415 protein-coding genes, 18 tRNA genes, 2 other RNA genes, 4 pseudogenes and 2 riboswitches (2 of these 441 cut by a window edge) are annotated in these 455413 nt (G+C 66.2%); of the genes and pseudogenes, 267 read left to right on the top strand and 172 right to left on the bottom strand.

Going from position 1 to position 455413, the window contains the following annotated elements; all coding sequences use genetic code 11:
* Window positions 1-247, bottom strand: partial view of a glycoside hydrolase family 99-like domain-containing protein gene (locus tag K4043_RS14150; protein ID WP_265309676.1) — the 5' end (the start) only. Its footprint begins 1907 nt before the window's first position; only the first 247 of its 2154 coding nucleotides appear in the window; it begins with the start codon at window positions 245-247; its stop codon lies off the left edge, out of view.
* Here K4043_RS14150 and K4043_RS14145 point away from each other — a divergent pair.
* On the top strand, window positions 215-805 hold the full coding sequence (locus K4043_RS14145) for an alpha-ketoglutarate-dependent dioxygenase AlkB (RefSeq protein ID WP_265309675.1): 591 nt from the start codon (window positions 215-217) through the stop codon (window positions 803-805). The two genes, K4043_RS14150 and K4043_RS14145, sit on opposite strands and share 33 nt — an antisense overlap.
* On the opposite strand, the gene K4043_RS14140 is transcribed toward K4043_RS14145, so the two are convergent.
* From K4043_RS14140 to K4043_RS14125, 4 genes are read right to left on the bottom strand one after another with little or no spacing between them, the layout of a single operon-like run.
* A complete protein-coding gene (locus K4043_RS14140; RefSeq protein ID WP_123731225.1) occupies window positions 783-1442 on the bottom strand; it encodes an ABC-type transport auxiliary lipoprotein family protein in 660 nt (219 codons plus the stop codon). The two genes, K4043_RS14145 and K4043_RS14140, sit on opposite strands and share 23 nt — an antisense overlap.
* Window positions 1439-2365 carry an MlaD family protein gene (locus K4043_RS14135; RefSeq protein WP_019182569.1) on the bottom strand — a complete coding sequence of 309 codons (927 nt, stop codon included), beginning with the start codon at window positions 2363-2365 and terminating at the stop codon, window positions 1439-1441. Before K4043_RS14135 ends, K4043_RS14140 begins: the two co-directional genes overlap by 4 nt.
* Window positions 2366-2368: 3 nt before the next feature.
* On the bottom strand, window positions 2369-3199 hold the full coding sequence (locus K4043_RS14130) for an ABC transporter ATP-binding protein (RefSeq protein ID WP_265309674.1): 831 nt from the start codon (window positions 3197-3199) through the stop codon (window positions 2369-2371).
* A 3-nt stretch (window positions 3200-3202) separates the two neighbouring features.
* Entirely contained in the window at window positions 3203-4315 is a 1113-nt protein-coding gene (locus K4043_RS14125) for an ABC transporter permease (protein ID WP_046273799.1), read from the bottom strand.
* Window positions 4316-4475: 160 nt separating this feature from the next.
* Here K4043_RS14125 and K4043_RS14120 point away from each other — a divergent pair, with 160 nt between their 5' ends.
* The gene (locus K4043_RS14120; protein WP_265309673.1) at window positions 4476-5735 is read left to right on the top strand and encodes a threonine/serine exporter; all 1260 of its coding nucleotides are present in this window, start codon (window positions 4476-4478) and stop codon (window positions 5733-5735) included.
* A 90-nt stretch (window positions 5736-5825) separates the two neighbouring features.
* On the opposite strand, the pseudogene K4043_RS14115 reads toward K4043_RS14120, so the two are convergent.
* The 3 genes and pseudogenes from K4043_RS14115 to K4043_RS14105 form a co-directional block, all read right to left on the bottom strand.
* Window positions 5826-6200: pseudogene (locus K4043_RS14115) on the bottom strand (H-NS histone family protein); the annotation flags it as partial.
* 152 nt (window positions 6201-6352) lie between these two features.
* Window positions 6353-8044: a proline--tRNA ligase gene (locus K4043_RS14110; protein ID WP_265309672.1), complete on the bottom strand. Its 1692-nt coding sequence runs from the start codon at window positions 8042-8044 to the stop codon at window positions 6353-6355.
* A gap of 98 nt (window positions 8045-8142) precedes the next feature.
* Window positions 8143-8517: a DUF4124 domain-containing protein gene (locus tag K4043_RS14105; RefSeq protein WP_265309671.1), complete on the bottom strand. Its 375-nt coding sequence runs from the start codon at window positions 8515-8517 to the stop codon at window positions 8143-8145.
* 73 nt (window positions 8518-8590) lie between these two features.
* Here K4043_RS14105 and pssA point away from each other — a divergent pair, with 73 nt between their 5' ends.
* The 3 genes from pssA to rimI are packed head-to-tail and all read left to right on the top strand — an operon-like array spanning window position 8591 to window position 10343.
* The gene (gene pssA, locus K4043_RS14100; protein WP_123731220.1) at window positions 8591-9370 is read left to right on the top strand and encodes a CDP-diacylglycerol--serine O-phosphatidyltransferase; all 780 of its coding nucleotides are present in this window, start codon (window positions 8591-8593) and stop codon (window positions 9368-9370) included.
* A complete protein-coding gene (locus K4043_RS14095) occupies window positions 9367-9849 on the top strand; it encodes a hypothetical protein (protein ID WP_260232308.1) in 483 nt (160 codons plus the stop codon). Before pssA ends, K4043_RS14095 begins: the two co-directional genes overlap by 4 nt.
* Window positions 9846-10343, top strand: a complete 498-nt coding sequence (gene rimI, locus K4043_RS14090; RefSeq protein WP_121042847.1) for a ribosomal protein S18-alanine N-acetyltransferase — start codon at window positions 9846-9848, stop codon at window positions 10341-10343. The genes K4043_RS14095 and rimI overlap by 4 nt, the downstream gene beginning before the upstream one ends.
* 32 nt (window positions 10344-10375) lie before the next feature.
* On the opposite strand, the gene K4043_RS14085 is transcribed toward rimI, so the two are convergent.
* The 5 genes from K4043_RS14085 to K4043_RS14065 form a co-directional block, all read right to left on the bottom strand.
* The gene (locus K4043_RS14085; protein WP_265309670.1) at window positions 10376-11200 is read right to left on the bottom strand and encodes a DMT family transporter; all 825 of its coding nucleotides are present in this window, start codon (window positions 11198-11200) and stop codon (window positions 10376-10378) included.
* A gap of 96 nt (window positions 11201-11296) precedes the next feature.
* The gene (locus K4043_RS14080) at window positions 11297-14065 is read right to left on the bottom strand and encodes a valine--tRNA ligase (protein ID WP_265309669.1); all 2769 of its coding nucleotides are present in this window, start codon (window positions 14063-14065) and stop codon (window positions 11297-11299) included.
* Window positions 14066-14108: 43 nt separating this feature from the next.
* Window positions 14109-14297: a YqaE/Pmp3 family membrane protein gene (locus K4043_RS14075; RefSeq protein ID WP_088432079.1), complete on the bottom strand. Its 189-nt coding sequence runs from the start codon at window positions 14295-14297 to the stop codon at window positions 14109-14111.
* A gap of 45 nt (window positions 14298-14342) precedes the next feature.
* Window positions 14343-14768: a DNA polymerase III subunit chi gene (locus K4043_RS14070; protein ID WP_019182556.1), complete on the bottom strand. Its 426-nt coding sequence runs from the start codon at window positions 14766-14768 to the stop codon at window positions 14343-14345.
* Window positions 14769-14853: 85 nt separating this feature from the next.
* The gene (locus tag K4043_RS14065) at window positions 14854-16332 is read right to left on the bottom strand and encodes a leucyl aminopeptidase (protein WP_259261789.1); all 1479 of its coding nucleotides are present in this window, start codon (window positions 16330-16332) and stop codon (window positions 14854-14856) included.
* 104 nt (window positions 16333-16436) lie between these two features.
* On the opposite strand from K4043_RS14065, the gene lptF reads away from it, so the two are divergent.
* Entirely contained in the window at window positions 16437-17516 is a 1080-nt protein-coding gene (gene lptF / locus K4043_RS14060) for an LPS export ABC transporter permease LptF (protein WP_123731217.1), read from the top strand.
* Window positions 17513-18622 (top strand): LPS export ABC transporter permease LptG, encoded by a 1110-nt coding sequence (lptG, locus tag K4043_RS14055; protein ID WP_260232307.1) that lies wholly within the window; start codon window positions 17513-17515, stop codon window positions 18620-18622. Before lptF ends, lptG begins: the two co-directional genes overlap by 4 nt.
* 761 nt (window positions 18623-19383) lie before the next feature.
* On the opposite strand, the gene K4043_RS14050 is transcribed toward lptG, so the two are convergent.
* The gene (locus tag K4043_RS14050) at window positions 19384-19860 is read right to left on the bottom strand and encodes an RDD family protein (RefSeq protein ID WP_260232157.1); all 477 of its coding nucleotides are present in this window, start codon (window positions 19858-19860) and stop codon (window positions 19384-19386) included.
* A 71-nt stretch (window positions 19861-19931) separates the two neighbouring features.
* Here K4043_RS14050 and xerD point away from each other — a divergent pair, with 71 nt between their 5' ends.
* Together xerD and K4043_RS14040 are read left to right on the top strand one after the other, a co-directional pair.
* Complete coding sequence (gene xerD / locus K4043_RS14045; RefSeq protein WP_123728303.1) at window positions 19932-20909, top strand: site-specific tyrosine recombinase XerD; 978 nt, start codon at window positions 19932-19934, stop codon at window positions 20907-20909.
* A 104-nt stretch (window positions 20910-21013) separates the two neighbouring features.
* Window positions 21014-21793 (top strand): thioredoxin fold domain-containing protein, encoded by a 780-nt coding sequence (locus K4043_RS14040; protein WP_265309668.1) that lies wholly within the window; start codon window positions 21014-21016, stop codon window positions 21791-21793.
* A 90-nt stretch (window positions 21794-21883) separates the two neighbouring features.
* On the opposite strand, the gene K4043_RS14035 is transcribed toward K4043_RS14040, so the two are convergent.
* Window positions 21884-23992, bottom strand: a complete 2109-nt coding sequence (locus tag K4043_RS14035; protein WP_265309667.1) for a glycosyl hydrolase family 18 protein — start codon at window positions 23990-23992, stop codon at window positions 21884-21886.
* Between the two features lie 291 nt (window positions 23993-24283).
* On the opposite strand from K4043_RS14035, the gene purL reads away from it, so the two are divergent.
* From purL to bcsZ (K4043_RS13915), 24 genes are all read left to right on the top strand, one after another.
* Window positions 24284-28168, top strand: a complete 3885-nt coding sequence (gene purL, locus K4043_RS14030) for a phosphoribosylformylglycinamidine synthase (RefSeq protein WP_265309666.1) — start codon at window positions 24284-24286, stop codon at window positions 28166-28168.
* Window positions 28169-28618: 450 nt separating this feature from the next.
* Window positions 28619-36244 carry an ESPR-type extended signal peptide-containing protein gene (locus tag K4043_RS14025; RefSeq protein WP_265309665.1) on the top strand — a complete coding sequence of 2542 codons (7626 nt, stop codon included), beginning with the start codon at window positions 28619-28621 and terminating at the stop codon, window positions 36242-36244.
* A gap of 157 nt (window positions 36245-36401) precedes the next feature.
* Window positions 36402-38255, top strand: a complete 1854-nt coding sequence (locus K4043_RS14020; protein WP_265309664.1) for a S8 family peptidase — start codon at window positions 36402-36404, stop codon at window positions 38253-38255.
* 126 nt (window positions 38256-38381) lie between these two features.
* Window positions 38382-40109, top strand: coding sequence for a type II secretion system ATPase GspE (gspE, locus tag K4043_RS14015; protein ID WP_265309663.1), 1728 nt, complete (start codon window positions 38382-38384; stop codon window positions 40107-40109).
* A gap of 37 nt (window positions 40110-40146) precedes the next feature.
* Window positions 40147-41367 carry a type II secretion system F family protein gene (locus K4043_RS14010; protein WP_265309813.1) on the top strand — a complete coding sequence of 407 codons (1221 nt, stop codon included), beginning with the start codon at window positions 40147-40149 and terminating at the stop codon, window positions 41365-41367.
* Window positions 41368-41415: 48 nt separating this feature from the next.
* Window positions 41416-41847: a type II secretion system major pseudopilin GspG gene (gspG, locus tag K4043_RS14005; protein ID WP_123728309.1), complete on the top strand. Its 432-nt coding sequence runs from the start codon at window positions 41416-41418 to the stop codon at window positions 41845-41847.
* A 90-nt stretch (window positions 41848-41937) separates the two neighbouring features.
* Window positions 41938-42357, top strand: coding sequence for a GspH/FimT family pseudopilin (locus K4043_RS14000; RefSeq protein WP_260232216.1), 420 nt, complete (start codon window positions 41938-41940; stop codon window positions 42355-42357).
* Window positions 42354-42770 carry a prepilin-type N-terminal cleavage/methylation domain-containing protein gene (locus tag K4043_RS13995; protein ID WP_265309662.1) on the top strand — a complete coding sequence of 139 codons (417 nt, stop codon included), beginning with the start codon at window positions 42354-42356 and terminating at the stop codon, window positions 42768-42770. The genes K4043_RS14000 and K4043_RS13995 overlap by 4 nt, the downstream gene beginning before the upstream one ends.
* The gene (locus K4043_RS13990; RefSeq protein ID WP_265309812.1) at window positions 42767-43405 is read left to right on the top strand and encodes a type II secretion system protein J; all 639 of its coding nucleotides are present in this window, start codon (window positions 42767-42769) and stop codon (window positions 43403-43405) included. Before K4043_RS13995 ends, K4043_RS13990 begins: the two co-directional genes overlap by 4 nt.
* Entirely contained in the window at window positions 43402-44265 is an 864-nt protein-coding gene (locus tag K4043_RS13985; RefSeq protein ID WP_265309661.1) for a type II secretion system protein GspK, read from the top strand. Before K4043_RS13990 ends, K4043_RS13985 begins: the two co-directional genes overlap by 4 nt.
* Window positions 44262-45410 (top strand): PilN domain-containing protein, encoded by a 1149-nt coding sequence (locus K4043_RS13980; RefSeq protein ID WP_265309660.1) that lies wholly within the window; start codon window positions 44262-44264, stop codon window positions 45408-45410. Before K4043_RS13985 ends, K4043_RS13980 begins: the two co-directional genes overlap by 4 nt.
* Window positions 45379-46128: a type II secretion system protein GspM gene (gene gspM / locus K4043_RS13975; RefSeq protein WP_265309659.1), complete on the top strand. Its 750-nt coding sequence runs from the start codon at window positions 45379-45381 to the stop codon at window positions 46126-46128. Before K4043_RS13980 ends, gspM begins: the two co-directional genes overlap by 32 nt.
* On the top strand, window positions 46118-46936 hold the full coding sequence (locus K4043_RS13970; protein ID WP_265309658.1) for a general secretion pathway protein GspN: 819 nt from the start codon (window positions 46118-46120) through the stop codon (window positions 46934-46936). The genes gspM and K4043_RS13970 overlap by 11 nt, the downstream gene beginning before the upstream one ends.
* Window positions 46937-46945: 9 nt before the next feature.
* Window positions 46946-49147 (top strand): type II secretion system secretin GspD, encoded by a 2202-nt coding sequence (gene gspD, locus K4043_RS13965; protein WP_265309657.1) that lies wholly within the window; start codon window positions 46946-46948, stop codon window positions 49145-49147.
* Window positions 49148-49262: 115 nt separating this feature from the next.
* Window positions 49263-50129: a glycosyltransferase gene (locus K4043_RS13960; protein ID WP_265309656.1), complete on the top strand. Its 867-nt coding sequence runs from the start codon at window positions 49263-49265 to the stop codon at window positions 50127-50129.
* Entirely contained in the window at window positions 50126-50962 is an 837-nt protein-coding gene (locus K4043_RS13955) for a glycosyltransferase family 2 protein (protein WP_265309655.1), read from the top strand. The genes K4043_RS13960 and K4043_RS13955 overlap by 4 nt, the downstream gene beginning before the upstream one ends.
* Before the next feature lie 109 nt (window positions 50963-51071).
* Window positions 51072-52250: a nicotinate phosphoribosyltransferase gene (pncB, locus tag K4043_RS13950; RefSeq protein WP_265309654.1), complete on the top strand. Its 1179-nt coding sequence runs from the start codon at window positions 51072-51074 to the stop codon at window positions 52248-52250.
* Between the two features lie 232 nt (window positions 52251-52482).
* Window positions 52483-52941: a cellulose biosynthesis protein BcsD gene (locus tag K4043_RS13945; protein ID WP_123728319.1), complete on the top strand. Its 459-nt coding sequence runs from the start codon at window positions 52483-52485 to the stop codon at window positions 52939-52941.
* Between the two features lie 26 nt (window positions 52942-52967).
* The gene (locus K4043_RS13940; RefSeq protein WP_123728320.1) at window positions 52968-53342 is read left to right on the top strand and encodes a hypothetical protein; all 375 of its coding nucleotides are present in this window, start codon (window positions 52968-52970) and stop codon (window positions 53340-53342) included.
* Window positions 53343-53441: 99 nt separating this feature from the next.
* Window positions 53442-55592, top strand: coding sequence for a UDP-forming cellulose synthase catalytic subunit (gene bcsA, locus K4043_RS13935; protein WP_123729662.1), 2151 nt, complete (start codon window positions 53442-53444; stop codon window positions 55590-55592).
* Window positions 55589-57928, top strand: coding sequence for a cellulose biosynthesis cyclic di-GMP-binding regulatory protein BcsB (gene bcsB, locus K4043_RS13930; protein ID WP_260232158.1), 2340 nt, complete (start codon window positions 55589-55591; stop codon window positions 57926-57928). The genes bcsA and bcsB overlap by 4 nt, the downstream gene beginning before the upstream one ends.
* Window positions 57929-57930: 2 nt before the next feature.
* Window positions 57931-59091, top strand: coding sequence for a cellulose synthase complex periplasmic endoglucanase BcsZ (gene bcsZ / locus K4043_RS13925; RefSeq protein ID WP_265309653.1), 1161 nt, complete (start codon window positions 57931-57933; stop codon window positions 59089-59091).
* A complete protein-coding gene (locus K4043_RS13920) occupies window positions 59073-63554 on the top strand; it encodes a cellulose biosynthesis protein BcsC (RefSeq protein WP_265309652.1) in 4482 nt (1493 codons plus the stop codon). Before bcsZ (K4043_RS13925) ends, K4043_RS13920 begins: the two co-directional genes overlap by 19 nt.
* A 100-nt stretch (window positions 63555-63654) precedes the next feature.
* Window positions 63655-64803: a cellulose synthase complex periplasmic endoglucanase BcsZ gene (bcsZ, locus tag K4043_RS13915; protein WP_265309651.1), complete on the top strand. Its 1149-nt coding sequence runs from the start codon at window positions 63655-63657 to the stop codon at window positions 64801-64803.
* Between the two features lie 37 nt (window positions 64804-64840).
* On the opposite strand, the gene K4043_RS13910 is transcribed toward bcsZ (K4043_RS13915), so the two are convergent.
* Complete coding sequence (locus K4043_RS13910; protein ID WP_265309650.1) at window positions 64841-66157, bottom strand: NCS2 family permease; 1317 nt, start codon at window positions 66155-66157, stop codon at window positions 64841-64843.
* 93 nt (window positions 66158-66250) lie between these two features.
* Complete coding sequence (gene ettA / locus K4043_RS13905) at window positions 66251-67915, bottom strand: energy-dependent translational throttle protein EttA (protein WP_121042662.1); 1665 nt, start codon at window positions 67913-67915, stop codon at window positions 66251-66253.
* A gap of 235 nt (window positions 67916-68150) precedes the next feature.
* On the opposite strand from ettA, the gene K4043_RS13900 reads away from it, so the two are divergent.
* Entirely contained in the window at window positions 68151-68627 is a 477-nt protein-coding gene (locus K4043_RS13900; RefSeq protein ID WP_265309649.1) for an RcnB family protein, read from the top strand.
* A gap of 94 nt (window positions 68628-68721) precedes the next feature.
* Here the strand turns inward: K4043_RS13900 and K4043_RS13895 are convergent, their stop codons facing one another.
* The 3 genes from K4043_RS13895 to K4043_RS13885 all read right to left on the bottom strand — a co-directional run bounded on the left by K4043_RS13895 (window position 68722) and on the right by K4043_RS13885 (window position 78772).
* Window positions 68722-73323, bottom strand: coding sequence for an MBG domain-containing protein (locus tag K4043_RS13895; RefSeq protein ID WP_265309648.1), 4602 nt, complete (start codon window positions 73321-73323; stop codon window positions 68722-68724).
* Window positions 73324-73335: 12 nt separating this feature from the next.
* Window positions 73336-74877, bottom strand: a complete 1542-nt coding sequence (locus K4043_RS13890; protein WP_265309647.1) for a ShlB/FhaC/HecB family hemolysin secretion/activation protein — start codon at window positions 74875-74877, stop codon at window positions 73336-73338.
* Window positions 74878-75235: 358 nt separating this feature from the next.
* A complete protein-coding gene (locus K4043_RS13885) occupies window positions 75236-78772 on the bottom strand; it encodes an autotransporter domain-containing protein (RefSeq protein WP_265309646.1) in 3537 nt (1178 codons plus the stop codon).
* A 235-nt stretch (window positions 78773-79007) separates the two neighbouring features.
* On the opposite strand from K4043_RS13885, the gene glyA reads away from it, so the two are divergent.
* The 10 genes from glyA to thiL all read left to right on the top strand — a co-directional run bounded on the left by glyA (window position 79008) and on the right by thiL (window position 87101).
* Window positions 79008-80261 (top strand): serine hydroxymethyltransferase, encoded by a 1254-nt coding sequence (gene glyA, locus K4043_RS13880; RefSeq protein ID WP_265309645.1) that lies wholly within the window; start codon window positions 79008-79010, stop codon window positions 80259-80261.
* A gap of 1 nt (window position 80262) precedes the next feature.
* Window positions 80263-80688, top strand: coding sequence for a hypothetical protein (locus K4043_RS13875; protein WP_259261819.1), 426 nt, complete (start codon window positions 80263-80265; stop codon window positions 80686-80688).
* Between the two features lie 34 nt (window positions 80689-80722).
* Window positions 80723-81136, top strand: coding sequence for a hypothetical protein (locus tag K4043_RS13870; protein ID WP_265309644.1), 414 nt, complete (start codon window positions 80723-80725; stop codon window positions 81134-81136).
* A gap of 107 nt (window positions 81137-81243) precedes the next feature.
* Window positions 81244-81765 (top strand): transcriptional regulator NrdR, encoded by a 522-nt coding sequence (gene nrdR, locus K4043_RS13865; RefSeq protein WP_019182518.1) that lies wholly within the window; start codon window positions 81244-81246, stop codon window positions 81763-81765.
* A 70-nt stretch (window positions 81766-81835) separates the two neighbouring features.
* Entirely contained in the window at window positions 81836-82918 is a 1083-nt protein-coding gene (ribD, locus tag K4043_RS13860; protein ID WP_265309643.1) for a bifunctional diaminohydroxyphosphoribosylaminopyrimidine deaminase/5-amino-6-(5-phosphoribosylamino)uracil reductase RibD, read from the top strand.
* A 187-nt stretch (window positions 82919-83105) separates the two neighbouring features.
* Window positions 83106-83250, top strand: a riboswitch (FMN riboswitch).
* Between the two features lie 76 nt (window positions 83251-83326).
* Entirely contained in the window at window positions 83327-83929 is a 603-nt protein-coding gene (locus K4043_RS13855; protein WP_265309642.1) for a riboflavin synthase, read from the top strand.
* On the top strand, window positions 83926-85041 hold the full coding sequence (gene ribB / locus K4043_RS13850) for a 3,4-dihydroxy-2-butanone-4-phosphate synthase (protein WP_265309641.1): 1116 nt from the start codon (window positions 83926-83928) through the stop codon (window positions 85039-85041). The genes K4043_RS13855 and ribB overlap by 4 nt, the downstream gene beginning before the upstream one ends.
* 133 nt (window positions 85042-85174) lie before the next feature.
* Window positions 85175-85642: a 6,7-dimethyl-8-ribityllumazine synthase gene (gene ribH, locus K4043_RS13845; protein WP_019182514.1), complete on the top strand. Its 468-nt coding sequence runs from the start codon at window positions 85175-85177 to the stop codon at window positions 85640-85642.
* Window positions 85639-86118: a transcription antitermination factor NusB gene (gene nusB, locus K4043_RS13840; RefSeq protein ID WP_123728334.1), complete on the top strand. Its 480-nt coding sequence runs from the start codon at window positions 85639-85641 to the stop codon at window positions 86116-86118. Before ribH ends, nusB begins: the two co-directional genes overlap by 4 nt.
* An 8-nt stretch (window positions 86119-86126) precedes the next feature.
* On the top strand, window positions 86127-87101 hold the full coding sequence (thiL, locus tag K4043_RS13835; RefSeq protein WP_265309640.1) for a thiamine-phosphate kinase: 975 nt from the start codon (window positions 86127-86129) through the stop codon (window positions 87099-87101).
* 6 nt (window positions 87102-87107) lie between these two features.
* On the opposite strand, the gene K4043_RS13830 is transcribed toward thiL, so the two are convergent.
* From K4043_RS13830 to K4043_RS13815, 4 genes are read right to left on the bottom strand one after another with little or no spacing between them, the layout of a single operon-like run.
* Window positions 87108-88493, bottom strand: coding sequence for an FAD-linked oxidase C-terminal domain-containing protein (locus K4043_RS13830; RefSeq protein WP_265309639.1), 1386 nt, complete (start codon window positions 88491-88493; stop codon window positions 87108-87110).
* Between the two features lie 2 nt (window positions 88494-88495).
* Window positions 88496-89032, bottom strand: a complete 537-nt coding sequence (locus tag K4043_RS13825) for a metal-dependent hydrolase (protein WP_265309638.1) — start codon at window positions 89030-89032, stop codon at window positions 88496-88498.
* Window positions 89032-89457 (bottom strand): YraN family protein, encoded by a 426-nt coding sequence (locus K4043_RS13820; protein ID WP_265309637.1) that lies wholly within the window; start codon window positions 89455-89457, stop codon window positions 89032-89034. Before K4043_RS13820 ends, K4043_RS13825 begins: the two co-directional genes overlap by 1 nt.
* On the bottom strand, window positions 89406-91127 hold the full coding sequence (locus K4043_RS13815; protein ID WP_265309636.1) for a penicillin-binding protein activator: 1722 nt from the start codon (window positions 91125-91127) through the stop codon (window positions 89406-89408). The genes K4043_RS13820 and K4043_RS13815 overlap by 52 nt, the downstream gene beginning before the upstream one ends.
* 79 nt (window positions 91128-91206) lie before the next feature.
* On the opposite strand from K4043_RS13815, the gene rsmI reads away from it, so the two are divergent.
* On the top strand, window positions 91207-92028 hold the full coding sequence (gene rsmI, locus K4043_RS13810) for a 16S rRNA (cytidine(1402)-2'-O)-methyltransferase (protein ID WP_265309635.1): 822 nt from the start codon (window positions 91207-91209) through the stop codon (window positions 92026-92028).
* 117 nt (window positions 92029-92145) lie between these two features.
* Here rsmI and rnpB read toward each other — a convergent pair.
* The 4 genes from rnpB to K4043_RS13790 form a co-directional block, all read right to left on the bottom strand.
* Window positions 92146-92496: RNase P RNA component class A (rnpB, locus tag K4043_RS13805), an RNA gene on the bottom strand.
* 40 nt (window positions 92497-92536) lie between these two features.
* Window positions 92537-92746: a DM13 domain-containing protein gene (locus K4043_RS13800; RefSeq protein ID WP_265309634.1), complete on the bottom strand. Its 210-nt coding sequence runs from the start codon at window positions 92744-92746 to the stop codon at window positions 92537-92539.
* Window positions 92747-92753: 7 nt separating this feature from the next.
* Window positions 92754-93017, bottom strand: a complete 264-nt coding sequence (locus K4043_RS13795) for a hypothetical protein (protein ID WP_265309633.1) — start codon at window positions 93015-93017, stop codon at window positions 92754-92756.
* A gap of 235 nt (window positions 93018-93252) precedes the next feature.
* On the bottom strand, window positions 93253-94029 hold the full coding sequence (locus tag K4043_RS13790; protein WP_265309632.1) for an NRDE family protein: 777 nt from the start codon (window positions 94027-94029) through the stop codon (window positions 93253-93255).
* Between the two features lie 324 nt (window positions 94030-94353).
* On the opposite strand from K4043_RS13790, the gene mraZ reads away from it, so the two are divergent.
* From mraZ to lpxC, 15 genes and pseudogenes are all read left to right on the top strand, one after another.
* A complete protein-coding gene (mraZ, locus tag K4043_RS13785) occupies window positions 94354-94800 on the top strand; it encodes a division/cell wall cluster transcriptional repressor MraZ (protein ID WP_019182494.1) in 447 nt (148 codons plus the stop codon).
* 14 nt (window positions 94801-94814) lie between these two features.
* Window positions 94815-95783, top strand: a complete 969-nt coding sequence (rsmH, locus tag K4043_RS13780) for a 16S rRNA (cytosine(1402)-N(4))-methyltransferase RsmH (protein WP_265309631.1) — start codon at window positions 94815-94817, stop codon at window positions 95781-95783.
* Complete coding sequence (ftsL, locus tag K4043_RS13775) at window positions 95780-96043, top strand: cell division protein FtsL (protein WP_019182492.1); 264 nt, start codon at window positions 95780-95782, stop codon at window positions 96041-96043. The genes rsmH and ftsL overlap by 4 nt, the downstream gene beginning before the upstream one ends.
* Window positions 96040-97884 (top strand): penicillin-binding transpeptidase domain-containing protein, encoded by a 1845-nt coding sequence (locus K4043_RS13770; RefSeq protein WP_123728342.1) that lies wholly within the window; start codon window positions 96040-96042, stop codon window positions 97882-97884. The genes ftsL and K4043_RS13770 overlap by 4 nt, the downstream gene beginning before the upstream one ends.
* Window positions 97881-99362 carry a UDP-N-acetylmuramoyl-L-alanyl-D-glutamate--2,6-diaminopimelate ligase gene (locus K4043_RS13765; RefSeq protein ID WP_265309630.1) on the top strand — a complete coding sequence of 494 codons (1482 nt, stop codon included), beginning with the start codon at window positions 97881-97883 and terminating at the stop codon, window positions 99360-99362. The genes K4043_RS13770 and K4043_RS13765 overlap by 4 nt, the downstream gene beginning before the upstream one ends.
* Window positions 99359-100753: a UDP-N-acetylmuramoyl-tripeptide--D-alanyl-D-alanine ligase gene (gene murF, locus K4043_RS13760; protein ID WP_265309629.1), complete on the top strand. Its 1395-nt coding sequence runs from the start codon at window positions 99359-99361 to the stop codon at window positions 100751-100753. Before K4043_RS13765 ends, murF begins: the two co-directional genes overlap by 4 nt.
* Window positions 100743-101828: a phospho-N-acetylmuramoyl-pentapeptide-transferase gene (mraY, locus tag K4043_RS13755; RefSeq protein ID WP_123728345.1), complete on the top strand. Its 1086-nt coding sequence runs from the start codon at window positions 100743-100745 to the stop codon at window positions 101826-101828. The genes murF and mraY overlap by 11 nt, the downstream gene beginning before the upstream one ends.
* Entirely contained in the window at window positions 101828-103156 is a 1329-nt protein-coding gene (gene ftsW / locus K4043_RS13750) for a putative lipid II flippase FtsW (RefSeq protein WP_265309628.1), read from the top strand. Before mraY ends, ftsW begins: the two co-directional genes overlap by 1 nt.
* Window positions 103153-104247: an undecaprenyldiphospho-muramoylpentapeptide beta-N-acetylglucosaminyltransferase gene (gene murG / locus K4043_RS13745; RefSeq protein WP_265309627.1), complete on the top strand. Its 1095-nt coding sequence runs from the start codon at window positions 103153-103155 to the stop codon at window positions 104245-104247. Before ftsW ends, murG begins: the two co-directional genes overlap by 4 nt.
* Before the next feature lie 37 nt (window positions 104248-104284).
* On the top strand, window positions 104285-105721 hold the full coding sequence (gene murC, locus K4043_RS13740; protein WP_123728348.1) for a UDP-N-acetylmuramate--L-alanine ligase: 1437 nt from the start codon (window positions 104285-104287) through the stop codon (window positions 105719-105721).
* A complete protein-coding gene (locus K4043_RS13735; RefSeq protein ID WP_265309626.1) occupies window positions 105718-106701 on the top strand; it encodes a D-alanine--D-alanine ligase in 984 nt (327 codons plus the stop codon). Before murC ends, K4043_RS13735 begins: the two co-directional genes overlap by 4 nt.
* Window positions 106698-107375, top strand: a pseudogene (locus K4043_RS13730) (cell division protein FtsQ/DivIB); the annotation flags it as partial. The gene K4043_RS13735 and the pseudogene K4043_RS13730, both read left to right, overlap by 4 nt.
* A gap of 71 nt (window positions 107376-107446) precedes the next feature.
* Window positions 107447-108682, top strand: a complete 1236-nt coding sequence (gene ftsA, locus K4043_RS13725; RefSeq protein ID WP_017355446.1) for a cell division protein FtsA — start codon at window positions 107447-107449, stop codon at window positions 108680-108682.
* 291 nt (window positions 108683-108973) lie between these two features.
* Window positions 108974-110206 (top strand): cell division protein FtsZ, encoded by a 1233-nt coding sequence (gene ftsZ / locus K4043_RS13720; protein ID WP_019182482.1) that lies wholly within the window; start codon window positions 108974-108976, stop codon window positions 110204-110206.
* 216 nt (window positions 110207-110422) lie between these two features.
* Window positions 110423-111334, top strand: a complete 912-nt coding sequence (lpxC, locus tag K4043_RS13715) for a UDP-3-O-acyl-N-acetylglucosamine deacetylase (protein WP_123728351.1) — start codon at window positions 110423-110425, stop codon at window positions 111332-111334.
* A 296-nt stretch (window positions 111335-111630) separates the two neighbouring features.
* Here the strand turns inward: lpxC and K4043_RS13710 are convergent, their stop codons facing one another.
* Window positions 111631-112071: a DUF721 domain-containing protein gene (locus K4043_RS13710; RefSeq protein ID WP_123728352.1), complete on the bottom strand. Its 441-nt coding sequence runs from the start codon at window positions 112069-112071 to the stop codon at window positions 111631-111633.
* 12 nt (window positions 112072-112083) lie between these two features.
* On the opposite strand from K4043_RS13710, the gene K4043_RS13705 reads away from it, so the two are divergent.
* The 3 genes from K4043_RS13705 to K4043_RS13695 all read left to right on the top strand — a co-directional run bounded on the left by K4043_RS13705 (window position 112084) and on the right by K4043_RS13695 (window position 117397).
* Window positions 112084-113034, top strand: a complete 951-nt coding sequence (locus K4043_RS13705; protein WP_019182479.1) for a M23 family metallopeptidase — start codon at window positions 112084-112086, stop codon at window positions 113032-113034.
* Window positions 113035-113202: 168 nt separating this feature from the next.
* Window positions 113203-115935 (top strand): preprotein translocase subunit SecA, encoded by a 2733-nt coding sequence (secA, locus tag K4043_RS13700; protein ID WP_123728353.1) that lies wholly within the window; start codon window positions 113203-113205, stop codon window positions 115933-115935.
* 502 nt (window positions 115936-116437) lie between these two features.
* Window positions 116438-117397 (top strand): Nudix family hydrolase, encoded by a 960-nt coding sequence (locus K4043_RS13695; RefSeq protein ID WP_265309624.1) that lies wholly within the window; start codon window positions 116438-116440, stop codon window positions 117395-117397.
* Here the strand turns inward: K4043_RS13695 and K4043_RS13690 are convergent.
* Window positions 117387-117953, bottom strand: coding sequence for a hypothetical protein (locus K4043_RS13690; protein ID WP_265309623.1), 567 nt, complete (start codon window positions 117951-117953; stop codon window positions 117387-117389). The two genes, K4043_RS13695 and K4043_RS13690, sit on opposite strands and share 11 nt — an antisense overlap.
* A gap of 50 nt (window positions 117954-118003) precedes the next feature.
* Entirely contained in the window at window positions 118004-118831 is an 828-nt protein-coding gene (metF, locus tag K4043_RS13685; protein WP_265309622.1) for a methylenetetrahydrofolate reductase [NAD(P)H], read from the bottom strand.
* 124 nt (window positions 118832-118955) lie between these two features.
* On the opposite strand from metF, the gene K4043_RS13680 reads away from it, so the two are divergent.
* The 5 genes from K4043_RS13680 (at window position 118956) to K4043_RS13660 (ending at window position 123327) form a co-directional block, all read left to right on the top strand.
* Complete coding sequence (locus K4043_RS13680) at window positions 118956-119846, top strand: TIGR01777 family oxidoreductase (protein ID WP_265309621.1); 891 nt, start codon at window positions 118956-118958, stop codon at window positions 119844-119846.
* A 121-nt stretch (window positions 119847-119967) separates the two neighbouring features.
* Window positions 119968-120888 (top strand): alpha/beta hydrolase, encoded by a 921-nt coding sequence (locus K4043_RS13675; RefSeq protein WP_265309620.1) that lies wholly within the window; start codon window positions 119968-119970, stop codon window positions 120886-120888.
* Between the two features lie 20 nt (window positions 120889-120908).
* Window positions 120909-121979, top strand: a complete 1071-nt coding sequence (locus K4043_RS13670) for a histidine kinase (RefSeq protein WP_265309619.1) — start codon at window positions 120909-120911, stop codon at window positions 121977-121979.
* Window positions 121976-122716 (top strand): LytTR family DNA-binding domain-containing protein, encoded by a 741-nt coding sequence (locus tag K4043_RS13665; RefSeq protein ID WP_123728361.1) that lies wholly within the window; start codon window positions 121976-121978, stop codon window positions 122714-122716. The genes K4043_RS13670 and K4043_RS13665 overlap by 4 nt, the downstream gene beginning before the upstream one ends.
* Window positions 122717-122769: 53 nt before the next feature.
* Window positions 122770-123327, top strand: a complete 558-nt coding sequence (locus tag K4043_RS13660) for a DUF3228 family protein (RefSeq protein ID WP_123728362.1) — start codon at window positions 122770-122772, stop codon at window positions 123325-123327.
* A gap of 130 nt (window positions 123328-123457) precedes the next feature.
* Here K4043_RS13660 and ybaK read toward each other — a convergent pair whose 3' ends face one another.
* From ybaK to ahcY, 4 genes are all read right to left on the bottom strand, one after another.
* Window positions 123458-123931 (bottom strand): Cys-tRNA(Pro) deacylase, encoded by a 474-nt coding sequence (gene ybaK, locus K4043_RS13655; RefSeq protein WP_265309618.1) that lies wholly within the window; start codon window positions 123929-123931, stop codon window positions 123458-123460.
* A 70-nt stretch (window positions 123932-124001) separates the two neighbouring features.
* Window positions 124002-124229 carry a hypothetical protein gene (locus K4043_RS13650; RefSeq protein WP_265309617.1) on the bottom strand — a complete coding sequence of 76 codons (228 nt, stop codon included), beginning with the start codon at window positions 124227-124229 and terminating at the stop codon, window positions 124002-124004.
* Window positions 124226-124960 (bottom strand): hypothetical protein, encoded by a 735-nt coding sequence (locus tag K4043_RS13645; RefSeq protein ID WP_265309616.1) that lies wholly within the window; start codon window positions 124958-124960, stop codon window positions 124226-124228. The genes K4043_RS13650 and K4043_RS13645 overlap by 4 nt, the downstream gene beginning before the upstream one ends.
* A 69-nt stretch (window positions 124961-125029) precedes the next feature.
* Entirely contained in the window at window positions 125030-126475 is a 1446-nt protein-coding gene (ahcY, locus tag K4043_RS13640; protein WP_123728366.1) for an adenosylhomocysteinase, read from the bottom strand.
* Window positions 126476-126510: 35 nt separating this feature from the next.
* Window positions 126511-126599, bottom strand: a riboswitch (S-adenosyl-L-homocysteine riboswitch).
* Between the two features lie 126 nt (window positions 126600-126725).
* Here ahcY and K4043_RS13635 point away from each other — a divergent pair.
* Together K4043_RS13635 and ppc are read left to right on the top strand one after the other, a co-directional pair.
* Window positions 126726-129260 carry a prolyl oligopeptidase family serine peptidase gene (locus K4043_RS13635; RefSeq protein WP_265309615.1) on the top strand — a complete coding sequence of 845 codons (2535 nt, stop codon included), beginning with the start codon at window positions 126726-126728 and terminating at the stop codon, window positions 129258-129260.
* Window positions 129261-129450: 190 nt separating this feature from the next.
* The gene (gene ppc, locus K4043_RS13630) at window positions 129451-132162 is read left to right on the top strand and encodes a phosphoenolpyruvate carboxylase (protein ID WP_265309614.1); all 2712 of its coding nucleotides are present in this window, start codon (window positions 129451-129453) and stop codon (window positions 132160-132162) included.
* A 138-nt stretch (window positions 132163-132300) separates the two neighbouring features.
* On the opposite strand, the gene K4043_RS13625 is transcribed toward ppc, so the two are convergent.
* The 3 genes from K4043_RS13625 to metK all read right to left on the bottom strand — a co-directional run bounded on the left by K4043_RS13625 (window position 132301) and on the right by metK (window position 135457).
* The gene (locus K4043_RS13625; RefSeq protein ID WP_070471768.1) at window positions 132301-132819 is read right to left on the bottom strand and encodes an acyl-CoA thioesterase; all 519 of its coding nucleotides are present in this window, start codon (window positions 132817-132819) and stop codon (window positions 132301-132303) included.
* Window positions 132820-132877: 58 nt separating this feature from the next.
* Window positions 132878-134092, bottom strand: a complete 1215-nt coding sequence (locus tag K4043_RS13620; RefSeq protein ID WP_123728369.1) for a hypothetical protein — start codon at window positions 134090-134092, stop codon at window positions 132878-132880.
* A 153-nt stretch (window positions 134093-134245) separates the two neighbouring features.
* Window positions 134246-135457, bottom strand: coding sequence for a methionine adenosyltransferase (gene metK, locus K4043_RS13615; protein ID WP_019182462.1), 1212 nt, complete (start codon window positions 135455-135457; stop codon window positions 134246-134248).
* Window positions 135458-135783: 326 nt separating this feature from the next.
* Here metK and K4043_RS13610 point away from each other — a divergent pair, with 326 nt between their 5' ends.
* From K4043_RS13610 to K4043_RS13600, 3 genes are read left to right on the top strand one after another with little or no spacing between them, the layout of a single operon-like run.
* Window positions 135784-136626: a UDP-2,3-diacylglucosamine diphosphatase gene (locus tag K4043_RS13610; RefSeq protein WP_265309613.1), complete on the top strand. Its 843-nt coding sequence runs from the start codon at window positions 135784-135786 to the stop codon at window positions 136624-136626.
* A 48-nt stretch (window positions 136627-136674) separates the two neighbouring features.
* Window positions 136675-137751 (top strand): metal-dependent hydrolase, encoded by a 1077-nt coding sequence (locus K4043_RS13605; protein ID WP_265309612.1) that lies wholly within the window; start codon window positions 136675-136677, stop codon window positions 137749-137751.
* The gene (locus K4043_RS13600) at window positions 137748-138188 is read left to right on the top strand and encodes a hypothetical protein (protein ID WP_265309611.1); all 441 of its coding nucleotides are present in this window, start codon (window positions 137748-137750) and stop codon (window positions 138186-138188) included. Before K4043_RS13605 ends, K4043_RS13600 begins: the two co-directional genes overlap by 4 nt.
* A 13-nt stretch (window positions 138189-138201) precedes the next feature.
* Here K4043_RS13600 and K4043_RS13595 read toward each other — a convergent pair whose 3' ends face one another.
* The 6 genes from K4043_RS13595 to K4043_RS13570 all read right to left on the bottom strand — a co-directional run bounded on the left by K4043_RS13595 (window position 138202) and on the right by K4043_RS13570 (window position 143857).
* Window positions 138202-139029: a methyltransferase domain-containing protein gene (locus K4043_RS13595; RefSeq protein ID WP_265309610.1), complete on the bottom strand. Its 828-nt coding sequence runs from the start codon at window positions 139027-139029 to the stop codon at window positions 138202-138204.
* Between the two features lie 9 nt (window positions 139030-139038).
* Window positions 139039-140031: a tRNA dihydrouridine synthase DusB gene (gene dusB, locus K4043_RS13590; protein WP_265309609.1), complete on the bottom strand. Its 993-nt coding sequence runs from the start codon at window positions 140029-140031 to the stop codon at window positions 139039-139041.
* A gap of 189 nt (window positions 140032-140220) precedes the next feature.
* Window positions 140221-140967 (bottom strand): SagB/ThcOx family dehydrogenase, encoded by a 747-nt coding sequence (locus K4043_RS13585; RefSeq protein ID WP_123728372.1) that lies wholly within the window; start codon window positions 140965-140967, stop codon window positions 140221-140223.
* Window positions 140968-140981: 14 nt separating this feature from the next.
* Entirely contained in the window at window positions 140982-142319 is a 1338-nt protein-coding gene (locus K4043_RS13580) for a YcaO-like family protein (RefSeq protein WP_265309608.1), read from the bottom strand.
* The gene (locus K4043_RS13575) at window positions 142316-142891 is read right to left on the bottom strand and encodes a hypothetical protein (protein ID WP_265309607.1); all 576 of its coding nucleotides are present in this window, start codon (window positions 142889-142891) and stop codon (window positions 142316-142318) included. The genes K4043_RS13580 and K4043_RS13575 overlap by 4 nt, the downstream gene beginning before the upstream one ends.
* 51 nt (window positions 142892-142942) lie before the next feature.
* A complete protein-coding gene (locus K4043_RS13570; protein WP_265309606.1) occupies window positions 142943-143857 on the bottom strand; it encodes a hypothetical protein in 915 nt (304 codons plus the stop codon).
* A gap of 76 nt (window positions 143858-143933) precedes the next feature.
* Between K4043_RS13570 and K4043_RS13565 the strand changes: the two genes are divergently transcribed.
* Window positions 143934-144536 (top strand): hypothetical protein, encoded by a 603-nt coding sequence (locus K4043_RS13565; RefSeq protein WP_265309605.1) that lies wholly within the window; start codon window positions 143934-143936, stop codon window positions 144534-144536.
* A gap of 397 nt (window positions 144537-144933) precedes the next feature.
* Here K4043_RS13565 and K4043_RS13560 read toward each other — a convergent pair whose 3' ends face one another.
* The gene (locus K4043_RS13560; protein ID WP_265309604.1) at window positions 144934-145899 is read right to left on the bottom strand and encodes a ribokinase; all 966 of its coding nucleotides are present in this window, start codon (window positions 145897-145899) and stop codon (window positions 144934-144936) included.
* A gap of 26 nt (window positions 145900-145925) precedes the next feature.
* On the bottom strand, window positions 145926-147224 hold the full coding sequence (locus tag K4043_RS13555) for a nucleoside transporter C-terminal domain-containing protein (RefSeq protein WP_121042760.1): 1299 nt from the start codon (window positions 147222-147224) through the stop codon (window positions 145926-145928).
* Between the two features lie 247 nt (window positions 147225-147471).
* Here K4043_RS13555 and K4043_RS13550 point away from each other — a divergent pair, with 247 nt between their 5' ends.
* From K4043_RS13550 to K4043_RS13535, 4 genes are all read left to right on the top strand, one after another.
* Complete coding sequence (locus tag K4043_RS13550) at window positions 147472-148440, top strand: aldo/keto reductase (RefSeq protein WP_123728379.1); 969 nt, start codon at window positions 147472-147474, stop codon at window positions 148438-148440.
* A gap of 336 nt (window positions 148441-148776) precedes the next feature.
* Entirely contained in the window at window positions 148777-148974 is a 198-nt protein-coding gene (locus tag K4043_RS13545; RefSeq protein ID WP_019182448.1) for a hemin uptake protein HemP, read from the top strand.
* A 109-nt stretch (window positions 148975-149083) separates the two neighbouring features.
* Window positions 149084-149674 (top strand): Hemin transport protein, encoded by a 591-nt coding sequence (locus tag K4043_RS13540; protein WP_123728380.1) that lies wholly within the window; start codon window positions 149084-149086, stop codon window positions 149672-149674.
* Window positions 149674-150615: a DUF6607 family protein gene (locus K4043_RS13535; protein WP_265309603.1), complete on the top strand. Its 942-nt coding sequence runs from the start codon at window positions 149674-149676 to the stop codon at window positions 150613-150615. The genes K4043_RS13540 and K4043_RS13535 overlap by 1 nt, the downstream gene beginning before the upstream one ends.
* A 307-nt stretch (window positions 150616-150922) precedes the next feature.
* Here the strand turns inward: K4043_RS13535 and K4043_RS13530 are convergent, their stop codons facing one another.
* Together K4043_RS13530 and K4043_RS13525 are read right to left on the bottom strand one after the other, a co-directional pair.
* Entirely contained in the window at window positions 150923-153409 is a 2487-nt protein-coding gene (locus tag K4043_RS13530; protein ID WP_265309602.1) for an FtsX-like permease family protein, read from the bottom strand.
* The gene (locus K4043_RS13525; RefSeq protein WP_123728383.1) at window positions 153406-154008 is read right to left on the bottom strand and encodes an ABC transporter ATP-binding protein; all 603 of its coding nucleotides are present in this window, start codon (window positions 154006-154008) and stop codon (window positions 153406-153408) included. Before K4043_RS13525 ends, K4043_RS13530 begins: the two co-directional genes overlap by 4 nt.
* Window positions 154009-154128: 120 nt before the next feature.
* Between K4043_RS13525 and K4043_RS13520 the strand changes: the two genes are divergently transcribed.
* The 3 genes from K4043_RS13520 (at window position 154129) to K4043_RS13510 (ending at window position 157010) form a co-directional block, all read left to right on the top strand.
* Complete coding sequence (locus tag K4043_RS13520) at window positions 154129-154779, top strand: arylesterase (protein ID WP_265309601.1); 651 nt, start codon at window positions 154129-154131, stop codon at window positions 154777-154779.
* 77 nt (window positions 154780-154856) lie between these two features.
* Window positions 154857-155570: a response regulator transcription factor gene (locus tag K4043_RS13515; protein ID WP_019182442.1), complete on the top strand. Its 714-nt coding sequence runs from the start codon at window positions 154857-154859 to the stop codon at window positions 155568-155570.
* Between the two features lie 168 nt (window positions 155571-155738).
* Window positions 155739-157010, top strand: coding sequence for a HAMP domain-containing sensor histidine kinase (locus K4043_RS13510; RefSeq protein ID WP_123728384.1), 1272 nt, complete (start codon window positions 155739-155741; stop codon window positions 157008-157010).
* A gap of 31 nt (window positions 157011-157041) precedes the next feature.
* Here K4043_RS13510 and K4043_RS13505 read toward each other — a convergent pair whose 3' ends face one another.
* The gene (locus K4043_RS13505) at window positions 157042-157749 is read right to left on the bottom strand and encodes an SGNH/GDSL hydrolase family protein (protein ID WP_265309600.1); all 708 of its coding nucleotides are present in this window, start codon (window positions 157747-157749) and stop codon (window positions 157042-157044) included.
* A 232-nt stretch (window positions 157750-157981) separates the two neighbouring features.
* Between K4043_RS13505 and K4043_RS13500 the strand changes: the two genes are divergently transcribed.
* From K4043_RS13500 to K4043_RS13465, 8 genes are all read left to right on the top strand, one after another.
* Entirely contained in the window at window positions 157982-158362 is a 381-nt protein-coding gene (locus K4043_RS13500; protein ID WP_019182439.1) for a diacylglycerol kinase, read from the top strand.
* 54 nt (window positions 158363-158416) lie between these two features.
* Window positions 158417-159166: a TerC family protein gene (locus K4043_RS13495; RefSeq protein WP_123728386.1), complete on the top strand. Its 750-nt coding sequence runs from the start codon at window positions 158417-158419 to the stop codon at window positions 159164-159166.
* A gap of 111 nt (window positions 159167-159277) precedes the next feature.
* Entirely contained in the window at window positions 159278-159922 is a 645-nt protein-coding gene (locus tag K4043_RS13490; protein WP_265309599.1) for a LemA family protein, read from the top strand.
* A 4-nt stretch (window positions 159923-159926) separates the two neighbouring features.
* Complete coding sequence (locus tag K4043_RS13485) at window positions 159927-160823, top strand: TPM domain-containing protein (RefSeq protein ID WP_265309598.1); 897 nt, start codon at window positions 159927-159929, stop codon at window positions 160821-160823.
* The gene (locus K4043_RS13480) at window positions 160823-161311 is read left to right on the top strand and encodes a TPM domain-containing protein (RefSeq protein ID WP_123728389.1); all 489 of its coding nucleotides are present in this window, start codon (window positions 160823-160825) and stop codon (window positions 161309-161311) included. The genes K4043_RS13485 and K4043_RS13480 overlap by 1 nt, the downstream gene beginning before the upstream one ends.
* An 84-nt stretch (window positions 161312-161395) precedes the next feature.
* Complete coding sequence (gene lgt / locus K4043_RS13475) at window positions 161396-162286, top strand: prolipoprotein diacylglyceryl transferase (RefSeq protein WP_265309597.1); 891 nt, start codon at window positions 161396-161398, stop codon at window positions 162284-162286.
* Entirely contained in the window at window positions 162283-163077 is a 795-nt protein-coding gene (locus K4043_RS13470) for a thymidylate synthase (RefSeq protein ID WP_265309596.1), read from the top strand. The genes lgt and K4043_RS13470 overlap by 4 nt, the downstream gene beginning before the upstream one ends.
* 11 nt (window positions 163078-163088) lie before the next feature.
* On the top strand, window positions 163089-163580 hold the full coding sequence (locus tag K4043_RS13465; protein ID WP_265309595.1) for a dihydrofolate reductase: 492 nt from the start codon (window positions 163089-163091) through the stop codon (window positions 163578-163580).
* 43 nt (window positions 163581-163623) lie between these two features.
* Here K4043_RS13465 and K4043_RS13460 read toward each other — a convergent pair whose 3' ends face one another.
* The 9 genes from K4043_RS13460 to K4043_RS13420 form a co-directional block, all read right to left on the bottom strand.
* Window positions 163624-164649, bottom strand: coding sequence for a symmetrical bis(5'-nucleosyl)-tetraphosphatase (locus tag K4043_RS13460; protein ID WP_265309594.1), 1026 nt, complete (start codon window positions 164647-164649; stop codon window positions 163624-163626).
* Between the two features lie 13 nt (window positions 164650-164662).
* On the bottom strand, window positions 164663-165046 hold the full coding sequence (apaG, locus tag K4043_RS13455; protein WP_121042792.1) for a Co2+/Mg2+ efflux protein ApaG: 384 nt from the start codon (window positions 165044-165046) through the stop codon (window positions 164663-164665).
* Window positions 165047-165168: 122 nt separating this feature from the next.
* Entirely contained in the window at window positions 165169-165999 is an 831-nt protein-coding gene (gene rsmA / locus K4043_RS13450; RefSeq protein WP_152154483.1) for a 16S rRNA (adenine(1518)-N(6)/adenine(1519)-N(6))-dimethyltransferase RsmA, read from the bottom strand.
* Window positions 165996-166976: a 4-hydroxythreonine-4-phosphate dehydrogenase PdxA gene (pdxA, locus tag K4043_RS13445; RefSeq protein ID WP_265309593.1), complete on the bottom strand. Its 981-nt coding sequence runs from the start codon at window positions 166974-166976 to the stop codon at window positions 165996-165998. Before pdxA ends, rsmA begins: the two co-directional genes overlap by 4 nt.
* A 3-nt stretch (window positions 166977-166979) precedes the next feature.
* Window positions 166980-168329 (bottom strand): peptidylprolyl isomerase, encoded by a 1350-nt coding sequence (locus K4043_RS13440; RefSeq protein ID WP_123728395.1) that lies wholly within the window; start codon window positions 168327-168329, stop codon window positions 166980-166982.
* Complete coding sequence (lptD, locus tag K4043_RS13435) at window positions 168326-170755, bottom strand: LPS-assembly protein LptD (RefSeq protein ID WP_265309592.1); 2430 nt, start codon at window positions 170753-170755, stop codon at window positions 168326-168328. The genes K4043_RS13440 and lptD overlap by 4 nt, the downstream gene beginning before the upstream one ends.
* Before the next feature lie 116 nt (window positions 170756-170871).
* Window positions 170872-171783 (bottom strand): histone deacetylase family protein, encoded by a 912-nt coding sequence (locus tag K4043_RS13430; protein ID WP_123728397.1) that lies wholly within the window; start codon window positions 171781-171783, stop codon window positions 170872-170874.
* Window positions 171784-171817: 34 nt separating this feature from the next.
* Window positions 171818-172372 carry a cob(I)yrinic acid a,c-diamide adenosyltransferase gene (locus tag K4043_RS13425; protein WP_123728398.1) on the bottom strand — a complete coding sequence of 185 codons (555 nt, stop codon included), beginning with the start codon at window positions 172370-172372 and terminating at the stop codon, window positions 171818-171820.
* Between the two features lie 18 nt (window positions 172373-172390).
* Window positions 172391-172975: a hypothetical protein gene (locus tag K4043_RS13420; protein ID WP_123728399.1), complete on the bottom strand. Its 585-nt coding sequence runs from the start codon at window positions 172973-172975 to the stop codon at window positions 172391-172393.
* A gap of 94 nt (window positions 172976-173069) precedes the next feature.
* On the opposite strand from K4043_RS13420, the gene ubiH reads away from it, so the two are divergent.
* Window positions 173070-174275 carry a 2-octaprenyl-6-methoxyphenyl hydroxylase gene (ubiH, locus tag K4043_RS13415; RefSeq protein WP_265309591.1) on the top strand — a complete coding sequence of 402 codons (1206 nt, stop codon included), beginning with the start codon at window positions 173070-173072 and terminating at the stop codon, window positions 174273-174275.
* On the top strand, window positions 174272-175447 hold the full coding sequence (locus K4043_RS13410; RefSeq protein ID WP_123728401.1) for a UbiH/UbiF family hydroxylase: 1176 nt from the start codon (window positions 174272-174274) through the stop codon (window positions 175445-175447). The genes ubiH and K4043_RS13410 overlap by 4 nt, the downstream gene beginning before the upstream one ends.
* A 9-nt stretch (window positions 175448-175456) precedes the next feature.
* On the opposite strand, the gene K4043_RS13405 is transcribed toward K4043_RS13410, so the two are convergent.
* From K4043_RS13405 to K4043_RS13390, 4 genes are all read right to left on the bottom strand, one after another.
* Window positions 175457-175858, bottom strand: a complete 402-nt coding sequence (locus K4043_RS13405; protein ID WP_259261888.1) for an EF-hand domain-containing protein — start codon at window positions 175856-175858, stop codon at window positions 175457-175459.
* A gap of 115 nt (window positions 175859-175973) precedes the next feature.
* The gene (rlmM, locus tag K4043_RS13400) at window positions 175974-177020 is read right to left on the bottom strand and encodes a 23S rRNA (cytidine(2498)-2'-O)-methyltransferase RlmM (RefSeq protein ID WP_265309590.1); all 1047 of its coding nucleotides are present in this window, start codon (window positions 177018-177020) and stop codon (window positions 175974-175976) included.
* 24 nt (window positions 177021-177044) lie between these two features.
* Window positions 177045-177605 (bottom strand): nucleoside deaminase, encoded by a 561-nt coding sequence (locus tag K4043_RS13395; RefSeq protein WP_123728403.1) that lies wholly within the window; start codon window positions 177603-177605, stop codon window positions 177045-177047.
* A gap of 202 nt (window positions 177606-177807) precedes the next feature.
* Complete coding sequence (locus K4043_RS13390) at window positions 177808-179556, bottom strand: glutamine--tRNA ligase/YqeY domain fusion protein (protein WP_265309589.1); 1749 nt, start codon at window positions 179554-179556, stop codon at window positions 177808-177810.
* A gap of 191 nt (window positions 179557-179747) precedes the next feature.
* Between K4043_RS13390 and K4043_RS13385 the strand changes: the two genes are divergently transcribed.
* Window positions 179748-180014, top strand: a complete 267-nt coding sequence (locus K4043_RS13385; protein ID WP_123728405.1) for a DUF2007 domain-containing protein — start codon at window positions 179748-179750, stop codon at window positions 180012-180014.
* A gap of 30 nt (window positions 180015-180044) precedes the next feature.
* Window positions 180045-180698, top strand: coding sequence for a peptide-methionine (S)-S-oxide reductase MsrA (gene msrA, locus K4043_RS13380; protein ID WP_184997144.1), 654 nt, complete (start codon window positions 180045-180047; stop codon window positions 180696-180698).
* Window positions 180699-180908: 210 nt separating this feature from the next.
* On the opposite strand, the gene K4043_RS13375 is transcribed toward msrA, so the two are convergent.
* The 5 genes from K4043_RS13375 to ahpC form a co-directional block, all read right to left on the bottom strand.
* Complete coding sequence (locus K4043_RS13375; protein ID WP_265309588.1) at window positions 180909-181871, bottom strand: transaldolase; 963 nt, start codon at window positions 181869-181871, stop codon at window positions 180909-180911.
* A 52-nt stretch (window positions 181872-181923) separates the two neighbouring features.
* A complete protein-coding gene (gene rnk, locus K4043_RS13370) occupies window positions 181924-182331 on the bottom strand; it encodes a nucleoside diphosphate kinase regulator (RefSeq protein ID WP_123728408.1) in 408 nt (135 codons plus the stop codon).
* A 137-nt stretch (window positions 182332-182468) separates the two neighbouring features.
* Window positions 182469-183425, bottom strand: a complete 957-nt coding sequence (gene oxyR / locus K4043_RS13365; RefSeq protein ID WP_123728409.1) for a DNA-binding transcriptional regulator OxyR — start codon at window positions 183423-183425, stop codon at window positions 182469-182471.
* A 91-nt stretch (window positions 183426-183516) separates the two neighbouring features.
* A complete protein-coding gene (ahpF, locus tag K4043_RS13360; protein ID WP_265309587.1) occupies window positions 183517-185109 on the bottom strand; it encodes an alkyl hydroperoxide reductase subunit F in 1593 nt (530 codons plus the stop codon).
* 151 nt (window positions 185110-185260) lie between these two features.
* Window positions 185261-185824: an alkyl hydroperoxide reductase subunit C gene (gene ahpC, locus K4043_RS13355; protein WP_123728411.1), complete on the bottom strand. Its 564-nt coding sequence runs from the start codon at window positions 185822-185824 to the stop codon at window positions 185261-185263.
* A gap of 427 nt (window positions 185825-186251) precedes the next feature.
* On the opposite strand from ahpC, the gene prmC reads away from it, so the two are divergent.
* Together prmC and pip are read left to right on the top strand one after the other, a co-directional pair.
* Complete coding sequence (gene prmC, locus K4043_RS13350) at window positions 186252-187100, top strand: peptide chain release factor N(5)-glutamine methyltransferase (protein ID WP_265309586.1); 849 nt, start codon at window positions 186252-186254, stop codon at window positions 187098-187100.
* A gap of 102 nt (window positions 187101-187202) precedes the next feature.
* Complete coding sequence (pip, locus tag K4043_RS13345) at window positions 187203-188147, top strand: prolyl aminopeptidase (RefSeq protein ID WP_265309585.1); 945 nt, start codon at window positions 187203-187205, stop codon at window positions 188145-188147.
* 89 nt (window positions 188148-188236) lie between these two features.
* Here pip and K4043_RS13340 read toward each other — a convergent pair whose 3' ends face one another.
* The gene (locus K4043_RS13340) at window positions 188237-189124 is read right to left on the bottom strand and encodes a LysR family transcriptional regulator (RefSeq protein ID WP_265309584.1); all 888 of its coding nucleotides are present in this window, start codon (window positions 189122-189124) and stop codon (window positions 188237-188239) included.
* A gap of 110 nt (window positions 189125-189234) precedes the next feature.
* Between K4043_RS13340 and K4043_RS13335 the strand changes: the two genes are divergently transcribed.
* The gene (locus K4043_RS13335; RefSeq protein WP_265309583.1) at window positions 189235-190680 is read left to right on the top strand and encodes an MFS transporter; all 1446 of its coding nucleotides are present in this window, start codon (window positions 189235-189237) and stop codon (window positions 190678-190680) included.
* A 4-nt stretch (window positions 190681-190684) separates the two neighbouring features.
* The gene (locus K4043_RS13330) at window positions 190685-191395 is read left to right on the top strand and encodes a hypothetical protein (protein ID WP_265309582.1); all 711 of its coding nucleotides are present in this window, start codon (window positions 190685-190687) and stop codon (window positions 191393-191395) included.
* Here K4043_RS13330 and K4043_RS13325 read toward each other — a convergent pair.
* From K4043_RS13325 to K4043_RS13310, 4 genes are read right to left on the bottom strand one after another with little or no spacing between them, the layout of a single operon-like run.
* The gene (locus tag K4043_RS13325) at window positions 191352-192161 is read right to left on the bottom strand and encodes an N-formylglutamate amidohydrolase (RefSeq protein ID WP_123728416.1); all 810 of its coding nucleotides are present in this window, start codon (window positions 192159-192161) and stop codon (window positions 191352-191354) included. The two genes, K4043_RS13330 and K4043_RS13325, sit on opposite strands and share 44 nt — an antisense overlap.
* Window positions 192154-192705, bottom strand: a complete 552-nt coding sequence (locus tag K4043_RS13320) for an NUDIX hydrolase (protein ID WP_265309581.1) — start codon at window positions 192703-192705, stop codon at window positions 192154-192156. Before K4043_RS13320 ends, K4043_RS13325 begins: the two co-directional genes overlap by 8 nt.
* Entirely contained in the window at window positions 192702-193667 is a 966-nt protein-coding gene (locus tag K4043_RS13315; protein WP_226956695.1) for a 5'-3' exonuclease H3TH domain-containing protein, read from the bottom strand. Before K4043_RS13315 ends, K4043_RS13320 begins: the two co-directional genes overlap by 4 nt.
* 1 nt (window position 193668) lies before the next feature.
* Window positions 193669-194244 (bottom strand): nitroreductase, encoded by a 576-nt coding sequence (locus K4043_RS13310; RefSeq protein WP_265309580.1) that lies wholly within the window; start codon window positions 194242-194244, stop codon window positions 193669-193671.
* Between the two features lie 331 nt (window positions 194245-194575).
* Here K4043_RS13310 and K4043_RS13305 point away from each other — a divergent pair, with 331 nt between their 5' ends.
* Entirely contained in the window at window positions 194576-196900 is a 2325-nt protein-coding gene (locus K4043_RS13305; RefSeq protein WP_265309579.1) for a DUF1631 domain-containing protein, read from the top strand.
* A gap of 71 nt (window positions 196901-196971) precedes the next feature.
* Window positions 196972-198054 carry an NAD(P) transhydrogenase subunit alpha gene (locus K4043_RS13300; RefSeq protein WP_265309578.1) on the top strand — a complete coding sequence of 361 codons (1083 nt, stop codon included), beginning with the start codon at window positions 196972-196974 and terminating at the stop codon, window positions 198052-198054.
* A 50-nt stretch (window positions 198055-198104) separates the two neighbouring features.
* On the opposite strand, the gene K4043_RS13295 is transcribed toward K4043_RS13300, so the two are convergent.
* From K4043_RS13295 to K4043_RS13285, 3 genes are read right to left on the bottom strand one after another with little or no spacing between them, the layout of a single operon-like run.
* A complete protein-coding gene (locus tag K4043_RS13295; protein ID WP_265309577.1) occupies window positions 198105-198536 on the bottom strand; it encodes a DUF3106 domain-containing protein in 432 nt (143 codons plus the stop codon).
* Window positions 198536-198847, bottom strand: a complete 312-nt coding sequence (locus K4043_RS13290) for a hypothetical protein (protein WP_123728422.1) — start codon at window positions 198845-198847, stop codon at window positions 198536-198538. The genes K4043_RS13295 and K4043_RS13290 overlap by 1 nt, the downstream gene beginning before the upstream one ends.
* Before the next feature lie 20 nt (window positions 198848-198867).
* Entirely contained in the window at window positions 198868-199443 is a 576-nt protein-coding gene (locus K4043_RS13285) for an RNA polymerase sigma factor (protein ID WP_265309576.1), read from the bottom strand.
* 130 nt (window positions 199444-199573) lie between these two features.
* Here K4043_RS13285 and K4043_RS13280 point away from each other — a divergent pair, with 130 nt between their 5' ends.
* On the top strand, window positions 199574-199882 hold the full coding sequence (locus K4043_RS13280; RefSeq protein ID WP_019182396.1) for an NAD(P) transhydrogenase subunit alpha: 309 nt from the start codon (window positions 199574-199576) through the stop codon (window positions 199880-199882).
* Window positions 199879-201333, top strand: coding sequence for an NAD(P)(+) transhydrogenase (Re/Si-specific) subunit beta (locus K4043_RS13275; RefSeq protein WP_265309575.1), 1455 nt, complete (start codon window positions 199879-199881; stop codon window positions 201331-201333). Before K4043_RS13280 ends, K4043_RS13275 begins: the two co-directional genes overlap by 4 nt.
* 239 nt (window positions 201334-201572) lie before the next feature.
* Here K4043_RS13275 and K4043_RS13270 read toward each other — a convergent pair whose 3' ends face one another.
* Window positions 201573-201992 (bottom strand): hypothetical protein, encoded by a 420-nt coding sequence (locus K4043_RS13270; RefSeq protein WP_265309574.1) that lies wholly within the window; start codon window positions 201990-201992, stop codon window positions 201573-201575.
* Window positions 201993-202110: 118 nt separating this feature from the next.
* On the opposite strand from K4043_RS13270, the gene sufT reads away from it, so the two are divergent.
* From sufT to K4043_RS13255, 3 genes are all read left to right on the top strand, one after another.
* Window positions 202111-202662 carry a putative Fe-S cluster assembly protein SufT gene (gene sufT / locus K4043_RS13265; RefSeq protein ID WP_123728426.1) on the top strand — a complete coding sequence of 184 codons (552 nt, stop codon included), beginning with the start codon at window positions 202111-202113 and terminating at the stop codon, window positions 202660-202662.
* 57 nt (window positions 202663-202719) lie between these two features.
* Window positions 202720-203817, top strand: coding sequence for a branched-chain amino acid aminotransferase (locus K4043_RS13260; protein ID WP_265309573.1), 1098 nt, complete (start codon window positions 202720-202722; stop codon window positions 203815-203817).
* Window positions 203818-204239: 422 nt separating this feature from the next.
* Window positions 204240-205985 (top strand): S8 family peptidase, encoded by a 1746-nt coding sequence (locus K4043_RS13255; protein WP_184997001.1) that lies wholly within the window; start codon window positions 204240-204242, stop codon window positions 205983-205985.
* A gap of 66 nt (window positions 205986-206051) precedes the next feature.
* Here the strand turns inward: K4043_RS13255 and K4043_RS13250 are convergent, their stop codons facing one another.
* From K4043_RS13250 to wrbA, 3 genes are all read right to left on the bottom strand, one after another.
* Window positions 206052-206537 carry an asparaginase domain-containing protein gene (locus K4043_RS13250; RefSeq protein ID WP_026070231.1) on the bottom strand — a complete coding sequence of 162 codons (486 nt, stop codon included), beginning with the start codon at window positions 206535-206537 and terminating at the stop codon, window positions 206052-206054.
* A 103-nt stretch (window positions 206538-206640) separates the two neighbouring features.
* Window positions 206641-206988 (bottom strand): DUF2069 domain-containing protein, encoded by a 348-nt coding sequence (locus K4043_RS13245; protein WP_123728428.1) that lies wholly within the window; start codon window positions 206986-206988, stop codon window positions 206641-206643.
* A complete protein-coding gene (gene wrbA / locus K4043_RS13240) occupies window positions 206985-207575 on the bottom strand; it encodes an NAD(P)H:quinone oxidoreductase (RefSeq protein WP_019186096.1) in 591 nt (196 codons plus the stop codon). Before wrbA ends, K4043_RS13245 begins: the two co-directional genes overlap by 4 nt.
* Before the next feature lie 121 nt (window positions 207576-207696).
* On the opposite strand from wrbA, the gene K4043_RS13235 reads away from it, so the two are divergent.
* Together K4043_RS13235 and K4043_RS13230 are read left to right on the top strand one after the other, a co-directional pair.
* Window positions 207697-208971: a YihY family inner membrane protein gene (locus K4043_RS13235; RefSeq protein WP_123728429.1), complete on the top strand. Its 1275-nt coding sequence runs from the start codon at window positions 207697-207699 to the stop codon at window positions 208969-208971.
* Window positions 208968-209531, top strand: a complete 564-nt coding sequence (locus K4043_RS13230) for a TlpA disulfide reductase family protein (RefSeq protein WP_123728430.1) — start codon at window positions 208968-208970, stop codon at window positions 209529-209531. Before K4043_RS13235 ends, K4043_RS13230 begins: the two co-directional genes overlap by 4 nt.
* Window positions 209532-209590: 59 nt before the next feature.
* On the opposite strand, the gene ppk2 is transcribed toward K4043_RS13230, so the two are convergent.
* From ppk2 to hemA, 4 genes are read right to left on the bottom strand one after another with little or no spacing between them, the layout of a single operon-like run.
* The gene (gene ppk2 / locus K4043_RS13225) at window positions 209591-210370 is read right to left on the bottom strand and encodes a polyphosphate kinase 2 (RefSeq protein WP_265309572.1); all 780 of its coding nucleotides are present in this window, start codon (window positions 210368-210370) and stop codon (window positions 209591-209593) included.
* Window positions 210371-210421: 51 nt separating this feature from the next.
* On the bottom strand, window positions 210422-212131 hold the full coding sequence (locus K4043_RS13220) for a tetratricopeptide repeat protein (RefSeq protein ID WP_265309571.1): 1710 nt from the start codon (window positions 212129-212131) through the stop codon (window positions 210422-210424).
* Window positions 212132-212156: 25 nt separating this feature from the next.
* Complete coding sequence (gene prfA / locus K4043_RS13215) at window positions 212157-213242, bottom strand: peptide chain release factor 1 (protein WP_265309570.1); 1086 nt, start codon at window positions 213240-213242, stop codon at window positions 212157-212159.
* Window positions 213220-214518, bottom strand: a complete 1299-nt coding sequence (hemA, locus tag K4043_RS13210; protein WP_019186102.1) for a glutamyl-tRNA reductase — start codon at window positions 214516-214518, stop codon at window positions 213220-213222. The genes prfA and hemA overlap by 23 nt, the downstream gene beginning before the upstream one ends.
* A 65-nt stretch (window positions 214519-214583) precedes the next feature.
* On the opposite strand from hemA, the gene K4043_RS13205 reads away from it, so the two are divergent.
* The 9 genes from K4043_RS13205 to K4043_RS13165 all read left to right on the top strand — a co-directional run bounded on the left by K4043_RS13205 (window position 214584) and on the right by K4043_RS13165 (window position 222761).
* Window positions 214584-216272, top strand: a complete 1689-nt coding sequence (locus K4043_RS13205) for a tetratricopeptide repeat protein (protein WP_184997003.1) — start codon at window positions 214584-214586, stop codon at window positions 216270-216272.
* A complete protein-coding gene (lolB, locus tag K4043_RS13200; protein ID WP_265309569.1) occupies window positions 216269-216928 on the top strand; it encodes a lipoprotein insertase outer membrane protein LolB in 660 nt (219 codons plus the stop codon). Before K4043_RS13205 ends, lolB begins: the two co-directional genes overlap by 4 nt.
* Window positions 216925-217794: a 4-(cytidine 5'-diphospho)-2-C-methyl-D-erythritol kinase gene (ispE, locus tag K4043_RS13195; RefSeq protein WP_265309568.1), complete on the top strand. Its 870-nt coding sequence runs from the start codon at window positions 216925-216927 to the stop codon at window positions 217792-217794. The genes lolB and ispE overlap by 4 nt, the downstream gene beginning before the upstream one ends.
* 9 nt (window positions 217795-217803) lie before the next feature.
* Window positions 217804-217880: transfer RNA gene (locus K4043_RS13190), tRNA-Gln, on the top strand.
* Window positions 217881-218016: 136 nt separating this feature from the next.
* Entirely contained in the window at window positions 218017-218976 is a 960-nt protein-coding gene (locus K4043_RS13185; RefSeq protein WP_026070235.1) for a ribose-phosphate diphosphokinase, read from the top strand.
* Window positions 218977-219087: 111 nt separating this feature from the next.
* Window positions 219088-219702: a 50S ribosomal protein L25/general stress protein Ctc gene (locus K4043_RS13180; protein ID WP_102789571.1), complete on the top strand. Its 615-nt coding sequence runs from the start codon at window positions 219088-219090 to the stop codon at window positions 219700-219702.
* Between the two features lie 80 nt (window positions 219703-219782).
* The gene (gene pth / locus K4043_RS13175; protein WP_121044551.1) at window positions 219783-220361 is read left to right on the top strand and encodes an aminoacyl-tRNA hydrolase; all 579 of its coding nucleotides are present in this window, start codon (window positions 219783-219785) and stop codon (window positions 220359-220361) included.
* Between the two features lie 121 nt (window positions 220362-220482).
* Window positions 220483-221574 (top strand): redox-regulated ATPase YchF, encoded by a 1092-nt coding sequence (gene ychF, locus K4043_RS13170; protein ID WP_088434937.1) that lies wholly within the window; start codon window positions 220483-220485, stop codon window positions 221572-221574.
* Between the two features lie 542 nt (window positions 221575-222116).
* Entirely contained in the window at window positions 222117-222761 is a 645-nt protein-coding gene (locus K4043_RS13165; protein WP_265309567.1) for a hypothetical protein, read from the top strand.
* A 112-nt stretch (window positions 222762-222873) separates the two neighbouring features.
* Here the strand turns inward: K4043_RS13165 and K4043_RS13160 are convergent, their stop codons facing one another.
* The 6 genes from K4043_RS13160 to K4043_RS13135 form a co-directional block, all read right to left on the bottom strand.
* On the bottom strand, window positions 222874-226233 hold the full coding sequence (locus tag K4043_RS13160; protein ID WP_265309566.1) for an autotransporter outer membrane beta-barrel domain-containing protein: 3360 nt from the start codon (window positions 226231-226233) through the stop codon (window positions 222874-222876).
* A 404-nt stretch (window positions 226234-226637) separates the two neighbouring features.
* Complete coding sequence (locus K4043_RS13155) at window positions 226638-227279, bottom strand: response regulator transcription factor (protein ID WP_265309565.1); 642 nt, start codon at window positions 227277-227279, stop codon at window positions 226638-226640.
* 27 nt (window positions 227280-227306) lie between these two features.
* Window positions 227307-230519, bottom strand: a complete 3213-nt coding sequence (locus K4043_RS13150) for a hybrid sensor histidine kinase/response regulator (RefSeq protein ID WP_265309564.1) — start codon at window positions 230517-230519, stop codon at window positions 227307-227309.
* 133 nt (window positions 230520-230652) lie between these two features.
* Window positions 230653-231891, bottom strand: coding sequence for an EAL domain-containing response regulator (locus K4043_RS13145; RefSeq protein WP_265309563.1), 1239 nt, complete (start codon window positions 231889-231891; stop codon window positions 230653-230655).
* A complete protein-coding gene (locus K4043_RS13140; RefSeq protein ID WP_265309562.1) occupies window positions 231888-234743 on the bottom strand; it encodes a response regulator in 2856 nt (951 codons plus the stop codon). Before K4043_RS13140 ends, K4043_RS13145 begins: the two co-directional genes overlap by 4 nt.
* Window positions 234744-234896: 153 nt before the next feature.
* Window positions 234897-237644, bottom strand: a complete 2748-nt coding sequence (locus tag K4043_RS13135) for a TonB-dependent receptor (protein ID WP_265309561.1) — start codon at window positions 237642-237644, stop codon at window positions 234897-234899.
* 261 nt (window positions 237645-237905) lie between these two features.
* Between K4043_RS13135 and K4043_RS13130 the strand changes: the two genes are divergently transcribed.
* The 46 genes from K4043_RS13130 to K4043_RS12905 all read left to right on the top strand — a co-directional run bounded on the left by K4043_RS13130 (window position 237906) and on the right by K4043_RS12905 (window position 273505).
* Window positions 237906-238925 (top strand): isoaspartyl peptidase/L-asparaginase, encoded by a 1020-nt coding sequence (locus K4043_RS13130; RefSeq protein ID WP_265309560.1) that lies wholly within the window; start codon window positions 237906-237908, stop codon window positions 238923-238925.
* Window positions 238926-239063: 138 nt separating this feature from the next.
* Window positions 239064-239149: transfer RNA gene (locus tag K4043_RS13125), tRNA-Tyr, on the top strand.
* Between the two features lie 28 nt (window positions 239150-239177).
* Window positions 239178-239251: transfer RNA gene (locus K4043_RS13120), tRNA-Gly, on the top strand.
* A 47-nt stretch (window positions 239252-239298) separates the two neighbouring features.
* Window positions 239299-239374, top strand: a tRNA-Thr gene (locus tag K4043_RS13115).
* A 41-nt stretch (window positions 239375-239415) separates the two neighbouring features.
* Window positions 239416-240606: an elongation factor Tu gene (tuf, locus tag K4043_RS13110; RefSeq protein ID WP_123728445.1), complete on the top strand. Its 1191-nt coding sequence runs from the start codon at window positions 239416-239418 to the stop codon at window positions 240604-240606.
* A 102-nt stretch (window positions 240607-240708) separates the two neighbouring features.
* Window positions 240709-240784 (top strand) — tRNA-Trp (locus K4043_RS13105).
* Window positions 240785-240828: 44 nt separating this feature from the next.
* The gene (gene secE / locus K4043_RS13100; RefSeq protein WP_019186114.1) at window positions 240829-241236 is read left to right on the top strand and encodes a preprotein translocase subunit SecE; all 408 of its coding nucleotides are present in this window, start codon (window positions 240829-240831) and stop codon (window positions 241234-241236) included.
* Window positions 241237-241246: 10 nt separating this feature from the next.
* On the top strand, window positions 241247-241807 hold the full coding sequence (gene nusG / locus K4043_RS13095; RefSeq protein ID WP_019186115.1) for a transcription termination/antitermination protein NusG: 561 nt from the start codon (window positions 241247-241249) through the stop codon (window positions 241805-241807).
* A gap of 243 nt (window positions 241808-242050) precedes the next feature.
* Window positions 242051-242479 (top strand): 50S ribosomal protein L11, encoded by a 429-nt coding sequence (rplK, locus tag K4043_RS13090; protein ID WP_019186116.1) that lies wholly within the window; start codon window positions 242051-242053, stop codon window positions 242477-242479.
* A 4-nt stretch (window positions 242480-242483) separates the two neighbouring features.
* On the top strand, window positions 242484-243182 hold the full coding sequence (rplA, locus tag K4043_RS13085) for a 50S ribosomal protein L1 (protein WP_121044663.1): 699 nt from the start codon (window positions 242484-242486) through the stop codon (window positions 243180-243182).
* 387 nt (window positions 243183-243569) lie between these two features.
* Entirely contained in the window at window positions 243570-244103 is a 534-nt protein-coding gene (gene rplJ, locus K4043_RS13080) for a 50S ribosomal protein L10 (protein ID WP_123728446.1), read from the top strand.
* Between the two features lie 62 nt (window positions 244104-244165).
* Window positions 244166-244534 (top strand): 50S ribosomal protein L7/L12, encoded by a 369-nt coding sequence (rplL, locus tag K4043_RS13075; RefSeq protein ID WP_019186119.1) that lies wholly within the window; start codon window positions 244166-244168, stop codon window positions 244532-244534.
* Window positions 244535-244830: 296 nt separating this feature from the next.
* Entirely contained in the window at window positions 244831-248985 is a 4155-nt protein-coding gene (gene rpoB / locus K4043_RS13070; protein WP_265309559.1) for a DNA-directed RNA polymerase subunit beta, read from the top strand.
* An 89-nt stretch (window positions 248986-249074) separates the two neighbouring features.
* On the top strand, window positions 249075-253325 hold the full coding sequence (gene rpoC / locus K4043_RS13065) for a DNA-directed RNA polymerase subunit beta' (RefSeq protein WP_123728448.1): 4251 nt from the start codon (window positions 249075-249077) through the stop codon (window positions 253323-253325).
* Between the two features lie 367 nt (window positions 253326-253692).
* Window positions 253693-254067 carry a 30S ribosomal protein S12 gene (rpsL, locus tag K4043_RS13060; RefSeq protein WP_017356008.1) on the top strand — a complete coding sequence of 125 codons (375 nt, stop codon included), beginning with the start codon at window positions 253693-253695 and terminating at the stop codon, window positions 254065-254067.
* A gap of 12 nt (window positions 254068-254079) precedes the next feature.
* Window positions 254080-254547, top strand: a complete 468-nt coding sequence (rpsG, locus tag K4043_RS13055) for a 30S ribosomal protein S7 (protein WP_019186122.1) — start codon at window positions 254080-254082, stop codon at window positions 254545-254547.
* A gap of 136 nt (window positions 254548-254683) precedes the next feature.
* Window positions 254684-256825: an elongation factor G gene (gene fusA, locus K4043_RS13050; RefSeq protein ID WP_123728449.1), complete on the top strand. Its 2142-nt coding sequence runs from the start codon at window positions 254684-254686 to the stop codon at window positions 256823-256825.
* A gap of 52 nt (window positions 256826-256877) precedes the next feature.
* Complete coding sequence (gene tuf / locus K4043_RS13045; protein ID WP_123728445.1) at window positions 256878-258068, top strand: elongation factor Tu; 1191 nt, start codon at window positions 256878-256880, stop codon at window positions 258066-258068.
* Window positions 258069-258401: 333 nt separating this feature from the next.
* Complete coding sequence (rpsJ, locus tag K4043_RS13040) at window positions 258402-258713, top strand: 30S ribosomal protein S10 (RefSeq protein ID WP_010341589.1); 312 nt, start codon at window positions 258402-258404, stop codon at window positions 258711-258713.
* Between the two features lie 11 nt (window positions 258714-258724).
* Window positions 258725-259375 carry a 50S ribosomal protein L3 gene (gene rplC / locus K4043_RS13035; RefSeq protein ID WP_019186145.1) on the top strand — a complete coding sequence of 217 codons (651 nt, stop codon included), beginning with the start codon at window positions 258725-258727 and terminating at the stop codon, window positions 259373-259375.
* A 12-nt stretch (window positions 259376-259387) separates the two neighbouring features.
* Entirely contained in the window at window positions 259388-259993 is a 606-nt protein-coding gene (rplD, locus tag K4043_RS13030; protein ID WP_019186146.1) for a 50S ribosomal protein L4, read from the top strand.
* On the top strand, window positions 259990-260289 hold the full coding sequence (gene rplW, locus K4043_RS13025) for a 50S ribosomal protein L23 (RefSeq protein ID WP_019186147.1): 300 nt from the start codon (window positions 259990-259992) through the stop codon (window positions 260287-260289). Before rplD ends, rplW begins: the two co-directional genes overlap by 4 nt.
* Before the next feature lie 10 nt (window positions 260290-260299).
* Entirely contained in the window at window positions 260300-261127 is an 828-nt protein-coding gene (rplB, locus tag K4043_RS13020; protein WP_038690292.1) for a 50S ribosomal protein L2, read from the top strand.
* 6 nt (window positions 261128-261133) lie between these two features.
* Window positions 261134-261403: a 30S ribosomal protein S19 gene (gene rpsS / locus K4043_RS13015; RefSeq protein WP_019186148.1), complete on the top strand. Its 270-nt coding sequence runs from the start codon at window positions 261134-261136 to the stop codon at window positions 261401-261403.
* Between the two features lie 12 nt (window positions 261404-261415).
* Window positions 261416-261751, top strand: coding sequence for a 50S ribosomal protein L22 (gene rplV / locus K4043_RS13010; RefSeq protein ID WP_017355410.1), 336 nt, complete (start codon window positions 261416-261418; stop codon window positions 261749-261751).
* 17 nt (window positions 261752-261768) lie between these two features.
* A complete protein-coding gene (gene rpsC / locus K4043_RS13005; RefSeq protein ID WP_121042874.1) occupies window positions 261769-262503 on the top strand; it encodes a 30S ribosomal protein S3 in 735 nt (244 codons plus the stop codon).
* Between the two features lie 5 nt (window positions 262504-262508).
* A complete protein-coding gene (gene rplP, locus K4043_RS13000; RefSeq protein ID WP_019186150.1) occupies window positions 262509-262922 on the top strand; it encodes a 50S ribosomal protein L16 in 414 nt (137 codons plus the stop codon).
* Window positions 262922-263107 (top strand): 50S ribosomal protein L29, encoded by a 186-nt coding sequence (gene rpmC / locus K4043_RS12995; RefSeq protein WP_019186151.1) that lies wholly within the window; start codon window positions 262922-262924, stop codon window positions 263105-263107. Before rplP ends, rpmC begins: the two co-directional genes overlap by 1 nt.
* 11 nt (window positions 263108-263118) lie before the next feature.
* On the top strand, window positions 263119-263388 hold the full coding sequence (gene rpsQ / locus K4043_RS12990; protein WP_121042876.1) for a 30S ribosomal protein S17: 270 nt from the start codon (window positions 263119-263121) through the stop codon (window positions 263386-263388).
* A gap of 13 nt (window positions 263389-263401) precedes the next feature.
* The gene (gene rplN / locus K4043_RS12985; protein WP_017355415.1) at window positions 263402-263770 is read left to right on the top strand and encodes a 50S ribosomal protein L14; all 369 of its coding nucleotides are present in this window, start codon (window positions 263402-263404) and stop codon (window positions 263768-263770) included.
* A gap of 16 nt (window positions 263771-263786) precedes the next feature.
* Window positions 263787-264104: a 50S ribosomal protein L24 gene (gene rplX, locus K4043_RS12980; RefSeq protein WP_017355416.1), complete on the top strand. Its 318-nt coding sequence runs from the start codon at window positions 263787-263789 to the stop codon at window positions 264102-264104.
* An 11-nt stretch (window positions 264105-264115) separates the two neighbouring features.
* The gene (gene rplE / locus K4043_RS12975) at window positions 264116-264658 is read left to right on the top strand and encodes a 50S ribosomal protein L5 (protein WP_019186154.1); all 543 of its coding nucleotides are present in this window, start codon (window positions 264116-264118) and stop codon (window positions 264656-264658) included.
* A gap of 18 nt (window positions 264659-264676) precedes the next feature.
* On the top strand, window positions 264677-264982 hold the full coding sequence (rpsN, locus tag K4043_RS12970; RefSeq protein WP_121042878.1) for a 30S ribosomal protein S14: 306 nt from the start codon (window positions 264677-264679) through the stop codon (window positions 264980-264982).
* A gap of 242 nt (window positions 264983-265224) precedes the next feature.
* The gene (rpsH, locus tag K4043_RS12965; protein WP_019186156.1) at window positions 265225-265623 is read left to right on the top strand and encodes a 30S ribosomal protein S8; all 399 of its coding nucleotides are present in this window, start codon (window positions 265225-265227) and stop codon (window positions 265621-265623) included.
* Window positions 265624-265641: 18 nt separating this feature from the next.
* Window positions 265642-266169 carry a 50S ribosomal protein L6 gene (gene rplF, locus K4043_RS12960; RefSeq protein ID WP_123728450.1) on the top strand — a complete coding sequence of 176 codons (528 nt, stop codon included), beginning with the start codon at window positions 265642-265644 and terminating at the stop codon, window positions 266167-266169.
* A gap of 31 nt (window positions 266170-266200) precedes the next feature.
* Window positions 266201-266554, top strand: coding sequence for a 50S ribosomal protein L18 (rplR, locus tag K4043_RS12955; RefSeq protein WP_123728451.1), 354 nt, complete (start codon window positions 266201-266203; stop codon window positions 266552-266554).
* 158 nt (window positions 266555-266712) lie between these two features.
* Window positions 266713-267252: a 30S ribosomal protein S5 gene (rpsE, locus tag K4043_RS12950; protein ID WP_121042884.1), complete on the top strand. Its 540-nt coding sequence runs from the start codon at window positions 266713-266715 to the stop codon at window positions 267250-267252.
* Complete coding sequence (gene rpmD / locus K4043_RS12945; RefSeq protein ID WP_121042886.1) at window positions 267245-267436, top strand: 50S ribosomal protein L30; 192 nt, start codon at window positions 267245-267247, stop codon at window positions 267434-267436. The genes rpsE and rpmD overlap by 8 nt, the downstream gene beginning before the upstream one ends.
* A gap of 4 nt (window positions 267437-267440) precedes the next feature.
* Window positions 267441-267884 carry a 50S ribosomal protein L15 gene (gene rplO / locus K4043_RS12940; RefSeq protein WP_019186161.1) on the top strand — a complete coding sequence of 148 codons (444 nt, stop codon included), beginning with the start codon at window positions 267441-267443 and terminating at the stop codon, window positions 267882-267884.
* A gap of 3 nt (window positions 267885-267887) precedes the next feature.
* Window positions 267888-269243 carry a preprotein translocase subunit SecY gene (gene secY / locus K4043_RS12935; RefSeq protein WP_019186162.1) on the top strand — a complete coding sequence of 452 codons (1356 nt, stop codon included), beginning with the start codon at window positions 267888-267890 and terminating at the stop codon, window positions 269241-269243.
* A gap of 345 nt (window positions 269244-269588) precedes the next feature.
* The gene (gene rpsM, locus K4043_RS12930; protein WP_019186163.1) at window positions 269589-269945 is read left to right on the top strand and encodes a 30S ribosomal protein S13; all 357 of its coding nucleotides are present in this window, start codon (window positions 269589-269591) and stop codon (window positions 269943-269945) included.
* 12 nt (window positions 269946-269957) lie between these two features.
* A complete protein-coding gene (gene rpsK, locus K4043_RS12925) occupies window positions 269958-270347 on the top strand; it encodes a 30S ribosomal protein S11 (protein ID WP_017355427.1) in 390 nt (129 codons plus the stop codon).
* A gap of 14 nt (window positions 270348-270361) precedes the next feature.
* Window positions 270362-270991, top strand: coding sequence for a 30S ribosomal protein S4 (gene rpsD, locus K4043_RS12920; protein WP_019186164.1), 630 nt, complete (start codon window positions 270362-270364; stop codon window positions 270989-270991).
* Between the two features lie 54 nt (window positions 270992-271045).
* Window positions 271046-272044 carry a DNA-directed RNA polymerase subunit alpha gene (gene rpoA, locus K4043_RS12915; protein WP_123728452.1) on the top strand — a complete coding sequence of 333 codons (999 nt, stop codon included), beginning with the start codon at window positions 271046-271048 and terminating at the stop codon, window positions 272042-272044.
* A gap of 201 nt (window positions 272045-272245) precedes the next feature.
* The gene (rplQ, locus tag K4043_RS12910; protein ID WP_123728453.1) at window positions 272246-272632 is read left to right on the top strand and encodes a 50S ribosomal protein L17; all 387 of its coding nucleotides are present in this window, start codon (window positions 272246-272248) and stop codon (window positions 272630-272632) included.
* A gap of 363 nt (window positions 272633-272995) precedes the next feature.
* Window positions 272996-273505, top strand: coding sequence for a disulfide bond formation protein B (locus K4043_RS12905; RefSeq protein WP_265309558.1), 510 nt, complete (start codon window positions 272996-272998; stop codon window positions 273503-273505).
* 116 nt (window positions 273506-273621) lie between these two features.
* Here the strand turns inward: K4043_RS12905 and K4043_RS12900 are convergent, their stop codons facing one another.
* Window positions 273622-275748, bottom strand: coding sequence for a TonB-dependent receptor (locus tag K4043_RS12900; protein WP_265309557.1), 2127 nt, complete (start codon window positions 275746-275748; stop codon window positions 273622-273624).
* Between the two features lie 214 nt (window positions 275749-275962).
* Between K4043_RS12900 and K4043_RS12895 the strand changes: the two genes are divergently transcribed.
* Together K4043_RS12895 and K4043_RS12890 are read left to right on the top strand one after the other, a co-directional pair.
* Window positions 275963-277351 carry a 3-deoxy-7-phosphoheptulonate synthase class II gene (locus tag K4043_RS12895; RefSeq protein WP_123728456.1) on the top strand — a complete coding sequence of 463 codons (1389 nt, stop codon included), beginning with the start codon at window positions 275963-275965 and terminating at the stop codon, window positions 277349-277351.
* 110 nt (window positions 277352-277461) lie between these two features.
* The gene (locus K4043_RS12890) at window positions 277462-278601 is read left to right on the top strand and encodes a mechanosensitive ion channel family protein (protein WP_265309811.1); all 1140 of its coding nucleotides are present in this window, start codon (window positions 277462-277464) and stop codon (window positions 278599-278601) included.
* Window positions 278602-278678: 77 nt separating this feature from the next.
* Here the strand turns inward: K4043_RS12890 and K4043_RS12885 are convergent, their stop codons facing one another.
* Genes K4043_RS12885 through typA form a run of 3 tightly spaced genes read right to left on the bottom strand, consistent with a single transcriptional unit; the run spans window position 278679 to window position 282698 of the window.
* Window positions 278679-280295 carry an amidase gene (locus tag K4043_RS12885; protein WP_265309556.1) on the bottom strand — a complete coding sequence of 539 codons (1617 nt, stop codon included), beginning with the start codon at window positions 280293-280295 and terminating at the stop codon, window positions 278679-278681.
* Between the two features lie 55 nt (window positions 280296-280350).
* Entirely contained in the window at window positions 280351-280836 is a 486-nt protein-coding gene (locus K4043_RS12880) for a DUF2127 domain-containing protein (protein ID WP_121042900.1), read from the bottom strand.
* A gap of 14 nt (window positions 280837-280850) precedes the next feature.
* Window positions 280851-282698 (bottom strand): translational GTPase TypA, encoded by a 1848-nt coding sequence (gene typA / locus K4043_RS12875; RefSeq protein ID WP_121042902.1) that lies wholly within the window; start codon window positions 282696-282698, stop codon window positions 280851-280853.
* Window positions 282699-283038: 340 nt separating this feature from the next.
* On the opposite strand from typA, the gene K4043_RS12870 reads away from it, so the two are divergent.
* The 5 genes from K4043_RS12870 to K4043_RS12850 all read left to right on the top strand — a co-directional run bounded on the left by K4043_RS12870 (window position 283039) and on the right by K4043_RS12850 (window position 288440).
* Window positions 283039-283533, top strand: coding sequence for a peptidylprolyl isomerase (locus K4043_RS12870; RefSeq protein WP_121042904.1), 495 nt, complete (start codon window positions 283039-283041; stop codon window positions 283531-283533).
* 63 nt (window positions 283534-283596) lie between these two features.
* Window positions 283597-284583 (top strand): malate dehydrogenase, encoded by a 987-nt coding sequence (locus K4043_RS12865; protein ID WP_121042906.1) that lies wholly within the window; start codon window positions 283597-283599, stop codon window positions 284581-284583.
* Between the two features lie 162 nt (window positions 284584-284745).
* Window positions 284746-286623 carry a propionate--CoA ligase gene (prpE, locus tag K4043_RS12860; protein WP_265309555.1) on the top strand — a complete coding sequence of 626 codons (1878 nt, stop codon included), beginning with the start codon at window positions 284746-284748 and terminating at the stop codon, window positions 286621-286623.
* Window positions 286624-286838: 215 nt separating this feature from the next.
* The gene (locus K4043_RS12855; RefSeq protein ID WP_265309554.1) at window positions 286839-287333 is read left to right on the top strand and encodes a hypothetical protein; all 495 of its coding nucleotides are present in this window, start codon (window positions 286839-286841) and stop codon (window positions 287331-287333) included.
* A 72-nt stretch (window positions 287334-287405) separates the two neighbouring features.
* Window positions 287406-288440, top strand: a complete 1035-nt coding sequence (locus tag K4043_RS12850) for a suppressor of fused domain protein (RefSeq protein WP_265309553.1) — start codon at window positions 287406-287408, stop codon at window positions 288438-288440.
* Window positions 288441-288547: 107 nt separating this feature from the next.
* Here K4043_RS12850 and K4043_RS12845 read toward each other — a convergent pair whose 3' ends face one another.
* The 5 genes from K4043_RS12845 to K4043_RS12825 all read right to left on the bottom strand — a co-directional run bounded on the left by K4043_RS12845 (window position 288548) and on the right by K4043_RS12825 (window position 293870).
* A complete protein-coding gene (locus tag K4043_RS12845) occupies window positions 288548-289159 on the bottom strand; it encodes a glutathione S-transferase N-terminal domain-containing protein (RefSeq protein ID WP_265309552.1) in 612 nt (203 codons plus the stop codon).
* Between the two features lie 89 nt (window positions 289160-289248).
* Window positions 289249-289707: a cell wall hydrolase gene (locus K4043_RS12840; protein ID WP_088435200.1), complete on the bottom strand. Its 459-nt coding sequence runs from the start codon at window positions 289705-289707 to the stop codon at window positions 289249-289251.
* A 290-nt stretch (window positions 289708-289997) separates the two neighbouring features.
* A complete protein-coding gene (locus K4043_RS12835) occupies window positions 289998-292031 on the bottom strand; it encodes an NADPH-dependent 2,4-dienoyl-CoA reductase (protein ID WP_265309810.1) in 2034 nt (677 codons plus the stop codon).
* Between the two features lie 103 nt (window positions 292032-292134).
* The gene (locus K4043_RS12830; RefSeq protein WP_123728462.1) at window positions 292135-292746 is read right to left on the bottom strand and encodes a hypothetical protein; all 612 of its coding nucleotides are present in this window, start codon (window positions 292744-292746) and stop codon (window positions 292135-292137) included.
* Window positions 292747-292844: 98 nt separating this feature from the next.
* Window positions 292845-293870 (bottom strand): zinc-binding alcohol dehydrogenase family protein, encoded by a 1026-nt coding sequence (locus tag K4043_RS12825; protein ID WP_265309551.1) that lies wholly within the window; start codon window positions 293868-293870, stop codon window positions 292845-292847.
* 371 nt (window positions 293871-294241) lie between these two features.
* Here K4043_RS12825 and K4043_RS12820 point away from each other — a divergent pair, with 371 nt between their 5' ends.
* The 4 genes from K4043_RS12820 (at window position 294242) to K4043_RS12805 (ending at window position 297627) form a co-directional block, all read left to right on the top strand.
* Complete coding sequence (locus K4043_RS12820) at window positions 294242-295333, top strand: OmpA family protein (protein WP_123728464.1); 1092 nt, start codon at window positions 294242-294244, stop codon at window positions 295331-295333.
* A gap of 477 nt (window positions 295334-295810) precedes the next feature.
* Window positions 295811-296320, top strand: coding sequence for a hypothetical protein (locus tag K4043_RS12815; RefSeq protein ID WP_123728465.1), 510 nt, complete (start codon window positions 295811-295813; stop codon window positions 296318-296320).
* Between the two features lie 19 nt (window positions 296321-296339).
* Entirely contained in the window at window positions 296340-297191 is an 852-nt protein-coding gene (locus K4043_RS12810; protein WP_123728466.1) for a pseudouridine synthase, read from the top strand.
* A 91-nt stretch (window positions 297192-297282) separates the two neighbouring features.
* Window positions 297283-297627 (top strand): hypothetical protein, encoded by a 345-nt coding sequence (locus tag K4043_RS12805; protein ID WP_123728467.1) that lies wholly within the window; start codon window positions 297283-297285, stop codon window positions 297625-297627.
* A gap of 60 nt (window positions 297628-297687) precedes the next feature.
* Here K4043_RS12805 and kbl read toward each other — a convergent pair whose 3' ends face one another.
* Entirely contained in the window at window positions 297688-298899 is a 1212-nt protein-coding gene (gene kbl, locus K4043_RS12800; protein WP_123728468.1) for a glycine C-acetyltransferase, read from the bottom strand.
* 193 nt (window positions 298900-299092) lie between these two features.
* Here kbl and K4043_RS12795 point away from each other — a divergent pair, with 193 nt between their 5' ends.
* Window positions 299093-299794: a TorF family putative porin gene (locus tag K4043_RS12795; RefSeq protein ID WP_123728469.1), complete on the top strand. Its 702-nt coding sequence runs from the start codon at window positions 299093-299095 to the stop codon at window positions 299792-299794.
* Between the two features lie 186 nt (window positions 299795-299980).
* Here K4043_RS12795 and tdh read toward each other — a convergent pair whose 3' ends face one another.
* The gene (gene tdh / locus K4043_RS12790) at window positions 299981-301003 is read right to left on the bottom strand and encodes an L-threonine 3-dehydrogenase (protein WP_123728470.1); all 1023 of its coding nucleotides are present in this window, start codon (window positions 301001-301003) and stop codon (window positions 299981-299983) included.
* A gap of 221 nt (window positions 301004-301224) precedes the next feature.
* Here tdh and K4043_RS12785 point away from each other — a divergent pair, with 221 nt between their 5' ends.
* The 7 genes from K4043_RS12785 to K4043_RS12755 all read left to right on the top strand — a co-directional run bounded on the left by K4043_RS12785 (window position 301225) and on the right by K4043_RS12755 (window position 310234).
* Window positions 301225-303387, top strand: a complete 2163-nt coding sequence (locus tag K4043_RS12785) for a S46 family peptidase (RefSeq protein WP_123728471.1) — start codon at window positions 301225-301227, stop codon at window positions 303385-303387.
* A 589-nt stretch (window positions 303388-303976) separates the two neighbouring features.
* A complete protein-coding gene (locus K4043_RS12780; protein WP_123728472.1) occupies window positions 303977-304621 on the top strand; it encodes a histidine phosphatase family protein in 645 nt (214 codons plus the stop codon).
* Between the two features lie 51 nt (window positions 304622-304672).
* Entirely contained in the window at window positions 304673-305950 is a 1278-nt protein-coding gene (folC, locus tag K4043_RS12775; protein ID WP_265309550.1) for a bifunctional tetrahydrofolate synthase/dihydrofolate synthase, read from the top strand.
* Between the two features lie 98 nt (window positions 305951-306048).
* The gene (locus K4043_RS12770) at window positions 306049-307077 is read left to right on the top strand and encodes an SPOR domain-containing protein (protein ID WP_265309549.1); all 1029 of its coding nucleotides are present in this window, start codon (window positions 306049-306051) and stop codon (window positions 307075-307077) included.
* A 58-nt stretch (window positions 307078-307135) separates the two neighbouring features.
* A complete protein-coding gene (locus tag K4043_RS12765; protein WP_123728475.1) occupies window positions 307136-307867 on the top strand; it encodes a CvpA family protein in 732 nt (243 codons plus the stop codon).
* Between the two features lie 30 nt (window positions 307868-307897).
* Window positions 307898-309364 carry an amidophosphoribosyltransferase gene (gene purF / locus K4043_RS12760; RefSeq protein WP_019185825.1) on the top strand — a complete coding sequence of 489 codons (1467 nt, stop codon included), beginning with the start codon at window positions 307898-307900 and terminating at the stop codon, window positions 309362-309364.
* A gap of 9 nt (window positions 309365-309373) precedes the next feature.
* Window positions 309374-310234: a ferritin-like domain-containing protein gene (locus K4043_RS12755; RefSeq protein ID WP_123728476.1), complete on the top strand. Its 861-nt coding sequence runs from the start codon at window positions 309374-309376 to the stop codon at window positions 310232-310234.
* Here K4043_RS12755 and K4043_RS12750 read toward each other — a convergent pair.
* Window positions 310207-311694 (bottom strand): DUF2235 domain-containing protein, encoded by a 1488-nt coding sequence (locus K4043_RS12750; RefSeq protein WP_265309548.1) that lies wholly within the window; start codon window positions 311692-311694, stop codon window positions 310207-310209. The two genes, K4043_RS12755 and K4043_RS12750, sit on opposite strands and share 28 nt — an antisense overlap.
* A 235-nt stretch (window positions 311695-311929) precedes the next feature.
* Here K4043_RS12750 and K4043_RS12745 point away from each other — a divergent pair, with 235 nt between their 5' ends.
* Window positions 311930-313186 (top strand): zinc-dependent metalloprotease, encoded by a 1257-nt coding sequence (locus K4043_RS12745; RefSeq protein ID WP_265309547.1) that lies wholly within the window; start codon window positions 311930-311932, stop codon window positions 313184-313186.
* A 43-nt stretch (window positions 313187-313229) separates the two neighbouring features.
* Here the strand turns inward: K4043_RS12745 and lpxH are convergent, their stop codons facing one another.
* The 9 genes from lpxH to K4043_RS12700 all read right to left on the bottom strand — a co-directional run bounded on the left by lpxH (window position 313230) and on the right by K4043_RS12700 (window position 326602).
* A complete protein-coding gene (gene lpxH, locus K4043_RS12740) occupies window positions 313230-313973 on the bottom strand; it encodes a UDP-2,3-diacylglucosamine diphosphatase (RefSeq protein ID WP_265309546.1) in 744 nt (247 codons plus the stop codon).
* 87 nt (window positions 313974-314060) lie between these two features.
* The gene (locus K4043_RS12735) at window positions 314061-314594 is read right to left on the bottom strand and encodes a phosphatase PAP2 family protein (protein WP_265309545.1); all 534 of its coding nucleotides are present in this window, start codon (window positions 314592-314594) and stop codon (window positions 314061-314063) included.
* The gene (locus K4043_RS12730) at window positions 314575-315714 is read right to left on the bottom strand and encodes a glycosyltransferase family 1 protein (RefSeq protein WP_123728481.1); all 1140 of its coding nucleotides are present in this window, start codon (window positions 315712-315714) and stop codon (window positions 314575-314577) included. Before K4043_RS12730 ends, K4043_RS12735 begins: the two co-directional genes overlap by 20 nt.
* Window positions 315715-315861: 147 nt before the next feature.
* The gene (locus K4043_RS12725) at window positions 315862-318789 is read right to left on the bottom strand and encodes a TonB-dependent receptor (protein WP_265309544.1); all 2928 of its coding nucleotides are present in this window, start codon (window positions 318787-318789) and stop codon (window positions 315862-315864) included.
* Between the two features lie 229 nt (window positions 318790-319018).
* Window positions 319019-320545, bottom strand: coding sequence for an exopolyphosphatase (ppx, locus tag K4043_RS12720; RefSeq protein ID WP_123728483.1), 1527 nt, complete (start codon window positions 320543-320545; stop codon window positions 319019-319021).
* Window positions 320546-320621: 76 nt separating this feature from the next.
* A complete protein-coding gene (gene ppk1 / locus K4043_RS12715; protein ID WP_123728484.1) occupies window positions 320622-322703 on the bottom strand; it encodes a polyphosphate kinase 1 in 2082 nt (693 codons plus the stop codon).
* A complete protein-coding gene (gene phoR / locus K4043_RS12710; RefSeq protein WP_265309543.1) occupies window positions 322700-324040 on the bottom strand; it encodes a phosphate regulon sensor histidine kinase PhoR in 1341 nt (446 codons plus the stop codon). The genes ppk1 and phoR overlap by 4 nt, the downstream gene beginning before the upstream one ends.
* 98 nt (window positions 324041-324138) lie before the next feature.
* Window positions 324139-324828, bottom strand: coding sequence for a phosphate regulon transcriptional regulator PhoB (gene phoB, locus K4043_RS12705; RefSeq protein ID WP_123728486.1), 690 nt, complete (start codon window positions 324826-324828; stop codon window positions 324139-324141).
* A gap of 133 nt (window positions 324829-324961) precedes the next feature.
* On the bottom strand, window positions 324962-326602 hold the full coding sequence (locus tag K4043_RS12700) for a M48 family metalloprotease (protein ID WP_265309542.1): 1641 nt from the start codon (window positions 326600-326602) through the stop codon (window positions 324962-324964).
* Between the two features lie 142 nt (window positions 326603-326744).
* Here K4043_RS12700 and grxC point away from each other — a divergent pair, with 142 nt between their 5' ends.
* The 5 genes and pseudogenes from grxC to K4043_RS12675 all read left to right on the top strand — a co-directional run bounded on the left by grxC (window position 326745) and on the right by K4043_RS12675 (window position 330741).
* Window positions 326745-327044, top strand: coding sequence for a glutaredoxin 3 (gene grxC, locus K4043_RS12695; RefSeq protein ID WP_123728488.1), 300 nt, complete (start codon window positions 326745-326747; stop codon window positions 327042-327044).
* Window positions 327041-327433 carry a carboxymuconolactone decarboxylase family protein gene (locus tag K4043_RS12690; protein ID WP_019185812.1) on the top strand — a complete coding sequence of 131 codons (393 nt, stop codon included), beginning with the start codon at window positions 327041-327043 and terminating at the stop codon, window positions 327431-327433. The genes grxC and K4043_RS12690 overlap by 4 nt, the downstream gene beginning before the upstream one ends.
* 405 nt (window positions 327434-327838) lie before the next feature.
* Window positions 327839-328846, top strand: coding sequence for an isocitrate dehydrogenase (locus K4043_RS12685; RefSeq protein WP_121042973.1), 1008 nt, complete (start codon window positions 327839-327841; stop codon window positions 328844-328846).
* Window positions 328847-329055: 209 nt separating this feature from the next.
* On the top strand, window positions 329056-329754 hold the full coding sequence (locus K4043_RS12680) for an isochorismatase family cysteine hydrolase (RefSeq protein WP_265309541.1): 699 nt from the start codon (window positions 329056-329058) through the stop codon (window positions 329752-329754).
* Window positions 329755-329817: 63 nt separating this feature from the next.
* Window positions 329818-330741 (top strand): annotated as a pseudogene (locus tag K4043_RS12675) (LysR family transcriptional regulator).
* Window positions 330742-330788: 47 nt separating this feature from the next.
* Here the strand turns inward: K4043_RS12675 and K4043_RS12670 are convergent.
* A complete protein-coding gene (locus tag K4043_RS12670) occupies window positions 330789-331547 on the bottom strand; it encodes a Bax inhibitor-1/YccA family protein (RefSeq protein WP_123728491.1) in 759 nt (252 codons plus the stop codon).
* A gap of 178 nt (window positions 331548-331725) precedes the next feature.
* On the opposite strand from K4043_RS12670, the gene K4043_RS12665 reads away from it, so the two are divergent.
* From K4043_RS12665 to K4043_RS12585, 17 genes are all read left to right on the top strand, one after another.
* Window positions 331726-331802, top strand: a tRNA-Pro gene (locus K4043_RS12665).
* 45 nt (window positions 331803-331847) lie between these two features.
* Window positions 331848-331924: transfer RNA gene (locus K4043_RS12660), tRNA-Arg, on the top strand.
* Window positions 331925-331959: 35 nt separating this feature from the next.
* Window positions 331960-332036 (top strand) — tRNA-His (locus tag K4043_RS12655).
* 80 nt (window positions 332037-332116) lie between these two features.
* A tRNA-Lys gene (locus K4043_RS12650) sits at window positions 332117-332192 on the top strand.
* A 160-nt stretch (window positions 332193-332352) separates the two neighbouring features.
* Window positions 332353-332428: transfer RNA gene (locus tag K4043_RS12645), tRNA-Lys, on the top strand.
* A gap of 197 nt (window positions 332429-332625) precedes the next feature.
* Window positions 332626-332904 carry a hypothetical protein gene (locus K4043_RS12640; protein ID WP_265309540.1) on the top strand — a complete coding sequence of 93 codons (279 nt, stop codon included), beginning with the start codon at window positions 332626-332628 and terminating at the stop codon, window positions 332902-332904.
* 109 nt (window positions 332905-333013) lie between these two features.
* Window positions 333014-333098: transfer RNA gene (locus K4043_RS12635), tRNA-Leu, on the top strand.
* 233 nt (window positions 333099-333331) lie between these two features.
* Window positions 333332-334624 carry a trigger factor gene (gene tig, locus K4043_RS12630; RefSeq protein WP_123728493.1) on the top strand — a complete coding sequence of 431 codons (1293 nt, stop codon included), beginning with the start codon at window positions 333332-333334 and terminating at the stop codon, window positions 334622-334624.
* 66 nt (window positions 334625-334690) lie between these two features.
* Window positions 334691-335317, top strand: a complete 627-nt coding sequence (gene clpP / locus K4043_RS12625; protein ID WP_121042979.1) for an ATP-dependent Clp endopeptidase proteolytic subunit ClpP — start codon at window positions 334691-334693, stop codon at window positions 335315-335317.
* Window positions 335318-335443: 126 nt separating this feature from the next.
* Window positions 335444-336733 (top strand): ATP-dependent Clp protease ATP-binding subunit ClpX, encoded by a 1290-nt coding sequence (clpX, locus tag K4043_RS12620; RefSeq protein ID WP_019185803.1) that lies wholly within the window; start codon window positions 335444-335446, stop codon window positions 336731-336733.
* A gap of 142 nt (window positions 336734-336875) precedes the next feature.
* The gene (gene lon / locus K4043_RS12615; protein ID WP_265309539.1) at window positions 336876-339341 is read left to right on the top strand and encodes an endopeptidase La; all 2466 of its coding nucleotides are present in this window, start codon (window positions 336876-336878) and stop codon (window positions 339339-339341) included.
* 207 nt (window positions 339342-339548) lie between these two features.
* Entirely contained in the window at window positions 339549-339821 is a 273-nt protein-coding gene (locus K4043_RS12610; RefSeq protein WP_019185801.1) for an HU family DNA-binding protein, read from the top strand.
* Window positions 339822-339832: 11 nt separating this feature from the next.
* Window positions 339833-339907: transfer RNA gene (locus tag K4043_RS12605), tRNA-Val, on the top strand.
* Between the two features lie 28 nt (window positions 339908-339935).
* Window positions 339936-340012: transfer RNA gene (locus K4043_RS12600), tRNA-Asp, on the top strand.
* An 83-nt stretch (window positions 340013-340095) separates the two neighbouring features.
* Window positions 340096-340172: transfer RNA gene (locus K4043_RS12595), tRNA-Asp, on the top strand.
* Window positions 340173-340262: 90 nt separating this feature from the next.
* Window positions 340263-340339 (top strand) — tRNA-Asp (locus K4043_RS12590).
* Between the two features lie 212 nt (window positions 340340-340551).
* Window positions 340552-342525, top strand: coding sequence for a peptidyl-prolyl cis-trans isomerase (locus K4043_RS12585; protein ID WP_123728495.1), 1974 nt, complete (start codon window positions 340552-340554; stop codon window positions 342523-342525).
* Window positions 342526-342644: 119 nt separating this feature from the next.
* Here the strand turns inward: K4043_RS12585 and K4043_RS12580 are convergent, their stop codons facing one another.
* A complete protein-coding gene (locus tag K4043_RS12580; RefSeq protein WP_265309538.1) occupies window positions 342645-343859 on the bottom strand; it encodes a lytic transglycosylase domain-containing protein in 1215 nt (404 codons plus the stop codon).
* Window positions 343856-344623: a hydroxyacylglutathione hydrolase gene (gloB, locus tag K4043_RS12575; RefSeq protein ID WP_265309537.1), complete on the bottom strand. Its 768-nt coding sequence runs from the start codon at window positions 344621-344623 to the stop codon at window positions 343856-343858. The genes K4043_RS12580 and gloB overlap by 4 nt, the downstream gene beginning before the upstream one ends.
* Before the next feature lie 11 nt (window positions 344624-344634).
* On the opposite strand from gloB, the gene K4043_RS12570 reads away from it, so the two are divergent.
* The 3 genes from K4043_RS12570 to dnaQ are packed head-to-tail and all read left to right on the top strand — an operon-like array spanning window position 344635 to window position 346479.
* A complete protein-coding gene (locus K4043_RS12570; protein WP_265309536.1) occupies window positions 344635-345279 on the top strand; it encodes a class I SAM-dependent methyltransferase in 645 nt (214 codons plus the stop codon).
* Between the two features lie 11 nt (window positions 345280-345290).
* Window positions 345291-345743, top strand: a complete 453-nt coding sequence (gene rnhA, locus K4043_RS12565) for a ribonuclease HI (RefSeq protein WP_265309535.1) — start codon at window positions 345291-345293, stop codon at window positions 345741-345743.
* Between the two features lie 4 nt (window positions 345744-345747).
* A complete protein-coding gene (gene dnaQ / locus K4043_RS12560) occupies window positions 345748-346479 on the top strand; it encodes a DNA polymerase III subunit epsilon (RefSeq protein WP_123728499.1) in 732 nt (243 codons plus the stop codon).
* A gap of 45 nt (window positions 346480-346524) precedes the next feature.
* On the opposite strand, the gene K4043_RS12555 is transcribed toward dnaQ, so the two are convergent.
* The gene (locus K4043_RS12555; protein ID WP_019185793.1) at window positions 346525-347229 is read right to left on the bottom strand and encodes a protein phosphatase 2C domain-containing protein; all 705 of its coding nucleotides are present in this window, start codon (window positions 347227-347229) and stop codon (window positions 346525-346527) included.
* A gap of 165 nt (window positions 347230-347394) precedes the next feature.
* On the opposite strand from K4043_RS12555, the gene K4043_RS12550 reads away from it, so the two are divergent.
* Window positions 347395-347485 (top strand) — tRNA-Ser (locus K4043_RS12550).
* Window positions 347486-348012: 527 nt separating this feature from the next.
* On the top strand, window positions 348013-348420 hold the full coding sequence (locus K4043_RS12545) for a DUF6165 family protein (protein WP_019185792.1): 408 nt from the start codon (window positions 348013-348015) through the stop codon (window positions 348418-348420).
* On the opposite strand, the gene K4043_RS12540 is transcribed toward K4043_RS12545, so the two are convergent.
* A complete protein-coding gene (locus K4043_RS12540) occupies window positions 348399-349454 on the bottom strand; it encodes a glycosyltransferase family 9 protein (protein WP_265309534.1) in 1056 nt (351 codons plus the stop codon). The two genes, K4043_RS12545 and K4043_RS12540, sit on opposite strands and share 22 nt — an antisense overlap.
* 21 nt (window positions 349455-349475) lie before the next feature.
* On the opposite strand from K4043_RS12540, the gene K4043_RS12535 reads away from it, so the two are divergent.
* Genes K4043_RS12535 through K4043_RS12525 form a run of 3 tightly spaced genes read left to right on the top strand, consistent with a single transcriptional unit; the run spans window position 349476 to window position 351363 of the window.
* A complete protein-coding gene (locus K4043_RS12535; RefSeq protein WP_088432881.1) occupies window positions 349476-350225 on the top strand; it encodes a 3-deoxy-D-manno-octulosonic acid kinase in 750 nt (249 codons plus the stop codon).
* Complete coding sequence (locus tag K4043_RS12530; RefSeq protein WP_265309533.1) at window positions 350225-350992, top strand: MBL fold metallo-hydrolase; 768 nt, start codon at window positions 350225-350227, stop codon at window positions 350990-350992. Before K4043_RS12535 ends, K4043_RS12530 begins: the two co-directional genes overlap by 1 nt.
* A gap of 2 nt (window positions 350993-350994) precedes the next feature.
* Window positions 350995-351363 carry a nuclear transport factor 2 family protein gene (locus K4043_RS12525; RefSeq protein WP_265309532.1) on the top strand — a complete coding sequence of 123 codons (369 nt, stop codon included), beginning with the start codon at window positions 350995-350997 and terminating at the stop codon, window positions 351361-351363.
* A gap of 43 nt (window positions 351364-351406) precedes the next feature.
* Here K4043_RS12525 and ffs read toward each other — a convergent pair.
* An RNA gene (gene ffs / locus K4043_RS12520) (signal recognition particle sRNA small type) lies at window positions 351407-351503 on the bottom strand.
* 278 nt (window positions 351504-351781) lie between these two features.
* On the opposite strand from ffs, the gene K4043_RS12515 reads away from it, so the two are divergent.
* Window positions 351782-352099, top strand: a complete 318-nt coding sequence (locus K4043_RS12515; protein ID WP_123728503.1) for a multidrug efflux SMR transporter — start codon at window positions 351782-351784, stop codon at window positions 352097-352099.
* Window positions 352100-352189: 90 nt separating this feature from the next.
* On the opposite strand, the gene K4043_RS12510 is transcribed toward K4043_RS12515, so the two are convergent.
* On the bottom strand, window positions 352190-352642 hold the full coding sequence (locus K4043_RS12510; RefSeq protein WP_265309531.1) for a GNAT family N-acetyltransferase: 453 nt from the start codon (window positions 352640-352642) through the stop codon (window positions 352190-352192).
* Between the two features lie 503 nt (window positions 352643-353145).
* Window positions 353146-353430 carry a hypothetical protein gene (locus K4043_RS12505; RefSeq protein ID WP_265309530.1) on the bottom strand — a complete coding sequence of 95 codons (285 nt, stop codon included), beginning with the start codon at window positions 353428-353430 and terminating at the stop codon, window positions 353146-353148.
* A 404-nt stretch (window positions 353431-353834) separates the two neighbouring features.
* Here K4043_RS12505 and K4043_RS12500 point away from each other — a divergent pair, with 404 nt between their 5' ends.
* The 4 genes from K4043_RS12500 to K4043_RS12485 all read left to right on the top strand — a co-directional run bounded on the left by K4043_RS12500 (window position 353835) and on the right by K4043_RS12485 (window position 357990).
* Window positions 353835-354164: a helix-turn-helix transcriptional regulator gene (locus K4043_RS12500; RefSeq protein ID WP_033830473.1), complete on the top strand. Its 330-nt coding sequence runs from the start codon at window positions 353835-353837 to the stop codon at window positions 354162-354164.
* Entirely contained in the window at window positions 354157-354984 is an 828-nt protein-coding gene (locus tag K4043_RS12495; RefSeq protein WP_265309529.1) for an ImmA/IrrE family metallo-endopeptidase, read from the top strand. Before K4043_RS12500 ends, K4043_RS12495 begins: the two co-directional genes overlap by 8 nt.
* A gap of 619 nt (window positions 354985-355603) precedes the next feature.
* Window positions 355604-356014, top strand: a complete 411-nt coding sequence (locus tag K4043_RS12490; protein ID WP_265309528.1) for an H-NS family nucleoid-associated regulatory protein — start codon at window positions 355604-355606, stop codon at window positions 356012-356014.
* A gap of 179 nt (window positions 356015-356193) precedes the next feature.
* Complete coding sequence (locus K4043_RS12485; RefSeq protein WP_265309527.1) at window positions 356194-357990, top strand: AIPR family protein; 1797 nt, start codon at window positions 356194-356196, stop codon at window positions 357988-357990.
* 67 nt (window positions 357991-358057) lie between these two features.
* Here K4043_RS12485 and K4043_RS12480 read toward each other — a convergent pair whose 3' ends face one another.
* From K4043_RS12480 to K4043_RS12465, 4 genes are all read right to left on the bottom strand, one after another.
* A complete protein-coding gene (locus K4043_RS12480) occupies window positions 358058-359437 on the bottom strand; it encodes a site-specific integrase (RefSeq protein ID WP_265309526.1) in 1380 nt (459 codons plus the stop codon).
* Window positions 359438-359627: 190 nt separating this feature from the next.
* Window positions 359628-359852, bottom strand: coding sequence for a hypothetical protein (locus K4043_RS12475; protein ID WP_265309525.1), 225 nt, complete (start codon window positions 359850-359852; stop codon window positions 359628-359630).
* A gap of 196 nt (window positions 359853-360048) precedes the next feature.
* Window positions 360049-360432, bottom strand: a complete 384-nt coding sequence (locus K4043_RS12470; RefSeq protein ID WP_265309524.1) for a DUF4755 domain-containing protein — start codon at window positions 360430-360432, stop codon at window positions 360049-360051.
* 44 nt (window positions 360433-360476) lie between these two features.
* Window positions 360477-360788, bottom strand: a complete 312-nt coding sequence (locus K4043_RS12465) for a hypothetical protein (RefSeq protein WP_265309523.1) — start codon at window positions 360786-360788, stop codon at window positions 360477-360479.
* Between the two features lie 163 nt (window positions 360789-360951).
* Between K4043_RS12465 and K4043_RS12460 the strand changes: the two genes are divergently transcribed.
* Window positions 360952-361302 (top strand): helix-turn-helix transcriptional regulator, encoded by a 351-nt coding sequence (locus tag K4043_RS12460; protein WP_265309522.1) that lies wholly within the window; start codon window positions 360952-360954, stop codon window positions 361300-361302.
* 283 nt (window positions 361303-361585) lie between these two features.
* Window positions 361586-363172 carry a MobA/MobL family protein gene (locus tag K4043_RS12455; RefSeq protein ID WP_265309521.1) on the top strand — a complete coding sequence of 529 codons (1587 nt, stop codon included), beginning with the start codon at window positions 361586-361588 and terminating at the stop codon, window positions 363170-363172.
* 49 nt (window positions 363173-363221) lie between these two features.
* Here the strand turns inward: K4043_RS12455 and K4043_RS12450 are convergent, their stop codons facing one another.
* Window positions 363222-363899: a hypothetical protein gene (locus K4043_RS12450; protein WP_265309520.1), complete on the bottom strand. Its 678-nt coding sequence runs from the start codon at window positions 363897-363899 to the stop codon at window positions 363222-363224.
* A 111-nt stretch (window positions 363900-364010) separates the two neighbouring features.
* On the opposite strand from K4043_RS12450, the gene K4043_RS12445 reads away from it, so the two are divergent.
* On the top strand, window positions 364011-366713 hold the full coding sequence (locus K4043_RS12445; RefSeq protein ID WP_265309519.1) for a DNA methyltransferase: 2703 nt from the start codon (window positions 364011-364013) through the stop codon (window positions 366711-366713).
* 6 nt (window positions 366714-366719) lie between these two features.
* On the opposite strand, the gene K4043_RS12440 is transcribed toward K4043_RS12445, so the two are convergent.
* Entirely contained in the window at window positions 366720-368183 is a 1464-nt protein-coding gene (locus K4043_RS12440; RefSeq protein WP_265309518.1) for a site-specific integrase, read from the bottom strand.
* A gap of 83 nt (window positions 368184-368266) precedes the next feature.
* Window positions 368267-368359, bottom strand: a tRNA-Ser gene (locus K4043_RS12435).
* A gap of 136 nt (window positions 368360-368495) precedes the next feature.
* On the opposite strand from K4043_RS12435, the gene dnaX reads away from it, so the two are divergent.
* From dnaX to K4043_RS12415, 4 genes are all read left to right on the top strand, one after another.
* The gene (dnaX, locus tag K4043_RS12430; RefSeq protein ID WP_265309517.1) at window positions 368496-370508 is read left to right on the top strand and encodes a DNA polymerase III subunit gamma/tau; all 2013 of its coding nucleotides are present in this window, start codon (window positions 368496-368498) and stop codon (window positions 370506-370508) included.
* 6 nt (window positions 370509-370514) lie between these two features.
* Window positions 370515-370835 (top strand): YbaB/EbfC family nucleoid-associated protein, encoded by a 321-nt coding sequence (locus K4043_RS12425; protein WP_019185335.1) that lies wholly within the window; start codon window positions 370515-370517, stop codon window positions 370833-370835.
* A gap of 99 nt (window positions 370836-370934) precedes the next feature.
* Window positions 370935-371534, top strand: a complete 600-nt coding sequence (gene recR, locus K4043_RS12420; RefSeq protein ID WP_265309516.1) for a recombination mediator RecR — start codon at window positions 370935-370937, stop codon at window positions 371532-371534.
* An 81-nt stretch (window positions 371535-371615) separates the two neighbouring features.
* Entirely contained in the window at window positions 371616-371975 is a 360-nt protein-coding gene (locus K4043_RS12415) for a histidine triad nucleotide-binding protein (RefSeq protein ID WP_265309515.1), read from the top strand.
* Window positions 371976-372031: 56 nt separating this feature from the next.
* Here K4043_RS12415 and K4043_RS12410 read toward each other — a convergent pair whose 3' ends face one another.
* The 4 genes from K4043_RS12410 to K4043_RS12395 are packed head-to-tail and all read right to left on the bottom strand — an operon-like array spanning window position 372032 to window position 376406.
* Window positions 372032-372556: a Slp family lipoprotein gene (locus tag K4043_RS12410; RefSeq protein WP_019185338.1), complete on the bottom strand. Its 525-nt coding sequence runs from the start codon at window positions 372554-372556 to the stop codon at window positions 372032-372034.
* Window positions 372553-374502, bottom strand: a complete 1950-nt coding sequence (locus tag K4043_RS12405; protein WP_123728508.1) for a DUF3488 and transglutaminase-like domain-containing protein — start codon at window positions 374500-374502, stop codon at window positions 372553-372555. The genes K4043_RS12410 and K4043_RS12405 overlap by 4 nt, the downstream gene beginning before the upstream one ends.
* Window positions 374495-375451, bottom strand: a complete 957-nt coding sequence (locus K4043_RS12400) for a DUF58 domain-containing protein (protein WP_265309514.1) — start codon at window positions 375449-375451, stop codon at window positions 374495-374497. Before K4043_RS12400 ends, K4043_RS12405 begins: the two co-directional genes overlap by 8 nt.
* 1 nt (window position 375452) lies before the next feature.
* A complete protein-coding gene (locus K4043_RS12395) occupies window positions 375453-376406 on the bottom strand; it encodes a MoxR family ATPase (RefSeq protein ID WP_265309513.1) in 954 nt (317 codons plus the stop codon).
* A gap of 40 nt (window positions 376407-376446) precedes the next feature.
* Between K4043_RS12395 and K4043_RS12390 the strand changes: the two genes are divergently transcribed.
* Window positions 376447-378288, top strand: coding sequence for a glycosyltransferase family 39 protein (locus K4043_RS12390; protein WP_265309512.1), 1842 nt, complete (start codon window positions 376447-376449; stop codon window positions 378286-378288).
* A gap of 3 nt (window positions 378289-378291) precedes the next feature.
* Here K4043_RS12390 and K4043_RS12385 read toward each other — a convergent pair whose 3' ends face one another.
* Window positions 378292-378864, bottom strand: a complete 573-nt coding sequence (locus K4043_RS12385; RefSeq protein WP_265309511.1) for a Maf family nucleotide pyrophosphatase — start codon at window positions 378862-378864, stop codon at window positions 378292-378294.
* Window positions 378865-378978: 114 nt separating this feature from the next.
* Here K4043_RS12385 and K4043_RS12380 point away from each other — a divergent pair, with 114 nt between their 5' ends.
* The 14 genes from K4043_RS12380 to K4043_RS12315 all read left to right on the top strand — a co-directional run bounded on the left by K4043_RS12380 (window position 378979) and on the right by K4043_RS12315 (window position 390047).
* Window positions 378979-379488: a YceD family protein gene (locus K4043_RS12380; protein ID WP_121043054.1), complete on the top strand. Its 510-nt coding sequence runs from the start codon at window positions 378979-378981 to the stop codon at window positions 379486-379488.
* A gap of 108 nt (window positions 379489-379596) precedes the next feature.
* On the top strand, window positions 379597-379794 hold the full coding sequence (gene rpmF / locus K4043_RS12375) for a 50S ribosomal protein L32 (RefSeq protein WP_017357626.1): 198 nt from the start codon (window positions 379597-379599) through the stop codon (window positions 379792-379794).
* An 88-nt stretch (window positions 379795-379882) separates the two neighbouring features.
* The gene (locus K4043_RS12370; RefSeq protein WP_123728513.1) at window positions 379883-380860 is read left to right on the top strand and encodes a beta-ketoacyl-ACP synthase III; all 978 of its coding nucleotides are present in this window, start codon (window positions 379883-379885) and stop codon (window positions 380858-380860) included.
* A gap of 75 nt (window positions 380861-380935) precedes the next feature.
* Window positions 380936-381718, top strand: a complete 783-nt coding sequence (locus K4043_RS12365) for a serine/threonine protein phosphatase (protein ID WP_123728514.1) — start codon at window positions 380936-380938, stop codon at window positions 381716-381718.
* An 88-nt stretch (window positions 381719-381806) separates the two neighbouring features.
* Complete coding sequence (gene fabD / locus K4043_RS12360; RefSeq protein ID WP_265309510.1) at window positions 381807-382751, top strand: ACP S-malonyltransferase; 945 nt, start codon at window positions 381807-381809, stop codon at window positions 382749-382751.
* Between the two features lie 74 nt (window positions 382752-382825).
* Window positions 382826-383569 carry a 3-oxoacyl-ACP reductase FabG gene (fabG, locus tag K4043_RS12355; protein WP_123728515.1) on the top strand — a complete coding sequence of 248 codons (744 nt, stop codon included), beginning with the start codon at window positions 382826-382828 and terminating at the stop codon, window positions 383567-383569.
* A 153-nt stretch (window positions 383570-383722) separates the two neighbouring features.
* Window positions 383723-383962 carry an acyl carrier protein gene (acpP, locus tag K4043_RS12350; protein WP_017357544.1) on the top strand — a complete coding sequence of 80 codons (240 nt, stop codon included), beginning with the start codon at window positions 383723-383725 and terminating at the stop codon, window positions 383960-383962.
* A 136-nt stretch (window positions 383963-384098) separates the two neighbouring features.
* Window positions 384099-385361, top strand: a complete 1263-nt coding sequence (fabF, locus tag K4043_RS12345) for a beta-ketoacyl-ACP synthase II (protein WP_123728516.1) — start codon at window positions 384099-384101, stop codon at window positions 385359-385361.
* Window positions 385362-385456: 95 nt separating this feature from the next.
* Window positions 385457-386812, top strand: coding sequence for an aminodeoxychorismate synthase component I (locus K4043_RS12340; RefSeq protein WP_265309509.1), 1356 nt, complete (start codon window positions 385457-385459; stop codon window positions 386810-386812).
* A gap of 66 nt (window positions 386813-386878) precedes the next feature.
* Window positions 386879-387940 carry an endolytic transglycosylase MltG gene (mltG, locus tag K4043_RS12335; RefSeq protein WP_265309508.1) on the top strand — a complete coding sequence of 354 codons (1062 nt, stop codon included), beginning with the start codon at window positions 386879-386881 and terminating at the stop codon, window positions 387938-387940.
* Entirely contained in the window at window positions 387937-388605 is a 669-nt protein-coding gene (gene tmk, locus K4043_RS12330; RefSeq protein WP_123728518.1) for a dTMP kinase, read from the top strand. The genes mltG and tmk overlap by 4 nt, the downstream gene beginning before the upstream one ends.
* Window positions 388598-389557 (top strand): DNA polymerase III subunit delta', encoded by a 960-nt coding sequence (locus K4043_RS12325; RefSeq protein WP_176990982.1) that lies wholly within the window; start codon window positions 388598-388600, stop codon window positions 389555-389557. Before tmk ends, K4043_RS12325 begins: the two co-directional genes overlap by 8 nt.
* Window positions 389554-389907, top strand: a complete 354-nt coding sequence (locus K4043_RS12320) for a PilZ domain-containing protein (RefSeq protein WP_088432861.1) — start codon at window positions 389554-389556, stop codon at window positions 389905-389907. The genes K4043_RS12325 and K4043_RS12320 overlap by 4 nt, the downstream gene beginning before the upstream one ends.
* 65 nt (window positions 389908-389972) lie before the next feature.
* Window positions 389973-390047: transfer RNA gene (locus tag K4043_RS12315), tRNA-Val, on the top strand.
* 620 nt (window positions 390048-390667) lie between these two features.
* Here the strand turns inward: K4043_RS12315 and K4043_RS12310 are convergent.
* Both K4043_RS12310 and K4043_RS12305 read right to left on the bottom strand, forming a co-directional pair.
* A complete protein-coding gene (locus tag K4043_RS12310; RefSeq protein WP_265309507.1) occupies window positions 390668-392359 on the bottom strand; it encodes a hypothetical protein in 1692 nt (563 codons plus the stop codon).
* Window positions 392360-392638: 279 nt separating this feature from the next.
* A pseudogene (locus K4043_RS12305) lies at window positions 392639-392860 on the bottom strand (hypothetical protein); the annotation flags it as partial.
* A 182-nt stretch (window positions 392861-393042) separates the two neighbouring features.
* On the opposite strand from K4043_RS12305, the gene K4043_RS12300 reads away from it, so the two are divergent.
* From K4043_RS12300 to K4043_RS12290, 3 genes are all read left to right on the top strand, one after another.
* A complete protein-coding gene (locus tag K4043_RS12300; protein WP_265309506.1) occupies window positions 393043-393930 on the top strand; it encodes a type II CAAX endopeptidase family protein in 888 nt (295 codons plus the stop codon).
* A 928-nt stretch (window positions 393931-394858) separates the two neighbouring features.
* Window positions 394859-395377: a hypothetical protein gene (locus K4043_RS12295; protein ID WP_265309505.1), complete on the top strand. Its 519-nt coding sequence runs from the start codon at window positions 394859-394861 to the stop codon at window positions 395375-395377.
* 217 nt (window positions 395378-395594) lie between these two features.
* Complete coding sequence (locus K4043_RS12290) at window positions 395595-396188, top strand: GNAT family N-acetyltransferase (protein WP_265309504.1); 594 nt, start codon at window positions 395595-395597, stop codon at window positions 396186-396188.
* A gap of 87 nt (window positions 396189-396275) precedes the next feature.
* On the opposite strand, the gene K4043_RS12285 is transcribed toward K4043_RS12290, so the two are convergent.
* Window positions 396276-396980, bottom strand: coding sequence for a LytTR family DNA-binding domain-containing protein (locus K4043_RS12285; RefSeq protein ID WP_265309503.1), 705 nt, complete (start codon window positions 396978-396980; stop codon window positions 396276-396278).
* Window positions 396968-398680, bottom strand: coding sequence for a sensor histidine kinase (locus tag K4043_RS12280; RefSeq protein WP_265309502.1), 1713 nt, complete (start codon window positions 398678-398680; stop codon window positions 396968-396970). Before K4043_RS12280 ends, K4043_RS12285 begins: the two co-directional genes overlap by 13 nt.
* A 158-nt stretch (window positions 398681-398838) precedes the next feature.
* On the opposite strand from K4043_RS12280, the gene K4043_RS12275 reads away from it, so the two are divergent.
* The 6 genes from K4043_RS12275 (at window position 398839) to K4043_RS12250 (ending at window position 403670) form a co-directional block, all read left to right on the top strand.
* Window positions 398839-400356 (top strand): alpha/beta hydrolase, encoded by a 1518-nt coding sequence (locus tag K4043_RS12275; protein ID WP_265309501.1) that lies wholly within the window; start codon window positions 398839-398841, stop codon window positions 400354-400356.
* A 98-nt stretch (window positions 400357-400454) separates the two neighbouring features.
* Window positions 400455-400751, top strand: a complete 297-nt coding sequence (locus tag K4043_RS12270) for a hypothetical protein (RefSeq protein WP_265309500.1) — start codon at window positions 400455-400457, stop codon at window positions 400749-400751.
* 190 nt (window positions 400752-400941) lie between these two features.
* Window positions 400942-401301 carry a hypothetical protein gene (locus K4043_RS12265; RefSeq protein WP_265309499.1) on the top strand — a complete coding sequence of 120 codons (360 nt, stop codon included), beginning with the start codon at window positions 400942-400944 and terminating at the stop codon, window positions 401299-401301.
* A 60-nt stretch (window positions 401302-401361) separates the two neighbouring features.
* Window positions 401362-401745, top strand: coding sequence for a YbjQ family protein (locus K4043_RS12260; protein ID WP_088432854.1), 384 nt, complete (start codon window positions 401362-401364; stop codon window positions 401743-401745).
* 86 nt (window positions 401746-401831) lie between these two features.
* Window positions 401832-402710, top strand: a complete 879-nt coding sequence (locus K4043_RS12255) for an SDR family NAD(P)-dependent oxidoreductase (RefSeq protein ID WP_265309498.1) — start codon at window positions 401832-401834, stop codon at window positions 402708-402710.
* Window positions 402711-402770: 60 nt separating this feature from the next.
* Complete coding sequence (locus K4043_RS12250; RefSeq protein WP_265309497.1) at window positions 402771-403670, top strand: LysR family transcriptional regulator; 900 nt, start codon at window positions 402771-402773, stop codon at window positions 403668-403670.
* Window positions 403671-403685: 15 nt separating this feature from the next.
* Here the strand turns inward: K4043_RS12250 and K4043_RS12245 are convergent, their stop codons facing one another.
* The 5 genes from K4043_RS12245 to K4043_RS12225 form a co-directional block, all read right to left on the bottom strand.
* Window positions 403686-404498 (bottom strand): sugar phosphate isomerase/epimerase family protein, encoded by an 813-nt coding sequence (locus tag K4043_RS12245; protein ID WP_265309496.1) that lies wholly within the window; start codon window positions 404496-404498, stop codon window positions 403686-403688.
* A gap of 88 nt (window positions 404499-404586) precedes the next feature.
* Window positions 404587-404769: a hypothetical protein gene (locus tag K4043_RS12240; RefSeq protein WP_123728533.1), complete on the bottom strand. Its 183-nt coding sequence runs from the start codon at window positions 404767-404769 to the stop codon at window positions 404587-404589.
* Complete coding sequence (locus K4043_RS12235; RefSeq protein ID WP_265309495.1) at window positions 404766-405902, bottom strand: PepSY-associated TM helix domain-containing protein; 1137 nt, start codon at window positions 405900-405902, stop codon at window positions 404766-404768. Before K4043_RS12235 ends, K4043_RS12240 begins: the two co-directional genes overlap by 4 nt.
* A 122-nt stretch (window positions 405903-406024) precedes the next feature.
* Complete coding sequence (locus K4043_RS12230) at window positions 406025-407404, bottom strand: ATP-binding protein (protein WP_123728535.1); 1380 nt, start codon at window positions 407402-407404, stop codon at window positions 406025-406027.
* On the bottom strand, window positions 407397-408080 hold the full coding sequence (locus K4043_RS12225; RefSeq protein WP_123728536.1) for a response regulator transcription factor: 684 nt from the start codon (window positions 408078-408080) through the stop codon (window positions 407397-407399). Before K4043_RS12225 ends, K4043_RS12230 begins: the two co-directional genes overlap by 8 nt.
* A gap of 177 nt (window positions 408081-408257) precedes the next feature.
* Between K4043_RS12225 and K4043_RS12220 the strand changes: the two genes are divergently transcribed.
* The 3 genes from K4043_RS12220 to K4043_RS12210 all read left to right on the top strand — a co-directional run bounded on the left by K4043_RS12220 (window position 408258) and on the right by K4043_RS12210 (window position 412914).
* Window positions 408258-409463, top strand: coding sequence for an efflux RND transporter periplasmic adaptor subunit (locus K4043_RS12220; protein WP_265309494.1), 1206 nt, complete (start codon window positions 408258-408260; stop codon window positions 409461-409463).
* A 7-nt stretch (window positions 409464-409470) separates the two neighbouring features.
* Entirely contained in the window at window positions 409471-412584 is a 3114-nt protein-coding gene (locus tag K4043_RS12215) for an efflux RND transporter permease subunit (protein ID WP_265309493.1), read from the top strand.
* Window positions 412585-412695: 111 nt separating this feature from the next.
* Window positions 412696-412914 carry a hypothetical protein gene (locus K4043_RS12210; RefSeq protein ID WP_265309492.1) on the top strand — a complete coding sequence of 73 codons (219 nt, stop codon included), beginning with the start codon at window positions 412696-412698 and terminating at the stop codon, window positions 412912-412914.
* Here K4043_RS12210 and K4043_RS12205 read toward each other — a convergent pair.
* Window positions 412911-413321, bottom strand: a complete 411-nt coding sequence (locus K4043_RS12205) for a GFA family protein (protein WP_265309491.1) — start codon at window positions 413319-413321, stop codon at window positions 412911-412913. The two genes, K4043_RS12210 and K4043_RS12205, sit on opposite strands and share 4 nt — an antisense overlap.
* Before the next feature lie 208 nt (window positions 413322-413529).
* Between K4043_RS12205 and K4043_RS12200 the strand changes: the two genes are divergently transcribed.
* Together K4043_RS12200 and K4043_RS12195 are read left to right on the top strand one after the other, a co-directional pair.
* Window positions 413530-414507, top strand: coding sequence for a DUF4105 domain-containing protein (locus K4043_RS12200; protein ID WP_123728539.1), 978 nt, complete (start codon window positions 413530-413532; stop codon window positions 414505-414507).
* A gap of 38 nt (window positions 414508-414545) precedes the next feature.
* Window positions 414546-416453, top strand: a complete 1908-nt coding sequence (locus tag K4043_RS12195; protein ID WP_265309809.1) for an alpha/beta fold hydrolase — start codon at window positions 414546-414548, stop codon at window positions 416451-416453.
* 20 nt (window positions 416454-416473) lie between these two features.
* Here K4043_RS12195 and K4043_RS12190 read toward each other — a convergent pair whose 3' ends face one another.
* A complete protein-coding gene (locus K4043_RS12190; RefSeq protein ID WP_265309490.1) occupies window positions 416474-417847 on the bottom strand; it encodes an MFS transporter in 1374 nt (457 codons plus the stop codon).
* Window positions 417848-417938: 91 nt separating this feature from the next.
* Here K4043_RS12190 and soxR point away from each other — a divergent pair, with 91 nt between their 5' ends.
* Window positions 417939-418373 carry a redox-sensitive transcriptional activator SoxR gene (gene soxR / locus K4043_RS12185; RefSeq protein ID WP_184997011.1) on the top strand — a complete coding sequence of 145 codons (435 nt, stop codon included), beginning with the start codon at window positions 417939-417941 and terminating at the stop codon, window positions 418371-418373.
* 25 nt (window positions 418374-418398) lie between these two features.
* On the opposite strand, the gene K4043_RS12180 is transcribed toward soxR, so the two are convergent.
* The 3 genes from K4043_RS12180 to K4043_RS12170 all read right to left on the bottom strand — a co-directional run bounded on the left by K4043_RS12180 (window position 418399) and on the right by K4043_RS12170 (window position 420681).
* Window positions 418399-419001, bottom strand: a complete 603-nt coding sequence (locus tag K4043_RS12180; protein WP_265309489.1) for a short chain dehydrogenase — start codon at window positions 418999-419001, stop codon at window positions 418399-418401.
* Between the two features lie 150 nt (window positions 419002-419151).
* Window positions 419152-419973 (bottom strand): pyrroline-5-carboxylate reductase, encoded by an 822-nt coding sequence (gene proC / locus K4043_RS12175; RefSeq protein ID WP_265309488.1) that lies wholly within the window; start codon window positions 419971-419973, stop codon window positions 419152-419154.
* Window positions 419974-420000: 27 nt separating this feature from the next.
* Complete coding sequence (locus K4043_RS12170) at window positions 420001-420681, bottom strand: YggS family pyridoxal phosphate-dependent enzyme (protein WP_265309487.1); 681 nt, start codon at window positions 420679-420681, stop codon at window positions 420001-420003.
* Window positions 420682-420789: 108 nt separating this feature from the next.
* Here K4043_RS12170 and K4043_RS12165 point away from each other — a divergent pair, with 108 nt between their 5' ends.
* From K4043_RS12165 to K4043_RS12150, 4 genes are all read left to right on the top strand, one after another.
* The gene (locus K4043_RS12165; RefSeq protein ID WP_123728544.1) at window positions 420790-421827 is read left to right on the top strand and encodes a type IV pilus twitching motility protein PilT; all 1038 of its coding nucleotides are present in this window, start codon (window positions 420790-420792) and stop codon (window positions 421825-421827) included.
* Between the two features lie 51 nt (window positions 421828-421878).
* On the top strand, window positions 421879-423015 hold the full coding sequence (locus tag K4043_RS12160) for a PilT/PilU family type 4a pilus ATPase (RefSeq protein WP_123728545.1): 1137 nt from the start codon (window positions 421879-421881) through the stop codon (window positions 423013-423015).
* A 105-nt stretch (window positions 423016-423120) separates the two neighbouring features.
* Complete coding sequence (locus tag K4043_RS12155; protein ID WP_265309486.1) at window positions 423121-423618, top strand: hypothetical protein; 498 nt, start codon at window positions 423121-423123, stop codon at window positions 423616-423618.
* A gap of 147 nt (window positions 423619-423765) precedes the next feature.
* The gene (locus K4043_RS12150; RefSeq protein WP_265309485.1) at window positions 423766-424749 is read left to right on the top strand and encodes an aldo/keto reductase; all 984 of its coding nucleotides are present in this window, start codon (window positions 423766-423768) and stop codon (window positions 424747-424749) included.
* A gap of 87 nt (window positions 424750-424836) precedes the next feature.
* On the opposite strand, the gene K4043_RS12145 is transcribed toward K4043_RS12150, so the two are convergent.
* Complete coding sequence (locus tag K4043_RS12145; protein ID WP_265309484.1) at window positions 424837-425658, bottom strand: alpha/beta hydrolase; 822 nt, start codon at window positions 425656-425658, stop codon at window positions 424837-424839.
* A 232-nt stretch (window positions 425659-425890) separates the two neighbouring features.
* Between K4043_RS12145 and K4043_RS12140 the strand changes: the two genes are divergently transcribed.
* Window positions 425891-426598 (top strand): YitT family protein, encoded by a 708-nt coding sequence (locus tag K4043_RS12140; protein WP_123728550.1) that lies wholly within the window; start codon window positions 425891-425893, stop codon window positions 426596-426598.
* Window positions 426599-426604: 6 nt separating this feature from the next.
* Here K4043_RS12140 and K4043_RS12135 read toward each other — a convergent pair whose 3' ends face one another.
* Together K4043_RS12135 and K4043_RS12130 are read right to left on the bottom strand one after the other, a co-directional pair.
* Complete coding sequence (locus K4043_RS12135) at window positions 426605-427744, bottom strand: hypothetical protein (RefSeq protein WP_265309483.1); 1140 nt, start codon at window positions 427742-427744, stop codon at window positions 426605-426607.
* Window positions 427741-428277, bottom strand: a complete 537-nt coding sequence (locus K4043_RS12130) for a DNA-3-methyladenine glycosylase I (RefSeq protein WP_123729682.1) — start codon at window positions 428275-428277, stop codon at window positions 427741-427743. The genes K4043_RS12135 and K4043_RS12130 overlap by 4 nt, the downstream gene beginning before the upstream one ends.
* A 109-nt stretch (window positions 428278-428386) precedes the next feature.
* On the opposite strand from K4043_RS12130, the gene K4043_RS12125 reads away from it, so the two are divergent.
* Genes K4043_RS12125 through K4043_RS12115 form a run of 3 tightly spaced genes read left to right on the top strand, consistent with a single transcriptional unit; the run spans window position 428387 to window position 430410 of the window.
* Window positions 428387-428953, top strand: a complete 567-nt coding sequence (locus tag K4043_RS12125; protein WP_259261241.1) for a YqgE/AlgH family protein — start codon at window positions 428387-428389, stop codon at window positions 428951-428953.
* A complete protein-coding gene (gene ruvX / locus K4043_RS12120) occupies window positions 428946-429443 on the top strand; it encodes a Holliday junction resolvase RuvX (protein WP_123728553.1) in 498 nt (165 codons plus the stop codon). Before K4043_RS12125 ends, ruvX begins: the two co-directional genes overlap by 8 nt.
* A gap of 16 nt (window positions 429444-429459) precedes the next feature.
* The gene (locus K4043_RS12115) at window positions 429460-430410 is read left to right on the top strand and encodes an aspartate carbamoyltransferase catalytic subunit (protein ID WP_123728554.1); all 951 of its coding nucleotides are present in this window, start codon (window positions 429460-429462) and stop codon (window positions 430408-430410) included.
* A 285-nt stretch (window positions 430411-430695) separates the two neighbouring features.
* Here K4043_RS12115 and K4043_RS12110 read toward each other — a convergent pair whose 3' ends face one another.
* The 16 genes from K4043_RS12110 to K4043_RS12035 form a co-directional block, all read right to left on the bottom strand.
* A complete protein-coding gene (locus K4043_RS12110) occupies window positions 430696-431496 on the bottom strand; it encodes a prolyl oligopeptidase family serine peptidase (RefSeq protein WP_265309482.1) in 801 nt (266 codons plus the stop codon).
* 67 nt (window positions 431497-431563) lie between these two features.
* Window positions 431564-431830 (bottom strand): hypothetical protein, encoded by a 267-nt coding sequence (locus K4043_RS12105; RefSeq protein ID WP_123728557.1) that lies wholly within the window; start codon window positions 431828-431830, stop codon window positions 431564-431566.
* Window positions 431831-431843: 13 nt separating this feature from the next.
* Window positions 431844-433205, bottom strand: coding sequence for a magnesium transporter (gene mgtE / locus K4043_RS12100; RefSeq protein ID WP_123728558.1), 1362 nt, complete (start codon window positions 433203-433205; stop codon window positions 431844-431846).
* A gap of 174 nt (window positions 433206-433379) precedes the next feature.
* Window positions 433380-435098 (bottom strand): phosphoenolpyruvate--protein phosphotransferase, encoded by a 1719-nt coding sequence (gene ptsP, locus K4043_RS12095; protein ID WP_265309481.1) that lies wholly within the window; start codon window positions 435096-435098, stop codon window positions 433380-433382.
* Window positions 435099-435157: 59 nt separating this feature from the next.
* Window positions 435158-435427: an HPr family phosphocarrier protein gene (locus K4043_RS12090; protein ID WP_121043139.1), complete on the bottom strand. Its 270-nt coding sequence runs from the start codon at window positions 435425-435427 to the stop codon at window positions 435158-435160.
* Window positions 435420-435812 (bottom strand): PTS sugar transporter subunit IIA, encoded by a 393-nt coding sequence (locus K4043_RS12085; RefSeq protein ID WP_019185401.1) that lies wholly within the window; start codon window positions 435810-435812, stop codon window positions 435420-435422. Before K4043_RS12085 ends, K4043_RS12090 begins: the two co-directional genes overlap by 8 nt.
* Window positions 435813-435918: 106 nt before the next feature.
* A complete protein-coding gene (gene rapZ / locus K4043_RS12080) occupies window positions 435919-436815 on the bottom strand; it encodes an RNase adapter RapZ (RefSeq protein ID WP_183073811.1) in 897 nt (298 codons plus the stop codon).
* Complete coding sequence (hprK, locus tag K4043_RS12075) at window positions 436812-437762, bottom strand: HPr(Ser) kinase/phosphatase (RefSeq protein WP_019185403.1); 951 nt, start codon at window positions 437760-437762, stop codon at window positions 436812-436814. The genes rapZ and hprK overlap by 4 nt, the downstream gene beginning before the upstream one ends.
* The gene (locus K4043_RS12070) at window positions 437759-438211 is read right to left on the bottom strand and encodes a PTS sugar transporter subunit IIA (RefSeq protein ID WP_121043141.1); all 453 of its coding nucleotides are present in this window, start codon (window positions 438209-438211) and stop codon (window positions 437759-437761) included. Before K4043_RS12070 ends, hprK begins: the two co-directional genes overlap by 4 nt.
* 21 nt (window positions 438212-438232) lie before the next feature.
* A complete protein-coding gene (gene raiA, locus K4043_RS12065) occupies window positions 438233-438559 on the bottom strand; it encodes a ribosome-associated translation inhibitor RaiA (RefSeq protein ID WP_046274055.1) in 327 nt (108 codons plus the stop codon).
* A gap of 58 nt (window positions 438560-438617) precedes the next feature.
* Window positions 438618-440057 (bottom strand): RNA polymerase factor sigma-54, encoded by a 1440-nt coding sequence (locus tag K4043_RS12060; protein WP_123728560.1) that lies wholly within the window; start codon window positions 440055-440057, stop codon window positions 438618-438620.
* A 42-nt stretch (window positions 440058-440099) separates the two neighbouring features.
* Window positions 440100-440819: an LPS export ABC transporter ATP-binding protein gene (gene lptB / locus K4043_RS12055; RefSeq protein WP_088432823.1), complete on the bottom strand. Its 720-nt coding sequence runs from the start codon at window positions 440817-440819 to the stop codon at window positions 440100-440102.
* Window positions 440819-441367: a lipopolysaccharide transport periplasmic protein LptA gene (gene lptA, locus K4043_RS12050; protein ID WP_123728561.1), complete on the bottom strand. Its 549-nt coding sequence runs from the start codon at window positions 441365-441367 to the stop codon at window positions 440819-440821. The genes lptB and lptA overlap by 1 nt, the downstream gene beginning before the upstream one ends.
* 120 nt (window positions 441368-441487) lie before the next feature.
* Entirely contained in the window at window positions 441488-442054 is a 567-nt protein-coding gene (lptC, locus tag K4043_RS12045; protein ID WP_123728562.1) for an LPS export ABC transporter periplasmic protein LptC, read from the bottom strand.
* Entirely contained in the window at window positions 442051-442599 is a 549-nt protein-coding gene (locus tag K4043_RS12040) for an HAD hydrolase family protein (RefSeq protein ID WP_123728563.1), read from the bottom strand. Before K4043_RS12040 ends, lptC begins: the two co-directional genes overlap by 4 nt.
* Window positions 442600-442642: 43 nt before the next feature.
* Window positions 442643-443644: a KpsF/GutQ family sugar-phosphate isomerase gene (locus K4043_RS12035; protein WP_123728564.1), complete on the bottom strand. Its 1002-nt coding sequence runs from the start codon at window positions 443642-443644 to the stop codon at window positions 442643-442645.
* 53 nt (window positions 443645-443697) lie between these two features.
* On the opposite strand from K4043_RS12035, the gene K4043_RS12030 reads away from it, so the two are divergent.
* The 3 genes from K4043_RS12030 to K4043_RS12020 all read left to right on the top strand — a co-directional run bounded on the left by K4043_RS12030 (window position 443698) and on the right by K4043_RS12020 (window position 445590).
* On the top strand, window positions 443698-443928 hold the full coding sequence (locus tag K4043_RS12030) for a BolA family protein (protein WP_088432818.1): 231 nt from the start codon (window positions 443698-443700) through the stop codon (window positions 443926-443928).
* A gap of 82 nt (window positions 443929-444010) precedes the next feature.
* On the top strand, window positions 444011-445285 hold the full coding sequence (gene murA, locus K4043_RS12025) for a UDP-N-acetylglucosamine 1-carboxyvinyltransferase (protein WP_123728565.1): 1275 nt from the start codon (window positions 444011-444013) through the stop codon (window positions 445283-445285).
* Entirely contained in the window at window positions 445282-445590 is a 309-nt protein-coding gene (locus tag K4043_RS12020) for an EF-hand domain-containing protein (protein ID WP_123728566.1), read from the top strand. Before murA ends, K4043_RS12020 begins: the two co-directional genes overlap by 4 nt.
* Window positions 445591-445623: 33 nt before the next feature.
* Here the strand turns inward: K4043_RS12020 and K4043_RS12015 are convergent, their stop codons facing one another.
* The 5 genes from K4043_RS12015 to purM all read right to left on the bottom strand — a co-directional run bounded on the left by K4043_RS12015 (window position 445624) and on the right by purM (window position 449321).
* The gene (locus K4043_RS12015; RefSeq protein ID WP_265309480.1) at window positions 445624-446307 is read right to left on the bottom strand and encodes a DUF3108 domain-containing protein; all 684 of its coding nucleotides are present in this window, start codon (window positions 446305-446307) and stop codon (window positions 445624-445626) included.
* 2 nt (window positions 446308-446309) lie between these two features.
* Entirely contained in the window at window positions 446310-447053 is a 744-nt protein-coding gene (locus K4043_RS12010) for a DUF3108 domain-containing protein (RefSeq protein WP_260232218.1), read from the bottom strand.
* A 101-nt stretch (window positions 447054-447154) separates the two neighbouring features.
* Window positions 447155-447808, bottom strand: a complete 654-nt coding sequence (gene purN / locus K4043_RS12005) for a phosphoribosylglycinamide formyltransferase (RefSeq protein WP_265309479.1) — start codon at window positions 447806-447808, stop codon at window positions 447155-447157.
* Window positions 447805-448248, bottom strand: coding sequence for a hypothetical protein (locus tag K4043_RS12000; protein ID WP_123729683.1), 444 nt, complete (start codon window positions 448246-448248; stop codon window positions 447805-447807). Before K4043_RS12000 ends, purN begins: the two co-directional genes overlap by 4 nt.
* 47 nt (window positions 448249-448295) lie before the next feature.
* The gene (gene purM, locus K4043_RS11995) at window positions 448296-449321 is read right to left on the bottom strand and encodes a phosphoribosylformylglycinamidine cyclo-ligase (RefSeq protein ID WP_265309808.1); all 1026 of its coding nucleotides are present in this window, start codon (window positions 449319-449321) and stop codon (window positions 448296-448298) included.
* Window positions 449322-449459: 138 nt separating this feature from the next.
* Here purM and K4043_RS11990 point away from each other — a divergent pair, with 138 nt between their 5' ends.
* From K4043_RS11990 to hda, 3 genes are read left to right on the top strand one after another with little or no spacing between them, the layout of a single operon-like run.
* Window positions 449460-450578, top strand: a complete 1119-nt coding sequence (locus tag K4043_RS11990) for a DUF2066 domain-containing protein (RefSeq protein ID WP_184997019.1) — start codon at window positions 449460-449462, stop codon at window positions 450576-450578.
* Window positions 450575-451747, top strand: a complete 1173-nt coding sequence (locus tag K4043_RS11985) for an AI-2E family transporter (protein WP_123728572.1) — start codon at window positions 450575-450577, stop codon at window positions 451745-451747. The genes K4043_RS11990 and K4043_RS11985 overlap by 4 nt, the downstream gene beginning before the upstream one ends.
* Window positions 451744-452454, top strand: a complete 711-nt coding sequence (gene hda, locus K4043_RS11980; RefSeq protein WP_019185422.1) for a DnaA regulatory inactivator Hda — start codon at window positions 451744-451746, stop codon at window positions 452452-452454. The genes K4043_RS11985 and hda overlap by 4 nt, the downstream gene beginning before the upstream one ends.
* 101 nt (window positions 452455-452555) lie before the next feature.
* Here hda and murU read toward each other — a convergent pair whose 3' ends face one another.
* The 4 genes in view from murU to K4043_RS11960 are tightly spaced (at most 60 nt apart) and all read right to left on the bottom strand, a layout consistent with a single transcriptional unit that may run on beyond the window.
* The gene (gene murU / locus K4043_RS11975) at window positions 452556-453260 is read right to left on the bottom strand and encodes an N-acetylmuramate alpha-1-phosphate uridylyltransferase MurU (protein WP_265309478.1); all 705 of its coding nucleotides are present in this window, start codon (window positions 453258-453260) and stop codon (window positions 452556-452558) included.
* Window positions 453257-454282 (bottom strand): phosphotransferase, encoded by a 1026-nt coding sequence (locus tag K4043_RS11970; protein WP_265309477.1) that lies wholly within the window; start codon window positions 454280-454282, stop codon window positions 453257-453259. Before K4043_RS11970 ends, murU begins: the two co-directional genes overlap by 4 nt.
* A gap of 58 nt (window positions 454283-454340) precedes the next feature.
* Window positions 454341-454610: a GlsB/YeaQ/YmgE family stress response membrane protein gene (locus K4043_RS11965; RefSeq protein WP_019185648.1), complete on the bottom strand. Its 270-nt coding sequence runs from the start codon at window positions 454608-454610 to the stop codon at window positions 454341-454343.
* 60 nt (window positions 454611-454670) lie between these two features.
* Window positions 454671-455413 carry the 3' portion of a M20 family metallopeptidase gene (locus K4043_RS11960; RefSeq protein ID WP_265309476.1) on the bottom strand. 751 nt of this gene lie beyond the right edge of the window, so the window shows 743 of its 1494 coding nt (coding positions 752-1494); its start codon lies beyond the right edge, outside the window; the stop codon is at window positions 454671-454673.

Raw genomic sequence — 455413 nt, 5'->3', positions numbered from 1 at the left:
GCTGACCATCGGACAGCGGCAGTACCCGGAATCCGGCGCGCAGCGCGACGAAGACCGCTTGGCGCAGCCTGGCCTTGATCGTGCTCACGCGCGACGGACCTCGATCGAGGGGAAAACAACAGCAGGCATGCAGGCTCCAGCGGTACAACGGGTTGGTCGCCATTCTCGGGGTTTGCCTGCGCACGGGCAAATCCCCGCGTGCTAGCGTCACCCCATGGATCTCCACCTCCCCGACGCCCAGGTGCACTGGCACCGCCACTGGCTCTCCCGTGACGCCGCCGACACCCTCCAGCGCACGCTCCGCGACGACGTCCCATGGGAGGTGCACAAGATCCGCATGTTCGGCCGCCAGGTCGATTCCCCGCGCCTGAGCTGCTGGATGGGCGACCCGGCCGCGCGCTACCGCTATTCCGGTACCGAGTTCGTGCCGCAGCCCTGGCATCCGGCGCTGCTGCCGCTGCGCGATCAGCTGGCGACCTTCTGTGGCCGCGCATTCAACAGCGTGCTGCTCAACCGCTACCGCGATGGCGATGATGGGATGGGCTGGCACAGCGACAACGAGCCCGAACTGGGGCCGGCCCCGGTGATCGCGTCACTGAGTCTGGGCGCGGCGCGGCGGTTCCTGCTGCGGCGTCGGGACGACCATGCGAAGAAGGCCGAGGTACTGCTGGACCATGGCGATCTGCTGGTGATGGGCGGGCAGACCCAGCGCCTTTACCAGCATTCCCTGCCCAAGAGCGCCCGGCCGCTGGCCGAGCGCCTCAATCTCACGTTCCGCTGGATCAACGCACCCGGGCAGGGGTAACCGCGCTGCGGGCGTGATCCTGCTCGCCGGTCACCAGCGTCCAGCCCACCACGTTCGTGGTCAGCGTCTGCAGCCCCTGTTCCAGCGCGGTGGTGACCTGGGCGACCTCGGTGCTGCCGACCGGGTTTTCCTGGCGGAAGGTGCGGTCGGCGACCACGCGCTGGTCGATCACGTGAATCAGCTTGGCGTTGACCTCGATCAGCGCGGTCGGCGTGGCCTGGCCGCGGTAGTCGGCTTCGAAGCGACGCACGTCCATCGCCAGTTTGTAGTCGGCGCGGATGCCGGTGGTGACGCGGGCGACGCCGTTGATACGGCCCGAGTCCTCGAAGCCGCGCACCAGCGCGTCGTCGAGCATGTCGGTGGCCGGCTGGGCCCAGCTCACGCCCTTGTAGACCTCCAGTTCGGAGGGGGTCGGGCGCACGTTGATGCGCGGGCTGTCGACCACGCGCGCGGCGCTGGGCTTGACCAGTACCAGCTGCCAGTCGACGGTCGGCCAGCTCGGGTCAGCCTGGATGCGGACCACGGGCGAATAGATGGTCACTGCGCTGCGTTCGTTGCTGCCCAGCAGCGAGCAGCCGCCAAGCGCGGCGATCAGGGCGATCGGCAGCAGGGGCCGGAAGAAGGTCGGGCGGCTCATTTGGGTTCGAACTCCTTGGGTGCGTCACGGCCGAGCAGGTAGCGTGCCGGGTTGTTGTCCAGGCGGTCGCTGACCCGGCGCAGGTCGCGGATCAGGCCGCGCAGCTCGGTCAGGGTCGGGCCGAGCTGGGCCAGGCCATCGTTGGCGAAGCTGTTGATCGCGGCGCGGTTCTCGCCAAGGATCGAGTCGGCGTTGCCGGCGGCCGAGTCCAGCTTGCTCAGCGTGGTCTCCAGCTTGTCCAGGATTGGCGGCAGCTGCTGCACCAGGTTCTTGTCCAGGCGCTGGATGGTGCCGTTGGTGCTCTTCAGGGTGACATCCAGGCTGCGCGCGGCATCGCGCGCGCTGAGCAGCAGCGCCTGGGTGCCCTGGTCACGGTCGGCCAGGCCGCCGCTGATGGTTTCCAGATTTGCCAGGGTCGCGTTGATGCTGGCCACGTTGCGGTCGCTGAGCACCTGGTCCATGCGCTCGACGATGCGGTTGGCAACATCGGTGATGTTCTGCAGCGCCGACGGGGTGGTCGGGATGATCGGGGCCGGGTCCTTGTTGACCGCGGTCAGCGCGGGGGATTGGGGCGTACCACCGCTGAGCTGGATGATCGACGGACCGGTCAGGCTGGTGATCGCCAGCTTGGCGCGGGTGTCGGTCTTGACCGGGGTGTTGGAGTTCAGGCGGATCCGCGCGACGACCTGGCGCGGATCGTCCGGCACCAGGTTCAACTCGGTGATCGAGCCGACCGCGATGCCGTTGTATTGCACCGGGCTGCCCACCGACAGGCCGGTGACGGCCTCGCGGAAGACTACGCGGTACTCGGTCCAGGTGCGGTCGGAGGAGTACTTGGCGGCCCACAGGCCGAAGGCCAGCAGCGCCAGGCCCACTATCAGGGTGAAGGCGCCGATCAGGACGTAATTGGCTTTGGTTTCCATGGCTTACTCGCTCTCGTGCTTTGCATCGCGCGCAGCACGCGCGCGCGGTCCGTGGAAGTACTCCTGGATCCACGGGTGGTCCAGTTGTTCGATCTCGTGCAGCGGGGCATTGGCGATGACTTTCTTGTCGGCCAGCACCGCCACCCGGTCACAGATCGCATACAGCGTGTCCAGATCGTGTGTGATCAGGAAGACAGTCAGGCCCAGCGCTTCCTGCAGGGTCTTGATCAGGCGGTCGAAGGCGGCCGCGCCGATCGGGTCCAGCCCGGCGGTAGGCTCATCCAGGAACAGCAGCGGCGGGTCCAGCGCCAGCGCCCGGGCCAGGCCGGCGCGCTTGCGCATGCCGCCGGACAACTGCGAGGGCAGCTTGTTGATCGCATCGGCCGGCAGGCCGGCCAGCTTCACCTTGAGCAGGGCCAGCTCGTAATGCCAGCGCTCGGGCAGCTCGCCGTGATGTTCCTTCAGCGGCACCTGCACGTTCTCGCCCACGGTCAGGGAGGAGAACAGCGCGCCATCCTGGAACAGCACGCCGGTATTGCGTTCGATATGCAGGCGGTTGACCGGGTCATTGGAGCGGGCATCGACGCCGAGCACCTCGATCTGGCCGTCATCGGGCGTGCGCAGGCCGAGGATGCTGCGCATCAACACCGATTTGCCGGTACCCGAGCCGCCGACCACGCCGAGAATCTCGCCGCGGCGCACATCCAGGTCCAGCCCATCGTGCACGACCTGCGCGCCGAACCGGTTGGTCAGCCCGCGCACGCGGATCAGCAGTTCACCGTCATCGGTGGCGGCGTTGTCGCGGTCAGGGGCGGGGGCGGTATCGGTGCTCATCGGTTACCAGCCCATCTTCATGAACCACAGCGCGGCGAACGCGTCGAGGATGATCACCAGCGAAATCGCCTGCACTACGCTGGAAGTGGTGCGCTCGCCGACCGACTGCGCGGTGCCTTCGACCTTCAGGCCTTCCAGGCAGCCGATCAGGCCGATCACCAGTGCGAACACCGGGGCTTTGGACAGGCCCACCAGCATGTTGCGCACTTCCATGGTGTCGTGCATCCGCGCGATATACATCTGCGGCGGGATATCCAGATCGAACGCGCCCACCGTGATGCCACCGGCCAGGCCGGCGATCATCGCGATGAAGGTGAGCAGCGGCAGGGTGATCAGCAGGGCGATCAAGCGCGGCAGCACCAGCAGATCGACCGGGTCCAGGCCCAACGTTTTCATTGCGTCGATTTCTTCGCGCGCCTTCATCGCACCGATCTGCGCGGTGAACGCACTGGCGGTGCGGCCGGCCAGCACGATCGCGGTCAACAGCACCGCGAACTCGCGCAGGAAGGCGATGCTGACCAGCTCGACCACATAGATCTCCGCGCCGAAGTCGCGCAGGATCGTGGAGCCGAGGAAGGCGATCACCGCACCCACCAGGTAGGACAGCAGGGCGACCAGCGGCACCGCATCCAGGCCGACCTGTTCCATCTGGGCGACCGTGGCGGTGAGACGGAATCGGCGCGGTTCCTTGATCAACCGCGCACCCTTGACCAGGTTCTCGCCCAGGAAACTGGCCAGTGCCACGATGTTGTGACCCATGCCGTGCACGCTGACACCGAGCCGTTCCAGTGCGGCGAGCACACCGAAGTCGCGCTTGGCCTTGGGCCGGTCGTCGGCGACTTCCTCGATGGTGGAGACCAGCGCGCGATGCTCCTCGCGGAACGTCACGGCGTCCTCGCCAAGGTCGGCGCGGTGCGCTACACGCAGCAGCTGCAGCACGCCGGCCGAGTCGAGCAGGGTGATCCCGCTCGCGTCCAGACCGGTCACTTTCTCCGGAAGGCCACGCAGCACTTCGGCCGCGTCCAGCGCGGTGCGTAATGTCCAATGGCCAGACAACCGGATCAGACCGGGGTCTTGGGCATCCTGCTCGAGATGGGGGGCTTGGTCTGAGGTCATGTAGGCGTCCTGCGCGCAGCATACCCTGTCCGGGTGCATGGCTCGCGTATGCGCCGGATGGGGCTGAACGCGTCGCTCGGCAACACCCGGGCCGCCATGCCGCGATGCGATGACACCGGGATTCTTCAGGCCGGGGCGTGTTCGGGTAATACTACGCCGCATGTCTGACGACGCCCCCACCATCGTTGCACCACCGGCCACCTACGCACAGCGCGTGGCCTTCGTTTCGGAAATGGCCGGGCGCCTGCACAGCTATGGCACCACCGCGCAGCGGCTGGAAGCGGCCGTGGTCGCGCTGGCGCAACGCCTGGACCTGGATTGCGAGCCGTGGTCGAACCCGACCGGCCTGATCCTGAGTTTCAGCGACCCCACCAAGGCGATCGGTTCGTCCGACATCACCCGTGTTATCCGCCTGGCACCGGGCGAGAACGACCTGCATAAACTCAGCATCGCCGACCAGATCACCGATGCGGTGGCCAACGGCACCATGAGCATCGCGCAGGGCCATACCGCGCTGCGCCAGCTGGACAAGGATCCGGGCCGCTGGGGCAAGATCCGCACCATTCTTTCTTACAGCCTTGGCGCGGCAGGCGTGGCCGGCCTGTGGAAGCTGCCGTGGCTGGACATCGCCACCGCCGGCGTGATCGGCCTGCTGATCGGCGTCATGGGCATGTATACCGACCGCCGCCCGGCCACGCGCGAGGCCAACGAAGCGTTGGCGGCGCTGCTGGCCGGCTCGGTGGCGACGCTGGTGGCTTCCTTCATCGGGGCGCTCAACCTCAACACGGTGATCATCGCCTCGCTGGTGGTGCTGCTGCCCGGGATGTCGCTGACCAATGCGGTCAACGAGCTGGCCAGCCAGCACTGGGTCTCCGGCACGGCGCGGTTTGCCGGTGCGGTGACCACGATCCTGAAACTGACGGTGGGCGCGGTGATCGCGGTGACGCTGTCGGGCATCGTCGGGCTGGAACCGCTGGTCCGCGCCTCGCGGCCGCAGGCCGATTGGGTGGAATGGGGCGCGTTGCTGCTGGCCGCGTTCGCGTTCGCCATGTTGTTCAAGGCCAACCGCCGCGATTTCCCCTGGGTGATGGCGGCGGCCGTTGCCGGTTATGCGATCTCGAAATTCGCCGGACAGGCGTGGGGCATCCCGGCCGGCATTTTCATGTCCGCGATGCTGCTGACCGCCGCCGGCAATCTGTTTGGTCGGCTGGCGCAGCGCCCGGGCGCGATCATCCGCCTGCCGGGCATCATCATGCTGGTGCCCGGCAGTACCAGCCTGCGCGGCGTGCTGACCCTGGTCCAGCAGCAGGACATGAGCGCCGGCCAGACCGTGCTGATGACCGTGCTCAACGTGGTGATGGCGCTGGTGGCCGGTCTGCTGTTCGGCAATCTGCTGATCCCGGCGCGCAAGAATCTCTGACCTCCCCGGTCACCGCGCGCTCGATCAACGGGGACGAAAACGCCGGCGCGAGGCCGGCGTTTTGATGTGCAGCAGTGACTGGCCGGCTTACTTCTTGATCAGGAACTCTTCGACCTTCTTGCCCTTGGCGGTATGCGCGGCCAGCCAGCGCGGCTGCTTGCCACGGCCGGTCCAGGTTTCCTTCGGGTTGGCCGGGTTGCGATACTTCGGGGCGACCTTGCCGAGCTTGCGCACGGCCTTGGCCGGGGCCTTGGTTGCCTTGCTCGCGGCACGGCCACGAGCAGCCGGGACGGCGCCGCCGAACAGCTCTTCCACCGAATAGCCCTGGGCCTTGGCCAGCTTGGTCAGCTGCGCGCGGACCTTGGTGATCGCCGGACGCTTGGCGACGATGGTCTGCTGCTTCTTGGCGTTCTTGATCAGCGCGCCCAGCTCTTTGGCGGACAGGCCGCTCAGGTCGATACTCATCTACTACTCCGCAATATATTAAGGACAGGGTGAGCCGGTCCTTGGCGTCGGAAACAGCATACATTCTCTTTTGCGAAATGCACAAACACGCCGGACATATTGAAACCGGCGGCACCATTGAAAAGGCCGGGATATCTCACCCGGCCCTGTCATCACTTCGTCAATTTCGCCAGCAGTGCGTCCCGGTCGAGGACCTCCGCTTCGGCCGCGCTGCGCGCGCGGTACTCGAATGTCCCGGCGGCGACGCCGCGTTCGGACACCACGATCCGATGGGGTACGCCGATCAATTCCATGTCGGCGAACATCGCACCCGGGCGCAGACCTCGGTCATCCAGCGCCACATCCAGGCCTGCGGCCTGCAGCTGCGCCAGCAGCTCGGCGGCGGTGGACGACACGGTCTCGTCCTGCTTCGGATTGATCATGCAGACCACGACCTGCCACGGCGCCATCGCGTCCGGCCAGATAATGCCGACGTCGTCGTGATTCTGTTCGATCGCCGCGGCGACGATGCGCGAAATACCGATGCCGTAGCAGCCCATCGCCAACACCGCAGCCTTGCCGTTCTCGTCAAGCACGGTCGCATTCAATGCCTGTGCATACTGGCGGCCGAGCTGGAACACGTGGCCGACTTCGATGCCGCGCGCGATTTTCAGTTCACCACCATCGGCGGCGCGATCACCGGCCTTGGCGTTGCGGATATCCGCTACCTCCGGCTCGGGCAGGTCACGGCCCCAGTTGACGCCAGCGATGTGGAACCCGGCTTCATTGGCACCGATGACGAAATCGGCCAGCGCGGCGACGTCACGGTCGGCCACGATGCGGATCGGCTGTGCCGGGTTGAGCGGGCCGAGGAAGCCCGGCTCGCTGCCCAGATGCGTGGCGATCTCCGCCTCGCTGGCCATGCGGTATCCCTGCAGGCCCTCGACCTTGCCGAGTTTGATTTCATTGACGTCGTGATCGCCGCGTACCAGCGCCAGCACGAAACCGGCCTCGCTCATGATCGCGATCGACTTGACCGTGCGCTCCAGCCCCAGGCCAAGCAGGGCGGCGACGGCCTCACAGGTTTTCTGCGTGGGCGTATCGATTTTACGCAGCGCTTCGCTGGCGGCCGGGCGCTCGCCCGGGGCCGCGGCGATGGCCGCTTCCATATTGGCCGCGTAATCCGAGCCGGTGGAAAACACCAGTGCGTCTTCGCCCGAATCGGCGATCACGTGGAATTCCTGCGACGCATCACCCCCGATCGCACCGGAGTCGGCCTGCACCATGCGGAAATCCAGACCCAGGCGGGTGAAGATGCGGCTGTAGGCCGATTTCATGTTCTCGTATTCGCGCACCAGGCACTCATCGTGCAGGTGGAAGGAATAGGCATCCTTCATCAGGAATTCGCGCGAGCGCATCACGCCGAAGCGCGGGCGGATCTCATCGCGGAACTTGGTCTGGATCTGGAAGAAATTGACCGGCAGCTGTTTGTAGCTGGACAGCTCCTGGCGCGCGAAATCGGCGGCGGCTTCTTCAGCGGTCGGGCTGTAGCAGAACACCTGCTCCTTGCGATCCTTGATCTTCAGCAGCTGCGGGCCGAACTTTTCCCAGCGGCCGGTGGCTTCCCACAGTTCCTTGGGCTGGATGGTCGGAATCTGGAATTCCACCGCGCCGGCACGCTCCATTTCCTCACGCACGATGCGCTCGACCTTGCGCAGCACGCGCAGGCCCAGCGGCGACCAGGTGTACAGCCCCGAGGCCAGCTTGCGGATCATGCCCGCGCGCAGCATCAAGCGGTGGCTGGTCAGCTCCGCGTCGCTGGGGGTTTCCTTGGTGGTGTGCAGGTGGAACTGGGAGAGGCGCATCGTCGGCTTCGCTGAACGGCAGAAGCCGATATTCTGCCAGTCCGGCCGCCGCGATGGGTGCCGGAGGCGGTTTTAGCGCCTCAGCCGGGCTGCGCGGCTCAGGCCTTGGGCGTGCAGTAGGCCTGGATGGCGGCCTCGGCCAGGGTTTTCTGGGCGCTGCGTTGCGCGTCGGTCAGGGTCATATCGGCCTTGCCGTCGCCATCGGTGTCCTGCATCACCTTGCCCGGCCCGTTGAGCAGGGTGAGGTTGCCGCGGGCGCTGGTGCACTCCTTGTTCTCTGCCGGGGCGGCTGCCGTCTCGCGCGGGAGCGGGTCGCGGTTCTCGACCTGGCGGGCCTCGTACGTCTTGCCGGCGGGGGGCTTCTCCGAGTAGTGGGTGACGCCGTTGGCGTCTTTCCACTTATAGATGTTGCCGGCGCTGGCCGTGGCGCTGGCGAGCAGCAGCAGGGCGCTCAGACGGGACAGGGCACGCATGGCAACTCCGGGAACGGGGCAGAACCGCGATTGCAGCACCCCGGGGCCGCTGCTGGCAAGCTAAACTGCCCGCATGGATCAGATGAAACCCCCGCCGCGCTCGCGCAGCATTTACCTGCTGCCCAACCTGTTCACCACCGCAGGCCTGTTCGCCGGCTTCTACGCGATCATCGCCGCGGCCAATGGCGACTTCGTCAATGCCGCCGTCGCCGTGTTCGTCGCCGCGGTCATGGATGGCCTGGACGGCCGCGTGGCCCGCCTGACCGGCACCAGCAGCGAATTCGGCGTTCAGTACGACTCCTTGGCCGATCTGGTCAGCTTCGGCATGGCCCCGGCCCTGGTGATGTACCACTGGTCGCTGTCCTGGCTGAAGTTCGACGACCCGGTGATGGGCCGTGTCGGCTGGGCCGTCGCCTTCCTGTATGCCGCCTGTGCTGCCCTGCGCCTGGCCCGTTTCAATACCCAGGTCAGCGTGGTCGATAAACGCTGGTTCATCGGTCTGGCCAGCCCGGCCGCCGCGGGCCTGATGATGTCCTTCGTCTGGGCCTTCGCCGATGGCAACCTCGGCTGGGACGGCAACCAGCTGCGCTATGTCGCGCTGGGCGTAACCCTGGTGGCGGCGCTGCTGATGGTGAGCCGGATCCGCTTCTGGAGCTTCAAGGGCAGTGGCGAGCGGGGGCCGCGCGCGGACCGCGTGCCGTTCCTGGCGCTGGCCCTGGTGCCGATCGCCATCGCGATCATGGTCATTGATCTGCCGCGCGTGCTGTTCGCGGTGGGCGTGGTGTATGCCTTGTCCGGCCCGTGTTACTGGGTGTGGCAGCGCACCCGCAAGACGGTCGAGCCGAACGCGTGAGCGGGCAGGCGCTGCCGCCATTGTGGTCGCCGGCGCAGCAGTCCTGGCTGCAGGCGATGGGCTACACGGTGTTCGTCGACGGCAGTGTCGAGCCGGAGGCCGCTGCGGTACCTGATGTCCAGCTCAGCGCGGCGCCGCTCGCCGAGTCGGCCGCGCCCGTGCGCCAATCACGGCCGGCACCGGCGGTGGATGCGCCCGCACCGGTACGCCGAAGCGCGCCGCGCACGGCCGAAGAAGGCGCGCCGCCGCCCGTCCCGGCGGCCACGCCGGCACGCGCAGGCGGAGGCCGCCGCGCCGCGGTGCGGATGCCCGATCGCCTGCAGATCGCCCTGCTGCGCGCCTCCGGCTGCAACCCGGCCGAGCCGGACACCCAGGCCTTGATGGCCAGCTGGAACCTGGACGAACTGCGCAGCAGCGCCGCCGCCAAGCGCGCGTTGTGGCCGCAGCTGCGCGCCCTGCGCAAGCGGGGCCGCCCGTGAGCGCGGTGAGCTCGCCACGGCCGTTGTCGTTGCGCGCGTTGCGCGAAAGCGACCTCAATGCAGTGATGGCGATCGAGGTGCGCGGTTACCCGTACCCGTGGACCCGCGGCATCTTCCAGGACTGCCTGCGTGCCGGTTATCCCGGCCTGGCGATGGAAGAGGATGGCCTGCTGATGGGCTACGGCCTGCTCAGCATCGCCGCCGACGAAGCCCATATCCTCAATATCTGCGTGGACCCGCTGTGCCAGTCGCGTGGCCACGGCCGCTACCTGCTGCGCGCGCTGGTGAAGCTGGCACGCGACCATGGCGCGCACCGCGTGTTCCTCGAAGTGCGCCCGTCCAATACCTCGGCGGTGGCGCTGTACCACAGTGAGGGATTCAATGAGATCGGCCGCCGCCCGCGTTATTACCCCGCCCGCGACGGGCGCGAGGATGCGCTGGTGATGGCCATCGAGCTGGTCGACGACGATATCCAGGTGATGCCGCCGCTCTGACAGCGTGGTGTAGAGCCACCCATGGGGTGGCGCTACGCCATCCGCAGCACGATCGCCCCGAGCACGATCAGGCCGGCGGCGATCCAGCGTTGGCGGGTAACGCGTTCGCGCAGGAGCCAGGCCGAGATCAGGATGCCGAACAGGATCGAGGTTTCGCGCAGCGCGGCGATCAGCGCGATCGGCGCGACCGTCATGGCACACAGGGCCAGCCCGTACGAGACCAGCGTGCCGACGCCGCCGATGATCCCGTAGCCCCAGTTGCGGCGCGCATAGTGACGCAGCGCGCCCGCACGGGTGCACAACGCCCACAGCGGCAGGGGCAGGCCGGAAAGCAGGAACAGCCATAGCGTGTAGCTCACCGCAGCGCCCGAGTGCCGTGCGCCCCAGCCATCGACCAGGGTGTAGGTGGCGATGACCCCGGCATTGAGCAGCGGCAGCCACAGATGCTGGCGCGGGGTGCCGCGGGTCATGCACAGGATGCCCAGGCAGATCAGCGCAATGCCGCTCCACGCGATCCACGCCAGGCGTTCACCCAGAAACAGCGTACTGATCAACGCGACCAGGATCGGCGCGCAGCCGCGCATCAGCGGGTAGGACGCGCTCATGTCGGTCAATTGATAGGTACGTGCGACGAGCACGTAATACCCGACCTGGAGCAGGGTCGAGGCGGCCAGCCATGGCCAGCTCTGTGGTGCGGGGGCGGCCACGAACGGCAGCGCGATCGCAGCGATCAGCGCCGCCGAGCCGGTGACCAGGATCGTGGTCAACAGCGTGTCGGTGCCGCGTTTGACGATCGCGTTCCAGCTGGCATGCAGCAGCGCGGCGAACAGCACGATGCAGAAGAGGGACAGCGACATCATCGGCCCAGGGTAGAGCCACCCCATGGGTGGCTGCACGTCATCCCGCCCCGGAAGGCAGCCACGCATGGCGTGGCACTACCTCCCCCCAAGCGCTTACAGCTTCGCGCGCTGCGAACGCAGGCCATCCAGCTGGGCGGTCCACTCGACCAGGCGCACGCGTTCCTGCTCGACCACGGCGGCCGGCACCTTGTCGGTGAACTTGGCCAGCTTGGTCCCGCTCTTTTCCTTCTCCGATTCCACCCGGGCGATTTCCTTGTCCAGGCGCGCGCGCTCTGCGCCCAGATCGACCAGGCCCTCCAGCGGCACCAGCAGAGTGAGATCGCCCACGATCGCAGCGGCGGCCGGCGGCGTGTCGCTGCCGTTGGCCAGCCATTCGATGCGTTCCAGCTTGAGCAGGAACGACAGCGAGGAGGTGAAGCGGGTCATGCGCGCGCGGTCATCGTCGTTGCCCCCCTGCAGCAGCAGCGGCACCAGCTTGGACGGCGGCACGTTCAACTCGCTGCGCACGCGGCGCAGGGCGTTGACCATCGACTTCAGCCATTCCACGTCGGCTTCGGCGCGGGCGAAATCACCCGCGAACTCCTCGGCGGTCGGGTACGGACGCAGCGAGATGGTGTCGTCGGTGATGCCCAGGCGCGGGGCGACCTGACGCCACAGCTGCTCGGTGACGAACGGGGTCAGCGGGTGCAGCAGGCGCAGCAGCGCTTCCAGCACGTACAGCAGGGTGTGGCGGGTGCTGTTGGCATCGTCGGCGTCGGCACCGTTGAGGGCCGGCTTGGTCAGCTCCAGGAACCAGTCGCAGAACTCGTTCCAGGCGAATTCGTACAGGCACTGCGCCAGCAGATCGAAGCGGTAGTTGGCGTAATGCGTCTGCGCTTCGGCCGAGACCGCGGCCAGGCGCGCGAGAATCCAGCGCTCGGCATCGGTACGCGGCTGCGGCACGCCGGTGAAGCTGCTGCCCTCGGTGTTCATCAGGGTGAAGCGGCTGGCGTTCCACAGCTTGTTGCAGAAGTTCTTGTAGCCCTCGGCGCGGTTCATGTCGAACTTGATATCGCGGCCGTGGGTGGCCAGCGCGGCGATGGTGAAGCGCAGCGCATCGGCACCGTGGGCGATGATGCCCTCGGGGAATTCGCGACGCGTCGCCTTCTCGATCTTCGGCGCGTCCTTGGGCTTCATCAGGCCGGTGGTGCGCTTGGCGACCAGGTCCTCGATGGAGATGCCATCGATGATGTCCAGCGGGTCCAGCACGTTGCCCTTGGACTTGGACATCTTCTGACCCTGCGCATCGCGGATCAGGCCGGTGATGTAGACGTCCTTGAACGGAATCTTCCCGGTGAAACTGTCGGTGGCCATGATCATGCGGGCCACCCAGAAGAAGATGATGTCGAACCCGGTGATCAGCACCGACGACGGCAGGTAGCGCTCGAAACCGCGCGCGTCCATCGCCTGCTCGTTCGGCCAGCCCAGGGTGGAGAACGGCCACAGCTGCGAGGAGAACCAGGTCTCCAGCACGTCACTGTCCTGGTGCAGGGCGAGGTCGGCGGCGAGGTTGTTCTTCGCGCGCGCTTCGGCTTCATCACGGCCGACATAGCAGTTGCCCGCATCGTCGAACCACGCCGGAATGCGGTGGCCCCACCACAGCTGGCGGCTGATGCACCAATCCTGGATGTTCTCCATCCAGTGGCGGTAGGTGTTGATCCAGTTGGCCGGGACGAACTGGATGCTGCCGTTCTCGACCAGCTCCAGGCCGCGCTTGGCCAGCACGTCCATCTTCACGAACCACTGGTCGGTCAGGTACGGCTCGATCACCTGCTGGGTGCGATCGCCGCGCGGCACCTGCAGCTTGTGCGCCTTGGTTTCGACCAGGATGCCCAGGTCTTCCAGCTCGGCCAGGATCACCTTGCGCGCTTCGTAACGGTCCAGCCCGCGGTACTTCTCCGGGGCGTTGTCGTTGATCGCCGCCACCGGGGTGAACAGGTTGATCATCGGCAGGTTGTGGCGCAGACCGACCTGGTAATCGTTGAAATCGTGCGCGGGGGTGACCTTGACCACGCCGGTACCGAACTCGCGGTCGACGTAATCATCGGCGATCACCGGGATCTCGCGGTCGGTCAGCGGCAGCTTGACCATTTTGCCGATCAGATGCGCATAGCGCTCGTCTTCGGGGTGCACCATCACGGCGGTATCGCCGAGCATGGTTTCCGGGCGGGTGGTGGCCACGGTCAGGGTGCCGCTGCCATCGGCCAGCGGGTAGCTGATCGACCACAGGAAACCGTCTTCCTCCACGCTCTCCACTTCCAGATCGGAGATGGCCGTCTTCAGCACCGGATCCCAGTTGACCAGGCGCTGGCCACGGTAGATCAGGCCCTGCTCGTGCCAGCGCACGAAGGCCTCGACCACCGCTTCGGACGGCTGCGGGTCCATGGTGAAGGTGCTGCGCAACCAGTCGCTGGAGGTGCCCAGACGGCGCATCTGGCGCTCGATGGTGTCACCGGACTGCGCCTTCCACTCCCACACTTTTTCGATGAAGCCGTCGCGGCCCAGCGAATCGCGGGTCTCGCCATTGCCGGCCAGCGCCAGATTGCGTGACACCACCATCTCGGTAGCGATGCCGGCATGGTCGGTACCCACCTGCCACAACGTGTCGTAGCCGCGCATCCGGTGGTAGCGCACCAGCGCATCCATCAGGGTCTGCTGGAAGGCATGGCCCATGTGCAGCGTGCCGGTCACGTTCGGCGGCGGCAGCAGGATGGTGTACGGCTCGCCCTTGCCGGACGGCTTGAAATGGCCGGCCTTCTCCCACGCGTCGTACAGCGCGGTTTCAAAGGTTTTCGGGTCGTAGCTGGAGGCGAGTTGGGTCATGCGGGAACCAGGATCGAATACGGAAGGTGGGGGTGCCGGAAGCTCAGCGCCCTAAGGCGCGACGGATCTTCTGGTCGGTATGGAACTGTGAGACCGCGTAGGCGGCCCAGATCGCGGCGGGCAGCCAGCCGATCAGCGTGATCTGCAGGATCAGGCAGAGGATGCCTGCGATCGGGCGGCCGATGGTGAAGAAGGCGAACCAGGGAAAGATCAGGGCGATCAACAGGCGCATCAAGGGTCTCCGGGGGCGGCGGCGACCGGACGGGCGCCGCGCGGGTTACATGTCGTACTTGTTCAGGTCAAAGCCCAGTGCCTTGTACTGGCGCCAGCGTTCGCGCAGCGGTTCGCGCGCCTCCGGGTCAGCCGGCACCACTTCCAGCACGCGGTCGCAGGCCGCCAGATAGGGATCGTCGCGCAGGTTGATCACCAGCGGCCGGGCCGGGGCCTCGGTGCCGGGCACGGCGATCAGCACCAGCGCCTCTTCTTCGTCCATGTCTTCGCCGGCGATCTGGTGCGGGATGTAGGCATCGTTGTCGAACGCCCACAGCAGCTCGTCCAGCTCTTCGGCCTGGGCCTGGTCGCGTGCCAGCACCAGGGTGAACAACCCGGCGTCATTGGCCTTGCGGGCCAGTTCGCAGACCAGGCGCAATGGCTCGGTCAGGAAGCGGGGCTTGGCGATCAGGTAGAAATCAGCACGGGACATGGCAGGGCCTGGAGCGGAGGGAGAACCCGGCGCCAGGCCGGGCGGGATCGCGGCCACCCGCAGGCGGCCGCGATCGGGCGGGGCATCAGGCGCGGGCGACCTGGTCCAGCAGCCACTGGCTCAGCAGGCCGACCGGGCGACCGGTGGCCATGCCGCGCTTGCCTTCGTCGCTGGCCACGCCGGCGATGTCCAGATGGGCCCAGCGCTGGCCTTCGGCGAAGCGCGACAGGAAGCAGCCCGCGGTGATCGCACCGGCCCAGCGGCCGCCGATGTTGTAGATGTCGGCGAAGCTGGAATCCAGCATGGGCTGATACTCGTCCCACAGCGGCAGGCGCCAGGCGCGGTCGAACACGTGCTCACCGGCGGCCAGCAGCTCGTTGGCCAGGTCGTCGTGCTTGGTCATCAGGCCGGCGGTCTGGTGGCCCAGCGCGACCAGGCAGGCACCGGTCAGGGTCGCCACGTCGATCAGCGCGGCCGGCTCGAAGCGCTGCGCGTAGGTCAGCGCGTCGCACAGGATCAGGCGGCCTTCGGCGTCGGTGTTGCCCACTTCGATGGTCTTGCCCGACATCGAGGTGATCACGTCCGACGGGCGGTAGGCGTTGCCGTCGATGGCGTTTTCGACCGCCGGCACCACCACCACCAGGTTCAGCGGCAGCTTGGCCGTGACGGCCGCGACGAAGGTGCCGATGACGTTGGCGCCACCGCACATGTCGTACTTCATCTCTTCGATGCCGCCCTGGGTCTTCAGGTTGACGCCACCGGTATCGAAGGTGATGCCCTTGCCGACCAGCACGTAGGGCTTGGCGTCGCCGCCGTTGTTCCACTTCAGCACCACCAGGTGCGGGCGGTTGGCCGAGCCACGGGCCACGGCCAGCAGCGAGCCCATGCCCAGCGCTTCCATCTGCTGCTCGTCCAGCACCTCCGCTTCGGCGCCTTCATGCGCCTGCGCGAACGCGACCGAGGACTCGGCCAGGTAGGCCGGGGTGCAGACGTTCGGCGGGAGGTTGCCCAGCTCGCGGGCGTACTGCACGCCGGCGGCGATGGCCTGGCCCTGGGCCAGCGCCTGGGTGTCGGTGCCGGCGATGGCCAGCGTGGTCAGGCCCGGCTCGTCGGCCTTCTTCTTGCCCAGCGTGGCGCTGTAGCGGTAGGCGGCGTGGTCGGCAGTGATGATGGCCTGGCGGATGTTCCAGGCGGCATCGCGGCCCTTGACCTCGATCTCGGTCAGGGTGAACAGCGCATGGTGGTTGACCCCGCTCTTCAGGGCGCGGCTGGCATCGCCGACCGCCTTGAGGTACTGCGGGACGCCGAACTTGGCCGGCTCGCCCAGACCGACCACCAGCACGCGTGCGGCGGTGACGCCGGGCAGATCGTGCAGCAGGGTCGTGTTGCCGGTCTTGCCGCCCACGTCGCCGCGGGCGATCAGGGCCGACAGGCGGCCGCCGGACGCAGTGTCCAGGGCCTGTGCCGCCGGGCTCAGGGTCTGGTCGGCGTAGGCGCCGACGATGACGCAATCGCACTCGGCCGAGGCCGGCGATGCGTGGTTCAGGGTGAATTCCAGGGCCATTGATCAGATTCCGTTGGCAAATCCGTACAATCGCGAGCTGTTTACGTCCCGTCAGTAGACTGGGCAGCACCGCGAACGAATCCGAGAGTTTAAACCACCGCCCCATGTCGAAGCTCGATCGCTATCTCCTGCGTGATTTCGTCCAGAGTTTCCTGGCCACCCTGATTGTGTTGCTGGTGGTGAGCGTCGGCGGTGTCCTGGTGGACATCCTCGGCAACATCGCCGACGGCCGCCTGCCTGCCCGCCTGCTGTTCTCACAGCTGGGCCTGCAGTTCATCGTCTATATGCCGCTGATCCTGCCGCTGGCGCTGATGCTGGGCCTGCTGCTGGCCACCGCCCGGCTCTACCGGGATTCGGAAATGGCGGTCATCACCGCCATCGGCGTCGGCCCCAAGCGCCTGCTGCGCCCCCTGCTGATGCTGGTGGTGCCGGTGGTCGGCCTGATCGGGCTGTGCTCACTGTGGCTGGGCCCCTGGGCCGACCGTACCGGTGAGAAAATGATCGACGAGGCCAACCGCAGCGTGGTCATGGCCGGCCTGGAGGCGGGCAAGTTCACCTCCCTGCCCAATGGCGGCGTGGTCTACCTGTCCTCGGTCTCGCCCGACGGTACCCAGCTGGGCAAGGTCTTCATGCAGCGCCAGAAGGACGACACCATCGAGGTGATCTCCGCCGATCGTGGCCGGATGTACTTCGAAGGGGCCAAGCAGCGGTACCTGGAGCTCGATGAGGGTCATCAGGTGCAGGGCCCGGCGAACGGCGCGCTGGACTACAAGCTGATGACGTTCGCCCGCAACGACGTGGCCATGCCTGACGGTGCCGAGACCCGCAAGGACGACGATCCCGAGCTGCTGCCGACCACGCAGCTGTTCGGCGATGAGCGCCCGGAGGCCCAGGCGCAGCTGCACTCGCGCATCGCCCCGCCGCTGATCGCGCTGGCCTTTGCCCTGATGACCCTGCCGCTGGCCCGCAGCTCGCCGCGCCAGCAGCGCTACGGCCGGATGATGCTGGCCTTCCTGGCCTACATGGTGGGCATGAACCTGATGTTCATCGGCACCCGCTGGATCGCCGATGGCAAGCTGCCCGGCGCGGCCGGCCTGTGGTGGCTGACCTTGCCGCTGCTGGCGCTCGCGCTGTGGATGTATTTCCGCGACGGCAAACTGTCGCGTCCCCGGAGGACCGCATGACCCTGTTCCGCCCCATGCGGTTTGATCTGTACCTGGGCCGTGCCGTGTTCGGCACTGTCCTGCTCACCTGGGCCGTTCTGGTCGGCCTGGACGTGGTGATGGCCTTCTCCGGCGAGTTCAAGGATGTCGGCAAAGGCAGTTACACCCTCGGCCATGCCGCGGCCTGGGTGCTCTACACCGTGCCCCGCCGCGCCTATACCTTCTTCCCCACGGCCGCCGTGATCGGTGCGCTGATGGGCCTGGGCCAGTTGGCCGCCACCTCCGAACTGACCGCGCTGCGTGCGCTGGGCCTGTCGCGCAAGCGGCTGAGTGCGTCGGTGGCGATCGCGTTGTCGCTGATGACCGCGGTGATGGTGTTCAGTGGCGAGACGCTGGGCCCGTGGGGTCAGGGCAAGGCGGACGAGATCAAGGCCAGCGCCAAGTGGGGCAACAGCCTGAGCACGGCCCGGTATTCGGGGGTATGGGCGCGCGAAGGCGACACCTTCCTCAATGCGCAGAGCGGGGACGAGCAGTTGCAGGACGGGGGTGGCACACGCCTGGTCCTGCACGACGTGCGTCTGTACAAGATCGCCGACGATGGTCGTCTGGCCTCGCTGACGTACGCGACGACCGCCGAGCATGGCGACAACGGCTGGGTGTTGAACAAGGTCCGCCGTGACACCTTCGGTGAGCGGTCGGCGACGCGCGAGAACATCGCGTCCGAGCCGTGGGCGTCGCGGCTGGATGCGGCGGCGTTGGCCAGTGGTATTTCCAAGCCGCGCAATCTGACGGCGTCGGATCTGCGGACCAGTATCGAGTACCGCAAGCGCAATGGTCTGGATTCGCGCGATTACGAGGATGTGTACTGGAGCCGGTGGTTCTATCCGCTCAATGTGCTGGCGCTGTGTCTGGCGGCGGTGCCGTTCGCGTTCGGTTCGTTGCGCAGTGGTGGGATGGGCAAGCGGTTGTTCCTGGGCATTCTGTTCGCGTTGGGCTTCTGGTTGTTGCAGTTGTTCTTCGGGCGTATGGCGGGTGCGTTGAAGTTCGATTACCGGATTGCGTATGCGTTGCCGCCGATCGTGATGATGGTGGTATCCGGGTTGTTGTTCCGACGTAAGTCGGGCTGATTCCTCTGCTCGAACGCCAGACGCCAGACGCCAAACGCCGAAGCCAACGTCAAAGCCGAAGCGGCCTCCATGTGCTCTCGAGCTAGGCGCGACGGGCTCGCCATTCCGGGACCCGCCGCAAGTACGTCCATGTAGGCTCGTGTGCTGCCATCCATGGCAGCACACGGTCCCGGCCTGGCAATCCCGCCGCGCCTCCGACAGTGTGCTGGTGGGGGAGGGAGAGCAGCCGGGCATGGCCCGGCTCAACCGTTCTGTTGGGTTGGCGAAGTGTCGGTGTTTGTGTTCAATCTTGGCGACTGGGCGACTGGGCGACTGGGCGACTGGGCGACTAAACGACTGAGCGACTGAGCAATTGATCGACGAAGGCTTGATCGATTGAGCGAAGGTACGACTTCGCGATCGAGGTTGCGCTCCTGAAGGCGCCTCGATCGCGAGAGCCGGTATTCAGTGCGAAACGTCAGCTGCGCAACAAATCCGCTTTTACCAGCCGCACTTCGCAATCTTTCAATGCGGAGAGGCGCAGCCCATTTCAGGGCCGTAGTGCGCCATGGATGGCGCACTACGAGCTTACATGGGTGAGGGCGGATCGCTTGCGAGGCACTGCCTCGCATCCGACCGAACGCACAGCCGCCAGCGGCTGGGCCGGGCCGCGGAGCGGGACTTGCAGCGGGCCCAGAAATGGGTTGCGCCTCTCCGCAAACGCAGAGAGAGTGGAAACGCTGCTTTTCGCGTTGTCTGTAAGGCGTCAGAGCGTCAGCACGTCAGCGCTTCGGCAGCCGCACGACCCGCGTCCCGCTGGCCCGGTCATGCCAGGTCAACCGCTGCCGATCCACCAGCGCCCACCAGAATCCCAGGCCGGCCGCCAACACCGACAGCGACCCCACCGCATAGCGCCGCCACAACTGCCCGCGCGTCGGCACCGTGCCGTCCAGCGAGACCACCTGCAACCGCCACGGCCGCATCCCCAGCGTCTGCCCACCGCGGCGCCAACTCATCGTCGCGTACAGGCCCGTCACGCCCCAGCAGCATGCCCACAACGCCCACTGCCACGCACTGAACGGGGCGATGTTCTCCCGCTCTGCGTGACCGCTCACCGTATAGATCGCCACGAACACCGCACCGAGCAGCATCCACAGCGCCAGCGCGGGGAAGAAGTCGTACAACAGCGACAACCACCGCCACAGCAGCAACGATGCAGGGCGATCAGCAGCGGGGGACGACAGCGCGGTATCGGTCATGACCCGGAGCATACCCGGCCCGCTGCCCGCGTTCGATGGCCCATCCATCCGCTGCTCCGTATGCTGTGGCCATGTCCGACGCCACCACCCCCGCACTGCGCCGCCAGCTCATCCAGCACCTGCCCGAGCTGCGCGATGATGACAACGTGCGCATCCAGCGCTTCCTCGACACCGCCTGGGCTGAACACGGCCTCGCGCGTGCCAGTCTGGACAGTTACCGGCGCGATCTCGAAGGCCTCGCGCGCTGGCGTGATGGCGTGGCCGGGGGACTGGCCGGTCTCGATCGCGCCGGGCTCTTCGACTACCTGGCCTGGCGCTCCCGCCACGGCTGGTCGCCGCGCAGCAATGCCCGTCTGCTTTCCGCGCTGCGGGCCTTCTTCGCCGATGCGGTTCGCCGCGGCGAGCGCAGCGATGACCCCAGCGCGTTGCTGGATCCGCCCAAGCTGCCCCGGCTGCTGCCCAAGGCGCTGGCCGAAAGCCAGATCGATGCACTGTTGGCCAGTCCCGACATCGAGACGCCGCTCGGGCTGCGCGACCGCGCCATGCTGGAGTTGATGTATGCCGCGGGCCTGCGCGTCAGCGAACTGGTCAACCTGCCGGCCAATGCCGTGAACCTGCGCCAAGGTGTGCTGCGCGTAACCGGCAAGGGCAGCAAGGAACGGCTGGTCCCGCTGGGGGAAGAATCCCAGCACTGGCTTGAACGTTATCTGGCTGAATCGCGCCCGCAGCTCACCGGGAAGCGCAACGTGCCGACGCCACAGGACGGCGCCGTGCCGATGTTTTTGGAGCCCTCCCTGCATCCCTTGAGCCGCCAGCAGTTCTGGGGGCTGGTGAAGAAGTACGCGGTGCTGGCCGGGATCGACCCCGCCCGGATCAGTCCCCACGGCCTGCGCCACAGCTTCGCCACCCACCTGCTCAACCGGGGCGCCGATCTGCGCGCCCTGCAGATGCTGCTCGGCCACAGTTCGCTGTCCACCACCCAGATTTACACGCTGGTGGCCCGCGAACACCTGCAGAAGCTGCACGCCAAGCATCACCCGCGCGGCTGAGACGGCGCAAAACCCGGCCGCGCGTCACCGTTCCACTGCGGTCCAGCTGTGTGAGCAGGCAGCTGTGCGAGAATCCAGCCTGACTCCTTACACCGGAATGCTCGATGCTCCGTGTTGCCATTGCGGCGCTCTTCGGCGCGCTCAGCCTGACTGCCTGCGCGCAGCAACCGTCCGCCCCGGCGGCCAACTCCACTGCCGCGGCCCCGGCCGCTGCCGGTGACGCCGACCAGCGCGTGCGCACCGCGCTCCAGCAGCTGGACCCCAACTTCAAGCCCGACTTCATCGGCGCGGCGCCGTTCCCCGGTTTCCGCGAGGTGTTGGTGGGTGGTCAGGTGCTGTACGTCTCCGATGACGGCCGCTACCTGATGCAGTCCCAGCCGTATGACATCCAGAACAAGGCGCCGGTCAGCAGCCAGGGCCTGCTCAGCTACCGCCGCAAGCTGCTTGACGGCGTGCCGCACAACGAGCGCATCGTGTTCGCTGCGCCGAATGCCAAGCACACCGTCAGCGTCTTCACCGACATCGAGTGCGGCTACTGCCGCAAGCTGCACCAGGACATCGCCGAGCTCAACCGCAACGGCATCACGGTGGAATACCTGGCATTTCCGCGCATGGGGCTGGGCAGCCAGGACTACACCGACATGATCTCGGTCTGGTGCGCGGCCGACCGCAAGCAGGCCCTGACCGCCGCCAAGACCGGCAAGGCCGTCACCCCGAAGAACTGCACCAACCCGGTGGCGATGCAATACAAGCTCGGCCAGCAGATGGGCGTCAACGGCACCCCGGCGATCTTCGCCGCCGACGGCACCCAGCTCGGTGGCTACCTGCCGCCGGCGCAGCTCAAGGCCGCGCTGGAGCGTGTCTCGGCAGGCGGCAGCCGCTGAAAACAGAACGCCCCGGCCAGGCCGGGGCGTTTTTCTGTCAGCGGGGGAGCGGCCTGCTCGATCAGCGAGGCAGCGTCCCCCGCGACGGTGTCACTTCAAGCCGTCACTGATCGCCTTGGTCAGCGTGCCCTGCGCATCATCGCCGCTGAACTCCCAGAAGAACGCACCGCCCAGGCCCTGTGCTTTCACATAGCCCATCTTCTCGGTGACCATGGCCGGCGTGTCCAGACTCCAGAACGTGGTGCCGTTGGAGATCCACGTGGCCTTGGCGACGTTGTCGGTGTAGACCGGCCAGTTGAGGTTTTTCAGCACCTTCCAGTCTTCGATACCGGCTTCGTACGTGCCCGGTGCCGCGCCGCTGGCGCTCTTGTAGAGCCCGTTGTTGCCGCTGGCCACGCCGGTCCAGCCACGCCCGTAGTAGCCGATGCCCAGGTTCAACTTGCTGGCCGGCACCCCGCGGCTGAGGAAGGCTTCCATCGCATCGTTGCTGTTGTAGAGCTTCTGGTCGCCGGTGGAGGGATCAGCCGGTGAATCGAACAGCGCAGAGTGATGGTTGGTCTGCGGATCCCACGCGCCGTGGAAGTCGTAGGTCATCACGTTGATGAAATCCAGGTACGGGTGGTAGCTGGCCGGATCGGTCACACGGATCTTGTCCACGCCGGCACCGACCGCCACCGTCAGCAGCAGGCCGGGTCGCACCGCATCCAGCTGGCGGCGGAACTCGGCCAGCAGCGCGGTGAAGTTGGCATTGTCGGCTGGTGTGCCGCAGCTCAGCCCGCACGCCACCGGGTACTCCCAGTCGATGTCGATGCCGTCGAACACGCCGAGCGCCGCGCCCGCGCCACCCGCGCCGTCGGCCACCGGCAGGTTGCCCTTGATGTACGCATCAATGCACGAGGCCACGAACGCCTGCCGGTTGGCCGGCTGCGCCGCGCTGGAGAAGCCGCGCGACCAGGTCCAGCCGCCCAGCGAGATCAGCACTTTCACGTTCGGGTGTTTGGCTTTGAGCTGCTTGAGCTGGTTCCAGTTGCCCCGCAGCGGTTGGTCCCAGGTATCGGCGACGCCGCTCACGCTGGCACCGGCAGCGAAGGACTTGCCGTAATCGGCGTAGGCATCGCCGCCCACGCCGGTGTTCGGGTCGGAGGCCTGGGTCACGCCGACTTCGCAGCGGTTGTTGCGCACGTTGCCGAAGGCGTAATTGATGTGGGTCAGCTTCGCCGCCGAACCGCTGGTGTCGATGTTCTTGACCTGGTAGTTGCGGCCATAGATGCCCCATTGGGTGAAGTAGCCGATCACCCGCTTGGTACCCCCTCCGCCGCCACCGGCAGCCGTGGTCACGCTGATCGAGCCGCTCTGCGCCGAGGCATTGCCGGCGTTGTCGCGTGCCCGCACGGTATAGGTGTAGGCCGTGCTCGCGGCAAGGCCGCCATCGGTGTACTGGGTGGCGCTGGGCGAGCCGACCAGGCTGCCGTTGCGGTACACGTCGTAGCCGGCCACGCCGCTGCCGCCGCTGTTGTCGGTGGCGGCGTTCCAAGCCAGGTTCACCGTCGTTGCAGTCCTGGACGGGGACGCCAGCCCGCCCGGGACGCTGGGTGGCGTGGTGTCGTTGCTGGCCGCGGTGACGGTCACATTGACCGTGGCCGAAGAGGTCACGGCGTTGTTGTTGTCGGTGGCCACCGCCTTGAAGGTGTGGCTGCCGGCCGAGGCATTGCTCCAGACCGCGCTGTAGGGCGCGCTGGTGTCGATGCCCAGCGAGGTACCGCCGCGGAAGAACTCGACCTTGCTGATGCTGCCGTCGGTATCGCTGGCAGTGGCGCTCACCGTGATGCTGCTGCCGGCGGTGAAGCTGGCGCCGGCGGCCGGGGAGGTCAGTGCGACGCTGGGTGGCTGGTTGCTGCCGCTGCCATCGCAGGCGCCGAGGTTGGTGTAGTAGGGCGCGCCGGCCGGGTGGTCGGGCGGGGCGTTCCAGATGTCCTGGTTGGCGCGGTACAGCACGCCGCCTTTCTGCAGAGTCTGGCCAGCGAGGTAGATGGCGGCCCCGTTCCATTCGGGCACCCCGGTACAGTTCGCGGCCTGTACCAGCGTGGGCGTGCCGGCGGCAGCGGCCAGGGCCAGCGCCAGCAACCAGCGCCGTCGGCGCGGAAGCAGGGCGGGGGAGGAAAACGATGTCACTGCACGGCGCGCAATCGGGTCTGGCATGGTCGGTCTCCGATCAGGTGGGCGCATGCCGCCGGGATGGCGGCATGCGTGCAGCAGGTCCGGGCGCCGGTGAGAGAGGCCGGCAACGACATGGGGGACGGACAGCACCTGGCGCTGGGGCCAGGTGGTGATAACGTTGTCATGTAATCCCCGCGCAATCCGTGAACCAGTGCATGGTTCGGGTGTGAACACACTTTGCCGCCGCCCAGGCAGCCCGATCCCCAGAGCCGGGCTGCGGCGGCCGACTTGGGTACAATAGTGGGCCCCGTTCCCAACCACGGTTCCCCGGACATGATGGTCCTCGAGGGCGCATCCGCCCTTTCGCCGTTCCGCCGCGAACGTCTTGAATCCCGCCTGCAGTCCCTGGCCGCCGATCTGCGCATCACCGGTGCCTGGCATGTCTACTTCATCCAGACCGAGGGCGATGCGGCCCCGGACCCGGTGATCCTGAGCCGGATCCTGGAAGCCCAGCCGACCCTGGCCGGGCGTGAGGACGGGGCGGTATCGCGCTTCGTGGTGCCGCGGTTGGGCACGCTGTCGCCGTGGTCGAGCAAGGCCACCGAGCTGGTCCGCGGTGCCGGGCAACCGATCCGCCGGGTCGAACGGGGTCTGCGCATCGATCTGGCCGGCTGGCCGGCCGACGCGGCCGCGCAGGAAGCAGTGATCCGCGCGCTGTACGACCCGATGACCCAGTCCGTGCTGGCCGAGACCGCCCAGGCGCAGGCGCTGTTCAGCGCCCCGGCGCGCGGTGAGCTGGAACGGATCGCCCTGGAAGATCTGGAGGCAGCCAACAGCCGCCTCGGCCTGGCCATGGCCCAGGACGAGATCGACTACCTGCGCCAGCGCTTCGGCGAACTGGGCCGCAAGCCGTCGGACGTGGAACTGATGATGTTTGCGCAGGCCAACTCCGAGCACTGCCGCCACAAGATCTTCAATGCCAGCTGGACCATCGACGGTGCCGACCAGTCGCACTCGCTGTTCCGGATGATCAAGAACACCCACCAGCAGACCCCGCAGCACACGTTGAGCGCCTACAGCGACAACGCCGCCGTGGTCGCCGGCTTCCCGGCCGCGCGCTATCGCCCGGATCCGGCCACCGGCCAGTACCGCAGCGAGGCCGTGGTCGATTCGGCGTTCTGCATCAAGGTGGAAACACACAATCACCCGACCGCGATCGCCCCGTTCCCGGGTGCGGCCACCGGTGCGGGCGGTGAGATCCGCGATGAAGGCGCGACCGGCCGCGGCGGCAAGCCCAAGGCCGGCCTGACGGGTTTCTCGGTCTCGCACCTGCGCATCCCGACCCTGCCGCAGCCGTGGGAGGCGCCGCGCGCGCTGAACCCGCGCATGGCCCCGGCGCTGGACATCATGCTGGATGGCCCGCTCGGCGGCGCCGCGTTCAACAATGAGTTCGGCCGGCCGAACCTGCTTGGCTACTTCCGCAGCTTCGAACTGCCCGAAGGCGAGGGCCTGACCCGCGCCTACGACAAGCCGATCATGCTGGCCGGTGGCCTCGGCGCGATCGACCAGAACCAGGTCGAGAAGCTGCGCCTGCAGCCCGGCGACGCGGTCATCGTGCTGGGCGGCCCGGCGATGCTGATCGGTCTCGGCGGCGGTGCCGCCAGCTCGGTCGCCTCCGGTGAGAGCGCCGAAGACCTCGATTTCGCCAGCGTGCAGCGCGACAACCCGGAAATGGAGCGTCGCTGCCAGGAAGTGATCGACCGCTGCGTCGCGCTCGGTCTGGACAACCCGATCCGCTGGTTCCACGACGTCGGCGCCGGTGGTCTGTCCAACGCGATTCCCGAGTTGCTGCATGACTCCGGCGTGGGCGGTGTGATCGATCTGGGCAAGGTGCCGGCCGATGACCCGTCGCTGTCGCCGATGCAGCTGTGGTGCAACGAATCGCAGGAACGCTACGTGCTCGGTGTGCCGCAGGCGCGCCTGGCCGAGTTCGCCGCGCTGTGCGCGCGCGAACGTTGCCCGTTCGCCGCCGTTGGCGTGGCGACCGCCGAAGAGCGGCTCGTCGTGGCGTACGGCGCCACCGTGGGCAATACCCCGGTGGATGCCCCGATCGATCTGCCGATGGACGTGCTGTTCGGCAAGGCGCCGAAGATGCACCGCGACACCGTGCACCCGTCGGCACCGCGCTGGCCGGCGCTGAAGACCGCCGGGCTGGACCTGCATGAAGCCGGTCTGCGCGTGCTGGCCCATCCCTCGGTGGCCTCGAAGAACTTCCTGGTCACCATCGGCGACCGCAGCGTTGGTGGCCTGACCGCACGCGAACAGATGATCGGCCCGTGGCAGCTGCCGCTGGCCAACGTCGCCATCACCCTGGCCGGTTTCGATACCGTGGCCGGTGAAGCCATGGCGATCGGCGAGCGTACCCCGCTGGCCCTGCTGGATGCGGCCGCGTCGGCGCGCATGGCGGTCGGTGAAGCGATCACCAACCTGTGTGCGGCGCCGGTGGATGCACTGGAAACGGTGAAGCTGTCGGCCAACTGGATGGCCGCGGCTGGCCATCACGGTGAAGACGCGCTGCTGTATGACGCGGTGCGTGCGGTCGGCATGGAGCTGTGCCCGCAGCTGGACCTGAGCATTCCGGTCGGCAAGGACTCGCTCTCCATGCAGGCGCAGTGGCAGGACAACGGCCAGGCGCACAAGTCGGTGTCGCCGGTGTCGCTGGTGATCTCGGCGTTCGCGCCGGTGGCCGATGCGAGCGGCCAGCTCACCCCGCTGCTGGACCGTGACGCGGACAGCGAGTTGTGGCTGATCGGCCTGGGCGCCGGCAAGCAGCGTCTGGGCGGCTCGATCCTGGCCCAGGTGCATGCCGACCATTCCGCGCTGCCGGCCTTCGCCGGTGCCGTGCCGGATCTGGACGATGCACAGCGTCTGCGCGCCTTCTTCGAACTGATCCGCGATGCGCGCCAGGCCGGCCTGCTGTTGGCCTACCACGACCGCAGCGATGGCGGTGCGTTCGCCGCGCTGTGCGAAATGGCCTTCGCCTCGCGCCTGGGCCTGGATATCACCCTGGACGCATGGGGCGATGATCCGTTCCGCAGCCTGTTCAATGAAGAGCTGGGTGCGGTGGTGCAGATCGCCAAGGAAGACCGCGCCGCGTTTGCTGATCTGGTCGAACGTCATGCACTGACCGAATGCGCGCAGCGCATCGCGCGTCCGACCACCGCCCCGGTGGTGCGTGTCTCGCTGCAGGGCGAAAGCCTGGTCGAGTGGCGCTGGGAAGCGCTGTTCGATGCCTGGTGGTCGGTCACCCATGCCATGCAGAAGCTGCGCGACAACCCGGACAACGCCGACCAGGAGCGTGCGATCGCGCGCAACTTCAACGCGCCGGGCCTGAAGCCCAAGCTGACCTTCGATATCAACGAAGACGTGGCGATGCCCTTCATCAACACCGGCGCGCGTCCGCGCGTGGCGGTGCTGCGCGAGCAGGGCGTCAACGGCCAGATCGAAATGGCGAACATCTTCGAACGTGCCGGCTTCAGTTCGTTCGACGTGCACATGAGCGATCTGATCGAAGGCCGTGTCGCACTGTCCGATTTCACCGGTCTGGTGGCCTGTGGCGGCTTCAGCTACGGCGATGTGCTGGGTGCCGGCCGCGGCTGGGCCACCTCGGTGCTGGAGCGCAGCGCGCTGCGGGATGCCTTCGCCGCGTTCTTTGCCCGCGAAGACAGCTTCGCCTTGGGCGTGTGCAACGGCTGCCAGATGATGAGCCAGCTCAAGGACATCATCCCCGGTGCCGAGCACTGGCCGCAGTTCCGCCGCAACCGCAGCGAGCAGTTCGAAGCCCGCACTGCGTTGCTGGAAGTGGTGGAATCGCCGTCGATCCTGCTGCGTGGCATGGCCGGTTCACGCCTGCCGGTCGCGGTGGCGCATGGCGAGGGGCAGGCGGTGTTCGGCACTGCGGTCGATCAGGCCGCGGCGCGTGTGTCGCTGCGCTACATCGATGGCGACGGCAACGTGGCCACGCAGTACCCGCTGAATCCGAACGGCTCGCCCGATGGCATCACCGGCCTGACCACCACCGATGGCCGCACCACGATCATGATGCCGCACCCCGAGCGCACCCCGCGTGCGATCAACCACAGCTGGCATCCGGACGACTGGAACGGCGATTCGCCGTGGCTGCGGATGTTCCGCAACGCAAGAGTATGGTGCGGCTGATACCGCGCACCGCGTCTGATGCGATGGAGTGAAAATCGCGTGAAGAAACCGCCGGCCTGTCCGGCGGTTTTCTTTTGTGTGGGGCACAAACTGATCGGGAGCAATGAGTTACACAGCGTTACAACGTGAAAATGCGTTATATCGTTTGATCACATGCAGCTAACAAAAATGCGCAATAACGCGGAGGTTTTGTGACGCGCGGCACGGTCATATGAAAATCAACGTCAAAGTCTTGACGTCATTGAAACTGTACGTTAACACTGCATCCTCATTTCGACAGCGTTCAGTTCCACAGTAACCGCATGGATGGCGAGCACGCTGTAGGTATCTGCCAGCCATTGCGCACAACGCAGTAAATCAAGCGAAAAAACGCCCCCAGGGGACGTTGGACCACGCGGTCCGGCGTTGGCGTCGCTTTGCCTAAAACCAGCCTAATCAGGAGCCGCATCGATGAATCGGATTTATCGCAAGGTCTGGAACAAAGCACTGGGGCAGATGGTCGTCGCCTCGGAATTGGCCAGCAGCCAGTCCTCGGGTGTCGTCATCGATCAACGCCGAACCGCTGGCGGACGCAACACCGCGCTGCTCTCGGCCGCCATCGCGTTGACGCTTGGATTAGGCGCGGCAGGCGCTGTGCAGACGGCACACGCGCAGTCGGTCGAAGTCGGCGGCAATGCGAATTGCCTGGTGCTCAACAGCGGCATCGTCGACAGCTGCGTGGTCGACGGCAACGCCACAGCCTCGGGCACCAATGCGGTCGCCATCGGCAGCAACAGCACCGCCTCCGGCGCCAACAGCGTGGCGCTCGGCGCCGGCTCGAAAACCAACCGCGCCAACACCGTGTCGGTCGGTGATGCCGGCAAGCAGCGCCAGGTCACCAACGTCGCCGCCGGCACCGCCGCTACGGATGCGGTGAACAAGGCGCAGCTGGACAAGGTGGCGGTCGCCGCCGAAGGCGCGACCCGCTATTTCAAGGCCGATGGTGACGGCACCGCCGCCGATGCTGCGACGATCGATGGCGAGGGTGCGCTGGCCGCAGGTGCCAGCGCCAACGCCGATGGCGACGGCGCAACGGCCCTGGGCAACAGCAGTCAGGCGATCGGCAATGCCACCACGGCCGTTGGCAACCAGGCACTCGCGGTTGGCCTCGGTGCAAGTTCGTTCGGCCAGGGCAGCATGGCCTTCGGTGATGCCAGCATCGCGCTCGGCCAGAGCGCGGCGGCATTTGGTCTGGGCGATGTCGCCCTGGGTGCATCAGCGGTAGCGGCCAGTGAGAACGGTGCGGCAACGGCAATCGGTGGTCTGGCCGAAGCCAGCGCCGATGGTGCGACCGCGATCGGTGGTGGTGCGCTGGCCATTGGGCCGGGCAGCACCTCGCTGGGCCGCGGTGCGGCCAGCGCGGGCGAAGCCTCGGTGGCGGTGGGCGCGTTCAGCGTCGCGGTCGCGGATTTCAGTGCGACGCTCGGCGCGAATTCGGCGGCGGTTGCCGTAGGCAGTGTGGCGCTCGGCGCTGGCTCGTACGCCGATCGCGTCGACACGGTGTCCGTCGGCAATGCGGACAACGGCCTGCGTCGCCAGATCACCAACCTTGCCGACGGCACCGAAGACAGCGATGCGGTGAACAAGGCGCAGCTCGATGAGGTTGGTGCGGTCGCCGCGAACACGAGCAGATACTTCCAGGCCACCGGCAGCAGCGACAGCGATGCCGGTGCGCTTGCGGCAGGCGACAACGCAACCGCGATCGGTGAAGCATCCAACGCGCTGGCCAACGGCGCGACCGCGCTCGGCAGCGGCGCCACGGTCACCGCGCAGAACGCGACGGCCGTCGGCTACAACGCCAGCGCCACCGGTCAGAACAGCGCAGCCTTCGGCACCAACGCACAGGCCAATGGCCCGGGCAGCGTGGCCGTGGGCGGGGCCGCGGTGGATGCCGACGGCAACCAGCTGATCACCAACGGCGGCGTGCCGGTCGATACCGGCGCGACCAGTGCCGGCGTCGGCGGCACGGCGGTCGGCGCGAGTGCGGAAGCGGCGGGCTTCGCGTCGTCGTCGTACGGCGTGGGTGCCTACGCATCCGGTGCACAGGCCTCGGCATTCGGCGCGGTCTCCAATGCCACCGGCGACTACGCCACGGCGGTCGGTACGCAGAGCGTGGCGACCGGCAACAGCAGTACCGCCATTGGCGGTCCGGCGGATCTGCTGCCGGGCCTGGGCTTCTTCGTGCAGACCCAGGCCAGTGGCGAAGCCGCCACCGCGGTAGGTGCCGGTGCGATCGCCAGCGGCGACTACGCCGTGGCCAACGGCACGTTGAGCGAAGCCTCGGGCACCGAAGCCACGGCCGTGGGCTACTTCGCCTACGCCCCCGGCGAGGGCGCCACCGCACTGGGCGCGGAGACCTGGGCCAGCGGTGAACTGAGCACAGCGGTCGGTTTCTACAGCACCGCACGCGGCGCCAACAGCGTCGCCCTGGGCGCCAATTCCACCGCCACCCGTGCCAACACGGTCTCGGTGGGTGACGTCGGCAACGAGCGCCAGATCACCAGCGTCGCGGCCGGTACCGAAGCCACGGACGCGGTCAACAAGGCGCAGCTCGATGCGGTTGCGACCTCGGCCTCGGCGACCTCGGCGCAGTTCAAGGCAAACGGTGCGGCCAGCGGTGCGGTCGGTGCGTTCGCCGAGGGCGACGATGCATTGGCGGCCGGTGAAGCCAGCAATGCACTCGGCGCCGGTGCCACCGCCGTGGGCGGTGGGGCAACCGCGGTCGGCGACGACACGGTGGCCTTGGGGCGCAACAGCAGTGCGACCGGCAACGGCAGCGTGGCTATCGGTGGCCTGGGCCAGGCGTATGACGAGTACAACCAGCCGCTGGTCGATGACCAGGGCAATGCGATCCTGATCGGTGCCACCGCGGCGCCGGACAGCGTGGCGGTCGGTGCCGGTGCACAGGCTACCGGCACCACCAGCAATGCGTTCGGGAGTGGCGCACAGGCCACCGGCAGCAACAGCCTGGCCAGTGGCTACAAGGCACGCGCCACCGGCGATTACAGTGTGGCGCAGGGCGACAACGCCTTCGCCAGCGGTGAAGAAACCACGGCAACCGGCGCATATGCGTGGGCCACTGCGGATGGCGCCACCGCGTTCGGTTCCAGTGCGTGGGCCACCGAAGCCAACGCCACGGCGGTGGGTCAGTCGGCGTGGGCCAGCGGTACCGGGTCCACCTCGATCGGCTACAACAGCTGGGCGCGCGGCAGCAGTTCCACCGCGCTTGGCCGCGGTGCCTTCGGCTACGGCGACAACAGCGTCGCTGTCGGTTTCCAGGCGCTAGGCAACAGCATCAACAGCATCGCCATCGGTACCAATGTCGTGGCCGGCGGTGAAAGCGCGATCGGTATCGGTGCCGGCAGCAATGCCAGCGCGTCCAATACCGTGGCGCTCGGCGCCGGTTCCGTCGCCGACCGTGCCTACACCGTCTCGGTTGGCAACGATGGCCGGCAGCGCCAGATCACGCAGGTTGCCGCCGGTACCGAGGGCAGCGATGCCGTCAATCTGGATCAGCTGACCGCCGCGACGGACCAGTTCCAGGCCAGCGGTGACGGTGTTGCCGTCGCAGGTGGCGAGGAGAGCGTGGCCGCCGGTGCAAACGCGGCGACCGACGGCGATTACGCCACTGCGGTCGGTTCGAGCAGCTTCGCAGCTGGCACCGGTGCATCGGCGATCGGCAGCGGCGCCTTCGCCTTGGCGGACAACGCCAGTGCAGTAGGCTTCAATGCCGTCGCCAGCGGTGCCAATGCAAGTGCAACCGGTGCCAACGCGCAGTCGACCGCCGAGTACGCAACGGCGACTGGTGCAGAGAGTCTGGCTTCCGGCGAGCAGAGCACCGCGACCGGTGCGGCCAGCGTTGCCTCCGGCGCCGGCAGCCTGGCCGGTGGCGCGCTGTCCGATGCGGCCGGTGAGGAGTCGGTGGCCCTGGGTTACTTCAGCAGCGCCAGCGGTGATGGCGCGACGGCCGTCGGCGCGGAAAGCGTGGTGAGCGGGACCCTCTCTGCGGGTTACGGGTTCGCCTCGGAAGCGACGGCCAGCTACACCACTGCGATCGGTGGCTATGCGGTGGCCTCGGCCTTCAACGCGACCGCACTGGGCAGCTTCGCCCAGGCGACCGGCTCCAACAGTGTGGCGGTCGGCGGTGATGCTGAAGCCTCGGGTGCGTACAGCACCGCGACCGGCCAGGGCAGCCTGGCCAGCGGTACGAACAGCGTGGCCGTCGGTGGTGCGCTGTTCGGCCTGCTGCCCACCGAAGCCTCGGGCAACTACTCCACGGCCGTTGGCGGTGGTGCATGGTCGCCGGGCGTGAACAGCACGGCGCTGGGCAATGCGGCGACCTCCAGCGGCGCGAACAGCGTTGCACTCGGTGCCGACTCGATCGCCGATCGCGATGACAGCGTGTCGGTCGGCAGTGCCGACGCGCAGCGCCAGATCACCAACGTCGCGGCCGGTACCGATGGCACCGATGCGGTGAACGTGAATCAGTTGAATGCGGTGGCCGATACCGCTGCCACCACCAGCAAGTACTTCCAGGCCAGCGGCAGCGATGACAGCGACGCCGGTGCCTATGTGGAAGGCGACAATGCGCTTGCTGCCGGTGAGGCTTCCAATGCCATCGGCAACGGCGCCAGCGCGCTGGGCAGTGGCGCTACTGCCGTTGCCGACAACGCGACAGCCGTGGGCTTCAATGCGCTGGCGAGCGCTGAGGGGGCCGCAGCACTGGGCAGTGACGCGCAGGCCACCGGCGAAGACAGCGTCGCGGTCGGTAACGGTGCCAGTGCCAGCGAGATCGGCGCGAGCGCGACCGGTGCCGGCGCACAGGCCGCAGGTGCCTACGCCACGGCTACCGGCAGCCAGTCCACGGCGAGCGGCCAACAGGCGACCGCCAATGGCTTCCGCGCCAGTGCGTCCGAAGCCGGCGCCTCGGCCTTCGGCAGCTACAGCGAAGCGACCGGGCAGCTCTCGTCCGCGCTGGGCTATGGCGCGGTGGCCTCCAACGCTTACGCCGTCGCGGTTGGTGCGGCCTCGACCGCGTCCGGCTCGGGTGCGGTGGCGGTCGGTGAATACTCCGAGGCCACCGGCGATGAGAGTGTGGCGATCGGTGGCACGACCTTCTTCGGTCTGCTGCCGTCGCGCGCCTCGGGAACGGGTGCATCGGCGTTCGGTGCAGGCGCTTGGGCGACTGATGATTACGCCACCGCGATCGGCTGGAACTCGTGGGCCGATGCAGGCAATGCCACCGCGCTGGGCGCCAGTGCCAGCGCGGAGGGGGTGAACAGCGTTGCCCTCGGTGCCGGTTCCACTGCGGACCGTGACAATTCCGTCTCGGTCGGCACGGCGACGGCCCAACGCCAGATCACCAACGTCGCCGCCGGCACCGAAGGCACGGATGCGGTGAATGTCGATCAGCTGAACGCGGTCGCCGATGTGGCTGGAACCACCAGCCGCTTCTTCCAGGCCTCGGGCAGCGGTAATGGCGACGACGTCGGCAGCTATGTCGATGGGGCGTATGCCACCGCCGCGGGTGAGGCCGCCAACGCGTTCGGCACCGGGGCCTCGGCCTATGGCAGCGGCGCGTTGGCCTCAGGCCGCAATGCGTCTGCGTCGGGCTTCAATGCGTCGGCAACGGCGGATTCGGCGACCGCGATCGGCGGTGCGCTGTACTACGAAGACGACAATGGCAACGTCCTGCTCGACAAGGCCACCAGCGCCAATGGCGTGGGCGCCACTGCACTGGGCGCTGGCGCACAGGCCGAGGGCAGCTTCAGCACGGCCACCGGCGCCGGTGCCACCGCGGCAGGACTGCAGTCCTCGGCCTTCGGCTACAGCGCCGAGGCTGCCAGTGACTACAGCACCGCCGTCGGTACCTTCAGCGCGGCCAGTGGCGTACGCACCACGGCGCTGGGTTACGGGGCCGAGGCCAGCGGTGATTACGCCTCCGCACTGGGCTGGGGCAGTGCCGCGTCTGGCAGCTACGCCAATGCGATCGGTTATGCATCACAGGCCAGTGGCGAGAACAGCGTCGCGGCCGGTTCCAATGCCTGGGCCACCGCCGCACGCACCACGGCGGTAGGGCAGCTGGCATGGGCAACCTCGCAGGGCGCAACGGCCATCGGCCAGGACAGCTATGCCTACAGCGGCATCAATGCCACGGCCTTGGGCACCAGCTCGTCGGCCAGTGGCGCAGGCAGCGTCGCGCTCGGCGCCGGTGCCCGCACCAGCGAGGCCAATGTGGTTTCGGTCGGTGGCGGCAACGGCACCACCGGCCCGGCGACGCGCCGCATCACCAATGTCGGTGACGCGGTCAATGCCAGCGATGCGGTGACCAAGTCGCAGCTTGATTCGGTCGCGGCCACCGCCGATGCGGTCGGCAAGCACTTCCAGGCCAGCGGCAGCGGCGTGGCCACGGCCAGCGGCAGTGATGCCCTCGCCGCGGGTTCCGGTGCCACCGCCAGCGCAACCCGCAGCAGTGCACTGGGTACCGCGGCTGTCGCTTCCGCGGCAGGTGCCACGGCCGTCGGCGCCGATGCTTCGGCACGCGGCGCCAACAGCACCGTGCTCGGTCGCCAAGCCTCCACCAACGCCACCAACGGTGTGGCGATCGGCAACGGTGCGTTCGCCAGCAACGGGGCCAACAGCATCGCAATCGGTTCAGCGGCGGGTGTCTCCGGTGCCAACGCAGTGGCGCTGGGTGCCGGCTCACGGGCGGTCGAAGCCAATGTGGTCTCTGTCGGCGGTGGCAACGGCACCGACGGTCCGGCCACGCGCCGCATCGTCAACGTCGGGGCCGGCCGTATTGCCGCGGGCAGCACCGACGCGGTGACCGGCGGCCAGCTCAACACCACCAACCAGCGTGTGGGGGCAGTGGAAACCCAGGTCGGTGAGTTCGATTCCCGCATCGGCTCGGTCGAGAACGTCACCGCCAATGCGCTGACCTACGACGACAGCAGCCGCGACACGCTGACCCTGTCCGGGCTGCAGGGCACCACGCTGGACAATGTCGGCAGCGGTTCGATCGCGTCCGGCAGCCGCCAGGCGATCAACGGCGGCCAGTTGTTCCAGTCGCTGACCGATGTCGCCACCTTCCTCGGCGGCGGCGCCAGCGTGGGCATGCAGGGCGTGTTCGTGGCGCCGAACTATGTGATCCAGGGCGCGACATACAGCAACGTCGGCGATGCACTCGGCGCACTTGACCGCAAGGTCAGCGATCTCGATCAGCGGGTTGCCGGTGGCAGCAGTGGCAGTGCACGTGCACGCACCGCCTCGCTGTCGACCGCCAGGGTGGCAGCGGACACCAGCGCAGCACCGGACACCAGCGCAGCGCAGGATGGCAGCGCTGCGCCGGAGGCCAGCGTCGTCACTGCCGCAAGCGACACCGCCGTCGCCACCGTGCAAGGCGCGCCGACCGCAGCGAGTGTCGGCAGCAGTCAGCCGATCAACGCGCCGGCGGCAGCACCTGCGGTGGTGAACGCGGTGGTGATGGGCGAGGGGGCCGTGGCCAGCGGTGCGTCGGCCACAGCGATCGGCCAGGGCGCGACCGCGTCGGCCGCCAACTCGGTTGCGCTGGGCCAGGGCTCGGTCGCCGACCGCGCCGACACGGTCTCGGTCGGCAGTGCCGGCAATGAGCGCCAGGTCGCCAACGTCGCCGCCGGTACCCAGGCCACCGATGCGGTCAACAAGGGCCAGCTGGATGGCGGCATCGCGACCGCCAACAGCTACACCGACCAGCGTTTCACCTCGATGGCCGACAGCTTCGACATCTACAAGGGCGAGATCGATCAGCGGTTGCGTCACCAGGACCGTCGCATTGATCGCCAGGGCGCGATGAGCGCGGCCATGCTCAACATGGCCACCAGTGCCGCCGGCGTGCGTACCCAGAACCGCGTCGGTGTCGGCGTCGGTTTCCAGGGCGGCGAATCGGCGCTGTCGCTTGGCTACCAGCGGGCGCTCAGTGAGCGCGCCACGGTGACCCTGGGCGGTGCCTTCAGCAGTGATGACAGCTCGGTCGGCGTGGGCGCCGGCTTCGGCTGGTAAGTCGTTCCAACGCGGGGCCGGATCCGGTCCCGCGGCAACGCAATGCAAGGCCTGAGGGGGCGGGTCACGGGAACCCTGGCCAGGGCCGGCCAGGGAGCTCGCATGGAGTGTTGGCCTGAACAGTCGTTTGATCCATGACCTTGAAGAGGACGTCAACGTGACCAGTAAGCAGAACCTTCGCATCAATGTGCTGGCAGCCGCCGTGCTGTCGTTGTCCGCAGGCGCCAGCGCCTATGCAGCCGGTCTGCCGGCCAAGGAACCGGTGCGCCAACCAGCCTCCGCCCAGGGCGCAGAGCGGATCATCGTCAAATACCGTGCAGGCACCGCAGCGGCCACGGACCGTTCGGCCAAGCTGACCACCGTGCAGTCGGCGGTCGCCCGCGCCAGTGTCGGTGGCTCCGCCGCCGGCCGTGCCAGTGCGGTGAACCCGCAGATCGTGCGCAAGCTCGGTGTCGGTGCCGATCTGATCCGCCTGCAGGGCCGTTTGAGCCCGGCCGAACTGCAGAAGGTGCTGGCCGAGATCAAGGCCGATCCTTCCGTGCAGTACGCCGAAGTGGACGTGAAGCTGCAGCGCACCGATGTGCGCCCGCGCGACGCGACCCCGCAGCTGGTGCCGAATGATCCGTACTACGCGCAGTACCAGTGGCACCTGAGCAGCGCCACCGGCGGCATCAATGCACCGGCCGCGTGGGACATCGCCCAGGGCGAAGGCGTGGTGGTGGCGGTGCTCGATACCGGCATCCTGCCGCAGCATCCGGATTTCTCCGGCAACCTGCTGGCCGGTTACGACTTCATCAGCGATGCGGAAACCTCGCGTCGCCCGACCGATGAGCGCGTGCCCGGCGCGCTGGATTACGGTGACTGGGTCGAGAACGACAACGAGTGCTATGCCGGCTCGCTGGCCGACGACAGCTCCTGGCACGGTACCCACGTCGCCGGCACCATCGCCGAGTCGACCAACAACGGTGTCGGCATGGCCGGTGTGGCGTACAAGGCGCGTGTCCTGCCGGTCCGCGTCCTCGGCAAGTGCGGTGGCTATCTGTCCGACATCGCCGACGCGATCACCTGGGCCTCCGGTGGCACGGTGGCCGGCATCCCGGCCAACGCCAATCCGGCCGAGGTCATCAACATGAGCCTGGGCGGCGGCGGCGCGTGTGATGCGCTGTACCAGGACGCCATCAACGGCGCCGTGTCGCGCGGTACGACCGTGGTGGTCGCGGCCGGCAACTCTGCCTCCAACGCGGCCAACTTCCGTCCGGCCAGTTGCGCCAACGTGGTGTCCGTCGGTGCGACCCGCATCACCGGTGGCATCGCTTATTACTCCAACTTCGGCACGGCGGTGGATCTGTCCGGTCCGGGCGGCGGTGGCAGCGTGGACGGTAATCCGGGCGGCTACGTGTGGCAGTCCGGCTACAACGGCCTGACCACGCCGACCTCCGGTGCCTACAGCTACATGGGCATGGCCGGTACCTCGATGGCGTCCCCGCATGTGGCGGCGGTGGCGGCCCTGGTGCAGGGCGCGGTCGCGGCGGCCGGCAAGGACCCACTCACCCCGGCTGCGCTGGAAGCCTTGCTCAAGCAGACCGCACGGGCCTTCCCGGTCACCATTCCGACCGCCACGCCGATCGGCACCGGCATCGTGGATGCCAAGGCCGCCCTCGACAAGGCGCTGGAAGAAGCGTGCACCGAGAACTGCGGCCCGGTGGCCACGCCGCTGACCAACAAGGTCGCCGTCGGTGGTCTGAGCGGCGCCGGTGGCAGCGAAGTGCTGTACAGCTTCGAGGCGCACGCCGGCAAGGTGCTGAGCCTGCTCACTTACGGCGGCAGCGGCAATGTGTCGGTATACGTGAGCCAGGGCAAGGAGCCGACCGCCACCGCGTTCGATGCCAAGTCCTCGCGTCCGGGCAACAGTGAAACCGTGCGCTTCACCGCGCCGGTGGCCGGCACGTATTACATCAAGGTCGTCGGCGAGTCCGCGTTCAGCGGCGTGAGCATTCTCGCCAACCAGTAATAGCGCACTACCCCGAACGGGAGTCCGTCATGTGACGGGCTCCCGTTTTTACATCTGGACCGCGGGCAATACCGCTTAGCATCGCAACGAACTGCTAAAGTCACAGCGGTTGCCAGGAGAACATTCTTGAACGCGGTTGCCCCGGATCCCACTGCAGAATCCACCGCCGAATCCCGCATCGTCGGGGTATTGCTGGAGAAAGGTCGGCTCAAGGACAGCGACCTGGTGCGCGCGCGTCCGCTGCACCGTGAATCCGGCGGCAGTCTGCTCGGCCTGCTGGTGCGGCTGGGGCTGGTCTCCGAGCGCGACCAGGCACAGACCTGTGCCGAGGTGCTCGACCTGCCGTTGCTTGATGCCAAGGCCGTGCCGGAAGCGCCGCCTGAAGCGTTGCTCGATGGTCTGCCGTTGACGCTGCGCTTCCTCAAACAATTCCATGTCTGTCCGTTGGCGCTGCAGGACGGCGTGCTGGATCTGTGGCTGTCCGATCCGCAGGACCCGTACGCGGCCGACGCGGTGCGGCTGGCGATGGGCCTGCCGGTGCGCTTGAACGTCGGCCTGCGCTCGGAGATCGATGATCTGATCGAGCGCTGGTTCGGCCAGGGCCGCAGCGCGATGGGCGCGATCATTGAAACCGCCGACGGGGAAGGTGCTGCCGTTGACGACATCGAGCACCTGCGCGATCTGGCCTCCGAAGCGCCCGTGATCCGGCTGGTCAATCTCATCATCCAGCGGGCGGTGGAACTGCGCGCGTCGGACATCCATATCGAGCCGTTCGAGAATCGCCTGAAAGTGCGTTACCGCGTGGACGGTGTGCTGATCGAAGGCGAAAGCCCGCCGGTCAATCTTACGGCCGCGGTGATCAGCCGCATCAAGATCATGGCGCGGCTCAACATCGCCGAACGTCGCCTGCCGCAGGATGGCCGCATCATGCTGCGCGTGCAGGGCAAGGAACTGGATCTGCGCGTGAGCAGTGTGCCGACCGCGCATGGCGAAAGCGTGGTGATGCGTCTGCTCGACCGCGACACCGTCGTGTTCGATTTCCACCGGCTGGGCTTTACCGATGCGTTCCTGCCGCAGTTCCGCAAGGTGCTCGAGCAGCCGCACGGCATCCTGCTGGTGACCGGCCCGACCGGTTCGGGCAAGACCACTACGCTGTACACCGCACTGAGCCAGCTCAATACCGCTGACGTCAAGATCATCACCGTCGAAGATCCGGTCGAGTACCAGATCGAAGGCATCAACCAGATCCAGGCCAAGCCGCAGATCGGACTGGATTTCGCCAATGCGCTGCGCAGCATCGTGCGCCAGGATCCGGACATCATCATGATCGGCGAAATGCGTGATCTGGAAACCGCGCGCATCGCGATCCAGTCCGCGCTCACCGGCCACCTGGTGCTCTCCACGCTGCACACCAACAACGCCGCCGGTGGCATTACCCGCCTGCTGGACATGGGCGTGGAAGATTATCTGCTGACCTCCACGATCAACGGCATCCTCGCCCAGCGCCTGGTGCGCCGGCTGGAGCCGCAGCATGCGCAGCGTTATTCCGCCTCGCCGGAAGAGATCGACAAGTTCGGTCTGCGCCGGCTGCAGCCGGAGGGCGAGATCTTCCTGTACCGCGCACAGCCCTCGGCGATCGCGCCCACCGGCTACCTCGGCCGGACCACCATCGTCGAGTTCCTGGTGATGAACGATGCGCTGCGCAGTGCGGTGATGCGTCGTGCCGGCATGGGCGAGATCGAACAGATCGCGCGCGCGGCCGGCATGCGCACCATGTATGAGGATGGCCTGTCCAAAGCGCTGCAGGGCCACACCACGCTGGAAGAAGTGCTGCGCGTGACGGAGGAATCCTGATGCGTGCATGCTGCCGGCACAAGGTGAGCGGCTGAGCATGGCCCAGTACCGCTACAAGGCGCTCAATGCCCATGGCGAACTGTTCGATGGCCAGATGGATGCGGCCAGCGAAGCCGAGGTGGTCGCACGCCTGCAGGACCAGGGCCACATGCCGATGGAAGCGCGACTGGCCAGCGAGGGCGTGGCCGGTGCCTCGTCCTGGGCGGCGCTGCTGCGCCGGAAGCCGTTCGATGGCGGTGGGCTGGTGCAGTTCACCCAGCAGCTGGCCACGCTGCTCGGTGCCGGGCAGCCACTGGACCGTGCGCTGAGCATCCTGCTGGAACTCCCCGAAGACGAGCGCACGCGCCGGGTGGTCACCGACATCCGCGACATCGTGCGTGGCGGCGCGCCCCTTTCCACCGCGCTGGAACGCCAGCACGGGCTGTTCTCGCGGCTGTACATCAACATGGTGCGCGCCGGTGAAGCCGGTGGCAGCCTGCATGACACCCTGCAGCGGCTGTCGGATTACCTGGAGCGCAGCGCAGAGTTGAAAGGCCGCGTCATCAATGCGCTGATCTACCCGGCGATCCTGCTGGCGGTGGTCGGCGGGGCGCTGCTGTTCCTGCTTGGCTACGTGGTGCCGCAGTTCGCGCTGATGTACGAAAGCCTGGATGTCGCGCTGCCGTGGTTCACCCAGTGGGTGCTCACCGCCGGCCTGGTCGTGCGCGAAGGCTGGATCATCATGATCGTGGTGCCGGCCGTGATCGCGCTGGTGGTGGAGCGGCGGCTGCGGCAACCGGCCACACGCCTGGCGATGGATGGCTGGCTGCTGCAGCGCAACGGCATCGGCCCGCTGCTGGCCAAGCTGGAAACCGCGCGCCTGGCCCGCACCCTGGGCACGTTGCTGCGCAACGGCGTGCCGCTGCTGTCCGGCCTGGGCATCGCGCGCAACGTGCTCAGCAACCGCGCGCTGGCCGCCGATGTGGATGCAGCCAGTGACGAGGTCAAGAACGGCAACGGTCTATCTGCATCGTTGGCGCGCGGCAAGCGTTTCCCGCGCCTGGCGCTGCAGATGATCCAGGTCGGCGAGGAATCCGGCGCGCTGGATACGATGCTGCTCAAGACCGCCGATACGTTCGAACAGGAAAGCGCGCGCGCGATCGACCGATTGCTGTCGGCACTGGTGCCGGTGATCACCCTCGTACTTGCCTCGGTGGTCGGCCTGGTAATCGTGGCCGTGCTGGTACCGCTGTACGACCTGACCAATGCCATCGGCTGACCGGCCGCTGGTGGATACCCCAACGATTCGATGCAAGGAGCCTGCCATATGCAACGCCGTCGCCTGACCCGCTTTTCTTCCGCGCGCCACCAGTCCGGCATGAGCCTGTTGGAAATCATCATCGTGATCGTGTTGATCGGTGCGGTGCTGACCTTGGTCGGCAGCCGCGTGCTCGGCGGTGCCGATCGTGGCAAGGCCAACATCGCCAAGGCGCAGGTGCAGACCATGGCCGGCAAGATCGACAACTACCAGCTCGATACCGGCAAGCTGCCGGCCAAGCTGGATGATCTGGTGACCCAGCCCGGCGGCAGCGCGGGCTGGCTCGGCCCGTACGCCAAGCCGGCCGACCTCAATGATCCCTGGGGTCATGCGTTGGAGTACCGCGTGCCGGGCGAAAGCCAGCCATACGACCTGATCAGCCTGGGCAAGGATGGCAAGGTCGGTGGCAGCAGTTACGACGCGGACATCCGGTACGAGTAATCGGCATTGGGAGCGCTGTGGACCGTGCCGAGCAGACCGCCGCATCGCGTGCCCACGGGCACCCATGCACGCGGTCTGTCGTTGCTGGAGATGCTGCTGGTGGTTGCCCTGATCGCCATCATCGGCGTGGTGACCGCCACCGCGATGAACGGTGGCATCGATGGCATGCGCCTGCGCAACGTCGGCAAAGAGATCGCCACGCAGCTGCGCTACACGCGCACGCAGGCCATTGCTACCGGGCAGACGCAGCGCTTCGTGATCGACCCGCGTGCGCGGACGTGGCAGGCCGCCAATGGTCGCCACGGGCAGATTCCCGCCGCGCTTGACGTCCAGTTCCGCGGTGCGAGCCAGCTCAGCACTGCGCCGGGGCAGGGCAGCATCGCCTTCTTCGCCGACGGCGCGGCCAGTGGCGGCAGCATTGACCTGAGCACGCGCGGTGCGGTGTGGGAGATCCACGTCGGCTGGATCACCGGTGAAGTCCGTGCAGGGCCGCGCCGGGAGGGCCGATGAGGCGTCAGCGTGGCTATTCGCTGCTGGAGGTGATCATCGCGTTCGCGCTGCTGGCGTTGGCGTTGACGCTGCTGCTGGGCAGTCTGTCCGGTGCCGCGCGTCAGGTCGGCCAGGCCGACGTGCGCAGCCGGGCCACGCTGTATGCGCAGTCGCTGCTGGCCAGCACGGGTGTGGAGAACCCGCTTCAGGAAGGCAGCACGCAGGGCGAGTGGGAGCAGGGCAGGTACCGCTGGCAACTCCAGGTAGAACCGTACGCGGAGCCGCGCACGACCACCGCACCGGTGACCACCGATGTTGGCGGCCCGATCCTGGCGCAGATCACGCTGCAGGTGCGCTGGGGCGAAGGCAACGGCGAGCAGTTGCAATGGCGCAGCCTGCGCCTGTTGCCGCCGGTAGCGGGCGCACCGCGATGACGCTGCGCGCACGCCGTGCCCGCGGCTTCACCCTGATCGAGATCCTGCTGGCGACCGCGCTGCTGGTCGGCGGCTTGGCGCTGGCCTTCGCCACCGTGCGCTCGGCGATGGCGATCAGCCAGCGCGGCGAGCGCATGGCGGCACAGAACGAGCGGATGCGCGCCGTCGAAGGCTTCCTGCGCCGGCGCCTGTCGACCGCGCTGGTCATCGCGACCTCGCCCCCGGATCCCACCCGCGACCCGGTCTACTTCATTGGCGAACCGCAGCGGATGCTGTTTGTCTCGGATCTGCCCGGCTATCTCGGCCGGGGCGGGCCGTATGCGCATGAGCTGCAGGTCCGTCGTGCGGGTGGGCAGGAACAGCTGGAGATAGGGCTGACCCTGCTGCAGAACGGTGAGGCGATCGAAGAGGACCCGCCGCGGCCGCCGGAAATGCTGGCCGATCAGCTGCGCGACGTTCGCTTCCGTTATCGCGGTACCGATCCGCGCACCGGCCAGCTGACCGAATGGCTGGACCGCTGGGAGGACACCCGCCGCCTGCCGTTGCTGGTCTCGATCGAGATCGTCCCGCTGCAGGGACCGGCGTGGCCGCCGATGATCGCGGCGCTGCCACCGCCACGCGGAGATCGCCCATGAAACCGGCGCGCGGTGCCGCGCTGGTGCTGGTGCTGTGGTTGATCGCACTGCTCACCGCCGTGATCGGTGCATTTGCACTGAGTGCACGCGTCGAGCACATGCAGCAGCGGGTCATCGGCGACGATGCCATCGGTCAGGAATACGCGCGCGCGGGGCTCGAATACGCCCTGTATCGCCTGCAGCCGCGCGCCAGCCAGCCGGCATGGGTGGCCGATGGCCGCCGCTACCGGTGGACCTTCGACGATCGCCGGATCGACCTGGCGATCCTGGATGAGAACGGCAAAGTGAATCTGAATCTGGCCGATGCCAGCCTGCTGACGGCTTTCCTGCGTGCGATGGGGGAGGACCCGGGGCATGCCCAGCAATTGGCCGGCGCCATCGTCGACTGGCGTGATGCCGACAGCCTCAAACACCCCGGTGGCGGCGCCGAGACGCCGGATTACCTCGCCGCCGGCCTGCCATATGGTGCACGCAACGCGCGCTTCGAAACCGTGGGCGAACTGCAGCGCGTGCTGGGCATGGAGGCGGACCTGTATGCGCGGATCGAGCCGATGCTGACCCTGTACAGCCGCCAGGCGCGGCCCGATCCACGCTTTGCGGCCGGCCCGGTGTTGACCGCGCTGGGGCTGGATGCAGAACGCCTGCTGGCCGAGCGCGAGCGTGCGGCGGCCGCCGATGACGCCGGATTGCCCGTCACACCGCTTGCAGGTGGCAGCGGCACCTATAGTATCGAGAGTCGCGCCACGGACGAACGCGGCCGGATATCGGTACTGCGCGCCGTGGTGAGAATGGGTTCGGCAGGCGCGCCGGGCACGGCATACACAGTACTTCGCTGGGAACAGGGAATGGCAGCAAGATGACGGCATGGCGTGACAGTCTGGTGCGGGCCCGCGGGCGGTTGTCGCCCAGCGTGGGCGGCAGCCTGCGCTGGTGGCGGCAGTCGTTGCTGGCCTGGCTGCCGGTCCGATGGCAATGGGCGATGGGGTGGTCGCGCTCGCGGCTGCTGCTGAAGCGCGATGGTGAGGTGCTGCACGTTCAGCGCCAGACCGGTGAACAGATCGAGGTGATCGCCGAACTGCCCTGGCCGGTATCGCCCGCCACCTTGGACAGTGTGCTGGACGCGCGCCTGCGCAGTCTGCCGCGGCATTGGTTGCTGCCTGCCGGCAGCGTGTTGCGGCGGCCGTTGCGGCTGCCCGCAGCGGCCGCGGAGCGGCTGCGCGATGTGGTCGGTTTTGAGATCGATCGGCAAACCCCCTTCGATGCCAGCCAGGTCAGCTATGACGTGCGTGATCTGGGCGCGTTGCCGGATGGCCAGCTGCAGGTGGAACTGGTGGTGATCCCGCGTGTCCAGCTGGAGCAGTGGGCGCAGCAGGCCGGGCCGTGGGCGCAGGCTGTGGCCGGTGTGGATGCCGTCGACGCCGATGGCCAGCCGCTGGACGTCAACCTGCTGCCCGTCGCACAGCGGCAGCCGTATCGCGATCCGATGGCCCGCTGGAACGGACTCCTGGCCGTGGGCGCGATCGTGGTGCTTGCGCTGGCTGGCCATCAGCTGCTTGAAAACCGCCAGGCGGCCGCGGACGGACTGCGCGAGCAGGTCGATGCCGCCGCGCGTGATGCACGCCGGGTCGCTGCCGAGCGGCAACAGCTTCAGAGCCTGGTGGAAGGCGCCGCATTCCTGGAGGGCAAGCGTGCCGAGCATGCCAGCACGGTGGAGATCTGGAACGAACTCACCCGCCTGTTGCCCGATGGCACGTATCTGGAAAAAATGTCGATCGAAGGCAGCACGCTGCAGCTGATCGGACTCAGCCGCGAAGCCTCGCAACTGGTCCCGCTGCTGCAGGACTCGCCGCTGTGGCGCAAGGTCAACCTGACCGGCGTGCTGCAGGCCGATGGGGCGACCAGTGGCCGCGACCGTTTCACGCTGACGGCCGAGCTGCAGCCGCTGCCCGGCGCGACGCCGCCTGCGAAGGAGGTTGCCGATGGCAGCACAGCCGACGCGCCGTGATCGCTGGCTGGCACTGGGTCTGCTGCTGGCGGTGATCGCCGTGGCCTACCTGCTGCTGGTGCATCCGTGGTTGACCCGCCCGCTGCTGGCGATCAACGCCGACATCGCCGCCGTGCAGGAACGCCAGCAGCGCGTAGAGGCGCAATTGGCGCAGCGCGGCCAGATCGCCACCCAACTGCGAGACGTGCAGACAGCACTCGACGGCCGACCGGGCTTCCTGCGCGAGGCCACCGCCGAATCTGCCGCCGCGGCGCTGTCCAGCCGCCTGCAGGATGCCGTGGCGTCAGCCAGCCCGGGCAACCGCAGCTGCACGATCAGCAACCGCACCCCGCTGCCCGATGCCAGCCGCGAACCAGCGTTCCCGCGCGTGGCCCTGCAGGTGCGGCTGCGCTGCGGTGTGCCGGAGATGGCTGCGGTGCTGCACACGCTGGAGACCGGCACGCCGCGCTTGTTTGTGGACAACCTCAATCTGCTGGCGCAGCGCTTCCAGCAATCGCCGAGTGAAACCGGCACCGGCCTGGACGTGTCGTTCGAACTGGTCGGCTATCTGCGTCCGGGTGCCGCGCTGGAGCCCGGTGCGACGATGCCACCCCCTCTTCCGCTGCCGGCGGGACAGGACGCTGGGCAGAACGCCGATCCAGGTGAGGCCGCGCCTATCGATGCAGCGGAACCCGCGCCCGCACCGGACGCGGCCGAGGAGGTCGAGCATGAAGCTTGAAGCAGCCGGCCTGCGCACCTGGTGGCTGGGGGGCATCGCGCTGTGGGCGCTGGCGATATGGATCGCTACGCTGTTCGGGCTGGGCAGCCGCATCGCGCCGGCCACCGATGGCGATATCGGCTCTGCGCCGTTGCCCAGCCTGGCGCCTGCCGCGCCGGAGCGCATGGCCTCGGCCAGTACCTACGCACAGATTGGTGCACGGCCGCTGTTCGCCGAAGACCGCCAACCGCGTCCGTATCTGCTCGGCGGCACCGAACAGGGCACCGCCAGCAGCGTATCGCTGACCGGCGTGCTGCTCACATCTGAGTTCGCCATGGCGATCCTGACCACCGACCAGCGCCAGTCGCTGCGGCTGCGCTTGAACGGTGATGCGGTGAACGGCTGGCAGCTGCTCGCGCTGGAACCGCGCCGCGCCACCGTCAGTGGCCCAGGCGGGACGCAGACGCTGGAACTGCAGGTGTTCAACGGGCAGGGCGGCGAACCGCCCACCGTGTTGGGCACCACGCAGCTCACGACGGTTCCGCCTGCCGGCGCTGGTGCGCGGCCGAACAACGGCGTGGTGGCACCGATGCCAGCACCGCCGCCGCCGCCGACCGCAACGCCTGCGCCGCTGTCCGGCACGGCGTCGAACGCGGCAGGCCCCGCCCAGAATTCGCAAGGCCCCAGCGAAGACCAGATGAAGGCGATCCGTGAACGCATCCAGGCGCGCCGCCAGCAATTGCAGCAACAACAGCAACAGCAGCAACAGCAACAGCAGCAACAGCAGTCGCAGCAACCGCCCGCGGGCGGCTCCGGCCACAACCCTTAGAGTGACAGCATGACCCTGCGCCTTTTCCCCGTGTCTTTCCTTGTCGCCCTGCTGGTGGGCTGCACCACCGTGCCCGCGCCGGAGGTGCGCCGCGATGCGGTCCTCGACAGCCACCAGGTGGTCGCCGGTGACGGATCCCGCGCAGGCGTCGATGCCGAGCCACTGGGAACCAGCGGTGCACCGCAGGCGGTGATCCGCCGCGGCACCGGCACGATGATCAACCGCAGTGCCGCCGCCGCGCCGCAGCCGTCGCTGGGCAATGCCTCCACCGGCAATGCGACCTTCAACTTCGAAGGTGAATCGGTGCACGCCGTGGTCAAGGCGATCCTCGGCGACTTCCTGGGCCAGAACTACGTGATCGCACCGGGTGTGCAGGGCACGGTGACCCTGGCCACGCCCAAGCCGGTGTCCTCGGCGCAGGCCTTGAACCTGCTGGAAATGGTGCTGGGCTGGAACAACGCGCGCATGGTCTACAGCGCAGGCCGCTACAACATCGTGGCAGCCGATCAGGCGCTGGCTGGCACCGTGTCCCCCAGCACCGCCTCGCCGGCCAATGCGCGTGGCTTCGAAGTGCGCGTGGTGCCGCTGCAGTACATCTCCGCCACCGAGATGAAGAAAGTGCTGGAGCCGTACGCGCGCCCGAACGCGATCGTCAACGTCGACAACGGCCGCAACGTGATCACCCTCGGCGGTACCCGCAGCGAACTGGAGAACTACCTGCGCACTGTCGAGATCTTTGACGTGGACTGGCTCTCGGGCATGTCCGTGGGCGTGTTCCCGATCCAGTCCGGCAAGGCCGAGCAGGTGGCCGCCGATCTGGAAAAGGTGTTCGGCGAGGAGAGCAAGACCCCCAGTGCCGGCATGTTCCGCTTCCTGCCGCTGGAGAATGCCAACGCGGTACTGGTGATCACCCCGCAGGCGCGTTACCTCGACCAGATCCAGCAGTGGCTGGACCGCATCGATACCGCCGGTGGCAACGCGCGGCTGTTCTCCTACGAGCTGCGCTACGTCAAGGCCAAGGACCTGGCCGAGCGCCTGGCCGAGGCCTTCGCCAACGAGAATGGCCGCAGCGGTCGTGGCAGCAGTTCGCTGGCGCCGGGCGCGTCGCCGATGGACCTCGGCAGCCGCGATGGCAACATCAACAGCAACAACAGTTTCTCCAACACGGGCAGCAGCAACGGCAGCAGCCGCGGCGGGTTGGGCGATGGCACGATGAACCTGCCGCAGCGCCAGTCCGGCAACGCCAGCTTCAGCCTGGAAGTGCAGGGCGATACGGTCGGCGTGTCGGCGGTGGAAGAAACCAACACCTTGCTGGTGCGCTCCACCCCACAGGCCTGGCGCTCCATCCGCGAAGTGATCGAAAAGCTCGACGTGATGCCGATGCAGGTCCACATCGAAGCGCAGGTGGCCGAGGTCGCGCTGACCGGCGATCTCAGCTATGGCGTGAACTGGTTCTTCGAGCAGGCCGTGGCCACCGGCAAGACCGAGAGCGGGATCGACCTGCCCAGCGCGCTTGGCCGTTCTATCTGGGGCAGCATTTCCGGCACCGTCGGCGATGGTGGCGTGGGCTGGACCTTCCTCGGCAAGAATGCCGCCGCGGTGGTCAGCGCGCTGGACAAGGTCAGCAACCTGCGCCTGCTGCAGACCCCCTCGCTGTTCGTGCGCAACAACGCCGAAGCCACCCTCAACGTGGGCACCCAGATTCCGATCAACTCGGTGTCGGTCAATACCGGCGTGGGCGGCGACAACACCTACAGCCAGGTCCAGTACCTGGATACCGGCGTGATCCTCAAAGTGCGCCCGCGGATCACCCGCGATGGCGTGGTGTTCCTGGACATCGTGCAGGAGGTCAGCTCGGCCGGCGCGATCCCCAGCGGCTGCGACCCGACCCGCACCACCTGCAACCCGCCGATCAATACCCGCAAGATATCCACAGAAGCGGCGGTGCAGAGCGGTGACACCATCATGCTCGCCGGCCTGATCACCAATTCCGATGACGATGGCGCCAATGGCGTGCCTGGCTTGAGCCGGATCCCTGTCATTGGCGCGCTGTTTGGCAGCAAGACAAAGAAATCCGGGCGCTCCGAAGTGATCGTGCTGCTGACCCCGACCATCGTGCGCAACGCGCAGGAGTCGCGCAACCTGACCGACGAATACAGCAGCCGCTTCCGTGCGATGGAGCCGTTCCCCGAGCCCAAGGCCAAGCGCTGAGCGATGCCAGGCCCCTGCTGTCATCGCAGGGGCCGATCTTGTTACGCTGGCCGCGCCCAGGGGAGCCCGCGATGAGACAGCGACACGGCGAAGACGGCAGCACGCAGAGGTCCGCATGAGCACGGTCATCCTGCTGCCGATCGGGGTCGACGATGCCGCGCTGGACCGCTGCCTGGCCGCGCTCGATGCCGGCACCGCAGCGGGCACCGCGATCTGGCTGGCCGACGATGGCCAGGCCGGCCCGCGCGCCCAGGCCGTGATCGAACATTGGCTTGCACAGACGCCGCTGCAGGCCGAGTACACCCGCCGTGCCCGCGCGATCGGCGAAGTCGCCCATCTGGATGAAATGCTCGCGGCATGTACCGGCGCCGACGTGGTGGTGCTCGCCCCGGATGCGATCCCGGCACCGGGCTGGTTGCAGCAGCTGGAGGCGTGCCTGGCCCGCGATGCCTCGATCGGCTCGGCCACGCCGTGGTGCAATGCCGGTGAGACGGCCGCTTGGCCGCGTCTGGGCGAGATCAATCCGCTGCCCGACGACCTCGATCTGGCCCCGCTGGCCCAGGCCTGTGCGGTGATGCCGCCATTGCATCCCGAACTGCCGTCTGCGGTGACCCACGCGGTGCTGTTGCGTGGAAATGCCCGGCGCAAGGCCGGTGGGCTGGACATGCACAGCTACGCGTCGTGGAATGCGGCGCTGATCGACCTCAGCCTGCGCATGGCCGGGCTCGGTTGGCGCAACGCACTGTGCGAGACCGCCTTCGTCGCCCGCGTGGCCGAAGGCGTGACCGGCGAGGGTGACATGGAGGCGTTGGCGACGCGCTGGCCGGCCTGGCCGCCGCGACTGGCCGGCTTTCTGATGGCCGATCCACTGCAGAAGGCGCGCCACGATCTGCAGCAGCACCACCGGCAGGCGATAATGCCCAGGGCGCAGGGCGATCTGTTCGCGCCGCCTGTCATTGCCGCCCCGGAGTCCCCCGTTTGAGCCCTGCCATCGCCGCCATCATCGTCAGCTACCAGAGCGCCAGCACGCTGGACGCCTGCCTGCTGCGCCTGCGCGAGGCGCGCGACATCGCCGAAATCCGCGTGGTCGACAACGACTCCACCGACGGCACCCTGGAGATCGTGCAGCGCCATGCCAGCGCCGATCCGCGGGTCCGCTTCATCGCCAACCCGGACAACCCGGGCTTTGCCGCGGCCAACAACCAGGGCGTGGCCGACAGCCAGGCACCCTGGCTGGCCTTCATCAACCCCGACCTGATGGTCGGCCCCGAGACCCTGGCCCAACTGCGCGAACGCGCGCTGCCGCTGGGCGATTGTCTGCTGGGGGTCGAGCAGGTGGACGAAGACGGTCGCCCTGACGCCGCGGTGCGCCGCCGTGATCCGGAGTTCGCCGCGATGTTGCGCAACCCCGGGCAGGGCGGAAAACTGGCCATCCCCGTCGACCGCAGCCAGCCGCTGCAGGTGGTGCCGGCCCTGTCCGGCGCATTGCTGTTGATGCCGCGCGCCCTGTTCGACCGGATCGGTGGGTGGGATGCGGGCTACCGCCTGCACGCCGAGGATCTGGACCTGTGCCGGCGCGCACGCGAGGCCGGCGCGGTGATCGCGATCGCCAACGACCTGCAGGTCACCCATGTACGCGGTGTCTCCAGCCGCTCACGGCCGTTCTTCGTGGAGTGGCACAAGCACCGCGGGCTGTGGCGGTACTTCCGGAAATTCGAGGCGCCGCAACGTGCCTTTCCGGTGCGCTGCGCTGTGTGGGGCGCGATCTGGGCGCATGCCCTGGCCCAAGTCCCGCGGCTGTTGCGTCGCCGGTAGTCCCGCCCCGTCAATCCCCCATCAGGGGCGAGCGCTGGCGTGAACGCTGCCCGCCGCGGTAGCGGCCGACCGTTGGTCGGTGCCTGATGGCGGGCGCATAATCCCCGGCATGATCATCCAGTCCCTGCTCGACACCGACCTGTACAAGTTCACCATGATGCAGGCGGTGCTGCATCAGTACCCCGGCGCGCAGGTGCAGTACCGGTTCAAGTGCCGGACCCCGGGCATCGACCTGGCGCAGTTCATCGACCAGATCAACGCCGAGATCGACCACCTGTGCAGCCTGCGCTTCAGCGCCGAAGAGCTGGATTACGTGCGTGGCCTGCGCTTCGTCAAACCGGATTTCGCCGATTTCCTCGGTCTGTTCCACCTGGACCGCAAGTACATCGCGCTGCGCCCCTCGACCACCGTGCCCGGTGAGATCGATCTGGACATCACCGGGCCGTGGCTGCACACCATCCTGTTCGAAGTCCCGCTGCTGGCGATCATCAACGAGGTCTGGTTCCGCAACACCACCGACTCGGATTTCAGCGAGGGCGAGCGCCGCCTGCAGGCCAAGACCGCGCTGCTGCGCGATACCCCCGGCTTCGAACTGTGCCGGATCGCCGATTACGGCAGCCGCCGCCGTTACTCGCGCGAGTGGCACGGGCGGATGCTGCCGATGCTGCGCGACGCGCTCGGTGCGCAGTTCGTGGGCACCAGCAACGTGCACTTCGCCCGGCTGTACGGCATGACCCCGCACGGCACGATGGCCCATGAGTACCTGCAGGCGTTCCAGGCACTCGGCCCGCGCCTGCGTGACTCGCAGGTGGCCGCGCTGGAATCCTGGGCGCGCGAGTACCGCGGCGACCTCGGGATCGCGCTGTCGGACGTGGTCGGTCTGGAGGCCTTCCTGCGCGACTTCGACATGTACTTCTGCAAACTGTTCGACGGCGTCCGCCACGATTCCGGGGATCCCTTCACCTGGGGCGATCGCATGCTGGCGCACTTCGAAAGCCGCCGGGTGGATCCACGCAGCAAGGTGCTGGTCTTCAGCGACGGGCTCAACATCGAAAAGTTGATGCAGCTGTTCGATTACTTCCGCGGCCGCTGCCAGGTGGCCTTCGGGGTCGGCACGCACCTGACCAATGACCTGGGCCCGACCCCGCTCAACATCGTCATCAAGATGGTCCGCTGCAATGGCCAGCCGGTCGCCAAGCTGAGTGATTCACCCGGCAAGAGCATGTGCGACGACCCGGGCTATCTGGCGTATCTGCGCCAGGTCTTCGAGCTGCCCGCCGAGGGTTGAGCAGTGCACCGGCGCGGCAATGGCTGCCGCCGGACACCCGTCAACCCCGATTCCGTTCAGCCCGGCCGGGGCAGGTGACGCTGCGCGTCAGGAAGCGACGCGGCGCGCTCGCTATGCAGGAAAGCCAGATGTGCCACAATAATATGAGGCGCAGATCACACTTTTGACCGACATCGATGCCGGTAATTGCCCGTACGCCGCCTCCGCATCGTGGTTCGTCTAGGCTTCCCGGATGAATGCATCAGCACCACTCGATTACTACCGTACCCACGCCTGCTCTCGCCAGTGGCGCGGCTTCCTGCTGGCGCTCTGCGAAGAGTTCGACAGTGCGTTGCCCGATGCCGAACTGGCGCGCTTGATGGCGCGGATCGGTGAACGCTTCGGCCGTGCCCATGCACTGCCGGCGGCAGCGACCCTGGAGGAACTGCAGGACGCCGCCAACGCGGTGTGGTCCTCTGCCGAGTGGGGCCAGGTGGCGTTCGAGGAATTGCCGGAACAGGTTCACATTCACCATGCCGCCTCGCCGTTGTCGGCGGTACTCGGCGGCCGCGTCGGGTGGGATACTGGTTTTCTGGAAGGTGTCTACCGGCAATGGTTCCGCGCCGCCGGGATGGTGTCGGTACTGGATGTCCGGCACCTGCAAAGCGACAACCCGGATGTAGCGACATACACGCTGTCGCGTGTGTTCTGAATCTCTCTCCCCCCTTTGATGGTGCCATGAGCAAGCTTCTGCAACATGCCGATACAGAGAGCCACGACGATGACGTGGCCGGCCTCTTCAACCGCTTGGGCGGCCGCGATGACACGCGTGCCTACCAGGATTTCTCCCACAGCCGGGCACGCGCCAGCACACCGGCCCGACCGCGCGATGAGGCGCCGCCGCCGCTTCCGGCCGCGAGCCTGACCCCGGTCGTGAGCGCCGCGCCGGTCAGTGCCGCGGCGATCGCACCGGTCCAGGCCGCTTCGGTGGAGACACCGGCACCGGCTACGCCGGCACGGAGCACACCGCTGGAACAGCTGTTCCAGCGCCTGGCCGGTGCGCGTAGCGCGACGCCGGAGCACAGTCCGCTGAGCCGGCTGCGCGGGGCGTGAAACGTAGCCGGTGATCGATCGCCGCGCCCTCCGGGGTGGGGCGGGAGTGCCGGCTGATGCAAGGGGATGCCGCGCTCTGCGGCCGTGTTGGGGAACATCATGAGCAAAACTTCCACCCCGAGAGGGGATGCCGTTCTGGCCCGCTTGGCGCTGCTTGCGCTGGTGGTCGGCGGCGCCATGCTGCTGGCCTTCGTGATCACCGTGCCCATGGAGATCGGTCAGCAGTTTCTGTTCTCTGCGGTGGTGTTCCTGATCGCCCTGTGCCTGCGCAACCGCGAAAGCCGGTTGATCCCGCTGGTGTTGATGGGTCTGTCGCTGGTGATGTCCACGCGCTACATGTACTGGCGCCTGACCGACACCATGGGCATGAGCAGCTTCGTCGATCTCACCCTGGGGCTGGGCCTGGTGGCCGCCGAGGTGTACTCGTTCATCGTGCTGGTGCTGGGCTACTTCCAGGTGGCCTGGCCGCTGCATCGCAAGCCGATGCCGCTGCCGGAAGATCAGTCGCTGTGGCCCACCGTGGATGTGCTCATCCCGACCTACAACGAGCCGCTGTCGGTGGTGCGTACCACCGTGCTGGCCGCCACCGTGCTGGACTGGCCGGCCGACAAGCTCAACATCTACCTGCTTGATGACGGCCGCCGCGAGGAATTCCGCGAATTCTGCGAAGAGATCGGGGTGAAGTACATCACCCGTACCAACAACAATCACGCCAAGGCCGGCAACATCAATGCGGCGTTGAAGAAGACCAGCGGCGAGTACGTGGCGATCTTCGATTGCGACCACATGCCGACCCGCTCGTTCCTGCAGATGTCGATGGGCTGGTTCCTGTTCGACGAGAAGATGGCCGTGGTGCAGACGCCCCATTACTTCTTCTCGGCCGATCCGTTCGAGCGCAACCTGGGCAACTTCGGGCGGGTGCCCAACGAAGGCGAGCTGTTCTACGGCCTGCTGCAGGATGGCAACGACCAGTGGAACGCGACCTTCTTCTGTGGCTCCTGCGCGGTGATCAAGCGCGGACCGCTGGAGGAAGTCGGTGGCGTGGCCGTCGAAACCGTCACCGAGGATGCGCACACCGCGATCCGTCTGCACCGTGCCGGGTATCGCAGCGCCTACATCCCGGTGCCGCAGGCGGCCGGCCTGGCCACCGAGAGCCTGTCGGCACACGTTGGCCAGCGCATCCGCTGGGCCCGTGGCATGGCGCAGATCCTGCGGGTGGACAACCCCATGTTCGCCAAGGGGCTGAGCCTGATGCAGCGCATCTGCTACACCAACGCGATGCTGCATTTCTTCTATGGCCTGCCACGGATCATCTTCCTGACCGCACCGCTGGCCTTCCTGTTCTTCGGCGCCCACGTCATCCACGCCTCGGCGCTGATGATCCTGGCCTACGCGCTGCCGCACATCGTGATGGCCAACCTGACCAACCTGCGCGTGCAGGGCAAGCATCGCCATCTGCTGTGGAACGAGGTCTACGAGACCACCCTGGCCTGGTACATCCTGCGCCCGACCCTGATGGCGGTGATCAACCCCAAGCTGGGCAAGTTCAACGTGACGGCCAAGGGCGGGCTGGTCCAGCGCAGCTATTTCGATGCGCAGATCGCCCGCCCGTATCTGCTGCTGCTGTTGTTGAACCTGCTGGGCGTGGTGGCCGGCATCGTGCGGATGGTGATGGCCGATACCAGCGGCGAGGTCAATACGATCTGGTTGAACCTGGGTTGGACCGTTTACAACATGATCATGCTGGGCGCGGTGATCGCCACCTCCAGCGAACAGCGCCAGATCCGCCGCTCGCACCGCGTGCCGCTCAACATGCGCGCTGTATTGCACCTGCCCGATGGCCAGGCACTGCCGTGCCGCACGCTGAACTTCTCCACCGGTGGCATGGCGCTGCGGCTGGACCAGTCCCAGCCCGTGCAGCCGGGTACGTACGTGGAGGTCGAACTGGCCCATCGCCAGCGCAGCGAGCGCCTGCCGGCCGAAGTGCGGCATGACCGTGACGACCAGGGCATCAGCATCCAGTTCGGCGAGCTGACCCTGGAGCAGGAACGCTGGCTGGTCACCTCCACCTTCGCCCGTGCCGACATCTGGGTGAAGCTGTGGGGTCGCCATGACCGCGACACGTTCCTGCGTTCCACCACCGACGTCCTCAAGGCCAGCATGCGCGGCTTCCACCGCCTGGGCCAGTTCGTTCTTGCGGGGGGCCGCAACGACGGTCCCACCCCGCCGCGCACCGGAGATTCCGCATGACCCGTCGTCACCGTTCCCTGTTCCGCCCGGTGCGCATGCCGCGTCCGTCCGCCGCAGCGGTGGCGTTCACCCTGACCCTGCTGTGTGGCGCGGTCTACGCGCAGGATCCTGCGGTACCTGCACCGGCCACCCCCGTCGCCGCACCCGCCGATGCCGCCCCGGCAGTGCCCGTGGCGCCCGCCGCGCCGGCGGCCGGTTCGCGGCAGAGCCGCGCCACGCTCAAGCAGCTCGGCATCGATTACGAGATCACCCTGCGCGGCATCCAGGGCACCGCTGGCGTGCCGTTCTCGGTGCGCAACGACCAGGTGGTCGATCGGGCCTCGCTCCATCTGAAATACAGCTATTCACCGGCGCTGCTGCCGGATCTGTCGCACCTGAAGGTCACCGTCAACGACGTCACCGTGGCGACCCTGCCGACCCCGGTCGAGCAGGCCGGGCGGATGATCGAGCGCGACATCGACATCGATCCGCGCATGATCATCGACTACAACCGCATCAACCTGCAGTTGATCGGTCACTACACGCGCGAGTGCGAAGACCCTGACCACACCAGCCTGTGGGCCAACATCGACGCCGGCAGCTATCTGGAACTGGGCTGGGCCCCGCTGCAGCTGACCAATGATCTGTCGCTGCTGCCGGTGCCGTTCTTCGATGCCCGTGACACCAACCGGCTGGAACTGCCGTTCGTGTTCACCGGGCAGCCGGGACAGGGCCTGCTGCAGTCGGCCGGTATCGTCTCCTCGTGGTTCGGCGCGCTGGCCGGCTATCGCGGTGCGCTGTTCCCGGCCTCGATCGATACCGTGCCGCTGGAAGGCAATGCGGTGGTCGTGGCGACCCCGCGCAACCCGCCGGCCGGCCTGGTGCTGCCCGACATCAGCGGGCCGACCCTGGCCGTGATCGCCAATCCGAACGATGCCAACGGCAAGTTGTTGCTGGTGCTCGGCCGCGATGACGGTGAGCTGCGCATCGCCGCCACCGCGCTGACCCTGGGCACGCCGTTGTCCGGACCGACCGCCAGCATCGGCGATTTCAAGGAGATCGCGCCGCGCAAGCCGTATGACGCGCCGAACTGGATTCCCAGCGATCGCCCGGTGCGCGTCTCCGAACTGGTCCAGCAGACCAGCGAGTTGAATGTGGTCGGCTATCACCCGGACCTGATCCGGATCGGCCTGCAGCTGCCACCGGATCTGTTCACGTGGCGCCGTGACGGCATCCCGCTGGACCTGCGCTACCGCTACACGCTGCCGGAAGGGGCGAACAAGTCGGCGCTGAACATCAGCATCAACGATGCCTTCGTCACCACGCTCCCCTTGAACGGCCGCCCGGCACCGCGCTCGGTGTCGGAGATGCTGTGGAACAAGATGAAGGCACCGGGCGTGATGCCGATCCAGCAGAAGGTGATGCTGCCGACCGGCCCGTTCTCGTCCAACAGCCAGCTGCGCTTCCACTTCTTCTTCGACCGCCCGCAGGCGGCCGAGTGCAAGAACACGTTCCCGGATGTGTCCGCGGCGATCGATGGCGACACCAGCATCGACCTGAGCGGCTTCGACCACTACATGGCGATGCCCAATCTGGCCGCCTTCGGTAATGCCGGCTATCCCTTCACGCGTCTGGCCGATCTGTCCGAGACCGTGCTGGTGCTGCCCAACAACCCCACCGCCGATGATGTCGGCAACGTGCTGACCCTGCTCGGCCGCATGGGCGCCTCGACCGGCTACCCGGCGGTGCGCAACCGCATCATCGCCGCGGGCCAGGTGGGCGAACATGCCGATCAGGATCTGGTCGTGCTGGGCTCGCGTCGCAGCCAGCCGCTGTTCGGCGAGTGGGCCGCGCACCTGCCGATCGGCGAGGCGGGGCAGTCGCGTCGCTTCCAGCTGTCGGACTGGGTGTTCGAGCGGATGCCGTCGTTCCTGTCGCCGGATGCGCGCCGTACCGATCTGCCGACCACCGCCGAAGTGTCGGTGCGTCCGGATGCCGGCGATGTCGTGCTGATGGGCTTCGAGTCGCCCCTGCGCAAGGGGCGCAGCGTGATCGCGGTGATGGCCGATGATCCGGCGCAGGTCAATCGCCTGTTCGAGGCATGGTTCGATCCGGACCGCCTGCGTGACTTCCAGGGCAGCGTGGTGCTGCTGCAGAAGGACAAGGTGCGCAGCCTGGCCGGTAACCAGAGTTATTACGTCGGCCACCTCCCGCCGTTGACCTGGCTGCGCTGGTACTTCTCGCAGAGTCCGTTGCTGCTGGCCGGCTTTGTCGGGTTGGCCTGCCTGTTGTTGGCCCTGATTGCACGTTGGCTGCTCAAGCGCAACGCCAAGGCACGCATCCGGGTGTCCGGCTGAGCATGCGCGACACGTCCGTCCCCGCGACGGCGCTCGCGCGCCGCCGCTTTCTGCAGGCACTTGCGGCAGCCGGTGCTGCCGCCGCGTTGCCGCTGGACGCGTGGGCGCAGGCCTGTGGCACGCCGTGGCGCGAGTGGCGCACGTTCGTGGATCGGCACATCGAGCCCGACGGGCGCGTGGTCGATCACCTCAACACGGATCTGCGCAGCACGTCCGAATCGCAGTCCTACGGGTTGTTCTTCGCGCTGGTCGACAACGATCCGGTGCTGTTCGACCGCATCCTGGCCTGGACCCGACGCCAGCTCTGTCGCGGGCGCGCGGATCTCAATCTGCCGGCGTGGCTGTGGGGCCGGGCCGCCGATGGCCAGTTCCGCGTGCTCGACCCCAACACCGCCTCCGATGGTGAGTTGTGGATCGCGTATGCGCTGCTCGAAGCCGGTCGCTTGTGGAAGCGCCCGGGCCTGGTCGAGGCCGGGCGCCAGACGCTCGCGCTGATGCGCACAGCCGAAATCGTCGAGCTGCCCGGATTCGGGCCGATGCTGCTGCCCGGCAATCGCGGCTTCGTGCAGGCCGACCGCTGGACGCTCAATCCGAGTTACCTGCCGCTGTTCGTGCTGCGCCGCTTCGCCGCCGTCGATGCACGCGGTCCGTGGGCGCGGCTGGCCGAGCGCAGCGTGGCGATGACCCGCGCCAGCGCTCCGGTGGGATTTGCGCCGGACTGGATCGCCTGGAACGGCAAGGCCTTCGTGGTCGACGCCGGCAAAGGCGGGATCGGCAGCTACGATGCCATCCGCTGCTACCTCTGGGCCGGGATGACCGACCCGGCCGATCCGTTGCGGCGCAGCTTGCTTGATGGCCTGTCCGGCCCGCTGTCGATGCTGCGCGCGCAGACCGGCTTTGCCGAGAAGATCGACACGCGCCTGGGCGTCGGCACCGGCGCACCCTCGCCGGGCTTTGCCGCGGCGCTGTTGCCGTATCTCAGTGCACTTGGCCAACCTGCACTGGCCAAGGCACAGCTGGCGCGCATCCCGACCGGCACCCTCAACTATTACGATCGTGCCCTGGTGCTGTTCGGCAAGGGCTGGATGGATCGCCGCTACCGTTTTTCTGTCGATGGGCGACTGCTGCCCGCGTGGAGTTCGCCATGTTCCGCAAGACCCTGACCCCCCTTTGCCTGGTTGGCCTGTGCGTGTTGACCGTGCCGGCCTTCGCGCAGAACGCATCGTCCACGCAGCAGCTGGTCAGCCAGGGCAATTACTGGCAGGACCAGGGCCGTGAGGATCTGGCGGCCGATGCCTGGCGCAAACTGCTGGCGACCGATCCCAACCAGGCCGACGCACTGCTCGGCCTGGGCCTGATCGACCTCAATCAGGGCCGCCGTGCCGAGGCACAGAAGCGGCTGCAGCAGCTGCAGGCACGCCACCCGTCCTCGGCGCAGGCCACGCGCCTGCGCATGGCGCTCGGCGGTGGCGGCGGTGGCAACCAGCTGCAGACCGCGCGCCGTGCGGCGGCGGCCGGTCGCTACGTCGAAGCGGTACGCGCCTATGAAGAGGCCTTCGGTGCGGGCGGCCCGCCCAATGATCTGGCGCTGGAGTACTACCAGGTGCTGGCCGGTACACCGGAAGGCTGGACCCGCGCGCGCGATGGCCTGCGCCGTATCGCCACCGGCAACAACAACCCGGCCAAGCTCGCGCTGGCCCAGGTGCTGACCTACCGCGAGCCGACCCGCCGCGAGGGCATCGCCCAGCTGCGTACGCTCAGCCAGGCCAACGACACCGCCGGCCCCGCGCGCGCGGCCTGGCGCCAGGCGCTGCTGTGGCTCAACGCCACCACCGCCGATGCCGGGCTGTATCAGGCCTTCCTGGACGTCGTACCCAACGATCGTGAAGTGGCGGCCAAGCAGGCGCAACTGCGCGAGCAGGCTGTGGCCAACCGTCCCGTGCCGCAGGACCCGAACCAGCGCCTGCTCGGCGAGGGCTTCCGCGCGCTGGACAGCAACAATCTGGCCCAGGCCGAAGCGCGTTTCGCGCAGGTGCTGCGCGCGCGGCCGCGCGATGCCGAGGCACTCGGTGGGCTGGGTTCGGTACGCCTGCGCCAGGAACGTTTCGGTGAAGCCAATGAACTGCTGCGTCCGGCCGCTGCGATCAACGGCAAGTGGCGCAGCGCGGCTGATGCCGCGCGCTACTGGCTGACCCTGCAGGAGGTGCGTCGCCAGCCCAGCGGCGATGCCATCGCCCGTGTGCAGCAGGTCATCGCGCTGCAGCCGAAGGAGCCTGCGGGTTACGTTGCGCTGGCCGACCTGCAGAGCGGCAGCGATCCGGCCGCGGCCGAGCGCAGCTACCGCAAGGCACTGGAACTGGATGCCGGCAATGCCGGTGCGTTGCAGGGCCTGGTCGGCCTGCTTGGCCGTCTTGGCCGCGCCGATGAAGCAGCCGCACTGTTCGACCGGCTGACCCCGGCCCAGCAGGAAAGCGCCGGTGGCCAGTCCGTGCTGCGTGCCAACCTCGCCCGCGCCCGTGCGCAGCAGGCCTTGGCCGAAGGCAGCATCGAGATGGCGCAGATCGAATTGGAAGACGCGCTGCTGGTACAGCCGCGCGATCCGTGGCTGCGGCTGGAACTGGCGCGGCTGTACACGCGCGCGGGCCGTCCGGACCAGGCCAACGGGGTGATTGAAGGGCTGCGCGCGCTGGACGACAGCTCGGCGACGTCGCTGTATGCCCAGGCCCTGTTCGCCCAGGAAAGCAGCGATTGGCCGCGGGCCTACGCGCTGCTCGAACGCATTCCTACCGCCTCGCGTGATTCTGAAATGACCGCGCTGCATGACACCGCGTGGGTGCAGGTGCAGGCCGCCCAGGCGCGCTCACTCATGCAGCGCCAGCGCAGTGGCGAAGCACAGTTGCTGCTGGCCCGCGCCGAAGCCGCACTTGGTGACCGGGTCAAGAATCCGTCCATCGTGGCCGCGTTGGCCGGTGCCTACGCCGACATCGGCAGCCAGCAGCGCGCCCTCGTGCTCGCGCAGCGCCTGATCGAAGGCGGTTCGCCCAGCGTCGACAACCGCCTGGAATACGCCTCGGTGCTGTTGCGCGCCGGTCGCGATGGCGAAGTCGCCGCGATCCTGCGCCAGCTCGCCGACGTGCCGCTCTCGGCGGGCCAGCAGACCCGTTTGAACGATCTGCGCAGCGGTTACGTGCTGCGCCAGGTCGATGCGCTGCGCGAGCTTGGCAATCTTGAAGGCGCGTACGCCGTGTTGGCGCCGGCGTTGGCCGAGCGCCCGCAGGACCCGCGCAACATCGCCGCGCTGGCGCGGCTGTATGCCGCCGCGGGCGACAACGGCCAGGCCCTGGCGCTGTATCAGCAGCAGCTGCAGCTGGCGCCGGGCGATCTGGATGCGATGGTGGCCGCTGCCGGCAGTGCTGCGGCGATGCGTGACATGGACCTGGCCGAACAGTATCTGGAGCGCGCGCTGAAGCAGGCGCCGGAATCGCCGGATGTGTTGGCGGCCGCAGGCCGCGTGTATCGCGCGGCCGGCAAGAACCGCCGCGCCGAAAGCTACTTCCGCGCGTCGCTGGCGGCTGCTGCGAAGGGCAGTGGCCAGCTCGACAACGGCTACCCGCAGGCCAGCACCGCGATGCTGGCAGGCGGTGGCAGTTTCAACCCGTTCGCCGGGCTCAACCGTGGCGGAGGCACCCGTACCGCGGCGCTGCGCGACGGTGGCCTGCCGTTGCCGGCCGCCACCGCACGCCTGGCTGCCGAGCCCCTGCCGATGGACGCCGGCCAAGCGATGGGCATGAGCCTGGGCCTGGCCAGCGTCACCCCGGTAATCGATGCCGATGGCCTGCCGGAACCGGTCATGGCCACGGCCGCGGCCAGCGGCGGTGTCGCCCTGCCGTTGCCGGTGCCCGGCTCGCGCCAGGTGCCCAGCCAGGCGAGTGCGCCGCGCGCCTCGCGCAATACCGCGCTTGGTCCGCTGCCGGCGGCCACCACCGGCAACGGCGTGCTCGATGAACTGCGCGCGCTCAAGGCCGAGAACAGCAGCAGCCTGGCGGTCGGCGCGGCGTATCGCACCCGCGCTGGCGAAGCCGGCATGGGCCAGCTCGATGACCTGCAGGTGCCGCTGGAAGGGCAGTTCGCGGTCGGCGACGGCAAGCTCAAGGTCACCGTCACCCCGACCGTGCTCGATGCCGGGCGCCCGGATCCCGAATACACCAGTGCCAGCCGTTTCGGCGGTGGCCCGCAGGCGGCGCTGGCCGGCGCTCTGGCGGCCGACCGCACGCCGGTCGATGACCTGGTCGGCTCGTCGCTGTACCAGACACTACTGACCCGCGGCGAGAGCAATGCCACCCGCAATCTGATCTACGACCGCGCCCTGGACAACGGCCGTTACCAGGAGCTGTTCAACCAGACCGATGGTTCGCTCACCCAGGCCGAACGTGCGGCGGCCGCGCGTGCGCTGCTGTTTGCCGATCCGCTGCCGAGCTACATCCTCAGCCGCGACCTGGCCAACACGCCGATCAGCGACATCGCCACCCAGGTGCTGGGCAATGCCGGCCTGGTGCGCGGGCTGACGGCGGCCGAGCAGGCCCAGCTCAAGACCCTGTCCCAGGGCGGCGGCGGTTCGCAGACCCCGCAGGCCTTCCAGGACACGCTCTATGCGATGGTGGCCAATGCCGCCGGTGCGCGCCGCATGAGCTCGCAGGATGCCAGCGGTGCCGGCGTCTCGGTCGGCTACGAGCGCGGTGGCTTCCGCGCCGATGTCGGCAGCACCCCGCTCGGCTTCGATGACACCCAGATCGTCGGTGGCATCGGCTACCGCGGCCAGATCGGCGACGCGCTGACCTGGTCCGGCGAAGCCTCGCGCCGCGCCGTGACCGACAGCCTGCTGTCGTTCGCCGGGGTGGAAGACGGACGCAACGGGCTGCGCTGGGGCGGGGTGACCGCCAGCGGCGCCAAGCTCGCCGCGACCGTCGACAACGGTCAGTTGGGCGGCTACGCCAGTGCGTCGTGGCATCGCCTGGAAGGCGAGAACGTGGCCGACAACGACCGCCAGGAAGTCGGTGTGGGCGTCTACGTGCACGCGCTGGAAACCACCAACCAGTCGCTGACCGCCGGCCTGAACCTGACCGCGATGCAGTACGACCGCAACCTCAGCGGCTTCACCTACGGCCACGGTGGCTACTTCAGCCCGCAGCGTTATGTGGATGTCGGCTTCCCGGTGCACTGGAACGGTCGTACTTCCAGCGGCCGCGTGGCCTGGCAGCTGGATACCAGCGTCGGCGTACAGCACTTCAAGGAAGAGGCCGCGCCGTACTTCCCGACCGATCCGGCGATGCAGCAGGCCGCCTACGAGGCCGCCTCGATGGCCGCGCTGCTCGGCCTGACCACCGAGTACGTCGACCCGGTCTACACCGGCCAGACCAAGACCGGCGTGTCCTACAACCTCAGCGCCGCCGCCGAATGGCAGCTGTCCTCGCAACTGTTCCTGGGCGGGCGCATGGAGTTCAACAACGCGCGTGACTACCGGCAGTTCGGCACCAGCCTGTACCTGCGCTTCCTGCTCGACCGCCTCGGCGCCGGGCTGGGTAAGCAGCCGCAGCCGCTGCGCTCGCCGTACGCCTCGGGTGAATGATCGCCGTCATGCGCTGATGACCGGCCCGCTGCCAGGCTTTACCTGGCCGCGGGTGTCCCGCAGGCTTGGCGGGTTCCTTCTGCGAAGAGGCTGATGTCCCGTGACTGATTCCCGAGCGTTCCACCCGATGCGCCGCCGCCTGCTGCAGGCGCTGGCCGTGACCCCGCTGCTGGCCTGTTCGGCCAATGGTCCGGCACGTGGCCCCGGCCCGTGGACCGCGTGGCAGGTGATGCGCGCCTCCAGCGTGACCCCGGACGGCCGCATGGTCGACCACAACAACGCCGACCAGCGCTCGACCTCCGAAGGCCAGTCCTACGCGCTGTTCTTCGCGCTGGTGGACAACGATCAGCCGCTGTTCGACCGCATCCTGCGCTGGACCGAGGACAACCTCGCCGGCGGCAGCATGGCCCAGCGCCTGCCGGCCTGGCTGTGGGGGCGTGATGCCGCCGCCAGCGCCTGGAAGGTGCTCGACGACAACCCGGCCAGCGACTCGGACGTGTGGCTGGCCTACACCCTGCACGAAGCGGCGCGGTTGTGGAAACGGCCGGCGCTGCGGCAGACCGCCGAGGCGATGCTGGCCGCGATCCTGGCCCAGGAAGTGGTGAATGTGCCGGGGCTGGGCACGATGCTGATGCCAGGGCCGAACGGGTTCGCGACCGAAGATACCTGGCGCTTCAATCCCAGCTACGTACCGTTGCCATTGCTGCGCCGGTTCGCCGCACTGGACCCGACCGGGCCGTGGACCACCGTGATCGGCAACAGTGTGCGACTGCTGCGCGACACTGCGCCGCACGGTTTCGCGCCGGACTGGACGGCGTGGCGCGACGGCGGTTTCATCGCCGATCCGGACAAGGGCCCGCTCGGCAGTTATGACGCGATCCGCTGTTACCTGTGGGCGGGCATGACCGCGGTCAACGATCCCAGCTTCCGCCCGGTGCTGGAGGCGCTCCACGGTCCGCTGACAGTGTTGCGCGACGGCCAGCCGATACCCGAGAAGGTCAACACGCTCACCGGCGCGCGCGAGGGCACCGGCAACTACGGCTTCGAGGCGGCATTGGTGCCGTACCTGCAGGCGCAGGGCGAAGTGGACCGGGCAAAGGTGATGGTGGCTGGCCTGCCCACACCGGAGCAGCAGCGTGCCGCGCCGCCGCGCTATTACGAGCAGGTGCTCAGCCTGTTTGCGCTGGGCTGGTACGAAGGTCGCTACCGCTTCGCCGCCGACGGCCAATTGCGGCCGGCCTGGGTCTGATCCGCCGCCTACCGACCGCGGGTCGGTAGGCGCACCCTCATTCCAGCGCGTAACGCAGCACGAACAACCCGGCCACCAGCCACACCGCCGGGTGCACCTCGCGCCAGCGACCGGTGCCGGCCTTGAGCACCGCATAGGCGATGAAGCCGAAGGCCAGACCATTGGCGATGGAGTAGGTGAACGGCATCGCCAACGCGCACAGCGCGGCCGGCACCGATTCGGTCAGGTCGCCCCAGTCCACATCGACCAGCTCGCGCAGCATCAGCCCGGCCACGAACAGCAGGGCAGGGGCGGTGGCGTAGCCGGGCACCATCGCCGCCAGCGGCGAGAACAACAGGGCGGCCAGGAACAGCGCGGCGACAACCAGCGCGGTCAAACCCGTGCGGCCACCGGCCTGCACGCCCGACGCGCTTTCAGCGAAGGCGGTGGTGCTGCTGGTGCCGAGCAGCGAGCCGGCCACGATCGCGGTGCTGTCGGCCAGCAGCGCACGGCCGAACCGCTTCTGTGCCCCTGGCAGTTTCAGCAGCCCTGCGCGACCGACCACGCCGTACAGCGTGCCGGTGGCATCGAACACCTCCACCAGCACGAACACCAGCACCACCTGCAGCAACACTGCGATCGGCGCGCCGCCGTCGTGGTGCAGCAGGCCGGGCAGGTCCAGCTGCAGGAAGGTCGGGGCCAGACTCGGCGGCAGCGAGATCAGGCCGTGGAACTGCACATCACCGAGCAGCCACGCCGCGCCGGTCACGGCCAGGATCCCGATCAGGATCGCGCCACGCACCTTGCGTGCCTCCAGGATCGCGATCAGCAGGAAGCCTGCCAGTGCCAGCAGCGGCGGCGCGGTGTTGAGTGGGCCCAGTGCGACCAGCGTGTCGGTGTTGGCGATGATCACGCCGGATTTCTGCAGCGCGATGATCGCCAGGAACAGCCCGATGCCGGCCACGATCGCCGCACGCAGCGAGGGCGGGATGCCCGCCACCAACCACGCGCGTACGCCAGTGAGCGACAACACCAGGAACACCAGACCGGATATGAAGACGGCGGCCAACGTCTGCTGCCAGGGCAGGCCGGCGGCGCCGACCACGGTGAAGGCGAAGAACGCATTCAAGCCCATGCCCGGGGCCATGCCGACCGGGAAGTTGGCCGCGAACGCCATCACCAGCGAGCCCAGCGCGGCGGCCAGGCAGGTGGCGACGAACACCGCGCCCGGGTCCATGCCGGTGGTGGCTAGGATGTCCGGATTGACGAAGACGATGTAGGACATCGTCAGGAAGGTGGTCAGGCCGGCCAGCAGTTCGGTGCGCACGGAGGTGCCGTGCTGCTGCAGCTGGAACAGGCGCTCGGGGAGGGACATGGTGGTTATCTCGCGACGATAAGGCGTCACGACCAACGGTCGTGACCTACCGGAATGCAAACGGCCGCGCAGTGCGCGGCCGTTTTTCCTTTCTTATTTCAGCGCCTTGAAGCGCAGGCGCTTCGGCGCGGCGTCGTCGCCCATGCGGCGGCGCTTGTCTTCTTCGTACTCGCGGTAGTTGCCCTGGAAGAACTCCACGTGCGAATCGCCTTCGAACGCCAGGATGTGGGTCGCGATGCGATCCAGGAACCAGCGGTCATGCGAAATCACGAAGGTGTTGCCCGGGAACTCCAGCAGCGCATCTTCCAGCGCACGCAGGGTTTCGATGTCCAGATCGTTGGACGGTTCATCGAGCAGCAGCACGTTGCCACCCTGCAGCAGGGTCTTGGCCATGTGCAGGCGGCCACGCTCACCACCGGACAGCGAGCCGACCAGCTTCTGCTGATCCTGGCCCTTGAAGTTGAAGCGGCCGATGTAAGCGCGCGACTGGATCTCCACACCGTTGATGTTGAGGATGTCCAGGCCGCCAGCGATTTCCTGGAAGACGTTGTGGTTGCCTTCCAGCGCGTCGCGGCTCTGATCCACGTAGGACAGCTTGACGGTCGGGCCGACCACGATCTCGCCGGTATCCGGCTTTTCCTGGCCGGTGATCATCTTGAACAGGGTCGACTTACCGGCACCGTTGGGGCCGATGATGCCGACGATCGCGCCACCCGGGACCAGGAAGTTGAGGTTGTCGAACAGCAGGCGATCACCGAACTTCTTGGAGACGTTCTTGAATTCCATCACCGCATTGCCCAGGCGCTCGCCCGGCGGGATGAAGATTTCATTGGTCTCGTTGCGCTTCTGGTAATCCACCGACTGCAGCTCTTCCAGGCGGGCCAGACGGGCCTTGCCCTTGGTGCGGCCGCCCTTGGCGTTCTGGCGCGACCACTCCAGTTCCTTCTGGATCGCCTTCTGGCGGGACTTCTCCTGGTTGTCTTCCTGACGCAGGCGGTCGTCCTTCTGGGTCAGCCAGTCGGTGTAGTTGCCCTTCCACGGAATGCCGCGGCCGCGATCCAGTTCCAGGATCCACTCGGCGGCGTTGTCCAGGAAGTAGCGATCATGGGTAACGGCCACGACAGTGCCGGTGTAGCGGGCCAGGAACTGCTCCAGCCATTCCACGGACTCGGCGTCCAGATGGTTGGTCGGTTCATCGAGCAGCAGCATGTCCGGCTTCTGCAGCAGCAGGCGGCACAGCGCCACGCGGCGCTTTTCACCACCGGACAGGGTGCCCACGATGGCTTCCCACGGCGGCAGGCGCAGCGCGTCGGCGGCCACGTCCAGCTGGTTTTCCAGGGTGTGTGCATCGCCGGCGGCGAGGATCGCCTCCAGGCGCTCCTGTTCCTTGGCCAGCTTGTCGAAGTCGGCGCCTTCCTCGGCATAGGCCAGGTAGACGGCGTCCAGCTGGGCCTGGGCCTGCAGCACTTCGCCCACGCCTTCCTCGACGGATTCACGCACCGTCTTGGTCGGGTCCAGCTCCGGTTCCTGGGCCAGGTAGCCGACCTTGATGCCGGCCTGCGGGCGGGCTTCGCCCTCGAAATCGGTATCCACGCCGGCCATGATCTTGAGCACCGTCGACTTGCCGGAGCCGTTCAGGCCCAGCAGGCCGATCTTGGCACCGGGGAAGAACGACAGCGAGATGTCCTTGATGATCTGCCGCTTGGGCGGGACCACCTTGCTAACGCGGTTCATGGTGTAGATGTATTGCGAGGACATGAGCTCTCCGAAGGCGCAACCCTGCGCCCGTTCCGGACGGAACAGGAACAGAAGAAGAAAAGGATGGGCCAATTATAGCCGGAAGCGATCAGGACCGCCGGGAGCCAAGGTGCCCGGGGCTTGCCGCCGCCTGAATGCGGGGTCAAACCCATTGAATTGGAAACCGTTTCCAGCCGGAGACCGTTCAGACGCGGTGCGCATGATGGAGCCATCAACCCACCAAGCGAGGCCAGTCATGCGCATGAATCGATTTGTGGTCGGGGCCGTTGCCTCGCTGCTGGCCCTGGGCACCGTGGCCCCGGCCTTCGCCGATGACCATCGTGGACGCGGTCACGACCGCCGCGAGTGGCGTGATGACCGCCGCGACAACCGCCACGATCGCCATGACCGGCACGATCGTCATGACCGTCGCGAGGTCCGCCACGACCGCCGTTACGACCCTCGCTACGACAACCGTGGCTACTACCGTCCGGGCCCGCCGCCGCCGCGTGTGGTCTATCGCCCGGCGCCGGGGTACGGCTCCTACGGCTGGGCGCGTGGCCACCGTTACCGTGAGTACTACGGTGGCCCGGTCTACGTGGTCAACGACTACAGCCGCTATTCGGTGCGCCGCCCGCCGCGCGACCACCACTGGATCCGCGATGATCGCGGCAACCTGCTGCTGGTCGCCATCGCCACCGGGATCATTGCGGATTACGTGATCAACCGGTGAGCCGGATGCGTGATCCGGTAACCTGGCGGTCGAACGCTACATGACAAAAAGGCGCATCCGGTGGATGCGCCTTTTTGCTATCGCACGCCGGCGATCATTCCGGCGGCTGGCGCAGGCAACCTCCGCCCAGGGACGTGCAGCGATCTTCCGCGGGCCTGATGGCCGCACCGTCCATCCGGTACATCGGGGTGGTCGACGGTTCAGCCAGCGGGGACACAGCGACAGCAGGCAGATTCGCCGCGACGTCACGGGCCACCTGCCGTGCCTGCTCTGGCCACACGCCGACGATATCCAGCGTACCGGGGCGATAGCGGATGTCATAGTTGCCCAAGCGCGCGCCCCGCGCATCGCTGGCGAGGATCGCGTAGCGGCCGGGGCGGGCATCGGCATCATCCCCCTCGGTGCGCAACACAACGCTGTCGATGGCATCGCCGTTGAGCAGCCCTTCGGCGGCATGGCCGCTCAATGCGGTGGTCTGGCCAATGCCCCCGCGGGCGTCATTGGCGGTGATGGTCAGCCCGGCCTTGCCGATGGACAGGATTCCGTTGACGTAGGTGATGTCGTAGTTGGACAGCCCGGCGCCGTCGGCATTGCTGGCAGTGATCACGTAGTTGCCGACGTTGGCCATGGCGCTGGATCCGGCACTCGCAAGATCGACCTTGCCCACCGTATCGCCATTGAGCAGGCCATCGAGTTGATAGCCGTTGAGGCCCCCGGTCTGGCCATAGGTCTTTCCGCCGTGGTTGGCGGTGATCGTCAGTGCCCGTGGATCCACCTGCAGGGTGCCGTCGATGAAGCGCAGTGCATAGCCGGATTGCGGGCTGTCGAGTGATCCCTTGCCGATCCACAGCGCATAGGGTGTCGTGGACACATGGGCCGTCGCAGCGGAGCCGGCTGATGTGATCAACGGAGCGCCACCCAACACGCTGCCGATCTGATCCGTCTTGTAAGCCCCGGTTACGCCCTGCATCGCCCCGCTCACGATGTAAGCCTGGCTCAGATCGAGGGCATCGCCATAGGTCTTGCGCAGGTTTGCACCGGTGACGGTCAAGAGAGGTTGGTAGGCGAACAGGTAGCGGTTGCCGCCGGCGGTCGGCGTTGCGAATGCCGGGGTGTTCCAGAGTGCGGTATTGCCGCTGTCGAGGCCGTTGAACTGGTGGTTCAGCATTGGGCTGTCGAGGAAAATGCGCCACTGGCCAGTGCCGCCGCTGACATCGAGCGCGGTGGAGCCGACCTCGTTGACAAAGCGACCCCCTGCGGCGAGGTCGATCGTGTCGGCCCGGATCATGCCGGTGAGGCGCAGCTCGCCACCGCTGCTGGCGCGCAGTGCCCCCGATACCGACGTCGTACCGAGATCGAGCGCACCGTGGCTGGTCGCGGCCAACGAGGACGCAGACACGCTGCCGAACGCCAGCGCATTGCGATCCGTGATCGCCACCGCGCCGGCACCGACGAGGTCGACCTTGCCCCCGAAATCATTGTCGGCGCGCGTCAGGGTGATCGCACCGCCATTCGTCGCCAAGCGTGTGTCGCCCGTGACCTGGAACGCAGCCGACTGGGCGATGCCACCTCTCTCGCTCGCGAGCGACAGGGTGCCACCGCCGTTGCCGTCGTCGATGGTCAGCGCACCGCCGATCGCGATCCGCGCTGCAGCGGCATCCAGCCCGGCAAGCGCATGGCTGCCGCCGACCGCGCCCTCGAAGCGTATGTCGCCGTCGCCGGCGCGCGCGGTCAGGGTATGCCGGCCACTGGCGGTCGAGTCGACTGTGCCGATGAACGCGATGTCGCCCGACGCGCTGTCCAGCGCGGCGTCGGCATCGAGCACGACGCCGCCCCGGTAGGTCTGGTCGCCCGATGTGGTGATGGCAGGCGCCAGGCGGATCGTCGCCGCCTGTACATCAAGGCTGGCCGCGTCCACCTGGCCGAGCACCAGGGTAGTGCTGTCGTGGAGCGCCACGTTGCGACCGCGCGCGTGCACGCGACCACGGAAGTCGTTGCCGGCACCGCGCAGATCCATGTCGCGACCCGCATCGAGGGTCGCTGCGCCGCCTGCAGTGATGCGACCACCGGTCTGTACGATGTCCACGCCGCTCGACAGCGCGAGCGCGCCTGCCGCGGAGACGTCGGCACCGAGCACCAGGCCGTTCGCGCCATGCAGGGACACCGCACCGCCGCCCAGTGCGTGCCCAAGGGCCAATACGCCCGTCTCCGAGCGCAGGGTCACGCGCCCCATGCCCGTAGTGACCGCGGTGGCGAGTTCCAGAATGCCGCCCGCGAGGTCGACATTGCTTCCAGCGCCGCTGGCGAGGTCGACGACCCGCAGGGTGTCTTGGCCGCGCAGGACCACGCCTGCACCGGCGCGCGCGCCCACATCACCGCCGAATCGGTTGCCGGCATGTCCCATGGCGATTGCGTCGACGGCATCGAACGATGCGGCCGCGTCGACGTCGAGTGCGCCAGCCTGGCCGATCGTCGCGCCGCTGTCTGCGGTGAGGCTGCCGCCGACGCGGCCGGCACCAAACACGAGGCCGCCGGTGCCTGCATGCGCGCTCAGGTCGCCGTCGATGTCGAACGTGCCCAGTGAAAGCGCGCTGCCGGTCAGCGCGGCATCACCGGCGACCCTCGCGTTGGCCAGCGTCAGCCCGGCCACGCTGGTCGCGCGCAGGCTGTCCACGGCGATGCCGTCGAGCGCCAGCGTCGATGCGGCATCGACGATTGCAGCGTCGCCATCGAGCCACAGCGTGCCGCCGAAACGGTTGGCGGCGTTGTCGAGCGTGATGTTGCCATCGGCCACGAAGCGGGCGTGGCCGCCGATCTCGTAGGTGCCCTGTTGGGTGTACGCGCTGCCACTGTCCACGGTCAGCGTATCGCTCACGCGGATGGCGTGGGCGGATACCGTCGCGCCCTCGAGCGCCAGCGACTGCAGACGACGGGACGCACCGGCATCGGCCTCCAGCGAAACCGCATCGCGGGCGTCGAGCGTGAGCCGACCGCGACCGTCGGTTTGCGCGTCGAGGAGACCGGTCACGGTGATCGATCCATCCGTGCTGCGCACCGTGTAGTTTCCCCCACGCAGACCGATCGCGCCGAATGCGATGTTGCCCGTGGTATTGAGGTTGCCACCGACCGTCGTCTGGTAGTGGACGCCGCGGGTATCAAACGACGACAGCGCCGTCACGCCGCCGATGTCGCCCGCGAACGCCAACCCGCGGGCGGTGATGCCGAGTGCGTACGCGCCATCCACGCGACCGCTGAAGTCTACGGTGCCGGCGCTACTGGTCAACTGTGTATCGCGTTCAAGCAGGAGGTCGCCATCGTAGCGCTGGTAGCCGAGCGTGGTGACTGGTCCGGACAGCCGCAGCTGCGGCGCCCTTGCAATCAACGCGCTGACGTTCAGCGTGCCGAATCGCAGCATCGCGGCGTCGCTGATGTACACGTTGTTGCCGGCCAGCGACACGATGCCGCCGAAGGCATTGCCGGGGTTGTCCAATTCGATGTCGCTGTTGGTCTGCACCGTCGTCGCGCCGCCCACGTGGAGCGACGCGAACTGCGCCAGTGCGATGCTGTTGCCCACCACCAGATTGCCCTGCACGGTGCCGCCGAGCTTGTGGATGCGGTTGGTGGCCGACCCCAGCGACACGTTCTGCAGAGGGCCGGTAAACTGCAGCGTCCCAGCCGAGAGGGCTCCTGAGTTCTGGGTGACATCGCCTTCGGCGTACAGCGTGGCGGCACCGGCGTAAACGTCGCCGGTCTGCACGATGCCCCCGCCCCGGGCCTGTACCAACAGGCTGCCATCATTGCCCGAGAGGCTGCCGGCGGTGACCAGCCCGCCCACGTTGATCAGGCTTGACAGCAGACCCGGCGCCACCGCCGCCTTCAGGCTGATCGCCCCGGCCTTCAGGGTGCCGCTGTTGTTGATGGCGCTGTTGCCGAACGCGGTGCCGGTTGAAGTGCCGATGCTGGCCAGGTAGTAGCTGATGCCGATGCCGGGCTCGTAGAACTGCAGCTGCGCCTGGTTGGCCGCCAGCAGGTTGATCTGCGCGGCCTGGATGCTGCCGCCATTGGTGATCGCCGCGCCCAGCAGCGAAATCGACCCGTTGGGGGCGCTCAGGGTGCCCTGGTTGATGATCTGCGCCCCGGCCTGGAAACTGCCCTGGAAGTCGTAGACGTCATCGGCCACCCCGCCGTCCAGCGTCATCGTGCTGGCTACCAGGCCACCGACGTTGACGCTGGATCCGGCGCTGAACACGATCCCGGCCGGATTGATCAGGAACACTTGGCCGTGGCTGTTGAGCATGCCGGCGATGGTGCTCGGTGTGCCCGAATGGATCCTGTTGACGGTGACTGCGTTTTTGACGGGCACCATGAAGGTGACGCTATGGGCGTTACCGATGTCGAAGCTGGCCCAGTCGATGATGGCCTTGGCCGAGGTCTGGTCGACGGTGAGCGCGTTGGCACCGTTGGGGGTGATGGTGCCGGCGCCCGTGCTCCAGCTGCCGCCGGTAGGCAGGGTCGCGGCAAGCCCGGCCGGCACCCACAGCGCCATCAGCAGCGGCAGCCAGAGTGGGCGCAGTGCCAACTGCCGCTGCGAGGGCAGGGCAGCACCGGATCCGGCCATGCTGCCACTGGCCAGCTCGGAAGCAACTTGGACGCGGCCCAAAGCACGATTGAAAACAAGGCGATAGATACGATTCATGGTCTGTGTTCCTCAGAACGTCAGGCTGATGCCGGCCCAGACGCGCATATCGTCTTGGTCGGTAGGTTGGGTGCGGCCGGTCGGGGTGGAGGCGGTCAGGTTGAACTGCAGGCCCTGCAGCTGCGGCAGCCGCAACTGAAGGCCCAGGCCTGCGCCTTCGAGCGTGATGGGCTGCAGCCCGAGCCGGCGGTTCTGCGCCACGGGCGAGGTCCTGCCCCAGTCGTAGAACACCTGGAACGACACCACGTCTCCCCAGTTGCGGCCCTGGAACGGCGAGGGCAGGGTGGCGAAGCCGGGCGCATCGACCTGGTATTCGAACGTGGCCTGCACGCCGCGATCGCCCAGCGCGGCCGAGAGCGGGAAGGCACGCACGCTGTTCGGGCCGCCGACACTGAACTGCTCCATCGGTGTCAGTGCGTTGTCGGTGAACTGGCCAGTGCCACGCAGATAGAGACGCTGGTTGCCGGGCAGGGCCTGCAGGCGAGCCGCCGACAGTCGCGTCACCCAGTAGTAGCTGTCGTGGTTGGGATACAGCCAATCGAACGGCGCTGACTCGTCGCTGATCGACTTGCGCGTGCTCAGCTGCACCAGGTTGATGCCGCGCAGCCGGCGGTCGGTATGCCGCATCGACAGGCCGGCTTCAAGCACGTCGAACGCATGACTGGAGAGCTGCATGCCGAGGCCATCAAGACGGGATTCCTGGTGGATCCAGCGGCTGGAGACCTGCAGCAGCAGATCGGTGCGGTTGATGGATTTCCAGTCCAGCCCGACGTGGCCGACCGTGGTGGGGCCATGGATTTCCAGCGCCGAGAACGGGCCGTTGTTGAGCTCGATCTCGCTGCGGCTCACGCCCGCGGTCAGGCTGAGGCCATCGATGGCGGAGGAGGGAATACTCAGCGACAACGCCCCCTGCCAGCTGTCGGCCGGGTCCAGTCCGTAGGCGACACTGGCGCTCAGTACATCAGCCGCGCCCAGCGCGTTGAAGGCACTGATACCGAGTTCGGCGCGGTACTTGCCGGTGCTGTCGGTGCCATGGTTGTTCAGCCCGGCCGTGACTTCATACGGATGCGCGCTGTCCTGGGCGACCAGCACGATGTCCGTTTCACCAGCGTGCTCACCGGGCTGCAGGATCGAAGTGACCGACACCCCGGGCAGGTCACGCGCATACAGCAGGGCGCGGTCCAGTTCTGCCCGGCGCAACGGGCGGCCGATCAGCCCCAGGCTGCTGGCGGTGAGCTGGTCGTCGCGGTAGCGCTGGCTGCCCTGCACCAGCACCCGGCCCACCCGGCCTTCCAGGACTGTCAGCGTCAGGGTCTGGCTGTCCCCGATGTCCTGCGGCGGCACATAGGCCACCGAGACCAGAAACCCTGCCTCGCGATACGTCTGGGTGATACGCGCGCTGATCTGCTGGATCTGCTCGAAATCCAGTGCAGCGGGCAACGTTGGGCCGATCTCACGCAGTGTCCGGTTGGCGACGGCCTCCACGGCGGCGCGGCTGATGCCGCTGGCAGGGTGATCGCCCACCCCCTCCACCGTGACCCGTGCGATCAACACGGTCGTGGCGTTCGGTGTGCCGGGGGTACTGGCTGCGCCGGTTTCTGCTGACTGAGCCCAAGCCTGCGGCCCGAGGCAGGTGCTGAGGGCCAGAGCGAGAAGGCTGGTATATGGCCGCCGGCGCGTGCCTGGCAGGAGACAATCGGGGTGACGGCCGGAACGGGACATCGGAGCACTTCCTTGACGGTTCGGGGGCCTGGACGCGAATCGTCCACGGGGCCTGATCCTTCTTGACCGTCAAAAGCGTGGCAGTCCTATCATCGCGATCCACACCCGCCGACATGCGCACCGGATACTGCGCGCCCATGAAGAAGGGCGCGCCCGAAGGCGCGCCCTGTAGGTCAACCGTTGACCTGCATCAGAACTGGACGGACCAGTTCAGCTGCACCCCCACATCGCGCTGGCCGTCGCCGGCGCTGGTCTGCGCCTGCAGCGACAGGCGGCTTGCCGTCGTCGGGCTGACCGCCACGCCCAGCTCGGCAAGACCCATGCTGCGCGCCAGCGGCACGGACTGCATCGCAAAGGTCGTATCACCGTTCTCGAAGCGCGCACGCGTCGCTGCCCCCAGGTCACCATCGGCATACTGCCAGCCGACCCGTGCAGTGAGCGCCGCACGGTCACGCTGCCCGCCGCTGATGTCCCACACCGCGCGCAGTGCTGCCACGCCGGTGCTCAGTTCATCGCGGTTGGCCTGCACCTGCAGGGCACTGCTGCCGCCGGTTTCGGCGATCCGCTCACTGCGCAGACGCACGTGTGCCAGTTCGATCTCCGGGGTCAGCGTCAGGGTGCGGGCCGTGAAGTCCCAGCCCGCGCGCGCGAACACGCGGGTGGCGGTGGCATCCGACCGTGCCGCCAACGACTGCGACAAGGTGCTGCCGACGGTCACCGCGCGGGTGGTGTCGATGCGGTAGTCGGTGCGGCTGACGCCACCGCGCAACCCGAAGTGTTCGCCCTGGAACTGGCCGTACACGCCGTATTCGGTGGCGTCCGCGTCGGCCTTGGCCTGGCGGTCGTCCAGTCGATTGGTCAAGGTCTGCTCGCCCACCGCCACGCCCAGCAGCACGCGCTCGCTGATGCGCCAGTCGGCACCCGCCATCAGGCCCTGCTGCTGCACGCGCGAACGCGCGCCCACGCCATCGGCGTCCAGGCGCAGCGAGTTGCCGCTGCCGGCCACCCACACGCCGGTGTTGCCGGCGAGGACGCCACTCATCGCCGCGCCGTCCAGGCGCTGGTGGATGCCATCGCGCAGGAAGCGATCCTGCAGCAGCGCGGTGCGCGCGGCGGCGTGGATCTCACCGCCCAGACTGTCGAAGGCCGGCACTACCTGTGGCACTTCCAGGCGGACGACGGCGTCATACACCGCATTGCCCGCGCCCAGCGCTTCCACCGCGCCGGCCACGGCCTTCTGATTGGCATTGACGACCACGTCCGGGAAGGCCAGTTCGACCTCCGGCATGGAGACGTCATTGCGCGCCATGGTCAGATAGACGTTGTTGGCGTCATAGCTCAAGGTCGGATCGAGGAACGCGAAGTTGCTGCTCACCCCGGCGAACGTGCCCGCCACACCATCACCTGCCGTCAGCACGGTGTAGCGGGTGGAGACCGCCCAGTTGCCGGCTGCCGCAACGGCCACGGTACCCGCAGTACCCAGAGTGGCCTGTCCGGCCACCGAGACGAGGTCACTGCGGCCATCGGCGGCAACGTCCACCTGGTAGGTCGCGCTCGGGTCGAACACCAGGTCGCCGCTCATCGCCAAACGCCCGACGCTGCCAAGCTGGCGGCTGCCAGGCGACAGCACGCTGCCGCTGAGCAGGTGCGCGCTGCCCACGCTGCCGGTGCCGGCCAGCAGGGCATTGCTGGTCATCTGGATGTCGCCGCCCAGCGCACCGGTCACCTCCAGCATGCCGCCGTTGACGACGGTGGTGCCGGTGAAGGCGCTGCTGTCGCCGGTCAGGGTCAGGAAATGGCGCCCCTGGCGGAGGGTGCCGCCGCCGCTGAACTGGCCCGCGTACTGCAGCACGCGGGTGGTGTCGATGGCGAAGGTGCCGGCGTTCCCGATCTCGATGTCGCCGGTCGGCAGTGCATTGCCGGTGGCAAGCAGCGTGCCGCCTTCGATGCGCGTGTCGCCGGTGTAGGCGCTGCCGCCCAGGACCAGCGTGCCGCTGTCGTTCTTCACCAGCAGGCTGTTGCCGCTGGCATCACGCACGCCGCCGGCCAAGGTCACGCTGTTGCCAGGGGCTACCCAGACGCCGACCTCGCCGTTGAGCGCGATGATGTTGTCCAGCGTGATCGGGCTGCCCAGGCCCAGCGAGGTGCCGTCGGCCATGCGCAGCGTGCCGGTGCCCAACGCCTTGCTGGTGCCTACCGAGAGAGTGCCCTGGTCGACGTACAGGCCGCCGCTCCAGGTGCTGTCGGCACCGAGCATCAGCGTGCCGGCGCCGGTCTTGCGCAGGGCGCCGCTGCCGCTGAAGGCGCGGGAGGCCATCAGGTTGCTGGTCACCTCCACGGTGGAGTCCGCCGAGACCAGCACGGCACTGTCCAGGTTGAGCCAGGTGTTGGCACGCAGGGTGCCGCCCGCCAGTTCGAACAGGCCCTGGCCGGTGCCAGCGGTGATGGCGACCTGACTGCTGCCGCTGTCGCCCACCGCGAGGGTGGCGTTCTGGCCGACCGTGATCGTGCCGCGGCTGGTGCTGGTCATGGCCAGGTCGATCGAGCCGGTGACCAGGGCGTTGGCACCGTCGTCGACCAGGAAGCTGCCGGTACCGTTGGTGCCCACTTTGAGGATCGTGCTCTGCCACTGGCTGTTGGTGCCGGTGACCTCGACCGCGCCGTTGCCGCCGACACGGTTGCCCAGCCACGCTTCGCCGCCGCTCAAGCGTCCGCCGTCGAACACGGTGACCGTGGCCCTGCCCAGGTCGCCGAACACCATCTGCGCGACCCCTGCATCCAGGCGGGAGCCGGTGTCGCTGATTTCCAGCGTACCCACGCCGGTGGCGGCCGAGCCGACGTAAAGGCCGCTGCCCGCCGTGGCGGTGGCGCCGCCGGACAGACGGGCCGTGCCGGTGCCGCCGTCGCCAATGCGGAGGTCGCGGGTGGTGGTCCAGCTGGCACCGTCGCTCACGACCATCAGGCCCACGCTGCCCGCGTTGACGCCGACCCGGGAGAACTGTGCAGTCACCTTCGCCCCATCGGTCACGTTCACGGTGCCGTTGCCGCCCGCACCCAGCAGCAGGGTGGCGCCGGTCGTGAAGGAGGAGGTTGCGCCGGAAACGTTGACCACGCCCACTGCCCCGAGCCCGGAGGCGATGTAGGCGTCGCTGCCGATCGCCAGCGTGCCGCCGTTGTCGACGTCGACCAGGCCCTTGCCCCAATGCCCGACGCCAATGGTCCCCAGCGAGGTCCAGGTCGAACCGGCACCGCTGATGGTGGCGCGGCCGTCGGCCGTGCCGCGGGTGCCGAGGACTTCGCCGGTGCCCATGAAGATGGTGGCCGAGGTCAGCTGACCGCCGCCCTGGATCACCAGCGTGCCGATGCCGGTGTCACCCACGTGGATGTGATTGGTGGCTTCGCCCGTGGTGCCCACGATGGCGGTGCGGTTGCCGTCGATGTACGTCGCGCGGGCCTGCGGGTCGGCGGCACTGGGTTCGCCCAGCTGCCAGTTGCCGGGGGTTGCCCAGTCACTGTCGATCGTCCCGCGCCATTCATTCCAGCCAAGCTCTGCCGCGAACGCGACAGGCGCGATGCAGCCCAGTGCGATGGCGGTGGACAGCGCGGCCAGCTGCGGCGCGCGACGCGCGGCGGTGGACGAGGCCGCGCGGCCGCCGCGGGCGATTTCTGAAACAACCTGCACGCACTTCAGCGCGTGATTGAAGACCACGCGATACACATGATTCACAGCCAACCCCTGTTTGAATGAGACGATTCCCTGAATTGGGAATAACGGCCGCTGGTTGAACGCCTTTAGGGTCTGAAATCACAAAAAATGAACAATTCAAGGAACGCTGTCGCAGTTCAGCTTGTTGGTCGTCATTGAAGAATGGATCGACCCCGCCTTCGGCAGGGGCCAGCCGCCGATCTCGGCCTTACAATGAAGGGCTGCCGTTCCCTCATCCCCTGTCCTGGAGTAAGCGATGTTCCCGCGTGACGTCCGCATCGAAACCTACGATCCCGAACTGGCCAAGGCCATTGCCGCTGAAACCCAGCGCCAGGAAGACCATGTCGAGCTGATTGCCAGCGAGAACTACACCAGCCCGGCGGTGATGGAAGCCCAGGGCAGCCAGCTGACCAACAAGTACGCCGAGGGCTACCCGGGCAAGCGTTACTACGGTGGCTGCGAATACGTGGACATCGCCGAGCAGCTGGCCATCGACCGCCTCAAGCAGCTGTTCGACGCCGACTACGCCAACGTGCAGCCGCACAGCGGCTCGCAGGCCAACCAGGCCGTGTACTTCGCGCTGCTGCAGCCGGGCGACACCATCCTGGGCATGAGTCTGGCCCATGGCGGTCACCTGACCCACGGCGCCAAGGTCAATGCCTCGGGCAAGCTGTTCAACGCCATCCAGTACGGCGTGGACGAAGCCGGCCTGATCGACTATGACGAGGTCGAGCGTCTGGCGGTGGAGCACAAGCCGAAGATGGTCGTCGCCGGTTTCTCGGCCTACTCGCAGGTCATCGACTGGGCGCGTTTCCGCGCGATCGCCGACAAGGTCGGTGCCTACCTGTTCGTGGACATGGCCCATGTGGCCGGCCTGGTCGCCGCCGGCGTCTACCCGAGCCCGCTGCCGCACGCCCACGTGGTCACCTCCACCACCCACAAGACCCTGCGCGGCCCGCGCGGCGGCATCATCATCGCCAAGGGGGCCAGCGAAGAACTGCAGAAGAAGCTGCAGTCCATCGTGTTCCCGGGCATCCAGGGCGGTCCGCTGATGCACGTCATCGCCGGCAAGGCCGTGGCCTTCAAGGAAGCGCTGGAGCCGGGCTTCAAGGCCTACCAGCAGCAGGTGGTCAAGAACGCCCAGGCGATGGCCAACACGCTGATCGCGCGTGGCTACAAGATCGTCTCAGGCGGTACCCAGAACCACCTGATGCTGGTCGACATGATCGGCAAGGAGGTCTCGGGCAAGGACGCCGAAGCCGCGCTCGGCCTGGCCCACATCACCGTCAACAAGAACTCGGTGCCGAACGACCCGCGTTCGCCGTTCGTGACCTCGGGCCTGCGCCTGGGGACCCCGGCGGTGACCACGCGCGGTTACCTCGAACAGGACTGCGTGGACCTGGCCAACTGGATCGCCGATGTGCTCGACGCTCCGGCGGATGAGGCCGTGATCGCACGCGTCCGCGACGCGGTCAGCGCGCAGTGCCGCAAGTACCCGGTCTACGGCTGATATGGACGAGGGCCGGCAACGGCGTACCTACGCCGTGCTGGCCCTGATCTGCGGCATCGTAGGGATGGCCGGCGGCGGCACCTTCGCCGCCATCGGGGTCTGGGTCGCGTTCGTCGAACCGGCCTATCTCGATCGCGCCTCGCGCCTGTTGATCGGTGGCTGGGGCAGTGCGGGCCTGATCGGGGTACTCGGCTGGCTGTGGTTAAGCAGCCGCTATCTTCGAGCGGGACGCACCGGCCTGCGTGACAGCGGACCCTGGCCGTGGGCGGCCTTGGGTCTTGGAGCACTGGCCGCCGTGGCGGTCGTCGGCATGGCGTTCTGGCAGGCCGCCGCCAGTCCGACGGCGCTGGTCCTGCTGCTGGCGGGGCCGCCACTGCTGCTGCCGGCGGTCATGCTGGTGCGGTTGCGGCGAACCCAGGGCACCTGACCGGATGGAGGGCCATCGCACACAGCGGCGCGGAATGCTGCTGCACGCGGGTGTGTTTGGACTCCCGCATGCCCTGGCGGCGTTTGTCGTGGTGGGGCTCTGCCTGCGTGACGTGCTCCACCAGTACGGTGGGCCGGGCGACGCGCCGGGCTGGGCAGCGGCATGGTTCGGCACGGCAAGTCTCATCGTCCTGATCTGGCTCATCCTTGCCCGGCGCTGGTGGCAAGGCGGCGCGGGCGCACTTCGGGCGGCGTCACCGATATGGTGGGCTGGCCTGCTGGCCGCGCTCGTGGCAACCGGGATTGCCTGGGCGGGACTGGTGCGGTCGATCTTCCACATTCATTTGTCCGATGGGCCCGCGCCAGCGGCCGCCCTGCTCGTGATGGCGGGCCTCCCGCTGTTCTCCTGTGCGGCGCACCTGCTGTGGTTGCGCCGGAGGGCCGCCTAGACAGGGCTGGACTCTCCCCCGTCCATTTGCTGTAGCCGGTCCCTCTCAGGTACCGTTGCGACGCTGCCGTGACCACGGCATGACGTTTTCCCGATGTAAGGCGTTCCATGTACTGTCCGTTCTGCCAGCATGCCGACACCCGTGTGATCGACTCGCGCGTCTCCGAAGACGGCGCGACGATCCGGCGTCGCCGCGAGTGCGAGGCCTGCAACGAGCGCTTCAGCACCCTGGAAACCATCGAACTGAAACTGCCGGCGATCGTGAAAAGCGACGGCAGCCGCGAGGCCTTCGATGCCCGCAAGGTCCGCAGCGGCTTTGATCGCGCGCTGCAGAAGCGCCCGGTGCCCGAAGACAAGATCGAGTTGGCGGTGCGCGCGGTGATGCAGCAGGCGCGTATCTGCGGTGAGCGCGAAATTCCGTCGATCAAGGTCGGCGAGTTCGTGATGAACGAGCTGCGCAAGCTCGACCATGTCGGCTACGTCCGGTTTGCCTCGGTGTACCGCAGCTTCGAAGACGTTGCCGATTTCCGCGAGGAAATCGAGAAGCTGGAGCGCGAGCTGCCGTCCAGCACCGAGCAACTGCAGCTGCTCGGCGATGTGATCGCGCTGACCAAGAAAAAGAAAGGCTGAGCCTGCGCCGCATCGCGGCCACCACGGCTGAGCTACCATCGCGGCTGCCTGCCGCCAGATGCTCACCGCCATGACTGAATTCACTGCTCTCGACCATCAGCACATGGCGCATGCGCTGCGCCTGGCCGAGCGTGCCGCCTATACCGCGCGGCCCAATCCGATGGTGGGTTGCGTCATCGCACGCGACGAGGTGGTGGTCGGCGAGGGCTCGCACCAGCGTACCGGTGGTGCGCACGCGGAAGTCTTCGCGCTGCGCCAGGCCGGTGAACAGGCACGCGGTGCCACCGCCTACGTCACCCTGGAACCCTGCGCGCACCATGGCCGCACACCGCCGTGTGCATTGGCCCTGATCGACGCGGGCGTGAGCCGTGTGGTCGCGGCGATGCGCGATCCGTTCCCGAAGGTCGACGGCGGCGGTTTCGTGCTGCTGCGCGACGCCGGCATCGAGGTCGCCGAAGGGTTGATGGCTGCGCAGGCGCGCGAGCTCAACCACGGCTTCCTCTCGCGCATCGAGCGCGGCCGGCCATGGCTGCGGGTGAAGCTCGCGGCCAGTCTGGACGGGCGCACCGCGATGGCCGATGGCAGCTCCAAATGGATCACCGGTGCAGCCGCCCGCGAGGACGTGCAGCACTGGCGTGCACGGGCGGGTGCGATTCTCACCGGCGCGGCCACCGTGCTGGCTGACGATCCGATGTTGACCGTGCGGCTGGGCGAAACCGATGTGCTGCCGCCGTTGCGGGTGGTGCTCGATGCGCGGCTGCGCTCGCTGGAATGTGCGCGGGTGCGCGAGGGCGGGGCGCCGACCTTGTACGTGCATGACGCCGCGGTCAGCCCGCCGGATGCCGCCGATGCCGAGTTCGCCAGTGTGTCCAGCCATGACGGTCGGCTGGATCTGGGCGCAGTGCTGGCCCTGCTGGCCGAGCGCGGCATCAATGAAGTGCATACCGAAGCCGGCGCCACCTTGGCCGGTGCGTTGCTGGCCGGTGGCTGGGTCGACGAACTGCTGCTGTACCAGGCGCCCACGTTGCTCGGCGAGCATGGCCTGCCGCTGCTGTCCGGCCTGGGGATCCACGCGATGGACCAGCAGCGCCGGATGCGCGTGGTGGACAGGCGCCAGGTGGGTGAAGACCTCCGCCTGTTGCTGCGCCCATAAAAAACGGGTCCCTTGCGGGACCCGTTCGATCATGGCGCGGCGCGGACGCCGCAGCCCGATCAGTAAGCGGAGCCTCTGCCCAACGTTCACGGGCAGCGTGCTGAGCGGCTGAGCTTAACACTTATTTAACTTAAAGCCCCCAGTCAGGGTGCGCTGTTACACTAGCCGGGCCGGTTCGCCGGTACACAAACGTCTTCAGGGCGGGGTGCGATTCCCCACCGGCGGTAGGTGCGCAAGCACGAGCCCGCGAGCGCTTCCCGGTCACCGGGAGGGTCAGCAGATCCGGTCCGATGCCGGAGCCGACGGTATAGTCCGGATGAAAGAAGACGGTGCGGCCGGGCCTTGCGCTCGGCGTGCACCTATATGCCTTGCGGCGTTTTTCGCTCATCTTTCCGCGGAGAACGTTACTTGTTTACTGGAATCATCGAAGGCGTCGGCCGTCTGGCCGCACGCGACCCCCTTGGCGGCGATGTCCGCTTTACCTTTGACGTGGGCACCCTGCCGTTCGAGAACGTGCAGTTGGGCGAGAGCATCGCCATCAACGGGGTCTGCCTCACCGTCATCGCTTATGACGCGACGAGCTTCCAGGCCGACGCCTCCACCGAGACGCTGGGCCTGACCACGCTTGGTCAACTGACCGACGGCGCCGTCATCAATCTTGAACGCGCGATGCGCCCGACCGATCGTCTGGGTGGCCATCTGGTCAGCGGCCATGTCGATGGCCTCGGCCAGGTGCTGTCGGTACACGACGACGCCCGTGCCCAGCGCTGGCGTTTCGCCGCGCCGACGGCGCTGCTGCGCTACATCGCCAAGAAAGGCTCGATCTGCGTGGACGGGGTCAGCCTGACCGTCAACGACGTGGACGAGCAGGGCTTCGAGGTCGCCCTCATCCCGCACACCGTCGCCAACACCGCCTTCGCCGCTACTGCCGCGGGCAGTGCCGTCAATCTTGAAATCGATCTGGTCGCCCGTTACGTCGAACGTTTGTTGGGTGCAGGAGCACGCGCATGAATTTCGCCCCCATTCCCGAGATTCTCGAGGACATCCGCCTCGGCCGCATGGTCGTCATCGTCGATGACGAAGACCGTGAGAACGAAGGCGACCTGATCATGGCCGCCGAGCTGGTCAAGCCCTCGGACATCAACTTCATGGTCACCCACGGCCGCGGCCTGGTGTGCCTGCCGCTGACCCGCGAGCGTGCGGCCGACCTCGGCCTGGCACCGATGGTGCAGGCCAATACCGCGCAGTTCCAGACCAACTTCACGGTCAGCATCGAGGCCGCCGAAGGCGTCACCACCGGTATCTCCGCCTATGACCGTGCGCATACCATCCGCACCGCGGTGAAGCCGGACGCCAAGCCGGCCGACCTGCACCAGCCGGGCCACATCTTCCCGCTGATCGCCCAGCCGGGCGGCGTGCTGACCCGCGCCGGGCATACCGAGGCCGGTGTCGATCTGGCCATGCTGGCGGGCCTGGAGCCGGCCGGCGTGCTGGTGGAGATCCTCAATCCGGACGGCAGCATGGCGCGCCGTCCGGAGCTGGAAGTGTTCGCCCGCGAGCACGGCCTGAAGATGGGCTCGATCGCCGACCTGATCGCCTACCGCCTGGCCACTGAAAAGACGGTCGAGCGTGTGGACGAGCGTGAGATCGAGACCGAGTTCGGCCCCTTCACGCTGGTCACCTACCGTGATCGGATCGCCCACGACCTGCACTTCGCGCTGGTCCGCGGCACCCCGGACGCCGAGCCGACCCTGGTTCGCGTGCAGGTGGAAAACCCGCTGGCCGATCTACTGCACTGGCGCCGCGATGATTTCGGCGTGGCCTCCACCGATGCCCTGCGCGAGATCGCCGCCGCCGAGCGCGGCGTGATGGTGGTGCTGTCCGCGCCGCGCGACACCAACAGCCTGCTGGCCCGCCTGCGCCAGCAGCCGGCCCCGGTCGTGCCGGGCAAGGACAAGGACGTGGGCCAGTGGCGCCGCAACGGGGCCGGGGCGCAGATTCTGTCGGACCTTGGCCTGGGCAAGCTGCGCGTACTGGGCACCCCCCGCCGCCAGATCGGCCTGGCCGGGTATGGCCTGGAAGTGGTCGAGACGGTGGAGAACACGTCATCGCACGCGCGCTGACGTCGCGCAGCTTCGCGGTAGCCCCCTGACCCAGGGGGCTTTTGCACCCGACCCGTCCCCCAACGCGCGGCGACCCGGCTACACGCGGCCATGCGCTAGAATATTCACCTATTAAATGGACCCCACGCCGAACATGAGCCATTACGAAGGCGACCTCCGTACTCCGGAAAAGGCCCGTTTCGCCATCCTTGCCAGCCGCTGGAATGCCCGCATCACCGACGTGCTGGTGGCCGGTGCGCGGCAGAGCCTGGCCGGCAACGGGATCGACGAGTCCGCCATCGACGTGATCCGCGTGCCCGGCGCATGGGAACTGCCGCTGGTCGCCGCGCGTCTGGCGGCCGCCCATCAGCACGCCGCGATCATCACCCTGGGCTGCGTGATCCGCGGCGATACCCGGCATTACGAACATGTGGCCGACCGCTGCGCCGAAGGCCTGATGCGCGTGCAGCTGGACTTCGGCGTGCCGGTGCTCAATGGCGTGCTGGCGGTGGAACGTGTCGAGGATGCCGAAGCCCGCGCGGGTGGCAGCCACGGCAACAAGGGTGAGGAAGCCGCACTGACGGCGTTGGAAATGGTCAATCTTCTGGAGCAGCTGCCATGAACAAGTCAAACCAGGGCAAGCCCTCCGGTAAGCCCGTCCGCCGTGATGGCGTCGACCCCGTGCTGCGTTCGCGCGCGCGTCGTCGTGCCCTGCAGGCGATCTATGCGTGGCAGATCTCCGGTGGCAACGCGCAGAGCGTGATCGCCCAGTTCGCCCACGAACAGGCCCGCGAAATCGCCGATCTGGCCTACTTCGAAGCGCTGGTGCATGGCGTGCTCGACAACCGCAAGGATCTGGATGCGGCGCTGGACCCGTACCTGGATCGTGGTATCGAGGAAGTGGACGCGATCGAACGCGCCGCGCTGCGCGTGGCCGCCTATGAAATGCGCTTCCGCCTGGACGTGCCGTACCGCGTCGTGATCAACGAAGCGATCGAATCGGCCAAGCGCTTTGGCTCCGAGCATGGCCACACCTACGTCAATGGTGTGCTTGACCGGGCCGCCGTGGAATGGCGCAAGGTCGAATCGGGTCACTGATCCGTCCCGTGTCCCTTGCCGAATTCGCTCTGATCGACCGCATCCGTGCGCGCACCACCGCGCGCGCCGACGTCGTGCTCGGCATCGGCGATGACGCCGCGTTGTTGCAGCCGCGTGCAGGCGAACAGCTGGTGATCACCGCCGATACGCTCAACAGCGGCGTGCATTTCCCGGCCGAAACCCCAGCCTACGACATCGGCTGGAAAACCCTCGCGGTCAACCTCTCCGATCTCGCCGCGATGGGTGCCCGTCCGGCGTGGTGCACGTTGGCGCTGTCGCTGCCCACGGCCGACCCGGACTGGATCGAAGCCTTCGCCGATGGCTTCTTCGCCCTGGCCGACGAACACGACATCGTGCTGGTTGGCGGCGACACTACACGCGGTCCGCTGTCGCTGTCGGTCACCGCGATGGGGCAGGTGGCGCCTGGCCAGGCCCTGCGTCGCGATCGTGCGCAGGTCGGGGATGACATCTGGGTCAGTGGCACCCTGGGCGATGCCGCCGGTGCACTGCGCCTGTGGCAACAGAACCGGTTGAAGGTGGCGGTCGCCACGCTGCTCAGCGATGACGAAACGTTGCGCGAGCGCCTGCTGCGTCCGATCCCGCGCGTAACGCTTGGCCTGCGCCTGCGTGCCTACGCACATGCGGCCGTGGATATCTCCGATGGCCTGCTTTCTGATCTGGGTCACATCGCGGCCTGCAGCGGCGTGCGCGCGGAAGTGGAGGCCGATGCGTTGCCGATCTCGTCGGCCCTGCGCGAGCAGCTCGGGCGCGAGGGTGCCCGCGACTGCGCGCTGCGTGGCGGCGATGACTACGAGCTGTGCTTCACCGTCGCGCCGTCGCAGCGTGATGCGATCCATGCCTTGTCGGCGTCCTTGGGCTTGCCGCTGACCCGGATTGGCCGGATCGTGGAAGGACAGGGCGTGCACTGCGCTGATGCCGACGCCACCGACGGCGGCTACCAGCACTTCTCCGAACGTCGCTGACGCCCATCACCCCGGCGGCAGCACCTTGCCCGGGTTGAGAATTCCCTCCGGATCCAGCGCACCCTTGATCGCGCGCATCGCCGCCAGCGTGGCCGGCGTGAATGCCTGCGCCATGAAATCGCGCTTGGCCAGGCCGATCCCGTGTTCGCCGGAGAGCGTGCCGCCCAGTGCCAGGGTCAGCGCGAACACGCGCGGCAGCGCCGCATGCGCGCGTGCGTTCTCGCCGGCATCGTCCGGGTGGTAGAGGATGTTGACGTGCAGGTTGCCGTTGCCGGCATGGCCGAAAGTAACGATCGGCAGATCGAACTCCGCCGATAGTGCCTGCACCCCGGCGACCAGCGCGGGAATGCGCGAGACCGGCACCACCACGTCTTCGTTGATCTTGCCCGGTGCGATGCTGCGCAGCGCCGGTGACAGCGCCTTGCGCGCGGCCCACAGGGTTTCGCGCGCGCTGCCTTCCATCGCCACATCCAGTGCGATCAGACCGTCGCCTTCGGCGGCCGCCGCCAGGGCCTGCAGCAGGTAGGGCAGGGTATCGTGGTCGCCGTCAGCCTCCACCAGCAGCATCGCGCCGGCCTCGGGTACGTCAGCACCATTGCGACGCAGCAGCGCCAGGCTGCGCGCATCCATGAATTCCAGGCGCGTGGGCACCACCGGTTGCGCCATCAGTCGCGACACCGCCTGCGCGGCGGCGTCCGCATCGCGATACAGCACGCGCAACCCGGCCTGTGTCACCGGCAGCGGGGTCAGCTTCAAGGTCGCTTCCACGATCAGCGCCAGCGTGCCTTCGCTGCCGACCAGCAGATGGGTCAGGTCGTAGCCGGTGGCGTCCTTGGTGTACGGCCCGCCGCAGGTGATCAGTTCACCGGCACCGGTCACCGCCACCAGGCCAAGCACGTTGTCGCGGCTGGTGCCGTACTTCACCGCGCGCGGGCCACCGGCATTGCAGGCGAGGTTGCCGCCGATGCTGCAGATCTCCGCGCTGGAAGGGTCTGGTGGCCAGAACAGACCATGAGGCATCAGCGCCTGCTGCAGGTCGCCGTTGAGAACGCCGGGTTCGACCACCGCGCAGCGGTCGCCGGGCTGGATGGCGAGGATGCGGTTCATCCGCGCGAACGAGAGCACGATGCTGCCTTCGATCGGCACTGCCGCACCCGTGGTGCCGGTGCCTGCGCCACGCGCGACCAACGCGATGCGGTGTTCGCGGCAGGCGCGGACCAGGGCGACCACCTGCTCGCGATCGCGCGGGAAGGCGACACCGGCCGGCAGCGTGTGCCGCCACGAGTTGTCCTGCGCATGTGCCTCGAGCGCGCGGTCATCGGTGCGCCAGCCGTCCTCACCGAGCAGGGCATGCAGGGTGGCAACGAACGCCGTGGGCAGGGCAGGGGTCATCATCAGGTCCGGGAATCAACAGGGGCACGTTGGATCGCTCGCCAGCCGATCACAGCCAGCGCCAGTGGCAGCCACACCCAACGCAGTTCGGAAAGGACGGTCGCCATACCGCGCGCGCTGAAGAACTGCGGCGCGAAGGGCGAGACGCGGATCGGGCGCCACGGGGCGAAGAAGCGTTCGCCACTCCACGGCCACCACAGCGCGACGCCAAGCCCGCCGGAGGTCAGTGCATCCAGCAGCGGGTGCGACAGCGCGCACAGGCCGACGAACGCAGCCGCCTGCACCGCCGTGGCGCGCAGGCGCCGGTGCAGCAGCGCGGCGAGCACGGCCATCAGCGCGGCGAACACCATCGAATGGCTGGCGCCCCGATGGCCGAAGCTGTCGGCGTAGGGAATGTGCAACGCGAACGCGAGCACGTCCGCATCCGGCAGCATGGCCGCGACCACACCGGCGGCCAGCAATGGCGTGGAGATGCGGCCGCGATCCGCGGCGCACCACAACGCCAGCGGAATGGCCGCGTGGGTGAAGATGGAGGGCATCAGCAGTCTTCGAGCCGGAACGCGTCGCGCAGCCAGTTCAGCTGCGGGGGCTCGCCGGCGGCTTCGACGACATCGAAGCGGCACGGCTGCTCGGCCAGCCAGGGATGCGACTGCAGGAACAGCTGCGCGGCGATCACCAGCTTGCGTCGCTTGCGCCGGTCCACCGAGGCCGCGCCGCCGCCGAAGCGGGCGTCCGCGCGGTAGCGGACTTCCACGAACACGACGACATCGCCGTCGCGCATGATCAGGTCGATCTCACCGCGGCGATAACGCGCATTGGTGGTGACCGGGCGCAGCCCGGCTTCACGGAGATGGTGCTGCGCGGCGGATTCCACCGCCGCACCGCGTACCGCGCGCCCGGTGGGCACGTGGCTCAGTTGCTGCTGGCGATCGGCATCGGCCGCCCGCCGCTGAAGGTCGACCATGCCGGCACCCGCAGTACGTTGCCGTTGCTGTCCAGGAACAGGGTGCCGGTGGCGCCGGCCAGGCCGCCTTCGGTCGCGACCTTGTCCAGGTAGGCGCTGATCTTCCACGCATCGAAACCGAACGCGAACAGGCGACCGGAGGCGCCACGCGCCGAGGGCAGGATCTGCCCGGCGGTGGAGGCGGCCGGCAGGCCGGGCACGCCGCGTACGTTCCAGGCTTCGTTCGGATAGACGATGCCGTCCAGCGCCATGTCTTCTTCCGGCTTGCCGGCACCGACGGTCAGCTGCGAGGTGCCGACGCGGCTGGCGCCACCGGCACCGGCCAGCGCCAGCTGCGGGGTCAGTGCACGCGCCTGCGGCGCCTTCACTGCCAGCAGCACACCGTCGATGGCGCCGGCCGCACGCACCTGCGCGCCGATGTCGCCGACCGTGTCACTCACCCCGATCGTCGCCACCACCTGGCCACCGCGCTGCGCAAAGCGCTCGCGGAAGGCGGCGGCAGCGCGGCGACCGTTGTCGTCGTTGCTGTGGATCACCAGCACCTTGCTGCGCTCGCGGCCGCGCAGGTACTCGGCGGCGATGATGCCGTCGTCTTCCGGAGCCAGCGAGAAACCGGCGCTGCCGGCCGGCGGGGTGTCCTTGCCGCGGTTCAGGGCCAGCACCGGCACCGGAAGTTCGCGGCGGCCAAACACGGCGTCTACTTCATCGCGGCCGAGCGGACCGACGATGAAATCGGCACCGGCGGTCACCGCCTTGTCGTAGGCGGCCACGGCACCGGCCGCGGTGCCGGCGGTATCGATGAACTGGATGTCCGGCCGGCGGCGGGTTTCACCGTAGTAACCGCTGAGCAGGCCATCGCGGACCGGCTGCGCGGCGGTGGCCAGACGGCCACTGAGCGGCAGCAGCACGGCCATTTTCACGGGCGGGCGGTAGCCATCGCTCATCGCCGGCGGGCGCTTGCTGGTATCGAACTGCGAGGCGCCTTCGCGATCGAACGGACGCGGCAGCGGCAGGCCGCGGGCGATCAGCGCACGGCCGGCGAAGTTGTACAGCGGCTCGTTGGCCGGGAGTGCCGCCGCGCGGGCGCGCAGGGTGGCATCGTCCAGCGTGCCGAGCAGGCCGGCGATGGCCTGCTGGTTGTCGCTGCGCGCCTTGCCGGTCAGCGCGGCGTGCGCACGGGCGCGTTCGAGCGCGGCACCGAGGTTGTCGCCGGTGGCCTGCAATGCGTTGGCGCGGGCCAGGTGCCAGCGGGTGCGCAGCGAGGGGGTGACCGCGTCACCCGAGTCTTTCAGCGCAGCCAGCGCCTGCGCCGGCTGCTTGTCGGCCAGCGCGAGTTCGGCCGTGGTCAGCTGGTAGCGCTGGAGGCTGGCGCCGCTGAGCTGGCGCGCGGTGACCTGGGCCAGCAGCGTGCGGGCGCGGGTGGCATCGCCGGCTTCATGCCAGGCAAAGGCGGCATCGGCCAGCGCTGCGCTGCGGGCACCGCCGCGCAGAGTGTTGGCCAGTGCTTCCAGCTGGAGGGCCGCATCGCGCGGCTTGCCCTGCTCGATCAGCGCCAGGGCCTGGCTCTGGGCCGGCGAATCCGGCGCACTGGTGAAACTGGTCGTGGCGCAGCCGGCAAGCAGCATCAGCGACAACGAAAGGGCGGAGATCCGTACGACGGGCTTGTTCATGATCAGGTCCATTCGATGGGGGCAGCGGCCGTGGCCGGGGAACGGTACGATTCTACCCTTGACCACGGAAGAGCCGCTGATGAGTGCTGTCCCCACGCTGTATGTCGTTGCCACCCCGATCGGCAACCTCGCCGATCTGACCCCGCGCGCGCAGGACGTGCTGCGTTCGGTGGCCGCGATCTGCGCCGAGGACACCCGCCGCAGCGGCCAGCTGCTGGCCCACTTCGGCATCCAGCAGCCGCTGGTGGCGCTGCATGACCACAATGAAGAAGCGTTGTCGCAGCGGATCGTGGCGCGCCTGCTGGCTGGCGAATCGCTGGCGCTGGTCAGTGATGCCGGTACCCCGCTGGTCAGCGATCCGGGCTACCGCCTGGTCCGCGCCGCGCGCGAAGCCGGGATCAAGGTCAGCCCGATTCCCGGCGCCTGTGCCGCGATCGCCGCGCTCAGCGTGGCCGGCCTGCCCAGCGATCGCTTCACCTTCGAAGGCTTCCTGCCGGCCAAGGTCTCCGGCCGCCGCGAGCGCCTCCATGCGCTCGCCGGTGAAACCCGCACGCTGGTGTTCTACGAATCCTCGCACCGGATCACCGAATCGCTGGCGGACATGGTCGCCGCGTTCGGGCCCGAGCGGCCCGCGGTGCTGGCGCGTGAGTTGACCAAGCTGTTTGAGACCGTGCTGGATGGTGATCTGGCCTCGCTGCTGCAGCAGGTCGAGGCGGACGACAACCAGCGCAAGGGCGAGTTCGTGGTGATGGTGCAGGGCGCTGCCGATGATGAGGAGGCTCAGCTGGTACAGGGCCGTCGCCTCTACGCCAAACTCAGTGAGCACCTGCCGCCCTCGACCGCGGCCAAGCTGGCGGCCGAAATCACCGGCGCCCCGCGCAAGGCGTTGTACGGCGGGTAACCGATTCGCGGTGTCCGGCTTTCAGGTGTAGAGCCACCCCATGGGTGGCTGCACGCAGTGCCAGAACGTAAGGCAGCCACCCATGGGGTGGCTCTACCTTCGTCATGACGAAAAAAGCGGCGGAGCCGGCCGATAAGCCGGGTTTTGTCGTGGACAGTCATTCCTCTAGGCGCTGCGTCACCGCAGCGCTCAAGCAACCTACCCGGACCCGACGCGGGCCACGCCATTAGGTCCCTATTTGGTCTTGCTCCAGGTGGGGTTTGCCGTGCCGGTCTGTTGCCAGACTCGCGGTGCGCTCTTACCGCACCATTTCACCCTTACCGGCTTCCCGAAGGAAACGTAGGCGGTATCTTTCTGTTGCACTTTCCGTCGGCTCGCGCCGCCCAGGCGTTACCTGGCACCTTGCCCTGTGGAGCCCGGACTTTCCTCGGCATCCGCAAGGGATGACGCGACTGCCTGGCCGACTCCGCCGCACGTATTGTCCCACATTCACTCGCGGGGCGGGCGATCAACCCGGGGTGCGGTACTGCCCTGCCGAGATGAACTGCGCGAAGCGTTCGCACCACACCACGACGGTGGTGAATTCCTCCACGTCCACGCCCGTCGGCACATCGACCACGAAGCGGTTGAAGGTCTTCACCTCGCCGATGCGCACGGCATCGGCCTTGATCCGTTCGAACCCGGCCTTGGTGTCGACGAACTCACGGGTCAGGTACACCTTGTAATCAGGACCGGGGGGCGATCTTGCCGGTGAACGCGACCGCGGTGCTGCTTATGCTCAGCGTCCCGTCGGCCCAGTGCAGCGCATCGCTGCCCTTCTGGTCACGGTGCAAGGTGGCGTGGTATCGCGCTTGCTCCATCGCGGCCTGCACCTTCTGCACAGGCGGATCGTCAGGCGCGGTCAGGATGGGCAGGAAGTACACCCCCAGCCCGAATCCCACGCCAAGCGTGAGCAGATGGGTAGTCAATAGAAGGATGAGGCGTCGCATGCAGGGCTCCGGTCCAGGAAGAACGCGGCGAAGGTGCCGCCGGGCCATCCTCTCTGCGGGGTGCAGGGGGTCAAGCGCTGCACCATGTCGCATAGGGACGGCGCCGCAATTCGCCCCGCCCGAGCACGCCGTATTGCCCGAAAGCCCTTGTGGCACAACACGTTAGACTTCAGTGAACACCTTTACTTGCGGCTGAACTACCCCGCCGCGCCTGCGTGGGAGCGAGCTGGTTGCGTCATGTTGCCGCCGACGGCGGTGCAACCGGCAGTCGGGTCTCACCGGTGCAGTGGCCCTCCGCATCGAACCGCCGCTCGGTGATGAAGCCGTGGCCGGTGGCGTCCAGCGCGATGATCGTGCTGGCGCGGGTCCCGTACTCGGGGCTGCGGATGAAGGCGGATGACAGCCAGCGCTCGCGCGCCAAGCCGATGCCGGTCTCCGGCAGCGCGCTGTCGTCGGCGCGGGTCTCGTCGCGCAGGGCGTCCCATAGCGGAGCCAGGTCGTCATTGCCGAGGTCCACCCATGTGCGCAGGGCGGCGTTCAATGCCACGGTTTTCGGCCAGGGCGCGTCCAGTGGGCCGTTGGACATGCCATGGATGCCCGGCGCCAGTGACTGGCGGTGCAGGGGGTGGTTGCCCAGGAACTGGCAGCTATCGCGATCGGCCAGCAATAGATTGAAGGGGGCGAATTCGACTGCCCGCCGCGCGAGCTCGTCCGCGAACAGTGCAGCCGGCGCGGCATCACGCAGATAGTCGGCCACCAGCGCGCCGCGGGAGGGGCCGGTCTGCCGAGCTTGCGGGTCGCGCACATTGGTCACCACTGCCATCCGCCCGTCCGGGCCGATCCCGGCCCAGGTTCCGCCCGAGCGCAGGTCGCGGCCCGCACACACTCCGTCATCCGGTGCCGGCCATCGGCCCAGGGTGTCGGTCGGCCGCGCGTGGAACTCATCGCGGTTACCGGCCATCACCAACTGCCAGCGGGGGTGGGTTTTCCAGGCAAGGGCAAGCAGACACATGCCTCACATCGTGCCGGTTCTGCGCAGGGAGGAGGGGACGCCGGCCGGGTCAGGACTGAATACGGGGCGATGTTTCACGCGGCCTCCACAGGCCTGAACTTCGGCGAAATCTCAAAAAATGAGACGAAACAGCAACTTGTGGATAAGCCTTGAACAAGTCTCTAAAGATTGCTGCAAGCCCTTGATGTTCAAAGTGATTTCCCCTTCGCAAAGTTGTTGACAACCCAATCGGCACTGCTAAGGTGGGCATCAGAGGGGAAACCGGGTTTTTTGTGGTTTTTCGTGGTTCAATGTTTCACCAGGCGAAGGAAAGGTGAAAACGTCGTGTTTCAAGGCGAGACGGCCATCACTGTTGACGACAAAGGGCGCATGGCGGTTCCGACCGCGCATCGCGACCTTGTCGCGCGTGTGAGCAACAACCGTCTGGTCCTGACCTACAACCCGTTCGAGTCCGGCTGTCTGTGGCTGTACGCCGAGCAGGAATGGGAACGCGTCCGTGATGACGTCATGTCCAAGCCCAACACACAGCGCGTCGTGCGCCTCCTGCAACAGAAGCTGGTCGGTTCGGCCGCGCATCTGGAGCTGGACGGCAACGGCCGCATCAGTATTCCCGCCAGCCACCGTGGTGCCGTTGGCATTGAAAAGAAGGCGGTGCTGCTCGGTATGGGCGACAAATTCGAATTGTGGAGCGAGCAGGCTCATCGCGCGTTGATCCAGCAGACGTTGTCTGACGAGGATCTCGGCGATGGGTTGCTCGACCTGAAGTTGTGAGCCGGGGTGCCCGGATGCGCGGAGCAGCGCAGACCGGTCACCTTCCGGTGTCGCAGTCGCCGGCAGGCCACCTGCCGGTCCTGTACACGCAGGTCCTGGATGGCCTGAAGGTGATCGAAAACGGCGTGTATCTCGATGGCACGTTTGGTCGTGGCGGTCACGCCCGCGGCGTGCTCGAGCAACTCGGTCCTGGAGGCCGGCTGCTGGTCATGGACAAGGATCCGGAGGCGATTGCGGTAGCCGAGCGTGATTTCGCGCCGGACCCGCGCGTCTCGATCTTCCGTGGCAGCTTCGCCGATCTGCTGCACTGGGAGGCCACCGCCGAGGGCCTGGATGGCGTGCTGTTCGACCTGGGCGTGTCCTCGCCCCAGCTGGATGTCGCCGAGCGCGGTTTCAGCTTCGGCAAGGACGGTCCGCTGGACATGCGCATGGATCCGGACAGCGGTGAAAGTGCGGCGCAGTGGCTCAACCGCGTTGAAGAGCGCGAGCTGATGGACGTGCTGTGGACCTATGGCGAAGAGCGCCAGGGCCGCCGCATCGCCAAGGCCATCGTCGCCCGCCGCGACAAGCAGCCCTTCACCCGCACCGCCGAACTTGCAGAGTTGATCGCCTCGGTGATGCCGCGTGGCAAGGACAAGATCCACCCGGCCACGCGCAGCTTCCAGGCGATCCGCATCCATATCAACCGTGAACTGGCCGATCTCGAAGCCGGCCTGGACGCGGCACTGGCACGCCTCAAGCCCGGTGGCCGGTTGGCGGTGATCAGCTTCCATTCGCTGGAAGACCGCATCGTCAAACAGTTCATGAACCGCTACGCCAAGGCACCGCCGAGCAACCGCCGGTTGCCCGAGCTGGCCGCGTTCGTGCCGACACTGGACCTGCACGGTGGTGCCATCAAGGCCGACGACGACGAGCTGGCGGTCAATCCGCGCTCGCGCAGCGCGGTGCTGCGTGTCGCCGAAAAACGTGAGGTGGCTGGATGAGCCGCCTGCTGTTGATCGTGCTGCTGGCCTGCACCGTCGCTTCTGCGATCGGGGTGGTGTTCATGCGCCATCGCCACCGCCAGACCTTCGTGGAGCTGTCCCGGGTCGAGCGTGCGCGCGATGAGATCAACATCGAGTTCGGTCGCCTGCAGCTGGAGCAGGCCACCCTGGCCGAGGCGACCCGGGTCGACCGCGTCGCCCGCGAGCGCCTGGGCATGAAGTTCCCCGAAGCGGCCGATGTCGTGGTGATCCGGCCATGAACAAGTCCGGTCGCAACCGTGCGCGCAACAGCTTCAACCTCCGCCAGCGCCTGAAGTGGGTGGGGCTGGCGCTCGGCCTGTGCTCGGTCTCGCTGGTCGGCCGTGCCGCCTACGTGCAGATCATCAACAGCGAGTTCTACCAGCGCCAGGGCGAAGCCCGTTACCTGCGCGAACTGCCGATCAACACCTCGCGCGGCATGATCACCGACCGCAATGGCGAGCCGGTGGCGGTGTCCACTCCGGTCGCCTCGATCTGGGTCAACCCGCAGGAACTGCTGCGTTCGCCGGACCGTATCCCGGAGCTGGCGACCGCGCTGGGCATGCCGCTGGATGAGCTGACCTCCAAGCTCTCGCAGAAGGCCGATAAAGAATTCATGTATCTGCGCCGCCGGATCAATCCGGACGACGCGGAAAAAGTGGTCGCGATGAAGATCCCGGGCGTGGCCTCGCAGCGCGAGTTCCGCCGCTTCTACCCGCAGGGTGAGGCGATGGCGCACGTGCTCGGCTTCACCAACATCGACGACCGCGGCCAGGAAGGGCTGGAGCTGGCCTTCGATGAATGGCTGCGCGGCAAGGCTGGCGCCAAGCGCGTGATCCGCAACCGCAAGGGCGATACGGTGGAGAGCGATCTGCTGCGCGCCGCCGAGCCGGGCAAGGACCTCACCCTCAGCATCGATCGCCGCATCCAGTTCCTGGCGTTCAAGGAGCTGCGCAACGCGCTGATCGAGAACAAGGCTGCGGGCGGCTCGATGGTGATCATGGATGTGGCCACCGGCGAGATCCTGGCCATGGTCAACCTGCCTACCTACAACCCCAATGCCGTGGGTGGCGCTGCGCCGGATACCCGCCGCAACCGCGCGGTGACCGATCTGGTCGAGCCGGGTTCGACCATGAAGCCGTTGACGATCGCCTCGGCGCTGCAATCCGGCGTGGTCACCAAAGACACCACGGTGGACACCAACCCGGGCTACATGGCGCTGGGCCGTTACACGATCAAGGACGTGCCGCGGAACAATGGCGTGCTCACCGTCACCGGCGTGATCACCCGCAGCTCGAACATCGGCGCGGCCAAGATCGCCGCCAAGATGCCGGACCAGGTCTTCTACGACCACATTCACAGCTTCGGTTATGGCGTCGCCCCGCACAGCGGCTTCCCGGGCGAATCGGCCGGCGTGCTGCCGCGCCCGGCGCGCTGGAGTGGTCCGTCCAAGACCACCATGTCCTATGGCTACGGCCTGAATGTCAGCCCGCTGCAGATCGCGACCGCCTACTCGGCGCTGGGCAACGGCGGCAAGCTGATCGCGCCGACCTTCGTCAAAGGCCAGCGCAACGAAGGCAAGCAGATCATCGACGAGAACATCGCCAAGGAAGTCGTGGCGATGATGGAAACCGTGGTCACCCAGGGCGGCGCCAAGCAGGCGGCGGTGCTGGGTTACCACGTGGCCGGCAAGACCGGCACCGCCCGCAAGGCCGGCCCCGGCGGTTACGAGCGTGGCCATTACAACGCGCTGTTCGCCGGCGTGGTGCCGGCCACCAACCCGCGTTTCGCCACGGTCATCGTCATCAACGACCCGCAGGGTGGCAAGTACTACGGCGGCCTGGTCTCCGCGCCGGTGTTCCACAACGTCATGGAAGGCGCGCTGCGCCTGATGGACGTGCCGCCGGATGACATCGAGTCGTGGCTGGCCGCCCAGCAGTCCGGAAAGCTGGGGCATACCGCCTCGTCGTTGCCGACGCCGCCGCCGGAAACGGTGATCGCGCCCGATGCCGCCGCAGAATTCGATGCCGCGCTGCCCAGCGCGCACGCCACAGTGCCGCCCGCGCAGGGAGGCACGCAATGAGCCAGATGATGTTGCTGTCGCAGTTGCTTCCCGATGTGGCGCTGAGCCACGACCCGACCATCACCGGCCTGGTGCTGGACAGCCGCGCGGTGCGCCCGGGCAATGCCTTCGTGGCGATCGCCGGCTTTGGCGCGCATGGACTGGGCTTTGTCGATCAGGCCCGCGCCAATGGCGCCGGGGCGATCCTGTTCGACCCGCCGGCCCCGGCCGAGCTGCCGGCCCCGGCCGATGCGATTGCCGTGCCGGGCCTGCGCCACCGCATGGGCGCGATGGCCGATCAGTTCCACGGCCACCCCTCGCGCGCGATGACGATGGTCGGCGTGACCGGCACCAACGGAAAAACCTCCACCGTGCAGCTGCTGGCCCAGGCCTGGCACCTGCTCGGCACCCGCAGTGGAAGTATCGGCACGTTGGGCGTCGGACTTTATGGCGACGTGGTGCCGACCGGCTTCACCACGCCGCTGGTGCTGCAGATGCATGAGGTGCTGGCGCAGCTGCGCGACGGGGGTGCCCAGGCCGTGGCGATGGAAGTCAGCTCGCACGCGCTCGATCAGGGCCGCGTGGATGCCGTCCACTACGACGTGGCGGTGTTCACCAATCTCACCCGCGACCATCTCGACTATCACGGCGACATGGCGCAGTACGGTGCGGCCAAGGCCAAGCTGTTCCACCGCGACGGGCTCAAGGCCGCCGTGGTCAACCTCGATGACAGCTTCGGCAGCGAACTGCTGCGCACTGTCGGCGAGACCGTCCGCCCGATCGGCGTGAGCTCGCGCGGTGCCGCACAGGCCACCCTGCGCGCTGATTCACTCACCCTGGACGGTCGCGGCATCGCCTTCGATCTGGTCGTGGACGGTCAGCGCCATCCGGTGCAGTCGCCGCTGCTCGGCCGCTTCAACGTGGACAACCTGCTGGCCGTGGCCGGTGCGCTGTATGCGCTGGATCACGCCCCGGCCGCGATCGCCGCGCTGCTCTCGCAGCTGCAGCCGATCGCCGGGCGCATGAACCGCCTGGGCGGCGAGGGTGGCCTGCCCACCGTCGTGGTCGATTACGCCCACACCCCGGATGCGCTGGAACAGGCACTGACCAGTGTGCAGGGCCATCTGGCCGGGCGCCTGATCTGCGTGTTCGGTTGCGGCGGCGAGCGCGATACCGGCAAGCGCCCGCAGATGGCCGCCATCGCAGAACGCCATGCCGACGTGGTGATCGTCACCGACGACAATCCGCGCGGCGAAAATGGCGACGTGATCGTGGCCGACATCCTGAAGGGATTTGATGCGCCCGCTGCCGTCACCGTGCAGCGTGATCGCGCCGCCGCGATCGCCACCGCGATCGGCCTGGCCGGCGCGGGCGATATCGTGCTGATCGCCGGCAAGGGCCACGAGCCCTATCAGGAGATTCACGGGATCAAGCACGCCTTCGATGACACCGAGGTGGCCGGCCGTGTGCTGGCCGCGCACGTGGGGGTGAACGCATGAAGCGCACCCCGCTGTCGCTGATCGCCCACTGGGCCGGTGGCGAGATCCATGGCGAAGATACCGCCATCGATGCCATCAGCAATGACACCCGCACGCTCGCGCCGGGCAGCCTGTATGTGGCGCTGCGTGGCGAGCGTTTCGATGGCCATGACTTCGCGGCCGACGCGCTGGCGCGCGGTGCCTCGGCGATGCTGGTCGAGCGACTACTGGATGTCGCCCTGCCGCAGATCGTGGTCGCCGACAGCGAACACGCCCTCGGTCGCATCGCCGCCGGCATGCAGCGTGACCGTGACACTGCGGTCTTCGCGATCACCGGCAGCAACGGCAAGACCAGCGTCAAGAGCCTGCTGCTGGCGATCCTGGAACAGGTGGCACGTGACGACCGCAAGGTGGTCTACGCCAACCCCGGCAACCGCAACAACGAGATCGGCCTGCCGCTGGCGGTGCTCGATGCCCCGGAAGATGCCGACTACGCCGTCTACGAGATGGGCGCCGGCAAGCCGGGCGACATCGCCTACCTCACCGAGATCGTGCGCCCGCACTACGCGCTGGTGAACAACATCGCCCCGGCGCATCTGGAACGCATGGGCAGTCTGCAGGGCGTGGCCACCACCAAGGGCGCGATCTACGCGGCGCTGCCTTCCGATGGCGTGGCCGTGATCAATGCCGATGACGCCTTCGGGATCTGGTTCGAACAGCACATCGTCGGCCAGCCGCCGCGCTGCCGTGTGCTGCGTTACGGCCTGGACCACAGCGCCGATGTCACCGCGCGCACGATCCGCACGGCCGCGCAGGGGAGCCAGTTCGTGCTGTCCACGCCCGCGGGCGATGCCGAGATCACGCTGGGCCTGCCGGGCCGGCACAACATCAGCAACGCGCTGGCCGCTGCCTCGCTGGCGCTGGCAGCGGGCATTGCGGTGGCGCAGATCGCCGCCGGCCTGGCCCGCGCCGAGCCGGTGCCGGGCCGCCAGATCGCGCACCAGCTGCCCAGCGGCGCGGTGCTGATCGATGACAGTTACAACGCCAACCCCGGTTCGCTGGCCGCCGCCATCGATGCCCTGGCTGCCTCGAAGGACGAGGGCTGGCTGGTGCTGGGCGATATGCGCGAACTCGGCCCGGACGGCGAGGCGCTGCATGCCCAGGCAGGCCGCCGCGCCCGCGACGCCGGCCTGAAGCGGCTGTACACGCTCGGCCCGCTGAGCGCCGCCGCCTCGACCGCCTTCGGTGAAGGCGGCCAGCAGTTCCAGAGTCACCAGGCCCTGTCCGCCGCGCTCGCCACTGAACTGCATGCCGGCGTGCGCTGCCTGGTCAAGGGCTCGCGTGGCAGCGCCATGGACACGATCGTCAAAGCGCTGCTCGCGCAAGGAGAGGAAACCCCCAATGTTGCTTGAACTGGCCCGATGGCTGCAGCAGTTGGAGAGCCTGTTCGGGCTGTTCGGCTACCTGACCCTGCGCGGCATCCTCGCGGCGCTGACCGCCCTGTTCCTGTCGCTGTGGCTCGGCCCGGCGATGATCCGCAAGCTGGCCCAGTTCAAGGGCGGGCAGCCGATCCGTACCGATGGTCCGCAGACCCATTTCGCCAAGGCCGGCACGCCGACCATGGGTGGCTCGCTGATCCTGCTGACGATCACGCTGTCGGTGCTGCTGTGGGCCGATCTGCGCAACCGTTACGTCTGGCTGGTGCTGGCCGTGATGCTGTGCTTCGGCGCGATCGGCTGGTACGACGACTGGATCAAGATCGTCCGCCGCGACCCGAACGGCCTGAAGTCGCGCTGGAAGTACCTGCTGCAGTCGATCTTCGGTCTGGCGGCCGGTCTGTTCCTGTTCTACACCGCCGATGTCCCGGCGGCGATGACGTTCTACATCCCGATGTTCAAGTCGATCGCGCTGCCGCTGGCCGGGGTCAGCTTCGTGGCCATCGCGTATTTCTGGATCGTCGGCTTCTCCAACGCGGTCAACCTGACCGACGGCCTGGACGGGCTGGCGATCATGCCGACCGTGCTGGTCGCCTGCGCGCTGGGCGTGTTCGCCTATGCCTCGGGCAACGTGGTGTTCTCCAGCTACCTGCAGATCCCGCAGATCCCGGGTGCCGGTGAGCTGGTCATCATCTGCGCGGCGATCGCCGGTGCAGGCCTGGGCTTCCTCTGGTTCAACACCTATCCGGCCATGGTCTTCATGGGCGACATCGGCGCGCTGGCGCTGGGTGCGGTGCTGGGCACGATCGCAGTGATCACCCGCCAGGAACTGGTGCTGGTGGTGATGGGCGGCGTGTTCGTGATCGAGACGCTGTCGGTGATGATCCAGGTCGCTTCGTTCAAGCTGACCGGCAAGCGCGTGTTCCGGATGGCGCCGATCCACCACCACTTCGAACTGAAGGGCTGGCCGGAGCCGCGCGTGATCGTGCGCTTCTGGATCATCTCGGTGGTGCTGGTCCTGATCGGCCTGGCCACGTTGAAGGTCCGCTGATGAACGACCTGTCGCGCCAAGCCACCCGCCTGGAAGCCATCGGAGGCCACTTCGACAAGTGGCTGCTGGGCGCGATCATCACGCTCACCGGGCTGGGCGTGGTGATGGTCGCGTCGAGCTCGATCGCGCTGATGAGCAGCCCGTTCTATTACCTCAACCGCCACCTGATCTTCCTGGCGGTGGGTATCGGCCTGGCGATCATTGCCATGCGCACCGAGCTCAAGAGCATCGAGCAGTACAACCAGATCCTGCTGCTGGGCTGCTTCGCCCTGCTGGTGGTGGTGTTCATCCCGGGCCTGGGCAGCAGCGTCAACGGTGCCCGCCGCTGGATCAACCTGGGCATCTCCAAGTTCCAGACCGTCGAAGCGGTCAAGGTGCTCTACATCGTGTGGCTGTCCAGCTATCTGGTCCGCTTCCGCGATGAGGTCAACGCCACCTGGCCGGCGATGCTCAAGCCGCTCGGCGTGGCCGGCGCGCTGGTGGTGCTGCTGCTGCTGCAGCCGGACTTCGGCTCGTCCACCCTGCTGCTGGCGATCACCGCCGGCATGCTGGTGCTGGGTGGGGTCAACCTGCCACGCATGTCGATGCCGATCGTGTTCGGCATGATCGGCATGACCGCGCTGGCGATCTTCGAGCCGTACCGCATGCGCCGCATCACCTCCTTCCTGGACCCGTGGGCTGATCAGCAGGGCGATGGCTACCAGCTGTCCAACGCACTGATGGCCGTGGGCCGCGGCGAGTGGACCGGCGTGGGCCTGGGCAACTCGGTGCAGAAGCTCTATTACCTGCCCGAAGCGCATACCGATTTCATCTTCTCGGTCACCGCCGAGGAACTGGGCTTCCTCGGTACCTGCCTGATCATTTCGCTGTATGCGCTGCTGGTCGGCCGCACCTTCTGGCTGGGCATGCGCTGCGTGGAAATGAAGCGCCACTTCTCCGGCTACATCGCCTTCGGCATCGGCCTGTGGATCAGCATGCAGAGCTTCGTCTCGATCGGGGTCAACCTCGGCATCCTGCCGACCAAGGGCCTGACCCTGCCGCTGATTTCCTCGGGCGGCTCGAGCGTGCTGATGACCTGCGTGGCGATGGGCCTGCTGCTGCGCGTCTCCTATGAACTGGACCGCGCCGAACGCCGCCAGGCCGTGCGCATGGGCGCCGACCAGGATGGCCCGCTGCCGGGCGACGTGCCCAAGGTCGCCAGCGCCAGCGCGGTCGCCGCGGCGATGCAGGACAGCGGCAACCGCGATACCGCACCGCGCGACAGCTCCACCCGTGGCACCAGCCGCATGCAGCAGCGCATCGAACCGACGCTGGGGAGGATGGGATGAGCACGCCTCGCCTCGATCCGTCCCAGCGCCCGGTCATGATCATGGCCGGCGGTACCGGTGGGCACATCTTCCCCGGCCTGGCCGTGGCGAAGGTGCTGCGCGAACGCGGTGTGCCGGTCACCTGGCTCGGCGCCGATGGCGCGATGGAAACACGCCTGGTGCCGCAGCACGACATCCACATCGACACGCTGGCCATCGGTGGCCTGCGCGGCAAGGGCAAGCTGGCCCTGATCGGCGCGCCGCTGCGCCTGCTGCGCGCAATCCGCGCGGCCGGTTTCCTGATCCGCGATCGCCAGCCGCGGGCGGTGATCGCCTTCGGCGGCTTCGCCTCCGGCCCCGGTGGTATCGCCGCGCGCCTGCATGGCCTGCCGCTGCTGGTGCACGAACAGAACCGCGCACCTGGCATGACCAACCGCGTGCTGTCGCGCTTCGCGCGCCGCGTGCTGACCGGTTTCCCGGGCAGCTTCGCCCAGCGTGAGGAAGCGGTCGGCAACCCGGTGCGTGCCGAGATCGCCGCGATCACGCCGCCCGAGCTGCGCCTGGCCAACCGGCAGGGGCCGCTGCGTCTGCTGGTACTCGGCGGCAGCCAAGGCGCGCGCGCGCTCAACAACGCGGTGCCCAAGGCACTGGCCGCGCTGGGCATGGGGATGCCGGTGCAGGTGCGCCACCAGAGCGGCGAGAAGCTGCATGCCGAAGCCCTGCAGGCGTATGCCGATGCCGGCGTGCAGGCAAGCGTGGAACCGTTCATTGCCGATATGGCCGAGGCGTTCGCCTGGGCCGATCTGGTGGTGTGCCGCTCCGGTGCCTCCACCCTGGCCGAGCTGTGCGCGGTCGGCGTGGGCAGCGTGCTGGTGCCGTTCGCCGCGGCCGTCGACGATCACCAGACCCGCAATGCGGAGTATCTGCTCGAGCGCGGCGCCGCGGTGTTGCTGAAGCAGGACGAAACGCTGGCGACACAGCTGCAAGGCGTGTTGCGCGAATTGTCCGAAAATTCTGGCCGACGCATGCAGATGGCTCATGCCGCGCGTGCCCTGGCCAAGGTCGATGCCGCTGAGCGTATCGCCGACATCATTCTCGAGGAATCCAAATGAACACCGCTACGCGCGCCAGCCTGGCGCGAGGCCGCGCATGATCCGCCGCCTCCACGACACCAACGACCTGGTACGCGCGTTCCCGCGCGTGCACTTCGTCGGCATCGGCGGCACCGGCATGAGCGGCATCGCCGAAGTGATGCTGACGCTGGGCTATGAAGTGTCCGGTTCGGACAATGCCGACAACGCCGCGACCCGCCGCCTGGCCGGCCTGGGTGCGCGCGTGATGCGCGGCCACTCGGCCGCCAATGTGCTCGGCACCGACTGCGTGGTTGTCTCCAGCGCGATCCGCGATGACAACCCGGAACTGATGGAAGCGCGCAGCCAGCGCATTCCGATCATGCCGCGCGCGGCGATGCTGGCCGAACTGATGCGCTTCCGCCGCGGTATCGCGGTGGCCGGCACGCACGGCAAGACCACTACCACCAGCCTCACCGCCGCGGTGCTGAGCGAAGGCGGGCTGGACCCGACCTTCGTGATCGGCGGCCAGCTGCTCGCCGCCGGTGCCAACGCCAAGCTCGGCGGTGGCCAGTGGCTGGTGGCCGAAGCCGACGAGAGCGATGGCAGCTTCCTGCGCCTGAACCCGCTGGTCTCGGTGATCACCAACATCGATTCGGACCACCTGGAAAACTACGGCAACGATTTCGCCCGCGTCCAGGCCGCGTTCGCCGAGTTCCTGCAGCGCCTGCCGTTCTACGGGCTGGCGGTGCTGTGCATCGACGATCCGGAAGTGGCCGCATTGGCTTCGCAGACGCCGCGCCATGTCATGAGCTATGGCATGAGCAGCAACGCTGACGTGCGTGCCGAGGACGTGGTCCAGGACGGCCCGCGCATGCATTTCACCCTGCGCCTGCCGGAGGGCAGCAGCCACCCGGTGACGCTGGCCCTGCCTGGCGCGCACAACGTGCTCAACGCGCTGGCCGCCGCCGCCGTGGGCTGGCAGCTGGGCGTGGCCCCGGACGCGATCGCGCGTGCGCTGGAGAGCTTTGCCGGCATCGGCCGCCGGTTCAATGACCTGGGCATCGTCACCACGCACACCGGTGCCAAGGTCCGCGTGATCGACGACTACGGCCACCACCCGCGTGAGCTGGCCGCCGTGTTCGCCGCCGCCCGCGGCGGCTGGCCGAGCCAGCGCCTGGTGGTTGCCTTCCAGCCGCACCGTTACAGCCGTACCCGCGATCAGTTCGATGCCTTTGCCGCCGTGCTGTCCGAAGTGGATGCGCTGGTGCTGAGCGAGGTGTACCCGGCCGGCGAAGCGCCGATCCCGGGCGCCGATTCGCGTTCGCTGGCCCGCGCCATCCGTGCGCGCGGCCGCAGCGAGCCGGTCGTGGTCGGCAACGCTGCCGAGCTGGCGCACGTGCTGCCCGATGTCCTGCAGGACGGGGATCTGCTGCTGATGATGGGGGCCGGCGACATCGGCTACATCGCCCAGCAGATCGCCGGCGAAGGCTTCCAGGAGACCCCGGCCGCATGAACGCGCTGACCTTCCCGCCGCTGCGCCTCACCGACCCGGCCATGTTCGGCCGCGTCGCCGTGCTGCTGGGTGGCACCTCCAGCGAGCGCAACGTCTCGCTGGATTCCGGCCGCAACGTGATCGAAGCGCTGCGCGCGCGCGGCGTCGATGCGATCGCGGTCGACGGCATCCCGGCCCTGGCGCTCGCGCTGGTCGAGAAGCGCTTCGACCGGGTGTTCAACATCCTCCACGGCCATAACGGCGGTGGCGAGGACGGCATCGTGCAGGGCCTGATGGAAGCCTTCGGCGTGCCGTACACCGGCTCGGACGTGCTCGGCTCGGCGCTGAGCATGGACAAGATCCGCACCAAGCAGGTGTGGCTGTCGCACGGGCTGCCGACCCCGCGCTTCATCGCGCTGGACCAGGCCTCCGATGTCCACGCCGCTGCGGCCGAGCTCGGCCTGCCGGTGGTGGTCAAGCCGGCCAATGAAGGCTCCAGCGTCGGCATCAGCCGCGTGGTGGAAGCGGCCGGGCTGGATGAGGCGGTCGCGCTGGCGGTGCGTTATGACGGCCAGCTGCTGATGGAGCAGATGGTGGTCGGCGACGAGTTGACCGTGGCGATCCTGGGCGACCAGGCGCTGCCGTCGATCCGCATCGTGCCCAAGGGGCAGTGGTACGACTACAACGCCAAGTACATCGCCGAGGACACTCAGTACCTGTGCCCGGGCCTGGAAGGCGAGGATGAAGTCGAGATCCGCCGCCTCGCGCTGGCCGCGTTCCGCGCGGCCGGTTGCCGTGGCTGGGGCCGGGTGGACGTGATGCGTGACCGCAGCACGGGCCGCTTCTACCTGCTGGAAGTGAACACCGCGCCCGGCATGACCAGCCATTCGCTGGTGCCCAAGTCGGCCGGCCAGGCGGGGATCGGCTTTGAAGAGCTGGTCTGGCGCGTGCTGGAACAGACCCTGTCGGGTCACGCCGCACAGGAGCACCGCCACGCATGAACGCGGTGCTGCGCATCTTCGTCTGGTTGCTGGCCCTGTCGGTCGTGGCACTGCCTGTGGTGGCGGTGCTCAACGGCTGGGTCGGTGCCGAGCGTTGGCCGTTGGCCAAGCTGCGTGTGCACGGTGAGTTCAAGCGGGTGCCGGCCGAGCAGCTGCAGCAGGTGGTGCTGCCGTATGCGAAGTCCGGCTTCTTCGCGGTCAAGCTGCAGGATGCGCAGGACGCCATCGAAACGCTGCCGTGGGTGGAGAGCGCGCAGGTCCGCAAGCAGTGGCCGGACGTGCTGGAAATCACCCTGGTCGAGCACAAGCCGTTCGCGCGCTGGGGCAACGACCGCCTGCTCTCCGAGCAGGGCAAGCTGTTCGCCACCCCGAAGAAGCTGCAGGACCTGGAACTGCCCGACCTGGATGGTCCGGACAGCCAGACCGAAGAAGTGGTGGCGCTCTACAACGATGCACGCGCACTGTTCGCGCCGGCCGGCGTGGACGTCAAGCGGGTCACCATGGACGCACGCGGCAGCTGGTCGCTGGTGCTGAGCAATGGCACCGAAGTCGTCGTCGGCCGCGACGATGCCCGTTCGCGCCTGCAGCGCTTCGTACGCGTGCTGCCGCAGCTGGCCAATCAAGCGGCGCCGATCGAGCGCGCCGACCTCCGATACACCAATGGTTTCACGCTGAGCTGGGGTACCCCGGCCCCGGCCGCGCCGGCCGAACCGGCCAATGTGGCGCACAGGACGCAGGACAGGACATGAATCGCAAGGGTGACAAATCACTGATCGTTGGTCTGGATATCGGCACCTCCAAGGTGGTGGCGCTGGTCGGCGAGTATTCGCCGGGCAATCCGATCGAGGTCATCGGCATCGGCTCGCACGAATCGCGCGGTCTCAAGCGCGGCGTGGTGGTGGATATCGAATCGACCGTGCAGTCCATCCAGCGTGCGGTCGAAGAAGCCGAACTGATGGCCGGCTGCGAAATCCGCTCGGTGTACGCCTCGATCTCCGGCAACCACGTGCAGTGCAAGAACTCGCCCGGCATCGTGCCGATCCGCGACGGCGAAGTGACCTGGGGTGACCTGGATCGCGTGCTGGACGCGGCCAAGGCGGTGGCGATCCCGGCCGACCAGAAGATCCTGCATGCGATCCCGCGCGAGTATGTGCTGGACGATTCGCAGGAAGGCATCCGCAACCCGGTCGGCATGACCGGCGTGCGCCTGGAAGTGCATGCCCACCTGGTGGTGTGCGCACAGTCGGCGGCGGCCAACATCTCCAAGTGCGTGCAGCGCTGCGGCCTGCAGGTCGATGACCTGGTGCTCTCTTCGCTGGCCTCCAGCGTGGCTGTGCTGACCGCCGACGAGCGCGAGCTGGGCGTGGTGCTGGTCGACATGGGCGCCGGCACCACCGACCTGGCGGTGTTCGTGCAGGGCGCGATCTGCCACACCGCCTCGCTGCCGATCGCCGGCGACCACGTCACCAACGACATCGCGCACATGCTGCGCACGCCGACCCCGGAAGCCGAGCAGATCAAGGTGCGCTATGCCTGCGCGCTGGCCCAGCTGGCCACTGCCGAGGAAAGCATCCAGGTGCCCAGCGTCGGCGATCGTCCGCCGCGCCGGATGCCGCGCCACGCACTCGCCCAGGCAGTGCAGGGCCGCTACGAAGAGATCTTCGAGATGGTGCAGGCCGAACTGCGCCGCTCGGGTTTCGAAGAACTGGTGCGCGCCGGCATGGTGCTCACCGGCGGCGCGTCGAAGATGGAAGGCGTGGTCGAACTGGCCGAGGAAATGCTGCAGATGCCGGTGCGCGTGGGTATTCCGCAGCACGTCACCGGGCTGGGCGAAGTGGTGGGCAACCCGGTGCATGCCACCGGCGTGGGCCTGCTGTTGATGGGCAGCCAGATCGAACACCCGCGTCGCCCGTCGCTGCCCACCGGCCGCGCCGGCAGCATGTTCAAGAAACTCAAAACCTGGTTCCGCGGCGAGTTCTGATCGTGGACCGCAACACGCAGTACACATGCAATAAGCGATAAGCAGTTCCCGAAAAATCCACACACCGTCCACGCAACACCGCAACACACCGCAACAGAACGCATCACGACCTACACAGCAAGCGCATTACCCGGCCACCTGGCCGACCATTGAAGCAGGCAACACCGCCGCGGTTGGCTCTATCCGGCCCGGCATACCAACTACAACTCGCCGGCACGATGGGTGGGGAGGACAGGAGAAGGATTCTCCGAAGCCCCCGTCCCGCGTAAACGGCAACACGAGGACACGGACATGGCGCATTTCGAACTGATTGAAAAGATGGCACCCAATGCGGTGATCAAGGTGATTGGCGTGGGCGGCGGCGGCGGCAACGCTGTGGCGCACATGGTCAGCACCAGTGTGGACGGCGTGGAATTCATCACCGCCAACACCGACTCGCAGGCCATCAAGAATTGCGGTGCCAAGCTGCAGCTGCAGCTGGGTACCAACGTCACCAAGGGCCTGGGCGCAGGCGCGAATCCGGAAGTCGGCCGCCAGGCCGCGCTGGAAGACCGTGAGCGCATCATGGACGCCCTGCAGGGTGCGGACATGGTGTTCATCACCGCCGGCATGGGCGGCGGTACCGGCACCGGTGCAGCCCCGGTCGTGGCACAGCTGGCCAAGGAGATGGGCATCCTGACCGTCGCCGTGGTCACCAAGCCGTTCCCGTTCGAAGGCCGTCGCCGCATGCAGGTCGCGCTGAAGGGCATCGAAGAACTGAGCCAGCATTGCGATTCGCTGATCACCATCCCGAACGAAAAGCTGATCACCGTGCTGGGCCGCAACGCCACCATGATCCAGGCCTTCCGTGCCGCCAACGACGTCCTCCAGGGCGCCGTGCAGGGCATCGCCGACCTGATCGTGCGTCCGGGCCTGATCAACGTCGACTTCGCCGACGTGCGCACCGTCATGTCTGAAATGGGCCTGGCAATGATGGGCACCGGCACCGCGCGTGGTGATGACCGTGCCCAGGCCGCTGCCGAAGCCGCCATCCAGAACCCGCTGCTGGACGATGTGAACCTGGCCGGTGCCAACGGCATCCTGGTAAACATCACCGCCGGCGCCGACTTCACGATGGCCGAGTTCGACGAGATCGGCCGCACCATCGATGGCTTCGCGTCCGAAGATGCCACCGTGGTCGTGGGTACCGTGCTGGATCCGGACATGCAGGACGAAGTCCGCGTGACCGTGGTCGCCACCGGCCTGAACCGTGCCGTCACCGCCAAGACCCAGCGTCCGGGCGAGCGCGCACCGATCAAGCTGGTCCGCAATGCCACCACCGGCCAGCCGGAGTTCGGCGAGTTCGACAACGGCGGCGATGCGGTTTCCAAGGCCGTGGGCGGGATGGGCATGGGCATGGGCCTGCGTCGTCCGAGCGCCGACACCGTGGCACCGTCGGCCCCGAGCGCGTCGGGTCCGGCTGCCGCTGAACTGCCGAACGATTACCTGGACATCCCGGCGTTCCTGCGCCGCCAGGCGGACTGAGTACTGCGTGCCGGGGCCTTGTCCTCCCCGGTAAGCATCTCCATGTCCCATGCTGCCGGGCCAGGATCGGCCCGGCAGTCTGACCGCCGTCGTGCAGTGCGCACGTCCGGGCAGTGCTGTCGACGCACCACGGTTCACGGAAGGGACAGCGGTAGTGCGTGTTATTCTTGTTTGTCACAGCCGCGCTGACCGCGCGCTTTCTGGTCCTGCACCCCGATGATTCCGCAACGCACCCTCAAGAACACGATCCGCGCCACCGGCGTCGGCCTTCACAGCGGTGACAAGGTCTACATGACCCTGCGCCCGGCCCCGGTCAACCACGGCATCGTCTTCCGTCGCGTCGATCTGGACCCGGTGGTGGAAGTGCCTGCGCGTGCGGACCTGGTCACCGAAGTCACCCTGTGCACCGGCTTGACCTATCACGAGGCGAAGATCCAGACCGTCGAACACCTGATGTCGGCCCTGGCCGGCCTGGGTGTGGACAACATCATCGTGGAACTGTCCTCGGCAGAGCTGCCGATCATGGACGGTTCCTCCGGCCCGTTCGTCTTCCTGCTGCAGTCGGCGGGCATCGCCGAGCAGGACGCGCCGAAACGCTTCATCCGCATTCTCAAGACGGTGGAAGTCACCGATGGCGACAAGGTCGCCCGCTTCGAGCCGTACGAAGGCTACAAGCTCGGTTTCACCATCCAGTTCAACCACCCGATGATCCCGGCCAAGCAGTCGCGGGCCGAGATCGAATTCTCGACCCAGGCCTACACCCGGGAAATCTCGCGTGCCCGGACCTTCGGCTTCATGCGGGATCTGGAGTACATGCGCGAGCGCAACCTCGGCCTGGGCGGCTCGATGGATAACGCCATCGTGCTCGACGAGTTCCGCGTGCTCAACGACGACGGCCTGCGCTACGCCGATGAGTTCGTGCGCCACAAGATCCTCGATGCGATCGGCGATCTGTATCTGGCCGGCGGCCAGGTGCTGGGCGCGTATGAGGGCTTCAAGTCGGGCCACGCGCTCAACAACAAGCTGGTGCGCGCGCTGCTGGCCGATGCCAGTGCCTGGGAGTGGGTCAGCTATGACTCGCCCGCGGTCGAGGCACCGGTCGTCTACGGTCTGCCGGCGTACGCCTGAGCCCGGTCATCGCGCAAGTCATTGATTTGAAACAAAATAGAACGGCGCCCACGGCGCCGTTTCTGTTTTCTGGGGTCTAGGCGCGCTGAGAGCCATGTGATCTTGACGTCAATGAACCGTGGGGGTGCACAGCGCACAGATTTGTGAACCTCATCAAGGTTTCTGCCGAATTTAACGTTAATTTAATAAAACACTAACGACTGGCGGCGGTTCCGCCGCTACAGTGCAGACCGGCTCCCAGCCAAAGTTCACGTGATCGTGACGCGGCCGGGAAGGGGCGGGATGCCCCGATGGCTTCACGATTTGGACGAATCCACATCGCGGAGACAGGCCAACGCGTCGCGTAGCCCTTTGTGCGTGGCGGCTGAAACAGCGTGGGGGCCATTCCTGTTATCGATCGCTGGGGAGCGTGGGGGAGGGGCAGACGCTGTTTTGACGGTCACCTTGGTGACCTTCAGCCCGATGGACCGGGCCGCGTCGATCAACTGTGCTTCGGCAAGCCGGACCTTGGCGTGCCACACGGGAGATTCGACGAGAAAAACGAGGTGCTCGCCGTTTACATTCGCCAGCCGGCAACGGGTGGCCAGTGCAGGCGGTAAATGGGGGCGCAATTGACGGTCCAGCGCGTCGAGCCACAAGGCACGACGCAGCGGGTTACCGGCTTTGTCCCCCATGACCGCATCCAGCGCCGGCTTCGGCGTAGATGGGGAACGGGCACTGGATTTCGGCTCAGACATGAAAACTCACTGATGGCATTCAAAAAGATCGTAATCAAAACGCGTGAAGGACAGGCCAAGACGCCGCTGGCGCGTTTGCGTTTCTACTTCGAAGATTCCCCCCGGGCCCTGCTGGGCAGTGTGCTGGGGGTGGGCTGCCTGATCGGCTTCGGTGCCGGTATCGGTGGCAGCATGTTCAACGATTCCCGGCTCCACGCCAAGGTCGCACAGCAGGAACGCGAGCTGGCGCAGGCCCAGAAGGACGCTCAGACCCAGGTCAACGCGCTGGCTGCGCGGATGGGCGAGCTGCAGGCGCAGGCCACCCGTCTCAATGCGCTGGGCGAACGCCTTACCCAGATGGGCAAACTCGAAGACGGCGAATTCGACTTCAACGAGACCCCCGGCCTCGGTGAAGGTGAGCCCGGCCCGACCCAGGACATCCCGGTCAGCGCGGTCAACGCCGACTTACAGGTGCTGGAGCAGCGCTTTGCTGCTTCAGGCCGCCAGCTGTCGGTGATGGAATCGCTGATGTTCGATCACCAGCTCGAACAGAACGCCGTGCCCTCGCGCATGCCGATCCGCAACACCTACATCACCTCCAACTTCGGCACCCGCAGCGATCCGTTCGGTCGTGGTGCGGCCACCCACAAGGGCATGGATTTCCACGCCAAGGTCGGTGACCCGGTGATGTCGGTGGCCGACGGCGTGGTCAGCTTCGCCGGTGTGAAGGGCGGCTACGGCAATGTGGTCGATGTGGACCATGGCAACGGTTATGTGACCCGCTATGCGCATAATTCGCGCCTCGTGGTGAAGCCGGGCGATCTGGTCCGGGCCGGCCAGGAAGTGGCCAAGGCCGGTTCCACGGGCCGTTCCACCGGTGCCCACGTGCATTTCGAGGTCTGGGAACGCGGCCAGGTGGTCAATCCGCGCAAGTTCCTCGGTGATGGCGGCAACACCCCGGTCGGCCGCGTTTCGCGGGGCTGATCACGGTAACGAACTTGAACGGGGGTGCTTGAAACGCCGGACCCCCGTCCCAAGCTACAATGGGTGTTGCCATAGACAGGGCGCGGTGCGCCCTGTTTCGTTTGCGGCGTGCGCATCCCCCGGGGAAAGCGCCGCCGTTGGGGCGTCTCATTCCAACCGGTTCCTTCAATGATCAACAGCCTGCTTACCCGCGTCTTCGGCAGTCGTAATGAACGACAGCTGCGCCAGCTCAACCGCATCGTCGCCAAGGTCAATGCGTTGGAGCCGGAAATCGAAAAGCTCTCCGACGAGCAGCTCAAGGCCAAGACCCCGGAATTCAAGCAGCGCATCGCTGACGGTGAAGCCCTGGACAAGGTGCTGCCGGAAGCCTTCGCGGTCTGCCGTGAAGCCAGCCGCCGCGTGCTCGGCATGCGCCATTACGATGTGCAGCTGATCGGCGGCATGGTCCTGCACCTGGGCAAGATCGCGGAAATGCGCACCGGTGAAGGCAAGACCCTGGTCGCCACGCTGCCGGTCTACCTCAATGCGCTGGAAGGCAAGGGCGTCCACGTGGTCACCGTGAACGACTACCTGGCCCGCCGTGACTCGGCGCAGATGGGCAAGCTCTACAACTGGCTGGGCCTGAGCGTGGGCGTGGTCTATCCGGGCATGCCGCACGGTGACAAGCGCGAGGCCTATGCCAGCGACATCACCTACGGCACCAACAACGAATTCGGCTTCGATTACCTGCGCGACAACATGGCGCTGTCCCGTGCGGACCGCCACCAGCGCGGCCTGCACTACGCGATCGTCGATGAAGTCGACTCGATCCTGATCGATGAAGCCCGTACCCCGCTGATCATTTCCGGCCCGGCTGATGATTCCCCGGAGCTGTACATCCGCGTCAACCGCATCGTCCCGAACCTGATCAAGCAGGAGGCCGAGGAAGGCGAGGGCGATTTCTGGGTCGACGAGAAGGGCAAGCAGGTCCATCTGTCCGAAGCAGGCATGGAGCATGCCGAGGCGCTGCTGGTCGAAGCCGGCATCCTCAATGCCGAGACCGAAGGCCTGTACGCCGCGCAGAACCTGACCGTGGTGCATCACCTCAACGCGGCGCTGCGCGCGCATGCGATCTACCAGCGCGACGTGGATTACATCGTGCGCGACGGTGAAGTGGTGATCGTCGATGAATTCACCGGCCGTACCCTGGCCGGCCGCCGCTGGTCCGATGGTCTGCACCAGGCGGTGGAAGCGAAGGAAGGCGTGCCGGTCCAGCGCGAGAACCAGACGCTGGCCAGCATCACCTTCCAGAACCTGTTCCGCATGTACAAGAAGCTGTCCGGCATGACCGGTACGGCCGATACGGAAGCCTACGAGTTCCAGAGCATCTACAACCTGGAAGTGGTGGTGATCCCGACCAACCGCCCGACCATCCGCAAGGACGGTTCGGACCAGGTCTTCCTCAACCGCAACGGCAAGTTCAACGCGGTGCTGGCCGATATCCAGGCCTGCAACGAGCGCGGCCAGCCGGTGCTGGTGGGTACCACCTCGATCGAGACCTCGGAGATGCTGTCCGAGCATCTGACCAAGGCCGGTGTGCACCACGAAGTGCTCAACGCCAAGCAGCATGACCGCGAAGCGACCATCATCGCCAACGCCGGCATGCCGGGCGCGGTGACCATTGCCACCAACATGGCCGGCCGTGGTACCGACATCGTGCTGGGCGGTTCGCTGGAAGCGCAGCTGCACGAGCTGGGCGAAGAGGCGACGCCGGAACAGCGCGCCCAGGTCAAGGCCGAGTGGCAGGTCCGCCATGATGCGGTCAAGGCGGCCGGTGGCCTGCACATCGTCGGCACCGAGCGCCATGAGTCGCGCCGTATCGATAACCAGCTGCGTGGCCGTTCGGGCCGCCAGGGCGATCCGGGTTCGTCCCGTTTCTACCTGTCGCTGGAAGACAACCTGATGCGCATCTTCGCCTCGGACTGGGTCCAGAAGGCGATGCGCATGATGGGCATGAAGGAAGACGACGTCATCGAGGATCGTCTGGTCAGCCGTCAGATCGAGAAGGCGCAGCGCAAGGTCGAAGCGCACAACTTCGATATCCGCAAGAACCTGCTGGACTTCGACGACGTCAACAACGATCAGCGCAAGGTGATCTACAGCCAGCGCGATGAGCTGCTGGACGCCGAGTCGGTGAAGGACAACGTGGATGGCATCCGTGGCGATGTGATCTTCGACGTGGTGGCGCGTTTCGTGCCGCCGAACTCGATCGACGAGCAGTGGGACCTGCAGGGTCTGGAAGCCACGCTGGCCTCGGACTTCGGCATCGATATGTCGGTGACCGAACTGGTCAAGTCGCACGAGGAGCTGGACGCCGAAGGCATCGCCGAGAAGGTGCAGGCCAAGGTCGACGAGCACTTCGCGGCGAAGGAAGCCGGCGTGGGTGACGAGACCATGCGCGCGCTGGAGAAGCACGTGATGCTGACCGTGCTGGACCAGAGCTGGAAGGAGCATCTGGCGCGCATGGATTACCTGCGCCAGGGCATCTACCTGCGTGGTTATGCGCAGAAGCAGCCGAAGCAGGAATACAAGAAGGAAGCCTTCGAGCTGTTCTCGGAGATGCTGGAGAACGTGAAGCGCGAAGTGGTGACGTTGCTGGCGCGCGTGCGCATCCGCAGCGAAGAAGAAGTGGCTGCGCTGGAGCAGGCCGAGCGCCAGCAGGCGGAGGCCCGTCTGCTGCAGTCGCAGTTCCAGCATCAGGACGCGGGCGGTTACGGTGCGGACGAAGAGGCTGCGCAGGTGGAAGCGGCGCAGAATGGCGTGGCGCAGGTCAGCCGTGATGAGCCGAAGGTCGGCCGCAACGATCCGTGCCCGTGCGGCAGCGGCAAGAAGTACAAGCACTGCCATGGTCAGCTGAGCTGATCGGTTGATCGATTGATTGGCTGTTTGGAAGTGCTGAAAAAGCCCCGCCCTGTGCGGGGCTTTTTTGTGGTTCTCTGCCAACGGCGTGGCGCCTCGAATGTCCATGGCGTGAGGCGACCGGGCAGCCCCGTCCAGGACACGCCGTAAATACCTCCTTGTAGGCTCGACACCCGCATCCATGCGGGTGACGGTCCTTCCCGGAGCAGCCCGGTCGCCTCGTGACAGTGGGTTGCGATAGCGGTGGGCAGATCAAGGGCCGCTTTGCGAACCCACCACATGCGAGCTCCGTAGCGACCGATAGGCCCCTGGGCAAAATCAAGGAGGAGGCCGTCGCCACCAGGCGGCGGCCGGGGGACATTTGCCGAGGGGCCTATCGGTCGCTGCGGGGCCCTCACGCTCGCGGTAGACCTGAGCGAAGACACCACCAGGAAATCCGCACTCCACCTCGACGGTACCCGCAGGGGCATTGCGTCACCCGGCCCGCTTTGGGCATCCTCCGGGTATGTCATCTCCCCTTCGTTCGATCCATGTCGTGGCCGGCGTCATCACCGATGCCCGTGGCCGCATTCTGCTCAACCGTCGTACCGAGAACCGCGATATGGCCGGCCTGTGGGAATTCCCGGGCGGCAAGCGGGAGCCCGGCGAGACCTCCGAGGAGGCGCTGGTGCGGGAGCTGCGCGAAGAGCTGGGGATCGAGGCGGAGATCGGTGAGTGGATCATGGACGTGCCGCAGATCTACCCGGACAAGCGGCTCCGGCTGGAGGTGCGCCGGATACAGAGCTGGAAGGGCTCGCCGCGAGGCCGCGAGGGACAGGCGATCACCTGGGTGGCGCCGGACAAGCTGCACCGGTATTCGATGCCGCCGGCCGATCTGCCGGTGGTGGCGGCACTGCGGCAGCCGGATCGCTACCTGATCACGCCGGAGCCGGAGGGTGAGGAGGACAGCGTCCACCAGGCCTGGTTGGGGCGCCTGGCGCAGGCGCTGGAAAGCGGGGTGCGCCGGGTACAGCTGCGCACGCCGTCCAGCCCGGCACGGGTGGCGCTGGCCGAGCGGGTGATCCAGCAGCACGGGCCGCGCACGCAGTGGCTGGTGAATCGGGATATCGAGCTGGCCGCTCGGTTGGGGGTCGGCGTGCATCTGGGCAGTGAGCAGCTGCTGGGGCTGGATGCGCGGCCGCTGGCCGCCGGTCAGCTGGTCGCGGCGTCCTGCCACGACCTGGCGCAGCTGCAGGCGGCGCAGCGGCTGGGCTGCGATTTCGCGGTGCTGGGGCCGGTGCAGGCGACGGCCAGCCATCCAGGGGCGGCACCGCTCGGCTGGGAGGCGTTCGAGGCGCTGCGCGAGCAGGTGTCGTTGCCGCTGTATGCGCTCGGCGGGATGACCCCCGGTGATATCGAGGAGGCGCGTCGCCACGGGGCGCAGGGCATCGCGGCGATCCGGTCGCTGTGGCCGGCTACAGCGTGATCCAGAAGCAGCCGTACTGACGGCGCAGGCCGAACACGGTCCTGGCCGGGGTGGCGGTGCTGCCGAGGGTCTGTTCGATGCGCAGGCCGACCGGGCGGGGACGCGAGGGCGCCTCCACAGGACCCGCAGCGGCGAGCGCCGGGTCCACCATGACAGGCGCGCTGTCCGGGTAGACCGGCGCGATGTCGATCAGCGGGCGCTGCACCACCGATTCCAGGCGGCCGATGATGTGGTTGGCGGTGGCGTTGGAGACGTTGCTCCAGAGGTAGATCGAGGACAGCCGGTTGACGTCCTGTGCGCTGACCGCGTCGCGGATCTCCCCGGTCAGCTCACTGAGCCGGCGCGCGCAGCCGGCGCGGTAGATGCCGGTGTTGCCGACGCTCGCGGTGCGTGGGGGCATACGGGAGGTCGCACCCAGTGCATCGCAGCGGCGATCGGTGAAGACGGTTTCGCCCTGCGCAGTGGTGCAGCGGTTCACGCGCTGCGGCGCCTGCGCCAGGGCAGGCGGCGAGGGCAGGCACAGCGCACACAGCAGGAGCCACACGAGCGGTTTCATCGCAGCAGCGTAGCGGCGTGGGCGTTATCTGCAAGCGATGCGTGGCGGCTTCAGCCGCGCAGCAGTTTCAGCACCTGGGTGGTCGGCTTGGCCAGGTTGAGGGTGTAGAAGTGCAGGCCCGGCGCGCCGCCGGCGACCAGGCGTTCGCACAGGCTGGCCACCACCTCGGCACCGAACGCGCGGACCGCGTCGGCATCGTCACCGTAGGCCTGCATGCGCTTGCCGATCCAGCGCGGAATCTCGGCACCGCACTGCTCGGAGAAGCGGCGCAGCTGGCTGAAATTGGAGATCGGCATGATGCCCGGCACGATCGGCACGGTGACCCCCAGCTTGCGCACCGCATCGACGAAGTGGAAGTAGGCGTCGGCGTTGAAGAAGTACTGGGTGATCGCCGCATCGGCACCGGCGTCGATCTTGGTCTTGAAGTGCTTCAGGTCCAGCAGCGCGTCGTTGGCCTGCGGGTGGGTCTCCGGATACGCGCCCACTTCGATCCGGAACGCATCGCCGTGCTCGGCGCGGATGAAGCTGATCAGGTCGGAGGCATACCGCAGGTCACCGGGGTGGCCCATGCCCGAGGGCAGGTCACCGCGCAGGGCGACGATGCGGCGGCAACCGATCGCGCGGTACAGCTTGAGCAGTTCGCGGATCTCCTCGCGGCTGCCACCGACGCAGGACAGGTGCGGGGCCGCATCGAAGCCATGGTGCTGCTTGAGGTGACGGACGGTCTCGGAGGTGTAGCTGAGCGTGGAGCCGCCGGCACCGAACGTACACGACACGTACTCCGGCGCGAACACCTTCAGCTTGGCCGCGGTCCGGTCCAGCTGGGCACGCTGCTCGTCGGTCTTGGGTGGATAGAACTCGAAGCTGATGGCGGTCATGGGCGGGGCGCGTCGGCGGGTGTGGCTCAATCATATCTCTTCATCGCGATGAATGTGAAGTGCGTCGCATGCGCCGTGCACATCCCCGGGCTTACAGTGATGGCTACCTCAAGGAGCAACCGCCATGCAGATTCTCGTCACCGGTGGCACCGGCTTCATCGGGCGCAGCCTGTGCACGCGCCTGCTGGCCGAGGGCCATGACCCCATCGTCCTGACCCGGCGGCCCGGCCGGAACCCGCAGCCGGGCGTGCGCAGCGTTGCAGCGCTGGAGGAGTTCGGGCCGGTCCAGGCGGTGGTCAACCTGGCCGGCGAGCCGTTGATGGATGGCCGCTGGACCGATGAACGCAAGCAGGCGTTGCGCGATTCCCGGATCGGCACCACGCAGGCGCTGCTGGCCTGGATGGCCGCGTTGCCTGAACGCCCCCAGGTGCTGGTGTCCGGCTCGGCGATCGGCTGGTACGGCCCGCGCGACAGCGCGCCGTTGGATGAGACGGCCTCCCCGGGGCACGACTTCGCGGCGATGCTGTGCCGGCACTGGGAGGCCGAGGCGCTCAAGGCCGAGGACCTCGGCGTGCGCACCTGCGTGCTGCGGACCGGCATCGTGCTCGAACGTGAGGGCGGCGCACTGCAGAAGATGCTGCCGCCGTTCCGGATGGGGCTCGGCGGGCCGATGGGCGATGGTCGGCAGTGGATGAGCTGGATCCATCGCGAGGACCTGGTCGGGATGATTCTGTGGCTGCTCACTCGCGATCAGGCACGCGGCGCCTACAACGGCACGGCGCCCGGCACGGTTACCAACCGCACCTTCGCCGCCACGCTGGGCGAGGTGCTGCATCGTCCTGCACGGCTGACCACTCCGGCGTTCGCGTTGAAGCTGGGCTTCGGGGAAATGAGCGGGCTGCTGCTGACCGGGCAGAACGTTCAGCCGGCGCACGCATTGGCCGAGGGGTTTGTCTTCCAGTATCCATCGCTGGAAGGGGCCTTGCAGGCCATCGTGGGTGCGCCGGATCGCTGAGGCGCCGATGCTCATCCGCCGCTGCCGACCGCTCATCGCCGGTCTGCGGCCGCTGCTCATGTAATCGCCCCGGCGACGACGCCCTGCGGCAGTCTCCATGCTCACCCAGCAGGAGCCTGCCATGTCGACCGTCCGTCCCCGCCGCATCTACTCCATCGCCCCGTTGGCTGCGCTCGCGCTGACCGCATGGGCCACCTTGGTCAGCCCGGCCCATGCGGCCACCGGGCGCTTCCAGGATCTGCAGGTCGAGGTGATCGGCAGCGGCCGGCCGGTACTGATGATCCCGGGCCTCAACAGCGGTGCCGACGTCTGGCGCGAGACCTGCGCCGCGCTGCAGCCGCAGGTGCAATGCCACCTGATCCAGCTGCCGGGCTTTGCCGGTGCGCCTGCAGTGGCCAGCGAAGATTTTCTGAGCGCGATGCGCGATCGCCTGCTGGCCTACAGCGCCGACCGCAAGCTCGATCATCCGACCGTGATCGGCCACAGCCTCGGTGGTGTGCTGGCGCTGCAGATGGCGATCGCGGCGCCGCAGAAGATCGGGCCACTGGTGATCGTTGATGCCCTGCCGTACTTCGGCGCGGTCCAGAATCCGGCCGCGACGCCGGCCACGCTCAAGCCGATGGCCGAGCAGATGCGGGCCGGCATGCTCGCCGCCGACGCCACGCAGTACGCGGCGCAGACCGACGCCGCGGTTGCCAACATGGCACACGCCCCCGAGCAGGTTGCGACCCTGAAGCAGTGGGGACGCGACAGTGACCGCGCCACCACCGCCAACGCGATGTACGCGATGACGATGACCGACCTGCGCCAGCCGATCGCCGGCATCACGGCCCCGGTGCTGGTGCTGGGCGCGTGGGCGGCCTATCAGCCGTTCGGTGCGACCGAGGCCAGTACGCGGCAGGTATTCGCCACGCAGTACGCCGCGCTGCCCGGTGTGCGGATCGAGATGAGCCGCGCCGGCTACCACTTCCTGATGTGGGATGATCCGCGCTGGCTGCAGACGCAGATCCGGAGCTTCCTTGAGCTGCCTGCAGCGCCCTGATCAAGACCGGCGTGGAGACGATGAGCGAGAAGCGGGCAGCCCGGGATTCCGGTTTCTGGTGGCGCAACAGCGCGGTGTGGTTGGCCTACCTTGGCGTGAGCCTGCTGCTCGGGTTCACCTACGGCGGGCACTGGTCCGGCATCGTCCTGATCTCTGCGATGGTGTCGCTCTCCCTGTGGGTGGGCAGCGCGTTCATCCGCGGCTATGCGCTGCGGCATGACTGGTTGCAGCGCGATCTGCTGGGATTGACGTGGCGGCTGCTGCTCGCGGTGGTGATCGTGGCGGCGGCCGCCCAGGTGCTCACCGCTGCCGCGCTGTTGCCCGCGTTGGCCTGGGACTGGGTGCAGCTGCCGGGACAGCGTGCGAACTATCGCCCTGCCGCTGTCTTCGGCTACTGGTTCAATACCGCCATCGTGCTGAGCGTGTGGTGCGCGCTGTGGACCGGCCGCCGCGCGCTGCAGCGTGCCCGGCACAGCGAGATGGCGCAGCTGCGCGCCGAAGCGCAGCGCGCGACGCTGGAGCACCAGGCACTGCGTGCGCGGCTCAATCCCCACTTCGTGTTCAATGCGCTCAATAACCTGCGTGCGCTGATCAATGAAGACCCGGCGCGTGCACGCGACATGGTCACCCATCTGTCCAGCACGCTGCGCCACGCCCTGGTGCATATCGACGGGGACTGGGTCACCCTGGCCGAGGAGTGGCGCGTGGTACAGGACTACCTGGCGGTGGAAGCGATCCACTACGAAGACCGCCTGCGGGTGCACACCGACATCGATCCGGTCGCGCTGTCCGCGCGGCTGCCGCCGATGGCGCTGCAGCTGCTGGTGGAGAACGCGATCAAGCATGGCATCGCGGTGCACCCCGGCGGCGGTGAGCTGACGATCCGCGTGTGCCTCGATGGTGGCTGGCTGCGGGTGGAGGTGGACAATCCCGCCGCGCACGACGCCAGCAGCGAAGGCCATGGCATCGGGCTGGCCTATCTGAGGGCGCAATTGGGCATCGACACGCCGCCCTCTTCATCCAGCCGGGGCACGTTCCGGCTGGAGCGACAGGGCGAGCGCATGCTGGCCCGCCTGGAGGTGCAGCAATGAGTGCTTCACTACGCGTGTTGATCGTGGACGATGCGCGGCTGGCGCGCAGTGAGCTGCGCACCCTGCTGGCAGCGATCCCGTGGGTGGCGTGTGTCGGCGAGGCCGACGACGTGCCCGCGGCACGCGAGGCGATCCTGCGCGAGCAGCCCGATCTGGTGTTGCTCGATGTGCAGATGCCCTCGGGCGAGGGCTTCGATGTCCTCGAGGGACTGGAGACGGTGCCGATGGTGGTGTTCGTCACCGCCTACGATCAATACGCGGTCCGCGCCTTTGAAACCAACGCGCTCGACTACCTGGTCAAGCCGGTGGAGGCAGGCCGCCTGCAGGCGGCGCTGGAACGCGGTCGGGAGCGTCTCTCGGCACCGGCCGCCCCCACTGCGGCGGACAGCGTGCGCGATGCGCTGGGCGCCGACGATCAGGTGTTCCTGCGCGATGGCGAGCGCTGCTGGTTCGTGGCGCTCGGGGAAATCCGCAAGGTCGTGGTCGACGGCAACTACGCGCGGCTGTGGTTCCGCGACCAGAACGCGGTGCTGGCACGCAGCCTCAGCACGCTGGAGGCACGGCTGTCGCCAGCGCTGTTCTTCCGCGCCAACCGCAATACGCTGGTCAATCTGCGCCGCGTACGTGCGATCGAGCCGTCCCTCGGCGATGGCTACGACCTGACCCTGGATGATGGCAGCCAGGTGGAGGTCTCGCGGCGGCAGGCCCGCGAGCTGCGTGAGCGGCTGGCGCTGTAGGGGCGCGCCGCACACGTTACCCTGTGCGGGATCTCCGCCGCCTGACTGTGCCCATGTCCATCGTCCTCACCGCGTTCGCCCGGCCCCGCCTGTTCCCGCGCGTGCCGCGCGGCAACACCATTCAGGACTGCAGCGCCGAGCAGTTCGAACAGCACCTCAATACGCACGCGCCGTTCAAGGTGCTCGATGGCTACGCGCCCTTCTGCAAACTGCATGTGTACGAAAACTGGACCTCCACGCGCTGCCTGACCGTGCCGATCACCGAGGCCAACCGTCACCAGCTGCGCAGTGGTTATGAAGCGCGCAACCGCGAGGAGCTGCCGGTGCTGGTGCGCTGGTTCGAAGGGGTCGAATCGCCGCGCGCGAACTACCTGGTGGTGATCCTGTACAGCGCCGAGCAGTTGGCCAAAGAGGGCTCACCCATCGATGCGGAGTGGGGCATCGTCGGCTGCATCTACACCGCCGAACCGGAGGAAGTGCCGATGGCCCCGATCACCATGATGCGCAATGCGCTGGGCGTGGAAGAGGGTGGCTCGGGCGTGCCGCTGGATCGCGAGGCGTATCAGCGCGCCGTGACGTTCTGGGACAGCAACGCCAACTGGCGGCCCTGAGGCGCTGGAGCCGCAGCGATGGCACGTTGATCGAAGACGACGGGTAGTGCCGGCCGCTGGCCGGCTCCTCAGTCTGTCTGACGCATGAGGCAAGCGTCACGGGGAGCCGGCCAGCGGCCGGCACTACCGGTCAACGTGCTTTCCCGATGCTCGCGTAGCTGCCGCCAGTAAGCTGCAGCAGATCGGCCGGTGCCAGCGCCACCTCCAGTCCACGCCGCCCGGCGCTGACGTGCAGCACGGGCAGCGCCCGTGCGCTGGCATCGAGGAAGGTGCGGTGCTTCTTCTTTTGCCCCAATGGGCTGATGCCGCCGACCAGGTAACCGGTCGCGCGCTGCGCCACCTCGGCGTTGGCCATTTCGCACTTCCGGCAGCCGGCCGCGGTCGCGAGTGCCTTGAGGTCCAGGGTGCCGCTCACCGGCACGATGGCCACCAGCAGGTCGTGTTTCTCGGTGCTGGCCAGAAGCGTCTTGAACACCTGCGCCGGGTCCAGCCCTAACTGCTGCGCCGCCTCGCCACCGTAGGACTCGGCGCCCGCATCGTGGTGATAGGACAGCACGGTGTGCGCGATGCCTGATTTCTTCAGCAGGTTGATGGCGGGCGTCATGGGCACATCATAGGCTACACCATATCGTGCTGCCTTGCGCCTTGCTCAAGGAGAAATCCGGATTCTCCAATCACTTCTCGATCTTGATGTCGCTCAAATTCTCAAAGTACCGGCTGTGAGTTCGCAGTAAATCGTTTTTATCTCTTGCTTCGAGCAGGACCACTTCATCGCCGTTGCTCTTGCTGAGCAATCTGATCTCCATGGCAAGTTTCGCCTCCGATGCGAGGTCTCGCTCCTTAAATTCACTGATTTCTACTATTTTGCCTGCATTTCTTTCATAGTGAATTAAGTAGATCATTGATCAATCTCGTCAATCTTGCGAAATGTACTTCTAAGTTTGTACATGCCAAACTTAATTCTTTCCTCGACGTCCCGCTTTTGGTTCTTTAGAGATCTCCAGACTTGTGGGGGCGCAGATTTCTTCGCCAGCTGGAGCCGGGCATGGATTTCGACATTTTCCGTTTTAAGATCGTCCATCATTGCACATTGTGCAGACAAGGCTACCAAGTGAGCCAAGACGCGCTCATCGCCCTTCCCATACTTGATCTGTTGTCCATACTTGTCAGCTAGCTTCTCAGAAATGCTGGCCCAGAAGTGTTGGATTTGTGTCCGGACTTGGACTTCAACAGTCTTTCCGCCCTGTTCAACTAGCATATGAATTGCGCGATATCCATGCATGGGCGCGTCGCGCTTATCATCGATCTCTATATGTTCAAACCACTGTTTTGCGTTTGTTACAACTAAGTCTTGTTCTGCGATTGTCGCGGAAATTACACGGCAGCCTGCAATGTCTTGGACTTGGGAGAGTCGGGATTTAATCCTTTTTAATTTCTCAATAATCGAAATTGTCGACTTAGCTGGGCGGCCGGTAACGTTCAGTCTCAGCTTTTCGGTAAGAATCCTATCCACATAAGAATACGCAGGTGTGAACTCGGATCGGTAGGCCTCAAGTTTTGTAAGCACTGTGGCGTCGATTGTGTTCTCTTTCAGTGACTTACCAATGCGATCAACTTCACTTTTGCTTAGCAATGAGCTCTCCTTGCGTTTAACTTCCTTAAAAAAGAAGGCGCCCGAAGGCGCCTTCTCTGCTTCGGCCGATCAGTAGCGGTAATGCTCCGGCTTGAACGGACCTTCCACCGGCACGCCGATGTAATCGGCCTGTTCCTGGCTCAGGGTGGTCAGCTTCACGCCGATCTTTTCCAGATGCAGGCGCGCCACTTCTTCGTCCAGCTTCTTCGGCAGCAGGTACACCTTCTTCTCGTAGCTGTCCTTGTTCGCCCACAGGTCGATCTGTGCGAGCGTCTGGTTGGCGAACGAGTTGGACATCACGAAGCTCGGGTGGCCGGTGGCGCAGCCCAGGTTGACCAGACGGCCGTCGGCCAGCAGGAAGATCGCATTGCCGTTGTCGAAGATGTACTTGTCGACCTGCGGCTTGATGTTGATCTTCTGCACGCCGGCCAGCGCGTTCAGCGCATCGACCTGGATCTCGTTGTCGAAGTGGCCGATGTTGCAGACGATGGCCTGGTCCTTCATCGCGCTCAGGTGCTCGATGCGGATGATGTCCTTGTTGCCGGTGGTGGTGACGTAGATGTCGCCACGGCCCAGGGTGGATTCGATGGTGTTGACCTCGAAGCCTTCCATCGCCGCCTGCAGGGCGCAGATCGGATCGATCTCGGTGACCACGACGCGTGCGCCGTAGGCACGCAGCGAAGCGGCGCAGCCCTTGCCCACGTCACCGTAGCCGCAGACCACGGCAACCTTGCCGGCCAGCATCACGTCCATCGCGCGCTTGAGACCATCGGCCAGCGACTCGCGGCAGCCGTACAGGTTGTCGAACTTGCTCTTGGTGACCGAGTCGTTGACGTTGATCGCCGGGATCAGCAGGGTGCCGGCCTGGGCCAGCTGGTACAGGCGGTGCACGCCGGTGGTGGTCTCTTCGGAGACGCCCTTCCAGTCCTTGACCACGCGGGCCCAGTAACCCGGACGCTCCTTGGCCACGCGCTTGAGCAGGTTCTTGATGACCTGCTCTTCGTGCGAGGCGGCCTTTTCATCGACCCAGGTGCTGCCGTTTTCGAGCTCATAGCCCTTGTGGATCAGCAGGGTCACATCGCCGCCGTCGTCCACCACCAGCTCCGGGCCGGTCAGGGTGCCGTCGGGCAGGGTGAAGGTCAGCGCGTCCAGGGTGCAGTCCCAGTACTCTTCCAGGGTTTCACCCTTCCAGGCGAACACCGGGGTGCCCGATGCGGCGATCGCCGCGGCGGCATGGTCCTGGGTCGAGAAGATGTTGCACGAGGCCCAGCGCACGTCGGCGCCGATGTCCTTCAGGGTCTCGATCAGCACCGCGGTCTGGATGGTCATGTGCAGCGAGCCGGTCACGCGCACGCCCTTCAGCGGCAGGGTGGCGGCGTGCTTGCGACGGATCGACATCAGGCCCGGCATTTCATGCTCGGCGATGTCCAGCTCCTTGCGGCCCCAATCGGCCAGGGAGATGTCGGCAATCTTGTAATCGCCTTCGGTGGAGAAGGTCTTGGCAACAGCGTTCATTCAAAGCTCCGGTGTAATGACGAGTCGATACTCGTGTTCGCCGGGCGCCGTTGGAACCAATCCTGGCCACCGAGCCTGGCCGCCCCCGGACAAGTCCGGCACGGTCGCAGCGCCCCTCGGTGGAGGGTCACCCATTATATCGCGGCCGGTTGCATTGGCATGAATCGGTCCCTGCCCCCAACCATCGGCAGGGGGGCGATCGGCGCGCGGCTGTTAAGGTCGGGGGTTCGTATCAGTACAGGCACAGAACATGACACGCACCCCCGGTCGACGCGCTCCACAGTGGCGCCATACCTTGATCCTCGGCCTGGCCCTGCTGGCGGTGCCGCCATTGGCGCTGGCCGCCACCCCGGCCGCGAAGACCACTGCGCCGACCGCAGCCGCCGCCAAGGGCGATCAGGGCGGCTACCAGCTGCCGTCGCCGGCCCTGCAGGCCGTGGTCGATGCGCCGCGTGCCCCGACCCTGAGCCTGTCCCCGCGCCGTGATCTGGCCGCGCTGCTGCAGATGCCGCCGCTGCCGTCGATCAACGACGTCGCCCAGCCGGAACTGAAGCTGGCCGGCCTGCGCATCAACCCGGCCACGCATTCGGCCAGCCGCTTCAGCTTCGCCGACAAGCTGTGGCTGATGAGCGTCGCCGATGGCAAGGAGCGCCAGATCAGCGGGCTGCCGCAGCCGTTGTCGATCGCCACCTTTGCCTGGTCGCCGGACCAGAAGTACATCGCCTTCAACCAGGTGCACGCGGCCACCCACACCAATGAACTGTGGATCGTTGATGTCGACGCCGGTTCGGCGCGCCGCCTGGTCGGTGATCTGAACACGGTGATGGGCGATGGCTACAGCTGGCAGCCCGACAGCCGGGGGCTGCTGGTGATGCAGCAGCTCAAGGGCCAGGGCGCGGCACCGGCCGCCGGCGGTATTCCGACCGGCCCGGCGATCCAGCAGACCGAGGCCGACGCCGGCGTCCGCACGATCCGTACCTACCAGGACATGCTCAAGAACGAGGCCGATGCCCGCCTCTTCGACTACTACGCCAGCGCGCAGCCGGCCAAGGTCGCCCTCAACGGCGTGACCACGCCGCTGTCCACCGGCGGGGTGTACTGGGATGTCACGCTCTCCCCGGATGGCCGTTACCTGCTGAGCGAGCGGGTGGTGCGTCCTTACTCCTATCTGGTGCCGGCCAGCGCGTTCGCGCGTCGCATCGAAGTGCTGTCCGCGGTGGATGGCAAGCTCGAACACACCGTCGCCGACCTGCCATTGAAGGAAGGCCTGCCGACCGGCAACGATGCGGTGGCCACCGGCGTGCGCCGGATCGACTGGCGCGCCGATGCCCCGGCGACCCTGGTCTGGGCCGAAGCGCAGGACGGCGGCGACCCGAACCGCGAGGCCAAGGTGCGCGATGCGGTGCTGATGCAGGCGGCGCCCTTCGATAAGCCGCCGGTGACGCTGGCGCAGCTGGGCAGCCGTTATGCGGGCATCCAGTGGGGGCGCGGCGATCTGGCGCTGCTCAACGAGTCGTGGTGGAAGAACCGCGAGGTCAAGCAGTGGCGGATCGCGCCGGACCAGCCGGAGAAGGCGGCCGAGCTGTTGTCGGCGCGCTCCTCTCAGGACCGTTACAACGACCCGGGCCGCCCGGGCCTGGTGCGCGACGTCAACGGTCGCTCGCGCCTGCAGGTCAGTGCCGACGGCCGCAGCATCTTCCTGTACGGACTGGGCGCCTCGCCGGAAGGCGACCGTCCGTTCGTGGACCGCTTCGATCTGGACAGCAAGCAGACCACCCGCCTGTTCCACTCGCAGGCGCCGTCCTACGCCGCGCCGGTGGCGCTGCTCGACCAGGAAGGCATCTCGCTGCTGCTGACCCGTGAATCGCCCGACGAGCCGGCCAACTTCTACGTGCAGTCGCTGGCCGATGCCACCGCGGCACCGAAGGCGTTGACCCACTTCCAGCACCCGCTGCCGCAGCTGCGTGGGGTGAGCAAGGAGCAGATCCGCTACAAGCGCAACGATGGCGTCGACCTGACCGCCACGCTGATGCTGCCGCCGGGCTACAACGCTAAGAAGGACGGTCCGTTGCCGCTGTTGATGTGGGCCTACCCGGGCGAGTTCAAGACCGCCGAAGCCGCCAGCCAGGTCACCGATTCCCCGTACCGCTTCAACGCGATCAGCTACTGGGGTCCGCAGGCGTTCCTGGCCAAGGGCTACGCGGTGCTGGTCAGCCCTTCGATGCCGATCATCGGCGAGGGCGACAAGGAGCCGAACGACACCTACCTGCCGCAGCTGATCGCCAATGCCGAGGCGGCCGTGAATGAAGTGGTGCGGCGTGGCGTGACCGACCGTGAGCACATCGCGATCGGCGGCCACTCCTACGGTGCGTTCATGACCGCCAACCTGCTCGCGCATACCCGCCTGTTCAAGGCCGGCATCGCGCGCAGCGGTGCGTACAACCGCACGCTGACCCCGTTCGGCTTCCAGGCCGAAGAGCGCAACTACTGGCAGGCGCAGGACGTCTACCAGAAGATGTCGCCGTTCAACTACGCCGACAAGATCAAGGACCCGATCCTCTTCATCCACGGCGTGGACGACAACAACTCCGGCACGTTCCCGATCCAGAGCGAGCGCATGTTCGCCGCAGTGAAGGGGCTGGGCGGTACCTCGCGCCTGGTGATGCTGCCCAACGAATCGCACGCCTACCGTGCACGCGAATCGATCATGACCATGCTGGCCGAGAGCGAGCGCTGGCTGGAGCAGACCGTAGGCGAGGGGAAGCCCGTCAAGAAGAAGCGCTGAGCTGGCAGGTGCCGGCCACTGGCGGTACCTGACAACACCCGGTAGGTACCGGCCGTTGGCCGGTACGGAACAATCGGTAATGCCGGCCCCTTGCCGGCATTACCAGATGTAACTATTTGCGCGACGCAGCAACGACGCGATTGTGGGTTAGGCTTGAGCGGATTCCGTTCCCGAGGCCAGTGCGTCGCAGATGAACGAGTACCGTAGCAGCATCGTTTTTGCCACTCCCGATATTCCCCTGCGTGACGATGTACGCCGACTCGGCGCACTGGTCGGCGACCTGCTCGCCGAGCAGGTGTCCACGCAGTTTTTCGATGATGTGGAACAGGTGCGTACGCGCGCCATCGCCCGCCGCGAAAGCGACGCCCCGCTGTCCGATCTCAACGACGTCCTGACCGGCCTGCCGCCGGCGCGCGCCGAAGCGATGGTGCGTGCTTTCAGCACCTACTTCCAGGTGGTGAACATCGCCGAGCGCGTGCACCGTATCCGCCGTCGCCGTGACTACCAGCGTGCCGGTACGGCCACGCCGCAGCCGGATGGCCTGCAGGATGCACTGGTCAATCTCAAAGCGCAGGGCGTGACCCTGGCCGAGCTGGCGCAGTGGCTGCCGCGCATCGATATCGAGCCGGTGTTCACCGCGCATCCGACCGAAGCCGTCCGCCGCGCGCTGTTGGAAAAAGAGCAGTTGATGGTCGCCAGCCTGGTCGACAACCTCGACGGCCAGCGCACGCCGGGTGAAGCCGCCGCCGACGCTGCACGTTTCCGCATGGCCCTGACGGCGTCGTGGCAGACCACCGATTCCTCGCCCGTGCGCCCGACCGTGGACGACGAGCGGGAGCATGTCGGCTTCTATCTGGTGCAGGTGCTGTACCGGGTGATTCCGGTGCTGTACGAATCGCTGCAGCAGGCGCTGCTGGATACCTACGGCGAGGAACTGCCGCTGCCGCGCCTGCTGCGCTTCGGCACGTGGGTGGGCGGCGACATGGATGGCAATCCGAACGTGGACGCCGGCACCATCCGCAACACGCTCGATGCGCAGCGCCAGGCCGTACTCGGGCGCTACCAGAAAGACCTGCTGCAGCTGGCCAGCCTGCTCAGCCAGTCCACCGAGCGGGTGGCGGTCAGCGATGCGCTGCAGGCACGTGTGGAGCAGTACAAGGTACTGCTGCCCAAGGTCACCTCGCGGCCACGACATGCCGACATGCCGTACCGCCTGCTCAACGACCGCATGCGCGCACGCGTGCAGGCGACGATGGACGATGCGGAAGGTGCTTACGCGTCGCCGCAGGAACTCACCGACGACATCGAGCTGATCCTGCGCAGCCTGCACGACAACAAGGGCGACCACGCCGGCGGCTTCGCGGTGCGTCGCCTGCTGTGGCGGGTGCGTACCTTTGGCTTCCATCTGGCGAGGTTGGATGTGCGTCAGGAATCGAGCGTGCACGGCCGGGCGTTGGCCAGCGTGCTGGATGGACAGGACGCCTGGGACGGCGCCGATGCGGTCACCCGCGCCGCGCGCCTGGCCCCGTTCGCCAGTGGCGAGCAGGCGCTGCCGGCGAGCAACGAAGCAGGCGGTGAGCGCCTGGACGCGGTGTTCGCGGCGCTGGCCGATGCACGCCACCGGCACGGTGCCGACGCGCTGGGCAGTTACATCATTTCAATGGCGCACGACCGCAGCGATGTGCTCGCCGTACTCGCGCTGGCGCGTCGCGGCGGCCTGGTGGATGACGCCGGCGCGGTGCCGCTGGACATCGCGCCGTTGTTCGAAACCGTGGATGACCTCAAGCGCGGTACCGACACCCTGCGCGATCTGCTGGCCGACCCGGTCTACCGTACGCACCTGGCGTCGCGCGGTGATGTGCAGATGGTGATGCTCGGCTATTCGGACAGTGGCAAGGACGGCGGTATCGCGGCCTCGCGCTGGGGCCTGCAGCGCGCCCAGGTGGAACTGCTGGACGTCGCTGCCGAGAACGACATCCGGCTGACCTTCTTCCACGGCCGTGGCGGCTCGATCAGCCGCGGGGGCGGCAAGACCACCCACGCGGTGGATGCCTCGCCGCGCGGCAGCATCGACGGCCGTCTGCGTGTGACCGAGCAGGGCGAAGTGATCCATCGCAAGTACGGCATCCGTGCACTGGCGCTGCGCTCGCTGGAGCAGTCCACCGGTGCGGTGCTGCGCTCCAGCCTGCGCCCGCGCGCAGCGGAACCGCGCGAGGAACAGTGGCGCCCGGTGATGGACCTGATCGCGCAGAAGAGTGCGGAGGCGTACCGCGCCTTTGTCGGCCAGAAAGACTTCATGCAGTACTTCCGCCTGGCCACGCCGATCGACGTGATCGAGCGGATGACCTTGGGTTCACGCCCGTCGCGCCGGCTGGGCGAGGATGCCGCACTGACCAACCTGCGTGCGATTCCGTGGGTGTTCGCCTGGAGCCAGGCGCGTGCCGTGATTCCGGGCTGGTATGGCGTCGGCAGTGGCCTGCAGGCGGCGATCGACGCCGGTCACGAAGGCCTCCTGAAAGAGATGGCGCGCGACTGGCCGTTCTTCAGCACGTTCCTGGACGACATCGCCATGGTGCTGTCCAAGGGCGACCTGACCATCGCCGAACAGTTTTCGCAGCTGTCCGGTGCGTTGCATGGCCGCTTCTTCCCGCAGATCCAGGGCGAGCTTGAGCTCACCTCACAGTGGATCCTGGCCCTTACCGGGCAGGACGCACTGCTGCAGCACGACCAGCGCCTGGCGCTGTCGATCCGCCTGCGCAATCCCTACATCGATCCGATCAGCGTGCTGCAGGTGGACCTGCTGCGCCGCTGGCGGGAGAGCGGGGGCGAAGACGACGATGTGCTGCGCGCGCTGGTGGCGTGCGTGAACGGTGTTGCGCAGGGCGTGCAGAACACCGGATAGGCCATACCGGGTAGTGGCGGGTAGGCCACCATGACGGGTAGTGCCGGCCGCTGGCCGGCAGCGCGCGCCATCTGGCAGGTATCCACCACCGGTCGATACCTGCCGGGTAGGCCATGACCGTTGGTCATGGCGCAGGGTTCAGACCCGCTCGACCAGATCACCCGGTGCGGGCGGATTGGATGCCAGCAGCTCCAGGTGACGCTGCTCCATCTCCTCGCGCAGCTGGCGGCGGATCAACGCGGCCGCATGCCGGCGGCGTTCGTCGGCGGTCTCCAGCACCAGCGGCGGCACCGGGGTCGGCTTGCCGTCGTCGTCCACCGCGACCATGGTGAAGAAGCAGCTGTTGGCGTGGCGCACGCTGCGCTTGAGGATGTCCTCGGCCACCACCTTGACCCCGATTTCCATCGAGGAGGTGCCGGTGTAGTTCACCGAGGCCAGGAAGGTGACCAGCTCGCCGACCGCGATCGGCTGGCGGAACATCACCTGGTCCACCGAGAGGGTGACCACGTAGCTGCCGGCATAGCGGCTGGCGCACGCGTAGGCAACCTGGTCCAGCAGGCGCAACACCGCACCGCCGTGCACCTTGCCGGAGAAATTGGCCATGTCCGGTGACATCAGCACCGTCATGGAGAGCTGGTTGGATTTGAATTCGGGCATGGCTGGAGTGTATCCCCACGACTGGAACAGCGTCAGCGAGGGGCTGACCCCTGTGTTGCTATTGGACGGCAAGGCGCTCCAGCAGGTCTGCCGAAGGGTAGCCGAGGGTGAGGTAGCGTGGCGGATGCAGGTGCCGGAGATCCGGCTCCAGCAGGTGGCCAATCACCGGCATGGCAGCTTCCCATGCGACGAACATGACCCGGGGGGATTCCGCGTCGGGTATTACGAATCCGATCATGTCCGTCTGCGGGAGTGATGCGAGCGCCACGTTTCCCCAACTGCAGAAAGACGTGAGCTCGCCGTCCTGCTCTTTCACCAGATAACTGGCAACGTGCACATCTTCGTCCTGTGCCTCATGCACACGTCGCAGCAGCTGCTGCTGCATCTGGTAGGCATCCTGCCGGAATGCGTACCGCAGGCGGGCCTGCTTGGCGCGGAGCAGGTCCGACGCCGGCGTGAATGCCTGGATGCGGCCTTCATCGTCGTAGCAGAGCAGTTCCCATGAAATGGCGCGCCCTGCCGCCACTGCATCGCTGGCCAGGTCGAACATCCGGGCCTGCGCGTCCAGATCCCGTTCTCCGGCGACCATGAACAGATCGCGTGTGGGCAGCATGAACACCGGTCGTCCCGTGATCGGGATCCGGTTGACCAGTTCGGGCAGCAGGGCGCGACTGCTGTCGTAGCCGTCTTGCCAGGCGGCGTGGAACAGGCCCGGGGCCAGTGGCAGGAAGGGCACCTGTTCAATGCCGCGCAGGTTGCTGCGTGCGGTATCGAGCGCCTCATGCAGAGACACCCCCCAAGCGGGGTCAGGGCCATCCTGTTTGGTCAGGGTGTGCTCGGGATGATCCACCGCAAGCAGTTCCACGCATTCCTCCGTGATCCTGCGGAACTGGAGGGTGCTCGGAGCCTCCCAGCCCGTCGTTTCGATCGCGTGCAACCGCACCTGTTCCAGCTGGGAGATGCTGCGGAGGATCGGGCGGAGCAGTGGACGCAGCGCATTCCACCCTGCGTCACCGTCGTCCACGGGACGCAGGCTGCGCACGAACATGTCCAGCGCCTCCTGCTGCTTGCCGCGCTTCGCATCAAGGTAGGCGCGGTGCGCGTTGAAGAGGTGAAAATACGAGCCGTCACCCACGCGGATGCGGAACAGATCCGCCTCGTAGGTCATGGGGGCCGTCATGCCGTGGCGGTGTGCGGTAGCAATGAAACGCTCGGCAAATGCTTCGTTGCCGGGGTTGTCTTTGAACAGCCTGTCCATCAGTGCTGAAAACATCGGTGACCTTCCTTGTCCTGTGTTCGTGCATCCTCGCCTGCCGGGGCAGTACAGGCAACCCGTGACCTGACATTTCCGCAGTCCAAAAAAGAAAACGGGCCGCTGGTGCGGCCCGTTTTCCAATCGACGTCGGGCGGAGCCCGATGCGACGGCTTACTTCAACTTCGCATCCGCGCGCAGGGCGGCGGCGCGATCGGTCTTCTCCCAGGAGAAGGCGGTCGCGTTGACCTGTTCGCCAGCACCGTTGGTGTAGCTGAACTCCTTGGCCTTGCGGCCGAAGTGGCCGTAGGCCGCGGTCTGCTGGTACATCGGGTGGATCAGGTCCAGCATCTGGATGATGCCGTACGGGCGCAGGTCGAAATGCTTGCGGATCAGCTTCTCGATCTTGTCATCGCTGATCTTGCCGGTGCCGAAGGTGGTGACCGAGATCGAGGTCGGCTCGGCCACGCCGATGGCGTAGGAGACCTGCACTTCGCAACGGTCGGCCAGGCCGGCGGCAACGACGTTCTTGGCGACGTAACGGGCCGCGTAAGCCGCCGAACGGTCGACCTTGGACGGATCCTTGCCCGAGAACGCACCACCACCGTGACGGGCCCAGCCGCCGTAGGTGTCGACGATGATCTTGCGGCCGGTCAGGCCACAGTCGCCCACCGGGCCGCCGATCTCGAACTTGCCGGTCGGGTTGATGTGGAACTTGGTGCCCTTGTGCAGCCATTTGGCCGGCAGCACCGGCTTGATGATCTCTTCGCGGACGGCCTCGATGAGGTCCTTCTGCTTCACGCCCGGGGCGTGCTGGGTCGACAGCACCACCGCGTCGATGGCCGAGACGGCGCCGTTTTCATAGCGCAGGGTGACCTGGCTCTTGGCATCCGGGCGCAGCCAGGACAGCGGGGAGTTCTTCTTCTTGCGGATCTTGGCCTGCTGCTCGACCAGGCGGTGCGACAGGTGGATCGCGGCCGGCATGTAGCTGTCGGTCTCGTTGGTGGCATAGCCGAACATCAGGCCCTGGTCGCCAGCGCCCATTTCTTCGGGCTTCTTGCGGTCCACGCCCTGGGCGATGTGCGGCGACTGCTTGCCGATCAGGTTCAGCACGCCGCAGGTCGCGCCGTCGAAGCCGACGTCGGAGCTGTCGTAGCCGATGTCCAGGATCACCTTGCGGGTCAAGGCTTCCAGGTCGATCCAGGCGCTGGTGGTGATTTCACCGGCGACAATAGCCACGCCAGTCTTGACCATGGTTTCGCAGGCCACGCGCGCACGCTTGTCCTGGGTCAGGATCGCGTCCAGCACCGCATCGGAGATCTGGTCGGCAATCTTGTCCGGATGGCCTTCGGAGACCGATTCGGAGGTGAACAGGTAGCTGGACATCAGGCGTAATATCCTTTGATTCGGATGGAAAGATGGCCGCGAATGATACACGGCCAGTCGCGCACTTGCATTGTGCGTCAGCACGGGTTGCCGGTGGTTAAGCTCGCGTGCCCGTCGCAGGGCCCTATGTGACGGGATTGCGTCCCAGCGTCGCCGCCCAGTGTTCCACGGGCGTGACAAATGGCCAGCGGGCCCTCCCGGTCGGCGGGCGTGGCAGACGCTCCAGTCCTGAGCGTGTCACCCGGCCGTCGTCAAACCGCCATCGGGCTGTCGCCGGGGCCGTGCAGGCTTCGGCGCATCCGGCCGCCGGAGCTGAGGAGCACGCCATGCACGCATTCGAGCAGCGCGACGCGCGGGAGGCCGCCCCGCGGCCCGTAACGACCCTGGCGCCCCATCGGCGGGCCGTCTTCCTGTCTGACGTGCACCTGGGCTCACGCCACTGCCATGCCGCCGAACTGGCCCGGTTCCTGGCCGAGCTGCGCTGCGAACGCCTGTATCTGGTGGGCGACATCATCGACCTGTGGTGGATGGCGCACCGCCGGGCCGCCTGGCGGCCGGCCCACAGCGAGGTGATCCAGGCGCTGCACGCGCTGCAGCGCACCGGCACCGAGATCATCTACATCCCCGGCAACCACGATGCCTCGCTGCGCAAGGTCTGCGGGCTGATGCTGCCGGCCATGCAGGTGCGTCGGCGGGCGATCCATGTGACCGCCGACGGGCGCCGGCTGCTGGTCGTGCACGGCGATGACTACGACGGTGTCACTCACTTCGGAGGTCTGCAGGAGAAGTTCGGGGACTGGCTGTACTACCGCATCCTCACCGGCAACCACCTGCTCAATGCCGCGCGACGACGGCTCGGCCAGCGCTACTGGTCGCTCTCCGAATTCCTCAAGAAGCGCAGCGGCGCGGCCGAGCGCTACATCGAGCGCTTCGTCCAGGCCGGGCTTGAGGATGTGCGGCGGCGCGGTCTGGATGGCATCGTCTGCGGGCATATCCACCGTGCCGCGCTGGTCGAACGCGACGGGCTGATCTATGCCAACGACGGCGACTGGGTGGAAAGCCTGACCGCGTTGGCTGAAGACCCGGATGGGAGCCTGCGGCTGCTGGATCACACCGGGCAGACCCTGGTGGCGCTGCCCGGCAGCGCCGCTTTGGCCAAAGCGGCCTGAGCAAAACGGCAGAGGCGCATGACCAGTCCCGGCTGCTAGCATCGGCCGATGGACTCCTTTACCCAGATCGTTCTCGGCGGCGCAGTCGCCGCCGCCATCGCCCCGGCCGGCCATCGCCGCGCTGCCCTGTTGGCCGGTGCCGCACTCGGCACCCTGCCGGACCTGGATGCGCTGGTACTGGCCTTCACTGCTGCCGATCCCGTGGCGCTGATGGTCGAACACCGCAGCTACAGCCACTCGCTGCTGGTGCTGCCGTGGGTGGCCGCGCTGATCTGGTGGCTGTTCAAGCGGTTCGGTCACGGCCGCGTGGCGCAGGCACCGGGGCGCTGGTTCTGGGCGATCCTGCTGGCGCTGATCACCCATCCGCTGCTGGATGCCTTCACCGTTTACGGCACCCAGCTGTGGTGGCCGTTCACCCCGCACCCGACGATGTGGGCCAGCGTCTTCATCATCGACCCGCTGTACACCGTTTGGCTGCTGCTCGCCTGCGCAGTGGCATGGTTCGCGCGGGCGCGTCCGTTGGCGCAGAAGGCGCTGGTGGCCGGGCTGGTGCTAAGCAGTGGTTACCTGGGCTGGTCGTTGCTGGCCAAGCACACCGTCGATCGCGAAGCCGACCGCGCCCTGGCGGCGATGGGGCTGGGCGATGCGCCGCGCTTCTCGGTGGCGATGCCATTCAACACACTGCTCTGGCAGGTGGTGGCGACGACGCCCAACGGCTACGTGATCGGCGAACGCTCGCTGATCGCCGACCACGGCCCGATGACCTTCGAGGGCCATCCCTCCAACGTGCAGGCCCTGCGCCAGGCGGCCGAGCTGCCGGCCGTGCAGCGGCTGAACTGGTTCAACCGCGGCTTCATGCGTGCCCAGGTGGTCGATGGCGAACTGCGGCTCAGCGATCTGCGCATGGGCCTGGAGCCGGACTACACCTTCACCTTCGCGGTTGCGCGGGCCGAGGGCGAGGGCTGGGCTGCGATCACGCCGCGACAGCTGCGCCCGGCGTATGAAGGGGAGCAGGGCAGGACGATGCTGAAGCGCCGGTTCGCGGCCCTGTGGCAGCGCATCTGGCATGCGCCGCCTAGCACCGACGTGATCGCACCGAAGGCAGGTTGGACGGAGGCACCGTGACCGAACGGTTTGAAATGGAGATCAATGGCACGCGCTACACGCGGCTGGCCGATGTGCCGCCGGAATACCGCGCGCTGTTGCTGGATGTGACCCCGGGCCGCTCCGCCGAGCAGCCGGCGGTGCCGTTGCGCGAGATCCTGCACAAGGCCAAGGCGCAGCCGGACCGCGCGCGCCAGCAGCAGGTGCTGTTGGACGAGCTGCGCAAGGTCGATCCCGAGCGGGCGCGGCGCATGCAGAACAAGATCACCGAGCGCAGCCAGCGGCCGGCCACCGGTACCCTGGAAGTGGGCAACACACCCACCGCACGCCCGCGCGAAGGCGCGCGCAACACCGCCGGTGGCAGCACCGTGGCCCCGGGGGATCGGGGCGGACTGGGTATCTGGGTGTTGCTGGCGGCAGCGGTCGTGGTAACCCTGGTCGCCTGGGCGACGCGCTAGCGCCGCGCCGCGATCAATACACCGTTGCGCGGGCCTGCACGAAGGAGAAGAAGAACACCGCGTTGGGGTCGTTCTGGACCAGGCTGAACTCGCGGCGCATGCCGTCCACCGTTTCCTGGTCGACCAGGCCGGCCTCCAGCAACGGATCGGCGGCCGACAACAGCAGCTGCTCCCAGAACGCGATCATGGTCTTGCGACGGGCCGGTTCGCGGTTGTCCAGGTGGATGGTCTTGATCTCGGTGTGCACGTCGCGGAAGCCACCGGCCAGCAGCAGGTTGCCGAGCTTGGCACCGACGAACGGATCGCCACCGTGGTCGTACTGGAAATCGTTGAAGGCCATCCAGTAGCGCCAGATATGCGGCGAGTACGGATCGAGCAGGAACGAGGCGTTCATCACTTCGGTGACGTACACCGGCGAGCCCGGCACCAGCACGCGGCGCACTTCGTTGAGTACCCGCGCCGGTGAGGGCACATGCTCCAGGACCCAGCACAGGAAGGCCGAGTCGAACTCGCGCGCGCCGAACGGCAGGTTGCCGGCATCGGCCTGCAGCAGTGTGTAGCGCTCGCGGCACCATGGCGTCCTGGCCAGGTTGGCGGCGGCGGTGGCCAGCTGCGCCTCGCTCAGGTCCACGCCGGTGACATGCAGTTCCGGGAACCGCCGCAGCAGGATGTCCGTCTGTGCGCCCACGCCGCTGCCGACTTCCAGCAGGCGCGTGGCGCCGCCGTAATCGATGCCGCTGAAGATGCTCGATTCGAACAGGCGCGACTGGGTGACCAGGCGGTGCTGCTCGGTATCGGAGAAGCCGTGGAGATAGGTCGGTGCAGTGATGGGCGGGGTCATGGCGAAGGCTCAGGCAGCGGACGACAACGACTCGCCGGCGGCGAGGGCGTCGAAATATTCGGTGGTCAGGGCGACCTGGCTGGCCGCATCCTCGGCGCGGTTGACCACCGCACGGAAGGCGGCGTTTTCCGGCCGGTCCTTGGCGTACCAGCCCAGGTGCTTGCGCGCGATGCGCACGCCCTGCTGCTCGCCATAGAAATCATGCAGCGCATGCAGGTGGCCCAGCAGCAGGTTGCGTACCTCGGCGACCGACGGCGGCGCAAGCAGTTCGCCGGTGGCCAGGTAGTGCGCCACCTCGCGGAAGATCCACGGGCGGCCCTGGGCGGCGCGACCGATCATCACCGCATCCACGCCGGTCTGCTTGAGCACCTGCGCGGCCTTCTGCGGCGAATCGATGTCGCCGTTGGCGATCACCGGAATGCGCAGCGCGGCCTTGATCGCGGCGATGGTCTCGTACTCGGCGGTGCCGGTGTAATGCTGGTCGCGGGTACGCCCGTGCACGGCCAACGCGGCGATGCCGCTGTCCTCGGCGATGCGGGCGATCAGCGGGCCATTGCGGTGGTCGCAGTCCCAGCCGGTGCGGATCTTCAGGGTGACCGGTACGTCCACCGCGTTGACCACGGCGGTCAGGATGCGCGCGACCAGATCCTCATCGCGCATCAGCGCCGAACCGGCCCAGGCGTTGCACACCTTCTTGGCCGGGCAGCCCATGTTGATGTCGATGATCTGCGCGCCGTGGTCCACGTTGTAGCGCGCCGCCTCGGCCAGCTGCTGCGGCTCGGTCCCGGCGATCTGCACGCTGATCGGGTCCGGCTCGCCGGCATGGTCCATGCGGTGGAGCGATTTGCGGGTGTTCCAGAAGCGCGGATCGGAGATGGTCATCTCCGAGGCGGCCAAGCCTGCACCCAGCTGTTTGCACAGCAGGCGGAAGGGCTTGTCGGTGACACCGGCCATCGGCGCCAGCACCACGTTGGGCTGGATGTTGTAGGGGCCAATCTGCATGCGGGCATTGTAGTGCCGGCCGCTGGCCGGCAACCACGCAGGCACCGTCACCTGTTCAGGCCGATCTGGAAGGGCCTGATGCGCTCCGGTCATGAGCATATGCTTGACGATTGCTTCCGTCGTCCCCAATGGCCGGGGATGCTGGGCAGTTACGCCCTGCGCAGCCGGCGTTGCGACACCGGCGGTTGTTCAGGGCGCGGGACCACACGCATAGGCCAGCACGGCCAGATGCCGCTGCGGGTCGAGCCCGAGCAGGGCCAGCACGGCAGCGTCGTCGAACGAGCCGATCGCGCAGCCGGCGGCGTTCATCGCCGCCACTTCCTGGCCCAGCGCCCCCAGCCAGACCCCGGCCTCGATCAACACGAAGCGGCCTCCGCGTTCACCGTACTTGGCCAGCGTTCCACTCGGCTCGGCGATCAGGAACAGCACCGCCGCTGGCCGCTCCGGCCAATCCACACCGAGCAGCCTGGCCAGCGCCGGCCATGTGGGGCAGGGCGCTACCGGCACCAGCGCATGTTCAAGCGGGTCGTACCAATGGATGCCTGGCTCTGCGGCGAATGCATCGTCGCTGCCGTACAGCGCGGCATAGGCCTGGATCGGATACTTGGCCCCGCCGGACGGCAGGCGCCGCGTGTCACTGTCGCCGGGCCGGGCCCGCAGCGGGGCCAGCACGCGGCCCAGCTCCTTGGCGCCCCAACGCGCGTCACCGAAGCGGCGGCCACTGTGGCGCTGTGCCAGAGCGTCACCGGGGAGCACCGGGTCCGGCAGGGCGATGCCGGCGGCTGCATGCAACGGCCGCGGCGGCGACCAGGCACGCGCGGCATCCTCGGCGATGCGCGTGCGCATCACCTCCGCGCGCGCAGGCGTGAGTTCGCCGTTGTGCCAGAACAGATGGAACAGCGGTGCATCGTGCCAAGGGGGAGGCGGAGACGGCATGCGGTCCTCGTGGATCAACCCAAGGGATGCGGAAAGGGATTGGGAAACGCGCCGCGGTGCGGCACGCCGGGATATCGCCAGGCCACGTCCCGGCAACGGCCGCCGAGGAACGGCGCACGCTCGTCGGCATGCAGGCCGCTGAGCTGCGGCGACAGCACCCGCATCACGCGCAGCCCGGCTGCGGCGACATCGGCGGTGGTCAACTCGCGGTAGTACAGCGCGATGCCGGCACTGCCGAGCTGGCGGCGCAGCTGATCGAGCTCGGCGATGGCGCGCGGTGCGGCGGGCCGGATCGCTGCGCGTGGCGGGGGCAGCTGCAAGGTGCTGTCGCCCGCCTCCCCGAACAGCGGCAGCTGCGGCCAAAGCTCCGGGCGCAGGGTGTAGAACGCGGCATGTTCATCGAAACTGCGCAGTGCTGCGGGATCGCGCGGCAGCCGGGCGCTTTCGCGGCCACACAGATGCGCGGCAAAGGTCAGCGCCTGCTGCCATTCCAGCAGCGCTTTGTGCAGTGCCTCGCCCGGATCGGCGCGGCAGGCGATGCCCAGCACGTGGCGGGGGCGGCCTTCGAACGGGATGCCGCCCGCGACCGCGATCACCGGGTGCGGGTTCCAGTGCTGGGTCAGGTCGAAGGCCTGCAGTTCACCGCCACGCGCGTCCACATGGGCGTGCCATTGCGGTGGCAACGCGATCCGCCGGCCGGCCACGCCGTTGAGCCATGTCACCGCCAGTGCATCGCGTTCCAGCAGCTCCTGCGCGGCCCGCAACAGCGCCAGCCAGGCGCCATCGCGGCCATCGCGCCACGCCGCCAGCCCACTGGACGTCGACGGCAAGCGCGCCAGGCCACGGCGAGGCCCCAGTCCGACCAGTTCCTGCGGTACCCAGACCCTGCGGTTGTCATCGAGCGCATGCACCGCTGCGAACAGATCTTCATCGCGTTCGGGCATCGGCCACGGGAAGCCGGGCGTGGCGCGTTGGCGTGGCGAGAACAGGGCGAAGGCCGATTCGTCCAGGCGGTGTGCGGGTGTCAGCGCATCACGGCGACGCACCTCCACGCTCGCCTGCGCTGCCGCCAGCCGCTCCAGTGCCTCGGCGACCGCGCCATCGGCGGCCGCCTCGGCATCCAGGGCGACCGCGCCTGACACCCCCTGCCAGGGATTGGCCGGATCGGCCGGCGTGGCGGCGTTGTGCACGCGCCGTCCGTCGAACAACGGCCCGGTTGCATCGCAGGGACTGGCCTCGATCGGCTGCGCCGGGCGTACCAGACCACAGCGCGAACGCGCCGCGCCATGCAGCAGGTGCGAGGACAGCGTGGGCGTTTCCGGCTGCGCCGCCTGCACGGCGGCGCGGCTCATTTCATCACGCTCAGCCAGAGCATCATCTCGAGTGCGCCGACCACGAACAGGCCCAGCAGCAGGGCGATGCCGATGCCGATGCCGCGCCCGAGCGACCGCCCCGAGCGCTCGTAGACGAGGGCGTAAATCCCGACATACAGCCCGACGGCGACGAACAGGCCGAATATCGGGTTGGCGGTGCCGAAAATGCCGCCGCCGATCGCGGCCAGCGGCAAGGCGAACAGCCCCAGCAACACCCGACTGGTGCGGCTCAATCCGGCCACCGGCACGACAGCGACAGGTGTCTGCTGACGGTCCGGCGTCGCAGCGCTGATCGGTGCCTGCGGCAACGCAGGTGGCTGGGGGGGGAGGTCCGTACGGGTGTCGACGCTGGCGACCGTGGCGTGTGCGTCGCTGCTGACGGCGGCAGGCGTTACGGGGTCCAGCTTGCCAAGCACCACCGCCGACAGCACCGAGGTGCCGAGCAGGGTGACGATGCAGGAACTGCAGGTGGTCGACGTCGAGCCGCCGCCTGCCGCGGCAAGGTCCTGGCGTGAGGCACTGGCATCGAACTGGGTCGGCAGGCGATACATGAGGTCACTCCATTGACCGGGGCGGAAACGCCCGGCGCGTGGCGCACATTATCACGGGCGCCCGGTGTCCCAGGGCAAGGACAGCGGTGACGGCAGCGACGCTTCGCCATCCTGGCAGGCGGGGCACCACGGCAGCCGCAGCACCCGGTCGCGCTCGCCGTGCAGGCGATGCAGGTCGAGCCAGACGCTGCGTTCGAGATAGGCCAGCAACAGCGGCGGCTGATCCAGCAACGGCGCGACCAGCGCCGCGATCCGTGCCGGTTGCGCTGCGACCGCCGGCATCGCCGGCACGGGTGCTTCGCCCCAGCGGCGCAGCACCCGGTTGCCCAGGCAATACACACAGGCGCTCTGGCCGGGCACCACATAGGGGCCCAGCGCGAGCGTGTGGTGATAGCTGAGGTCGAGCAGCAGATGCGGTTGTGCCGGGATCTGCGTGCGGTAGCGGGCCAAGGCCTGTTCCCAGCCCACCCCGTGCCGGACCAGCACGAGGAGGTCGGCATCAGCGACGGCATCGACGCGCTGCAGATCCGCGCCGGCATGCTGGTCGAAGGCGTCGGCCAATCCGGGCAGCGGTTCGCCGAGCCAGTCGATTGCGTAGCGTCGCACCTTGCGCACGGCCGCCAGCGGCGCCAAGACGCCGAGACGTATCAACTGGCGGACCGCCGGGCCGCACTCGGCATCGTCCTGCAGGATCGCCAGCGTGTCGTTTTCCCAGTGGCCGAGGATCCGTTCGATGACCGTCGGGGTATCGGCCTCATCGACCACATACAGTTCGTCGGCGCCACCGGACACCAGCAGCAACTGTCGCTGCGCATGGGTCTGCGAAAACAGCGCCCACGCTGGATTGCGCGTCCAGCGCGGTTCGCCCACGTGCGGGCCTGCGTGTTCCTGACTGCCTGCTGTTGCCACTGCGTACAGTCCGTGTATCCGCGAAACCGCAAGGATAGCGGCAAACAGGCGGGCCACGTTCTGCTACGGTGCGCGCGTGCCCACGCCGCCTGTTGCCAACGCGTCCGTCCCCCAGCCGCCCTGGCGCGAGGCGATGCTGTGGATGCTGCTGCTCGGTGCGATGTTCATCCATGGCTACAGTTGGACGAACCACTGGGCGGCCAGCCAGGCGCACACCTACAGTCTGCACGGTCGCTGGGACGAAGCGATCCCGTTCTGGGCGTGGTCGATCTGGCCGTACCTGGCGCTGAACCTGCTGTACCCGCTGACGTTCTTCCTGTGCCCGACCCGATCGGCCCTGCGCCGCCATGCGCTGGCCATCGCGCTGGTGCAGGCCGCCTGCATGCTTGCCTTCGTGTGCTGGCCGACCGTCAATGTGCGTGTGCTGCCGCAGCCGGAGGGCGCGAGCGGCCTGCTGTTCGCACAACTGCGCGCGTTCGAAGCGCCCTTCAACATGGCGCCGTCGCTGCACGCTGCGGTACTGGTGGTGGTCTGGCAGACATGGCGGCAGTCGCTGCAGGCGGATGCGGCAGCGGTGTGCTGGCTGTGGAACGGCGCCTGTGGGCTGATCCTGGTCTCGACGCTCACTACCTGGCAGCACGATCTGCTGGATGTGCTCGCCGGGCTGTTGGTCGGTGCGCTGGCGCTGTGGATCACGCACTGCGTGCCGTTGCCACGTGGTCTACCGCGAGCGTGAGGGCCCCGTAGCGACCGGCAGGCCCCTTGGCAAATGTCCCCCGGCCGCCGCCTCGCGGCGACGGCCTCCTCCTTGATTTTGCCCAGGAGCCTACCGGCCGCTACGGGGCTCCGGCTCGCGGTAGGCAGAAGGGAAACCGGTGCTTTCCATACGGCGCCAGTGGTCTGGACACGTGGGGCGCGATGCCCTTGTGGGCGAAATCAAGGAGGAGGTGGCGGCCGCAGGCCGACGCCGGGGGACATTCGCCGGCAAGGGCATCGCGCCCCAGCGCTCAACCACCCGGCCGCCGCGCATCGAAAGGCCCAGAGGTCGCTTCGTGCATTCCATGCAAGCAGGAGCAGAACCAAAAAAAAGGCCAGCGCGAACGCTGGCCTCTCGGTATCCACACCGGTGACGCTTACTTGTTCTCGGCATCACCCGGGGTGAAGTGCGGCATCGCCGCGGCGGCGCCTTCCTTCTCGGTCGAACGACCGGCGAACTGATTGGCGAAACGCACGTGGCGGGCAAACGCCGCCTCCGGATCCTGCGCGATCGAGGCAACCAGCGCACCGTTGAACGCATCGCCTGCACCGGTCGTGTCCAGCACCTGCACCTGCTCGGCGCCGACGCGGTAGTACGGCTGGGTATCGCCACGCAGGTTCTCTTCAGCGTGCGACACGAACACACCGACCGAACCCAGCGTCACCACCACGGTGCCGTTGCCGACCAGCTTGCGGCACAGCGCATGCAGGCTGGCGCCGTCCAGCGCGGCGACGTCGTTGGCATCCACGCGCTCGCCGACATGACGGCCAAGCAGGGCAGCGAACTCGGTCTCGTTCGGGGTCAGCACATCGGCCAGCTTGAGCAGGCCGATGCTGGACGGGGCATCGGCAGGCGCCACGTTGAGCACGGTGGTGGCACCGGCCTCGCGGGCGATTGCCAGGGCCGCTTCGATGGTTTCCACCGGCGATTCCAGCTGCGCCAGCACCACCTTGGCGCCGGACAGCAGCGCGCGCTGCTGTTCGACGAAGTCCAGGCTCAACGCGGCGTTGGCGCCCGGGCCGATCACGATGGTGTTGCGGCCGCGGCTGTCGACATAGATGCCGCCGGTGCCGGTCGGCTCGCTGCTGGCCTCGGCGGTCAGCGCGAAGCCGTCCTGCTCGGCCAGGCCGCGCGCCATCGCACCGCCGGCGTCATTGCCCAGCGCGCACAGGAACGTGGTCGGCGCGCCGGCACGGCGGGCGGCCACGGCCTGGTTGAAGCCCTTGCCGCCGGGACCGGTGCTGTAGCGGCCGGCAATGGTCGCACCCGGGGCCGGGAGCGACTCACAACGCCAGACATGATCCACATTGAAGGAACCGATTACGACGACACTGCTACTCATAAAGACTGTTTCTCAAAGAACGGATATCAGCTGAAATGCGTCAGCACGCCGGCGATGGTCGCCGTCATGAAGGTGGCAATGGTACCGCCGAGCACCGCACGCAGGCCGAACTTGGCCAGATCGTGGCGACGCTCCGGCGCCAGACCACCAATACCACCGATCTGGATCGCGATGGAGCTGAAGTTGGCAAAACCGCACAGCGCGTAGGTGGCGACCAGGCGGCCTTCGGCCGACAGCACCGTGCCCGGCACCTCGCCTCGGATGATCTTGGCCAGTTCCGAATACGCCACGAACTCGTTGATCACGACCTTCTGGCCGATCAGCGAGCCCACGGTGGTGGCATCGGCCCACGGGGTACCGATCACCCAGGCGATCGGGGCCAGCAGGAAGCCGAACAGGGTGGACAGGTCGGTCGGGCGGCCGATGAGCGCGGCCAGGCCGGTGATGTCACCCAGCCAGGTCAGCGGGGCGTTGATCAGGGCGATCAGGGCGATGAAGGCCAGCAGCATCGCACCGATGTTCAGTGCCAGCTTCAAGCCATCGCCCGCACCGGCTGCGGCAGCGTCGATGATGTTGCTGGAGGTCTTCTCCACTTCCATCTTGACCGTGCCGCGGGTCAGCGGGGTGCCGGTCTCGGGCACCAGCAGCTTGGCCACCACCAGGGTCGCCGGGGCGGCCATGATGCTCGCGGCGAGCAGATGCTTGGCGTAGAAGGCCTGTTCGACCGGATCACCGGCACCGAGCATGCCCACGTACGCGGCCAGCACGCCGCCGGCGATGTGTGCCATGCCGCCGATCATCATGGTGATCAGCTCGGACTGGGTCATCTTGGCGATGTACGGGCGCACCGTCAGCGGGGCTTCGGTCTGGCCGATGAAGACGCTCGCGCAGACGCTGGTGGTTTCCGCGCCGGACACGCGCATGATCTTGGTGATCGCCCAGGCCATGCCGCGCACGATCATCTGCATCACGTTGAGGTGGTACATGACCCCCATCAGCGCCGAGAAGAAGATGATGGTCGGCAGTACCTGGAAGGCGAAGATGAAACCGAACTGGCTGGTGTCCATCAGGCTGCCGAAGATGAAGCCGGAGCCGGCGTTGACGAACTCCAGGATCTTGACGAAGCCCTTGCCCAGCGCGTCGAACACATCGCGGCCACCCGGGACCAGCAGCACCACCGCCGCGAAGGCGATCTGCAGTGCGATACCGGTGACGACCAGGCGCCAGTCGACAGCCCGCTTGTTGTTCGAGAACAACCAGGCAATGCCGATCAGCACTGCCAACCCGAACAGGCCGAAGCCAATCCTGCCCAAACCTTCGACCATGAGACTTCCCTTGGGGCGCCGCGAAAAACGGGAAGCCTAGAGCAGCGGCAAGGGCGGGGCAAGGAAAAGCAGCGTCTGCGAGCCGATCGGTCGTGATCGGGCCTGTATCGGCAAGGCATGGCCCGGTTTCCGTGCGGCGTGTCACGGGCCGTGAGATCACGGTGTACGCCCTGCGCGCGCTGCATGCCACCCTCTACACTTACCGCATCGATCCGGCCCGGTCGCGGGCCCGCAGCAGGAGAACCACATGCTCTATCGCCGTCTTGGCTCCACCGGCCTGAAGCTCTCGGCCCTGTCCTTCGGGGCCTGGGTGACCTTCGGTGACCAGATCGGCCGCGATGAGGCCCGCAAGCTGATCGCCACCGCCTGGGATGCCGGGGTCAACTTCTTCGACAACGCCGAGGGCTATGCGCGCGGCCGCGCCGAGCAGGTGATGGGCGATGTGATCGCCGACCTGCGCCTGCCACGCGATGGCTTCTGCGTTTCCAGCAAGGTGTTCTTCGGTGCCGTCGACGACCCGCGCCCGACCCAGCACGGCCTCTCGCGAAAGCACGTCACTGATGCCTGCCACGCCGCGCTCAAGCGCCTGCGGGTGGAGTATCTGGACCTTTACTATTGCCATCGCCCGGATCCGGACACCCCGATCGCCGAGACCGTGCAGGCCATGGACACCCTGATCCGCCAGGGCAAGGTGCTGTACTGGGGGACTTCGGAGTGGTCGGCCGCGCAGATCCAGGAGGCGGTGGACATCGCCCGCGCGCGCAACCTGCATGCGCCCTCGATGGAGCAGCCGCAGTACAACCTGCTGCACCGCGAGCGGGTGGAGCGCGAGTACGCGCCGCTGTATGCCGAGGCCGGACTGGGCACCACGATCTGGTCGCCGCTGGCCTCCGGCCTGCTGACCGGCAAGTACAACGCCGGCGTAGACCCGCAGTCCCGGCTGGGCCAGGAACAGCTGGGCTGGCTGAAGTCGCAGGTGCTGGACGACGGCAGCGACCGCATCGAGCGGGTGCGGCGCTACACCGCACTGGCCGCGCAGCTGGGCGTCTCCCCGGCACAGTTGGCGATCGCCTGGTGCCTGCGCAACCCGAATGTCTCCAGCGTGATCCTCGGCGCCAGCCGGGTCAGCCAGCTGGAGGAAAACCTGGGCGCACTGGCGCTGTTCGAACAGCTCGATGAAGGCATCTGGCAGCAGGTGGAAGCGGTCTTTGCCTGATTGCGTCTGTCGGGATCCGGGGAGCCGGCCAGCGGCCGGCACTACCGATGGTGTGGCGGGAGATGAAACGGGACGAGCAGAGCTCGGATGCTTGGCAGAACAGAGCAGGGCGCCTGGAACAGGCGCCGTCCCTCCACGGTAGTGCCGGCCGCTGGCCGGCTCTACAGCTCACGCGACGGGCGACGACACGCAGAGGGCGCTTGGCTGAGGCGATTGACTGAGACTATCGAAGTTGAGCATTCGATCATTAATGCCATCTATCAAAGTGAGAATGGTTGTTGATTGTCAACTGAGAATCATTATCATTTGAATCGCCCCTCGCAACGAGTCCAGACGATGAACACTCAAGCTGCTGTACTGCTGCGCCCCGAAACGCTGACCCTCCGCGACCGTCCGGTCCGCGTGGTCCCGCCGGAAGAAGTGATCGACAGCGAAGCCCTGCTCAAGGGGCGCCGCGAAATCCTGATCCAGCACGGCGACCGCTTCTATCGCCTGCGTCATACCAGCAACGACAAGCTGATCCTGACCAAGTAACGGCGCTGCCTCCCCCAGCTCTCTCCCCCTCGACACTCCGCCGTCGGCTCCGGCCCACGGCGTGGGTCGAGGGTCTCCCCCCGCAACCGCCGATTGCAGGTAGACCGCCATGAGCCGTGCCCTTTCCGTCGGCCGCCCACCGGGCCGCCATCCCATCGCCGGCCTGCCATCGGCCGCGCAACTGGCCTCGCTGGGTACCGTGTTGTGCCTGTACCGCCCGGACAGCAGTGAACTCGGTGGCTGGAAACATGCTGTCTCCGCGCATGCCTGCCAGGGCATGGACAGCGAAGGCATCCGCGAAAGCCTGTGCTTCGTCGATGCCCGCGGCCGCTGCTGCTGGCGCCTGTATCTGCTGCCCGACAGCGATTTCCTTGCCTGGGATCGCCTGGTGTCCGCGTTTCCCGCACGGCCCGAACCGGTCAACGACGCTGGCGTCGCCGAACGTCTGTGGCGACGCCTCGCGGTGCGCCTGGGCAACGACGCATGGCGCATGTGCGCGCTGCGCCTGCAGGTCGGCGAAGGCCGCGAACTGGCCGCCAGCCTGGCATCGTTGTCGTCCCTGGGCGCCACCACCGCGCGCCGGATCGGCAACGTTGAAGGCGCCGAAGGCGAGCTCTGGGTCGACGACTGCTGCTGCGCCACCGCGGCCCGCCGCAGTGGACCGTGGACGGCCGACGGCATGCCGGTGATCCAGCTGTAATGCCGAACTCGCAAACCCTGGCAGCGCTGCTGCTCGCGCTCACCGCCAGTGCGCATGCCACACCGGCCGACCCCGCGCGCGACCGCGCCAGCATCCTGGCCATGCAGGGCGAATACATCGTCGACTTCGCCTTCGACGAAACCGTCCTGCTCAAACCCGGCTACGAACGCGCGCCGGCCGTACGCACCGGTGGCAACGAAGTGGTGATCGTGGTCGAAGACACCCCGAAGCGGGTGGTGCTGCAGCACCTGCTGGTCGAACCGAAGAGCGGCCACGTCACCAAGCACTGGCGCCAGGACTGGGTCTACCAGGCACCGACCCGGTTCGAGTTCACTGCCGACCAGACCTGGCACGTGCGCCCCATTCCCACGTCGCTCACCACCGGTGCCTGGACCCAATGCGTCTACGAAGTCAGCGACGCACCGCGCTACTGCGGCACCGGCGCCTGGCGCTACGACAACGGCATCGCCGAGTGGACCAGCGACCTCAGCTGGCGCCCCCTGCCGCGCCGCGAATACACCCGCCGCAGCGACTACAACGCCCTGGCCGTGATCAACCGGCACACGCGCACGCCCAACGGTTGGACCCACGAGCAGTTCAACACCAAGATCCAGCGGCGCCCCGACGGCACGCAGACACCGATCGCGCGCGAATTCGGCTTCAACGAGTACAACAAAACCACCGAGGTGGACTTCACCCCCGCGTACGCCTACTGGACCGCCACCGCGGGTTACTGGGCGAAGGTGCGCCAGCGCTGGGACGACTTCCTCGGGCAGGCACCGGGCGTGCACCTGAAAACCAAACCCGACGGCATGGCCATGATCATCCCGCTGTTCACCCAGGCCCAGGACATCCAGGACGGCAAGACCGTGGTGGACACCGAGATCGACGCCGTCTTCCAGCAGTGGGTAGAAAAAGCACCGCCAGAAAGCGCGCGCTGACACCGACGCCATCGGTAGCGCACGCGTCCATCGCCAAACCTCGAAGCAGCACATTGCCTCATCGATGGCCGTACCAACTCGAGCCCAACGGTAGACCCGCCGCTCTCCCCTCCGCCCAAGGCCATCCCTCGAGAAGGATGGCGGGTAGCCCTGCCCGGGACCGTCAGGGCGCCAGGGATGGCGCCCACGAGCCCCCAGGGATGGGTTTACGGCGCGTCCTGGGCAGGGCTGCCCGCCAGCCTTCAGGCAGTGGACGCATGGACGCCGTCGCTTTCGCTTTCGCTTTCAATGCAACGGCGCCCCAAACTCACGCCTCCCGAAGCGCCAACGCCGGCGGCGTATGCAGAATCCGCCGCGTCCCCCACCAACCAGCCAGCATGCTCAACAGCACACCCAACGCACCGCCCACCACCAACGGCCCCCACGGCGGACTCAGCGTCAACTCGAACACCTGCCGCGCCACCACCGAGCCCAGCAGCGCCGCCGCGCCCACCGCCAACAACGCCGACAACAGCCCGAGCGCACCGAACTCCACCAGCACCGCACCGCGCAGCTGACGGCGCGTCGCCCCCAGCGTCCGCAGCACCGCACTGTCGTAGCGCCGCTCACCGGCCGTCGCCTGCAACGCCGCCAGCAGCACCAGCAGCCCGGCCAGCAGACTGAACCCCATCACCAGCTGCACCGCCTGGCTCACCCGATCCACCACCTCGCGCACCCGCTCCAGGATGCCGTCGATATCCAACAGTGAAATGTTCGGGTACTCCCGCGTCAGCCCGGCCAGCGCCGGTGCCTGCGCGCGTGGCAGATGGAAGGCGGTGATCAGGTTGTACGGCGCATCGGCGACCGCACCTTCGTTGAGCAGCAGGAAGAAGTTGACCCGGAACGAATCCCAGTCCGCCTTGCGGATGCTGGTGATCGTGAAACTGCGCTCCTGATCGCCCATCTGCAGCGTCACCGTGTCGCCCAGCGTCATCCCGTAGCGCTCGGCCCAGCCCTGCTCGATCGAGGCCTCCGCCGCCGTGCTGCCGGCCTTCCAGAACGTCCCGCTGAGCAGCGTATTGGCCGGCGGGAAATCATGCCGCCACGAGAAATTGACCGGCCGGTTGGCATCGTCATCCTCGTTGCTGTTGTCCTCGCGTGCCTGCCGCTGCGGCGGCCGATCATTGACCGCCAGCAGGCGACCGGTGCTGAACGGCTCGATGCCCGGTGATGCCACGCCCAGCCCACCCAGCGTGGCCAGCACGGCATCGCGCTGCTCGGGCTGGATGTTCATCAGAAAGTAGTTCGGCGTATCGGTCGGCAAGCGATCGCGCCACTGCGCCAACAGCCCCGGACCGATCACCGACAGCAGCAGCAACGAACACAGCGACAGCGACAGGCCGACCAGTTGCATCACCGCCAGCCCGCGGCGTCGCGTCAACGAGGCCAGCCCCAGCTTCCAGCGTCCGCGCAGGCGCGGCTGCAGTCCACGCAGCAGCCACAGCAGCAGGGCACCGAGCGCGCCGGCCAGCGCCGCCAGCGCGGCCAGCCCGCCCAGCACCCACGCGGCCAGCTTTACATCGCCGGTGGCCTGCACGGTCAGCGCGACGGTCGCGGCCAGCGCAGCGGCATAGACCAGCATCGAGCTCGGCGGCAGCGCGGCGAAGCTGCGGTTGAGCACGCGCATCGGCGGCACGCTGCGCAGGCGCAGCAGCGGCGGCAGGCCAAAGCCCAGCAGCAGCACCAGGCCGATGCCCGCACCACTCAGCGCCGGTGTGGCCTGCGGCAGCGGCAGGCGGTTCGGAATCAATCCACCCAGCGCCTGCACCAGCCCGGCCTGCGCGGCCATGCCCAGCCCGATACCCACCAGGCAGGCCGGCACCGCCAGCATCACCAGCTGCAGCGCCATCGCGGTGAGGATGTCGCGCTGGCGCGCGCCCAGGCAGCGCAGGATGGCGACCTGGTCGATGCGTCGCATCGCGAAGCGGTTGGCGGCCAGCGCGGTGGCGACACCGGCCAGCAACACTGCCAGCAGCGCGGCCAGCGAGAGGAAACGCCCGGCCAGATCGAACGCGCCGCGCACGCCGCGCTGGGTATCGTCGATCCCCACGATGCGATAGCCCTTGGCCTGCGGCGTGAGCCACTCGCGGAAGGAGGCGATCTGCGCAGGCTCACCGGCGAACATCATCCGGTAGGAGGCGCGGCTGCCCGGCCCGAGCAGGCCGGCGCGATCCACATCGATGCGGTTCACCAGCAGCGGCGGCGACAGCTGCATCAGCTCACCGGAGGTGTCCGGCTCGGCCTGAAGCACGCGGGTCACGTTCAATGTGCCCGCGCCGAATTCCAGTGCATCGCCCACCTGCAGGCCAAGCGCCTGCATCAGGCGGGGATCGGCATACGCTTCGCCCGGCGGCGGCGTTCCTGCGGTGTCGCTGGCGCTGTCATGCAGCGTGCGGCTGACCCGCAGTTCACCGCGCAGCGGGTAGCCATCGGCGACCGCCTTGATGTTGGCCATCTGGCTGTCATCGCCATGGAACAGCACGCTGGGGAAGCTGACCATGCGCGTGTTGGCCAAGCCGCGCTGGCGCGCTGCATCGGCGAAGGTCTGCGGGATGTCTTCGCGGCCGCTCAGGCCCAGGTCGCCGCCGAGCATCTCCGCTGCGCTGCCGGTCAGTGCCAGGGTCACGCGGTTGACCAATGTCCCGACGGCGGTCATCACCGCCACGCCCAGCACCAGTGCGGCGAACACGGTCAGCAGATCGCCGGCCAGGAATTCGCGGCGCAGCGCACGCGCTGCATGGCGCACGACGTTCATGCGCCTGCGCCGGCAACGGTGTCGGCCAGGCGGCCACCGTCGAGCTGGTAGATACGCTCGCAGCGCTGCGCCAGGCGCAGGTCATGGGTGACCAGTACCAGGGTGGTATCGCTGGTGGCGTTGAGCGCGAACAACAGGTCGCTGATCTGCTGCCCGGTGGTCTGGTCCAGGCTGCCGGTCGGCTCATCGGCGAACAGGATGCGCGGCCGCGCCACGAACGCGCGGGCCAGCGCCACCCGCTGCTGCTCGCCACCGGAAAGCTGGCGCGGGTAGTGACGCGCACGATGGCCCAGGCCGACCTGTTCCAGCACCTCGCGCACCCGCACTGGATCTTCGCGGCCAGCCAGTTCCAGCGGCAACGCGATGTTCTCTTCGGCGGTCAATGCCGGCAGCAGGTGGAAGCTCTGGAACACGAAGCCGACCTCGCGTGCGCGCAGCTGTGCGCGGGCTTCCTCATCGAGCGTGTTGAGCTCGGCACCGGCCAGCGCAATGGTGCCGTGGCTGGGCAGGTCCAGCCCGGCGAGCAGGCCGAGCAGGGTGGTCTTGCCCGAACCTGAAGCGCCGACGATGGCCACGCTCTCGCCTTCATGGACGGTCATGTCAATGTTGTCCAGTATGTGGACTTCACCCTCCGGGCCACGTGCGGACTTGCCCACGTTGTGGGCGGCGATGGCGACGGGCGCGCTGCGGGGGGACAGGCTGTCGATGAGGATTCTCCAATGAACCAAGCAAGTGGAATGGGCCGCGTGGCCTCGATGGGCTGGCTGCTGGCAGGGTTGCTGCTGATGCCGATGCTGGCCTGTGCCAAAGGTCCGGACACCCGTGCGGCGGTGCTGGTGGTCGGCGACAGCCTCAGTGCCGCCCACAATATCCCGGCCGCGTCGGGCTGGGTAAACCTGCTTCAGCAGCGGGTCAAACAACAGATCAAGGCACCGCCGGCGATCATCAATGCCAGCATCAGCGGCGAAACCACCGCCGGCGCGCTGACCCGCCTGCCGGGCCTGCTGGAAAAGCACCGCCCGTCCGTGGTGGTGATCGAACTCGGCGGCAACGATGCGCTGCGCGGGCTGACCCCGGCCCAGCTGCGCGGCAACCTGGAAAAGATGATCGTGGCCAGCCAGAAGGCGGGCGCCAAGGTGCTGCTGCTGGGCATCGACGTGCCGCCCAACTATGGCCCGGCCTACCGCCAGCGCCTGCGCCAGACCTACGCTGAGCTGGCCAAACAGTACGACGTGCCGCTGCTGCCGTTCCTGCTTGAGGGGGTGGCCTTGAAGCCGAATCTGATGCAGGCCGACGGGCTGCACCCCACCGCGGCTGCGCAGCCGCAGGTGCTGGACAACGTCTGGCCGCTGCTCAAACCCCTGCTTTGATCGGTGTGTGAGGAACTTCACACCGCGTCCACTGACGATGCGGCATGTTTCACAAAGCTGAAGAAAGAGGGAATCCCATGCGTCAGACAAAGGAGACCTCCGGCCTGGTGCTGGTGGTCGAAGACAACCGTAATATTTCCGAGATGATCGGCGAGTACCTGGAAGGGCGCGGCTTCGAAGTCGACTACGCTCAGGATGGGCTGGACGGTTATCGTCTGGCGGCCGAGAACAGCTACGACGTGGTCGTGCTCGATCTGATGCTGCCGCGTCTGGACGGCATCGAAGTCTGTCGCCGCCTGCGCAACGACGCCCGCAAGTCCACGCCGGTGCTGATGTTGACCGCGCGCGACACGCTGGACGACAAGCTCACCGGCCTGGGGTTCGGCGCCGATGACTACCTGACCAAGCCGTTCGCGATCCAGGAACTGGAAGCCCGCCTGCGCGCGCTGATCCGCCGCGAGCGTCGCCAGGTCGGCTCGGAAGTGCTCAAGGTCGCTGACCTCGTGCTCGATCCGGTCAGCATGCGCGCCACCCGTGCCGGGACCGAACTGCAGCTCTCGCCGATCGGCCTGCGCCTGCTGACGATCCTCATGCGCGAATCGCCGCGTGTGGTGACCCGCCAGGAAATCGAACGCGAGATCTGGGGCAATGGCCTGCCCGACTCGGACACCCTGCGCAGCCATCTGTACAACCTGCGCAAGATCATCGACAAGCCGTTTGATCGCCCGCTGCTGCATACCGTGCAGAGCGCCGGCTACCGCATTGCCGATATCGCCCAGCCGATGAGCTGATGGGCGGTCGATCGCCGCTCGGCCGCCTGCGGGCGGCATGAGCGATCCGATCCTCCGATACCCTCTGGAGCATGACGGCCCGGCATCTGCCGGGCCGTTGTCATGGTTTGCACGATGGACTCACGGCAAGCTTTCCTATAATCGCCGCGAACCGCCCTGGACCCCGTAATGCCGCACGGTCTGCCGCGCAAGATCCGCATCGTCTTCATCCTCCAAGCCGTGCTCGCCAGCCTGGGCATCCTGCTGGGTGCGTGGCTGGTGTCGTTGGTGATCAAGCACAGCCTGGTCAGCAGCGCGCTGCAGGAAGAGGCCGGGTACTACTGGCAGCTGCACGAGGCCTCGCCGGTGCAGCCGCCGCCCAATACCCAGAACATCCGCGGCTATCTGCTGGAGACCGGGCAGTCGCCGCTGAGCCTGCCGGCCAACCTGCGCACGCTCCCCCCCGGCTTCCATGAGCTCAAGGACGACGACCAGCTGGTGTTGGTCGATGCGCGGCCGGAAGGTCGCCTGTACCTGGTGTTCCTGCGTTCGCGTGCGGAAATGCTGGCGTTCTGGTTCGGCGTGGTGCCGGTGCTGCTGACCCTGCTGGCGGTCTATGGCGCCTCGTGGATCACCTACCGCGCCTCCAAACGTCTGGTGTCGCCGGTCAACTGGCTGGCCCGCCGCGTCTCGCGCTGGGACCCCGGGCACCCGGAAGCAGCCGACCTGGCGCCGGCCAAGCTGCCGGCCGACATGCAGGGCGAGACCCGTCAGCTGGCCGCCGCGCTGCACTCGCTGGCCACCAAGGTCACCGCGCACGTCGCGCGCGAGCGCAACTTCACCCGCGATGCCAGCCACGAGCTGCGCACCCCGCTGACCGTGATCCGCGTGGCCAGCGACATGGCGCTGGGCGACCAGGACATCACCCCGCGCCTGCGCCGCGGCCTGCAGCGCATCCAGCGCGCCGGGCGCGACATGGAAGCGGTGATCGATGCCTTCCTGATCCTTGCCCGCGAGGCCGATGTCGAGCCGCAGATCGAGCTGTTCGACGTCAACGAGATCGTCCGCCACGAGGTGGACAATGCCCGCGAGCTGATCGCCGGGCGGCCGGTGGAGATCCATCTGCACAGCAGCGGCCCAGTGATGCTGCACGCACCGCCGCGGGTGTTGCAGGTGGTGGTCAGCAACCTGCTGCGCAATGCCTGCAGCTATACCGATGAAGGGCGGATCGACGTTGATGTCGAAGAGGATCGCGTGGTCGTGCGCGATACCGGCATCGGCATGTCACCCGAAGCGCTGGGCCGCGCCTTCGAGCCGTTCTACCGCGCTGAGCCCAGCCGCCCGCAGGGGACCGGGCTGGGGCTGTCGATCGTACGCCGGCTGTGTGACCGCTTCGGCTGGAAGATCGGCCTGACCAGTGAGCCGGGGCAGGGCACCCAGGCCACGATCCACTACCGTTGAGTCGGGGAGGCGCCGCGCCTCCCCGGATCGCTCAGTTGCACTGCACCTTGGGCGCCAGCGCCGTGCGCCAGATTGCGTAGCCTTCGGGCGTCATGTGCAGCATGTCCTCGCGGAACAGCGCGGCACGCGGCTGGCCATCGGCACCGAGCATCGGCGTGTAGACGTCGGTGTAGCCGGTGTTGGGCAGCGTGGTCAGCGCGGCCTTGATCAGCCCGTTGGCTTCCACCACCGCGGGCAGCAGGTTCGCGCGCGACGGGCTGGGCTTGATCGAGATGACCTCCACCGTGGTCTTGGGCAGGTCGCGGTGCACGCGCTGCACGAAGGCCACCACGTCATCGCGGACCTGGGTCGGGCTGCGGCCGCTGTTGAGGTCGTTGTCGCCAGCGTAGAAGAACACCTTGCAGGGCGCATACGGGATCACGATGCGGTCGGCGTACCAGGTGCTGTCGCGCACTTCCGAGCCGCCGAAGCCGCGGTTGAACACCGGCTGGCCCGGGAAATCGGTGGCCAGGCCCTCCCACATGCGGATCGAGGAGCTGCCGATGAACTCGATGCCACCGCGCGGCGGCGGGTTGGCCGCGTCCTGGGCCGCGAACTGCGCCATGTCGCCGGCCCAGGCCACGTTGGAGACCTGGGTCGGTACCTGCGGTGCGGCGGGGGCCGGGGTGCGTGCCAGGGCGGGCAGGGTGGCGCCCAGGGCAAGGGCGAGCAGAAGGGGACGGGCACGGCGGTGCAGCATGGACGACTCCTGTGGTGGGGCGCCCGAAGGCGCCCGGACGGGTAGGCATTCATCATAGAAGCTGCCCCCGCGCCGCGCTTTACCACGGACGGGCGTTGGCCGCCTTCGACAATGCCCCGGCCGGCTTATGGCAAAATGAGCGATTGCCTGCCCCATTCAGCGATGCCCATGACTGTCTGCCGTGTGCTGTTCCTGCCGTTCCGGCCCGCATTGCCGACCCGGGTGATTGCCCATGGCGGATGAAATCGGGCACCTGCCGCGCGGCCCCAAGCGTATTTTCAAGGCCGCCGTGTGGTCGTGGCAGGGGCTGCGTGCGGCCTGGCTGCATGAGTCCTCGTTCCGGCTGGAGGTCTACCTGCTGATCGTGCTCGCTCCGCTGGCGCTCTGGCTCGGCCAGACCCCGGTGGAGCGCGCACTGATGATCGGCTCGGTGCTGCTGGTGCTGGCCATGGAACTGGCCAACTCGGCGATCGAGGCGGTGATCGAACGCTACGGCGCGGAGTTCCACGAGCTCGCCGGGCGTGCCAAGGACATGGGCTCGGCCGCCGTGTTCGTGCTGATGATGAACGTACTGGTGTGCTGGGTCCTGATCCTGCTGCCGCAGATCTTCTGACGTAATACTTCTGACGCGTCACGCGCGTCATCCCCCCTGTAAGGATGGAAGTCCATGTTCCTTGAGTTGTTGTCCGACCCCAATGTCTGGTTGACCCTTCTGACGCTGAGCGCACTGGAAATCGTGCTGGGCATCGACAACCTGGTGTTCATCTCGATCGCGGTGAGCAAGCTGCCCGAGGCGCGTCGTCCGTTCGCACGCAAGCTCGGCATCGCCGTGGCCTGCATCACCCGCATCCTGCTGCTGGTCTCGCTGGCCTATCTGGCACACATGCAGGCCAACCTGTTCACGGTGGCCGGGATGGGCATCTCGATCCGCGACCTGGTGCTGATCGTCGGTGGCCTGTTCCTGATCATCAAGGGCGGCATGGAAATCCGCGAGCTGATCACCGGCGGTGAGGACGAAGATCCGACCACCACCAAGGCCTCTGCCGTGTTCGGCATGGTCATCGCGCAGATCGCCATCATCGACATCGTGTTCTCGCTGGACTCGGTGATCACCGCCGTCGGCATCGCCGAGCATGTGCCGGTGATGGTCGCCGCGATCCTGCTCTCGGTCGCGGTCATGCTGCTGGCCGCCAACCCGCTGGGCCGCTTCATCGACGCCAACCCGACCGTGAAGATGCTGGCCCTGGCCTTCATCCTGCTGATCGGCGCAGTGCTGATCCTCGATGGCCTGGATGTACATGTGCCCAAGCCCTACATCTACGCCGCGATGGGCTTCTCGGTGCTGGTGGAGTGGCTGAACCTGCTGATGCGCCGCCGCGCCGTGGCCCACCACGTGCCGGGTGCCGGCAACTGGTAAGGGGGTAGGGGGAAGCGGCAGCCCCCTGACTCAGGGGCGTGGCTGGTTACGCGGGCTTTACTGCAGGCGTGGCATGCTCCGGATCCCGTTCATCGAGATCCGGAGCCGGCCATGCGATCGTTCTCCCGTTTGTTGTGCCTGGCCGTGCTGGCCTCCCTGTTGTCCGGTTGTGGCTACAACGCCATCCAGCAGAAGGATGAGCAGGTCAAGGCCGGTTGGGCCGAGGTGCTCAACCAGTACAAGCGCCGCGCCGATCTGATCCCCAACCTGGTGCAGACCGTGGAAGGCTATGCCAACCAGGAACGCCAGGTGCTGACCGATGTCACCAACGCCCGTGCACGCGTGGGGCAGGTCAACGTCAACGCCGACGATGCCGACTCCCTCAAGCAGTTCCAGCAGGCCCAGGGCGAGCTGAGCGGTGCGCTGTCGCGCCTGCTGGTGGTCACCGAGAACTATCCGAACCTGAAGTCCGACCAGGGCTTCCGCGATCTGCAGGCGCAGCTGGAGGGCACCGAGAACCGCATCACCGTGGCGCGCGGCCGCTACATCCAGATGGTGCAGGACTACAACACCTACATCCGCCAGTTCCCGCAGGTGATCACCGCCAAGCTGTTCGGCTATGCGACCAAGCCGAACTTCACGGTGGAGAACGAAGCGCAGATCTCGCAGCCGCCGGCGGTCAAGTTCGGTTCGCAGCCACCGGCCCCGGCGCCTGCACCACAGGCGCCGCAGCAGCAGCCGCAGCCGGCGAACTGAGCCCGTGACCATGCGCCTGCTGCGCTGCCTGTTGCTGCTCTGCCTGGCGCTGGCGTTGCCTGTCTGGGCGCAGACCCAGGCGGCGATCCCGGCGATGTCCTCGCCGGTGGTCGACACCACCGGCACCCTGGATGCGGCGCAGATCCAGGCGCTGGAGGCGCAGGCGTTGGCGTTGCAGCAGCGCAAGGGCAGCCAGCTGCAGATCCTGATGGTGCCGACCACCGCGCCGGAAACCATCGAGCAGTACACCCAGCGCGTGTTCGAGCAGTGGTCCATCGGCCGCAAGGGCGTGGATGACGGCGTGCTGCTGGTGGTGGCCAAGGACGATCGCCGGGTCCGCATCGAGCCGGGCTACGGCCTGGAAGGCGCGATCCCGGATGCGATCGCCAACCGGGTGATCCAGGAGTACCTGGCCCCGCGTTTCCGTAGCAACGACTATGCCGGTGGCCTCACCGACGCCAGCGCCGCGCTGGTCAAGCTGATCGACGGCGAGGCGCTGCCCGCGCCGGTCAGCACGCATCGCACCCAGGACGCCCCGGCGGGTGGCAACTGGACGATGGCGCTGGGCATCGGCCTGTTTGCCGGTCTGTTCCTGCGCGGCATCCTGGGCTGGCTGCCGCGACCGCTGCGCGCGCTGGCGAGCGGTGCCGGGGCCGGGGTGGCCGCGTTCCTGTTCACCTCGCTGGTGGTCGCCAGTGGCGCGGCCGCCGTGGTGGGGCTGCTGGTCGGCCTGACGTCGGCCGGTCGCGGCGGCGTGTTCGCACGCAGTGGCGGCTGGGGTGGTGGGGGCTGGGGCGGTGGCGGGTTCGGTGGCGGCGGGGGTGGCTTCGGCGGCGGTGGAGGCGGCTGGGGCGGAGGGGGTGGACGTTCGGGAGGCGGTGGCGCCTCGGGAGGCTGGTGATGCGCTGGCTCCGGCACGTGTTCTCCCCGTCGGTGCGACGCGCCTTCCCACCCGCACATCTGCAGGCGATCACCGATGCGATCACCGCCGGCGAGCGGCGCCACGGTGGTCAGGTGATGTTCGCGGTGGAAGCGGATCTGGCGCTGGCCGCGTTGTGGCAGGGCATCACCGCGCAGCAGCGCGCTGAGCAGGCCTTCGCCCAGTTGCGCACCTGGGATACCGAACACAACAACGGCGTACTGATCTACCTGCTGCTGGCCGACCATGCCATCGAGCTGGTCGCTGACCGCGGCCTGCGCGGGCGCATCGGTGAGGCGCAGTGGCACGCGATCTGCGCGCACATGCAGCAGCGGCTGCGTGAGGGTGCCCTGCAGGAGGCGGTACTGCTGGCGATCGAAGAGGTTTCGGACCTGCTGGCCGGGCACTATCCGCCGGTTCCGGGGTCACACGATGACGGCCTGCCGGACACGCCCCAGATGCTGGGCTGAAGCCCGGCAATCGCGCGATCGCGGCCGCCGCGAGGCCGCTCCCGGGCGGCGCTAGAATATCGGCATCCCTGCAAGGCGCCCTTCATGATCTATTTCCACGATATCGACCCCATCGCCATTTCGCTCGGGCCGATCAAGGTGCATTGGTACGGCATCATGTACCTGCTCGGCTTCACCGCTGCCTGGTGGCTGGGGCGCAAGCGGATCGCGGCCGGGCGCCTGCCCGGGGTCGATGCCAACGGCTTCTCCGATCTGCTGTTCTACGCGATGCTCGGCGTGGTTGTCGGTGGCCGCGTGGGCTACATGCTGTTCTACGCGACCTCGGAATTCCTGCACAACCCGCTGCTGCTGTTCAAGGTGTGGGACGGCGGCATGAGCTTCCACGGTGGCCTGCTCGGCGTGCTGCTCGCCGCGTGGTGGTGGTCGCGCAAGCATCGCCTGCATCTGTTCGACACCCTCGATTTCGTCGCCCCGCTGGTCCCGTTGGGCCTGGGCTTCGGGCGCATCGGCAACTTCATCGGCGCCGAGCTGTGGGGCAAGTACACCGACGGCAGCTGGGGCGTGGTGTTCCCGAGCGGCCTGCCGGCGCCGTTGAACGGGCTGGATCTGACAACGCTCAAGGCCGAGTTCGCCACCGGCGCGCTCAACCAGTACGCCCGCCATCCCTCGCAGCTGTATGAAGCGCTGCTGGAAGGCCTGGTGATGTTCCTCGTGCTGTGGGTGGTGTCGGCCAAGCCGCGCCACCGCTACGTGATCGCCGGCCTGTTCGCACTGATGTACGGCATCTTCCGCTTCGCGGTGGAGTTCGTGCGCATGCCGGACAATGGCGTCTATCTCGCCTTCGACTGGTTCACCCGTGGCCAGCTGCTCAGCCTGCCGCTGGTGGCCTTTGGCCTGGTGCTGCTGGCGTTGTCGCGTCGCGCACCGGTCCTGCAGCCTGTGCTGCCGGTCGCCCCTGAAGGCGCCAAGGCATGAAGACCTATCTCGATCTGCTCGCACATGTGCTGGAGCACGGCACGGAGAAATCCGACCGCACCGGCACCGGCACGCGCAGCGTGTTCGGCTGGCAGATGCGCTTCAACCTCAATGACGGCTTCCCGCTGGTCACCACCAAGAAACTGCACCTGCGCTCGATCATCCATGAGCTGCTGTGGTTCCTGAAAGGCGATACCAACATCGGGTATCTGAAGGACCACCAGGTGCGGATCTGGGACGAGTGGGCCGATGCCAACGGCGATCTCGGCCCGATCTACGGCAAGCAGTGGCGCAGCTGGGCCACCGCCGATGGCGGGGCGATCGACCAGATGCAGTGGCTGGTGGACGAGATCAAGCGCAACCCGGATTCACGCCGGCTGGTGGTCAGCGCCTGGAACGTGGGCGAGCTGTCGCAGATGGCGTTGATGCCGTGCCACAACCTGTTCCAGTTCTATGTGGTGGACGGCAAGCTCAGCTGCCAGCTTTACCAGCGCAGCGGTGACATCTTCCTCGGCGTGCCGTTCAACATCGCCAGCTATGCGCTGCTGACCCACATGGTGGCGCAGGCGACCGGGCTGGGCGTCGGCGATTTCGTGCACACCCTGGGCGACGCGCACCTGTACTCGAACCACGTCGAGCAGGCCCGCGAACAGCTCGCGCGTGAGCCGCGCGCGCTGCCGAAATTGTGGCTGAACCCCGACGTGACCGATCTGTTCGGTTTCCAGTTCGATGACATCCGCATCGATGGCTACGACCCGCACCCGGCGATCAAGGCCCAGGTGGCGGTGTGAGCAACACGCGCATGAAGCTCTCCCTGATCGCCGCGCTGGACACCGACCACGGCATTGGCCGTGACAACGACCTGCCATGGAAGCTGCCGGACGATCTCAAGCGCTTCAAGGCGCTGACCGTCGGCAAGCCGATCCTGATGGGGCGCAGGACCGCGCAGTCGCTCGGCCGTGCCTTGCCGGGCCGGTTGAATCTGGTGCTGACCCGCAGCGGGCAGGTGCCGTTCGACGGCATGCACGCGGTGGCCTCGATCGAGCAGGGGCTGCAGGCAGCGGGCGCTGCGGGGGCGGAGGAGCTGTGCGTCATCGGCGGCGGCGAGATCTATCGCCTGGCCATGGCCCAAGCCACCGATCTGCACCTGACCTGGGTACAGACCACTGTACCAGCCGATACCCATTTCCCGCCCGTCGATCCGGCGCTGTGGGTGGAAGTGGCGCGCGAACACCATGCGGCCGACCAGCGGCACGCGTTCGCGTTCGATTTCGTGGATTACCGCCGCGCCTGAGCGCGCGCTGCAGGCAGGCCGGTCGTACTGACCGGCCTGCGGATCATTCGGCGTCGCTGGTGACGTCGTTTTTCTGCGGCTGCTGCTCAGCGTTCTGCGCGGGCTTCGCGCCCCCGCCTTGTCGGCCCTGGCCACCACGGCCACGGTCGCGCCCTTGGCCTTGCCCCTGCCGCGGCGGACGCCCGTTCGGCTGGGCACCCTCGGCAGTCAGTCGGCGTGCCGGCGGACGCGGCGCGGACACCGGCTTGGGCACATCGCGGCCCGGCACCTGCACCACGCGCAGTTCGTCGGTATCCAGCTGCAGTGCGGTGAGCTTGCCACCCCAGACCGCGCCGGTATCGATCGCATGCACGCCCTGGGTGATGGTCAGGCCCAAGGCGGACCAATGCCCGCAGACGATCTTCAGATCGCGCTCGGCGCGGCCCGGCACCTCGAACCAGGGGTACAGGCCCTGTTCCTGCGTGCCCGGCGTGCCCTTGTCTTCGATCCCGATCCGGCCCCGCGGCGTGCAGTAACGCATGCGGGTGAACAGATTGATGATCGCGCGCGAGCGGTCGTAGCCGGCCAGGCCGGGTGACCAGCTGGGCTTGTCGCCGTACATGTTGCGGAACAGCTTGCGGTAGCCGCTGCCGTGCAGCTGCTGCTCGACCTCGCGCGCATGCTTTTCGGCCAGCTGGGTGGTCCACTTCGGGGCCAGCCCGGCGTGGATCATCATCCAGCCCAGCTCGCGGTCCACATGGGCCAGCTTCTGCAGGCGCAGCCAGTCCAGCAGCTCGTCGCGGTCCTCGGCCTGCACGATGCGCAGCAGGTCCGGATTGACCTTGCGCTGCTCTTCCTCGGTGCGTGCACCGACCGCGAGCAGGGACAGGTCATGGTTGCCCAGTACGATCACGCTGCTCTCGCGCAGCGAATGGACCAGGCGCAGGGTTTCCAGCGACTGCCCACCGCGGTTGACCAGATCGCCGCAGAACCACAGCTTGTCGACCGCGGGGTCGAACTTGATTTTTTCCAGCAACCGCTGGGTGACGTCGTAGCAGCCCTGCAGGTCGCCGATGGCCCAGACACTCATGCGTGCGCCTCCATCAGTGCAGTGTGCGCGGAACGGTCAGGACGAACGGCGCGATGGGGGCGGCGAACTCGGTGCCGTCGTCGGCCACCATGTCGTAGTGCCCCTGCATCGTGCCGTGCTCGGTCTCCAGCATGACACCGGAGGTGTAACGGAAGTCTTCACCGGGGCGCAGCCGCGGCTGCTCGCCGATCACCCCATCGCCGTCGACATGTTCGATGCGGCCATTGGCATCGGTGATCCGCCAGTGGCGGGCCACCAGCCGTGCCGCGACGCGGCCCCGGTTGAGGATGCGGATCGTATAGGCGAACGCGTAGCGGCCGTCCTCCGGGGTGGACTGGTCATCGAGGAAGCGGGGGGCGACCTCGACGGAGATCGCGTAGTTTGCAGCGTCGTTCATGCAGGCAGTTTAGTGAATGTTGTGCACGATGAGATGAGTGCTGCCAAGCTGGCAGCGCCCCCGTCATGGATGTCAGGCGGTTCCACGTGCGCGCGGCCGGTGAGGGCCACGAGGTGGCGCGCTCAACCTTGCGGCGCGTCAGCCTCGTACGGGACGTTGGCCAGCGCGATGAACTGCGCCACGTCCAACTGCTCGGCACGGGCATCGCTGCGCACACCGGCCGCCTCGAACTGCTCGGGCGTGCACACGTTCTGCAGCGCATTGCGCAGGGTCTTGCGGCGCTGCCCGAAGGCGGCCTTGACCACATGGGCAAAGCGTTTGCGGTCCAGGATGCCGACCGTGGCCGGATCCCGCGGGACCAGTCGCACCACCGCCGAATCGACCTTGGGCGGCGGGCGGAACGCACCCGGCGGCACCACGAACAGCGAGGTCACCTTGCAGAACGCCTGCAGCATCACGCTCAGTCGGCCATACACCTTGCTGCCCGGATCGGCGGCCATGCGGTCGACCACTTCCTTCTGCAGCATGAAGTGCATGTCGGTGATCACCGCGGCGTGGTCCAGGGCATGGAACAGGATCGGCGAGGAGATGTTGTAGGGCAGGTTGCCGACCAGGCGGATCGGGCTGCCGGCGGCCAACTCGGTGAAGTCCACCTGCAGCACGTCGCGGTGGATGATGGTCATCTCGCCCAGCGGCTCGGCGGCGGCGGCCAGCGGGCCGACCAGATCCCGATCGAACTCGATCACGGTCAGCTTCGGGTGGCGGCGCAGCAGCGGCAGGGTGATCGCGCCCTGGCCGGGGCCGATCTCGACCAGACGGTCGCCGTCTTTCGGGCTGACCGCCAGGACGATCTTGTCGATATAGCTGCGGTCGGCGAGGAAGTGCTGGCCGAGCTGCTTCTTGGCGGGGCCGGAGAAACCGGGGGCGCCGGAGGAGGAATACGAAGAAGTCATGACACCAGTGTACGTTGGCGCGCCAGCCGGGCACACAGCGCGGTGGCAGCGAGGAGGCTGGAAGGGTCGGCCACGCCGCGGCCGGCCAGGTCCAGGGCGGTGCCATGGTCGACCGCGACGCGCGGGTAGGGCAGGCCCAGGGTGATGTTGACGGCCTGCTCGAAGCCGCTGTACTTGAGCACCGGCAGGCCCTGGTCGTGGTACATGGCCAGCACCGTGTCGAACCCGGCCAGCTTGGCCGGCAGGAAGGCGGTGTCGGCCGGCAGTGGCCCGACCAGGTCCATGCCCTGGGCGCGCAGGCGCTCCAGCAGCGGGATGATCAGGTCACGTTCTTCGCGGCCCAGGTGGCCGTCTTCGCCGGCGTGCGGGTTGAGCCCGAGCACGGCGATGCGCGGCGAGGCCAGGCCGAAATCGCGCTGCAGGGCGTCGTGGACGATCTGCAGGGTGAGTGCCAGACCATCGGCCGTAATCGCATCGGCGACCGCCCGCAGCGGCAGGTGGGTGGTCGCCAGCGCCACGCGCACGATGTCATTGGCCAGCATCATCACCACCGGCGAACGGGCCTGGTCGGCCAGCAGTTCGGTGGTGCCGCTGTAGGCGATGCCGCCCTCGTTGATGACCGCCTTATGCACCGGGCCGGTGACCACGCCGGCGAGTGCACCGGACAGGCAGGCCTGACCGGCCTGACGCAGCGCGCCGATCACGGCCCCGGCGTTGGCCGCATCCGGCGTACCGAAGCGCGACGGCACGGCATTGGGGACCGCGCGCAACGGCAGATCGCCCGGCTGGCGGGCGATGGCATCTTCAGGCAGGAGCTGCAGCGGCAGCGACAGCGCCGCGGCGGCGGCGTGCAGGGTATCCGGGTCGGCGAAGGCGAGCAGCCGGCAATCAGTGCGCGGCTGCTGGATCAGACGGAGGCAAAGCTCCGGGCCGACCCCCGCCGGCTCGCCCGGGACCAGCGCGAGCTGCGGGAGCATCGATCAGGACTGCGGCGGGGTGGGGGCTGCGGCGCCAGCAGGCGTGTTGCCGCGCATGTCCACGTAGGCTTCGCCACGCAGTTCCTGCAGGAAGCGGTTGTACTCTTCCTCCAGCTTGCGACGGCCGATCGTTTCACGGATCTGGGCGCGCTGGTTGTCGGTGGTGGCATCGGTCTGGCGCGTGGCGACGCGCTGGACGATGTGCCAGCCGGCATCGGTGCGGAACGGCTGGCTGACGCCACCGTCAGCGACGCCTTCAACCTGCTTGCCGAAGTCCGGACCGAACGCATCGACCGGGAACCAGCCCAGATCGCCGCCCTGGCCCTTGCTGTTGTTGTCTTCCGAGGATTCCTTGGCTACCGCATCGAACTCGGCGCCGCCGGCAATGCGGGCGCGCAGGGTATCGATCTTGGCCTTGGCCGCGGCGTTGTCCTGCTGGTCGGTGATGCGGACCAGGATGTGGCGGGCGTGGTACTCGGTGATGCTCTGACCACCGCCTGCGGTGGCGTTGGCGTCACGCACCTCGACCAGCTTCAGCAGCTGGAAGCCGCTCGGGCCACGCAGCGGACCGACCACGTCGCCGGACTTCATGTCTTTCATCATCTGGGCGAACGCATTCGGGATTTCATCCAGCGAACGCCAGCCCAGGTCGCCGCCTTCCAGCGCGTTGGGGCTGTCCGAATAACGGACCGCCGCGGCGTTGAAGTCGATCTCGCCCTTGTCCAGCAGCGCCTTCACGCCATCGGCCTTCTTCTGGCCGGTGGTGATCTGCTCGGCGGTGGCCCCTTCGGGCAGGCCGATCAGGATGTGCGCCAGGTGGTACTGGGTACCGACGGTGGCCTGCTGCTTGAGCGCGCCATCCACTTCGCCTTCGCTGACCGAGATGCGGCTCTGCGCAAAGCTCTGGCGCAGGCGCTGCACGGTGATCTCGTCACGGACCGAATTGCGGAAATCGTTGAAATCCAGGCCGTCGCTGGCTAGCCGCTGGCGCAGGGCATCCAGGGTGGAGCCGTTCTGCTGGGCGATGGCGTTGATCGCCTGGTTCAATTCCTGATCGCTGACCTTGATGCCACTGCTCTCAGCGCGGGCGACCTGCAGCTTGACCAGGACCAGGCGCTCGAGCACCTGGCGGTTGAGCACGTCATCGGGCGGCAGCTGGTTTTCGCGACCGGCGTACTGCGCTTTGATGTTCTGGACGGCACGGTCCAGTTCGCTCTGCAGCACGACGTCCTCATCGACGATCGCCGCGATGCGGTCCAGACGCTGGCTCTGCTGTGCCATTACCTGCAACGGGGCCGTCGCGGAGGAGACCGCCAGCAGGGAGGCAAGGAGTACGGGAAGGGTCTTGGTCATGGGATCAGATTCGGATCGTAGTCATCGCGGGCCGCACCGGTGTTGCTGGGCGGCACCAGATAGAGGTCGTCTCGGTAGTAGCCGAGAATAGCACGGCGCAAGGTGCGGTCCGTGTTCTGGCCGATGGAGCTCAGGCCCTTGAGCACGAACTCGATCTGGAAGGAGTTGTTGAGCTCGCCTTCGCGGTTGCGGACGTAGCGGCGGGCGATGGCGCGAACGGCCAGGCAGCAGCTGTCCCACTGCACGCCGCCGATGATTTCCAGCGGCGCGCGATCCTGGATGGAGTAGTAGTAGCGACCCACCAGGCTCCAGCGCTCGTTGAGCGGATAGAGGAAGGACAGGTCGGCCTGTTCCAGCAACTCGCTGCCGTTGGGGTTCAAGCGGTGGCGGTAGGTCAGGTTGACCACGCCATCGTTGGACATCAGGTAGCGCGCGCGCACGCTGGCCAGATCCTCACGCTTGTACTTGGGATCCCACTGATAGGTGGCGCCCAGGTTCCAGCGGTCGTTGATGGCGTAGTTGGCGTCCGCGATCCAGGCCGACTTGCCCTGTTCCACCGGGGTTTCGCTGCTGTTGAGGGTGACCCGGGAATCATCGAAGTACAGGATCTGGCCAATGCTGCCGGAGAAGCGCTCTTTGCCGGTGTCCTGGTCGATGAAGCGGGTGCTCACCGCCATGGTCAGCTGGTTGGCGTCATTCTGGCGATCGGCGCCGGAGTAGCGCGAGTCGCGGAACAGCTGGCCCCAGCTGAAGGTGAAGTCACGCGTATCGAACACCGGCAGATCGCTCTGGTCGCGGTACGGCGTACGCAGGTAGAACAGACGCGGTTCCAGCGTATGCAGGAAGCGCGTGCCGCCGATGGTGGTCTCGCGGTCGAAGAACAGCCCTGCGTCGATGGTGCCGATCGGCAGGCTGCGGCTCGGCGAGGTGTTGCCGCGCAATTGGTCGGGGGTGGCAACCGCCAACTGTTCCGGGGTCAACTGACTGCGGCGGATGCTGTCGGCGAGGCCACGTTCCAGGTCATAGCCGGTGTAGCGGTAGGCCAAGGTCGGGGTGACGTACCAGGCTGCGCCGCTGAACGGCATCGAGACATAGGGCTTGATATCGAGGCGCGAGCCACCGTCCATGCGCGTCGGCGGCAGGCCGTCGCGGACGAATTCGCCTTCGGCATCGATGATCTTGCCGTGCACGTCCAGATGCGTGAAGTTCACCGCTTCGGCATACACGCCGGTTTCCAGCCACGGCAGCAGCGGCTTGTCCCAGTTGACGAACAGGCGCGGCTGGCGCGCGTACGGCAGGGACGCTTCGGTCAGCGTGTAATCGGTGAGCTGCCAGTAGTCGGCCATCAGGCCGCCGGTCCAGTTCTCGCCGGTGCCGTAGATGCCGATCTGGCTCTGCAGGTTGGAGGTGGTCACGCCGAGCAGCTTGTTGGAGAAATCCTCCAGATAGCGCTCATCGCTGACCCAGGCCAGATTCGCACGGGCCTGCCAGTTGGCATTGATGTTGTGGTACCCCCCAAACTCCACGCGGCCGCGATCCTTGTCGCGCAGCTTGTCGTTGGGCAGGTAGGCGGTCAGCAGCTCGCCGCGCCCACCGTCGTAGAGATAGCGGAACTCGTTGTCGAGCATGAAGCCGCGCTTGCTCATGTAGCGCGGCATCAGGGTGTCGTCGAAGTTCGGCGCCAGGTTCAGATAGATCGGCTGGGTGTAGTCGAAGCCGTTGCGGCCGGACAGGCCGATCTGCGGGTAGAGCAGACCGGTCTGGCGGCGATCATCGATCGGGAACTTGAAGTACGGCGCCCACAGCACCGGCACCTTGCCGATGCGCAGCACCGCGTTGCGTGCGGTACCGAAGCCGGCGTCGTTATCGACCTCGATCTGCGGGGCCGACAGCTTCCACACCGGCTGCGAGGGATCGCAGGTGGTGTAAGTGGAACGATGCATCTGGCCGACCGCACCCTGCAGGTCGATCGATTCGGCACCGCCATTGCCGCGGCGGGACACCAGCTGGTACTGGATGTCGCTGATCTTGTGGGTGTCGCTTTCCTGGTTGCCCTCGGCGCGACGGGCCTTCATCCGGATCGAGGAGTCCTGGTAGCGGACGTTGCCCTCGGCGACGTAATTGCCGCTCTCGGTATCGAAGCTCAGGTTGTCGGTCCCCAGGAACTGGTCACCGCGCTTGAGCGCGACGTTGCCCTGGTAGTTGGGCACCACGGAGGTGCCGGTGAGTTGGTCACCCTCGATATCGGTCGGCTGCTGGTCACGCGTCGCGGCCGCGGCTTTGTCAGCCTTGGGCGCATCGTCGAACACGGGCAGCACGTCGGTAACCGGGCACAGGCCCCAGTTCACCGGCTTGTCGTCGGCCAGGGCCGGCAGGCAGATGGCGATACTGAGGGGGAGGGGCAGCAGGCGGAGGGCTCGGCGCACGCGGTATCGGATTCGGGCGAAAACGGATCGTAGCTTGCCCCATCCCTTGCATAGGGGCAATGAAGGTCGCGCTGATGCAGGGGTCCGGGTTCATTCGCCACCCGGACCAGGCGGCGTCAGCGCAGCTGCCCGACGTGGGCCACGCTGCACTCGGCCAAGGCCTGCAGGTCGTAGCCGCCTTCCAGCATGGAGACGATCCGGCCCGCGCCGTGGCGCCGGGCCAGGCCACGCAGCTCGGTGGTGATCCAGGCGAAATCCTCGGTTTCCAGCATCAGGTCGGCCTGTGGGTCGCGCATGTGGGCGTCGAAGCCGGCCGAGATCAGCAGCAGCTGGGGCCGGAAATCATCGATGGCCGGCAGCATCTCGTCGGCCCAGGTGTTGCGGAAGCGGAAGCCGCCGCTGCCCGGGGGCAGCAGGATGTTCATCAGGTTGCCGGCTCCGCGGTCCCGGCGCAGGCCGGAATTGGGGAACAGGCCGGCCTGGTGGGTGCTGTAGTACGCCACGCCGGGGTCGGCGATGAAAATGTCCTGGGTGCCGTTGCCGTGGTGGACGTCGAAATCGACGATGGCGATCCGCTCCAGCCCGTAGCGATCGCGGGCGTAGGCCGCGGCGATGGCAATGTTGTTGAACAGACAGAAGCCCATCGCGGTGCTGGCACTGGCGTGGTGGCCGGGCGGGCGCACCGCGCAGAACGCGACCGGATCACTACCAAGCATCACCGCATCGACGGCCGCCACCCCGGCACCCGCGGCGTGCAGGGCCGCGCTGGCTGATCCGGGCGAGGTCATGGTGTCCATGTCGATCAGGCGCAGTGGCTCGGTCTGCGGCGTGAGCACCAGATCGATCAGTTCGCTGTCGTGCACCCGGGCCAGCTCGCCGAGCTTGGCCGGTGGGGCCTCGCGCCAGTCCAGCTGGTCCGGATAGGCCGCCTTGAGCGCATCCAGCACCCCCTGCAGTCGCGCCGGGCATTCGGGATGGCCGCGGCCGGGATCGTGTTGCAGACAGGCGGGGTGGGTGAAAACCAGCATGCGGGCAGAATATCCGGTGGGGCGGCAGGGCCGTTCAGGCGTGGCGGCGCTCGTGGCGCCAGAGCACCTCGCCGTGGCCGTCGGCGCGGGCCAGCACGCGCGCGAGCACGAACAGCAGGTCCGACAGACGGTTGAGGTAATGCAGCGCTTCCGGGCGGACCGTCTCCCGGCGCGCCAGCGTGACCGTGTCGCGCTCGGCCCGGCGCACGATGGTGCGGGCCAGATGGCAGCGCGCGGCTGCTTCACCGCCGGCCGGCAGGATGAACTCCTTGAGCACGGGCAGATCGGCGTTGTAGTGGTCCAGCTGCTGTTCCAGCGCCTGGATGTCGGCAGCGTGGATGGCGGCATGGCCGGGGATGCACAGCTCGCCGCCCAGATCGAACAGCTGGTGCTGGATCACCGTCAGCAGCGCGCGGACATCCTCCGGCAGCGGCACGGCCAACAGCACGCCGAGCGCCGAGTTGGCCTCATCGACCGTGCCATAGGCGGCCACGCGGGCATCGTCCTTGGCCACGCGGCTGCCATCGCCCAGGCCGGTGCTGCCATCGTCACCGGTGCGCGTATAGATGCGGGAAAGGCGGTTGCCCATCGGTGAGCCCGGCCGCGCTCAGTGCAGCACGTCGCGGCGCGCCTGCAGCAGCTTGCCGACCTGCTCGGTCGCCAGCTGCAGGGCGGCGGCCAGGCCGACATAGACGGCGGCCGTGCGCAGGTACGGCAGGAACCAGTCGCCGTAGTTCTTCGCCCAGCCATCGACGGTAGGGGCTGCCACGCTGTCGCTGGTCCAGTAGAAGCCGCCCTGGGCGAACAGATGGCAGACCGCGACCGCCGCGACCAGCAGCAGGGCGCCCTTGCCCAGCGCGGCCCAGGTAGCACTGTGATAGCCGCCGCGCAGGAGCATGCCGCCGCTCCACATGGCGAAGTACGCCGGGAGCAGCATCCAGTAGCCGGGGGAGACGCAGTAGTGCTGCCAGAAATCCAGGCCGCTGCGGCGGATCACGATCCAGTCGACCAGCACCGCCAGCGCCATCAACACGGGGAACGCCCAGCGGGTCCACGCGCGCAGATAGAAGCCGCCGATGAAGAACACCGCCCAGGAGGCATCCGGAATCGCCGCAAAATGGTTGACCCGGGTGGCCGCCATCAACAGCACGAGCACGGACAGGACAAAGGCGCGTTGGGCAGTGGAGGTCATGGCGGTGGCGGGTGAGGGCAGACATTCATTCTAGCGCCTGCTGCGGCAGCCCGCCGCACGCCGCCGGAACGGGCGAACCCTTATCATGGCGGGCATGAGTGAACGACATGATGTAGTGATCGTAGGCGGCGGGCTGGTCGGTGCCAGCCTGGCCATTGCCCTGGACCGTGCCGGCCGCGATGTCGGCCTGGTCGAGGCCTCGCCGCTGGGTACCCTGCCGGCGGTGTTCGACCAGCGCAACCTCAGCTTTGCTGCCGCCACCGTCAATGCGCTGACCGCGCTGGGCGTGATGCAGATGCTGGCCGGTGCGCCGGGGGCGATCACCCGTATCCATGTGAGCCGCGCCGGTGACTTCGGCCGCGTGCAGATGGAGGCCGCTCAGTATCAGCGCCCGTGGTTCGGACAGGTGGTGGTCGCCCGCGATTTCGGCCAGGCGCTGGAAGCGCGGCTGGACACGCTGACCCACCTGACCCGCTATCGCCCGGCCCGGTTCGTGCGCCTGGGCGCCACGGTGGACGGCTACCGCCAAGTGTTCATCGCCGAGGACGGCGGTGAGCGCTGCCTGCTGGCGCGGCTGGTGGTCGGTGCCGACGGGACCCGCAGCGGCGTGCGCGAGGCGCTGGGGATCGAGGTGGACGAGCATGATTTCGAGCAGACCCTGTTCGTGTCGCGGGTGCGCGCCGCCCGTGCGCCGGACGGCACCGCGTACGAGCGCTTCACCGACACCGGCCCGACCGCGTTATTGCCGCGTGGCGATCGCCACTTCGGTGCGGTGCACGGTGTTGCCCGCGACCAGGCCGAGGCAGTGATGGCGCTGGACAATGCGGCGTGGGTGAGCCGCCTGCAGGGTGCGATCGGCTGGCGTGCCGGCCGGTTGCTGGAGAGCGGGCCGCGCAGCGCCTACCCGTTGGTCCAGGTGCTGTCGCAGGCATTGGTCGGCGAGCGTGCCGTCCTGCTTGGCAATGCCGCACAGACCATCCATCCGCTGGGCGCGCAGGGCTTCAACCTGGGCCTGCGCGATGCGCTGACCCTGGCCGAACTCGTGGCCGATGCCGACGATGCCGGCAGCGATGCGCTGCTGCGCGAACACGTGTCACGGCGTCTTGAAGACCGCGAGCAGACCATCGCCTTCTCCGGTGGGCTGGCGCGATTGACCAGCAACCCGGCACCGCTGATGCGGCCGCTGCGGTCGCTTGGGTTGTTGGCCGCACAAGCGACGCCGATGCAGTCGATGCTGGTGGGCGGCGCGATGGGCTTCCGTGGCCAGGTGCCGGCGCTATGCCGCGGAGCAGGCCTGTGAGCCGGCGTCCGCAGGATGTGGTGGTGGTCGGCGGCGGTGTGGTCGGTGCGGCCTGTGCCTTGGCCCTGGCCGATGCCGGGCTGTCGGTGACGCTGGTTGAAGGCCGCGAGCCGGCCGCCTGGCAGCCGCAGCAGCCGGATCTGCGCGTGTATGCCTTCGCGCCGGACAACGCCCAGCTGCTGGCCGCGCTCGGCGTGTGGCCGGCGGTGACTGCCGCGCGTGCCTGTGCCTACCGCCGGATGCGGGTCTGGGATGCGGCCGGCGGCGATGAACTGCGTTTCGATGCCGATACGCTCGGCCGTGAACAACTGGGCTGGATCGTCGAGAACGATCTGCTGGTGGACCGCCTGTGGGCGGCGCTGCCGGCGGCCGGCGTGCAGCTGTGCTGCCCGGCCCGGGTGGAAGCGCTGGAGCAGGACGCCAACGGGGTGCGCCTGCGCCTGGACGACGGCCGTCGGCTGGAAGCATCGCTGGCGATCGCCGCCGACGGTGCCGAATCCACCCTGCGCCGACTGGCCGGCCTGGAGGTCAGCCGGCATGACTACGCCCAGCGTGGCGTGGTTGCCTACGTGGATACCGAAAAAAACAATGAAGCCACCGCGTGGCAGCGTTTCCTGGTCACTGGGCCGCTGGCGGTGCTGCCGATCAGCGCGCAGCGCAGCTCGATCGTATGGACCCTGCCCGATGCCGAGGCTGAGCGCGTGCTGGCACTCGACGAGAGCGCCTTCGGCCGTGAGCTCACCCATGCCTTTGCCGGGCGGCTGGGGGCGATGACCCTGGCCTCCAGCCGCGCGGCCTTCCCGCTGCGCCGCCAATTGGCGACCGGCTACGTCGCCGGCCGCGTGCTCGCGCTCGGTGATGCGGCGCATGTGGTGCATCCGTTGGCCGGGCAGGGCGTCAATCTCGGCCTGCGCGATGTCGCTGCGTTGCGGACGATGGTGCTGGCCGCACAGCAGCGCCGCCAGGACTGGATGTCACCGCACCGCCTGCAGCGCTGGGCACGCGAACGCCGCAGTGAAAACACCGTCGCTGCGTACAGTTTCGATGCGATCAACACGGTGTTCTCCAATGATGAGATGCACCTGACCCTGGCGCGCGGTCGCGCGCTGGGCTGCGCCGGCAAGCTGCCGCCGCTGGTATCGATGTTCTGGAAGCGCGCGGCGGGGTTGTGACCCGCGCGCTCAGTCGATCAGCCAGCCGGCCAGATCGGCGCGGTCCAGCGTGCCGCGCCGCTTCACGTCCAGCGCGTTGAATTCATCGGCCAGCGTCGGGTTGGCCTGCGCCTCGGCGCGGCTGATGAATCCGTCGCCGTCGACATCCAGCGCCGCGAACGCGATACGGTACTGACCGACCACGCTCACCGGCTGCACCGATCGCACCGTCACCGCGGCTTCGCCGGCCGGTGCGGCCAGCGTCACCTGATGGGTCACCTCACCCTGCGAGAGCGGCTGCGCGCGCACGCTGGCCGGCACCTCGCGCAGCGGTTCGCTGACCGCCGGAAGCGGCGTGCGGACCTGGACCTGGGCCAGGGCAAGCGTGGGCAGCAACGTCAGCAGCAGGGTGAGGCTGGATCGGCGTCGCATGGAAACTCCGTACATCTGAGGTGGGGGCGCCGGGTGCCCGGCGCGTGCGTCGATCATTGCCGCGCGTTGCGCGGCCAGCCGGGCATGGCCCGGCTCTACCTGTGGTGCGCGTGGGTCAGCGCAGCGGCGAAGCCAGCACCGTGATTTCTTCGCGGTCGTGATACAGCTGCTTGGCGCGCAGGTGCAGCGGTTTGCCGGCCTGCTCCTGGAACAGCTCCAGGCACAGGCGGGTTTCATCCCAGCGCTTTTTCATCGGCAGCTTGAGGTTGAAGATTGCATGCTTGCACCAGCCCTCACGGAACCAGGTGGCCATGCGCTCGGCCACGCGGCGCGGCTGTTCGACCATGTCGCAGACCATCCAGTCCAGCGGGGTCTCCGGCTGCCAATGGAAGCCATCGGCGCGCAGATGTTCAACCAGCCCGGTCTCCAGTACGTGCTCGCGCAACGGGCCGTTGTCCACGCTGATCACCTTGACGTGCTGGCGGGTCAGCACCCACGTCCAGCCACCCGGTGCGGCGCCCAGATCGGCCGCGCGCATGCCCGGCTTGACCAGCAGCTCGCGCTCTTCCGGCGTCATCAGGGTGAGCAGGGCTTCATCCAGCTTCAGCGCCGAGCGCGAAGGCGCATCGGGCAGCAGCTTCAGGCGCGGGATGCCCAGCGGCCACGGCGCGCTGTCGCGGGTATCGGCCACGCACGCAAAGGCATGGCGACCGTCGACGAAGACGATGTGCAGGCGCGGCAGGCCGGTGTTCGGCTTGTCGGTCAGCAGGCCGGCCTTGCGCAGCGCCGGGCGCAGTGCATTGCCGAACGCGCGGGCCAGGCCGGCCAGCGGCTTGCCTTCGTCCGAGTCCGGATGCTCGACCCACATGTCGCCGAAGCGTTGCTGCCCCTGAAGCGCGGCAATGATCGGGGTAATGCGGTCGGCGGCATCGAGCTGCGGCAGCTCGGCCAGCACCTGCAGCTTCTGCCGGGCGAAGATCAGCGAGCGCCAGGACAGGGCCTTGGACAGCGCCGCGCCTTCCTCGGTGACGAACACCACGTAGCCGTCATTGCGCTGGGTGCGCGCATAGCCGGCCACGTTGGCATACGCCGCGCGCTCGGACAGCTCGGCGGCCAGTTCCGGTTCAAAGCCCTGGCGGCACAGACACAGCAGGCCGCTCATCGCATCGCGCCCGAAGCGCGGACATCAGTAATGGGCACCGTTGATCTCTCCGTACTGGCGCAGGACCGCGCGTGCAGCGTCGCGCTCGATGTCGCGCACGACCTCGATGCCACGCTTGTTGAGTTCGCCGATCCAGTCCGCCGGCAGCGGACCCTCGTCGAACGGGGTGAGTTCTTCCACGTCCTGTGCGCTGGCACCGATCAGCAGCCGATCGATACCGGCCCAGATGGTGGCGCCGTAGCACTGGCAGCACGGCTGCGAGGAGGTCGCCAGAGTGATCGGCGACAGCACATCGTTCAGGCGCGGGGTCTGCAGGCGCTGCTGGGCCAGCATGTAGGCCATGTTCTCGGCATGCGCCAGCGAGGTCGTATGCGGGACCACGCGGTTCACGCCGGCGGCGATCACACGATGGTCCGGCCCAAACACCACGGCGCCGAACGGGCCGCCGGTCTGCGCCTCGACATTCAGGCGCGACAGTTCGATCGCCAGCGCGACCTTGTCGGCATCCTCGGGATAGACACGGCCCAGATCGATCTGGTCGTGGATCCAGGCGGGCAGGGTGAGATGGACTTGCGCGTACAGCATCGGGACATGAACCTCTTCAAAGATGGAGCAGCGGCAGTGTATCGGGCCGCGCGTAGGGATGCCGTGCCCGCGCTGAACACGGCCACGCGCACGCCGGCGCAGGGCTGCGCCGGTCGCAGGGGAGCTGGAGCGCAGGCCCTGCCATGGCAGGGCCGCGTAGGTGACATCGGGCGGCCGGTGCCTGGCACCGGCCGGGTGCAGCTTACGCCGACCAGGTGTCGCGCAGGGTCACGCTGCGGTTGAACACCGGCTTGGCCGCGGTGTGATCGCGGCGATCAGCGACGAAGTAGCCGGTCCGCTCGAACTGGAACGACTGTTCCGGCGCGGCGGTGGCCGCGGCCGGCTCGACATAGCCGGTGACGGTGCGGCGCGAGTCCGGGTTGAGGTAGTCGCGGTAGGTCTTGCCCTCGGATTCGTCGTCCGGGTTGGCCACCGAGAACAGACGGTCGTACAGGCGGATTTCGGCCGGCACCGCGTGCACGGCGCTGACCCAATGGATGGTGCCCTTGACCTTGCGATTGGCGCCTTCCATGCCCGGGCGCGATTCCGGATCCAGCCAGCCGCGCAGTTCGGTGATGGTGCCATCGGCATCCTTGATCACCTCATCGCAGCGGATGATGCCGGCTCCGCGAAGGCGCACTTCGCCGCCCGGTACCAGACGCTTCCAGCCCTTTGGCGGGACGTCGGCGAAATCCTCGCGCTCGATCCACAGCTCGCGTGCGAACGGCACCTCGCGGGTCCCGAACGCCTCGTCCTTGGGATGGTTGGAGAAGGTCAGGGTCTCTTCGTGACCCTCCGGCAGGTTGGTCAGCACCAGCTTGACCGGATCCACCACCGCCATGCGGCGTGCGGCAGCACTGTCGAGGTCTTCGCGCAGCGCGCCTTCCAGCACGCTGAAGTCGATCAGCGAGTTCTGCTTGCTGATGCCCACGCGCTCGGCGAACAGGCGCATTGCCGCCGGGGTATAGCCACGGCGACGCAGGCCCTGCAGGGTCGGCATCCGCGGATCTTCCCAGCCATCCACCAGCTGCTCGGTGACCAGCGCCATCAGCTTGCGCTTGCTCATCACCGTGTAGTTGATGTTCAACCGCGAGAATTCGATCTGGCGCGGCTTGGCAGCTTCACGCGGCAGGCCGCGATCGACCAGCGGCTGGGTCAGCGCATCGTGGTGGGCGAAATCAACGTTGTCCACGCACCAGTCGTACAGCGGGCGGTGGTCTTCGAACTCCAGCGTGCACAGCGAATGGGTGATGCCTTCGATGGAATCGCCCAGCGCATGCGCGAAGTCGTACATCGGGTAGATCGGCCACGCAGTGCCGGTGTTCTGGTGTTCGACGTGCTTGATCCGGTACAGCGCCGGGTCGCGCAGGTTGATGTTGCCGCTGGCCATGTCGATCTTGGCGCGCACGGTACGCGCACCATCCGGGAACTCGCCCGCGCGCATGCGGCGGAACAGGTCCAGGTTCTCTTCGACGCTACGGTCGCGGAACGGCGACGGACGGCCCGGCTCGGTGAGCGTGCCGCGGTAGGCGCGCACTTCCTCGGCGGACAGGTCGCACACATACGCCTTGCCATCGGTGATCAGCTTCTGCGCGGCCAGGTAGTAGGCATCGAAGTAATCCGAGGCATGCCGCAGCTCGTTCCACTCAAAGCCCAGCCAGCGCACGTCATCCTGGATCGCAGCCACGTACTCCGGATCTTCCTTGGCCGGGTTGGTGTCGTCGAAGCGCAGGTTGCACACGCCGTTGAACTCACCGGCGATGCCGAAGTTCAGGCAGATCGACTTGGCATGGCCGATGTGCAGGTAGCCGTTGGGCTCGGGCGGGAAGCGCGTCTTGATCGCGGCATGCTTGCCGGCGGCCAGGTCCTCGCGGACGATCTGACGGATGAAATCCCGTTTTTCCTGGGCTTCCGGAAGGGCGTCGGTGGGGGCGGCGGTAGGCTCGGACATGATGCGCGGTCGCAGTTAAAAGGCAGAAAGACCAACAGTTTAGCCTGTCGCAAGGCGACAGGCTAAACGGGTAGGTGCCGACCGTTGGTCGGCACGCCTTCCGCAGGCCGGCACCACCCGGCCCCTTCGGTGGGTCGGCACGCCTTCAGCCCCCGGGCGTATGCTGGGCGCATGCCCTCCGGAGCCGCCCCATGCACGTGATCTACCAGGCCGACAACCTGTTCGACGCCCATCTGGTCAAACACGCCCTGGAGGACGCCGGCATCCCCGCCTTCGTCTTCGGCGAATCGCTGCTGGGCGGCATGGGCGAGCTCCCGCTGTTCGGCGTCCTGCGCGTGTGCGTCCCCGATCTGGCCCGTCCTGAAGCGGAAGACATCGTCGCCCAGCTGGACTTGGGCGCGGCCCCGGACGACCCCATATTGGACGGAGACGAAAGCGCCGGCCTGTTGCCGGCCTAGGAGAACGCCATGTTGGGTATTGGAAACGGTCTGTTGGGCATCGGCGCCTTCAAGCAGCGCCTGCCGCGCCCGGAAGAAGCGTTGCCGGGCCGCGACCAGCCCCTGCCGCTGCTGCACAACCAGCATTACGTCAACAGCCACCCGCTGAAAGACAGCTTCACCGGCCTGGAGCGCATCCGCTTTGCGATGGGGTGTTTCTGGGGCGCGGAGCGCAAATTCTGGACCATTCCCGGCGTCTACTCGACCTCGGTCGGTTACGCTGGTGGCGTCACCCCCAACCCCACCTACGAAGAAGTCTGCTCCGGCCTCACCGGGCACACCGAAATCGTCGAGGTCGTCTACGATCCCGCCATCGTCACCCTCGAACGCCTCCTCCAGGTCTTCTGGGAAAGCCACGACCCCACCCAGGGCATGCGCCAGGGCAACGACACCGGCACCCAGTACCGCTCCGCGATCCACGCCACCACCCAGGCCCAGCACGACGCTGCCCTGACGAGTCGCGACGCCTACCAGCAGCGCCTCAACGACAGCGGTTATGGCCCCATCACCACCGATATCGTCTTCCCCGCGCCCGAGTATTACTACGCCGAGGACTACCACCAACAGTACCTCGCCAAGAACCCCAACGGCTACTGCGGCATCGGCGGCACCGGCGTCAGCTGCCCCATCGGCGTGGATGCCTGATAGCGGAGAAAGCCGACCAACGGTCGGCTCCTACCAGGTCCAGCAGACAGCCCTAGGCTCGCCGCGCTACTGCTCTCCCCAACGCACCACCCACACCGCGCCAACCCCAACGAAAGTGAGCCGTTGCCGTTGCCGTTGCCGTACGCGCCAAAAACAAAAGGCCCCGCATGAGCGGGGCCTTTTGTCGTGCAGCCATCCACCCGCCAGCGCTTACAGCCGCTCGCGGATCGTCTGCCGCAACGCCTCCAGATCCTTGGCGAACGCATCGATACCGCTGGCCAGCTTCTCCGTCGCCATCGGATCGGCCGCCAGATCCGCCGCAAACCGCGCCCCATCGATCGGCGTCACCTGCACCGACTCGGCCGCACCTGCCACCAGCCTGCGCGGCAGCGCACCGTGATCGGCGTCCAGCTTTTCCAGCAGATCCGGCGAAATCGTCAGGCGATCGCAGCCTGCCAGCGCCTCGATCTGCGCCGTCGAACGGAACGACGCGCCCATCACCACCGTCGGCGAACCGCGGCGCTTGAACTCGGCATAGACGCCGCGCACGAACACCACACCCGGGTCTTCATCGATGGTCGCCGGCGCCTGCCCGTTGGCCACGTACCAATCCAGGATGCGGCCCACGAACGGCGAAATCAGGAATGCCCCGGCCTCACTGCAGGCCAGGGCCTGGGTCGGATTGAAGATCAGCGTCAGGTTGCAGTCGATCCCCTCGGCCTGCAGCTGACGCGCCGCTTCCACGCCTTCCCAGGTCGCCGCGATCTTGATCAGCACCTTGCTGCGCGGCACACCGGCCGCCTCGTACATCGCGATGAACTGGCGCGCCTTGGCCACCGTCGCCGCCGTATCGTGGGCCTGGTCGGCATCGACCTCGGTCGAGACACGGCCCGGCACCAGCGTACTGAGCAGCGTACCCACGCCCACGGTCAGCCGATCGGCCACCGCGTGCACGATGGTCTCGCGCTCACCGGCCTGCTCACGACCCCAGGCCAGCGCGTTCTCGATCAGATCGGCATACACCGGCAGATCCAGCGCCTTCTTCACCAGGGTGGGATTGGTCGTGCAATCGACCGGCTTCAAACGCTTGATCGCCTCGTAATCGCCGGTATCGGCAACTACCACGGACAGATCACGCAACTGGGAGAGTTTTGACGGCGAAACGGTGCTCATTGCAACTCCTGGTACAAACGGTGGAGCCTGCGCGGATCGAAGCAGGCAGGGGTCAGGCGTGAGACGCGTGGTGAACGGCGGTCACGCGCAGGCGCAGCTTACGGCCACCCGGCGCGTCCCAGTCCATGGTCTGGCCAACCGACAGGCCCAGCAGGGCGGTGCCCACCGGTGCAAGGATCGAGACCTTGCCCTGTTCAACATCGGCTTCGCGCGGATAGACCAGCGTCAGCACGTGTTTCTCGTTCTGAAGCTCATCTTCGCATTCCACGCGCGAATGCATCATGACGGTGCCCTCGGGCATCGCGTCCGGCGCCACAACGGTCGCACGGTTGAGTTCCTGGGCCAGGGCGAGCGCGGCAGGCGTCTGCGCCACGGCGGGGGATTCGAGCATGGCATCCAGGCGGTCCATGTCGTGGCTTGAAACGATGATCGAAGGGGGCAGTCCGCTGGAAGTGGACATGGTGTAGCTCCTTGCGTGTGTGGAAGACCCAGTAAAAAGGCGGCGCCTGCTGGCACCGCCTCGTTCTATTGTGCTGACAATCGTAGGCGGATGCGACCCGTCCGGCGTATCGGCCCCGCCGGACAGTTCAGTCCGGCTCAGCCTGCGCGGGCGCTGCGTGTCTCACCGGCACCCGGGACATCAGTGGTTTCCAACGCAAACAGGCCCTGCGGCAGCCGTTTGAACTGCTGGGCCAGCTGCTCCAGGAAACCGGTCATCGCCGAACTGCGGCGCCAGGCCATCGCGATGCGGCGGCTGGGGCGGTCATCGCCGCTGAAATCCAGCAGGCGGATGTTCTCCGAACGCGGCACCGGCGGCTTGACCGAGAGCGTCGGCAGCAGGGTGATGCCCACATCGGCGGCCACCATCTGCCGCAGCGTTTCCAGGCTGGTCGCGCGGAACTCGGATTTTTCGTTGGCGCCGAACAGCCGGCAGACCGCCAACGCCTGGTCGCGCAGGCAATGCCCGTCTTCGAGCAGCAGCAGTTTCTGCGAGGACAGCTCCTGCACGTCCAGATGCTGGCGGCGTGCCAGTGGATGCTGCCCGGACACGGCCAGCAGGAAGGGCTCCTCGAACAGGAATTCCGCATGCAGCTGGTCATCGTCCAGCGGCAGCGCCAACAACGCTGCATCCAGCTTGCCTTCGCGCAGTCGCGCCAGCAGCTCGTCGCTCTTTTCCTCGACCAGCAGCAGCTCCAGCTGCGGGAAACGTTCGCGGATGTTGGGAATCACATGCGGCAACAGGTACGGCCCGAGCGTGGGGAAGATCCCCAGCCGCACCGTGCCGGCTTCCGGATCGCGGCTGCGCCGCGCCGCTTCCTTCATCTGCTCCACCTCGGCCACGATGGTGCGGGCACGCGCGGCCGCTTCCACCCCGGCCGGGGTCAGCATGACCTTGCGCGGTGCGCGCTCCACCAGCGGCAGACCCAGCTCGTCCTCGAGCTTGCGGATCTGGGTGGACAGGGTGGGCTGGCTGACGAAGCAGGCCGCAGCCGCCTTGCCGAAATGGCGGTGGTCGGCCAGCGCCACCAGATACTTCAAATCACGTAGGTTCATTTCCTTGGACCTCTCACGGTAATGGACCGGGTGATGGCGTGGCTTACCCAGCAGACAGACAGGGTTCCCGGCGAACCGGGAACCGGACGTTTCAGGCAGCTTCGGCGACAGCGCCGCTGCTCTTGGGAACGGAGGTTCGGATCAGGTGATCAAAGGCGCTCAGTGCCGCAGTGGAACCGGCGCCCATCGCGATGACGATCTGCTTGTACGGAACGGTCGTGCAATCGCCTGCGGCGAAGACACCCGGCACGCTGGTCTGGCCGCGGTCGTCGATCAGGATCTCGCCACGCGGTGACAGCGCCACCGTGTCCTTCAACCATTCGGTATTCGGCAGAAGACCGATCTGCACGAAGATGCCTTCCAGTTCCACCCGGTGCGAATCGCCCCCGACGCGGTCCTGGTAGACCAAGCCCGTCACCTTCTGGCCATCGCCCAGCACTTCCTGGGTCAGGGCGCTGGTGATGATGGTGACGTTGCCCAGACTGCGCAGCTTCTTCTGCAGTACTTCATCGGCGCGCAGTTTGTCATCAAATTCCAGAAGGGTCACATGCGTCACCAGACCCGCCAGATCGATCGCTGCTTCCACGCCGGAGTTGCCACCGCCGATCACCGCCACGCGCTTGCCCTTGAACAACGGACCGTCGCAATGCGGGCAGTACGCCACGCCCTTGTTGCGGTACTGATCTTCGCCGGGCACGTTCATCTGGCGCCAGCGCGCACCGGTGGACAGGATCACCGAGCGCGACTTCAGCGACGCGCCGTTCTCCAGTTTGATCTCGACCAGGCCGTCATCGCCGGCGGGGACCAGCGCGGTGGCGCGCTGCAGGTTCATGATGTCCACCTCGTACTCGCGCACGTGCTGTTCCAGCGCGGCGGCCAGCTTCGGACCTTCGGTCTCCGTGACGGAGATGAAGTTCTCGATCGCCATCGTATCCAGCACCTGGCCACCGAAACGTTCAGCGGCGACACCGGTGCGGATGCCCTTGCGTGCGGCATAGATCGCCGCGGCCGCACCGGCCGGGCCACCGCCGACCACCAGCACATCGAAGGCCGCCTTGGCACTGAGCTTTTCGGCATCGCGCTTGCTGCTGCCGGTGTCGAGCTTGGCCACGATCTGCTCCAGCGACATCCGACCCTGATCGAACACTTCGCCGTTGAGATACACGGTCGGCACGGACATGATCTGGCGCGCTTCGACCTCGGCCGGGAACAGGCCGCCGTCGATCGCGACGTGCTGGATGCGCGGGTTCAGCACCGCCGCCAGGTTCAGTGCCTGGACCACGTCCGGGCAGTTCTGGCAGGACAGCGAGAAGTAGGTTTCGAACCGGTACTCGCCCTCCAGGTTGCGCACCTGCTCGATCACCTCGGCGGTGGCCTTGGAGGGGTGACCACCCACCTGCAGCAGCGCCAGCACCAGCGAGGTGAACTCATGGCCCATCGGCAGGCCGGCAAAGGCCAGGTGGATGTCCTGGCCCGGCGTGGTGAGCGCGAACGAGGGCGTGCGCTCGCTGCTGTCGCGGCGTACCTCCAGGCGGATCTGCGTGGAGAGCGTAGTCAGCGTGTCCAGCAGCTCGAGCATCTCCTGCGACTTGGCGCCGTCATCCGCGTGCGCCGTGATCTGGATCGGACGGGTGACACGTTCCAGATAGGTCTTCAGCTGGGACTGGAGGTTGGCATCCAACATCGAAAAACTCCTTGAATCAGGCAAGGGGACAGCGTCGACGCACCCCGCGGGTGCATCTGCGCGACATGGGGGTGAACCGAAACCGGCGCGTGGGGCACCGGCTTGGGTTCACCCCCATCCCCGGCGGACGGGGATGGGGATGAGGAGCAGCTTAGATCTTGCCGACCAGGTCCAGCGACGGGGTCAGGGTCTTTTCGCCTTCCTTCCACTTGGCCGGGCACACCTGGTTCGGGTTGGCGGCGGTGAACTGGGCAGCCTTCAGCTTGCGCAGGGTCTCGGAGACGTCACGGGCGATCTCGTTGGAGTGGATCTCCAGGGTCTTGATCACGCCTTCCGGGTTGATGATGAAGGTGCCGCGCAGGGCCAGGCCTTCTTCGGCAATGTGCACGCCGAAGGCGTTGGTCAGCTGGTGGGTCGGATCGCCGACCAGCGGGAACTGGGCCTTGCCGACGGCCGGCGAGGTTTCGTGCCACACCTTGTGCGAGAAGTGCGTGTCGGTGGTGACGATGTAGACCTCGGCGCCAGCCTTCTGGAACTCGGCGTAATGATCGGCGGCGTCTTCAATCTCGGTCGGGCAGTTGAAGGTGAACGCGGCCGGCATGAAGATCAGCACGGACCAGTGACCCTTCAGGGTGCTGTCGGAGACCTTGATGAACTCGCCGTTCTGGTAGGCGTTGGCTTCGAACGGCTGGATCTGGGTGTTGATAAGCGACATCGTTGTTCCTCTTGGTGAAAGGGGTGGGTGAAGCGACCAACACAGGTTAGCGGCTCCGTTCCCATAAGGACAATCCATTGATTGCATCTATACGATAGTCAAAGACTATCAATATGGTCTGATCCTGCGATGAATGGTGATCGCCAGATCCGTCAGAACCGTTGCAGCGCAGTGACCGGAGCGCCTGCGGCGGTGATCGGCTCAATAGCCTGCGCTTATCCGGGCAGCGGGCAACCTGAACGCTGAAGGCACCTACCGCGCCGGCGTTCGGTGAAATCCGGGGGAAATCGATAGCGATCGAAAATGTAGATGTGACTTGTGATGGGCGGATTCAATCGCGCGGGGGGCGTGGAAGGCCGTTTTTTCCCGACCGATCCTGGCGGTGGCGTGCACTACACTGCGGCCCCTGCCGCTGCTCCGCCCCGCCATGACCGCCGCCCCGCCAGACGTCCGCCAGTTGCTCGCCGATGCCGCCACCCGCCTGCCCGGCGTGGACGGCCGCCATGAGGCCGAACTGCTGCTGCTGCAGGTGCTGGAACGCGAGCGCAGCTGGCTGTTCGCGCATGCCACCGATCCGGTCGAGCCGGCGCAGGTGGCGGCCTTCGAGGCGCTGCTGGCCAAACGCGTGGCCGGTGAGCCGGTGGCGTACCTGCTGGGCCGCCGCGGCTTCTGGACCCTGGATCTGGAGGTCAGCCCGGCCACCCTGATTCCGCGCCCGGAGACCGAGCTGCTGGTCGAGCTGGCGCTGGCACGGTTGCCCGAAGACACCACGCTGCGGGTCGCCGACCTTGGCACCGGCAGTGGCGCGATCGCGCTCGCGCTGGCCAGCGAACGGCCGCAGGCGCAGGTAGTGGCGACCGACCTCAGCGAGGCAGCCCTGGCGGTCGCCGCGCGCAACGCGCAGGGCCACGCACTGGGCAATGTCCGCTTCCGGCAGGGCGCGTGGTACGCACCGCTGGCAGGCGAGCGCTTCGATCTGATCGCCACCAATCCACCGTACATCGCCAGCAACGACCCGCACCTGGTGCAGGGTGACCTGCGTTTCGAGCCGGCCACCGCGCTGGCCTCCGGTCTTGATGGGCTGGACGACATCCGGCTGATCATCGCCGGTGCAGCAGCACACCTGCTTCCCGGCGGCTGGCTGCTGATCGAACACGGCTGGGACCAGGGCGAGGCGATCCGCGCGCTGCTGCGGGACGCCGGTTTCCAGTCGGTCGCCACCGAGCACGATCTGGAACAGCGCGACCGGGTGAGCCTGGGCTGTCTGCCGGCCTGACGGCATGCCATCCCAGCGCTGACCCCGAGGCTAGAATGACCTGTCCACCGGGCCGCCGCGCAGCGTGATGCGGCGACTGTCATTCCACATGGAGTTTCTGTCATGCGTACGCTGTATCCCGCCATCACCCCTTACGACGTCGGCACCCTGAAGGTCGATGACCGCCACACGCTGTACTTCGAGCAGTGCGGCAATCCCGACGGCAAGCCGGTGGTGATGCTGCACGGTGGCCCGGGCGGCGGCTGCAGCGACAAAATGCGCCAGTTCCACGACCCGGCCAAGTACCGGATCATCCTGTTCGACCAGCGCGGTGCCGGCCGTTCCACGCCGCACGCGGACCTGGTCGACAACACTACCTGGGACCTGGTCGCCGATATCGAGAAACTGCGTGAGCACCTCACGGTGGACCGCTGGCAGGTGTTCGGCGGCAGCTGGGGCTCGACCCTGGCGCTGGCCTACGCGCAGACCCACCCGCAGCGCGTGACCGAGCTGGTGCTGCGCGGCATCTTCATGCTGCGCCGCTGGGAGCTGGAGTGGTTCTACCAGGAAGGCGCCAACCGCCTGTTCCCGGATGCGTGGGAGCACTACCTCAAGCCGATCCCGGCCGTGGAGCGCCACGACCTGATCTCGGCCTTCCACCGCCGCCTGACCAGCGACGATGAAGCCACCCGCCTGGCCGCAGCCAAGGCGTGGAGCGTGTGGGAAGGCGCGACCAGCTTCCTGCACGTGGACGACGACTTCGTGAACAGCCATCAGGACCCGCAGTTCGCGCTGGCCTTCGCCCGCATCGAGAACCACTACTTCGTCAACGGTGGCTTCTTCGAGGTGGAAGAACAGCTGCTGCGCGACGCGCACCGCATCGCCGATATCCCGGGCGTGATCGTGCACGGCCGCTACGACGTGGTCTGCCCGCTGCAGAGCGCGTGGGAGCTGCACAAGGCGTGGCCGAAGTCGACGCTGGAGATCAGCCCGGCCTCGGGCCACTCCGCCTTCGAAGCGGAGAATGTCGACGCGCTGGTGCGGGCGACGGATCGTTTCGCGGGTTGAGGGAGGCGTGCCGACCAACGGTCGGCACCTACCGTGCTACCCCCTGACGTCGCGCGGTAGATCACGACCGTTGGTCGTGATGCGGCGGGTTACCAATCCCCGCCCAGCAGCGCCTCCGCCAACACCTGCAGCTTCGGCGAAGCCTGCCGCGAAGGCGGGTAGACCAGCGACAGCACCCGGCTGCGGCCCTCGAAGGGCTGCAGCACCCGCTGCAGCCGCCCGTCAGCCAGCGCGTCGGCGACCGCGAAATCCATGACCTGCACGATGCCGATCCCGGCCAGCGCCCCTTCCACCAACGGGTCGCCGCTGTCGAACACCATCCGCGCCGGTGGCGTGAACTCGCGCAGCTGGCCCTCGGCCTCGCGGAACTGCCAATCCACCAGCCGCCCGCTGCGCAGATTGCGCACCGCCAGGCAGGCGTGATCGTGCAGCGCATTCACCGTCGCCGGTTCCCCGTGCTGCACGATGTAGGCGGGGGAGGCGACCGTGACCCAGTGCAACGGCCGCAGGGGGCGCGCCACCATGCGCACGTCGCTGATCGGCCCGGTGCGCAGTGCGGCATCGAAGCCTTCTTCGACCAGATCGACCAGCCGGTCGTTGAGCACCAGCTCGAACTGCAGCTGCGGATGCGCCGCCATCAACTGCCCGGCCAGCGGCACCAGCACCTTGCGCCCGAACATCGAGGGCGCCGTCAGCTTCAACACGCCCGACGGCGTGGAGGGGCGATCGCCCAGGCGGCGCTCGGCATCCTCCAGCCCGCTCAGCAGCGGCGCGCAGTGCTCGACGAACTGGCGGCCATCCGGGGTCAGGCTGACGTTGCGGGTGTTGCGGTGGAGCAGCCGCACCCCCAGGGCGCTCTCCAGCCGGCTGATCGCCCGTGACAGACCGGATTGGCTGATCCCCAGCTGGCCGGCGGCTACGGTGAAGCTGCGTGCTTCGGCCACCTGCACCAGCATGCGCACAGCGTTGAGGTCCATGGAACGCTCCGATTCATGCGGATATGCATGACAGATATCAAAGTATCCGGGTTTATTTCTGCAGCGTCATCAATGAGACTGCCCACCTTCTTACGCAGTACCGAGTCGGCATGACCTCCCCCCTGTCCCCCGCTGGCGCGCCGGCGCCCGCATTTCCACGCCTGGCCCTGGCCCTGCTGGCCACCGCCCAGCTGATCATTGCGCTGGACTCCACGATCATCTTCGTCGCTCTGCACGAGATGGGCGCGCAGCTGCGCATCAATGCCCAGCAGCTGCAGTGGATCGTCAGCGGCTACACCGTGGCGTTCGGCGGGTGCCTGCTGCTGGGCGGCCGTGCGGCCGATCTGCTGGGTCGCCGCCGGGTCTATCGGCTGGGCATGGCGCTGTTCGCGTTGGCCTCGCTGGTCGGTGGTTTCAGCAACAGTGCGTGGCTGCTGATCGCGGCCCGCGCGGTGCAGGGCATCGGCGCGGCGTTGCTGTTCCCGGCCACGCTGGCGCTGATCAACACGATCTACGCCGAAGGCACGCCACGCAATCGCGCGCTGGCGATCTGGTCGATGGCCAGCGCCGGTGGCCTGGCCTTGGGCACGCTGCTCGGCGGCGTGCTGACCCAGAGCTTCGGCTGGGCCTCGGTGCTGCTGGTGATCGTGCCGTTCGCCGGCGGCTGCGCGCTGCTGGGCGGCTGGTGGCTGCCGCGCGATCCTGCGCCGCTGGCGGGCCGCTCGTTCGATCTGGCTGGCTGCGTCACCGTGACCCTCGGCGGCAGCCTGCTGGTGACCACCCTGGTGCAGGGCCCGGAATGGGGCTGGCTGGCGCCACGCACGCTGATCTGTCTGGTCGTGTCGGCAGTGATGCTGGCCGCCTTCGTGCAGATCGAACGCCGCAGCCGCGACCCGCTGATGCAGTTCTCGCTGCTGCGCCTGCGCAGCCTGCGTGCGGCGATGCTGCTGACCCTGCTGTTCATGAGCAGCTACGGCGTGCAGTACTACTTCCTGGCGCTGTACTACCAGGATGGCTACGGCTGGAGCGCGCTGCAGGCGGGTCTGGCGTTCCTGCCGCCGACCCTGGTATGCACGTTCGGCATCCGCATCGCCGAGCGCATGCTCGCGCAGCGTTCGCCGCGTCAGGTGCTGACGGTGGGCATGCTGGCCGGCGCGATCGGCATCGCCGCGGTCGCCGTCGCGCTGCCGTACGGCGCGACCTACTGGGCGCTGCTGCCGGGCATCGTGGTGCTCAGCCTCGGCCAGGGCATCACCTGGACGGCGATGTGGATCGTGGCCGGGCAGGGCGTGCCCGCCGCGCAGCAGGGTGTGGCCTCGGGCATGGCTGCCACCGCACAACAGATTGGCGGCGCGCTGGGTCTGGCGTTGCTGGTGATGCTGGCCAACGCCGGTCGCGGCAGCGCCGCCGCCAGCAGTGAGGCGGCCCTGCAGGGCATGATCCATGCGCAGTACGGCGCGGCCCTGTTCGCGCTGCTGGGTGTGGGCGTCGCGCTGTGGCTGCGGCCCCAGGAAGACGCTGCGGCCGCAGCGCCGGTGTGCGCGAATGAAGGGTGAGGCGATGACCGACCTGCTCACCCTTAGCCAGGCGCTTGAGGCGATCGCCGGATGCAGCAACGATCGGGACGTGTGGGACCGGTATGGCTGGGTCTATGCCACCGACGGCGACGAACGTGATGCGCGGTTCTGGTTGTCCGACCATGACGCTGAGCATGACGACCCCAGCGTGGAGGCGTTCGCTGCCCAGCATGCGCTGAGCACGTATCTGGAGGCCGCCACCTTCGCCGATGTGCTGGACGTGCAGAAGCGCCAGTGTCCGTTGTCCACGCTGGAGGACTACGCGCAGGCGCTGGCGTACTACAGCGAGTACGACGCGTTCGCGCAGGTGGCGGGCATCGATGAAGCCCTGGGCGAGGCGACGGCCGAGGCGCGACAGGCCGCGCGTGCGCTGGGCGTGGGGCGTGGGATTTTCGCCGCGTTCGACGTGGCGCTGGTGCAGTGCCCGGCATCGAAGGTGAAGGACGCTGCCCGCCTCGTTGCAGCGGTGCTGGATGTCCCGGTGGGCCGGGCGTTGGCGTTGTGCCGTGAGCTGCCGGTGGAACTCGGTCGCGACCTGGAGCGCCCGCGTGCCGCAGCCATTGCGGCGGACTTCCAGGCGGCCGGCATCACGCTGGAGATGCGGGGATACCGTGCGTTTCCGTGGATGGATGCGCCTGCGACAGTACGCCTCATGCCGCTGGCACTGCCTCCAGCTGCGGCTGCAGGGCGGTGAAGATGCGCGCCAGCCGCTGCGCCCAGGCCTGCTGGCCGGCGGCATCGGCAATCAGGTCCTGGCGGATCTCCAGCTCCACGTGTACCAGCCCGCGGCCTTCGCCATGCACCGGCACGGCATAGTCGCTGGTGCTGCTGACCGCGTAGGGCTGGTTGTCGCCCACCACCAGGTCACCTTCTTCGCGCAGCGCCTGCAGGAGCGGAAGCGCAAAGCGCGTGTCCCGGTGGTACAGCACGCCGGCATGCCAAGGCCGCACAGCGTCGTTCATCACCGGGGTGAAGCTGTGCATCATCACCAGCAACGTCGGCCGGGCCTGCGCCTGGCGCGTGTCCAGCTCGGCATCGATGCGCGCATGGTAGGGCGCATGGATCGCCTCGATCCGCTGCTGACGCTGCAGCGGTGACAGGTGCTGGTTGCCGGGAACCACGGTGAGGTCGCTGACCGCCGGCATCAGCGTGGGCGAGGTCAACGGCCGGTTGCAGTCGATCACCAGTCGCGAGTAGGTCTGCGTGATCGCCCACGCATCGAGCAGGCGCGCCAGTTCAAGCGTGACGCCGGCGATGCCGATGTCCCAGCCGATGTGGCGGTCCCGTTCGCGCTGCGGCAGGCCAAGGTCGGCCAATGCCGCCGGCACCCGCTGACCGGCGTGGTCGGCGATCAGCACAAACGACGAGCGGCCCTGCGCCTGATGCACGGTGAACGGCGCGGGGTCGGCCGGGCCCAGCAGTGATGCCCCGGTGTGCGGAGGAGCGAACGCATCAGCCACGCGGGGTGCCGTCCAGATGGTGTTCGATCATCCACAGGCCGGCCCACAGCTTGGCGTCCAGTTCATAGCCCTGGCCCATCTTCTCGACCAGCCACGCGGCGGCGCGGGTGCGCGGAATCTCGTGCACGGTGATGTCTTCGCTGGCATCGCCGCCGCCCTCACCGACCTTGCGCAGGCCGGTGGCACGTACGAAGGCGATCTTTTCGCTGCTGGCCCCGGAGGAGGTCGGACCGATCATCAGCACCTCGGCGTGATCGGCGGTCCAGCCGGTTTCTTCCTCCAGTTCGCGCACGGCCGAGACCTCGATCGACTCGCCGGCATCGATGTCGCCGACCAGGCCGGCCGGCATTTCGATGGTCCTGGCTTGCAGCGGCACGCGGAACTGTTCGACGAACAGCACGGTGTCATCCGGGGTGACCGCGATGATGATCGCGGCCAGGCCGCCGGCGTGGGTGCGCTCGCTGTACTCCCACGTGCCGCGCACGACCATGCGCTGGTACTTGCCTTCAAAAACGACCTTCGGGGCTTGCGTATTGGGGCTCATGCGAACTCACTGGCAACGGAAGAGGAATCGGACAGGCCGGCGGCGGTGAACAGGCGGCGCCGGGTCAACGGCCCGAACCGCAGTGCATCGCACAGGCCCTGCAGCATCTGTGCATCGGCCACGCCCCGGCTGAAATCCACGGCGGCGCCGTCCAGCGGCGCATCCAGCGCGATGGTGGTCAGCTGGCGCCACAGCAGCGCATGCTCGCGCTGCTCACGCAGGCGCACCGCCATCTGCGCCGCACCGCGCAGGCGCAGGAAAGGCACTTCATCCAGGCGCTCGTACAGCACGTCCAGGCTGCCGAAATGGGCCAGCAGCACCGCGGCGGATTTGGCCCCGACCCCGGTCACCCCGGGGATGTTGTCGACCGCATCACCGCACAGCGCCAGGTAATCGGCGATCTGGTGCGCATGCACGCCGTGGCGGGCCTTGACCCCGGCCATCCCCCAGCGCTGGTTGCGCGCGTAATCCCACTGCTCGTCATGCTCGAACAGCAGCTGCGAGAGGTCCTTGTCGGCGGAGATGATCACCCCGCGCATGCCGGCATCCCGGCGTGCATGCAGGGCGCTGCCGATCAGGTCATCGGCCTCGTACTCATGGTGGGCCAGCACGGCCAGGCCAAGCGCGGTGCACAGCGCCTTGCAGTGGGCGAACTGGCGGCGCAGCGCGTCGGGCGCGGGGTCGCGGTTGGCCTTGTAGGCCGCGTAGATCCGATGCCGGAAGCAGCTGTCCAGGGCTTCATCGAAGGCGATGGCGATGTTGGCGGGGCGTTCGCGCTCGAGCAGGTCGAGCAGGAAGCGCGCGAAGCCGTGCACGGCATTGGTCGGCCAGCCCTGCTGATCCTGGAACTCATCGGGCATCGAGTGCCACGCGCGGAACACGTACAGACTGGCGTCGACCAGGTACAGCGGCGCACGCAGCGGCGGGGGCGCCATGCCGGGGCCGGCGGGAAGGGCGGACATCTCAGCCCTCCCAGTCCTGCAGCAGCGCGACCGGGTCCGGGCGCTCGCGTTCGGGAACGGCGGTCTTCGGCGTGCCGATATGGATGAAGCCGGCGATCTGCTCGCCCTCGGCCAGGCCCAGGTGGGCGTGCACGGCCGGGTCGAAGGCCATCCAGGCGGTCAGCCACTGCGCGCCGAAGCCAAACGCCTGCGCCGCCTGCAGCAGGGCGAAGCAGACGCAGCCGGCGGTCATCAACTGCTCCGCCTCGGGCACCTTGGGGTTCGGGCGCGGGCTGGCGATGACGGTGATGATCAGCGGGGCATGGGAGAACCGTTGGCGATCCTTGTCCAGCTGGGCGGCCGACACCTGGGGGTCGCGCTGGACGGCGCGCTCGGCCAGGAACGTGCCCAGACTGTGACGCGCATCGCCAGCGATCCGCAGGAAGCGGTACGGCACCAGTTTGCCGTGGTCGGGCACACGCACGGCGGAGGTGAGCATCCGCAGCAGGGTGTCCGGATCCGGACCGGGGTCGCCCAGTTGCTTGGCGGGGACCGAACGGCGGGCGTCCAGGGCATGCAGCGCGGGGGGAACGGACATGGTCTCTCAATCAGGCTTCACGATGCCCCGATTATAGTCGTCCGTGTTTGTGACACGGTCTTGGGCGATCTCGGTGCAATTTGCGACAAAGCGTGATGAACATCACCTAATCAGCGGACTTCCTTCACGTGGCTGTACTCGCTTCCACGTCCTGCTGCGCTTACGATACAAGGCCTGCCGGGTCACCGGTAATGAGGTCTAACGTGTCGACTGTTTCACTGTCTCTGACCGGTCGGCCGGCCTATCCTCCGAACGCGGGCGCATGGGGTGCGTCGACGTTCGTTGTATCCATGTTCTACTCAGTACCTGTGAAGGTGGGGAGCCTTCTCGCATGATCGCCACGCCCAATGTAGGGGGGCACCCGGGCCGTGACCCGGCGTTGTTGAAGATGGCCCGTGAGGCCGTGTTGCCTGGACTGATCGAGTCGTTCTCGACGGTGCTGGCGCGCTTCGACGACGTGCTGTTCGACCGTGCCGGCACTGCCGGCGCGTCGCAGTTGCTGTTCCTGGATGGCATGCGCGAACTGCGCCGCCGCCGGGACGACATCGTGGCCGGGTTCCGCGCTCACCTGGAGCAGGGCTGGGAGGCGCTGGAGCGGGGCGACCCGCTGTCGGCCGAAGCCACCTTGGCCGGTCAGATCGAGGATGGCCTCAGCCTGGTTCCTGAACACGTGCTGGAATCCCGCCTGGCGGTGCGCAACTTCGCCACCGTGCTGCTGCGTGACTTCAAGCCCGTGCTGTCGCGGCTTGACCGCCGCCTGGGCGCGATCGCCGGTGGTGTCGAGCTCAACGCCGATACCAATCCGATCAGCCCCGAGCATATCGGCGTGGCCATCCACGAGGCCTTCGCCGATTGTGAACTGGCACCGGAAGTGCGTCTGGTGCTGATCAAGCTGTGCGAGCGCGATCTGCAGCAGCCGATCGGCAAGCGCTACGAGAACCTGGATGAACAACTGGCCGCTGCGGGCGTGATGCCGCAGATGGCCGCGCGGCGGCCACCGCCGCGCGCATCGTCGCCCCCGCCGCGCGCCGAGCGCGAGGCCGGGGTTGACGGTTTCGATGCCGACACCGCGTTGGGCGGCACTGCCGAGGAGGGCCAGGCACCGGCCTGGGCCCGCCGCTTCGCCGATCGCTGGGCCGAGAGCCGCGGCCGCCTTCAGGGTGCCCAGACCGGTCATCAGGACCTGTCCGGCGATGCGGGAGACAGCCTCGGCGGCAACCAGGGCATGCTTCTCGATGCCCTGCACGAACTGCTGCAGCAGACCCGCCATGTGCGCGAAGACGCCACGTCGGCGGCCAGCGTCGCGGTCGGCCAGCAGCGCCCGCTGAGCCAGCGCGAAATGATGTCCGTGCTGTCGCTGCTGCAGGCCACGCCCAGTGCGACCCTGCGCGCGGCGATCGGTGAAGACGGTGAGTCGCTGGCGCAACGGCTGAAGAGCGAAGTGCTGTCCGGCGCGACCCGGCTCGGGGTCGATCCCGCGCAGGCGCGGCTGGACCCGCAGGACGAAGACGCGATCGATCTGGTCGGCATGCTGTTCGATGTGATGCTGGATGAGCGCGACCTGGAGGGCCGCTCGCGCGAGCTGATCGGCCGGCTGGTGGTGCCCTTCGTCAAAGTCGCCATGCTCGACCGCCGCATGTTCGTGCAGAAGACCCACCCGGCGCGCAAGCTGCTCAACTCGCTGGCCGAGGCCTGCGAAGGCAACACCGGCGAGAGCCAGGCCGAGCGCGTGCTGATGGGCAAGGTCGAGGAGATCATCGAGCGCCTGGTGGCCGAGTTCAACGAGAACCTGGCGATCTTCCTGACCCTGGAAGAAGAATTCCGCGAGTTCCTGACCCAGCACCGGCGCCGTATCGAGATCGCCGAGCGCCGTGCCGCCGAGACCCAGCGCGGCCAGGAAAAGCTCGAAATGGCGCGCCAGCGCGCCAGTACCGAACTGGACCGGCGGATTGGCGACACCACCTTGCCGCAGGCGATCGGTGAATTCCTGCGCCAGCCCTGGCAGCACCATCTGACCCTGACCGTGCTGCGCGAAGGCGAAGATGGCGCCTCGGTCGGTGAGGCACTGAGCCTGGCCGATGGCATGCTGGATGAAGTGGCCGAGGCGCGCCGGCATATCGTCGGCAAGCCGTGGCTGCAGGCTTGGCACCCCGCGCTGCGCAAGGTCTTTGCCAGCGTCGGTGTGCATGCCGACGCGGCCACCAGTGCCATCGATGCGCTGCACGATACCCTGCAGGGCATCGCCGAATCGCGCCCCGAACTGGAACGCGCGCTGCCCGAACTGCCGCAGGTCGCGCTGCCCTCGCCACCGGCGCAGGAATCGGCGGCGGTGGAGCTGGGCAGCAAGGTGGATGTCAGCGATTTCGACAATGCCGATGCCGACCGCTTCCGCGGCCTGGAAATCGGCAGCTGGCTGGATTTCGTCGACAAGGACGGCAAGGTCCAGGCGGGCAAGCTGTCCTGGGTGAGCCCGATTTCCCAGCGCCTGCTGTTCGTCAACCGGCGCGGGGTACGGTTCTGCGTCGCCTCGCCGGAAGAACTGGCCGTGATGGTGCGCCTGGGGCGCCTGCGCGCGCATATCGACGATGGCGCCTTCGACAGTGCCATGCAGGGCGTGATCGATCGCCTGGATACCAAGAACGCCACCGTGCATTGACCCCGGGGGCCACCCTGGCCTGACGATCAGGTTACGATCAGCCCACAATCCGCTGATCGTCGGGGACAGGCATGGCTGTCGAGGTGTTGGTGGTAAAGGAACAGGCGCCAGGGGAACGGCGCGTGGCGATGACGCCGGAAACGGCGCGCAAGTTGATCGCGCTGGGGGCGAGCGTCGCATTCGAGCCCGGTGCCGGGGTGGCGGCGGGCTTCCCCGATGCGGCCTATCAGGACGTGGGCGCCCAGACAGCCGATGACGCCCGCCTGGGCCAGGCCGATCTCGTGCTGTGCGTGCAGCCCCCGTCCAATGAGCGCCTGGCCCGGCTGAAATCCGGTGCCAGCCTGATCGGCATGCTGCACCCGCAGGCCGACGCCGAACGTGCGGGCCTGATCCAGTCACGTGGCCTGCAGGCGTTCCCGCTGGAACGTCTGCCGCGCACCACGCGCGCGCAGTCGATGGACGTGCTCAGTTCGCAGGCGGGCATGGCCGGTTACAAGGCGACCCTGATCGCGGCCCAGCGCGCGCCGCGCTTCTTCCCGATGCTCACCACCGCTGCCGGCACGATCCGTCCTTCCAAGGTGCTGGTGGTCGGTGCCGGTGTGGCCGGCCTGCAGGCGATTGCGACCGCCCGCCGTCTCGGCGCGCAGGTGGAAGGCTTCGATGTGCGCCCGGAAACCCGCGAACAGATTGAATCGCTGGGCGCCAAATTCCTGGATCTGGGCGTGAGCGCGGTCGGCGAAGGCGGCTACGCGCGGCCGCTGACCGATGAGGAACGTGCCGAGCAGCAGCGTCGCCTCGGCGAGCACCTGCGCACCGTGGACGTGGTGATCTGCACCGCCGCGGTGCCCGGGCGGCCCGCGCCGAAAATCGTCAGTACCGCGATGGCGCGTGGCATGAAGCCGGGCAGCGTGATCGTCGATCTCGCCGCCGAAACCGGCGGCAACTGCGAAGCCACGCAACCGGGCGAGGTAGTGGATCTGGACGGCGTGCTCATCGATGGTCCGCTCAACCTGGCCAGCCAGGGCGCAGTGCATGCCAGCGAGATGTATGCCCGCAACGTCTACAACTTCGTCGCGCTGTTCCTGAAAGACGGCGCGGTCACCTTCGACTGGGACGACGAACTGCTCGCCAGAACCCGCTGGGTCGCCGCCTGAAATAACAGGGACGGAGGTGGTTAATAATCCCCTCCGTCCCCGTTAGCGGCTCAGCGCTTCGGCGGCGGTGGCGGCGTCGGCGCAGGGTTGGCTTTGAGCCAGGCCTTGCGTTCATCCGGGGTCATCCGCGCCCAGCGGTCGCGCAGCGCCTGCCGCTGCTCCGGGGTCATGCTGCGCATCTGACCAAACAGTGCGCGCGCCTGTTCGCGCTGTTCGGGCGTCATGTTCTCGAAACGGTGGCGGCCCCGGTGCGCCTGCGCGCGCTGTTCCGGGGTCATCGTCAGCCAGCGCTGGCCGTGCTGGAGCATGCGCTCGCGTTGCGGCGCCGGCGCATCGTTCCAGCGGTCACGCACGGGCGCGATCAACGCTTCGCGCTGCTGCGGGCTGAGTGTGTCCCAGTCCGGCAGCGGGGCGGTCTGCGCCCAGCCGGCCGCACTCAGCGTCAGCAACACCAGCCCCAGGGACAGTCGCAGTTTCATCATCACTCCATTGCCAGGTCGGTACTGCCCAGCCACACATACAGATCGGGATTTTCGTCGAGAACGTCGCTGCCGTCATCGGCCGCGTTCGCCACGACCGGTGCCGGCGGGGCGGTCGATTCGCCGAGGAGGAAACTGTAGCCCAACGCGAGCGCGACCACCGCCGAACAGGCCGTGGCCATCCACCAGGACGGCGCATGCCGCTTGGCGGTCGAGGCGCCATGACGCGCGCTGCGCAACCGCGCCAGCGTGGCCGGCGAGAGCGTATCCAGCGCCTGCGCATGCAGCTGCCGCAGGGCGGCATCGTCATGCATCGAAGGGGGCAGGGGGCGGTTCACAGGGCGATCTCCAAAGACTGCTGCAGCGCCTGGCGGGCGCGCGAAAGATGGGTTTTGACCGCGCCTTCGCTGCAGCCCATGGCCTTGGCCGTGGTGGCACCGTCCAGGTCCTGCAGCACGCGCAGGGTGAAGGCCTCGCGCTGGCGCGCAGGCAACTCCCGCAGCGCCTGCACCAGTTGTGCGTACTGATCGCGCTGCTCATGGGCCTGGGCCGGGCCGGGCGCGTGGTCGGCCCAGTCGATGTCATGGTCGCCACCGGCCTCGTCGCTGCTGCGCCAGAACTTCAGGCGGAAGCCACGGCGGCGCTGCAGATCCACGACGCGGCGGCGCAGGATGCTCCAGAACAGCGGTGCCCACTCGGCGGCGGGTTTGTCGCGGTAACCGAGCATCTTCAACATGCTGTCCTGCACCGCATCCAGCGCGTCGTCGCGCTGGCGCAGGCCGGCCTCGGCGAAGCGGAACGCGCGCGGGCCGATACCGGCCAGGAACGCATCCAGCGACACCGGCAGCACCACCTCGGCAGGGGCGGGCAGGTCGGCATCCGTCGACGGTAGGGGAGAGCTCACCAGCACAGGGTAGCGGTCCGGCAGGGGGATACCGTGAGAACGCCCCAGGGCGGGCGCGGTTGACCGGCCTGCCCGATTGGTTCAGCGCATGGTTATGATGCAGGGGACGGGATGACCGCCTGGGAGAGTGACTGCAATGAGCGACGGGTTCGTGGCGTTGTATATCTTCATGCTGGCCGCCATTGCCGGCCACGTGATCATTTCGCGGGTGCCGGTGATCCTGCATACCCCTTTGATGTCCGGCTCCAACTTCATCCACGGCATCGTGCTGATCGGGGCGATGGTGGTGCTGGGACACGCACAGACCCCGCTGGAGAAGATCATCGGGTTCATCGCGGTGGTGCTCGGCGCGGGCAACGCGGCCGGCGGCTACGTGGTGACCGAACGCATGCTCGACATGTTCAAGCCCAGCGCCAAGCGCGACGCCGGGGAGAAGGCGCCTTGAACGTGACCACCGCGCAACTGCTGCAGTGGCTGGTCCAGGTGAGCTATCTGGTTGCCGCCACCCTGTTCCTGCTCGGCCTGCAGCGCATGGCCTCGCCGATGACCGCGCGCAGCGGCATCCGCTGGGCCGGGCTGGGCATGCTGATCGCCACGGTGGCGACGTTCTTCCTGCCCGAGCTGCACAACATCCCGCTGATCCTGGCGGCGGTGGCGATCGGCACGGGCGTGGCGTGGTGGTCGGCCAAGCGCGTGGCGATCACTGACATGCCGCAGATGGTGGCGCTCTACAACGGCATGGGCGGCGGCTCGGCGGCGGCGATCGGTGCGGTCGAACTGCTGCGTTTCTCGTTCCTGACCAACCGCGATACCACCCACTGGAGCGAGCAGGCACTGGCCGATCTCGCCGCACGCCAGCCGTCCTCCACCGTGCTGGCGCTGGCCGTGATCGGTTCGGCGATCGGCGCGGTCTCGCTGTCCGGCTCGATCATCGCCTGGGCCAAACTCGATGGTCGGCTCGACCGCCGCGTCACCTTCCCGGGGCAGCAGGTGTTCAACCTGCTGGTCGCGCTGGCGATGGTGGTGCTGGGGATCTGGGCGGCGGTCACCTTGAGCCCGGTGGCGATCATCAGCTTCTTCGTGGTCGCGCTCGCGTTGGGCGTGCTGATGACGCTGCCGATCGGCGGCGCGGACATGCCGGTGGTGATCTCGCTGTACAACGCGTTCACCGGCCTGGCCGTGGCTTTCGAGGGCTACGTGCTCGGCAACGAGGCGCTGATCATCGCCGGCATGATGGTCGGCGCAGCGGGCATCCTGCTCACACGCCTGATGGCCAAGGCGATGAACCGCCCGATCAGCGGCGTGCTGTTTTCCAACTTCGGTGGCGGCGGTGTGGCGCAGGAGATCAGCGGCGCGCAGAAGCCGATCGAGGCCAGCGACGTCGCTGCGATGCTGGCCTTCGCCGAGCGCGTGGTGATCGTGCCCGGTTACGGCATGGCCGTGGCCCAGGCCCAGCACAAGGTGTGGGAGCTGGCGCAGCGCCTGATCGATCGCGGCATCAAGGTGAAGTTCGCGATCCACCCGGTGGCCGGGCGCATGCCAGGGCACATGAACGTGCTGCTGGCCGAAGCGGGCGTGCCCTACGACCTGATCGCCGACATGGACGACATCAACCCGGAATTCCCCAACACCGACGTGGTGCTGGTGATCGGCGCCAACGACGTGGTCAACCCGGTCGCGCGCACGGACCCGGCCAGCCCGATCTATGGCATGCCGATCCTGGACGTGGTCAACGCGCGCAACGTAGTGGTGATCAAGCGCGGCAAGGGCACCGGCTTTGCCGGGATCGAGAATGCGCTGTTCTACGCCGATAACGCCCGCATGCTGTACGGCGATGGTGCGGGTGCGGCGAGCGCGCTGGTCAGCGAGCTGAAGGCGCTCGACGGCGGGCATTGAGGGGCGGATGCAATGGTCACGACCAACGGTCGTGACCTACAGCAGCACCGAAATTACGGCGGCATCCGACCGAAACCGGATCTACGGCGACACCGGACCTGCGGTAGTGCCGGCCGCTGGCCGGCTCAGCGTGATGCGTGAATGCCGTGCGATCGGTTCCAACGCCATGAGGCGCCGGCCAGCGTCCGGCACTACCGATGCATGCAACGCCACGCGGCGACAGCGCGCATGCAGGGCAGTTACTTCGCCACCCACCAACCCACGACCAGCCCCACGCCCAGCCACAGCCATTCGACCGCGCCGTTGGCCAGGCCGCTCAGGGTCCAGGCCAGATAGGGCCCCATGCGCAACGCTGATTCCCACGGGGTGAGTCCCATCGAGCCGCCGAGGTAGGCCGAAGCGATCCCCCAGTTGGCTGCCAGCGCCACCAGCACGGTGGCCAGCAGGGTCAGCACCACCCGGGTGGTACCGGCGCGCAGGGTGCCCAGACGCAGCATGAAGGCGATCTCCAACGCCGCCACAACCGCCATCCAGCCGGCCTGGCGGCCGGTCAGCAGGGCGATGAACAACCAGGCCAGCACGGCCGTGACGACACCAAGCAGCAACATCGGGGGCCAGAGCCAGTGACGGCTCCGGACAGGCACGGACGTGGGCGACATGCAATCTTCCTGTAAGTCCCCACAGGATACCGGCTTGCGCGGTGACCGGCGCGTGGGCGGCCACTGGGCTAAAATGGTCGCCTTGCGGGAATTGGCCGCGACCCCCATATCGATCCACATGTATTCCCGTAGCAGTGAACCTGTCCACTTCGAACGCGACTGCGAGGCCGTCATGGTCCCGCAGGGCGAAACGGTCACGCTGCCCGCTGGCAGCTATGGCTATATCACCCAGGCCCTGGGTGGCAGCTATACCGTCTTTGTCGAAGGCAATCTGTTCCGCATCGCCGGCAAGGATGGCGATGCCATCGGCAAGGAAGCGCCCCCGGCGCTGGAACTGCCCGCCGATGCCTCCGACGAGGAGGTCGAAAAACTGGTGTGGCAGCAGCTGCGCACCTGTTTCGATCCGGAAATCCCGTTCAACATCGTCGATCTGGGCCTGGTCTATGAAGTGGACCTCAAGCACCTGGATGACGGCCAGCGCGAGGTCGAGATCAAGATGACCCTGACCGCCCCCGGCTGCGGCATGGGCGAGATCCTGGTCGATGACGTGCGCAGCAAGCTGGAAATGATCCCGACGGTGGCGCAGGCCGACGTCGAGCTGGTGTTCGACCCGCCGTGGGGCCGCCACATGATGTCCGAGGCCGCCCGGCTCGAAACCGGCATGCTGTAACCGCCCATCGCCAGCCGGCGTCACGGCGTTCCCCGTAACCAGAACAGGAAATATCCGGTGTCCCAGTCTTCCGTGAGCTTCAACACCACCCGTTCCGCCCAGCCGCGCAGCAGCGAGGAGCGTGAACGCATCCTGGCCGCCCCCGGTTTTGGTCTGCACTTCACCGATCACATGGTGGAAGTGCGTTGGGACAAGGACACCGGCTGGCACGATGCCGTGGTACGCCCGTACGGCCCGCTGCAGCTGGATCCGGCCGCCGCGGTGCTGCATTACGGTCAGGAAATCTTCGAAGGCATCAAGGCCTACCGTCACGCCGACGGCTCGATCTGGACCTTCCGTCCGGAGGCCAACGGCCGCCGCCTCCAGCGTTCGGCCCAGCGCCTGGCACTGCCGGAACTGCCGGTGGACATCTTCGTCGAATCGCTCAAGCAGATGATTGCGGTGGACGCCAGCTGGGTGCCGTCGGCTGACGAATCCAGCCTGTACTTCCGTCCCTTCATGATCGGCGATGAAGCCTTCCTCGGCGTGCGCGGGGCGCACAAGGCCGGCTACTACGTGATCGCCAGCCCGGCCGGTCCGTACTTCGCCAAGGGTGTGGCGCCGGTGTCGATCTGGCTGTCCACCGACTACGCACGTGCAGGCAAGGGCGGCACCGGCGCGGCCAAGTGCGGTGGCAACTACGCCGCTTCGCTGCTGCCGCAGCAGAAGGCGCAGGCGCAGGGCTGCTCGCAGGTGCTGTTCCTGGATCCGGTGGAAGGCAAGTACCTGGAAGAACTGGGCGGCATGAACGTGTTCCTGGTCTACAAGGACGGCACCCTGGTGACCCCGTCGCTGTCGGGCAGCATCCTGGAAGGCATCACCCGCGAGAGCATCCTGCAGCTGGCCCGCGACCGCGGCATGAAGGTCGAAGAGCGCAAGGTCACCCTCGAGGAGTGGAAGGACGGCGTGACCTCCGGCGATATCGTGGAAGCGTTCGCCTGCGGTACCGCTGCGGTGGTCACCCCGATCGGCCAGCTCAAGGGCGAAGGCTTCTCGGTGGGTGACATCAACGCGCCGGCCGGCGAAGTGACGATGTCCCTGCGCAAGGAACTGACCGACATCCAGTACGGTCGCCTGCCGGACCGTCACGGCTGGCTGGTCCGCCTGGACGCCTGATTCCTGCCGAGCCGAAGGGAACCAAAGAAACCCGCCTGGTGACAGGCGGGTTTTTTGTTGCCTGTCCTGCGGTGGCAACCTCGCAAGCCATTGATGCGCAAGCGTTGTCCTGGCCCCGTGGACAGTGACAGCCATTTCGGACATTCGTTGACGCAATTGGACTGTTCAAAACGGCTCGTGCGCCTTCACTTTCACAAACCCTCGACACAGAAAGTCTCAAATCCGACATTTCATGTCACTGAAGTGCAGCTGAAACATTGTTGATCGTGCGGTGAGCCACTAGCGTCGGTGTGGGCGGTTTGATGTCAGGGGAACCGATCCACTCACCGGGCCCGATCCGCGCCATCGCTTTCAGCAGCCCCCGGATCGGACCTGGATTCTCTGCCGCGACGACGGCATTCACTGTCTGAAAGGGAAATCCGATGTCTCATGTCTCGCAACACCGTTTGCGTCACCGTGCATTGGTTGTACTGGGCGCCTCTGTTCTGTCGACCCTGCTGCTGGCCACCCCGGCGTTCGCCGGTGATGTGCAGTTGAGCGGCCTGTCCTCGGCGCCGACCCACCAGCGCTTCATCGTGAAGTACAAGGATGGCAGTACCGAGGTCGCAACGCCGACCGCGCTGGCCAGTTCGCTGAAGGCCGCCGCCGCGGCCGTGCCGGCGGCCCAGGGCCGTGCGCTGGGGCTGCAGAAGCTGCGCCAGCTGGCGATCGGCCCGACCGTGGTCAAGGCCGACCGGCCGCTGGACCGCGCCGAAGCCGAACTGCTGATGCGCCGCCTGGCGGCCGACCCGGGCGTGGAATACGTTGAAGTCGATCAGCTGATGCAGGCCACCCTGGTGCCCAACGACACCCGCTTTTCCGAGCAGTGGGGCTTCGGCACCAGCAACGCCTCGATCAACGTACGCCCGGCCTGGGACAAGGCCACCGGTACCGGCGTGGTGGTGGCGGTGATCGACACCGGCATCACCAACCATCCGGACCTCAACGCCAACATCCTGCCCGGCTATGACTTCATCAGCGACGCGGCGATGGCGCGCGACGGCGGTGGCCGCGACAACAACCCCAACGACGAAGGCGACTGGTACGCCGCCAACGAGTGTGGCGCGGGCATTCCGGCCTCCAATTCCAGCTGGCACGGCACGCATGTGGCCGGCACTGTTGCGGCGGTGACCAACAACAGCAGCGGCGTGGCCGGCACCGCGTTCAATGCGAAGGTCGTCCCGGTGCGCGTGCTCGGCAAGTGCGGCGGCTACACCTCCGACATCGCCGATGCGATCGTCTGGGCTTCCGGCGGTACCGTCAGCGGCGTCCCGGCCAATGCCAACCCCGCCGAAGTGATCAACATGTCGCTCGGCGGCGGTGGCAGCTGCTCCACCACCTACCAGACCGCCATCAACGGCGCCGTCTCGCGCGGCACCACCGTGGTCGTCGCTGCCGGCAACAGCAACACCAACGTGTCCTCTTCGGTGCCAGCCAACTGCGCCAACGTCATCGCCGTTGCCGCGACCACCTCGGCCGGTGCCCGCGCCAGCTTCTCCAACTACGGCACCGGCATCGACATCTCGGCCCCGGGGCAGGGGATTCTCTCCACGCTCAACAGTGGCACCACGGTTCCGGGCACCGCATCGTATGCCTCCTACAACGGCACCTCGATGGCGGCGCCGCACGTGGCCGGCGTGGTCGCGCTGATCCAGTCCGTTGCCCCTACCGCCCTGAGCCCGGCCGCCATCGAGAGCCTGCTCAAGAGCACCGCACGGCCGTTGCCGGGCGCCTGCTCCGGCGGTTGCGGCGCGGGCATCGTCGATGCCGACGCGGCGGTGACGGCCGCCCTGGGCGGGACCAATCCGAACCCGGGCACCGGTAACGTGCTGCAGAACAACGTCCCGGTCACCGGCCTCGGCGCCGCCAGCGGTGCCTCGCTGGCCTACACCGTGACCGTGCCGTCCGGCCGCAGCCAGCTGAAGGTCACCATCGCCGGCGGCAGTGGCGATGCCGATCTCTACGTCCGCTCCGGCAGCGCCCCGACCGACACCGTCTACACCTGCCGCCCCTACCTGAGCGGCAACAACGAGACCTGCACGATCACCTCACCGGCGGCCGGCACCTGGCACGTACGGGTCAAGGCCTACTCGACCTTCTCCGGCCTGAGCCTCACCGCGCAGTACTGATCGCGGTCCCATCGCACCAACGCAGAACGCCCCGGCATGCCGGGGCGTTCGTTCAATCAACAGTGATTACGCAGCTTCGAACCGGTTCGCCGCCACGTTCTTGCGCACCTGTTCCGGATTCCAGATCCGGCCGTTCATCGCAATGTACACACCGCTCGGCAACGACTGCACCGCACCGATCGCACACCCGATGTTGAACTCCGCATCCGAGCCGCGGAAGCGCGCCGGGCTCAACGCACCGGTCATCACGATCGTCTTGTCGGTGATCGACTTCAGCACCTGGCCGGTCTGCACCATCGAATCGGTGCCGTGCGTCACCAGCACATGCCGCGTCGGCTGGGCGGCGATCGTGGCCCGGATCAACTCACGGTCCTCGTCGGTGATGTGCAGCGAATCCTTGCGCAGGATCGGGATCACATTGAAACGGAAGGTCACGCCCAGCTCGCGCAGGATCATCCCGATCTGCGGATCACCGATCTGATAGTCCGACTTGTCGTCGAAGTAGATCTTGTCGATCGTGCCACCGGTGGTGATGATCAGTAGTTCTTCCATTGCAAGCATCCTGGGTACCAGACAGAAGGGCACGGAACCGCCGCGCCGACCCGTAGATGATACGGCTGCCGCCCGCCCGATGCAGGCTCGGGACGCCGGACGGTCAGCCAGCCGTTGTCCTGCGGCCGAAGCGCCGGCGCAGCCCCGGCGTGCTGGCGACTCCGATCACGGCCAAGGCCAGCCCCAGCTCGAGCCAGCCCCACAGCGCCACCTCCGGGTGGCTCCAGGCGCTCATCACCCCGTGGCTGAACCAGAACAGGGCCAGCACGCCAGCCCAGAACATCGCCTTGCCACGCCGCACCAGCACGCCCAGCGCCAGCAGCAGCGGCGGCAGCGTGAACACCAACTGGGTGGCCAGCCAATGCTTGTCCTGCGCGAACCAGACCGCGAACAGCACCGCCAGCGCCACCAGCAGCAGCGCTAGGACGATTTCCTGGGCGCGCGTGCTCACGCCAACCGCCGCGCGATATCGGCCACCCTGCGCCCCAACGCGCGGGCCAGGATGCTCTCATCCTCGCTCGGCACCGGGTTGTCGTCCGCGCCGGCCACGTGGCTGGCGCCATACGGCGTGCCGCCGGTGGTGGTGTGGCTCAGCGCCGGCTCGGTGAAGGGAATGCCGACGATCAGGCAGCCGTGGTGCAGCAGCGGCACCTGCATCGACAACAGCGTCGATTCCTGCCCACCGTGCAGCGAGGCTGTCGAGGTGAACACGCCCGCCGGCTTGCCGGCCAGGGTGCCGTTGACCCATTCCGCACCCAATCCGTCCAGGAAGTGCTTCACCGGCGCGGCCATGTTGCCGAAGCGGGTCGGGCTGCCCAGCAGCAGCCCGGTGCATTCGGCCAGGTCGGCCACGCTCACATAGGGTGCGCCGTCCTCGGGCACCGGCGGCAGCGCGGTCTGCGTCACCGCCGCCACCGGGGGTACCGTGCGCAGCCGCGCGCTCATGCCCGGCACCTCGCCGATGCCGCGCGCAATCTGGCGGGCAAGCCGTGCCACTGAACCGCCACGGCTGTAGTACAGCACCAGGATCTCCGCCATTTCGCTTTCATCTCATTGCGTCCGATGCCGGCAGTATGGCAACGCAGCCCGCTCAGGGCGAGGCCGGTCACTGTGAGCGGGCGTGCATGCCCCACACCCGTCATCGGGTACCCTTGCGCCGATGGAACCTCTCGATACGATCAACCTGTGGATCGAACGCGTCCGGGACCGTGCGCGCACGATCAGCTTCGGCCGCTTCCTGTGGCGGCGCTTCCTGGATGACCGCCTGTTCCAGGCGGCCGCCTCGCTGGCCTACACCACGGTGTTCGCGCTGGTGCCGCTGGCCATCGTGGTGTTCGGGGTGCTCTCGGCGTTCCCGGTGTTCGACCGCTGGAGCGATACCCTCAGCGATTACGTGTTCTCCAACTTCGTGCCCAACGCCGCGCGCGCCGCCGAAGGCTACCTGCGACAGTTCTCGGCCAGTGCCGGGCAGCTGACCGCCGCCGGCTTCATCGCGCTGGTGGTGTCGCTGCTGATCACGCTCAACAGCGTGGAGGAAACCTTCAACCAGATCTGGCGGGTGAGTTCGACGCGGCCCAAGCTGACCCGCTTCCTGGTGTACTGGACCGTGCTCACCCTCGGCGCGATGCTCGCCGCGGCCTCGCTGGCGGTCTCGGCGCGGGTGTTCGCGCTGCCGCTGTTCGGCACCAGCGAAGGTCGCTGGCTGGCCAACGTCTCACTGACGGTCGCGCCGATCCTGATCGAGTTCGTCTGCATCATGCTGGTCTACCGCGTAGTGCCGCACCACACGGTCAAGTGGCGCCATGCCGTCCCCGGCGCGATCCTGGCCGCGATCATGCTGGAGCTGGTGAAGTGGGGCATGGGTGCTTACCTGGGCAGCTTCCAGTCCTACCAGAAGCTTTACGGCACGGTTGCCTTCGTGCCGATCCTGCTGCTGTGGATCTACCTGTGCTGGGTCTCGGTGCTGCTCGGCGCATCGCTCGCCTCCTCGATCGCCGCGTTCCGGTACCAGCCGGCCGACCTGCGCCTGCCGGTGGGGTATGAAATCTATGGCCTGCTGCGCTTGATCGGTCGCTTCCACCAGGCCCGTGCCGATGGCCGCAGCCTGGATGACGATGAAATCCTGCGGTTGGAGCCGATGCTGACCGATTCGCTGCTGCAGACGCTGCTCTGCGACCTGGAAGCGATCCGCGTGGTGCGCCGCGACGAGCAGGGCGAATGGCTACTCGCGCGCGACCTGGACAAACTCACCCTGGCCGACCTGTACGAGACCACGCAGATGCGGATCCCGATCAAGGAAGCCTACCTGCCGTATCGCGACGACAGCCTGGGCACGGCCTCGGTGGCCGCGCTGGACACCTTGCGCCTGCCGCTGCGCGAACTGCTCAAACGCCGCGTCAGCGACATCTACTCGACCCCCGGAGACAAACCATGACCGCCAAGCCCCTGCTGCTGGCCCTGGGCCTGCTCACGCTGGCCGCCTGCAACAAGCCCGCCGCACAGAGCGAGGCCACTGCGCCTGCCGCCCCGGCCCCGATCAACGAGCCCGCCGCGCCGCCGACCGAAGCCGTGCCGGCCACCGAACGCAAGACCGTCGAACAGCCGACGCTCAAAGCCAAGGCGCTGGATGGCACCGACTACGACCTGGCCGCGCACCGCGGCAAGTGGGTGGTGGTGAACTTCTGGGCGACCTGGTGCGCCCCGTGCCGCAAGGAAATGCCCGAGCTCTCCGCGCTGCACGCGATGCGCAATGAGATCGAGGTGGTCGGGCTGGCCTTCGAGGACATCGAACCGGCCGAGATGAAGGCCTTCCTGGAGAAGCGTCCGGTCACCTATCCGATCGTGATCGTGGATACGTACAACCCGCCGGAAGACTTCGCGATCCCGCGCGGCCTGCCGATGACCTACCTGATCGCGCCGGATGGCAAGGTCGCCAAGGAGTTCCTTGGCCCGGTCACCGCGCATGACATCGAAGCGCGGATCAAGGAAGGCTGAGTCTGACGGGCGTGCCGGTTCATGACCGGCACGCCGTTGCCGCGCTGCGCGCGGTGGATCTACGTGGTGACGAAGGGTTCGATCGGCTTCAATACCCCGAAGTGCTCCTTGTGCAGCTTGCCCTTCAACGGCGGCAGCGCCAGCACCGGTTCGTCCACGCGGGTGTCGGGCAGGCGATCGAGCAGGTTGCGGATCAGGCCCAGCCGCCCGCGCTTCTGGTCGTTGAAGTCCACCAGCGTCCACGGGGCATCATCGTTATGTGTCGCGCGCAGCATCGCTTCGCGGCTCTCGGTATAAGCGCTGTACTTGCTGCGTGATTTCAGGTCCACCGGCGACAGCTTCCAGCCTTTGAGCGGATCGAGGTGGCGCTCGGCAAATCGCTTTTCCTGTTGTGCCTGGTCCACGCTGAGCCAGTACTTGAACAGCACGATGCCATCGTCGATCAGCAGCTTCTCGAACACCGGCGTCTGCGCCAGGAAGCTGCGGTACTGCGCCTCGGTGCAGTAGCCCATCACATGCTCGACGCCCGCGCGGTTGTACCAGCTGCGGTCCATCAGCACGATCTCGCCCGCCGCCGGCAGGTGCGAGACATAGCGTTGGAAATACCACTGTGTGCTTTCGCGGTCGGTCGGCTTCGGCAGCGCGACGACTTTGCATTGGCGCGGATTGAGATGCTCGGCGATCGCCTGGATCACACCGCCCTTGCCCGCGGTATCGCGGCCTTCGAACAGCACCAGCACGCGCTGCCCGGTGTGCTGCACCCAGCGCGCCATCGCCGCCAGTTCCAGTTGCATTGGTTCCAGCAGGGCCTGGTAGTCCTTGCGCTTGAGCTTGCCCATCGGCGTGCCTCGGTGATTCACAGGGAAGCCCGAGCCTAGCGCAGCCGATGCTCAGGCGATGTGTGGGCCCTGCCAGCCGCGTTCGCGCGCGAGCGTTTCGATCACCTCGGTGATGTCGCGCGCGAAACCGGCCATGTCGAACAGGCCGCTGTCCTCACGCCGTTGCGCCAGGGTGGCGCGCGCGGCCTGCAATGCAGCCGGGTCGTTGCCGAGCTGGATGGCGGTAGCCACGAACGCCGCGTCATCGGCCACGTTGAACGCGTGCATGCCCAGGTGGTGGTTCAGGCTGCCGGCCACGCGTGAGGCGAACGTCGCGCCGGGGCAGGTCAGCACCGGGCAGCCGGCCCACAGCGCATCGGAGGCGGTGGTGTGGGCGTTGTACGGGTGCGTGTCCAGGAACAGGTCGGCGTGCTGGTAACGCGCCAGGTACTGCGGGTGCGGCAGGCGTGGCATGAACACCAGGCGCGCCGGATCCAGCTGCGCCTGGCGTGCCGCGCTGCGCAGCCGTGCATCGGCGTTGCCCGGGCCGGAGAGCAGCCACAGCAAGCTGCCGGGCACGCCGTGCAGCACCGCGAACAGCCGCTGCATGCTGCGCAGATTGAGCTTGTAGCTGTTGTTGAAGCAGCACAGCACCACGCCCTGCGCGGGCAGGCCGCAGTCCTCGCGCGGGGGCGCCGGTTCCAGCACGCGGGTGTTGTCCGAGGGCTGGAACGCGCGCGGCAGGCGCCGCACGTTCTCACTGAACGCCGGTGCCAGTGCGTCGGGCAGCACGAAGGCATCGGCCAGTACATGATCGATCCACGGCGCGCCGGAGGTGCCCGGGTAGGCCAGCCAGTTGATCTGCACCGGGGCCGGGCGCATCGCCAGCACCTGCGGGGTGCCGCCACCGCCCCAGCCGCGCAGATCGAACAGCACGTCGATGCCGGCCTCGCGGATGCGCCGGGCGATCACCTGATGCGGCTGCGCGCTGACATCGTGCAAGGTGTGGGCGGCCTGCTGCAGACGCTGACGGATGCTGCTGCCGTCGTCCGCGCTGAGCGCGAACAGATGCAGGTCCAGCGTGCTCAGCGCGCGCAGCTGTTCGAACAGGGCGACGGTCAGCAGGCCGGTGGGGTGCGCGCCGAAGCCGTTGGAGAGGAAGCCGACCCGCAGCGTGCCGTGCGCGCGCACCGTGGCCGGCGGCAACCGCGCGATGCCCTCGGCCAGCGCCGCTGCACGCTGCCGCGCACAGGCCAACTGCTCGGCGGCGCTGCTGTCTTCGCTGAGGAAGGCGAACGGCTCGACCACCGCCTGGCCCTGCGCGACGGCCTGGCGCACCAGCGCCGACAATCGCTCCAGATCCCGCCAATCGCACAGCCGGCGCTGCCAGTTGAGCAGCTGCGCAGCGATGTAGGGCTCGCCCGGCAGAAGACGGTGCGCATGGCGATACGCATCCGCCGCCGCCTCGGGCTGCCCCGCGTCTTCCAGAGCGTGGCCGAGCCACAGAGTGATGCCGGGGTGCTGGGGCGCGCGATCCGCCGCCTGCCGCAGCAGTGTGGCGGCCTCGCCATGGCGGCCTTGCATCCAGCGCGCGCGACCCAGCCGGGCCAGGGCCTCGGGATGGTCGCCGCGCAGCTGCAGCGCACGGGTGGCGGCCTGTTCGCCGGCGCGCACATCGCCGGCTTCCAGCTCCGCGTCGGCCAGCATCACCCAGGCAATGAAATCGGCCGGTTGCCGCTGCACCGCCTGGCGCAGCTGCAGGCGCTGCGGATCGGCACTCATCGCTGCCGCCCCGCGTCGATCATGCTCAGTTGCCTTCCGCGAGCCGGGCCAGCTCGTCGGCCTGGTGTTCGTGGGTCAGCCGGCTGACCAGTGCATCGAGATCGCCGGTCAGGATGTTGGGCAGGTCGTACAGGGTCAGCCCTTCCACGCGGTGGTCGGTGATCCGCCCCTGCGGGAAACTGTAGGTGCGGATGCGCTGGCTGCGGTCGCCACTGCCGACCTGCAGGCGGCGGCTTTCGGCCTGGGCGGCGGCCTGCTTGCTGCGCTCGGCATCCAGCAGCTGCGCTTTGAGGCGTTTCATCGCCTTGTCGCGGTTGGCGTGCTGGCTGCGCTCGGTCTGGCATTCCACCACCACGCCGGTGGGCAGGTGGGTGATGCGGATCGCCGATTCGGTCTTGTTGACGTGCTGGCCGCCGGCGCCGGAGGAGCGGTAGGTGTCCACGCGCAGGTCGGCCGGGTTGATCACCACGTCCTCGACGTCATCCGCCTCGGGAATGATCGCCACCGTCGCGGCCGAGGTATGGATGCGGCCCTGCGACTCGGTCGCCGGCACGCGCTGCACGCGGTGCGTGCCCGATTCGAACTTCAGCCGCGAGAACGCGCCACGGCCGACCACGCGCGCCACCACTTCCTTGTAGCCGCCATGTTCGCCCGGGTTGTCCGATTCGATCTCGACCTTCCAGCCCTGGCGCTCGGCATAGCGGGCGTACATGCGGAACAGATCGCCGGCGAAGATCGCCGCCTCGTCACCGCCGGTACCGGCGCGGACCTCCAGGAACAGGTTGCCGTCATCGCGCGGATCGCGCGGCACCAGCAGCAGGGCCAGTGCTTCGTCCAGCTGCTGCAGGCGCTGCTGCGCGGCGATGATTTCCTCGTCGGCCAGTTCGCGCAGGTCGGGGTCCTCGCGCATCGCCTCGGCGGCGGCGAGATCGGCCTTGGCGCGGGCTTCGTCGGCCAGCGCAGCAGCGACCGGCTCCAGCTGCGAAAACTCGCGCGAGAGCGCGCGGAAACGGTCGTTGTCGCCGACCACGGCGGGGTCGGACAACAGGCGTTCCAGTTCTTCGCGGCGCTCGGCCAGCGCTTCCAGCTTACGGCGCAGGGTCGGCGTCATCATTCCTCGCTACATCGGTACGCACGGCAGGGTGCTGGTAACCCGGCTTGGCCGGGAACAGGCGCTCGGCGGCGCGGGTGAGTTCAGTATCGCCGCTGAGCGCGGCCGCGCGCAGGGCGGCGGTCGGCGGGTGCAGCAGGCGGTTGGTCAGGCCGTGCGCGAGCAGCTCGAGCACCTCTTCCGGTGATTTGCCGTGGGCCAGCTGTTGGCGGGCTTTCTCCAGCATCTCCACGCGGGTCGCTTCGCCATAGGCGCGCAGTTGCCGCAGCGGGGCCTGGTGCACGCTGGCCTGCAGCGTTTCCACGAAGCGGGCGACCTGCAGCTCGATGATCGCTTCGGCCTCGGCCGCGGCTTCACGGCGGCTGCGGCGGTTGTCTTCGACCGCGCGCTCCAGATCATCCACGGTGTACAGGAAGGCGTCGGCCAGTTCGCCCACGCCGGCCTCGATATCGCGGGGCACGGCCAGATCGAACAGCAGCATCGGCTTGTGCTTGCGGGTTTTCAGTGCGGCGGCCACGTGCGCCCGGGTGATCACCGGCTCACGCGCGGCGGTGGCCGAGAACACCACGTCGGCCTCGCCCAGATGGCGGTCCAGCTCACTCAGGGGCAGGGCGACGCCGCCATGACGGCTGGCCAGCTCCTGCGCATGGGCCAGGGTGCGGTTGGCGATCAGCAGCCGACGCACGCGCCCTTCGCTGAGATGGCGCGCGGCCAGCTCGATGGTCTCGCCGGCGCCGACCAGCAGCACGGTGGAATCTTCCAGCCGCGCGAACGAGTTCTGCGCCAGGCGCACCGCGGTGGAGGCCACCGAGACCGGGTTGGCGCCCACGCGGGTATCGGTCCGCGCGCGCTTGGCCACCGAGAAGGTCTGCTGGAACAGCCGGTCCAGGCGCTGGCCGAGCAGGCCATGATCACGCGCCAGGGCCCAGGCATCCTTCACCTGGCCCAGGATCTGCGGTTCGCCCAGCACCATCGAGTCCAGCCCGGTGGCGACCCGGAACAGGTGCCGGACCGCGTCGGCGTCGGCGTGCTGATAGAGGTACCCGTGCAGCGTGCCGGCATGCGACTCCAGCCACTGGGCCAGCGCGTCACCGGATTCGGCCACCGCGTACAGCTCGGTGCGGTTGCAGGTGGAGAGCAGGACCGCCTCGGCCACCTGTGGGGTATCGCGCAGCGACGCCAATGCCTGGGGCAGGGCGTCGCCGCCAAAGGAGGCGCGTTCGCGCAGTTCCACTGGCGCGGTCTGGTGATTCAGTCCGAGCACCCACAGGGTCATTGTTCAGTTGCTTGCGATAAGCTGCTGGCCATTCAAGTCGTCATTTTAAGGCTCAGATGCCCCCGATGCCCGCATTGATTCGCATCTCCAGCGTTCTGCTGCTGTCGTTGTTCACCGCCAACGCCCTGGCCGCCCCCCCGGCAGCCCCTGCGAAGGCCAAGGACAGCACGGCCGAGGCGGTCCCCCTGGCCCCGGTCATGGCGGGCGAATTCGCCCTGCAGGCAGGCAAACTGGGCGACGCCGCGCGCTGGTACCTGGAGGCGGCCGAGGCCAGTGAAGGCGATGCAGGCCTGGCTGAGCGCGCCTCCCGGATCGCCATGCTGGCCAACGATGACAAGCGCGCCGCCCGCGCGCTGGCCCTGTGGGAGCAGCGTGCGCCGCGCTCACTGGCCATGCGCAGCAGCACCGCCGCGCTGGACATGCGCCAGAACAAGGTGAAGGCCGCCCGCACCGAACTGCAGGCGCTGCTCAAGGACCCGGACCCCACCGCCTGGAAGTTCGCGATCGGCGCCCTGATCAGTGGCGGCAGCGATCCCAAGGTCCCGGCCCAGGTGCTGGGCGAGCTGGTGGATGCCAATGCCATCCCCGACCGCCTGGAGGTCTGGCAGGAGTTCGGCCGTCTGGCCATGCGCATGGAGGAGCCCGAGCTGGCCCGGCGCATGGTCGATGAGGTGGTCAAGCGCTTCCCGGACGAGCCGCGCGTGGCCCTGCTGCATGCCAGTCAGCTCACCCAGGCCGGCAAGGCCGATGAGGCGCTGGCCCTGTTGAAGGGCGTGGAGCCCAAGACCACGCAGGACCCCGAGCTGCGCAATGCGGTGGCGATCTCCTACGATCTGATGGGCCAGCCCGCCGCGGCCGAGCGCGTGCTGGCGGTCGGCCCGCAGGATGTGCAGACCTACGGCATGCGTGCCTCGCTGCTGGCCAAGCAGAAGGACGACCCCGGCCTGTTGGCCCTGTATACCGAGCTCTCCCGGCAGGCCACCAAGCCGGATCCAGCCCAACGCCTGCTGCTGGGCAAGATCGCCGAGTACCTCAAGCGCTACGAGGAGGCGGTCAACTGGTATCACAGCGTGCCCGGTGGCCCGGAGCGCGATGAGTCGCGCCTGCGCGCAGCCAATGCGCAGAACGAACTGGGCCGCACCGACAAGGCACTGGCCGAAGTGCACGCCATCCAGTCCGATGCCACCGTCGATGACGATGCCCGCCGCGATGCCTATCTGCTCGAGGCCGAGCTGCGCCAGCGCGGCAATGACGATGCCGGTGAGCTGGACGCGCTGGCCCGTGGCCTGGCCGCGTATCCGGACGAAAACGCGCTGCTGTATGCCCGCGCGCTGGCCTGGGAGCGTCGCGATGACATCCCGCGCGCCGAGGCCGACCTGCGCAAGGTGCTGGTCACCGATCCGGAGAACATCGCCGCGCTCAACGCGCTCGGCTATACCTTGGCCGATCGCACGCAGCGTTATCAGGAAGCCTTGGAACTGATCGACCGCGCGCGCGTGGCCGAGCCGGACAACGCCGCCATCGTCGACAGTTATGGCTGGGTGCTGTATCGCCTGGGCCGCAACGAAGAAGCGCTGGTGCAGCTGCGCCGCGCCTGGACCCTGGCCAAGGATGCGGAGATCGCCGCGCATGTGGGCGAGGTGCTGTGGGTGTTGAACAAGAAGGACGAGGCGCGGCACTTCTTTGAAGAGGCCCGCAAGCTGGACCCGGACAACCGCGCCCTGCAGCGCGTGATCGAGAAATACGGCGTATGAATCTGCTGTCCCTGAAGGCCGCGTTTGCCGCGGCCGTGGCGTTGTCGCTCTCCGCCTGTGTGTCGCTGGACGAGCGCAAGGCGCCGTCCGCCCCGACCGTTGTCACCGCGGTATCGGCCGCTGCGCAACAGGCCGAGGCCGAGCGCATCGCGGCCGTGCATGCGCAGCCGGCCTGGTCGTTCCAGGGCCGGGTGGCGATCAGCAAGGGCCGCAATGGCGGCAGCGGCCGCATCGACTGGCAGCAGCAGGCGGCCGGCTATGTGGTCGAGCTCAGTGCGCCGGTCACCCGGCAAAGCTGGAAGCTGACCGGCGACAGCCATCACGAGGGCGGCCGTCTGGAAGGTCTGGAAGGCGGCACGCGCGAAGGCGAGGATGCCCAGCAGGTCCTGCTGGAGGCCACCGGCTGGGACATCCCCGTCAACCAGCTGCCGGATTGGGTGCGCGGTCTGGTCGCCGATGCTGCCCCGGCCGGGTTGGTCGAGCGCGACGGCGAAGGCCGCCCGCGTCGCGTGCAGCAGCTGGGCTGGGAGATCCAGTACCTGGATTGGTACCCGGCCGAGGCCGGTCGCCCGGTGCTGCCGCGCCGGATCGAAGCGGTCAAAGGCGACGCGAAGGTGCGCCTGGTGGTCGACAGCTGGGTACTGGCCACGCCATGAGCAGGCTGGATGCAGTCGACGGCGGGTCGACCTGGCCGGCCCCGGCCAAGCTGAATCTGTTCCTCCACATCACCGGGCGGCGCCCGGACGGTTATCACCAACTGCAGACGGTGTTCCGGCTGCTCGATTGGGGTGATCGGATCCATCTGCGTGTCCGCGACGACGGCCGGATCCGCCGTGAGGGCGACTCCGTGGCCGGCGTCGCCGAGGCCGATGATCTGGCGATCCGCGCCGCTCACCTGTTGAAGGCTGCGGCGAACATCGGCCAAGGTGCCGATATCGGCGTCGAAAAACGCGTGCCTGCGGGCGGTGGCTTCGGCGGCGGGTCCTCCGATGCCGCCACCGTCCTGGTCGCGCTGAACCGGCTGTGGGGCGCCGGTCTGGAGGTCGATGCGCTGGCCGCGCTGGGTCTGCAGCTGGGCGCGGATGTGCCGGTCTTCGTGCGCGGGCACAACGCCTGGGCCGAGGGCGTGGGCGAACTGCTGACCCCGATCGCACTGCCGCCGGCCTGGTTTGTGCTGGTCCATCCCGGCGTTCACGTGCCGACTCCCGCACTTTTCGCATCACCGGATTTGACGCGGGATGCCCCAGTGGCGAAAATAGCGGACTTCGCTTCCGGGTCTTTGCTCGGGAATGCGTTCGAGCCGGTCCTGCGCCGCCGCGAACCTGCCGTAGAGGCAGCGCTCGCAGCGTTGAGCAGTATCGGCCGGGCACGACTCACCGGGTCGGGAAGCGGTTGTTTCGTCGAGTTCGCTACACGCGCTGCTGCAGAGCAGGGCCTGGCGCAATTGCCGAAGGAACTGCGGGCATGGGTGGCTGCGGGCGTGGAGCGCTCGCCACTGCTTGATGTACTCGAGCGTTACTGATTTTGATGCAGGGGCGTCGCCAAGAGGCCCAAGGCACCAGGTTTTGATCCTGGCATTCGGAGGTTCGAATCCTCCCGCCCCTGCCACTAGCGGATATCTGCCGCGACTCCATGCGCATGTCTGCGCGGGCGCGGTGCATACGCCGCGGTGTTGTCACCGCAGACACCTCCGGGTGCCGGCGGCCCAGTTCTCCGCCAATCGCTCCCGCCCGAGACCGTCATGATGCAAGAACACCCCAACCTGCTGGTATTTTCCGGCAACGCCAACAAGCGCCTTGCGCAGAGCATCTGCAAGGAACTGGGGGTGCGGCCTGGCAAGGCATTGGTGTCGCGCTTCTCCGATGGTGAAGTGCAGGTCGAGATCGAGGAAAACGTCCGTAAGCAGGACGTGTTCGTGATCCAGCCGACCTGTGCGCCCAGCGCAGAGAACCTGATGGAACTGCTGGTCCTGATCGATGCGCTCAAGCGCGCTTCGGTCAACAGTGTCACCGCCGTGGTGCCGTATTTCGGCTACTCGCGCCAGGATCGCCGCATGCGCTCCTCGCGCGTGCCGATCACCGCCAAGGTGGCCGCAAAGATGTTCAGCGCTGTCGGGGCTGACCGGGTACTGACGGTGGATCTGCATGCCGATCAGATCCAGGGTTTCTTCGACATGCCGGTGGACAACGTATACGCCTCGCCGCTGCTGCTCGCCGATATCTGGCGCGCCTACGGCACGGAAAACCTGATCGTGGTGTCCCCGGACGTGGGTGGTGTGGTGCGCGCGCGCGCCGTCGCCAAGCGCCTGGACGATGCCGATCTGGCGATCATCGACAAGCGCCGCCCGCGGGCCAACGTCTCCACCGTGATGAACATCATCGGTGACGTCGAAGGCAAGACCTGCGTGATGGTCGATGACATCGTCGATACCGCCGGCACCCTGTGTGCGGCCGCTGCAGCCCTGAAGGCGCGTGGCGCCCTCAAGGTCGCCGCGTACTGCACCCACGCCGTGCTCTCGGGCCCGGCGGTGGACAACATCAACAACTCCCAGCTCGATGAGCTGGTGGTGACCGACACCATCCCCCTGCGTGAAGAGGCGCGGGTGTGCAGCAAGATCCGTCAGCTCAGCGTGGCGGAAATGCTGGCCGAGACGATGCGCCGCATCGCCTTCGGTGAGTCGGTCAGCTCGCTGTACGTGGATTGATTTTTCCGCCCACCGGCAACGGTGGGTGGTTTCCCGGGGAGATCTGGTCGCGGATCTCCCCTCATCGCCTCGCCATCATGGCGAGGCAAACAACGAAGGTAGTAAATCAGCATGGCCAAGAATCATGAAATCAAGGTCGTCCAGCGCGAACTGCAAGGCAAGGGTGCGAGCCGCCGCCTGCGTGGCGCTGGCCAGATCCCGGCGATCATCTACGGCGGCGACGTCGAGCCGAGCGTCATCCAGCTCAACCACAACGAAATCTGGCTGGCCCAGCAGAACGAATGGTTCTACTCGTCCATCCTCGACCTGAACCTGGATGGCAAGGTCACCAAGGTGCTGCTGCGTGACATGCAGCGCCACCCGTTCAAGCAGCTGATCCTGCATCTGGATTTCCTGCGCGTGAACGAGAACGAAGCGCTGACCGCCAACGTCCCGCTGCACTTCATCAACGAAGACACCTCGCCGGCTGGCAAGGCTGCCGACGTCGTGGTCACCCACGAACTGAAGGAAGTGAGCATCACCTGCCTGCCGAAGGACCTGCCGGAATCGATCGACGTCGACCTGGCCGACCTGAAGGCTGGTGACGTGATCTACCTGTCGGACATCAAGCTGCCGAAGGGCGTCGAGATCCCGGCGCTGGCCCAGGGCAAGGACCATGACGACGCGATCGTCACCGCCAAGCTCGGCAAGGAAGAAGCTGCCGACGAAGCGCCGGCTGCAGAGTAAGTGATTGCGGCGCCTGTCCTTCGGGGCAGGCGCCGTTTCTGTATGTACCGGCACAGAGCGGGTACCGACGAAGAAGAGTAATGACAGGATTGCGATTGATCGTTGGTCTGGGCAACCCCGGACCCGAGCACGCCCAGACCCGGCACAATGCCGGGTTTCGTTTCATTGACGCCCTGGTCGAACAGGCCGGCGCGCGCTGGAGCGTGGACAGCAAGTTGTTCGGCGAGACCGCCAAGGTCGATATCGCCGGCCAGCCGGTATGGCTGCTCAAGCCCGCCACCTTCATGAACCTCAGTGGCAAATCAGTCACCGCGGCGCAGCGCTTCTGGAAGATCGAACCGGAAGAAACGCTGCTGGCGCACGACGAGCTGGACCTGCCGCCCGGCGTGGCACGGCTCAAGTTCGACGGTGGCCACGGCGGCCAGAACGGCCTGCGCGACACCATCCGTCTGCTCGGCCACGGCAGATTCCACCGCCTGCGCATCGGCATCGGCCATCCCGGCCACAAGGACCGCGTGGTCCCGTGGGTGCTCGGGCGTGCCAGCAAAGACGATGATGTGCTGATCGGTCATGCCGTCAACGATGCGATCGACGTCCTGCCGCTGGCAGTGAAAGGCGATTTCAGCGAAGCGATGAAGCGGCTGCACACCCCGAAGTAACGTGACCGGTGACTGACGTTACCGGGAGGTAGCGACCGTCGGTCGGTACGGAAAATGATTGGAAAAGCAGCGCCGAACGTCGCTGCTTCCCCAATCACTTTCACCCCAGAGGTTGTCAAAGATGGGTATCAAATGCGGCATCGTCGGTCTGCCCAACGTCGGCAAATCGACCCTGTTCAATGCGCTGACCAAGGCGGGCATCGCGGCGGCCAACTTCCCGTTCTGCACGATTGAACCGAACGTCGGCATCGTGCCGGTGCCGGATCCGCGCCTGAACGAGCTGGCTGCCATCATCAACCCGCAGAAGGTCATCCCGACCGCGGTCGAGTTCGTGGACATCGCCGGCCTCGTCGCCGGCGCGGCCAGTGGTGAAGGCCTGGGCAACAAGTTCCTGGCCCACATCCGCGAAGTGGATGCGATCACCCACGTGGTGCGCTGCTTCGAGAATGCCGACGTCATCCACGTCAACAACAAGGTGGACCCGCTCTCGGATATCGACACCATCGATACCGAACTGGCCCTGGCCGATCTGGACAGCGTCGAGAAGGCGCTGAACCGCGCCGAGCGCGCTGCCAAGGGGGGCGACAAGGAAGCGGCGGCCCGCAAGCCGGTGCTGGCCAAGCTGCAGGCCGCGCTGGCCGACGGCAAGGCGGGTCGAACCGCCGGCCTGGACGAGGAAGAGAAGGCGCTGGTCCGTGACCTGTTCCTGCTGACCCTCAAGCCGGTGATGTACATCGCCAACGTGCTGGAAGACGGCTTCGAGAACAATCCGCATCTGGACGCCGTGCGCGCCCGTGCCGCCGAAGAGGGCGCGCAGGTGGTGCCGGTCTCGGCTGCGATCGAAGAAGAGCTGTCCCAGCTCGACGACGAAGACCGCGATACCTTCCTGGCCGACCTGGGCCTGTCCGAGCCGGGCTTGAACCGCGTGATCTACGCCGCGTACCAACTGCTGGGCCTGCAGACCTACTTCACCGCGGGCGTGAAGGAAGTCCGCGCATGGACCGTGCGCAAGGGCGCCACCGCCCCGCAGGCCGCCGCCGTGATCCATACCGATTTCGAGAAGGGCTTCATCCGCGCTGAAACCATCGCGTATGACGACTTCATCAAGTACAAGGGCGAGGCCGGTGCCAAGGAAGCGGGTCGTCTGCGTCTTGAAGGCAAGGAATACCGCGTGCAGGAAGGCGACATCCTGCACTTCCGCTTCAACGTCTGATTCCATCGCACGTTGAGGTCCGCAACGCCCCGCCCTGAGCGGGGCGTTTGCGTTTGTGGGGAGCGCATTCCATGCCATGAACAGGCTGGATAAAAAATGACCAGCCATCGAAATGCTTGCCTGGTATGCCTCCGCCTCACTTGTCCACAACAAACCCCCACGCCTCTCCACGCACCGTGTGGAAAACCGGCACGCGGTAGTGCCGGCCGCTGGCCGGCAACCCATCTGACCCGCCTGCAAGCGATGTGGACAATTTCTGACCACCACTGAAGACCCTTGCAGTGCATCGCTCACACAGGGTTGTCCACAGCAAACCCCCATCGCTTTCCACGGTGTGTGTGGAAAACCGCGATGGGTATCTGGATAAAAATTCACCATGCACCGCAAAGCCTTCTGGCAAACGGCTCGCCGCCGCTTATCCACATGATTTGCATGTGTCGTTCCACATGGCGTGTGGAAAAAGTGGGTGTTCATTCCTCCACGTCGCCTTCCACACCCGCTGCGCACAACCGATACTGTGGCCCCGACACGGATGCCGCCCCATGACCGATCTACCACGCGAATCTGTACGCAGCGTGCTCTCCCAGTTCATGCTGGTTACCGCCGTCCTGATCTGCAGCGCCATCGCGGTGCTGGCGGTGCTGCTCGCCTTCGCCGTGCAGCCGGATGCGCACAGATACGCCTACATAGCCATCCTGATCGATCAGCGACCCATGGCCGACGCCACGTTGCGTTTTCTCCATGCGCGATTGACCTCCGGCACCCAGGTGATCACCGCGATCGCGCTTCTGCTGGCCGGCGCGTCGTGGTGGTTGGCCAGTGTCGCCAAGGCCGCGTGTCTGCGCTACAACAGTCGCCCGCTACCGCCTGCCATCCCGGCTGTTCCGGCGCGCACGCGCCTGCTTGCCTGGTGCATCCGGCTGGGGCTGGCCACCGCCGCTGTGCCGTTGCTTTACAGCACCTGGGTGCTGGGGCTGGAGATCATCGTCCTGCTGCTCAGTCCGGATCCTTATTCCGCGGATGAGCGGACGCACAGCGCCTTGCAGGTGCTGTACTGGACACTGAGCGCGAATGGGACGCTGCCGATCACCGCGGCCTGCGTGTTGACGCTGGCCGGTTTGGTGACCGCCTACTGGCTGACGAACCGACTGCTGCTTCCATCGCCCGCCGCGCCGGTTGTCGCGTAGCGTCCTGCGCCTGGAGGCGCGGCCGGGCCGCATCGCCGGGACAGAACTCCCCAGCGGCCCCCAAACGGTGCGCTGCCCGCTTCCGGTCACATGACCGGAAGCGGGCAAGCCGTTACCAGTTCAGGGAAACACCCAGCTGTGCGCTGGTATCGCGATAGCCCTGGCTGCCGGTCTGGTGGCTGATCTGGCCCCAACCACGCCAGCCCCCGGACAGGTTGACCTGCACGCCGGCCTTGGCCTCGTACAGGTCGTCAGGCAGATCACGACGGATCGCTTCGCCGTCCACCGCGATCGCCGACGCATTGCCGCCCGACCACCAGTTCACCGCGACGAAGGGATGTACTTGACCCTGCTTCCGGGTCAGCGCGCGGGTATACAGGCGCGCGCCGAGCCGGGTGCTGGTGCCACCCACGCGGCGGCTTTCCACGACCGTGCCATTGGTCTCGACGACCTCATCGGCGTTGTAGTGGTTGTGGATCACCTGCAGCTGCGGTTCCAGATATACACCCCGCTGCCCATTGCTGTGCAATGGCAGGGTATAGCCGCCTTCCACAGAGCCACTCCAGCTGCGTGAGCGGTACCGTTGCTCGGCCAGGCCCTGGCCCTGCACGCGGTTGCGGAAACGGGCGTACTGCAACCAGCTGTCCACATACGCACCGGGAAGCATGCCGGCCTCCTGCAGCCAAGTGCCGTAGAGGCCCAGGCTGGTACCGGACACTACGCCGCGCGCGGTGTAGCCGGTCACCCGCGAGGTGGCGTCATTGGTGGCGCGGCCATGTCCACCCATCAACCCAACCTGCAGCTGGCCACCCGCGGTTTCGGCAAGAGCATGTCCAACGCCCATCATCACGCTGTCCACGCGGCTGTCCACGCGCACCTGCTCCCCCGCAGCGTGGCGATCCATGGTGCTGCTGCGCACGTTTGCCCAGGCGAGCGCGCCGGGGGAGTCGTCGGATGGGACGCGCATGGGATCACCCGCACGATCATGCAGACTGTGCTGGAACATGCGCAGCGCGGTGGATTGGTTGGCGAGATAGACGGCGGGCTCCGGACGTTCCACCTTCAGTGCAGGTGGTGTCCCCGGGTCAACCGGATCAGGGCGTGCTGGATCCACGGGATCCACTGGTGCAAGGGGATTCGCCGGATCAACCGGATCGACCGGATCGACCGGATCGACCGGATCGACCGGATCAACCGGATCGACCGGATCGACCGGATCGACCGGATCAACCGGATCAACCGGCGGCACATACACCGAGCGCAGGTACCAATTGCCGTCATCCGGATCGGCCACGCCACCCTTGTACAGGAAGTAGTCGTACGCACCGGCAACCGCGCGGCCCTGCAGGATGAACTGCGCCTCCGACTGGCCGGCCACGCTGATCAGGCGGATGCCTTCGCTGGTCAGTGCACCTGCACCGCCTGCGTTGTCGACCCTCACGTTGGCGGTGCCGCTGCTGTTGCCCTGGATCACCAACGCATCACCACGGGAGTTGTCATCGCCAAGCTGGCGGTTCATCACCCAGGTGCCGCCGTTGCCGAGGTAATCGCCAGTGATGGTCAGCGTCTTGAAGTCGTCCTGCGTGGGCGCGACGAACGCGATGGTACCGGCATGCTGCAGCGTGGCCACGGTGGAGTCGCCACGCAGGTTCCAGCGGCTGCTGTCATCCAGTGACAGCGAGGCCACGTGGAAGCCGCTGTCGCTGCGCAGTGCGCCGGTCAGCACGCTGCCGTTGCCCAGGGCCATCCGTACGTTGGCGGTGGCGCTGTCCACGACCACATCGCCGGTCAGGCGGCTGTTGTCAGCGGTGAACACGATGTCGGAGGTCGCCACCGAGCTGCCATCGGTGAACACGGTGTCGCTGACGCGCAGCAGGCGGCCGCCTTCCACCGCACCGGCCTGGCGCGCGATCACATCCGTATTGGTGAGGGTCAGATCCTGATTGCTGCCCTGCAGCCACAACGCCGGTCCGTCCTCAGTCTGCAGCTGGCTGTTGTTGAATGCCAGCCGGTTCCAGTACGGACCGAACACCGTGATGTAGGAGCGGTAGACACCGGAACCGGCTCCCTGCGCATGGACCGCGACGTTGTCTGCGGTGAGTACCGCAGTATTCATCTGCACGATGCCGAACGACGCATCGCCCAGCACGTTGATGTGGCCGCCGTCCAGTTGAACGTCTGCGGTACTGCCGCCCAGGAACACACCGCCACCGCCATTGCCGTAGGTGGTGATATCCAGTCCATTGGCGCGGATACGCGAGTAAGGCGTTGGTGGGTTGCTGCCCGATGCGCGGAGTCCGTACACACCGTCGCCATGGGTGTCGATGCTGCCGCCGTTGATCGTTGCAGTGCCGCCCCAGACATCGATGCCATGGCCATAGCCATTGGTGCCGTACGTGCTGATCACGGTATCGGTCAGATCTGCCAGCGACGCCGAGCTGGACAACCACAGTCCGGATTGCCCGTCACGCACAGTGAAATGCGCCCCGTTGGCGGTCAGCCGGCCCCAGTCGTTGATGTTGACGCCGTAGCCACCGGTCGTCTCGAAACGGCCCCCGGTCACTTCGGCTGTTGCGTACAGCCGATTGGTCTTGTTGCCCAGTAGACGGATACTGCCACCCGTTGTGGTGGCGCTGCCCCCGCTCATGCGCAGCAGGCCGCCGCTGCTGATATCGAAGTAGCCGTTGGTGACATCGACATCGGTCAGCGACAGCACGCTGCCAGTATCACTGGAGGAGAGGCGCCCGCTGAAGCCGTTGTTGCCTGGCGCAAAGGTCAGCTGCAGTGATTCCATCGACAACAGCGCGCCGGATGCCGCCTGCACGGCACTGTTGGCGCCGCTGTCGATACCCGTGCCGACAACATGCAGTTCACTGCCACTCCCGGTGGCGTAAAGCGCATGGCCAGCACTGCTCACGTGGCCGCCGGTCAGCCAGACTTTGCCGCCGCCGGTGGCGTTGACCGTGCCGTAGCCCGAGCCGTTGCGGTAGGCATCGATGACCAGATTGTCGGCGCGGATGACGCTGCCGGCACCGCTGGCGTTGAGCGCATAGCCAACGCTGGCGCTGCCATCGCCCAACTGCAGGTGGCCGCCGTTGATCACTGCACTGCCGCCGGACATGGCGCCGATGCCGCTGCCATTGGCGGTCACGCGCAGGTCCAGGTCGGTACTGGTCAGCGCGGCATCCTGGCCCTGCACCGTGACGGCATAGCTGCTGCCGGCGTGGACTACGCTGTCACCACGGGCCAGATCGAACGCGTCGCCGGCATTGACCGTGATCGGGGTGGTGTACTCCACCGCAGCGGCGGGCAGCGCCGCCAGCAGCGCGACGCACAGCGCCAGCCGTGTCGGCAGGCCACCGCCACGGGTGGCGGTCACGCCTGAGTGCGTGCCGCGCCGCTGGGCAAATTCGGACGCAACCACGCAGCGTCCACTCACGGGATCCCGTACCAATCGGTAGATTCTGTTCATCCTGCCTATCTCGTTGCAAGGCAGCCGCCCGGCGTGCACCCGGTGCGTCTGCAGGCCATGACGATCGCCACGTTGGCGATCACCGTCGGGGCATCACCGGAGATGGCCGGCAACGCTGCATGGCGACAAGGCGCGGGGGAGGAGGGCAAGATGGCGATGCCATCGCCACGACACGCAACCGCGTGTCTCAGGGGCGTCCTTGAAGCCGTACCGGCGAAGGCGCAGGGCACTGCCGTGATCAGGCACGACCGTTGCGCCACCGGTATGCACAGGCTAGGCAGTGGGTGCCGCTGCTGACATCAGGCGATCCTTAAACTGCTTCAGGCAGGCGCTGGGATTGGGCGGCCAGTCAGCTGCCGCATGTCCGCGCGGGCGGTGCACCGGCCGTCACCGGCCTTCGCGGCTCAGTTGAACAGGTCCGAGGCCAGGCAGAAGGTGATCAGCTCCTGGTCGGTCTTGGCGCCCAGCTTGCGCATCGCGCTGACCTTCTGGGTGCTGACGGTTTTGCTGCTGCGATTCAGGCGCTTTGCGATGTCGCCCACACTCTGGCCGTTGGCAAACAGCCGGATGACTTCGAACTCGCGCGGCGACAGCAATGACGCGGACGATGCATCGCCTGTCGCGGGCAGAGCGTCCTCGCGAGGCAGGTCCGTCGAGCGGTAGATGCGCTGCGCCAGCAATGAGGCGAGGGCGACGTTGAGTTCCTTCAGATCGCCGCTTTTACGCACCACGCCACTCGCGCCGGCCCGGTACATCTCGGCGATGATCGACGGATTGGAGACCATGGTCAGGATCAGGATGCGCGTGTCTGGAAAGTTGCGGTCGAGATACGAGATCAACTTGATGCCATCGCCCAGCGTGTCATCGCCTGGCATGTTGTAATCGGAAATCACGATGTCCGGACCGAGCGTCTGCATCAGCTCGACCAGCGCGGTGGGGTTCTGCGCTTGACCCACCACCTGCAGGCGCGGGTCCCGTTCGATCACATCGCGGATACCCGCCAGAACGATCGGGTGGTCATCGGCAATGACGATCTTGGTCTGCATGCGTGTTCTCGGCACCGGTAGTAGCAATCAAGGGACATCCAGGGTTCCCGGCGGCGAGCCTTCCAGTCGCACCAATGCGTGTTCCAGGCGCGCCAGGAACGCACCGCACGCGTCCACCGCGGCACCTGCGGCGAGTCTATCTTCGATCGCCTCGGCAGCGTCGACCAACGGCTGTGCCGACACCATCACCAATGCGCCCCGGATGCGATGCAGCATCTGTCCCGCCGCGACGGCGTCACGAGCCTGTATCGCGTGGGACAGCGCACGCAGGTCGCTGCGCATGGTGGTCAGAAAGAGTGCACGCAGATGGTCGGGGACGAGGATGGTATCGCCCGGCATATCGTGACCTGGTGAAGCATCGGCCGTGATCGGGGGCTCCCGCTCAACTACGCCGCTCAATTGGCGATACAGCGCCTGGAGCGAAATCGGCTTCACCAGGCAGCTGTCCATGCCTGCGCTGCGGCAGCGCTCACGCTCTTCGGGCGCCGCGTTGGCGGTCGCACCGATGATCGGGACACGCACGCCCTTGGCACGCAGCTGGCGGGTGAGGGCGTACCCGTCGATATGCGGCATGTTCACATCGGTCAGCACGGCGTCGAACCGGCGCTGCGTCCAGTAACCCAAGGCTTCGTCGCCATCGCTTGCGACCACGGCGTGGCAGCCGAGCTGTTCCAGCTGCTCGCGCAGGATCATCTGGTTGATGGGATTGTCCTCGGCGACCAGCACGTGCAGTCCCAGACGGCGGAACTGCGGTGCGGGCGCCGGTACGCGAAGCGGTGCGTCATCACCGCCAGCCATCAGCAGCGCATCCACGATCGCATCCAGGTTGTGCAACGCCACATCCCATCGTCCGTCGATCAGCTCGGGGTGGTCGCCGCCATCTGTCCTGGCCACGACGTGCGGTCCGGACCAGTCCGGAACGGGCTCGTCCAGAACAGCGTCGAGCATGGCGGTCTCCGGGTTGAAATTCTGTGCCGATTCGCGGTGATAGACCTGCGCCGCAGCGCCACGCTGGCGCAGGCGCTCACACAGGTTCTCGGCCAGTTCGCGCACTGAGGAGCGCACGTAAACCGCAGGATGCTGCGCAAACGTGGGGCGGATCTCCGGCAGCTCGGGGCTCTCTGCCAGCGCCAGGTCGAAGCTGAAGCTGCTGCCCAGCCCGCTGTCGCTGACCACCCTCAGTTCGCTGTCCATCAGTTCCAGCAGATGGGCGCTGATCGCCAGTCCCAGCCCGGTTCCCCGCATCGCATCGGTGGCCGGGTTGGCCTGGTAGAACGGTTCAAAGAGGCGGAGCTGGTGTTCCTGCTGGATGCCGATCCCCGTATCGGCCACCTGCCATCCCAGCTGCGGCAGCTCGCCCGGCTCGCTGAGTCCACGCAGACGCACCACGATGCGACCCACATCGGTGAACTTGATCGCGTTGCTGATCAGGTTGTTGAGCACCTGCCGGATCCGCGCGGCATCGCCGATGACCAGCGCGGCGACATTGCTGTCGATGCAGGCATACAGTTGCAGCCGCTTGCGCGTGGCCGATCCCGCATAGGAGCGCACGACGTCCTCGGTCAGACCGGCAGGGCAGAACGCCACCGGCTCCAGCACCAGCTGGCCGGCCTCTGCCTTGGATACATCCAGGATGTCGCTGATCAACTGCATCAGGGTCGATGACGATCGCTGGATGGTCCCCACGTATTCCTGCTGGCGGCTGTCCAGTGGCGTCAGACCGAGCAGCTCCAGCGTTCCCAGTACCCCGTACAGCGGCGTGCGTATCTCATGGCTCATGGTGGCCAGGAACAGGCTTTTGGCACGATTGGCCTGGTCGGCCGCCACCCTGGCCTGCTGCAGGACCTGTTCGGCCTCATGCTGAGCGGTGAGATCGATGAACAGGCACAGCATCACCGGCTCGCCCCGGTAGCGAGCGGCCGTGGCGGTGATCAACAGGTGGCGTCCGTCGGGCGTGGTGTAGGGTTGCGCGGCCGGCCGCTGCGCATCCACGTCGGCCAGTGCGTCGTCGCGCCACACCCCGTGCCAGCCGGGTGCATCCTGGTCTTCCCCCAGCCAGCTGCGTACCAGCGCGTTTTCGAGAATCATCTGTCCGTCGCGACGGCGCAGCAGGCACAAGCCGATCGGTGCGGCGTCCAGCACGGTGCGGCTGAACGCTTCGCTTTCCAACAGACGTTCATGGTTCTCGCGAAGGGGTACCAGTACCGATCGCCGATAGCTGCGCAGCACCAGCACGCCACCGAGGGCCAGCAACAGCGCGGCGACCACACTGCCGATCAGGGGGCCGCGCGGATGGCTCAGCAGGCGCGCCCACCGCACCTGATAGACCGCCTGCCAGCCGTCACTGGTTCGCATGCGGTAGACCACGCCCGTTGGCGTGAAGCTGCGCTCCGCGCCGCGGCCATCGCCGTTCACGGCAGGGCCGTGCACGGGTCGGCCGTTCGGGTCGATGATGGACAGCTCATCGTAGATCGCCTCGCCGAGAATCTGGCGGTGCGCATCGAGGCGGGAAAGGTCCAGAAGGCATGCGATCGCTGGCATCGCCGCCGCGTCCACATCACCCCATGCGCTGATGTCCTGCGGCGCCTGCGCGATCGAGAGGAGGCGATTGTTGCCGTCGCCCGGGTCGCGCTGGAACCAGCGCACATCACCACGTTGCAAGGACACACTGGCCGCTACCGCGTGTATGTAGTGCAGAAGCGCCTGCGACGATGCCGACGAGGGGCGCACCGGATCGATGTCATCGACCGTCAAGGGCACCAGCAGCCCGGCGGTTCCCTCGCCACTGACCAGCAGGCAGCGCGGTGAGGGGTACAGCGATTCCGCCCAGAACGCACCATAGAAGCCGGAGAACCGCACACCGAGTGACGCGGCGGACGTCGGCGGCGGCGTGTCGTCGTGCAGGACCGAGAAGGGGATGAACGCGAGCGTCGCGCTATCTGACTGGCGCACACGGGACAGCGGCTCGCTGCGCACCGTGCCCGGTGGCCCGCCCGGTGCCGCCGCACGCTCATGGTCGTGGGCACGCCATCGCCGCATGAAGCGTTCCTGTTCCTGCAGCGCACCACTCAGTCGGCGGAAGTGGAAGTCCACCTTGCCCTGTTCTTCGTTCAACAGCTGCAGCGTGGTCGACAGCACCAGCCCTGCCTGCACCGTGGCCAGAACGATGACGCCGATCAGCAGCGCATGCACGCGCAGCGAGCGGCGGGCGAGTCGGCGGATGGGTGCAGCCTCGGGCATGGAAGTCCCCTCTGTGATGGTGGCTCAGGGCGCCGGCCGCAGCGCACTGCCGTTTTGCCCGTTCGATCATGCACCGCGCGCCAAGCATGCGGAGCAGGGTTTGACGACGTGGTGAATGTGGGCGGAGACCGCCTCAGCGCGGTGCCAGTGCACCCGGCTGGCCCAGCTCAGTATGCCGGTGCGCCGCCTTTTCCTGGTCCAGCAGCGCACCGAACGTCTCGGCCGGGATCGCCCGTGAAATCAGGAAGCCCTGGACCTGGTTGCACCCCAGCTTGCGCAGCGTAGCCAGTTCGGCGTCGGTCTCCACGCCTTCAGCGACGATGTTCAGTCCCAATCTGCTGCCCAGCGCGATCACCGTCGCCAGCGCGCTGTGCAACGCGGGGTCCCGCGCGCAGCCACGGACCAGGGCACCGTCGATCTTGACCTCGGTGAAGGGGGTGCTGACCAGGTTGTGCACCGTGCTCAAGCCTTGGCCAAAATCATCCTGGGCCAGCCCGAAGCCCTTCATGCGCAGGCGGCACGCGCCGGCGTAGTAGTCGCTGACGTGGTGCGTGGTACTGCTCTCCATCAGCTCAAAACACAGGTCGGCCGGTGTGCCGCCCTGTTGCAGAGTCAGATCCAGCAGTTCGTCCGGCAGGTTGCCGCGCTCCAGAAGGTGAGGCGGCAGGTTGATCGATACCGGGATGCGGAATCCCTGCTCGCGCCAGCGTGCCTGGGCCTGGATGCTGGCCTTGAGGATATGGCGCAGCACCGCCGATTCGAGCCCGTGCTGCTCGATCAGAGGCAGGAAGCGGCCAGCCTGCAGCGTGCCATGTTCGGGATGGCGCCAGCGCACCAGCGCCTCGGCGGCCACCACCAGGCCGGAATCCAGCGACTTCTTCGGCTGGAACCACGCGGTGATCTCCCCGTCATCGATCGCCCGGCGCAGGCGTTCGCGGGTTGCGTTGATCGGTACCTCGACCGGCGCGTGCGCGGGGCCTTCTCCACTGCGGGCGTCGTCCAGCTGTGCCAGCAGCTCACGCACGTCGGCCGGCGAGACCGGCTTGGGCAGGATACCGAGCACGGTGATGCCCAGCGACTCGGCCATCAGCCGCGCCGAGGCCATCATCCGCTGCGACACGGAGCTGACCAGCGCCAGCATCGGCCTGTGCTCCTGTGCGGCCAGCGCCTGGATGAACTGGATGCCATCCACGCCCGGCATCATCAGGTCCGTCACCACCAGGTCGTAGCGCTGCCAGTGGCACATCTCTACCGCGTCGGCGGCATCGCCCGAGGTATCCACGGTGACGCCGGGTGCGGCGTTGAACATGTTGGCGAGGAACCCGCGCTGGAAGGCCTGGTCTTCGAGAATCAGTACACGTTGGTGGCTCATGCCGTGGCTCCTGCGGTCAATCCGCCCAGCGCACGGCGGAGGGTGGCGATATCGATCGGCTTCACCAGGTAGTCATCCATGCCCTCGGCCAGGCACCGTTCGCGCTCGTCAGGGGTGGCATTGGCGGTTGCGCCGATCACGGGCATCGCGTAGCCCTGCTGGCGCAGGTGCCGTGTCAACGCGTGGCCGCCGAGGCCGGGCATGTTGATGTCGGTCAACACCACATCGAAGGGCTGGGCGCGGCAGCAGGCCAGTGCCTCATGACCATCGGAGGCGGTCGCCACGTGGCAGCCCAGCGTCTCCAGCTGCTCCTTGAGGATCAGCCGGTTGATCGGATTGTCCTCGGCAACCAGCACCCTCAGTCCGAGCGGGGCAGACACGATCGGTGTCGACGTGGCGACCGTCACCTGGTTTCCCTGTTGCAGGCGGAACACGGCATCGGCGATGGCACGGATGCTGAGCAGGGTGACCGTCAGCTGGTCCGGGCGCATCGGATCCTCGCAGGCCGGGTCGCCGCCGTCGGCGGTTGCGACCACGCGCGGGCCCGGCCACTCGACCGGAATGGCATCGCGCGGATCACTGTCAAGCAGGATCGCGCCCGGTTCGATCGGACCCGTTGCGTCCTCGCTGTAGCGTCGTGCCGTGGCGCCCCAGCGCTGCAGCCATTGACAGGCGCTATCGGTGAGCTCGGTGATGGCGCAGCGCACGTACACCGGGGGGTGCGGCAGCAGCGCTGGGCCGTCATCCACGGCGGCGGCGTTGATCGGGGTGCCCTCCTGTACGCCCAGCGGCAGGATCACAGTGAAGCTGCTCCCCAGTCCGGGCTCGCTCACCAGGCGCATTTCACCGTTCATCAGGCGCACCAGGTGGTCGCTGATCGACAGCCCCAGTCCGGTGCCATCGTTGCGACCCTGGGCACCTGCCTGGCGGAACGGCTCGAACAGCCGGGGATGATCGGCGGCCGCGATACCGATCCCGGTGTCGGTGACCTGCCAGCTCACGGTGGCGGTGCCGCCTTCGCAGGCGAGCAGCCTGACCCGCAATACGATGCGTCCGCTGTCGGTGAACTTGATCGCATTGCTGAGCAGGTTTCCCAGTACCTGGCGGATCCGGTCGGCATCCCCGGTCACCTGCGCCGGCAGCCGCGGATCGGTGCAGACCACGATCTGCAGCTGCTTGCGCGCCGCGGCGGCGGCATAGGCACGCAGCGTGGTTTCGGCCAGTTCCAGTGGCGAGAACGCCACGGTGGCCAGGGTCAGCTGGCCCGATTCGATCTTGGATACATCCAGGATGTCGCTGATCAGCTGTAACAGTACCGATGATGACTGCTGGATGGTCTTGAGGTACTGCGCCTGGCGTGAGTCCAACGGCGTGTTGCCCAGCAGTTCCAGCGTGCCGAGGACCCCGTACAGCGGTGTGCGGATCTCATGGCTCATGGTGGCGACGAAGGCGCTCTTGGCCTGGCTGGCTTCATCGGCGGCCTGCTTGGCGGCGGACAGTGCAGCCTGGATCTGGCGATGCCGCGTGATGTCGTTGAACACGCACAGCAGTACGTCATCACCGTGGTACCGCGTGGCCGCGGACAGTACCTGCAGCTGCCGTCCATCCCGGGTCGTGAAGTCGACTCCGCGCCGGTGCGAACGACAGGGGACAGGGCCGCTTGCGCTGCGCCAGGCGCCGGTCCAATCGCCCGTGCGGGTATCGCTCCCGAGCCAGTCGCGGGCCAACTGGTTCTCCAGCATCACCTGGGCGTCGTGGCAGCGCAGCACGCACATGCCGACCGGCGCCATTTCGATCACGGTGCTGCCGAAGTCGAAGCTGTCCCTCAGCTGCAGGTGCTGCTGATGGGCTGGCTGGATCAGCTGGCGGTCGATGCGTCGGATGAGCACCCGCAGCGCGCAGACAGCGGCCAGGCACAGCAGCAGCGACACTGCGGCGTGTCCGGCCATGTCGCGCAGCAGCAGGGTGGAGGGAACGTGGTAGACAAGCCGCCAGCCGTCCTGGCCGATGCTCTTGATCAGTGCCAGCCCCTCCGGCAGCCCGCGCGCCCAGACGAAGGCGAACGCATCGTCGCGCTGGCCGTACAGCCAGGTCGCGGGTGGACCGGTGTCCGCTCGGCTGGAGAGTACTGGCTTGCTATGCCCGTCGAGCAGGAGGAAATCCCCGATGCCTTGTCCATTGACCATGCTTGCCACAGCGCCTGGCGCTAGCGCCAGCACCAGCCAGTTCGTGGGATCGGGTGCTTCGTCGGCGGCCCGAAACAGGTAGAGGGTGCCCCCTGGCCGGTCGGAACTCAGCCAGTACACGCTTGTGCCAGGCATCGCACGGAGGGCATGTGCGCGTAGAAGGGAGGCCGTCAGCTCGACCGGCGGGGGCGTTGCCGGGGTCCGCCGGCCGTGCAGCCACTGACGCGGCGCGTCCGGATCGGCGCTGACGTGGATGAGCTGTGCGCCGAACTCGGCCAGCGTCCGCTCGGCGCGTGAGGACAGCAGCAGAGTGAGCTGGCGGCCATCACGACCCGTTCCCAGCGGCAGGCGCTGGACCTCGCTGTCGTCCCGGCTGGCGGGACGGGGCAGTGCGGAGGCTGGGATCGACGGCGAGGACTCCACCACCGAATCCACCAGATAGTTCAACAGCGCCTCGCGATGATCGAAGTACAGCTGCGCGCGGTAGGCGGCGGCATTCATGTCGCGGCGATGCACCGAGACATCATCGCTCAGCTGCGCCAGCAGGTAGAACCCCGCAGTGCCGATCAGGCAGAACAGCACGCAGAGCGACAGCCAACGCAGCAATACGTTGGCCGCCACCACCGGGGCGTCAAGGGAGGAGCGTCGGGGCAGAAGACGGTGCATGCGCGCATGCTAGGAAGCGAAGGCGGGCAGGCCCATCAGTCGATCCCTAAAACCGTGCGCCGAGGCGCGAGCGCATGGCTGCGGTTCAGCGGGGTGAAAACCAACGGGCCCGCACAATGGCGGGCCCGTCAGCGATGCGATGGTGGCGGCGGATTAAAGTGCCGTACCGCCAAACTTGTGGGTGTACTGCAGGTTGATCGTCCGGCCCACGGTGTCGAACCAGGACACGTCGTAATACGGATACGGCGTATACGTCGCATCCTTCGGCGGCAGCTTGTTGGCGATGTTGACCACCGACAGCGACAGGCGCGAATGATCATCGAAGCGGTACTGCAACGACACGTTGTAGCGGTACGTCGCCCCGACCCACGGGCTGTCGCCGCTGTCCGGATCGAAACTCTGGTCGTAGCTGTCGTAGGTCGGCAGTTTGCCCAGGCGCGAGCCGTACAGCGTGGCCGACCACGCCGCGTTCTCCCAGGTCACGCTCGCACTGGTCTTGGTGCGCGGAATGTCGAAACCGCTGTTGATCGCGAACTGGTCCTCGACCAGATCGCCTTCAAACTGCTGGAAATCGTGCGTCTTCACCCAGGTGTGGTTGCCACTGAGGATGAAGTCACCGATCCCGGTGCTCAGGCGGTAGCGCAGGCCCACATCGATGCCGCGCGTCGTTTCGCGCGCGATGTTGATCGGGCTCACGTGCACGCCGTACAGGCGGCCATCATTGGTGCGGGTAACCCGGCTGATCGCATCCACGCAGGTCGGCGACGCCGCGTCCGCGTCGCCCAGGCGGCAGGCCGCCTCGTCGCGCAGGATGGTGCTCACATCCATGTCCTGCACCTGGTCGCGCATGTCGATATCGAACCAGTCCACCGACACATCCAGACCCGCTGCCGGCGACCACACAAAACCAGCACTCCACGAGGTGCTGGTTTCCGGGTCCAGCTGGCGGTTGCCTTCGCGCGTGCGGATCAGGTTCTCTTCGTAATCCGAGCAGTCATCGCCGCCGTCCACCGCGCAGGCGTAGTAGTCGTTGGCACTGGTTTCATCATTGCCCGGGCCGGCATACACGTAGTGCAGGTCCGGCGCGCGGAACGCGGTGCCGTAGGAGCCGCGCACCAGCAGCGTATCGATCGGGCGCCACTCCAGGCCACCGCTCCAGGTCGCCTTGCCGATGGTGTTGCCCGAGTAACGGTACTGGTCGAAGCGGCCGGCCAGGCTGACGTTGAACGTGTCATGCAGCGGCAGGCGCAGCTCGGCCGCAGTCGCCCAGCGGTTGCGGCTGCCGTGGCCATCCGAATCCTTCCAGCTGTAGTAGTAGTACTGCGTCGCCAGCGGGTCCGGATTCAATGCGTAGGACTGATTGCCGAACTCGGCGGTCGCCGCGAAGCCGGCCTTGCCGCCCGGCAGCTCGAACAGCTCGCCGTTGGTCAGGGTCAGTGCGGCGGTCTCGGTGCGCGACTTCGGGGTATAGGTGGTGCGCGCGGCGATCGAATCGTACTCGCTGCGGCTCAGCGGCCGGTACAGGCGCGCCGGGTCGGCGTTGAACACCGGGAACACGTTGTCGTCGTCATCGGTGTACTCGCCCAGCTGCTCGCCCAGGAACAGCGCATTGGCCTTGGCGGCGATGATCTGCGGCCAGCGGATGCTGGACTGGTACTGCGAATGGCTCAGCGAGGCCTCGTATTCCCAGTCCGCGCCAAGCGCGCCCTTGAAGCCGGTGGTCACGCTGAAGGTCTTCTGGGTGCTGCGCACCATGCCGTTGTCGAGTCCGCCCATTTCCTCGGGGGAGAACTGGCGCTGCCAGAACTCCACCTGATCGGTGGCCTGGTTGTAGAAGTAGCCGTCCTCGTTGCCGTCGGCCGCCATGCGGCCCCACTGGGTCACATCGCGCATCAGCGCCAGGTCGTGGTAACCCATCTGCACATCGGCGAACCATTCCGCGCCGTTGTCGAAGGCATAGCGCAGCGAGGCATAGCCGTTGGCACCGCGGCGCTTGCTCAGGATCGTGCCGTAGCCGATCGAGCGGTCGCTGCCGCAGTAGAAGCCATACCGCGCCCGCTCGGCGTACTGGGTGCTGCCGTTGTTCTGGCCGGCCAGCGCATCGCAGGTGGCCTGGCCCGGGTCCAGGTAGTCGTCGTTGTAGTCGGTGCGCAGGTAGGCGCGGCGCAGGGAGCGGGCGCTCTCGGTCGGCGCGTCCAGCGTGGAATCCTGCTGGCCACGCTCATAGGCCCACAGCGGGGTCTGCGACTGCAGCTCCAGGCTGTAGACCGCGCTGAAACGGCCGGCGTCGAAGCCACTGGCGATGCTCATGTCGAAGGACTCACCACCGCCTTCGCTGGTGGTGCCCATGCGCATGTCGACCGTGGTGCCGTCCACCTGCTTCTTCAGGATGAAATTGACCACGCCGGCGATCGCGTCCGAACCGTAGATCGCCGAGGCGCTGCCGGTCAGCACTTCGATGCGCTCGATCATCCCGATCGGGATGTTGGAGACGTCGGTGAAGTTGCTGCGGCCCTGGAAGGGCATCGGGAAATCGGCGATGCGGCGGCCGTTGACCAGCACCAGGGTGTGATTGGGGCCGAGGCCGCGCAGGTCGACCTGCTGCGCACCGGGCGAGAAATCGGCGCCGCTGGAAGACTGCTGGCTCTGGGTCTCACCGCCGTTCTGGGTCATCGAGCGCAGCACGTCCGGCACGCTGGTGAAGCCGCTGGCCTGGATCTGCTCGGCGGTGATGACCGTGACCGGGGCCGGCCCCTCCACCTGCGCGCGCGGAATGCGCGAGCCGGTGACCTGCACCGTATCCAGTTGCTGCACCCCGGGGGCGGGCGTCTGGGCACCCGCAGTTGCGGCCACACCCATCAACGCCAGCTGGATCGACCACGCCATCGCCTGTTTACGCATGAGAATTCTCGAGAAGAAAGTGTCGGCCTCGAGGGAGGCCTGTCCCCCATTCACATTTCGCGAATGGACGGCGCGCATTTAACGCCTTTTTCACGGGGCTGACCACTGCCAATTTCTCTGGCACAGGGTGGAAGCGCTTTCAGGCCGGTTTTGTTCAGCCTCGTCAACGCACACAACGGTTTCCGGTCTTCCACCCGCCCGCCCTACCCACGGTGCGCTGCCCTCGCCATGATGGGGTCCACCCCTCGGAGTGCCTTGCCCATGTCCCGTTCCAGCGCGCTGTTGCTCTCGCTGTGTCTGTCGATCCCCTTGGCTGCCAGCGCTGCGGCGGCCGAGCCGGTGCTGGTGATCCACGGCGGTGCCGGGGTGGAGCGCAAGGATCTGTCGCCTGCCGAGGAAAGCGCCGCGCGTGCCGCCCTGCGGCAGGCTTTGGTGAAAGGGCATGCCGTGCTGACCGCCGGCAAGCCGGCACTGGAGGCAGTCACCGCGGCGATCACCGTGCTGGAGGACGATCCCACCTTCAATGCAGGCAAGGGGGCGGTGTTCACTCATGACGGGCGCAATGAACTGGATGCGTCGCTGATGGATGGCGCCACGCTCAAGGCCGGCGCGGTGGCCGGTGTGCAGCGTGTGCGCAACCCGATCCTGCTCGCCGAAGCGGTGATGCAGCATTCCCCGCACGTGATGATGGTCGGGCAGGGCGCCGAGGCGTTCGCCAGCAGCCAGGGCATTCCCCTGGTGGATCCGTCCTACTTCCGCACCGACAAGCGCTGGCACCAACTGCAGAAGGCGCTGAAGGAAGAGGCCAGCGGCCAGGCCCCTGTGGAGCTGGACACGGCCCGCCACTTTGGCACCGTCGGGGCGGTCGCGCTGGACAAGGACGGCAAGCTTGCCGCCGGCACCTCCACCGGCGGGATGACCAACAAGCGCTATGGCCGCGTGGGCGACTCACCGATCATCGGCGCGGGCACCTATGCCGATGCAGGATGCGCGGTATCGGGCACGGGCTGGGGTGAGTACTACATCCGCACGGCGGCCGCGCACGATATCTGCGCACGCATGCAGTACCTCAAGCAGGGGCCGGTGGAGGCCGGGCGTGCCGTGATCAACGAACGCATTCCCGCACTCGGCGGCGATGGCGGGGCGATCGTGCTTTCCGCCGACGGTCGTGCAGCGACCCCGTTCAACACGCAGGGCATGTATCGCGGCTGGATAGGGGCCGATGGCGTGCCACACGTGGCGATCTTTGCCAGCGAGACCCTGCCGTTGCCAGGCCAATAGCCTGTCCCGACAAGGCTATTGCAGATTCGTGTGAAAAAATTCAAAAAGGTTGTTGACAGAACCCCCGTTTATCCCCAAAATTCACGGCTCTTCCACCCCACACCGAAAACGCTTCGGCGCCACGGGACAGGGTGGTAAGGAGGGATACCCAAGCGGCCAACGGGGGCAGACTGTAAATCTGCTGGCTTACGCCTTCGGTGGTTCGAATCCACCTCCCTCCACCAGTTTCATGTTGTGGCAAGAGCTTCCGATGCGGGAGTAGTTCAATGGTAGAACCTCAGCCTTCCAAGCTGATGGTGCGGGTTCGATCCCCGTCTCCCGCTCCATTGAATGAATTTGAATATATTCAAATTCGTGCCATAATACAAAACTCGCTCACGTAGCTCAGTCGGTAGAGCACCTCCTTGGTAAGGAGGAGGTCGAAGGTTCGATTCCTTTCGTGAGCACCATCTAAGTGCTACCAATTCAGACGATTTCGAGATAAGCAGCCATGGCCAAGGGTAAGTTCGAGCGCACCAAGCCGCACGTCAATGTCGGCACCATCGGTCACGTTGACCACGGCAAGACCACGCTGACCGCCGCACTGACCAAGATCGGTGCCGAGCGCTTTGGCGGTGAGTTCAAGGACTACTCGTCGATCGACGCCGCGCCGGAAGAAAAGGCGCGTGGCATCACGATCTCGACCGCACACGTCGAATACGAATCCACCGAACGTCATTACGCCCACGTCGATTGCCCGGGCCATGCTGACTACGTCAAGAACATGATCACCGGTGCTGCCCAGATGGACGGCGCGATCCTGGTCTGTTCGGCTGCTGACGGCCCGATGCCGCAGACCCGTGAGCACATCCTGCTCTCGCGTCAGGTCGGCGTGCCGTACATCGTCGTCTTCCTGAACAAGGCAGACATGGTCGATGACGCCGAGCTGCTGGAACTGGTCGAGATGGAAGTCCGCGAGCTGCTGAGCAAGTACGACTTCCCGGGCGACGACACCCCGATCATCGCGGGTTCGGCCCGTCTGGCGCTGGAAGGCGACCAGAGCGAGATCGGCGTGCCGGCCGTGATCAAGCTGGTCGAAGCTCTCGACAGCTGGATCCCGACCCCGGAACGTGACATCGACAAGCCCTTCCTGATGCCGGTCGAAGACGTGTTCTCGATCTCGGGTCGCGGCACCGTCGTCACCGGTCGTATCGAGCGCGGCGTGATCAAGGTCGGCGAAGAAATCGAAATCGTCGGTATCCGTCCGGTCCAGAAGACCACCGTCACCGGCGTGGAAATGTTCCGCAAGCTGCTCGACCAGGGTCAGGCAGGCGACAACGCCGGTCTGCTGCTGCGCGGCACCAAGCGTGACGACGTCGAGCGTGGCCAGGTTCTGGCCAAGCCGGGTTCGATCAAGCCGCACACCACCTTCGACGCCGAAGTGTACGTGCTGTCCAAGGATGAAGGCGGCCGTCACACCCCGTTCTTCAAGGGCTACCGTCCGCAGTTCTACTTCCGTACCACCGACATCACCGGCGCTTGCGAGCTGCCGGAAGGTGTGGAAATGGTGATGCCGGGCGACAACGTGAAGATGGTTGTCACCCTGATCAACCCGGTCGCCATGGATGAAGGCCTGCGCTTCGCGATCCGCGAAGGCGGCCGTACCGTCGGCGCCGGCGTGGTCTCCAAGATCATCGCGTAATATTGCAATACCGGCGGTTGCTTAGCGCTGCCGGTCTCGCGAAAGGCGGGCCGGGAACCTCGGTCCGCCTTCGCCGTCTAAGGGAAGGCAAGTTTTTTCAGTACGCCAGTAGCTCAATTGGCAGAGCAGCGGTCTCCAAAACCGCAGGTTGGGGGTTCGAGTCCCTCCTGGCGTGCCACTTCTCCCTTCCAGCGGCTATGCCGCCACAGTAGCCAGAGCCGGATGAACAGCAAGATCGAGCATTCCAAAGACAACGCCTCCACTGGAGGTGACATCGTCAAGTACGCCGCCGCAGCTATCCTGGTGCTGGCGGGTCTTTTTGCTTGGTATTGGTTCGGTGCTCCTGAGCATGCCTCCCAGAGTGCATGGGCCGGTCCGCTTCGCGGTCTGGCCGTTGTTGTTGGCCTCGTGGCCGGCCTTGGCGTGTTCCTGCTGACCGGCAAGGGTCGCGACACGCGTGAATTCCTTTCCGAATCGCGTTTCGAACTGCGCAAGGTGGTCTGGCCGACGCGCCAGGAAGCCATTCGCATGACCTGGGTGGTGATCGTTGTGGTGATCATCCTCAGCCTGCTGCTGGGCGGATTTGACTTCGTGATTCAGAAATTGACCCAGTGGTTCCTGGGTCGATAAGGAGAAACCAGTGAAGCGTTGGTACGTCGTTCACGCCTATTCGGGCTTCGAAAAGTCGGTTGCGCAGGCTCTGCGCGATCGCATCGTGCGTGACGAGATGCAGGAGCGCTTCGGTGACGTCCTGGTCCCGACCGAGGAAGTGGTTGAAATGCGCGCCGGCCAGAAGCGCCGTTCCGAGCGCAAGTTCTTCCCGGGTTACGTGCTGGTCCAGATCGAGACCCACGAAGAAAACGGTATCCCGCGCATCGACAACGAGAGCTGGCACCTGGTCAAGGACACCTCCAAGGTGATGGGCTTCATCGGCGGTACCGCCGATCGTCCGCTGCCGATCCGCGATGAGGAAGCCGCCGCCATCCTGGACCGCGTTCAGGAAGGTGTGGAAAAGCCCCGTCCGAAGGTGCTGTTCGAGCCGGGCCAGATGGTCCGTGTCACCGAAGGCCCGTTCAACGACTTCAACGGTGTGGTCGAAGAAGTCAACTACGAGAAGAGCCGTCTGCGCGTCTCGGTGCTGATCTTCGGTCGTGCCACCCCGGTCGAGCTCGAGTTCGGCCAGGTCGAAAAGGCCGTCTGAGCCTGAGGGCAGTAGGTTCCGGGCGGCCGCCCGGAACCTGAACAGCCTGCACCCGCCCGCCTTGAGGCAAGGGTGGAAAAAACCTGATATAGTGCGCGGCTTCCTGCCAGGAAGCTGGCAAAAAGCAAGGGCCGCCGCGAGGTGGCCTTCTGCGTGAATTCAAAACGCGATGCCGGGACGCGTGATTCCCGGTCCGATGGGGAGCCTGTTGTCGTAAGGCGCTAGCACCCGGAGAGCATACTCATGGCAAAGAAAGTTGTCGGTTATATCAAGCTGCAGGTGAAGGCCGGTCAGGCCAACCCCTCGCCGCCGGTCGGTCCTGCGCTGGGTCAGCGTGGCCTGAACATCATGGAATTCTGCAAGGCCTTCAATGCCGCCACGCAGAAGCTGGAGCCGGGTCTGCCGGTGCCGGTCATCATCACGGCCTACTCGGACCGTACCTTCACCTTCATCACCAAGAGCACCCCGGCTGCCGTGCTGCTCAAGAAGGCTGCGGGTATCTCCTCGGGTTCCAAGCGCCCGAACACCGAAAAGGTGGGCAAGGTGACCCGTAAGCAGCTCGAAGAGATCGCCAAGACCAAGGAAGCAGACCTGACGGCTGCCGATCTGGATGCCGCGGTGCGCACCATCGCCGGTTCTGCCCGTTCCATGGGCCTCGTGGTAGAGGGTTAAGAAGATGGCACAGACCAAGCGTGAGAAGGCCATCAAGGCCGCCGTCGTCCCGGGTAAGGCATATGCCTTCGAGGACGCCATCAAGATCCTGAAGACCGCTACCAAGGCCAAGTTCGTCGAGTCCTTCGACGTCGCTGTGCGCCTGGGCGTGGACGCCAAGAAGTCCGACCAGCAGGTGCGCGGTTCCACCGTGCTGCCGTCCGGTACCGGCAAGAGCGTGCGCGTTGCCGTCTTCGCACCGGCCGGTGCCAAGGCTGACGAAGCTCTGGCCGCTGGCGCCGAAGCCGTGGGCATGGACGATCTGGCCGAGAAGATGCAGGCCGGCGATCTGAACTACGACGTCGTCATCGCGACCCCGGACGCCATGCGCGTCGTGGGTAAGCTGGGCACCGTGCTCGGCCCGCGCGGCCTGATGCCGAACCCGAAGGTCGGCACCGTCTCGGCCAACCCGGGCGAAGCCGTCAAGAATGCCAAGTCGGGTCAGGTGCGTTACCGCACCGACAAGGCCGGCATCATCCATTGCACCATCGGCAAGGCCGACTTCGCCGAAGACGCGCTGAAGTTGAACCTGCAGGCGCTGCTGATGGATCTGGTCAAGGCCAAGCCGGCCACCTCGAAGGGCACCTACCTGCAGAAGGTATCGGTCAGCTCGACGATGGGCCCGGGCGTGACCATCGACCAGTCCTCGCTGTCGCTGAAGTAATCGTTTAAAGCGGGTACCGGGCCCCGGTCCGGTACCCGCGATATTTGAAGGCAATCCGAGTGGGGCTCGCCCTGCAGAGATAGCCGTCAAAGACCGCAGGCGCGGTCAGTACATACCGGCGACGGGCAGGGATGCTCGCATTGGCAGGGAGTCGCCGCCGGCGCAGTACCGAACGCTTAATCGATTCTTTCGGGAATCACCCTGCGTAGATGGTGCCCTTCTGGAGTTTTTCTGGTTTACGCACGTCTGGGTTTTCCCAGGTTGGCCATCCAGGTCTAGAACGGCCCACCCTTGGAACATCACCTGATGTTCCCGGCGTCCAGGATGGATGCCGCCCAGGACCGCACACGGCAGGAGCCGTAAGCGGAGTTCAATTGGAGGAGTGCAATGGCTCTCAATCTGTCCCAGAAGCAAGAAGTAGTCGCCGAGCTGGCAGACGTCGCCGCCAAGGCCCACTCCTTGATCGCAGCCGAATACGCTGGCACCACGGTCTCCCAGATGACCGCGATGCGCAAGCAGGCACGCGAAACCGGCGTTTTCTTGAAAGTTGTCAAGAACACGCTGGCGGCACGTGCAGTGGAAGGTACCGAATACGAATGCGCCAAAGACGCGCTCGTCGGTCCGCTGCTGTACGCGTTCTCGCTCGAGGAGCCCGGCGCAGCCGGTCGCCTGATCAAGGATTTTGCCAAGACCAACGACAAGCTGCAGGCAAAGGTCGTGGCCATCGGCGGGGAACTGTTCCCGGCTGGCCATGTCGACGTGCTGGCCTCGCTGCCGACCCGTGATCAGGCCCTGGCCATGCTGGCCCGCGTCCTGGCCGAGCCGGTCACGATGTTCGCCCGTGCCGTCAAGGCCGTGGCCGACAAGCAGGGTGGCGGTGAAACCGCTGACGCTGCCGAGCCGGTCGCCGAAACCGCCTGAGTCGACGTTTCCGTGGTTCCGAACGGAACCTCAACCCAGAAAATTATCCAAAGGTAATCAAAATGTCCCTTACCAACGAACAGATCGTCGACGCCATCGCCGAGAAGTCCCTGATGGAAGTGATGGAGCTGGTCAAGGCCATCGAAGAGAAGTTCGGCGTCTCCGCCGCTGCTCCGGTCGCCGCAGCAGCTGCTGCTGGCCCGGCTGCCGCTGTTGAAGAGCAGACCGAATTCGACGTCATCCTGAAGTCGGCCGGCGACAAGAAGGTCGAAGTCATCAAGGCTGTCCGCGCCATCACCGGCCTGGGCCTGAAGGAAGCGAAGGATCTGGCAGAAGCCGGCGGCATGATCAAGGAAGCCGCTTCGAAGGACGACGCTGCCAAGTTCAAGAAGGACCTGGAAGCTGCTGGCGCGACTGTCGAAGTCAAGTAAGCAGTTCCTTGCCTCGCCATCGAATCACGGCGATGCAGCCAAGGCTGGGGGCGTAAGCCCCCGGCCTTTGGTCGTTTCACGCAACACCCGAAATACGAGCCCAACACGGGCTGCCGTCATCCCCCGTCACAGCAGCGCCCAGGCGCGCGGGCAGGGGAGTGGATGCAGACGAGTTGGCAGTTGGAAGTAGCGGGAGAAGGCGTGCTGGTGCCGGCAATACCAGCGACTTCCAACTGACAATTTCAGTTTCCCCTCGGGTCGTGGACGCACGATCCGCACAGCCAAGGTGATACCTCATGACGTCTTATTCGTTCACCGAAAAGAAGCGTATCCGCAAGGATTTCGGCAAGCAGCGCTCGATCCTCGAAGTGCCGTTCCTGCTCGCCATCCAGGTCGATTCCTACCGTGAATTCCTGCAGGAAAACGTCGATCCGGCCAAGCGCACGGACCACGGCCTGCATGCGGCCCTGAAGTCGGTGTTCCCGATTTCCAGCTACAGCGGCAACGCCGCCCTGGAATACGTCGGCTACAAGCTCGGCGATCCCGTGTTCGACGAGCGCGAGTGCCGCCAGCGTGGCATGAGCTACGGCGCGCCGCTGCGCGTGACCGTGCGCCTGGTGATCTACGACCGTGAGTCGTCGACCAAGGCCATCAAGTACGTGAAGGAGCAGGAGGTCTACCTCGGCGAGATCCCGCTGATGACCGAGAACGGCACCTTCATCGTGAACGGTACCGAGCGCGTGATCGTCTCGCAGCTGCACCGTTCGCCGGGTGTGTTCTTCGACCACGACCGTGGCAAGACCCACAGCTCGGGCAAGCTGCTGTACAGCGCCCGCATCATCCCGTACCGCGGTTCCTGGCTGGACTTCGAGTTCGACCCGAAGGACGCCCTGTTCACCCGTATCGATCGTCGCCGCAAGCTGCCGGTCTCGATCCTGCTGCGTGCGCTGGGTTACAGCAACGAAGAGATGCTGGCCGAGTTCTTCGAGATCAACACGTTCCACATCAACCCCGATGAAGGCGTCCAGCTGGAGCTGGTGGCCGAGCGTCTGCGTGGCGAGACCCTGAACTTCGACCTGGCTGACGGTGACAAGGTCATCGTGGAAGCCGGCAAGCGCATCACCGCGCGCCACGTCAAGCAGCTGGAAGCCTCGGGCATCGCCGCCCTGGCCGTGCCGGACGATTACATCGTCGGCCGCATCCTGTCGCACGACGTGGTCGATGCGAACACCGGTGAGCTGCTGGCCCAGGCCAACGACGAAATCACCGACGAGCAGCTGCAGGCCTTCCGCAAGGCCGGTGTGGACGCCGTGGGCACCCTGTGGGTGAACGATCTGGATCGTGGCCCGTACCTGTCCAACACCCTGCGCATCGATCCGACCAAGACCCAGCTGGAAGCGCTGGTCGAGATCTACCGCATGATGCGTCCGGGCGAGCCGCCGACCAAGGATGCCGCGCAGAACCTGTTCCACAACCTGTTCTTCACCTTCGAGCGCTATGACCTGTCCACGGTCGGCCGCATGAAGTTCAACCGCCGTGTCGGCCGCAAGGCTGTCACCGGCGAAGCTGTGCTGTACGACCGCAAGTACTTCGGTGAGCGCAACGACGAAGAGTCCAAGCGTCTGGTCGCCGAGCATGCCGACACCTCCGACATCCTGGAAGTGATCAAGGTCCTGACCGAGATCCGCAACGGTCGTGGCGTGGTCGATGACATCGATCACCTGGGCAACCGTCGCGTGCGTTCGGTCGGTGAAATGGCCGAGAACGTGTTCCGTGTGGGCCTGGTCCGCGTCGAGCGCGCGGTCAAGGAACGCCTGTCGATGGCCGAGTCCGAAGGCCTGACCCCGCAGGAGCTGATCAACGCCAAGCCGGTCGCTGCAGCCATCAAGGAGTTCTTCGGCTCCTCGCAGCTGTCCCAGTTCATGGATCAGAACAACCCGCTGTCGGAAGTGACGCACAAGCGTCGCGTCTCGGCCCTGGGCCCGGGCGGTCTGACCCGCGAACGCGCCGGCTTCGAAGTGCGCGACGTGCATCCGACCCATTACGGCCGCGTCTGCACCATCGAAACGCCGGAAGGCCCGAACATCGGCCTGATCAACTCGCTGGCCGTGTACGCCCGCACCAACCAGTACGGTTTCCTCGAGACCCCGTACCGCAAGGTTGCTGACGGCAAGGTCTCCGACGAGATCGAATTCCTGTCGGCCATCGAAGAAAACGAGTACGTCATCGCCCAGGCCAACGCCCTGACCGATGCCAAGAGCATGCTCACCGAGCAGTTCGTGCCGTGCCGTTTCCAGGGTGAGTCGCTGCTCAAGCCGCCGGCAGAAGTCCACTTCATGGACGTCTCGCCGATGCAGACCGTGTCGATCGCTGCCGCGCTCGTTCCGTTCCTGGAGCACGATGACGCCAACCGCGCACTGATGGGCGCCAACATGCAGCGTCAGGCCGTGCCGACCCTGCGTGCCCAGAAGCCGCTGGTGGGTACCGGTATCGAACGCGCCGTGGCCCGTGACTCCGGTGTGACCGTGAACGCCCGTCGTGGCGGCGAGATCGTGCAGATCGACGCCGGCCGCATCGTGGTCAAGGTCAACGAAGTGGAGATCACCGACGCGACCGACGCCGGCGTGGATATCTACAACCTGATCAAGTACACCCGTTCCAACCAGAACACCTGCATCAACCAGCGTCCGCTGGTGGAAGTGGGCAACGTGGTGGCGCGTGGCGACGTGCTGGCTGACGGTCCGTCCACCGACATCGGTGAACTGGCCCTGGGCCAGAACATGCTGATCGCCTTCATGCCGTGGAACGGCTACAACTTCGAAGACTCCATCCTGCTTTCCGAGCGTGTGGTGGAAGAGGATCGTTACACCACGATCCACATCGAAGAGCTGACCTGCGTTGCGCGTGACACCAAGCTGGGGCCGGAGGAAATCTCCGCCGACATCCCGAACGTCTCCGAGCAGGCGCTGAACCGTCTGGACGAGAGCGGCGTGGTGTACATCGGTGCCGAAGTCCGCGCCGGCGACATCATGGTCGGCAAGGTCACCCCGAAGGGCGAAAGCCAGCTGACCCCGGAAGAGAAGCTGCTGCGCGCGATCTTCGGCGAGAAGGCCTCGGACGTGAAGGACAGCTCGCTGCGCGTGCCGCCGGGCATGGACGGCACCGTCATCGACGTGCAGGTCTTCACCCGCGACGGTATCGAGAAGGACAAGCGCGCCCGTCAGATCGAAGAGTCTGAAATCAAGCGCGTCAAGAAGGACTTCGACGACCAGTTCCGCATCCTGGAAGGCGCCATCTACGCCCGTCTGCGTTCGCAGATCGTGGGCAAGGTGGTCAACGGCGGTGCCAACCTGAAGAAGGGCGACACCGTTACCGAGGCGTACCTGGATGGCCTGAAGAAGGCGGACTGGTTCGCACTGCGCATGAAGGACGAGGACGCCTCCGAAGCCATCGAACGCGCCCAGAAGCAGATCCAGGCGCACGAGAAGGAATTCGAGCGTCGCTTCGCCGACAAGCGCGGCAAGATCACCGCGGGCGACGATCTGGCCCCGGGCGTGCTGAAGATGGTCAAGGTCTTCCTGGCCGTGAAGCGTCGCATCCAGCCGGGTGACAAGATGGCAGGCCGCCACGGCAACAAGGGTGTGGTCTCCAACGTGGTGCCGGTCGAAGACATGCCGTACATGGCCTCGGGCGAGACCGTGGACATCGTGCTGAACCCGCTGGGCGTGCCGTCGCGTATGAACATCGGCCAGATTCTGGAAGTGCATCTGGGCTGGGCCGCCAAGGGCCTGGGTCGCAAGATCCAGGGCATGCTGGAAGCCCAGGCCGCGATCAACGACCTGCGCAAGTTCCTGGACGAGGTGTACAACCACGACAAGACCCAGCACGCCAACCACGTCGACCTGGCCCAGTTCAGCGATGAGGAGCTGCTGCGCCTGGCCGCCAACCTGACCGACGGCGTGCCGATGGCAACGCCGGTGTTCGACGGTGCGACCGAAGCCGAGATCAAGCACATGCTTGCTCTGGCCGACCTGCCGCTGAGCGGCCAGACCCAGCTGTATGACGGCCGCACCGGTGAGGCATTCGATCGCCACACCACCGTTGGCTACATGCACTACCTGAAGCTGAACCACCTGGTCGACGACAAGATGCACGCCCGTTCGACCGGCCCGTACTCGCTCGTTACCCAGCAGCCGCTGGGCGGCAAGGCGCAGTTCGGTGGTCAGCGCTTCGGTGAAATGGAAGTCTGGGCGCTGGAAGCCTACGGCGCGGCCTACACCCTGCAGGAAATGCTGACGGTGAAGTCCGATGACGTGCAGGGCCGCAACCAGATGTACAAGAACATCGTCGACGGTGAGCACGAGATGGTCGCGGGCATGCCGGAATCCTTCAACGTGCTCGTGAAGGAAATCCGCTCGCTGGCCATCAACATGGAACTGGACGGCAACTGATCGCGCAGGCGCGGCTGCCCCGGCAGCCGCGCCGCCACATCTGAACCGACAGCCCCATCGACAAGATTTCCTCCTTTCGGAGAAACACCATGAAAGACTTGCTCAACCTCTTCAACCAGCAGCGTCAGACGCTGGACTTCGACGCGATCAAGATCGCGCTGGCCTCGCCGGACCTGATCCGTTCGTGGTCCTTCGGCGAAGTGAAGAAGCCGGAAACCATCAACTACCGTACGTTCAAGCCGGAACGTGACGGCCTGTTCTGTGCCGCCATCTTCGGACCGGTCAAGGACTACGAGTGCCTGTGCGGCAAGTACAAGCGCATGAAGCACCGCGGCGTTGTCTGCGAAAAGTGCGGCACCGAAGTCACCCTGGCCAAGGTGCGCCGCGAGCGCATGGGTCACATCGACCTGGCCTCGCCGGTCGCGCACATCTGGTTCCTCAAGTCGCTGCCCTCGCGCATCGGCCTGATGCTGGACATGACCCTGCGTGACATCGAGCGCGTGCTGTACTTCGAAGCCTACGTGGTGACCGAGCCGGGCCTGACTGCCCTGGAGCGCCGCCAGCTGCTGACCGAAGAACAGTACCTGCAGGCCCGCCAGGAACATGGCGACGACTTCGATGCCGCCATGGGCGCCGAGGCCGTGTACGAACTGCTGCGCACCATCGACCTGCAGTCGGAAATGATCCGCCTGCGCGAAGAAATCGCCAGCACCGGTTCGGAAACCAAGCTCAAGCGACTGACCAAGCGCATCAAGCTGGTCGAGGCCTTCCTCGAGTCGGGCAACCGTCCGGAATGGATGGTCATGACCGTGCTGCCGGTGCTGCCGCCGGATCTGCGTCCGCTGGTGCCGCTGGACGGTGGCCGCTTCGCGACCTCCGATCTGAACGACCTGTACCGCCGCGTCATCAACCGCAACAACCGCCTGCGCCGCCTGCTCGAGCTGAACGCGCCGGACATCATCGTGCGCAATGAAAAGCGCATGCTGCAGGAATCGGTCGATGCGCTGCTGGACAACGGCCGTCGCGGCCGTGCCATCACCGGCACCAACAAGCGCCCGCTCAAGTCGCTGGCCGACATGATCAAGGGCAAGCAGGGTCGCTTCCGTCAGAACCTGCTGGGCAAGCGCGTGGACTACTCGGGCCGTTCGGTCATCGTGGTCGGTCCGTACCTGCGCCTGCACCAGTGCGGCCTGCCGAAGAAGATGGCGCTGGAACTGTTCAAGCCGTTCGTCTTCGCCAAGCTGCAGCGTCGTGGCCTGGCCACCACCATCAAGGCCGCCAAGAAGCTGGTCGAGCGCGAAGAAGCCGAAGTCTGGGACATCCTGGAAGAGGTCATCCGCGAACATCCGGTGATGCTGAACCGTGCGCCGACCCTGCACCGTCTGGGCATCCAGGCGTTCGAGCCGGTCCTGATCGAAGGCAAGGCCATCCAGCTGCATCCGCTGGTCTGCACCGCGTTCAACGCCGACTTCGACGGTGACCAGATGGCCGTCCACGTGCCGCTCTCGCTGGAAGCCCAGCTGGAAGCGCGTGCGCTGATGATGTCCACCAACAACATCCTGTCGCCGGCCAACGGCGAGCCGATCATCGTGCCGTCGCAGGACGTCGTGCTGGGTCTGTACTACATGACCCGCTCGCTGGTGAACAAGAAGGGCGAGGGCATGGCCTTCGCCAACATCGCCGAAGTCAAGCGCGCCTACGACAACCGCGTGGTGGAACTGCACGCACGCGTCAAGGTCCGCATCACCGAAGTGGTGACCGACGAGGAAGGCAACAAGCAGAACAAGACCTCGATCGTGGACACCACGATCGGTCGCGCCCTGCTGGCTGAAATCCTGCCGGAAGGCCTGCCGTTCGCGCTGGCCAACACCGAGCTGACCAAGAAGAACATCAGCCGCCTGATCAACTCCAGCTACCGTCAGCTGGGCTTGAAGGACACGGTCGTGTTCGCCGATAAGCTGATGTACACCGGCTTCGCCTACGCAACCCGTGCTGGCGTGTCGATCGGCATCGACGACATGCTGATTCCGGACGAGAAGCGCGGCATCCTCACCGAGGCCGAAGCCGAAGTGCTGGAAATCCAGGAGCAGTACCAGTCGGGCCTGGTCACCGCCGGCGAGCGCTACAACAAGGTGGTCGACATCTGGTCGCGCACCAATGAACGCATCGCCAAGGCGATGATGGACACCATCGGTACCGAGAAGGTGGTCAATGCCGAAGGCGAGACCATCGACCAGAAGTCGATGAACTCGCTGTACATCATGGCCGACTCCGGTGCCCGTGGTTCGCAGGCGCAGATCCGTCAGCTGGCCGGTATGCGTGGCCTGATGGCGCGACCGGATGGCTCGATCATCGAAACGCCCATCAAGGCGAACTTCCGTGAAGGCCTGAACGTGCAGGAGTACTTCAACTCCACCCACGGTGCCCGTAAGGGTCTGGCCGATACCGCGCTGAAGACGGCGAACTCGGGTTACCTGACCCGTCGTCTGGTCGACGTGGCGCAGGACGTGGTCATCACCGAGGTGGATTGCGGTACCACCGAAGGCCTGACCATGACCCCGATCGTGGAAGGCGGCGACGTCGTGGAGCCGTTGAAGGACCGCGTGCTGGGTCGTGTCGTGGCCGAGGACGTGTTCCTGCCGGGCAACGACGAAGATCCGATCGTGACCCGCAACACCCTGCTCGACGAGCAGTGGGTGGCCAAGCTGGAAGACGCCTCGGTGCAGTCGGTCAAGGTCCGTTCGACCATCAGCTGCGCCTCGCCGTTCGGCGTGTGCGCACACTGCTACGGTCGCGATCTGGCCCGCGGCCACATCGTCAACATCGGCGAAGCGGTCGGCGTCATCGCTGCGCAGTCGATTGGTGAGCCGGGTACCCAGCTGACCATGCGTACGTTCCACATCGGTGGTGCGGCGTCGCGAGCTGCTGCGGTCGACAACATCACCGTCAAGACCACCGGTTCGGTGAAGTTCAACAACCTGAAGTCGGTCGAGCACGCCAGCGGTTCGCTGGTGGCGGTCTCGCGTTCGGGCGAAATGTCGGTGCTCGATGCCCACGGCCGTGAGCGTGAGCGTTACAAGCTGCCGTACGGCGCGACCATCACGTCCAAGGACGGCGATGCGGTCAAGGCTGGCCAGACCGTGGCCAACTGGGACCCGCATAACCACCCGATCGTGTCCGAAGTGGCCGGTTTCATCCGCTTCATCGACTTCATCGACGGCGTCACGGTCATCGAGAAGACCGACGAACTGACCGGCCTGGCGTCGCGTGAAATCACCGATCCGAAGCGTCGTGGTTCGCAGGCGAAGGACCTGCGCCCGATCGTGCGTATCGTGGACAAGAACGGCAACGATCTGACCATTCCGAACACGGATCTGCCGGCGCAGTACCTGCTGCCGCCGCGCTCGATCGTCAACCTGCAGGACGGTGCCGCCGTCGGCGTGGGTGACGTGGTCGCCAAGATCCCGCAGGAAGCGTCCAAGACCCGTGACATCACCGGTGGTCTGCCGCGCGTCGCCGATCTGTTCGAAGCACGCAAGCCGAAGGATCCGGCGATCCTGGCCGAGCGCTCGGGCATCATCAGCTTCGGTAAGGACACCAAGGGCAAGCAGCGCCTGATCATCAAGGACACCGATGGTTCGGAACACGAAGAGCTGATTCCGAAGTACCGCCAGGTGATCGTGTTCGAAGGTGAGCATGTGACCAAGGGCGAAACCGTCGTGGACGGCGAGCCGAGCCCGCAGGACATCCTGCGTCTGCTGGGTGTCGAGCCGCTGGCGGCTTACCTGGTCAAGGAAATCCAGGACGTGTACCGCCTGCAGGGCGTGAAGATCAACGACAAGCACATCGAGGTGATCACCCGCCAGATGCTGCGCAAGGTCGAGATCACCGATCAGGGCACCAGCAAGTTCCTGAATGGCGAGCAGGCCGAGCGCCAGCGCGTCATCGAGGAAAATGCCCGTCTGGCCACCCGCAACGAGCTGCCGGCCCGTTTCGATCCGGTCCTGCTGGGTATCACCAAGGCCTCGCTGGCGACCGAGTCGTTCATCTCGGCGGCGTCGTTCCAGGAAACCACCCGCGTGCTGACCGAAGCTGCCGTCCGCGGCACCTCGGACAACCTGCGCGGCCTGAAGGAAAACGTCATCGTCGGCCGTCTGATTCCGGCCGGTACGGGCCTGGCGTACCACGCCAACCGTCGTCGCAACGCCTCCGGGCTGACCGACTCGGAAATGCAGACCCTGTCCGGCAGCACGCCGGCGGTGGCTGAGGTGGCTGCTGTTGCCGCCGTGGCGGCCGTCGAGCCGACCGACGCCGAGCAGGCGCCGGGCAGCGACGAGTAATACGCAGGCCCGGCTCCGGCCGGGCCCGCGGCAGGGCAGGGCGCCGACCCCGGTCGGCCTCTTGCCTGGCAGGTCCGGCCACGGGTCGGACCGGATCGGCAGCACCGGCCACTGGTCGGATGCCTGTCGATGAGGTAGGATGCCCGCCGGTCTTTCAAAGGACCGGCTTGACAACCTGAACGGGGGGCATGGAAAAGGCTCCCCTGTAACGGCCCGGGATCAGGGCTGGCTTGGCGCGTGCGCATTTGACTGCGTTTTCGCCGGGTTGCTACAATCGTCTGTCTCAGCAGGCCGGTCTTTCGCCTGCTCGCACATTTCCGCATTCATGGCCAGTCTTTTCATTGGCCTCTCTCAGAAGAACATACTGATGGCGACGATCAATCAGCTTGTCCGCAAGCCGCGGCAGGCAACCACTTATAAGAGTGCCTCCCCGGCCCTCGATAAGTGCCCCCAGCGCCGTGGTGTCTGCACGCGCGTGTACACCACCACTCCGAAGAAGCCGAACTCGGCGCTTCGCAAGGTTGCCAAGGTTCGCCTGACCAACCAGGAAGAAGTGATTAGCTACATCGGCGGCGAAGGCCACAACCTGCAGGAGCACTCCGTGGTCCTCATCCGTGGCGGTCGCGTCAAGGATCTGCCGGGTGTGCGTTACCACACCGTGCGTGGCTCGCTGGACGCCTCCGGCGTTGCCAAGCGTCGCCAGGGCCGTTCCAAGTACGGCGCCAAGCGTCCGAAGAGCTAAGGGAAAGTACACATGTCTCGTAAAGGTAATACGCCGCAGCGCTCTGTCCTGCCGGATCCGAAGCACGGAAGTGAAACCATCGCTCGTTTCATCAATATGGTGATGCTGAGCGGCAAGAAGTCGGTCGCTGAAAAGATCGTCTACGGTGCCATGGACGTGATCGGCGAAAAGAACCCGAATTCCGTCGAGCTGGTTCAGAAGGCTCTGGAAAACGTGGCTCCGTCGGTCGAAGTCAAGTCCCGTCGTGTCGGTGGTGCCACCTACCAGGTGCCGGTCGAAGTGCGTTCGTCGCGCAAGATGGCGCTTGCCATGCGTTGGCTGATCGACTCGGCGCGTAAGCGTGGTGAGAACACCATGCCGAAGAAGCTGGCTGCCGAACTGCTGGACGCCTCGGAAAATCGTGGTGGCGCTATCAAGAAGCGCGAAGAAACCCACCGCATGGCCGAAGCCAACAAGGCCTTCGCGCACTACCGCTGGTGAGTTTGACGGCCTTGCAAAACAGGCACGGCAGCACCATCTAGGTGCTGCCCCGCGGCACCTGGGGTGCCGCGCCAATCCGAAGGCCGCCGAAAGGCGGCGTTCGGCCATCCGAATTCCAAGAAATTGAGAGGCTCCCGTGGCCCGCACCACTCCCATCGAGCGTTACCGCAATTTCGGCATCATGGCCCACATCGATGCCGGCAAGACCACCACGTCCGAGCGCATCCTGTTCTACACCGGCAAGAGCCACAAGATCGGTGAAGTGCATGACGGCGCTGCCACCATGGACTGGATGGAGCAGGAGCAGGAGCGTGGCATCACGATCCAGTCCGCTGCCACCACCGCGTTCTGGAAGGGCATGGACAAGTCCCTGCCGGAGCACCGCTTCAACATCATCGACACCCCCGGACACGTCGACTTCACCATCGAAGTGGAGCGCTCGCTGCGCGTGCTCGACGGTGCGGTCTTCGTGCTGTGCGCCGTCGGTGGCGTGCAGCCGCAGTCGGAAACCGTGTGGCGCCAGGCCAACCGGTACAAGGTGCCGCGCATCGCGTTCGTCAACAAGATGGACCGTACCGGCGCGAACTTCACCAAGGTCGTTGGCCAGCTGAAGGCCAAGCTGGGTGCCGTTGCCGTCCCGATGCAGCTGCCGATCGGCGCCGAAGACAACTTCAAGGGCGTGGTCGACCTCATCAAGATGAAGGCCATCCATTGGGATGAAGCCTCGCAGGGCATGAAGTTCGAGTACCTGGAGATCCCGGCGGACATGCAGGCGGAGGCCGAAGAGGCCCGCACCTACATGATCGAAGCTGCGGCTGAAGCCAGCGAAGAGCTGATGGAAAAGTACCTGGGCGGCGAAGAGCTGACCGAGGCCGAGATCGTCGAAGCCCTGCGCGTGCGCACCCTGGCCACCGACATCGTGCCGATGTACTGCGGCTCGGCGTTCAAGAACAAGGGCGTGCAGGCCATGCTGGACGGCGTGGTGCAGCTGCTGCCGTCGCCGATCGACGTGCCGGACGTGACCGGTACCGATGTGGACGACGAAAGCATCGCCCTGAGCCGCAAGTCGGATGACAAGGCGCCGTTCTCGGCGCTGGCCTTCAAGATCATCACCGATCCGTTCGTTGGCGCGCTGACCTTCTTCCGTGTCTATTCGGGCACCCTGAATGCCGGCGACCAGCTGCTGAACTCGGTCAAGGGCAAGAAGGAGCGCATCGGCCGCATCCTGCAGATGCATTCCAACGATCGCGAAGAGATCAAGGAAGTGCTGGCCGGTGACATCGCCGCGGCCGTGGGTCTGAAGGACACCACCACCGGCGACACCCTGTGCTCGCAGGACCATCCGATCATCCTGGAGCGCATGGTGTTCCCGGAGCCGGTCATCTCGATGGCCGTCGAACCGAAGACCAAGTCCGACCAGGAAAAGATGGGTCTGGCCCTTGGCCGTCTGGCCCAGGAAGATCCGTCGTTCCGCGTCAAGACCGACGAAGAATCCGGCCAGACCATCATCTCGGGCATGGGCGAGCTGCACCTGGACATCATCGTGGATCGCATGAAGCGCGAGTTCAACGTTGAAGCCAACGTCGGCAAGCCGCAGGTTGCGTACCGCGAAACCATCCAGATGGCGGACGTGAAGTCGGACTACAAGCACGCCAAGCAGTCCGGTGGTAAGGGTCAGTACGGTCACGTCGTGATCGAGCTGTCGCCGATCACTGCTGAAGATCGTGCCGACCCGAAGATCGGGCCGCTGATCAAGGACGACTTCCTGTTCATCAACGACATCACCGGTGGCGTGATTCCGAAGGAATTCATTCCGTCGATCGAAAAGGGTCTGCGCGAAACCATCACCAGCGGTCCGCTGGCGGGCTTCCCGGTCGTGGACGTCAAGGTCAAGCTGGTCTTCGGCTCGTACCATGACGTCGACTCCTCGGAAATGGCGTTCAAGCTGGCCTCCTCGATGGCCTTCAAGCAGGGCTTCTCCAAGGCCAAGCCGGTCCTGCTGGAGCCGATCATGAAGGTCGAGATCGTGACCCCGAGCGACTATCAGGGTGACGTGATGGGCGACGTCAGCCGTCGTCGTGGCATGCTGCAGGGTTCGAGCGTGACCGGTGACGGTTCGGCCGAAATCATCAATGCGATGATTCCGCTGGGCGAAATGTTCGGCTACGCCACCTCGCTGCGTTCGCAGACCCAGGGTCGCGCAACCTTCACGATGGAATTCGACCATTACGAGCCGGCTCCGTCGAACATCGCTGAAACCGTGATCAAGAAGTCCTGAGCGTAAGCTCAGGCCTTCACCTCCTTATTTCTGACATCCAAGGTATACAACAATGGCAAAGGGTAAGTTCGAGCGCACCAAGCCGCACGTCAACGTCGGCACCATCGGTCACGTCGATCACGGCAAGACCACGCTGACCGCTGCACTGACCAAGATCGGTGCCGAGCGCTTCGGTGGCGAGTTCAAGGATTACTCCTCGATCGACGCCGCGCCGGAAGAAAAGGCACGTGGCATCACGATCTCGACCGCACACGTCGAATACGAATCCACCGAACGTCATTACGCCCACGTCGATTGCCCGGGCCATGCTGACTACGTCAAGAACATGATCACCGGTGCTGCCCAGATGGACGGCGCGATCCTGGTCTGTTCGGCTGCTGACGGCCCGATGCCGCAGACCCGTGAGCACATCCTGCTCTCGCGTCAGGTCGGCGTGCCGTACATCGTCGTCTTCCTGAACAAGGCAGACATGGTCGATGACGCCGAGCTGCTGGAACTGGTCGAGATGGAAGTCCGCGAGCTGCTGAGCAAGTACGACTTCCCGGGCGACGACACCCCGATCATCGCGGGTTCGGCCCGTCTGGCGCTGGAAGGCGACCAGAGCGAGATCGGCGTGCCGGCCGTGATCAAGCTGGTCGAAGCTCTCGACAGCTGGATCCCGACCCCGGAACGTGACATCGACAAGCCCTTCCTGATGCCGGTCGAAGACGTGTTCTCGATCTCGGGTCGCGGCACCGTCGTCACCGGTCGTATCGAGCGCGGCGTGATCAAGGTCGGCGAAGAAATCGAAATCGTCGGTATCCGTCCGGTCCAGAAGACCACCGTCACCGGCGTGGAAATGTTCCGCAAGCTGCTCGACCAGGGTCAGGCAGGCGACAACGCCGGTCTGCTGCTGCGCGGCACCAAGCGTGACGACGTCGAGCGTGGCCAGGTTCTGGCCAAGCCGGGTTCGATCAAGCCGCACACCACCTTCGACGCCGAAGTGTACGTGCTGTCCAAGGATGAAGGCGGCCGTCACACCCCGTTCTTCAAGGGCTACCGTCCGCAGTTCTACTTCCGTACCACCGACATCACCGGCGCTTGCGAACTGCCGGAAGGTGTGGAAATGGTGATGCCGGGCGACAACGTGAAGATGGTTGTCACCCTGATCAACCCGGTCGCCATGGATGAAGGCCTGCGCTTCGCGATCCGCGAAGGCGGCCGTACCGTCGGCGCCGGCGTGGTCTCCAAGATCATCGCGTAATCTGCTAGAATCTGCGCCCCGATGTTGCCTGGGTAGGGCATCGGGGCGTAACCAAACGGGAAAAGAGGCGCAGGATGCTCCTCGTGTTCCCCAGACCAGGAAGGGTCGCGCCATTCAGGCTTTGTCAATAGGTTTCCTGTTGACTGCCAACTTGCATGCGCGCTATACTTTTTGTCTGGGCAGATCGGGAGACCGGTCTGCCTCGATTTTTGAGGTCTATGGAAAGATCTTGTCGCCGCGCAGGAATGTGCGGCGTCTGCATTCAGGATATTCATGGGACAAGGCAACCCAGAGGCCTTGTCCGTCGCTCTTTTAACGAAGGAACCCACCGTCATGGCGGACCAAAAGATCCGGATTCGGCTGAAGGCGTTCGATCATCGTTTGATCGACCGTTCGGCCAGCGAGATCGTAGAAACGGCAAAGCGGACCGGCGCGCAAGTGCGTGGCCCGATCCCCCTGCCGACCAAGATCGAGCGTTACACCATTCTCGTCTCCCCGCACGTCGACAAAGACGCGCGTGACCAGTACGAGACCCGCACGCATAAGCGCGTGCTCGATATCGTTGACCCGAACGACAAGACCGTGGACGCGCTGATGAAGCTCGAACTGGCTGCCGGCGTCGACGTTCAGATCAAGCTGACCTGAGGACTACGACCATGACGAAGAAATATTCGTTGGGCTTCGTGGGCCGCAAGGCTGGCATGAGCCGCGTGTTCACCGAAGATGGCCAGGCCATCCCGGTAACCCTGATTGAAGCTACCCCGAACCGCATCGCGCAGATCAAGACCGTCGAAGCTGACGGCTACAGCGCCGTGCAGGTGACCGTCGGCGCGCGTCGCGCTGCCCTGGTCAACAAGCCGGAAGCCGGTCACTTCGCCAAGGCGAAGGTCGACGCGGGCCGTGGCCTGTGGGAATTCCGCGTTGAAGACGCGCAGCTCGGCGATTTCGCCGTTGGCGGCGAAGTCAAGGCGGACATCTTTGAAGTTGGCCAGAAGGTCGACGTCCAGGGTGTCACCAAGGGTAAGGGCTTCCAGGGCACCATCAAGCGCTACAACTTCCGTATGGGCGATGCAACCCACGGTAACTCGCTGTCGCATCGCGCGCCGGGTTCCTTGGGCCAGCGCCAGACCCCGGGTCGCGTTTTCCCGGGTAAGAAGATGTCCGGCCACATGGGTTCGGTGCAGCAGAGCACCCAGAACCTTGAAGTGGTGAAGGTCGATGTCGAGCGTGGTCTGATCGCGATCCGTGGTGCCGTTCCGGGCGCAGCGGGTGGTGACGTGATCGTTCGTCCGGCTAGCAAGGCATAAGGAGAGATGACGATGGAACTCGTTATCACGGGTAGCAACAACAAGGTCTCGGTCTCCGATGCCGTGTTCGGTCGCGATTTCAGCGAAGATCTGGTTCACCAGGTCGTCGTTGCTTACCGCAACGCCGGTCGCGCCGGCACCAAGGCACAGAAGACTCGCTCTGAAGTGGCTGGTACCACCAAGAAGTCGAAGAAGCAGAAGGGCGGCGGCGCGCGTCATGGCGCACTGACGGCTCCGATCTTCATCGGCGGCGGTGTCACCTTCGCGGCCAAGCCGCGCAGCTTCGAGCAGAAGGTCAATCGTAAGCAGTACCGTGCAGCCATGTGCGCGATCCTGTCCGAGCTGAACCGCCAGGGCCGTCTGACGATCGTGGAGTCCTTCGATGTCGAAGCGACCAACACCAAGTCGTTGATCGCCAAGCTGGCCGGCCTGGAAGTGGGCAAGCGTCCGCTGATCGTCACCGAAGATGCTTCCGAGCACCTGTACCTGTCGGCGCGCAACATTCCCTACGTGGAAGTGCGTGACGTGCAGGGCCTGGACCCGGTGTCGCTGGTCGGTGCCGACACGGTCGTCATCACCGCTGATGCGGTCAAGAAGGTCGAGGAGTGGCTGGCATGAGCAGCAACGAAAAAGTCTTCAGCGTGCTGCGCGCTCCGCGAGTCTCCGAAAAGACCGCGCGCCTGCAGGAACATTCCAACCAGTATGTCTTCGAAGTTTCGAACGAAGCCACCAAGGCCGATGTAAAGGCCGCGGTTGAGCAGCTGTTCGACGTCAAGGTCGAGTCGGTCAACGTGCTGAACGTGAAGGGCAAGAACAAGTCCTTCCGTAACCGCACCGGCCGCCGCGGCGATTGGCGCAAGGCGTACGTGCGTCTCGCCGATGGCCAGTCCATCGATGTAACGGCCAAGGCCTGAGGTCCATCCCATGCCATTGATGAAATTCAAACCCACTTCTCCCGGCCGCCGTTCGGCCGTGCGCGTGGTCACGCCCGATCTGCACAAAGGCGCGCCGCATGCTGCGCTGCTGGAGCCGCAGAGCAAGTCCGGTGGTCGTAACCACCACGGCCGCATCACCACCCGTCACGTGGGTGGTGGTCACAAGCAGCACTACCGTGTCATCGACTTCAAGCGCAACAAGGAAGGCATTCCGGCGCGCGTGGAACGCATCGAATACGATCCGAACCGCACCGCCCATATCGCCCTGCTGTGCTACGTCGACGGCGAACGCCGCTACATCATCGCACCGAAGGGCCTGAAGGCCGGTGACCAGGTGATCGCGGGTTCGGATGCGCCGATCAAGACCGGTAACACGCTGCCGCTGCGCAACATCCCGGTCGGTACCACTGTCCACGGCATCGAACTGAAGCCGGGCAAGGGTGCTCAGATCGCGCGTGCCGCCGGCGCTGCCGTGCAGCTCGTCGCTCGTGAAGGTATCTACGCCACCCTGCGCCTGCGCTCGGGTGAAATGCGTAAGGTGCCGGTCGAGTGCCGCGCCACCATCGGTGAAGTCGGTAACGACGAACACAACCTGGAAAAGCTGGGCAAGGCTGGCGCCAAGCGCTGGCGTGGTGTCCGCCCGACCGTTCGTGGTGCTGCCATGAACCCGGTTGACCATCCGCACGGCGGTGGTGAGGCGAAGGCCGGCCAGGGCAACCCGCATCCGGTCACCCCGTGGGGTGTCCCGACCAAGGGTTACAAGACGCGCAAGAACAAGCGCACCCAGCAATTCATCGTCCGCGATCGTAGGGGCTAATCGACCATGGCACGTTCACTCAAGAAGGGCCCGTTTGTCGATCACCACCTCATCAAGAAGGTGGAAGCCGCTGCGGGTAGCAAGAAGCCGATCAAAACCTGGTCGCGCCGTTCGATGATCCTGCCGGAAATGGTAGGCGTCACCATCGCCGTTCATAACGGTAAGAACCACGTTCCGGTGCTCGTCAACGAGAACATGGTCGGCCACAAGCTTGGCGAATTTGCCATCACCCGGACCTTCAAGGGTCACGGTGGTGACAAGAAGTCCGGCAAGTAAGGAGAGATGACAATGGAAGCGAAAGCAATCCTGCGCTCCGCGCGCATCTCTGCGCAGAAAGCCCGCCTGGTCGCTGACCAGGTGCGCGGCCTGCCGGCCGAGCGTGCGGTCAACCTGCTGAAGTTCTCGGACAAGAAGGCTGCCCACCTGATCAAGAAGGTGGTGGAGTCGGCTATTGCAAATGCCGAGAACAACCAGGGCGCCGACGTCGACGAGCTGAAGGTACAGACCATCATGGTAGATGAAGGTCCGACCCTGAAGCGTTTCATGGCGCGGGCGAAAGGCCGCGGCACCCGCATCCTCAAGCGCACCAGCCACATCACTGTGGTTGTGGGCGCCGGCAAGTAAGCGGAAAGGAAAACACCATGGGTCATAAAGTTCATCCGATTGGTATCCGCCTCGGCATTTCCAAGGACTGGAACTCCAAGTGGTACGCCAACAAGGCCGAGTTCGCTGGTTATCTGGCAGCCGACCTGAAGGTGCGGGAAATGCTGCGCAAGAAGCTTGCGCAGGCCGGCATCAGCAAGATCCTGATCGAGCGTCCGGCAAAGACCGCTCGCGTGACGATCCACACCGCCCGTCCGGGCGTGGTGATCGGCAAGCGCGGTGAGGACATCGAGAAGCTGCGCAAGGAAGTGAGCGAAATGATGGGCGTCCCGGCGCACATCAACGTCACCGAAGTGCGTAAACCCGAGCTGGACGCACAGCTGGTTGCCGAGTCGATCGCGCAGCAGCTTGAGCGTCGCATCATGTTCCGCCGCGCGATGAAGCGCTCGGTCGGCAACGCGATGCGCCTCGGTGCCCTGGGCATCAAGGTCAACGTCGGTGGCCGCTTGAACGGCGCAGAAATCGCCCGTTCGGAGTGGTACCGCGAAGGCCGCGTGCCGCTGCATACGCTGCGTGCCGACATCGACTATGGCTTCGCTGAAGCCAAGACGACCTACGGCATCATCGGCATCAAGGTCTGGATCTACAAGGGCGAAGTCTTCGATTTCTCCCAGGTTGGCCAGGAAAAGCAGGACGACTCCCCGCGCAACGATCGTAACGATCGCGGCGATCGCGGTGACCGTCCGTCGCGCCCGGCTCGTGAAGCGAGGTAACGACAATGTTGCAACCCAAGCGAACCAAATACCGCAAGGTACACAAGGGCCGTAACGATGGTCTGAGCTGGAGCGGCAACGCTGTCAGCTTCGGCGAATACGGCCTGAAGGCAACCGCTCATGGTCAGCTGACCGCGCGTCAGATCGAAGCGGCTCGCCGCTCGATCAGCCGCTACGTCAAGCGCGGCGGCAAGATGTGGATCCGAGTGTTCCCCGACAAGCCGATCACCAAGAAGCCCATCGAAGTCCGAATGGGTTCTGGTAAGGGCAACGTGGAGTACTGGGTAGCCCAGATCCAGCCCGGCCGCATGATCTATGAAATCGAAGGCGTCGCAGAAGACGTGGCACGTGAGGCGTTCCGCCTGGCTGCCGCCAAGCTCTCCGTGACCACCACTTTCGTGACCCGGACGGTGCTCTGATGGATATCAAACAACTTCGCGAAAAGTCGGCTGACGACCTGAAGAGCCACCTGATCGACCTGCGTAAGGAGCAGTTCTCGCTCCGTATGCAGCAGGTCACTGGCCAGCTGCCGAAGACCCACGAAACCCGCCGGGTTCGCCGCGAGATCGCTCGCGTCAAGACCCTGCTCGGCAGCACCAAGTAAGGATGGCCGCGATGAGCGATAACAACGACAGCAAGACGCTGCGCACGGTCGAAGGCCGTGTCGTCAGCAACAAGATGGACAAGACGGTCACCGTGTTGGTGGAACGCCTGGTCAAGCACGCCCTGTACGGCAAGTACATCAAGCGTTCGACCAAGCTGCACGCACACGACGCCGACAACACCTGCAACGAAGGTGATGTCGTTCGTGTGACCGAGATTGCTCCGATGTCCAAGACCAAGAACTGGCGCGTGGTGGAAGTCATCACGCGTGCGGTTCAATAAGGAGATCTGACTCATGATCCAGATGCAGAGCTACCTCGAAGTCGCGGACAATTCCGGTGCCAAGGAAGTGATGTGCATCAAGGTGCTCGGCGGCTCGAAGCGCCGCTACGCGCACATTGGCGACATCATCAAGGTCACCGTGAAGGATGCAATCCCGCGCGGCAAGGTCAAGAAGGGTGAAGTGTTCGACGCCGTCGTGGTGCGTACCCGCAAGGGTGTGCGTCGCGCCGATGGTTCGCTGATCCGTTTCGATGCCAACGCCGCGGTCCTGCTCAACAACAAGCAAGAGCCGATCGGTACCCGCATCTTCGGACCGGTGACGCGTGAACTTCGTTCCGAGAAGTTCATGAAGATCGTCTCGCTCGCTCCCGAAGTGCTGTGAGCGACAGGAGATAATCATGGCTAACCGTATCAAGAAGGGCGACCAGGTTGTCGTCAACACCGGCAAGGACAAGGGCAAGCAGGGCGAAGTCGTCCGCGTCGACGGCGATCGTGTGATCGTCGCCAACGTGAACATCGTCAAGCGCCACACCAAGCCGAACCCGCAGGCAGGCGTTGCCGGCGGCGTGGTCGAGCGTGAAGCGTCGATCCATATCTCCAACGTGAATGTGCTGAACCCGGCTTCGGGCAAGGGCGAGCGCGTTGGCTTCAAGGTGCTGGAGGATGGACGCAAACTGCGTGTGTTCCGCTCCAGCGGTGAGGCGCTCGACGCCTGAGGAATGAGCAGATGAATTCCCGTCTCGAAAAGTTTTACAAGGAAGAAGTGGTGCCGGCGCTGATGAAGCAGTTCGGCTACACCAATCCGATGCAGGTTCCGAAGCTGGTCAAGGTCACCCTGAACATGGGTGTCGGCGAAGCAGCCACGAACAAGAAGATCCTGGAAAATGCCGTCGCCGATATGGCCAAGGTCTCCGGTCAGAAGCCGATCGTGACCAAGTCCCGCGTCTCGGTGGCATCGTTCAAGATCCGCGATGGTTGGCCGATCGGCTGCAAGACCACGCTGCGTCGTGAAAAGATGTACGAGTTCATGGACCGTCTGATCAACATCTCGTTGCCGCGCGTGCGCGACTTCCGTGGTGTGTCGGGTCGTTCCTTCGACGGTCGTGGCAACTTCAACATGGGTGTGAAGGAACAGATCATCTTCCCGGAAATCGACTTCGACGCTGTCGACGCGATCCGCGGCATGGATATCGCCATCACCACCACCGCCAAGACCGATGCGGAAGCGAAGGCGCTGCTCGCAGCGTTCAAGTTCCCGTTCCGTAACTGATACGTCGAGGAATCCGAAATGGCAAAGACCTCCATGGTCAACCGCGACCTCAAGCGTGCGAAGCTGGCCGTCAAGTACGCCGGCAAGCGTGAAGAGCTGAAGAAGATCATCTCCAGCGCGACCGCGTCGTACGACGAAAAGGCCGAGGCCGTCATCAAGCTGCAGAAGCTGCCGCGCGACTCGTCGCCGAGCCGTCACCGCAACCGTTGCGAGCTCTCGGGCCGCCCGCGTGGCGTGTACAGCAAGTTCGGCCTGGGCCGTAACAAGCTGCGTGAAGCCACCATGCGTGGTGACGTGCCGGGCCTGCGCAAGGCCAGCTGGTAAGGGATTCGTCCCTTCAACTGTCCGGCGCCTTCACGGCGCAGGGCAGGGGGGAAGGGTCGGTTCTGCCGACCTTGAACCCGAATTGAAAGAGCCCGACGCAAGTCGGGCTCTTTTTGCCGTATACTCCCGCGTCTTGCTCGCCCGCAAGGCGTGAGCAGTGTGTGAAGACGGGCCCTGGCCCATTCCAGGTAGACACAAGATTTTCGCGAAAGCGGATATCGGTGCACTCAAAGGTATCGACTATGAGCATGACTGATCCCATCGCCGACCTGCTGGTACGCATCAAGAATGCGGCCGCGGTTGGCAAGCAGACGGTGAAAGCACCGTCGTCCAAGATCAAGGTGGCAATCGCAGAGGTGTTGAAGGCCGAAGGCTACATCACCGATCTGCGCGTGACCAAGATCGAGAACAACAAGGCCGAGCTTGAAATCGTCCTGAAGTATTTCGAGGGCAAGCCGGTCATCGAGACCCTGAAGCGCTTCTCGCGTTCGGGTCTGCGCCAGTACCGTGGCAAGTCCGAGCTGCCGAAGGTCCTCAACGGCCTGGGTATCTCCATCATCTCCACCTCCAAGGGCATCATGACTGATGCGCAGGCGCGCCAGTTGGGCGTCGGCGGCGAAGTCCTGTGCTTCGTGGCCTAAGGCGAGAAGGAACCAACTATGTCCCGCGTAGCCAAGAAGCCAGTCAACCTGCCCAAGGGCGTTGAACTGAACATCGAGCCGGAATCCGTCAGCGTGAAGGGCCCGAAGGGCACCCTGTCGCTTGCCAAGGTTGCTGGCGTTGAAATCACTGTCGACAACGGCGTTGCCACGCTGTCTGCCAACGATGCCTCGCTGGTCGCCCTCACCGGCACCGTGCGCGCCATCCTGGCCAACATGGTCAAGGGCGTCACCGAAGGCTTCGAGCGCAAGCTCGAGCTGGTCGGCGTCGGCTACCGTGCTGCCATGCAGGGCAAGGACCTGAACCTGTCGCTCGGGTTCTCGCATCCGGTCCTGTTCGTGGCGCCGGAAGGCATCACCATTTCGACCCCGACCCAGACCGAAGTGCTGGTGCAGGGCAACGACAAGCAGCGCGTTGGCGAAGTTGCCGCCAAGATCCGTGGCTTCCGTCCGCCGGAGCCCTACAAGGGCAAGGGTGTGAAGTACGCCGGCGAAGTCATCATTCGTAAGGAAGCCAAGAAGGCGTAACTCACGCCCTCAGCTTTCAAGGAAAAAGATCATGAACAAGAACATCGCTCGTCTGCGTCGTGCCAAGTCGACCCGCGCCCACATCCGTGTGCTCGGCGTGCCGCGTCTGTCGGTGCTTCGCACCGGTCAGCACCTGTACGCCCAGGTCTTCACCGCCGATGGCTCCAAGGTGCTGGCGTCGGCCAACACCACCCAGGCCGACGTCAAGGAAGGCCTGAAGAATGGCAAGAACAGCGACGCCGCCGTCAAGGTTGGCAAGCTGGTCGCCGAGCGCGCCAAGGCTGCGGGTATCGAGAAGGTCGCTTTCGACCGCTCGGGCTACCGCTACCACGGTCGCATCAAGGCACTGGCTGATGCAGCCCGCGAAGGCGGCCTGCAGTTCTAAGGGATAAGGAAGCGGGGCTGGTCCCCGCTTCCGCCTGCCTGCCGGCGCGGGTTGCGCCGGGCGACGTCCTTCTTCTGCAGGGGCTCTCGAATCACTGCTCCATCTCACAGCTATAAGCGGCCCTGAGCCGTACATACTCAATCAATCAAGGAATCAACATGGCAGAAGAACGTCAGCAGCGGGGTCGCGATCGCGATCGCCGCGAAGAGAAAGTCGACGACGGCATGATCGAGAAGCTGGTCGCGGTCAACCGCGTCAGCAAGACCGTCAAGGGCGGTCGCCAGTTCACCTTCACCGCACTGACCGTGGTCGGTGACGGCGCAGGCAAGGTCGGTTTCGGTTACGGCAAGGCGCGCGAAGTGCCGGTCGCCATCCAGAAGTCGATGGAGCAGGCTCGCAAGAACCTGGCCAACGTCGATCTGAACAACGGCACGTTGTGGCACCCGGTGAAGTCCGGCCACGGCGCAGCCCGCGTGTTCATGATGCCGGCCTCCGAAGGTACCGGTGTGATCGCCGGTGGTGCCATGCGCGCCGTCCTGGAAGCCGTTGGCGTCAAGAACGTGCTGGCCAAGGCCGTCGGCTCGCGCAACCCGATCAACCTGGTTCGCGCCACGCTGAAGGGTCTGAGCGAAATGCAGTCGCCGGCCCGCATCGCGGCCAAGCGCGGCAAGAAGGTGGAGGATCTCAACCATGGCTAATGACACCACCAAGACCATCAAGGTCCGTCTGGTTGGCGGCCTGCGCGGCGCCCAGGCACGTCACCGCCTGTCGGTGAAGGCGCTTGGCCTCGGCAAGCTCAATAGCGTACGTGAACTGAAGGACAGCCCGCAGGTTCGCGGTCTGATCAACAAGGTCCACTACCTCGTCAAGGTTGAGGAATAATCCAATGACCATGCATCTCAATGAACTGAGCCCGGCACCGGGCGCGCGCAAAGAGCGCACCCGCGTGGGCCGTGGTATCGGCTCCGGCCTGGGCAAGACCTGCGGCCGCGGCCACAAGGGTTCGTTCGCCCGTAAGGGTGGCGGCAAGATCAAGGCAGGCTTCGAAGGCGGCCAGACCCCCATGCAGCGTCGTCTGCCGAAGGTCGGTTTCCGTTCCAAGATCGCCAAGGACACGGCTGAAGTGCTGTCCTACCAGCTTGAGCGTCTGGAAGCTGGCGAGATCGACTTTGCCGCGCTGCGCGCTGCCAAGCTGGTCCCGAGCACCGCTAAGCGTGCCAAGATCGTCATGAAGGGTGACCTGACCAAGGCATTCACCCTGAAGGGCGTCGCAGCAACGGCCAGTGCCAAGGCCGCGATCGAAGCTGCCGGCGGCAGCGTACAGGAGTAAGACATGGCGCAAGCTGGCATTGGTAACCTCGGCGGCGGGCTCGGCAAGTTCACGGAACTCCGCCAGCGACTGCTGTTCGTCATCGGGGCATTGATCGTCTACCGCATCGGCTGTTATGTGCCGGTGCCTGGCGTCAATCCCGATGCCATGCTTGCGCTCATGCAGGCGCAGGGCGGCGGCATCGTGGACATGTTCAACATGTTCTCGGGCGGCGCCCTGCACCGTTTCAGCATTTTTGCGCTAAACGTGATGCCGTACATCTCGGCATCCATCGTGATGCAGCTGGCGGTCCACATCTTCCCCGCATTGAAGTCGATGCAGAAGGAAGGTGAATCGGGTCGTCGCAAGATCACCCAATATTCCCGCATCGGCGCCGTGTTGCTGGCGGTGGTGCAGGGCGGCAGCATTGCGCTGGCGCTGCAGAACCAGGTCTCCCCGGGCGGTGCCCCGGTCGTCTACGCACCGGGCATGGGCTTCGTGCTCACCGCCATCGTCGCGCTGACCGCCGGTACCATCTTCCTGATGTGGGTCGGTGAGCAGGTCACCGAGCGCGGCATCGGTAACGGTGTGTCGCTGATCATCTTCGCCGGTATCGTGGCCGGCCTGCCGGGCGCGGTCATCCACACCGTGGAAGCCTACCGCGACGGCAACATGAGCTTCATCGCCCTGCTGCTGATCGTGCTGGTGGTGCTGGCCTTCACCTACTTCGTGGTGTTCGTCGAGCGCGGCCAACGCCGCATCACGGTGAACTACGCACGTCGACAGGGTGGCCGCAACGCCTACATGAACCAGACCTCGTTCCTGCCGCTGAAGCTGAACATGGCGGGCGTGATCCCGGCCATTTTCGCCTCGAGCATCCTGGCATTCCCGACGACGCTGGCCATGTGGTCCGGCCAGGCCAGTTCGGCCACGTGGCTGCAGAAGGTCGCCAACGCCCTCGGGCCGGGCGAGCCGCTGCACATGATCGTGTTCGCTGCGCTGATCAGTGGTTTCGCGTTCTTCTACACCGCGCTGGTGTTCAACTCGCAGGAAACCGCCGACAACCTGAAGAAGTCGGGCGCGCTGATTCCGGGCATCCGTCCGGGCAAGGCCACCGCCGACTACGTGGATGCCGTGCTGACCCGTCTGACGGCGGCCGGTTCGCTGTACCTGGTGATCGTCTGTCTGCTGCCGGAAATCCTGCGCACCCAGCTCGGCGCCTCGTTCTACTTCGGCGGCACCTCGCTGCTGATCGTGGTGGTGGTGGTGATGGACTTCATTGCCCAGATCCAGGCGCACCTGATGTCGCACCAGTATGAGAGCCTGTTGAAGAAGGCCAACCTGAAGGGCGGCAACCGCGGCGGTTTTGCCCGCGGCTGATTGACCTGTTACACTAGTCTTCTTGTTGCGAAGGCCCTCCGGTTCCCGGACTGGCCTTCCAAATCGAAGGGCGGCCCCTGCAGCGGTTTCGGGTGGGGGTGTGATGTGGTGGTCCTGCGCGGGAGTAGCGCGGGCGGCGGCGGGGGCAACCTCTGCAGTCAACGACATCCGGCGCCGGAGCATGGGCACACTCCCCACGCCGGGTCCATGGAACCTCACGGTTCCACGGGCTTCCAAGTAAACCGAGACCTTGATAGAATCGCTAGTTCACTTTTTTGATCCATCCTGCCGGATTGGCGCGCCCATGGTGCGCTGTCGGCCATCACTCAGCTGGAGAACCGCGTCATGGCGCGTATTGCAGGCGTCAACCTGCCAGCCCAGAAGCACGTCTGGGTCGGGTTGCAAAGCATTTACGGCATCGGCCGTACCCGTTCGAAGAAGGTCTGCGACGCCGCAGGCGTGACCTCGACCACCAAGATCCGCGATCTGTCGGAGCCGGAAATCGAGCGTCTGCGTCTCGAAGTCGGCAAGTACATCGTGGAAGGCGATCTGCGCCGTGAAATCGGTATCGCGATCAAGCGCCTGATGGACCTGGGCTGCTACCGCGGTCTGCGTCACCGTCGCGGTCTGCCGCTTCGTGGCCAGCGCACCCGTACCAACGCCCGCACCCGCAAGGGCCCGCGCAAGGCGATCAGGAAGTAAGGGACCTAAGAAATGGCTAAGCCCGTCGCTAAGACCAAGAAGAAGATCAAGCGCGTCGTCACTGACGGCGTCGCCCACGTCCATGCTTCTTTCAACAACACCATCGTGACCATCACCGACCGTCAGGGCAACGCTCTGTCGTGGGCGACCTCCGGTGGCGCTGGCTTCCGCGGTTCGCGTAAGTCCACCCCGTTCGCTGCCCAGGTGGCTGCCGAGAAGGCCGGCCGTGCCGCGCTCGACTACGGCGTCAAGTCCCTGGAAGTCCGTATCAAGGGCCCGGGTCCGGGTCGTGAGTCGGCCGTGCGCTCGCTGAACAACGTGGGCTACAAGATCACCAACATCATCGACGTGACGCCAATCCCGCACAACGGGTGCCGTCCGCCGAAGAAGCGTCGCGTCTAAAGGAGCGATAAGAAATGGCTCGTTATATCGGTCCTACCTGTAAGCTCGCCCGCCGCGAAGGCGCCGACCTTTCCCTCAAGAGCCCGGCGCGCGCGCTGGACTCCAAGTGCAAGCTGGAGCAGAAGCCCGGCCAGCACGGCGCCACTGCCCGTAAGGGCAAGCTGTCCGACTACGCTACCCAGCTGCGTGAAAAGCAGAAGGTCAAGCGTATCTACGGTCTGCTGGAGCGTCAGTTCCGCAACTACTACAAGAAGGCCTCGACCAAGAAGGGCAACACCGGCGAGAACCTGCTGCAGTTGCTGGAAACCCGTCTTGACAACGTCGTTTACCGCATGGGCTTCGCAGTGACCCGTCCGGCTGCCCGTCAGCTGGTCTCGCACCGCGGTGTCACCGTGAACGGCAAGTCGGTCAACCTGGCTTCGTACCAGGTCAAGGCTGGCGACGCCGTCGCTCTGTCCGAGAAGGCTGCCAAGCAGCTGCGCGTCCAGGAAGCCCTGACCGTGTCTGCCACGCATGACCTGCGTCCGTCGTGGGTTGAAGTGGATTCCGGCAAGTTCGCCGGCATCTTCAAGGCCGTGCCGGATCGTTCGGACCTGCCTGCGGATATCAACGAAGCGCTGATCGTCGAGTTGTATTCGAAGTAATTCACATTGGAGAACCTCCGGGTCACACCGGAGGTTCGCAGGAGAACCCGCAACATGACGGTTACCGCCAACCAGGTTCTGCGTCCTCGCGGTCCGCAGATCGAACGCCTTACCGATACCCGCGCCAAGGTCGTCATCGAACCCTTGGAGCGTGGTTACGGGCATACGCTGGGCAACGCCCTGCGTCGCGTGCTGCTGTCGTCCATCCCGGGCTTCGCCATCACCGAAGTGGAAATCGATGGCGTACTGCACGAGTACACCACGCTTGAAGGCTTGCAGGAGGACGTGCTGGAAGTCCTGCTCAACCTGAAGGATGTGGCCATCCGCATGCATACCGGTGACAACGCTACGCTGTCGCTGTCCAAGCAGGGTCCGGGTGTCGTGACCGCTGCCGATATCAAGATCGACCATAACACCGAGATCCTCAATCCGGATCATGTGATCTGCCATCTCACCAAGGATGTGGCGATCAACATGCGTCTGAAGGTCGAGCGCGGTTTCGGCTATCAGCCGGCTGCTGCTCGTCGTCGTCCGGATGAAGAAACCCGTGCCATCGGCCGTCTGGTTCTGGACGCCTCGTTCTCGCCGGTCCGTCGCGTCGCCTATTCGGTGGAAGCGGCCCGCGTTGAACAGCGTACCGATCTGGACAAGCTGGTGCTGGACATCGAAACCAACGCCACGATCGATGCCGAGGAAGCCGTGCGCACTGCCGCCGACATCCTCAGCGATCAGCTGTCGGTCTTCGGTGACTTCACCCACCGCGACCGCGGTGCAGTCAAGCCGGCCAACAACGGCGTGGATCCGGTGCTGCTGCGCCCGATCGACGACCTGGAACTGACCGTGCGTTCGGCCAACTGCCTCAAGGCAGAGAGCATCTATTACATCGGCGATCTGATCCAGAAGACCGAAGTGGAGCTGCTCAAGACCCCGAACCTCGGCAAGAAGTCGCTGACCGAGATCAAGGAAGTCCTCGCACAGCGCGGTCTTTCGCTCGGCATGAAGCTGGAGAACTGGCCGCCGGCCGGTGTCGCCCAGCACGGTATGCTCGGCTGATCCAGCGCTACGCAAGATGCTTGACCCCGCACCTTCGGGTGCGGGGGCTTCACCGGCAACACCCCGCACCGACAGGTCGATAGCCTGCGGTGACGGCCAGCCAGGACGGCTGGCACCGGACCATCCGCAGTCCAAGCAACAACGCCAGGATGGCGACAGCGATATCCAACCGATCCAACATTCACTTCAGGAATCACCGTCATGCGTCATATGAAGTCCGGTCGTAAGTTCAACCGCACCAGCGCCCACCGCGAAGCAATGTTCAAGAACATGGCCGCGTCGCTGTTCAAGCACGAGCTGATCAAGACCACCCTGCCGAAGGCCAAGGAACTGCGCCGCGTTGCTGAGCCGCTGATCACCCTGGCCAAGGTTGATTCGGTTGCCAACCGTCGTCTGGCGTTCGCTCGCCTGCGTGACAACGAAGCCGTCGGCAATCTGTTCACCACCCTGGGCCCGCGTTACGCGACCCGTCCGGGCGGTTACCTGCGTCTGCTGAAGTGCGGTTTCCGCGCTGGCGACAATGCGCCGATGGCCTATGTTGAGCTGGTCGATCGTCCGGCTGCTGTGGCTGAAGCCGTCGAAGAGTAATCTTCGAGCTACACCCGTTATTCGGTGAAGAACCCGGCCTTGTGCCGGGTTTTTCCGTTTCTGGGGGTTGATAAGGGCCAAGGCCAAGGCAAGAGCATGGCGCTGCGGGTGAGGGGGGGGCGTCGGCGCGGGTGGGTTGGCGGGACACGCCGTAAATCCGTCCATGGAGGCTCATGTCGCGCCATCCATGGCGCTCATGGTCCCGCCAACCCACCCGCGCCAACGCCTGCACACATGGTCGGTGCGCATGGGGGCAAAGCGGAGGCTGTGCGCGGCATAGGTAGAGCCGGCCGTTGGCCGGCTGCGTGGCGGCGGGTCGCGGCCCTGTTAATCTTGCGGCCTGGACTTTCACGAGTGTTGGCAATGAATCCATTGCGTTGGAGTTTCCGCGCCCAGTTCCTGTTGGGGTTTCTGGTCTGCGCGGCACTGTTGGGGTATGCGATCTTCCTGCAGTTGAAGATGGGGCTGGAGCCGTGTCCGTTGTGCATTTTCCAGCGGATTGCATTCGCGGCGCTGGGGCTGCTGTTCCTGATCGGGGCGCTGCATGGTCCGCGGGATCCGGCCGGGCGGAAGACGTATGGGGGGCTGGCCTTCATCGCGGCCGCGGTCGGTATCGGTATTGCCGGTCGGCATGTGTATGTGCAGTTGCTGCCGCAGGACATGGGCTCGAGCTGTGGGCCGCCGCTGAGTTTCCTCAGTGAGACGATGGGACCGTTCGAGGTGTTCCGCACCGTGCTGACCGGTACCGGCAACTGCGGCAACATCGATTGGCAGTTCCTGGGCCTGACGATGCCGATGTGGAGTTTGGTGTGGTTCACGGCCTTGGCGGTGTGGGCGCTGGTGACGGCGTTCCGTTCGCGTCGTCGCCACTGAGGCGTTTCTCAACTCAGTGACCTCGGCCTGGCACGCAACGCGTGCCAGGCCGGGTGCTGCGATCAGGTCTGGATGCTCTTGTGACGTGATCCAGTGGCAGGGCTTCCTCGCGAAGCTCAGAAGTCCTGCTGCAGGCTGAGGTAGGCGCCGCGGCGCGGACCCCACTGCGGGGCGAAGACGCCGATGCCGCCGCCGTCGCGCAGTTGGTAGCTGCGATCCAGTGCGTTGACCAGGGCGAGCTGCGCGTGCAGCGGGTGGCCGCTGTCGGCGTTGAAGTCGTGGCCGGCGCTGAGGTTGAGCTGCAGGTAGGCGGGGAGCTCGCCGCCGTTGGGGATGCCCTCGGCATCCGAGCGCAGGCCGCTGCCGAAGACGTAGTCCGCGCCCAGGCGGTTGTGGCCGGCGAAGGCGTAGCTGATACCGCCCGATGAGGTCAGTTTCTGGTCGTGGTCCAGATGGATCCAGTTGTTCTGGACGTAGGCCAGTGCCTCGGGATCCAGGTTGTACTGGCCGGTAATGACCTGCTTGCCCGTGGCCTTGTTGTAGGCGGCGTTGACGTAGGCGCTGAGCGGGCCGTTGCTGTAGTCGGCACTGAACTCCACGCCGTGGATGTGGCCGAGGCGATAGTTGAACGTCGAGTAGATGTAGGCGGCGCCGAACTGGCCTTCGTCCTGCAGGCGGTCGACCTTGCGGTCGTAGGCGTCCAGGCCCAGGGTGAGGTGTTCGCCCAGCTGCTGGGAGACGCCGATGTCGTAGTAGTCGCTGCGCTCGGACAGCGGCGTGGTGCTGCCTCCGGCCGGTTGCTGGTTGGTGGTGCCGTCGTAGAGTGCGATGTCGCTGCTGGCCACCAGTTCGCTGGCCGGCGGGGTGAAGTAGCGCGAGTACCCGGCGTGCACGGTGGTGCTGTCGGTGGCGTTCCAGACCACGCCCACCCGCGGGCTGAGCTGGCCTTCAGTGCCACCGAACGCCTTGTAGCGGTCGCCGCGCAGGCCGTAGTTCACGGTCCAGTCGTCGCCGAGGCGCCATTCGTCCTGCAGATAGACCGCGGTGGTGGTGGCGTTGAAGGCACTCGCCTCCGGAATGCGCAGTGGCGTGGTGCTGGCCTGTCGGCCGTCGGCGTCGACCGGGAACACCCAGGTGTTGCTGCCGGCGCGGGCGTGTTCGGCGTTGACGTACAGGCCATAGCGCACGGTGTGGTTGTCGCCCAGCGGGGTGGAGAAATCGGCCTGCACGGTGTTGGCGCGGTTGCTGCGCTCCACCTGTGAGGCGACGCCGTTGAAGATCAGATCGCCAGCCAGGTCCGGGTTGAAGGACAGGTCGCTGTAGCGCTGCCCGGCCGAGACCTGGTAGGCGGTGTTGCCCAGCGCGCCCTGCAGCACCAGCATGCCGAAGCGGGTGGTCTCGCGCTGGGTTTCGTCCAGCGCGGCGGAGTCCGCAGTGACCGTATCCAGGTAGCCGAACTGCGGGGTCTGGCCGGGGTTGACCGGGATCTGGAAGCGATTGTTGGAGAACCCGGCGAACAGGCTCAGGCGCGTGTCGTCGTTGACCAGATAGGTCAGGTCGGCGAACGCCTTGCCCTGGTGGGTGTCATCGTGGTCCGGCGTACGCGAGGCGGTGGGGTTTTCCATGCCGACCTGATTCTGGTCGTAGTTGCCGGTCAGATACCAGCTCCAGCGGCCCTGGCTGCCCCACCACGAGGCGTTGGGATTGACCTTGCCGTAGGAGCCGGCAGTGAGGCCGGCGCTGCCGCCATTGCCCAGCTCGGCGCCGCTGCGGGTGGTGATGTCCACCACGGCGGCGGTGCGCTCGCCGAACTGCGCCGGCAGCGCCCCGTCCATCAGGCGGATGCTCTTGATCGCGCGGGCATCCAGGGTCTGGCCGAAGCCGGAGATCGATTCGGGCAGCAGGACGCCGTTGAGGCGGTACTGGAGGTTGGCGTGGTCGCCGCGCACGTGGACACCGCCGTAGGAGTCCTGGACCACGCCCGGGGCCTGCAGCAGCACCTGGTTCAACGGGGTGGAGGCGCCCAGTGGCAGGTTCTGGATGTCTTCGGCGGTGATCTGGTACTGGCTGCTGCCGATATCCGGCGACAGCGCATTGCGCGCCTGGTCGAGTTTGGCGCTGACCGTGACCGCATCCAGATCGGTCACCGCAGGGGCGGCGCTGGCGGGGGTGGCGGCGAGGGCGGGCAGGCCGGTCAGGGCCAGGGAAACAGCAATACCGGTAGCAAGCAGGGAGGGCTTCATGAGGATGGCTTGGCTGGGCGATGGGAGGAGGGGCCGGCCTGGCAAGTGTTACTCCGTAACAAATCATGCGCCTGTCCGATGCCGCTGGACCATGCGCGATCTGGCCGATCGCGGTGTCCTTTCTTCAGCGTTCAGCCTGCGGGCATGTGCCCGCCCCTTTGCGCCGGGGGCGCGCTCTGCGACCATGACCGGCCCCACACCCCGGAAGTCCGTGATGAGCCTGTCCGCCCCGCCTGTAGCCGATTCCGCCGCGACCGCTGTCGACGCCTGGTCGCCGGAGAGCTGGCGTGGCAAGCCGGCGCTGCAGATGCCGACCTACCCGGACCCGCTGGCGCTGGATGCCGCGTTGCACGAGCTCAAGCGGCTGCCGCCGCTGGTGACCTCCTGGGAGATCCTGGCGCTCAAGCAGCAGCTGGCCGATGCCCAGGAAGGCAAGCGCTTCCTGCTGCAGGGCGGTGACTGCGCGGAGAACTTCAGCGACTGCGAATCCACCACCATCTCCAACCGGCTCAAGGTGCTGCTGCAGATGAGCCTGGTGCTGGTGCACGGCATGCGCAAGCCGGTGATCCGGGTCGGGCGTTTCGCCGGGCAGTACGCCAAGCCGCGCTCGGCCGATACCGAAACCCGCGACGGCCTGACCCTGCCGAGCTACCGCGGCGATGTGATCAATGCGCCGGAGTTCACCGAGGCCGCCCGCCTGCCGGACCCGCGCCGGATGCTGCAGGCGCATGCGCACTCGGCGATGACGATGAACTTCGTGCGGGCGCTGATCGATGGCGGCTTCGCCGATCTGCACCATCCCGAATACTGGAACCTGGAGTGGGTGCGGCACTCGCCGCTGGCCGCCGATTACCAGAAGATGGTGTCCTCGATCGGCGATGCGGTGCGTTTCATGGAAACGCTGTCCGGCACGCAGGTGTACAACCTCAACCGGATCGATTTCTACACCTCGCACGAAGCGCTGCTGCTGCCCTACGAGCAGGCGTTGACCCGCCAGGTGCCGCGCCAGCAGGGCTGGTTGAACCTGAGCACGCATTATCCGTGGATCGGCATGCGCACCGCGGCCCTCGATGGCGCGCACGTGGAGTATCTGCGTGGCGTGCGCAACCCGATCGCAATCAAGGTGGGCCCGTCGGTGCAGCCGGATCAGCTGCTGCGCCTGATCGACGTGCTCAACCCCGAGGACGAGCCGGGCCGCCTGAGCTTCATCCACCGCATGGGGGCGGCACAGATCGCCGAAAAACTGCCGCCGCTGTTGAACGCGGTGAAGCGCGATGGCCGGCGCGTGCTGTGGGTGTGCGATGCGATGCATGGCAATACCGAGAGCACCAGCAACGGCTACAAGACGCGTCGTTTCGACAACGTACGTGGCGAGGTCGAGATGTCCTTCGACCTGCACGCCGCGGCCGGCACGCGGCTGGGCGGCGTGCATCTGGAGCTGACCGGTGAGGACGTGACCGAATGCACCGGCGGTGCGCGTGAGCTGACCGAGCGCGACCTGGAACGCGCGTACCGCTCGTCGGTGGATCCGCGCCTGAACTACGAGCAGTCGCTGGAAATCGCGATGGCGATCGTGCGCAAACAGGCGCACTACGCCGACTGATACCGGTGCGTGTCCTCGACACGCACCTTACATTCGCCTGACACGATGGTCATGGTGGCACCGGCATGCTGTGCACTTCCTTGCGAAGAACACAGGAGCGTGCAGTGACCGTGGACTGGCAGCAGGCAGCGCTGTATCTATGGCCGATCTCGATCGCCCTGGCGATCGGGATCAGCGGCTGGTGGTTGTTGATGGCGTTGACGCGGCGGCTGAAAGACCGCGACTACCGCCGCGCCCGCATCGCGCGCGTGATCAGCCGACCGCTGGCGTTCGCCCTGCCGCTGCTGCTGTTGATTCCCGCACTCGAAGCGACGCCGCTGCAGGAACACCGGCTTGAACAGGCGCTGCGGCTGCTGCACATCGGTGTGACCGGCTGCGTCATCTGGCTGCTGGTGCGGGCCGTGGCCGCGGGCGAGCAGGCGATCCTGCGCGACCATCCGATGGAGGTGGCCGACAACCTCGAAGCACGCCGTATCCAGACCCAGACCCGGGTGCTGAGTCGCGTGCTGATGGGCGCGATCATCCTGGTGGGCGTCTCGCTGATCCTGCTCACCTTCCCGATGGTGCGCCAGATCGGCACCGCGCTGCTGGCCTCGGCCGGCATCATCGGCCTGGTCGCCGGTATCGCGGCCAAGCCGGTGTTCGGCAACCTGATCGCCGGCCTGCAGATCGCCTTGACCCAGCCGATCCGGCTGGACGATGTGGTGATCGTCGAGGGCGAATGGGGCCGGGTGGAAGAGATCAACAGCAGCTACGTGGTGGTGCGGATCTGGGATGCGCGGCGCATGGTGGTGCCGTTGACCTGGTTCATCGAACACCCGTTCCAGAACTGGACCCGGCGCAGCGCCGATCTGCTCGGCACCGCCTTCCTGTGGCTGGATTACACCGCGCCGATCCCGGCGATCCGCGCCGAGCTGGAGCGCATCTGCAAAGGCGAGGCGCTGTGGGATGGCCAGGTCTGCGTGACCCAGGTGACCGAGACCAGCGAGCACACCCTGCAGGTGCGTCTGCTGGTGAGCGCCCGCAACTCCGGCGATGCCTTCGATCTACGCTGCATCGTGCGCGAACGCATGCTCGATTTTCTCGCGCGCGAACATCCTCAGTCGTTGCCGCGCACCCGCGCCGAGCTCAATCAGGAGGCCACGCCGACGCGCCGCGCGCGTTCGCAGCCGGCCGAGGACGTGCGCTCGCCCGGTGCCGAAGATGGTGAGCCGGCGGTCCTGCCGGACCCGGGTGACGTATCCCGGTAATGCCGGCCAGCGGCCGGCACTACCAACGCGGGGCGTACGTTATCGGGTAGGTACCGACCGTTGGTGGGTACACGCCCTCAGGGCACGACGCCGTTCGTCAGCAGGCTGTCGGTCTGGAACCGCGGCGGGCGACGCGCGCGGGTGCGTTGTTCGTAGGCGTAGCCCAGCTCGATCAGCCGTGGCTCGCTCCAGGCGGTACCCATGAACAGCAGCCCCAGCGGCAGCCCGTTCACGTGTGCCATCGGCACGGTCAGGCTGGGGTACCCCGCCACCGCGGCCGCGCTGTAACTCTCACCCGGGAAGTCATCGCCGCGGCCGGGCCGGATCGGCCAGGCCGCCCCGGTGGTCGGTGCCACCAGCGCATCGAGGTTCTGCTCGCGCAGCACCGCATCGATGCCGTCCGGACCGGCCAACCGGCGGGCATCGCTGCGCGCGCGGATGTACTCCGGGCTGCCAAGGCCGCCCATGGTGGCGGCGGTGTCCATCAGGTCCTGATCGAACAGCGCCAGCTCCTTGCCTGCATGCTGCCGGTTCCACGCGATGACGTCGTCCAGCGTGCGCACCGGCGCCTGGTAGGTGGTGAAGTAGCGCTGCAGCCCAGCCTTGAACTCATGCATCAGCACGATCTGCTCAGCCTCCTGCCACTGGCCCTGGGTCGGCAACTGCACCGGCACCACGGTCGCGCCCGCGTCGCGCAGCACGGCGACCGCATGCTGCAGGGCCGGGGCGATGCCCGGCTTCTGCACCAGGTCGCCATACAGCACGCCGATCCGCGCACCGCGCAGGCCATCGGCGTTCAAGCGTGAGGTGTAGTCGTACACGGCGCGTCCGGGCATGGTCGCGGTGGCCGGGTCGGCTTCGTCACGTCCGGCCATGGCGGTCAGCAGGGCCGCCGCATCGGCCACACTGCGCGTCATCGGGCCGGCAGTGTCCTGGCTGAAGGAGATCGGGATGATGCCTTCGCGGCTGACCAGTCCCACGGTTGGCTTCAATCCGACCACGCCGTTGACCGCGGCCGGGCAGACGATGCTGCCATCGGTTTCGGTGCCGATCGCGGCCACCGCCAGATTGGCCGAGACCGCCACCGCGCTGCCGCTGCTCGAGCCGCACGGGTTATGGCTGAGCCGGTAGGGATTGCGCGTCTGGCCGCCGCGCGCGCTCCAGCCGGAGATCGATTGGCTGGAGCGGAAGTTGGCCCACTCACTGAGGTTGGTCTTGCCCAGGATCAGCGCACCGGCCGCGCGCAGCCGCTTGACCAGGAACGCATCGTCGGGGCGGAAGCCTTCCAGGGCCAGCGAGCCGGCGGTGGTATTCATCGGGCTGGCCCCGATGTTGTCCTTGAGCAGCAGCGGGATGCCGTGCAGCGGGCCGCGCAGCTGCCCTTGGCGGCGCTCGGCGTCCAGCTGGGCGGCCTCGCGCAGCGCATCGGGATTGAGCTCGATCACCGCACGCAGGCGCGGGCCGGCCCGGTCGAGGCGGGCGATCCGCTCCAGGTAGGCGCGGGTCAGGGTGACGCTGTCCAGCTCGCCGCTGGCCATGCGCGCTTGCAGCGCGCTGATGTCGGCCTCGGCATAGGCGAATGGCAGCGCTGCGGTCGGTGAGGGCGTGGGCGATTCGCGGGCATGCAGGGGCGCCGGGCCCGGGCTGCAGCCGGCCAGTGCGATGAGCATCAATGACGTCAGTGTCAGGCGCATGCCTGTTCCCCCGAACCGGCCGACAGGCTAACCAGCACAGGCGGCGCTTGGCAACTCAAGCCGCGTTGGCGATCGTGCCGTGGCGTTTGCGGATGTCGCGGGCGAGTACGCCGACCACGATCAGATTGATTACCAGCACCGACCACGAGGCCCAGCCCGGATGGCGGAGGATGGCGTAGATATCGAACGGCAGGTAGATGCCGGCGGTGACGCAGCCCAGCCAGGAGGCCCAGGCTTTGGCGCGCCAGAGGCCCCAGGCCTCGAACAGGTGCAGGACGCCGTAGGCGACCATCGCAGCAGCCGCCAGATGCACTGCATCGGGGCTGATCATGTTGAGCAGCGAGGGCAGGGTGCCGTGATCCGGGTCCAGGCTGAACCGGCGGATCAAGGCATTGACCGCATCGCGCAGGGGCTGCGGACCGAGCATTTCCAGCCCGGTCGCAGCCAATAGCGCCAGAACCGCCTTGCTGGCTTCCAGCAAGGCGATCAGGTGAAGCCCCGGATGCTTGTGAGGATCCGGGTTGTAGGGCTTGTCGATCACGACAATGGGTCCGATCAGCCGCCGCGCGAGGCCTTCTTGCGGTCGCTTTCGGTCAGGCCCTTCTTGCGAAGGCGGATTTCCTTCGGGGTGATCTCGACCAGCTCGTCGTCTTCGATGAAGTCCAGGGCCTGCTCCAGCGAGTACTTGATCGCCGGGGTCAGCTGGATCGCATCGTCCTTGCCCGAGGCGCGCATGTTGGTCAGCGGCTTTGTCTTGATCGCGTTGACGGTCAGATCGTTGTCCTTGGAGTGGATGCCGACCAGCTGGCCTTCATACACGTTGTCGCCTTCAGCAGCGAACAGCTTGCCGCGTTCCTGCAGCGGGCCCAGGGAGTAAGCCGGGGTGGCACCCGGGGCATTGGCGATCATCACGCCGTTCTGGCGCTTGGCGATCGAACCCTGTTCCTTCGGACCGTAATGGTCGAACACGTGGAACAGCAGGCCCGAACCCTGGGTCAGGGTCTTGAACTCGTTCTGGAAACCGATCAGGCCACGGGCCGGGATCTGGTATTCCAGACGCACACGGCCCTTGCCGTCCGGCTCCATGTTCTTCAGCTGGCCCTTGCGGGTGCCCAGCTTTTCCATGACGCCGCCCTGATGCTGTTCTTCGATGTCCACCACCAGCTGCTCGATCGGCTCCATGGCCTGGCCGTCGATCTGCTTGATGATCACTTCCGGACGCGACACGGCGAGCTCGTAGCCTTCACGACGCATGTTCTCGATCAGCACCGACAGATGCAGTTCGCCACGGCCGGAGACCAGGAACTTGTCGGCGTCTTCCAGCTGTTCCACCTTCAGGGCCACGTTGTGGACCTGCTCGCGGTCCAGACGGTCCTTGATCTGGCGGCTGGTCAGGAACTTGCCACCGGACAGGTCCTTGTTGCCGGCGAACGGCGAGTTGTTGACCTGGAAGGTCATCGAGATCGTCGGTTCATCGACGGTCAGCGCCGGCAGTGCTTCCGGGGTATCCGGGTGGCACAGGGTGTCGGAGATGGTCAGTTCCGGAATACCGGAGATGGCGACGATGTCGCCGGCCTCGGCGGTGTCCTGCTCGATGCGCTCCAGGCCCAGGAAGCCCAGCACCTGCGCGACCTTGCCGTTGCGCTTCTTGCCTTCACGATCGATGACCGCGACCTGCATGTTCTTCTTCAGGGTGCCGCGCTGCACGCGGCCGATGCCGATCACGCCCACGAAGTTGTTGTAGTCCAGCTGGCTGATGCGCATCTGGAACGGACCTTCCGGGTCCACTTCCGGCATCGGCGCGTGCTGCATGATCGCTTCGTACAGCGGGGTCATGTCGCCGTCGCGCACGGTGTCTTCCAGGCCAGCGTAGCCGTTCAGGGCCGAGGCGTAGACGATCGGGAAGTCGAGCTGCTCATTGGTGGCGCCGAGCTTGTCGAACAGGTCGAAGACCTGGTCGATCACCCAATCCGGACGCGAGCCCGGGCGGTCGACCTTGTTGACCACGACGATCGGCTTGAAGCCCATCGCGAAGGCCTTCTGGGTGACGAAGCGGGTCTGCGGCATCGGGCCGTCCATCGCGTCGACGAGGATCAGCACGGTGTCGACCATCGACAGCACGCGCTCCACTTCGCCGCCGAAGTCGGCGTGTCCCGGGGTGTCGACGATGTTGATCCGGTTCTTGATACCGGTCTTCTTGTCTTCCCAGGTGATGGCCGTGTTCTTGGCCAGGATGGTGATGCCGCGTTCCTTTTCCTGGTCATTGCTGTCCATCACGCGCTCGGCGAGCACGGTGCGCTCGGAGAGGGTGCCGGACTGCTTGAGCAGCTGGTCGACGAGGGTGGTCTTACCGTGGTCGACGTGGGCGACGATGGCGATGTTGCGAAGATTTTCGATAGACATGCGAAAGGGGGCCAGTCGGCGCCGGATTTGGAAAAAGAAGTCCAACATTATACGGCCAAGATGACCAATCGCGAAAAGTACGTCGCAAGCCTTGCCGGACGGGCATTCAGGTAGTGCCGGCCGCTGGCCGGCAACCCCATGATCTCCGGCAGGTTCTGCCTGGCTGCCGGCCAACGGCCGGCACTACCGCTGTCCCTGAGGCATTCAGCAAAGCGTTTCCGTGTCGGCGCGGAGGTGCCTGGGCGCGTGGCGACGCGTTTGTCCAACAGGCGCCCGTTGGTCAGGGGGCGCGGTGTATCCTATGGGGCTAACGACAAACCCCCGTACCCCAAGGATTTGCATGTCCCTCATCGCCACTTTCGACACCACCCAGGGCCCGATCAAGGTCGAGCTGTTCGCCGACAAGGCCCCGCTGACGGTCGCCAACTTCGTCAACCTGGTCAAGCACGGCTTCTATGACGGCCTGGTCTTCCACCGCGTGATCCCGGACTTCATGATCCAGGGCGGCTGCCCCAAGGGCCAGGGCACCGGCGGCCCGGGCTACAAGTTCGAAGATGAAAAGAATGGCGTGAAGCACCAGGTCGGTTCGCTGTCGATGGCCAATGCCGGCCCGAACACGAACGGCAGCCAGTTCTTCATCACCCACATCAAGACCGATTGGCTGGACGGCAAGCACACCGTGTTCGGTCAGGTGCTCGACGGCCAGGCCATCGTGGACTCGGTCAAGCAGGGCGACGTGATCCATTCGATCACCCTGGAAGGCGACACCGACGCCGTGCTGGCCGCCCAGGCCGAGCGCGTGGCGGAGTGGAACAAGCTCATCCCCAGCGCCTGATCCGATCCCGACGGCCCCCTGTGAAGGGGGCCGTTTTTACGATTCTTAGCAGAGGAAATCCCCATGAAAGCACCTGTTCGTGTTGCCGTGACCGGCGCCGCCGGCCAGATCGGCTACGCCCTGCTGTTCCGCATCGCCTCCGGCGACATGCTGGGCAAGGACCAGCCGGTCATCCTGCAGCTGCTCGAGCTGCCGGTCGACAAGGCCCAGGCCGCCCTGCGCGGCGTGATGATGGAACTGGAAGACTGCGCCTTCCCGCTGCTGGCCGGCATGGTCGGTACCGATGACGCCGAAGTGGCCTTCAAGGATGCCGACATCGCCCTGCTGGTCGGCGCGCGTCCGCGCGGCCCGGGCATGGAGCGCAAGGATCTGCTGCTGGAAAACGCGAAGATCTTCACCGCCCAGGGCGCGGCGCTGAACAAGGTCGCCAAGCGTGACGTCAAGGTGCTGGTGGTCGGCAACCCGGCCAACACCAACGCCTACATCGCCATGAAGTCGGCACCGGATCTGAACCCGCGCAACTTCACCGCCATGCTGCGCCTGGACCACAACCGTGCGCTGAGCCAGCTGTCGACCAAGCTCGGCAAGCCGGTCGGTGGCATGGAGAAGCTGATCGTGTGGGGCAACCACAGCCCGACCATGTACCCGGATTACCGTTTCGCCACCGCCGAGGGTGCCTCCATCGCCGAGGCGATCAACGACCAGGAATGGAACGCCTCCACCTTCATCCCGACCGTGGGCAAGCGCGGCGCGGCGATCATCGAAGCCCGTGGCTCGTCCTCGGCGGCCTCGGCGGCCAATGCCGCCGTCGACCACATCCGTGACTGGGTGCTGGGCAGCAACGGCAAGTGGGTCACCATGGGTGTGCCGTCCGACGGCTCCTACGGCATCCCGGAAGGCGTGATCTTCGGCTTCGCGGTCACCACCGAGAACGGCGAGTACACCCTGGTCAAGGATCTGCCGGTCGACGACTTCAGCCAGAAGTACATCGACAAGACCCTGGCCGAGCTGGAAGAAGAGCGCTCCGGCGTCGCCCACCTGCTGGGTTGATCGCACGTCACGACAGGTGCTGGCCGTTGGTCGGTGTCTGATGGAAGAAACGCCGGGCATTGCCCGGCGTTTTTTTTTGGTCTCCCTACGACCAAGGTCGGACGGCCCGCGCCTCACCATCGGACTATGCTCGATCCCATGACTTTGTCTGGGAGGGCTGTCATGCGTTACGAAGATGTCTATCGACGTTCGGTCGATGAACCCGAGGCGTTCTGGGGCGAAGAGGCCCATCGCATCTATTGGCATACCCCGCCGCAGCAGATCCTCGACTACAGCAACCCGCCGTTCCGGCGCTGGTTCGTCGGCGGGGAAACCAACCTCTGCTACAACGCGGTGGACCGCCATCTGGTCGACCGTCCCGACCAGCTCGCCCTTGTCGCCATCTCCAGTGAAACCGGTGTTACCCGCGAGATCACCTACCGTGAGCTGCACCGCGAAGTGAATGCCTTCGCCGCCGTGCTGCAGCGGCTGGACGTGCAGCGTGGCGACCGCGTGGTGATCTACATGCCGAACATGGCCGAAGCGGTGTTCGCGATGCTGGCGTGCGCACGCATCGGGGCGATCCACTCGGTGGTGTTCGGCGGTTTCGCCGCGCACAACCTGGCACTGCGCATCGATGACGCCGAACCGAAGCTGTTGATCGCCGCCGACGCCGGCAAGCGCGGCGGCAAAGTGATTCCCTACAAGGCGATGGTCGATGCCGCCTGCGCCGAAGCCGCTTCGCCGCCACCGCACGTGCTGATCGTCTCGCGCGGTCTGGACCCGGCCGAGCCGAAGGTGCCCGGTCGCGACGTCGATTACGCCACGCTGCGTGCCGAGGTAGGTGACCAGGATATACCGGTGGTGTGGCTGGAATCCAGTGAGCCGAGCTATCTGCTCTACACCTCCGGCACCACCGGCAAGCCGAAGGGCGTACAGCGTGATGTCGGCGGCTACGCAGTAGCGATGGCGCAGTCGATGGAGACGGTGTTCGACTGCAAGCCCGGCCAGGTGATGTTCTCCACCTCGGATGTGGGCTGGGCGGTCGGGCATTCCTACAACGTCTACGGCCCACTGATCGGCGGCTGCACCTCGCTGCTGTACGAAGGGCTGCCGACCCATCCGGACCCGGGCATCTGGTGGGCGCTGTGCGAACAGTACGGCGTGCGCACGCTGTTCTCCTCGCCGACCGCGATCCGCGTGCTCAAGAAGCACGATGCCGATTTCATCCGCCGCCACGATCTGGAAGCACTGAAGTACGTGTTCCTCGCCGGCGAACCGCTCGATGAGCCGACCGCGCACTGGATCAACGATGCACTCGGCAAGCCGATCATCGACAACTACTGGCAGACCGAAACCGGCTGGCCGGCACTGACCCTGCTGCCGGGCGTGGACATGAAACCGGTGCGCTTCGGCTCGCCCGGTTTCCCGAACCTCGGCTACCGGATGAAGGTCATCGACGAGAACACCGGCGAGACCGTCGCGCCGGGGCAGAAGGGCGTGCTGGTGATGATCCCGCCGCTGCCGCCGGGCTGCATGACCACGGTCTGGAAGGACGACGCGCGCTTCATCCAGAGTTACTTCAGCCACTTCAAGGAACTGCTGTACAGCTCGCTGGACTGGGCGATCCAGGACGAAGACGGCTACACCTTCATCCTCGGCCGCACCGACGATGTCATCAACGTGGCCGGGCACCGCCTGGGCACGCGCGAGATCGAAGAATGCATCGCCGGCCATCCGCTGGTGGCCGAGGCCGCCGTGATCGGGGTCAAGGACGAACTCAAGGGCCAGGTGCCGCTGGTGTTCGTCACCCTCAAGCAGGCCCTGCAGGGCGATGGCAGTGCCGTGGCGGCCGAGATGATGCAGCGGGTGACCAATACCCTGGGCGCGGTCGCGCGGCCGGCGCACATCCATATCGTCAACGCGCTGCCCAAGACGCGTTCGGGCAAACTGCTGCGGCGCTCGCTGCAGGCGCTGGCGGAGGAACGTGATCCGGGTGATCTGTCGACCCTGGACGACCCGGCGGCGTTGGACGAGATCCGGCGCGCGCTGGGTACCTAGGGCGCCAATAACCGCCTGCGCTCCCCGGGCCCGCCCTCTTCGGAGAGGCGGGCCTTTTCATGTCCGCCACGCGCCGGCCGGCCCGTGCTGCAGCGCATTACAGCCGATGCGGAGGCTCGGGTAAGCTGCGCAGGTGATCGTTGCAAGGGGGCGCGCACGTAGCGGCGAACGGCCGGTGCCACGCGCGGTAATGCACCACGTGAAGGGGGGAGTACATGGCGTACATTCATGCCAAGACGGCCGCTGGCCGTCAGGAAATCGAGGATCGTGCGCGGCGCCTGCCGCCGGCGCTGCGGTCCATGCTGCTGATGGTCGATGGTCAGCGCGATGACACCGTGTTGACCGCTCTGCTGCCGGGCCTGCGCGCACCGGACGATGCGCTGGCGCAGCTGTCGGCAATGGGCTTGATCGAGATCGTCGGTGGCAGCGCCGCACCGGTGGTCGCCACGGCGCTGACTGCCGGGCGCGAGCAGGATCCGGAGCTGTACAAGCGGCTGTATGACTGGATGAGCGAATCGGTGCGCAGACACCTCGGTCTGAAGGGGTATTTCATGCAGTTGAAAGTCGAGCGCTGCACCGATGCCGGCGGCCTGGAAAAGCTGTGGCCGGACATGGCCGCCGCGATCAGCAAGGCGAAAAGCCCGGCACTGGCCAACCGCTGGCTGGAAGAAACGCACGCGCTGCTGCACACCGAGGTCGTGATCGCCTGAGGCGATACGTCGACGGCAGCCAGGCAGCACGCTGTTTAGAATGCGTGCTGTTTCGTGTGCGGGAGAATAGCGATGGTGGATGAGATCGAGGACGACGGCGCCCCTGGGTGGGAGGCCATCGATGCCGCGTTGAAGGCGGTGTATCCCACGCAGGCGCCGCAGCATTACGGCCCGGTGTTGCGGTCGCTGCTGGGTGGTGAGGATCCGCTGGACGGCATCAGCGCGTACTGGAACGATGCCCCGCTGCCGCACTGGCATTTTGTCAGCTATGGCTTCTCCGAGCTGTATGAAAAAGAGAGCGATGATCCGGCCACCAGTGGCTACGGCTTCGAGCTGAGCTTCCGGGTTGCCGCCGCGGCGGGCAGCGAGCCACCGCCGTGGGCGATGAACTTCCTGCAGAACCTGGCGCGCTACGTGTTCGCCAATGGCAAGGTGTTCCAGCAGGGTCACTACCTCAACGCAGGCGGGCCGATCGCCGCCGACACCGATACGCTGCTGCGGCACGTCGCCTTCATGCGCGACCCGCAGCTGCCGCCGCGCGAGACGCCCAACGGTTCGCTGGAATTCCTGCAGGTGATCGGGCTGACCGATGACGAGATGGAGGCGGTGAAGCGCTGGTCGACCACGGGCGTGCTCGAGGCGCTGCTGCCGAAGATGCCGCTGTGGATCACCGATATCGCGCGTGACTCGCTGCTGGACGATCCCGCACTGGCTGCCGCGGTCGCCGAAGGTGCGGCGCGCGAGGGCTCGCAAACGGCCTATCTGTTCCTGGAAAAGCTGGGCGGCTCGGTGCAGGGCGAGGGCGATGCGCAGCAGGTGACCGTGACCCTGGGAGCGCGCCAGGTGGAATCGCTGCTCGCGTTGCTGCCGGCGCGGTTGCTGTTCGGCCAGCCATTGACGCTGGTCGGCAACGATCGGCAGATCACGCTGTCGCCGGCGGCCGTCAATGCGCTGGTGGTCGAGGGCGATGCGCTGGACTGCCAGTTGGCGCCGGCCACGGTGCAGGCACTGGTCGCCACGGTCCTGCCACGCCGTGGCACCTATGCGATCCCGGGTTGGCCGGCGCTGCAGGTGGTGGTGGAGCCGAGCGAACTGCGCGATGCCTAGGGCAATGTGCTGCGTACGATCGGGTAGAGCCACGCCATGCGTGGCTCCTTGTCCGGCCGGACGCGTGTGTTCTGGCCGGACCGCCTGCAGCCACCCTTGGGGTGGCTCTACAGGAGGCCTTCGGCCTTCAGTACCGCCTGCACGCCGGCATCGGCGTCCATCCGCTGCTTGAAGGCAGCGATGTTGTCCAGGCCGCTCAGGTCGATCTTCGCGCCCGCGGCCCAGCGCAGGGTGATGTAGAAGTACGGGTCGGCGAAGCTGCGGAACCCGGCCAGCCAGGGGCGGTCGGCCAACTGTGCATCTGCGCGCTCGAACAGGCCGCGCAGGCGCTTGCGGGCGGTGGCGCGGAGCGCGTCGTACTGGGTGTCATCTTCGATGAAGGTGCCCGGCCCGAACAGCGGCTTGAATGCCGGGTGCAGGTCCGAGTTGACGAAGGACAGCCAACGGGTGGCTTCGGCGCGCTGCTTGGGGCTGCCGTCACCGGTCAGGCCGGCCTGCGGGTAGGTATCGGCGATGTAGCCCAGGATGGCCGCGTTCTGGGTCAGCACGAAATCACCATCGACGACGGCCGGAACCGAGCCGGCCGGATTGATGGCCAGGAAGGCGGGGGCCTTCAGGGTGTCCTTGTCGAGCAGTTCCACCTCGAACGGCTGGCCGGTCCACTGCAGGGCGATGTGGTCGGCGGTGGAGCAGGCTCCGGGCTTGCTGTACAGCTTCATGGGAACTCCGTTGCGGATGGGTGGAAGATCAGCCGCCCACTATTCCAGAGGGGGCCCCGCATCCTCAACGGTATGGCCGTAACAGATCGTTACGACGCGCGTGGCTTGAGTTTCTGCACGCGATAGAAGGTGTGATCACCGATCGTGGCCACCTGGTAGGCGTTGCGCCAGCTCGGGTTGGCGATCGCCAGGGCGGCGAAGTGGCTCGCACCCGGAACGATTTCCTTGCGCTCACCGGCCGGCAGGGCCCAGTTACGCTCGGCGTCGAAGGCGACGGTCATCGCTTCCTGCCAGGCATCGGCGTTGCCGAGCTGGGTGCCGGGCGCGACGATGGTCGGGGCGAACTGCTTGCGGGCGGTCACCACCTGGCACATCGAGTCGCCCCACAGGCCGCTGTCCAGGCGGCGCAGGGCCACTTCCGCGACGGCTTGCTGGCCGCGCAGGGTCTGGTCACGCGCTTCGAGGTAGACGGTCGTGCTCAGGCACAACGAATCGGCGGCAGGCTGCGGCAACAACTGTGACAGCCAGAGAATCCAGGCCAGTTTCATAAATCTCCTTGCTCCGTGTGGGCCGCACCTGGCTGTTCCATCCGATCGTGCGGACGGGGCGTGGGTACGACTTGGCGTCATGGGGAGGCGGCCATCGGGGCCGCCCGGGGGCGGACCCGAATAGACGTGGGGTCCGCGCGCTCACTCGAACTGGGTGGTGAGCGGGAAAGTTGGCGCACGATAGGGGGGAATTTCCCAATACATCCTGAACCCGAAAGCTTGACATTCAGGTTCGGAGGTGGGGCTGAATCGGCGGTTCAGCCCCGTATTCAGGTCGGTTTTGACCCGGATCAGAGCGCGGCGGCGACCCGGCTGCCCTGATCGATCGCGCGCTTGGCGTCGAGTTCGGCGGCCACATCCGCACCGCCGATCAGCTGCGCATGGATGCCAGCGGCCTGCAGCGCGGCGTGCAGATCACGGCGCGGTTCCTGGCCGGCGCAGACCACCACATGGCTCACCGGCAGCAGCTGTTCCTGGCCATCCACGCGGATGCGCAGGCCGCTGTCATCCACGCCCAGGTAAGCCACGCCACCGAGCATGCTCACGCCCTTGGCCTTGAGCGTGGCGCGGTGGATCCAGCCGGTGGTCTTGCCCAGCCGCGCGCCGGGCTTGCCCGGACTGCGCTGCAGCAGCCAGACCTTGCGTGCGGGTGCCTCAGGCGCCGGCTTGGCGAGCGCGCCGCGGCCCTCGAACGACGGGTCCACGCCCCACTCGGCCATCCAGCGTGCCGGATCCAGCGCAGAGGAGGGCCCCTCGTGGACGAGGAACTCGCCGACATCGAAGCCGATGCCGCCGGCGCCGATGATCGCGACTTGCTCGCCTACCTGGACCCTGCCAAGCAGCACATCCAGGTAGGTAACCACCTTGGGATGGTCGGCACCGGGGAAATCGACCCGGCGCGGGGTGATGCCGGTCGCGATCACCACCGCGTTGAAACCGGCCAGCACGGCCACGTCGGCCACGGTATCCAGCTTCACCTCGACACCGGTCTCGTCCAGCTTGTGGCGGAAATAGCGCAGCGTCTCGTGGAATTCTTCCTTGCCCGGGATGCGCTTGGCGACATTGAACTGCCCGCCGATCTCGCTGCCGGCATCGAACAGCGTGACCGCGTGGCCGCGCTCGGCGGCGACCGTCGCGCAGGCCAGCCCGGCCGGGCCGGCACCGACCACGGCGATCCGGCGCGGGGCGGTGGTCGGGCGGTAGACCAGCTCGGTCTCGTGCACGGCGCGCGGATTGACCAGACAGCTGGCGGTCTTGTTCTCGAACACGTGGTCCAGGCAGGCCTGGTTGCAGGCGATGCAGGTGTTGATCGCCTCCGGGCGGCCGGCGCGCGACTTGTTGGCCCACTGCGGGTCGGCCAGCAGCGGCCGCGCCAGCGAGACCATGTCGGCAGCGCCTTCGGCAAGGATGCGCTCGGCCACGTCGGGCATGTTGATGCGGTTGGTGGCGATCACCGGCACGCGCACGTGCGGCTTGAGTTTGGCGGTAACCGCCGCGAAGGCGCCGCGCGGCACCGAGGTCGCAATGGTCGGGATGCGCGCCTCGTGCCAGCCGATGCCGGAGTTGATCAGCGTTGCGCCCGCCGCCTCGATCGCCTGCGCCTGCTGCACGATCTCGGCCCAGTTGCTGCCGTCGGGCACCAGATCCACCAGCGAGAGCCGGTAGATGATGATGAAGTCCGGCCCGCAGGCCTCGCGGATGCGGCGCACGATCTCCACCGCGAACTGCATGCGCTGGGCGGCGTCACCGCCCCAGCGATCGGTACGCTGGTTGGTGCGCGGGGCGATGAACTCGTTGATCAGATAGCCTTCCGAGCCCATTACCTCGACGCCGTCGTAGCCGGCCTCGCGGGCCAGCCGCGCGCTGCGCGCGTAGTCTGCGATGTGGCGCTCCACCCCGCGTGCGGACAGCGCCCGCGGCGTGAACGGGTTGATCGGGGCCTTCAGCTTGGAGGGTGCCACTGACAAGGGGTGGTAGGCGTAGCGCCCGGCATGCAGCAGCTGCAGGCAGATTTTGCTGCCGTTGTCGTGCACGGCCCGGGTGACCTGGCGATGCGGTCGCACCTCCCACGGCCAGGATAGCTTGCCACCGAACGGCTTGAGCCAGCCGACCACGTTGGGTGCGAAGCCGCCGGTGACGATCAGTCCGACGCCGCCGGCCGCCCGCTCGGCGAAATAGGCCGCCAGGCGCGGGAAATCGCGCGCACGGTCCTCCAGACCGGTATGCATGGACCCCATCAGGACGCGGTTGCGCAGCTGGGTGAACCCCAGATCAAGCGGAGTGAACAGATGCGGGTAAGCGGTGGATTCGGCGGCTGGCGACATATGGATACGCTTGCGTACGGAAGCCCGCAGGGTGCCGCGAATGCCCTTGAAGAGCAAGGGCATGGTCCACCCGCTGCCGACCACGGGTCCGCACGGACGCCCGCTATGGCGTGGCAGCTGCCGGGCTGGGCTTGCGGATGCCGAACAGCGGCAGGGTGACGCCGCACAGCGGGCCGATCAGCAGCGCGAACGCGAGGGTGCCCACCCCGACATTGCCGCCGAGCCACCAGCCGATCAGCAGTACGGTGCCTTCGATAGCGCTGCGCACGATCCAGATCGGCCAGCCGGTGCGGGCGTGCAGGCCGGTCATCAAACCATCGCGTGGGCCGGGGCCGAAGCGCGCGCCGATGTACAGGCCGGTGGCCAGCGCGACCAGCAGCAGGCCGCAGACGAACATCGGGATCTGCCAGGCCAGGCCATGCACCTCCGGCAGCAGCCACAGCCCGAACTGGGCACTGGGGCCGATCAGCAGCACGTTGAGTACGGTGCCCAGCCCCGGTTTCTGCCGGATGGGCCACCACAGCAGCAGCACCAGTGCGCCAATCACATTGGTGGCCACGCCGAAGGACAGCGGTGTCTGCAGCGCGATGCCCTGTGAGAGCACATCCCAGGGCGCCACCCCGATCGCTGCGCGGATCATCACCGCCGCGCCGAAGCCGTACAGGAACAGGCCGAGCAGGAGTTGCAGCAGGCGCAGGGGCAGGGACGTGGGCATGGCGGATTCACCGGAAGGGCCACTGACTGTAGGCGGCACGGCGTACCGCCGACAGATACAGATGCGCACGAAAGTGCGATGACACACCGGCGCGCGCGTTACTCCCAGCCGGACAGCACCAGCTTGCCGATCACGCCTCCCCCTTCCAGCCGGCGGTGCGCCTCGCGCAGGTTCGTCGCGTTGATCGCGCCCAGGTGCGTGTGCGCGGTGGTGCGCAGTTCACCGGCATCGATCAGGCTGGCTGCCCGGTTGAGGATGCAATGCTGCTCGATCATGTCCGCGGTCTGGAAGCGCGCGCGGGCGAACATGAATTCCCAGTGGATGCCGATGCACTTGGCTTTATAAGGATCGCCGATGCGCAACGGACCGCGCGGCTCGACGATCAGCCCCACATGCCCCTGCGGCGCCAGCAGCTCACCCAGCGCTTCCCAGTAATGGTCGGTGTCGGCCAGATTCAACGCCACCTGCACCTGCGCAATCCCCAGTGCCTGCAACTGCGGCGCCAGCGGCTGGCGATGATCGATCACGTGGTCGGCACCCATCTTTACGCACCAAGCGCGGGTCTCCTCGCGCGATGCCGTGGCGATCACGGTGAAGCCCGCATGCCGCGCGAGCTGGATCGCGATGGAGCCGACGCCGCCGGCACCGCCGATGATCAACAGATGCTGGCCACGATGACGGCAGTCATCGAGCTGTAATGGCATCCGCTGGAACAGCAGTTCCCACGCGGTCAAGGTGGTCAGCGGCAACGCCGCGGCGTCGGCGAAATCCAGCGTGGTCGGTTTGCGCCCGACCAGGCGTTCGTCCACCCACTGATAGTGCGCATTGCAGCCCGGGCGTGTGACGTCGCCTGCGTAATACACCTCGTCACCGGGTGCGAACGCGGTCACCGCCTCGCCGACCGCTTCAACAACACCTGCGGCGTCGTAGCCGAGTATCCGCGCCGGGTTCTCATGCTGCGCACGCGGCGCGCGCTGTTTTGCATCGACAGGATTCACCGAGACAGCGTGGATGCGCACCAGCAGATCACGTCCTTGAGGTGCGCCCGGTGGTGCGATGCTCAGGTCCTGCAGGCTGGCGGGGTCTTCAATCGGCAGATACTGCGTCAATCCCACGGCTTTCATGGCGGCTCCGGATGGGGGAATCATCTTCATCATACGGATCACGCCGCCGCTGTTTCTGCGCTGAATCACGACGTGATCGCGATTTGAACCCTTTCGTGAAAAATGTGTCCCGACCTCGCCTGAATTAGGCAAAACCCTTGTCGCGTCTGGGTCTTGCGGAATTTCATCAACCTGTATAGGGTGCCACCAGCTGGACCCGGTAGAGGTCTAGTGGTCGTCTTCACATGTTACGGGACTGTTAACATCACCTTCACTCGCCTGAGCATAATGTTCGCGGCGGTGGCGTGCTGAATCGGCAGTCTGAAAACGACGCAGTAGTGCTGGCCCATGCCTCTACCGGTTTCATACCCCCGAAATAGGAGCTGTACTCAATGAACAAGAAGATCCTTACTGCCGCGCTGCTGGGCGGTCTGGCTTTCGCCCAGGCTGCATCGGCGCAGGATTTTGACGACCGCTGGTACCTGACCGGTTCGGCCGGCTTCAACTTCCAGGATAGCGACCGTCTGACCAACGACGCTCCGTTCGTTACCCTGGGCCTCGGTAAGTTCATCAGCCCCAACTGGTCGCTGGACGGCGAGCTGAACTACCAGAACCCGAACTTCGATGCCAACCAGGATCTGAACTGGAGCCAGTACGGCGCGTCCGTCGATCTGCGTCGCCACTTCATCCAGGAAGGCCGCGGCTGGAACCCGTACCTGCTGATGGGTCTGGGCTACCAGAAGTCGGAAGAAGAGTACGCAGCACTGGACAACAACGGTCCGCGTGAGCGCAAGGACGGCAACTTCGCCGCCAAGCTCGGCGTCGGCCTGCAGACCACCTTCGAAAAGCGCGTCGCCGTGCGTGCCGAAGTGGCCTACCGCGCTGACTTCGACGACAAGAGCGTTGCTGCTCCGAGCGAAGACTGGTTCGGCGACGTGCTGGCTTCGGTCGGTGTCGTGATCCCGCTGGGCCCGGCTCCGGTCGCTGCCGTGCCGGCTCCGGCTCCGGTTGCCCCGAGCTGCGCCGATCTGGATGACGACGGTGACGGCGTCAACAACTGCGACGACAAGTGCCCGAACTCCCAGCCGGGTCAGACCATCGGTCCGGACGGTTGCCCGGTCCCGGTGTCGATCGATCTGAAGGGCGTGAACTTCGACTTCGACAAGTCGAACCTGCGTCCGGATGCGGTTGCGATCCTGAGCGAGGCTTCGGAAATCCTGAAGCGTTACCCGGATCTGCGCGTTGAAGTGGCCGGTCACACCGATTCCAAGGGTACCGACGCTTACAACCAGAAGCTGTCCGAGCGCCGTGCTACCTCGGTGTACAACTATCTGACCCAGAACGGCGTTGACGCTTCGCGTCTGGTCGGTCCGATCGGTTACGGCGAGAGCCGCCCGATTGCGCCGAACGCCAACCCGGATGGTTCGGATAACCCGGAAGGCCGCGCCAAGAACCGTCGTACCGAGCTGAACGTCCAGAACTAATCCTTCTGGCAGTACAGTCTCAATAAGCAGGGCCCGGCATTGCCGGGCCCTGTTTTTTTTTGTCTTTTCTTACTTTGCCACGTGGGCCTCGCGCCCACGTAACGCCTCGCAGCGACCGGTAGGCCCCTCGGCAAATGTCCCCCGGCCGCCGCCTTGCGGCGACGGCCTCCTCCTTGATTTTGCCCAGGGGCCTACCGGCCGCTACGGGGCTGGGCATGCTGCAAGCCCACGTAAAACCTGGCCTTTCGTTGCAGCGCGGTCCAGCGCTCGACGCACCGGCCGCTGCCACTGAAAACGTTCGGCGTTCGCTTCACAACTGCCTCACCAATGAGACCCGCATTTCCGCGCATGCATTCGGGCAGAATCCGTGAAATCGACAATAAATCCAACAAGTTGCCGTATTCATTGAAAGTGGCGCTTGAAAGACGTTGTGGCGCTGTTAAACTCGCCGCGTCGACCCCTTCCTGGATGCATCTCATGCAGCGTTTTGCACTGGCCGCCGCGCTTGGCCTGGCCCTGGTTCCCGCCGCCCACGCTGCCGTGGACTGTTCGGCACCTGCCAGCGCATCGCCGCTGCCGCTGCCGGCCACCGCGATCGCGCCGGTTGCCGAAGAGCTGTACATCCGCAACGTCCAGTTGGGCATGCCTGCCGGCGTACTGACCTCCAGCTACGACCGCGAGCAGTCGCTGGACAGCGTGCTGCAGCGCCTGCGCATCGACGGCTGCCAGAACATCGCCAAGGCAATCCCCAGTGCACCGGTGATCAACCCGAACGATCCGGCCGCCTACAAGCCGCAGACCGAGTTCGACAACACGCCGTGGCGCTTCGACATGAGCCAGAACGGCAAGCGCATGACTGCCGAAGAATTCGACGCGTGGATGAAGGCGCGTGGCGTGCGCGTGGTCAAGGCGCGCCCGGTGCCGGCCGCCGTGCCGGCTGCCGCTCCCGAAGCACCGGCTGAGACCAAGCCGGCGGACAAGAAGTAAGCCGCCTGAGCGGAGCACGATGACGACACGCCGGCCACCCGCCGCGACCGCGTCCCGACCACGCCGCCCCGAGCGGCGTGCGAGCCCCGCAACAGGCGCCCGCACCACTGCGTCCAGCACGTCCCCGAGTGCACCGCGCCATGGTCTGGCGCGTGTGCTTTCCAAGGCCGGGCTGTGCTCGCGCACCGAAGCCGCGCGCTGGATCGCCGACGGCCGGGTCACGGTCGACGGCCGCGTCATCAACAACCCCGAATTTCCGATCATCGACGGTCGCCATCATGTGCGCGTCGATGGTCAGCCGCTGGATGCGCCCAAGCGCGTGCACCTGATGCTCAACAAGCCGCGCGGCCTGGTGACCACCGCGCAGGACGAGCGCGGCCGTGACACCGTGTACCGCTGTTTCGATGCTGCCGGGCTGCCGTGGATCGCGCCGGTCGGGCGCCTGGACAAGGCCAGCGAAGGCCTGCTGCTCTTCAGCAATGATCCGCAATGGGCCGCGCGCCTGACCGATCCGGCCACCGGACCGGACAAGACCTATCACGTCCAGATCGATGCGATTCCCGATGCCGCTCAGTTACAGGCGTTGTGCGCGGGGATCGAGGACGAAGGCGAGGTGCTGCGTGCGCGGCGCGCCACGCTGCTGCGCAGCGGCGACAAGACCGCCTGGCTGGAAGTGGTGCTGGAGGAAGGCCGCAACCGGCATATACGCCGCCTGCTTGCCGCGTTCGACATCAACGTGCTGCGCCTGGTGCGCGTGGCGATCGGCCAGCTGCCGCTCGGCGAGCTGGGCAAGGGCGCCTGGCGCGAGCTCAGCCCACACGATCTGGATCTGCTTTATGCCGTGGCCGACAGCGCCGCGGCCACACCGTGACCTTGTGGCCTGCCGGCATGTGGCAGGCCAATCGACCCGGGCAATGGATGGCCTTCGAAGGGACGTTCCGTTCAACACCGGGAGTAAGACCATGCACGTCAGTACCCTTAATCGTTCCCTGTTCCGCGGCGCCTGCCTGTTGTTGCCGGCCGCGCTGCTGACCGCCTGTGGCGGCCACAAGCAGATCGCCAAACAGGATCCGCCGGTGACCGACAAGGTGGTGGAGATCAAGATCCCCGAGCTGGATGGCCGCGGCAGCTACCGCTTCCTGATGAGCGATGGCGACAAGCGCATGAGCGCCGATGAGTTCGACGCCTGGATGAAGGCCAACGGCATCCGCGTGGCCAAGGGCAATGGCCAGGATGGTCCGGTTGCGGCACCGGTGGTGGTGGCCAGCAAGGAAGAGGCCAAGGACAAGAAGAAAAAGAAGAAATAAAAAAACGCCGGGCATGGCCCGGCGTTCTGTGGGGACGGCGCGCCAGGCGCCGCCGTCCGGTCAACCCTTGATCACGCCCAGTTCCAGGCCGATCCGGGTGAAGGCATCGATGGCACGGTCCAGGTGCGCGCGCGTGTGTGCGGCGCTGATCTGGGTGCGGATGCGGGCCTGGCCCTTGGGCACCACCGGGAAGAAGAAGCCGATCGCGTAGATGCCTTCCTCGAGCAGGCGCTCGGCGAACTTCTGCGCCAGCGGCGCGTCGTACAGCATCACCGGGCTGATCGGGTGCACGCCCGGCTTCACATCGAAACCGGCGGCGGTCATCTTCTCGCGGAAGTAGGCGGTGTTCTGCGCCAGGGTATCGCGCAGGTCATCGGCGGCGGCCAGCATCTCGAAGGCCTTGATGCCGGCGGCGACCACGTGCGGCGGCAGCGAGTTGGAGAACAGGTACGGGCGCGAGCGCTGGCGCAGCAGCTCGATCACTTCGGCGCTGGCGCAGGTGAAGCCGCCCAGTGCGCCGCCCATGGCCTTGCCCAGGGTGCCGGTGATGATGTCGATCTTCTCCAGCACGCCCTTGACCTCGGCCGAGCCGCGGCCCGTGGCGCCGAGGAAGCCGGTGGCATGGCATTCGTCGATGTGGACCAGCGCGTTGTACTTCTTCGCCAGCGCGGTGATCTCATCCAGCGGGGCGATGAAGCCGTCCATCGAGAACACGCCGTCGGTAGTGATCAGCTTGGTCTTGCAGCCGGCCGCATCGGCCGCCTGCAGCTGGGCTTCCAGATCGGCCATGTCGCAGTTGGCGTAGCGGAAACGCTTGGCCTTGCACAGGCGCACGCCATCGATGATCGAGGCATGATTGAGCGCGTCGGAAATGATCGCGTCGTGCTCGCCCAGCAGCGGCTCGAACAGGCCACCGTTGGCGTCGAAGCAGGCCGCGTACAGGATGGTGTCCTGCTTGCCGAAGAAATCGGCGATCTGCTTTTCCAGCTGCTTGTGCAGGTCCTGGGTGCCGCAGATGAAGCGCACCGAGGCCATGCCGAAGCCGTGGGTATCCAGCGCGTCCTTGGCGGCCTGGATCAGGTCCGGATGGTCGGCCAGGCCCAGGTAGTTGTTGGCACAGAAGTTCAGCACCGAACGGCCATCGTCCAAGGTGATCTCGGCAGACTGCGGGCTGGTGATGATGCGCTCGGACTTGAACAGGCCCTGGGCGCGGATCGCCTCCAGTTCTTCAACGTAGTGCTGGGTCAGCGAGGCGGTGGTGGCGTCGGTCATGGCAGGCAGTCTTCGGCACGGGAAACCCCGGATTTTACCTGCCGGGGGCCGCGGCGGGGTTGCCGCCGGCGGTGGATGGGCGGGGCAGGGCGGAAGACGGTTGCAGACGTGATTGTTGCATCGCAATATCAATCAGGTTAAAAAACTGTAAACCGATGCCGTTCCGCCCACCCCACGTCTGGAGAGACCCCGCATGAACCACGCCACGCGCTGTACCGCCGCCGTTGTGCTCTGCGCCGCCCTGCTTGCCCCGTTTGCCGCCAGTGCCCAGGACGAGGCCGAATCGCCGTTCAGCTGGAACGTCACCGGTGTCTCGGATTACGTGTTCCGTGGTGTGTCCCAGACCGACGAGGATCCGACGATCCAGGCTGGCTTCACCTATACCTCGCCGGTGGGTCTGTACGCCGGTGTCTGGGGCTCGGGGGTGGATTTCGGTGATGGCGGCCCGGACGCCGAGGTCGATTACCTGATCGGCTACGCCTTCGACGTGACCGACAACGTCAACCTGGATCTGCTGCTCAACCGCTACACCTATCCGGGCTCGAGCGAGCTGGCCTACAACGAGTTCATCACCAAGACCACGTTCGCCGAGCAGTACAGCCTGACCGTGACCTACACCAATGACGTGTTCAATTCGGGCACCGATGCGTGGTACTACGCCGTGGGCGGCGAGTGGGCCTTGCCGCAGGACTTCACGCTGAGCGCGAACGTCGGCCGCAGCACCTTCGAAGAAGGCATCTCCAAGGATTACACCGATTGGAATGTCGGCGTCAGCCGCCAGTTCGGCCTGTTCAACCTGGGCCTGGGCTATTACGGCACCGATGGCAACGGCCGCGACAACTCCGGCAAGCTGGCTGACAACCGCGTGGTGTTCACGGTCGGCATCGGGCAGTAACCGGTACCCGACACCGCCGGCCACCTCGCGAACCAGAAAAGGCGCCCGGATGGGCGCCTTTTCAATGGTGGCCTCACACCGGAACCCTTGCTGGAGAGCAGCCCCCTTGTTGTTCAAGGGGGGCGCCAACGGCGCGGGAACAAGGTGGAATGGACACTTGATCATCTGTGCCGAAGGCACCGGTGATCAATTCCAGCTGAGCACGACCTTGCCAGCCTTGCCCTGTTCCATCAGATCGAAGCCCTTCTGGAAATCATCGATCGGCAGCTGGTGGGTCATCACCTTGCCGAGCGGGAAGCCGGACAGCACCAGCTGGGTCATCTTGTACCAGGTCTCGTACATCTTGCGGCCGTAGATGCCCTGCACGGTCAGGCCCTTGAAGATGATCTTGTCCCAGTCGCAGCCGGCGCCCTTGGGCATGATGCCGAGCATGGCGATCTTGCCGCCGTGGTACATGCAGTCGAGCATGTCGTTGAACGCGCGCGGATTGCCGCTCATTTCCAGGCCCACGTCGAAGCCCTCCATGTGCAGTTCCTTCATCACGTCCTTGAGCGAGGTGTTGGACACGTTCACCACGCGGGTGGCGCCCATGTCGGCGGCCAGCTTCAAGCGGAAATCGTTGACGTCGGTGACCACCACGTTGCGCGCACCGATGTGCTTGCAGATGCCCGCGGCGATGATGCCGATCGGGCCGGCGCCAGTGATCAGCACGTCCTCGCCAATCACGTTGAACTCCAGCGCGCAGTGCGCGGCATTGCCATACGGATCGAAGAACGCGGCCAGTTCGGAGGGGATCTGATCCGGGATCGGCCACAGGTTGCTGGCCGGCATCACCATGTATTCGGCGAAGGCGCCGTTGACGTTGACGCCGATGCCCACGGTGTTCGGGCACAGGTGCTGGCGGCCGCCGCGGCAATTGCGACAATGGCCGCAGACGATATGACCTTCGGCCGAGACGCGCTGGCCGATCTCATAGCCGGTCACGCCCGGGCCGATCTCGGCGATGCGGCCGACGAATTCGTGGCCGATGGTCAGGCCGGGCTTGATCGTGCGCTGGCTCCATTCGTCCCACAGGTAAATGTGCAGGTCGGTACCGCAGATGGCGGTCTTTTCCAGCTTGATCAGGACCTGGTTCGGGCCGGGGGTGGGGACCGGAACTTCTTCCAGCCAGATGCCCTTGGCGGCTTCGCGTTTGACCAGGGCCTTCATTGTTTGCTGCGCCATCGGGGTGGAACTCGTCTGGGGGGAAAGCGCGGATTATAGAGCCGCTGGCGGTTTTCCCATGTTGCAGCGCGGGTGGGCCGGGAGGTAGCCATGCCCCTCATTGCCGCACTGCGTGCGGCCAGCCGACCATGGGTCGGCTCTACCGGGCTTCGGGACGGCGCAGCGGCTGGGCTAGAATCGGCGGTTCTTTCACCAGGGGCTGCTCAATGCGCTCGAACCTGCTCGCTTTCTCCGTCGTCGCCAGCCTTGGGCTGGTCCAGGTCGCCCATGCCGCTGAAGGCATGTGGGTGCCGCAGCAGCTGCCGGAAATCGCCGGCCCGCTCAAGCAGGCTGGCCTGAAGCTGTCCCCGGAGCAGATCTCCAACCTGACCGGCGACCCGATGGGCGCGGTCGTGGCGCTGGGTGGCTGCACCGCCAGCTTCGTCTCCCCGCAGGGCCTGGTGGTCACCAACCACCACTGTGCCTACGGTGCGATCCAGCTGAATTCGACGGCTGAAAAGAACCTGATCAAGGACGGCTTCAATGCGCCGACCCTGAAGGACGAGCTGAGCGCCGGGCCCAACGCCCGCGTGTTCGTGCTGGACCAGATCACCGACGTGACCGACCAGGCCAAGGCCGCGATCGCCGCCGCCGGCAAGAACCCGCTGGCCCGCACCCGCGCGCTGGAGGCCTTCGACAAGTCCCAGACCGCTGCCTGTGAGGCCGATGCCGGCTTCCGCTGCCGCCTGTACAGCTTCTCCGGCGGCAACACCTACCGCCTGTTCCGCAACATGGAAATCAAGGACGTGCGCCTGGTCTACGCACCTCCGGGCAGCGTCGGCAAGTTCGGCGGCGACATCGACAACTGGATGTGGCCGCGCCACACCGGCGATTTCTCGTTCTACCGTGCCTACGTGGGCAAGGACGGCAAGCCGGCCGCCTTCTCCGCCGACAACGTGCCCTACCAGCCCAAGCACTTCCTGAAATTCGCCGACCAGCCGCTGGGCGCCGACGACTTCGTGATGGTGGCCGGCTACCCGGGCCGCACCAACCGCTACGCCCTGGCCGGCGAGTTCAATGAAACCGCCAGCTGGACCTACCCGACCATCGCGCGCCACTACAACGCGGTGCTGAAGATGATCGAGGAAGCCGGCAAGGCCGACCCGGACGTCAAGGTGAAGTACGCCGCCACCGCGGCCAGCATGAACAACGTGGCCAAGAACTACGCCGGTCAGCTGGAAGGCTTCAAGCGCATCGACGCGGCTGGCCAGAAGCAGGCCGAAGAAGCCGCCGTGCTGGCCTGGTTGAAGAAGCGTGGCGCCGCCGGTAAGCCGGCTCTGGCCGCACACGCGCAGTTGGTCCAGCACCTGGACACCAGCAAGAGCACGCGTGAGCGCGATCTGTTCGTCAGCCAGTTCAACAGCACCTCGGCGGTGGGTTCGGCGATCAGCCTGTATCGCCTGTCGATCGAGCGCAGCAAACCCGATGCCGAGCGCGAAGCGGGTTACCAGGAGCGCGATCTGCCTTCCATCGAAGGCGGCTTGAAGCAGATGGACCGCCGTTACGTGCCGCGCATGGACCAGCAGTTGCAGACCTACTGGCTGAGCCAGTACGTGGCACTGCCGGCGGCCCAGCGCAGCAACGAAGTGCTCAACCAGTGGCTGGCAGGCAGCGATGCCGCCGCCGTGCAGGGTCTGGTCGGCAAGCTCTCTGCCACCAAGCTAGGCAGCCTGGATGAGCGCCTGACGTGGTTCAAGGCCGACCGTGCCGCCTTCGAAGCCAGCACCGATCCGGCGATCCAGTATGCGGTGGCGGTGATGCCGGCGTTGCTCAAGCAGGAAGAGCAGAAGAAGACCCGCGAAGGCGAGTCGCTGGTGTCGCGCCCGCTGTATCTGCAGGCCGTGGCCGACTACAAGAAGAGCAAGGGCGAGTTCGTCTATCCGGACGCCAACCTGTCGTTGCGCATCACCTTCGGCAACGTCATGGGCTACGGCAAGGACGGTGTGAACTACACCCCGTTCACCACTCTGGAAGGCGTGGCTGCCAAGGAAACCGGCGAAGACCCGTTCGATTCGCCCAAGGCGCTGCTGGAGGCGGTCAAGGCCAAGCGTTACGGCGGCCTGGAAGACAAGCGCATCGGCTCGGTGCCGGTGAACTTCCTGTCCAACCTGGACATCACCGGCGGCAATTCCGGTTCGCCGGTGCTGGATGCCAACGGCAAGCTGGTCGGCCTGGCCTTCGATGGCAACTGGGAGTCGGTGAGTTCGAACTGGGTGTTTGATCCGGTGATGACCCGCATGATCGCGGTCGACAGCCGTTACATGCAGTGGATCATGCAGGAAGTGGCGCCGGCGCCGCAGCTGCTCAAAGAACTGAACCTCAGCAAGTAAGCCGACACGTCGGTTTCCAGAACCCCGCAGCGATATCTGCGGGGTTTTTTTATGTGCGAATTACAGTCAAACGCGTGGCGTCTTGCTTTCTCCTGCGGGAGCCCGCCGGGCAGGGCTGGGCGAGACACGCCGTGAACCCATCCATGGGGGCTCGTACGACCGCATCCATGCGGTCGAACGGTCTCGCCCAGCCCTGCCCGACGCGCTCTGGACAGATGTCGGTGTGCGGACGGAAAGGCGAAGCGGCACTGCATTTGCCCTCTTCTCCGCGTCAGCATTGGAAACCTTGATGGCTGAGGCCGGGTAGCCTCTGGCAGGACCGTTCGACGGCATGGATGCCGTCGTACGAGCCCCCAGGGATGGGTTCACGGCGTGTCCTGCCAGAGGCTACCCGGCCTCAGCCTGCGCGGGGCCGTCAGGCGCCATGCTTTACGAGCCATCCGCCACCAAGCCGCCGAGCAAGCAGATCACGTGCACCAAACAGCCACACAGCTTCACAGCCGCGACCGGGTATCATCCCTGTTCCGCGTGCTTTCACAGGATGTGAACGAAGCGCCGGAGCCTCCTCCCCCAAGGACCCCTTGTCCGCATGCGCATCCTGCTTGCCCGTCACGGCGAAACGCCGTGGAATGCCGAAGGCCGCTACCAAGGCCAGATCGATATCCCGTTGTCGCCGATCGGCGAAGCCCAGGCCAAGGCACTGGGGGAACGTCTGAAGTCCGTCGACATCACCCGCGCCGTTGCCTCACCGCTCTCGCGTGCCCAGCTCACCGCCCAGCTCGCCCTCGGTGCCGAACGTGCCCCGATGCTGCAGACCGAGCCGGACCTGCAGGAAATCGCCCACGGCGAATGGGAAGGCCTGCTGGCCAGCGAAATCCACGACAAGGATCCCTCGCGCCTGCGCGCCTGGCGCGAAGAGCCCGATACCGTCCTGATGCCCGGCGGCGAATCGCTGCGCCTGGTGCTCGAACGCAGCTGGCGTGGCCTGGCCCGTGCCGCTGAAGGCCTGGGCGAGCACGACACCCTGCTGGTGGTCGCCCATGACGCCGTCAACCGCGTGATCCTGTGCCGCATCCTCGGCCTGCCGATCTCGCGCCTGTGGACCTTCCGCCAGGCACCGACCACGCTGAACCTGCTCGAAGGCCCCGACCTCGATCAGCTCGACGTGGTCCGGCTCAACGACTGCGCGCACCACACCCCGTTCTTCGGCGAAGCCAAGCACCGCGCGCTGTAACGCACTGCGTCCCATCCTGCCGTCCGCCCCAACGATTCCGATCCAACGACCATGACCACCACCGCCCGCCCGCAGACCCTCTCCGATTGGCTCAGCTACATCGAGCAGCAGCACCCCGCCTCCATCGACATGGGGCTGGACCGGGTGCGTACCGTGGCGCAGGCGATGGGGCTGGGCGCGCCGGCCGAGCGCAGCATCGTGGTCGGTGGCACCAACGGCAAAGGCTCCACCGTGGCCTTCATCGAGGCCATCGCACGCGCCGCCGGCTGGAAGGTCGGTGCGTACACCTCGCCGCACCTGCTGCGCTACAACGAGCGCGTGCGCATCGATGGCCAGGACGCCACCGATGACGCCCTGATGGCGGCCTTCAACGCGATTGAGGACGCGCGTGGCGACACCACGCTGACCTACTTCGAGTACGGCACGTTGGCCGCCCTGCAGCTGTTCGCGCAGGCGGGCCTGGATCTGGCCGTGCTTGAAGTCGGCCTTGGCGGGCGTCTGGACGCGGTCAACATCGTTGATGGCGACGTGGCGGTGATCACCACCGTCGACATCGACCACAGCGACTGGCTGGGCGAGGACCGTGAAGCGATCGGGACCGAGAAGGCCGGCATCATCCGAGGCTGGAAGCCGGTCATCCTCGGTGAAATCGATCCGCCCTCGAGTGTGCTCGCGCGTGCCTATCTGGTGGGTGCCAACGCCATCCGTGGCGGCAGCGATTTCTTCGCCGATACCATCGATGGCGAGCGCTGGCGCTGGCGCGATGTCGGCTTCCGTATCGAACTGCCGCACCCGACGCTGCGCGGTCCCATCCAGCGCGCCAATGCCGCGACGGCGATCGCCGCGCTGCGTGCGCTCGATCGCCCGCTGCCGCGCACCGCCTTCATCGAAGGCGTTGCCGCCGCGCGTATCCGTGGCCGTCTGCAGGCCTTTGACCGTGACGGCGTGGAGGTGCTGGTCGATGTCGGCCACAACCCGCAGGCCGCACGCGAACTGGCCACCGCACTGAAGGCCAGTCGCGTCACCGGCGACACCATCGCGGTGTTTGCCGCCCTGCAGGACAAGGATGCCGCCGGGGTGGTCGATGCCTTGGCCGATCAGGTCCAGCAGTGGCACTTGGCCGGGCTGGAGGGGGCGCGTGCGCAGAGCGCCGAGGAACTGCGGGCACGCCTGACCAGTACGGCGGCGGCCGGCGCTACGCCGCATGCCACCGTCGTGGATGCCCTGCAGCATGCCGTAAGGCAGGCCAAGGCCGGCGATCGCGTGCTGGTGTTCGGCTCCTTCCACACCGCCGCGCAAGCGCTGCAGACCCTCGATCCCGGTACCTGAGGGTGCTTTGCAGCGCCGTTCAGCCGCATCAGCCGCCGCACACGCGCGCACCCGTATAATCGCCGTGGCATTCCGCCGCGCCGCCTGCCTGCCTTCACGTGGATACTCCTCTGAAACAGCGACTGATTGGTGCCATCGTCCTGGTGGCGTTGGCCGTGATTTTCCTGCCCATGCTGGTCAAGGGTCCCGCACCTGACAGTGGTGTCGCCAACGTGCCGATCAGTGCACCGGCCGCGCCATCGGATGGCCAGTTCGAAACCCGCGAGCTGCCGCTGGTCGCACCCACTGGTGGCGCCACCGGCCTGCAGAGCGGGGCATCCACCACCCAGCCGCTGGCCGACAGCGCTGCGGTCGCCGCCGATACGGCGCCGGCAGACACCTCGCCGGCCGTGGCCGCGGGCAACTACGCCGTCAGCTTCGGTGCCTATGCCACCGAAGCCGATGCCGACCGCGTGATCGCCTCGTTGAAGAGCGCCCAGCTGGCCGGCTTCCGTGAGCCGGCCACGATCAATGGTCGCCAGGCCTGGCGCGTGCGCGTCGGCCCCTACGCCGATCGCGCGCTGGCCGAAGCCGGCCGCCTGCAGGCGGTGAAGGTGCGCAACGACGTCAAGGCCGAGGTCATCACCCTGGATGCCCGCGCCGATACCGCAGTTGCCGCCACGCCCGCCGCCACTGCCCCAGCCCCGTCGGCGGCTCCAGCCGCCTCCAGCGCTGCCGCCGCGCCGTCGGGCAATGCCGTGAAAACCGAATCCCTGCCGGCCGAGCCGGTCGCGGCCGCCAAGCCGGAACCGAAGCCGGCCGCGCCCAAGCCCGAGCCCAGGCCGGCCCCGGCGCCCAAGCCCGAAACTGCTGTCGCGGCACCGGCTGCTCCGACGGCGCCGGCCGCCAGCAGCGTCGGTTTCGCCGTGCAGCTCGGTGCCTTCGGCCAGGCAGCGGAGGCCAACGCGCTGCGCGACAAAGTTCGCGCCGCCGGCTTCAGCGCCTTCGTGGAGCAGGTCCGTACCGACAAGGGCACCCTCAACCGGGTCCGCGTCGGGCCGGTCGCCAACCGCGCCGATGCCGAGAACCTCAAGGCCCAGGTGGCCGCCAAGGTCGGCGTGGCCGGCATGGTCCGCCCGCACCCCTGATGCCTGATCCACGCCGCCCCGCACCCGCAGGACGGCCCGTAGCGCCCGGCCTGCCGGCATGATCGACATCGTCCTGCTGGTCCTGATCGGGGCCTCGGTCCTGCTGGGCCTGATGCGCGGCTTTGTCGGCATCGTGGTCAGCACGCTGTCCTGGCTGCTGGCCGGCTGGGCCGCGTTCCTGTTCGGCAATGACGCAGCCCACTGGTGGGCAGCGCCGCTGGAACCAGGCACCGGCCATTACGTTGCCGGCTACCTGGGGGTGTTCCTGATCGTCATGATCGCTGTTGGCCTGATCGGCATGCTGATCAAGGCCGCCGTGAAGGTCACCTGCCTGACCGGCGCCGACCGCCTGCTGGGCGGCGCATTGGGCCTGGTCCGCGGCGCCTTCCTGGGCTGCGTACTGCTGATGCTGGCCGCCTTCACGCCGCTGCCGCAGGAGCCGGCCTGGCGGACCTCGCAGGTGCGGCCGCTGCTGCAACCCGGCGTGCGCTGGATGCAGGCGCAGCTGCCCGAGATGGCGTTGCCGGAGGTGAATCTGCCGCAACTGCCGACGATGGATTTGGGCAAGCCGCTCGCGACAGGCGATAATGGCGTCCTTGGCGAGGTAGTGGCAGGGCGCGGATGGCCGCGTCCCGTTGACGAGGGGAGGGAGACGGCACCTGCCGACGCTGCGGCGCGCGGGCCGGCTTCCACACTGCCAGTCAATATCGAGCCGGCGCACCCGCGTCCGGACGACACCGCTCCGGCACGGAACGGTACCCCCGGCCAGGCACGGCCACCTTCACTGTAGATGGGCGCAGCCCAGCGGAGAGTTCGCACCATGTGTGGCATCGTCGGAATCGTCGGCAACCAGAACGTCGCCGGGCAGTTGTATGACGGCCTGACCGTCCTCCAGCATCGTGGCCAGGACGCGGCCGGCATCGCCACCGCCGACGGCACCCGCCTGCGCGTGCAGAAGGCCAATGGCCTGGTGCGCGATGTATTCGATGCCAAGCGGATGTCCACGCTGGAAGGCCGCGTCGGCATCGCGCACGTGCGCTATCCGACCGCCGGTTCGGAAGGCATGGACGAGGCGCAGCCGTTCTACGTGAACTCGCCGTACGGCATCGCGCTGGCCCACAACGGCAACCTGATCAATACCGAAGCCCTGCGCCAGCAGGTGTTCGAGCAGGACCGCCGCAACGTCAACACCGATTCGGACAGCGAAGTGCTGTTGAACGTGTTCGCCTTCGAACTGGACGCGCAGCGCCAGCTGACCCCGGAAGCGGCGATCCGCGCCGTGGCTGCCGTGCACCGCCGCGTCAAGGGCGGCTATGCGGTGATCAGCGTGGTGCTGGGCCTGGGCCTGGTCGCCTTCCGCGATCCGCACGGCATCCGCCCGCTGGTGCTGGGCAAGCGCGCCCACGCCGAAGGCGACGAATACATCGTGGCTTCCGAATCGGCCGCTCTGGACGTGCTCGGCTTCCAGCGCGTGCGCGATGTGCGCCCGGGCGAAGCGCTGGTCATCACCGCGCGCGGCGAACTGTTCTCCGAAGTCTGCGCCGAGCCGGTCGAGCACAGCCCGTGCATCTTCGAGTACGTGTACTTCGCCCGCCCGGATTCGATGATCGACAACGTCTCGGTGCACAAGGCGCGCATGCGCATGGGCATCAAGCTGGGCGAGAAGATCCTGCGCCTGCGCCCGGACCACGACATCGACACCATCATCCCGATCCCGGACACCTCGCGCGATGCCGCGCTGGAGATCTCCAACACGCTCGGGGTGAAGTACCGCGAAGGCTTCATCAAGAACCGCTACATCGGCCGCACCTTCATCATGCCGGGTCAGGGTGAGCGGGTGAAGTCGGTGCGCCGCAAGCTCAACCCGATCCACCTGGAGTTCCGCAACCGCGTGGTGCTGCTGGTGGATGACTCGATCGTGCGTGGCACCACCAGCCAGCAGATCGTGCAGATGGCGCGCGACGCCGGCGCCCGCAAGGTCTACCTGGCCAGTGCCGCGCCGCCGGTGCGCTATCCGAACATCTACGGCATCGACATGCCGGCCGCTGAAGAACTGGTCGCGCACAACCGCAGCATCGAAGAAATCGAGAAGCACCTGGGCTGCGACTGGCTGATCTACCAGGACATCGAGGACATGGAAGCGGCGGTGAGCGAAGGCAACCCGGAGCTGAAGTCGTTCGATTCCTCGTGCTTCAACGGCGTCTACCCCACCGGCATCGAGCCGGGCTATTTCGAGCGCATCCAGCAGCTGCGTTCGGACGATGCCAAGCACAAGCGTCGCGCCTGAGGGCAGGGCATGAGTGACGTGTTGGACAGCGCGGCCGGCGATCTGCTGCAGGCCGCGCAGCAGTGTTTGGCCGAGCCGGATCCGTTGCGCAAGGTCGCGTTGACCCAGCACTACGCCGTGCAGTTCCGCGCCGGTCGCCTGAAGGCACCGGCCGATGCGCCGCCACCGGAGCCGATCCGGATGCCGGGCCGCCCGGCCAGGCCCACACTCGTCCACCCGCGCGATCTGCCGCGTCGTGGCCTGGGCAGCGTGGAAGGGCGTGCCGCGTTCGTGCACGCCATTGCGCATATCGAACTCAACGCGATCGACCTGGCCTGGGATGCGGTGTACCGCTTCCGCGGCCTGCCGACCTCGTTCCATGCCGACTGGGTGAGCGTGGCCGATGACGAATCGCGCCACTTCATGCTGCTGCACGATCGGCTGCAGGCCAACGGCTATGCCTACGGCGATTTCGACGCGCACAACGGCCTGTGGGAAATGTGCGAGAAGACCGCGCACGACGGGCTGGCGCGCATGGCGCTGGTGCCGCGCGTGCTCGAAGCGCGCGGGCTGGATGTCACCCCGGGGATGATCGTGAAACTGCGCGCCGGCGGCGACCATGCCACCGCCGATGTGCTGGAGATCATCCTGCGCGAAGAGGTGGCGCATGTGGCCGCCGGCTCGCGCTGGTATCGGTGGTACTGCACGCGTGAAAACGTCGAGCCGCGACCGCGGTTCATGGCGCTGCTGAAAGAGTACGCCGGCGGCTACCTCTACGGCCCGTTCAACCTGGAAGCGCGCCTGTTGGCCGGATTCGACGAAGAAGAACTGGCCGAGCTGATCGAACAGACCGAACTGCGCGGTCAGGTGTTGGCCAGCACCACGCGCTGACCGCTTTCGGTTGGCCGGTTGACGTAGAACAGGCCCGGCCCCGGCCGATACGGCAACTCCCGCGTGCCTTCATCGGCTGCATAGAGCAGGGCGGTATCGCCGAGCGCATCGAAGTTCCAGTGCGCGGACTGCATCAGGTAGTGCTGGCGCAGCGTGCGCTCCTGCGCGACATCCAGTGGTTGGCCGGCCAACAGCCGTTCCGCGATGGGCTGCAGCTGTGCAGGCAGTGCGAGCGCGGGCAGCGTGTCCGGCGAGGTCGTCCACGCGACACCTGCCGCAGCCGCCCGCTGGTGCAGCAGCCGCAAGGCGATGAACTGGTAGCGCGCATCGATTTCGCGGCGCAGCACCACCGCCGCGTACGCACGCAGGGTGAATTGCGGCAGGACGCTGCGGCTGCCGGCGACACGCTGCTGCTGCCAGTGGTGCCAGACGTCCACCCAGATCGCGTCATCTCCCAGTCCCAGCGCGCGTTGCCAGCGCCGACAGGTGGCCTGTGCGTCGCGGTACACCGTACTGGTGCGCAGCAGCGCCAGTGGTGGGACCTCGCCTGCCGCCAGTCCGGTGCCACGCAGCAACTGCCCCTGCGGGCGGCTCAGCAGCTTGGGTCCTTCGATGCGCTGGTCGTAGCCACCGCCGATGTTGGCATGCACGCCGGGCAGGACGATCTCCTCGTGCTCGGGTGCCACACTGGTCAGCGCGAAATGCTCGCGATGCTCATCGCGGGCGACCAGCTGCACCACCTTGTCCGCGCACCCCGCCGGTAGCGCGACCACCGGCATTTCATCGCGATGCTGGCGGCCGATCGCCACCACGGTATCGAGCAGACCGACGAAGCGCACCCGCCGCATCGGGCCCGGAAAACCCGGCGCCAGTGACCAGCCGCATCGCAGCAGTTGTTCGGCCAGCCAGGCGGCTGCCTCCGGTGCATTGAGAAAGGCCACCGCATCGCGCGCGCTGGCCGCGCCACGCGAGTAACCAAACAGGTCCACGTGCACACTGCCCACTGCGCGCCCGGGCTGCGCGTGGGCCAGCTGGCGCAGCGCGTCCGGCAACCGTTGCTCCAGCGCGCGGCGTCGCTTGGCGCGCACACCGGTTCGGCCGATCCCGAACGCCAGCCCCATCAGGTCGTCTTCTTCGCCAGTGCGTGTGCCCACGCCCTCGATGTAGATCGCCAGCGCCAGCGTATCGTCGGCCGGCGGCGTCTGGCGGTGATCCGGGTACAGCGCATGCAGCCGCGCGATGTTGGTCAGGCCGTTGCTGTAGCTGCTGGTCAGTCGGCTCTGGTAGGGCGATGCATCGTCGGCCACCACGGCCGACACCCGCGGCACCGGGGTGGTGGCGCCTGGCGGGCGTGACGCACGCTGCAGGTTGTCGGCATTGTTGCGGGTGCCATCGAAGAACAGGCCGATGTGCAGTGACACCGTCGCCCCCGTTGTCGATTGGGTAGCTGCCACCGCCATGTCGTCCCTGTTTCCCCGAGGATGCCAGCCTAAGGTAGCGCGGAATCCGTTCGCCGCAAGCGCTTGCGGAAGCCGCCGTGACGTCGCTGAACCAAGGCGCAGTCGATCACAGTTCTGAAATCCCATCTGTAATTTCTATTGAATTCACAGGGGCAGGGCGCGCCAGATGGGCGTGCCGGCCCAAGGGCCGACGGCAACCCCGACTCCACTCCGTTTTTCACTCAAAGAGGGCGACATGATGTCCAGTTCGATGAGCAAGGCCGCAGGTGTGATCGCGTTGTGTCTGCTGGGGGCCGGTGGCGCTGCCGCTGCCCCGCTGTTCGAGCCGGTGACGGTGCTCAGCCGGGCCGGTACCGCAAACCAGCCGGCCTTGCAGGCGCTGATGGGTTCGCCCTCGACCAGCGCAGTGCAGGAGGTGCGGGTGGACGCAGCGGCGGTCTCGCCGGTGCAGAAACAACTGGAATTCGAGCTGTTGGGGCAGCCGGTGCAGGCCCTGCAGAGCAAGGTCGAGACGCTCGCCGATGGCGGCAGCATCTGGTACGGCCAGATCGGGACGCGTGCTGGCGCGCGCCTGATCAAAGCCGGCGCGCCGGATCCGATGAACTCGGTGATCCTGGTGCGTTCGGGCGACACGATCACCGGCTCGATCCGCAAGGAGGGTCAGCTGTACCGGCTGCGCCCGGTCAGCGACGGGCGGCATGTGCTGGTGGAAGTGGATGAGGCGCGCATGCCGGCCGACCATCCCGCCGATTACAACAGCCTGCCCACCATCGCCATGCCGCCCAGTGACCGCGCCGGCATCGCCGCAGCGTCCTCGGGCACGCCGGCCACCATCCGCGTGCTGGTGGTGGCCACCAACGGCGCAGTGGCGGCCTACGGCGGCAACATGCAGTCGCTGGTGCAGCTGGCGGTGGCCGAGTCCAACCAGGGCTACAGCAACAGCAATGTCGGCATCACCCTGCAGCTGGCCGGGTACGAGACCACCAGCTATGCCGAGTCCAGCAGCTTCTCCACCGATCTGGCGCGCTTCCGCAACACCAGCGATGGGGTGATGGACAGCATCCATACCAGCCGCAACAGCACTCGCGCCGATGTCGCGGTGCTGGTGATCAACAACGCCAGCTCGTGTGGGCTGGCCTCGGGCATCGGCTCCACGGCGGCCACCGCGTTCGCGGCGGTGCATTGGGACTGTGCGACCGGGTACTACTCCTTCGCGCATGAGATCGGCCACCTGCAGAGCGCACGGCATGACATCGCCACCGATTCGAGCACCTCACCGTATGCCTATGGCCACGGCTATCGCTACGAGCCGGCCAGCGGCACCGGCTGGCGCACGATCATGGCCTACAACTGCACCCGCAGCTGCCCGCGCTTGAACTACTGGTCCAACCCGAACATCAGCTACAACGGGATTCCGACGGGCATCGCCAGCAGCGCCGACAACCAGCGTGTACTGGTCAACACCAAGGCGGCCGTGGCCGCGTTCCGCTGACCGCTGTTTCCCGCGGCGGCCGCTGCGCCGCCGCGGGGTAGGTTCAGTTCGCCAGGGCGTCCAGCGTCCAGCCTTCGGGGGTGACGCGCAGCACCGAGCCCTGCTCGTACCAGTCGCCCAGCACGATGCGGGTGCAGTCGCGCCCGCCGGCCTGCAGCGTGTGGATGGCCGGCCGGTGGGTGTGGCCGTGGATCATCGTGTCCACCCCATAGCGGGCGAACGTGCTGTCCACCTCGGCCGGCGCCACGTCGGTGACGGTTTCGAACTGGGCACGGTCGCCCTGCTTCATTTCCGACTGGCGCGCCTGACTGGCATCGCGCGCCTTCTGCGCGAAGGCGATGCGCGCGGCCAGCGGCTGCGACAGGAACTGCGCCTGGAACACCGGGTCGCGGGTCTGCGTGCGGAACTGCTGGTAGGCGATATCGTCGGTGCACAACAGATCGCCATGCTGCAGCAGCACCGGGCGGCCATACAGTTCGATGACACTCGGGTCGGGCAGGATCGTGAACCCCGCGCGGCGCGCGTAGTCCTCGCCGACCAGGAAGTCGCGGTTGCCGCGGATGAAGTAGACCGGTACCCCGGCATCGGCGACGGCATGCAGCGCGACCGCGACTGCATCGGCGGCCGGGGAGGGCGTGTCATCGCCGATCCAGGCTTCGAACAGGTCGCCCAGGATGTACAGGGCCTCGGCCTGCATCGCTTCGTCGCGCAGGAAGGCCAGGAACAGGTCGGTGATGGCTGGACGACTCGGGTCCAGGTGCAGATCGGAGATGAACAGCGTGGTCATGGGCGCATTGTAAAACGGGATCACGGTGCCAGGCAGCGCCACAGGGTGAAGCGCGCCCCTTGCGACAACGGCGCGCGGTCACAGCCGTTACAACGGCAGCCATTGCAGGCTGGCCGCCGCCAGCACTGCGGCAATGCCCGTGGCAGCCAGCACGTCGCTGGGGTAATGCAGCCCCAGCACCACCCGCGACAGGCCGATCAGCACGGTGAAGGGCACCAGCAACGGGGCCAGCCACGGGTAGTAGGCCAGCGCCACGATCGTGAAGGAGACCGCGTGCAGCGTGTGCCCGGACGGGAAGCTGAACTCGTCCAGCGGCGCCACCCAGGCGCGGATGCGCAGGTCGGCGGCGAACGGCCGCGGGCGGCGCGTCCAGCGTTTGAGGCCCTTGTACAGCAGCAGTGCCATCAAGCCGGTGGCGGCCATGTGCAACGAAGCATGCAGGCCGTCGAAGCCGTCCAGCAGCACCAGTGCGGCCATCAGCGCGTACCAGGCCGCGCCGTCGCCAAGACGACTGATGACGGCAAAGGCGTGCCGCACCCGGCGGCGCCGGCAATAGTGGTTGGCGCGTCGGCACCAGCGCGTTTCGCGCCCGCGCAGGGCATCAAGCAGCATGGTCGGCATGCGGCCTCCGGGCCTGGGCCAGTTCGGCGAGCAGGGCATCGAACTCGGCCACCACGTGCTGGGGATGCAGCCGCTTCATCGCGGTGGCGGCATTGCGGCCGAGCCGGTGGCGCAGGGCGTCATCGCCGGCCAACTGCACCGCGGCGGTTACAAAGTCGTTATCGTCATTCACGGCGATGCCGTTGTCATCGGTGCGCAGGTATTCGCGGGCGGCGCCGTAATCGAAGGCAACGGTCGCCAGGCCGCTGGCCATCGCTTCAAGGGTCACGTTGCCGAAGGTCTCGCTGCGGCTCGGGAACAGGAACAGATCGCCGCTGGCAAAGTGTCGCGCCAGCGCATCGCCGCGCTGCACGCCGCAGAAGATGAAGTCCGGGTTGTCGTGGGCCAGTTTGGCGCGTGACGGGCCATCGCCCACGAACACGAAACGCGCCTTCGGCCGTACCTGTTGCAGGCGGCGGAACGCTTTGACCGCCAGCCCGAGGTTCTTCTCCGGGGCGATGCGGCCGACGTAGATCGCGGCGAAGCCGTTGCCATCGATGCCCCACTCCTCGCGCAGCGCCGGGTCACGGCGCTCGGGCTCGAACTGACTGCTGTCCACGGCGCGCGCCAGCAGGCGCACACGATCAAAGCCCTGCTCGCCGAGGAACTGCTGCAGCTCCTGGGTCGGCACCAGCGTGGCATCGGCCTGGTTGTGGAAGCGGCGCATCCAGCGCAGCGCGGCGGCCTGCAGCCAGGCCACGCCGTAGTCGGGCAGGTACTCGTCGAAACGGGTATGGAAGCCGGTGGCGACCGGGATCCCCATCCGGCGTGCGGTGCGCAGCGCCGACCAGCCGAGCGGACCCTCGGTGGCGATGTAGATCGCATCCGGTCGTTGATGCTGCCACTGGCGCGTCAATCGCGTGGGCGCCGGCAGGCCGAAGCGCAGGCCGGGATAGCGCGGCAGGGTGGCACCGGTGACCAGCACCGTGCTGTCTACCGCCTCGATGTCGGAGGGTTGCCGGGGCCGCACCAGATCGACCTGATGGCCGGCGGCACGCAACCCCAGTTCCAGGCCCTGCACGGTCAAGGCAACGCCATTGACTTCAGGGGGGTAGGTTTCGGTGACGATGGCATAGCGCATGGCGGGCCTCCGGTATGCCACGCATGCTGGGGCCGGGCGATGTAGCCGACATGACCGCCGTATGACGTTGGGATGACGCGCGCACCAGCAGTAAAAAGCCACGGCCCCGAAGGGCCGTGGCGAACAAGCGTTGTTACCCGGCGGCGATCAGAAGCGCTGCTGATATTTCATGTACATGAAACGCCCGATGTCGTAGCCACCGTAGTAGGAGAAGTTGGAGTTCGGCTGGCTGTACATGATCGGGCCGTACTTCTCGAACACGTTGTTGGCACCGACGGAGACGGTGGCATCCCAGGGCAGGTTGTAGCGGAACTGCACGTCGTGGAAGGTGACCGAGCCACGCTGGTTGTAGTCACGCGAGCCGGCGTACCACGGTGCCTGCACGCCCGGGTCGGAGCATTCGTCCGGGTCGGAGCATTCGTCCGGGCGGGTCTTCGCATTGAGGCAGCGTTCCTTGACGCCGGAGTAATAGCGCGCGGTCCAGCTCACCCCGAAGTCGCCCACGTCCCAGCCCAGGGTCAGGTTGGAGCGCACGCGGAAGCCGCTGCCGATGCCGTTTCTCGGTTCGGGGGCCACGTCAGCGTCGTTGGTGGTGCGCTCCAGGTAGGAGCTGACATAGGTGGTTGACCACCCGGTGGTCAACTTGCCGTAGTCCGTATCCAGATGGTGGCTCAGCTCCAGATCGTAGCCTTCCGTCTCCAGGAAGCCCGAGTTGCGCTTGCCGTACTTCAGCGTGTCGACGATGCCGGTGACGGGGTCGCGGGTGAAGCCGGTGCAGCGAGACGCGATGCCCTGCTCATAGCAATCGCGCAGCATGTCGTTGGGGTGGTCACTGACGATGGTGTTGTCGATGCGGATCTTCCACCAGTCCAGTGCCACGTTGAGGTTGGGCACGAAGGTCGGGCTCCAGACCAGGCCCAGCGTACGGCTGGTCGAGGTCTCCGGCTGCAGGTCCGGGTTGGAGCCGTTGGTGAACGGCACCGGTGTTTGAGCGCTGCTGGAGGTGATCGGCACGCCACCCTGGCGCAGCTGGCGGTAGGTGTCGGCGTTGGCGATGTCGGCAGCGCACCTTGCGCGGACCTCGGCACTGCTGGCCGAGGCGCCGTACACGGTATCGCAGGGATCGCGGTAGTTGGTGGTGAAGGTTTCCGAGCCACCGCCATACAGATCGGAAATGGTCGGTGCGCGGAAGCCCTGCGCCCAGGTACCACGCACCAGCAGCTGATCGATCGGCTTCCACTTGAAGCCGAACTTGCTGTTGAGGGTGGTGCCGAAGGTGTTGTAGTCCGAGTGACGGGTGGCGGCGCTCAGGCTCAGCTCACGCGCACCGGGCAGGTCGGCCAGGATCGGCACGCTGAGCTCGAGGTAGGCCTCGTTGACTTTGTAGCCGCCGCCGGTCGGGCCGGCCGCCAGGTTGGTGGTCGCACCACTCTGGGCCAGCGGATCGGGGATGAATTCCCCGGCTTCCTTGCGGGTTTCCACCCCGAAGGCGAAGCCCAGATCGCCGGCTGGCAGCGTCATGACCGTACCGGCGATGCTGGCGAAGGCGTTGCGGGTGGTGGTCTTGCCGCGGGAGACTTCCGGCGGGAACAGATAGTCGATCAGCGCCTGATTGCCGGTCAGACCATTGGGGTCGTTTGAGCCGTACGGCACCAGCGGATTCCACGGCATGCAGCCGGCAATCGGCGCGCCCGGCACGCCACATTCGACCTTGCCCGTGGCCTCGTTGTAGTAGGACGGGCCGACCGCGTTCTTGACGCGCTCCTTGTTGAGGTTGCCGGTGGCGTGCTGCAGCAGTTCGCTGCGGTTGTATTGATAGCCCACTTCCCAATCGAAGTAGCGCTCGCCCACCTCGACGCTGCCTTCCAGCGCGGCCACGGCGCGCCAGGTGGTGAGGTCGCTGGTGCTCACCCGCGGCACTTCCCAGGTGCGGCGGTTCCACGCGATGTCGGTGGGCGTTTCATACCCGTGATGGTTGCCGAAGGGATTGAACCAGCTGTCGGCCGACATCCGTCCGATGCCTTCGGTGGAGGACTGCAGGGGATAGCCGGCGATCTGCCGGGTCGAGGAACGTTTGTTGTAGCCCAACTGGGTGGTCAGGCGGATGTCATCGGTCAGGTCCAGTCGGCCATCCAGGAACAGCGAATCCCGCTTGAGCGGCGAGATCAGGTGCATCTGTTCCTGCGCGTTGCTGAGGTCGCCGGTAAACGGGGTCAGATCGCTGAGGTGATAGTTCGCCGGGTTGGTCGGATCGGTGCCGCGGTCCAGCGAATAGTTGCACCCCGCTGCGGCCGTGCAGCCCGGCCCCTTCAGGCCGTTGATCTGGCCCCATTGGCTGATCTGGGTCCAGCTGTCGCCCGGGTGGCGGGTGGTATTCGGGAACTGGCTGAACCAGCGATCACGTGCCCACACGCCCTTCTCTTCGGTGTGCTCGGCCGAGAAGGTCAGCGAGGCGCGGTCGTTGGACCAGCCGGCGATCACATCGACGCTGTTGCGCGCCCCATCGCCCTGGCTGTACTGGCCGTAATAGACGTTGGCGGTGACGCCGTCGACGTTGCTGCGGGTGATGATGTTGATCACGCCGGCCATGGCATCGGAGCCGTAGATCGCCGAGGCACCGTCCTTCAGTACTTCCATGCGTTCGATCGCCGAGACCGGCACGCTGGAGATGTCCTGGTAGCCGCTGGTGGCGATGCCCAGGCGCTTGCCGTTGATCAGCACCAGGGTGCGCTGCGCGCCCAGGTTGCGCATGTCGATATAGGTGCCGCCAGCGGTCTCGCCGGCACTGAGCACGTTGGATCGGCTCAATGCCGGGCTGCCGACGGCCGTCAGGTTCTGCAGGATGTCAGCGACCGAGCTGAAGCCCTGGCGCTCGATGTCGGCGCGGCTGATCGCCAGCACCGGCTGGGCGGATTCGACATCGACCTGGCGGATGCGCGATCCGGTGATCTCGATGCGGTCCAGAGTGGTCGGGGTAGCGTCCTGGGCGAGGACAGTGGTGGAAGCCAGGCCAGCGGTGCCGGCCACTAGGGCAAGGCGGATCGCCTGCCCCAACGGGATGGTGGATGAAGACATGATCGACTCTCTCTCTTATCGGAACGACGTCCAAGAGGTCGGCGGACCCAAGTGCCGCCTTCCTCAAAATCCAGCCGTGTGAAGGCCGGTATCCCGAGAGTAGATCGATTGGTTAAGTTTCCATGAGGGAGATGTGAGGCTGTTCTCACAAATAATTCACGGGTGCGCCGTTCTGCGAATTCAGCCGAGAAATTGCTGCAGAGGCACGCTACGAAGCAGGCAAAAAGCGTCAGGCGACGAAGGGTCGGAACTGCACCCCCAGCCCCGCCATGCCCTCGGTTTCGCCGATGAGATCGGCGCGCAGCAGCGGACGCGCATCGATGTACGCCTGCGGAAGGATCAGCGAGAGACGTCCATCATCCGCGGTCAGTTCCAGTGCCGGCATCGGCGTGTCTTCATGCGCGCGGTTGAGCAGGACCGCCAGCCGAAGCAACGCGGTCATGCGCCGTGCCGGCTGCAGCAGACGCTCGGGCAGCGCCTCGAAGGCGGACTTGGAGATGTTGCGGCGATGGCTGCGTACCAGCGCGGCGAGCAGCTGCTGTTCCTGCCGCGAGAAACCGGCGATGTCCGAGTTCTCCAGCACGTAGCTGCCATGCACGTGGTAGCCGCTGTGCGCGATCATCAGGCCGAGCTCGTGCAGGCGTGCGGACCAGCCGAGCATGCGGGCATCGTCCGGGTCCAGCTGCCAGCTTTCTTCCACCTGGGCGAGCAGGTACATCGCGGTATTTTCCACGCGATCGGCCTGCACGGTGTCGATGCCGTAGCGCTGGGTCAGTGCCGCGACCGACTCGTCGCGCAGGTCGTTCTCGCTGGCGCGGCCGAGGATGTCGTACAGGATGCCTTCGCGCATCGCCGCCTTGCTGACCAGCAGCTTCTGCAGCCCCAGCGCCTGGAAGGCGGCTTCGAGCACAAGGATGCCCCCGGCGATGATCGGGCGGCGATCGGCCGACAGGCCCGGCAGGTCGATGTCCTCGATGCGCTTGGCCTTGAGCAGTTCATCGCGCAGCTGCGGCAGGGCCTCGGCCGTGATCGCGCCCTTGCTCAGCTTCATCGTGGCGCAGATTTCGCTGATCGCCTTGTGCGTGCCCGACGAACCCAGTGCTTCGTGCCAGCCCAACGCGCGGTACTTGTTGGCGAACTGCTGGAACTCCGCGCCGATCTCGGTCAGGGCGTCCTTCCAGCGCTTCTTGCTGAGCTTGCCGCCGGGGAAGAAACGCCGCGTACTGGCGATGCAGCCGGCCTGCAGGCTTTCGCGTTCCAGCGTCTGCATGCCCTGGCCGATGATGAATTCCGTCGAGCCGCCGCCGATGTCGATTACCAGCCGGCGCTGGTCCGCCTTGGGCGGTTGCGCATGGGCCACGCCCAAGTAGATCAGGCGCGCCTCTTCGCGGCCGCTGACCACTTCGATCGCATGGCCGAGCGCGGTTTCGGCCGGCATCAGGAAGGCCTGCGGCGAACGCAGCTGGCGGACGGTGTTGGTGGCCAGTGCACGCACCCGCACCGAGGGGATTGCCCGGATGCGCTGGCCGAACCGGGCCAGGCATTCCAGCGCGCGCTGTCGGGCTTCGGCGGACAGGCCGCCCTTGCCATCCAGGCCATCGGCCATGCGCACGGTCTCGCGCAGGCGGTCGACCACCCGCAACTGCCCGAGCGTGTATCGCGCGATGACCATGTGGAAGCTGTTCGATCCGAGGTCGATGGCGGCGAGCAGGTCGCCATCCTGCAAAGCGGGCGGAGTCGTGGAGGTATGCGGCATGGGCGAATGTTAGCCGAAGGCAGGCCCCCCGCGTCACCGCACCGCCTTCACAGGGCATGCGACGCGGGGTCGCAGGCTACAGACCCTGCAGCAGCGCCATCTGCGCCGCGTGCGGCGGCTCGTCGTGCCCCGGCGTGCACTTGATATAGCTGCCGTCGGCCTGCAGTTCCCAGGCGTTGAGGTTGTCGTCCAGGTAGTTCTGCAGCACGTCGCGGTAGACCTTGCGCGCCAGTTCCGGGTCCAGGATCGGGAAACAGGTCTCGACCCGGCGCAGCAGGTTGCGCTCCAGCCAGTCCGCGCTGGCGCAGAACAGTTCCGAGGCCCCATCGTTGCCGAACCAGTAGACCCGGCTGTGTTCCAGGAAGCGGCCGACGATCGAGCGCACCCGGATGGTGTCCGAGACACCGGGTACGCCGGGGCGCAGCGTGCAGGCGCCGCGCACGATCAGGTCGATCTGCACGCCCGCCTGCGACGCCGCGTACAGGGCCCGGATCATCTGCGGTTCGTTGAGGGCATTCATCTTGGCGATGATCCGCCCGGGACGGCCACTGGCGGCCAGGCGCGTTTCGCGCTCGATCCGCTGCAGCAGACCCGGATGCAGGGTGAAGGGCGACTGCAGCAGGCGCTTGAGCTTCATCCGCGGGGCCAGCCCGGACAGCTGCTGGAACAACAGGTGCACATCGTTGCCGATGTCCGGATCGGCGGTGATCAGGCTCAGGTCGGTGTACGCCCGCGCGGTGCCGCTGTGATAGTTGCCGGTGCCCAGGTGCACGTAGCGGCGCAGCTTGCGGCCTTCGCGGCGCACGATCAGCAGCATCTTGGCGTGGGTCTTGAAACCGACCACACCGTAGACGACCTGCACGCCGGCTTCCTGCAGGCGGTCGGCCAAGCCGAGGTTGGCTTCTTCATCGAAGCGCGCACGCAGCTCGACCACGACGGTCACGTCCTTGCCGTTGCGTGCGGCCTGGATCAGCGCATCGACGATCAGCGAATCCTTGCCGGTGCGGTACAGGGTCTGCTTGATCGCCAGTACGTTCGGGTCGACCGCCGCCTGCTTGATCACATCCAGCACGGCGGTGAACGCATCGAAAGGATGGTGCAGCAGCACGTCCCGGCGCGCGACGATCTCGAAGATGCCATCGCTGTCGCGCAGCACGCGCGGGCTCAGCGAGGGGTACTTCAGGTCCGGCCGCTGGATCACGTCGTACAGCTGGACCACGCGGTTGAGATTGACCGGGCCGTCGATGCGGTAGACCGCGTTCTCGGTCAGCCCGAAGTTCTGCAGCAGGGTACGCACGATGTCGCGCGGGCAGTCCTGGGCGATCTCCAGCCGCACGGCCGGGCGGTAGCCACGGTCGACCAGCTCGTCGCGCAGCGCCAGGGCCAGGTTCTCGACTTCTTCCTCGTCCACCACCAGTTCGGAATTGCGGGTCACGCGGAACTGATACGCGCCCTGGACTTCCATGCCCGGGAACATCTCATCGACGAACGTGGACAGCACCGAGGACAGGAACACGAAGGTCTGCGGGCCGCCCAGTTTTTCCGGCAGCTGGATGATGCGCGGCAGCGAGCGCGGCGCGCGCACGATCGCCAGATGGCCGGCACGGCCGAACGCATCGGTGCCCTTGAGCACCACCACGATGTTCAGCGATTTGTTGAGGATCTTCGGGAACGGGTGCGACGGATCCAGGCCGAGCGGGGACAGCACCGGCATGATCTCGTTGCGGAAATAGGCCCGCAGCCAGCGCTTCTGGCGATGGTTCCAGGAGTGCCGGCCAAGCACATCGATGCCGGCCTCATGCAGTGCCGGGCGCAGGGTCTCGTTCCAGCAGCGGTACTGCTGGTCGACCAGCTGTGCGGCACGGTCATGGATGGCGTTGAGGATCGCCTGCGGGGTCATGCCGTCCGGCGCGGGCGGCAGGCCGAATTCCTGCGCATGGCGCACCGCGGCGGCGCGGATCTCGAAGAATTCATCCAGGTTGGTGCAGGAGATGCACATGAAGCGCAGACGCTCCAGCAGCGGTACCTGCGGGTCCATCGCCTGGGCCAGCACGCGGAAGTTGAAATCCAGCTGCGACAGCTCGCGGTTGATGTACAGCGCCGGATCGCGCAGCGGATCGCCGTCCACAGGCACGGCGGCGGGAACAGGAGTGCTCATGCGGAAAAGTCTTCAGAAGAAGGAAGGGAGACGACCTCGTTGCGCGCACGCACCTGGTCGGCATCGAAATGGCACGAGAACGTGCTGCCTTTGCCGACCTCGCTCTGGATCTCCAGGCGGGCATGGTGCAGGCCGAGAATATGCTTGACGATCGACAGCCCCAGCCCGGTACCGCCGCTCTCGCGCGAGCGGCTGCTGGAGACGCGGTAGAAGCGTTCGGTCAGGCGCGGCAGATGGTTGGCCGGAATGCCATAGCCGGTGTCGCGCACCGACAGCACCACGCCATCGCCTTCGCGCGCGAAGTGCACTTCCACGCGGCCACCGGCCGGGGTGTAGCGCACCGCGTTGGTGACCAGGTTGGAGAACGCACTGTGCAGTTCCTTGTTGGAGCCCTGCAGATCCACGCCGGCGGTATCGATGATGCTGATCTGGTGACGGCCCTGGCTGTGCGCTTCGGCCTCGCGGCGCAGTGTGGCCAGCATCGGCGTCATCGCCACGGCTTCGGCTTCGGTGTGTTCCTGCGATTCCAGCCGCGACAGGGTGAGCAGGTCTTCGACCAGCTGCGCCATGCGCTGGGATTGCTTGCGCATTTCCTCCAGCATCGGGCCGGTGCCGGGGAAGTCCTCCGGATCCATCATGTCCAGATAGCCGTGTACCACGGTCAGCGGCGTGCGCAGTTCATGCGAGACGTTGGCAACGAAGTCACGGCGTACCTGTTCCAGCCGCAGCAGCTTGCTGACATCGCGTGCGATCAGCAGCCAGTAGTCCGGTGAGTAGGGAATCAGGCGCAGGTTGAGGCGGATCGCCGGGTCGACCGGGGAGGGCACATCCAGGATCGGTTCGGCATTGCGGCCACCGGCCAGCCAGTGCGCCAGCGGCATCGGCTGCAGGCGTTCAACCAGCGCTTCGCCCAGATCGCCGGGGTGGTGCAGGCCGAGCAGCGAGGTCGCCGCTTCGTTGAACCACTGCACGCGCTGGCTGTTGCGGTCGACCACGACCACGGCATCGGGCAGGGCGGCGGCCGCGGCGCGATAACTGCGCAGCATGTCCAGCAGGCGCCGCTTGCGCTTTCGCATTTCCCACTGGTTGCGGTAGAGCAGGCGGTCCAGCTCGTTCCATACACCGGTGCCGTCACCCATGTCCCAGCGATGTCGTGCAGTGAGGCCACGCAGCACCCGGCGCAGCCGCCAGTAATGCCAGGTCAGTGCGCCGATGGAGGCCAGTGCGATGCACATCCAGACATGGCCGACCGCCAGGCCCAGCAAGCCGGCCGCGAGCAGCAGGGCGGCGAGGGTGGCCAGCGTTTTCAACCAGGCAGAACGGATGTGGCGGGGCATTGCGGTCTCGCAGAAAGTGCGGGCCTCGGAATCGATCCAAGGTTATAGCAGGAGTGGCCGGAACCGGGCATGCGCGCCCGGGACCGGCCCGACGAGACTCAGGTCGAGGTCGAGAACCGGTAACCGGCGCCGCGCACGGTCTGCACCATGTTCTCCGCAGCGAACGGCTCCAGGGTCTTGCGCAGGCGGCGGATGTGCACATCGATGGTGCGCTCCTCCACGTACACGCTGCCGCCCCACACGTGATCCAGCAGCTGGGCACGGGTGTAGACGCGTTCGGGGTGGGTCATGAAGAAGTGCAGCAGGCGGTATTCGGTCGGACCGATCGGCACCGGCTGGTCGCCGGCGAAGACGCGGTGCGCGGCGCCATCGATGCGGATCGTACCGACCGCGACGCTGCCATCTTCGTCATCGTCGCGGGCGCGGCGCATGACCGCACGGATGCGGGCCAGCAGTTCGCGTGCCGAGAACGGCTTGACCACGTAGTCGTCCACACCGGCTTCCAGACCACCGACGCGATCGTTTTCCTCGCCACGTGCGGTCAGCATGATGATCGGCACCTCGCGGGTGAGGGCTTCTTTGCGCCAGCGCCGGGCCAGGTCCAGGCCGCTGGTGCCCGGGAGCATCCAGTCCAGCAGGATCAGGTCCGGGACGCGATCGGCGATGGCGGTCTGTGCCTCGCGGGCGTCGCCAGCATGGATCGGGTCGTAGTCGCCCTTGCGCAGGGCAAAGGCGACCATTTCGCGGATCGCGGGTTCGTCATCGACGATCAGGATGCGTTTCTGCACGTGCCCACCGTATTGCTCATCAGATCGGGATTGAGCTCAGTAGACTACGGTTTCATGACAGGTTTGTGACGAGGCGGCCGTTCCCGTCGGTCACCGCCATCTGGCGGTCATGAGCGGGTTGGCGCGGACCGCCTCAGCGGCGGTCCAGGTCCGGGTCGTCGATCCCCTGCCGGCGCATTTCCAGCACGGTCGGGGTAATGCTCTCGATCCGGGCATCGACCCGGGCCCGGACCACGTAATCCAGGCTTGGCTGCCGCTTCAGCGCCTGCAGCTGGATCAAGGCCTGCTCGGGGCGGCCGCTCAGGAAGGCGGCCTCGGCGTAGGCCTCGCTGGCCCGGGTGGTATCGCCGGCCAGTTCGCTGGCACGGGCGAAGCGCTGCTGGAAGACCGGATCATTGCCGCTTTGCGACAGCATCGGGCGCAGCATCGCCTGCGCGCGCTGGCCGGCCTCGCGCCCGCCCTGCTCGTTGAGGATCGAGGCGTAGGTCAGCGCGACCGGGCGGCTGCCGGGATGCTGGCGCATCAGGGTCTCGAAGCGCGCATTGGCCTGCGCCTGCTGGCCCGAGCGCGACTCCGCCTCGCCCAGTGCCAGCGCCACCCAGACATTGTCCGGATGATCGCGCAGCAACTCGGTGAGGTCGCGGGTGGCCTGTGCCGCCGCACTGTTGCGCAGCCGGCCCAGCGCGAGCCCATAGCGTTGCGGCTCGGTCAGCCCGTTCTTCTGCGCGCGCTGCAGGCTTTCGTACTCGCTGATGACATCGGCGGGGGTATCGGCGCTGAGCACGCGCAGGCGCTCGCGCGCCCACTCGAACTGGCCCGTGCTGCCGCGGCTGAGTGAATTGACCGAAATCTGCATCGAGGCCGGCAGCAAGGGGTTGCTCCGCCGCACCAGCGGATCGGACAACGCCGGGTCGGCCGGGTTCACCCGCTCCTGGCGCACCCCGCCCGGCACCTCGGTGGTGAGCAGCACCGTGTCCTTCTTCATCTGCTCGGCGCGGGCCTTTGCCTCGCTGATACGGGTGGTGGTGACCGGGTGGGTCTGCAGGAAATCCGGCACGCTGTAGCCGCCCTGATTGCCCCGCATCGAGGCCGACATGCGCTCGAAGAAACCGGCCATGGCATCCACGTCGTAACCGCTGCGGGCCAGCGTGCGGATGCCCAGGCGGTCGGCCTCGGACTCATTGGAACGGGTGTAATTGATCTGGCGCTGCTGCATCAGCCCCATGCCGGAGGTGATCGCGGCCATGGTGGCGTCACCGGAGGAGCTGCCCCCGGCCTGCTGCGCGGCCACGACCGCGGCCAGCATGCCCAGCAGGATCGGGATCTGGTCGCGCTGGGCGCGCTCCACCCCGCGCAGCACGTGCTGCTGGGTGACGTGGGCGATTTCGTGCGACAGCACCGCGGCCACTTCGTCCTCGCGTTCGGCAGTCAGCACCAGGCCCGCATTCACGCCGATGTAACCGCCCAGGGTGGCAAAGGCGTTGATCTGCCGGTCCTTGAGCATGAAGAACGTGTAGGACTGGCGCGGCTGGGCACTGTTGGAGCCCAGCCGGGCGCCCATGGTCTGCAACCAGTCGTCGACCAGCGGGTCGTCGAGCAGGAAGCCGTAGTTGCGCAGTTCGCGCAGCATCATCCCGCCATACTCGGCCTGCCGGGCCGGGGTCAGCAGCTCGCCGGCCGAGGATCCGATGTCCGGCAGCTTGCTTTCCTGGGCGCCGGCCAACGGCACCGCCAAGGCCAGGGTCAACGCGGCAGAGAGCAGCAAAGGGCGCAAACGGAGCTCCTGGGGGGATGACGGACGACAGCGTGACAGGGCCAGTGCAACCTGCGGTTAAACCACAGTGTTGCGGCGGTGACATGGAAAATCCAGCAGACCGCTACCATATACAGACCAACGTTCCGCTGTGGAGTTTCCCGTGAGCCAAGATGCTGTTACCCCCCCGGGTGGTGCGCCCGCCATCACCATCTACTCGACCGCGGTGTGCCCGTACTGTGTGGCCGCCAAGAACTTCCTGAAGAGCAAGGGCCGCGAGTGGACCGAGGTCCGGATCGACCTGGACGCCGCCGAGCGCGAGAAGATGATGGCCAAGACCCGCCGCACCAGCGTGCCGCAGATTTTCGTTGGCGAGGTCCATGTGGGCGGCTACGACGACATGATGGCGCTGCACCGCGCCGGCAAGCTGGAGCCGCTGCTGGCCGGGCAGGACCCGGCATGAGCGCGGCCGATGACGGCAGCAAGGACCGCATCGCCGAATTCACCGAGTTCCGCCAGCGCATGAACCAGCGCATCCTGGGCGAGCCCAATCAGGTCGTGCGCCGCTTTTTCGCGCTGGACACCCAGACCTACCAGGCTGGTGCGCTGGATGTGAAGACCAAGGAGCTGCTGGGCCTGGTCGCCTCGATGGTGCTGCGCTGCGATGACTGCATCAGCTACCACGTGGCCCAGTGCAAGGACGCCGGCGTGACCCGCGAGGAGTTCTTCGAGACCTTCTCGGTCGGCCTGGTGGTCGGCGGTTCCATCGTGATCCCGCACCTGCGCCGCGCCGTGGACTTCCTGGATCAGCTCGAAGGTGGCGCCGAAGCGCCGGCCGTTCACGAGCATTGAGCCGGGGCCGTGATGGCCCCGCCGCGGTAGAGCCGACCGTTGGTCGGCTGCCCCGGCACCCCGGCAATGACGTCGCCCCCCGGTGGCGCACCGTTCAGGTGCGAGGCCATGTCCCCATCGACCAACCGTCGGTGCCTTTCCATGGTTCAGCACCCCCTGATTGCCGGCCAGCGGCCGGCACTACCGATCGCGTCTGGAGAGGAGCCCCCTTCTGTTGAAGGGGGCGCGCCAACGGCGCGGGGTAGAGGAGGCATGCGCGGGCAATTCTGCCTTGCCCGCCTTGGACCAATGGCCTATTTGGGGTCCATTGGGCGGGTAAGGCATAATTGCCGATGAAACTTCCCTTGCGCCCGCGCTTCGCGCACCTCACGGATGGCGCTCCCCCTCGGTTCGGAATACACATCAATGACGCAGAAAATCACGGTCATCCGCGGTGACGGCATCGGCCCGGAGATCATGGACGCTACCCTGTTCGTGCTCGGCAAGCTGGACACCGGCTTTGAATACGAAGACGCCGACGCGGGCCTGGTCGCGCTGGAAAAGCACGGCGATCTGATGCCGGCCTCCACGCTGGAGTCGATCGCACGCAACAAGATCGCGCTGAAGAGCCCGCTGACCACGCCGGTCGGTGGTGGCTTCACCTCGATCAACGTCAGCCTGCGTCGCCACTTCGACCTGTACGCCAATGTGCGTCCGGCGGTCTCGTTCCCGAACACCAAGTCGCGTTTCGGCGATGGCGTGGACCTGATCACCGTCCGTGAGAACACCGAAGGCGCGTACCTGGCCGAAGGCCAGGAAGTGTCGGCCGATGGCGAAACCGCCTTCTCCGGTACCCGCATCACCCGCAAGGGCTCCGAGCGCATCGTGCGCTACGCCTTCGAGCTGGCCCGCAGCACCGGCCGCAAGAAAGTCACCGCCGTGCACAAGGCCAACATCATCAAGTCGACCTCGGGCCTGTTCCTGGCCGTGGCGCGCGAAGTGGCGGCCAAGTACCCGGACATCGAGTTCCAGGAAATGATCGTCGACAACTGCTGCATGCAGCTGGTGATGCGTCCGGAACAGTTCGACGTGATCGTGACCACCAACCTGTTCGGCGACATCATCTCCGACCTGTGCGCTGGTCTGGTGGGCGGCCTGGGCCTGGCCCCGGGCGCCAACATCGGTGAGAACGCGGCGATCTTCGAAGCCGTGCACGGCACCGCGCCTGACATCGCCGGCCAGGGCAAGGCCAATCCGTGCGCGCTGCTGCTGGCCGCCGCGCAGATGCTGGACCACGTCGGCCAGGTCGAGAACGCCGAGCGCCTGCGCAAGGCCATCGTGGCCACGCTGGAAGCCAAGGATTCGCTGACCGGCGATCTGGGTGGCACCGGCAACACCATGGGCTTTGCCCAGGCCATCGCCAGCCGCCTGTAAGCGCGCGGGTCGGTTGTCCAGAAAGCGGGGCGCTTCGACGTCCCGCTTTTTTGTTGTCAGTTCAATGCCGGGTTCAATGGCGATCCGCAGGGAAGGTCATCCATCAATCTGTGCAAAAAATGCACAGATGGTGTTCGGGTAGCTGGCTGTTGGTGCACGGATCCGGCGCGCACCATGCACGCCATCCCAACCACAGCAGGATCTTTCCCATGAACTTCGCCTCCCTGATCAGCCTGGCCGGCATCCTCGGTGTCGCCACCGCGTCCGCCCAGCCCGCCGCCGAGCCGGCTCACCCGACCATCCGCCACATGGCTGGCGCGCAGGACACGAGCGCATTGCCGGCTGGCAAGACCGCGTTGCTGGTGATCGATTTCCAGGACGAATACTTCGCTGGTGGCCGCATGCCCATCCCTGATGGCGATGCCGCTCTGGCCCAGACCCGCCGCCTGGTGGACTTCGCCGATGCCCACAAGATCCCGGTCATCCACGTCCAGCACGTCCTGCCGGCCGGGGCGCCGCTGTTCGCCGAAGGCGGCCGCACGGTCCAGTTCCACCCGCAGATGCAGCCGCGCAAGGGCGAGCAGGTGATCGCCAAGGACAACGTCAGCGTGTTCGCCGGTGCCTCCGGCCCGGTGCTGGAGCAGGCGCTGAAGGACGCCGGGATCGACACGCTGATCATCGCCGGGTTGCAGACCCATGCCTGTGTCGCCGGCGCCGCCCGTGATGCCGCGCCGAAGGGCCTGAACGTGATCGTCTCCTCCGATGCCACCGCGAGCCGCACTCTGGATCTGCACGATGGCCGCCAGGTCGGCCACGCCCTCCTGCACGCCGCAGCCCTGGCCAGCATCGAGGACACCTACGGCACCGTGCTGGCCACCGATCAGATCCTGGCGCTGCCGGTCCGCTGAGCTGCACCGGCCTTGTTATGCTGCCGGCACCGCCACAGGGGCCGGCCGCTGCACGGGAGCGAGATGGACCAGTTTTCCGCGATGAAGGCATTCCGCAGCATCGTCGATGCGGGCAGTTTCACCGCCGCCGCCGAGCGCCTGGACACCACCCATTAGTCGACGTCGCGGCAGCTGCGCCAGCTGGAAGCGCACCTGGGGTCACGCCTGCTGGATCGCAACAGCCGCCGGCTGACATTGACCGAAGCCGGGCGGACCTACTACCAGGACTGTGTGGATATCCTGGACCGGCTGGAGGTGGCCGAGCAGCGCCTGCAGGCCGATCACGAGGCACCCAGCGGGTTGCTGCGGGTCAGTGCACCGCTGGTGATCGGCACGCTGGAACTCTCTCAATGGTTGCCTGCCTTTCTGGACCAGTACCCCGGCATCGCGCTGGATCTGTCCTGCGATGATCGCCAGGTCGATCTGATCGGGGGTGGTTACGACATGGCCCTGCGCATCGCCGGGCCATTGGCCGACAGCACGCTGGTGGCGCGCGAACTGGCTGTTACCGACATGGTGCTGGTGGCAGCGCCGCGCTACATCGCGCAATGGGGGCTGCCGCGCCAGCCAACGGATCTGGCCCGACATGCGCTGATCGGGTTCGCTGGCGCGCGTGGGCCGGTGGCGTGGTCACTGACCTCTGCACGAGGCGTGCAGAGCGAGATCCAACCGCAGGGGCGGCTGCGCGTGGATGCGATCCCGGCGCTGTACGCGGCCGTTCTGGCGGGGCAGGGCATCGCTGCGTTCACCCGCCTGACCGTGCAGGACGATCTACTGCATGGTCGTCTGGTGCGCGTTCTTCCGCAGCATCATGCTGGGCGCCGGCACTACTACGCGGTGTACCCACACGCACGCCAGCTGGCGCCCAAAGTGCGCGCGCTGGCCGACTTCATGGCCCGGCACTACACCGCGCTCCAGCAGTTGCGCGCAGTCGTACCGGAGGCATGAAAAAGGCGCCTTGCGGCGCCTTCGTCATATCGATGCGGGTGTGGGGCTCAGCGCTGCTGGATCTTGGACAGCAGGCGCAGGAATTCCACATACAGCCACACCAGCGTGACCATCAGGCCGAACGCGCCGTACCACTCCATGAACTTCGGTGCGCGTGCCTCGGCGCCGGTTTCGATGAAGTCGAAATCCAGCACCAGGTTCAACGCGGCCACCACCACCACGAACAGGCTGAAGGCGATGCCCATCCAGCCGCCTTCGTGGATCATCGGCACGTTGATGTTGAAGAAGCTCAGCACGAACGAGGCCAGGTACAGCAGCGCGATGCCGCCGGTTGCCGCCACCACGCCCAGTTTGAAGTTCTCGGTGACCTTGATCAGGCCGCTGCGGTACACCGCCAGCATCACGAACATCGTGCCGAAGGTCAGCATCACCGCCTGCATCACGATGCCGGGGAACTTGGCATTGAACATCGCCGAGATCGCGCCGAGGAACAGGCCTTCCACGAGTGCATACATCGGTGCGGTGACCGGCGACCATTCCTTCTTGAACACGGTCACCAGGGCCAGTACCAGGCCGCCGATCGCACCAACCAGCGTGTACAGCATGGCGCTGGAGGTGGGCAGGCCGTTCGCATCGACCGACTGGCTCCACGCGAAGGCGGCCGTCAGCACGGTCAGCAACAGCAACACGCCGGTCTTGTTGACGGTGCCGTTGATGGTCATCGCCTGGTCGGGGCGGGCCACGACCGAGCCGCTGGCCAGGTCGAGGAAGGTGGACTCGGAAAGTGCGGGATTGCCGCTGCGCATTGCCAATCTCCTTGATGGGGTAGGGGTTCGGCCCTCCGGCCGCTGCCCCGAGCATAGCCGAAGCCGCCATCGGCAATGACGACATGTGAATTGATGTGTGAAAACCGTTGACAGATGCCATGCCGATTCCCACAATAGGCGGCTCTTTCGGGGGGAACCCCGGAGGGAAACAAACCGCCGGGGTATAGCGCAGTCTGGTAGCGCGCCTGCTTTGGGAGCAGGATGTCGGGGGTTCGAATCCCTCTACCCCGACCAAGCCCGCTGCTCAAATCGGGATTGGAGTGCGACAATCCGGACCGAGCGCCCGTAGCTCAACTGGATAGAGCACCGGCCTTCTAAGCCGGCGGTTACAGGTTCGATTCCTGTCGGGCGCACCATCCGGTGCAAGCGGTAGGAGGCAAGGTTTTCAGTGGTGGCTGTAGCTCAGTTGGTTAGAGTTCCGGATTGTGATTCCGGTGGTCGGGGGTTCGAGTCCCCTCAGCCACCCCACTGATTCAAACTGGTTCACCGAAAGTGAATCAGGGTTGCAAAAGGCAGCACACACGCTACAATGTGCGCCTGAGTTTTCAGGGCTGTTAGCTCAGTTGGTAGAGCAGTTGACTCTTAATCAATAGGTCCAAGGTTCGAATCCTTGACAGCCCACCAAGACAGAAGCCATCGGGTCCGCCCGGTGGCTTTTTTCTTGATTGAATGTGGTGTGGAGCAGGTGGATTGTTGAGCGTTTACGGACGCCATTCGCCATCCATTCAAACAAAACGCTTGCGTCGCGCGCAGGAAATCCTGCATAATTCGCCTCCCGATTTTCGGGCTGTTAGCTCAGTTGGTAGAGCAGTTGACTCTTAATCAATAGGTCCAAGGTTCGAATCCTTGACAGCCCACCAAGACGAAAGCCGCCTGGTCCGCCAGGCGGCTTTTTTCTTGTCTGCGCCCAAGGGCGCCTGGCTGAAAGCCCCCTGAAACCAGCGCCGATCGCGTCATGCCACTTGCTCAAGCTGCGTCCCAGCGCACGGATCGCACGACGCGATAGCGTTCCACTGATGTCTCCGCGCCATCGGCGCATAGCGAGAGACGCCCCGCCATGAAGTACATCACCTTGTCCGCGCTCGTGCTGGCAGCATGCGCGACGACCGCGACCGCGACCGCGACCGCGGCGCCTGCCCACGAACTCACTGCGCTGCATCCCGCAGACATCGCTGCTCGCGCCACCACTGTCGTGCGCGGCGATCTGGTTCCCGGCCACGTGCGCCCCGTGCAACCGCTTGCCAGGGCGCAGGCCGATGTACGCCTGCCGACGGTGGTCCACACCCACATGCTCGACCGGGAACTCCAGCCGGCGCGTCCCGTAGACGAACACTGAAAGCCGGGCGGAGAGAGGCAATGCGCCGCTCTCCGCCTCGTTAAGCAACATGACGACCTTCCGCTTTCCGGCCGCGCCTGCAACAATGCGCGCCTGAGCTTGCAGGCTCGCGAAAGTGGCGGAATTGGTAGACGCCCTGGATTTAGGTTCCAGTGCCGCAAGGCGTGGGGGTTCGAGTCCCCCCTTTCGCACCAGTGCAGGGCGTTTTCGCCGGCACCATGACCATGGGCACGTCCCCGATCGGGGAGACGGCCACATGCTGGCCCTCTGTCGGCCCCGAGCGTTCTCGGCCCGCGCTGGCGGCGCTGGCGTTTATCGGCGAAACTACAGGGCTGCGGCGGGCATGTGCGTCCACGACCCCGCGTCCAAAACCCGTTTCATCCATCACATCGTGCCGGGGCCCATGCCGCCGGTGGCAGGAGTCAACATGCAAGCTTCGATCGAATCCACTGGCAATCTGGAACGCCGCCTGACCTTCTCGCTGCCGGAAGACCGTCTGCAGACGCACATCAGCGGCCGTCTGGGCGAAATCGCCCGCACCACGCGCATCAAGGGCTTCCGCCCGGGCAAGGTGCCGGCCAAGGTGATCGAGCAGCGTTTCGGCCAGCAGGTCCGCAGCGAAGCCGTCGATGGCCTGCTGCGTGAGACCTTCGATGCCGCCCTGCGCGAGCACGAGCTGCGCATCGCCGGCACCCCGCGCATCGACAAGGGTGAGGGCGAGCTGTCCTTCGTGGCCACCGTCGAGCTGGTGCCGGACTTTGGCGACGTGGACGTCAGCAAGCTGACCGTGGTCCGCCACACCGCCGAGATCAACGACGCCGACATCGACCAGATGATCACCAACCTGCGCGAACAGCGCCGCAGCTGGAGCCCGGTCACCCGTGGCGCCCAGGACGGCGATCTGGTCGCCCTGGAAACCTGGTCGCAGGCCGGCGATGAGCGCCTGCCGGCCGAGGGCACCGAAAAGGGCAGCGTGATCGTGGGCCAGGGCATGATGTTCGAGCAGATCGAACAGGGCCTGGTCGGTCTGACCGCCGGTGAAGAAAAGACCCTGGACGTCGAGTTCCCGGCCGATTGGCGCGTGCCCGCGCTGGCCGGCAAGCAGGTCAAGGTCACCGTCAAGGCGGTGGACGTGTCCGCGCCGGTGCTGCCGGAAGTCGATGCCGAGTTCATCAAGAGCTTCGGCGTGAAGGGCGGCGACGTGGAGCAGTTCCGCAAGGACATCCGCGCCAACCTGGAGCGTGAGCTCAAGGGTGCGCTGATGAACCGCCTGCGCCGCGAAGTCGGCGAGCAGCTGATTGCCGCCTACGCTTCGGTCGAAATGCCGCCGCGCCTGGTCGAGAACGAAGCCCGCGCCATGCTGGCCCAGCAGATCGATCAGATCCGCCGCAGCGGCCGCAACCCGGGCGACGTCCCGGCTGACGCCCATGAAGGCTTCAAGGACGCCGCTGCCAAGCGCGTGCTGGTCGGCCTGCTGGTCGGTGAAGTGGCGCGCAAGAATGACCTGCGCCTGGACCCGAAGCGCCTGAATGAAACCATGCGCCTGATCGCCTCGACCTACGAAGAGCCGGAGCAGGTCATTGAGATGTACCGCAATGACCCCCAGCTGATGACTGGGCTGCAGAATCGCGTGATGGAAGAGCAGGTGATCGATTGGATCGCCGAGCGCGCCCAGCACACCGAAGAGAAGCTGTCGTTCCAGGACGCGATCCGCCAGTAAGCGGCCCGCGTTTTACGCCCCGCGCCCCGGCGCGGGGTCGTTCCCCCCAAAATAGGTGCCTCACTAATGGACAACCGAACCACAGCCCTGAACATGGTTCCGATGGTGGTCGAACAGACCAGCCGCGGCGAGCGCGCCTATGACATCTATTCGCGCTTGTTGAAAGAGCGTCTGATCTTCCTCGTGGGCCCGATCGACGATCACATGGCCAACGTGGTGGTGGCGCAGCTGCTGTTCCTGGAAGCGGACAACCCGGAAAAGGACATCAGCATCTACATCAACTCGCCCGGTGGCGTGGTCACCGCCGGCATGGCGATCTACGACACCATGCAGTACATCAAGCCGGACGTGAGCACCATCTGCGTCGGCCAGGCCGCCTCGATGGGCGCCCTGCTGCTGGCGTCGGGCGCGGCTGGCAAGCGGTATGCCCTGCCGAACTCGCGCGTGATGATCCACCAGCCGCTGGGCGGCTTCCAGGGCCAGGCCACGGACATCGACATCCATGCCCGTGAAATCCTGACCCTGCGTTCGCGCCTGAACGAAGTGCTGGCCAAGCACACCGGCCAGTCGCTGGAGACCATCGCCCGGGATACCGAGCGCGACAACTTCAAGAGCGCGGTCGATGCGGTGGCCTACGGCCTGGTCGACCAGGTCCTGGAGCGTCGCCCGGAAGAGTCGATCCAGCCGGCGTAAAGTTGTGCCAAGCCGGGAAACCGGCTTGTTTCCACCGGGTCGGGCAGGACTGGCGTCCTCCTGACCCTGTGCTATTCTCGAATCGAACCCCCGTTCAGTCGGGTGGGGTAACTGGGTAAGCGAAGCATGAGCGAAGACCGCCAAGGTCGTTCCACGGACACCGGCAAGATCCTCTACTGCTCTTTCTGCGGAAAGAGCCAGCATGAGGTGCGCAAGCTGATTGCGGGTCCGAGCGTGTTCATCTGCGATGAATGCGTCGAGCTGTGCAACGACATCATCCGTGAGGAGCTGGAGGAGAAGGCGCAGTCGGCCCGCAGTTCGCTGCCCAAGCCGCGCGAGATCCTCGAGGTCCTGGACCAGTACGTGATCGGGCAGAACCGCGCCAAGCGGACCCTGGCCGTGGCCGTATACAACCACTACAAGCGCATCGAGAGCCGCCAGAAGAACGACGAGGTCGAACTGGCGAAGTCGAACATCCTGCTGGTCGGTCCGACCGGCTCGGGCAAGACGCTGCTGGCCGAAACCCTGGCCCGCCTGCTCAATGTGCCGTTCACCATGGCCGACGCCACCACGCTGACCGAAGCCGGTTACGTGGGCGAAGACGTGGAGAACATCATCCAGAAGCTGCTGCAGAAGTGCGACTACGACGTCGAGAAGGCACAGCAGGGCATCGTCTACATCGATGAAATCGACAAGATCTCGCGCAAGAGCGAGAACCCGTCGATCACCCGCGATGTGTCCGGCGAAGGCGTCCAGCAGGCCCTGCTGAAGCTGATCGAAGGCACCGTGGCCAGCGTGCCGCCGCAGGGCGGTCGCAAGCACCCGCAGCAGGAATTCCTGCAGGTGGACACCAAGAACATCCTGTTCATCTGTGGCGGCGCGTTTGCCGGCCTGGACAAGGTGATCCAGCAGCGTTCGAACGATTCGGGCGGCATCGGGTTCGGTGCCAAGGTGAAGAGTTCCGAGCGCAAGCAGGAAGTGGGCAAGATCCTGGCCGAAGTCGAGCCGGAAGATCTGATCAAGTTCGGCCTGATTCCGGAGTTCGTCGGCCGCCTGCCGGTCGTGGCGACGCTGGAAGAGCTGGACGAGGCCGCCCTGGTGCGCATCCTCACCGAGCCGAAGAACGCCATCACCAAGCAGTTCAAGAAGCTGTTCGAGATGGAGCACGTCGAGCTGGAGTTCCGTCCGGACGCACTGGCCGCCATTGCCCGCAAGGCACTCAAGCGCAAGACCGGTGCCCGCGGCCTGCGTACGATCGTCGAATCGGTTCTGCTGGACACCATGTATGACCTGCCCTCGGCAGAGAACGTCAGCAAGGTGGTAGTGGACGAATCGGTGATCGAACACAAGTCCGAACCGTACCTGATCTACCAGACGCCACCGGCGCCTGAGCAGAAGGCGGCTGGCGCTGAATAATCAGTTCAAGTAATTGAATTGATAGAATTTTTTCAGAACAGCTTGCATCTAGAAGCCGATGGCCCCATAACGAGGCCATCGGCTTTTTTTGTATCCGGGCGAGGCGCCCGGAGGCCATCCCCACTGTTCCACTGGAGCCCACATGGCCCGTTCCCCAACTGAGACTCTCGACCTGCCGGTACTGCCGCTGCGTGACGTGGTGGTGTTCCCGCACATGGTCATTCCGCTGTTCGTCGGCCGTGACAAGTCCATGCATGCGCTGGAGCAGGCGATGGAAGCGGACAAGCGCATCCTGCTGCTCGCGCAGAAGTCCGCCGAGACGGATGATCCGTCCGCCGCCGATCTGTACCAGGTCGGCACGCTCGCGCAGGTCCTGCAGCTGCTGAAGCTGCCCGATGGCACCATCAAGGTGCTGGTCGAAGGCCTGTCGCGCGTCAACGTCACCGACGTGACCGAGCGCGATGGCTCGCTGCACGGCGTGGGCATGGAAATCGAATCGGACGAATCGCGCGAGCCGCGCGAGATCGAGGCGATCGCCCGTTCGCTGATGTCGCTGTTCGAGCAGTACGTCAAAACCAACCGCAAGCTGCCGCCGGAGCTGCTGCAGACCCTGGCCGGCATCGATGAGCCCGCGCGCCTGGCCGATACCATCGCCGCGCACATCAGCGTGCGCCTGGCCGACAAGCAGCGCCTGCTGGAAACGCTGCAGATCGGCGACCGCCTGGAAATGCTGGTCGGCCTGGTCGATGGCGAGATCGACGTGCAGCAGATGGAAAAGCGCATCCGCGGCCGCGTCAAGTCGCAGATGGAAAAGAGCCAGCGCGAGTACTACCTCAACGAGCAGATGAAGGCCATCCAGAAAGAACTGGGTGACCTGGATGACGCACCCGGCGAGATGGACGAACTGGCCCGCAAGATCGCCGAGGCGGGCATGCCCAAGCCGGTGGAGACCAAGGCCAAGGCCGAGCTCAACAAGCTCAAGCAGATGTCGCCGATGTCGGCCGAAGCCGCCGTGGTGCGCAACTACCTGGATTGGCTGCTGGGCGTGCCGTGGAAGAAGCGCAGCAAGGTCCGCAAGGATCTCAAGGCCGCGCAGGACACGCTGGATGCCGATCACTTCGGTCTGGACAAGGTCAAGGACCGCATCCTGGAATACCTGGCGGTGCAGTCGCGCGTGAAGCAGATGAAAGGCCCGATCCTGTGCCTGGTCGGCCCGCCCGGCGTGGGCAAGACCTCGCTGGGCCAGTCCATCGCCAAGGCGACCAACCGCAAGTTCGTGCGCATGAGCCTGGGCGGCGTGCGCGACGAGGCCGAGATCCGCGGGCACCGTCGTACCTACGTCGGCTCCATGCCGGGCCGCATCGTGCAGAACCTCAACAAGGTCGGCAGCAAGAACCCGCTGTTCGTGCTCGATGAGATCGACAAGATGTCGATGGACTTCCGTGGCGATCCGTCGTCGGCGCTGCTGGAAGTGCTCGATCCGGAGCAGAACAACGCGTTCAACGATCACTACCTGGAAGTGGATCTGGACCTGTCCGAAGTGATGTTCGTGGCGACCTCCAATTCGCTCAACATCCCCGGCCCGCTGCTGGACCGCATGGAAGTGATCCGCATCCCCGGCTACACCGAGGATGAGAAGCTCAACATCGCCATGCGCTACCTGGTGCCCAAACAGATCAAGGCCAACGGCCTGAAGCCGGAAGAGCTGGAGATCGAGGCCGACGCGATCCAGGACATCGTGCGCTATTACACGCGCGAATCCGGCGTGCGCAACCTCGAGCGCGAAGTCGCCAAGATCTGCCGCAAGGTGGTGAAGGAGATCGCGCTCGCCGGTCCGGTCGCCCCGGCCAAGCCGGCCAAGGCCGCCAAAAAGACCAGTGCGAAGAAGAAGGCGCTGGTGGTGGTCAACGGCAAGAACCTGGACAAGTACCTGGGCGTGCGTCGCGTCGATTTCGGTCGTGCCGAAGAGCAGAACGAAGTGGGCCTGGTCACCGGCCTGGCGTGGACGGAAGTCGGCGGGGATCTGCTGCAGATTGAATCCACACTCGTCCCGGGCAAGGGCCAGCTGATCCTGACCGGCCAGCTCGGCAACGTCATGAAGGAATCCGCCTCGGCGGCCCTGTCGGTGGTGCGTTCGCGTGCCGAGCGGCTGGGCATCGACAACGAGTTCCTGCAGAAGCACGACGTTCACGTGCACGTACCCGATGGCGCCACCCCGAAGGACGGCCCCAGCGCGGGTATCGCCATGGTCACCTCGCTGGTGTCCACGCTGACCAAGGTGCCGATCCGGGCCGAAGTGGCGATGACCGGCGAGATCACCCTGCGCGGTCGCGTCACCGCCATTGGCGGCCTCAAGGAGAAGCTGCTGGCGGCGCTGCGTGGCGGCATCACCACGGTCATCATCCCCGAGGAAAACCGCAAGGATCTGGCCGATATCCCCGCCAATGTCACCCGTGATCTGAAGATCGTGCCGGTGAAGTGGATCGAGGAAGTGCTCGACCTGGCCCTGGAGACGCCGCTGACCGCACCGAAGCCCAAGAAAGATGGTCAGCGTGTCACGGTACGTGGCAAGTCCAAGACAGCTTCCACCACGCGCGTCAAGCATTGACGCGCGCTGTCCAAGTGCCCGAAACCCGCGTCGTTATTGGCTTTTCAGCTTGCGCGGGTAGGGGGGCACTGGTATAAAAGCACCACTCGTGAGTCAGCGTCATGCTGAATTCGGCGAACAGAGAACTTCACTGGCATCCGGCGGCGTATCGTCCTCGGGTGTCTCAATGTTGAATCCGCGGAATCCCCGCCAAAGGAGCTGTAGAGAATGAACAAGACCGAATTGATCGACGCCGTTGCTGAAGCCGCCGACCTGACCAAGGCCGAGTCCAGCCGCGCCGTTGATGCCGTCATCGCTTCCGTCACCAAGGCCCTGAAGGGCGGTGACGCGGTGACGCTGGTGGGCTTCGGCACGTTCCAGGTCCGCGACCGCGCTGCCCGTACCGGCCGCAACCCGAAGACCGGCGACACCATCAAGATCGCTGCGTCGAAGAATCCGTCGTTCAAGGCTGGCAAAGCCCTGAAGGATGCCGTAAACTAAGCGGCTTGCTGGGGTGCTTAGCTCAGCGGTAGAGCGTCTCCTTTACACGGAGAGGGTCGGGGGTTCGAAACCCTCAGCACCCACCAGGCACTGCCAGTAAAAGTTTTGAAATGTGGAGCGGTAGTTCAGCTGGTTAGAATGCTGGCCTGTCACGCCGGAGGTCGCGGGTTCAAGTCCCGTCCGCTCCGCCAGTTTCAATAGGGCCCCTGAGCGATCGGGGGCCTTGTTTTCTCCAGCGACGCAGGTCGCGGTGGAAACAAAAGCGGTTTAGTGCGGAGCGGTAGTTCAGCTGGTTAGAATGCTGGCCTGTCACGCCGGAGGTCGCGGGTTCAAGTCCCGTCCGCTCCGCCAGTTTTAAAAAAACCTCGAAAAAAGCAGTATTTCGGGGTGGGCAATCTGAATATCTTCGGATAGAATGAGCGCCTGCAAAGTTTCAAGTGCGGAGCGGTAGTTCAGCTGGTTAGAATGCTGGCCTGTCACGCCGGAGGTCGCGGGTTCAAGTCCCGTCCGCTCCGCCAATCTTTGAAGAGCCCTTGGTGAAAACCAAGGGCTCTTTTTTGTTTTCAATTCAGCGCATCGATCAACGGCGCGCGACTGACCGTGCATCCGTTGCCATGGCCGGGCGTGGGAGCCTCTGGATCTGGCCGGGGCGGCCGATGCGGGCACTTTTGGAGCCTGCCGCGAAGCGGGTTACACTGCCGGGCTCGCCAATCAGGCCTTGATTTTTCCCATGCTGCAGAAACTTCGCGACAAGACCTCGGGCTGGATCGTTACCGTGATCCTGGGGCTGCTGATGATTCCGTTCCTGTTCGTGATCGACTCCAGCTACCTCGGTGGCGTCGGCTCGCAGAACGTGGCCAAAGTGGCCGCCCCGCCGACCTGGTGGAAGTCCGCCCCGTCGTGGTGGCCGGTCTCGTTCCTGTGGCAGCACCATGAAATCAGCTCCAACGATTTCCGCGTGCGCTTCGAGCAGGCGCGCCAGCAGGCACGCCAGGAACAGGGTGAGGATTTCGATCCGCGCCAGTTCGAAAGCACCGAAAGCAAGCTGGCCGTGCTCGATCAGATGATCGATGAGCAGGTCGTGCGCCTGGCCGGCGAACAGTCCGGCATCGTGATCGGCGATGGTGCCGTGCGCGAGTACATCGCCTCGATCCCGGCCTTCCTGGATGCGGACGGCAAGTTCAACCAGGACAACTACCGCATCGCGCTGGCCAGCGGTAATCCGCCGCGCACGCCGACGCAGTTCGAAGCGCTGGTGCGCGAGAGCATCCAGCAGTCGATCATCCCGTCGGCCCTGCAGCGTTCGGGGTTCACCACCCAGAGCGAAGCCGAGCGCCTGATGAAGCTGCTCGGTGAAACGCGTGACGTGGAGCTGGCCGCGCTGCCGGAAACGCCGGCCGATACCGCCGAAGTGACCGACGCACAGATCAAGCAGTGGTACGACAGCCACACCAAGGATTTCCGCCAGCCGGAAACCGTGTCGCTGGAATACGTCGAGATCAACGGCGCAAACCTGCCGGCCGCAGCCGCGGCTGACGAAGCCACGCTGCGCAAGCGCTACCAGGATGAGAAGGCACGCTTTGCCACGCCGGAACAGCGTCTGGCCTCGCACATCCTGATCACCGCCGATGGCAATGATCCGGCCAAGCTGAAGGCGGCCGAAGAAAAGGCCACGCGCATCGCCGCGGAAGCCAAGGCGCCGGGTGCCGATTTCGCCGCGCTGGCCAAGGCCAACTCGGAAGATCCGGGTTCCAAGGACACCGGCGGCGACCTGGGCTGGGTGGAACACGGCGCGATGGTGAAGCCGTTCGAAGACGCGCTGTTCGCCATGAAGACGGGCGACGTGGTTGGGCCGGTGAAGACCGAGTTCGGCTACCACGTGCTCAAGCTGCGCGAGACCAAGGGTGGCGAAGGCCGCGCGTTCGAGGACGTGCGTGACCAGCTGGCTGCCGAACAGCTCAAGGCCGATACCGATCGCGTGTTCACTGAACTGAGTGGCCGCCTGGTGGATCTGGTCTACAAGAACCCGACCTCGCTGGAAGGCCCGGCCAAGGACATGAGCCTGCCGGTGCAGACGATCGGTCCGTTCACCCGCGCCACCGCCAGTGGCATCGCGGCCAACCCCGCGGTGCTGCGTGCGGCGTTCTCCGACATCCTGACCCAGGACGGCACGGTGAGCGACCCGATCGAGCTGGGCCCGAACCACAACGTGATGATCCGCGTGACCGAGCACAGCCCGGAGCAGGCGCTGCCGCTGGCCAAGGCCCGTGAGCAGGTCATCGCTGCGATCCATGCCGACCGGACCCGCCAGGCTTCCGAGAAGGCCGTGGACGCCGTGCTGGCCAAGCTGAAGGCCGGGCAGACCCTGCAGGCGCTGGCGACCAGCGACCAGCTGCAGATCAGCCCGCTGCCGGGCCTGCCGCGTACCCAGCCGGTACCGACCCCGGAAATCAACCGCGCCGTGTTCAGCGCGCCGCTGCCGGCCGAAGGCAAGCCCAGCTACGGCAAGGTCGCCGTGCAGGGCCGCTACGTGATCTACGCGGTCAACAAGGTCACCCCGGGCAACGTGGCCGAAGTAGATGCCGCCCAGCAGCAGCAGCTCAAGGAGCAGCTGAGCCAGATCGACGGCATGGCCGCCGCCAAGGCCTACGTCGAAGCGATGCGCAAGCACTTCAAGGTGCAGACCGAAGAAGCCAACCTGTAACCGGGTCGGCGTCTGCTGGACAACAAAAAGCCCGGCCATGCCGGGCTTTTTGTTGTTGAAAACGATACTGCCCGGCGGAACCGGGCAGTGTCGTTACCAGCAATAGGATCCGCGCGCGCTCAGTCTTCGACGCGCAGCACCGCTCCCGGCTTGAGCACACTGCTGCCACTGAGCCCATTGAGCGACAGCAGCGCCTTCAGTGGCATGCCGTATCGGCGGGCGATGGTCCAGGGCGACTCGCCATCGCGCACGGTGTGGCGGCGGCTGCGCGGGCGGTCCGCGCTGGCCACGGTACGGGTGGCCACCGGGCCGGGCGCCGTACGCGCCGCCGTGGTGTCGGCCGGTACGCTCGGCGCCACCGCAAGGGCGGCCACGCTGGCACTGGCATCCACCGGGGCATGCGCGGTCGGGGCCAGAACCGTCACCTGGCCGCTCGGGCGGCCCTTGCCGCTGGCCAGCGCCGGATTGAGGCGGGCGATCCGGGCGGGGTCGAGAGCGCGCTGCTGGGCCCACTGCTGGACGCTGGTGCCGGCCGGCAGGGTGTGCCCCTTCAGCACCGGCACGGTGCGGTCCAGCGAGGCCATCACCGCCGGCTCGGTTTCCGCGTCTTCCAGGACGCAGGCCAGCGCATGCAGCTTCTCGACATAGGCATAGGTGACCGGCGACAGCCCGGGCAATTCCGCCGGGCGCGCGTTCTGTGCGTTCATGCCGGCCTTGCGCAGCGATTGCAGCACGCGGTACTCGCCGGCGTTGTAGGCCATGGTGGCCAGTCGCCAGTCGCCGCCGAACATGCCGTGCAGGGTCTTGAGGTAGCGCACCGCGGCCTGGGTGGAATCCACGGCAGAGAGGCGGCCGTCATAGCCCGGGGTCATCTGCACGCGGTGGTTCTTGGCGGTGGTGGCGATGAACTGCCACAGGCCAGCCGGGCCGCTGCCATTGCGGGCGTTGGGCCGGTAGCCACTTTCCACGAAGGGAATCAGCGCGAATTCGGTCGGCAGATTGGAGTTGCGCAGCTCTTCGACCACATAGCCGAACAGCACCAGGGCGTCATCGTCCTGGTTGGCCAGCCGCGAGGGGGCATGCGCGAACTGCTTCTGCCAACGCGGGCTGGTCGCCTCGGCGTCGCAGGTGGGTTCGGCCAGGCCATCGCGGAAGCTGGCAAAGATCTCCTGCCCGTTGCGCACCGAGGCCGGCGGCAGGGCCGCAGCGGTCAGGGGAAGGGAGGACAGGCCGGCCACGTTCTGCGACATGCCGGCGGTCAACGACTGGGCGCCCGCGCTGCCGGCCACGGCGATCGCCAGGCCAAGCGCGAGCGGCAACAATCGCCGACTCATGTTCGAAATCCGTCTTTCCAGTGTCGCAGGCCTGCGACAACATCGACTTCATCGGTAACGGGACGCCCGAGATGGGCGCTGACGGCCGCCTGGATGGCGGGGGTGTTCGTACGCAGGAACGGATTGCATTCCAGCTCGCTTGCCAGTGAAACCGGCAGCGTGGGCAGGTCATCGCGGCGCATGGCCAAGGCCTCCTCATGGCGCTGCGACAGCGCAGCGTTGGTGGGGTCTACATGCCGCGCGAAGACGGCATTGGACAGGGTGTACTCGTGGGCGCAACAGACCATCAGTTGCGCTGGCAGGGACGCCAGCTTCCGCAGGGATGCCAGAAGCTGGGGAGGCGTACCTTCGAACATGCGCCCACAGCCCAGGCTGAACAACGCATCGCCACTGAAAAGGTGTTCAGCGGTGTGAAACGCAATATGGCTCCGGGTGTGCCCGGGCACGGATACTACGTGGAACCCGAGCCCCAATGCCTGAACGCATTCACCTTCAACCACCCGATGGGCAGGGACCGCGATGCGCGGTTCCACCGGTGCGTAGACCTCCACCGCGGGAAAACGGGCCTGCAGCTCGGCCACGCCGCCGATGTGGTCGTCGTGGTGGTGGGTCAACAGAATGCTGTGGGGAACCCATCCCTGCTGCGCTGCGGCGGCCAGAACGGGGTCGGCCTGGCCGGGGTCGACGACCACGGCGCGGCCGTCGTCGGCGACCAGCGCCCAGATGTAATTGTCCGCAAACGCGGGTAGGGCGGTCAGTCGCATAGAATTGGACCATGCCCCTCGTGCCGAGCCCCCGTCAAGCGACAGTCGCATCCTGGTTTGATACTGAACCGGCACAAGCGTTGCGCCGTCTGGAATCGGAGCGGTTGCGCAGCCTGCTCGCCGAGCGCGCGGTGAACCCGTGGCTGTGGGTGGCACCGACGCCCGGCTGGCTGGAGTGTGTGGATCTGCCGGGCCGTGGCCTGCGCCTCCACCGGGTCGGGGCGACCTATGCCGGGGACGTGCAGTGCGCGCTCCCGCTGCCGCTGCCGGACGAGAGCGTCAACGCCATCGTGCTGCAGCACGTCACCGCGCGTGACGCCGAGCAGCTGATCGCCGAGTGCGCGCGCGTGCTGATGCCCGGCGGCCGGCTGTGGCTGTCCACCCTCAACCCGTTCAGCCCGTACCGCCGCCAGTGGCGCCATCACGGGCTGGTCGTGCGCAGCCCGCAGCGGCTGCGGCACACCCTTACGCAGGCTGGCCTGAGCTGCGAGGACCTGCACTACCTCGGCCCGATGTGGCGCGACCGTTCGCCGGCGCGGCGCGATCTGGCCCCGCTGCGGGCCGCCTGTCTGTTCACCGCTGAAAAACGCACTCTGGCATTGCCGGGACCGACGCCCGTGGCCGTGCCACGTTGGCACGGCACGGTTGCCACCTGATCTGGAATGGAATGAAGACGATAGAAATCCACACCGACGGTTCCTGCCTCGGCAATCCCGGCCCTGGCGGCTGGGCGGCGTTGCTGCGCTACAACGCGCACGAGCGTGAACTGAGCGGTGGCGAAGCACATACCACCAACAACCGCATGGAGCTGATGGCCGCCATCTCGGGGCTGGAAGCCCTGACCGAGCCGTGCAACATCGTGCTGTTCACCGATTCGCAGTACGTGCGCCAGGGCCTGACCGAGTGGATGCCCGGTTGGATCCGCAAGAACTGGAAAACCGCTGGCGGCTCGCCGGTCAAGAACCGGGAGCTGTGGGAGCGCCTGTACGCGGCCACGCTCAAGCACACCATCGACTGGCGCTGGGTGAAGGGGCATTCCGGCGACCCGGACAACGAGCGCGTGGATCAGCTGGCGCGCGACGCCGCGATCCGGATCCGCGCCGCTGGCCCGGTACACTGAGCCCATGCGTCAGATCATCCTTGATACCGAAACCACCGGCCTGGAATGGCGGAAGGGCAACCGCATCGTCGAAATCGGCTGTGTGGAACTGCTCGAGCGCCGCCCCAGTGGCAACAACTACCACCAGTACCTCAAGCCGGACTGCGAGTTCGAACAGGGCGCGCAGGAAGTCACCGGCCTGACCCTGGAGTTCCTGGCCGACAAGCCGGACTTCGCCCAGGTCGTTGACGACTTCCTCGCCTACATCGACGGCGCCGAACTGATCATCCACAACGCGGCGTTCGATCTGGGCTTCCTGGACAACGAGCTGTCGCTGCTGGGCGACCACTACGGCAAGATCACCGACCGCTGCACGGTGATCGATACGCTGAAGATGGCGCGTGAGCGCTTCCCCGGCCAGCGCAACTCGCTGGATGCACTGTGCCGGCGCCTGGGCGTGGACAATGCCCACCGCCAGCTGCACGGCGGCCTGCTCGATGCGCAGATCCTGGGCGATGTGTACATCGCCCTGACCTCGGGCCAGGAAGAAATCGGCTTCGGCTCGGCCGATGACCAGAAAACCGGCAGCGCCCACGCGCAGACCTTCGACACCTCGCGCCTGCTGCCGCGCCCGCGCGTGGTCGCGACCGCCTCCGAGCTGGAAGCGCACGAAGCGCGCCTGGCCAAGCTGCGCAAGAAGGCCGGCCGCGCGATCTGGGATGGTGAACCCGAGGCGGCGGAAGCGGTCAGCGCCTGAGCGCCCGACATCGGTAGATCCCGACCGTTGGTCGGGATGCCTGCCTCAGTGGCATCGCACCAGAATCACGGTGATGTTGTCCGAGCCGCCGCCATCCAGCGCGGCGGCGACCAGGGTATCCACGCATTCCTGCGCACTGGCATCGTCGAAGGCGAGGGTGCGGGCGATGCCCTTGTCCTCGACCTCTTCGGTCAGCCCATCACTGCACAGCAGCAGCTGCATGCCCGGGCGCAGCTCACCGGTGGTGGTCGCCACATTCAGATGTGCCGGATCGGTCACCCCCAGCGCCTGGGTCACCACATTGCGATGCGGATGCGCCCGCGCCTGCTCGGCGGTCAGATTGCCTTGGGCGACCAGTTCCTGGACCACGCTGTGATCCTGGCTGAGCTGGGCCAGCTTGCCGTCGCGCCACAGGTACGCGCGGCTGTCGCCGACCCACGCCACCTCATACCGATTGCCCTGTACACGGGCCGCCACCACGGTGGTGCCCATCGGCAGGCTGTCGTTGCGGCGGCGCGAGGTGCGGATGATTTCCTCATCGGCGATCCGGATCGCATGCGCCAGCGTCGCCCCGCGGCGGATCTCGCGCACGATGGTCTCGCGTGCCAGCGCACTGGCCACCTCACCGCAGGCGTGCCCGCCCATGCCATCGGCGACCAGCCACAGCGCCAGTTCGCCATCCCCGTAATACGTATCCTCATTGAGGTCACGGCGCAGGCCGGGGTGGGTCAGGTGTCCGAATTCGATCATGAAGGCGCGTGCCGGTGAGGATTGCGAGGGATAACGGCATGATCGCGGCCCGCCGGACATCCGGCAAGGCATCCATACAGAAGAAATTCACTTCTTTGCACGCAATGACTTGTCGCCAGCGCGTCCTGCCCGTATCATTCGCGTCCCGGTTCGCCGGGACCATCTGGAGAGGTGGCAGAGCGGTTGAATGTACCTGACTCGAAATCAGGCAGGCGTTTATAGCGCCTCGGGGGTTCGAATCCCCCCCTCTCCGCCAGACACGCAAAAAAGGCTGCCCAACGGGTGGCCTTTTTTGCGTGTCTGGCGGAGAGGGGGATGAGCGAAGGCGCGCCGGGGTTCGACGGATCTGCAGGAGCAGATCCGGACAGACGAACGTCTGGCCCTGGAGCGCGCAAGCGCGGAAGGGCTGGGTGCATGGATGCACCCAGCAATCCAAATAAAGCGGCCACCCTGCTTCCGGAGCCCCAAGCGTCATCACCGACATACCCGGGCGCGTGGCGACGCGTTCATCCCATCGGCGTATCCAACTCCAGGCGGCGCGGCCCTGGAGCGCGCAAGCGCGGAAGGGCTGGGTGCATGGATGCACCCAGCAATCCCGGCAACGAAGCGGCCATCCCGCAAGCCACGCGACGTCATCGCGGTAGAGCCACGCCATGCGTGGGTGCCTCCCGATCACCGCGCAGCCACGCATGGCGTGGCTCTACCCGAGGGCCGCACCCTCAGGCCACACCCCTCCAACATGCGCTCCGCTAAACTGCCCACCTCACGTAACGGATCCCCACCATGACCGCTGAAATCCTCGTCCCCGTGTCCTTCGGTGAACTGCTCGACAAGATCTCGATCCTGCAGATCAAATCCGAGCGCATCAGCGACGAGGCCAAGCTGGCCAACATCCGCACCGAGCTGAGCGCGCTGGAAAAGACCTGGATGGCGCACCCGGCCGGGGTCAAGGACATCGCCCGCCTGCGTGCCGAGCTGAAGGCCGTCAACGAGCGCCTGTGGGACATCGAAGACAACATCCGCCTGCAGGACAAGGCCCAGGCCTTCGACGATCATTTCGTCGAACTGGCCCGCAGCGTCTACCAGCAGAACGATGAGCGTGCCCGCATCAAGAAGGACATCAACCTGGCGCTGGGCTCGCTCTACGTGGAAGAGAAGTCGTACAAGGATTACGCCCCGCGCGGCGCGTAATCGGCGACATAGCGCTCGAAGGCGGCAATGCCGTCCTCGACCGTGATCAGCTGCATCACGTCGTCGAATTCGACCTTCGCGCCCCATTTCAGTTCGCTGGCCGGCTTGCCCAGGAATCTGCGCGCCGCATCGTCGTAGCGGTCCACGCAGTAGCGGCGGTCGGAGTAGGGGCCGCTGCGGTGCGGGTTGCTGGCCGCGTGCAGGCCGAGCACCTTGGTGCCCATCGCGTTGGCGATATGCATCGGGCCCGAATCGGGCGTCATCACCAGCGCGGCGCGCGCCAACAGCGCCGGCAGTTGCTTGAGGGTGTCCTTGCCGACCAGATCCAGCGCCGGGGTGGTCAGCTGCGCCTGGATGGCATCGGCCATGCCGCGCTCCAGATCGCTGCGCCCACCGCACAGCACCACCCGCCAGCCGCGTGAGGTGGCGTGGTTGGCGACGGCCGCATAGCGGTCGGCATACCAGTTGCGACGCACGTGGCTGGAGCAGGGCGAGATCATCAGCACCGGGCGGCCGTCGTCGGCCCACTGGGCATTGGCCCACTCGAACGCGGCCGGCGGCACGGCCAGGTCCCAGCTGACCTCGGTCTGCTTCAGGCCCAGCGGCTCGCAGAAGCTGCCGATCGCATCCAGCACGTGGATGCCGGGGCGGTCGGGGATGCGCTCATTGATAAACAGCCCATGAAGGTCCTTGGAGCGCGATTTGTCGTAGCCGATGCGACGCTTGGCCGGCACGAAGGCGGACAGCACGTTGGCGCGGAAGGCCACCTGCATCTGCAGCAGCGCATCGAAGCGTCCGGCAGGGAGGCTCTCGCGCAGGGCGCGCATGCCGGCCAGGCCGGTCTTCTTGTCGTAGCTGTGGAAGGTCACGCCCGGCAGCCCGTCGAGCAGCTTGTGGCCGGCCTTGTCGATGATCCAGTGCAGGCAAACGCCGGGATCGGCCTGTTGCAGGGTGCGCACCAGCGGCACCACATGGGTCACGTCCCCCAGCGCGGACAAACGCAAAAGACACAAGGAAGAGGACGTTGGTGCCATGGTGTTGTTAGACTCGAAGGAATGGTCGCATTCGACGCCACTGAAGCGCTGACGCCCTGCCGCGATGGACGCGGTATCGGTGCCATTCTGTTCGACCGCGAAGCCTTGCGGCAAGCCGAGATGAGCCTGTTCGCGCCGGCCCACTGGGGCGAGCGGGCGCGACCGGTCGGCGATGGCGGCCGCGGCGGGGCTTGGTTCGTCGATGCGCCCTTCGGTCATGCCGTGCTGCGCCAGTACCTGCGCGGCGGCCTGGCGGCCAAGCTCAGCCGGGACCACTACATCTGGCGGGGCGCCAACCGCACCCGCAGTTTTGCCGAGTTCCGGCTTATGCGTGCCCTGCGCGCGCAGAAGCTGCCGGTGCCGCGACCGATTGCCGCGTTCTACATGCGCGAAGGCCTGCGCTACAAAGCGGCGATCCTGATGGAGCGGCTGGAGGGCGTGCGCTCGCTGGCCGACCGCGCGCTGGTCGCCGGGCGCGGCGCCCCCTGGGAAGAGACGGGCCGGCTGATCGCGCGCTTCCACCGCGCCGGGCTGGACCATGCCGATCTCAACGCCCACAACATTCTGTTCGACGCCAACGGCCACGGCTGGCTGATCGATTTCGATCGCGGTGTGCTGCGCATTCCCGCCACCCGCTGGCGCGAACGCAATCTCAAGCGGCTGCTGCGCTCGCTGATCAAGCTGCGCGGTGAGCGCAGCCATGACGACGTCGAAAAGGACTACGCACGGCTGCGCCGCGCCTACGATCTGGCCTGGAACCGGGGCTACTGATGGACTGGGCACTGCGTTTCATGGGGGTCGGCAATGCGTCGGCCGTGCAGCTGGGTTCGCCGATGGCGGTGATCGAGCGTGATGGCCGCCCGTGGCTCACCATCGATTGCGGCGGGGAAGGGCTGACCGCCTTCCAGGCGCACTACGGGCATGTGCCGCAGGCACTGTTCGTCACCCATGTGCACCTGGACCATGTGGCTGGTTTCGAACGTCTGTTCGTCGATGCCTATTTCTCGCCGCAGCGTCGTGGGCGCATCCGCCTCTACGTGCCGGCGACGGTCGTTCCGCTGCTGCACAAGCGCGTGGCCGATTACCCGAACGTGCTGGCCGAGGGCGGCGCGAATTTCTGGGATGCCTTCCAGCTGATCGTGGTCGGCGATGCGTTCTGGCATGATGGCGTGCGTCTGGAAGTCTTCCCGGTGCGCCATCACTGGCCGGAAACCGCCTATGGCCTGCGCCTGAAGGGTGCGGTCACCTGGAGTGGTGATACCCGGCCGGTTCCGGAAATGCTGGCGCGCTACGCCGACGACAACGAACTGATCGCCCACGACTGCGGCCTGCACGGCAATCCCTCCCACACCGGTGTGGATGACCTGGAGCGTGAGTACACGCCCGAGCTGCAGGCGCGGATGATGCTGTACCACTATGCCAGCGAGAGCGACGGCGAAGCGCTGCGCCAGCGTGGCCACCGCGTGGCCCTGCCCGGTGAGCGTGTCGCACTGGCCACCCCGACCGCGATGCACGTGCTGGCCCAGGATCCTCCCTGAGCATGGGCGACGCGCTGGCCGCCCATCTGCAGGCGCTCGAACGCGCGTTGCATGGGCCAGCGGTCCGCGGAGATGTCGCGCAGCTGGCGGCGCCGTTGGATGACGACTTCCGTGAGATCGGCAGCTCGGGCGCCTGTTTCGACCGTGCGACCGCGCTGGCCGAGATCCCACGCGAGCGTGCGCAGGTGGAGATCGTGTCCAGCGATTACGCCGTCGTCCTGCTGGCCCCGACGCTGGCGCAGGTGCGCTACCGCAGTTGGTATGTGATCGAAGGGGTGCGTCAGCGCGAGGTGCTGCGCAGTTCGCTGTGGCGACTGCATGGCGAGGCGTGGAGGGTGGTGTTCCATCAGGGCACGCCCGCAGCGCCTTGATCGGCAGCATCGCGAAGGAAACAGGGGACCCAAAAAGGTGGCGGCCCCGCCGGCTGACCTCGGCGCCCGCGTCGATCGATACCGTTGCTGCCTTCCGGCCCTGGCGGGATTTTCGACCTAGCGTCGCGAGGGGCCGACGGGGCCACCATAGAGACGTTCCGGCTGCAGGGCGATCAGGGATCAGCCGGCCGCAGGCGGAAGGTGCACCGCAGGAACAGGTCCGGCAGTGCAGTCGCGCATTCTAGCGCATGCGCGGCATGCAGTACCAGACGCGGAGGCTGAATCCTGTGTAGCCCGATGCCGTCAGTAGCGGCTATTGCGCGGGTGGGGCGGTAAAATACGCGGCACAGGAGGAACGGCCTCCCCCATTTCGGGAACCACTGACCAGGACGGCCTGGCCCCCATCAAGGAGGGCCGCATGGCCTGGATCTATCTGTTGGCAGCCGGTGTACTGGAAATCGTCTGGGCGTTCTCGATGAAGCAATCCGAGGGGTTCAGCAAGCTCACCCCCTCCATCATCACCCTCGTCACCATGATTGCCAGCTTCTGGCTGTTGTCGTTGGCGATGCGCACGTTGCCGCTCGGCACCGCGTACACGATCTGGACCGGCATCGGCGCGGTCGGTGCGTTCGTGATCGGCATTACCTTCCTCGGCGAACAGGTCAGCGCGATGCGGATTGCCGCAGCGGTGTTGATCGTGAGCGGGTTGGTGTTGATGAAGTTGTCGAGCAGCTGAGGCGTTCAAAACGCACGCTGCGCGCTCGGGGGTAGGGCCACGCCATGCGTGGCTGATGCAACCCTGACGCACTCCAATCACTGGCGCCGCTCAGCGCGGCGCCAGTTCGAGCACCATCTCCACCGCATCCAGCCCGGGGTCGTGCCCATCGGGGGTGATGTGGGTGACGACGAAGCCGAATCCGGCGTAGAACGCCTGCGTGTGCTGGCTGGTGCTGAGCGTGATGCGCTGGGCGCCGAGTGTTCTTGCGCGGGCCACCCGCGCGTGGGAGAGCTGTGCGCCCAAGCCTTGGCGATGACGGGTGCGGTCGACCATGCCCCAGCAGAAGGCCGCGGTGTGTTCGTTGTCGAGGGCCAGGCCGCCGCAGGCGACAAGGTGGCCGTTGTGTTCGATGACCAGATAGTCGTGGGCGCGGTGTGGGTGGAGCAGGTAAGTGGCGAAGTCGTGGCGTTCGTGTGGGGCGAAGTAACGCGGCACGTTGGTGTCGAACAGTGCCAGGCAGGCGGGGGCGTCTGTTGGGGTGTAGGGGCGCAGGGTGGGCATGGGGGGACTTTGGCATGGGTTGGCTGCGAGAAGAGCAGCCGACCAGCGGTCGGCTCTACCGTTAGCGGTGGTGACGGTTTGCGTGGCGCAAGCGGTGGCGGCGCAGAGGCTTCGGATGCAGGGTGGCCGCTTCATTGGGATTGCTGGGTGCATCCATGCACCCAGCCCTTCCGCGCTGACGCGCTCCAGGGCCAGCCGTTCGGCTGTCCGGATTCGCTCCTGGCGAATCCGTCGAACCCGTTGGGGTTCTCGTCCCCCATGCTGTCCACCGCACAAATAAAAAGGCCGCCCCTGAGGGCGGCCTTTTTATTTGTGTGGCGGAGAGAGGGGGAGCTTATTGAATCAGCTCTAACCCCTTCTTCCTTCAGGGAAACGCAAACCGGACCTATGTCCTGTGTTATGTGGTGTTTTCAAATTATAGCTGCGGGGGAGCCTATCTTGCCGATTCGGGCAATGCGCAGCGAGTCGACAAAAAGAAGCCACCCGAAGGTGGCTTGAAAAATTCACAGGCGCGAGGTCACCCAGTCCCAGACAGCTGTGTTGAGCCATCCGGCATACTGATTTGCGGCGAGCTTGCTAACGAAAAGCCGATCATTGTCGTCAAGCTTCTGGCGTAGGTCGTCTCGCAGCTGGTTGGCGGTTCCCGAGCTCTGCACCCAACGCACGCTTTCCAATCCGCCATCTTGCGCGTTGGGATACCGCTCCAAGTGCTGAATGAACTGACGGCGCGCAGCGTCATAGTTGCTGCGTTCCCTGTTCAGGTTCCAGGTCACAACGTATACAGCCATAACATTTCCTCCGAAATCAACTGCTGGGTTTTTAGGAGCAGCAGTCGCTGATCGCTCATACCTGATGCTCAGGAAGGGGCGGCAGCTGGCCTACCGCCCCTCTTGCTCAGGCGTGTTGCTTCAACACCCAAGTCACGGCCTTCCCATCGTAGGGCGGCATGCGGTTGCCCTTAGCAATGGGTGCCGTGGTGGAGTAGCCCGAGGGTTGCCACACACCACTCTCAGGGCAGGTTTCGCCAGTCTTGGCGGTCGTTCCGATAGGCTTACGGGTGCTCATAAGGCTCTCTCCTGCCAAGCCAGTCAGAAGATTTCCGACTACAAGGACTTGACGGAAGCGACAATACTCCCCTCTTGTCGACTTCGTCAAGTATGATTTGTCACCCACCAAAATTTAGGATTGCCCGATGTCTGATCTCTTCCCAGCCCGTTTGAGAGAGGCCAGGGACAGGCGAGGTCTGACGCAAGCAGATCTGGGCAAGGAAGCGAGTCTGCCGTCCACGACCATCTCCCACTTTGAAAGTGGATCAAGGAAGCCTTCGTTTGATAACTTGCGTCGTCTGACCAAAGTTCTGGGTGTGAGCACTGACTACCTGATGGGGCTCGTTGACAGCCCAGACGACATGGCAGCTGCTTCAAGGATTGCTCGCCATTTGGGGCAGGCCACGGAAGACGACATCAAGATGCTTGAAGCCGTCGCCAAGTCACTAGCCGATACAAGGAAGAGGGATGGATAGTTATCGTCGGCAGCAGATCGAAGCAAAAGCGCAGGACATGCTCAACGATGCGGGAGTTGTATCACTTCCAATTAATCCCATGGACATTGCAAAGCACTTGGACATCCAAGTGCATGCAAAACCGGCTGGTTCCTCGGGCGCATCAGGATGGCTAGTGCGTCAGGGGAATGACTTTGCCATCATTTACGCTACGCATATCGAAAGCCCCGGATTTCAGAATTTCAGCGTGGCGCATGAATTAGGCCACTTCTGCCTCGATGGTCATCCCGAACATATTTTTAAGCAAGGCAGCGAGCACGCATCTCGGGGTGGATTTGGATCCTCAGATCCTATTGAGCGGGAGGCGGACTATTTTGCATCGTGCTTGATGATGCCCAAATCGCTATGCAAACCGATTATTAATAAAAACGGCGATGGCATGGCTGCTGTTCGTTCACTAGCAGAAACCTGCAATACCTCATTGACCGCCGCCGCGTTGCGTTATGCGGAAATAGGGCACCTGCCCACTGGTGTCTTGCAGTGCTTGAATGGCCGGGTTGAGTTCTGTGCGATCTATCCACTCCAATCCCACGTTGGCTGGGCAAAACCATTGGGTCGCAACACGAAGGTTCCCCCTGAAAGCGCTACTCAGAGGTTGGCTGACGATCCCGATGCAATAAGAGTGGCGATGGAAGACAGTGATAGTGCGGAAGCCAGTGATTGGTTCTTCGGTGCTAAGAGTGGTGTCTACCTCACGGAAGAGGCGATTGGCTTAGGCTCGTATGGCCGCACCCTGACACTCTTGACATTGGAAGAAGGAGAAGAGGTCGAGGAAGACTGAGAGCGCTATCCTTCTACCCTTCTACCATTCTGAAAATTTATCTTAGATCGTTCGTGGGAAGGTGAGGATCTGACAATGGGAAAATTTACAAGCAAGAAGAAGCGGTATCGTGTGCAAGTTATCAGTCGCCCTGGGAAAAAGGATGGCTATCAAATCTACGATACACAGACCAACACGTATATCGGCCCTGTCTACGATAACGTTGAAGAGGCGGAAATGAATTGCCAGAATGCGAACCTAGGTCTCAGGCTCGGATAATTTGGTTATCCGAAGGAGAGAGCCTGGCTCTATTTCGTTTAGCACTGGGCACTGAATGAAAGAGGGCGTGGTGGTCAGTTGGTCATCTCCCATCACGAAGCACTGGAAGAACTTTGGAGGGGCGTTGGTATCAACATATCCTTTGTCGGCGATCTGGGACGTCAGAGATACCGGATATTCGTTAGATGGAATGACTTCAATGAGAAATTTCAATGGTTGCTCCTTCGATGGCGGCACCCCTAGTTCTAATGTGATCCATTGAACTGTCAACCGTATAGGTTTTCTTGAAGAGTTTTGCCTTAGTCGAACCTGTAACGCAATTCGTTGTTATAATTTTTTCTACTCTCCAAGGTTACGCAAAATGAGCAAACCAACCCTTGATTCAATTGCCTCGGCAAAAGCTAAGCTGGCAGAAGAACTGCGCAAGCTTGAAGAGCAAGAAGCGAAGCTCATTGAAGACGAAGCGTCTGACGCGTTCTTGCAGATTTCGGATCTGCTGAGCCGTTATGGCCAGCACCTCACGTCTAAGCAGAAGGCGGATATCGCCAATCAAGTTGGCGGTTCTTCCAATGGGCCAGGTCGCCCCAAGAAGTCCGCTAGCACTGGCACGCGCAAAGAGGTGGCGCCGAAGTATTGGCTGCCGCACACGCAGGAGACTTGGACCGGTCGTGGCCGGACACCGCGTGCTTTTGCCGCATGGGAAGGTTCCGCCGCTTACAAGGAGTGGAAGGCCAAGCATCCAGATGAGAAATTCCCCAAGTATCCGGGGTGAAACAAAAAGGCCCCGCAAGGGGCTTTTTTGAGTATTCCAGATCATGGCTAAAGGAACGCTTTACCAACTCGGAGCTAGATATATTTATCCACGACGACTCCGCAGTGAAGTAGGAGTCAGGGCAAAAAATATTGCAGTAGAAATTAAATAAGCAGAGCGCAGTGGCGCAAGGAACGGATATGGAACATCGAATTTTAGCGACCTACGTTCAAGATTTTGGACGAAAGTCACAAATAGACGGACTGCCTGAGCACAAGCAGTTCGAGTATTTTGCGAACTACACCATCATGTCGCAGGTTCATCCGGAGGCGTTTTCGGAAGTTGCGGACTTGTCAGATGTCGACGTCGACCAAGATGGAACGTTTGGTCTCGATGCCGTGGCAATTTTTGTCAATAACAATTTGGTAAAATCGACCGAAGAAATTGATCAGCTAGCGAGGTCTAGGAATTTGGATGTGCAGGTTTTGCTCATCCAAGCGAAGACTTCAAAGAGCTTGGATTCTGGAGAGGTGCTTAAATTTATCGAAGGATCTAAGGATTTTTTAAAGCGCCTTGATGAATATGCTTCGAGTGACCAAGATGCTCTTCAAAACCCAGCGATGCTCTTGTGCCACATTTTTTCTTCCCAAATTGTAAAGCTGCTTTCTTCCGATTCTCCGTCGTGTAGGATGGTATTCGCTTATGCAGGCGGCCACATGCCCTCGGCGCAGCTAAGCGAGCTTGCAGAGAAAAAATGTGAGGACCTGAAAGAAAGCGTTTCCGATTTCAAGAGCTTTACCTTTGAGTATTGGAACGCGGAAAGTCTCATCGAGTCGTTTAAGCAGGTAGAGAACCAGTTCGAAGTCGAGTTGCGGATTAAGAATAACCTAACGCTCGACACCATTCGGGGCGTTGATCAAGCATATATTGGGTTCGTTGAAGTCGGTGAATTCATAAAACTGATAAGAGCGCCGGACGGCGGAATTCGCAGAAATGTCTTCTACGACAACGTTAGAGACTTCCAGGGGGAGGATAATTCTGTAAATAAAGAAATAGCCGAGGCTGTTTCATCTAAGGACTCCTCTGACAAGTTCGTGCTATACAACAATGGTGTTACCGTCGTCTCTTCATTTATGAAGAATCTCGGCGCACATCGTTTCTTGCTCCGCAATTACCAGATCGTGAATGGTTGCCAGACTAGTAACGTCCTTTTCTCTAACCAAGGAAAGCCGGGCTTCGACGACGCGCTGATACCTATTAAAGTTGTCCATACCTCGGACGCTGACGTTGTCTCGAAAATCATCAGGGCAAACAATAGGCAGACACCTGTTCCGAATGAGGCATTCCTCACGCTGGATAAGTGGCATAAGGACCTTCAGGAGTATGTTTCCCTGGAATCCAGAAGAATAGGCGAGAGCCTCTACTATGAACGACGCTCCCGAGAGTTCACTCTTTTGGATGACGCCCCCGATAAAAAGAGGGTGGTCGGTCTTCATGGCATGGTGCGAGCTTATGCCGCCGTGTTCATGCAAAAGCCACACATGGTCATGGCGAACAACCCAAGCTCCATCCTCCGCGAAAAGGGCAGCGTCGCAGTTTTTGGTAAGGACCATAAGTTCTCGCCTTATCTTGCGTCTGCCATGTTGGTTTACAAAATCAACGAGCATGCAAATGGGAACCCCAGAGGAGCCCATCTTATGAGGTTCCGATTCCATGTTGCGATGCTTATTGCCGCCGTTATCGCTAATGACAGAATTCTGCCGATAGCAAGTGTGAAGTCCGTGGATAAGCTCTGCGACAGTATTCTGGAAGTTTGCATGGCACCGGAAAAATTCTCCCTTGCAGTGACCACGGCATTCAAGCTTGCGGAGCAGGCGGAAAAGGATTTCCTTTACCGACGTGAGCACCGCTCGCAGAATGCGAGGGGAAATTCTCCGGCTCGTTCGTCGAATTTCACGGAGTTCCTACTTGATCGCGTCTTCGGTGCTGGGCGATAAGTTAGGGTTCCAGTAGATCGTAGTAGCCTTACAGTCGAGGAGTAAGAGAGCCCCGTAAGGGGCTTTTTTATGGATGAAATCTGCTCTTTTCACCTAGTGATGCGGCAAATAGCTTCGACTCATAGGCTGGCACGCCTTCCAGTGGATGCAGCAATTTTAGGGTTTCAAGCGCTTCTAGGATGCTCTCTTTAGCCTTCTTGTGCAGATAGTGTCGATGCAGTGTCCTGCCACCTCGATTTCCGGGCGAGTCGAGATGGCCAGTGATGCTCTCGATCTGCTCAATTGTCGCTCCTTGCTCATAAAGCAGGCTCACGAAGGTGTGCCTAAAAGCATGAAAGACAACACCAGATGGGAAACCCTTGAGTTTCAGGTATCTCGAAAATGCAGGGGTAAGGCTATGCGAGTAACCCAGCACTTGGCGCCTGCCGTTCTTGACGGAAATACCCGCAGACAAGTGAGGGAATAGGCGGGGATGCCCGGTAAGACGCACATCTTCAAGATAGTCTTTCAGGCCCAGAGTGATAAGCTCGGGCGACACCGGAATGGTTCGGGCTGAGGATTTCGTTTTCAACTTTTGGTTAACTGTATCTAGCGGAAGACCATCCTCTCCTATATCTTTGCTCACGCGAATTTGGATACACAAGACACCCCGAACGGTCTCAAAGTCACTAAGCTTGAGTTGCGCAATTTCATTGATACGCGCGCCAGTATAGTAGCTTAGAAGTGGCGGCCAGTAGCGGTGTGGTCTGCCTTTCGCCCAGCGCATATAAGCCTTCTCGCCGAATATGCTGCCAAGTTCAGCTTCCGAATAGTAACGCTCTTCAATGGGACCAACGTGGCCATTGACTCGGAGAGTTATACCTGAAAGAGGGGAATATTTAATTTTTCTCTGGCGAACAAGCTTGCTAAAGAATTTATTGAGCTTGGCCATGTGATTGTTCACTGTATGCCCAGACGGTTCGTCCAGACCCAGGGATTTGCCATGATCAATAATTTGTTTTACCGAAAGGCCGCGATACGCCGCTTTAAGATTGGCTTTAGCTGGCCACCACCTAATTCCCTCCTTGAATGCATGAATGTCGTCCTGATTGATATCCGCAGTTCTCTTATCTCCAATAATTCCTAAGAGCAATTTGAGGGTGTGATGTGTGGTTGTTATGTTTTGAGGTGTGTCTCTGTCGAGGTGCATTCCCGTGATGAACTTGTCTATTTCTATTGACAGTGGCCCCACCTCAGTTTCCGCATCGGAAGGATTTGAGGGTGGAGGGGCTGTATATCCCTTCTTGTGGGCCTGGTCGAAAAGCTCTCGAAGCGTCCTTCGAAATTCGTGGGCGGCATCAGGTCCCTCGAACTTGATATTGTCTATGGTCAATGGCCCGACCGTAATTTTCCCGGTTGAGCATCTGTTGACGTCGTGGCCAATGCCGTTGGAGCTGTTCTGGTTCATCTGGAGAACCTAACGTGAAGCCGCGTGCTGTCAATCTCGTTATTCGAATAAGAATAAAGAATATAGATGCACGCCGTAAAATGCATCTATTTCGAGGGTTTTAATAAATTATCAAAAATGCGCGATCCCATGCGCTGCAAGGATCTTTGCAGTGTTACGTTGTTTGGGCGCGATCTATAGGAAAATTGGATCAGTGGAGCGTGTCCCCGTTTTCCACCCGAGCAAGGGCCGCGTCGAGACCTTCATCGTCGATAGCAAAGTCTAAGAACCTCAGCAACTCAGCAGTGATCTCCATCGTTATCGTGCCGTCGTTGTTTGTATATTTCTCGATGGCGAGGTCTACCAAAGATCTTCGGAAGCCCGGATCTGTCAGTAATTCTTTCCACTCTTCTTCGGTTATGCGGTCGTTTTCCATAACCGATTAATAGTCCAGAATCAGCGCTAGTCAAGGGCATCACAACCCCAGAATGGCCAAAGCGCCTAAATTGTGACGATTCTAAACGAGTCGCTTGGATTCCTTTTCAGAATCGACTTTCCCCAAAATATAAAAGCCCCAAGAGGGGCTTCTATAATTTAACGATGTGCCTTCCTCAACTCATGCTTGCTAAGCTTCAAGTGTCGTTGATGGCTTGGTTAAAAATTTCATACCAGCGGTTCATCTCGCTTTCGCTACTGAATTGGATGGTCCAGACCGGATGATCCAAATCGCGAACACTGATGGTGATCGTGCCTTCCCGCCTTGAATTGTGCCAGTGCTTTTCCCAAGAGCGCACATCCATGAAGGGATAAATCTTCACCGCAGTGCCTGTACGGATCTTCAACCTGGACCGCTCGACGGAGATCGCCAAGCCGCTTTTGCCACCATAGTAGAAGTGGTCAAACTCCCGATCGAATGCCTCTCTCTGGTTGCGGGATCGAAGAGCCTGATTGGCGCCGATGGCGATCAGCACGGCTGCGCCCAGGACAAGCAAAAGGAGAAAGGTGCCGACAGTCATTGGATGTCCTGGGAGTTGGGGCAGGGGGCAGATCGATCAGAGGACTACTGGACTCGGCCGGTGATCTTCCAAGTGCCACTGACCTCAGTGAACGTGTAGACCCCATCCATCTCATGACCGAAGTCCCGGTCCATGGCCATGACCTGGCTCGACACGGCGCAGTTGTAGCTGGGAGTGCCCTCAGCTTTGGCGCATTCCCCGCTCTGGAACTCCCGAATCTTTGCCTTGTCGTTGCTGTTGTCTTTCACGTATTGCAAGAACGCGTTCTGACGGTCGTCATGGGACGGGCCACCTCCTGAGCAAGCTGCCAGGCAGGCGATCAACGCACCGGTGACGGCAATGCGAACCTTAGACATGGGATTTCCTTGGGCTGAGTTCGAGGGAAGACCGTTAGCCAGGGCGAAACGGACCGCCGATGGTCTTGATCTTGACGAAGCGCGATGTTACTGAAAAAGTAACAGACAGCACAAGAGAGAACCGCCATGCTCGTTCATCACATTGCCTGCCAGCGGTCTAGTTTTGGATTTGGAAGACGCTCGTCTGATCTTTGCTCAACGCCTACGCGAAGCACGCCTGAGGGCAGGGCTCACGCAGGAGGCCTTAGGCGTGGCCGCAGGGGTAGGCCCTGACGTGGCCCGCACACGGATCAATCGGTATGAAAAAGGCGTCAATGAGTGTGATCTGCGGACTGCTCAGCGTCTGGCAGAGGCTCTTGAAATGCCTTTAGCTGCATTTTTCGCCAATGATGACGATCTGCAAGATTTAATTATTCTTTATTCCAAGCTCCCCACATTTGAGCAGCAACTGCTTCTTTCCTACTTTAAGCAATTTTTACGTAGGAGGAATAAAAAAGAAGTGGCCCCCAAATAATTTAAGAGCCTTTTGGGGGTAGCTCAGGTATTGCCAAAATTTTAAGGCAAGAGCGCACTTATGGATTTTGCTCCGCAAATTCCGTGCGCATCGCTTTGCGATGAAAAATAATCGTCTTCCCACGGCGTTACTTTTGCAGCGGCCAAGAGAATATTCGGCTTAGCCTGTGATTTTTCTCACGATAAAAAACAGCTCTGGGGGCTAGACAGCAGATTTCTAGCAGTTTTGATCGATCCTTCATTTAACTGAATGGGCGGCAAAATTGGCTATATATCACACAAGTATGAAATCGTTTGGACGCGGCAAAGGAGAGTCTTCGGTCGCAGCAGCTGCTTATCGTGCTGGACTGCATCTCATCGACTCACGAACATCGATCCGATACGACTACTCCAAACGGTCCGGCGTTGCATCTCACCATATGCTTGCACCCAGGCATGCACCAGACTGGTGTCTCGATCCACATTTGTTTTGGGACATCAACGAGTCTCACGAAACCAGAGCAAACGCCCGTGTGGCGCGTGAGGTCGAAATTGCTTTGCCTGCCGAACTCGATGAAGCTCAGCGCCAGGTCTTGGCGCTAGCTCTGGGTCAAATGCTCGTAGATCGCTACCAGGTTGCAGTCCTTGTTGCGATCCATCACCCGAGCGGACAGGGCGACCAACGCAACCATCATGTTCACCTTCTTTTGTCTGCCAGAACCATCACAGACGAAGGCCTAGGCGAACGGGCCTGCCTGGAATTTGATGCCAAACAGGGTGGAGGCGCAAAAGCCATTCGCGGTCTGCGAAAAGTAGTTGGTGAAGTCATCAATGAGCACCTACAAAGATGCGGGACATTTGCCAAGGTTGATCATCGATCCCTGCGAGCGCAAGCGGCGGATGCCGCATTCCGTGGTGACTTTGAGCGAGCACGTGAGCTGACCCGTCAACCAACCAAGCACTTGGGAAAAAGTCAGGTCGCTATGGTGAGAAAGACGAAGTTGTCGACGAAGATCACAGGACCAGAAGCGGAAGTGAAGAAGCTAACGCTTGACCTGATCTCAGCCATGTTTGATAAAGCAACGCACGAAGCGCCCCAAGGACATAGTCACGGAGCAGCACTGCGTGACCGTCTGAGAGAGAGAAGATCAAGGGCTTGTGCTGGGCAAAATAATTCGGAGATCAGGTTCTCCCCAATAGCGCACGTGACTCCGGGTCCCGTTGGCCGTCCAAAACATCCCCTTGGCCCAAGAGTCCGTCAGTCGGCTCCAAATCTCACTCGACATCTCAGCCGGACCGCTCGATTGGCTCGCTCGCACGGTCGTGATGCAGAGGTCCTCAATGCCGAGGCCGAGCTCATTGAGAAGTGGCTTGAAGTTCAACGCCAGGCAGCTGAGGACTCGTTCGAGTTGCTTCGGACCATACCGGGGATATCGGTAGAACCAGCCTTCCAGGAGGCCTACGGCGCGCTCGTGTGTCGTTCCGCAGGGGAATACACAGGAAAGCCGTTCCTCTTCGAGGACACGGAGGCGTTAGCAAAATCCGTCATGCGCTACGCGTGCATGATTGCAAGGCCTTACAGAGCAAGGATGGCTCTTCTGATGGCGAGGGCCAAGCTGTCGGAGCATGAAGATGACCCCACGTCACCAGAAGCAGCTCGGGCTAGGCAGACCTACCAGCGAAAGAAAAATCTGGTGTCCAAGCGCATGCTAGGGATTCAGGAGAGACGAACAAATTATGCTCGCACCTCGATGCTTAATGCATATAGGTCACTGAATAAAGCACTTGGAATAAACAAGAGTATGAATATTGCTTTTGAAAAATCGGTGCAGCCCGAATTCATTTCAGAAGAAGGCGGGAATTGGCATTTTAAATACAAGCCAAAGTTCTAATTTTTGTTAAGGGTGGAGCCGGTCTAAAAGTCCGGCTCCTAAATCAAAATTATTTCATGCCTTTCAATAGAAGGCCCAGTCCAGCAGCAACGCCCATTTCAAATTTCATTACGCAGACCCCCTCCACTTTTTGCACGGGGTTCGTCTCACCCTTGGTGGTCTGCAACTCCCCGACAGGGACATCTATCGTAAAGCCAGCTTCTGGATCGTGATCGCCCACCGATGCATTAAGTGCGATACCAATGTGCACCTCTTTCCCCATCATTTTAATATGGGTTATATGAGGCGTTTCTACATCAACATTGACATAGCAATCCGTTTTTGACATCGATACGCCAGAATCAGTCGAGGCGCTGACTTTTATTGCTTTTGAGAAATAAGACGCAGAAATGTTGGGAAGGGCCATGTTCCCGCTCGCATTTGCGTGGGGATTGGCTTTTGACGGCGGCCATGCCTTAGGTGACGTTCCTGCCGTCAGCGCTAGAATTTCCTTGCCTAACGCATTGGCGTCCTCTATCGACATGTAGATATCGATACGGTCTTTGTTCTGAGGGTTCTTCTTCACTTTGAAGAGGAGGTCATCCTTGGTGGATATTACGATATTTCCGTTCTTGCTGGCAGCAGAAAGAGTTGGGTGATGATCAACGTCCGTGCCATGGCAATAAAAAATTGGATTTCCACTTGCCTTATTGGTCAAGAATTGAATCTTGTTGATACTGACTGCCATGTTGACCTAGCCCCTGTCCGTGGTAAAGTTGGATTTAGTCATCAAAGTCGATGACTGTCGCAATCTACCCCAGTGAGCCCTATGTTGACAAGGAACGAGATCCGCACCCGCTTGGCAGCCTTCGCCAAGGAGTGGAAGAACGCTCACCGGGAGAATGCCGATGCCAAGCTTTTTTGGGCGCGCTTCTATGAGTGCTTTGGCATTAGGCCCGAGTCCGCGACAATCTATGAAAGGGAAGTGGCGCGGATCGGCGGTGGTAGGGGGTTTATCGACAGCTTTATTCCTGGCAAGCTTATTGTTGAGCATAAAAGTCGTGGGAAGAATCTCGACAGCGCTTTCCAGCAGGCAACCGACTACTTCCTGGCGCTTAAAGAATTTGAGCGGCCGAGATACATTATTACGTCCGACTTCGCAAAATTTAGATTGACCGATCTAAAAACCAACATCACTCACGAATGCAGCTTGGAGCAACTCGCAAAGCGCGCAGACTGGTTTGGGTTTTTGATCGAAGAAGACGCAAATCTGATTGTCGAAGAATCAAAAATCGATAGGCAAGCGGCCTATCGTGTGTCTAAGCTGCATCAAGCATTGTTGGACTCGAAGTTCTCGGGCCATGACCTTGAAGTCTTTATGACAAGGCTGCTTTTTTGCTTCTTTGCCGATGACACTGGCATCTTTGGAGAAAACGGTCAGTTCACTCGATTTGTTCAGCGCAGTCGTGAGGACGGGAGGGATCTGGGCGCGTTTATCAGCGAGCTGTTTCAGGTCCTCGATACACCGCATGAGTCCCGCCAGTCCAATCTGGATGAGGATCTTCTTGCCTTTGAATACATCAACGGCAGCCTTTTTTCTGAGGCCATTCGAACTCCGGCCTTCAATTCGATCCTGCGTTCAGAATTGTTAGCTTGTGCAGAGCTCGATTGGAGCGGAATTTCGCCTGCAATATTTGGAGCGATGTTCCAAGGGGTCTTGGAGCAACACAATACGGATGCCCATAAGAGGCAGGCTACAAGGCGAGAGCTGGGTGCTCATTACACCAGTGAAAGAAATATCCTGAAATTGATCAATCCGCTTTTCATGGATGATCTCATTTCAGAGCTCCACAGTCCCCGGCGAACTAAGGCGTCGTTGCACGCTCTCTACGATAAGCTTCCAACGATGACCTTCTTGGATCCGGCATGCGGATGCGGGAATTTCTTGGTCATTGCGTATCGTGAATTGCGCCGATTTGAGATGGATCTTATTGGTCAAATTTGGGGGGACCAGCGCGGAGTGTTGGATGTTTCAACCCTTTGCCGAGTCAGTGTCAATCAGTTCTATGGAATTGAAATCGATGACGCCGCAGCACATATCGCACGCGTTGCTCTGTGGATCACTGATCACCAACTCAATTTGGAAGCAGCCGAAAGGTTCGGCACAACCAGGCCAAGTGTTCCCCTTATTTCAAGTCCAACAATTGTAAAGGGCAATGCTCTTGACACTGATTGGACGGAAGTTCTTCCGCCAGATCAATGTGATTACGTTTTGGGAAATCCGCCGTTTGTTGGTGGGAAGTATATGACCCCGGAGCAGCGAGAGGATGTTGCTCCAATCTTCTCCAAAATTAAGAACGGTGGCCTGCTTGACTATGTCGCTGCATGGTATTTGAAAGCGGCAGACTACATTGGTCTATCGGATCAAATTAGGGCTGGCTTCGTTTCAACCAACAGCATCACACAGGGTGAGCAAGCAGGCGTGCTTTGGCCGCACATGCTCTCGCGAGGATTGCAAATCACCTTTGCTCACCGGACATTTCAGTGGAGCAATGAGGGGAAGGGTATTGCAGCTGTTCACTGTGTGATCGTGGGTTTTGCAAAGAACTCTGCTGGTAAAAAAGTTCTTTATTCTTATCCGGATGGAATTAAATCAAATCCAGTTGCGACCTATGTAAAAAATATCAATCCTTATCTCGTTGACGCGCCTGATCTGGTGTTGGGACGTCGTGGATCTCCGATCTGTGATGTCCCAAGTATGTCGATAGGCAACAAGCCCATTGATGGCGGCTTCTATTTGTTTAGCACTGAGGAGCGTGATCATTTCATAGTGGGCGAACCGGGATCAGCGAAGTATTTTAAACGCTGGCTGGGTGCTGATGAATTTCTCAACGGCTACGAGCGCTGGTGTCTTTGGCTGAGAGATGTTGAGCCGTCCGAGCTTAGACTACTCCCTCAGTCAATGGACCGGGTCGCCCAAGTTCGTAAGTTCAGGGCGTCAAGCAAGAGTGCGCCTACTCGGAAATTGGCCGAGACACCTAGGCGTTTTCATGTGGAGTTCGTGCCAAGTGATGACTACTTGGTCGTTCCCGAGGTTTCGTCAGAGAAGCGCGACTACATCCCGATTGGATACGTGCCCAAAGACACGATGGCGAGCAATCTGCTACGGGTCATTCCAGGTGCGGGGCTGTTTGAGTTCGGCGTTCTTTCGAGCCACATGCACAATGCTTGGATGCGGACTGTTGCTGGAAGGCTCAAAAGCGACTATCGATACTCCATCCATATTGTATACAACAACTTCCCATGGCCCATGGGGCAGTCGATAGAAAAGCGAGAGGCAGTAGTGGCGGCCTCTCACGAAGTGCTATCAGCTCGGAAAAATCACGACGGTGCGACATTGGCTGATCTTTATCGTCCTGATAGCATGCCTGACGATCTTTACCGGGCTCACCAGATTTTAAATAAAGCGGTTGATGATCTGTATGGCTATCGGTCCGGAAAAGACGATGCATCAAAAGTGAGTTTTTTGTTCGGCTTGTATTCCAAACTTATTGCGGGGTAGGCGCTCTTAGAGTGCTTTCGAAAGCTCTTGAAGTGCGAGCTTGAAATTCAGGATGGACAGGCCTGGTGAGTGCAATCCCAGGCCCCTGAGCTTCTCTGCATTGGTGAACTGTCGGCTGTAAGTCGCATGATGCTCATCGTCGAGCTCATGCCCAACGATTTGAGCCCTCAGTTCCGAAGCCACACCTGCGCCCTGCATCTCTTGAATCAACGTCTTCCGAAGGGAGTGGAACCCTCGCCTTGCTTTGGGCCAGTTCTTACCTACCTCCGCAACATGACGACTGAACGCCTTGCTGATCCAGTTGCCAGCGCCGTTCGTTGCGTTGGCTTTGGCTTGTGGGAAAAGCCGATCATGACCCTTGGATCGAAGTTCTTCGGTCCACTCCCAAAAACCAAGCTTCAAAAGATCGGGATGGATGGGGACAGTGCGAAGACTCGATTCCGTTTTGACCTTCTGGAATTCACCTTCGTCATTGATGCGGATGCAAACAATGTCGCCGTCTTTGAAGACGTCGGAGAGCAGAAGCTGGCCAACTTCCGAACCTCTTGCTCCGGTATAAAGCCCGATCAAGGCAGCCCACCTCGCACTGGGTGAGAGCTTTTCAAAATTGCTGGGGTCAAAGAGCGCTTGAATCTGGTGCAAGTCATACGCCTTGAAGCCCAACTTACGGCGAACACGTTTTTCGCGAACAGAATAGGTGATGTGGGCACTGGCTGGGTTGTCGCCTTGGGGGTAGTAGCCAGAGGCGATACACCACTCAAAGAACCCACCCTTACCGCCAATGTAACTTTGCTTATTGGTCAAAGTAGGGGTCGAAGCGCCACCCTCGCGCATGTGTTGATACCATCGAGCAAGATCGGGTCGCTTGATCGTGTGGACCTTGGTTTTTTCACCGATGTATTTGACGAAGAAGTCGATTGCAGACTTCTTGATGACATAGGTCTTCGGAAGGGTCGTTGCTTTCAATGAGGCAAGCCATCCATCCCGGGCTTTGCGCAGGGAGATGACTTCGGCAACTTTCGCTTGCGCTTCGGGCTGGCGAACAAGATCTGGGGGAAGAGCGCCAATACCAGCTACTTCCGAAGCGCTGTTCCAGGCCTGAGCTTTCCGAAAAAGCCTGACATCTTCGTCATTGTCGATCTGCCAGCGCTCACTGACGGTCCCATCAGGCGCTTGGGTGCGATGAAGCGTCAGATCTTGTCGCCCCGTTTCCTTGGTCAAACGCTCGATGAGCGCGTCCAAATCCTTAGTGGTGATCTGGTTCATTGGCAGCCCCCGAACTGCGTTGAAGATCGCAGCATAGCGCGACGCCAAGATGATGGCTTGCAGCTGGGCTTGGCGCAGATCCGTGGTTCGCAGACTTCGCTTAATGCCCGTCTGGCCGAGCCTCGCGTGGAGATCGGATGGGACTTGAAGGCGGAAGTGCCAGCGGCCAGAGGGCGCGCGGGTGAGATGATGTGGAATTCGCATCGGGTGCCGTCCCGATTTCCGTCCCGACGAAGGCTCTTCCAAAAAAGCAAAAACCCCTGCGTAAACAGGGGTTTGCATTGATCTGGCGGAGAGAGGGGGATTCGAACCCCCGAAGCGCGGTTTAGACGCTTACACACTTTCCAGGCGTGCTCCTTCAACCGCTCGGACACCTCTCCGGACCTGCTGCGATAACCCGCTGCAGGGGCGCAGATTCTAGCGGGGGAATTGGAATCGCACAAGCGGTTCGTCACAAGGGGCAGGGGGGCTGGACAGGCGTGGCACAATGGTCGTCCCGATGAAGACGGTGGCCTGATGTCCTATCTCGTCCTTGCCCGCAAGTGGCGTCCGAAGCGTTTTGCCGAGCTGGTGGGCCAGGAACACGTGGTCCGTGCGCTCAGCAATGCGCTGGACAGCGGCCGGGTGCACCATGCGTTCCTGTTTACCGGCACCCGCGGGGTCGGCAAGACCACCATTGCCCGTATTTTCGCCAAGTCGCTGAACTGCGAGCAGGGCACCAGTGCCGATCCGTGTGGCCAGTGCCCGGCCTGCCTGGATATCGACTCCGGCCGCTACATCGATCTGCTTGAGATCGATGCCGCGTCCAATACGGGTGTGGATGATGTCCGCGAGGTGATCGAGAACGCCCAGTACATGCCCTCCCGGGGCAAGTACAAGGTCTATCTGATCGACGAAGTGCACATGCTGTCCAAGGCGGCGTTCAATGCGCTGCTCAAGACGCTGGAAGAGCCGCCGGAGCATGTGAAGTTCCTGCTGGCCACCACCGATCCGCAGAAGCTGCCGGTGACGGTGCTCTCGCGCTGCCTGCAGTTCAACCTCAAGCGGTTGGACGAGGATCAGATCCAGGGCCAGATGACCAAGATCCTGGCGGCCGAGGAGATCGAGTCCGACCCGACCGCGATCGTGCAGTTGGCCAAGGCCGCCGATGGCAGCCTGCGTGACGGCCTGTCGCTGCTGGATCAGGCGATCGCCTATGCCGGCGGTGCGCTGCGCGAGGATGTGGTGCGCGCGATGCTGGGCACGGTCGACCGCACCCAGGTCGCTGCGATGCTGGATGCGCTCGCCGATGGCGATGGTCCGCGCCTGCTGCAGACCGTGGCCCTGCTGGCCGAGTTCTCGCCGGACTGGAGCGGGGTGCTCGATGCCCTGGCCGAAGCCCTGCACCGGATCCAGGTGCAGCAGCTGGTGCCGGGTGCCGCGACGGCGGGCGAGGGGATCGATGCCGAGGCCTTCGCCCAGCGCCTGCGCCCGGAAGTGGTCCAGCTCTGGTACCAGATGGCCCTGGGCGGCCGTCGTGACCTGCACCTGGCCCCGAGCCCGCGCGCCGGGTTCGAGATGGCCGTGCTGCGCATGCTGGCGTTCCGTCCCGCCGCCGCGGTACCGCCGGTGCCCCGCGATCCGGGCACCGGGACCGACGTGAACAGTGGTGGCCAAGGCACCGGCCAAGGCACCGGCATGGCCGCTGCGGCAGCGAGCGCGGCGTCTGCATCGGCCGTGGCGCCGGTCAAGGCGAGCGCCCCCGTCGCTCAGCCGGCCCCGGTGGCGCCCGTGGTTGCTCCCGTCTCCGCGGCGCCTGAGCCCGCACCGCCGGCACCGAAACAACCTGTCCCGGCCCCGCCCCCGGCCGCCGCCGAGCCGGTCAAACCGTCCAAGCCCGCCGTCACAGCGCCCGCTGCCGACGACGATCTGCCCCCGTGGCACCACGAGAGCGATGCCGCCGATCGCGACGAAGCGCTGGCGGCCGAATTGGCCACCCCGGATGCGGCCATGGTCGCCCCGTGGGAAGCACCGCCCGAGCGCGCCGTGGCACCTGCTGCTCCCGCGCCTGCACGGGAAGCCTCCGCCCCGGTGGCCCGTCCGGAGGGCATCGCCATCGCCCCCTCGGCGCCGGATACCGCGCCCTCTGACGTTCAGGGCGACCTGACCGCCGATGCCTGGCTGGAACTGGTGGCCGGCAGCCAGCTCAATGGCCCGTCCAAGCAGCTGGCCGCGCACTCGGCGTTCATCAGCTACCAGCACGGCGTCTTGAAACTGGCGATTTCGCCCGGATTTGAATACTTGAGTTCGGACCGCTCGCAGGCGGCGCTGATCGCGGCGTTGACCGGCCCGTTGGGGCAGGCCCCGCGCCTGGTGATCGATACCGGTGCAGCCGGTGCCGAGACCCTGCATCAGCGCGCTGACCGTCAGCGTGGCGAACGCCAAACAGCGGCGGAAGCCGCTTTCATGGCCGATCCTTCGGTGCAGTTGCTGGTCCAGCAACACGGTGCCCGGGTCGTCGCCGATTCCATTCGTCCTTTTGAAGAGTAAAGACCCATGCGCGGCAATATCGCCCAACTGATGCAGCAGGCCCAGAAGATGCAGGAAAACCTGCAGAAGGCCCAGGAAGACCTCGCCAAGCTGGAAGTGACCGGCAGTGCCGGCGGCGGCATGGTCAGCGTGACCCTGACCGGCACCAAGGAATGCCGCAAGGTGCGCATCGATCCGTCGGTGCTGTCCGATGCGGAAATGACCGAAGATCTGGTGGCCGCCGCGTTCAACGATGCCTCCAACAAGATCGACGCCGAGTCGAAGAACCGCATGGGTTCGGCGACCGCCGGCATGCAGCTGCCCCCGGGCATGAAGCTGCCGTTCTGACCCACCGCCTGCGCCGGGTGTCTGCCTGACGCGACCGTGGTGACCGCGCCGCGAAGCCTCCGGGCTTCGCGCGCTTGTTTCTGAGATGAGCGATCCGCCATGAGCCTGCCCCTGCTCGAACAATTGATCGAGGCCTTCCGCGTGTTGCCGGGCGTGGGCCAGAAGACCGCCCAGCGTATGGCGTACCACGTGCTGGAGCGCGAGCGCGAGGGCGGCCAGAAGCTGGCCGAGGTGCTGGCCAAGGCGATCGAGCGGATCGGGCATTGCGAACAGTGCCGGGATTTCAGCGAGACCGATATCTGTGCGGTCTGCGCCAACGGCAGCCGCGAGCGCCAGCAGTTGTGTGCGGTGGAATCACCGGCCGATCGCCTGGCGATCGAAACGGCCACCGGCTTCCGCGGGGTGTACTTCGTGCTGCAGGGGCGGCTGTCGCCACTGGACGGCATCGGCCCGCGCGAGCTGGGCCTGGATCAGCTGGAGGCGCGCCTGAAGCAGGGTGAGGTCAACGAGTTGATCATCGCCACCAGTGCCACCGTGGAAGGCGAAGCGACCGCACATTACCTGGCGCAGATGGCGCGCAGCTACAAGGTGCGGCCCAGCCGCCTCGCGCAGGGTCTGCCGCTGGGTGGCGAACTGGAATACGTGGATCGCGGCACGCTGTCGCACGCCTTCGGCACGCGTACCGAAGTGCAGGAATGACGCTGCGCACCGCGCGGCAATGATCGAAACCGGGGGCGCATCCGCGCTACTCTCCAAGGCCCTGTTCCACGAGGTGCCCTCATGAGCCACGACACCCTGTTCGGCAAGATCATCCGCCGCGAAATTCCCGCCACCATCGTCTACGAAGACGAGGAGGTGCTCGGCTTCAAGGACATCGCCCCGCAGGCGCCGGTGCACGTGCTGTTCATTCCCAAGCACGAGGCGATTCCCACCCTCGATGATGTGCAGCCGGAGCAGGCACACCTGATCGGCAAGCTGGCGATGGCCGCCGCGGATTACGCGCGCCGCGAAGGCTTCGCACAGGACGGCTACCGCATCGTCATGAACTGCCGTGAGCATGCCGGGCAGACCGTGTTCCATATCCACCTGCATCTGCTGGCCGGTGCGCCGCTGGGCCACTTCGGCACGCCGAACGGCTGAGGCGGCCAGGTGCAAACAAAAACGCCGCCCGAGGGCGGCGTTTCTGCGTCAGCGTGTTACCACCAGCCCCAGCCGCGGTAGCCCCAACCCGGACCCCAGCCCGGGCCCCACGGGCCGTACGGGTAGGCGGGCACCACATCCACCTGGCGCTGTTCCGGCCACAGGTAGATGACATCGGCGTCCAGCTTCGGCAGGCGGTAGTCGTACTCGCCGATCCGGGTGTTCTCGTAACCGCCGATCTTGCCGATGAAGGTCACATCGCGGCCCGGCTCGAACACCGCCGGATCGTAGAAGCCGGCGCGGCAGGCGATGAAGCGGCCGTCACTGGCGTCGGCCGAGGTGGTGCTCGGGCGGCCACTGCCGTTGAGCGGGCGCGAAATCATCTGGAAGCAGGTCTGGCCCTGGCCCGGATTGGTCTCGATGATGCGACCACCCCAGCGCACCGGGGTGCCCACCTGCTGGGTGGGAACCGCGTCGCGCGGGCTGACCATACTGAACTGCCCCTGCAGCGGCTTGGGCGCGGTGGCGCAGGCAGCCAGTGCCAGAGAGGCAGCAAGGGGAAGCAGGATTTGAATCTTCATGGGGATGCTCCGGAGGTCGGGCGATGCCTGCGCAGGTCGCGCAATAATGAAGTGAGGTCGACGTCAGCGCCAGCGTAGCGCGCCTGGACGAAACGCTCGCTGAGCGACAACAACGCCGGATCGGGACGGTGCTGATGTACCCGGCGGGCCCATGCGCTGGCGGGTTCGGCGCCAGCACGGGACAAGCCATAGCGGGCATACCGGCGTCCCAGCCGGTGCCAGGCCCGCAGCAGCGGGTCGCGCTCGCGTTCGCCCCGGGCCAGCAGCCATGCCATCCACCCTAGCGCGGTCAGCGCGAAGATGATGAAAATGCCGACCAGTTGGCTCGGATCCAGCCGCTCGAAACCAAACGGTTTAAGAAGCTGCTGCTGGCGGTTGGCATCGAAGGACAGGATCAGGTCGTTCCAGCCCCGGCGCAGCCAGTCGCCCATCTGCCCGATCTGCAGCCATCGGCTGTCCAGCGTGGCATCTGCGCCGTTGGCCAGGCGGTCTTCGATCGTGTCGTAGATGCGTTCGGGGGCGACGGCAGCGGTCGGGTCGACCCTTACCCAGCCGCGTCCGGGCAGCCAGACCTCGGCCCAGGCGTGGGCGTCCATCCGGCGCAGCACCCAGTAATCGCCATAGGGGTTGCGGATGCCACCGGCAAAGCCGGTCACGACCCGCGCCGGAATGCCGGCGTTGCGCATCAGCACTACGAACGAGGAGCTGAAGTGCTGGCAGAAGCCGGCCTGCTGATCGAACAGGAATTCATCCACGCCATCACGCCCGGGCTCGGGCGTGTCCAGGGTGTAGACGAAACGCGCGCGCACCCAGTCGAGCGCGCGCTGCACGATCGCGGCATCGTTGCTGCCGGCGTCCTGCCGCCACTGCCGGGCCAGCACCGCGGTTCGCGGGTTCAAGCCGTCCGGCAACTGCAGCGCCAGGCGCCGCTCGTAGGGCGTCAATGCCTCGGTGTAGGCCACGGCGGGTGCGGAGGTCAGCCGCCAGCGGGTGAGCGCGCTCAGGGACGCGTGGCTGCGCAGGCTGTGGTTGGCATCCAGATCGCTGCCGGCGGGCGCCTGCAGCGGCAGATCCAGTGCCACCAGTTGGCGGCGGTCGGTCGGCTCATAGTCGATCTGGTACTCCCACTGCGTGGCAGCATGGGTGACCGCCGCAGGCGCGCGCTCGATCAGATGCTTGTCCTGTTCCCAGCGCTTGCCGTCGAACAGGTTGAGCACCGGCCCGCGCCAATAGCGCTGCTGCGGTTCCGGAATCGCGCCGAAGAACTGCACGCGCAGCGCGGGGGTGTCATCGGCCATCAGGTCCAGCCATTGGCCGGGTTCCATGGTGTCAGACAGCCCCGGGTTGCCGACCGCGCGGTCGGGGATGCCCCACAGCGGTTCGCTCAACCGCGGGAACAGCCAGAAGCCGGCCAAGGCCAGCGGCAATCCGAGCAGCACCAGGCGGCCGATACCGCGCAGGTGGCGTTTGAGTGGTGCCGGTGGTGCCTGGCCCTCCAGATGCGCCAGCCGTTGCAGGGCAAGCAGTGCGACCAGGCCGGCCAGCACTGCCAGCGCCATCGTCGTGGGCCCCTGGTCGAGCAGGAAGGCGGCGAAGGGGGCGAACAGCGCAAAGCCGACCAGGCTGCGTGCATCGCGCAGGCTGCGCAGCTCGCTGGACTTGAGGGCGAGCATTGCCGCGAGCAGCGCGCAGCCGGTGTCACGGCCGGGCCGCGGCCCCATCTGCCAATAGATCGCGGCCAACATCGCGAGCACCAGCAGCAGGCGCAGTACACCGGGCAACAGGCGCTGGCGCGAGGCCAGTGCGGTCAGCACCGCCACGCCGGCGATCACGGCGGCCAGCAGGGTCGGCAGCTGCAGCAGCAATGGCAACAGGCACAGCGCGGCGCTGGCCAAGGTCCAGTAGCGGGCACCGGTGCCCAGCGCGGAGGCGGGTTGGTCAGTCATGCGGCATCAGCGCCAGGGCGCGCTGGCACAGATGGTGGTGGGCGCTGCCATTGCCGGGGCCGAGCACGGGTTGGCCGGGCAGGGTCAGCGTGTAGCGGCGCCCCTCGCGTTCGGCCAGATCCACCCAGTGTGCCAGCCGCGCGATGCGGGCTTCGGTCGGCAACGGTGACAGGTGGCGCCAGTCCAGCACGATCTCCACGCCTACCGGTTTTTCATACTCGCGCACCAGCAGCGTGTCGCGCCGCGCCGAGTGCTTCCACGCGATGCTGCGGGTGGGATCACCGGCGCGATACGGGCGCAGCTGATGCAGCTCGTCGCCGCTGGCATGCACGCGGGTATGCAGCGGATCGCCGCCACTTTCCGGCAGTGCCGGTGCGTGGGGTTCCGGTGCGGCGTACACCAGCAACGGCGTTTCCGGCCACACCCATGACCATGCGCGCACCAGTCCCAGCGGCTGCGTGGTGGCGATGCGGATCCGCTCCAGGTCGAACCAGCCGCGCTGATGCGTGGGCAGGTCCAGATCCACTTCGATCTGATCGCTGTCCACCAGATGGCCGAAGGCCGCCACGCCACCGTGTTCCACCTGCAGCCCGCGACGTGCGCGGGTGTCGTTGCGCGAAAGGCTGATGCGCAGGCGCAGGGGTGCACCGGCCGTCACCGGCTCGGCGGATATCGCGTCCACCTGCAGCGCGGAGAGCTGCAGATGTGCACTGATCGCGCTGGCGATGCTGACCGTCGCCAGCAGCAGGGCCAGCAGCAGGGCCGGGTTGTTGTTGTAGTTCAGTGCGCCCAGCAGCATTGCCGACAGCAGCACCGCGATGAACAGGCCAAAGCGCGTGGGCAGCACATAGATGCGGCGCCGATCGAAGCGGCGCGGCAGCTGCTCGGGGTGGCGTGGTCGCGCCAGGTGTTGCAGTTGCTGCCAGCGGGCTCCCCAGCCGCGGCGCATCTCAGTCGACCTGCACGGTCTGGAGGATGGCGCGCGCCAGCGCCGGGCCGTTGGAGGCTTCGGCTTCCGGCACCAGGCGATGCCCGGCCACCGCGACGAACAGGGTCTGCACGTCTTCGGGCACCACATGCGCGCGGCCCAGCAGCAGGGCATGCGCCTTCGCCGCGCGCAGCAGGGCCAGGCCGGCGCGTGGCGAGAGGCCCACGCGCACGCCGGCATGCTGGCGGCTGCGGGCCAGCAGTGCCTGCACGTAGGTGATCAGAGCTTCGCTGGCATGCACCTGGCCGACGGCCTCGCGCAGCGTGCGTACCTCCACCTCGCTCAATCGCGCGGTGGCCTGTGCGATCAGGTGGCGACGATCGGTGCCGCGCAGCAGTTCGCGCTCCGATTCCGGATTGGGGTAGCCCAGCGCCAGCCGCAGCAGGAAGCGGTCCAGCTGCGAGTCCGGCAGCGGGAACGTGCCCGACAGGTCGACCGAGTTCTGGGTGGCGATGACGAAGAAGGGATCGGGCAACGGATGGGTCACGCCATCGAGGGTGACCTGCTGTTCGGCCATCGCTTCCAGCAGCGCGCTCTGGGTGCGCGGCGGCGCGCGGTTGATCTCATCGGCCAGCAGCACGTGGGTGAAGACAGGGCCGGGGTGGAACTGGAACTGGCGACTGCCCGCGTCGTAGACCGAGACGCCGAGCACATCGGCCGGCAGCAGATCGGAGGTGAACTGCACGCGCTGGAAGCCCAGCCCGAGGCTGGAGGCCAGGGCGTGGGCGAGGGTGGTCTTGCCCAGGCCGGGCAGATCTTCGATCAGCAGGTGGCCGCCGGAGAGCAGCGCCACGAAGGCCAGCCGCACCTCCTGTGCCTTGCCCAGCACCAACCCGTTGACCTGATCCTGGGCGGCGCGAAGGGACTGTCGCAGTACATCGGTTAGCATGGCTGGCACGGGGGGCGAATGATCCATGTCCGTCTCGATTCGATGATTCCACTGATTCTATAGAGCAATGCAGGGCGAACAACGCGCACGCACCATATTCCTGTTGTTGTGGACGCTGGTCACCGCCGTCAAATTGGTGGTGGCCGCTCGTCTGCCCTTGTTCGTGGACGAAGCGTTCTACTGGCAGGAAGGCCAGCATCTGGCGGCGGCCTATTCCGATCTTCCCGGGCTGACTGCCTGGCTGGCCCGCCTGGGCGTGGAGATCAGCGGCAATCACGTGCTTGGGCTGCGCCTGCCGTTCCTGGCGATCGGTGCATGGCTGCCCTGGCTGGTCTCACGCATTGCCACGCGCTGGTTCGGCGCGGTGGCGGGGTGGCAGGCGGGCAGCCTGACGTTGTTGATGCCGCTGTCGGCCACGCTGGGCATGCTGGCCGTACCGGATGTGCCGATGGCGCTGGCCGCGGTGCTGTGCCTGGATGCCGGCGCGCGCCTGCTGCGCAGTGTCGATGCGGCGGCGGCGGTGAAGCTGGCCGCCGGCCTGTCGATCGGCGCGCTCAGCCATTACCGCTTCATCGGCGTGATCGTGGTCGGCTTCATCGCGCTGCTGGTCCTGCCGCAGGGCCGGCGCATGCTGCGCGATCCGCGCGTGTGGGTTGCCCTGGCCGTGGGCGTGGTGGCGTGGTTGCCCCTGTTGTCGTGGAATGCCGACAACCATGATGCGGGGCTGAAATTCCAGGTGGTCGAGCGCCATCCGTGGGCGTTCGAATGGAGCGGGCTGTGGTTCCTGGTGATCCAGCCGATGCTGGTCACCCCGATCCTGTGCATCGCGATGTGGAAGGTGGCCCTGGCCGGCACCCGCTCCGGGGGCGGTGCGCGTGCGCAGTGGCGCTACTTTGGCCTGATCGGTGCGGTGTCGACCCTGTCGATCTTCGCCCTGGGCTTTTTCACCGATGTGGAGCGCATCAGTTTCCATTGGCCGCTGCCCGGCTATCTCGCACTGCTGATCGCGGTGCCGGTGGTCCTCAACGGGTGGCCGCGCTGGCTGCGCCGCACCGGCTGGTGGTTGGCCGGCACCGGTCTGGCGCTGGCCTTCGGCTACTACCTGATGGCCTCCATGCCGATGGCGCGCGAGCAGTTGGCCGGCTACAAGTACTACCCGCGCAACTTTGCCGGCTGGCAGCCGTTGGCCCGCGCCGTGCGCGACGAACTCACGACGATGCCGCCCGGTACGCGCGTGCTCGCCGGCAATTTCAAGGTGGGCGCGGAGCTGGGCTTCCAGTTGGGCGACGCCTCGATCGAGGTGCTGCCGCATCCCTTGAACGACAAACATGGCCGCAGTGCACAGCTGGGTCTGTGGCATCTGCTGCACGACGGCAAGCGCGATGCGCCGATGCTGCTGGTGCTCGCGCCCAGCGATCAGCGCTATCGCGATCTGCTGGCGCGCTATCACGCGATCTGCGAGCAGGTGGGGCCGCTGCCGCCGCCACGCGTGGTCAGCAACGATCATGGCTACCAGCGCTTCCTGCTGTTCAAGCTGCCTGCCGAACGTGCCGATGGGCCGTGCGTGACGCCGGCGATGGCCTGGCTGGATGCGCCGCAGTCCGGGGCAACCGTGGGCGACACCCTCGAGGTGCATGGTTGGGCCTTCAAGGACGGCGTGGGCATCGAACGGGTCGCGCTGTTCATCGATGGCAAGCCGGTGGGGGACGCGGCCTATGGGCGCGCCTTCGACATCACCACGGCCTGGAAGATCTCCACGGATGCGCAGCACCCCCATGTGGCCTTCGATGCCGCGCTGGACACCCGCCACCTTGCCCCGGGCCGTCATTGGCTAGGGATGACGCTGCACGGCAAGGACGGCAGTGTGGAGCAGTGGCAGGAGCAGGCGTTCGTCGTTCCCGCGCGCTGAGGCTCAGGGCAGGGTGTAGCCGGCCTGCCGCAGCAGCTGGCTCAGCGCGATCAGCGGCAGCCCGATCAGCGCGGTCGGATCACGGTTCTCGATCGCCTCGAACAGCGTGATGCCCAGCCCTTCGCACTTGAAGCCGCCCGCACAGTCCAGCGGTCGCTCGGCGGCCACGTAGCGTTCGATGTCCGCCGACCCCAGCGTGCGGAAGTGGACCCGGGTCAGATCACAGGCCTCCAGGACCTCGCCGTCGCGTACCAGGCTCACCGCCGTATGGAAGTCGACCACCTGCCCGGACATCGCCGCCAGCTGGGCATGGGCGCCCTCGACCGTGCCGGGCTTGCCCAGCGGGGCCCCGTTCAGTTCCGCCACCTGGTCCGAGCCGATCACCCACTTGCCCGGGTGCAGGCGGGCGACGGCCTCGGCCTTGGCCCGCGCCAGCCGCACGGCCACGGCCCGTGGGGCCTCGTGGGGGGCAGGGGTCTCATCCACCTCGGGGCGAGCGGTCTCCAGGGGCAGGCCGAGCCGCTCCAGCAGCTCACGGCGGTAGCGGGAAGTAGAGGCAAGCAGCAGCGGGGTCATGCGACAATACCGGGCACGGAAGGCCGGCAGTCTGGGCCCTTCGGACGGGAATCGGCAACCTGACTGCGCAGGTATTTGACAGCGGCCCGGACGATCCTTAACATTCAGCGGCTTATGTCCGCAAACGTGCCCGAAATGCTGGATGCTTGGCGGATGGTCGCAGCACGCAGGTGCTTCGACGGCCAGGTGGATCTAGCGGAATTGACCCGCCTCCAGGGCCTTGTCGCCGATACCGAAGGAACGTGCACCTATGCACTGGAATTCGCGCACGACGACATCCTGCAGGTATCCTATGTTGAACTGTCCATCGACACCGCGCTGCCGCTGATCTGTCAGCGCAGCCTGCAGCGTTTCCTGTTGCCGGTTTCGATGGTGCAGCGGCTCGGTCTGATCCGCAGCGAAGAGGAAGAATCCTCGCTGCCGGAAGGCTGGGAACCGTGGCTGGTGCCGGAAGACGGCATGCTGCGACCGCTGGAACTGGTCGAGGACGAACTCGTCCTGGCCGTGCCCGTCGTGCCGCTGTCTCCCGATGGTGAGGCCGTGGACAAGGACTGGGCACCGACCGAAGAAGAAATCAGCAAGGCCAATCCGTTCGCGGCGTTGGCGGCACTGAAAAAACAATAGCAGCCGGATTGTCGTCGGCGGCTGCGGCGAAAGCGAAAACTGTGCTGGGCGCTGGCGTCCTGCGCGACGATACGACGAAGCAAAACGAACCGAGTTTGGAGCAATCCCATGGCTGTGCAGAAATCCCGTGTCACCCCGTCCCGCCGCGGTATGCGCCGTGCGCATGACGCCCTGAGCGCCAAGCAGCTGTCCACCGATCCGACCACCGGTGAAGTGCATCTGCGTCACCACATCACCGCTGACGGTTTCTACCGCGGCAAGAAGGTGATCACGACCAAGTCGAACTCGGCCGTCGAAGAAGATTGATTTGTGAAGGCCGCTGCCCGGTCGGGCGGCGGCCTTTACCCCATTCTTCCCGGTCATCACGTTTGGTGATCGAGCTACAGGACATGCAATGAGCAAGCGGATCTACTCGAGGATCGCGGGCACCGGTAGTTATTTGCCCGAAAAAGTGTTGACCAACCAGGATCTGGAGAAAATGGTCGACACCAGCGATGAGTGGATTCAATCGCGCACTGGTATCCGCGAACGGCACATTGCGGCCGAGAACGAGACCACCAGCGACCTCGGCTACCACGCCGCGGTGCGTGCGCTTGAAGCGGCCGGTATCGACGCTTCGCAGCTCGACATGATCGTGGTGGGTACCACCACGCCTGACCTGATTTTCCCGTCCACCGCGTGCCTGATCCAGGCCAAGCTCGGTGCGACCGGCTGCCCCGCCTTCGACGTCAACGCCGCCTGTTCGGGCTTCGTGTTCGCGTTGAGCGTGGCCGACAAATTCATTCGTTCCGGTGATGCACGCCATGTGCTGGTCATCGGTGCGGAAACGCTGACCCGTATCGTCGACTGGACCGAGCGCACCACCTGCGTGCTGTTCGGCGATGGCGCGGGCGCCGTCGTGCTCAAGGCCGACGAAGAGACCGGCATCCTCAGCACCCACCTGCATTCCGATGGCAGCAAGAAAGAGCTGCTGTGGAACCCGGTGGGCGTGTCGGCCGGCTTCGGCGAGGGCGAGAACGCCCGCGGCGCGATCCTGATGAAGGGCAACGACGTGTTCAAGTACGCCGTCAAGGCGCTGGACTCGGTCGTCGATGAAACCCTGGAAGCCAACGCGCTGACCAAGGACGACCTGGATTGGCTGATCCCGCACCAGGCCAACCTGCGCATCATCGAAGCCACCGCCAAGCGCCTGGAGATGTCCATGGACCAGGTGGTGGTGACGGTCGACAAGCACGGCAACACCTCCTCGGCCTCCGTGCCGATGGCGCTGGACCACGCGGTCCGCTCCGGCCGTGTGGAGCGCGGCCAGCTGCTGCTGCTGGAAGCCTTCGGCGGCGGCTTCACGTGGGGTTCTGCTCTGCTGCGCTATTGATAGTGTCAGTTACGACAACGTGACGCTGTCGTTACGGCCCCATTACGGGGCCGTATGCATTTCAGGAGAACTGCCATGGTTGAGCCCATCGTCATCGAGGGCCAACGCGCCTGGCTGAAGCAGTACGGGGAAGGAAGCCGGGTGGTCGCACTGGGCCTGCTGAACTTCATCGCCCGCCGCTTCCAGCTCGATGCTCTGCGCCCACCGCCGCACCGTGGCGGTGACGCCGCCCGCGAAACCGAAGCCCGCCGCCTGTCCGAACTGCAAGCCCAGGGTGTCAACGTCCCCAGCGTGATCGGCAGCGGTCATGCCGCCCTCGTGCTGGGCGACAACGGCTCCTCGTTCAATACCTGCCTGCGCGAAGCCGACGATGCCGGCCGCGATCGCCTGGTGTCCGCGGCCATGAACGCGATCGCCCAGGCGCACCAGAAGGGCGCCTATTTCGGCCAGCCGCTCCCGCGCAACCTCACCTGGGATGGCAAGGCCATCGGCTTCATCGACTTCGAAGAAGACCCCCTCGAAGTCATGGACCTCGCCCAGGCCCAGGCCCGCGACTGGCTGATGTTCGGTTACGGCGTTGCCAAGTACTACGAAGACCGTCCCCAGCAGCTCCAGGCCCTCATGGCCCAGGCCATGGACGGCGCCGAGGCCCCGGTCCTCGCCCACGCCCACGACGTCACCGGCCGGCTCCAGGGTCTGGCCCGCGCCAGCCTGAAGATGGGCCGCTCCGCCCGCGCACTGGCGCACTCCATCCTCATCGTGCACGGCGCCACCACGCTGGGCGTGTTGATGGTCGTCGCGCTCTGCTTCGATTTCTTCACCGATGGCGACCTGGACATCCTCCAGCTGTTCACCTGAGGAACGGCCCCACATACGCGGCAGTACAGACGAAGGGCGACGTTCCCCTTTATCATTCGCCGTTCGATTTTTGCAGGCGGATGATCGCGTGACCGATACCAATCTCGCATTCGTGTTCCCGGGCCAGGGCTCGCAGTCGCTGGGCATGCTGGCCGAACTGGCCGAGCTGCACCCGCAGATCCGCGAGGCCTTCACCGAAGCCTCCGACGGCGCCGGTGTCGACCTGTGGGCGCTGTCGCAGGGCGGTCCCGAGGAAATGCTCAACCGCACTGAATACACCCAGCCGGCCCTGCTGGCCGCCAGCATCGGCGTGTGGCGTGCCTGGAACGCCGTTGGCGGCGCCCAGCCGGCCGTCCTGGCCGGCCACAGCCTCGGCGAATACACCGCCCTGGTGGCCGCCGGCGCGCTGACCCTGCGTGACGGCGCGCACCTGGTGCGCCTGCGCGGCCAGCTGATGCAGGAGGCCGCCCCGACGGGCGTGGGCGCCATGGCCGCCGTGCTCGGCGCCGAAGACGCGCTGGTCGTGGAGGTCTGCGAGCAGGCCGCCGGCAGCCAGGTCGTCGTGCCCGCCAATTACAACTCGCCCGGCCAGATCGTCATCGGTGGTGACGCGGCCGCCGTGGATCGTGCGCTGGCGCTGCTCGCCGAGAAGGGCGTCCGCAAGGCCGTCAAGCTGGCTGTCAGCGTGCCCTCGCACACCCCGCTGATGCGCGAAGCCGCCAACCGCCTGGCCGAAACCATGGCCGGCCTGGACTGGCGCGCCCCGGCCCTGCCGGTGGTGCAGAACGTGGATGCCCGCGTGCATGACGGCGTGGATGCCATCCGCCAGGCACTGGTGCAGCAGCTGTACTTGCCCGTGCAGTGGACCGGCTGCGTGCAGGCGCTGGCCGCCCGTGGCGTCACCCGCGTGGCCGAATGCGGCCCGGGCAAGGTGCTGAGCGGATTGATCAAGCGCATCGACAAATCGCTGGACGCGCGCACACTGTCCACGCCCGCCGATTTCGAGACGGCCCGCGAGATCTGGGCCGCCTGATGTCTTCCGATCGCGCCCGTGCTGGAATGGCGTCGCGCCAGACCGGCCGGACCGGTCCCGTTTGAGGAAATGAGATGAGCAAGCCCCTTCAGGGTGAAATCGCACTGGTCACCGGCGCCAGCCGGGGTATCGGTGCCGCGATCGCCGATGCACTGGCCGCGCAGGGCGCGACCGTCATCGGCACCGCCACCACCGACGCCGGTGCCGCCGCCATTGGCGAGCGTCTGGCTGCCGTGGGTGGCCACGGCCGCGCGCTGAACGTCACTGACGCTGCTTCGCTGGAGGCCGTGCTGGACGGTATCGCCAAGGAATTCGGCGCCATCAGCATCCTGGTCAACAACGCCGGCATCACCCGCGACAACCTGTTGCTGCGGATGAAGGAAGAAGACTGGCAGGCGATCCTGGACACCAACCTGACCAGCGTCTTCCGCACCTCCAAGGCCGTCCTGCGCGGCATGATGAAGGCGCGCAAGGGCCGCATCATCAACATCGCCTCGGTGATCGGCGTGACCGGCAATGCCGGCCAGGCCAACTACGCCGCGGCCAAGGCCGGCATCATTGCCTTCTCCAAGTCGCTGGCCAAGGAAATCGGCTCGCGCGGGATCACCGTCAACGTGGTCGCGCCGGGCTTCATCGATACCGACATGACCAAGGCCCTGCCGGAAGAGCAGCGCACCGGCCTGGTCAAGTCGATCGCCCTGGAGCGGCTCGGCGAGCCGTCCGATATCGCCAACGCGGTGGCGTTCCTGGCCGGTCCTTCGGCCAGCTACATCACCGGCGAAACCCTCCATGTGAACGGCGGCATGTACATGCCGTAAGCATGTGGCGCAAGGATTGCGCCGCAAGTGGTTGATCCGTTTGATGTTTTGCTGCAATGCAAGGTGTCGCTGGTTTCCACTACACTATCCCACGGTCATCCCTCACCGGATGGCGTCATTTTTGAACCACTACTCCATCTGGAGCGATATCCAATGAGCACCATCGAAGAACGCGTCAAGAAAATCGTCGTCGAACAGCTTGGCGTCAAGGAAGAGGAAGTCACCAACAGCGCATCGTTCGTCGATGACCTGGGCGCTGACTCGCTGGACACCGTTGAACTGGTGATGGCGCTGGAAGAAGAGTTCGAGTGCGAAATCCCGGACGAAGAAGCCGAAAAGATCAGCACCGTGCAGGCTGCGATCGACTACATCAACGCCCACGTCAAGGCTTGATGTCAGGCGGCTCGTGCGCGGCCGTGGCGATCGCTGCGACCGCGTGCGGCAAACCCATGGGGCCGCGCTTGCGGCCCTGTGCTTTTGAGCGTTATACCGCGTGATACCCGCAACACCCGGGTCAGGAGAATCTGCAATGAAGCGTCGCGTCGTCGTTACCGGCATGGGCATGGTCTCGCCATTGGGCAATGATATGGCCAGCAGTTGGAAGGGCATCACCGAAGGCCGTTCCGGCATCGGTCCGCTGACCAACGTTTCGCAGTCCTACCTGGACCGTTTCACCACCAAGATCGCAGGTGAGGTCAGGGACTTCGACATCACCGCCGACAACGAACAGTTCGGCACATTCCGGGTCACTGGCAAGGATGCCAAGAAGATGGACCCGTTCATTCACTACGGCCTCGGTGCCGCCTTCATGGCCTTGAACGATTCGGGCCTGGAAATCACCGACGGCAATGCCGAGCGCATCGGCGCCATCGTGGGCGCGGGCATCGGCGGCCTGCTGGGCATCGAAGAGCAGACCATCGATTTCCACGAAGGCAAGAAGATCTCGCCCTTCTACGTGCCCAAGACCATCATCAACATGCTCCCGGGCCAGCTGAGCATCATCACCGGCCTGAAGGGGCCGTCGTTCTCGGCGGTGTCCGCCTGCGCGACCTCGAACCACTCGATCGGCACCGCCATGCGCATGATCCAGTACGGCGATGCGGACGTGATGGTGGTCGGCGGTGCCGAGCGCGGCTCCTCGCCGACCGCCCTGGGCGGCTTCTGCGCGATGAAGGCGATGAGCACCCGCAACGATGCGCCGGCGGAAGCCTCGCGCCCGTGGGACAAGGAACGCGACGGCTTCGTGCTCGGCGACGGTGCCGGCATCCTGATCCTCGAAGAGTACGAGCACGCCAAGGCGCGTGGCGCGCGCATCTATGCCGAGCTTGCCGGTTTCGGCGCCAGCTCGGACGCGTACCACATGACCGCCCCGAGCGAGAACGGCGAAGGCGCGGCGCGCTGCATGACCATGGCGTTGAAGGACGCCGGCGTGACCCCGGACCAGGTCGGTTACCTCAACGCGCACGGCACTTCCACGCCGCTGGGCGACCTGGGTGAAACCATGGCCATGAAGACCGCCTTCGGCGACCACGCCTACAAGATGATGGTCAGCTCCACCAAGTCGATGACCGGCCACCTGCTCGGCGCGGCCGGCGGCGTGGAAGCGATCTTCTCGGTGCTGGCGCTGCGCGACAACATCATTCCGCCGACCATCAACCTGCATGAAGCGGGCGAGGGCTGCGACCTGGATTACGTGCCCAACACCGCACGCGAGGCCAAGGTCGATGTGGTGATGTCCAACGGCTTCGGCTTCGGCGGCACCAACGGCACGCTGGTGTTCAAGCGCGTCTGACCGCCCGTTCCGAGTACTCCCACCCGGGCCGCCATCATGGCGGCCTTGGTGTATCTGGCCCCCGCGCACGCTGCGCGCCCTTCCGGTGTCCTGCCATGTTCCAGACGCTTCCGCTGCCCGCCACCACCGATCTGCTGGCCCTGCAGCGCCTGGCCCCGCAGCGCTACCCGCTGCTGATGGAGTCCACCGCCTCGGGCACCGCGCAGGGCCGCTGGGATCTGCTGCTGATGGGCAACGGGGAATCCCTCGCACTGCACGCCGACGGCGTGGTGCGCGATGCGGATGGCGTCGCGCATGACGGCCGCTTCCTTGATGTGCTGGATGCGCACTGGGCCGCCCTGCGGCTGCCGCGCGAAGAGACGACGCTGCCGTTCCGTGGTGGCTGGGCACTGATGCTGGATTACGAGCTGGCTGGCCAGATCGAGGGCGTGCTGGCCTTGCCTGCGCGCGCCGATGGGCTGCCCGCCGCGCTGGCGCTGCGCTGCCCGGCGGCGGTACTGCACGACCGCGTGCGCGGTCAGTTCCATGCCGTGTGCGAGCCCGGCCAGGCCGCGCTGCTGCAGACCCTGCAGGGTGACCTCGCCGCGGCCGCCACGCTGGCGCCGTTGCCGACGTGGCAGCCACCGGTCGCGCTCGGTGAGGACGCGCCACAGCGCTTCACCGACGGCGTCGGCAAGGTGATCGATTACCTGCGCGCGGGTGACGTGTTCCAGGTGAACCTGTCGCGCCGCTGGAACGCGCAGTTCGCCGAGGCGCTCTCGCCGCAGGCGCTGTACGCGCAGCTGCGCGTGGCCAACCCCGCACCGTTCGCCGGGCTGTTCATGGCGCAGGGCAGGGCGGTGGTCAGCTCCTCGCCCGAGCGGCTGGTTTCGGTGCATGGCGATGACGTGCAGACCCGCCCGATCGCCGGCACCCGCCCGCGCTTCGCCGGCGATGACGATGCCGCGCGCATCCAGGAACTGGTCGGCCATCCCAAGGAACGCGCCGAGCACGTGATGCTGATCGATCTGGAGCGCAACGACCTCGGCCGCATCTGCGCGCCGGGCAGCGTGGAGGTGGATGAGCTGATGACCGTGGAGAGCTACGCCCACGTGCACCACATCGTCAGCAACGTGCGTGGTCGCCTGCGCGAGGACGTCAGCCCGGGCCAGGTGATCGCCGCGACCTTCCCCGGCGGCACCATCACCGGCTGCCCCAAAGTGCGCTGCATGCAGATCATCGCCGAGCTGGAGCAGACCGCGCGTGGCGCCTACACCGGCGCGTTCGGCTGGCTGAACCGCGATGGCGATCTGGACCTGAACATCCTGATCCGCACCGCCGAAGTGGCCGGCGACACCGCCAGCTTCCGCACCGGGGCCGGGATCGTGGTCGATTCGGTGGCCGACAAGGAACTGGACGAAACCCGCGCCAAGGCCCGTGGCCTGCTGCGTGCGCTGGGCAGCGATGCCTGAGCCGTTTGGCGGTGTGCAGCACCCGCGCGGTATGCTGCGCGGCGAAGAAATGGATTCGAGGTGAGCATGGCGGGTGCGAAACGGGGATGTCTGGCCGTACTGGCCGTGTTGCTGGTGCTGGCCCTGCTGGTGGCGGCCGCAGGGGCATGGTTCTGGCATCGCCAGGGCGCCTTTGCCGATGCGCCGGTCACCCCCAGCGCGGAGAGCGTGGTGATTGCCTCCGGTGATGGCTTCAGCACCGTGCTCGGCAAGCTGCGCCAGGCCGGCGTGGACGAAGGCAGCGACACCCAGTGGCAGCTGCTGGCGCGCCAGCTCGACGCCGCCGGCAAGCTCAAGGTGGGTGAATACGCGCTCGATCCCGCGCTGACCCCGCGCGAGCTGCTGACCCGCATGCGCCAGGGCCGCGTCCTGCAGCACCGCGTCACCATCGTGGAAGGCTGGAACATCCGTCAGCTGCGTGCTGCGCTCAAGCGCGCCGATCCGCTGGTGCACACCACCGACGAACTGGACGATGCCGCCCTGATGAAGGCGGTCGGCTTCCCCGGCGAACACCCGGAAGGCCGCTTCCTGCCCGAGACCTACGTCTACCAGCGTGGCGACAGCGACATCGACGTGCTCAAGCGCGCGCATGCCGCGATGGAAAAAGAACTCACCGCCGCGTGGGACAGCCGCGTGGAGGATCTGCCGCTGAACTCGCCGTATGAGCTGCTGATCCTCGCCTCGATCATCGAGAAGGAAACCGCACTGCCCAGCGAGCGCCCGCAGATCGCCGGGGTGTTCATGCGCCGCCTAAAGATCGGCATGCGCCTGCAGACCGACCCGACCGTGATCTACGGCATCGGCAGCAGCTACGACGGCAACATCCGCAAGCGCGACCTCACCACCGATACGCCGTACAACACGTACACGCGCGCCGGCCTGACCCCGACCCCGATCGCCATGCCCGGGCGCGATGCGCTGCATGCCGCAGCGCAGCCAGCCAAGGGTGACGCGCTGTACTTCGTGGCCGTGGGCGATGGCAGTGGCGCGCACATCTTCTCCGCCAACTACACCGACCACAACGCCGCCGTTGCCCGCTACCTGCAGCAACTGCGCAGCAAACGCACCAACGAGGCCGCACCCCAATGAGTCCCGCGCTGCACCGGCACCCGCATTTCGTCAGCCTGGAAGGGGGCGAGGGCGCCGGCAAGACCACCGCCATCAACGCGATCCGCGAGGCCTTGCAGGCGCGCGGGCATGAGGTGGTGCTGACCCGCGAACCCGGCGGCACCGCCCTGGCCGAGCGCATCCGCGCGCTGGTGCTCAAGCCGGATGCGGAGATCGCCGCCGAGCCGCTCTCGGCCGAGGCCGAGCTGCTGCTGGTGTTCGCCGCCCGCGCCCAGCACGTGCGCCAGGTGATCGCCCCGGCGCTGCAACGCGGCGCCTATGTGCTGTGCGACCGCTTCACCGATTCCAGCTACGCCTACCAGGGCGGCGGCCGCGGCCTGGACCCGGCGTGGATCGCCGATCTGGAGCGCCGCGCCGTCGGCCTGCTGCCCGGCCTGACCCTGCTGCTGGATGTGGACGTGGCCGTCGGCCGTGCCCGCGCCAACGGCCGCGACCTGTGGCCGGACCGCATCGAAAGCGAGCACGATGATTTCTTCCAGCGGGTGCGCGCGGTGTTCCGCCAGCGTGCCAGCGAAGACCCCGCACGTTACCGCCTGATCGACGCCAGCCAGGACCAGGCCGGCGTCGCCGGCGCGGTGGTGGCGGCCGTGGAGGCATGGTTGGCACAGGAGCCGGATCGTGGCTGAACCCTTTTCCCCCTGGCAGCAGCGCGCCTATGACCAGACCGTGGCCGCGCTCGACGCCGGTCGCCTCGGCCATGGCCTGCTGTTCTGCGGCCCGGCCGGCCTGGGCAAGCTCGGCGTCGCGCTGCGGCTGGCCGAGCACGTGCTGGGGCAGGGTGAGCCTGCGGCCGCCAAGCGCAGCGCCCAGCTGCTGGCCGCCGGCACCCACCCGGACCTGCAGCGGATCTCGTTCATCCCCAACAAATCCGGCGACAAGCTGCGCACCGAGATCGTGATCGAGCAGATCCGCGAGGTCTCGCAGAAGCTCTCGCTGACCCCACAGTACGGCGTGGCCCAAGTGGTGATCGTCGATCCCGCCGACGCCATCAACCGCGCCGCCTGCAACGCCCTGCTCAAGACCCTGGAAGAGCCGCAGCCCGGCCGCTACCTGTGGCTGATCAGCGCCGACCCCGCGCGCCTGCCGGCTACCATCCGCAGCCGCTGCCAGCGCCTGGAGTTCAAGCTGCCGCCGCGCGAGGAAGCGCTCGCCTGGTTGCAGACCCTGGGCCACAGCGAAGCCAGCGCCCGCGAAGCATTGGATGCCGCCCGCGGCCACCCCGGCCTGGCCGACCAGTGGCTGCGCGAAGACGGCCTGGCCCTGCGCCGCCAGGTCGCCACCGACCTGGAAGCCCTCGTTGCCGGCCGCTCCGGTGCGGTGGAACTGGCCCAGCGCTGGACCGCCGACGACAACGCGGCCCTGCGCCTGCGCCACGCCGCCGATCTCGCCCTGGCCCAGGCCACCGGCGGTGGCTTGACCGATCCCGATCGATTGCACAAGCTGGCCGCCTGGTTCGATGCGGCCAACCGCACCCGCGACCTGCTGCGCACCACGGTGCGCGCCGATCTTGCGGTGGTTGAGCTGCTGCTGGCCTGGGGAAAGGTCAACGAACGGCACGCCAAGGGGAATAGAGCATGAGCGCCACCAACGCCCGACAGGGCATCCTGTCCCTTGCCGTCAAGGACAAGGCCGCGCTGTACAGCGCCTACATGCCGTTCGTGAAGAACGGCGGCATCTTCGTGCCCACGCCCAAGCGCTACTTCCTGGGCGATGAGGTGTTCCTGCTGCTCACCCTGCCGGACTCCAGCGAGCGTCTGCCGGTGGCCGGCAAGGTGATCTGGGTGACCCCCGCCGGGGCCCAGGGCAACCGCGCGGCAGGCATCGGCGTACAGCTGGCCGATGGCGCGGAAGGGGAGACCGTCCGCCACCGGATCGAGACGCTGCTGGCCGGCATCCTGACCGCGGACAAGCCCACGCACACGATGTGAAGAAATTTCGGTGAAACCGTTGACGTCAAAATTTGCCGCCCTATAATGAGCGGCTCAGCAGCATCGGGCGGTTAGCTCAGCGGTAGAGCATTGCCTTCACACGGCAAGGGTCACAAGTTCGAACCTTGTACCGCCCACCATGATTCAGTCGAAAAAGCCTCCGGAAACGGGGGCTTTTTTGTTGGGTTGGATTAGCCATTCCAGGCTTGAGCAGGGCGACTTGGCGGACGGAATGGGCGTCCCTAATATCCTCCGCATAGGTGGGACAATCACGCCGCAACGCAATCGGATGGGGGCGTTGAATAATCGCCTGGGCGAATCGTCGCTCAATAGAGTGACGAATGGAGAATGTTCATGGAAGGAACGATTGGAACCCTGGCTCGGGTAGTGATGTGGGTCGGCCTGGCTGCCTTCGCCTGCAGTGCGCAAGCGTCTGGCGCTGACAAGCCGCCTTCGTTTGAGGAAGTGAAGGCAGCGGCGAAGGCTGGCAGCGCGGAAGCCGAGAATGACCTGGGTAACAGGTACCTTCAGGGCGCTGGCGTTGCCAAAGACGAGGTGCAGGCGGCGATCTGGTATCGCAAAGCGGCTGAGCAGGGCTATGCGCCGGCCCAATCCGCGCTCGGCGGATTGTATCTGCACGGAGTTGGCGTGCCGCCAGACGCGATGCAGGCCAGCGACTGGATACGCAAGGCGGCGGAGCAATGTCGGCTTCTGGGCGGGAGCCGACACTCACTTCAGGAAGCTTGCCTTGGTGCGAGCGCTATTCCCCCGCACCAGCTGACAAGCTGTCCCAGATACGTCCGTCACGTTGCGCTTCAGTGGTGACGTTGATCACCGACTGTTCGCCCAGACGATCACGCAACTGCTGCAGATACAGGCTGCGAGGTGTCACCACTTGGCCCATCGATTGCACGATCCCCGCAGGCTCTTCAGGCGGGAATTTCCCCGGTGCAGTAGCTCCCACCTGGCCCACGCTCCAGTTCATCGCGAAGGGCGGCGCCTGGACGACGTAGATGTCGTGCTCGGTGTTCCAGAACATCTGCTGCGCGCCCGCCCACCCGTGCCCCGTTCCGCTGTACCGGCGGTTCTGTGCCCGCAGCATGTATCCCTTGGTGTTGTCATACAGCGTGCCGGTGGACCAGCGATGATGTGGACCACTGTCATTGCTGTCACCTACGGCGAGGCAGTCCAGAAACACATTGGGACCGGGTACCCGTGCGCCGATGACGAAGGTATGCCTGCCGCCCTGGTTGTAGCAGCGCTGGATCAGATTGAAGGCGGCGTTGCCCTCGTAAAGGAACACATAGCGGCGGGCGCCTTGGGTTTCGCCATACCTGGGGTCGAGATAGGCAATGTCCTGCAGGGTATTGAACTGCGCGCCGTTGCGGGTCACGAAGCCATGCGACACATAACGCACGGTCACGTCGCGAACCCATGAGTCGTAGATTGCACCCAAGCGGAGTGCGGTAAAGGGACCGGAATCGGCGGTGCCGTTGACCGTACCGGTCTCGGGGTTACCCTCAAGGCGGAGGTCTTCGATGCCGACCTGTGAGATACGGATGGGATCCGTGCGATAGGCGCTGCCGCCACCGAAGCGCGTCGCGATGGCATCCATGATCGGGGCATCCAGGCTTATCGTGTCGTGGTCTACAGCAGTGACGACGCGTTCGCTGTACACAGCGTAGTCGCTGGGCGTCCATCGGTATCGTGCGGTATCGATGCCCTCGGGGCCGACCCAGCGGGCATTGGGTTCCCTCGCGATCGACACCGTATCGCCCACGCGATAGCCGGCTGCGGACTGCACCGTGATCCGCATCGCCCCCACCGGCACGTAGTCCATGGTGATGGCGGTCCGGCGTGGGTCCAGAGCGGCGCGGGGAACCGCGGATTCGCTGCTGCCCACTTCAAGAATCCTGCCCTGCCGATCGCTGACTTGGGAGCGGATCACCGTGCCGTCGGCACCTCGACCTTCACCGCGCAACACCACGCCGCTGGCCCGCATGGTCAGCGTCTTGCTCAACCTATAACCGCCGCGCCGCAGCAGGACTACGCCGCGTAGGCCCCGGCTGTCCTGGACACGCACGGCGACCGCGTCGATGGCGGCCTGGATGCGGGGAAAGTCGTCACCCTCCGCCTTTGGCTCAAGGACTTCAATAACAGGAATGCTGGAGCGGGTGGGCAGACTGACACCGCCGCCCTGGTAGCCGGCGCGGGAGAAGTCCGGGACGATGTTGCGCGCGTGATCGCTACCGTGGTCGGAGTACAGGGCATAGCGCAGCAGGCCGTTGCTGCCCAGTGCTACCAAGGGGGCGTCTTCGGCATTGTTGATGGGGTGGATGAAGGCGCTGGTCTCGGAAGCAGGCTCCGCCGCTGATAAGGTAGAAAACGGACAGACCGGCAACGCCACGAGCGTCAGCGCTGCGACTCGGCGAAACGCCGGGAGGAAAGGCATGCGGGCGACGTCCTTCCAGGGAGGAGTAGCTTGCAATGTTAGCAACTGCTTCCAACGATGCAGTCCGTGCTGAAGAGTCAGGCTGGTCTGCTTTTCCGGCCGATCGCGGACTTTTCGGACAACAGAAAGGCGCCAATCGCTGGCAGTGTCCGTTTCTGGCCGAAAGTGGACGTTCGGGGAGGACGGTGGCGCCGACCGCTGGTAATGTCCGCTTTCGACGGCGGTTTCAACTGGTCAATGCAACAGCTTGTTGATATCGCTCGATCGGTGTCTGGAAGTCCCGCGCGACTGGATGAAGAGCCTGCGATGGATCGTCTTGTGTGAGACCTGGCAGCTCGGATCGTCCGGGTAAGTCCGCTTGAGCCAGCCAGCGATCTGTTCGGGCGGCCACTGCTGCATCCCGCCAGTCTCGAAGAGAACCCCTCGCACGGACGAGTGATGCCGATCGAACAGCCTCGCCATCTGGTGCAACGACTCGCCCTGCCGCCAGCGGTCCCACATCAGGGCCTTGTGGCTGTCGGAACCGCCACCCAAAGCGGACACCACGGGCGACGACTCAGCGCTATTTCGTCGGCGATCCGGGTGGTTCATCGGCGGCTTCTGTGGCTTGGTCGCAAACGGGTAGCCACGCCCCCGCGCGGAGGGCAACTTGCAGCGGCGATCACGTCGACCTGGAGCCCCTCATGACCCCCGTTGTCCTGTATTCGCCCGATCCGGCCCGCGGCTGGCTGCCCTGGGCCTGGCTGACGCCGATCCTGATGATCCTGTTCAACGCGGTACCGGTGATCGCGCTGGACGGATGGATGCAGTCGCAGCATTGGTCGACGCCGGGCGGCGATCCGATCGGCCTCGCTGGCTTGCATGCGCTGCTGTGGATCGGCTTTGCGCCGACGCTGGCGGCCGTGCTCGCCTGGGTACGCTTCGTCGAAGGGCGCTCGCTGGCGAGTATCGGGCTGACCGGTCCGGCGCCGCTGAAAACCTTCCTGCGCGGACTGGCCGTTGGATTCGGCATGATCGCGCTGGTTGTAGTCGCGATCTGGATGGCTGGCGGCATGCAGGCGGCGGGCGTGGGGCAGGCCTGGCGGTCGCCCGTCAGTCTGCTGCACATCGGTCTGCTGCTAGTGAGTTTCATGTTCCAGGCGAGCGTGGAGGAAGTCATCTTCCGCGGCTGGATGCTGTCGGTGGTGGCGCGCAAGACCAATGTCACGGTGGCAGTGCTGCTGGTGTCGCTCGTTTTCTGCTTCCTGCATTTCAGTCCGCACCAGCCGCCCCTGGTCATGCTCAGCACGTTCCTGTTCTCGCTGTTCGCCTGCGCCTGGACGCTGCGGACCGGCAATATCTGGGGCGTGATGGGCTGGCACGCGGGGTGGAACTGGTTGCTCGCAACCGGCTTCGAACTGCCCGTCACCGGCATGGATGCGCACTTGCCGGCGCTGCTGGTGGCGCTGCGCCCGCAAGGCCTCGACACCCTGACCGGTGGCGCGCAAGGGCCGGAAGGCAGTTACCTGTGCAGCGTGTTCTTCGTCGCCGGGATCGCGTGGATCCAGTGGCGAAAGACGCGCGAAGCTTAGAACTTCTCGCCGACCAGCAGGTAACGCCCGGCTTACTTTTCGCGACGACTGCTCCTGGCCGGAAGCGGTCGCCCGGCCGGCGGGCGTTGCGTCGATCGGTTGAATACAAGGCCGGAAGCAGACATTCGCATGCCCGGCGTGCTTACGTCTTCGACCGCGCGAGGTGCGGTTTATCGCTTGTTAGCCCGACCCGGCCACCCTAAGATCGGGCTGCATTAGTCGTGACGTCGAGCCTTCAACTCATATGTTCCAACATACTTGTATGTGTCCTGCTTTGCGGGAGCGAGAAGTGAAGCCAGTGGAACTGACCTATGAGTCTCCAGATGGCGTGCTTCGACTAGTAGAGCCGACAGAGCGACAAATCACAGACATTGTTCTCTTATCTCCAGCCTCTTATTGGCAGCAAGGAGGGAGTGGTCAAGCTCTGCTTTCTGTCGCCGATCGCCCCGGCCTAACTATCATGCAACCAGAGGTTGATCGATTCTTCTTGGAGCTTTTCTTGGAGGATCGACTGGTGCCCTACGATGGAGGAAGTTGCGATGAATTCTTGGTGACAGAGATGGGGGGCGACCCGTTTCGTGTTCCTTTGGCCTGTACGGTTACGCCAAGCATTGCAGCTTCTGTTCTTGCGGAGTTCGTACGCACTCGCAGACAGCCTGGCGGAATTTGTTGGGTGCCTATGGGGGACGTACCGTTCGAGATCGGTTGGTACGATGAGTAAAATCGAAGCGGGCCAGAGGCGGTGCCCCGAAAGCGTGTCAGCCTCTGGCTGATAGCATGCGCGCCGTCGGGACGGGACCGTTGCGCGCGTGGTAGCGTCCGCTTCCGACTGGAAGTGGAATTTGGTCAACTGCTCGGTAGCAGCGATGCTTCAGTTGCTCTTCGGGCTAAACCCGGATTACCTCGAACGGAACCAGGAGACGGCGTCATGCATTGGGTCAGGCTTACATCCACGTTCTTCATGGCGACCGTTGCCACAGCCTGCAATGCACAGACGACCACACATACGGACCTCAATTACGATCGATTGATCCAGCTTGATGCCGAGAATCTGGCAGAGACCGGTATTGGCGAAGCCTATTTGCAACTGCTGCCAGAACTGCAGAAGTATGTCTCCCAACCCGCGCGCGTTGAAGAGCTGATTGACTCCGACCTGCCGCAGTACGCTGTCCGGGTCGACGGTACGGAGTACGTCGTCTACTCTCCTGATAGCGTGGAGGATGAAGGTGCGAGTTTGGGGGTCGCTACGTACGTATTCTTCAAAGTCGTCAACGACCAACTTGCCAATGCAGACGTTCGCTTCTTCGCGATCAATGCAGGAAATGATCTGGGTGGCTTGTTTCTCACCCCAGAGCAGGCAGAGGCGTCGCGAGCCACGCTTCGACGTCCTTCAGACTGGCCGTATCTACCAGAAGCCGACGGCCCTTGGTACGGGCAGTATCACTAGCTGAGATTGCAAGGGTTCACTCCTGGGCGGAAACGGGCAGCTGAAGATTCAGCCTCTAGGATCGAATTTTCAAGCAAGATTTGGAGTCACAATGCATCAGCAGGCTTCAGCCGTTGCAATATATTGGGGTCGGCTGTTTGAGTCTGGCACCTGTGTGCCGACTCGGGACAGCTTCAGTCTCGTCATAAATCCCAGCCTCACCGATGAGCGACGGGCAATGATCATGATGCCTGCCAATGGCAGCACGCGCGCCGCCATTTCCCCAAACACGGCCTCCACATTGGGAGTTGCTTCGGACATCCCGCCGGTCTCGCTGCAGTGGTTGCGCGAGGCGCTGCACACTGCCGGCGTCGAACTGCATGCGCCAGATGTCATCTACCACGTGGCAGCTACCGGATTGCCGCCCGCGCGCAGCGGCAACGCGGTTGAGGTGCGCCAGTTGGCCTCTGATGATGCATCGCTGTTCGATGAATTCATGTCGCAGATATCGGTAGATGACCGGGAAGACGCATCTGTCGAGCTAGGGCACTGGGCGACATTCGGCGCGTTCGTTGAGTCGGAACTGTTGGCTGTAGCCAGCATCTACCCATGGGGCGGTGCGGCCATTGCCGATATGGGGGTGCTGACCATGCCTCGTGCGCGAGGTATGGGCCTCGCAAGCTCGTTGGTGCGAGCTATGGTTGATCATGCTGAGGGGGGCGGATATGAGGCGCAGTACCGCTGCCAGTTTGACAACGTCGCATCGACTGCGCTTGCACAGTCTCTCGGACTGACGCCTTACGGCAAGTGGGAAGTGGCTTTCGCGCCTTAGACTTACCGGTCGCTAGAGCATGCAGTCAAACCAGCGATGCATGGGGAAATTGTGTCGCGTGTTACATGCCTGGTTGTGTACGTGGATTCAACCGGTCGAGCCGATGGTCGAGCGAATCTCCTCAACAAACGCCCGCCCCACCGGCACCTCAGCCCCATCATTCAACACCAGCCAATACCGGCTCCCCGAAGCCGCATGCAACGTCCGCACATGCGTCAAATTGACCAGATACGACCGATGGCAACGCACAAAATCCGGCGGTAGCACGGCAGTAAGACTCGCCAGCGATTTGTCATGCAGCTCACTCCGCCCATCGCACATACGTACTTCGCTGTAGTCCCCATCAGCACGGATCCAAAGCACGTCCGCCAGCTCCACCATCGCGGTCCCCTGCGCATGCCAGATGCCCAGGTAACGCGCCGCGCCAGACCGATACCGACCCACATCCAGCAGCCGCTCCAGCGCCTGCCCCAGCCGCTCGCGTGAGAAAGGCTTCGGCACGAAATCCAGCACCCCATGCTCAAATGCCTGCAGCGCCCGCTCCCGATGTGCGGAGACAACCACGCAGTGATAGCGCCCAGCGACCACGCGCTTCAGAAGATCGAATCCATCCTCACCACCGAGATTCAGATCCAGCAGCAGGCCGTCGTACACGCTGCGCTGCAGCCGGTCACCCGCGGCCTCCAGGTCGGCCACGGCATCGAATCGCGCGCGGCTGCCAGCCAGTTCGCTACACATCCGCAACAGCCGCTGTCGAACCAACAGCTCGTCCTCGACGATCAGGATGCGCATATCAGCTCCATGCGGCCGTACCAGTCGTTGCCATCGGGGCCCTGCTCAAAGCGCCAGCCCTCCGGGAAGGTAGCTGCAAGGCTGGCCTCGATATAGCGCGTGCCCGTGCCTTGCCCGCGATGCGGGGCGGTCCCACGCGCGCTGCGCAGCTCCAGCATCCAACGGTCGCCGTCGCGTTGGATATGCAGGCGGAACGCGTGCTCGGCACATGCGTCCGCCCCCGCATGCGTGAGGGCATTCTCGACCTGCGCATGCAGCACGCCGGGCGGCAGCCACAACCCGGCCGTGTGCTCGCCCTCGACCTCAAAACCGATGTGGCGATCCAGCGCGAGGCCGACGATGTCCAGGTGGTTGCGGCACAGCGCTAGCTCTTCTTCGATCGGCACGCTGGGGCGGGTGCTGCTTTCGCGCAGGCGATCAAACTGTTCGGCCAGGGATTCGACCAGGCGGCTGGCGCGCATCGGTGCCTGTTCGATCAACTCCTGCAGGCCGGTGAGGGTATTCATCAGCCAATGCGGCTGGATGCCCCGTTGCAGCAGCTGCAGCGAGAGGCGTGCACGCTCTTCGCGCAGCTGCGCGTTGTGGTGGTCCAGCGTCCGCAGCTGGGCGGCGTGGCGGATCAGCAGAAAGCCCATCAGCACGGCCAGGAACATGAAGTAGGGGCCATCGAGGAAGATGCCACCGGCGAAGGGCACGGCCAGCGCGCCTGCCACCACCAACGTCAGGATCGGCCAGCGCTCGTCAGGCTCACCACGGGCGCGCAACAGCACGCAGGCGGAGGTCAGCAGGCTGAGCAGCAGGAGGGCGGCACCGCGGCCGTCGAAGCTGGGCACGAAGGCGGCCAGCGCCAGCAGTGTGGCGAGATAGGCGATGCGGGCTGTCTTCGGCACCGCGACGCCGAAACGACGCGCCAGGTAAGCCGGCAGCAGGATCGCCGCGGCGAGGTGCAGCAGAAGCAGCATGAGCAGTCGTGAGCCGTGCCACGGATAGGCATAGCCGACCAGCGGCCGCCATGCTTCGACGACGGGCAACGCAAGGCCGACGACACCCAATGCGAGCAGCAGGCGCGCACCCGGTACCCGTGGTCGGCCGCGCTGTGCGGCGAGGAAGTAGAGGCACGCCGCGCCGAGTGCTCCGGTGGCAAGCGCGGCGATCAACCACGGTCCGATGCCGTGGCCGTAGATCGAGGCGGCCGGCCCGATGGCAGCGAAGGCATCCGCACCGCGCGGCTGGATCCACTGGTGATGGCTGGAAGCGAGCAGCACCAGCGTATCGGTGCCGCCGGGCGAGGAGGGCGGCAGCATGCGGATGATGTCCACCTGTCCCGGTTGCTCTTCGTCTGCGTTGCGGCCGACGGTGCCATTGGCGGCCAACGGCTTGCCGTTCCAGAAGGGCTGGCTGGCGGCGCGCACCGAGATGCGCAGGGCACGGTCGGCCGCGCCGTGTGCTGGCTGCGCAGGCAAGCGCCAACGCAGCCAGTAAAGGCCACGCGAGTGCACCAGTCTGTGTTGGTTGGCCGGTTGCCATTGCAGTGTCGTCGGTGGTGCGGTGGGCAGTGCGCCATCCGCATCCAACGTGGCGGGTGCCATCTCCTGTGGCTCGTAATAGTGCACGCCCGGTGGGGGCGCGACCAACAGCAGCCACGCAGCGACCGCGATGAGGAGGACGGCGAGGGCGGTCAGGGTGCGTGGGATCTGCATGGGCCCATCGTATCGGTTGCGCGGAGTCACTGGACCCCCGCCTGGAGCTGTTCGGCGGACGGCCCGTCCTCGGCTGCGGTGAGAGAAGTGATGCTGGCGGCGTGGTGCATGCGCCGTCACTCGGCGCTCGATCCCTTACGTCCCAACCGGAGTCCGTCATGCCCAACGTCCCGATGTCCCTGTTCCGTTCTCCTGCTCCCGGCCTGTGCCTGCGGGTCACGCGGTGGGCAGCGCTCTGCCTGACCCTGGTCGGCGCGTCACCTGTGCTGGCACGTGATGCGGCGGCGCCGCTGGAGTTCGCCCCCTATGCGTTCGAGTCGCAGAAGCACGGCACCATCGACGCCGAGGCGGGCTATCTGGAGGTGCCGCGTCTGCATGCCGATCCCAACGGCCCGCGCATGCGTCTGCGGGTGGTGCGCCTGCCGGCAACGGGTGGCGATGGCAAGGCGGCGCCCGTGGTGTACCTGGCCGGTGGTCCGGGGGGCTCGGGGATCGGGACCGGGCGCGGACCGCGCTGGCCGGTGTTCGATCAGGTCCGACGCGAGACCGACGTGCTGCTGCTTGATCAGCGCGGGGCGGGGGAGTCCGAGCCGCCGCCGGCGTGCCCGCACCAGCACACGTTCGATGATGCGCAGCCACTGCAGCGCGATGCCGCGCTCGCCGCGCTGCGTGACGTCACCGCCCGCTGCGTGGCGTACTGGCGGGAGGCGGGCGTGGATCTGGCTGCTTATACCACCGCGGAAAGTGCCGCCGATCTGGAGGACCTGCGGCGCTCGTTGAAGGTGCCGAAGATCAGCCTGTGGGGCATGAGCTACGGCACCCATCTGGCGCTGGCCACGGTGCGCCTGCACGGTGACGGTCTGGACCGCGTGGTGCTGATGGGGACGGAAGGCCCCGACGACACGTTGAAGCTGCCGCTGTCGGCCGATGCGCTGCTGGCGGAGCTGGGCGTGCTGGCGAAGGGGGCGGGCTTCGACGATCTGACCGGCTCGGCCACGCGCGTCCTGGCCGCTCTGCGTGAGCAGCCGCGCCAAGGCCACAGTGTCATGCACGGCGGCAAGCCGGTGATGATCGGCGAGTTCGACGCGCAGTTGGCGATCAGTGCCTGTCTCGGGCGCCGGATGACCCAGCAGTGGCTGCCGCTGATCCTGCGCGATGCCGAGAACGGCGACTACGACCTGCTGGCGGCGATGGTCCTCCTGCTGCGCAGTGAACACGGCAGCTACGGCGCGATGCCGCTGGCGATGGATGTGGCCTCCGGCCAGAGTCCGCAGCGCCGCGCACTGGTCGACGCGCAGGCACGCGAGAGTTTGTTCGGCGATGCGTTGAACTTCCCGTTCCCGGCGCTTGGGGATGGCCTGGGGCTGGTCGATCTTGGCGATGCTTTCCGTGGGCCGCTGCGCAGCACGGTGCCGGTGCTGTTTATCAGTGGGACATTGGATGGGCGCACGCCGCCCGCCAATGCCGAGGCATTGCGGCCGGGGTTCAGCGACAGCCGCACGCTGCGGGTGCGCGGGGCCAGCCACGACAACGAGCTGTGGCTCGGGAACCCTGCCATCGCCGCGGGCATTACGGACTTCCTGGCGGGTCGACCGATGGGTGATGCGGAGCTGGACGTGGGGGCGCCGGTGTTCGCCAGGAGCAAGAGCGATCTGGTGGATCCGCGCGGGCGCTGAGAGCCACCCGTAAGTGCGCCTGTGTGCAGGCGCTGTGGACCGGCCGAGGTGTATGGTTTCGGCTGGCCACGGCGCTTGCGCCAACACAGGAGGACACGATGACCGATTCAACGGCGGCATCCGTGCATGGCACGCCCGACGATTACGGCGACACGCTGTACCGCGTCTACTTCGAAGTGGGCGAGTGGGAAGGGATCGCGGGCGATGCCATCATTGCCTTCCTTGTCGAGCGTGCCAACGATCATCCGGCCTTTGATTTCGACGCCTCGCTGCTGCACGCGCGGCCCCACGGGTATGAAGTGGACCTGCCGATGCAGCTGATTCCCGAGGTGGTACGTGCCCTGGCCGAGCGCAATGTAGCGGTGTATCAGGTGGTCCGGCTTGGCGGGATCTGACCGGCACGCCGCCTGCCCGGGGCAGGGGCCGTTGGCAGTACCTGCGCATGCCCGCCTCGGCTAAGATGGCCGCCATCCCCGGAGACCGGCTGCACGGCAAGGAAGACCGATGTGTAAGTCAGCCCGCGATTCAGTAGCCGCGTCAGTGCGATTGGTAGCAGCTGCGCTGTTGTTTCTCCCGCTGCCTGCGATGGCCTCTGATTTCACCGGGTTTCTGACCCTGTACATTGCCATGCCGATCTTCGCACTCACCGGGCTGCTGCTTGGTGTCCTGCTGATCTTCCGTCGTCATCGCTGGGTACGTGTCGTCGGGACGGTTGTCGCTGTCCCGATCCTGCTTGCCGGTATCGGTGTCGCTTACGTGGACACGTGGCGGCTCTGGCCACAGACCACTCACAGCGAGCCTCTTATTCGGGCGACGGCGGTCATCCTTTGTGCGTTGGTGTGGCTGACGCTGGCAGCCTTGGTCTGGCTCCTGTGGCGCTGGCCGTCACGGCCTCGGCAGATCGGCACGACCGCCGCTGTATCGCAGGCGCCTGATTCCCCATGATCACCGGCGGGCGCACTGCGCGTCCGTCCCTCCCGTTTCTCAACCTGGCTAGAGGCAGCAATGGCAGATCCTTACAACAGCGGTGGCCGCGCAGGTCCCGCAACCCGGCTCGATGATTCCATGGTGACCACCGCAATGGAGCTGCCCGGCTTCCGCGTGGTGCGCAGCCTGGGTGTGGTGCGCGGCATCACCGTGCGCTCGCGCTCGATCGTGGGCAACTTCCTGGGCGGGCTGCAGACCATTTTCGGCGGCAATATCACCATCTATACGCAACTGTGCGAGCAGGCGCGCGAAGAGACCTACCGGGACATGTCCAACCATGCGCGGCTGCTCGGCGCCAACGCGATCATCGCGATGCGCTATGACGCCACCGACGTGATGACCGGCCTGACCGAAGTGCTGTGCTACGGCACGGCGGTGATCGTCGAACCGACGCACCTCTAAGCTGCCCGCTCGCGATACGTCCCGCGTATCGCAGCCTCCTGTGGTTGGTATTGGCATCCGCGCCGCGCAGCGGGGATGCTGTCCACATGACAATCAACGACACGCTTTCTTTCGCTGGCCAGGTGGCCCTGGTCACCGGCGCCGCGGGCGGCCTCGGCTTTGCCTATAGCCGGTTGCTCGCGCAGCGCGGCGCACACGTGGTGATGCAGGATGTGGGCGCCGCGCTGGATGGCACCGGCAGCGATCCGCAGCGGATCGATCAGGCAGTCGCGTGCCTGCGTGCGGATGGCCTCTCTGTCGAGGCCAGCCATCGAGGCATCGCTACCCGTATCGAGGCCGCCACACTGGTTGCCGAGCTGTTGCAGCATCATGGCCGCCTGGACGTGATCCTGCACAACGCCGGTTGGGTCGAGTATCAACGGATCGACGCGGTGGACGAGGATCGCTTCGACCACATGATGGCGGTCGCGGCCAAGGCGCCGCTGTGGCTGGCCCAGGCGGCTTGGTCGGCGATGCAGGCGCAGGGGCATGGCCGCATCGTGGTGACCACCTCCGACCGCGCGCTGTATCCGCAATACGTGCAGCACGGGCTGGCGGCGTATGCGGCGGCGAAGTCGGCCGCGGTGGGTATCGTCAACGTACTGGCGGCCGAGGGCGCAGCGCATGGCATCGTGGTCAATGCGGTCTCGCCGGTGGCCAAGACCCGCATGTGGGGCGTGCAGGGCGAACCGGATGAACTGTATCCGGAGGCGGTAGCACCCGGCGTGGTGTTCCTGGCCTCGCGCGCCTGCACCGAGGGTGGCTGGATCCTGCGTGCGAGCAATGGCCAGTTCCATGCCACGCGGCTCACCGAGGCCGAGGGCGTGCGCTATCCGCGCAACCTGCAGGCGGTGTCCGCCGACAGTGTGGAGCAGGTCGCCGCGCAGTGGCCGCAGATCGCCAAGGCCGCCATCGAGCCGCGCTGAAGCCTGCGCACGCGCCGGCGTACTACCCTTGGGGCTGTTCTCCCGTTCCGGCACCGCCCCATGGTCGATCTCCGCCAGCTCCGTCAGTTCGTCGCCGTCGCCGAGGAACTGCACTTCCACCGTGCGGCCGCGCGGCTGCATATGTCGCAGCCACCGTTGACGGCGGCGATCCGCAAGCTGGAAGAGGAGATCGGGGCGGAGTTGATCCAGCGCGGCAACCGCACGTTGGGGCTGACAGTTGCCGGCCAGACGCTGCTGGCCGAAGCACGTCTGACCTTGCAGCAGGCCGACCACGCGTTGCTCGCCACCCGTGATGCCGCCGCCGGGCGCACGGGACTGGTCAGGCTGGGCTATGTGGGCAGCGCGCTGTACGGGCGGTTGCCGCAGGTGATCCGCGCCTTCCGTGCGCACCATCCGCAGGTGCGGCTGGAGCTGATCGAAGCGACCTCGTCAGGTCAGCTCACGCTGCTGCGCGAGGGCCGCATCGATGTGGCGGTGCTGATTCCCCCGATTTATGATGCGGCGGACATGCGGCTGCAGGACTTCGATGAGGACCGCTTGGCCATTGCATTGCCGCGCGCCCATCCGCTGGCGCAGCAGGCCACCGTGCCGGTAGACGCGCTGGCGGCCGAACCGTTCGTGCTGTGGCCCGCGCGCGAGGGGCAAGGCTTCCACGCGCAGGTTATCCGTCTGTGTGCCGATGCCGGTTTCAATCCGCAGGTAGTGCAGGAAGCGCACGGGATGCATGCGGTGCTGTCGCTGGTGGCGGTGGAAGCCGGTGTAGCGATCGTGCCGGCCAGCATGGCCGGCTTTCGTCCTGACGAAATCGTCTACCGGCCCATCACCGGCGAGGCGGCGCGCTTCACCTTGCAGCTGTGCACGCCGGCCGGCGAGCCCGCGCCCGCGCTGCGCCATTTCCTGGATCTGGCCACGGAGGCGCCTGGACCGCCTGTGCGGTAAAGCGGGCAGGGCGCGTCAGCGCGTCAGGACAGCGTTCAACGCCGCCATGGCCTCGGCAGCCACCGCATGCGGATCACGCGACTTCAGGGCATCGTTGAACACCTCCAGCCCGATCGGGCCGGCATAGCCCCTCGTCGCCAACGCGTCGATCAGCGTCTCCAGCGGCCATATACCTTTACCCGGCAGGCAGCGGTGATGCCGCGCCTGTGCAGTGACCTGCCCAGGCAACGGCTGGGTCTGCACATCCGAGAGCTGCACCAGCGCGATGCGCTCCATCGGCACGTCGTGCAGATCATCGGCGGTGCGCCCGGCGGCGAACAGGTGGAAGGCATCGACCACGATGTCCAGGTTCGGTGCGCCGACCTGCTCGATCTGCTGCCACGTCGAGGGCAGGGTGGAATGCAGGCGGCTCCAGGCCATGCCTTCGTAGGCGATGCGCAGGCCACGTTCGGCGGCACGCGCGCACAGCCAGCGCAGGTCGTCGGTGACGCGGTCGGGCACGTAGTCGGTCGCGGTGCAGGCGGGCACCAGCATGGTGCCTGCACCCACGTCGTTGGCCAGTGCGAGCAACGACATCGCCTCTGCGCGCTTGGCATCACGCGTGGCGGTGGAGGCGCCATCGAAATCCAGCAGCACCTGCACATCCGTGAGCTGCAGGCCGGTGCGCGCAAGCACGGCGCGGACGTCGGCGGCCGATGAGGACGCGACATCCTCGCGCCACAGCTCAACCTGCGCGAACCCGGCGGCCGCAGCAGCATCGAGTTTCTCGCCGGTGCTGCCGCCGAGCAGGACGGTGTTGAGGAAGCGGGGGCCGGGCAATCGGTTCATCGGGGTAGTACCTGTGCGCGATGTGTATCTCGCGCTGCATGCTATCGATCCGGGCATCGGCATCCTGTGCAGATGCGTCCGCACCGCCTCAACGCGTGCGCTTCACCCACGCGCGCACCACCAGCGCGATGAGCGCGGTGAACACCAGCCACGAGATGACGTCGAACACGCCGTCGCCGATCAGGGCGCTGACCAGCCCGACCACGCTGGCCAGTGCGATCCACGCCGGGGCGATGAACGGGCTGCGCGGTGGTTGCACCGGCGCGTTCATGCGGCACCGCCGGTCTTCGCGGCGCGCTCGATCTCGGTGACGCGTGCCTCGGTACTGCCGCGCTTCACCCACAGGTACAGGCCACTGATCAGCACCACGATGGTGAGCAGATCCAGCAGCGCCCACAGGATTTTCAGCGGCAGCTTGCCGTAGTCGCCGAAGTGCAGCGGCTGGCTCAGCAGCAGCACGCTCATGTAGGTCGGCAACTGCGGCTGTGCGGTGAGCTCGCCGGTCTTCGCATCGATCAGCACCGGGCGATACAGGCGCTCGGTGAGCGCCGTGTTGCCTTGCATGAACACCCCATAGTGATGGTCACCGCTGTAGCCGGTGCCGGGGAAGCTGACGAATGCCGGGCGCATGCCGGGCTCGGCCGCGCGGGCGGTGTCCACGGCGCCCTGCAGCGAGGCCAGGGTGGCCGGTCGCGGCTGGCCGGCATAGCGGGCCGCGAACTTGCCAAGCTGCTCGCTCTGCCAGGCCTGTTCCAGTGGCTTGGCGATGGTGTTGATGGCACCGGTGATACCCACGACCAGTGCCCAGCCGAGGGTGACGATGCCAAGCACGTTGTGCAGATCCAGCCAGGCCAGCCGGCGGTTGCGGCCGGTGCGCAGCGTGCCGAAGCGCTGCTTGCGCATGAACGGACCGTACAACACCAGGCCGGAGATGATCGCCACCGCGAACAGCAGCGCCATCGCGCCCATGAACAGCATGCCGGGCAGGCCGAGGAACAGATCGGTGTGCAGCCGGTACAGGAAGTACATCACCCCTTCGTTGAACTGCGCGGCGGGTAGCACCTCGCCTGACGTCGCGTGAAGCAGGGCGGTGTGCATCTGCGGCGGCGGCGTGTCCGCGCGGGCGCCGGTGTTGACGTACACGGTAGGCGCGTCCGGATCCCAGCCGACGAACAGCGGCACATCGCCGGGATACTGCGCCAGCGCGGTGCTTACCTGCGCGTCCAGATCACGCAGCGTGGCGTCGGCGGCGGCTGTGGCGACTTCCGGCTCGCCGAGGTGGGCGATCTCCTCGGCGAACACCAGCGGCAGCCCGGTCAGGCACAACAGCAGCAGGAACAAGGTACAGACGAGGCTCGTCCACTTATGGATGACGAACCAGGTTTTGATGGTGGCACGTTGCATGAAGGCTCTCTGGCGTACGTCGGGAGGCAACGGAAAAGCCACACCGGCATTGGCGAGCGATTATCCGGATGCGCCGTGGGAATACAAACGACTCTCACCCCTCCCGGCAGCAGCGCCTGCTGTCAGCGAAGTCCTTCTGCCACGCAGCGGATGCTGAGCCAGGCGCCGCCGCCCGGGGCATCCCCGGCGCGGACACGGAACCCATGCAGGCCGGCGATGGCGGCCACGATCGACAGCCCCAGGCCGAAGCCCTCGGTTGGCTCGCCGCCAGTGCCGGCACCGCCGCCGCGGAAGAAGCGCTGGTAGATCAGGCTGCGGTCCTGCGGCGGAATGCCCGGGCCGTTGTCGATCACATCAATGCGCGGGGCGCCATTGTCGTCCACCGCCCGGAGCAGGATCCGGCCTCTGGCCGGGGTGAAGTGAAGGGCATTGGAGAGCAGGTTGGCCAGCGCTTCGAACAGCAGCTCGCGGTCGCCCCAGAGCGTGCCCACCTGCGGATCGATCTCCAGCAGCAGCTGCTGCTCCTTTTCTTCGGCCAGCGGCAGGTAGAACGCATGCAGTTCCTGCAACAGCTCACCCGCATCCAGTTCGACGAAGGCGGAGCGGCGCTGGTGACTTTCCAGCTCGGAAACGCGCAGCAATGCACCGAAGCGCGCCATCAGCCGGTCGGTCTCGGTCAGCGCCTTGTCCAGTTGGGCGGCGCGCGGGTCGTCTTCCTCCAGCCCGACGCGGGTGCGGTAGAGATGTGCGCGCAGGCGGGTGAGGGGCGTGCGCAGATCATGCGCGATGCTGTCGCACACGCCTTTGACCTCGGTCATCAACTGCTCGATGCGTTCGAGCATGGCATTGACGATGCTCGACAGGCGGTCGATCTCATCGGGGCGGCCGGAGACGGGCAGGCGCTGGCCGAGATCACCGGCGATGATGCGCTTGGTGGCGGCTTCGATCTCCTGGATCCGTCTGAGCGGCCGACGGCGCAGGATGTGCCAGCCGGCCAGGCCGGGAATAATGGTCAGCGAGACGCCCCAGAGCAGCGCATCGAGAATGATGCTGTTGACCGCGGTCAGCTTTCCGCTCTGGCGGACGAACACCAGCAGGCGGCCGTCGCGGGTGGCCACGCCAAGGGCGCGGCCGGGTGCGTCGATCGCGCCGCTGCGCAGTGACCAGCGGTCCACCGCCCGGGCGCGCCCATCGATGCGCAGGCCATCGGGAATCGCCCGCAGCGGGCCCGCCAATGGCTGCCCGTTGCGGTTGAAGATGCCGTAGGCGTAAGCCCCGTGCAGGTCGTAGCGCAGGCTGTCGCGCAGTGCGTCGTCCAGCGCCTGGCCCTCGAACTTCCCGAACAGGTGCGCGCGCTGCTGCAGCCCGGATTCGGAGAGTTCATTGAGGTAGTCCGACACGCGCCAGTACATCACCCCCAGCAGCACGCTGGACCAGGCCACGAACAGCACGCAGTACAACCCGAGCAGCCGGCTGCTGGACGAGCGCCAATGGTCAGACATGGTCGTCCAGGACATAGCCGGTGCCACGCACGGTCCGGATCGGCTGGCCATGCCCCGGCTGGTCGATGCGCTTGCGCAGGCGACCGATGTGCACATCGATCAGGTTGGTGCCGGGATCGAAGTGATAGCCCCACACCTCCTGGAACAACATGGTGCGGGTGACCACCTGGCCGGCGTTGCGCACCAGGAACTCGAGCAGTTTGAACTCGGTCGGCAGCAGGGTGATCTCCTCGCCGGCGCGGCGCGCGGTGCGGGTCATCAGGTCCAGCTCCAGATCGCCGGCACGCAGCAGATTGTCCGCCACGGCGGGCTGGCCGTGGCGACGGATCAGCACCTCCACGCGGGCGGCCATTTCATCCGAGGCGAAGGGCTTGGTCAGGTAGTCATCGCCGCCGGCACGCAGGCCGCGGACCCGCTCATCCACATCGGAGAGTGCGCTGATCATCAGCACCGGGGTGGTGATGCCCTGGCGGCGCAGGGCGGTGACCAGGGCCAGGCCGTCCATGCCGGGCAGCATGCGGTCCAGGGTGATCACCGCGTAGTCGCCGCGGCAGGCCATCGCCAGGCCGTCCTCGCCGTTGCCCACCCGGTCCACCTCGAAGCCGTGGCTGCGCAGTTCCGTGGCGATTTCCTCGGCGGTGACGAGGTCGTCCTCGATGGTGAGTACGCGCGGCATGGGCCACTTTGACGGCTGGGACCGGTGCATCGTCGCAACCCACCGGGGGGACTGCAAATGAAAAATGTTTCATGCGGTTTTCTCCGGATCCTCCCCCCGGTTCTCCTATATTCGCCCCGAGCAGTGGCCCTGTCGCCCGGGCCGCGTGCCCCGTTCACGCCTGGAATACCGTCCCCCATGACTGATCCGCTCCCGTCCTTCCCGGCCTCCGGCCGGTTGTCCTGGCCCTGGCGCCTGCCGGTGCTGGTGCTGGCCGTGGCGTTGGCGTTGGCCGCCTGCAGCAAGGAAGCGCCCAAGGCGAAGGGACCGGCGCCGGAGGTGACGGTGCTCACCCTGCAGACGCAACCGTTGGCCCTGGCCCAGACGTTGCCCGGGCGCACCGTGGCCTCGCAGGAATCGGATGTGCGCCCGCAGGTCTCCGGGGTATTGCAGGCGCGGTTGTTCGAACAGGGCGAGATGGTGAAGGCCGGACAGCCGTTGTTCCAGATCGAACCGGCGCTGTACCAGGCCTCGGTGAACGAAGCGCAGGCCAACCTGCGCACGGCCCAGGCCAGTGCAGTGGCGGCGGGGTTGCGTGCAAAGCGCATGCAGCAGCTCGGCGTCGGTCAACTGGCGGCGCAGCAGGACGTGGATGATGCGGTGGCCACCCACCAGCAGGCCGAGGCGGCGGTGCAGGCCGCGCAGGCGGTGCGCGATACCGCGCGTACGAATCTGGGTTTTGCACGGGTGACCGCGCCGATCAGCGGGCGGATCGGCCGCGCGCTGTTCACCCCGGGCGCGCTGGTGACCAACGGCCAGGCCGAGCCACTGGCGCGGATCCAGCAGGTGGATCCGATGAACGTGGATATCACCCAATCCAGCAACGAGTACCTGGCACTGCGCCGCGCAATCGCCGAGGGCGGCGTGGAGGCGACCACCGCGCCAGTGCAGCTCAAGCTCTCCGATGGCACCGACTACGCCCTGACCGGCACGCTGGAATTCGCCGACATCGATGTGGACCAGGAAACCGGCAGCATCACCCTGCGGGCACAGTTCCCGAATCCACAGGGCCAGCTGCTGCCCGGCATGTACGTGCGCGCCCAGGTCGGCCAAGGCACGCAGCAGCAGGCGCTGCTGGTGCCGCAGGCGGCCGTGGACCGCAGCCCGAAGGGCGAGGCGCTCGCGTGGGTGGTGGGGGCGGACGGACGCGTGCATCAACGCAGCTTCGCGACGGCGCGCGCGGTGGGTGACCAGTGGCTGGTGCTCGACGGCCTGCGGGCCGGTGAGCAGGTCGTGCTCAGTGGCCGCCAGGGGCTGAGCGAAGGTGCCACGGTACGGATCAAGCCTGCGGGCGCAGCCGCACCGGCCGCGGCACCTGCCGCCGTACCGGCCGGCCAAGGCTGAGCCGCCGATGCTGCCGCGCTTCTTCATCCACCGCCCGGTCTTCGCCTGGGTCCTGGCCATCTGCATCATGGCGCTGGGCACCATCGCGGTGACCCAGCTGCCGGTGGAGCAGTACCCGGACATCGCGCCACCGCAGGTCAACATCACCGCCAACTACACCGGCGCCTCTGCGCAGACGGTGGAAGACAGCGTCACCCAGGTGATCGAGCAGCAGATCAAGGGCATCGACCACCTGCTGTATTTCTCTTCAACCAGCTCGTCTTCGGGCCAGGCGCGGATCACGGTCACCTTCGACCAGCGCGCCAACCCGGACATCGCCCAGGTGCAGGTGCAGAACAGCGTCAACCAGGCGATCAACCGGCTGCCGCAGGAAGTACAGCAGCAGGGCGTCACCGTCGCCAAATCACAGGGCGATTCGCTGATGGTGGTGTCGCTGTATGACACCCACCGGCGCATGGAGCGGGTGGACGTCTCCGATTTCCTGGTCAGCAACGTGCAGGACCCGATCAGCCGCATTCCCGGCGTGGGCGAGATCAACGTGTTCGGCTCGCCCTATGCGATGCGCATCTGGCTGGACCCGCACAAGCTGCGTGCCTTCGATCTGATGCCCTCGGATGTGCGCACCGCGATCCAGGCGCAGAACACCCAGGTCACCGCCGGTGAGCTGGGTGCGCTGCCCACCGGACCGGAGCAGGCGCTCAACGCGACCGTCACCGCCCAGTCGCGGCTGCAGACTGCCGAGCAGTTCCGCGCGATCATCCTGCGCACACTGCCCAGCGGCGCGGCCGTGCACCTGAGCGATGTGGCGCGGGTGGAGATCGGCGCGGAGAACTACCAGACCAGCAGCTTCCTCAACGGCTATCCCGCGGCCGGTTTCTCGGTGACGCTGGCCTCCGGCGCCAACGCGCTGGAAACCGCCGATGCGGTGCGGGCCGAGATCGAACGGCTGCGCCCGAGCTTCCCGCCGGGGCTGGAGGTGGCCTATCCACGCGACAGCACGCCGTTCGTGCGGGTCTCGATCGAGGGTGTCATCCACACCCTGATCGAGGCGATCGTGCTGGTCGTGGTGGTGATGTTCCTGTTCCTGCAGAACCTGCGTGCGACGCTGATCCCGGCGATCACCGTGCCGGTGGTGTTGCTGGGCACGTTCGGCGTGCTCGCGGTGGCCGGCTTCACCATCAACACGCTCACCCTGTTTGCGATGGTGCTGGCGATCGGCCTGCTGGTGGACGATGCGATCGTGGTGGTGGAGAACGTCGAACGCATCATCCATGAGGAGCACCTGCCGCCGCGCGAGGCGACCGAAAAATCGATGGGCGAGATCACCGGTGCGCTGATCGGCATCACCGTGGTGCTCGGTGCGGTGTTCCTGCCGATGGCCTTGTTCGGCGGCTCCACCGGCATCATCTACCGTCAGTTCTCGATCACGATCGCCTCGGCGATGGCGCTGTCGGCACTGGTCGCGCTGACACTGACCCCGGCGCTGTGCGCGACCCTGCTCAAGCCATCGAGCGCGCAGAAACCGCCGGGCCGCTTCTTCGCCTGGTTCAACCGTGGCGTGGAACGCAGCCAGAACGCCTATCGCGGCAAGCTGGGCGGCATCGTGGCGCACCCGCGGCGCTGGATGGCCCTTTACGTGCTGCTGGTGATCGGCGTGGTCGCGTTGTATGCACGGATGCCGACCGGCTTCCTGCCGGTGGAGGACCAAGGGCAGGTGACGTTCCAGTTCTCCACCCCGGAAGGCACGCCGATGGCGCGGACCGAGGCGCTCGGCGAGCAGATCAGCCGCTACTTCATGGACCACGAGAGGGACAGTCTGGACGTGGTGTTCGTGGTGGTCGGCCGCAACAATGCGGGCACCGGCCAGAACGCGGGGCAGGGGTTCATGGCGCTCAAGCCGTGGTCCGAACGCGATGCCAAGCACAGCGCCGGGGCGATCATCGCCCGCGCCAACGCGCACTTCCGGAACCTGCCCGATGCGAAGGTCAACGTGCTGGCACCGCCGGCGGTGCGTGGGCTGGGGCAGTCCAGCGGGTTCGAGCTGTGGTTGCAGGACAACAGCGCTGCCGGCCGCCCGGCGCTGCAGGCCGCGCAGGAAAAGGTGGTGCAGGCCGCCAGCGACGACGACCGGCTCACCTCCGTGCGGTTGAACGGTCTTGGCGACAAGGCCGAGCTGCACCTGGACATCGATCAGGCCCAGGCCAGCGCGCTGGGCCTGGCCCAGGCCGACATCAATTCAACGCTGTCCTCCGCCTGGGGCGGCACCTACGTCAACGACTTCCTCGACCGCGGCCGGGTCAAGCGCGTGTACGTGCAGGGCGACCAGCCCTACCGCAGCGTGCCCGACGACATCGGCCAGTGGTATGTGCGCGGCAGCAACGGGCAGATGGCCTCGTTCGCCAGTTTCGCCAGCAGCCACTGGTCACGTGGGCCGCAGCTGCAGCAGCGCTTCAACGGTCTTCCGGCGATGCAGATCCAGGGCAGTGCCGCCGAAGGACGCAGCTCCGGGGAGGCGATGCAGACCATGCAGTCCCTGGTGGCCGATCAGCCCGGGTTTGAGCTGCAGTGGAGCGGGCTCTCCTACCAGGAACAGCTGTCCAGCAACCAGACCCTGTGGCTGTACGCGGCCTCCATCGCCTTCATCTTCCTGTGCCTGGCCGCGCTCTATGAGAGCTGGACGGTGCCGGTGGCGGTGATGCTGGTCATTCCGCTGGGCGTGATCGGCACGGTGATCGCCACCACTGCGGCGGGCTTCGTCAACGACATCTACTTCCAGGTGGGGCTGCTCACCACGATCGGTCTGTCGGCCAAGAACGCGATCCTGATCGTCGAGTTTGCCGAGGCCGAGTACCGCGCGGGCAGCTCGGCGGTGGACGCGGCGCTGAAGGGTGCGCGGCTGCGTCTGCGGCCGATCGTGATGACTTCGCTGGCCTTCGTGGCCGGCGTGATCCCGCTGGCGCTGGCGACCGGCGCCGGTGCGGTCAGCCGGCGCGAGATCGGCGTCAGCGTTATCGGTGGCATGCTCTCCGGCACGCTGCTGGCCATCCTGCTGGTGCCGCTGTTCTTCGTGCTGGTGCGGCGGCTGGGCAAGGCCCGGCCCGATCCGGTGGCAAAACACTGAACGGCGGCCTCCCCGGACCCCCGATTTCATCTTGTTGACCCATTCCGTTCACGGTTTCGATGCCGCTGGGCCATTAGCGTAGATCGTCCCCACACCGCTTGGAGACACGCCATGAATCCCCTGCAGACGGTCGCTCGGACCATGCGAAACGGGTTGGAAGAAGTGGCGGCCCTGCTGGTCGGCCAGCGCGCCGAGTCACTGCGCCAGGACGATACCGCCGCGCCCGGTGTGGGCATCCCGATGCCGCGCCGGATGCCGCTCAAACGCCCGCTGCTGCATGGGCGCAAGGGTATGGCCCCGTGGCAGAAGGTCGGCCCGGGCCGGCGCTAAGCGCGGTTGGCATCGGCGGGGTGGTTGACCCCGTCATTCACCGGCACCTCGCCGATATCGAAGGGATTGACCCCGTCCAGGCAGCCGACGTTGTAGCCATATTCATCCGGTGAAGAACGTCGCTGATGGTGCGTGTAGATACCGCACACGCTGCAGAAGTGGTGGCGGGCGACGTGCGTGTTGAACTGATACAGCCGCAGTTCGTCATGGCCCTGCACGATCTCCAGATCCGCCAGCTTCACCGAGGCGACGATCGCGCCCCGCCGCCGGCACATCGAGCAGTCGCAGCGCCGCGGCGAGACCACGCCGTCTGGCAGATGCAGGCGCAGGACGACGGCGCCGCAATGACACCGGAGTAAATGGTGCCGCTGGATGGGGACACCCCCGACCGTGGTCAGACCCTGCATGGATGGCGTCCTGTAGCCGTTCAGAGGGCTGGAAGTATGCGGCTGGTCGCCCGGGCCGGGCCAGCCGGCACCTGCCGCCGAGTGAACGCCGCCCGAAGCTGAACAGGCTCGACATGCAGCGCACACAGGGGTTATGGCTAACTAGCGCCCCGGATAGACGACGGATCGATGCGTGAAGAAGGCAGGACGATGGGGGCTGGCGCTGCTGATGCTGCTGGCGGCGCTGTGGATCACCGGTTTGCTGGCCTATCAGCTGCCCGGTCCGGGCTGGTTGCGGTATCTGCTGGTGGGCCTGTGGGCGGTGTTCGCCGTCACCGGCGCGATCGGCGTCGCGCGTGCGCGCGCCGGGCGCTGGCCGGGCGTGCTGTACGGCGTGGCACTGGTGCTCTCGGGCATCTGGTGGCTGCTGCTCACTCCCCGTCAGGATCGGATCTGGGCCGACGACGTCGCCCAGCGCCTGAAGGTGGTCGAGGTCGATGGCCCACGGGTGGTGCTGGACAACGTGCGTGACTTCACCTGGCGCAGCGAGACCGACTACGACGCGCGCTGGGTCCGCCGCGAATACAACCTGGACCAGCTGCGCTCGGCCGACCTGATCATGTCCTACTGGATGGGCCCGGCGATCGCGCACACGCTGATCTCCTTCGGGTTCGATGACGGCCGCTACCTGGTGTTCTCGCTGGAGATCCGCAAGGAGCGCGGCGAGTCCTTCTCCGCACTGGGCGGGTTCTTCCGCAAGTTCGAGATGACCCTGGTTGCTTCGGAGGAGACCGACATCGTGCGCACGCGCACCAACGCGCGGGGCGAAGATGTCTATCTGTACCGCCTGCACGGCATGACCCAGGAACAGCTCCAGGCCTTGTTCGTGTCCTACCTCGGCGAGGCCCGCAAGCTCGACGCCGCACCGGCGTTCTACAACACCCTGACCAGCAACTGCACCACCATCGTGTACGAACTGGCCAAGCAGATCGCGCCGGGGCTGCCGATGGACTACCGGCTGCTGGCCTCGGGCTACTTCGCCGAGTACGCGCGTGACCTGGGCGTACTCACGCCCGGCGTACCATTCGAGACGTTGAAAGCGCGCGGGCGGATTACCGACCGTGCGCGGGCAAGCAGCGAGACCGATGATTTTTCACAGGTGATCCGCCGGGGCGTCCCGGGGACAGGGCAGGGAAGCGTTCCATGAGTTCCGCATTGAAGCTGTTGCCGCACCGCGCGTTGCCGATGCTGGCCGTGGTGCTCTCGCTGCTGCTGTCCAGTGGCTGTGCGATGGTCACCATGAAGCAGGTGGCACCGACCGACTACCTCGCCAACAAGCGCGGTGACGTGCTGACCTCGGGCAAGCTCAGTGCTGCCTCGCAGGAGACGCTGAGCGTGATCGGAATGGACGTGGCGCAGTGCGAGAAGGACGTGGCCGCGTGCCAGAAGACGCTGGGACATACCGACGTGCTGCCCGAAGAGCAGCGCCTGTCCGCGCAGTCCGAGCTGTGGGTGAAGACGGCGCTGGCGCTGACCCCCAAGCCCAAGGACCGCGAAAAGACACCGATGTCCGATGCGGCGCTGGACGCCTGGCTGGAAGCGGCACGCTATGCCTATGCGTACCTGTTCTTCAGCGGCCGCACCCCCTCCGACCGCGCCTTCGAGGATCGCCAGACCCAGGTCCGCGATTACTACAATTACGCCGCCGAACAGACCGCCTCGGTGGTGTTCAAGCGCAGCCGCGAGAGCGCGCTGGAAGGCGAGGATTACAATGCCGCCGTGGCGGGCGAGCGCTGGACGCTGACCGCCGATTTCGACGAGCTGCGGATGCAGACGATCCCGACCCGGATGGTGTCCGCCTCGGCGCTGAGCTTCGCCGGCCTGCGCAGTACTTATCGCCGTGATGGCTTCGGTGCCGAGCTGGTGGTGATCATGGACCCGCCCAAGCTGGTGGCCCCGGCCGATGGCGAAAAGGTGGAGATTCCGCAGTACAGCGAGATGTCGGCGATCAACGCCACCGCGCTGCTGCGCTTCAAGGGCGACACCCTGCAGCAGGTGCTTGATACGACCCAGGTACTGTTCGAGGTGTACTCGCCCGAATCCACCGAGCGCGTGGACCTGCACGGTGAGAAGGTGCCGCTGGCCGGCAACTTCACCGCTGCCTACGGTATCTGGCTGGCGCAGTCCGGCTTTGCTACCCAGTCGCTGCGCACGCTGTTCGGCCTGAGCGAGGGCATCGGCGCGCCGCACATGTACCTGATGCAGCCGTGGGATCCAAACCGCCGCATCATCTTCATGCTGCACGGCCTGGGCAGCAGCCCGGAAGCGTGGGTGAACGTGGCCAACGAGATCATGGGCGATCCCGAACTGCGCCGGCATTTCCAGGTCTGGCAGGTGTATTACCCCACCAACGCCCCGATCGCGCTCAACCGCTACGAGATCAACCAGGCGTTCAACAACACGCTCAAACACTTCGACCCGACCGGCAGCACGCCGGCTTCCAAGGACATGGTGTTCATCGGCCACAGCATGGGCGGTGTGCTCGCGCGCCTGCTGGTGACCTCCTCCGGTGATGTGCTGTGGAACGATCTGCTGGCCAACTACGACCTCAAGGGCGAGCGCCTGAAACGGGTGGAAACCAAGCTGGGGCCGCTGCTGCATTTCACCGCCGAACCGAACGTGGAGCGGGCGATCTTCATCGCCGCCCCGCACAAGGGCACGGACATCGCCGGCAATCGGCTGGGACGCCTGATCGGGCGGCTGGTGCGGCTGCCGATCACCCTGTTGGGCAAGTTCGAGGATGTGTTCGTGACCCTGCAGGAATCCGAATCGGCCAACAGCACCACCAAGCTGCAGATTCCCAACAGCATCGACAACCTCAAGGCCAGCGATCCGTTCGTGAAGGCCGCCGGTGCGCTGCCGATCACGCCGGGGCTGAAGTACCACTCGATCATCGCCCAGCGCAAACCGGAAGTGCCGTTGCTGCAGTCCGATGATGGCCTGGTGCCGTACTGGAGCGCGCACCTGGAGGGGGCGGTGTCGGAGAAGGTGATCATCTCCGGGCACAGCGTGCAGGAAACCCCGCAGGCCGTGCTGGAGATCCGCCGCATCCTGCGTGAGGATCTTGAAGAGGTCGGCGACACGCATCCGTAAGGGGCGTGTCCCGCTGAGCGTCAGATCCGCCGCGCGAGGACCACGCTCGACAGCGCCAGCAGCAGCATGATCGCGAAGGTCAGCAGGTAGCCCAGCACCTCGCGGCCGTCCAGGAACAGTGCGAACAACGAGCCGGAGATCGCCAGCGTGGTCGCCACGCCGAGGGCCTCGCTGAGCTGCAGGGCAGACGTGTTGGCGCCCTGGTGCTCAGGTGCGGACAGCGACAGCGTCAGCACCGACAGGCTGGGGTAGATCAAGCCCATGCCCAGGCCGGTCAGTATCCAGCCCACCATCGCCGACCACAGCGGTATGCCGGGCTGGATCGCCAGCGAGGTGGCCAGGATGCCCACGCACATCAACAGCGCGCCGGACTGCAGCAACTGCCGACGCGACCAGCCACGCTGCTGATGGCCCTGCAGCCAGGAGCCGGAGAACCAGCCCAGCGCGCCCAGGCTCAGCGCCACACCGGCCAGAACCGGCGTCAAGCCGCGTTCGCGCTGCAGCAGCAGGGGCAGGAAGGCTTCGCAACCGAAGAACGCCGAAGCGGCGATGCCGCGCAGCGCGATCACACTGGGCAGGCCGCGGCGCAGCATCAACGTGCCGGTCGGCAACAGCTTCCAACTGCACAGCGCCAGCACCCCCAACGCAGGGCCCAGCAGCGAGATCGCAAACCAGCCCTGTTGTTGCCCGCCGATGTACAGCGCCAGCGCACCCAGCGAGGCACCCACGGCCCAGGGCACCACGTTGCGGTCGGTGCTGCCTGCGGCTACGACGCCGACCTGGCGCAGGGCGGGGCGCAGCAGCAACGCCGCCGGGATCGCCAGCAGCGGCACTATCAGGAACACCCAGCGCCAGCCCAGGTGCTGCACGATCAGGCCGCTGATGCTGGGGCCGATCAACGAGGGCACCACCCAGCCGGCGGAGAATGCGGCGAACACGCGCGGCCGCATCGGCTCGGGGAACGAGCGCCCGACCAGCACGTACAGCGCAACCGAAATCGCACCGGCGCCCAGGCCCTGCATCAAGCGGCCCAGCACCAGTACCGGCATGTGCTGGGCGAACCCGGCCACCAGCAGGCCGGCGACGAAGCAGGCCAGACCCAGCCACAGCGGCCGCGCCGGGCCGGTCTGATCACTCCAGCGGCCGGACAGCGTCATCCCGATCACGCTGGTGGCCAGGGTGCCGCCGAACGCCAGCGCGTACAGCCGCAGCCCGTCCAGATCATGGGCGACGGTCGGCATCGCCGCGGCCACGGCCAGTGCCTCGAAGGCGTGCAGCGAGACCAGCGCGACCATCCCGATCGTGGTGGCACGGTAGGCCGGTGACAGGATCGAGGGGATCGGGGCGCCCGCCACCGGAGCGGTGGTGGGAGAAGACGAGGCGTCAGCGGGCATGCGGATTCCAGACATCGGGAGGAGGGCCGGGCTTGCACTGCACCCCCGGCGGCGCGCAGGATGCCACCTGAACCAAGGTTGAGGTCAAGCAGTGATCGCGCAGGAACTGAGTGTAGGCGACGTCGCCAAGCGGAGTGGTGTGGCCGTATCGGCATTGCATTTCTATGAGCGCAAGGGGCTGATCCGCAGCCTGCGTACCGCCGGCAACCAGCGCCGTTTCGCGCGCGACGTGCTGCGCCGGCTGGCGGTGATCCGCGTCGCCCAGCGGGTCGGGATGCCGCTGGAAGCAGTCGCGACCGCGTTTGCTGCGTTGCCTGAGAACAAGACGCCGACCAAGGCCGAGTGGGCGAAGATGTCGGCGCTGTGGCGCAGCGAGCTGGACCAGCGCATCGAGCAGTTGCTGCTGCTGCGCGACCAGCTCACCGACTGCATCGGCTGCGGCTGCCTGTCATTGAAGCGCTGCCGCCTGACCAACCCCGGTGATGCGCTCGGCGATCAGGGCGACGGCCCGCGCCGCTGGGAGTAGGGCCGGCCGCTGGCCGGGGCCGGCCTCACCAGACGGTGAAGACCTGCCCGCTCTGTATTCCTTCCACGCTGCGCTGGTAGGCCAGCGATGCGCGCTGCGCGGTCACCGGTTCAAAGCCCGGGAAGTACGCACCGTAGTCGTCCATCGATTCGGCCAGCACGTTCGGGCTCACAGCATTGATGCGCAGCCCCCGCGGCAGCAGCTCGCAGGCCGCAGCGCGCACGAAACCTTCCAGCGCGGCGTTGGCGGCCGTGGCGTTGGCACCATCGCGGATCGGCTGAGCGCTGATGATCCCGCTGGTCAGCGTAATCGAGCCGCCGGCATTCAGGTGATGCTGGGCGGCCAGACTCAACCGCACCTGGCCGAGCAGCTTGTCCTGCAGGCCGAGGTTGAAGTCGGCCGACCGCATCTGGGCCAGTGGACCGAAGTGCACCCGGCCAGTGGTGGCGATCACAGCGTCGACCTTGCCGACCTTGGCGAACAGCTCGTCCACGCTGGCATCGTCGGTCAGATCGACCTGCACATCGCCACCGTGGCGGCCGGCGCGGATCAGTTCGTGGTGTACGCCGAGCGTGCTGGCGACCGCCTGGCCCAGGGTGCCGCTGGCACCGACAAGCAGGATCTTCATGTGCATGTCTCCCGTAAACGTAGGGGTAGCGCCACGCCCTGCGTGGCTGCTTCTTGTTCCCGCATCGCGGGCCAGCCACCCATGGGGTGGCTCTACCCGGTCAGGGGGCGGCCAAGGTAACGCCACGCCATGTGTGGCTGCGTTTGGCCGTCAATCATTTGCCGCCGACAATGTCTGCCCACGCGTGGTCGCCGCGTCGATCGCGCGTGCCACGATGGCCTCGAAACCCTCGGCCTGGAAGCTCTCGATTGCCGCCTGGGTGGTGCCGTTCGGCGAGGTCACGCGGCGACGCAGTTCGGCAGGGGCTTCGCCGGATTCATCGAGCATGCGCGAGGCACCGAGCAGCGTCTGTACCACCAGCGTGCGGGCGGCCTCGGCAGGCAGGCCCTGCGCAATGCCGGCTGCTTCCATCGCTTCGGCCAACAGGAACACATAGGCCGGGCCACTGCCGGAGACCGCGGTGACGGCATCCATGCGCGCTTCGTCATCGATCCACACGGTGCGCCCGGCGCTGGCCAGCACGGTATCCGCCTGCGCGCGCTGTGCGGCGCTGACCCCGGCGGTGGCGAACAGCCCGGTCACACCGGCGCCGAGCAGGGCGGGCGTATTGGGCATCGCACGGACCACGGCCTGGCCACCGCCCAGCCAGCGGTCCAGCTGGCCGCTGGTGATGCCGGCCGCGATGGAGACCACCAGCGGCTGTTTGCCTTGGGCGATATCGGTCAGCGAGGCGCAGACATCGCGCAGCACCTGCGGCTTCACCGCCAGCACCCAGACCGTGCCCTGCGCGGCGGCTTCGGTTGCGCTGGCGTAGGTCTTGATGCCGAACTCGGCGGTCAGCTGCTCGCGCAGGTCGCTCACCGGCTCGGCGACATGGAGGCTGGCCGGGGCTACGCCCTGCCGGACCAGGCCGGCGATCAGGCTGCGGGCCATGTTGCCGCCGCCGATGAAGGTGATGGGGGACGTACTCATGAACTCTCCTAGGAGCGGGCGGGGCACTCAGGCCGGTCGCGGGCGTGCGCCGAACAGCGCGGTGCCGATGCGGACCATGCTGGCGCCATGGGCGATGGCGTCAGGGTAATCGCTGCTCATGCCCATCGACAGCGTATCCACGTGCGGATGCGCTGCGGCCAGCGTGGCGAACAGCGCGGCCATGCGGGTGAAGGCGGCTTGGCGACGCTCGGCGTCCGGCCAGGGCGCCGGGATCGCCATCAGCCCGCGCAGGCGCAGCTGCGGCGCCGCAGCGATGGCGGCCGCGAGCGCGTCGATGTTCTCCGGCGCACAGCCGTGTTTGCTGTCCTCGTCATCGATGTTGACCTGGATCAGCACGTTCAGCGGCGGCTGGCCGGGCGGGCGGTGTGCAGCCAGCGCGGTGACCAGCTTGGGCCGGTCCACGCTCTGCACCCAGTCGAAGTGGCGGGCGGCCAGCTCGGCCTTGTTGGACTGCAGATGGCCGATCAGGTGCCATTCCAGGCCCAGCGCCGCCAGCGCCTCGATCTTGGCGACCGCCTCCTGTACGTAGTTCTCGCCGAAGGCCCGCTGGCCCTGCGCGGCCAGCGCCTGCACGGCCTCGTCCGGCTGGGTCTTGGAGACCGCCAGCAGGACCGGATCTGGCCGTCCGGCGGCCACCGCCGCGTTGTGCAGGTTCGTCAGGATGGCAGGCAGGGGCTGGGTGGTCACGGCGGGTCCGGTGGATCAGGGGCTGGAGCGTATTGTGCACATCTCGCTCTATACTGCCGCCCGGGGAAAGAACCTTCCAGTCGCAGCAGTCATGGGGAGTAGCAGCGCATGGATATCGCCGAGCTGTTGGCGTTTTCTGTAAAGAACAAAGCGTCGGATCTTCATCTGTCGGCCGGCCTGCCGCCGATGATCCGCGTCGACGGCGATGTCCGTCGCATCAATATTCCGGCCCTGGACCACAAGCAGGTCCACGCGCTGGTGTACGACATCATGTCGGACAAGCAGCGCCGCGATTATGAAGAATTCCTCGAGGTCGATTTCTCGTTCGAGATTCCCTCGCTGGCGCGCTTCCGAGTCAACGCCTTCAACCAGAACCGTGGCGCGGGTGCGGTGTTCCGTACCATTCCGTCCGAGGTGCTCACGCTGGAAGACCTGGCCTGCCCGCCGATCTTCCGTGAGCTGATCGATCAGCCGCAGGGCCTGATCCTGGTCACCGGCCCGACCGGTTCGGGCAAGTCGACCACGCTGGCGGCGATGATCGATCACATCAACAAGAACGAATACGGCCACATCCTCACCGTCGAGGATCCGATTGAATTCGTGCACACCTCGCAGAAGTGCCTGATCAACCAGCGCGAAGTGCATCGCGACACGCACGGCTTCAACGAAGCGCTGCGCTCGGCCCTGCGTGAGGATCCGGACATCATCCTGGTCGGCGAACTGCGCGATCTGGAAACGATCCGTCTGGCGCTGACTGCTGCGGAAACCGGCCACCTGGTGTTCGGCACGCTGCACACCAGCTCGGCCGCCAAGACCATCGACCGCATCATCGACGTGTTCCCCGCCGGCGAAAAGCCGATGGTGCGCTCGATGCTGTCCGAGTCGCTGCGCGCGGTGATCTCGCAGGCGCTGCTGAAGAAGGTGGGGGGTGGGCGTACGGCCGCCTGGGAAATCATGGTCGGCACCCCGGCCATCCGTAACCTGATCCGCGAGGACAAGGTCGCGCAGATGTACTCGGCGATCCAGACCGGCCAGCAGCTGGGCATGATGACGCTGGACCAGCACCTGCAGGATCTGGTCAAGCGCAGCCTGATCACCCGCAACCAGGCGCGCGAGTACGCCAAGGACAAGCGGATTTTCGAATAGTGGTAGTGCCGGCCGCTGGCCGGCTCCTGAAAACCTTCGGAGTACACCGCGATGAGCACCACCACCATCGACTTCACCTCGTTCCTCAAGCTGATGGCGCACCAGAAGGCGTCGGACCTGTTCATCACCGCGGGCATGCCACCGGCGATCAAGGTCAACGGCAAGATTTCGCCCATCACCCAGACACCGCTGACGCCGCAGCAGAGCCGCGACCTGGTGTTGAACGTGATGACGCCGGCGCAGCGCGAAGAGTTTGAAAAGACCCACGAATGCAACTTCGCCATCGGCCTGTCCGGTGTCGGCCGCTTCCGCGTGAGCTGCTTCTACCAGCGCAACCAGGTCGGCATGGTGCTGCGCCGGATCGAGACGCGCATTCCCACTGTGGAAGAGCTCAGCCTGCCGCCGATCATCAAGACGTTGGCGATGACCAAGCGCGGCATCATCCTGTTCGTGGGCGCAACCGGTACCGGCAAGTCCACCTCGCTGGCGGCGATGATCGGCTATCGCAACCACAACTCGACCGGGCACATCATCACCATCGAAGATCCGATCGAATTCGTGCACAAGCACGAGGGCTGCATCATCACCCAGCGCGAAGTAGGCATCGATACTGACAGCTGGGAAGCGGCACTGAAGAACACCCTGCGCCAGGCGCCGGACGTGATCATGATCGGCGAGGTGCGTACCCGCGAGGGCATGGACCACGCCATCGCCTTCGCCGAAACCGGCCACCTGGTGCTGTGCACACTGCACGCCAACAACGCCAACCAGGCGATGGACCGCATCATCAACTTCTTCCCGGAAGACCGTCGCAACCAGCTGCTGATGGATCTCTCGTTGAACCTCAAGGGCGTGGTCGCCCAGCAGCTGATTCCCTCGCCGGATGGCAAGTCGCGCAAGGTTGCGATGGAGATCATGCTCGGCACGCCGCTGGTGCAGGATTACATCCGCGACGGCGAAATCCACAAGCTCAAGGAAGTGATGAAGGACTCGGTCCAGCTGGGCATGAAGACCTTCGATCAAAGTCTGTTCGAGCTCTATCAGGCCGGCGAGATCAGCTACGAAGACGCGCTGCGTTATGCCGATTCGCAGAACGAAGTGCGCCTGCGCATCAAGCTCTCGCAGGGCGGCGATGCACGCACGCTGTCGCAGGGGCTGGACGGGGTGGAGATTTCGGAAGTCCGCTGAGCAACGGAGTTCCGCAGAGCGTCCGCGGGCCGCAAAAACGTTGCGGCCCGCTTCATTTCAGCAGCGCATTGCGCTGGCTTGTACGTCATTCAAGGAAGGATTTCGGTGGCACAGGAAACGGCATTGAAGGCGAGTTTCGCCGGCATGGATACGGATACGCTGTTGGAGATGTGGGCGAATCACGAGCGGGTTGACTGGGCCGAGACGATCCTCGCTGCCGAGTTGGCCGAGCGTGGGATCGCCGCAGCCGAGCTGGCGTCCATGGCGTCGGCGCGTGGCAGCCTGGCAGCGGAGAAGGCGGTGTCCGCGCGCGACACCTTCGTTGGCTATGGCTTGCTGGGCCGCGCCTGCGCGGTGTTGCTCGCCGTCGCGGCGTCGACAATGTTCGGTGCGCTGTTCGGTAAGCTGATGGGCACGGTCGCGATGCTGTTGGTCTTCCTGGGCTATGTGGCGATCCTGGCACCCCGATTGGTGCTGCAGTCACGTCAGCGAAACGGCGGTGCGGTGGCCTTCGTGCTGGCGTATCAATATCTGGAGCTGGGTCTGCTACTGGTGATCGTCATCGGCGGCATGGCCTGGGTGGTGCCGCGCTTGTTGGCGTGATTTCCACGGCCGTACGAACGGCGTTGGGACACCGCATTGATTAGCCACGCTCATCACCGACAGCACCCCGCACTATCCAATCTCCCCAGCCGACAGGGCTATCGTGGCTGTCCCCCATGAGGCCGGCTCACCGGCAGGAGCACCACCATGCAGACACGTGAACTGGGCCGCAGCGGCCTGCGGGTTTCCGCCCTCGGGTTGGGCTGCATGGGGTTGAGCTACGGCTATGGCCCGGCCACCGACCGCACCGAGGCGATCGCACTGCTGCGCGCCGCGGTCGAGCAGGGCGTGACCTTCTTCGATACGGCCGAAGCCTACGGACCCTTTTTCAACGAGGAACTGCTCGGCGAGGCGCTGGCCCCGTTCCGCGACCAACTGGTGATCGCCACCAAGTTCGGTTTCAAGGACGGCCATGCAGATGCGGGCCTGGACAGTCGCCCCGACCGCATCCGCGCGGTGGCCGAGGCCAGCCTGGCGCGCCTGAAGACAGACCGCATCGACCTGTTCTATCAGCACCGGGTCGACCCGAACGTGCCGATCGAGGACGTGGCCGGCACGGTCAAGGACCTGATTGCCGAGGGCAAGGTGAAGCACTTCGGGTTGTCCGAGGCCGGCGTCGATACCCTCCGCCGGGCGCACGCCGTGCAGCCGGTGACGGCGCTACAGAGCGAATACTCCCTGTGGTGGCGCGAGCCGGAACAGGCCGTGCTGCCGGTGCTGGAAGAGCTGGGAATCGGCTTCGTGCCGTTCAGCCCGCTCGGCAAGGGCTTCCTGACCGGTGCGATCAACGTGGATACGCAGTTCGCGGCCGATGACTTCCGCAACAGCGTGCCGCGGTTTGCAGCCGAAGCGCGCCAGGCCAATCAGGCGTTGGTGGATCGCATCAGCGCGATTGCCGCCGACAAGGGCGCGACGCCGGCCCAGATCGCCTTGGCCTGGCTGCTGGCGCGCAAGCCGTGGATCGTGCCGATTCCCGGTACGACCAAGCTGCACCGCCTGAAGGAAAACCTGGGCGCGGTGGCCGTGGTGTTGAGTGATGCGGAGCTGCAGCAGATCGGTGCGGCGCTGGACAGCGTCGCCATCGTCGGCGATCGCTACAACGCCGAGCGGCAGAAGCTGGTCGCGCGGTGAGGGGGGTGGTGGTGCGCACGACCAACGGTCGTGCGCTACCGGTGCAACGCATCCCGGGTAGGTGCCGACCGTGGGTCGGCACACGCCTCACCCGCGAATGAACGCCAACAGATCCGCGTTGATCACGTCCGCATGGGTGGTGCACATGCCATGTGGGTAGCCTTTGTAGACCTTCAACGTGCCGTGCTTGAGCAGCTTGATCGCCAGCTCCGCCGAATCGGCGATCGGCACGATCTGATCATCATCGCCATGCATCACGAGGACCGGCACGTCGATCTTTTTCAGGTCGTCGGTGAAGTCGGTTTCCGAGAAGGCCTTGATGCAGTCGTAGTGCGCGTTGATCGCGCCCATCATGCCTTGCCGCCACCAGTTGTCGACGATGCCCTGCTGCGGCGGCGTGCCCTCGCGGTTGAAGCCGTAGAACGGAATCGGTACGTCGCGGTAGAACGCCGCACGGCCCGCGACCAGCGCCTGGCGGAAGCCATCGAAGACCTCCTTCGGCGTGCCGCCCGGGTTGGCCTCGCTCTTGACCATGATCGGCGGCACCGCACCGATCAGCACGGCCTTGGCGACGCGCCCGGGCTTGGCCTGCGCCACATAGTGCGCGACTTCCCCACCGCCGGTGGAGTGCCCGATGTGGATCGCATCGCGCAGGTCCAGGTGATCGGTCAGCGCGTTGACGTCGGCGGCGTAGGTGTCCATCTCATGCCCGCCGCTGGTCTGCGAGGAGCGGCCATGGCCGCGGCGGTCGTGCGCGATCACGCGGTAGCCCTGAAGCAGGAAGAACTGCAGCTGGGTGTCCCAGTCGTCGGCGCTGAGCGGCCAGCCGTGATGGAACACCAGGGGCTGACCCTTGCCCCAGTCTTTGTAGAAGATCTCGGTCTTGTCGGCGGTGGTGACGTAGGGCATGGCACGGAACTCCTGGGGGGAGGGGTGGGCGGTGCGGTGCTACCCGTGCATGCTGCGTCGACAGGGTGTTCAGGCGGGATGAAAGGTCACTGTCCGGTGTCGTCTCCCCAGCCACAGAAGCCCAAGGCCACGGGACGGGGGAGCGTGAACAACAGGCGGCTGAATCAATCTCCCCAGCAACTGTCACGCCGATCGTGTCTAATACCGCTCCCCACGTCACACCCCCACCCCCATGTCCCTTGATTCCCATGGCCCCGCGCCGTGCGACGACGCTGACGGCCACCTGGTCACCGCAGGCCCGCTGACCCCGCCTCCGGACAGTGCCGGCACCGTAGCCGACGAGAAGGCGCTGCGCCATTCCGTGGCCGAGGACGTGCAGGGCATGGTCCTGGCGACCCTGGTCGCCTCGCTCGGCCTGGCGATCTTCGCCAAGGGTGGGCTGATGATCGGTGGCATGGCCGGGCTGGCCTTCCTGGCCCACTACACCTTCGGCTGGAACTTCGGCCTGGTGTTCGTCCTGGTCAACCTGCCGTTCTACTGGGTGGCCGTGCGCCGCATGGGCTGGGAATTCACCCTGAAGACGTTCGCGGCGGTCACCGCGTGCGGCGTGCTGACCGACCTGCTGCCGCGCTGGGCCGATTTCGCCCACATGAGCTCGCTGTACTCGGCCATCGTCGGCGGGGCGCTGGCCGGCCTGGGCATCCTGTTCTACATCCGCCACCGCGCCAGCCTGGGCGGCATCGGCATCCTGGCGGTGTACCTGCAGCGCACCCGCGGCTGGAGCGCCGGCAAGGTGCAGATGTCGTTCGACACGCTGCTGATGTGCGTGGCGTTCTCGGTGCTGTCCCCATCCAAGGTGATGTACTCGGCGATCGGTGCGGTGGTGCTCAGCCTGGTGCTGATGTTCAACCACCGTCCGGGCCGCTACATGGGCGTCTGACGCCCGTTACTCGCCCTGCGGTGGCACCGGCTCGACGGTCACGCCGGAGACCCAGCGGCGGCTGCGCAGGTCCAATGTGGCCACTTGTTCACCCGGGCCGCGGTACAGCCACAGCTGGCAGCACAGGGCATGGTCGCCGGCATAGCTGCTGCGCAGGGCGATGAGCGTGGCGCTGTAGCACTGCTTCCCCGAGCGGATCACGGTGTCGGCGGCGGTATCGAAGGTATAGCTGCCCGCGCCGCGCCACGGCCAGATGTCGGCCTCGCCCGGATCGGTGCCGGGTGGCACCGGGCAACGCGCCTGTTCGTCGCCGAAGTGCGCCGCGCCGTCGCCATCGAGGGTCAGCGCGGTCAGCAGGCGGTCGATGTGCTTGAGCAGGCGCCGGTCGGCCGCGATTGCGGTGGCGTTCGCGTCCAGCGGTTCGCTTTCGACATGTATCACCGGATCGGCCAGCCGATGCTCGCGGCCATAGCGCACCTTCAACTGCACCGTGGGGCTGCGCTCGCGCGGGTCGGCGGACAACGGCCGGTTCAGCAGCAGGGTATCGCCGTAGTAGTCGCCATCGCGGTAGGCGGTGTAGCTGGCCCCGTCGATGCGCAGCCAGTACAGGCCCTGATCGCTGCCACGCCCGCTGAGGCCGTACTGGCCCTGCGCCCAGGGGCGCTGCAGGTCCAGGCTGTCCGGCACCACGAAGCCGCGCTGCGGATCCCGCCGCAGCATGTCCACCTGCGTGTACAGACCGGTGCCGCCGCTGTAGGCGCTCTGCACCAGGTCACGCTGGCCGTCGCCATCCAGATCGAGCAGGGAGAGCGACAGCTCGCCCATCTCCACCGGCACGGTGTGCTGGGCATCGGTCTGGCGCAGGTAGCGGCTGACCGCGTCCCAATCCGCCGGGGTGACGTTGGCCGGACGCACCAGCGCGGGCAGCGGCGCATCCCTGTCACCGGCCACCGGGATCTGCAGGTCGATGCCGGTCTCGTCGCGGTAACGGGCCAGCACGGTATCGATCGGGGCCGGGTCGTCGGCGGGCACCGCGGCGATCTCCGCGCGCAGGCGCTCCAGCACGCCGTCCAGATCGCTGGCGGCCGCCAGCGGGGGCAGACTCAGGGCAGCGAGCAGCGCAGCCCGCACGACGGGGTGCGTCACTTCTGGCGCCAGGCAGGCTGGAGTGTGTCGATACGCTTGAACACCGGGCAGTCCGGGCTGTGCGCGCCGGGCAGGTAGCCCAGGCTCATCAGGAACTCGCCGGTGATCTCCCCGCCGGTGAAGCGGAAGGTCTTCTTGAACAGCTTCACCCAGGCCGCCTTGTCCAGCGGATGGTGGGCATCCAGCCAGGCAACGAAGCTGCCATGGCTGCCACGCAGCTGCTGGATCACCTGGGCGTTGTGGACCGCCGCGTGCACCTTGAGCCGGTTGCGGATGATGCGGGCGTCGTTGAGCAGGCGCTCGATGTCGCGCTCGCCATAGGCGGCCACCGTGTCCACGTCGAAACCGTCGTAGGCAGCGCGGAAGCCCTCACGCTTCTTCAGGATCGTTTCCCAGCTCAGGCCGGCCTGGTTGATCTCCAGGATCAGGCGCTCGAACAGTTCGCGCTCCTCGCGCTGCGGGAAGCCGTACTCGTGGTCATGGTAGTGGCCGTGGACCGGATGGCCGGGGGCGATGAGGCAGTAACCGGACACGTGCAGCTCCTTGCGATGGCGGATCAGGCGTACGGGCCGGGGCACGCGCGCAGGCCTGCATTATGTCAGCGCGAAAGCGCACATCACGGCCAGCGGCTAGAATGGGGCCATGTCTGAACTGTCTACTTCGCTTGCCCACCACCTGCTGGTCGCGCTGCCGTCGCTGACCGACCCCACCTTTGCCCGTACCGTGGCGCTGATCTGCCAGCACGACGAGAACGGCGCGATGGGCGTGCTGGTCAACCAGCCCTCCGAGTACACCCTCGGCGAGGTGCTGGCCCAGATGGACATCACCACCACCAGTGACACGCTGCCTGGCCAGATCGTGCTCAACGGCGGCCCGGTGCATCCCGAGCGCGGCTTCGTGATCCATGACGATGCGCGCAACTGGGATTCCAGCCTGGCCGTGGGCGAGGGCGTGTTCCTCACCACCTCGCGCGACATCCTTGAAGCCATGGCCCGTGGCGAGGGCCCGCGCAATGCGCTGGTCACCCTGGGCTGTGCCGGCTGGAGCGAAGGGCAGCTGGAATCCGAGCTGGCAGAGAACAGCTGGCTGGCTGTGCCGGCCGACGCCGAGCTGTTGTTCAGCACCCCGTTCGAACAGCGTTGGCAAGGTGCGGCGGCACGTATCGGCGTGGACCTGTTCCGCCTCACCGATTACAGCGGCCATGTCTGAGCCGGCCACGCCAGCGCCCGCCGCGGCCACGCCGCCGACCATCCGCCGTGATGGCACGGTGCTCGGCTTCGATGTCGGTTCGCGCCGCATCGGCGTGGCCATTGGCAGCTCGTTCGGCACCCATGCGCGTGCGATCGCGGTGGTCGATGTCCACGGCAATGGCCCGGACTGGACCGCGGTGGAGCGCCTGATCAAAGAGTGGCGGCCGGACGGCCTGGTGGTCGGCGATCCGCTGACCCTGGACGGCCAGGACCAGCCCAACCGCAAGCGTGCGCAGGGCTTTGCCCGCCAGCTGCGGGAACGATTCAAACTGCCGGTGGTGCTGGTCGACGAGCGTTCCAGCTCGGTCGAGGCGGCACGCCGGTTCGCGGTCGAGCGCGCCGAAGGCCGCAAACGCCGTCGCGATGCCGCCGCACTCGATGCAGTGGCCGCGGCGGTGATCATCGAACGCTGGCTCTCCTGCCCGGATGACGCCACCCCCGTTTCCTGACCCTCAGACCCTGCCCATGACCGCCTCGCAACTCGATTCCGATGGACGCCTGCGCCACCTGCTGACCCTGGAAGGTCTGCCCCGCGAAACCCTGCTGCAGCTGCTCGACCGCGCCGGCCAGATCCGCGATGCGGCCGTCGGCCGGGTCGGCAACAAGCGTCACGTGCTCGGTGGCTCGGCGGTCTGCACGCTGTTCTTCGAACCGTCCACGCGCACCCGCAGTTCATTCCAGCTGGCCGCGCAGCGGCTGGGCGCGGACGTGCTGAACTTCGACGCCTCCACGTCCTCGACCCGCAAGGGCGAGACCGCCTGCGACACGCTGAAGAACCTGGAGGCGATGGGGGTGCGCGGTTTCGTCGTCCGCCATCCCGACGATGGCGCGGTGGCGGCGCTGGCCGCCGCAGCGGGCGAGGGCACTGCCCTGGTCAACGCCGGTGACGGCCGCAGCTCGCACCCGACCCAGGGCCTGCTGGACATGCTGACCCTGCGCCAGGCCAAGGGCAGCGATTTCTCGAAGATGAAAGTGATCATCGTCGGCGACGTGAAGCACTCGCGCGTGGCCCGCACCGACCTGCATGCCCTGCGCACGCTGGGCGTCGGCGAGATCCGCGTGTGCGGCCCGCAGTCGCTGCTGCCGGACGATGACACCCTCAAGGGCTGCATCGTCGGCGACGATTTCGACGCCATGCTGGAAGGCGCCGATGCGCTGATGATGCTGCGCCTGCAGCGAGAGCGCATGGAAGAAGGCCTGGTGCCCTCGCTGGAGCAGTACCACGCGCAGTACGGCCTGGATGCCGCGCGCTTGAAGCGTGCCGGCACCGATGCCGCCGTGCTGCACCCGGGCCCGATCAACCGCGGCGTGGAAGTCACCGACGAGGTGGCCGATGGCCCGCAGTCGTGGGTGCTGCGCCAGGTCGCCAACGGCGTCGCCGTGCGCATGGCGGTGCTGGAAACGTTGCTGGGCTAAGTGTCAAGGGTATCGCGAACCGCACACGATACCCATGACCGGTAGTGCCGGCCGCTGGCCGGCTCCGCAGAAATTCACCCAGCACGCAGGGTAGTGCCGGCCGCTGGCCGGCTCTGCAGCATGCATCGGCAGCCGGTCAGCGGCCGGCACTACCGGGCCTCTGCAGAGCCGGCCAGCGGCCGGCACTACCGGGCCTCTGCAGAGCCGGCCAGCGGCCGGCACTACCGGGCCTCTGCAGAGCCGGCCAGCGGCCGGCACTACCAGATTAGCTGTCCGATTAGCCGATCATCGCCTCTGCGCGAACAACCAGGCCCACATCGCGTCGTCGGCGTACGTGGCGTCCCAGGCATTGTGGTTTCCTTCGGGGTACTCGGTGTAGCGCACGTCCTTCGCGCCGGCCTGCTGGAACGCGGCGTGCAGCTTACGGTCGTCCTCCGGCGGCACCAGGTCGTCCAGCGCGCCATGGAACATCCAGATCGGGACGTTGCGCAGGCGCTGGGCAATGGCGGCATACGGGTCGCTCTGGTCGGCCACCGCCTCCACCTGCAGGTCCGGGCGGCTCTGGTGCGGGGACAGCACCGCGCCGCAGACCGGCACGATGGCGGCGAAGCGGGTCGGTTCGGCCAGCGCGATGTTCCAGCTGCCGTAGCCGCCCATCGACATCCCGGTCAGGTACTGCCGCTGCGGGTCGGCACCAAACTCGGCGATGGCGGCATCCAGTGCAGCCAGCGCGATGCGGTTGTTCTCGCCCGACCACTCCTGGTCATCCGGCGTCTGCGGCAACACGACCAGCGCGGGGAAGGTGGAGGCATGCTGGCGCAGGTACGGCCCCAGCCCGGCCTGGGTCTGGCGGCGACCGTCGCGGCCACGCTCACCGGAGCCATGCAGGAACAGGACGACCGGCAATTCGCCGCGTGAGGCGGCGGCGTTGCGCGGCACGAATACCTGGTAATACGCGGTCTGCCCATCCACTTTCACCGCACGGCCGACGAACTGGCCACCGGAGCCAGCCGGGGTGCTCGCACAGCCAGCCACCGTCATCATCGCCACCGCCCACAGCAGCCATCCACCCCAGCGTCGTGCCATTGTCGTGCCCTGATTGAAATCGTTTTCAGTCTAGGCCCGGTGGCGCGCCGGAGCATCTTGCAGTGCATCAGTGCGGGCGCGGGGCCGCGGCGAGGATGTCCAGCTGTTCGATCGCTTCGGGGTGACCGTCGGCGGCGGCGGCCTGCACCTGGGCAAGGCTGGGATGGACCACCAGCAGGATCGGGTTCTCGCACTGCGGGCAGTCGAACTGGGCTTCGTCTTCGTGCAGTTCCATCGGCATCTGCCGCGCGCTGCCCTGCCATTCGCAGGCGGCGCAGGTATAGGTCGCGTCGCGCCAGCCAGGGACGAAATAATTGTCGAGTGTCAGGGCCATGCGGGGTCCAGGGTCAGTGCAGCAGGATCAGGCTGGCCAGGCCGAGGAAACTGAAGAAGCCCATGACGTCGGTGACGGCGGTGACCACCACGGTGCCGGCCACGGCCGGGTCCACGTTCATGCGCTTGAGCAGCAGCGGCAGCAGCACACCGGCCAGGGCCGCGGCGCAGAAGTTGATGATCAGCGCCAGGGTGATCACCAGCGACAGCAGGAAGCTGTGGAACCAGAGGTAGGCGATGATGCCGACCACGGTACCGATCAGGGTGCCATTGATCAGCGCGACGCGCGATTCCTTCCACAGCAGGATGCGCGCATTGCTCTGGCCGACCTGGCCCAGCGCGATGCCGCGCACCATCAGGGTCAGCACCTGCACGGCGGCATTGCCGCCGACGCCAGCCACGATCGGCATCAGCACGGCCAGCGCCACCACCTTCTGCAGGGTGAGCTCGAACTGGCCGATCACGCTGGCTGCCAGGAACGCGGTGCACAGGTTGATGCCCAGCCAGACCACGCGGCCGCGTACGGCGCGCTTGATCGGCGAGAACAGATCTTCCTCTTCGTCCAGACCGGCGGCGCCCAGCGCCTGGTGCTCGGCCTGCGACCGGATGATGTCGACCACGTCATCGATGGTGATGCGGCCGAGCAGGATGTTGTTGTCGTCCACCACCGGGGCGGACACCCAGTCATGATCGGAGAACTGGCGCGCGACTTCATCGGCGCTCTCGCCGACATCGATCGCCGGCTGTTCGTCATCGATCAGGCGGTTGATCGGGGTGTTGTCCTCGTGCGTCACCAGCGCGGCCAGCGACAGGCGGCCCAGGTACTGATGGCGGCGACTGACCACGAACAGGTGATCGGTGTGGTCGGGCAGTTCGCCGCGCAGGCGCAGGTAGCGCAGCACCACATCGACATTGACGTCGGCGCGCACGGTCACCACGTCCGGGTTCATCAGGCGGCCGGCGCTGTCCTCGGGATACGACAGCACCTGCTCAAGCCGCTCGCGGTTCTCGCGGTCCATCGACTTGAGCACTTCATCGATGACCGTGTCCGGCAGATCTTCGACCAGATCGGCAAGGTCATCGATGTCCAGATCTTCGACCGCGGCGATGATCTCGTCCGGGTCCATGTCGGCCAGCAGGCTTTCGCGCACTTCCTCGCCGACGTGGACCAGCACTTCACCGTCGTCTTCCGGATCGACCAGGCCCCAGACGATCTCGCGCTTGCCCGGGGGCAGCGATTCGAGCAGGTTGCCGATTTCCGCCGGTGCCAGGGTGTTGACCAATCGACGGACCGGACCCAACCGCCCGCTGTCCAGTGCATCGGACAACAGCCGCAGCTGGCGCGCCGTCTTGTCGTGGCGTACGGCTTCGGCCATGCGCAGCTCCTGCGGAAAAAGAAAAAGGCCGCTATCCGGTAGAGGATGCGGCATGGGCGGTGGTCACCGCGTCATTATCGCGCGCTTGTGTGTCAATCGGGTAGCGCGCGACCGTTGGTCGTGCCGCGCCTGCGACGTCGCGCGGTCAGGCGCGTATCGACCAACGGTCGATACCTACCGATGGAGGCCGGCCTTCTCGATCCAGCGTTCGATGCCGCGGCGGTCGCGTGCCTGCAGCAGCTTGGGCGCCATCGCCTGCAGCACCGACAGATCGCTGTCGCGCACCGCGCGGCGCACTTCCAGCAGGGTGCCCGGGTGCAGGCTGAATTCCGTCAGCCCCAGGGCCAGCAGCAGGCGGGTCATCAGCGGGTCGCCGGCGATCTCGCCGCAGACCGCCACCGGAATGTTGTACGCCTGGCCGGTGCGCAGGATGTGCGCGAGCAGGCGCACCACCGCCGGGTGCAGCGGCGAGTACAGCTCGCCGACTGCCTCGTTGTTCCGGTCGGCGGCAAGCAGGTACTGGACCAGATCGTTGGTGCCGATCGAGAGAAAGTCGACCAGATCGATGAAACTCTCCAGCGCGATCGCGGCGGCCGGCACTTCGATCATCGCGCCGAACGGGATGTGCTCGGCCACTTCGTGGCCTTCCGCGCGCAGCAGCTCGGCCTGCTTGGCCAGGCGCCGGCGGACCGCAAGGATTTCCTCGCGGGTGCTGACCATCGGGATCAGGATGCGCAGCTTGCCGTAGGCCGAGGCGCGCAGGATCGCGCGCAGCTGGGTGTCGGCCACCTTCGGCCGCGCCAGCGACAGGCGCACGCCACGCAGGCCCAGTGCCGGGTTTTCTTCGTTGCTCAGGGTCAGCCCGGTGCGGTCGGCCTTGTCCGCGCCCAGGTCCAGGGTGCGGATGGTGACCGGCCGACCGCTCATGCCCAGGGCGGCATCGCGGTAGGTCTCGAACTGCTCCTGCTCGTCCGGCAGCTCGTTGCGCTGCAGGAACAGGAATTCGGTGCGGTACAGGCCCAGCCCGTGTGCGCCCAGCGCATGCGCCTGGGTGACGTCTTCGCTGGACTCGGCATTGGCGAGCAGGGCGATATCGACGTTGTCGCGGGTGCGGCTGGGTTTGGTGCGCAGGCGCCCGAGTTCGCGCTGCTCGCGCGCGTGCTCACGCAGCCGCACGCGGTAGTCACGCAGGTCCTGTGCCTGGGGGTTGATGGTGACCGTGCCATCACTGCCGTCCATGATCAGTACGTCGCCGTCGGCGACCTTCTGCAGCACGTTGGGGACGTTGACGATCAACGGCAGGTGCAGGCTGCGCGCCAGGATCGCGCTGTGCGAGAGCGCGCTGCCCCCGGCGGTGACGATGCCGACCACGCCGTGGGCCTGCAGCTGGGCCAGCTCGGAGGGCGCGATGTTGTCGCAGATCAGGATCTCGCCGGCCATGCCTTTGACGTCCGGCGGGCGCTTCTGCAGGAAGGCATGGATGCGCCCGATCACATGGTCCAGATCGTCCATGCGGCTCTTCAGGTAGGCATCGTCCATGCCATCGAAGACCTTGGCCAGGCGGTCGCGCTGCACGCGCAAGGCGTAGCCGGCGCTGTACGGGCCATTGCGGATCAGTTCGTCCAGGCCGAACAGCAGCTCGGGATCATCCAGCAGCAGGGCATGCAGGTCGAGGAATTCGCCGACCTCCTGGTTGAGCGCGCCATGCAGGCGCTGGCGCAGCTCGTGCATTTCGCCACGGGCCGCTTCCACGGCCACGTGCAGGCGCTCCAGCTCAGCCTCGATCTTGGCCGGCGCAATGCGCTGCTCGGCCACTTCCAGGGCATGCGGCAGGCGCACCCGGGCACGGCCCAGGGCGTTACCGCGGGAGGCACCGTGGCCGGACAACAGCATCGCCCCGGACGCGGTCCGGGCCGGTGCGGAGGATCCCGATCGCGGCTGCCCCCCCATGCTCAGTTGTCCTCGTCGAAACGCCGCTCGAACAGGGCGACCACCGCGTCCATCGCGGCGACTTCGTCTTCGCCCTCGATGCGCACGGTGACCGGGGTGCCCTGGCCGGCGGCCAGCAGCATGACGCCCATGATGCTCTTGGCATTGATCTCACGGCCTTTGGCGGCCATGGTCACATTGCAGCGGAAAGGCGCCAGCTCCTGCACCAGCTTGGCAGTGGCGCGGGCATGCAGGCCCAGGCGGTTGGAAACAGTGAGTTCACGTTCAAGCATCGTCGACAATCGCTCCATTGCGAGTGCCTGCCGCGGCTGTGGCAGGCAGTTGATCCAGTCCCTGTTCCGGATAATTCATCACCCGCATCAACATCGGCAGGCTCAGCGCCGAAACCCGGCGAGCCGGGGTGCCCAGACGAGCCAGTTGCCCGGCCAGATTGCTGGGGCTGGCGCCGTACAGGTCGGTCAGGATCAGCACGCCCTGGCCACTGTCCACCCGGCGCAAAGCGGCCGAGGCGAGCGGGAGCAGGACGTCCATATCTGCGTCGAACGGTACTTCGAAAGCTTCGGTCTTCAGCGGCAGGTGCCGCAGCAGACGGGTCGCCACGTCCAGCAGGGCCGTGCCGACACCGGGATGAGTTACGAGGAGAATGCCACAGGTCATTCCCGAACGTTAACAGGTCAACATGAATTGGCGATAGCACGCGTGAAAGACTGCTGTGTTCCGCGGTTCAGCGTGTCGATGCCGGCCGTCGCCGGCACTGCCGCATTCAGTCCAGTTCGCGGTGGAAGGTGGCCACTTCCGGCCAGCCCTGATCGCGGGCATGGCGGGCCATGCGCTCGGCCATGTACACCGAGCGGTGCTTGCCGCCGGTGCAGCCGAAGGCGACGGTCACATAGCTGCGGGTGTCATTGCCCAGCCGCGGCAGCCAGGTGTCCAGGAAATCGACCAGCTGGCCGGCGTAGCGCTGCACATCGGGCTGTTCGTCCAGATGCTCGCGCACCCCGGCATCGCGACCGGACAGCGGGCGCAGCTCCGGGTCCCAATGCGGATTGGGCAGCACGCGCACGTCGAACACGAAGTCCGCTTCGGCCGGCACGCCGCGCTTGTAGGCGAACGATTCGAACAGCAGCGAGAGTTTGTTGCCGTGGGCCAGTGCGAATTCGGTGACCACCTTGCGGCGCAGCTGGTGCACGTTGAGGTGGCTGGTGTCGATCACCGCATCGGCGGCGGCGCGCAGCGGCGCGGTGAGTTCGCGCTCGCGGGCGATCGCTTCAGGCAGCGACAGCCCGAGCTGGCTCAGCGGATGGCGGCGACGGGTGTCGGCGTAGCGCTTGAGCAGGGTTTCATCGGTGGCATCGAAGAACAGCAGCTGCGCATCCAGGCCGGCCGCCTTGGCATCTTCGCGCCAGTGCGAGAGCTGGGTCAGATCGCTCTGCGCACGCACGTCGATGCCGACCGCCAGCCGACGCGGGGCCTCGCGGCCCGGATCGCCCAGCAGGCTGCGCACGAAATCCGGCAGCAGGTCGATCGGCAGGTTGTCCGAGCAGTAGTAATCGAGGTCTTCGAAGGTCTTCAGCGCGACCGTCTTGCCGGACCCGGACAGCCCACTGACGATGATCAGGGTGGCGGCGGTCGGGGCGGAGGCGGGGGCGGGTGTGGTCATGGCGTGCGGCGTTCCAACATGTTGCTGTGGCGGGCGATGAACATCGCGGCCGGGTCGATGCCCTTGGTCCGCAGGATGTGCAGGCGCGTGGCGGCTTCGGTCAGCACGGCCAGGTTGCGGCCGGGCATCACCGGCAGGGTGATCAGCGGCACATCCAGGTCCAGCACGTGGCGGGTACCCGAGTCGCCGGTCAGGCGTTCATAGCCGTAAGGGGTGGGCTCGGTCATCGGCTTGGTCAGGTGGACGATCAGCCGAAGGTACTTGTTCTTCTTTACCGCCGTATCACCGAACATCTCGCGCACGTTGAGCACGCCCAGGCCGCGGACTTCCAGCAGGTCCTGCAGCAGCTCCGGGCAGGTGCCGTCGAGCACGTCAGGGGCGATCTGGGTGAACTCAGGGGCATCGTCGGCAACCAGGCGGTGGCCGCGACTGAGCAGCTCCAGCGCCAGTTCGCTCTTGCCCGAGCCGGCTTCACCGGTGATCAGCACGCCGATGGAGTAGATCTCCATGAACACGCCATGCAGGATCACCCGCGGCGCCAGCGTGCGCGCCAGGTGGTAGGACAGGTGGTTGAGCAGTTCGTGGCCGCGCTTGGGTGAAATCCACAGCGGGGTCTGCGATTCGTCCGCGGCCGCGCGCAGGTCTTCCGGGCAGGACTGGTTGCGGGTGATCACCAGCGCCAGCGGATGGGACTGCATGATCCGCTCGATGGTCTCCCAGCGCTGGCGCGAGTCCAGCGAGTCCAGCCAGGACAGTTCCTCGGTGCCGAGGATCTGCACCTTGTTCGGGTAGATCGCGTTGAGGTAACCGGCCAGCGAAGGACGGCGAGAGACCTTGTTGCCGGCCTCCAGCTCACGGCGCTCGCCCTGCTGGCCGGCGACCCAGCGCAGGCTCAGGCGGTCACGCTGCTGTTCGAACAGTTCGCGCGCGGTGATGCTGGTATTCATGCGGCACTCGCCGGCGGGGGGAATTCGATGACCCGACGCAGCTCGTCGCCGTCGCGCGCTTCGCGCAGCGCCTGGCGGATGGCCGGCTCGGAGAACAGCTCGGCCAGCTCGGAGAGCAGCATCAGGTGTTGATGGGTGTAGTGCGCGGGCACGGCAATCGCGAAAACCAGATCGACCGGTTCATCGCCGCCGAATTCCACCGGCGATTCCAGCCGCAGCAGGGCGCCGCGGGGGCGTTCAAGCAGGGGGGCACGGCCGTGTGGAATGGCGATGCCGTGGCCGATCGCGGTGCTGCCCAGCGTCTCGCGCTGGCACAGGTTCTGGTACAGCAGCTCGGCGTTGGCTTCGCGGCAGGCCAGCAGGCGGGCTGCGGCCTTCAGCACGCTGTCGCGATCGGCGGCCGGCAGCACTTGCGTGCGGACGGCCGCCAGAAGATCAGTCAGAGGCATGTCGGGGTGGAAACGAGGGCATCAGCCCTCATTGTCGCCCACCGGCAGCGGTTGCGGTGCGTGCTGCTGCTTTTTCTCTTTGTGCTTGATGACCAGACGGTCGAGCTTGTCGGCCAGGATGTCGATCGCGGCGTACATGGTGGGGCCGCTGGCGTCCGCGTGCAGAGTCTGCCCGGGAACATTCACACTCGCATCGGCATGGTGCTCCGGCTTGCGGATCGACAGTTGCACGCGAACCTCGCAGTGCTGGTCGAAGTGCTTCCTCAGCCGTTCCAGCTTGGTCTCCACGTACTCGTTCAGAGCCGGGGTGATCTCAAGGTGGTCCTTGCCAAACGTCTCGATGTGCATCGGGTTTCTCCTTTGTTCGGATGTGCCAATGAACCTTCCCGCCAGGCGCGGTGGAGCGTCAGACGATTCTTACCCTTTCGTGCGAGGCGGAAATGTTCATGGCTTCACGATACTTCGCTACGGTGCGTCGCGCTACCGGTATTCCCGAGGTTTTGAGCAGGTCAGCCAGCTTGGCGTCAGAAAGCGGCTTGCGCGGGTTCTCATCATCGATCAGGCGCCGCAGCATCGCCTGGATGGCAGTACTGGAGGCTTCGCCGCCGCTGTCGGTATCGATGCCCGACGCGAAGAAGGCGCGCAACGCCAGCGTGCCGCGCGGGGTGCGTACGTACTTGCGGGCGATCGCGCGTGAAATGGTGGATTCGTGCAGGCCCAACTCGCCGGCCACCTCGCGCAGGGTCAGCGGGCGCAGCGCCTGTTCGCCAAATTCCAGGAAGGCGGCCTGCTGGTCGAGCAGGCAGCGCATCACCCGCAGCAGGGTCTCGCCGCGGGCCTCCAGGCCCTTGAGCAGCCAGCGCGCCTCCTGCAGGTGGGCGCGCATGTAGCCGGCGTCGGCCTCCCCGCAGCGGCGGATCATCTGCTCGTAGCCGCGGTGGATGACCACCTTGGGCCCGGCATGGCCGGCCAGCGCGGCACGCCAGACGCCGTTCTGGCGCCAGACCACACAGTCCGGTACTACGTAGCTGTCGTGGGAGAGCTCGCCGATCTGGGTGCCGGGGCGCGGATCCAGCGAACGCAGCAGCTGCACCGCGACCTCCACCTCGGCCACCGGCTCGCGCAGCTCGTGGGCGATCCCGGCCACACCGCTGCGTGGCAGGCGCTCCAGCGGGCCATCGGCGATGCGGCGGGCCAGGGCCAGGCCGGGGGTGTCGGCGGGCAGCACCAGCAGCTGCAGGTCCAGGCATTCGCCCAGCGTGCGCGCACCGACCCCGACCGGGTCGAAACGCTGGATCTGGTGCAGCACGGTCAGGATTTCGGCTTCGTCGGCCTGGATCGCCGGGCGCAGGGTTTCGGCGATGGTCGCCAAGGGCTCGCGCAGGTAGCCGTCCTCTTCGAAGGCGTCGATCAGGGCCGCGCCGATGCTGCGGTCGCGGACCGACAGGTGCGACAGGTGCAACTGCCAGAGCAGGTGGTCGGCGAGCGATTCGGTCTCGGCCACGCGTTCTGCGGCGCTGCCGTTGTCGTCATCGTCGAAAGAGCCGCCACTGCTGCCGCTGGTCCAGTCGCCCTCGCCGGGCGACCAGTCATCACTGGCCGAGACCTGATGCTCGCCATCGGCATGGGTATCGGTGGGGGCGGGCGGGGGGCTGTCCTCGCCGGGGCTGGCCTCGAGCGCCGGTTCAGCGTTCTCGGCCCAGTCCAGCAGCGGGTTGGTCTCTACCGCCTCGTTGATTTCCAGCTCCAGCTCGGCGCTGGACATCTGCAACAGCTTGATCGCCTGACGCAGCTGCGGCGTCATGACCAGGTGTTGCCCCATCGATGTCTGCAGCCGTGCTTTCATGCCTGTGCCGAACGGAAGGAAGGCGTTGCGGCGGCCGCTGGATCAGAGCTTGAAGGTGTCTCCAAGGTAGACGCGGCGGACGTCGGCGTTGGCCAGGATCTCGTCCGGCGCGCCCTGTGCCAGCACGCTGCCCTCATTGAGGATATACGCGCGGTCGCAGATTCCCAAGGTTTCGCGGACATTGTGGTCGGTGATCAGCACCCCGATCCCGCGCTGCTTGAGGTGGGTGACGATGCGCTGGATTTCACCGACCGAGATCGGATCGACACCGGCGAAGGGTTCGTCGAGCAGGATCAGGCGCGGTTTGGCGGCCAGCGCCCGGGCGATTTCACAGCGGCGGCGTTCACCACCGGAGAGGCTCGCACCGAGCTGGTCGGCCACATGGTTGATCTGCAGCTCGTCCAGCAGACTGGCCAGTTCCTTTTCGCGGCCGGCCTTGTCCAGATCGTCACGCAGCTCCAGCACCAGGCGCAGGTTGTCGGCCACGGTCAGCTTGCGGAACACCGAGGGCTCCTGCGGCAGGTAGCCCACGCCCTGCTTGGCGCGGGTGTACATCGGGTCGCTGGTGATGTCCTTGCCGTCCAGCACGATGCTGCCGGCATCGGTCTCGACCAGGCCGACGATCATGTAGAAACAGGTGGTCTTGCCGGCACCGTTGGGGCCGAGCAGGCCGACCACTTCACCGGCCTCCAGGGTCAGACCGAAGTCCTTGACGACTTCACGTTGCTTGTAGCGCTTGCGCAGGCCTTTGGCGACGAGCATTACTTCTTGCTCCCGGGGGTCGGCACGGTGGTCTTGGCGGCCGGCGCGGCCGGTGCGGCGGTCTTGTTCTTGGGCTGGATGACGGTGCGCACGCGCGTGCCGTCGCCACCGCTGTTCATCTCGCCGGTGCGGGTGTTGTAGGTCATCTTCTGGCCGGCATTGGTGCCGCGCGCGCTCTTGACCTGGTAGTTGCCAGTCATGGTCAGCACTTCGGCCTTGATGTCGTAATCGATGCGGTCGGCGCTGGCGTCCATCCAGCTGCCGTCATCGAGCTGCTGCTTGAGCTTGGCCTGCTTGCCGGTGAACACGGCGCGGACCGCTTCGCCGTCCTTCATGTAGATCTCGGCATCGGCGCTGCGCAGATCGAGCGTGCCCTGTGTCACCACCACGCCCTGGGACAGGGTGGTCTTGCCGTCACCGACGAGGGTGCCCGACTGGGTGCCGGCATCGATGGTCATCGGTTCATTGCGATCGGTGGACTTCGCGCTGGCCGCGAACGCGGGGGCGAGAAGACTGATCGCGCAGGCGGCTGCAAATAGGATCTTCATGGAATGGGTCTGTCCTGCCAGAGTAGGGGTCGTGACCAGACGTCAGTCCGGCCGGTGAATCGCGGGGTTTCCTGTGCTGCCGGCGCCTGTCCGTGGGGACGTCGCCGCGGCGGCGGTGGCTCAGCGCTGGGGCGTGTAACGGCCCTTGGCCTGGCTCAGGAAGTGGTAGGTCTTGGTTTTGGAATCCAGCTCGAAACCGACGCCGGACTGACTCATGCCCGGGCGGGTCATGGTGACCAGGGCATCGGTCTTGGCGCGGCTTTCGTTCGGGAAGACATCCAGGTGATCGGTGCGGAATGTGGTGGGCGGCACGCTGGCGATCTTCGGGCTGTCGCCGCTGACGTTGCCGATCAGTTTGAGTTGATCGCCCTTGGCGCTGACCCAACCCGTCTCGCTGCGCAGCTCCCAGTGGTTGCCGTCCTGATCGGGCAGCAGGAACAGCGGCGTGGTGATGTTCATCGTTTCATCGCTGCGCAGGCGCTCCAGCAGCGGGGCGCGCAGGGTCGTGGATTCCTTGCCCTGTTCGTCCAGCGCCACGATCTGGAAATCATGCAGCACGTAATCCTTGGTAGCGTCATCGCCCGCCTCGGCGGTGCCCTTGTCGCGGTCATGCAGCGCCAGCCAGCCGGTGAAGGCGGCCGCCAGCAGCAGACCGATGCCCAGGGTGGTACGCAGGTTCAGGGTCATGCGCCGAACCTCGCCAGCACCGCGTCCACATGGCCCTGCGCGGCCAACAGCACGTCGCACAGCTCACGCGCCGCGCCCTTGCCGCCATCGCTGCGGGTCTGCCAGTGCACGCGCTCGGCGATCCACGGGTGGGCATTGGCCGGCGCAACCGCCAGGCCGACCGCGCACAGCGGACCGAGATCGGGCAGGTCGTCACCCATGAAGGCCACCTGGTCCAGGCCGATACCGTGCTGCTCGCACAGTGCCTTGACGCTGGCCAGCTTGTCGCCGACCGCGATCTGGGTATCGATGCCCAGATCCGCGCCACGCTTGAGCGCGGATTGGCTGTTGCGCGCGGTGATCAGCACCGGGTGGATACCGTGGTGTTGCAGCAGTTTCAGGCCGAGTCCGTCCTGCACGTAATACGCCTTGCTCTCGTTGCCGTCCTTGTCGTAGTAGAGCCGACCGTCGGTGAGCGTGCCGTCCACGTCGAAGCAGGCCAGCCGGATACGGCCGGCAGCGGCATGCAGGTGGGACGGGAAACCGGGCAACGGGGAGTAGGGCATCGTCTGGGGGCAGCTCAGCTGAATGGAGGAAGACAACTGTGGTTTAAACCACCCGGGCCCGCAACAGGTCATGAATGTTGAGCGCGCCGACCAGGTGGCCCTGCGCATCGACCACCATCAAACCGTTGATCTTGTGGGCTTCCATCAGCTGCGCCGCCTCGGCTGCCAGCTGATCGGCACCAATGGTGCGTGGGCCGCGGGTCATCACATCGGCGATCCGCGCGCTGCGCACGTCCAGGTCGGTATCCAGCGCGCGGCGCAGGTCGCCGTCGGTGAACAGGCCGATCAGATGGTTGTCGGCATCCACCACGGCGGTCATGCCCAGGCGCTTGCGGCTCATCTCCACCAGGGCCTCGCTGAGGCTGGCACCGATATCCACGCGTGGCAGCTCATCGCCACTGTGCATGACATCGGTGATGTGCAGCAGCAGGCGGCGGCCGAGGCTGCCGGCCGGGTGCGAGCGGGCGAAATCGTCAGCAGTGAAGCCGCGGGCATCGAGCAGGGCCACGGCCAGTGCATCGCCCATCGCCAGCGAGGCGGTGGTGCTGGAGGTCGGGGCCAGCGCCAGCGGGCAGGCCTCGGCCGGCACGCTGACATCCAGGTGAACGTCGGCGGCGGTGGCCAGGCTGGACTGCGGGCGGCCGGTCATGGCGATCAGGCGGTTGCCCTGGCGCTTGAGCACCGGCAGCAGCATCAGCAGCTCATCGGACTCGCCCGAGTAGGACAGCGCCAGCACCACGTCGGCCTCGGTGATCATGCCCAGATCGCCATGCCCGGCTTCACCGGGGTGCACGTAGAAGGCCGGGGTGCCGGTCGAGGCCAGCGTGGCGGCGATCTTGCGGGCGACATGGCCGGACTTGCCCATGCCGGTGGCGACCACGCGGCCCTTGCTCTGCAGGACCAGCTGGCAGGCCTGGCTGAACGCTTCGCCCAGCCGCTCGGCGACCGCGCCCAGCGCATCGCGCTCGATCTCGAACACGCGGCGGCCACTGGCGACCAGTGCCGCAGCGTCGGCCGGATGGGGGAGTTGGGGCGAGACAGCCATGCGAGCGCCACGTGGAAGAGTAGAATGAGCGCTCATTTTATTAGGAAAGCCCGTTGGACGCCGAGACCATCCGCAATCTGATCGAAACCGGCCTGCCTGGCGCCCGCGCGGACGTGCAGGGTGACGATGGCGTGCACTTCGAGGCCACCGTGGTCTGCGACGCCTTTGCCGGCAAAATGCCGCTGGCGCGCCACCGCATGGTCTATGCGACCCTGGGCGATCTGATGGGCGGGGCGATCCACGCGCTGGCGCTGAAGACCGTCACCCCGGCCGAAGCGGGCTAGTCAGCCGAGTGATGGTTGGCTCTACCTCACCGATTCAATCAGCCGACCCATGGTCGGCTCTACCTCATTCCAAGTAGATTCCATGGCCAAGATCGTAGTGACCGGCGGCAAGCCGCTGCACGGTGAAGTGAACATTTCCGGCGCCAAGAACGCTGTCCTCCCCATCCTGTGCGCGACCCTGCTGGCCGATGCGCCGGTGGAGATCACCAACGTGCCGCACCTGCACGACGTGGTCACCACCGTGAAGCTGCTCGGTGAGCTGGGCGCCAAGGTCACCATCGACCAGGGCACCCTCTCGCGCGGCAGCGCGATCGTGGTCGACCCGCGCTCGGTCAATCAGCACGTGGCCCCGTATGAGCTGGTCAAGACCATGCGCGCCTCGATTCTGGTGCTCGGCCCGCTGCTGGCCCGCTTCGGTGCGGCCGAAGTGTCGCTGCCGGGCGGCTGCGCGATCGGCTCGCGTCCGGTCGACCAGCACATCAAGGGCCTGCAGGCGCTGGGGGCGGAGATCACCGTCGAGAACGGCTTCATCAAGGCCCAGGCCAACCGTCTGAAAGGGGCGCACTTCACCTTCGACATGGTCAGCGTCACCGGCACCGAGAACGTGCTGATGGCCGCCGTGCTGGCCGAAGGCACCACGGTGCTCGACAACGCCGCGATGGAGCCGGAAGTCACCGATCTGGCGCACTGCCTGATCGCGCTCGGCGCGAAGATCGAAGGCCTGGGCACCGCCCGCCTGGTGATCGAAGGCGTGGAGAAACTGTCCGGCGGCCGTCATGAAGTGTTGCCTGACCGCATCGAGACCGGCACCTTCCTGGTCGCCGCAGCGATGACTGGCGGCAAGGTCACGGTCAACCGGGCCCGCCCGAACACCATGGACGCGGTGCTGGCCAAGCTGGTCGAAGCCGGTGCGAAGATCGAGACCACCGAAGACAGCATCACCCTGGACATGGAAGGCAAGCGCCCGCGCGCGGTCAACCTGACCACCGCGCCGTACCCGGCATTCCCGACCGACATGCAGGCGCAGTTCATGGCGCTCAACTGCGTGGCCGACGGCGTGGGTGTGATCAATGAAACGATCTTCGAAAACCGTTTCATGCACGTCAACGAACTGCTGCGCCTGGGCGCGGACATCCAGGTGGAAGGCCATACCGCGATCGTGCGCGGTGCCGAGCAGCTCAGCGGCGCGCCGGTGATGGCGACCGATCTGCGCGCGTCGGCCTCGCTGATCCTGGCCGGCCTGATGGCCGAGGGTGACACCACCATCGACCGCATCTACCACCTGGACCGCGGCTACGAGAACATCGAAGAGAAGCTGTCCTCGCTGGGCGCCACCATCCGGCGTATCGCCGCATGATCCTGCGCGGCCGGTTCACCCGCCGCCGCAAGGCGCTGCTGGTGCTGGTACTGATCGTGCTGGCGTGGCTGGGCTACGCCTGGTACGCCGGCATCGCGATCACCCAGGGCATCCAGCAGGAAGACATGGACTGGAATGCCGATGGCACGGTCAGCCGTACCGAAGTGTTCCAGTCGTTCTATGCGGTCGGCGTGGAGAAGAAGGTCGACGGCAACCGCCATTGCAGCACGTACTACTGGCGCGACACGCGGCAGCAGATCCGGGTGGACTGCAGGACGGTGTTCGGCGACGCCAAGCCGGAATAAAAAAACGCCCGCGAAAGCGGGCGTTTTTTTGGGTCAGTTCATGCCTTTGATCGTCAGATCCAGCGCATCCTTGCCGCTCTCACGCTGCAGCAGGCGCGCCGGCACCGGGAACTCCGGCACGATCCAGGCGATCAGTTCCTTGTTGCCATCGGTCCGCGACACCTTGGTGGCGTCGTAGGACTTGCCGGCCACGGTGATCTTCTCCTTGCCGACCACCTTGTAGGACATCGGCTTGATACGGCCTTCGTCGACCATGCGGTAGTTCAGTGGCTTACCGGCGGCCAGATCACGCGCGATCGCCAGGTTGATCAGCAGGGCGTCCATGTCGCCGGCCTTGAGCGCGACCGGACCACGGCGGTCCGGCTTGACGTCGCCGGTCCAGGTGGCCTGGTTGCTGCTCCAGTTATAGGTGGCATCCACGTTGCGCTTTTTGACCAGCAGCACCGAGCGGTCATTGCTGCTCAGCGGGCGCAGGCGACCGTTGGCTTCCTCGAAGACGGTGTTCTGGCTGAGGTCGGCCAGCTGGTTCTTGACGTTGAGGCTGTAGCGCCACTTGCTGGCCCCTTCGCTGGTGAGGGTCATGGTGCCATTGGCCTGCATGCCCATGTAGCTGGCCTGGTAGTCAGCCTTGAACGGCTGCAGCGCCATGGCGGGCAGGCTCACGACAGCCAGGGCGCCAGCGGCGATCCAGGTCAGCGGACGGTTCAGTGTGGTCATGCTCAGACTCCTTGGTATTCGATCAGGCGCAGATCAATCCGATCTTCGCCATCTTCGCGTTGCAGGATGCGCACCGGCGTGGGGACACCGTTGGCGATCCAGAGGATGGTTTCGTCATTGCCGCCGTTGGTGCGATACACCCGCAGCGCGTTGTAGGACAGATCGCCAACCGGCACGTTCTCGGTGTCCGGCGCGGCCTGGTAGTCGTGCTGGCGAACGCGGCCCACGTCCACATAGCGGTAATGCATCTGCCCGCCGGGACGCGCATCGCGCATGATCGCCAGGTTGAGCAGCAGTGCGCTCTGGTCGCCGGCCTGCAGCGGGATCGGCTGGCGGCGCTCCTTCTTCAGATCGCCCAGCCACTGCGCGGTACCGGCCTGCCAGTCGTAGGTGCCGGTGACCTTCTTGCCCAGGAACAGGCCCTTGCGGACGGTGCTCTGGCTCAACGGCACATAGGTGCCGTTGCGGTTTTCGAACACCGTGCTCTGCTCCAGGTTCAGGCCGAGCACGCTGGCGAAACCGCTGCGGCCAACCACCTGCATGTCCACGCGCCACTGGTCACCCCCGGTGCGGGTGACGCGCATGGTGGCATCGCCAGCCTGCTTGCCCTTGTAGAGGGCCTGGTAGGTGGCGGTGAACGGCTGCAGCGGCGGTGCCTCCCAGTCCATGGCGGGCAGGGCGGGCAACGGGGGCGTGGCCGTTTCCTGCGCGTGGGCAAGGGCGGCGGTGCACAGCAGGGATGCCATCAGCAGCACGGGCTTGAACAAAGACGTTCTCATGCGGGCCGGTCGGGGGAAGAGGAGGAGAGGATGCCAGCGCCGGGATCAGCAGCGTGTGTGCGCGACCCTTATCGGTTCAGCTGTCCGGCGCAATCTAGGCGTAGCGGGCTAAACAGAGGGTGACCGTCGAGCTGGAGCTGACCTGCCCGTTCAGTTACACGACCGCTCACCAGCAGCGCCAGGCTGGCGATCAGCAGCGGGTGCTCCACCGCCAGTACCCGCTGGGCCAGCGCCTCGGCGGTGTCGCCGGTCTGGACCGGCACGCGGGCCTGGGCGAGCACCGTGCCGGCATCCAGCTCGGGCACCACGAAGTGCACGCTGGCGCCGTGCTCGGCATCACCGGCCTCCAGTGCGCGCGCATGGGTGTGCAGCCCCTTGTAGAGCGGCAGCAGCGAGGGATGGATGTTGACCAGGCGGCCGTCGAACCGGGCCACGAAGGCAGCGCCGAGGATGCGCATGTAACCGGCGCAGACGACCCAGTCCGGCGCGAAGGCGTCCAGCGCATCGGCCATCGCCGCATCGAAGGTGGTGCGGTCCGGGAAGTCCTTGGGCGAACGTGCCCAGCGCTGATCCGGGCCCACCTTGAGCAGGGCCGAGGCCTCCGGCTTGTCCGAGAGCACGGCCACGACCTGGGCATCCAGCCGCTGTGCGGCGATCGCGTCGAGGATGGCCTGCAGATTGCTGCCCCGGCCGGAGGCGAGGACGGCGATGCGGCTGCTCATGCGGTCTGGAACGCCGCTTTGACCGCCGGGCGCGACAGCACCACCAGGGTGAACACGCCCAGCGCGGTACCAAACGGCATGAAGATGCAGGCGATGCCGGCTACCACCATGCACAGCAGGTAACGCCGACGCTGCGCCAGGCAGCGCCCGGCATAGGCCATGTAACCGGCCAGCACCAGCCCGGCCGCACAGCCCAGGCCGCCGATCAGCACGAACACCCAACCGAGCAGGCGCGGATCGAACGGGGGCGGCGCCTCACCGGGCGCCAGCGGCGGCGGCGCGGCGAAGATCACCGCCACCCCCATCAACAGGTAGATCAGCGGGAACAGCGAGAACAGCGCGGTCAGGCCGGCCACCACATAGTGGAAGACCGACAGCAATTGCAGCTGCGAGGTATCCACCGCCGCGGCCGGTACGACCGGCGCCGCTGCGGCGGGCAGCGACGGCGGTTGGGCAGGGAACTCCGGGCCGGGCTCCGTCACCTGGCTCAACCGATCTTGACGCGTTCGGCGCCGTCGGCGCGGGTGACTTCACCGATGGTCCAATGCTCCAGGCCCTGCGCGGTCACTGCGGCGCTGACCGGGTCGACCTGGTCGGCGGCCACGATCAGCACGAAGCCGATGCCGCAGTTGAAGGTGCGCCACATCTCGCTGTCGGCCACGGCGCCTTCCTTCTGCAGCCACTGGAACACCGGCGGCAGGGTCCAGGCGTTTGCCTTGATGTCCAGACCCAGGCCGTCGGGTACCACGCGGATGATGTTCTCGGTCAGGCCGCCACCGGTGATGTGGGCCATGCCATGGATCGCCGCGCCGTGGGTCTTCAACAGCGCAAGGATCGGCTTGACGTACAGGCGGGTCGGCGCCATCAGCGCATCGACCAGCTTGACCCCGCCGTCCAGCTCCAGATCGGCCGGCTGCCCGGCGCGGTCGTAGATGCGGCGCACCAGCGAGTAGCCGTTGGAGTGCGGGCCGGAAGAGGCGATGCCGATCAGCACATCGCCAGCCGCCACGCTGGCGCCGTCCTTCAGTTCGCTCTTCTCGACCCCAGCGACCGTGAAGCCGGCCAGGTCGTACTCGCCCGGGGCATACATGTCGGGCATTTCAGCGGTTTCACCGCCGATCAGCGCGCAACCGGCCTCGGTGCAGCCGTTGGCGATGCCGCCCACGACCGCTGCAGCGGTGTCGATGTCCAGCTTGCCGGTGGCGAAATAATCCAGGAAGAACAGCGGCTCGGCGCCCTGGACCAGCACGTCGTTCACGCACATCGCGACCAGATCGATGCCGATCGTGTCGTGGCGCCCCAGCTGTTGTGCGAGCTTCAGCTTGGTGCCCACGCCGTCCGTGCCCGAAACCAGGACCGGCTCGCGGTACTTGTTGGAGAGGTCGAACAGGGCGCCGAAGCCACCCAGCCCGCCCATGACTTCCGGGCGGAAACTGCGCTTCACCAGCGGCTTGATGCGCTCGACCAGCTCGTTGCCCGCGTCGATATCGACACCGGCGTCGCGGTAGGTCAGGGGAGAGGGGTTGGACGGGGAATTGGTCACGGGCGTCGGCGCTGCGCTGGGGTGAAAGCGCGATTTTAACAGGCCACGTTGGCGCGCAGGCCCTATTCGGGCAACAATTCCCCCCGGATACGCTCAATGGAAGTCCTGATGCGCCGCAGCCTCTTTTTCATGATGTTCCTCGCGTTGTGCCTGCCAGTGGCCTCGATGGCCCAGAGCGGCCTTCGTACCGAAGGCGATGTGGCCAGTGCCAGTGGTGCTTACGAGGCCGAGGTCCCGGTCAACAGCCAGGCCGATTCGGACCGCAACGGTGCCCTGTCCCGGGCGCTGGGCAATGTGCTGGCCAAGCTCTCGGGCGACCGCAGCGTGATGAGCCGCCCCGGGGTGATGCAGGCCCTGCGCAATGCCAAGGATTACGTAGCCAGCTATGACTACCGCCAGGACCAGAGCACCTCGGCCGGTGGCGCGCCGAGCTACCGCACGATTCTGGTCGCCCGGTTCCGCGAGGATGACGTCGATGGCCTGATCTCGGCCCTCGGGCTGCCGCTGTGGCCGCAGCCGCGACCCAAGCCGGTGATCTGGCTGGCCATCGATGATGGCTCCGGCCCGCGCCTGGTGACCGTCCAGCAGGCCAATGCGGCCCGCCCGCTGCTCAACCGTGCCATCGAGCGTGGCTACAAGCTGGGCCTGCCCTCGGGCAGCGCTGCCGAGCAGGCACTGGTCGGCGCGATCTGGCGCCAGGACACCGCCGCGGTGGCCCGCGCCTCCTCGCGCTATGCCCCGCCGATGCAACTGGTCGGCAAGTTGTACCGCCAGGGCAGCGGCTGGGTGGCCGACTGGGTGTTCGTCGATGGCGGCAAGGAATTGAACAAGTGGACCACCAAGGACAGTGACGCCCGCCGCGCCATGGCCGGTGGTGCCGACGGCGCGGCCGATGCGCTGGTCCGCCGCTATGCCAAGGCCGGTGCCGCTACCGGTGCGGCCGGCACGTACACCATCGTGGTGCTGGGCCTGAACAGTGCCGAGGACTACATGCGCCTGGCCGCCGGCCTGCGTGAGACGGCCGTGGTCCGCAATGTCACCCCGGTGCGCGCCTCGGGTGATCGCCTGGAGCTGTCGCTGGAGATGACCACCGGCCTGGCCGGGTTGAACCGCATGCTGGGCGACAACGGCGTGATCGCGCCGACCGCGCCGCTGCCGGTCCCGATCGATGAAACCACCCCCTCAGCCCTGCCGCCGCCTGCCAGCAACGAGTACCGCCTGCGATGATCCTCACCCCCGAAGCGGAAATCGCACAGTTCCTCAGGCGGTTGAAATATGTGCTGGTGGCGCTCGCCGCCGGCTGGGTGATCTGGCTGCTCGGCCCGATCCTGACCCCGTTCGTGCTGGCCCTGGCGCTTGCCTGGCTGGGTGACCCGCTGGTCGACCGGATCGAAGCCACCGGCCGCTCGCGCAACACCGGTGTGGTGCTGGTGTTCGTGGCGATGATCCTGTTGATCACCGCCGCGCTGCTGATTTTGGTGCCGATGATCGAGCGCCAGGTCGCCACCCTGGTGGCGGCGATCCCGCAGGCACAGCAGTGGCTGATGGAAAAAGGCATCCCGTGGTTCGAGCAGAAGACCGGGCTGGAGATCATGCAGTGGATGGATCCGGACCGGCTGATCGAGTGGGTCCGCAGCCACTGGCAGCAGGCTGGCGGCTTCGCCAAGACCTTCTTCGGCTACGTGCAGCGTTCGGGCTTCACGATGGTGACCTGGGTGGTCAACATCCTGCTGCTGCCGATCCTGGCGTTCTACTTCCTGCGTGACTGGGACAAGCTCGTCGAGCGCGTGGCCTCGATGATTCCGCGCAACCACGTCGGCACCATCACCAAGCTGGCGCGTGAATCGGACGAAGTGCTCGGTGCGTTCATCCGCGGCCAGTTCCTGGTGATGATCGCGCTGGGCGTGGTGTACGCCGCCGGCCTGTCGCTGGTCGGCCTGAAGCTGGGCCTGTTGATCGGCCTGGTGGCCGGTCTGATCAGCTTCATTCCGTACCTCGGCGCGACCACCGGCATCGTCATGGCGGTCGCGGCGGCGCTGGTCCAGGCGCAGGGCTTTGATCTGAAGCTGCTGATCCTGGTCGGCGTCGTGTTCACGGTGGGCCAGCTGCTGGAAAGCTACGTGCTGACCCCGCGCATCGTCGGCGACAAGATCGGCCTGCACCCGGTGGCGGTGATCTTCGCGGTGATGGCCGGTGGCCAGCTGTTCGGCTTCCTCGGCATGCTGCTGGCCCTGCCGGTGGCGGCGGTCAGCAACGTGCTGCTGCGTTATGCACATCAGCGCTATCGCCAGAGCGATCTGTACGCCGGTGAGAAATCGGCGATCGTGCTCGATGCGTACGTCGACAAGCCCGAGATCGTGATCGTGGGCAACCCGAAGGGGCCGGACGCGCAGTGAGTGTCGTTCCGCAGTTGCCGCTTGCCCTGCGCTACCCGCAGGACGAGCGGTTGGAGACGTTCATCGGTGCGCCGGATGGTGCGCTGGCGCAGCTGCGCGCCATTGCCGTGGGCGCTGCGCACGACTGGGTGTATCTGGAGGGCGCGCCGGGCACCGGCAAGACCCATCAGGCGCTGGCGATGTGCTCGCTGGCCGAACAGGCGGGCCGTCAACCGACCTACCTGCCGCTGAAGGCGGTGGTGGGGCGTACGCGCGCCGCGCTGGAATCGCTCGAAGGCCGCGACCTGGTCGCGCTGGACGGGCTGGATGCCGTGGCCGGGCAGCGCGAAGACGAAGTGGCGCTGTTCGATTTCCACAACCGCGCGCGCGCGGCGGGCATCACCCTGCTGTACACCGCGCAGCACGCACCGGACCAGCTTGGGCTGGTGTTGCCGGACCTGCGCTCACGCCTGCAGCAGTGCGTGCGCGTGGTGCTGCAGCCGCTGGATGATGAAGGGCGCGCGGCGGTGCTGCGCGAGCGCGCGGCGCGACGCGGCCTGGCAATCGATGAAGCGGCGATCGAATGGTTGCTGACCCGTACCGGTCGCGAGTTGGGCAGCCTGGTCAGCCTGCTGGACTGGCTGGATCGCGAATCGCTGGCGGCACAGCGCCGCATCACCGTGCCGTTCCTGCGCCAGGTTCTGGAAGACGGTCCGCATCTGTTGTAACCGTCCGGAAACGGCCTGTAGATCCACGCCATGCGTGGATGCATTGTGTGCCGGCTCATAGTTGCCTTAGCCACGCATGGCGTGGCGCTACCTTGGCGGGGTCAGACGTTCAGTTCTGCATCCAGCTGCGCCAGCCGCTCCGGCGTGCCCACATCAGTCCATCGGCCGCGATGGTGCTGGCCGGTCACGCGGCCCTGCGCCATCGCATGCCGCAGCAGCGGGGCGAGGCCGAACTGTGGGGGTGTCGCGCTGGCACCGGCGGTTTCGCCGATCACCGCGCGCCAACCGTTGATGATCGCCGGGCGGTAGACGCCCACACCGGCATAGGTGAACCGCGCGCTGTCGCCGTCATCGCTGACCCGACCATCGGCATGCAGGATGAAGTCGCCGCGCGGGTGCTGGGCCGGATTGTCGACCAGCACCAGGTGCGCATCGCCGGTGGGCGCGTGTGGCAGCGTGGCGAGATCGACATCCGTCCACACATCGCCGTTGATCACCAGGAACGGCGCATCGCCGAGGATCGGCAATGCGTTGAGAATGCCGCCGCCGGTTTCCAGCGGTACGTCACCTTCGTGGATGAAATACAGGCGCAGGCCCCAGCGCGCACCGTCGCCGAGCGCAGGCGCGAACTGATCGCCCAGCCAGGCGGTGTTGATCACCACCTCTTCGATGCCGGCGGCAGCCAAGCGTTCCAGATGCCACACGATCAGCGGTTTGCCCCCGGTCACGAGCAGTGGCTTGGGCGTGTGCAGGGTCAGTGGGCGCATGCGCTCGCCTTTGCCGGCCGAAAAGATCATCGCCTTCATGGGCGCGCCTGCACCGGTTCGGCGATACGGGCCAGGGCCGGTTTGATGCGCAGCTCGAACAGATCGTGCAGGGCGGCCAGCTCGGGATGGCGCGGCAGCACTTCATCCAGATAGCGGATGAAACGGGGCGCATCCTCGAAGTAGTGCCCCTTGCCGTCGCGGTCGCGCAGACGCACGAACAGGCCGAGGATTTTCAGATGGCGCTGCACGCCCATCCAGTCCGCGTCGCGCAGGAACTGCGGCCATGCCCGTACCGGCAGACCGGCCGCCAGCGCTTGTGCGTGATAGCGCGCCAGCCAGGTATCCACGCGTTCGATCGGCCAGCTCAGAAACGCATCCTTGAACAGGCTGACCGGGTCGTAGGCGATCGGTCCGCGCACCAGGTCCTGGAAATCCAGCACCGCCGGGCCACCCTCGATGGGCATCAGGTTGCGCGGCATGAAATCGCGGTGGGTCAGCACCTGCGGCTGCTGCAGTGCGTTGTCCATCAGCAGGCGGTGCATGCGCTGCAGGTTCTCGATCTCGCCACAGTCCAGCTCCAGGCCCAGGTGACGTTGCAGGAACCATTCGTCGAACAGCCCAGCATCGCGCTGCAGCAGCGCCTCGCCGAAGCTGCCCATGCCCTCGGGCACCGGGATGGACTGCAGCCGGATCAACTGCGCGAAGGCAGCGTCGAACCAGGCATCGGCAGTGTCGTTGTCGATATGACGGGCCAGGGTCGGGCCGCCCAGGTCTTCCAGCAGCAGGAAGCCGTTGTCTTCATCGCGCGCCAGCACCTGCGGCACGCGCACGCCGTTGGGCTCGAGCAGGTCATGCATGCGCAGCCACGGCCGCACATCCTCAAGCCCCGGCGGGGAGTCCATCACGATGTGGCTGCCGCGCGCGCTGGTGGCGCGCCAGTAGCTGCGGAAACCGGCATCGACCGAGGCACGGTCGAGCGCGGTCGCCGGATCGCCGAGGGCGGCGCAGGTCCACTGCCGACGATGTTCAGCGCGCAGCGGATCGGAAGCAGGATCGTTCATGGACGGGTACGTCGAAGCGGCGCCGGATGGCGCGCGGGAAAGAAAAGAGCGGCGATGCTCAGCGCTTGCTGCTGAACAGCCGGAGCACGGCCAGGACCGCGACCGCACCGAGGATCGCGCCGATGAACCCAGCGGGCTCGCCGCGGGCATACCACCCCATGTACTGGCCGAACCAGCCGGCCAGCAGGGCACCGACGATGCCGAGCACGATGGTCAGCAGACAGCCCATGCGGTTGTTGCCGGGCATGAAGAAGCGCCCGAGCAGACCGACGACGAAGCCGACCAGGATGATGTAGAGCCAGCTGGTGCTGCCAAACAGTCCGTTCATGCCAAAGACGTCAGTAGAGGGTGGACGCAGCCTAGCAAGGCCAGGCTGCGTCCGCCAACGTCAGCAGCAGCCGTGGTCGCCGTGACGGGTGCCGCTGTCGGCGGCGACCGGCGAACCGCTGGTCTCGCCGCGCAGGCTGGCGGCGTAGTGCTCGCTGATCACCTTGGACACGCACGAGGTCACGCGCTTGCCCATCGGGATGTGCAGGAACTCGTTCGGGCCGTGTGCATTGGAGTGCGGGCCGAGCACGCCGGTGATCATGAACTGCGCACCCGGGAACTTCTCGCCCAGCATGCCCATGAACGGGATCGAGCCGCCTTCGCCCATGTACATCGCCGGCTTGCCGAAGAAGGTCTGGCTGGCATCGTCGATCGCCTGGGTCAGCCACGGCGCCATGGCCGGGGCGTTCCAGCCGCTGGAGGCCTTTTCCAGGTCCAGCTTCACTTCCGCACCGTTCGGCGGATCGCGCAGCAGGGCTTCCTTGAGCAGCTCGCCGCAGGCTTTGCCGTCGGCGGTCGGGGGCAGGCGCAGCGACAGCTTCACCGCGGTATGCGGGCGCAGCACGTTGCCGGCCGAGGCCAGCGGCGGCAGGCCGTCCACACCGGTGACCGACAACGCCGGGCGCCAGGTGCGGTTGAGCACCAGTTCGGCCAGGTCGTCGTTCATCGGGCGCAGGCCGTCGACCATCGGGAATTTTTCGAAGATCGCGGTGTCCACCACTTCAGCAGCACGCTTGGCCTGCTCCTGACGCTCGGCCGGGATCTCGACATTCATGCCGTCGATCAGGATGCGGCCGGTGTTCT

The sequence above is a fragment of the Stenotrophomonas sp. SRS1 genome, from assembly GCF_026130205.1.
In the GTDB taxonomy this organism is placed as follows: domain Bacteria; phylum Pseudomonadota; class Gammaproteobacteria; order Xanthomonadales; family Xanthomonadaceae; genus Stenotrophomonas; species Stenotrophomonas rhizophila_B.
The sequence above is the reverse complement of the archived record's forward strand: the minus strand, read 5'-3'. Positions and strand labels throughout refer to the sequence as shown.

Bases quoted from the DNA above. Each gene is read 5' to 3' on its own strand.
- K4043_RS12765 (WP_123728475.1), top strand. From the start codon at position 307,136: ATGATCGACATCGTCCTGCTGGTCCTGATCGGGGCCTCGGTCCTGCTG.
- K4043_RS13405 (WP_259261888.1), bottom strand. From the start codon at position 175,858: ATGCGACGCCGATCCAGCCTCACCCTGCTGCTGACGTTGCTGCCCACG.
- ahpF (WP_265309587.1), bottom strand. From the start codon at position 185,109: ATGTTGGATGCCAACCTCCAGTCCCAGCTGAAGACCTATCTGGAACGT.
- K4043_RS14040 (WP_265309668.1), top strand. From the start codon at position 21,014: ATGCTCCGTGTTGCCATTGCGGCGCTCTTCGGCGCGCTCAGCCTGACT.
- K4043_RS13300 (WP_265309578.1), top strand. From the start codon at position 196,972: ATGGCTGTCGAGGTGTTGGTGGTAAAGGAACAGGCGCCAGGGGAACGG.
- prfA (WP_265309570.1), bottom strand. From the start codon at position 213,242: ATGACGCCGACCCTGCGCCGTAAGCTGGAAGCGCTGGCCGAGCGCCGC.
- K4043_RS13130 (WP_265309560.1), top strand. From the start codon at position 237,906: ATGTCCCGTTCCAGCGCGCTGTTGCTCTCGCTGTGTCTGTCGATCCCC.
- K4043_RS13670 (WP_265309619.1), top strand. From the start codon at position 120,909: ATGAGCGAGAAGCGGGCAGCCCGGGATTCCGGTTTCTGGTGGCGCAAC.
- K4043_RS13505 (WP_265309600.1), bottom strand. From the start codon at position 157,749: ATGCTGCACCGCCGTGCCCGTCCCCTTCTGCTCGCCCTTGCCCTGGGC.
- K4043_RS14025 (WP_265309665.1), top strand. From the start codon at position 28,619: ATGAATCGGATTTATCGCAAGGTCTGGAACAAAGCACTGGGGCAGATG.
- K4043_RS12610 (WP_019185801.1), top strand. From the start codon at position 339,549: ATGAACAAGACCGAATTGATCGACGCCGTTGCTGAAGCCGCCGACCTG.
- K4043_RS12425 (WP_019185335.1), top strand. From the start codon at position 370,515: ATGCGCGGCAATATCGCCCAACTGATGCAGCAGGCCCAGAAGATGCAG.
- K4043_RS12805 (WP_123728467.1), top strand. From the start codon at position 297,283: ATGCACGTCAGTACCCTTAATCGTTCCCTGTTCCGCGGCGCCTGCCTG.
- K4043_RS14140 (WP_123731225.1), bottom strand. From the start codon at position 1,442: ATGAGCCGCCCGACCTTCTTCCGGCCCCTGCTGCCGATCGCCCTGATC.
- K4043_RS14110 (WP_265309672.1), bottom strand. From the start codon at position 8,044: ATGCGCCTCTCCCAGTTCCACCTGCACACCACCAAGGAAACCCCCAGC.
- K4043_RS13525 (WP_123728383.1), bottom strand. From the start codon at position 154,008: ATGACCGTCCATGAAGGCGAGAGCGTGGCCATCGTCGGCGCTTCAGGT.
- K4043_RS12320 (WP_088432861.1), top strand. From the start codon at position 389,554: ATGAGCGCCACCAACGCCCGACAGGGCATCCTGTCCCTTGCCGTCAAG.
- K4043_RS12680 (WP_265309541.1), top strand. From the start codon at position 329,056: ATGAACTTCGCCTCCCTGATCAGCCTGGCCGGCATCCTCGGTGTCGCC.
- ftsL (WP_019182492.1), top strand. From the start codon at position 95,780: ATGAGCCGCCTGCTGTTGATCGTGCTGCTGGCCTGCACCGTCGCTTCT.
- prpE (WP_265309555.1), top strand. From the start codon at position 284,746: ATGCGTTACGAAGATGTCTATCGACGTTCGGTCGATGAACCCGAGGCG.
- K4043_RS13650 (WP_265309617.1), bottom strand. From the start codon at position 124,229: ATGATCTACTTAATTCACTATGAAAGAAATGCAGGCAAAATAGTAGAA.
- K4043_RS12190 (WP_265309490.1), bottom strand. From the start codon at position 417,847: ATGCCCGCTGACGCCTCGTCTTCTCCCACCACCGCTCCGGTGGCGGGC.
- K4043_RS12750 (WP_265309548.1), bottom strand. From the start codon at position 311,694: ATGGCGGTGGCAGCTACCCAATCGACAACGGGGGCGACGGTGTCACTG.
- K4043_RS13135 (WP_265309561.1), bottom strand. From the start codon at position 237,644: ATGCGTAAACAGGCGATGGCGTGGTCGATCCAGCTGGCGTTGATGGGT.
- tuf (WP_123728445.1), top strand. From the start codon at position 239,416: ATGGCCAAGGGTAAGTTCGAGCGCACCAAGCCGCACGTCAATGTCGGC.
- K4043_RS13995 (WP_265309662.1), top strand. From the start codon at position 42,354: ATGAGGCGTCAGCGTGGCTATTCGCTGCTGGAGGTGATCATCGCGTTC.
- K4043_RS14065 (WP_259261789.1), bottom strand. From the start codon at position 16,332: ATGGCCCTGGAATTCACCCTGAACCACGCATCGCCGGCCTCGGCCGAG.
- K4043_RS12035 (WP_123728564.1), bottom strand. From the start codon at position 443,644: ATGGCTGTCTCGCCCCAACTCCCCCATCCGGCCGACGCTGCGGCACTG.
- lptG (WP_260232307.1), top strand. From the start codon at position 17,513: ATGACCCTGTTCCGCCCCATGCGGTTTGATCTGTACCTGGGCCGTGCC.
- rapZ (WP_183073811.1), bottom strand. From the start codon at position 436,815: ATGACCACACCCGCCCCCGCCTCCGCCCCGACCGCCGCCACCCTGATC.
- K4043_RS11990 (WP_184997019.1), top strand. From the start codon at position 449,460: ATGCGCCGCAGCCTCTTTTTCATGATGTTCCTCGCGTTGTGCCTGCCA.
- K4043_RS12810 (WP_123728466.1), top strand. From the start codon at position 296,340: ATGACGACACGCCGGCCACCCGCCGCGACCGCGTCCCGACCACGCCGC.
- rpsG (WP_019186122.1), top strand. From the start codon at position 254,080: ATGTCTCGTAAAGGTAATACGCCGCAGCGCTCTGTCCTGCCGGATCCG.
- K4043_RS12125 (WP_259261241.1), top strand. From the start codon at position 428,387: ATGTCTGAACTGTCTACTTCGCTTGCCCACCACCTGCTGGTCGCGCTG.
- bcsA (WP_123729662.1), top strand. From the start codon at position 53,442: ATGAGCAAAACTTCCACCCCGAGAGGGGATGCCGTTCTGGCCCGCTTG.
- K4043_RS13150 (WP_265309564.1), bottom strand. From the start codon at position 230,519: ATGCCCGAGGCTGCACCCATCCGCCGACTCGCCCGCCGCTCGCTGCGC.
- K4043_RS12160 (WP_123728545.1), top strand. From the start codon at position 421,879: ATGAGCACCACCACCATCGACTTCACCTCGTTCCTCAAGCTGATGGCG.
- K4043_RS13575 (WP_265309607.1), bottom strand. From the start codon at position 142,891: ATGTATCGCCTGCCGACCCAGTTCGATGCCAGTGCCTCACGCCAGGAC.
- K4043_RS13970 (WP_265309658.1), top strand. From the start codon at position 46,118: ATGAAGCTTGAAGCAGCCGGCCTGCGCACCTGGTGGCTGGGGGGCATC.
- hemA (WP_019186102.1), bottom strand. From the start codon at position 214,518: ATGACCCTGTGGGTGCTCGGACTGAATCACCAGACCGCGCCAGTGGAA.
- K4043_RS12180 (WP_265309489.1), bottom strand. From the start codon at position 419,001: ATGAAGATCCTGCTTGTCGGTGCCAGCGGCACCCTGGGCCAGGCGGTC.
- K4043_RS12205 (WP_265309491.1), bottom strand. From the start codon at position 413,321: ATGCAGGGTCTGACCACGGTCGGGGGTGTCCCCATCCAGCGGCACCAT.
- K4043_RS12535 (WP_088432881.1), top strand. From the start codon at position 349,476: ATGGTCGCATTCGACGCCACTGAAGCGCTGACGCCCTGCCGCGATGGA.
- raiA (WP_046274055.1), bottom strand. From the start codon at position 438,559: ATGCACATCGAGACGTTTGGCAAGGACCACCTTGAGATCACCCCGGCT.
- K4043_RS13160 (WP_265309566.1), bottom strand. From the start codon at position 226,233: ATGAACAGAATCTACCGATTGGTACGGGATCCCGTGAGTGGACGCTGC.
- K4043_RS13470 (WP_265309596.1), top strand. From the start codon at position 162,283: ATGAAGACCTATCTCGATCTGCTCGCACATGTGCTGGAGCACGGCACG.
- rpsE (WP_121042884.1), top strand. From the start codon at position 266,713: ATGGCAGAAGAACGTCAGCAGCGGGGTCGCGATCGCGATCGCCGCGAA.
- K4043_RS11970 (WP_265309477.1), bottom strand. From the start codon at position 454,282: ATGAACGATCCTGCTTCCGATCCGCTGCGCGCTGAACATCGTCGGCAG.
- rpsK (WP_017355427.1), top strand. From the start codon at position 269,958: ATGGCTAAGCCCGTCGCTAAGACCAAGAAGAAGATCAAGCGCGTCGTC.
- K4043_RS13390 (WP_265309589.1), bottom strand. From the start codon at position 179,556: ATGTCCGAGCCTACCGCCGCCCCCACCGACGCCCTTCCGGAAGCCCAG.
- K4043_RS12195 (WP_265309809.1), top strand. From the start codon at position 414,546: ATGCTGGCCGTGGTGCTCTCGCTGCTGCTGTCCAGTGGCTGTGCGATG.
- K4043_RS13270 (WP_265309574.1), bottom strand. From the start codon at position 201,992: ATGTCGCCCACGTCCGTGCCTGTCCGGAGCCGTCACTGGCTCTGGCCC.
- clpP (WP_121042979.1), top strand. From the start codon at position 334,691: ATGGACAACCGAACCACAGCCCTGAACATGGTTCCGATGGTGGTCGAA.
- K4043_RS13870 (WP_265309644.1), top strand. From the start codon at position 80,723: ATGCTGCTGCACGCGGGTGTGTTTGGACTCCCGCATGCCCTGGCGGCG.
- K4043_RS12085 (WP_019185401.1), bottom strand. From the start codon at position 435,812: ATGACCTGTGGCATTCTCCTCGTAACTCATCCCGGTGTCGGCACGGCC.
- K4043_RS12455 (WP_265309521.1), top strand. From the start codon at position 361,586: ATGAAATCGTTTGGACGCGGCAAAGGAGAGTCTTCGGTCGCAGCAGCT.
- K4043_RS13500 (WP_019182439.1), top strand. From the start codon at position 157,982: ATGGCGGATGAAATCGGGCACCTGCCGCGCGGCCCCAAGCGTATTTTC.
- rsmA (WP_152154483.1), bottom strand. From the start codon at position 165,999: ATGACTTCTTCGTATTCCTCCTCCGGCGCCCCCGGTTTCTCCGGCCCC.
- K4043_RS12485 (WP_265309527.1), top strand. From the start codon at position 356,194: ATGGAACATCGAATTTTAGCGACCTACGTTCAAGATTTTGGACGAAAG.
- K4043_RS14145 (WP_265309675.1), top strand. From the start codon at position 215: ATGGATCTCCACCTCCCCGACGCCCAGGTGCACTGGCACCGCCACTGG.
- K4043_RS12685 (WP_121042973.1), top strand. From the start codon at position 327,839: ATGACGCAGAAAATCACGGTCATCCGCGGTGACGGCATCGGCCCGGAG.
- K4043_RS14130 (WP_265309674.1), bottom strand. From the start codon at position 3,199: ATGAGCACCGATACCGCCCCCGCCCCTGACCGCGACAACGCCGCCACC.
- K4043_RS12735 (WP_265309545.1), bottom strand. From the start codon at position 314,594: ATGCCGACCATGCTGCTTGATGCCCTGCGCGGGCGCGAAACGCGCTGG.
- rpmF (WP_017357626.1), top strand. From the start codon at position 379,597: ATGGCTGTGCAGAAATCCCGTGTCACCCCGTCCCGCCGCGGTATGCGC.
- pssA (WP_123731220.1), top strand. From the start codon at position 8,591: ATGGATCAGATGAAACCCCCGCCGCGCTCGCGCAGCATTTACCTGCTG.
- K4043_RS13235 (WP_123728429.1), top strand. From the start codon at position 207,697: ATGGAACCTCTCGATACGATCAACCTGTGGATCGAACGCGTCCGGGAC.
- metF (WP_265309622.1), bottom strand. From the start codon at position 118,831: ATGACCGCCATCAGCTTCGAGTTCTATCCACCCAAGACCGACGAGCAG.
- bcsB (WP_260232158.1), top strand. From the start codon at position 55,589: ATGACCCGTCGTCACCGTTCCCTGTTCCGCCCGGTGCGCATGCCGCGT.
- rplW (WP_019186147.1), top strand. From the start codon at position 259,990: ATGAGCAGCAACGAAAAAGTCTTCAGCGTGCTGCGCGCTCCGCGAGTC.
- K4043_RS13825 (WP_265309638.1), bottom strand. From the start codon at position 89,032: ATGCCCTCCATCTTCACCCACGCGGCCATTCCGCTGGCGTTGTGGTGC.
- purF (WP_019185825.1), top strand. From the start codon at position 307,898: ATGTGTGGCATCGTCGGAATCGTCGGCAACCAGAACGTCGCCGGGCAG.
- K4043_RS13460 (WP_265309594.1), bottom strand. From the start codon at position 164,649: ATGAGTGTCTGGGCCATCGGCGACCTGCAGGGCTGCTACGACGTCACC.
- K4043_RS12280 (WP_265309502.1), bottom strand. From the start codon at position 398,680: ATGCAGATCCCACGCACCCTGACCGCCCTCGCCGTCCTCCTCATCGCG.
- K4043_RS13790 (WP_265309632.1), bottom strand. From the start codon at position 94,029: ATGTGTCTGCTTGCCCTTGCCTGGAAAACCCACCCCCGCTGGCAGTTG.
- K4043_RS12365 (WP_123728514.1), top strand. From the start codon at position 380,936: ATGGTTGAGCCCATCGTCATCGAGGGCCAACGCGCCTGGCTGAAGCAG.
- K4043_RS13495 (WP_123728386.1), top strand. From the start codon at position 158,417: ATGTTCCTTGAGTTGTTGTCCGACCCCAATGTCTGGTTGACCCTTCTG.
- K4043_RS12835 (WP_265309810.1), bottom strand. From the start codon at position 292,031: ATGTCGCCAGCCGCCGAATCCACCGCTTACCCGCATCTGTTCACTCCG.
- K4043_RS14050 (WP_260232157.1), bottom strand. From the start codon at position 19,860: ATGACCGATACCGCGCTGTCGTCCCCCGCTGCTGATCGCCCTGCATCG.
- K4043_RS13555 (WP_121042760.1), bottom strand. From the start codon at position 147,224: ATGGTCGAAGGTTTGGGCAGGATTGGCTTCGGCCTGTTCGGGTTGGCA.
- K4043_RS12225 (WP_123728536.1), bottom strand. From the start codon at position 408,080: ATGCCGCGCGTACTCACCATCGAGGACGACCTCGTCACCGCCGAGGAA.
- K4043_RS13385 (WP_123728405.1), top strand. From the start codon at position 179,748: ATGCACGTGATCTACCAGGCCGACAACCTGTTCGACGCCCATCTGGTC.
- murC (WP_123728348.1), top strand. From the start codon at position 104,285: ATGATCCGCCGCCTCCACGACACCAACGACCTGGTACGCGCGTTCCCG.
- ychF (WP_088434937.1), top strand. From the start codon at position 220,483: ATGGGTATCAAATGCGGCATCGTCGGTCTGCCCAACGTCGGCAAATCG.
- rpmC (WP_019186151.1), top strand. From the start codon at position 262,922: ATGGATATCAAACAACTTCGCGAAAAGTCGGCTGACGACCTGAAGAGC.
- ribB (WP_265309641.1), top strand. From the start codon at position 83,926: ATGAATTTCGCCCCCATTCCCGAGATTCTCGAGGACATCCGCCTCGGC.
- secY (WP_019186162.1), top strand. From the start codon at position 267,888: ATGGCGCAAGCTGGCATTGGTAACCTCGGCGGCGGGCTCGGCAAGTTC.
- rpoB (WP_265309559.1), top strand. From the start codon at position 244,831: ATGACGTCTTATTCGTTCACCGAAAAGAAGCGTATCCGCAAGGATTTC.
- K4043_RS13815 (WP_265309636.1), bottom strand. From the start codon at position 91,127: ATGAACAAGCCCGTCGTACGGATCTCCGCCCTTTCGTTGTCGCTGATG.
- rpsL (WP_017356008.1), top strand. From the start codon at position 253,693: ATGGCGACGATCAATCAGCTTGTCCGCAAGCCGCGGCAGGCAACCACT.
- K4043_RS12200 (WP_123728539.1), top strand. From the start codon at position 413,530: ATGCTGCTGGCGGCGCTGTGGATCACCGGTTTGCTGGCCTATCAGCTG.
- K4043_RS11985 (WP_123728572.1), top strand. From the start codon at position 450,575: ATGATCCTCACCCCCGAAGCGGAAATCGCACAGTTCCTCAGGCGGTTG.
- rpsD (WP_019186164.1), top strand. From the start codon at position 270,362: ATGGCTCGTTATATCGGTCCTACCTGTAAGCTCGCCCGCCGCGAAGGC.
- fabG (WP_123728515.1), top strand. From the start codon at position 382,826: ATGAGCAAGCCCCTTCAGGGTGAAATCGCACTGGTCACCGGCGCCAGC.
- K4043_RS13945 (WP_123728319.1), top strand. From the start codon at position 52,483: ATGAATGCATCAGCACCACTCGATTACTACCGTACCCACGCCTGCTCT.
- K4043_RS13595 (WP_265309610.1), bottom strand. From the start codon at position 139,029: ATGACCCCGCCCATCACTGCACCGACCTATCTCCACGGCTTCTCCGAT.
- K4043_RS13895 (WP_265309648.1), bottom strand. From the start codon at position 73,323: ATGAATCGTATCTATCGCCTTGTTTTCAATCGTGCTTTGGGCCGCGTC.
- K4043_RS12470 (WP_265309524.1), bottom strand. From the start codon at position 360,432: ATGACTGTCGGCACCTTTCTCCTTTTGCTTGTCCTGGGCGCAGCCGTG.
- lpxC (WP_123728351.1), top strand. From the start codon at position 110,423: ATGATTCCGCAACGCACCCTCAAGAACACGATCCGCGCCACCGGCGTC.
- K4043_RS13145 (WP_265309563.1), bottom strand. From the start codon at position 231,891: ATGAGCCACCAACGTGTACTGATTCTCGAAGACCAGGCCTTCCAGCGC.
- ppx (WP_123728483.1), bottom strand. From the start codon at position 320,545: ATGCCGCATACCTCCACGACTCCGCCCGCTTTGCAGGATGGCGACCTG.
- K4043_RS13335 (WP_265309583.1), top strand. From the start codon at position 189,235: ATGACCTCCCCCCTGTCCCCCGCTGGCGCGCCGGCGCCCGCATTTCCA.
- K4043_RS13545 (WP_019182448.1), top strand. From the start codon at position 148,777: ATGAACACTCAAGCTGCTGTACTGCTGCGCCCCGAAACGCTGACCCTC.
- K4043_RS14080 (WP_265309669.1), bottom strand. From the start codon at position 14,065: ATGACCCAACTCGCCTCCAGCTACGACCCGAAAACCTTTGAAACCGCG.
- K4043_RS13550 (WP_123728379.1), top strand. From the start codon at position 147,472: ATGCTCTATCGCCGTCTTGGCTCCACCGGCCTGAAGCTCTCGGCCCTG.
- K4043_RS12015 (WP_265309480.1), bottom strand. From the start codon at position 446,307: ATGACCACACTGAACCGTCCGCTGACCTGGATCGCCGCTGGCGCCCTG.
- K4043_RS13665 (WP_123728361.1), top strand. From the start codon at position 121,976: ATGAGTGCTTCACTACGCGTGTTGATCGTGGACGATGCGCGGCTGGCG.
- K4043_RS13680 (WP_265309621.1), top strand. From the start codon at position 118,956: ATGCAGATTCTCGTCACCGGTGGCACCGGCTTCATCGGGCGCAGCCTG.
- K4043_RS12145 (WP_265309484.1), bottom strand. From the start codon at position 425,658: ATGCCCTACGTCACCACCGCCGACAAGACCGAGATCTTCTACAAAGAC.
- ppk1 (WP_123728484.1), bottom strand. From the start codon at position 322,703: ATGAGCACTCCTGTTCCCGCCGCCGTGCCTGTGGACGGCGATCCGCTG.
- K4043_RS12525 (WP_265309532.1), top strand. From the start codon at position 350,995: ATGGGCGACGCGCTGGCCGCCCATCTGCAGGCGCTCGAACGCGCGTTG.
- K4043_RS13625 (WP_070471768.1), bottom strand. From the start codon at position 132,819: ATGCCCGAATTCAAATCCAACCAGCTCTCCATGACGGTGCTGATGTCA.
- nusB (WP_123728334.1), top strand. From the start codon at position 85,639: ATGAACAAGTCAAACCAGGGCAAGCCCTCCGGTAAGCCCGTCCGCCGT.
- K4043_RS13465 (WP_265309595.1), top strand. From the start codon at position 163,089: ATGAAGCTCTCCCTGATCGCCGCGCTGGACACCGACCACGGCATTGGC.
- K4043_RS13180 (WP_102789571.1), top strand. From the start codon at position 219,088: ATGGCCAAGAATCATGAAATCAAGGTCGTCCAGCGCGAACTGCAAGGC.
- K4043_RS12870 (WP_121042904.1), top strand. From the start codon at position 283,039: ATGTCCCTCATCGCCACTTTCGACACCACCCAGGGCCCGATCAAGGTC.
- ribH (WP_019182514.1), top strand. From the start codon at position 85,175: ATGAGCCATTACGAAGGCGACCTCCGTACTCCGGAAAAGGCCCGTTTC.
- K4043_RS12490 (WP_265309528.1), top strand. From the start codon at position 355,604: ATGAGCAAACCAACCCTTGATTCAATTGCCTCGGCAAAAGCTAAGCTG.
- rpmD (WP_121042886.1), top strand. From the start codon at position 267,245: ATGGCTAATGACACCACCAAGACCATCAAGGTCCGTCTGGTTGGCGGC.
- K4043_RS12105 (WP_123728557.1), bottom strand. From the start codon at position 431,830: ATGGCCCTGACACTCGACAATTATTTCGTCCCTGGCTGGCGCGACGCG.
- K4043_RS13165 (WP_265309567.1), top strand. From the start codon at position 222,117: ATGACCGATCTACCACGCGAATCTGTACGCAGCGTGCTCTCCCAGTTC.
- K4043_RS13585 (WP_123728372.1), bottom strand. From the start codon at position 140,967: ATGCCGTCTCCGCCTCCCCCTTGGCACGATGCACCGCTGTTCCATCTG.
- K4043_RS12235 (WP_265309495.1), bottom strand. From the start codon at position 405,902: ATGCAACGTGCCACCATCAAAACCTGGTTCGTCATCCATAAGTGGACG.
- rplD (WP_019186146.1), top strand. From the start codon at position 259,388: ATGGAACTCGTTATCACGGGTAGCAACAACAAGGTCTCGGTCTCCGAT.
- K4043_RS12545 (WP_019185792.1), top strand. From the start codon at position 348,013: ATGACCGCTGAAATCCTCGTCCCCGTGTCCTTCGGTGAACTGCTCGAC.
- rplA (WP_121044663.1), top strand. From the start codon at position 242,484: ATGGCACAGACCAAGCGTGAGAAGGCCATCAAGGCCGCCGTCGTCCCG.
- K4043_RS14070 (WP_019182556.1), bottom strand. From the start codon at position 14,768: ATGTCCCGTGCTGATTTCTACCTGATCGCCAAGCCCCGCTTCCTGACC.
- rplB (WP_038690292.1), top strand. From the start codon at position 260,300: ATGCCATTGATGAAATTCAAACCCACTTCTCCCGGCCGCCGTTCGGCC.
- K4043_RS13510 (WP_123728384.1), top strand. From the start codon at position 155,739: ATGCCGCACGGTCTGCCGCGCAAGATCCGCATCGTCTTCATCCTCCAA.
- K4043_RS12395 (WP_265309513.1), bottom strand. From the start codon at position 376,406: ATGGATCATTCGCCCCCCGTGCCAGCCATGCTAACCGATGTACTGCGA.
- K4043_RS12450 (WP_265309520.1), bottom strand. From the start codon at position 363,899: ATGGCAGTCAGTATCAACAAGATTCAATTCTTGACCAATAAGGCAAGT.
- ubiH (WP_265309591.1), top strand. From the start codon at position 173,070: ATGAGTGAACGACATGATGTAGTGATCGTAGGCGGCGGGCTGGTCGGT.
- rsmI (WP_265309635.1), top strand. From the start codon at position 91,207: ATGAGTGCTGTCCCCACGCTGTATGTCGTTGCCACCCCGATCGGCAAC.
- K4043_RS13735 (WP_265309626.1), top strand. From the start codon at position 105,718: ATGAACGCGCTGACCTTCCCGCCGCTGCGCCTCACCGACCCGGCCATG.
- K4043_RS13440 (WP_123728395.1), bottom strand. From the start codon at position 168,329: ATGACCAAGACCCTTCCCGTACTCCTTGCCTCCCTGCTGGCGGTCTCC.
- K4043_RS12405 (WP_123728508.1), bottom strand. From the start codon at position 374,502: ATGACTGACCAACCCGCCTCCGCGCTGGGCACCGGTGCCCGCTACTGG.
- ettA (WP_121042662.1), bottom strand. From the start codon at position 67,915: ATGTCCTCGCAATACATCTACACCATGAACCGCGTTAGCAAGGTGGTC.
- K4043_RS14075 (WP_088432079.1), bottom strand. From the start codon at position 14,297: ATGCGCCTGTTGATCGCCCTGATCTTTCCCTGGTTCGCCTTCTTCACC.
- secE (WP_019186114.1), top strand. From the start codon at position 240,829: ATGAACAGCAAGATCGAGCATTCCAAAGACAACGCCTCCACTGGAGGT.
- K4043_RS12165 (WP_123728544.1), top strand. From the start codon at position 420,790: ATGGATATCGCCGAGCTGTTGGCGTTTTCTGTAAAGAACAAAGCGTCG.
- rplP (WP_019186150.1), top strand. From the start codon at position 262,509: ATGTTGCAACCCAAGCGAACCAAATACCGCAAGGTACACAAGGGCCGT.
- ispE (WP_265309568.1), top strand. From the start codon at position 216,925: ATGAGCAGGCTGGATGCAGTCGACGGCGGGTCGACCTGGCCGGCCCCG.
- lptF (WP_123731217.1), top strand. From the start codon at position 16,437: ATGTCGAAGCTCGATCGCTATCTCCTGCGTGATTTCGTCCAGAGTTTC.
- K4043_RS12010 (WP_260232218.1), bottom strand. From the start codon at position 447,053: ATGGCATCCCTGCTGTGCACCGCCGCCCTTGCCCACGCGCAGGAAACG.
- murU (WP_265309478.1), bottom strand. From the start codon at position 453,260: ATGAAGGCGATGATCTTTTCGGCCGGCAAAGGCGAGCGCATGCGCCCA.
- rplQ (WP_123728453.1), top strand. From the start codon at position 272,246: ATGCGTCATATGAAGTCCGGTCGTAAGTTCAACCGCACCAGCGCCCAC.
- K4043_RS13280 (WP_019182396.1), top strand. From the start codon at position 199,574: ATGAGCGACGGGTTCGTGGCGTTGTATATCTTCATGCTGGCCGCCATT.
- rpsJ (WP_010341589.1), top strand. From the start codon at position 258,402: ATGGCGGACCAAAAGATCCGGATTCGGCTGAAGGCGTTCGATCATCGT.
- K4043_RS14125 (WP_046273799.1), bottom strand. From the start codon at position 4,315: ATGACCTCAGACCAAGCCCCCCATCTCGAGCAGGATGCCCAAGACCCC.
- rnk (WP_123728408.1), bottom strand. From the start codon at position 182,331: ATGTCCACTTCCAGCGGACTGCCCCCTTCGATCATCGTTTCAAGCCAC.
- K4043_RS12410 (WP_019185338.1), bottom strand. From the start codon at position 372,556: ATGAAGATTCAAATCCTGCTTCCCCTTGCTGCCTCTCTGGCACTGGCT.
- K4043_RS13250 (WP_026070231.1), bottom strand. From the start codon at position 206,537: ATGGAAGAACTACTGATCATCACCACCGGTGGCACGATCGACAAGATC.
- rplO (WP_019186161.1), top strand. From the start codon at position 267,441: ATGACCATGCATCTCAATGAACTGAGCCCGGCACCGGGCGCGCGCAAA.
- prmC (WP_265309586.1), top strand. From the start codon at position 186,252: ATGACCGCCGCCCCGCCAGACGTCCGCCAGTTGCTCGCCGATGCCGCC.
- K4043_RS14085 (WP_265309670.1), bottom strand. From the start codon at position 11,200: ATGTCGCTGTCCCTCTTCTGCATCGTGCTGTTCGCCGCGCTGCTGCAT.
- K4043_RS12110 (WP_265309482.1), bottom strand. From the start codon at position 431,496: ATGGCACGACGCTGGGGTGGATGGCTGCTGTGGGCGGTGGCGATGATG.
- K4043_RS12210 (WP_265309492.1), top strand. From the start codon at position 412,696: ATGAATCCCCTGCAGACGGTCGCTCGGACCATGCGAAACGGGTTGGAA.
- K4043_RS13535 (WP_265309603.1), top strand. From the start codon at position 149,674: ATGCCGAACTCGCAAACCCTGGCAGCGCTGCTGCTCGCGCTCACCGCC.
- pncB (WP_265309654.1), top strand. From the start codon at position 51,072: ATGATCATCCAGTCCCTGCTCGACACCGACCTGTACAAGTTCACCATG.
- K4043_RS12570 (WP_265309536.1), top strand. From the start codon at position 344,635: ATGCCCCTCGTGCCGAGCCCCCGTCAAGCGACAGTCGCATCCTGGTTT.
- K4043_RS13985 (WP_265309661.1), top strand. From the start codon at position 43,402: ATGAAACCGGCGCGCGGTGCCGCGCTGGTGCTGGTGCTGTGGTTGATC.
- K4043_RS12385 (WP_265309511.1), bottom strand. From the start codon at position 378,864: ATGACCCCGCTGCTGCTTGCCTCTACTTCCCGCTACCGCCGTGAGCTG.
- rpsM (WP_019186163.1), top strand. From the start codon at position 269,589: ATGGCGCGTATTGCAGGCGTCAACCTGCCAGCCCAGAAGCACGTCTGG.
- K4043_RS14000 (WP_260232216.1), top strand. From the start codon at position 41,938: ATGCTGCTGGTGGTTGCCCTGATCGCCATCATCGGCGTGGTGACCGCC.
- K4043_RS14105 (WP_265309671.1), bottom strand. From the start codon at position 8,517: ATGCGTGCCCTGTCCCGTCTGAGCGCCCTGCTGCTGCTCGCCAGCGCC.
- K4043_RS13580 (WP_265309608.1), bottom strand. From the start codon at position 142,319: ATGAGCCGCGCCGCCGTGCAGGCGGCGCAGCCGGAAACGCCCACGCTG.
- K4043_RS13430 (WP_123728397.1), bottom strand. From the start codon at position 171,783: ATGCTGGTTTTCACCCACCCCGCCTGTCTGCAACACGATCCCGGCCGC.
- K4043_RS13695 (WP_265309624.1), top strand. From the start codon at position 116,438: ATGTCATCTCCCCTTCGTTCGATCCATGTCGTGGCCGGCGTCATCACC.
- ftsZ (WP_019182482.1), top strand. From the start codon at position 108,974: ATGGCGCATTTCGAACTGATTGAAAAGATGGCACCCAATGCGGTGATC.
- K4043_RS12785 (WP_123728471.1), top strand. From the start codon at position 301,225: ATGCGCTCGAACCTGCTCGCTTTCTCCGTCGTCGCCAGCCTTGGGCTG.
- lon (WP_265309539.1), top strand. From the start codon at position 336,876: ATGGCCCGTTCCCCAACTGAGACTCTCGACCTGCCGGTACTGCCGCTG.
- K4043_RS13990 (WP_265309812.1), top strand. From the start codon at position 42,767: ATGACGCTGCGCGCACGCCGTGCCCGCGGCTTCACCCTGATCGAGATC.
- rpsS (WP_019186148.1), top strand. From the start codon at position 261,134: ATGGCACGTTCACTCAAGAAGGGCCCGTTTGTCGATCACCACCTCATC.
- K4043_RS13875 (WP_259261819.1), top strand. From the start codon at position 80,263: ATGGACGAGGGCCGGCAACGGCGTACCTACGCCGTGCTGGCCCTGATC.
- K4043_RS13830 (WP_265309639.1), bottom strand. From the start codon at position 88,493: ATGACCCCTGCCCTGCCCACGGCGTTCGTTGCCACCCTGCATGCCCTG.
- K4043_RS13490 (WP_265309599.1), top strand. From the start codon at position 159,278: ATGCGATCGTTCTCCCGTTTGTTGTGCCTGGCCGTGCTGGCCTCCCTG.
- secA (WP_123728353.1), top strand. From the start codon at position 113,203: ATGATCAACAGCCTGCTTACCCGCGTCTTCGGCAGTCGTAATGAACGA.
- K4043_RS12840 (WP_088435200.1), bottom strand. From the start codon at position 289,707: ATGAAACTGGCCTGGATTCTCTGGCTGTCACAGTTGTTGCCGCAGCCT.
- K4043_RS14120 (WP_265309673.1), top strand. From the start codon at position 4,476: ATGTCTGACGACGCCCCCACCATCGTTGCACCACCGGCCACCTACGCA.
- rplJ (WP_123728446.1), top strand. From the start codon at position 243,570: ATGGCTCTCAATCTGTCCCAGAAGCAAGAAGTAGTCGCCGAGCTGGCA.
- gspG (WP_123728309.1), top strand. From the start codon at position 41,416: ATGCAACGCCGTCGCCTGACCCGCTTTTCTTCCGCGCGCCACCAGTCC.
- tdh (WP_123728470.1), bottom strand. From the start codon at position 301,003: ATGAAGGCCCTGGTCAAACGCGAAGCCGCCAAGGGCATCTGGCTGGAA.
- K4043_RS12250 (WP_265309497.1), top strand. From the start codon at position 402,771: ATGGTCGATCTCCGCCAGCTCCGTCAGTTCGTCGCCGTCGCCGAGGAA.
- lptB (WP_088432823.1), bottom strand. From the start codon at position 440,819: ATGCTCGTCGCCAAAGGCCTGCGCAAGCGCTACAAGCAACGTGAAGTC.
- tmk (WP_123728518.1), top strand. From the start codon at position 387,937: ATGAGTCCCGCGCTGCACCGGCACCCGCATTTCGTCAGCCTGGAAGGG.
- folC (WP_265309550.1), top strand. From the start codon at position 304,673: ATGACCACCACCGCCCGCCCGCAGACCCTCTCCGATTGGCTCAGCTAC.
- phoR (WP_265309543.1), bottom strand. From the start codon at position 324,040: ATGCCCCGCCACATCCGTTCTGCCTGGTTGAAAACGCTGGCCACCCTC.
- K4043_RS12220 (WP_265309494.1), top strand. From the start codon at position 408,258: ATGACTGATCCGCTCCCGTCCTTCCCGGCCTCCGGCCGGTTGTCCTGG.
- nrdR (WP_019182518.1), top strand. From the start codon at position 81,244: ATGTACTGTCCGTTCTGCCAGCATGCCGACACCCGTGTGATCGACTCG.
- K4043_RS12830 (WP_123728462.1), bottom strand. From the start codon at position 292,746: ATGCCCACGTCCCTGCCCCTGCGCCTGCTGCAACTCCTGCTCGGCCTG.
- oxyR (WP_123728409.1), bottom strand. From the start codon at position 183,425: ATGAACCTACGTGATTTGAAGTATCTGGTGGCGCTGGCCGACCACCGC.
- rnhA (WP_265309535.1), top strand. From the start codon at position 345,291: ATGAAGACGATAGAAATCCACACCGACGGTTCCTGCCTCGGCAATCCC.
- K4043_RS12150 (WP_265309485.1), top strand. From the start codon at position 423,766: ATGCAGACACGTGAACTGGGCCGCAGCGGCCTGCGGGTTTCCGCCCTC.
- K4043_RS12285 (WP_265309503.1), bottom strand. From the start codon at position 396,980: ATGCGCATCCTGATCGTCGAGGACGAGCTGTTGGTTCGACAGCGGCTG.
- ribD (WP_265309643.1), top strand. From the start codon at position 81,836: ATGACTGAATTCACTGCTCTCGACCATCAGCACATGGCGCATGCGCTG.
- rplV (WP_017355410.1), top strand. From the start codon at position 261,416: ATGGAAGCGAAAGCAATCCTGCGCTCCGCGCGCATCTCTGCGCAGAAA.
- K4043_RS12270 (WP_265309500.1), top strand. From the start codon at position 400,455: ATGACCGATTCAACGGCGGCATCCGTGCATGGCACGCCCGACGATTAC.
- rpsQ (WP_121042876.1), top strand. From the start codon at position 263,119: ATGAGCGATAACAACGACAGCAAGACGCTGCGCACGGTCGAAGGCCGT.
- K4043_RS13530 (WP_265309602.1), bottom strand. From the start codon at position 153,409: ATGAACGTCGTGCGCCATGCAGCGCGTGCGCTGCGCCGCGAATTCCTG.
- K4043_RS12515 (WP_123728503.1), top strand. From the start codon at position 351,782: ATGGCCTGGATCTATCTGTTGGCAGCCGGTGTACTGGAAATCGTCTGG.
- K4043_RS12265 (WP_265309499.1), top strand. From the start codon at position 400,942: ATGGCCTCTGATTTCACCGGGTTTCTGACCCTGTACATTGCCATGCCG.
- K4043_RS13690 (WP_265309623.1), bottom strand. From the start codon at position 117,953: ATGAAACCGCTCGTGTGGCTCCTGCTGTGTGCGCTGTGCCTGCCCTCG.
- K4043_RS12725 (WP_265309544.1), bottom strand. From the start codon at position 318,789: ATGTCTTCATCCACCATCCCGTTGGGGCAGGCGATCCGCCTTGCCCTA.
- K4043_RS12825 (WP_265309551.1), bottom strand. From the start codon at position 293,870: ATGAAAGCCGTGGGATTGACGCAGTATCTGCCGATTGAAGACCCCGCC.
- K4043_RS13420 (WP_123728399.1), bottom strand. From the start codon at position 172,975: ATGACCTCCACTGCCCAACGCGCCTTTGTCCTGTCCGTGCTCGTGCTG.
- kbl (WP_123728468.1), bottom strand. From the start codon at position 298,899: ATGACCGACGCCACCACCGCCTCGCTGACCCAGCACTACGTTGAAGAA.
- ybaK (WP_265309618.1), bottom strand. From the start codon at position 123,931: ATGACGCCCGCCATCAACCTGCTGAAGAAATCAGGCATCGCGCACACC.
- K4043_RS12475 (WP_265309525.1), bottom strand. From the start codon at position 359,852: ATGGAAAACGACCGCATAACCGAAGAAGAGTGGAAAGAATTACTGACA.
- K4043_RS12370 (WP_123728513.1), top strand. From the start codon at position 379,883: ATGAGCAAGCGGATCTACTCGAGGATCGCGGGCACCGGTAGTTATTTG.
- K4043_RS12585 (WP_123728495.1), top strand. From the start codon at position 340,552: ATGCTGCAGAAACTTCGCGACAAGACCTCGGGCTGGATCGTTACCGTG.
- K4043_RS12070 (WP_121043141.1), bottom strand. From the start codon at position 438,211: ATGCCTCTGACTGATCTTCTGGCGGCCGTCCGCACGCAAGTGCTGCCG.
- K4043_RS12275 (WP_265309501.1), top strand. From the start codon at position 398,839: ATGCCCAACGTCCCGATGTCCCTGTTCCGTTCTCCTGCTCCCGGCCTG.
- rplF (WP_123728450.1), top strand. From the start codon at position 265,642: ATGTCCCGCGTAGCCAAGAAGCCAGTCAACCTGCCCAAGGGCGTTGAA.
- K4043_RS12230 (WP_123728535.1), bottom strand. From the start codon at position 407,404: ATGTCTGACCATTGGCGCTCGTCCAGCAGCCGGCTGCTCGGGTTGTAC.
- dnaX (WP_265309517.1), top strand. From the start codon at position 368,496: ATGTCCTATCTCGTCCTTGCCCGCAAGTGGCGTCCGAAGCGTTTTGCC.
- K4043_RS12390 (WP_265309512.1), top strand. From the start codon at position 376,447: ATGCAGGGCGAACAACGCGCACGCACCATATTCCTGTTGTTGTGGACG.
- murF (WP_265309629.1), top strand. From the start codon at position 99,359: ATGAAGCGCACCCCGCTGTCGCTGATCGCCCACTGGGCCGGTGGCGAG.
- murG (WP_265309627.1), top strand. From the start codon at position 103,153: ATGAGCACGCCTCGCCTCGATCCGTCCCAGCGCCCGGTCATGATCATG.
- ppk2 (WP_265309572.1), bottom strand. From the start codon at position 210,370: ATGGGCAAGCTCAAGCGCAAGGACTACCAGGCCCTGCTGGAACCAATG.
- typA (WP_121042902.1), bottom strand. From the start codon at position 282,698: ATGTCTATCGAAAATCTTCGCAACATCGCCATCGTCGCCCACGTCGAC.
- pdxA (WP_265309593.1), bottom strand. From the start codon at position 166,976: ATGCTCCCGCAGCTCGCGCTGGTCCCGGGCGAGCCGGCGGGGGTCGGC.
- K4043_RS12640 (WP_265309540.1), top strand. From the start codon at position 332,626: ATGAAGTACATCACCTTGTCCGCGCTCGTGCTGGCAGCATGCGCGACG.
- recR (WP_265309516.1), top strand. From the start codon at position 370,935: ATGAGCCTGCCCCTGCTCGAACAATTGATCGAGGCCTTCCGCGTGTTG.
- K4043_RS13255 (WP_184997001.1), top strand. From the start codon at position 204,240: ATGTCTCATGTCTCGCAACACCGTTTGCGTCACCGTGCATTGGTTGTA.
- tig (WP_123728493.1), top strand. From the start codon at position 333,332: ATGCAAGCTTCGATCGAATCCACTGGCAATCTGGAACGCCGCCTGACC.
- K4043_RS13520 (WP_265309601.1), top strand. From the start codon at position 154,129: ATGAACCAAGCAAGTGGAATGGGCCGCGTGGCCTCGATGGGCTGGCTG.
- murA (WP_123728565.1), top strand. From the start codon at position 444,011: ATGGCCAAGATCGTAGTGACCGGCGGCAAGCCGCTGCACGGTGAAGTG.
- K4043_RS12495 (WP_265309529.1), top strand. From the start codon at position 354,157: ATGGATAGTTATCGTCGGCAGCAGATCGAAGCAAAAGCGCAGGACATG.
- purN (WP_265309479.1), bottom strand. From the start codon at position 447,808: ATGAGCAGCCGCATCGCCGTCCTCGCCTCCGGCCGGGGCAGCAATCTG.
- K4043_RS13565 (WP_265309605.1), top strand. From the start codon at position 143,934: ATGCTGTGGATGCTGCTGCTCGGTGCGATGTTCATCCATGGCTACAGT.
- K4043_RS13425 (WP_123728398.1), bottom strand. From the start codon at position 172,372: ATGGGCAACCGCCTTTCCCGCATCTATACGCGCACCGGTGACGATGGC.
- K4043_RS13205 (WP_184997003.1), top strand. From the start codon at position 214,584: ATGCCCGCATTGATTCGCATCTCCAGCGTTCTGCTGCTGTCGTTGTTC.
- K4043_RS13610 (WP_265309613.1), top strand. From the start codon at position 135,784: ATGCACGCATTCGAGCAGCGCGACGCGCGGGAGGCCGCCCCGCGGCCC.
- K4043_RS12400 (WP_265309514.1), bottom strand. From the start codon at position 375,451: ATGCGCCGCGGCTGGGGAGCCCGCTGGCAGCAACTGCAACACCTGGCG.
- K4043_RS12115 (WP_123728554.1), top strand. From the start codon at position 429,460: ATGACCGCCTCGCAACTCGATTCCGATGGACGCCTGCGCCACCTGCTG.
- hprK (WP_019185403.1), bottom strand. From the start codon at position 437,762: ATGAATACCAGCATCACCGCGCGCGAACTGTTCGAACAGCAGCGTGAC.
- K4043_RS13710 (WP_123728352.1), bottom strand. From the start codon at position 112,071: ATGTCTGAGCCGAAATCCAGTGCCCGTTCCCCATCTACGCCGAAGCCG.
- K4043_RS12295 (WP_265309505.1), top strand. From the start codon at position 394,859: ATGCATTGGGTCAGGCTTACATCCACGTTCTTCATGGCGACCGTTGCC.
- K4043_RS13820 (WP_265309637.1), bottom strand. From the start codon at position 89,457: ATGGTCGACCTTCAGCGGCGGGCGGCCGATGCCGATCGCCAGCAGCAA.
- K4043_RS12690 (WP_019185812.1), top strand. From the start codon at position 327,041: ATGAGCGCGGCCGATGACGGCAGCAAGGACCGCATCGCCGAATTCACC.
- K4043_RS12580 (WP_265309538.1), bottom strand. From the start codon at position 343,859: ATGAGTCGGCGATTGTTGCCGCTCGCGCTTGGCCTGGCGATCGCCGTG.
- rpsH (WP_019186156.1), top strand. From the start codon at position 265,225: ATGAGCATGACTGATCCCATCGCCGACCTGCTGGTACGCATCAAGAAT.
- gloB (WP_265309537.1), bottom strand. From the start codon at position 344,623: ATGCGACTGACCGCCCTACCCGCGTTTGCGGACAATTACATCTGGGCG.
- K4043_RS12540 (WP_265309534.1), bottom strand. From the start codon at position 349,454: ATGGCACCAACGTCCTCTTCCTTGTGTCTTTTGCGTTTGTCCGCGCTG.
- K4043_RS12140 (WP_123728550.1), top strand. From the start codon at position 425,891: ATGTCCCTTGATTCCCATGGCCCCGCGCCGTGCGACGACGCTGACGGC.
- K4043_RS13605 (WP_265309612.1), top strand. From the start codon at position 136,675: ATGGACTCCTTTACCCAGATCGTTCTCGGCGGCGCAGTCGCCGCCGCC.
- K4043_RS13140 (WP_265309562.1), bottom strand. From the start codon at position 234,743: ATGCACCGTCTTCTGCCCCGACGCTCCTCCCTTGACGCCCCGGTGGTG.
- K4043_RS12040 (WP_123728563.1), bottom strand. From the start codon at position 442,599: ATGCCCTACTCCCCGTTGCCCGGTTTCCCGTCCCACCTGCATGCCGCT.
- glyA (WP_265309645.1), top strand. From the start codon at position 79,008: ATGTTCCCGCGTGACGTCCGCATCGAAACCTACGATCCCGAACTGGCC.
- K4043_RS12380 (WP_121043054.1), top strand. From the start codon at position 378,979: ATGTCCGCAAACGTGCCCGAAATGCTGGATGCTTGGCGGATGGTCGCA.
- K4043_RS13900 (WP_265309649.1), top strand. From the start codon at position 68,151: ATGCGCATGAATCGATTTGTGGTCGGGGCCGTTGCCTCGCTGCTGGCC.
- K4043_RS13940 (WP_123728320.1), top strand. From the start codon at position 52,968: ATGAGCAAGCTTCTGCAACATGCCGATACAGAGAGCCACGACGATGAC.
- K4043_RS13220 (WP_265309571.1), bottom strand. From the start codon at position 212,131: ATGAGTGCCGATCCGCAGCGCCTGCAGCTGCGCCAGGCGGTGCAGCGG.
- K4043_RS12505 (WP_265309530.1), bottom strand. From the start codon at position 353,430: ATGGCTGTATACGTTGTGACCTGGAACCTGAACAGGGAACGCAGCAAC.
- rplR (WP_123728451.1), top strand. From the start codon at position 266,201: ATGAACAAGAACATCGCTCGTCTGCGTCGTGCCAAGTCGACCCGCGCC.
- K4043_RS14010 (WP_265309813.1), top strand. From the start codon at position 40,147: ATGGCCCAGTACCGCTACAAGGCGCTCAATGCCCATGGCGAACTGTTC.
- K4043_RS12815 (WP_123728465.1), top strand. From the start codon at position 295,811: ATGCAGCGTTTTGCACTGGCCGCCGCGCTTGGCCTGGCCCTGGTTCCC.
- dusB (WP_265309609.1), bottom strand. From the start codon at position 140,031: ATGCAGATTGGCCCCTACAACATCCAGCCCAACGTGGTGCTGGCGCCG.
- K4043_RS13395 (WP_123728403.1), bottom strand. From the start codon at position 177,605: ATGCTGTACGCGCAAGTCCATCTCACCCTGCCCGCCTGGATCCACGAC.
- K4043_RS12885 (WP_265309556.1), bottom strand. From the start codon at position 280,295: ATGCGCCTGACACTGACGTCATTGATGCTCATCGCACTGGCCGGCTGC.
- fabF (WP_123728516.1), top strand. From the start codon at position 384,099: ATGAAGCGTCGCGTCGTCGTTACCGGCATGGGCATGGTCTCGCCATTG.
- K4043_RS12745 (WP_265309547.1), top strand. From the start codon at position 311,930: ATGATGTCCAGTTCGATGAGCAAGGCCGCAGGTGTGATCGCGTTGTGT.
- K4043_RS12340 (WP_265309509.1), top strand. From the start codon at position 385,457: ATGTTCCAGACGCTTCCGCTGCCCGCCACCACCGATCTGCTGGCCCTG.
- ahcY (WP_123728366.1), bottom strand. From the start codon at position 126,475: ATGAACGCTGTTGCCAAGACCTTCTCCACCGAAGGCGATTACAAGATT.
- K4043_RS13675 (WP_265309620.1), top strand. From the start codon at position 119,968: ATGTCGACCGTCCGTCCCCGCCGCATCTACTCCATCGCCCCGTTGGCT.
- K4043_RS13980 (WP_265309660.1), top strand. From the start codon at position 44,262: ATGACGGCATGGCGTGACAGTCTGGTGCGGGCCCGCGGGCGGTTGTCG.
- purL (WP_265309666.1), top strand. From the start codon at position 24,284: ATGATGGTCCTCGAGGGCGCATCCGCCCTTTCGCCGTTCCGCCGCGAA.
- K4043_RS13315 (WP_226956695.1), bottom strand. From the start codon at position 193,667: ATGTCCGCCCTTCCCGCCGGCCCCGGCATGGCGCCCCCGCCGCTGCGT.
- K4043_RS12865 (WP_121042906.1), top strand. From the start codon at position 283,597: ATGAAAGCACCTGTTCGTGTTGCCGTGACCGGCGCCGCCGGCCAGATC.
- rplK (WP_019186116.1), top strand. From the start codon at position 242,051: ATGGCAAAGAAAGTTGTCGGTTATATCAAGCTGCAGGTGAAGGCCGGT.
- K4043_RS12290 (WP_265309504.1), top strand. From the start codon at position 395,595: ATGATCATGATGCCTGCCAATGGCAGCACGCGCGCCGCCATTTCCCCA.
- apaG (WP_121042792.1), bottom strand. From the start codon at position 165,046: ATGAACGACGCTGCAAACTACGCGATCTCCGTCGAGGTCGCCCCCCGC.
- K4043_RS14135 (WP_019182569.1), bottom strand. From the start codon at position 2,365: ATGGAAACCAAAGCCAATTACGTCCTGATCGGCGCCTTCACCCTGATA.
- K4043_RS12755 (WP_123728476.1), top strand. From the start codon at position 309,374: ATGAGTGACGTGTTGGACAGCGCGGCCGGCGATCTGCTGCAGGCCGCG.
- K4043_RS13330 (WP_265309582.1), top strand. From the start codon at position 190,685: ATGACCGACCTGCTCACCCTTAGCCAGGCGCTTGAGGCGATCGCCGGA.
- K4043_RS13770 (WP_123728342.1), top strand. From the start codon at position 96,040: ATGAACAAGTCCGGTCGCAACCGTGCGCGCAACAGCTTCAACCTCCGC.
- K4043_RS12845 (WP_265309552.1), bottom strand. From the start codon at position 289,159: ATGAAGCTGTACAGCAAGCCCGGAGCCTGCTCCACCGCCGACCACATC.
- K4043_RS13660 (WP_123728362.1), top strand. From the start codon at position 122,770: ATGTCCATCGTCCTCACCGCGTTCGCCCGGCCCCGCCTGTTCCCGCGC.
- mgtE (WP_123728558.1), bottom strand. From the start codon at position 433,205: ATGGCCGAAGCCGTACGCCACGACAAGACGGCGCGCCAGCTGCGGCTG.
- rpsN (WP_121042878.1), top strand. From the start codon at position 264,677: ATGGCAAAGACCTCCATGGTCAACCGCGACCTCAAGCGTGCGAAGCTG.
- ptsP (WP_265309481.1), bottom strand. From the start codon at position 435,098: ATGCTGTTGTCCGGCCACGGTGCCTCCCGCGGTAACGCCCTGGGCCGT.
- lpxH (WP_265309546.1), bottom strand. From the start codon at position 313,973: ATGACCACGCTGTTCATCTCCGATCTGCACCTGGACCCGAGTCGTCCA.
- K4043_RS13920 (WP_265309652.1), top strand. From the start codon at position 59,073: ATGTTCCGCAAGACCCTGACCCCCCTTTGCCTGGTTGGCCTGTGCGTG.
- K4043_RS12090 (WP_121043139.1), bottom strand. From the start codon at position 435,427: ATGCTTGAACGTGAACTCACTGTTTCCAACCGCCTGGGCCTGCATGCC.
- pth (WP_121044551.1), top strand. From the start codon at position 219,783: ATGACAGGATTGCGATTGATCGTTGGTCTGGGCAACCCCGGACCCGAG.
- wrbA (WP_019186096.1), bottom strand. From the start codon at position 207,575: ATGGCGGAGATCCTGGTGCTGTACTACAGCCGTGGCGGTTCAGTGGCA.
- ruvX (WP_123728553.1), top strand. From the start codon at position 428,946: ATGTCTGAGCCGGCCACGCCAGCGCCCGCCGCGGCCACGCCGCCGACC.
- K4043_RS13310 (WP_265309580.1), bottom strand. From the start codon at position 194,244: ATGTCCGTTCCCCCCGCGCTGCATGCCCTGGACGCCCGCCGTTCGGTC.
- K4043_RS13185 (WP_026070235.1), top strand. From the start codon at position 218,017: ATGCAAGAACACCCCAACCTGCTGGTATTTTCCGGCAACGCCAACAAG.
- K4043_RS12795 (WP_123728469.1), top strand. From the start codon at position 299,093: ATGAACCACGCCACGCGCTGTACCGCCGCCGTTGTGCTCTGCGCCGCC.
- mltG (WP_265309508.1), top strand. From the start codon at position 386,879: ATGGCGGGTGCGAAACGGGGATGTCTGGCCGTACTGGCCGTGTTGCTG.
- K4043_RS13705 (WP_019182479.1), top strand. From the start codon at position 112,084: ATGGCATTCAAAAAGATCGTAATCAAAACGCGTGAAGGACAGGCCAAG.
- K4043_RS12240 (WP_123728533.1), bottom strand. From the start codon at position 404,769: ATGAACGCGCCGGTGCAACCACCGCGCAGCCCGTTCATCGCCCCGGCG.
- ppc (WP_265309614.1), top strand. From the start codon at position 129,451: ATGAACGAGTACCGTAGCAGCATCGTTTTTGCCACTCCCGATATTCCC.
- K4043_RS12060 (WP_123728560.1), bottom strand. From the start codon at position 440,057: ATGAAAGCACGGCTGCAGACATCGATGGGGCAACACCTGGTCATGACG.
- K4043_RS12415 (WP_265309515.1), top strand. From the start codon at position 371,616: ATGAGCCACGACACCCTGTTCGGCAAGATCATCCGCCGCGAAATTCCC.
- K4043_RS12480 (WP_265309526.1), bottom strand. From the start codon at position 359,437: ATGAACCAGAACAGCTCCAACGGCATTGGCCACGACGTCAACAGATGC.
- rplE (WP_019186154.1), top strand. From the start codon at position 264,116: ATGAATTCCCGTCTCGAAAAGTTTTACAAGGAAGAAGTGGTGCCGGCG.
- rpoA (WP_123728452.1), top strand. From the start codon at position 271,046: ATGACGGTTACCGCCAACCAGGTTCTGCGTCCTCGCGGTCCGCAGATC.
- bcsZ (WP_265309653.1), top strand. From the start codon at position 57,931: ATGCGCGACACGTCCGTCCCCGCGACGGCGCTCGCGCGCCGCCGCTTT.
- K4043_RS12300 (WP_265309506.1), top strand. From the start codon at position 393,043: ATGACCCCCGTTGTCCTGTATTCGCCCGATCCGGCCCGCGGCTGGCTG.
- rlmM (WP_265309590.1), bottom strand. From the start codon at position 177,020: ATGAGCGGCCTGCTGTGTCTGTGCCGCCAGGGCTTTGAACCGGAACTG.
- K4043_RS12310 (WP_265309507.1), bottom strand. From the start codon at position 392,359: ATGCCTTTCCTCCCGGCGTTTCGCCGAGTCGCAGCGCTGACGCTCGTG.
- dnaQ (WP_123728499.1), top strand. From the start codon at position 345,748: ATGCGTCAGATCATCCTTGATACCGAAACCACCGGCCTGGAATGGCGG.
- rsmH (WP_265309631.1), top strand. From the start codon at position 94,815: ATGCGCGGAGCAGCGCAGACCGGTCACCTTCCGGTGTCGCAGTCGCCG.
- K4043_RS12465 (WP_265309523.1), bottom strand. From the start codon at position 360,788: ATGTCTAAGGTTCGCATTGCCGTCACCGGTGCGTTGATCGCCTGCCTG.
- K4043_RS13375 (WP_265309588.1), bottom strand. From the start codon at position 181,871: ATGAGCACCGTTTCGCCGTCAAAACTCTCCCAGTTGCGTGATCTGTCC.
- K4043_RS13295 (WP_265309577.1), bottom strand. From the start codon at position 198,536: ATGATGAAACTGCGACTGTCCCTGGGGCTGGTGTTGCTGACGCTGAGT.
- K4043_RS12215 (WP_265309493.1), top strand. From the start codon at position 409,471: ATGCTGCCGCGCTTCTTCATCCACCGCCCGGTCTTCGCCTGGGTCCTG.
- K4043_RS12020 (WP_123728566.1), top strand. From the start codon at position 445,282: ATGATCCTGCGCGGCCGGTTCACCCGCCGCCGCAAGGCGCTGCTGGTG.
- metK (WP_019182462.1), bottom strand. From the start codon at position 135,457: ATGTCCAGCTACCTGTTCACCTCCGAATCGGTCTCCGAAGGCCATCCG.
- rpoC (WP_123728448.1), top strand. From the start codon at position 249,075: ATGAAAGACTTGCTCAACCTCTTCAACCAGCAGCGTCAGACGCTGGAC.
- sufT (WP_123728426.1), top strand. From the start codon at position 202,111: ATGTATTCCCGTAGCAGTGAACCTGTCCACTTCGAACGCGACTGCGAG.
- K4043_RS12900 (WP_265309557.1), bottom strand. From the start codon at position 275,748: ATGAAGCCCTCCCTGCTTGCTACCGGTATTGCTGTTTCCCTGGCCCTG.
- K4043_RS12730 (WP_123728481.1), bottom strand. From the start codon at position 315,714: ATGCGCTATGCCATCGTCACCGAAACCTACCCCCCTGAAGTCAATGGC.
- K4043_RS12260 (WP_088432854.1), top strand. From the start codon at position 401,362: ATGGCAGATCCTTACAACAGCGGTGGCCGCGCAGGTCCCGCAACCCGG.
- K4043_RS13795 (WP_265309633.1), bottom strand. From the start codon at position 93,017: ATGCGACGCCTCATCCTTCTATTGACTACCCATCTGCTCACGCTTGGC.
- K4043_RS12855 (WP_265309554.1), top strand. From the start codon at position 286,839: ATGGCGTACATTCATGCCAAGACGGCCGCTGGCCGTCAGGAAATCGAG.
- lolB (WP_265309569.1), top strand. From the start codon at position 216,269: ATGAATCTGCTGTCCCTGAAGGCCGCGTTTGCCGCGGCCGTGGCGTTG.
- K4043_RS12555 (WP_019185793.1), bottom strand. From the start codon at position 347,229: ATGATCGAATTCGGACACCTGACCCACCCCGGCCTGCGCCGTGACCTC.
- xerD (WP_123728303.1), top strand. From the start codon at position 19,932: ATGTCCGACGCCACCACCCCCGCACTGCGCCGCCAGCTCATCCAGCAC.
- tuf (WP_123728445.1), top strand. From the start codon at position 256,878: ATGGCAAAGGGTAAGTTCGAGCGCACCAAGCCGCACGTCAACGTCGGC.
- K4043_RS13560 (WP_265309604.1), bottom strand. From the start codon at position 145,899: ATGAGTAGCAGTGTCGTCGTAATCGGTTCCTTCAATGTGGATCATGTC.
- K4043_RS13765 (WP_265309630.1), top strand. From the start codon at position 97,881: ATGAGCCAGATGATGTTGCTGTCGCAGTTGCTTCCCGATGTGGCGCTG.
- ftsA (WP_017355446.1), top strand. From the start codon at position 107,447: ATGAATCGCAAGGGTGACAAATCACTGATCGTTGGTCTGGATATCGGC.
- K4043_RS13635 (WP_265309615.1), top strand. From the start codon at position 126,726: ATGACACGCACCCCCGGTCGACGCGCTCCACAGTGGCGCCATACCTTG.
- K4043_RS13515 (WP_019182442.1), top strand. From the start codon at position 154,857: ATGCGTCAGACAAAGGAGACCTCCGGCCTGGTGCTGGTGGTCGAAGAC.
- K4043_RS12895 (WP_123728456.1), top strand. From the start codon at position 275,963: ATGAGCCTGTCCGCCCCGCCTGTAGCCGATTCCGCCGCGACCGCTGTC.
- K4043_RS13960 (WP_265309656.1), top strand. From the start codon at position 49,263: ATGAGCACGGTCATCCTGCTGCCGATCGGGGTCGACGATGCCGCGCTG.
- K4043_RS12820 (WP_123728464.1), top strand. From the start codon at position 294,242: ATGAACAAGAAGATCCTTACTGCCGCGCTGCTGGGCGGTCTGGCTTTC.
- rplL (WP_019186119.1), top strand. From the start codon at position 244,166: ATGTCCCTTACCAACGAACAGATCGTCGACGCCATCGCCGAGAAGTCC.
- lptA (WP_123728561.1), bottom strand. From the start codon at position 441,367: ATGAAGATCCTATTTGCAGCCGCCTGCGCGATCAGTCTTCTCGCCCCC.
- lptC (WP_123728562.1), bottom strand. From the start codon at position 442,054: ATGACCCTGAACCTGCGTACCACCCTGGGCATCGGTCTGCTGCTGGCG.
- proC (WP_265309488.1), bottom strand. From the start codon at position 419,973: ATGAGTACGTCCCCCATCACCTTCATCGGCGGCGGCAACATGGCCCGC.
- K4043_RS12905 (WP_265309558.1), top strand. From the start codon at position 272,996: ATGAATCCATTGCGTTGGAGTTTCCGCGCCCAGTTCCTGTTGGGGTTT.
- pip (WP_265309585.1), top strand. From the start codon at position 187,203: ATGCGTACGCTGTATCCCGCCATCACCCCTTACGACGTCGGCACCCTG.
- K4043_RS12850 (WP_265309553.1), top strand. From the start codon at position 287,406: ATGGTGGATGAGATCGAGGACGACGGCGCCCCTGGGTGGGAGGCCATC.
- clpX (WP_019185803.1), top strand. From the start codon at position 335,444: ATGAGCGAAGACCGCCAAGGTCGTTCCACGGACACCGGCAAGATCCTC.
- mraY (WP_123728345.1), top strand. From the start codon at position 100,743: ATGTTGCTTGAACTGGCCCGATGGCTGCAGCAGTTGGAGAGCCTGTTC.
- ftsW (WP_265309628.1), top strand. From the start codon at position 101,828: ATGAACGACCTGTCGCGCCAAGCCACCCGCCTGGAAGCCATCGGAGGC.
- K4043_RS13910 (WP_265309650.1), bottom strand. From the start codon at position 66,157: ATGTCCCTCCCCGAGCGCCTGTTCCAGCTGCAGCAGCACGGCACCTCC.
- K4043_RS13540 (WP_123728380.1), top strand. From the start codon at position 149,084: ATGAGCCGTGCCCTTTCCGTCGGCCGCCCACCGGGCCGCCATCCCATC.
- K4043_RS13290 (WP_123728422.1), bottom strand. From the start codon at position 198,847: ATGCATGACGATGCCGCCCTGCGGCAGCTGCATGCGCAGGCGCTGGAT.
- K4043_RS12245 (WP_265309496.1), bottom strand. From the start codon at position 404,498: ATGAACCGATTGCCCGGCCCCCGCTTCCTCAACACCGTCCTGCTCGGC.
- K4043_RS13155 (WP_265309565.1), bottom strand. From the start codon at position 227,279: ATGCAGACCAAGATCGTCATTGCCGATGACCACCCGATCGTTCTGGCG.
- ahpC (WP_123728411.1), bottom strand. From the start codon at position 185,824: ATGTCGCTTATCAACACCCAGATCCAGCCGTTCGAAGCCAACGCCTAC.
- K4043_RS13340 (WP_265309584.1), bottom strand. From the start codon at position 189,124: ATGGACCTCAACGCTGTGCGCATGCTGGTGCAGGTGGCCGAAGCACGC.
- K4043_RS13305 (WP_265309579.1), top strand. From the start codon at position 194,576: ATGATCGCCACGCCCAATGTAGGGGGGCACCCGGGCCGTGACCCGGCG.
- K4043_RS12255 (WP_265309498.1), top strand. From the start codon at position 401,832: ATGACAATCAACGACACGCTTTCTTTCGCTGGCCAGGTGGCCCTGGTC.
- K4043_RS13620 (WP_123728369.1), bottom strand. From the start codon at position 134,092: ATGTTTTCAGCACTGATGGACAGGCTGTTCAAAGACAACCCCGGCAAC.
- K4043_RS13480 (WP_123728389.1), top strand. From the start codon at position 160,823: ATGCGCTGGCTCCGGCACGTGTTCTCCCCGTCGGTGCGACGCGCCTTC.
- K4043_RS12530 (WP_265309533.1), top strand. From the start codon at position 350,225: ATGGACTGGGCACTGCGTTTCATGGGGGTCGGCAATGCGTCGGCCGTG.
- K4043_RS12510 (WP_265309531.1), bottom strand. From the start codon at position 352,642: ATGCCCACCCTGCGCCCCTACACCCCAACAGACGCCCCCGCCTGCCTG.
- rplC (WP_019186145.1), top strand. From the start codon at position 258,725: ATGACGAAGAAATATTCGTTGGGCTTCGTGGGCCGCAAGGCTGGCATG.
- K4043_RS13320 (WP_265309581.1), bottom strand. From the start codon at position 192,705: ATGAGCCCCAATACGCAAGCCCCGAAGGTCGTTTTTGAAGGCAAGTAC.
- lgt (WP_265309597.1), top strand. From the start codon at position 161,396: ATGATCTATTTCCACGATATCGACCCCATCGCCATTTCGCTCGGGCCG.
- K4043_RS13230 (WP_123728430.1), top strand. From the start codon at position 208,968: ATGACCGCCAAGCCCCTGCTGCTGGCCCTGGGCCTGCTCACGCTGGCC.
- rplN (WP_017355415.1), top strand. From the start codon at position 263,402: ATGATCCAGATGCAGAGCTACCTCGAAGTCGCGGACAATTCCGGTGCC.
- K4043_RS14035 (WP_265309667.1), bottom strand. From the start codon at position 23,992: ATGCCAGACCCGATTGCGCGCCGTGCAGTGACATCGTTTTCCTCCCCC.
- K4043_RS12440 (WP_265309518.1), bottom strand. From the start codon at position 368,183: ATGCGAATTCCACATCATCTCACCCGCGCGCCCTCTGGCCGCTGGCAC.
- K4043_RS12500 (WP_033830473.1), top strand. From the start codon at position 353,835: ATGTCTGATCTCTTCCCAGCCCGTTTGAGAGAGGCCAGGGACAGGCGA.
- K4043_RS11965 (WP_019185648.1), bottom strand. From the start codon at position 454,610: ATGAACGGACTGTTTGGCAGCACCAGCTGGCTCTACATCATCCTGGTC.
- K4043_RS12780 (WP_123728472.1), top strand. From the start codon at position 303,977: ATGCGCATCCTGCTTGCCCGTCACGGCGAAACGCCGTGGAATGCCGAA.
- K4043_RS12670 (WP_123728491.1), bottom strand. From the start codon at position 331,547: ATGCGCAGCGGCAATCCCGCACTTTCCGAGTCCACCTTCCTCGACCTG.
- acpP (WP_017357544.1), top strand. From the start codon at position 383,723: ATGAGCACCATCGAAGAACGCGTCAAGAAAATCGTCGTCGAACAGCTT.
- rpsC (WP_121042874.1), top strand. From the start codon at position 261,769: ATGGGTCATAAAGTTCATCCGATTGGTATCCGCCTCGGCATTTCCAAG.
- rplX (WP_017355416.1), top strand. From the start codon at position 263,787: ATGGCTAACCGTATCAAGAAGGGCGACCAGGTTGTCGTCAACACCGGC.
- gspD (WP_265309657.1), top strand. From the start codon at position 46,946: ATGACCCTGCGCCTTTTCCCCGTGTCTTTCCTTGTCGCCCTGCTGGTG.